We start from the raw sequence: 461,373 nt of genomic DNA, 5'->3' as shown, positions 1-461,373 counted from the left end.
CTCGACGGTGTTCCACCGCGTGCCCTGATGCCGGTGCATGTACCCGCGGTACTTCGGTGCGCCCGGCACCCGCACATTGTCGGCGACCACGATCGAGCCCGGATGCAGCCAGCCCCGATCCAGGATGCTCTTCAGGTCGTCGAGGTAGGCGTCCTTGTCGTGATCGAGGAACACGAAATCGAGTGCGCCAGCGGCAAACCCGTGTTCGGCCAGCGCATCCAGGGTGCGGCCGCCGTCGCCGATGGTGCCGACCACACACGTCACACGGTCGGCCACGCCGGCATGCGCCCAGATCTGGCGGGCGTTGGCGGCGTTGGCCTCGGCGAGTTCGACCGAGAACACCTTGGCCTTCGGCGCGGCCCGGGCGATGCGCAGCGCGCCGTAGCCGCAGTAGGTGCCCAATTCGAGCGCCAGCGCCGGATCGGCGCGCCGCACCGCGGCGTCGAGCAGCAGTCCCTTCTCGTCGCCGACGTTGATCAACATCGACTTCTCGTAGGCGAACTTGTCGATGGTCGTCAGCACGTCGTCGACGTCGCCGGCCCGGGCGTTGCGCAGCACGTATTCGACGGCGGCGGCTTCGCGCCCGTCGCCGATCTGGCCCGTGGTGGTGATGTTGCGATTCCCGACGGCCATCCGCCAGACCGACCACCGCAGCAGGGGTATCCGTCGCTTGAGATCCATAGGGGCCACGATAGGCCGACCGCCGGCGGTGCCCTCGCTGGCGACAGCTTTTCGCGGCCGGCATATCGCCCCCAAACTGGTGCTGCTGTGACTGGAGTGAATAGGCTGTCGGGATGTGCGTTTCACCACCGATTTCCGCTCATATTGGCTGGTTAATTGCCTGCGGGTCGCCGGGTTTCGGCGCGCGGACCCGTTAGACTTTCGGTCGATGTTCACCTCCCGAACACCCCCGCCATGACCGAGCAGCCGGACAACGGCGTCGAGCTCGGCCTGACCGGGCGGCCGCCACGGGCGATCCCGGAGCCACAGCCGCGCACCTCGCACGGCCCGGCCAAAGTCGTCGCCATGTGCAACCAGAAGGGGGGCGTCGGGAAAACCACGTCGACCATCAATCTGGGTGCCGCGCTCGCCGAGTACGGCCGCCGGGTGCTGCTGGTGGACATGGACCCGCAGGGCGCGCTGTCCGCCGGCCTGGGCGTCCCGCACTACGAGCTGGAAAAGACCATCCACAACGTGCTGGTGGAGCCGCGCGTGTCGATCGACGACGTGCTGCTGCAGACCCGGGTCAAGCACATGGATCTGGTGCCGTCCAACATCGACCTGTCGGCCGCCGAGATCCAGTTGGTCAACGAGGTGGGACGCGAGCAGACGCTGGGCCGGGCGCTGCACCCGGTGCTGGATCGCTACGACTACGTGCTGATCGACTGCCAGCCGTCGCTGGGTCTGCTCACCGTCAACGGCCTGGCCTGTTCGGACGGGGTGGTGATTCCCACCGAGTGCGAGTACTTCTCGCTGCGCGGTCTGGCGCTGCTCACCGACACCGTCGACAAGGTGCGCGACCGGCTGAACCCGAAGCTGGAGATCAGCGGGATCCTGTTGACCCGGTACGACCCGCGCACGGTCAACTCGCGCGAGGTGATGGCCCGGGTGGTGGAGCGGTTCGGCGACCTGGTGTTCGACACCGTCATCACCCGCACCGTCCGGTTCCCGGAGACCAGCGTGGCCGGCGAACCCATCACCACGTGGGCCCCGCGATCGACCGGGGCCATCGCCTATCGCGCGCTGGCCCGCGAATTCATCGACCGATTCGGCGCGTGAACGCGACCGCAAATGGTGAGGCGCCCCAGCAGAACGGCTTTCAGGTCCGCCTGACCAATTTCGAGGGGCCGTTCGATCTGCTGCTGCAGCTGATCTTCGCCCATCGCCTGGACGTGACCGAGGTGGCACTGCACCAGGTCACCGACGACTTCATCGCCTACACCCGCGAAATCGGTCCCCAGCTGGAGCTCGAGGAGACCACCGCGTTCCTGGTGGTGGCCGCGACCCTGCTCGACCTGAAGGCCGCCCGGCTGCTGCCGGCCGGGCAGGTCGACGACGACGAAGACCTGGCGCTGCTGGAGGTGCGCGACCTGTTGTTCGCCCGGCTGCTGCAGTACCGCGCGTTCAAGCACGTCGCCGAGATGTTCGCCGAGCTGGAGGCCACCGCGCTGCGCAGCTACCCGCGCGCCGTGTCGCTGGAGGACCGGTTCACCGAGCTGTTGCCCGAGGTGATGATCGGCGTCGACGCCGACCGCTTCGCCCAGATCGCGGCGATCGCGTTCAGCCCGCGGCCCGTCCCGACAGTGTCGGTGGCGCACCTGCACGAGGTGCAGGTCTCCGTCCCCGAGCAGGCCAAGAAGTTGCTGGCGATCCTTCAGGCGCGGGGCAGCGGGGCGTGGGCGACGTTCTCCGAGCTGGTCGCCGATTGTGAGGCGTCGATGGAGGTGGTCGGGCGGTTCCTGGCGCTGCTCGAACTGTATCGGTCGCGGGCGGTAGCATTCGACCAGTCAGAGCCGCTTGGCGTGCTCCAAATTTCGTGGACCGGGGAACGTCCGGTCAGTGAAGCCTTGGTAGAAGTGCGGGACGAATCATGATGGGCGCCGGTGACGACGCAGAGCGCGGCGATGCGGAGGAACGGCGCTTCGGCACCGCCGGTGACGACGCAGAGCGCAGCGATGCGGAGGAACGGCATCTGAACGGTGCGGAGCCCAGCGACGCCGCGCAACCCGAAGTCGACCTGGATTCCGACCTCGACGTGGGCATCCCGGACATCGCCGAGGCCGCGCCGATGGAGTCCGAGGAACTCGGCTCGGTGCTCGAGGCGCTGCTGCTGGTGGTGGACACCCCGGTCACCGCGGAGGCGCTGGCGTCCGCCACGCAACAGCCGGTGTATCGGATCGCCACCAAGCTGCAGGAGATGGCCGAGGAACTGACCGCGCGCGACAGCGGCATCGACCTGCGGAAGAACAGCGAGGGCTGGCGCATGTATACCCGCGCCCGGTTCGCGCCGTACGTGGAAAAGCTGCTGCTGGACGGCGCGCGGTCCAAGCTCACCCGGGCCGCGCTGGAGACGCTGGCCGTGGTCGCCTACCGCCAGCCCGTGACGCGTGCGCGGGTGAGCGCGGTGCGCGGCGTCAACGTCGACGCGGTGATGCGCACGCTGCTGGCGCGCGGCCTGATCACCGAAGCCGGGGTGGACGACGACAGCGGCGCGACGACGTTCGCGACCACCGAGCTTTTCTTGGAGCGCCTGGGGCTGACGTCGCTGGCCGACCTGCCGGACATCGCGCCGCTGCTGCCCGACGTGGACACGATCGAGGATCTCAGCGAATCCCTGGACAGCGAGCCACGTTTCATCAAACTTTCCGGCGGCCAGGCGGCCGACCCGGCGCTGACCTTCGACGTGGACCAGGATTGATGGTCGAAGCTGAGGGGATCCGGCTGCAAAAGGTGTTGTCCCAGGCCGGAATTGCGTCGCGGCGGGCGGCCGAGAAGTTGATCATCGAGGGCCGCGTCGAGGTGGACGGGCAGGTGGTGACCGAATTGGGCACCCGCGTCGACCCGGACGTCTCGGTGATCCGTGTGGACGGGGCCCGGATCGTCCTCGACGATTCGCAGGTGTATCTGGCGCTGAACAAGCCGCGCGGCGTGCACTCGACCATGTCGGACGACCGCGGGCGGCCGTGTATCGGTGATTTGATCGAACGGCGAGTTCGCGGGAACAAGAACCTGTTTCACGTCGGGCGCTTGGACGCGGACACCGAAGGGCTGATCCTGCTGACCAACGACGGTGAACTCGCGCACCGGTTGATGCATCCCTCCCACGAGGTGCCCAAGACGTACCTGGCGACGGTGACCGGGTCGGTGCCCCGCGGTGTCGGCAAGGCGCTGCGTGCCGGGATCGAGTTGGAGGACGGTCCCGCGCGGGTCGACGAGTTCGCGGTGGTGGACGCGATCCCGGGTAAGACGCTGGTGCGGGTCACGTTGCACGAGGGCCGCAATCGCATCGTGCGCCGGCTGCTGGCGGCGGCCGGGTTCCCGGTGGAAGCGTTGGTGCGCACCGACATTGGGCCGGTGTCGCTCGGCAAGCAGCGCCCGGGCAGCTTCCGGGCGCTGGGCCGCGACGAGATCGGGCAGCTCTACAAGGCGGTGGGCCTGTGAGTGGGGTAGTGGTGGCCATCGACGGCCCGGCGGGTACCGGAAAGTCTTCGGTGTCAAAGGGATTGGCGTGCGCTTTAGGGGCCCGCTACCTCGATACGGGGGCGATGTACCGGATGGTGACGCTGGCCGTGTTGCGTGCGGGCGTCGATCCGGGCGACGTCGACGCGGTCGGCCGGGTCGGGTCGACGGCGCAGCTGTCGGTGGACGGCGATCGGTGTTTGCTTGCCGGAGAGGACGTTTCCACCGAGATTCGGGGGGATGCCGTCACCGGCGCCGTCTCGGCGGTGTCGGCGGTGCCCGCGGTGCGCGCCCGGCTGGTCGAGTTGCAGCGCGAGATGGCCGCTGGGCCGGGTGATGTCGTCGTCGAGGGCCGCGACATCGGCACCGTCGTCCTGCCCGACGCGCCGGTGAAGATCTTTTTGACCGCGTCGGCAGAAACGCGGGCGCGTCGGCGCAACGACCAGAACGTGGCGGCCGGGCTGGCCGACGACTACGACGCCGCGCTCGCCGACGTCCGCCGTCGCGACCATCTGGATTCCACGCGGGCGGTGTCGCCGCTGCGGGCCGCCCCCGACGCGGTGGTCGTCGACACCAGCAAGATGACCGAGGCGCAGGTGATCACCCATCTGCGGGACTTGGTCGACCAGCGAAGCGGGGCGGTGCGGTGACCCAGGACGGCACATGGAGTGACGAAAGCGACTGGGAATCCGTCGAATTCGGCATCGACGAACAGGAGGAGGCCGGCCCGGCGCCCGTGGTGGCGGTGGTGGGCCGGCCCAACGTCGGCAAGTCCACGCTGGTGAACCGGATCCTGGGCCGTCGCGAAGCGGTGGTTCAGGACATCCCGGGCGTCACCCGCGACCGGGTGTCCTACGACGCGCTGTGGACCGGCCGCCGGTTCGTCGTGCAGGACACCGGCGGATGGGAGCCCGACGCCAAGGGGCTGCAGCAGCTGGTGGCCGAGCAGGCCTCGGTGGCCATGCGCACCGCGGACGCGGTGATCCTGGTGGTCGACGCCGTCGTCGGCGCCACCTCGGCCGACGAAGCCGCCGCCCGGATCCTCCTGCGGTCGGGAAAGCCAGTGTTCCTGGCCGCCAACAAGGTTGACAGCGACAAGGCCGAAGCGGACGCGGCGATGTTGTGGTCGCTGGGGCTCGGTGAGCCGCACGCGATCAGCGCCATGCACGGCCGCGGGGTGGCCGATCTGCTTGACGAGGTGCTGGCCGCGCTGCCCGCGGTGTCGGAGGTGGGCCCCAAACCCGGTGGCCCGCGGCGCGTGGCGCTGGTCGGTAAACCCAACGTGGGCAAGAGCTCGCTGCTGAACAAGCTAGCCGGCGATCAGCGCTCGGTGGTGCACGATGTCGCGGGGACGACGGTGGACCCGGTGGACTCCCTCATCGAGCTGGGCGACAGGGTGTGGCGGTTCGTCGACACGGCGGGTTTGCGGCGCAAGGTCGGTCAGGCCAGCGGCCACGAGTTCTACGCATCGGTGCGCACGCACTCGGCCATCGACGCGGCCGAGGTGGTGATCGTGCTGATCGATGCGTCGGACCCGCTGACCGAACAGGACCAGCGGGTGCTGTCGATGGTCATCGAAGCCGGCCGGGCCCTGGTGCTGGCGTTCAACAAGTGGGACCTGGTCGACGAGGACCGGCGCGAGCTGCTGGAGCGCGAGATCGACCGCGAACTCGTGCAGCTGCGGTGGGCGCCGCGCGTCAACATCTCCGCCAAGACCGGCCGCGCCGTGCAAAAGCTGGTGCCGGCCATGGAGACCTCGCTGGCGTCGTGGGATGCGCGGATCGCCACCGGCCCGCTGAATTCCTGGCTGAAAGAGGTGGTGGCGGCCACCCCGCCACCGGTGCGCGGCGGCAAGCAGCCGCGGATCCTGTTCGCCACCCAGGCCACCGCCCGGCCCCCGACGTTCGTGCTGTTCACCACCGGCTTCCTCGAGGCGGGCTATCGGCGTTTCCTGGAGCGCCGGCTGCGCGAGACCTTCGGCTTCGAGGGGTCGCCGATGCGGATCAACGTGCGCGTGCGCGAAAAGCGGGGCGCCCGGCGGCGCTGAGCGCCGGGGCTCTCGCGACGGTGTCGGTCACTTCCGGACCAGGTGGTGATTCTCGAACCCGATAGCGCATGCGCTAGCACGTTGGATGACGAGGCGCTGGTCGCCCAGACGCTGGGCGCCTGGCGAATTGGTGGAGCGCTTACGGTAGGCTTTCGACCTGCTGCCGGTGGAACCACTGGCGCGCGGGCTGTGGCGCAGTTTGGTAGCGCACTTGACTGGGGGTCAAGTGGTCGCAGGTTCAAATCCTGTCAGCCCGACTAGACAGAATATGCCCTGGCCTGCGGTGACGCGATTAGGTCAGGATGAGATGACGCGGAGTTGGGGACCATTTGGGGACCACAAGTGCCGCTCAAGCAGGTCGCCCGCCTTGATGACGGATTGCCGGTCGGGGTGCAGATAGCGCTGGGTCGTTGTCAGCGCTCCGTGACCGGCGATCTTGCGGAGGATGTGTACCGGGACACCTGCATCGGCCATCCACGTCAGTCCCGTATGCCGTAAGCCATGGCGCGTGAGCTTTTCGTAGCCGAGCTGGGTGACCACGGCGTCCCAAGAGGTTGCGTCGCGCAGCGTGGCTGTGGTGATCCTTCCGCCCCTGGGGCCGACGAAGAGCCGCGCATCGGGGTTGCTTGCGACGACGTCCATCCGTCGCTGGACGAGTTCGCGGACAGCCGGGATCAACGGGACTTCGCGCGCACGTTTGCCCTTAGTGTTCTTGTCCACCAAGCCACCCGGCGATGGGGTGGTCTGACGGCGTACCGTCCATATCCACTCGTGGGTGTTGATGTCGCGCACCAGGCATCCGGCCACTTCGCCGATGCGGGCGGCCGTGCACGCCTCGAAGATGACTGCGTCACCCCAACCCCGATAACGGCCCGCCGACCGGGCGACGAGTGCATCGGCGAGGGTGGTGAGGGCAGTCCAGTTCGGGAGCGCAAGTGCCCGTGGATCGTCGAGTTCGTCCTCGGCGAGCTTGTATTGGCGTTGCCAACCGGAGACTCGAGCCGGATTGCGGTCAATGATGCCGTCTCGCAGCGCTTGTTCCATGATGCGGACGAGCACGGCGAGGCTGTTCTTGACAGTTGATCGACTGCATTCGTCCGCGATCCACGCGTGCACAGCTCGATCCACTGCACCGTTGGTGACCATGGCAATGGGCAGGTGCCCAAGCGTCGGGACAACGCGTTTGCGCCAGCCGGCCAGGTAGGGATCGGTGGTCTTGGACTCAAGCCCCCGCAGCGCCAATGCCATGTTCGTGGTGCCGTATTCCGCCAGCGTCGTCGTGGCCGTCTTCGGGTCGACCCCGTGCGCCGCGGCGCGTTCCATCCGGGCGGCCCAGTCGATTGCCGCTTCACGCGTTGCAAAGGACGCGGATTTCGAGGTCCGGCCCTTGGTGGCCGGATCGATCCACCGGACCCGAGCGCGGAAGGGAGCAGCCCGGCTGGGGCGCTCCTCGATGTCAACTGATAACGAAACGCCAAGTGGAAGTGTCAGTTCTTCGGCCATCACGCGACCTCGCCGGGGTCAACATGCCGACTAGACAACCAGGCCTCGACATCGTTGGAGTTATACATGTACACCCGGTCCGAAACGCGTACGAAGGCCGGGCCTTTGGGCGGATGCGACGTACGCCAGCGTCGAATGGTGGATGCGTCGACGTGGAGCAGCTCGGCAAGTTCGGCTGAGCTGTACCAGTGCCCGTCTAGCAAGGCCATCGTGCTGCGTTCCCTTCCCGCATCGGCCGGCGCGAGCTTTCGGGCGCCAGTGTCGTGCGGTACCTCGTTTCTAAAGGCTAGAGCCGGCGGTGGCGTTACGCGACGGTCGGCCGTAACGAGAATTGGCGCATGTTCCCGCGCTCACCGGTTCGGTCGGCCGTCGTGCGCCGCCGCTCCACTCCGGCTCGGTGTGTGGCCGCCGGCTTAGTAGCGACCTTTGCGGGCCGCGCGTTCTACTGCGCGGCGCTGCTGGCGGCTGAGCATGACGTCGTGCTGGCCAGCTTGGTGCAGTGGGTAAGCGGCGCTCGCCACGACAGACTCCAATTCCGCCACGCGGATTCGCAATCGCCGCAACTCCTCAGACTCACGGCGCAGGCGGGCCAGTTCCTGGTCGCGCTGATCGGCAGCGTCGACGTCAAGGCGGAGACGCTTGCGGAGCGTCTCGATCTCGTCGCGGGCCTGCCGGTACGACGGATCCTCCGACAGGACCCGGTGGAGATCTACCGAGGCCGCGAACTGCTCCATCGCGGACCGCAACTCGTCGCCGATGTCGCCCGACGCGTGCCGGTGCACAAGGGATTGCAGGAGGGTTTTGCATTGGTAGTCCGAGCTAAGAAACAGGCGCGCCAAGGTCTCCATGGAGGGCAGCGGTAGGCGCGCATCAGGGTCGGGGCGGTGCGCGCGAGGCACCTCGACGACACGCACCGCCGCGCCGGAATCAAGGGCTGCGATGCGCTCCGCGGATGCTCGCCGCCGGCAACGCGCGGAGCACCACAAAGGCCGTCGACCTGGCCCCTTATCGGGTACTTCGAAAGACGTACCGCAGCGCGGGCACACCCGTTCCGAAACCGTTCTTGCCTCCAAGACCACTGCGTCAACGCCCCTTACCACGCTGCTCCTCGAAAACGTCTGGACGAAATGTTATCAATACGAGACCTTAGTGCAAGAGGTGTGATGTTCGGCGCATAGTGAAAATTAGCAGCGCTAAATTCCAAGTAAGTGCGCCCGAGCGCACGGGTCATTTGCAGGGCAAAGAGCGTTTAGCCGGTTGACCGCCAGGAGCGGTTGAATGTGAACCGAAATAATTGGGGCGCGGATGGCTGCGCGAAGGCGCGGTGATGGTTCTTACCGGCGCGCGGCGCTTCCGCGAACCGATGGTCCTCCGTCGTGCGACCTCGAAAAACCGCGCGTCGGGTTATCCCACCACGCTCGAGGCGGCGGAGCGGCTCTGGCACGGACACGACACAGGGCACGCGGAGACGAACGGCCTTCTCGCCCTTCGTTTCGGCCGTCGACGAGGTCTACACCGAGAACGTCAATTGCGGGAAGCACACGTCGAAATGAGGCTGGTCCGCAGCGAGCCAGTCGTCGCTGACGATTCCGTGCACCACTGACAGCGGCACAGGGTCCATCGCAACTAAGGCTCGCGCTAACGCTTGCTCCATCAGCGGCAGACTACCGAGGGCCTCGGGCCCGAACGCGGGTACCGCGTGTGCCAACACGCGGTCCGCGACACGTGGAAGCCTCAACTCGCACCCGCCCGGTTTCTTGGCCGGTGAAACGCGAGGTCGGGTGTCACGATGTACGAGTGGCAGGGGAGCGGCGCGCAGTGGCGGCTTTTCCGAGCTAACGCGCCACCCTGGCGGTGGTCCCGAACAATGATGGCGGCATGTTGGCGCGAGATGGCGACGGCTGGCGGGACTGTGGTCGTGATTGGCTCGCGGAGCGGCGCAGAGTGCGGAGCGGGCAGCGGAACACCTAGCGGCTCCAGCCCCGGACCGAACGAAGGCTTGAATATCGCCCGGCATGCTGACCCACTGGGGGAGTCGTCGGCCGGCGCAGCGGGGTCCGAGCGCCTTGCCGACCGTGGGCGATGCGTCGTTTCCGGTTCTGGAAACGCTGCCGGAGAAGGCCGCCAATCGAAGCGCGCCCTACTAGTAGTACATTCGGCTCCGGAAAGGGTTGCTCCCGTGCTTGTACGGATCGCTTCAGGAAGGCGCGTTATGAGTGGTTCCAAACGGGGGCGACGTAGCGGCTCCGAGCGCCGACGTCTGACTGAGACGGTTGTCGTTCGCCTTGCACCGGCTGAAAAGAAGATCTTGGAAGAAGCGGCGGCGCGGATGGGCATTAGCATCGTCCGCCTCGTGCGCGAGTCCATCAACGGTCATATCCGCGAGCCGGTGCTGGCGACTGGCGAACGGAATGGACCACCGAACATCAAGAAGAGTGAGCGGGGTTCAGCAACCGCTGACAGTGCCTACGCCGAAGAGGTGGTTGTGCCGCTGGGACAGGACTGACGTACTCGCTGCCTCAGTGAGGCTCTTACATGCACTGGGCAGGCGAATGCCCAATTTCGGCGCCAGCATGATTTCCAGCGGCCAGCACCTCGGTCGGGCAGTATCGTGATGCGCACGAATACATCCCGGCCTGGCGGCACTTTGGCTGCATACGTGCCATGACCGACCGGCGTCTCCCTCCTCCTGAAATTGATCAAGCGTCATCGCATCAATCGCAGTGGGATCGGCACCCATTGGTTGCGCAAATGTTCGGATGCCCCCAACGCCGATTCCAGCTACCAGTTTCGTCGAGGTAGCAGATCGACTCCGTGAGCCGGTCAAGGGCATCAACGCTCAACGCCGGCAACCGAGTTGGCCCGATGCGGTAATGCAACGAGTAGCCCGTGCCTCCAGCCATGAGCTGAGCGCCTCACCCTCGGGTGGCCATGAGTTTGAAGTCGGATGGAAAAAGTACGGATAGACCCGATTGATGTCGGTCGGGGCTAAAAGACGCAAAGGCTGGCGGCGGAATGCACTACTAGTAGGGCAGACAGTTGAGCGCTGACGCCGATTACTTGAGAGCGTGCCCACGCGCCCGAGCCAAAACAGTCCGGAGCGGGTCGCCCAGTGGGAACGCTGGCGATCCGTCGTGGGCCACAACATCCGCGAGTTACGGATCCAGCAAGGGATGACTCAAGAGGCGCTTGCATTGCGGTCGGGCGTTACACGCAATGTCCTCATCGATGTTGAGCACGGCCGCCGCGGATTGCTCTATGAGCGCCTTTTCGACATCGCCGAGGCCCTGCAAGTTCCGGTAAACGAGCTATTGGTTGCGCGTGCGCGGCGCCGAAACAAGCGCTAAGCAGGTGTTTTGACGCAACCAGCGGTCTGTTTGGCGCAGGGCCGATGTAACGTCCGGTTCTCCTCGAAAGGCGCCGGTACGTTCGTCAGGCCCTGGGAGGGCAGGCGGGTGCGTCGATTACTTTGGTCGTCCTGCGCGGTCGGTTCCAACCCGAACGCCGACTCTTCGGAACAGCCACACCCAGGGCACTCTCGATCGTACTACTAGTAGTGCTACATCACATCCGTTGCTCGAACGAAAGCGCTTGCGATCACGTTATTCGGATCGCCTTGGCCGCCAATCTGCGACGCCAATCCGATTTACGATTTACGGCGCGTCGCGTCGGTTGACAAGAACATGACCGCGCAGGAGTTCAGCCATCGTTTCCCAATCGACCAAGTCTTCCAGCCCTAGCTGCGCTGATCCGTGCGCTTCTGCGAGTCCGCGGCGCCGATCAGTGACTGGTTGAGCCTAGGACTGCGCTGTTGGTCACAGGTAGTTGCCCTGGGGTAGTTCGGGTTTGAAGCGGCCGGACCGGATGGTGGCCAGGAGCGCGGTGTCGCTGACCGTCCCGGTGGCTAGGACGGTACGCCGAACGATTTCGCGGATGTCGGCGCCGTTGGTTTCGGCGTTGAAGTGGGCGGCGACTTGGCTGGCATCAATGGATTCGGCTCCGGGAATGCCCCGCAGGTAGGTGGTCAGGATCTGTGCGGCCGCCTCGCTTGTGGGATAACCGATCTCGATGATCGAGTCGAATCGTGCGGTCCGGATCGCCGCCGCGTCCAACGCCGCGACGTCGTTTGTGGAAGCCAGCGTCAAGATCGGCGCTGAGGGGTCTGTGTCCATGACAGCCAAGAACTCCGAGAGAGGACGAACCTCGCCGTGGTGGCGGCGATTGCCGACGATGAGGTCGATGTCCTCGAGCACGATCACGGTGGGCCCTAGTGCACGGGCCTCTTTGTACACGGCGGACAGCACTGATTTGCCGGCGCGGGCGTCGACATTGATCACGGTGAACGGCCCGACGAGTTCGGCGGCGATGGTTTGCGAGATCGCGGTCTTGCCGACGCCCGGCGGCCCGGCGAGCAGGATTCCGCGGCGTACTCCCAGCCCCAACTGGGTCATCAACTGCCGGTGGGTGGTCAACGCGGCGATATTGAGGTCGATCTCTTCCCATACCGACTCGGGCACAACCACGTTCGTGCGGCTAAGGGTTGGGATGTCCGTGACCTCAAGAACCAGGCCGTTGTTCTCGGATGCGGTCAACGCTCGGCCACGGTAGAGGTTTTTGGCGCCATCGGCGTCGGTCATGATCGCCTCGATCACGGCGACGGCATGACCGCGATCAGCAGGGGTGGTGTAGACCTGCAGCCGTGGCGTATCGGAATACAGCGTCGATGAACTTAGCCGGACCACGACGGGCGCGGGGGCGAGCTGGCCGGCGGTGAAGAACGCCGACAGCCGCGCAGGCGGCGCAAGGTGTTTGTCGCCAATCTCGATGTGCGCCCAGGTCGGTGGCTCATCGTCGTCGCTGGGCCCGATCGGGGGATCGAAGCGGTCGATCAACGCGGCCAGCGCCAACCCGGCCGCGACGTGTCCGATCGAGGACAGCCGCCGTGACTCACATACCAGATCCGACCCCGATCGGCCCAACATCGCATGCAGAAACCCCGCGAGGGTGACTTGCGTGGTTACCGACCCCGTCAAAATTTGGCCGACTAACTGCACTGCCCGCCGAACCGACGAATCCTCACCGGCCAACACCGCGGCTAGGGCTGATGGCTCAACGTCGGACATGCTCAGCAGTATGCCCGCACCTACCGACAGCACCGCAGGACCGGCCATCGCTGACACCTTTGGCCCGCGTGAAATAGCGGGCGCAATAGGGTCGCCGACCGTTTTCCGGCGGCGACCGGTAACAACTAGCTGCCCGGCGAGCCTTGCTGGATCACCTTGGGAACCGGTAGGCCATCTCGACGTAGGTCGCCGGGGAAGCACGGCGATGTTGCGACGATGGTCGGTGGATAGTCGGGAGGATATGCCGCCTTGATTTGTATGTGGTATCCGTCCGGGAAGTAACCGAATTGGTTGGGTTTTTCGAAGCCGTCGCGCTCGATCACCGTGATGCCCCAGCTTCGCCAAAGCTCTCCGGCGTGTGCGATGAGATCTGCCCCTTCACGCCGGCGGGCCCGATCACTTTGGCGAACAACGAAAATTCGGTGGGGCCGGGGCCGGTGTAGTTGGCATCGCAGCCGAAGTTGCTGCCGCCGATGGTTGAACCGCCCCGAGTTCGATGCACACGCGGTTATGGGTGTGCAGCCTCTGATTGGGCTGTGTTCGTAGCGTAGTAGATCGTCTCGTACTCGGTCGGTGGGATGCGGCCCAGGCGGTGCATGAGCCGGCTGGTGTTGTACCAGTGCACCCAGTCGGCGGTGAGCAGTTCCACGTCGGTCAGGCGCTGCAGGGGGCCGCGCCGGAAGGGCGAATCCGCCCGGACGGCTTCGGTCTTGTACAGCCCTATCGTTGTTTCGGCCAGAGCGTTGTCGAAGGCGTCCCCGACAGTGCCGATTGAGGCCACCAGCCCGGACAGGGTCAAGGTTTCCCCGAACCGCACCGACGTATATTGCGACCCTGCGTCCGAATGGTGAATAGTGTTGCCCATCAATGGATTGCCTTCATTGAACCGCAGTTGCGCCGCATGCCTGATCGCCTGACGCACGAACCGGTCTTCCTTGCTTGCCGAGCAGGTCCAGCCCACGATCCGCCCGGCGTAGGCATCAATGGCGAACGCGGTGTAGACGAACACCCCGGTGGCCAGGCGCACGTAGGTGAAATCCGCGACGAGCAGCACGTTGGGGGCGCGCACCCGGAACTGGCGTTTGACCAGATCCGCCGCCCGGGTCGCGGCCGGGTCGGCCACGGTGGTGCGGACCTTTTTGCGCCGGGTGACCCCGCGCCAGCCGTTGACGCGCATCAGTCGTTCCACGGTGCAGCGGGCCACGGTGATGCCCTGGCGTTGCAAGTGAGCCCACATTTTCGTGGCCCCGTACAAGGACTCCGGTTTGCGCCGGCCGTGCTCGTCGGGTTCGTAGTAGCCGGCCAGCACCTCGGTAATGACGGTGTCCCACAGGGCCCGCGCCGACGGTGGGCGGGCCAGCCAGGCATAGAAGGTTCTCGGGGCGATCACGCAGCCGTGCTCAGTGAGCACGCGGCAGATCGGAGCGACCCCGAACCGAGCACGATGCTCGGCGATGAACGCACAGATCAACGGTGTCGCGGGTCGCTCTCCCGCACGAAGAAACTTGTTGCCGCCTTGAGGATTTCGATGGTTTCCTCAAGTTCGCGGTTCTTGCGTTTGAGCTCACGCAACTCGCGCACGGTATCGGTGGGCGCCCCGTCGCGGACCCCGGTGTCGACCTCGGCCTGGTTGATCCAGCGTCGTAACGATTCATACGACACCCCCAAACGCTTGGCGACCGCGGTCAGGCAGGCCGTACGGGTGGCGTACTCCTCGGCATGGTCGCTGACCAACCGAACCGCCCGGGCCTTGAACTCCTCGTCGTACTTCTTCGGCATGATGCGAACAACCTTCCCTCGAAAGAAGGTGTGCATCGAACTCGGGGCGGTTCAGGTGTCGCTCGTGTCTAGGACGGCGCCCGGTGGCAACCCGTCGACTGTTTTCCTGCAGGTACCGAAGCACTGAGTCCTCGGCCTCTTGTTAGCTTTTCGGGATCTTCGGTGACGGCGCAATGGGTGTGGGTTCCATGGGCCCTCCTGGAATCATTGTCGCGCCGGATGGGGCTGATGGCCCCGACCCGGTGTGCTTGGTTGGATTGGTCGATGAGCATGTTGCAAGAACACCGGCGGTCAACAGAACAGCGAATACCTCGAGCAATTCGCCAGGTTTTGTCTTTACTTTCATTCTCGTGTCACTTCGGTGGTGTCGCATCGGTGCGTCCGGCGATGATGTGCCCTGTGTTATCGAGCGCGAGGTTCCCACTGTCCGAGCCACAAATACGAAACCGGAGTCGGCAGAACAGCTTGGGCTTCACCCCAACACCAACGTAACTGGTTTGCACCACCGTCAGGACCGATGAAGGCTACGTAGAAGCCATTCCGAAATTGCTGGCGAGGTCAAACCCGCGAAGGGGAGCCCGTCAGTCTTTCGCTGGACGGGCCCGCTGATTAAGAGTCAGCGGGCCCGGACGGCTGTCGGCGGATAGTGGATGGGCGGGGTAATCAGAGCGCGGGTTATGTCGACAGTAGTGGCATTGATGTCTGAGGCTCGGTCGCCTTGACGCTAAAGTCGGGGGGAGACCTCGCTGGCATGGCTGCTTTCAGGTGTGATCCAGTTCGTCGAGGTTCCCGTCAGCCCACTCTTCGGCGGACGCCATGGCTTCCGGATGATCGGACATCCATTTGCCGTGTGCCATGCATCGCCGGCGCAACTCCTCCTGGTCTGTGTCTCGCTGAGGCAACCCGACGTAAGCATAAATCTCTTCCTCGCTGAATGTGCGGCCTGCGCCGTGATCGGCTTCTGCTGCGATCAGCGAATCACGAAAGCCTGGTAGTGCCAACCAGAAGTCGGTGTCGTCGCCATCGTCGTCGGCCGACCGATCAGCCTTGACCGCGCTCACTGAAATTCCCCACTGACGCTCATCGAAAATCCCCACTCGTGTGGCTCCGCCGAGAAGGGCGGGCCCCCTTCGAAGCTTCTGGTGTCTGACGCCAGTTGCTCCATCGAAGGAGGCCCGCTTTCTCATGCTCACATGGGAGGACGATGTGGAAGTACATGCCCTACGCAAACGTGGTTGGACGATCTCGGCGATCGCCCGACACACCGGCTTCGACCGCAAGACGGTCCGCAAGTACCTGGCCGGCGACGGCAAGCCGGGGGTGCGTGCCCGGCCTGACCCTGATCCGTTCGATCCTTACGTCGACTACGTCACCGCGAGGCTGACCGAGGACCCGCACCTGTGGGCCCGCACCCTCTACGACGAACTCGAGGATCTCGGGTTCGTCCTGTCGTATCAGAGCCTGACGCGCAACATCCGCATCCGGGGTCTGCGACCTGTCTGTGAGGCGTGCCGGACCGCCACGCAACGCCCCAACGCGGTAATCCCACATGCGCCGGGTGATGAAACCCAATGGGACTGGCTGGACTTGCCCGATCCACCGGCATCGTGGGGTTGGGGCAAGGCCGCGCACCTGCTGGTCGGCTCGCTGTCGCACTCGGGCAAGTGGCGCGGCTATCTGGCCCCGAGCGAGGACCAGCCGCACCTGGTCGCCGGTCTGGACCGCGTGACCCGTGGCCTGGGAGGGTGCACGCGGGTGTGGCGCTTTGACCGGATGGCCACGGTCTGCGATCCGGGCAGCGGGCGGGTGACCGCCTCGTTCGCCGGGGTGGCCAAGCACTACGGCGTCTCGGTGGCGATCTGCCCGGCCCGGCGCGGTAACCGCAAGGGGGTGGTGGAGAAGGTCAACCACACCGCCGCGCAACGCTGGTGGCGCACCCTGGCCGACGACCTCACCGTCGAGCAGGCGCAAGCGAGCCTGGATCGCTTCGCCCGGGTGCGAGGCGACACACGCCTGCGCTCCACCGCCGACGGCCGCTCCTCGGTCGCCGTGGTGGCCAAAACCGAACCACTGCAACCGGTACCGGCGCAGGCGTATCCGGTGATCGTGGCCGAGATCCGCACCGCCTCGCGCCAAGCGATGGTGTCCTACCGCGGTAACCGCTACTCGGTGCCGCCGGAACTGGCCGCCGCCAATGTGGTGGTGTCACATCCGGTCGGCGGGCAGTTCTGCGACATCGCCACCATGAGCGGGATCGTGATCGCCCGACACCGACTGGCCGCCGACGGGCTCGGCGTCATGGTGCGTGACAGCGGCCATGTCATCGCCCTGGACGCCGTGGCAATGGCCACCGCGGCGACCGGACGCCCGCACCGCCGCAAGGAACGCATCCCACCCGGTCCGGCAGCCAAAGCCGCTGCCGCACAACTGCTTGCACTCAAGCAGCCATCCAACACCTCAAGTGAAACGTCCACTCCGTCAACCGATTCCACCGTCATCGATCTGTCCGCCTACGAGCGGGCCGCGCAGAACAGGACCATCCAATGACCCCTACTCCACGCACCAACAAGGCCCCCACCAGGACCGAGGAATCGCCATCGGCTGCGGCGAGCCGCTATCAGCAGCTGCGCTCGCACCTGGCCGAGCTCAAACTGGCCGCGGCCGCTGAAGCCCTACCGGCGGTGCTGGATCAGGCCACCGCCGAGGGGCTGTCACTGACCGTGGCGTTGGAGCGACTGCTGGCCGTGGAGGTCGAGGCCAGCACTGCCCGACGGTTGGCCGGCCGGTTGCGGTTCGCCTGCCTGCCCACCCCGGCCACCCTGGCCGATTTCGATGTCGATGCTGCCGCCGGGATCGACCGCAAGCTGATCGACGAACTGGGCACCTGCCGTTACCTGGAAACCGCGACCAACATTCTGCTCATCGGCCCACCCGGGACCGGAAAAACGCACCTGTCCGTCGGGTTGGCCCGCGCTGCCGCCCATACCGGCTACCGGACCTACTTCACCACCGCCGCCGATCTGGCCGCACGGTGTCACCGTGCCGCGATCGAGGGACGCTGGGCCACCACCATGCGGTTCTACGCCGGACCGACCCTGCTCGTAATCGATGAACTCGGATACCTGCCGCTGCCCGCCGAAGCCGCTTCGGCGCTGTTTCAGGTTGTCTCCCAACGCTATTTGAAGACCAGCATCGTCATCACCACCAACCGCGGGGTGGGTGCTTGGGGAGAAATCCTCGGCGACACCACCGTGGCCGCCGCCATGCTCGACCGCCTGCTGCACCGCTCCGTGGTCATCAACCTCGACGGCGAGTCCTACCGGCTACGCGACCACCACGACGCCGCGGAAACCCTGCGCCGGACCACCACCGGCACCCGCCAACCACTACACTGACCGCTGCTCACAGGTGAGGAATTTCGGCGAGCACACCTGGGGACTTTCGATGAGCGCCGTCAGCCTTACCACTCACGCCATCAGGGTAGTGGCCTAGCCTGACGCGGAGCAGGGGTTGGCGACTTTGACCTGTATGCCGCCGATATCGACAAGATCTACGTCGAGGGCAAGCCTAAGCAGCTGCTATCGACAATCGATCTCGCTAAGAAGCACGGCGGCTGCGCAGCGAGGTAGTCAGCGTGGACATGGAACTAACCCAGACACAGAGGTCACGAACCATTTCTGGTTTGTGACTTCATGCGTCACAGTTCGTCGAACCGCTCCATGTGGGCGAAAAGTGACTTGCAGTCCGGAGTCCCAAATGTCCGGTCTCGATCTAGTTGGCGGTCACTTACAGGGAGCGCCAGCAAGGATTCGACTCGGAAAGCTGTTGCGTATCTATGAAGTTGGCGGTTCCCAATGAAAATCCGACTGCCAGGTCTTGGCAGTCGCATGTCAGTCTAGGTGCCGCTCGACGTCCGTGTGCCTGTGCAGGATGCGCACTACGTCGATCAGAACTCCGCTGGCGGCAACGCGGTAATAGAGCGTGTGTGAACCCGCAGCATGTCGGCGGTAGCCGACACGAACCTCGTCGCAAGGCCTCCCGATGAGTGGGGTTGTCCGCCACAAGCTCAATAACTCGCTGAATCTCGCGCACGTACGTTTCGGCTTGGTTGGCACTCCACCGGTTACGGGTGTAGTCCCAGATCTGCTCCAGGTTGGACTGGTAGCAGGGGACACCAGGCGCTTATTTCATTGGCTTGACGCGATGTCCTGAGCTTATTTCACTGGCTCGGTGCGATGTCCTGGCAACCAGGCAGACATACCGTCTTGCACTCCGCGGTCTGTCTCTTCCCCTAGGGTGGGGCTGCCCGGAGTAGCTGTGTCTCGACAGCTACAGCTGAGTGTGCCGAACGGATTCGGGTCAGCACTTGTCGCTGGGGCTTGTCCGAGGGAGCCGACAGCGATTGCAGTGCTAACCAGTATCCTGATGATCACCTGGGTTACCCCTCATCTACCGGTGATTTGTCATCGCATCTGCGACTTGATGCGCCCGCAGGCCGCAGAGCTATACGCAGGCCATCATCTGTAGCCAGCGGATACAGTGGCATCGGGTAAACGTCTCTCGGTGTGATCTACACTACCCCCGTACGGTACCTCCGGTCAATGCTCGGTTTCACGCGCCAGGTGTAAAGGCACGCCGTCATCAGGTCTGCGCGCGAGGCCGTGTGACCCGCCACCGGCCGCCCCTGTTGTTCCCGATAGGCCCCAGTCAGTTCCGATCTCGTGCCGGATTGGCACTGTGAGGTGGTGAGCCATGATCAGTCGTTCGCCTTCGCCGCCCCGCCAATGCACATCGTCTAAGCCGGAAAGCTTCCGCTATGGGCGCCCCCGGGAGGTCGCGTAGCCATCACCGCCGCTTTCGTCGGGGTGCCAACGCACCGACTTGAGCTGGCGTGGCCTCGCTGGAGGTAAGGATCGCGTGGGGATTTGATCGCTTACGCATCGCCCTGACTGTATGTAGGCGCCGAACCGTGCTGCGGCCCACCAACAGCCGGCCGCTCAGGTGGGCAAAATGTCAGAGTGGGCGGGCTGCAGGCGGTGGGTCCGGTCTAGGCGGTGTAAGGCCACAGCGGCGACGATTCCGACGAGAACCAGTCCTGCCCATGCCAGTTCGCCCAGGCCCATTTGTCGTGCGGCGCCCATAACCGCGCCCGTGGCCAAATTACCGACGAGGATTCCGGCCCCGATGATGGTGTTGTACAAGCCGTAATGGGTGGCGACCAGTCGGCCGCCCAGCGAGACCACAATGTCCATCTCGAATGGGAAGACTGCGGCCGAGCCGATGGCCAGCAGGCCCGCAGACATCAGAAGCGCCGCGATCGCCGGCAGAGCGCCGAAGCGTTCGCGGTCTGGGACGACGATCAACGGCAGGAACGACGCTGCCATTATGGTCAGGCCCACGGCCAAACTGCGTCTGGTTCCCCACCTCTCGGCGAACCAACGGGTGATGCGCAATTGTCCACCAACCGCGGTGAGCCCTGAAACGGCGAAAAGCGCCGCGACTAGTAATGAATGAGATCCTGGCGCCAGCACCGACGCCTGCAACGGCAGTGCGAGATTGATCTGAAACGAGAGCACATAGGAACCGATCATCGCCGCGGCGAACAACAGGAAAGAGCGGTTAGCGACGACGACCCGCCAATCTTGCAATATCGAGGTCTTCTCCGGCGCTGGGTCGGCGCGGCGGCGAGGCAACGCCAGTAGTTGCACGACTGTGAGCACGGCGAAGACGACCGCCGCGCCGGCCGCGGCGACCCGAAAGTTTATGGCCATCAGGACAAGTCCAACAATTGGGCCAAGCAAGATGCCGGCGTGATTGAAAATATTGAACATCGCGAACGCCTCGACACGGCGGACGCCGACGTCGGCGGCCAGATACGCGCGAATCGCTGGGTTGAACAATGCACCGGCGAAACCGGTAGCCGCGGCGGCGATCAACACGGCGGGCAAGGACTGGCCCGCCACCAGTAACGCGAACCCACCGATGCGCAGTAGACATCCGGCCACGATCAGCCACTTGTAGCCCAGCCGATCGGCCAACGTGCCCCCCACGATGAACATGCCCAGCTCAGAGAAATCCCTGGTACCCAGGACCAGCCCGACAGCCCACGCCGCCAGCGCGAGCGGGCCGGCCAGGTAGCCGGCCAGATAGGGCATCAGCATGTAGAAACCGACGTTGATGCCGAACTGATTGATCAGCAGAATCCGGCTGGGCGTGTCGAACCCGCGAAACCGCGCCACAAAACCCACTGACCGCACCCTATACGTCAATTCCCGCTATCAAAACGCAGGCGCCGGTCAGACTGCTTGAGGCAGATCCTTGCGGAACCGTCGCAGCAGCAGCGCCGCCGTCGCGGCGAAGCCGGTGCTGAGCCCGGTCCACACTCCGGCCCCATGCAATTGCGCCGGGAACGCTAGGAGCAACATGGCGGGCAGGCCAACCAACCAATACCCGATCGTGGTTGCTCGCAAGCCGGCTTTGGTGTTGCCGATGCCCCGCAGCAGTCCCACGGCGATGTTTTGGGTGAAGTCCACGATTTGCTGAATTATCGCGAAGAAGAGGAAGAATTTGGCGATCACAATAGTGGCCGAATCGGCGGGGTCTAAAAATGGCCGTAAAACCCAGTAGGGGGCTACCACGTAGAGCAGTCCGAGTGTCACCGTGCTGATTACCCCTAGGAGAAGCGCGACGACCGCTATCTGCTCGGCCTGCCCTTTATCACCTTTGCCGGTCGCACGGCTGATGAGGATGGATGATCCGTGGGATAAGCCGATGCTGATTTGGAAGGCGATGCGGGTCAGCTGAGTCACCACATTGTGCGCGGCCAGCACGATGGGGCCGAAGGTTCCCATCACCACGGCGGCCAGCGAGGTGATCCCGGCTTCCGAGCCGTACGTCAATGAAATAGGGACTCCCAACCGCAGGATGTGGCGGGCCATTTCAGCGTCGGCATTCCAGCCGTCGATCGACAGCAGCGGGGCGAGGTGATTGTCACGGCGCAGGATGAAATAGAACGCCGCAACAGTGAGTACCTGCACCAGCGTCGTTGCCAGTCCGATGCCCGCCAAGCCCAGCCGGGGGAGGCCCAGCAGTCCGTAGATGAACACCAAATCCAGCGCCGCGTTCAGTGCGATGGAGGCGATGCTGACCGCCAACAGGGGACCGGGGCGGCGCATACCAACGGAGAACTGCCGCAACACATTCAGCCACACCATCGGAACCAGCCCTGGAGCTAAGGCAATCATCATGGGTCGCGCGAGGGCCAGCACGTCTTTGTCCACCCCGAAGACGGGCAATACATAGCCCAAAGCGATCAGCGCGGCGCCGAGAAGGACAGCCGTCAAGGTGGCCACCAAGAAGGCGGATCGGTTGATCTGGCGGATCTCCGTGTGCGCCTTGGTGTCTGGGCGGTCGCTTCCGGAACGTGCCTCCCCTTGAGCGGCCGCAGTGGCGACCAGGTTTCCCACCGCCGTGACTACACCGACGCACATGGTGCGCATCAGGTTGTATAGGATCGCGGCAAGCCCACCAGCGGCGATGGCTTGCACCCCGATGAGGCCCATCATGGCCAAATCGGTGGTGGTCAACGCAACTTGGGCGAATTGCACACCCGCGATGGGCGCGGCCAAAGCGGTGAGCTGCCGGCCGGTGCGCATCAGGGGAGCAAGCCGCACCCAGCGGTTTTCACCCACGGGCGCCCGGCTCACAAGCGATCGCCATTCTGGTCGGGGCGCCAGCGAAACCGGCCCTCGTCGTCACAAGTCACCTCGAGTTTCGGCGGCAAGGGGAGCCCATGGAACTCGGATTCGTTCTTGTCCATCTGGTAGCCAGCGGTATTGGGGTAGATCAGCAGGTCACCATAACGCGGCTGCCGCGGTAGCTCCACTTTTCGCCAGGTCAGCATGTCATAGTCCAGGCAGCTAGCCCCGCCGACGCAGCATCGGACCGGGCCTGTCGACTGCAGCTCGTCCGAGCTTTCTTGCGGCCACAGCGTCGGATCCGGGAGGAACTCGCTGGATTTCCACTGCTCCGACAAGCTCATGCTCAGCCCGAGAACGGTGATGATCCCGTAGTCGCCGCGCCGCTTGAATCCCTGCACGGGAAAAACGGTGAACCCTGCCCCGTTGAGCAACGCGCGGCCGGGCTCGAGCAGGAGCTTGGTTCCCGTCGTGGCGAATCGGTCGCCGACGGTGCCTTGGCCGCCGGCGTCCTCGCTGGAGAGGATTGCGGCCAACATGTCGGCCCCGGTCGGCTTCTGATGATAGGGGTAGAAGTGGGTGAACGTCTTGCCGGCGTGAAAGTCGCTTTCGGTGCTGTCGCGCAAGAACCGGTCCCACGTCTCGCCGTCGAGGTAGCTCACTGCGAATCCGCCGCCGATAGAAATGGACGTTGCCGCCAGGCCCTGCGCTCGTGCCTCAACAACACGGTCAACCAGCTGGGCCGCCAGCTGCGCACGTGGCGCGACCTCGTACCCGTTGAGGTGAAACGAGAATCCTTCCATGGACACACGCGACCGCTGCTGGGCGCATTGTTGTAGCGCGGCGTCCAATTCAGTGGGGTCCAGACCAAATCTGCTGTGCGGGTTCACTTCTGGAAGCACCCGCAACATGATCCGGACGCTCTCGCCGCGATGGGCCAGCGCGATAACCCTGTCGAGCTCGTCGAGGGCGTCCACTGCGATCAAGCAACCGTGGCGGGCGGCTAGCCAGAGCAGATGTTCGCTTTTGGCGGGCCCGGTGACCACGATGTCTGAACCGCGCACACCGCAACTAAGCGCATGAACCAATTCCGGGGCGCTGGCTGCATCGACACCTGCGCCGAGCTGCGCGCAGACGCGCAACCAGCACCCCGCCTTGTTGGCTTTCTTGGCGAAGAATACTTGCCCTTCCACGCCCGCCGAGTCGAGCACATCGGTAAACGCCTTCAGGTTTCGGGCGAACTGCGGCGCGAACAGCACGTGAAACGGGCCTCCGACCGCATGAGCCATATCGGCTACTAACGAACGATCAGATATGACTTCCCGGAACCATTCCGGCTCTACCGCCGGCAGCGACAACGGCGTCTGTGCTAGCTCCACAGTTTGATTTCCTGTCCGCGTCCACGAGCGATCGCTTGGGCGGCCAGTTCGTGCGCCACCGGGATGTCGGTGATGGCCATGCCGCTATTGAAAACGAAGACCCGGTCATCCTTGTCTCGCCTGCCCGGTGCTTGTCCGGCGAGGATGTCGGGAAGCTCGGCGTCCAAGCGTAACGAGCCGTTCTCGTCGGCGAAGCGGGTGCCTGTCACCGCCAGTTGGCCCGCGCTCGTCGCGGCGGCGTAGTCGGCGTCGCGCAGCGAGGACGAGTGCACGCCGGTCCCGTTGACCGAGACGAACAGCGCCCCTGGCTTGAGCCAGCTGGTGCGGAACTTGACCTCGGTGGCCGGGCCAGCCGACGTCGCGACTAGAACATCGGCTTCGTTGGCGGCTTTCTCGGGGTCGGTGACGACTTCGATGTCTCGGTCGGGGTGCTGCTCGCGGACATACGCGCGCACGGCGGCGATGCCATCCGGATGGGTGCCGAACAACAGCAGCCGATCCAAGTCCGGCAGAGCAGTCAACAGGAACGGAAAGGTGTATCGGCCTTGAGCGCCCGAACCGGTCACCAGCGCGGTGCGGGCCCCCGGCATTGCGCATGCGCTCGCGATCAGCGCGGTGTTGGCGGCCGTTCGTAGCGCGGTCACTCGGAAGCAGTCCATAAACGCTATCGGCAAACCCGCCTTATCGTCGTAGAGCGTAATGGTGATGTATTCTTTTTTCCCGTCGTCGTTTTGCATGTAATAATCTTTAAACGCCGTGATTTGTGAACCGCCGTCATAGCCGGGCATCGCATAGGCAGCCGAATCCCGGTACGGCGAGCGCATCATGATTTTCGCCGGCGCCCGAGATGAACCATCGGCCACTCGCAGATAAGCGCCCCTGACCAGCTCCATTACCTCACTGGGACTGATCGCAATGTCGGCGATATCGCTGCGTGTCAGCACGCGCAGCGCAACGTCCTCGCGGTCCAGAATCTGCTGTACCGGTTGGCTGCCTGTTGCTGCAGAAACCATTACTGTATTACGTCCTCTCGTGTTTTTGATTCAGTGCAGTGACCCAATGGGGATCCTGCTCGTGCAATTCGTGCAGCGGGGCTATGCAGGAATCTTCACCTCGACCGAGCCATTCCCCGCCTGAATCCCAGCAGCTGCTTTGCGGATCGGTACCGCCCCGCGCAGCAGTGTGGGGTTGGTGATGGTGGTGGTGCGTGTCCAGGAGGTGATGACGTGTTGGTTGGGGTCGATGAGGGTGGTGGGTTGGGGAGTGGGTTGCCAGCCCAGGAGCTCGTGTTGGCGGCAGTAGTCGTCGTTGTAGATGGTGTCGAAGTAGCGTTGGGGTCCGTCGGGGAAGACGGCGGCGATCCGGGTGTTTTTGGGGTAGGTGCGTGCGGCCCAGCCGGCGACCAGCGCGACGGCGCCGACGCTCCAGCCGCCGCTGGCGAACTGGCTGGCCGCCAAGGTGCGTGCCGCCCAGACGGCTTCGTGTGGGGCCACCCAGTGCACCTCGTTGAAGGCGGGGTAGTCGATGTTGGCCGGGTGGATGCTGGAGCCCAGCCCGCGCATCAACCGGGTGGTGGCCGGTTGGCCGAAAATGGTCGAGCCGATGGTGTCGACCCCGATCAGTTTCATGTCGGGGTTGAATCGGCGCAGCACCCGGGCCACGCCGGCGGAGTGTCCGCCGGTGCCTACCGAGCAGACCAGGACGTCGACGTTGCCGAGCTGGTCCATGAGCTCTAAGCCCAGTGATTGGTAGCCGGTGATGTTGTCGGGGTTGCTGTATTGGTCGGGGCACCAGGCTCCCGGCTCGGCGGCCAGGACTTGGGCGACGCGGTCTTTGCGGGCCTGTTGCCAGCCCCCGATCGGGTGGGGTTCGGTGACCAGGTCGACTTGGGCGCCGTAGGCGGCCAGCATGTGGCGCACGATGGGTTCCATGCCGGTGTCGGTGACCACGGTGACCGGGTGCCCGTAGGCTTGGCCGGCCAGCGCTAGGCCCAATCCGAGGCTGCCGCTGGTGGAATCCACGATGCGGGCCCCGGGCGCGAGCTCGCCGCGGGCGCGGGCTGCTTCGACCATGTGCAGGGCGGGGCGGTCTTTCATGCTGCCGCCGGGGTTGAACCCTTCTAGCTTGGCCCAAAACCCGCGATCGGGTGGGCTCAGCGGGGCCGAGATCCGCAGCACCGGCGTGTTGCCCACCAGGGCGGCGGGTCGCCGGGAGGTGGCGGGGGCGGGTGGTGCGCAGTCCCGCGGCTTGATGACCTTCAGTGCCGGAACGGGGTGAACGCATGTGTTGTCGAGAGGAAGAATTTCAGCCATGGGATTCGTCGCTTTCACGCGGGAGCCGCGAATATCGGTGCGCGGCACATGGTGACAGGGGGTCAGCGATCGCCGGCCGCCGCCACAAAGGGCAGAAACGACCTGGCGCTGACCAGTCAGCGACGAGACAGGCAGAACCGCGTCAAGACGTCTTGACCGGTAAGCGCAAAAGCCGGGGTACGGGGCGGGCCCCGCCCGGCGCGCACCGCAAACCGGGCCGGCCCAGCGGTCAGGGCCACGGCCAGCACCGCACCCAACACCGCCAGCGTCGCCAACGCGGCACCCGAGCGGGGCAGCACCGCTGTGGTGAACTGCTCATGATGGCCGCCCGAGGACCCCTTAGTCGCATGCGGATGATCGACGTTAACGGTGAACTCGCCACCCAGCGAAGCCACCAACGCGTGGGCTGGATGGCCTAGCGAAGACTGGGGATGCCCCAGGATGCTGTGGGCGCCGATCAGCACCCCCCACATCGCCAACCACGCCGCAGCCCCAACCGCCACCGCGTACCGCAGCCGTGGCGTTCCGCTAGCGCTGGCCAATCTCATAACACCCCGACCGTAGCACCGCCGGTCGTGGCCATTCGCGCTCCAAATCGAGTCGATGCCCGGCCGAGACCTGTCCGTGATCGATACCCCATCAGCCGCCCGTGGGGGTCGGCCGAAGGCCCGAACGAAGGCAGGGGAAAGTCCACACCAACGACGATACGGTCTGTACCCCATACCCGCAAAGGGTAGTGCGGCTCCAACTTCGCGTGCCGATACACGCGGCGTCGAGAGGGTCTGCCTTGCGCCGTCATAGCCATACGGGTGACGGCACGTTGCCCTGACGTGCGAGGCTACGCGAGCCCGGAATCGGGCACGGGCCCAGGTGCGCCCTCTAGCGGGCGATCACCCGTTGGGCGCGATACGGCACGGTACGTGCCATAATGAGGCCCATTAGCACTCGCATTTCCGCGATCCTGGCACCGCTTCCACGACACCGACGCCATTGCGATGGCTGACCCTCGTCACTACGCAGTAGGCGCAGGTCTCCCCGATGACCAAGACGCTGGGAGGATAGATGACAACCCCACTCGGATATTCGGCGCAAAAGGACAATTACGCCAAGCGACTGCGCCGCATCGAGGGCCAAGTCCGCGGCATCGCGAAGATGATCGAAGACGACAAGTATTGCATCGACGTCCTCACCCAGATCAGCGCCGCCAGCAGCGCCTTGAGGTCAGTCGCGCTGAATCTGCTCGACGAGCACCTTGACCACTGTCTGACCCGCGCCGCCGCGGAGGGCGGCGACCAGGCCCACGCGAAATTGGCCGAAGCCTCCGCCGCAATCGCACGACTTGTTCGCTCTTGATCGCTGCACGCGTGCATCCATCCGCTGCCGGTGGGGCTCACACGACGCAGTGAGGCGAACGGGCCGCGACAATCCGCGAGCGCGGTCGCACCGCATGACGCAAGCACACGTCGCTCACCCTTCGCGAGGGATTAAGCGCCGGGTAACGAACACACGGCATGGGCCTAAATCATCTTGGCAGCAGGCGCATTCTCTGTTCGTCGAATTCTTGCTGCGTCAGGATTCCGGCGGCACGCAGCGACGCCAGCTCGCGCAGCTCGGCAGCGATGTTGATCGCTCCGACCGGCGAAACCTGCGGGGCGATTGCTGGGGCGTTTGTCTTGTCCTTCTTGTTCGGGTCGCGGGGGGCCTTCGCCGTCTCGGCCCGGCTTCGCTCCCGACCCAACGCGCTCGTGCCGGCCATCGCGCGCCCGGCCATGCTCGCCACCGCCATCTCGCCGAACAGACTCCCGGTGCCGCTGGGGGCGGCCGCGGCGGCGGCTTCCGCGGCGGCGCCGGCGCTGGTCGCCGGCAACGCCAAAGCGGCCGGCCGTATCGCCGGGGCGGCGGCCGTCCACCCGGGCGGTACCGACAGGCCGCCGACGGTGTTGGCCTCACCGAGCCCCGCTGACGCCAGAGTTCCGAATCCACCCGCCGGGTTCGTGATGACCGGGAATGGCGATGGCGGCACCGCGCCCGCCCCCGGCCAGGACTGCACACCGGCCCACCCGCTGACGATGTCATCGGTGTGGAAACCGGTCAGCGCGCCGGCAATGTTGAAGGGAAGAGTCGTCGCACCGAAGGGGGTTACCACGCCGAGTCCAGCGACGCTGGCGGGCCCGTTCAGAAAGACCGTGATCAGATCGCTCTCCACGCCCAGCACGTCCGTCACCGACGGGTCGACGGCAGTTGGCCCCACTGCGGTTCTGGTCAACATGTTGGGTACCGCCGAGAACGGTTGCTGGGCAACCGCGTTGCGTGTGCTCCCGGCGGCGGTGCCGGTGGCCTGCGCTACGGCTCCGGATTGGTCCGCCCCGGGGTTGGTGGTCTGATCCGGCTGGACGAACGGTGTCAGCGTGGTCGCCGACGCCGTGGAACCCGCGTAGCCGAACATCGCCGCGGTATCACGCGCCCACATCTCCGCATACTCGGTCTCGGTGGTGGCGATCGCCGGCGTGTTCTGCCCGAGGAAGTTCGTCGCGACGAGGGACGCCAGCAGGGTGCGGTTCGCCGTGATCACCGGCGGCGGCACCGTCTGGGCGAAGGCCGTCTCGTAGGCGAACGCCGCGGCCCGGGCCTTGGTGGCGGTTTCTTCGGCCTGGGCGCCGGTGGTCCGCATCCACTCCAGATAGGGGGCGATCGCCGCGGTCATGGCCGCAGCCGACGGGCCGACCCACGGGCCGGAGGTCAGGGCGGTGATCTCGGCCTGGTAGGAGTCCGCCGTCGACTGCAGCGCGGCGGCCAATTCGTCCCAGGCCATGGCGGCGGCCAGCATTGGTCCCGACCCCGGACCGGCGTACATCCGCGCGGAGTTAACCTCCGGCGGTAGTACTGCGAAGTCCACGTTCTCCTCCGATCGCTCTCATGGCCGCGAGGGCATCGACGGCTCCGGTGCGCGTCGTATGGGGGTAGCCAGCCGAACAGCAAACAAATCGCAATCCTTCGGGCAGTGCCGGTACCGCGAAGAAAGGCGACCTAATGAGACCGTCCCGACTGCTGAGGGATCGGCCTCACACCGTCGCAAGCGCTCCCACCTCAACAAACAGGACGAAATTCTCGCTACAGGTTACTTGCACATGACACAAGGACTCACGAAGGGTTTGGCGCCTGGTCCGAGAAATCACGTCCAGCCGCCTTCAGGCGCCGCACAGCCATGATGGGTTGGGGGTTGTCGATGCCCCTGACTGCCATTGGCGGCACAGCCGGATTCATTCGCTGAACGAGAATGCCGTCCGCCGCCGCGATTCGGTATGCCGGTCCACTGGTTCCATCGGGATGTAGCAATACGACCGTTCCTCAGGAGCGTCGTCGGGATCGTGACCGGGTACGGTCTCTATCGAATTCCGTGGAAGCGTCTGGTTGAGCCGAAGCGGCTGCGGGCAGACTTGTAGCTGTCGTGCAGCGGTCGAGAAGTCAGAGCACCGCCAAGGGCCGCCAGGGGAACCGGCCCTCGAACCGAGGAAAGGGCTTGTTGTGATGAGAATCAGGACTCTGACGGCGGCTGTCGCGGCGTTGGCTGCGCTGGTCGGCGCCGGCGCATGTAGTAACTCCCACACTGACCAGGCAGGCGCCACAAAGGGCGCACCGACTTCAGCGTCGGCCCCCGACGGCCATAAGCAGGCTGATGTCGTGTTCGCGCAGCACATGATTCCGCATCATCAGCAGGCCATTGAGATGAGCGACATTGTGTTGGGCAAGCAAGGCATTGACGCCCGTGTCGTAGATCTAGCGAATCAGATCAAGGCAGCTCAAGGGCCAGAGATTGAACAAATGCAGACTTGGTTGGGTCAGTGGGGGACGCCGAGCCAGACCATGATGCCCACGCGGAGCGCGATGCCGGGTATGAGCGGGATGTCCGACGAGGACATGGCCGCGCTAAAGAACGCCCAGGGCGTGGAGGCCAGCAGGCTGTTCTTGACGCAGATGATCCAACATCATCGGGGCGCGATCGCCATGGCCCAGGACGAGGTCAATTCCGGCGGATATCCTGCGGCGACGGCGATGGCCCGCTCGATCATCGCCAGCCAGCAGCAGGAGATCGACACCATGCAGAAGCTGCTGGCCTCGCTGTAACTGTCAAGACGCCCGCGGGATCACCGGATGCCCGGCTGAAACCGGCGAAGCCGCAAGCTATTACTGACGACGAACCCCGAAGAGAGCGCCATCGCGGCGCCGGCCAGCATCGGATTGAGCAGCCCGGCGGCGGCAAGCGGCAGCGCGGCGACGTTATAGGCGAAGGCCCAGAACAGGTTTCCCTTGATCGTGGCCAACGTCTTGCGCGATAGCCGGATCGCATCCGGCACCGCGCGCAAGTCGCCGCGGACCAGAGTCAGGTCACTGGCCTCGATGGCGACATCGGTGCCGGTACCCATCGCCAGTCCGAGGTCGGCCTGGGCCAGCGCGGCAGCGTCGTTGACGCCGTCGCCGACCATGGCCACCACCTTGCCGTCGGCCTGCAGACGCTTGATGGTATCGACCTTGTCCTGGGGCAGCACCTCCGCGATCACGTGGTCGAGGCCGACCTGACGGGCGACCGTGTCAGCGGCGGCCTGGTTGTCGCCGGTGAGCATGATCGGTGTCAATCCAAGCGCGCGTAGTTGGCTGATGGCCTCGGCCGACGTCGGTTTGACCGCGTCGGCGACCACGAGCACGCCGCGTGGCCTGCCATCCCAGCCGACTGCGACGGCGGTTTTACCTTGCGACTCGGCCGCCCGCATGGACTCAGCGAGCTTCTCCGGCAGGTGCTGCGACCAGTCCGCCAGTAGCCGTTCGCGGCCTACCATCACCGCGTGGCCGTCGACCATACCTTGGACACCGAGCCCCTCGAGGTTGGTGAATTCTTCGACGGCCGGAAGGTCACCGAGCTTCTCGCGTGCGGCTTTGGCGATCGCGGTGGCGATGGGATGCTCGGAGGCAGCTTCCAGCGCGCCGGCCACCCGGAGCACCTGATCGGGTTGTCCGCCGTCGTCGGTGATCACATCGATCAGGGTCATCGCGCCAGCGGTTACCGTGCCGGTCTTGTCGAGGACGATGGTGTCGATGCGTCGCGTCGATTCCAGCACCTCGGGACCCTTGATAAGGATGCCGAGTTGGGCGCCGCGGCCGGTGCCGACCATCAGAGCGGTCGGCGTGGCCAGGCCCAGTGCGCAAGGGCAGGCGATGATCAACACCGCGACGGCGGCCGTGAACGCCGCGCCGATCGACCCGCCGACGACCATCCACAATCCCAGCGTCGCCACCGACAACACGATGACAATCGGCACGAAGATGGCCGAGATCTTGTCGGCGAGCCGCTGCGCGTTCGCCTTTCCGGTTTGCGCCTCCTCGACCAGCCTGGCCATCTGCGCTAGCTGGGTGTCGGAGCCGATCCGGTTGGCCCGCACCACGAGTCGGCCGCCGACATTGACGGTGGCCCCGACCACGTGGTCGTCGGGCCGAACCTCCACCGGCACCGATTCGCCGGTCAGCATCGATGCGTCCACCGCCGAAGCGCCCTCGACGACGACGCCGTCGGTGGCGATTTTCTCCCCTGGCCGCACCACAAACTCGTCGCCGACCGCGAGTTGTTCGATCGGAATGCGTTGCTCCACAACGCCTTTGCGCACCACGACATCCTTGGCGCCGAGGTCGAGCAGCGCGCGTAGCGCGGCGCCGGCCCTCCGCTTGGCTCGGGCCTCGAAGAACCGGCCTGCCAGGATAAAAGTTGTGACACCGGCGGCGGCCTCGAGATAGATGTTCCCGGTACCGTCGGTACGCGTGACGGTCAACTCGAACGCGTGCCTCATGCCAGGCATACCGGCGGTGCCCCAGAACAGCGCATAGACGGACCAGCCCAACGCGGCGAGCGTCCCCATCGAGATCAGCGTGTCCATGGTCGCGGTGCGGTGGCGCAGGTTGGCCCACGCGGCCCGATGGAACGGCCACGCCCCCCACACCACCACCGGAGCGGCAAGCGTCAGCGACAGCCATTGCCAGTTGGCGAACTGGAGCGGCGGGATCATGGCCATCACGATCACCGGCACCGTCAGCACCAGCGAAACCAGGAGCCGCTGCCGTAGCGATGCTGTGGGGTCGCCGTCGGGCTGCCCGTTCAGGTCACCATCGGCCGGCTTCGGCTGGGGAAGCGCCGCCGAGTAGCCGGCGTCCGCGACCGCGGCCACCAGCTGATCGGGCGAGACATCTCCGACGTAGGCCACGCTGGCCCTTTCCGTTGCGTAGTTGACCGTCGCGGTGACGCCGTCAAGCTTGTTGAGCTTCTTCTCAATGCGGGCCGCGCACGACGCGCAGGTCATGCCGTCGATCAGCAGCTCGACGTGGCCGTTGGGTGTTGTCTCGATGACGGGACGCACGATGCTCTCCTTTAGGGGCCCGGCCTGCTAGCGGGCCGGCGGACCGTTCGACGGGGGTCGCACACAGTTGAGGGTTTGCTTCAGCCGGCGAGCTGGTATCCGGCCTCTTCGACGGCGGCCTTGAGCGCGTCGTTGTCGACTGGGTTGTCGCTCTCCACGGTGACCATGCCAGTTGACAAATCGACGTCGACTGCGGTGACGCCGGCGATGCTGCCGACCTCATCGTGTACTGAGGATGCGCAATGGGCGCAGGTCATTCCCGCAACCCTGACTGTGACGGTGCTCATGTCGGCTCCTTTCACGTCGACAGGCGTTTCAATCCACACTATACCCCCATAGGGTATCTGTCCAGGTGTCAACACCCCGAACGAACGCGCTGCCGAGCTCACGGGGACGAAGGTTCATTTGGCATAACCACATTTCGCCGAAAATATTGCCCCGATCGAAAGATGGCACGGACCAACAACGGCTGGTTGACGGCCTCACTGCGAAGCGAAGTGCCCATTTCTCGAGTCGCATCGGGCCGGCATGCAGTCCGGCGGCCGAAGCGACGCGACGCACAGGATTTAGTTCCTGGTCAGGGTGCAGCTCGCGGTCCGCCCAACTGCGTCAGAACGTCTGCAAGGGATGCCCCTCCGAGAAGGTCCGAGACCTCTAGATCGTGATTGAATTCGGCCTTCACACGGCGGCGTAACTCCAGTGCCTGCAGGGAATCCAGGCCGATCGCGACCATGGGGGCGGTGGTGTCAATCGTCTCGGCGCGGTCGACACCGATGGCTTCGGCCAGCAGGTTTACTAACCGTCGGGGTAGACCTGTCTCCTCGACGGGCGCTGGAGCTTCGACGATAGAAGTTGCCGCGGCGGGCGAGGTCAGCTGGGACAACAGCGGGCCGTAGCCGTAGACCTCCAGGACTGATCGTGCGCGAGCGAAATCGAATGCCGCGACGATGGCATTTCCAGGAAGTCGGCGCATTCCCAAAGCGATTGCGCCGGCAGGAGACATCGGGACGACGCCGATGGCAGCCAGCTGCGCCATGCTGGCGTCATCGAGATCAAAATGGACGGTCCACTGTCCCCACTGCACGGACACGCAGTCCAAACCCTCGGCTCGGAGTCGGTGCGCCGTAGCGTCGAGCATCCGATTGGCCGCCGCGTAGACGACCTGTCCCCGGCCGCCGATCGTCGCCCTGGCCGAGGAGCATAGGACTACCCGACAGTTGTCCGTCCTGGGGAACGTCCCTAATATGCGGCAGATGCCAACAACTTTGGCGCGTAACGCCTGGTCGACTTTCTCGGCGGTGATGTCCTGGAATTCGACAGCCGAATACTCTACGGCGGCGTGGATGATCAGATCTGCAGGCACGCTTTGGTTTTCGGCAGCCAGTCGTGAGACCGCTGCTTGGTCGCCCACGTCGCACCTAGTGACATGGATCGGCGTCGCTGCGGCCGAACGAATGCGCTGCAGTCGGTCTGCGACGGCAGCCGTCTCGCCCGATCTGCTTACCAACGTGATTCGCTGCGCGCCGCAGTGCGCGAAGTGCTCGCAGAATTCGAGCCCGAGATTTCCTGTTCCCCCGATGATGAGCACATGCTCAGGGGGTGCTGTGTCGCAGTCGCCGGCGGACGTGTCGCTCTCGGCGATGCGCTTGGCGTAGAGGCCGCCGTTGCGGAATGCCACCTCGGATTCTTCAGCCGTGTGCAGCGCCATGAGGATTGCGTGTGCTGAGTCTGACGCCGTCAGTCCGCGCGGCAGATCGAGGTGCCGGAATCCGATGCCTGGATAGTCGGCGCCTATGCTGCGAAACCCTGCGCTGGCTGCTGCGTGAACCGGATCCGGTGGCGCGTCGTCTGCAACAACCGCCTCACCGCCGACTGTTACGAGCCAGCAGTCGGTGACCGCGTCGTGTATCCCCGGCCACCAGCTGCGGTCGGCAAAGAATGTCGCGACCTCGGCTGCGGCGGCGGCGTCGTCCAGTTCGGGCGATTGCGGAACCAGGATGACGAGCGTATTGAGATCGCCACTGGCGGCGCTGTTTTCGGTGTTGATCATGCGACCCGTGGCGCCGATCTCTTCGGCCACGACGCATAAGGTGGTGGCCAGGTCCCCGCAGGCTCCGGTGTGATCCACGAGTCCGAGGGCGCGCGGCGGCATCAGTGAGCGCTGCGACAGCCGGACCCATTCCTCGACGAGGAGGCGCGCGGGTGTGGTTTCGGCGATCCGATCGCGCGCCGAATCGGCCACTGCGGCAACGGGTGTGACAGCGGATGGTTGACGGGCACGCACGGGCAGAACCTCGTTATAGGGCAGCCACAGCCGGGTCTCGTTCATCCGGGTGTTGGGGAAATCGCGTAACGGCAGCCGGACGTGGCCGTCAGATTCGGTGCGCAGGCACTCCCACGAATAGTCGAGGTCGTGTACTGCCACCTGCGCGAGGCCGCGGGTGAACTCGCCCAAATCGGTGGCGGTTCGTTCCGACGTGCCGACCACCACCGCCTCGCGTTCGTCCGCCTGGACAGCGAGATTCTCGTGAATCGCCAACTGCAGCGTCGGATGTTCGGCCAGTTCGACGAAAGTGTCGATGCCGTGCCGCACCGCGGTCGCAATCGCTTTGTCGAAGCGAACGGTGTTGCGCAGGTTCCAGAACCAATATTCGTCGACCGGCAGCTCAGGCATGATGGGGCCGCCGAGAGTGCCTCCGAGGCAGTCGATGTCGGTGTCGAGGAACTGCGGATTTTGCAGTTGGCGCTGCATGGACGCACGTACCGAAGCGGCGAGCTCATTGATCAAGCTGCTGTGCGCGGGATACTGCACGCGAATGACGCGCGCGAACGTGCCGCGCTCGGTCAACGTGTCCACGATGCCCTGCACCGTCTCTTGATCACCTGAAATGCCCACCATGCTCGGGGAATTCACCACCGAGAGCTGGGCCCAGCCCGAGCAACGCGCGAGTAAGTCCTCGCAGGTGTCACGGTCGGTGGCGACAACGGCCATGGCGTAATCACCGGAGGCGAACTCGTCGGCGGCACGTGCGCGGAGCCCGACGACGAGCGCGGCATCTGCCAAAGTGGTCATCCCGGATACGTAGGCCGCGGCGATCTCGCCTTGGCTGTGCCCGATGGTGACGTGGGGCGCAACGCCGAATGATCGCCACATCGCGGCCAGGCCGGCCATCTGTGTGAACAACGCGGGCTGGACGACGCCCGAACTGTCTTCGGCAGGAAAGTTGTCGTCGAGAAGGTATTTCAGCGGTGACTCGCCGAACTGCGTCTGGAATGCCTCGGCACAGCGATCTGCCTCGATTCGGAATGCCGGTATCGCTTCGTAAAAGAGCCGCCCCATCCCCGGTCGTTGGCCTCCCTGCCCGGGAAAAACATAGGCGAGCCGGCGGGTGCTGGCGGGTGTATTGGTGCGCACCAACGAAGGATGTTCGTGTTCATCGATAACCGCGTGCAGGGCGCTGATCAACTCGTCGCGCTGGGTCACCATGGCTAGGGCTTGGTGCCGGCGCGCGATCCGCGTCCGAAACAGCATTTCGGCGATCCGGTCGGGTGTCACCTCGGGATGGTCTGCGGCATAAGAAAGGAGGGCGACAGCCTCATCCCGCAGTAGTTCGCGCGTTTCGGCCGATAACAGGACGGGAATGGTGTCGTTCGGAAGCCGGTAGGTAAGAGGTGCCACTATTCACTCCAGGGAACTTGCGGGCATCGCGATGATCGCATGCGCGTTGGCGCCACCGGCGCCGAACGATGAGACCGCGCCGTAGCGGACGCCGCCTATGGGCTCCCACTGGTGCAGTTTTGTCGCCAATCGCAGGCCCGTCAGGTCCCAGTCCACCGTCTCGGTGGGGTTGTCCGAGAAGAGCGTTGGTGGGATCTGACCGTGCTGGCCGGCGAGTAACAGTTTGATCAGTCCGAGGATTCCGGATGCCGCTTGTGCGTGCCCGGCGTTCGACTTCAACGAGCCCAGCCGCGCCTTGGATCCCGCCGCGCCGTAGGTCTTGAAAAGGGCCAGCAATTCCACCGGGTCGCCCGCGCGGGTCGCGGTGCCGTGCCCTTCAATCATTCCGACTTCGGCCGGATCGATCCCCGACGCGTCAATTGTCTTGCGGATGAGCTGCTCTTGCGCGCGCACCCGGGGTACGAGGATCGGCTTGCCTTTGCCGTTGTGGTTGGTGCGGACGGCCAGGATGCGTCCATAGATCCGGTGTCCCAGTCGGCGTGCGCGGGATTCAGGTTCGACAACGACCATCCCCGCGCCTTCCCCCCACACGGTGCCGCTGGCGTCCTCCGAGTAGGCGCGGCAATGCCCGTCAGTGGAAAGCGCATTGAGCCTTGCGAATTCGTAGAAAGCTCCCGGTGACCCCATGACGCACGCCGCGCCGGCAAGCGCCCATTCGCATTCGCCCGTCCGCACCGCCGTCGCGGCCAGGTGCAGTGCGGTCAACGACGACGCACACGCCGAATCGATACACATCGATGGCCCGGACAGTCCAAGGCAGTGCGAGATACGCCCGGCGGCCCCCAGCTGGCCTAGGCTGGCGATCCGATGCCCGCTGTGGGCATCGGCTAAGGCCGCACGCGGGCCGTACTCCATCGGGGACATCCCGACGAAACAGCCGACGTCGGCGCCGTCGAGCGCGCCGGGGTTTATCCCCGAATTCTCCAGTGCCTTCCACGCCACACGCATCGCCACCCGTTGCTGGGGCTGCATCACGAGGGCCTCGCGATGCGTGATACCGAAAAAAGGAGGGTCGAATGTTGTTGCGCCGTCCAGGAACCCGCCCGCGTCGAAAACCGGCCCCCAGCCGTCTAGCTCGGATACCGACAGGAGATCGTCGATCGGCCAGCCGCGGTCGCGTGGAAAGGGGGCAATCAGTTCCCTGGCTTCGGCAAGCGCGGACCACAAGGCTGCGGGACTGTCGATTCCCCCGGGCGCCTCGACGGCCATTCCGGAAATGACGATTGGGTCGTCGCTGCTCACGCCGTCTGCTCGCGGTGCGCACTAGACGCCAACAACTCCGCGACGGCGCCTATGTGCGATTCCAGGTAGAAGTGTCCGCCGTCGAACATCGTGACCTTGAGGGTGTCGGTATGTTTGCCCCACCCGTACAGATCGCCCAACGTTATATACGGGTCTTGATTACCGCCCATCGCATGTACCGGAGCCGCTACCTTGATGTCGTCGGCGCAGGAGTAGGCGTCAAAGGCATTGTAGTCGGCTTTAATTACCGGAAGCGCCCGTCTCATGATTTCGCGGTCGGTGAACACATCCGTGCTGGTTCCCTCCAGCGCCGCTAGATGGTTGAGGATCCCCTCGTCATCCTTGGGATGCGGTGGCTTGGCCGCGGCGCGGTAAGGGGCAACCGCCGCGGAGACGTTCAACTGGCGCACATCGATTCCGCTGGCTTCGGCGATACGGACAAACTCGAACGCGACCAACGCCCCCATGCTGTGCCCAAACGTGACGATTGGGATCCCGCGATTGTGCTCTGACGTCCAGAATTCGCCGAACGCTCCAGCGGCGATGTCGGGGAGTGATTGCAACGACGCTTCAGCCGCCCGGTCCTGTCGTCCCGGGTACTGGAAAATAATGACCTTGAATGTCGTGCGCAGTGCTTTCGAAAATTCGCGGTAGGCCGACGCGCCAGCCCCAGCATGCGGAAAAATCAGCAACGGAACGCTTTCGGGCAAATCCGGTTCGTGGAACTGTCTGATCCACCCCAGTGTGCGCGGCATGCAACGCTACCTTTCGCTTCGTGTCGCTGTATGCGCCTCGAGGAGCCCGCGCGGCGGCACAACCACCGCATGCGTCATTAACTTAGCGTAGGCTAACATAAGCTCCTCGCCTTCGGGGGATCGCACCGGCCCGCCGTCCGGGTTTGGGGCGGCGCTTGGTCGGCCCTATCGGTCACGGATCATGAGGGCGGCGCGCTTGTTTGGCAGATCGAGGTCCGTGATGCGCTGAAACCCGGCGTGGTCGAGCACCCGGAGCACCCGCACATTGTCAACGTCGGGCTCGGCGACCACCCGTGCGGCCAGCGGATCCGCCTCCAGTTGCCATGACGAGACCGTGCGTAGCAGGTCCACCGCCAGCCGCCGTCCGCGGCACTCGGGTGGACCCAGCAGCATGTGCACGCCTGCGTCGTGCTCGCGGGCGGGGTAGTAGTCGGACAGCGGATCAAGATCGGCGCGGTAAAGCTCCCAGTAACTCATCGGGACGCTATCCAACAGACCCAGGTACGGAACCGAGTGTGCGCTGGAGTGCTGTTGATGCAGATAGGACGCAATCCGGACGCGGGACCACGGCTTCCGCCAGAATCGCGCCACCTCGGGGTCGTTCATCCAGCAATGCATCAGGTCGAGGTCGCCGTCGGGGTCCAGCCGGCGCAGCGAGAATTCGCCCGCGAACACTTCATGATCAACCGCGGCGCGGCATTGCTGCAGATCTTGCATCTGCACCCGTGTACCTCCCGACCAAAGGGGCCCTGTAGTGCGCGACGAGCACATAAAGCGATGGGCGATCCGATCTCGTCGCCGCGGCAGGCGCACGAGCCCTGTAACTTAGTGAAGGCTAACATAAGCCCGCAGTCGCGGTAGGGTGCCGGCGACGAAGGGATCGTTACTGCGTGTCGTGTCGTTCGGGTTCCGGATCTGGGGTGTAGGACGCCCCATGCTCGGACCGATCCGGCGAACTGAATAACGGGAGTGAGGCGAGCCATGGCCGACGACGTCAAGACTTTGGAGCAACGTCGCCTGGAACTGCTACGTAGGCGCATCGCCGAACGCGGTCTGGCGGCGCGGGAGTCGGTCGAGCTGGTGCGGATCTGTGCGGGAGAACGTTACCGTCTGTCGCCCGGCCAGCGGCGGATGTGGTTCCTGCAGGCCATGGACACAAGCGACGTTACGCTGAACATTTGCGTCGCCTACCGGCTCACGGGCGCCCTGGACGAGGCACGCTTGCGCGCCGCCTTCAATCAGGTCGTTGCCCGGCACGCGATCCTGCGTACCACCTACGCGGTGGACACCGAGGGTGAGCCTTATCAAGTGTTTTCCGATGGCGTTGAGATCGGTTGGCGAACAGATGATTTGACCCATCTTTCAGAGGAGGACCGCGATCGCCGGGTCCAGGCGCTGGCACGAGACGAGTTCGGCCGGTCATTCGACCTCACCGAGGAGCTTACGCTGCGGACAACCCTGATCCGCTCCGGCCCAGACGAATTCGTGCTGTTCTTCGTCGTACACCACATTTGTTGGGATGACGATTCCTGGGCTGTCTTCTTCGGCGAGCTGAGCGCTGCCTATAACGGTCTTCAGTTGAATAGCCGTGCGCCACAGTTCGTTTCGGTCGCGGTGCTAGGTAATGAGGCGGAACCCGCGAGTGCCGACGTCGGTTACTGGGCGGACACTTTGCGGCCGTCACCGGATCCGCTGGAGCTTCCCGGTGCGGCTGCCGTGCATCCGTCCAGGCAGGCCGATCGTCGGGCTCGCGCCCTTCCCGCCGGCTTGTTCGGCAGGGTCGAGGATTTTGCCCGAGACCGCTCCGCTTCACCATTTATGGTGTTGTTGGCGGCCTTTGGCGTGCTGATACGCCGCTATACCGGCGCAGCAGATTTTGTGATCTCCGTGCCGGTCACCGGACGCAGCGCCCCGGCCGAGGGGGCGATCGGGTACTTCGGCAACACGCTGTTGCTGCGGATCGTCGTTCGACCGCACGACACGTTCACCTCGTTCGTCGACGCGGTACGCGAAACCTGTTTTGCCGGGTTCGCCCACCAGTCCGTTGGCATCGATCGAGTGGTGCGCGAAGCCAACCCGGAGCGGGCAATGGGGCACGATGGCATGGACCAGCTGGTCCGCTTGGGTTTCAGCATGCGCAACAGCGCAAGTGGATTGATACTGGACGGTGTCACGGTAGGACAACTCGAATTGGGCGCGGTAGCCGCCCAGCTTCCGTTGGCCTTGACGGTTGTGCTCGACCCAAAGGGAGTATCGGTCGAGCTCGAGCACCAGACCGACGTGTTGAGCTCGGCACTCGTTGATCAGATGCTGACCCATTATCTGCAGCTGTTGAACAACGCCCTGGCCGAACCCGAACGTCGCCTAACCAAATTGGACCTGCTCGGCGCCGGCGAGCGGGAAGCCGTCCTGGCGCAGTCGCACGGGGAAGTTGTCGCCACGCCGGCCACCACGATGGTCGCGATGCTTGAAACAGCCGCGGCCGTCGCTCCCGACGCGGTCGCGCTAGTTTCCGACGCGGGTGAAGTCACCTATGCCGACCTGCATGCTCGCGCGAATCGTTTGGCGCGCTGGCTTATCGGACGAGGCTTCGGTGCCGAGGACGTCATCGGGCTGCGCATGACCACGTCGATAGAGTTCATCGTCGCGCTGCTCGCCGTGCTGAAAGCCGGTGCGGCCTACCTGCCGATCGACCCCGCCTATCCCGACGACCGCATCCAATACCTTGTCACGGATGCCCGACCCCAGACGGTTATCGGGCGACAGGAACTCGACGCCGCCGAAGACGCCGCCGCACAGTTGTCGGACGCCGCGCTCACCGATGCCGACCGGCTACGTCCGTTGCGTCCCGACCACTTGGCTTACGTCATCTACACTTCCGGTTCCACCGGGCGGCCCAAGGGCGTGGCTGTCTCGCACCGCGCGATCGCCGAGCACGTGGATGGTTTCATTGCCGAGTGGAGCGTGACCGGAGAAGACCGGTGGCTGCAATCGTCGTCGGTGAGCTTCGATGCTTCACTGGCAGACATCTTCATCCCGTTGTCGCTTGGCGCACAGCTGATCGTGCCCAGGCCCGAGGCCTTCGGTGACATCGATTACGTTGCCGAGCTGATCAATCGCCGCGGCGTCACCGTGCTCCACATGGTGCCCTCCATGCTGAGCACCCTGCTAATGCTGCCGCAGGCCAGCCAATGGCGGCAGTTGCGTCATGTGCCGGTGGGCGGAGAAGCGCTTCCCACTGAGGTAGCCGACAAATTCGCCAGCTACTTCGACGCGGAGCTACGCAATCACTATGGCCCGACCGAGGCCGTCGTGTGCTCGACACACAAGCGGGTCGCGGGGTCGCAGGGCGCGCGCGTAGTGCCGATCGGCGTGCCGAACCGCAACGTCTACGCCTACGTGCTCGACGAGCAGTTGCAACCGGTGCCCGCGGAGGTCGTCGGTGAGCTGTACCTCGGTGGCATTCAGTTGGCGCGTGGGTATCTCGGTCGTCCCGGGCTGACCGCGCAGCGATTCATCGCCGACCCTTTCAATCCCGGCATGAGGCTGTATCGATCCGGAGACCTGGTCCGCCGCAACATCTCTGGCGACCTGGAATTCGTCGGCCGAGCCGACGAGCAGGTCAAGATTCGTGGCTTCCGCATCGAGCTCGGCGAGGTCGAGTCCGTCATCAAAACGCATCCAGCGGTGCGGCACTGCCTCGTCGCCGTGGAAGACACCGAGGCTGGGCCCATGCTGGCCGCGTACCTGGTGCCAGCGGCTGATGAACACCTCTCCGCCGACTTAGATCTCGATGAGATACGCGCACATGCCGCCTCGGCGCTGCCTGAATACATGGTGCCCAGCGCATTTGCAGTTATCCATGAGATCCCGCTGACTGTGAGCGGCAAACTGGACAAACGGGCACTGCCCGCACCTACGCCTATCGCTGTGCGCCGCTACCGTGAGCCGGCGACCGAGACCGAGCGCCGGATGTGCTCGATTTTCGCCGAACTGTTCGGCTGGGAGCGTGTGGGTGCTGAGGACTCATTCTTCGGGCTGGGTGGCCATTCCCTGCTGGCGGCTCGGCTGGTCGCGCAGATCCGTGCCGAATTCGGCATAGAGCTGACCGTTCGCGCCGTGTTCGATACGCCCACCCCGGCCGGATTGGCGGCTGCGCTGGTCGAGCAGTTCCGTGCCGAGTTCGACATCGACCTTGACGCGATGGACGCCGAGGACACTTTCGACGACGCAACGTCGGCTTGGCAATCGAGCCGCCCAGAACTCGTCGAATCGGTTCGCCCGGAGCGGCTCCCGTTGTCCTACTCGCAGCTCGCCGCGTGGTTCCAGTATCGGATGGAAGGGGCGGGGGACGGCTTTAACATGCCCTTTGCGCTTCGCTTCGACGGTCCCCTGGACATCGTCGCCCTCACCGAGGCGGTCAACGACGTCGTTAAGCGCCACGACGCCCTGCGCACGAACTTCGATGAGCACGAAGGCGTTCCGTATCAAATCGTGCACCCGATCTTGCAGTTGGAACTAAAAGTCCGGGAGGTCACCCCGGACGGCTTCGATGACGCGGTGGCGCAGCAGCGCCGGCACGTGTTTACGCCCGAGTCGGGGCCGTTGATTACGGTCACCCTGTTGGCGCTCGGCACGGATACGCATGTGCTGTTGGTGGTCGTTCACCACATCGTCAGCGATCACGCCTCTCTGGGGATCTTCTTTGACGACCTCGTCACCGCCTACCGCGCGCGGCACCAAGGGCAGGCGCCGCAGTGGACCACATCGCCGATCCAATTCGTGGACTACGCGCTGTGGCAACGAGACGCATTCGCTTCCCTATGGGGACAGGCTGAGCTGGCGTATTGGCGTGACGCCCTCGCTGGGTTGCCCGACGAGGTCTCGGTTGCCCACGATTATTCCCGCCCGCCGGCGCTCGGAAAGCGTGGGGAGGTGGTGACTTTCACCGTGCCCGCCACCCGCCGGGCGTCCTTAACACAGCTCGCCGAGCAAAATGGCGCCAGCGAGTTCATGGTTTACCAGGCCGCCCTGGCGGTAGTGCTGCACAAGCTCGGCGGAGGGACGGACATTCCGCTCGGCAGCCCGGTCGCGTCCCGTGTCGAACCGATCACGGCTAATCTGATCGGCTTGTTCGCCAACGTGGTGGTGCTGCGCAACGATCTGTCCGGTGATCCAAGCCTGCGCACCATGCTCACCCGTAGCCGCCACACGGTGCTCGACGCATTCGCACACCAAGAGCTGCCCATCGAACGTCTGGTTGAGGCTCTCAACCCACCGCGCTCACGGTCCCGAAACCCGCTGTTTCAGAACATGATCCACTTTCGCGGAGAGGATTGGGCGCTGATACCGCGCCCTCTCACCGAGACCGGCGGCACCACGGTCGTACCGCTTCCGATGGACTTCGAGGTCTCACTACTGGATCTGGACGTGGGCATGAGCGTGACGCCGGCCGGTGAACTCGACGTGCGCGTCGTCGCCAATGCCGATCTCTACGAACCTGCGTCGGTTGCCCTTATCGCCGCCGCTCTGAACGCAGCACTCGATGCGTTCGCGACGGCGCCGGACCGTCCCGTGTCCAGCCTGGAGTTGCTTCCCACGGATGATTTGGAGAAACTTTTCGCCCCGCCGGCCCCGCCCATCGCTGCGCCCTCGAAACCGGCCACCGCAGGCTCGGTGGAAACCGAGCGGATCCTCATCACCTTGCTAGAGGAATTGCTCGACGTCACCGGTCTCGATCGCGACGACAACTTCTTCGCGCTCGGCGGTGACAGCATCATCTCCATTAAATGGTCGGCGCAGGCCACCGCGCAGGGACTGGCCTTCACCCCGGGAATGGTGTTCGAGTACATGACCATCGGCGAGCTGGCCGCGGCGGTCGACGCGGCAGCGGGTCAGCCGGCGGCCGAGACGGATTCGCCGCCGAAGCAGGAATATACGCCGATGAGCGCGTCGGGCCTGACCCCCGATGCGTTGGCGCAACTCAACGCATCCTGGCTCAACCAGTCGTGACGGCACCCGTGAGGTATTTGTGACCACAGCTCCGCCGCAGATCGAGGACGTGCTCGCTCTCAGCCCTTTGCAGGAAGGGCTGTTTGCGTTATACCGATTGGCGCAGGACAGTATCGACCTTTACAGCATGCAGTTCGTCGTCGATGTCGACGGACCAGTCGATCTCGAGCTGCTCCGCCGCAGCGCTCAAGCCATGCTGGTCCGACACCCGAATCTGCGCGCCGCCTTCTGGGATCGTGATGTACCGAAGCCCGTGCAGATCGTGCCCATGCAGGCCGAGCTGCCCTGGTCCGAACGGTTCGCACCGCCAACGGAATTCGATGCCATTGCACGATCGGAGCGGCGCCGCCCGTTCGATCTGAGTCGTGGACCGGCATTGCGGGTTGTGGTGCTTGGCACTCCCGGCGAGACCAGGCGCCGGATGATTTTCACCGCCCACCATATTCTGGTTGACGGCTGGTCTCTCGCCGTGTTCTTCACCGAGATGCTCACCGTGTATCGGGCGGGAGGATCGACCGACGGGCTACCGAGCCCGCGCCCCTACCGTGACTACATCGTCTGGCTTGCCCAGCAGGACAGGGCGGCCGCGACCGCTCAGTGGATGACGTATCTGCAGGGTGTGTCCGGCCCGCTCATGGTGGCGGATGGGACCGTCGCCGCGGGCGAGGGCGTGCCGGAAAAGACCGAATTGCTGTTGCCTGCGGCCGATACGGTGCGGCTGCGACAGTGGGCGGGTCGCAACGGTCTTACCCTCAACACCGCGGTGCTATTCGCGTGGGCGGTTGTGCTCAGCAGGCTCACCGACCGTCGCGATGTCGTTTTCGGCACCATCGTGTCCGGCCGGCCGGAAAACCTGCCCGGCGTGGAAACCATGGTCGGACTGTTCATTAACGCCGTGCCGGTGGTGCACCAGGTGAGCACCGCCGACTCGGTGGTGGAGCAATGCGCCCGCTTGCAGCGCGAGTCGTCGGCGATGCGCGACATCGGTTATCTCAGCCTGTCGGAAATCCAGCGTGAGCATGGCCGGGGAACCCTATTTGATTCGCTATTCGTCTTCGAGAACGCACCGATCGAGGACGCCATCCGGACGGTGACCACACCAGACGGAGCCCGGTTCAGTCCGGTAGAGATGGAGAGTCTCACGCACTACCCGTTGACTGTGGTCTCGCACATGCGAGACGACGCGCTGTTGGTACTGGTCGAGGCGATTCCCGAGGCACTTCCGCATCTTCGGCCCTCCCAGATCGGCGAGCGCTTGCTCGCCGTGCTGCGCCAACTCCCCGATATTGGCGACGACACCCCCGACACGCTGGATATCCTCACCACGGCGGAGCGCGCCGAGTTCGAAGGACTTGCGACGCGGCCGCTACCCACTGCGGAGAGCACCTCGGTGTGGGAGACATTCGAGCGGCAGGTCCACGCCACACCGCATGCCGTCGCCCTAACTACCGGCGGTGGTGACTGCTATACCTATGCCGAACTACACGCGCACGCTTGCCGGCTCGCGGGGGAGTTGGCCGAACGGGGCATAGGACCGGAAAAAGTCGTTGCGCTGGTGCTGCCGCGCTCGACGAATTCCATCGTCGCCATCCTGGCCGTACTCGCCGCCGGTGGCGCCTATCTGCCGGTCGATATCACGTTGCCGAACGCTCGTATCGAATCTATTTTGCGGCAAGCAAATCCGGTACTCGCCATCGCCGAAGCCGGCTACACGGAGTTGGTAAGCGGCCGGGTCAACACAGTGGTGATCGACGAACCCGCTGCCGCCGGCCGCATCTCGCAACGCGCAGCCGCCAGCTTGGCGGTTCGCCGGCACCCCGAGCACAGCGCGTACGTCATCTTCACCTCGGGCTCGACCGGTGAACCCAAGGGCGTCATCGGCACCAATGCCGCTTTACTCAGCTATTTCGCTGACCACCGCGACCGTGTCTACCGGGCGGCTTCGGCACGCCTGGGCCGCCCGCTGCGGATCGCCCACGCCTGGTCCCTGAGCTTTGACGCCTCTTGGCAGCCCATGGTGGGCCTACTCGACGGGCATGCGATCCACCTGTTCGACGCCGAGGAGATGCGCGACGCAGACCGGCTGGTGCAAGGGATGGCCGCCAACCAGATCGACATGATCGACACCACCCCGTCGATGTTTCTGCAACTGCGTGCCGCGGGACTTTTGGACCACTCTCTTTCGGTGCTGGCCCTCGGCGGTGAAGCAATCGATACCGCGCTGTGGGAGCAATTGCGCGCTCCGTCGCCAACCGCGGTCTACAACTGCTATGGCCCCACCGAAACGACGGTCGAAGCGGTGGTGGCACCGGTCACGGAATACCAAAAGCCGACGATCGGCACCGCGAACGCTGGAACCGTCGGTTACGTCCTGGATTCGGCGTTGCGGATGGTGCCGGACGGTGTGGTAGGCGAGCTCTATCTGTCCGGGGCGCAGCTGGCCCGTGGCTATGTCGGCAGGTCTGCGATGACCGCGGCTCGCTTCGTGGCGGACCCGCTGCGTCCCGGCCAACGCATGTACCGCACCGGTGACCTGGTACGTCGCCTGCCGCACGGTGGATACTCCTATGTGGGACGCTGCGACTGCCAGGTCAAGATCCGTGGCTACCGCGTGGAGATCGGTGAGATCGAGGCGGCCCTGCGCGGTCAGCCGCAGGTGTGCGATGCCGCGGTTTCCGTTCTGCGTCGCGAGACCGGCGCAATTCTGGTGGGTTTTGTTGTGTGGCAGGAGGATGTGGCTGCCGACCTGATACAGCTGCGTACCGCGCTCACCGAACGGCTGCCGCCTTACATGGTTCCCGCCCGAATCGTGGCGATACCTCAGCTGCCGGTGAATGCGAACGGCAAGCTGGATGGCCGTGCATTGGACCGGCTTGCCGAGGATGCGCTCTTGCGTGTCACTGAAGGCGGGGCGGCATCGGCGTCCACCGACACCGAACGATCGCTGTGCAAAATATTCGAGGAACAGTTCAACGGCGTAGTGCCACACGTCGACGACGACGTCTTCTCGCTCGGGTTAGACAGCATCGTGGCGATTTCGTTGGTCCATAAGGCGCGGCGGCACGGCCTGTCATTGAGTCCCCGGATGCTATTCACCGCACCGACAATTCGCCAACTCGCGGACGCGTTGGACCTAGCAGCCGAATCGGGCACCGCCCTCGAGGCCGTCGAATACGGCGAGGTTCTGCCCCTGCCGATGGTGTCCTGGCTCTACGAGTACGGAAACTACCGCCGGTTCACCCATACCGTTTTGCTGCGATTGCCGTCTGAAATCGACCGCCCCTCAATCGAGTCGATGCTGCAGTTGTTGTTCGACGGGCACGACACTCTGCGATCGATTCTGGTTGAGACCGCCGGGGGACCGCGCCTTGTTACGCGCGAACCCGGCGTCGTCCGTGCCACTGATGTGCTTACCCGCGTTGAGCTACCCAATTCGTCCCGCGAGGAACTAAACACGGCCATAACAGATTCGGCGCGTAAGGTCACCGAGGAGATCGATCCCCATTCGGGTGCCATGGTGCGAGCGGTGTGGTTTTCCGGGGCCGTGCACGGCGAGCTGCTGCTGATCACCGCGCATCATCTTGCGGTAGACGTGGTGTCCTGGCACATCATTCTCGGCGACCTCGCTGGAGCTTGGCGCTCACTGACATCGGGCGAAACGCCAAAGACATTGCCAGAGTTTACTTCTTACCGACGGTGGTCGGAGCTGATGTGGCAGCGGGCCGCTACCGCCGAAGTGCAGGCCCAGCGCGATTACTGGAACGCCCAGGTTCAAGGGCCCGATCCTGCGCTGGGTAGGCGGCATCCTGATGCTACCCGTGACACGTGGTCGACTCTGCGGGTCACACGGGCGCTCATACCGATCGACGTCACTGAGCGCGTGCTCACTGCGCTCACCAGAGATAAGGGCATGGACGAATTCCTGCTGGCCGCGCTCACGATGGCCGTCGCGAGTTGGCGGCGTACTCGTGAACAAGATTCGGCGGCTGGCACGCTCGTCACGATGGAGGTCCATGGGCGCGCTGACGCCATTTTGGACACGGACACCACGAACACGGTCGGTTGGTTCACGACTGCATACCCGGTACGGCTCGGAGTGGGTGTGTCAGGCGTCGACGCCGAGCAGGCAGCAAGCGATCCGGCGGCGGCCCGAGCGCTATTCGATTCGGTGGCTGGCCATTTGAGTGCGATTCCGAATGAAGGCCTGGACTTTGGACTGCTTCGTTATGTGGACCATGTTCCAGAACTGCAGGATGCTGTCGAACCTCAGATCATGTTCAGCTACTTGGGTCGCCTCGACCTCGCCGGTGGAACGGATCAGCCCTGGTCCTTAGTTGCCGGCGACCAAGTCGACGTTTTGCCCGTCGACCCTGAGCCAGATCTGCCACTGCGTTTTGCGCTGTACCTAGCCGCGGCAGTACGGGGAACATCCGAAGGTCCGCAACTGACGGCTAACTGGCTCTGGAGCGATGCCCTGTTCGCGTCCTCCGACATCGACCGGCTAACGCAACTCTGGCAATGGGGCATAGCCGCGCTCGCGGCTGGATTGAATGAAAGCCCGGCGTAGAAAGTGGAAAAGAAATGACCCGCCGGTGAAGCTCAGCGTGGCAGGCCGGAATGCCTGCCCGTCATCGCGCCCCACTGCCTCGACGTCGCAGCATTGACCGACGAGGAGGTTCTCGCCGAGGGCTAGTTCGGGGCGGGTGACCCGACGATGATACTGCCGACGCTGCACTCCTGTAGTTCATCGACACCGGTGGCCGCGACGAAAGCGGCGGTATCACCGAAGCCTTGCGCGCACGCGCCGAGGCCCATCGCGGTCGCGGCCAGGTAGATCGTCTGCATGAGGACGCCGACATCTTTGAGGATGGCGGCATAGGCGATCTGCTCGTAGGTCCACATGATGCGACCGCAACGCGCAGCCATGACGACGAGCACTTGCGGCTCGGCACCTCCGGTGAGAGTTGCTGCGGCCGGTTTCAACAGCTGGGACACGGCCTTCGAATCTGGTCCAGCGACAGGGCGTAGGACATGGTCGAACGAGTCGTAGTGGTACATTGCCGGCTCGAGTCCGGCGACATTGCGCACCACAGGGTAGAGCTCCAGCTCATACAGACTGCCACCAGAAGGGTACGGGCGTGACACGAGTTCCTCCCCGTCAGCGACGAGTTCGGTTCTCCGCGTTCGCGCTGTGCGGTAGAGCAGTTCGGCCAACTGCCCAACAGTAATCGGGCGGGCGTCATCGAATGTCCTTGTGGAAACTCGGTCTTCGAGGACGGCCGTCAAAGTCGGGTCCTGCATTCGTTTGGCCGCCAGATCGGGAACCAGAAGGGCAATAGGCTCACCCGGATAATTCGTCCTGCGCGCGGGCGGCTGTGGGAATCGACCCTTCGCCCACTTGGTCGGGCCGAAACGCTCCCAGGTGACGGTGCGTTGCCCCAGAGTGCTGCGGCGGTGAAACCACAGATCCGGTGCGCTCCAGCTGAGAGCATCGAATCTGCTGTCTTCGGCGCCGAGGTTGGTGAGGATGCCACACCAGTGCAGATCCTCGATGAACCGCGAGGTGACGGCGCTCGGCACGCCTGAGACGTCTGCTGCAGGCCCGTCGAGCAGGACAAGCAGGCGTGAGTCGTGAATGCGCACATCACACCACGCCAGCGGATGCTCAAGGACGAAACCCTCTGAGTCTCGGTGCAGTACAGCAAATTTCGATAGCGCGAAGGACCGTGGCGACATCGGCGCCGGCCGTTTTGCGGGCCGCTCGAACGGCAGGATGGAGTAAAAATCGTTCTTTTCGTCGCGCACAGTGACCGTCAGCCAACCGCTCGTGGCGAGCTGATCTATCAGCGTGCCGACACCGCTTTCGTCTGTCGCCGTGAGTATCTCCGACAGCGTTGCCGGCCCGAGATTCAGCGTTTTGAGTGCCTGTAGCTGGCCAGGGGTCAATCGGGTCAGCTTCTCGCTGCGCGGAGGATTCAGCAGCACCGCTCCAGCGGGCGTGACCAAGCAGGTGACACCGGAACGGAACGCGAATCTCGTTTGGCCGGGGTATCTGACGTCGGGCAATCCGCGAACCCTTCCGCTTCCGAATTAATCCACCATCTCGACGCCCTCAGCGTAAGCGAGGCACAGTTCGTGCGGGTTAGCAGCTCCGGCGCGGGCTCACCAGTAAGCCAGCGGATAGCGTGCACGTGACGGGACCCGTCGCAAAACGAGGAACGCGAATCGCGAAGTGCACAATTGCCACGCGTAACACGGCGCTGCTGTTCGGTCTTCCGTGAGAACGGAAGGGGAGTATGACCATCAAATGGGTCGCTCCGGGCACGGCGGGGCGGCGGGTCGGTTGGGATGGGGCAATACAGTGGCCGCCGAGCCCCGCGCCGAGGTTTCCGCGCCCGCCTGGGGTCTTGATAACATTGCTGTGTTTGCGTATGTGGCCGACCGAGCACCGACAGGGTAGAGACGATGCCAACCTGGCCAATTCCCGAGACCTGGATCCCGCGGGTGGTTCTGCTCGGCTACAGCGGGTTGCTCGCCGCGGTCGCCGGATTCGTCAATTCGGTGGCCCTTTTGGTGTGGGCATTTCCGGTGGGCAACCTCACCGCCTTAACCACCAAGGCGGGTATGCATAGCACGAATCCTCTTATCTACCAGGGCCGGATGATCGCGGCGATCGTGTTCGGATTTCTATTCGGAGCCATTGCGGCGGGTGCGGTGCTGGCGGCCGTACGGACTATTGCTGGCCCTCGTCACGCTGCCGTCCTGCTGGCCGAAGCCGCGCTGCTGCTCGCCGCAGCTGGCGTTGAGCACCCGATCGGCAGAGCGCTCCTCGCCGCGTGCGCATGCGGGCTGCAGAACGGAATGACGTCCAATCTTCCGGGGATGCCGATTCGCACCACGCACTTCACCGGCACGATTACCGACCTCGGTCTGCTCTTGGGCCGCAGCCACCGCCACCGGGTGGACAAGTGGAAGGCCACCGTGCTGACGACGACCGTGGTGCTGTTCGTGGGTGGCGCAGCCGCCGGCGTGCTGCTTGGCAACCGGATTGGTGACCACGCGCTGATTCCCCCCGCCGTCGCCTGCCTAGCTCTGGCCGCGGTCATCATGCTGCAATACCGCCGTCGCGGCGCCCGCGGGGCTCCAGTGGCAGCGGTCGTCGAGCCCGCGTAGCGAGTCATCTCAGCTCGCCGGATCGCTCAGCAGCGACACGTGCACTACTGATGCCGAAAATCCTGTCGCAAGCGGTCATGCGCTGCCTCGCAATGTGCGCCCTGAGTGCCGGACATAGCAAGGGTAAGAACCCTGGTGCGGCTACGGGGGCCGGGCTTTATCCCAGCCACCACGACGAACATGCACGCTGAGGGGCAAAAACCTCCATCATGTTCGACGCCGACCACAGTCGTCCTGGCTGGTAGGCGGGCGACCACCACGCGACCGAGCGCCCCTAAACTGAGGTGGCACTCATTTCCCACGGGTAACGACCGACACCGGGTCGTTTCGCTCGCCCTGCCCCGCGCACATCGGCTGGCCACACCGCTGGACAACCCCGCGTTCGCCTGCCTGACGATACTGTCGTGGGTGTTGGGCTCGGCCGCCACGGTTGCCCGAAGCCGGCGGTGGTCGAGCTGGTCTATGCGGCGGTCGGAAACCGGCGGTGGTCGGCGCGCGCCCAGGGGAAGTGGAGAGCATCATCGGTATCGTGTGCACCACGCGACAGCCCGAGGTGGCGACGGTGGTTATAGAGACCGAGCCGCAACAGGGGTCGGTGCCGATGCGGGCCAAAGCCGCGGTGGATGCGGCCGCGATCATGTCGACGCTCGGCGGCGGGGACATGCTGGCCGCCAGCGATACATCCGCCGGTCCTGCCGCCGAAATGGTCACTGCCCTGGTCACGGCAGTTGCCTGACGAGCGCCCGGCGGCTGTGCCGCCGACAGGTCCGCGAAGCCGCCGCGTCGGCGACCTGGAGCGGAGCATCACCGGCCTGGCCCTGCCGGCGCTCGCGGTGCTCGCCGCCGAACCGCTTTACCTGTTATTCGATACTGCGGTGGTGGGCCACCTGGGTGCGGTGAGCCTGGCCGGGTTGGCCATCGGCGCCGTGGTGCTCGGCCTGGTCGGAGTCCAGTTCCTGTTCTTGTCGTATGGCACGACGTCACGCTCCGCCCGCCACTTCGGCGCCGGCGACCGGGCATCGGCAGTCACGGAGGGAGTGCAGGCCACCTGGTTGGCGCTCGGCCTGGGCGCGCTGATCGTCGTCATGGTGCAGGCCGCCGCGGCGCCGCTGGTGTCGGCGATCGCCGCACGCGGGCAGATCGCCGGCGCGGCGTTGCCGTGGTTGCGGATCGCGATCGTGGCCGCCCCGGCGATCCTGGTGTCGCTGGCAGGTAACGGGTGGATGCGCGGGGTGCAAGACACCGCGCGACCGCTGCGCTATGTGGTCGCCGGTTTCGGGCTGTCGGCACTGCTGTGTCCGTCGCTGGTGTACGGCTGGCTGGGCTTGCCCCGCATGGGCCTGGCGGGCTCGGCGGTGGCCAACCTGGTGGGCCAGTTGCTGACAGCATTGCTGTTCGGGCGCGCGCTGTTGGCCGAGCGGGTGCCGCTGCGGCTCGACCGCACTGTGCTGCGCGCCCAAGTGCTGATGGGCCGCGATCTGATCGTTCGGACCCTGTCGTTCCAGGTTTGTTTCATCTCCGCCGCGGCGGTGGCCGCCCGGTTCGGCACAGCGGCGGTGGCCGCTCACCAGGTGCTGCTGCAGCTGTGGGATTTAGCTGTGCTGGTGCTTGACGCGCTGGCGATCGCGGCGCAGTCGCTGGTGGGCGCGGCATTGGGGGCAGGCCAGACCGTGCGCGCCAAGTCGGTGGCCCGGCATGTGGCGGCGTATTCGCTGGTCGCCGCGACGTTGCTTGCTCTCGTGTTCGGCCTGGGCGCTCCGGTACTGCCCACGTTGTTCACTCACGACCGGTCAGTTCTGGACGCGATCGCTGTGCCGTTGTGGTTCTTGATCGCCCAGCTGCCGATCCAAGGGATCGTATTCAGCCTGGACGGAGTCTTGGTCGGCGCCGGCGACGCCAAGTTCATCCGCAACGCCACGCTGATCAGCGCATCGGCCGGGTTCTTGCCGTTGATCTGGCTGTCGTTGATCTTTGGCTGGGGACTCGCCGGGATCTGGTCGGGTTTGGGCACCTTCATGGTGGTGCGATTGGGTTTCGTGGGGTGGCGCGTCTTGTCCGGTCGTTGGACGGTGCCGGGCACCGGCTAATGCCCTTGTGGGCAATGCGCCGAAGTTTCGTGCACGGTTAGCCCAACGCCTCGTCGGCCAGTCGGCCTGCACGCGCACCGAACGACGGATTCCACCACCGCGAGCAGCCGCCACTCATCCCACGTCAGCTCATCACCCATTGTCGGCACTCACTGTGACTCGGTGACCGCGATGAATCGATACCGCTTCGCTGAAAAGCCGCTACAGGCCGCGCGGGTCAGACCGTGGGCCGCTGGTCGGCCCGTGCCGTCCGGGCTGTGCCATTCTGCCGCAAGGCGGGAAGTCGGGTGATGAATGTTGCGCCGTGGCCAGGAGTGCTGTGGGCGGTGATGGTGCCGCCATGGGCCTTGACCAGCTGGGCGACGACCGCCAGTCCGATGCCGGAGCCGTCGGCGCGCGCGGTGCGACTGCGATAGAAACGGTCAAAGATGTGCGGCAGGTCGTCGGCCGAAATGCCGGACCCGGTATCTGTGATGGTGAGTTCGGCCCATCCATCGATCTCGTGCAAGGTGAGGGTGACTGCCCCACCGGCGGGCACGAACTTCAGCGTGTTGGTCAGCTGATTGGCGACGATTTGGGCAACTCGCACCGGGTCCGCGTCAACCCATACCATGTCGAGGTCGGTGCGCACGGCTATTGCAGCTTCGTCGAATCTGCCGGCCAGCGAGTCCGCGGTGTCGGCCACGGTGCTGGTCAGTGAAATCGGATGCCGCTCCAGGGTGAACGCGGCAGCGTCGGCGGACGCGAGCGCTTCCAGGTCGGCGACCAAGTGGGTCAAGCGCAGGGTTTCGTTATGCAGGGAGCGGATGACGCCGTCGGTGGGTTGGCGAATTCCGTCTTGCACGGCCTCGAGTTCACTGCGAAGGATTGCCAGCGGCGTGCGCAACTCGTGGGCGACATCCGCGGTGAAAGCGCGGCGCAGTTGATCCTCTTTTACGAGGTGTTCGACCATGGTGTTGAAAGCCTTTGCCAACTGCCCTATTTCGTTGTTAGGAACAGTGCTGGCGCGTCGGTCCCGATGTCCGGCGGCGAGAGCGCCGGCGGCGCTGGTTAATTCGGTGATGGGTTTGGTGGCGCGCCGGGCGGTGTACACGCCGACGAGCAGCGCTACCAACGCCGCGATCAGCGCGCCGGCCACCAGTAGCCGGTTGACCGATGAATGGAATTCCTTGTCTACGGTAGATACTGAGCCCTGCGGTACGCGGACGACCAGGGTGCCGACCGGCCTGCCCGCGACAACAACGGGCAAGCTGCGGGGTGGTCCGAGACTACCGGCGGCCATCATTTTGCGATGCATCTCGGGTGTGCCGGCATCAGTGTTGGCGTCGGCCACTGACCACACTCGACGACCAGACGCATCGTGAAGTTCGGCCTCAGAGCCGGTCATGATCACGGTAGGCGCGATGCGGTTCAGCGAGACGGGATTCCAGGCATCGTTGCGGCGATAGTCGGCGGCAAACAGCGCCACCAGCTGCTCCTGCTGAGCGTGTTGCTGCTTATCGAGGTAGTCCTGGAACCGTCCGGCGAAGGCCGTGTTGACCAGGACCGCGGTCAGCAGGGCGGAGCCGACGCCGAGCGCGGCGAAGGCGAGGGCGAGCCGGCGGGCGAACCGGCCGGGTAGCAAGCTAGGCATCGCGGTCGAGTGCGAATTTATAGCCGATACCCGGCACGGTAGCCACCACCTGGAACGGTGCGGTGTCGCTGAGTTTGCGGCGCAGGTTCTTCACGTGCACATCGATGGTGCGTTCGTAGGCATCAAATGCGTGGCCCTGGATGCGGCCGACGAGTTCCAGCCGTGTCCAGGCCCGTCCCGGCCGGGACGCGAGCGCGGCGAGCAGATCGAACTCGCTCCGGGTGAGCTCGACAAGCGCATCGCCGGCACGCACTTCGCGGCGATCGGTGTCGATGCGTAGCCGTCCATCCCCGTAGGAGATATCGGTGGACGATTCGGTGGCCGAAGGCCGACTGCGGCGCAGTACCGCCTCGACGCGGGCCACCAGCTCGCGCGGACTGAATGGTTTGACCACGTAGTCGTCGGCTCCCAGCCGCAAACCGGCGACTCGGTCGTTCTCGCTGGCCTTCGCAGTGAGCATGACGATTGGAAGGTCGCTGTCCTTTCGCAGCAGGCGGGCCACTTCGTCACCGGGCAAGCGGGGCAGGCCGAGGTCGAGCAGCACCAGATCAGGGCCCGCGGTCCGGGCCAGATCGAGGGCCGTTTGGCCGTCGGCGGCTTCGAGCACCGCGTAACCCTCGCGTTCGAGGTATTCGCGCACCAGGGTCCGCAGTTTCTTCTCGTCGTCGACGACCAGTACCGTGGGGCTCACGAGTTCACGGTAGGGCACGCCGATCACGGTTTGCTGGCAAGGCGGTTGTTCGAGCGGGGCCGAAAGCTCGTGCCTTTGCCGTTGAATTTGCACATCATCCTGCTGCTGTTCGTCGCGCCTCCGTCTTGCTCGTCGCCGTCGTTCCCGACCCGACGCCGTCGGCGTCGACGTGGTTGTCGCGCGACGACCACCTGCCAGGTGTCTGAGGCGATTCCTCCGACAACCGGGGTGAAGGACATCGGCTCGACAAGAAACCACACCGGCCGCATATCGCACGCTCATCGGTTCTTCACATCCCCGGCATACGTTTGAAGTCGATCCGAACCCCGGATCGCACGCCGAACGGAATCTGTGGAAAAGGAATTCAACCATGACCATCTCAATGCGTCGCGCCGCGCCGTTGTTTGCTGCTGCCACCGCCACGGCAATCTTAGGAATCGGCGTCGCCACCGCCTCCTCCGCGTCCGCCGAACCCAGTGGCTCCGGCTCGGGCAGCGTCTTCGGCGGGTCGGCTGGCGGGGTGCAAACCCCGTTTGGCGGGGGAAACTTCGGGTCCAACACTTCTGGTGGAGTGCAAATCCCGGGCCTGCAACACCCGTTCGGCGGGGGGAGCGTTGCCGGCGGGTCGAGCACCTCTGGCGGCGTGCAAACCCCGATTGGCGGGGGAAACATCGGATCGGGCACCTCGGGCAGCATTGGAGTGGGGCATCCCCGCCATCGTTGAAACCGTTGAACGCATACTTTGCAGCCCAGGCGACCGATACCTCGGGAAGCCGGACAGAACCGTACGAATTGATGACCGCCCGCGGGTTGTAGAACCCGCGGGCGGTCATCGATGCGGCCGGCTACAACCGACTCACCGCCGCCGATCAAATATTGCAATGCAATTCTAATATTGCTATGTTGTTACAACTATGCAGACAGGGACGGCTGCCGAGACCCGGCAAACCCGGCGCAAGGCCCGCACCGCAAGTGCGATCCTCGAGGCCGCCGAACGCCTCTTTTTAACCCGCGGCTACCACGCGACCACCGTCGAGCAGCTCGCCGAGGAGGCCGATGTCGCGATCGGGTCGCTGTACGGGCACTTCGGCGGCAAGGAGGGGATCTACGCCGCCTTGATCGAGCGCGCGCTGGAGCTTGACCAGCGCTACTGCGACCAGGGGTGGGCCAGCGGCGGGGAGGACCCGATAGGCCGCCTGGTCGGGCTCGCCGACGGGTACTTGCGATTCGCGAGCGAGAACCCCGGCTACTTCCGCATCTTTCGTTTTCCGCCCCCGGATGCGCCGACCGACGGGCCGGTCGTCGCCGCCACCGAGCGGGTGACCGAGCGCATCCGGTCCGAGACCGAGCGGATGGCCGGGGCGATCGCCGAGGCCATCGAGGCGCGGGTGATGCGTGACGTCGATCCGCGGCGCGCGGCGGTGTTCCTGTGGGCGGCCTGGGATGGGGTGATCGCGGCCCACCTGCTTCCCGGCAACATGGGGCTCACCGAATCGGAGTTCGAACAGGTGCTCTCGCTCGGTCGCCAGGTGCTCACCCTCGGCCTGCTGGCGCCCCAAGGGAGTGTCGAATGATCGAGCGCATCCCGGTGGAAGGCGACTACGGCCGCCCGGCCGAGCCGGCCTGGCGGAACACGGACTGGTCGGCGCGTGAACGCGACGCCCTTATCCGCGGCCGCCGGCTTCGTTACCTCGACACGGGCCACGGCGACCGCACGTTCGTCCTCGTGCACGGGATGGGCGGTCGCTGGCAGCATTGGCTCGAGGCGATCCCGACGCTCGCCAAGCAGGGTCGGGTGCTCGCCCTGGATCTACCGGGGTTCGGCCAAAGCGAATCGCCCGCCGCCGGCGCATCCCTCGACGGTTTTGCGGACGCCGCGGCTGAGGTCGTCACCAGCCTCGGCATCGAGCGCGCGGTTTTCGTCGGCCACTCGATGGGCGGCCCGATTGCGCTGCGCTTCGCCGCACGCCATCCGGAGCTGGCCGAGGGAATCGTGCTCGTCGCCGGGGCGGTGTTCCAATTCAGTGAAGTGCTCGGCCTCCGCGGGGTTGCCCGGTTCGCTCGGGAGCGCCCGCGGGAGACTGCGGCAATCGCGATGGAGATCGCGACGGCGGGACTGCCGGCACCGGCATCGCTGCGCCGCCTCGTCGTGCGATCGCCCGCGTTGCGTCGCGTCTTCCTGTCGCCATACGTCCTCGATCCACCGGCCCTGCCCGCCGACACCGCCGCTCTGATCGTCGACGGAGCCGGCGCCCGCGGTGTCTTTCCGACCGTGCGGGCGATCGGGCGCTCGGACCCCCGCCAGGGGTTGGCCGACGTGCGCTGCCCTCTCCTTTCGCTGGCCGCCGAGCACGACCGCATCGCCCCGCTGGCAGATACCGAGGCGCTCGACGCCGAGCTATCCGGGGCTCGGACGGTCGTCCTCGAGGGTTCCGGCCATATGCCGATGCTCGAACGCCCGACGGCGTTCAACGCCCAGCTTGTGCGGTTCGCGGAGGAGCTGGGATGACCGAGGATCTGCGCGTCGCGGCCGTCCAGCTCGAGCCCGTCGTGGGCGACGTCGAGGCGAACCTCGACCGGGCCGAGCGGCTCGCTCGGCGCGCCGCCGACGCGGGAGCTGAGGTGATCGTGCTGCCCGAGTTCTTCACCACCGGCATGGCCTTCCTGGCGCAGGTGGGCGGCGGCGCGCTGCCCGCGGACGGCGCGGCCACCGAGATGCTCGCCCGGGTCGCGTCCGCCAAGCGGGTCATGGTCGGCGGATCCTTCCTGTGTCGCGGGCCCGACGGCGACGTCCGCAACGCCTTTCTGCTCGCCGGGCCCGACGGGCTGATCGGCCGTCACGACAAGGACCTGCCGACCATGTGGGAGAACTACTTCTACGCCGGCGGCGACGACCCGGGCGTCATCGAGGCGCCGGGGGGCCTCAGGATCGGCGTCGCCCTCTGCTGGGAGTTGATGCGCGCCCAGACCGTGCACCGGCTCCGCGGTCGCGTCGACCTTGTCCTCGCCGGGTCCGGGTGGTGGAGCGTCCCACAGTGGCGGCCTCGGGCGGTGTTCCGGCGGTGGGAAGCGGCCAACCGGGAGCGGGCGCGGCGCAGCGTGCTCGACTTCGCCCCGCTCGTCGGCGCCCCCGTGGCACATGCCTCGCTGTGCGGGCCGATCGTTTGCCCGCTACCGGGAATGCCGGGACGCTACCGCGGCGAATACGAAGGCCCCAGCGTGATCTGCGACCGCGACGGCGTGGTGCTCGCCGAGAGGCCGGCCCAGTCCGGCCCCGGGGTGACGGCCGCCACGGTGCCCACCGGCGCCGCCAACCCCTCGCGGGATCCAGCCCCGGGCTTCTGGCTTCGCCCGCGAGGCCCGCTGCCCGCGTTCGCCTGGGCCTATCAGGGCTGGCTCGGTCGCCGCGCCTACGCCAGTGGCTTGGGAGTCCCCCAGCGGGCAACGGGCCCGCAGACGATTCGGAGGTGGAGCGCATGACCCGCGTGAGAACGAACGAGACGCTCGTGCTGTCCGGCCTGGTCGAGCTCGCAGCCGGGGCGGTGACGGGATGGCCCTACGCGCTCGCGATCGCCGATGCCGAGCGTGCGCGTCGGATCGGGATTCGCTCGACGCCGCGCCTGCGCCAGTGGCATCTCGACCTGATTGCGCTCGGTGCACTCTCCGTGCTGGTCGGCGCCGCGGTGCCCGAGCTGCCGCGCCGCGTCGCCTGGCCGCTGGCCGCCGGATGCTGGACTAATGCGAACGCTTTCGGCTTGCTCGCCTTCCGCCCCGAGGCCGCCGAAACCCCCGCCTACCGCACAGCGGCGGCGGCGTCGTTCACCACCGTCAGCTGGGGCTTCGTGTCCCTCGCCGCGCTCGCCCTTCGACGCCGCTGGCGGATGGATCGCTAGAGCGGCTCGCTCACCAAGTCCTGCACTGCCATCAACCGGTCGAGCAGGCCGGGCGCCCGCCGGATTCGGACAGACAGCGCGGCCGACCGGTTCTCGACCCAGAGCGACTCCAGGGTCAGACCCAGGGCGGCCAGGCAGTCCTCGATCATCTCGGGGTCGTGCGGGAAGTAGCGCAGCGTGGTGGTCAAAGCGGCACTGATCTCGGCAAGCAAAGCCTCCTTGTCCCGACCACGCAGCGTCGAAAGACGGACCAGTTCGATCGAGTCGGGTGGCGCGACGCGCACCGGATCGACCCGGGATGCCCGGAAGCGGCAGGCGCGCCACTGGCCGACGGTCGGCACGCCGTGGGCGAGATAGGCGGGCAGCGCACGGCGGGCGCTGATATGCACGGCCCGGCGCCACAGGTCGATCAGGACGTTCTCGCACGCGGGATCGAAGTCCCAGGTGGCGGTGATCGCATCCGTGCCGCCGAGGCCGTGCACATCGCGCACCAGATTGGTGATCTCGTTGAGCGGCGCGAACCCGCCGGCCTCGCGCACCGTCGCGGCTCGCACGGCCAAGTTGCAGCTCAGCGCGATCGCTTCGGCGTGGTCACCGAACTCCGCGTGGGCGGCCCGGGACGAAGTGCCCGGTTGGCGCAGCCGGCGCAGAGATCTGGCCGCCAGCAATGCGCGGAAGGCATCGGCGGCAAAGAAGGCCGGCAGCATGGCGGCTGGGGTGGATTGCGGGCTGTCGAACAACACCGGGCCGAGCGCCAGCCGGGCCTGACCGGTCACCACCCGCAGCAGCCCGGCCAGCGTTCCGGCCGGTAGCCGCACGATGTCGTCGTCGGCCACCACGCAGCCAGTGGCTTCCGGATCACATTGCTGCGCGTCCAAAACCGCGTCCAGCATCAGCTGCCGCAGCACGCCGAGACGGGTGCGCTGCGCTAACGCCACCTCGGCGACGGCGAACCGCACTGCGTCACAGCCCAGCGCCGCGCCCAGACGACGTGCCCGGGTGGCGGTGTCATCCGCGGGCCGGGTCTGCGGCCGGTTCACCAGCAGCACCACCGAGATCGGCACCGACGCCCGCTGCCTGGACAGCTCGCGCATGGTGTGGCTGAGCACCCGGACGCTCTGCCCCCCGAAACCGACGGTCGGAATCAGCACCGGCAGCGCGGGGCCGACCGGCAGCTGAGCGGCCAGCTGGTCACGCACGGTGTTCAGCAGTGTCCGATAGGTCGCGTCGCGCTGCACTGCGGCTGACCGCCAGCTGGCCGCCGGGCCGGGTATCGGCGCAGTGTCAATGTCCCAGAGCGCGCTCATTGGTCCTCCCCCTGCCCAACCGGTGCATCCGCCTCGGCAATTGCTGTGGCCCGCTCGGCGATGGTGCTCGCCAGTCTAGCCACCTCCGCAAAGCCCTGCATGGACAGCGGTTTGCGCAGACCGTCCCGAACGGGGTCCCACTCCGGATCGCCGACGGGACGGTTGCCAGGGCCGATCTCGGCGACCGGATCCAGCGCGGGCACCGCCTGGATCACCAGGTCGCGAAGCCGACAGAGGAGATCGATCTGGGCGAACTCGCCGTGCGACAGAATGGGTGCGGTGGTCCACCCGAAGCACTCCTGATCATCGCCGTCGGTGACGGAGACCGTCACGGTGAGCAGGTCCGGCGTCTCGGGAACCCGGATCTCGCAGGTGTGCCGTCCGGGCACCGACTCGGCCGCGCCGTCGCCCACCGCGACCGTCCAACTGAACCGCGCGGTCCCCGCGACCGGGCGGTCGACATCGACCAGGAAGGTCGCCACCTCACCGGCGACCAGCAGCCAGCGGCGGTGACGGACCGGGAACGGCCCCAGCACGCGGACACCGTGCCGGGCGAGGCACCCGATGACGTTGCGGGTGACCCCGGCCACCACCGGGTCGTCGCCGCGGGCCAGCACCCGGGGCCAGTCGGTGGTGCCGCACGTGAAGACCGTTCCGGTGTCGGTGTAGGCACCGAGCACGGCGTGCGCGGCCGGTCCCGCCGGCCGGTCCTGCCATCCCTTTCCCAGGCGCGCCACCCCCAGCACCGCGAAGTCCGCCGGTGTCCCGTCGGTTCCGGCGGCCCGCAGCCGCGCGGCGGGGCCGGGCTCGACTACCGCACCGTCACACTCATAGCCCACCAGGTGCTCGCCGGCGCCGAAGACGTCACCCGAGTGCAGGCCTAGTCCCTGGTAGACCCAGTGGCCGGCGTGCTGGACGGTGTAGCCCAGCGGCTCCCGTTCGCCGTCCCACCAGCCACCGCCCTGCCGGTAGCTGACTCCGGTGAGCCCGTTCTCTGGCCGGCTGCGCCACCAGTTGCCGCCCAGCGGGTGGCTGACCGGCGGATGTACGCAGGTCAGATCGCCGGCCGCGTCCAGGTCGATCCGCCACCAGGCGGTGTTGCCGCTGAAGAACGCGACATTCCCGCCGGCACGGACGAAAGCGTGCACCCCGTCGCGCATCCGGGCACTCCAGTACTCGTCGTGCCCGACGCTGAGCAGCAGGCGGTACCCGTTGAGGACGGTGGGATGGTGGTGCAGGTCGAAGTCGGTGCAGTAGTCGAGCTCGATGCCCTCACGTTCCAGCCACGAGATCATCGGAGCGTCCCAGTGCGCGAAGCCCTCCCGCGGGGTGGTGGTGTCGTAGACGTCGACGTCCTCGGGGAATGAGAGGGCCCCTCCGGTTCCGCCGCCGGGCCGGCGTGTGGTCAGCCGAGTGGTGGCGATCGAGGGTACGAACGAGGCCGTGTGGTACATGCTGCCGCCGCCGGAGAAGTTGTAGGCGTGGTAGGTGGCCAGCGAGAGCTTGTACAGCACAGCGGCGCGTTTGCTGGTGGCCGCGGGCCGCACCACGAACAACGCCTGACCCGACCGGGCGTCGACGTCGGGCAGCCGGCCCGGCCCGTCCGCGTCCGATTCGTCGTCCAGGATGACCGCCAGATAGGCGCCGGACGGCCAGTCAGCGGGGATGTCGAATGTTTCCGGCGGCCATCCCCAGTCCCGGTCGGGCAGACCGGTCGGCAGCAGTTGGCCCCGCCGCCAGGAACTGCTCCCCATCGGCGCGATGTCGCGACCCGCCCGGTAGAAGCCGACGCGGTAGCGCTCGGCGGCCGTGGACACGTGCAGCACCAGCCGCCCACCGGCCGGAACACTCGGATTCGACGGATACGCCAGGGCGGTCACCGGCGCACGGCCTTGGTGTCCGCCGCGCGGTTCGCCTGAACAGGGCCTGATCCCGTTCGTGTCGACATGATCCTCCCGTCCCGGTTCAGCTAGCGACATGGTAGGCAGGTGCCGGGTGAAATGCCGGGGCGGCGTGATCTGGCATCAGCCGGCCAGGGCGGGAAGCGGAGGCGCGGAATGGGTGTCACGGCCGATGCCGTGGTCGTCGGCGCGGGCCTGAGCGGCCTCGAAGTCGCCCGCCTGCTAGCCGCCGGCGGTCTCCGGGACGTCCTGGTGCTGGACTCGGGCGGGATGGGCACCGGATTCGGGCCGGGCACCGCGGCAGTGCGGTGGCGCAGTTCACTGCCGCCGCACTACCAGGTCGTGCGGCGTTCCGACCAGGTCGGCGGGCGGTCGCTGCGCTGGCACGGCGTGGTCATCCGGATGGACGACTGGGCGCTGGCCGATCCGTGCTGGCCAGAGCGCGTTCGTAAGGCGCTGCTCGAGTCGTTGTATGACGACGTCGAGCGCGATCTCAGGGCTTGGGCCGGCGGGCCGCTGGCGCCGACGTCGCCCGTGCCGCCCGACCCGGTGTCGGCGGCGCTGGACTCGGCGCTTCGCCCGGTTCCGCAGGCGGTCCGATCCGAGGGCGAAGGCCGGCGCGCATACACCCCGCTCGACCACTGCGCTGGCGGGCGGGATCCGCGGATCCGCGCCCGCTGCGAGGCGGTGGAGCTGGTCTCGGGTCGGGGGCGGATCACCGGGGTTCGGGTCCGGGGTGCCGACGGCGCGGACGAGGTGATCTCCGCGGGCGTGGTCGTGTTGGCTGCTGGGACGCTGGAGAACACCAGGCTGGTGGCCCAGCTTCCGGAGCTGGCCGGTCACGGCCCGGCGACCGGGCTCAATGACCACCTCGTGCGCGGTTTCGTGGTCCGGTTGCCGGCTGCGGCGCTCGGGGTATCCGGCTCGGTCGACGCCCTGTGGTACGCACCCGGTGATGCGATCGCCCGCTGCAACGTCTTCGTCCGCCTGAGGGACGCGCCCGACAGCCACCCGGAAGAGGTCCTGCTGGACGTGTGGGCAATGGGGGAGCAGGTGCGATCGGAGCACACCCGGGTCTCGTTCACGCCGATGGCCCGATCGCCGTGGCCGGGCCTGATCGAGCCGGGCTTCGCGCCGGACGACCTTGAAATGCTGGCCGGTCAGCGTGAGCTGCTCGGCCGTGTGTGGGCGAACGTCGCGGCTGGCGTCGGCCTCCGCGCTCTGGACCTGTGGTTCGGCGATTTCCGCACCGCCCCCGAACCGTTCGACACGGCGATGATGCAGGTGACCGGGCTGCCGCTCGGGTCACCGGCAACCTACGGGTGGCCACTGGGGTCCGTCGATCACGAGGCCGGGACGCTGCCGCTCGGCGGTGATCTCGTCGACGAGCACGGAGGGCTGCGCACAGTGGACGGCGCTTACGTGGTCGGCCCGGCGTCCTTCCCCCGTTCCGGGGCGGCCAATCCCTCGCTGACCACACTCGCGCTCGCCCACTGGACCGCGACCGGGCTGACGTCGACGTCCTGACCATGCGCCGGCACGCTGCAGGCCAGCCGGCGGTCAGTCAGCGGCTCGCAGCTCGTCCGCGTGTGTGGCGACTTTGTGGAAGGCCGCCACAATCGCCTCTAGGCCGGCGGGCTCGGACAGTAGGGCGCGGTGGGGCAACAGGATCAGGTTCTCGTAGAGCGCCTCGGCCGCAGGGAAGCGTTGCTGCGCCGCCGCGCGCAGTCGGTCATGCAGCCACCGGTAGCGTTCCTTGGTCTGCGGGCAGTACAGGATGTTGTCGTGCAGTGGCCGATCGGACCGGTACACGCGCAGGCCGAGTTCGGCCGCCAGCGCGGCGCACACCCGCTCGGTGGGCGCGCCAGCGAAGGCGTCCGGGTCGCGGCGCACGGTGTAGGCGAAGATGCTCGGCAGCTCCAGCCGAGCCGGCCAGGCCGTGGGCCGTACGCCGGCCACCCCGGCGAGTTCGGTGTCGAGCAGCTCGGCCGCCCGTGCCCGCTGTAGCAGCTGCTGGGGCAACCGTTCGAGTTGATCGAGCAGCAGCGCCGCGGGCAGCTCTGCCAGGCAATGGTTGGTGCCCATCACCTCTCCGGCCTCGACCAGGTAGGGGTAGCCGATGTCGGGCTCGGCGGCCGGATAGCGCCGGGCATCCGCCCTCAGCTGTTGGAGCCGGTCGTAGAGCGCCGCATCCTTGGTGACGACGGCGCCGCCCTCACCGCAGGTGAGCACCTTTCCCTGCTGCATGCTGAAAGCGCCCACATCACCCAGCGAGCCGGCCGGCCGGCCAGCCCAGCGGGCGCCGTGCGCCTGCGCGCAGTCCTCGATCACCGGTAGCCCATGTTGGGTTGCCAGAGCGCCGATCTCGTCCATGTCGGCCATTCGGCAGTGCAGGTGCACGACAATGACCGCGCGGGTCCGCGCGGTCACCGCGGCCGACAGGGCCCGGGGATCCAGGCATCCGGTTTCCGGGTCGACGTCGACAAACACCGGGACCGCGTTGACATTGAGCACCGCCGTCGCCGTGGCGACCCAGGTCAGCACCGGGACAATCACCTCGTCCCCGGCGCCCACCCCGAGCGCCTCCAACGCGATCATCAGGCTGCTCGAGCCGTGATCGGTGCTCACGCAGTAGGGCACCTCGACGAATTCGGCGAACCTACGGGCGAACACCTGCTCGTAGGGCTGTGTTCCGGTCCAGCCGCCGCTGACCGTCCACCGGCCGCTGCCCAGCGCGGCGATGACCCGTTCGGATGTGCGCGCGTCGTGCTGGGGCCACAACGGCCATGCCTCCCGCCACACAGGCGAGCCGCCCCCGATCGCGAGCCGGGCCATTCGCATTCTCCTCGTCGTGCCATGCAGCACTCGGTATCGATGCGCCGAGCCAGTCCACGTCGTACTTAACGTGAGAGTGTGTGCCAGCGCGACGTCTTCGAATGCCGTCTCTAACGATCGGCGATTATGTGTTACCTAGGGGCAAGGAATTTTCGCGCGGCGATTCCTCGCGTTGCGGTTTCACCGCCCAGGGGTGGGCATCGGCATGTTCGGCATCGGGGACATGCTCGGCATCGATGGCATTGGCGACATCGACGGCATGCCAGGCGTATTCGGCATGTTTCCCATCGGCATCTTCATGCCGTCCATCATTTTCTTCATGTCCTCTCTCATGGCGGCACAACACGGCATGTCGCCATTCATGGCGCCACAACAGTTTGGGTGCGCAAACAGAAGGTATAGACCGGCGACGATGACGAATATGCCGACCGCGATGCCGGTAATGGCACCGGCTGGGTAAAGCCAGCGAGTCCACCGCCGGGTGGTGCTGGCCGGAGGGGTGGGGGTGGTGTCGGTCATTGGTTCTTACCTTTCTGTGGGTCTTCCAGGCCGAACCATACACACTTAGCCCGAATCCACCGATGGGCTTGCGTTTGAACTGAGGCTGCCTGGTCTGATCTTGGTTTCGGTGTATGGGCAGGCTGTACCTAGTTCGGCGGACCGGCGTACTCGAATCAGCCGACTTTCTCCATCGTCTGCCCGCAGCAGCAGGTCGGATTCTGCTGGCACCGGCGATCCGGGGGTGCGCTCTCGGTTACCGTCACCTCGCATCCGCAATCTGGAAGCGGGCAGCGGCAGACGTCGCCTTCGCGGAATGGCATTTGTCACCTCCTTGTGGTGTTGATCCTGCCCGGATACGCGACGGTAGAAGCTGGCCCCTGGGGCCAGGTCAAATCCATCGGAGTCATGTGTGGCGCAACGAGGTGTCCGAAGCCTTCGTGCAGACGGTGGCGGCCCCCTGGTTCGCGCGAGCACGTGCCGTCGTCGACCCGCTGGCAGGGAAATCCCATCGCGCCGTGGGTGTTCCGCAAGACACGCCGGGGCCGGGCGATCGGCGGCCAAACCGAGAACATCGCCGCGTGAGGAATCCTGCCGAGGCGGCCGGAAAAGTGCGCGCGCTGGCGCCGCCGTGATCGAGCCGGAGCTGAGTCGCGCTACGAACTTCCACTTGGAATACAACGTCGCAAGGAACCAGCTGTCGGGTGGGGCCACGATCACCGCGGTCACGCAGGCCTGCAGCGTCACCGGCACATGCCTTTCGGCAGCGCACCTTCGAGAGCTGTCAGGGTGGGTTCAAGCACCGGTAGATCCGGCAAATGGCTCGCGGACGAGCCGGGATCCTTCAACCCGGTCGACGTCGACAACACCACCACGCTCTCATCAGGATCGATCCACCTCCGCTCGGCAAGTTGTTGAGCTGCGAGCACCGCCAACACGGACGCCCCTTCTGCGTAAATGCCTTCGGTCGAGGCCAATTCGAGTTGCATGCGCGCGATCGCGTCATTGCTTGGTTCGGCGATCGCCGTCCCGTTGGTGGCTCTTATGGCGTCCAATCCCTGATAGGTGGCCCTCCGCGTCGCCACGGAAAACGCCATTGACGGCTGAGTGGCAACAGTTGGCTGCTCTCCTTCTTCGCGATGGAGCCCGCCGACGTAGGCGCCGAACGGGTCGACCGCGACCAACCTAGGCATGCGGCTGATAAGACCCAAACCGACGAGGTCGGAAAATCCCCGGCGAAGACCGGCCAACCCGTCACCGTGGGCGGTTGGCACCACGACAACGTCGGGCGTTTCGCCGAGTTGGCGCCACAGCTCGAAGGCGATCGTCTTGTACCCCTGAATGCCAAACGGATTGGAGCCGATCTGGGGAGTCACAAGCCCGGATACCGGCATCCAGCCGAACGCCTCGACGGCCGCCCGCATCACCGCCCACCGGTCCGGGCCGTTGTCGTAAGCGACGACGCAGGCGCCGTAGGCCTGCATCAGAATCCTGATCTCGCGCGGCACTGACGACACGGTGAGCACCACGCAGCCAAGCCCCGCGGCGGCGGCGTAGGCGGCGACCGCTGCGCCGTGGTTGCCGGTCGAGGAGACGACGACGGTTGAAGCTCCAAAGGCCGCCGCCTTCGTGACGGCGACCGCTGCGAGCCTGTCCTTGTATGACCATGTCGGATTGCGCGCTTCGTCTTTGAGCATGAGTCTGCGCAAGCCCAGTCGTGTCCCCAGCCGACGCAACGAAACCAGAGGCGTCCCACCTTCGCCCAGGCTCACCGGGACGTCGTCTGGCGCCAACGGCAACAATCCGCGAAAGCCGAAAATGCCCGGCTGCGACGCCTGCCACGGCAACGGACCCGGCGCCAACGCGTATGCAGGGGCCAGATTGACTCCGATGCCGTGGCGGGCGCAGGCCGGGCATCCCAACGATGCTTGGTCTTCTGGTGCTTGCACTCCGCACCGGGGACAACGGAGAAACCCAAGATAGCGTGCGTTCATAGTGTTACGCCGGCGAATTCCCGATCGAGCATGGTTAGAGGTCTGACCCATCTTCGGTGACCACCCAGGCATTTTCCGGTCGACCACCGCGGTGGTTTCGGATGAAAGTGCGGTGATGCGGGCTGACGTGGCATGTTCTTCCCCAGTCGAGGCAACCATGACGCGCAACTGTATGACAGCGTGGGAGCTGAATTACGCCACTGAAATTATGCGGGCAGCGCACAATCAGTTGTCATACCCCCTGTTCCTACCGCCGGGCACCTGGCGTCGTGGGCGCGCCTGTCACCGGGGTCCAACGAATCACGACGGCGCCGGTGGTGTCGGTCAGCACCGTCTTGGAGCGCGTTCCATTGCCAATATTGCCGCTACCCGCACCCGCCGGGTCATGCTTCTCATAGCCCAGGTGCTCGGTCATCTCCTCGTTCAAAGCCGACTCGATTACCGTTTTGGTCAGCTGTTTGAGCAGCCCGTCAGGGCCGGTCAGCGACAGCCCCTGTTCTTGCGCCAGCCGCACCAACTCGACCGCGGCCTGCTGCTCAGCCGGGAGTTCGGCCGACTTATTCTTCGTCACATCATCCAGTGTCGTCATCACGGCACCTTCCTCGCCAAGCAACGCCTAGCGTGTCAGGCCGGAAACACCGTTAGTCGCACAGTCCCAGGCGGCCTCGTATTCCTCGGCCGAAACGTAGTCGAGCTTGTGCTGTGCCGCCGGTGTTGAACCAATCGACCCACTCCATCGTCGCGTTGATGCCGAACTGGTTACATCCGGGCTCGGCGGACCAAGCTGCGGGGCTGGCGATGAAGCCCGTCAACGCTTTCCGGCGGCCGGGTCGATGACGACGGGGCAGCGGGTCCAGGACTGCACGACGCGTTCGGTGGGGTGCCTGATGACCGCCGGTTCGCGCGGCGCTTCGACGTCGAGCAGAGCGTGCTCGCGGCAGTAATCGTCGTTATAAATGGTGTCGAAGTAGCGTTGCGGCCCGTCCGGGAATACCGCGGCGATGGTGGTGCCGCGCGGGTGTGTTCGGACGGCCCAGCCCGCGACAAGTGCGACCGCGCCCACACTCCAGCCGCCGCTGACGTATTGGGTCGAAGCCAGGGTACGACATGCCCATACCGCCTCTGCAGGGGCAACCCAGTGTGCTTCGTTGAAGGCTGGATAGTCCACGTTGCCGGGATAAATGCTTGACCCGAGGCCGCGGATCAGTCGGGGGGCGGCTGGTTGCCCGAAGATGGTGGAGCCGATGGTATCCACGCCGATCAGCTTCAGGTCAGGGTTGTATTCGCGCAGCACCCGCGCCACCCCCGCCGAATGTCCACCGGTTCCCACCGAGCACACCAGTACGTCAATATTTCCTAGTTGGGAAATAAGTTCCAAGGCCAGCGGTCTGTAGGCGTCCACGTTGTCGGGGTTGTTGTACTGGTCGGGATACCAGGTATGCGGATCTTCGGCCAACAGCTCGGCGACCCGGTTCTTGCGCGCCTGCTGCCACCCACCGACCGGATCAGGCTCGGCGACCAGATCGAGGTGGGCGCCGTAGGCAGTGAGCATGCGCTCGATGATCGGCTCCATGCCGGGATCGGTGACCACGGTGACCGGATGCCCGTACACGGTCCCGGCCAACGCCAAACCCAAGCCCATGGTGCCGCTGGTGGATTCGACGATTCGCGCACCGGGCAGCAGGTCTCCGCGCGCCCGAGCTTGTTCCACCATGTGCACCGCAGGGCGGTCCTTCATACCACCGGGATTAAGTCCCTCGAGCTTGGCCCAGAAGCCGCGGTCCGGTTCACTGAACGGCGCGGACACCCGCAACACCGGCGTGGTGCCGACAATCGTGTTCGCCCGTCCCTGCATGCCCAGCGCAACAGGCTGAGATGCTATGGGTCGGTTGTTCTCAGGAGGTAAGGCAGAATTCATGTGATCGTCGCTTCTGCGTGAAAGCCGCGGCACAGCGCGGCAGCTGACAATGACAGCAGTCACCAACCGTGATGGCAGCAGAGCCACCGGTCTGACGATGACCGGTCAGCGACGAGTGATGCATAACCGGGACAAAATTTGGTTGCCGGTCACGAAGCCGCGAGCCGACCGGCCGGCGGCCGCATCATTGGCGACAGCATGGCCGCCAGCCACCCGGCAATGGCGATGCCCGCCATGGCGATGAAATCAGAACCGGCCCGCGGCGCGATTCGCGGTAAGACCGCAGCAGCAGATATGTCGGACGAACAGATGGATTCATCCTGAACATGGTCGTGACTGGCAAGCGCGAGAACACGATCCGCAGATGCCGATACCGAGCGATGTGGATGGACCGGGGAGGCTTCACAGCAGGGCAGGACGACTCTGGCGCCCAAGACGAGTAGCACCGCCGCGCCGAACACGAGAACGGTGGACCTCAGGCGAAAACTCGTCGGGGTGCCGCTGAAACTTACAATGACCCGACTGTAACAGCACCGCGACCCAAAAATCGGAACCGCGCACCTGACCTGTGCATTGCGAACCAGCAACTTACAAGGTCCTACTTGTTGCGAAAGAACGCACGGCTTGACGGAGCAGTTTGAACTGACTTCGCCGAGCATCCTTGCTCAAGAGGCGCAGTCGTTAAGGGCGACAAGGATGTTGGATCCTTCATGGCCGAGGCCCGGCGGCAACGGCACGTGCCCGTCCGGTCACTAACGATCAGCGCGGCGATGATCCTTAAAGCCATCAGCAAAGTCAGCGTAGAATCACGCGGGCGCGGCGCGCCAGTCTGATGATGTGGTGACAAGGGTGGTGAGACCACCGCGCCTCACTGATCCCAACTTGCTCCCCCAGAGTATTGCGCGAGTCATTCTCGCCGGTGAGGAGAAACCGGAGCCGCAGCGGTCGGGGCGGTGAGAGCCCGCGCGGCAGAAGCAGGCTCGGTAAGAATTCGGTCATGACAATCCGAGGACACCGACAGGTTCCCGGTCGAAGGGGACGATCGCCGCGACACCAGCGCAGAACGCGCGAAGATTCCCTCGACATCGCTCAAGCGCCGGAAAACTGATACAGCATGATCGCGGCAGGCATTATGGACGGATGGAAACAGTGCCGCAGACTTCAGTGACCGGCGCAGGCCATCGGGCATTGGTGGTCGACAACGAAGTTTCGCTGGCGGGAGTGGTCGCCAGTTATCTCGAGCATGAGCAGTTCGAAGTATGTATCGCTCACGACGGGTCCGATGCGCTCACTTTGGCCCGTGCGTTTCACCCTGATGTTGTTGTTCTTGATCTGGGCTTGCCGGGGATGGACGGCATTGAAACCTGCCGCCAGCTGCGCACCTTCTCCGATGCCTATGTTGTGATGTTGACTGCCCGCGGCACCGAGGCGGACACGCTGATCGGATTGTCGGTCGGCGCCGACGACTATGTGACCAAGCCCTTTAGGCCCCGCGAACTCGTCGCCCGCATCCTCGCGATGCTGCGCCGACCGCGCACTATGCAGCCAGGGAGCGGGGACGTCGGCACCAAGGCCACGGCCGACTAGCAGGCGGAATTTCGGTGCGTCGCCTTCGTGCACTTCTTGCCTGGCACGCAACTTGACTCCTGCGGAATGGCGAAAGGCCTAGACTGCGACCCAGAAGGGCAGTCGACCGAGTCACCTCTCACATCACGACAAAGGGCTTGACCCGCGTAGACCTTGGGGAGGAAAGATCACCTCGTCCAGACCGGCTCGGCAAGGCCCTTCGCATACAGTCGAGCGAACACGGCGACGACAGTCGAACGAACACGGCGACGAGCAATTGGGCCGCGATCGATTATCGCCCGTGACCGGCGTCGAATATCGGATGGGAATTGGCCAATGAGTGACAACACCACACCGGGTGCGAAGCCGCGCCGGTTCTTGCGCCGGCCCGGCATCGGGTTGCGCCTAGTGCTGGCCCAGACACTAGTGCTCGCCGCCGGTGCAGCGGCCACCTGGGCAATTGCCGCCGTCGTCGGACCGCCGCTTTTCCATAAGCACATGCATGGGAAGGTGCCCGTCAACTCTTTCCTGGAAATACATGCCGACCATGCCTACAGATCGGCCACCGCCGTGGCCGTCGGCGGCGCCCTTGCCATTTCCGCGTTGATGGCGCTGGCGGTCAGCTGGTATGTCAGCCGCCGGCTGCAACGGTCGGTCACCGAGGTCGCCGCAGCTGCGACCGAGGTCGCCCGCGGCCGATACGACATCCGGATTTCGCCTACCCGCCTCGACGAGGATTTCGACACCCTCGTTGACTCGTTCAACCAGATGGCGGCGCGGCTACAGACCGTCGACGCTACTCGGCGCCAGTTGTTCGGCGACCTGGCCCACGAGATCCGCACCCCCGCTTCGGTGCTGGATGCCTATATGGACGCGCTCGAAGACGGGGTGCGGTCGCTGACCCCGCAGACCACCGCGATGCTGCGCGACCAGACCCGCCGGCTAGTGCGGTTCTCCGAGGACACTGCTGCACTCGCCCAAGCCGAAGAGAGTGCCTTCTCGATGGCCTTTAGCTGGATCGACGTGCGCGAGCTGATCGATGCTGCCGTGACGGCCGCGCAGGAACGCTATCGAAGCAAACATGTCGATCTGGTCGTCACGTTACCTGCCAACCTGCCCCCGCTGCGGGGGGACTCGCAACGGCTATCTCAGGTTCTAGGCAACCTGCTTGACAACGCGCTGCGCCACACGCCGCCGGGAGGACGCGTCGAAGTCCGCGCGGCTGTGGAGGGCGATGAGTTTACGCTCTCGGTCGTCGACAGCGGTGAGGGCATCCTCGCCGAACACCTACCCCATGTGTTCGAACGGTTCTATCGAGCCGATCTCACCCACGACCGGGGCTACGGCGGAGGCGGAATCGGACTAGCCATCGTCAAGGCGCTGGTCGAGGCCCACAACGGACGCGTCGCTGCGGCCAGCGACGGCGTCGGTAAAGGCGCCGCGTTCACCGTCACTCTGCCGCTGGCTGCATCGGGTGCCGAGCGCACCCTTGAAACCGTGATATCCGCGGGCGAAAGAGCCAGCTCTACTTAGTGTCGACGCCGATCCCGACTGGGGCGGCCCCCGGGCGAGCAGTGCTGCCACCGAGTTCGCCTCTAGTAACGACATCCCGCGATTGGTAAGGCTGAGTTGGACGCCATTTGAAGGGCGCTGATGCGGTCTGGTGTTCGCTGCGGCACGACGCCATGGCGGCGCGTCCCGACACGGCTATGGTGCTCGCCGCATACGTCCGGACGGCCGCGCACATATGTGTGCTCCCGCGCCGGGAGCCTTGCCCGGCTGTGTGCGACGATGATGGCCACTCGATGCCATCACCGCGATGCGCCGGCCCGCCAAAACCTGCCGCAGAATCGTCCGAGGCCTAAGCCAAGCATCGATTTTGCCACAAAGTCGCTGGATACCCATTACATATGATTCCATTGGTGAAGCCACAGCGCTTTGCTTTGGCGACCGCCGTCATGACCGCTGGTTTGGGACTTGCCAGCGCCACCTCCGCAGCCGGTGCCCAAGCCCAGCTCGGACCCTTGCCGACACCCCTGCTACGGGTATTGGAATCCTGGCTGCGAGGACCCCGGACCCGGCCACGGTTACTATGGCCACGGAGGCTATGACCACGGAGGTCCAGGGGGACATGGTGGTAGTGGCGGCCACGGCGGCGGCGGACATGGTGGCGGCGGACACTAACGCCGCAGTTGACGGCGCTCATCGAAAGTCCCCAGGTGTGCTCGCCGAAATTCCTCACCTGTGAGCAGCGGTCAGTGTAGTGGTTGGCGGGTGCCGGTGGTGGTCCGGCGCAGGGTTTCCGCGGCGTCGTGGTGGTCGCGTAGCCGGTAGGACTCGCCGTCGAGGTTGATGACCACGGAGCGGTGCAGCAGGCGGTCGAGCATGGCGGCGGCCACGGTGGTGTCGCCGAGGATTTCTCCCCAAGCACCCACCCCGCGGTTGGTGGTGATGACGATGCTGGTCTTCAAATAGCGTTGGGAGACAACCTGAAACAGCGCCGAAGCGGCTTCGGCGGGCAGCGGCAGGTATCCGAGTTCATCGATTACGAGCAGGGTCGGTCCGGCGTAGAACCGCATGGTGGTGGCCCAGCGTCCCTCGATCGCGGCACGGTGACACCGTGCGGCCAGATCGGCGGCGGTGGTGAAGTAGGTCCGGTAGCCGGTATGGGCGGCAGCGCGGGCCAACCCGACGGACAGGTGCGTTTTTCCGGTCCCGGGTGGGCCGATGAGCAGAATGTTGGTCGCGGTTTCCAGGTAACGGCAGGTGCCCAGTTCGTCGATCAGCTTGCGGTCGATCCCGGCGGCAGCATCGACATCGAAATCGGCCAGGGTGGCCGGGGTGGGCAGGCAGGCGAACCGCAACCGGCCGGCCAACCGTCGGGCAGTGCTGGCCTCGACCTCCACGGCCAGCAGTCGCTCCAACGCCACGGTCAGTGACAGCCCCTCGGCGGTGGCCTGATCCAGCACCGCCGGTAGGGCTTCAGCGGCCGCGGCCAGTTTGAGCTCGGCCAGGTGCGAGCGCAGCTGCTGATAGCGGCTCGCCGCAGCCGATGGCGATTCCTCGGTCCTGGTGGGGGCCTTGTTGGTGCGTGGAGTAGGGGTCATTGGATGGTCCTGTTCTGCGCGGCCCGCTCGTAGGCGGACAGATCGATGACGGTGGAATCGGTTGACGGAGTGGACGTTTCACTTGAGGTGTTGGATGGCTGCTTGAGTGCAAGCAGTTGTGCGGCAGCGGCTTTGGCTGCCGGACCGGGTGGGATGCGTTCCTTGCGGCGGTGCGGGCGTCCGGTCGCCGCGGTGGCCATTGCCACGGCGTCCAGGGCGATGACATGGCCGCTGTCACGCACCATGACGCCGAGCCCGTCGGCGGCCAGTCGGTGTCGGGCGATCACGATCCCGCTCATGGTGGCGATGTCGCAGAACTGCCCGCCGACCGGATGTGACACCACCACATTGGCGGCGGCCAGTTCCGGCGGCACCGAGTAGCGGTTACCGCGGTAGGACACCATCGCTTGGCGCGAGGCGGTGCGGATCTCGGCCACGATCACCGGATACGCCTGCGCCGGTACCGGTTGCAGTGGTTCGGTTTTGGCCACCACGGCGACCGAGGAGCGGCCGTCGGCGGTGGAGCGCAGGCGTGTGTCGCCTCGCACCCGGGCGAAGCGATCCAGGCTCGCTTGCGCCTGCTCGACGGTGAGGTCGTCGGCCAGGGTGCGCCACCAGCGTTGCGCGGCGGTGTGGTTGACCTTCTCCACCACCCCCTTGCGGTTACCGCGCCGGGCCGGGCAGATCGCCACCGAGACGCCGTAGTGCTTGGCCACCCCGGCGAACGAGGCGGTCACCCGCCCGCTGCCCGGATCGCAGACCGTGGCCATCCGGTCAAAGCGCCACACCCGCGTGCACCCTCCCAGGCCACGGGTCACGCGGTCCAGACCGGCGACCAGGTGCGGCTGGTCCTCGCTCGGGGCCAGATAGCCGCGCCACTTGCCCGAGTGCGACAGCGAGCCGACCAGCAGGTGCGCGGCCTTGCCCCAACCCCACGATGCCGGTGGATCGGGCAAGTCCAGCCAGTCCCATTGGGTTTCATCACCCGGCGCATGTGGGATTACCGCGTTGGGGCGTTGCGTGGCGGTCCGGCACGCCTCACAGACAGGTCGCAGACCCCGGATGCGGATGTTGCGCGTCAGGCTCTGATACGACAGGACGAACCCGAGATCCTCGAGTTCGTCGTAGAGGGTGCGGGCCCACAGGTGCGGGTCCTCGGTCAGCCTCGCGGTGACGTAGTCGACGTAAGGATCGAACGGATCAGGGTCAGGCCGGGCACGCACCCCCGGCTTGCCGTCGCCGGCCAGGTACTTGCGGACCGTCTTGCGGTCGAAGCCGGTGTGTCGGGCGATCGCCGAGATCGTCCAACCACGTTTGCGTAGGGCATGTACTTCCACATCGTCCTCCCATGTGAGCATGAGAAAGCGGGCCTCCTTCGATGGAGCAACTGGCGTCAGACACCAGAAGCTTCGAAGGGGGCCCGCCCTTCTCGGCGGAGCCACACGAGTGGGGATTTTCGATGAGCGTCAGTGGGGAATTTCAGTGAGCGCGGTCACAGTCACTGTGTCAGAGGTTCCTAACGCCTAGTGCGGCGTAGGCTCCGCCGGAAAACGCCATGCTGCGCGAATCGGCTCTGACATCTTCCGGAGCCGGTGTATTAGGCCGACGCGGATTCGTATGAGTCAGCCAGGTCGCCGTGGGCCGGATGTCCGCGGTGTTGAGGCACAGTTGAAGTGTGTGCGTGGCCCAGACCTCAACGGGCGCAAGCTCAATGGTGCCGGCTTGGCAGCTTCACCTTGGCGAGCTTGTTGTAGAGGGTCGCAGCTCCTAGCACCGACACGTGCCTGGTGGTGGATCGGGGTCCTGTGCGAATAGTCGCAAGCGGAAGATGGCCGTTGGTTGCCGACTGGTCAGCAAGCCGACGGACCTAGTCTGAGAGCGCGGCTACATCAGCGATCTGGGGAGCATTTCCCAGACGGCACCGGCTGCGATTCCGAGCCCCAGACTAAGGCCCGCCGCCACTATCGCGGTGCGTGCGGACCATTTCTCCGCCGTGACGACGCCGTCTCTCACGCCTTCGGCAGGCCGCTGGAACGACGGGATGATCCAGCGCAGATAGTAGAAGAGACTAACCACGGAGTTGACGAAGACAACCACGGCGAGCCACGCCTGGCCACCGTCCCACGCCGCCGTCGCCGTCGTGAGCTTGCCGATGAAGACCGCCGTCGGCGGAGTTCCGACCAGGCCGAGCAGCGCGACCACCAGCGCCCCGGCCAGCCAGGGCCGAACGTAAGCCAGACCCCGGTAGGAGTCGAGCTGGCGTCGGTCCGGTAGCGCCGTGCTCACCGCGAATGCCGCGCTGTTGGTGAGCGTGTAGCCGGCGAGATAGAACAGCAGCGAGGGGAGCGCGAGCCCGGTGCGGCCGGCGACGACGATCGGAACCAGCAGGTAGCCGACCTGGCTGATCGTCGACCAGCCCAGCAACCGCCGAGGATCGTGTTGCCAGTAGGCGGCGAGGTTGCCCAACGTCATGCTTGCGACGGCGAGCACGGCGACCAGCAACGGCCAGGCAGTCTTTCCGGGCAGCACCTCGACCAGGCGGTACAGCGCGGTCAACGCACCGATCTTCGGCACGGTGGTCAAGAACATGGCGGCGGTCCCGTTCGCCCCTTGTGCCGCATCGGGAATCCAGAAATGCGCGGGCACACCGCCGGCTTCGAACATCAGGCCCGCGACGACACCGAGCAGTCCTGCGGCGACAGCGGCGGGCGGCGCACCGCCAAGACCGGCCGCCAGGCCGTCGTAGCGGGTGCTGCCGGAAATCCCGTACAGAACGGTCACGCCGAGCATCAGGACGATCCCGAATAGTGCGCCTATCAGGTAGGCCTTCATCGTCGCCTCGGCGCCCTTCGCGGAGCGCACCAGCCCGATCAGCCCATAGAGCGGAATGCCGGCCAGCAGATATCCGGTTATCAGCACGAGCAGATCGTCGGCTCCGGCCAGGACCATAACTCCGGCGGTGCAAAACAGCAGCAGTGCGTACGTTTCGCTTTCGCGGACCGAGCCGGCGATTTCACCGGCGGCCACAGCGAGCACCAACAGCGTCCCGACCATGACCACGATCCGCGCCACGCCCGTGGCGGTGTCGGCGGCGAAGGTGCCGTCAAAAGCGGTCCGATCCGGACCGGCCATCCCGACCACCGCGACGGCGATGGCACCGCACAGCGCGGCGGCGGCGACTCCTCGGGCCCACCACTGCCGGCGCCGGGCCAGGAACGATCCGCTGATCAGCACCACCAGCCCGCCGCCGAACACCAGCATCTCGGGCAGCATCAGCAGCGGCCGCATCCCCGTCTCCACGTCCGGCTACCGCCCGACCAGCCCGACGAGCGCGTGAGCGGCGGGTTCGATCAGATCGAGCAACGGCCGCGGAAACACGCCTATGGCGACGGATAAGGCGAGAAGCATTCCGACAGAACACGTTTCGGAATAACGGAGGTCGGCAAATCCCACCGAGTGTCCGCGCGTCTCGCCCGTGAAGATGCGCTGCAGCGCGAGCAGAAACAGCGCCGCGGTGACCAGAATGCCGGGCAGCGCGACGGCGGTGATCGGTGCGGCGGCGATACTGCCGGTGAAGATCTGGAATTCGGCGATGAAGCCGGAGAAGCCCGGCAAGCCCAGGGAGGCGAATGCGCCGACGGCGAAGAGCCAAGCCAGTTTCGGGGCCGGCCCGGCGAGCCCTCCGAAGGTGTTCATGTCGTATGTCCCAGCGCGCTCGTAAAACACGCCGGCGATCAAAAACAGCGCACCGGTGATCAAACCGTGGCTGACCATCTGGGTGACGGCGCCCGTGACCGCAACCCCGCGAGCCTGGGCGGTGTCACCCGCGATCAGCCCGGCCGCACCGACCGCGAGCACGATGTAGCCCATATGGTTGACCGACGTGTAGGCGACCATCCGCTTGAAGTCGTTTTGGGCCAACGCCACCAGCGCGCCGTAGAGCACCGACACCACGCCGACGACGATGATCACCCACGCCCACGCGCGCCAGGCCTGCGGCAGCATCGGCATTGCTATCCGCACGAACCCGTAGGCGCCCATCTTCAGCAGCACCCCGGCGAGCACCGCCGAGCCGACCGCGGGGGCATCGGTGTGCGCCGGCGGCAGCCAGGTATGGAACGGGACGGTGGGAGTCTTGACTGCCAGTCCCAGCAGGATCGCCGCGAGAACCAAGCCGCCGGCGACGGGGCTGCCGCCCAGAGGTGTGCTGGCGGCCAGGGTCACCATGTCGAACGTGTGCGGCTGGGCCGCGATATACAGGCCGATGAAACCGACGAGCAGCGCCAGCGAACCCAGGAAGGTGTAGAGGAAAAACTTCAGCGCCGACCGGCCGGCGTCGCCATGGCCCCATCCGGCGATGACGAAATACATTGCCACGATGGACAAGTCGAAGAAAACGAAGAACAGGATCAGGTCGGCGGACACGAATAGACCCAGGCTCACCGTCTGCAGGAACAAAAACAGCGCGGCCAGCGGTTTAGGCCGGTCGCGGCCGCGCAGGCTGTAGAGGGCACAGGCCAGAAAGATCACCGCCGTCATGACGACCAGCGGCAACGATAGCCCGTCGACCCCTAGGTGGTAGCTGCTGTTGACCCCGGGTATCCACCGAGCCTTCTCCTCGAACGCCAGCGCACCAGGCCTCGGCGTCTGATACAGCGCCCACACCACCGCAGTCAGCGCCACATCGGCGGCTGTGACCGCAACCCAAATCCAGGTTGCCGCAGCACCGCCAAGCCGCGGCAGCGCCAGCAGCACCAGGGCCGCCGCCAGCGGCAGGAAAACGATCACACTGAGCACGCTCACCTCGCTACGACCAGGACCACGGCACCGAATGCCAGCACCACCACAGCCGCGAGGTAGTACTGGTGCAGCTGGCCGGTTTGCGGTCGGCGCGCCAATTCACCGAGCCCGCGCATCCAACCCGCGACCGCTTCCACCGCACCGTCGACCGCGCGAATGTCCGTGTGCGCCAAACGGTGCGCTGCCCGTAGCGAGTGGATGGCGGTTGCCTCCACGGCCCGGTCGAGCACCCGGTCGTCGAATCGCGCCAGGATGCGTGCGAGGCCGAATGTGGGCCGGACGACGAGGAGATGCGCGACCTGCTCCAGGCCGAGCCAGCCGCCTGCCCACCGGGGCTCGGGTACCCACCAGTGCGCCACCGCCGCGACGACGATGACCGCTAGCGCCGCCGAGCCCAGCAGCTCGAGCGCCGTCGCGGGTGGGCTCGCGGTGCCGCGCAGCGCCCGGGTAAGAGCCGAGCCGGCCGGCGGCAACGCCAACACTCCCGCCGCTGCGGCGCCGACCGCGAGGACGACGATAGGGGCCTGCTGGAAGGCGTTGGGGCCGAGGGCGTCTCGCGTGATGCCGGGGCTGCTGTCGGCAGCTTTGGTGCGCCACAGCACGGTTAGGACCTTTCCGGCATAGGCCGCCGAGAGAGCCGACGCGGCCAATCCCACGGCGTAGAGGGCGGGGGAGTAGTGCAGGGCTGCGGCCAGCACCGTGTCTTTGGTCGCCCATAGCGACAGCGGCGCAACGCCGGCCAGAGCCAGGGCGCCGACGGTGGCCGACCAGCCCAGGAGCCGCCACCGTCGCGCGACCCCCCAAAGGTCGTCGAGCTGCTTGGTGCCCAGTACCGACAACCAGGCGCCGGCCGCAAGGAACAATCCGGCCTTGGTGAAGGCGTGGGCGATCAGCTGCGCGGCGCCGCCGCCGACGGCGCCCACACCCGCGGCCATCACCACGAATCCGAGCTGCGCTGCGGTCGAGGCCGCCAGCAGCTGTTTGAGATCACGCTGCGCCACCGCGACCGCGCCCAACAGCAGCGCGGTTCCCCCACCTATCCATGCCGCAGCCGGCGCGGCCCACCCGGTGGCCGCGAGAAGCGGCTGCGTCCGCAGCAGCAGGTAGGCGCCCATGGCGACCATCGCGGCCGAGTGCAGTAGCGCGCTGACCGCGCTGGGACCCTCCATGGCCCGGGACAGCCAGAACGAGAACGGCAGCTGCGCGGCCTTGCCGAGCGCCGCGAGCAGCACCCCGAACGCGGTGACGTGCCGCCAGCCGCCGCTCGCGCCGGGCAGGTCGGCCAGCGCAAGCCCCGCGCCACCGGCCAGCGCAGCCGCCGCAGCCAGGTAGAGGCCGAGGTCGGCGGTGCGGGTGGTCAGGAAGGCGGTGAGCCCGGCCGACATTCGGTACTCGTCGCGCCACCTGAACCCGATCAGCGCATACGACGCCGCCCCCATCACCTCCCACGCCAACAGCAGCGCCGGCAACGTCGTTGCCGACGCGGTCACGACGACAGCCGAGGCGAATAACAGCATCAACCCGTGGAACCGGCCCGGCGCTTCCCGGATGTCCCCGGCGGCGAATACCAACACCAGCTGCGTCACCGCCGCCACCATCGGAACTACCACCGCGGCCAGCGCATCTATCCGTAACGCGAATTCCGCGCCGGCCATGAACGCCACGGCCAGTTCCGGGCGGGCGAAGCTCACGACTACCGACAGCACCAGCATGACAGCCGCTGTGGTCACCGAGATCGCCGCAGCGTACCGCTCGAACCGGCGGCCCAGCAGTAACGTCGCGCCGGCCACGGCCGGCGCGAGGATCAAAAACCACAACGAAAGCTGCGCCAATGTGCCCCCTGCCACGGTTAGCCGGACAGCTCGGCGGCCATGTCGGTCATGTCGGCCCGGTGGTCGCGGTGCAGCAGCGTCGCGACGGCGAAGCCCATTGCCATCTCCACGGTCATCGCCGCGATGATCACCAGCAGCAAAACCTGGCCGGTGGGCGCCGGCGCGAGGAACCACCAAAAGCCCGCGGCGGCAAGGATGATCGCGTTGATCATCAACTCGAGACCCATCATCACCATCACCACGACCTGCTGGGAGAGCGCACCGTAGAGTCCGACGCTGAACAACGCGGCCGCCACCAGCAGCACCGTGTCGAGGGTCATCGCCCGACACCTCCCGGCTGCGGGTCGCGGGCGGGACGTTGTTTCAAGTCATCGCCGAACCGGTCGTAACGGCTCCGCTTGGCCGCCAACACAATCGCGGCCACAATGGTGGCCACCATGATTGGGCTGATAACGGCCATCGCGAGCATCTTCGGTCCCATCAACTCCTCCCCGAGCGCCACGGTGACATCGCGTGGTGGTGCGCCGCGCCGCGATGGCCAGTCGACCAGCAGGATCCCGGTCGCCAGCAGAACGAAGGTACCCACGGCGGCGGTGAGGGCCCGGCGCTTGTCGTGCACCATGCTCATCGGCATCAGCGCCGGGTTCATGCCCATGAACATGACCATATAGACGGCCATCACCGCCATCTCCATCACCATCATCAAGATCGTCACCACGCCGATGTAGTTCTGCGCCAGCAGCAGCACCGCGACACCCACGGCGACGAACGACACCGCCAGCGCATACGTGGCGCGCGCCATCGAGGTCACCCGGAAGACCGCCGCACCCGCGAGCACGGCGATCGCCGCGCAGATCCAGAAGACGATATCGACGAGCATGTATCAGCTCCTCCAAGTAGCGATTATGGCCACGACCAGGTCTTGCACGAGGACGGCCGGCAGCAGGACCACCCAGCCGAGCTCCATGAACTTCTCCGGCCGAAAGACAGGAACCCGTCTACGCAGCCATACCAAAACCGTCAGCAGCGCAACGGTTTTGAGGAACACCCACAACCAAGGCGGTAGCAACGGTCCGTCGCCGCCGCCGAGGAACATCGGCACGGCGAACGCGGCACCGGCGACCAGCAGCGCGTACCGCCCGGCGTGGAACACTAGCCGGTCCACACCGGAGAGTTCCGTGGTCACGCCGCCGCCGACGTCGGCGCCAAGCGCCGGCGTGAACGGGCCCCATACCGAAAAGGCTGCTACCCCAAGACAATAGACGACAAACGCGATCGGCATCCACACCGCGAACCACAATTGCTGCTGGGCCGCGGCGACCGCGCCGACACGCAGGCTCTGGGCCGCAATGGCCGGAGCGACCAGCGCGAACATGAGCGGGAGCTCATAGCCCAAGCCGTGGGCCAGGAATCGGTAGCCGCCGATCAGCGAATGCGCCGAATTCGGACCCCAACCGGCGAGCCACACCAGCGCCCACACCATCACGTCCATCGCGTTGAACCACACGACGCCCACATCGAGATCGAACAGCGTCCACCGGCCCAGCGGCACCACGGTCACCATCAACATGGCGGCGACGATCAGACCCGTGGCGCCGACCCGCCACAGCAGCGTGTCCGCCGCGACGATGGTGCGCCGACGCTGCCGCATCAGACGCGCCACCTCCCACAGCGGGGTGGCCGCTCCGCCCGTGCGGACACCGTCGCCGCGGGCGGTCAGCACACCATCGAGGGAGGCGGCATAGAGGCCGAGTGCTCCGAGCAACCCGGCGGCGCCGAGCGCCCAGACGCCTGGCACCGTCGTAACCGTCGGGTCACCCATGAGGGATGCTCTCGTTTGCGCGCGCGGTGTCGATGCCGAGACTGGCGACTACCAGGCGGGCAGTGGCCACGTCCAAGCCGCGCACCACGGCCGGTAGCGCATCGCTTATCTTTGTCGAGTCAAGTTCAAATAGACTGGAACTTAAGGGTTCTCGCAAGAGAGTGCGCGCTTGACCGACTCGGGTGAGTAGCCGGTCGTAGGTATCGCCGGCAAGTGCCGCGGGCAGCTCATGACGGTCGAGACTTTCAGCGGTTAGCGGCGCGAGGTCACGTAACGACCAACGCAGCAATCTGGACTTTCCGAGCATCTTATGCAGGCCGTCGAGCAGCTCCCGCGCTCGATCGACGTCAGAGTCGCCCAACAACAGGTCCCTCGCCCGCCGCGCTATGACCGACGCCCGCCACCACCCCGACAACTCCAGCAGATCGACGACGTGGTCGCACTGTCGGGCAGCCGCCACCAATTCGGTGTGTTCCGGCGGGGCCTTATATCCGCTTTCATGGTCGTTATCGACGATCCATGCCTCGGCCTCGGCGAGGACGTCTCCCTGCAATGAGCACCGCAGCACTAACCCCGCCGGCCAGTGCGGGAGGACCGGGCCGAGACGCAAGTGCAGGACATCCATCTCGAGGCCATCGCGGTCCTCTCCGCCTTCGGCCAGAGCAATGCCGGCGGGTGCCATCTCCATGCCGCCGTGGTCCATGCCGTGGTGGCCACTGTGGTCCATCGCGCTGTGGTCCATGTCGCCGTGCTCCATCGCGCCGTGCTCCATCGCGTCGTGGTCCATGTTGTGGTGGTCCATGTCGCCGTGCTCGATCGCGCCGTGGTCCATGCCGTGGTGGCCACTGTGGTCCATTGCGCCGCGGTCCGTCCCGCCGTGATCCGTGCCGCCATGGGCTGTTCCGCCGTGGTGGCCCCTGTGGTCCGGGCCGGGCGATTGTGCGCGATCACGGGCATCGTCTCGTTGTCGCCCGGAATCGAGCAGCTCCGCGCCTGCGCGGTCCAGCGCTGAATCGATGGACTCCTTGTCAGTAATGTCGATGCGGACACGGGGGCCGGGCAGTTGGTCCCAGATCCTTTCGACGACTTCGCCCAACTCGGACCCGGGCATACCGCACACCGCTAGAACGTCAGCGTCCGCCGGGGACACCGCTGCACACCAGCCCCGAGCAGCGACACGGCGCTCCACAGCTGCGCGCAGAACCCAATTTCCTCGGACCTCGACGATCAGGACGTGGACCCGGCGGGTAGCGGCTCGGGTTAAGGCGACGGTCATACCCATCGCAGTGCGCCCTCCCGCCACGCCCACGCGACCGCGACGAACAACGCGGCCAAAAATAGGAACATCTCGACGATCGCGGTGGTGCCCATCTGTGCGACGACCACGGCCCATGGGTACATGAACAGCATCTCGACGTCGAAAGCGAGAAAGACCAGTGTCGCTGGATACCAGCGCACGTGATACCGGGACAGCGCGTGCTCCTCGGGCCGCCACCCCGACTGGAAGGGAAGCGACGTCAACGCGGCCGGCCGCACTGCCGTGAGCCGATGCAGGCCATACATCCCCGCGACGCCAGCTAGCGAGGCCAGCAGCGTCGAGGCCAGACCGGCATACATGGCTGCACTCCTTTCACCCGCGCAGGGCGCCGAGTCTTGTCCACGTCCGATATGCGGAGCAGACCAGACTATGGTCTACCACGCTTCGACGACCCAACGTGAACCGATTGCTGCCCTTAATTCTCGGCCGCGTCACCGCCGCAGGCGACCTACGCAGCCCGAAAGTTGACCCGTAATGGGTATGCGGCGCCAATCAGCTTGCGCGCCCGCTGATTCGGCTGACTCCCCGACGTCCAGGGTGGGTCCGGTCTGTCCGGGGTGGGCTGCGCGCCGCCCGTCAGCAGAGGTCAGCGCGTGGTGGCTGCCGGTCCGGGCGGTGTTGGTGGCTGCACTCTCATCACGAGGCATTCCGCGACGGCCTTGTCGGCGCCACGGGCGTCGACGGACAGATGTCGATACACGGTCTGCCAGGCACCTCGTCGGCCTGACGCAACCCCGCCTTGGTCAGGTCATCGAGCAACTACCCGCTGGGAGAGATAAGCGCCATGGCCGCAGCCTGATCCCGCTACGCGACTAGACCACCGCTCGCGCAGCCCTTTCGCATCCGCGCCGCATTCATGGCCGTGGCTAGGTTCGTCAATTGGACGCGGTTCGTCCCATGAATTCGATGGCACCCTCGATCCGAGGGTTCGTGTAGCCACGAACATGGTCGGCGCGGTGCTTCCGCATAGGTGTGATCAACGGCGTACGCCGCGTAGTCATGAGCCATCAGTCATGAAACATAACTAGTACGTTCGGGTTACGACGAGACCAACTCATCGAGGTCAGCCGGCGCGGGGTACCAAGCGGATCACCGGCAGTTGGCGGTCCGTCTTCTGTTGATACTGCGCGAAGCGGGGCGAGGCCGCGGTGATCTGTCGCCAAGCGTTTTCGCGCGTCGTGCCGTTGAGCTGCTCGGCGCTTACGGCTATCTCGCGACCGGCGACCTCGATATGAATCTCGTCGGGATGTGCGGCGATGTTGTAGTACCACGCCGGGTTTCTGGCCGCGCCGGCGGCTGAGGCCACGACGAGCCAGCCGTCATTGCCGCTGCGGAAATAGCCGACTGGAGTGCGACGTTGTGCTCCGGTCTTGCGGCCCACTGTCGTCAGGACCAATGCGTCCATGCCGCCCATGAACTTGCCGCTCTTTCGGATTCGGCTCATGGCCCAGTTGTTAAACCACCGCATCGCGCGACTTGCGCGCGGTTGGCGAGAGCCGCGGGTGCCGTTGGGGGTATCGAAGCTCATGTGACCTCCTGAGTGATCCAACCGAGTGCTTTTGCGGTCTATCCCGTTTCGGCGATCAAGGCCTTGGCATCCCGCAGGTCGGCGGTGTCAAACCCCTCCGAATACCAGTCGTAAACGGCTGCCAGAACCTTCACCGGGCGGTGCCGGTTGCCTTGCTTGTACCGGAGTCGGGTGATGCTCATTGCCGCTCGTAGCTCCCAGGACTTGGCCTGCTGACGGTGCGCAATGTCCATGGCCCGCCGAAAACATTCTTCCGCCTCGGCGGCGTTCGCAGCGTCCTGTTCGAGTAGTAGCTGACCTTTCTGCCGATACGCTTCGGCCGCGTAGAGATGCTCGTCGTTGTGCTGGACCCACCCCAGTGCCTCTTCTGCGGCACGCAGGCCATCGTCAACATTTCCGGCTCGTCCGTAGGCCTCGCCCAGCACGGTGTAGAACCACGGTAGGACGGCTTTAGCTCCGGTTGCGTGCCGCGCATCCAGCGCCTCGTGTATGTTCGCGATGCCTTCCATCGCATGTCCCTGCTGTGCCTCAGCCCACCCCCGGGGGAGCAGGCACCAGGTGCGATATGCCTCGAAGCCGTGCTCGATACATAGCGCCAACGCCTCCTCAGCGCGGGCCCGCGCAGCCTGAGGTTCTCGGAGCAACTGATACAGATGGGCGGAAAAGAGAAGTGTCTGCGCCTCGCTGAAGGGATGCGCCAGTCCGCGGGCGCGTGCCAGGGTTTCGTCCATACTGTGCACGGCTTGGTCCGGATACCCTAGAACCCACTTGGTGAGGGCTCGGATCCAACCGCAGCAGACTCCAGAGTCCTGTCCATAGCTGACCAGGCTCGCACGATGCTGCTCAGGATTGTAAATAGCCAGGCCTTCACGGCTGTGGTCTAGCGCTTCTTTCAAGTCGCCCTGCCACCACGCGGTATTGGCCAGCATCCGGTGGCCCGCCGCAAGTACGAGCGGGTCTCGCTGCCGGCGCGCCAGCTCGAGGTAATCCGCGGCCAGTTCCCGTGCCGGTGGCATCTGGCCCTGCGCGATACGCGCATACCAGTACCCCCACAAGGCAGCGAACAGTTCCGGTGTGCTGCCCCCTTGACGGGCCAGCTCACAGGCCCGGGTGTAGACGTGACCCACCGCCTGTTGGCCCTGCGTGGCGCCCAGCGCAGCGCCCAGCATGATCTGCAAGCCGAGCTCCTGTTGCGCGCGTTCCGGCGTCTCGGGCATGGTGCCCAGGACTTCCAAGCCGCGCGTCACATGGGCAACCGCCTCCCGGTTGGCGGAGCGCTGAAGTGCTCGCTGCCCCGCGGCTTGCCAGTAGGGGACGGCCTTGGCGGTCAAGCCGGCTTCGCCGTAGTGGTGGGCGAGCAGTTCCGGCTCCGTTGCGACGGTCTCGCGGAACCGAGATTCGAGTACTTCGGCGATGCGTAGGTGATGGCGCTGACGGGTGCTCTTCAACAGTGACTCGTAGGCCGTGTCCTGGATAAGGGCGTGTTTGAAGCGGTAGGTCGCTTGTGGCGGCAAACCCTGTTGGTAGAGAAACTCGGCGGTTACCAGCTGCTGCAGTCCCTGCTTCAGCGGGCCGTCGTCCCACGAGGCGACTGCTTTCAGCAGCGGATACGTGAATTCGCGCCCCACGGTGGCACACAGCTGCGCCAGACCCCTGACCGCCGACAAGCGGTCCAAGCGTGCCATCAGCGAGTCATGCAGCGTGCTGGGAATCGCCAGCGGCGGGAGCCGGCTCGTCAGCGCGTACCGGTCTTCTTCCTCCCGCAGAAGGCCGGATTCAAGGACCATCTTGGTGAGCTCTTCAACGAACAGCGGCACACCGTCGGTCTTGGCGACCACCTGCCGCACAACCTCCGCCGGCAGTTGCTTGCCCTGCGTAACGTGGCCAACCAACTCGAGCACCTCATCGGGTGGAAGGCGAGAAAGAGTCAGCTCGGTGACACCTGAGCGGGCCGGCCATGGCGGCGTGAAGTCCGGGCGATAGGTGAAAAGAGCCATCACGCGGACGGTGGAAAGCTCCTCGACGAGAAGACCGAGCAGTTCCAGCGTGGTGGGATCAAACCAATGCAGGTCCTCAATGACGAATAAGACTGGTTGCTGAGCTGCTCGCTGCATCACGACATCTATCAGCGCACGCAGCGTCCGTTGCTTCTGCTGTTCGGGGGATATGTCGAGCGACGCGTAGTCATCAGTCAGCGGAATGGAAAGCAGGGAGGCGAACAGCGGCACGGTCTCCGCCAAAGGCCGACCGTTTTGGACCAGAAACCCTTCCAGCTTGCGCAGTTTCTGCTCCGGCGACTCCTGACGTTCGAACCGCAGCACGATGCGCTCGAGTAGGTCGATCACCGGATACAGCGCCGAGTGTTGATGGTACGGCGAACTCTGGCCTGGGATGAGCCACGCGTCGCCTTCGGCGGCAATTTCGGTAAGTGCCCGTACCAGTCGGGACTTGCCGATCCCGGCCTCGCCGCTCAGCAGCACTACTTGCCCTTGCCCGTCGAGTACTTGGGTCCACCGGTCTAGCAGCAGCGCCACTTCGCGTTCGCGCCCGACCAGGGGGGTCAAACCGCCCATGCCGAGCGCTTCCAGGCGCGTGCGGGCGCTGCTCTCCGACAGCACCCGGTACAGCTGGAGCGGTTGTGCGACGCCTTTGAGCGTTGGGGTTCCTAACGATTCACAGGCAAACAGGCCTCCCAGAAGCTGATGGGTTGCGGCGCTGATTACCAGTGTGTTTGGAGCGGCAACGCCTTGCAGGCGGGCGGCAATGTTGGGTGTTTCGCCCAACGCCAGCTCTTCGCGGCGCGCGTCGCCCCCGAGCGCGCCCACCACGACCAGCCCGGTATGGCACCCCAAGCGAACATCGAGTGACAACCCGCGCTTATCGACCAGACCCGTGTTGAGCTGCGCTATGGCCTCCACGATTCCCAAGCCGGCGCGAACGGCTCGGTGCGCGTCGTCCTCATGGGCTCGGGGGAAGCCGAAATAAACAAGCAGGCCATCGCCGAGAAATGCGCCGATATGCCCGTCATAGCGGGCGATGACCTTTTCGCAAGTGTCTTGATAGATCTGCACCACCTCGCTGAAGTCCTCGGGGTCGAGCCGCCCGGCGAGCGGAGTGGAGTCAACGAGGTCACAGAACAGCACCGTCAGGTGCCGACGTTCTGCGAATTGTGCCGAAGTATTTTCTGGCTCAGTGATTTTGGCGGTCGTCCGCGGCGGGCTGGTCCAGGCCAAGCCGAGTCCATCCTCAGTCACGGCGTCAGAATGTGCGTAGAGCAGCTCCTCCTTGAGTGCGTCGAGATCATCATCGCCGAGATCGAACTGGCGCCTGAGCGCGCGGTAGGAGACCCGGCCTCGACTGCGAAGTAAGTCAAACGCCTGATCAACGACCGCGTAAAAATCCATGACAATCCCGCCTTCGGCATAGTCTCCTACGCCCCGAGACATTGCGATCGACAAACCCGTCTCAGGAGTTTCAATCCGAGTGGGGCCGTCCCCGTTTTTTCCGGTGGTGAACCGACTCGTCTCTTCCACTAGGGCACCTTTGGCTTGACTTCCTCGATGACCCACTGCGCGTAGTCGAGGTAAGCATTGACGTCCTTGACCGGCGGGATCGGCACCCCGGTCATCGTTACTCCCAGCTCGGCGAACCAGCCGAGTTGGTCGATGATTTCCTCTGCGCTCATGCCGGGTTGTTGTGTGGGGTCGTCGATGGCAACGTGTCCTTCGCCGACTTGCGAGCTGCCCAGTCCGTACAGCACTTCGAACGGCCGTCCGTCGTACGTTGGCTGAGATTTGATGAAGTCGATCTTCGCGGGAATGTCCGCCGGACTCGTCAGCCACGGGAACCAACCTGATGCGTATCGGGCCGCGCGCTTGAGCATCGGCTCGGCGTCCCCGCCGATCCAGATCGGCAGATGCGGCTTCTGAACCGGCTTTGGCTCGAACGCAACGTCTTTGAAGGATACGTACTTGCCCTCGAACCCGGGCGAATCGCTCGTCCACAGTTCAACGATGGCGGCAAGGTATTCGTCGGCCATGCGTCCGCGCTCGTGGAATGGCACGCCGAGAATCTTGAATTCCTCTGCGTCCCAACCGACGCCGAACGTGACTGTGATGCGCCCGCCGCTCATCCAGTCTGCCGTCGACAACGCCTTGGCCATGATGACTGGGTGTTGCAGCGGCAGCAGCGTCACGCACGAGTTGACCCGGATGCGTTGTGTGGCGCCGGCAATGCACGCCTGCGCGACCGTCGAGTGAAAGTAGTGGGGTCCTGACAGCTCCACGTGTGCGTTCGGGACGATGAAGTGTTCCGGGATCGGGATCATGTCGTAGCCGAGGTCCTCGGCACGTTTGGCCATGACGATCTGATCCGGACCGGTCACGTCGAGCTCGAAGGGCTGCGTGAGTGCTTTGACGCGGACGGTGTTTGGCATTGCAAAGGAAAATTTCATGGGGCACCGTGCCTTTCGATAACCGACACGGCATGGGGAGTACCCAGCCGGCCGGCCTTCTTGACCGGGATATGCCCGGCCTCGACCATCCAGCGGATGGTGTCTCCGAGGGTCTCTTCCCCCGGTCGGAAGCACAAACCCGACTTCGCCACAAAGCGGCTCGAGTCCGCGGGTGGCCACAGGGTGTTGATCGCCATTGATTCGGCTGAGATCTGCGTCTCAAACGGCACCAGCTTCTTGGCGCGATCCGCGGTGGTGCCTATCGCGCGTATTAGCCGCGGCGAGACGCGTGGACTGAAGATGCGCCGCCCAAGCAGCGCTTCGAGGCGCTCGCGTAGCTGGTCCCACGCATAAAAGTGGCCGCCGATGATGTAGCGCGCGTCCTCGAAGGCACGGCTGGGTGGATGCGCTAACAGCCATTGGTGTGCCTGCGCCAGGTCGCGCACATCGACACACTGGAAACCCGTTGTACTTCGCGGCAGCATCTGCCCGACGAAGGTTGCCAGCGCGCGGTTGGCTGCACTGAGCTTGGGATCATCGGGCCCGACGACGGCGACCGGATACGTGATCTGCACCGGCAAGCCGCGCTGCTGCAGCTCGCGGACATACTCTTCGCTATCGCGCTTGGATCGCGAATACGCCTCGGACACATCGGCCAGCGGCGTTGATTCGTCGACGCGGGCGGCTCCGGGATGAAACAACGCGGCGACGCTGGAGACATACAGCATCTTGCCGATGCCGAGCGCGTGTGCGGCGCCGAGCACCGCCCTCGTCGCGCCGACGTTGGTGTCGTAGGTTTCCCGGCCCTTACGCGGGTCCAGCGACACGGATGCCGCGGCGTGAAACACGGCATCGCAGCCGGCCATCGCGTGCTGCACGGCTGCCTGATCGGTGATGTCGACGGTGACGAAGCGCTCGATGTGCTGACCGCGAGACTCGAACCAGCGCCGCGCCCTTGGTTCGTCGCGTACCAGCAAGCGCATCTCGTGGCCCGCATCGAGCAGCGCCAGTACGGTGTGAGCGCCAACTAAACCGGTCGCGCCTGTGGCGAAGACCCTCATTCGCCACCGACCCGCACCTCCACCACGGTGAACAGCTATTTGAGCCATTCCGCCCCCAACGTCACCCACTGCCTGGTGCAACATGCCAGCACCCAACCACTCTCGGCTGCGCAATTCCTCATCCAAATGGGTGAGGTCAGTTGCGCGTTGACACGAGCAGACTCGAACCGGCGAATCGAGGACGTGCGATGGGCGCGTCGATGAGTTCCCGCGCCTAGAGGCGATCCATTTCACGGGCCATGCAGGAGTACTCAAGGAATGCGTAGTGTCTCGGGCAGTCGTGACGCACTGGGCGGGCATCTCGCCGCGAGCTCGCAACCATGCGGCGAATGGACGTCAAGAGAACCGAGGCTGTCCCGGTCCAGCGGCGTACCGTCGGCTTCGCCCGCACAACCACCGCCGTGCCGAACATGACCTCCTGCTCGGTAATCAAGACTGGCGTACGAGATGCGCCCTCAACGGTGGGCTCACGATGCCGTGCACCGGTATCGGTGTCTGGTGTTGCGGTCATTTCCACGCCCCTCACGGCCGAGATTGATTGCTGATGAGGTGCCGCCCCTCGATCTCGACTGGGCGGTCTTGTCGTAGCTGTGATATCGGCGGCGCGCATGTGATTCCTCCGTTCGTGTCATCGTGGGAACAGTTCGACACTTGTGCTGGCTCACGTTCCGTTACTGGGAATAGTGGATCGCGCTGGACCAATCGACATGAGTGGTGCACTACTCACATTTCGCAGCATGACGGCGTGGTACCACGCATACGCGATCTCGCGCCGGGGTCTTGTCCGCTCGCCCGAGACGACGAGAATCAAGTGTGGCTTCGTGCCGGGAAATGGAGTGGGAGACGGCGATGGCTGACAGCCAGATGCGGGCACTCGTGGACCGCCACATGAGTGCCGAAGGTCAAGGAGATATCGACGGCGCGGTAGCGGTGTACACCGACGACATCGAGCATGATGTAGTCGGATTCCCCAATGGCCCCACTCGCGGTAAGGACGGGGCCCGCGGCTTTTATGCCTACCTCACCGCCAACTTCCGCAGCGAAAGCTGGAACATTTTGCACCGGTACGTGGCCGGCGACGCGATGATCCTCGAAATGCTCATGACGGGCACCGTGATCGGATCGTTGCTCGGGCTTCCGGGCAACGGGCGGCGCATCAGTTTTCGGATGTTGCATGTCTTCGAGTTCCGCGACGGGCTGATTAGCCGCGAGAATGTATGGCTGGACACGGCCGCGGTGGTTAGTCAGTTGGATTGACGCGCTGTCGCCATGGCGTTGCCCGGGCGCGAGAACTAGATGGTCCCGGCACGCTGCGCGTCGAACGAGCAGCCGGAGGCACGACTCAGTGACGACAGGCAGTTCCGCGTGCCCGACAGCTAAAGATGAGTAGCCCACTACTTACGTGCCTTCGCGAGACCGAAACAACGATGGCCTCATGGCTTGCAACCGCTACGGCCAGCCGACTTGTCCCCGCCTGAGAGGCCATCATGACCGTCGACACGATGCCTACGCCCGTTTGCCCGAACGTCTTCGAGGCGGGGCTGCCCATCTTGGCCTACGAGCAGGTGCCCAATCCTGAGGAGGCGCACCGGCTCATCGCGCAAGCCCGCGCTCGGGCGCCGATCGCCATGGGCACCCACGGGCCCGAAGTCTTGAGCTACGAACTTGTGCGCTCGGTGCTACGCGATTCACGATTCCGCGTACCACAAGGGATGTTCCTTGCCGCACAAGGCATTACCTCCGGCCCAATATGGGACCGCGTCGCCACCAACCTGATCAGTCTCGACGGCGCCGAACACCACCGGCTACGCCGCCTGGTGTCAAAGGCCTTCACACCCCGAGCCACCGCACGGCTGCGCACGACGATCCACGACGTCATCACCGAACTCGTGGACCGGCACACGGCTCACGGGCGATGCGAGGTGGTCGCCGACATCGCACGCCAATACCCGATCCCCATCATCTGTGCGCTGCTCGGCGCGCCAGCCGAGGACTGGCAACTGTTCTCCGACTGGACCGACGACATCTTCAAGGTCTTCGGCTGGAACGTGGCTGGCCAAACTCCCTCGATCCTCACGGCCTGGGAGGCGCTAGACGCCTACATCGATGACATGGTCGCCGACCGACGGCACACATTGACAGACGACCTGATCTCCGAGCTGATCCGCGCCGAAGACGACGGCGATCGCCTGGGCACGGACGAGCTGCGCATGCTCGTCGCCGGCCTGCTGATGGCCGGCACCGACACCACCCGCAATCAGCTCGCCGCCGCGGTCCACGTGCTGTGCGATCATCCCGAGCAGTGGGCACTGCTCGGACAGCGGCCCGAGCTGGCAGGCAATGCCGTCGAGGAGATCATGCGGCATTCCCCGGTGGCGTTCGCGATGCTGCGCACCGCCATCGATGACGTCGAATTCGCCGGTGTCATAATGCCGGCCGGCACCCTGGTCCTCGCGAATATGGCTGCGGCTAACCGGGATCCCGCCGTGTACGACGATCCCGACCGCCTCGACATTACCCGCGACGGCGCCCCGGCGATGCAGACGTTCGGCGCGGGCATGCACTACTGCCTCGGTTCGCACCTCGCGCGCCTTGAGCTCGCCGAAGCCCTCACCGTCATGACGCAACGCATGCACAACCCGCGCCGCACCGGACCGGCCCCGTGGAAGCCGCTGACCGCGCTCAGCGGCCCGACCACCCTACCTATCGAATTCGACACCGGAGATTGAGCATCGGCCAGCGCGGCGAACGGATCCACCAGCGGCGCCAACGCGGGACATACGACCGTTGGCCTCAATCTCGGCGGTTTCATGGAGTGAGTGCGAGCACAAGACCAACGAGTTCGGCTTGGCGGTGGGTGTCGGTCTTGTCGAAGGCGTGTTGTAGGTGGGTGCGAACCGTCTCATACGACACGGACAATTCGTCGGCGATTTGTTTCAGACCTGCACCGCGGGTGAGCCGCAGCGCGACTTCGGCTTCGCCCTCGGTGAGGCGGTAGAATCGGCGCAACAGCCTTGTGGCGGAATCAGTTTCGCGTTCTGGATCCTTGATCAGGACCAACGCCGATGGCTCCGCTACCCTTTCATTAGTTTTGGTGCGATGCAGCGGGATCACCTGAATCACATAGGGACGCAGGCCCGATGGGCGCCTACAGATCAAGGAGCTTCCGCCACGAACCCCTGAATCGCCGCCGATCAGCGCACGATGCAGCGCGCGGTGCAGCTCCCGCTGGGTCTGAATAATTGCTGACCCGAGGCGTCCCGATTCGACGCGCAGTCCGTCGTGGCCGCGCAGAACTTCTTCGGCAGTGGAATTGAGACTGATCACCCGGCAATCTGTTCCGACGATGATGAGACCGTCGCGGATCGCGTCGAGCGCTCCCGAGAGGTCAGCGCTGCGCGCTCGGGCAGCTTCGAGTTGGTTGTGCGTGCGCACGGCCTGCTGCAGATGGACCACCAAGCCGCGCATTACCTTCGTGCGTTCGGGCGTGTCGAGCGACGCCTTCGGTGAGATCACCAGGAAACAGGTCGGGTGCGGACCCTCGGTGAGCCGGACGAATAACCCGTCCTCCATGCCGTTAGGGCGCATCCAGTCGTTGTAGAACTCGGGGTTTCGATTCGGAACAACGATTTCCGGTCCGGTCCGCACCACGCCGACCGGACTTTTGTCCACCGCAGCGAGCACATAGTCCAATCGCTGGTAATGCGTCGCATAGCTTTCGAAGGCGGCCACGGGAATCGTTGAAGCCTGGAACGACCAGAGCGACCAGGGTGTAGCGTCGCGCCTCAACAGCGAACCGCCTGTCGCGCCAAGCGCGCGCTGAATGTCGCGGATGGCCGCGTCCCACTGCTCGGGCGCGGCGGCCGCGGCGTAGATGTCGGCTACGAGGCGCGAGAAGTCCTCGACCGTGACCGTCGCCCGGCGCCGGATTCGCTCAGTCATCGGCTTAGCGCGAGTAGTAGACGGACGAGCTCAGCTTGGCGGTGGGTGTCAGTTTTGTCGAAGACGTGTTGCAGATGGGTGCGAACCGTCGTCACCGAGACCGACAACTCCTGTGCAATTTGCTTGAGGTTCGCGCCGTGCATCACGTGTAGGGCAACCTGGGCTTCCGCTTCGGTGAGCTGGTAGAGCCGGCGCAACAACGCTGCGGCGGGTTCGGGTTCGTCCTCTGGGTCGATAATCAGCACCAGGGCCGTTGGCTGCCGGAGTGGCTCATCGGCATTGCGGCGGTGCGAGGGCAGCACGTGAATGACGTAGGGCCGCTCGCCCGAGCGCCGAATGCAGCTGAGCGACCGGCCTGTGCGAATGGCGGACCGCTCACCGACAAGGGCATCGTTAATAGCCCGATGCAGCTCTTGTTCGACGTGCGCGGTTGTTGCGGCGATGCGTCCTGACCGTATGCAGAGCCCGTCTTCCGAACGAAGAATCCGTTCGGCGGCCGAATTCAGGTTTATCACCAGATGCTCGCCCGCGACGATGAGTATCCCGTGCCGGACAACCTCTAGCGCGCCTGCCAGCTCAACCGCGCTGTTGGTCAGCGCCGCTAGTTTCTCCTGCGTGCGCAGCGCCTGTCGCAAGTGTGGCACCAACCCGCTCATTAACTTCATACGCTCAGACGTGTCGAACGACTCGGTGCGCCTCGGCGCCGCCACGATCAAACACGAGGGGCGTTGTCCACTGGTCAGGCCCACGAACAGGCCGTCTTTGAGTTCGTTCGGTCGCAGCCAGTCGTTGTAGAACTCCGAGTTCGTCCGCGGCGCAATCAGCTCTGTCCCGGTGCGCACCGCGCCGACTGGACTGTTTCCCACCCCAGCGAGCACATAATCCAGGCGGTAGTAATGCTCGGCATAGGACTTACCGACGTCAGCCGGCGCAGTCGTGGCCTGGATCGACCACACTCCGTCCACGGCTTCACTGAGCGTGCCCACCGTCCCGCCTAGGCTGCGGCAAACTTCGTCGAGGGCCGGCTCCCAGTGCCGGGGAGTGACCGCGGCGGCGTAGATGCCGGAGACTAGGCGCGAGAAGTCCTCGACCGTGACCATTGACCGGCCCCTGATTCGCAGGCTGGTATCCGCATGGGCAGCTTCCTAGGTGTGAATCCTATGAAGAGAAGAGTAGCTGGATCTCACCCATTTGCATGAGGCATTGGGCGAGTCATGGTGCTTGTGTTCAGGCATGCTCACGCGGGCGGGTGTTATGTCGTCCGCTGCAGCGCCTGTCGTAGCTGCGGCTGATCGGCCGCGCCGCCCGGATGAGGGCAGCCACCGACGGGGTAGGGCGGCGCCAGCGATTACTGAAATGAGACGGCATGGTGGGTGCCGGGACGATCAAGGACCGGTGCGCCTGAGGTGGCCGCTGACGGGCCGCGCCGAGGAGATGCGGCTCATCGAGGCCGTGCTGTGGGATCCGGATCCTTGCGGGATGGTCATTCATGGGTCTGCCGGTATCGGCAAGAGCCGGATCGCCCGCGAAGCGCTGTCGTTTGCGGCATCAAAAGGATGCGAAACCCATTGGGCCGTGGCGACATCGTCGTCGCAAAAAATCCCGCTGGGCGCCTTCGCTCATTGGGCCGGATCGGCCGTGGGTGACACGCTACAACTGGTAGGCAGCGTGATCGAATCGCTGATAGCGGCATCGGGCGGGAGCCAAGTGGTGATCGGCGTTGACGACGTCAGTTTGCTCGATGACGCGTCGACTTTTGTGTTGCATCAGATCGTCCAGCGCCGCGCGGCCAAGCTCATCCTGACGTTGCGGGACGGGGAACCGATCAGCGCGGGGACGCGTGAGCTGTGGAAGGTTGCCCAATTCGGACGGCTCGATCTGCGGCCATTGTCACCTGAGGAAACGACCGAGCTGCTATTGGCGACCCTGGGTGGACGTTTGGATCCAGACGCTGTCCGCCGCTTATGGAACCTGACCTGCGGCAACGTTTTGTACCTGCGCAACATCGTGGAGCAGGAGATCGCCGATGGCCGGCTCGTCGAGCAGCACGGTCGTTGGTGCTGGGTCGGCGACCCGGTCGTGCCGCCCGATTTGGCTGAACTGATCGAATCGCGCATCGGTGCCCTGCCGGCACCGGTGAACGATGTAGTCGATGTGCTGGCGGTCGGCGAGCCGATCGAGCTGGGGTCGCTTACGCGTATCACCGATCCCGCGGCTGTCGAGGAGGCCGACGTGCGCGGCCTCCTCACGCTGGACCAGGTCGACGGTCGTGTCGAGGTGCGGGTGGCGCATCCGCTGTATGCCGAGGTGCGTAAGCGGCGTGCGGCACCCACCAGGCTGCGCCGGTTGCGGGGATTGGTCGCGGCTGAACTCGCCACTGCCGGCCGCGCCGACGTGCGGGCGGTGGTGCGGCGAGCGGTGTTGAGCCTCGACTCCGACCTTGAGCCGGACGCCGACCTTCTGACCAGAGCTGCTCCGGGGGCGGTGTGGCTGATGGATCTGCCCCTGGCCGATCGGCTCGCCGATGCGGCCATCCGCGCTGGCGGGGGCCCGGAAGCGAATTTCCTGCGCGCGTATGTCTTATCGTCGCTGAGCCGAGGCGAGGAGGCCGACGCGGTACTCGCGGACATGCCCACTAGCGAATTGGCCGACGGCGAGCGTGCCAGGCTCGCCAATCTGCGGGCCACCAACAGGCTGTTCACCCTCGCGGATCCCCAAGGGGCAAAAAGGCTGATTGACGACGCGACGCGCGCGATACCGGCGCAGGCGCGCAGCTGCATCAACGCCTTTCTCACCGTGTACTGGGCGGCGATGGGCAGGCCCTACGCCGCCCGCGAAGCGTCGAAAGGTGTTGTGCTGGAACAGCTATCCGATGTGGCCGCGCGCTTTATAGCGTGGGCTAGAACTGTTGCCGCAGGGGACGCCGGTCGCACCAGCGAAGCCGCGGTCGCCGCGAACACCGGATACCCCGTGGCGGTGCGTGGCTTCGTCATCATCACTGACGCGCACGTCGGCGCTCTGTTGCTGGCTGGTCAGATACCGGAAGCCCGGGCAGCGGCCGAGTGGCTGCGCCAACGGGCGTCCAACGTTTCAGGCCCGGGCCACCTACAGAGTGCTCCCGTCGCGGCTCGCGCCGCTCTTGGCGCGGGCCGCCTCGATGCCGCATGCGCGCTTCTTGAACCCGTCATCGACACGTTGGCGGCGTCCGGCGAGCGCAACGGATGGGTGTACCGCTGCCAGATCCCACACACGATCGCGCTCGCCATGCGCGGATCAACCGGTGATGCCGTCGCCGCACTTGCCCGGCTTGAGCAGCAGCGGCATCCGGGTTGGCGCTACCTCGACTACGAGTACGAGCTGGCTCGCGCGTGGGTGGCCGCCTGCCAGGGCGCTGTCAGCAATGCAATCGCGATGACGCTCTCGGCGGCCGGGATCGCCAGCGCCAATGGGCAATTCGCTGCCGAAGTGATGTGTCTGCAGACCGCGGTGCAGTTTGGTGACGATTCCAGTGCGCCGCGCTTACGCGAGCTCGAAACGATCGTGGAAGGACCACGCGCCGGTGTTGCGGCCCGATTCGCTGAGGCTCTTCATGTCGGGGATGCGGCTGTATTAGCGTGGGTGTCGCAGGAATTCGAGCGCATGGGTGATCGGGTTGCGGCGATGGACGCGACCGCCCACGCAGCTATCGCATATCGCCGACAGGACAAACGCGGGTCGGCGTTGGCATGCTCGACGCGCGCCGAGGCGTTCGCGCAGCAGTGCGGCGGCGCCAGCACACCGGCGCTTCGGCAGGCCGCCGAGCGGGTGCCGGTGACCGGTCGCGAACGAGAAATCGTGATGCTCCTCGGTGAAGGGTTGTCTAACCGTGAGATCGCTGCGAGACTGACGCTGTCGGTCCGTACCGTCGAGAACCACATCTACAATGCGATGGGCAAAACCGGCACGGCCAGCCGCGACGACCTCGCCGCTCTGATGCGTCCACGCATCGCCAAGCCCCGGTAACGACGTCAGCGCGAGGCGCTCGCAGAACGGGCATTGCGATGGATGCAATCGTGGACGGTCGGCTGCTGCGTTCCGTCCAAATCCGTAGACCGTTCAGCTGGATACCAGGCACGAGATGCCTTCATACTGTCGAGGAAAGACGGCGCCGAATTCACAGGCATAGCAAAGGCGGGCTGCTCAATATGCCTGGTACCGCGCAGGCGGGTCGCGCTGCAGCGCCCAGGGGCGCCCGGAGCACTGATCTGGTACATGACCGATCGATCATTACCGTCAACGAAAATGCCGGCGCGGCATCGAATCTGAAAGCACTATCTGCTCCCACCGAAGCCGCGGCCACCTTGGGCCAGCTAGAGCGATAACCGCAACGGCGTTGTAGTCGCCAGCGCGTCTGTCGCCCGCCTATTGACCGGCGAGCGCGAGATCCTCGGGACCGGCAGCTGCCGCTGTATCGAAGCCGTCACTCCAGTCGGCCGTGTCCTTTGCCGGGCTTGTGTTACATTGTGGCGTTCATGTCGATGTGGCTCAACCCTCCAAAGGCATGATGCAGCAACAGCTTTCGAGTTCAATACCCCCCCCTGGGGAAGTGCTCGGTATCGATCGACAATACGCAAGTCGTGATTTTGCGTTACCTGTGCGATCGAGCTGCGGCTGAGGACGTACTAGGCCCAGCTGGATCCAACGGCGCTGTCGGTGGAGGCCATGTTGGCCCCGGCGGTTTGGACTTTTTGCCCATGGGCGTTGGCCTGCTCGTAGATGACCTGGAAGTTGCGGCCCAACTGGGTGATGAACTCTTGGCAGGCCACCGAACCCGCACCGCCCCAAAAGTCCCCGGCGGCAAGCACATCGCGGATGATGGCCTGATGCTCGGCCTCCAAGGAAGCGGCCTGGGCGCGGATCAGGGCGCCGTGGGCGTCGACGTCGCCGAATTGGTAGTTGATGCTCATCGTCGGTTCTCCTAACTGCCTAGCATCTGCTGTGAGGCTTGCTCTTGCTGTTCGTAGTTGTTGGCGTCGCGGATCAGGCCGTCGCGCACCCCGTGCAGCATGGTGACGATGTTGCGGAACGCGGTGTTCGTTTGGCCCATGGTGTCGTAGGACGCGGCCTGAGCGGTCCCGCTCCATCCGGCACCGGCAATGTTCAGCGAGGACGCCCACATCTTGCGAGCTTCATCTTCGACGGTTTGGGCGTGCACATCGAAACGGCCTGCCATGGATCGCATCTCGTTCGGATCGGTCATAAAGCGTGTAGTCATTGGAGTGTTTCCTTACCTGGAAATCATCAGTTTTGCTCGACGTGGCCGGCGTGATGGCCGCCTGCCAAAACGAATTGGTGCTCTCCTTTGTTATCCGACGGTCGCCGAGGGCGGTACCACTGTCAGGCGGGGCATGAAGCGAAGGTCGGTTTCGCCGACGTTGCCTATGCCGCGCCCGGGCATCGTTGCCAGCGGCGCGCCGAGCATGCTTGCGGGAGCCCCCGTTGTGGCTCCTGGGGCAGTGGCCAGGCTGGTGCTGGGCAGCGCCGTCGCGGCAGGACTCATTGCCGGGGCCGCCGAAGCCCAGGTTTGGGGCACCGACAACGCCCCGACCGTGGCCGCGCGGCCCACTCCCGCCGACACGGCCGCCCCGCCGAGTCCTGCTGAGCCGGGTGCTCCCAGCGCGCCGGACGCGAGCGCGCCCGTCAACCCCGGTCCCGAAGCTGCGGTGCTGGCGGCGGTGACGGCCGGCATCAAATTCTTCATCTGATTCGCGTTCGAGAGCAGCGAACTCGATATCCACCCGACCGAACTTGTCATCGACAACGCCGGATTCATGGAACTGAGCGACGAACTCAGCGACGACAGCGACCCCGTGGACGACTCGGACGTGGACGATAGCGGCGAGGCGAGCTGCTGCAGAGCCGTGGGCACCGTGGAGGTCACCTGTGACAGGACCGCCTGGGTGTCGGTGCTGGCCGAGCTGCCGACAGCTTGGCCGACCGCGGTCCCCTGTCCGGCCAGGCCGGCCGGGTTGCTGGTGGGCTGCGGCGGGATGAACTGGGTCAGGAGCGACGCACTGGCCGAGGCGGCCGCGTAGCCATACATCGCGGCGGCGTCCTGGGCCCACATCGCCGTGTACTGTGCCTCGGTGGCCGCGATCGCGGGCGTGTTTTGCCCGAGGATGTTGGTCGCGATCAGCGACAGCAACAGGCTGCGGTTGGCCGCGATGACTGGTGGCGGCACCGTCATCGCAAAGGCTGCCTCATAGGCGGCCGCGGCCTCCATGGCCTGCGAAGCCGTCTGCTGTGCCGTGGCGGCAGTGGTGTCCATCCACGCCACGAAGGGGGCGCTCGCGGCGGCCATCGCCGTCGACGCTGGACCTAGCCACGGTCCGCTGGTCAGCTCCGCAACTACCGAGGAATACGAAGCGGCCTCCGCATATAGCTGCTCGGCGAGCCCCTCCCAGGCCGACGCTGCGGCCAGCATCGAGCCCGGCCCCGGACCGGCATAGATCCTTGCCGAGTTGATCTCGGGTGGCAAAGCTGCGAAATCCATCATTTCACCTCGGAATGCTTAGCCGGCCGCGATCGCGTTGGCGGCCTCGGTGAGCGCATACGAGTCAGCGCTGACACCAAGGGTTTTCGCGACCAATTCGTGGATCGCCGCAGCTTGGGCGCTGACGGCCTGGTACATCTGCGCGTGCGCGGCAAACTGCAGCGCCGTCAACGCCGACACCTCATCGGCGGCGGCGGGACCCACCCCGGTCGTCGGTGTGGCCGCGGCCGCGTTTTCGGCGCTCATCGCCGAGCCGATGCCCTGCAGGTTACCGGTCGCCGCCGTCAACATTTGCGGGGCGACGGTGAGTGAGAACATGGATTTCTCCTTGGAGACTTGGGATTACGGACATGGGCTGACCCCGTCCGCTGCGGTGTGTTAAGGCGCTGGTGCGGTCGCCGCGGCATGGAAGCCGCGTCGCCTGATTCGGCTAGACAGCGTCAGGGAGGATTGATGTGTTCAATGGCCCGGCATTCATCCGGGCGAAAGGGGCGGCAGAGATTGGTGATGGTGAGCGAGTGCTCACCGATCCTCGTGGCGTAACACAATGGCCTGCCGCCGGCCGATCACCGGCGAGCTATGCAGAACCGCGTCAAGAGGTCTCGACCGGTGAAGGCAATGGCAGCCGCGCGGGGCGGGGCCCGCCCGACCGGCACCACAAGTTTGACCCGCGAACCTGCGACGGCGACCACCGCGACCGCGAGACCGAGTTCCACCAGCGCGGTAACCGGCCCCGGCACCGGCATAGCCCCGAACACCTTGGAGCATTTGGCGGCCAGGCCGCGGTAAAGCGAAGCATGGTCGGCCTGCATCCCGGGCCCGCCAGTGCCAGACCCGCCATCCGCCGATGTCACGAAGGCGTGCGGTGGGTCAAACGCGAGAGGAGCGAAATGCACCAGCCCGCACCCCAGGGCGCCGAGGGCCAGCCACACTGCAGCCGCGATCGCGACGACAGCGCGCAACCGCACCGAACTGCCTGCGCCGCCGGGTTTCATAGTGTCTCAACTGTACCTGTCTATAGGGGGGTATGCCATACATAGGGCGGTCGATACCGCATCGTGCCCGGGCCGCGATCGTGCCTCCTGGCGGCCCTAATGCTGCAGCTCAAGCAGATATCAGCAGTCGGGCCGCAGGGACTGACGCGCACAATTGCACCTCCATCCCAAATACCCCTACCCACCGGAGGTATAGCGGCGCCCGAGCTGGCATTCCTCTACCGAGGCGGTAATCGGTGCGTCGGCCCGCTCGCACGACAACACCAACTCGCGGCTTCGATCTATCGGCCCGGACACATAAGGACTCACCCGGCAGGCGATGCCCCCGGCCGAGCCGTTGGCAGCTGTTCACGTCGAATCCCTTAATCGCATGGGGATTTCGCGCCGATCGGGTGCTTAACGGTGGATCCTGCGGATTCACATGGGTCATTACCAGGTGACGACATCGAGGTGACCGAACGTGAGCAATCTTGCGCCTGGTTGCGTGCCGATGCCATTCTGCGGCGACTCTTTGGGGTCAGAGTCGTCGTCATCGCGGGCCGGCGTCCGACAGGATGACCAGGAGACGGGGACACAGATGCCTTGCCATGTGGCGGTGTGAATCGCCGGCGTCGGCCCCGGCCGGTTATCGCCGGTACCGCCGCTTGGAAGCCGCCAAGCTCGGAATGAGCCGGTTGCAGGTCGCGTGCGGGTTCGAGACGGTAGAGGGCAACTGCGGCGATGATGCCGATGAGAACCAGCCCGCCCCAAACCAGTGCGCCGGCGCTCAGCCGTTGTGCCGCACCGAATATCGATCCGGTAGCCAGGTTGCCGACGAGGATTCCGGCTCCGACGATGGTGTTGTAGAACCCATAATGGGTGGCCACGAGCCGGCCTCCGGCCAGCGAGACGACGGTGTCCATCTCGAACGGGAAGACCGCGGCCGAACCGACGGCCAGCAGCGCCGCCGACACCAGCAGGGCCCCCACCGCCGCGGGTGTCCCGAACCGATGGCCGTCGGGGACGACCGTCAGCGGCACGAACGAGGCCGCCAGGATGGCCACACCGATGGCCAGGCTACGTCCGGATCCCCAGCGTTTGGTGAACCAGCGGGTGATGCGCAGCTGTCCGATCACCGCAACCAGGCCAGAGACAACGAAAAGAGCTGCAACCAAAGCCTTTCCAGAGCGCGGCGTCAGCATCGACGCCTGCAGCGGCAGCGCCAGGTACACCTGGAAGGTCAATACGTAGGAGCCGATCATCGCCGCCGCGAAGAGCAGGAACGGCCGATTGCGGGCGACAACCCGCCAGTCCTGCAGGAACGACTTCTGCTGCGGCGCCGAATCGACACCGCGTCGCGGCAACGCCAACAGCTGCGCCACGGTCAGCACTGCGAACACGGCCGCCGCTGCCGCCGCCGTGACCTGAAAGTCGACGGCCACCAGGACCAGTCCGACCAGCGGACCCAACAGGATTCCGGCCTGATAGAAGAGGTTGAATATGGCGAAGGCCTCCACCCGGCGATCTCCGGCGTCAGCGGCCAGATAGGCCCGCACCGCCGGGTTGAACAACGCGCCGGCGAACCCGGTGGCCGCCGCGGCGATCAGCACAGCCGGCAACGACTGGGCCACCACAAGCAGCGCGAATCCGCCTGTGCGCAGCAGACATCCAGCCACGATCAACGGCTTATAGCCCACCCGGTCGGCCAGTGTGCCGCCCACGATGAACATGCCCTGCTGGGAGAAATTCCGCACGCCGAGCACCAATCCGACCGCCCAGGCCGCCAGCCCGAGCGGGCCAGCCAGGTACCCGGCCAGATACGGCATCAGCATGTAGAAACCCATGTTGATGCCGAACTGGTTGAGCATCAGGACCTGGCTGGGCCGGTCGAAGCCTCGAAACCGGGTGAGGAAATCCCTCATGCGGCTGCGATCAGTGCGGGATTGACGACGGTGCTGGTGCGAGTCCAGGAGGTCACCACCTGCTGGGTGGGGTCGGTGATGACGGTGGGCTCGGCGACGGGTTGCCAATCCAACAGCTGGTGCTGGTGGCAGTAGTCGTCGTTGTAGATGGTGTCGAAGTAGCGTTGCGGACCGTCAGGAAACACCGCGGCGATGCGGGTGTCCTGCGGGAAGGTGCGCGCGGCCCAGCCCGCGACCAGCGCCACGGCCCCCACGCTCCAGCCGCCGCTGGCGAAGTTGCTGGCCGCCAAAGTGCGGCACGCCCACACCGACTCCTGCGGGGCCACCCAGTGCACCTCGTCAAAGGCGGCGTAGTCGATGTTGCGCGGATAGATGCTCGAGCCCAGCCCGCGCATCAACCGGCTGGCCACCGGCTGACCGAAAATAGTCGAGCCGATGGTGTCGACCCCGATCAGCTTCATCGCCGGGTTGAACTCGCGCAGCACCCGCGCCACCCCGGCCGAATGCCCGCCGGTGCCCACCGAGCACACCAGCACATCCACCCCGCCGAGCTGATCAAGCAGCTCCAACGCCAACGACCGGTAGCCGGTGATGTTGTCGGGGTTGCTGTACTGGTCGGGGCACCAGGCCCCCGGCTCGGCGGCCAACAGCTGGGCGACCCGGTCTTTACGGGCCTGTTGCCAGCCCCCCACCGGGTGCGGCTCGGTGACCAGCTCGACATCGGCGCCGTAGGCGGCCAGCATGTGACGCACGATCGGCTCCATGCCGGTGTCGGTGACCACGGTGACCGGATGCCCATAGGCCTGGCCGGCCAACGCCAGCCCCAACCCCAGGCTGCCGCTGGTGGATTCCACGATGCGCGCCCCGGGAGCTAATTCGCCGCGGGCCCGGGCGGCTTCGACCATGTGCAGGGCCGGGCGGTCTTTCATGCTGCCGCCGGGATTGAACCCTTCCAGCTTGGCCCAAAACCCGCGTCCGGGCGGGGCGAACGGCGCCTCAATGCGCAGCACCGGGGTATGGCCCACCATCGCACCGGGACGCCGATAGGTGTCGGTGCCGGGCAGGGCGCACTCACGTGGCTGAACAACTTTGAGCGCCGGGATCGGGTGAACATAGTTATCGAAAGACAAAACATCGGTCATGAGAATCGTCGCTTTCTTGCGAACGCCGCGAATCAGTGCGGCACTTGACAGGGGTCAGCGATCACCAGCCGCCGAGCACACACGTGCTGCAAACGACCTGGCGCTGACCAGTCAGCGACGAGACAAGCAGAACCGGGTCAACACGTCTTGACCGGTAACAGAAAGAGCCGGGGCGCGCGGGGGGCCGCGCCCGGCGGGCACCCCAAACCGGGCCAGCCCACCGGTCAGCGCCACGGCGGCCACCGCACTCAACGCGATTAACGCAGCCACCACCGCGCCCGAGCGCGGCAGCACCGCCGTGGTGAACTGCTCGTGATGGTCGCCCGAGGAACCCTTGCCCACATGCGGATGATCGACATCAACGGTGAACTCACCACCCAGCGAAGCCACCAACGCATGCGCCGACTGCGACATCGAAGACTGCGACACCGAAGACTGCGAATGCCCCATCACGCTGTGGGCACCGATGAGAACCCACGCCGTCAACCACGCCGCAGCCCCCACGGCCACTACATACCGGAGCCGAGGCAACCCGCTAGCGCCGCCGAATATCACGACACACCGGCCCTGGCGATATGCGAGAAAACCGAGGATGAGCCGGGGTATTTCCGATGCGCGGATTCGCAGCTCATGGTGTGCGTCGCCGATGAGCAGTTCACTGCGCGCCCGGTGGACATAGAAGCAGAATATACCCCGTACCCGTATATGTAAACCGGGGCCTTTGGCGGTCGAGCAGTCCTAGGTTGCGCCTGACCAGATGCTGACGACGCTCCACGGACTGCACGACGGCCGGCATAGTTGTGCCCGAGATCGACCGTCACCGTCGGCCCGGCATATCGATTACAACCAGTGCCCCGCCGCACCTACCACCGGGTTCATCGACCCAGCGGCCTTTGCGCCGTGATGTAGTGCAGCAACAATCGGTCACCGGTGCCGACGATGGAGAACCCCGCATCGGTAATCAGCTCATCGAGCTGGTGTAGCCGGTTCTGCTCCCTGGCATGGGCGTTGAAAACAGCAGCAATCCGGTGCAAGGTGCCACCGCCCGAGGGGCGAAGATCGGCGATGCATAGCCGCCCGCCCGGTCGCAGAACTCGAAACATTTGCCGCACTGCGTCGGCACGTCGGTCGACTGGAAAGTGGTGAAACGCCAAGCTAGATACCACCACGTCGAACGATTGGTCGGAGAAGGGCAGATCTTCGGCGGAGGCAACCTGAAAGGCCGCGTTCGCCGGCGCACGCCGCGCGGCGTAGTCCACCATCGATTGTGAAGGATCGATCCCGACAACGCTGCCACCCGGGTGCACCGCCCGTGCGATTCGTCGAGTGAAGTATCCGGTCCCGCAGCCGACGTCGAGCACCCTATTGCCGGGCTCGGCGCCGGATAGCCCGACCAGCCGGTCCCACATGCGCGCACGTAGCCCCAGAGACCACGCATTGGTGGCCCATTCGTAAGTACGGGGATAGTTGAGTACCCACCCGGACCCGTCACCGTGCCGATGATCAGCGAACAGCCTCTGCGCCAGTCCCATCTAAAAATCCTTCCTGTATATGCTTTCAGTGCGGCCAACCCAACGGTACAGCAATACCCCCATGCGGTATATTCAAGCTCGGCGGAGCGGGACGCGGCTCTTTCGGATCGAACGAAACACCGAACGGCGCAATGAAAGACAGGTACAGGCGTGCGCGAATTGACTTTTGACAGGGCGCGACTTAGCAGGCGGAGTTTTATGGCTGCCACCGTTGCCGGCGGGTTCGCCCTGGCCGCCTGCGGCCGATCCGACGAGCAAACACATACCGGCAACACGGCGATGGCGGCCGCCATCGCTGCTGCCGAGGCGGCGCGGCCCCACACCGGGCGCACCGTAACGGCGGCACTGACGCCTCAACCGACAACAATCGACCTCGGTGGCATCACTGTGCGCACGATGGCCTACGGTAACGCCATCCCGGGGCCCGTGATCCGCGCCAATGTCGGTGACGAACTCGCGGTCACGGTCACCAACCGGCTCGATTCGGCCACCTCGGTGCATTGGCACGGCATCGCGCTGCGCAACGACATGGACGGCGTCGCACCCGCCACCCCGAACATCGACGCCGGCCGCGACTTCACCTACCGCTTTTCGGTACCTCACCCCGGCACCTATTGGGCGCATCCGCACGTCGGCCTGGACGCCGACTATGGTCTGTATCTGCCCGTGATCATCGATGACCCCCGAGAGTCGGGCCGCTACGACGCCGAATGGATCGTCGTACTCGACGACTGGACCGACGGCGTCGGCAAGACCCCCAGGCAGCTCTACGACGATTTGACCAATCAGCGCAGGCCCAGCATGAGCAGCATGCCCGGCATGGGAAACATGCCCGCCATGGAGATGGACGGCGTCGGGACCAGCAATCTGCTCGGCGGCGATCCAGGCGATATTGCCTATCCGCACTACCTCATCAACGGCCGTATTCCCGCCGCTCCCACCACATTCAGCGCCAAGCCCGGACAGCGCATCCGGATCCGGATCATCAATTCCGGCTCCGACACCGCGTTCCGCGTCGCGCTAGCCGGGCACTCGATGACCGTCACCCACACCGACGGCTACCCCGTAGTGCCCACCGAGGTCGACGCGCTACTGATCGGCATGGCCGAACGCTACGACGTCGTCGTCACCGCCGCCGATGGCGTTTTCCCGCTGGTCGCTCTTGCCGAAGGCAAAAATGCGCTGGCGCGGGCTGTGCTCTCCACCGGCGCCGGTAACGCCCCTGATCCGGGTTTCCAGCCGCCCGAACTCAACAAGCGAGTCGGCACCGTCGAAATGTTCTCCGCCGCACCGGAAGTCGATTTGGGTGTGGCCAAATCCGATGTGAATCTCCCGGTGGTCCTCAGTGGCGACATGACGAAGTATGATTGGCTGATCAACGGCGAGCCCTACAGCAAGACCAAGCCGCTACAGGTACGCCAGGGCCAACGCGCCACGCTGGCATTCGACAACACCACCATGATGTACCACCCGATGCACCTGCACGGACACACTTTCCAGGTGATCAAGCCCGATGGCACGCCCGGCCCCCGCAAAGACACCGTCAACGTACTGCCCAAGCAGAAATTGAGCGCCGTCCTCGTCGCGGACAACCCCGGCGTCTGGATGTTCCACTGCCACAACACCTATCACCAAGAGGCCGGCATGATGACTCGCCTCGAGTACACCAGCTGAGCCATCACGGCGTGCGCGCAGTCCCTCAACATGGCTAGGGTGATGCCGAGGTCGCTAGCCTTGCTAGACGAAGATTGTCTGAGATGTCATTCTCGACGGCCTGGATTGAGTGGCGTGCGCTCCGGCAGGCTTCTAATTGGTGAGTAACCCAAACCACCGTTCAACCTGCTCGAGCACGACGAGTATGTTGGGGTGAAGCAGATTCGGACTCGAGGATGGGTGACGAGCCGTTTCGTTATCCGTCGAATTTCACGAACGATGTGTCGTTGCGTCGGTGGGGTGCGAGTGCAAGGGGCTACGCCGCCCGCTGAGTGCCCCGTGGCCGCTAGTGGTGCGCCATTTGTCCGTCTTCTTGGTCTATGCTCCCGGCACAGTGGTATCCGGGCGGTATTGCGGGCAGTAGGCATTGACTGCGGTGCCGAAGAAATAGCCGGCCACGTGTGCCGACAGGTCGGTGTCTTTTACCAGCGACAAAATCAGGTTGGCCGGCGTCTGGCCTGCATCGAGTCCGGTGCACACTTTATGGCCGGCCGTGATCGCGACATCGCGGTTGGTAAAGACGATCCCGTGTTTCTTGAGCGCGGCGAGGAAGTCATCGTCAGTTTGATCCGCTGATACAGGTGGAGCGAATTGCAGCGCAGCAGCGAAGAGCAGGATTACGCTCGTTGTCAACCATTTCCACCGAGGCACATTGGTTTGGGCCATTAATCGCTCCTGCGGGTGCTAAAAGGTCTTGAGACGCGGGAGCGTCGGGGGCCACCGACATGGCTTTGTTTGGTGCGCGCGCGGCGTCGTCGACGTTGGATGATGATGAATGCCACTGCCAGGGCGACCGCGATGGTGGCGAGGATGGCAGTTCCTGTGATCTGCTGGATGTCGTTGTAGTGCGGTAGGTAGTTGGCTTCCGCGGCGAATCGCCCGTTGCGTGGCGTGCTCATTTGGTGACCTTTCGGATTGGCCCAAATTCATCGGCCGCTGAGCTGGACAGCCTTGACGATGAGCAGGACGGCGCCGACGACGAGGTAGCCGCGCAGCGCAATCATGCCTAGACGGGTCCCTGGCGACCACGTCACGGGCTCTAACAAGGTCAGTGGTGGCATTCGCCAGCTATTGCGGTCAATAGGCCGCGCCGGGCTCGATGCCGCCGGTGGTGAGGGCTGGCGGCGACCCATCCAACGAAGTGCCGGTACCGTGGCTGCGGCGAGTATGACCAAGGTCAGTGCCAGGTAGCCGGCGACAACGATCACGTCGAGGCCGGGGAACAAGGTAGTCGCCATCAGGATTCCCGACAGCAACAGCAGGACGCCGACGATCAGCCCGGCAACCCAGTTGAGCCAGGGCCGATTCACCCAGGGGCCCAATACTTCCCGGTCGTTGCACAGCAGCAGGAGGAACACGCTGGCGCTGGGCAACAGCAAGCCAGCGAGGGCCTGCACGGCGGTGGTGATCAACCCAAGGGGGGCGCCAGGAATCAGCACGATCGCCGCCGCAAACGACACCATCGCGCTGTAAGAAAGGTAGAACGGTTTGGCATCGGCGAACCCCCGGTGCAGCGAGTGTTTCAGGCCGAATACGTCGCCAAAGGCGTAGCTGGTGGCCAGGGTCACTGCGGCGGCGCCGACGATCGAGGCGTCCATCAGCACGATCGCGAACAACCAGCCGAGCGTCGAATTGTGTTGGCCCAGCAGATGCGAGATGGCGCCGGCGTCGGTGAAACCACCTGCTGTGCCAGTGGAGCGCGCCGCCCAATCGCCGATCATGACCAGCGCGGTGGCGCCGATCACCACGATGAACGCCCCCAACACCGTATCGGCGCGCTCGTAGCCCATAAATCGAGGTGTAATGCGCTTGTCGACGACGTTGGACTGCTGAAAAAACAGCTGCCAAGGCGCCACGGTGGTGCCGACGATGGCAATGATCAAAAGCACCGCATCCGAGGTCACGCCACCGGAGATGTTCGGCACCACAAATGATTTGGCGGCCTGGGCCCACTGTGGGTGCGCCATCAACAGGATTGGGATCTGCACCAAAGTGATGGCGATGAAGACGAACATAGCCCGCTCCCACCGGCGAAAGCTGCCGCTGGCCATGATCGCGATGAGCGCGATCGCTGAGACCGGAACGACAATGTATTTGGAGATACCGATGTAGGTGGCGGCCAAAGTGATGCCGATGAACTCGGTGACGATCGTGAGGAAGTTGAGCAGGAACAGGTCGCCGACGGAGAACCAGCCCCAGCCGCGGCCGAAGCGTTCGTTGATCAAGCGGGCGTGTCCGACGCCGGTAACCGCGCCGAGCCGGACCACCATCTCTTGGTTGACGATGAGCACCGGGATGAGCAGGAGTAGCACCCACAGCAGGGAGTAGCCATAATTTTGGCCAGCTTGGGTGTAGGTGGCCACCCCGCCGGCATCGTTATCGCCGACCATCACAATGATTCCGGGACCGATAATGGCAAGCAGCGTCAGCAGCCGCGTCTTGAAAGTGCGGGGATGGTCGGTTTCCGCGACGTTAATGCGCCCGAAGGCGCCCTCGATATTACCGAGGTGAGCCGAGTCAAGCACAGCGGTGCGCTTCGGTGGTGGCGACTCGGATCGGTGAGTCGCTGCTGCGTGGCCGGTGGCCTTCTCGCCGGAGGTCACGGCGCCTCACTCTCTGGTGCAGGCGCGTCGCGATCGTCATGCGGTGGGGTGATTTCGCGGACCGGGCGGGGGGCGGGTTCGCGGCGACGCCAATCCTCGGGGATGGTGGCTTCTAGCACGTCGTCGACGGTGACAACCCCGAGCACGCGGTCCTGGCCGTCGACGACGGGGATGGAGTAGAGGTTGAAGTCGGCCATCAATAGGGCGACGTCGGTCAGATCGGCTTCAGCGCCGATTCGAATTGGGTCGCAATCCATCAGTGCTTCAACGGTTTGACCGGGTTCGGCTTGCAGCAGGTCGATCACCGACACGACACCAGCCAGGCGGTTGTCTTCATCAAGGACATGCATCTTGACCAATGCCTCGGGCTGTATCGTCGTGGCGCCCGCGATCAGTGCCAGCGCCGTGCCGGCAGTGGTGCTTGCGGCGCAGGAGACGAAGTCGACGTTCATCAGGCCGCCGGCACTGTCGGGGTTAAAGCCCATCAGGGTGATCACCTTCGTGCGCTGCGGGCCCGGCATCAGCTCCAGCACGCGCCGGCGCCGCGATTGACGCAGGTCTGCGATCGCGTCGGCGGCGTCGTCGGCGCGCATCCGGCCCAATAGTGCGGCGACCTCGTCATCGGCCATGTCATTGAGCAATCGGCTGGCCTTGTCAGGGTCGAGTTCTTCGAACACGTCGGCTTCCAATTCCGGGTCGCTGCGGACCCGGTCGAGGATCTCCCCACCCTCGGCTTTGTCAGCGTCTTCGAGAAGATCAGCGATGTCCGCGGGTTTGAACCCGCCGAGCCGGCCTGACTGACGTCGCGATGCACCGGAGCGGGCGTGGCCGATCAGTGGTTCGAATGCCTTCCAATCTCGGGCCGCATGCCCACCCCGACTTTTGACTAGTCCGAAGAACCGCGCCGGGCGGCGAGTATCCAGACGGGCAAGCACCCACCCGCCGCCGGTATCTTCGAGCTCCACGTCATAGGCGCGTACCAACTCCACGGCAGCCACATCGATCAACCGGTGTCCTAGCACATCAGTGCGCAGCAACACCTCGCCGTCGCGGCGTTCGAAACCGCGCAGATCGATTTTGTGTGTCGCCAATACCACGCGGTCTGGGGCGTACTGAGAAATGGAGGGGCTGCCGATGAACACCCGCCGCCTCCCCACCACAGCGACGATCCCACTCACCAACGGATACTCGTCGGCGCCGCGCAGCCGCACGATCACGTCCTGCACCCGGCCCACAGCCTCGCCCGACCGGGCCAGGACCGGCGCGTGCAGCAACTCTGAGAGATGCATAACCGGGTGCGACCCGACCTGCTTAGCTGGCGTTTCTGGTCCACTCACTTGTGCTTACCTTTCTTACCGGGGCGCTCGTCGGGCTCAGGATGCCGTAGCCCACTCGAACGGGTAACCCCCGCGAGTCACGCGCACTTCGGGGATTCGCTGCGGGGGAGACGCGACGGCATGGGCAATCAATTGGCGACCAGGGCCGACATCGCGTCCTGATACCGCCGCCACGGCGGTACTTGACGATCCTGGACGGGCCGTAGATTCGTTGCATCGTTACGTTGAATCGTGACTCGATGGCCTTGGCCCAGCAAGTGGTTTGATGCGTCCGGCGCGCACGCCATTGGCGATGACGACGACCTCGGTGAGCTCGTGCACGAATACCACCGCAGCCAAACCCAGGGTCCCGAACAGCGACAGCGGCATCAGCACGGTGATGATCGCTAGCGATAGCCCGACGTTTTGCAACATGATCTGCCGGGAACGGCGGGCATGGTGCAGCGCTTGGGGCAGATGGCGCAGGTCTTGGCCCATCAACGCGACGTCGGCGGTTTCGATGGCGACGTCGGTTCCCATGGCGCCCATAGCGATTCCCAGGTCGGCGGCGGCCAGGGCCGGAGCATCGTTGACGCCGTCGCCAACCATCGCGGTCCGCCGCTGGGCACGTAGCTCTGTGACCAGGTGTGCCTTGTCCTCAGGACGCAGCTCGGCGTACACGTGCTCGATTCCGGCTTCGGCGGCCAAAGCTGAAGCGGTGGCGCGATTGTCGCCGGTGAGCATCGCCACCTGGTAGTTGCCGGCTCGCAATTCGGCGACGACCTCGGCGGCTTCCGGACGTAGTTCGTCGCGCACGGCGATGGCCCCGAGTAGCCGCCCGTCGCGTTCGACGAGAACCGTTGTGGCTCCGGCGTGTTGCATGCGCATGACGTCCTCGGTGAGGTCGGCTGGATCGAGCCAGCCGGCGCGTCCCAGTCGGACATCGTGGCCGTCGACTCGGCCGGTCAATCCGGCGCCGGGGATGGCTTGCACGTCGCTGGCCGCGGCGACCGACGTTCGGGTCGTGGCGAGAACAGCCGCGGCCAGTGGGTGCTCGCTGCGGGCCTCCAGCGCGGCTGCCACCGCCAGCACGTCTTCGTGAGTGGCGCCCCCAGTGGTGGCGACCTCGATGACCGCGGGCCGATTGGCCGTCAGGGTTCCGGTCTTGTCCAGGGCAATTGCGCCGATGGTGCCCATGCCTTCCAGGGCGGCGCCACCTTTGATGAGTACACCGAACCGGGCGGCCGCCCCGATGGACGCCACCACCGACACGGGCACCGCGATGGCCAATGCGCATGGCGAGGCAGCAACCAGTACCACCAGAGCACGTTCGATCCAGACGGCAGGGCTACCGAAAATGCTGCCCACCCCGGCGATCGCGGCCCCGGCGATCATGATGCCCGGCACCAGCGGTCGCGCGATGCGGTCGGCCAGTCGCTGACTGGCGCCCTTGCGCGCCTGCTCGGCTTCCACGATGTGCACGATGCGCGCCAGCGAGTTGTCTTCTGCCGTTGCGGTGACCTGCACCAGCAGCGCGCCGGAACCGTTGATCGACCCGGCGAACACGTCGTCGCCGGGTCCGGCTTCGACCGGTACGGATTCACCGGTGATCGCGGAGACGTCCAATGAGGTGCGACCGTCACGAATGATGCCGTCAGTGGCCAGACGTTCACCTGGTTTGACGATCATTTGATCACCGACCTGAAGGTCGGCTGCGGCCACCACGGTTTCGCTGCCCGCGCGCAGCACTGTGGCCTGATCCGGCACCAGCGACAGCAGCGCGCGCAAGCCGCGGCGCGTACGCGACACCGCGAATTCCTCCAAGCCCTCACTGATGGAGAACAAGAACGCCAGCATGGCAGCCTCGCCGACCTGACCGAGACCCACGGCGCCGGCCGCAGCGATGGTCATCAACGTGCCGACACCGATGTGGCCCTGCGTAAGTCGCTTGATGGCCGACGGCACGAATGTCGAGGCCCCCACCGCCAAGGCGACGACTTTGAAACCCAGAGCGACCGGCCCCAGCGGAGTGACCCATGCGGTGATCACCGACCCCGTCAGCAACACCCCGGACAATGCAGCGCGTCGCAGCTTGACGACCTGCCAGAGCCGCTCCGGCGCGTCCTCGCTGTCATCATGCTCGCAGCAGCCATCGCTAACCGTCCCCCAAGGACGACGCTGTTCAACGTCACACGAACCCGACCGCACCCGCGTGCTCCAGTCGATGACTCGTTGCACCACACCGGGCTTGCGGCCGTCCGCCGAGTGCGGGGTACGCGGTGGCACCGACGCTACCGGGATGTGCTCGGCATCGGCGATCGCAGACAGGACGGAGGCTGTGTCGCAGCGCTCAGGCGTGTACCAGATCACCACTGAGGCGGTGCGCGGATAGGCCCGCACGGCTTCGACGCCGGTGACCATACCAACGGCGTCCTCGATCGCCACCGCGCGGACGGTGTCGAATCGAAACCCGCTGGCGTGCACCCGCATTCGTCGCGCCGTCGCAGACACAACGGTCAGCCTCAGGTCGGCATCGGGATGCGCAGCGGTGGTCGGCATCATCAGCCCTCCTAGCGGTATATCGGCGGATCCCTACCAAGGATGTCAACCTGCCCTGTCCGCCGAGGGCGCAGCGTGCGATGTCAGCTACAGCAGTCGTCGCCTACGGGGTCGACAGAAAGGGAGGCGTCGTCACCGATGCGATCGCGAGCTTCGGCGACCACGTCGGCAACTTTCAGCCGAGCAGCCTCGGCCGCCACCTCGGCGCGCCGGGTTCCCCGCAGGCCCCATTCCGTCGCGGTCACCGCCGCGCGGTGGACCGGAGCTTTTCCCACCGCCTTGCGCAACACCTCATAGGCACTCACCCCGACGAGCCCGGTGAACACCGTCCCGGTCGCCTTAACCAGCAGTCCATGTGCAACCACGGCCAACCCTCCTTATGTTCTGCTTTGTCGTCGCGATTCGGCGAGCCCGCTCATCGACTAGCCGGCGCGGTGCGGACCTCCTCGAACGTGGCTTGCTCACCACCGCAAGGCTGATCGGTGTCCACCGCGAGAACGACCTGAACCAACTCGCTCAGGGCACGCGCGAGGTGACTATCGGCCAGGGCATAACGAACCTGGCGGCCCTCATACGTTGCGATGACCAGGCCGCAGCCCCGTAAGCACGACAGATGGTTGGACACATTGGATCGGGTCAATCCCAAGTGCGAAGCCAACTGGCCGGGATAGCAAACTCCATCCAGCAGCGCGACGAGAATTCGGCAGCGCGTCGGATCGGCCAGCGCCCGGCCCAGCCGAGACAACGCCGATTCCCGCACCTCACACGTCAGCATAGCCGCAACTGTACAGTCGTCGCTGATATAACAGCAACGGCTGAACTATGGTTCCGAATCGCGGTGCACCTGTGATGTGTGGCGTCGGTATGCAGTCGACGGGTTTGGGAATTCCGCGGCGGGGCATGCGCAGCCGGGGTCGTGGCGGCCAAAGAACCCCATTTCTCGGTCGTAGTTGCGGGAATTCTTGTCCGAGTATCGGTTCCACGGGCAGCGGGGGCATTGGCCGGCGTCATGGGGCCTCCGTCTTCAGCGGCGGTGTCTAGTTGCGCCCGATGCCGGGCGCAAACCGCCCAACCGCGGCGCGGTAATCGGTGTAGGCGCGGCCGTGGATGCGGGCCAGGTATGGCTCTTCGACGACACGGACCTGAACCTCGATGGCCGCCAGCAGGACCACGAACGCGGCCAGGGCCAGCGGGTTGGGCGTCATCAGAGCGATGCCGGCGGCGAAGACGAGCATGGCAGCGAAGATGGGATTGCGGACCCAGCCGAACACACCCGTGCGTACCAAGGTGGTGGTTTCGCCGGGGTCGACCCCGATCCGCCAGGACTCACCCATGCCGTGTTGGGCGTAGAGGGTGGCGGCGAGTCCTGCAATCGCCGCCACCACCCCGGGCGCCTGGACAGCAGGTGCGTGCAGGACCGGCATCGGGGTGAGGATTCCAGTCAGTTGCAGCAGCGGCGCGGCCACCCCGGCGAGGATGGCGCCCACGAATCCGACACCGGCCCACCATTCCAGCGAGCCGGGACGCCCACTGACGCCGCGAAATCCGGTCGAGCCGGTGCGCCGATGCTGGGTCCAGCTGCGCCAGCCGAACCCGAGTACGGCGAAGACGACTTAGAGCGCCAGCGCGGACACAGGCATCATGGTCAACCCTGTCCTGTGCGAACCGGCGACAGCCTGCGCGATTGCTTGCTATGCGGTGACGACGCCGCGGGCTGCTCGCTAGCGGTGCCGACAGGCGCCCCCGTCGAATGTTCGTTCGCGGCCGGGGATTGGCCGTTCATCAGGCGGTAGCGGATCAGTCGAGAGCTGTTGGTGACCACCGCGACCGAGGACGCGTTGTGCAGGATCGCGGCCAGCACCGGCGACAGGGCCCCTCCGGCGCCCATGAGCAGACCGACGGAGTTGACGGCGATGGACATGCCGTAGTTCTGCCGGATCACCGCGACGGCTCGTGCACCCAAATCGGGTACATCGAGCAGGCGCTGCAGGTTGTCGTTGGCCAGTGCGATATCGGCGGTTTCCACGGCGACGTCCGTGCCGGCCAGACCCATGGCAATCCCGATATCGGCGGTCGCCAGTGCCGGCGCGTCATTGACGCCATCACCGATCATCGCGACCACGTAACCTTCGTCCTGCAGTTGGCGCACCGCCTGAAGCTTGTCTTCGGGCAGCACCTCGGCGCGCCACTCGTCGATACCGAGTTCGCCGGCCACCACCTCGGCGGTATCCGGATGATCACCAGTCAGCATCACGATGCGCCGAATGCCCTTGCTGCGCAACTTGTTCAGCACATCGGCGGCCTCGGGGCGGATTTCGTCGCGCAGGCTGATCAGCCCGACCAGCGTGCCGTCCACCGCCAGCAACAGCGGGGTCTCGGCCTGGCGCCGCAATTTGTCAACCCACTCGGTTGCCTTCTTGGACACGCGGACTTTTTCGGCACGCAGCAGCGACGGGCTACCCAACAGCAAAACGCGGCCATCAGCCCAGGTGCGCATGCCCAGGCCGACCAATACTTCGCACTGTTCGTGCGGCGGGATCGTGATGTGGCGTTCGTTGGTCGAGCGGATCACCGCTTCGGCCAGCGGATGACGCGAATGGATCTCCGAGCTGGCCGCATAGGCCAGGACCTCTTCGGGCTGCCAGTCCTTCTGGAAGGCAACAACATTCGTCACGACGGGGCGCCCAACTGTCAGCGTCCCGGTCTTGTCGAACACGATGGCGTTCACCCGCCCGGCTTGTTCGAGGTGCGATCCGCCCTTGATCAGGATGCCGCGGCGCGCCCCGTTGCCGATCGCGGCGCTGATCGCGGTCGGGGTCGACAATCCCACCGCGCACGGGCACGCGATCAACAGCATGGTCATCGCGCGCCGGATGTCGCCGGTCAGCAGCAGGGTCGCCGCGGACACGATGAATGAGATCGGAACAAACCGGCGCGAGAAGTTCTCACCGACCGTTTGAATCGGTGCCCGGTCGTGTTGGGCCTCTTCGACGCGGGAAATGATGCGCCCGATCGTGGTTTCGCTGCCCACCGCGGCCGCGCGCACCACCAGGCGTCCGCGTACCACCACCGATCCGGCGTGTACACGGGAGCCGACGACCATGCTGACCGGCAACGTCTCTCCGGTGATCGCCGACTGGTCGACCACCGCTTCGCCGTCGAGCACCTCGCCGTCCACCGGGATCGCCACGTGATCGTGAATGACGACCTCGTCGCCGATTTGCAAGGTATCGATGGGGACTTGGACTTCGCTGCCATCATTGGCCCTGATCCACGCGGTGTCCGCGGTGCCGCGCAACAGGTCGGCGATGGCCCGCCGGGTGCGGCGCAGCGTCAGGTCCTGCAGGTACTCGCCGATATTGAGTAGCCACAGCACGGTCAGTGCGACCACGTTCTCCCGCAACACCATGCTGGCCACCGTGGCCACCGTCACCAGCGTGTCGGTGCCGGCGCGGCCAGAACGAAGCGAGCGTAGCGCCCCGCGGAAGAACGGATAGCCCATGAACACCGTCGCGCCGGTGGCCACCAACTGACCCTTGGGGCCCAGCAGCGGCGGGCGGCGGAAACCGTAGCGGCGCACACCCAACAACACCAGCGCCGCCCCGCCGATCGCGATGCGCAGTACCTCAGTGTTGCGGACGTCCGCCGAGCGCGGCGTACGCGCGGGAATCAGCTCAGCTGCAACGTCTTTGGCCGCCGCAATGGCCGCCATGATCGCCGAGCGATCGCAACGCTTGGGTGAATACCACACCACGACCGATCCGGTGTGGGGATAGGCGTGCACCGCGCGCACCCCGGTCTGCTTGTCCACCTTGTCTTCGACGGCCACCGCACGACGGGAATCCGAACGAACCCACGGAACATGCAATCTCATCCGCCCCGCCGCATCGGAGAGAATTTCTACGGCGGTGTCCTCGACAACAGTCATAACAGCGATCAGTGGTCGTGGTCGTGGACCGCGGCCGCAGCCGGTGGGGAAGCCTCTTCGCCGATGCGTTCACGCGCCTCGGCGACCACGTCAGCCGCCTTCAGCCGAGCCGACTCCGCTACCACTTCTGCGCGACGCGTCCCTCGCAAACTCAACTCCGCGGCCGCGACCGTCGCCCGACGCACCGGCGCCCCACCAGCCGCCTTACGCAACAGCTCATAGGCACTCACGCCCACCAATCCCGTGAACACCGTAGCGGCCGCCTTCGCCGCTAGCGCATGCGGAAACATCAACTTCCTCCTCGTGTTCGGCCCTGTCGGGCGCATTTCATCTACTACTCATTCGACCGTAACATAGATACATCGCAATATCACTATGAATTTCGGTTGGGCCAACCGGCCGCGAGCGCCGGTAAGCAAAGCGCAGCCGCCAGCCCGCGCGTAGCACCTGCATCGGCTGCGACTGCCAGGCGTCGTGCCGGCGGGGTGGTCAGCGTGAGGGGGCCTCGGTACTAACCGGTCCATCAAGGGGGGAGGGCCTCACGACGGCGCCATGCGCCGTGAAGTTGGTCAGATGCGAGCCCGGCTGTCCGATCGCCGCTGGCCGCCGCCGACGGCGACTCAACATTTGGGCTGGATAAACTTGCCGGTGCGCGACTGTGGGATGTGGAGGCCACTGGGTCGGGCGTGCACGGAAGTTGAAGGCAATGCCGCCGGCGCAATCGTCAGTGGTGTCCGCCCCGATATCCTCCGTGGTGACCACCGTAATAGCCCTCTCCGAACAATCCACCCAAAAATCCTCTAGGGCGGGAATTTTCGACGTACACGGGCTGCGCTGGGTACTGCGCAGGCGCATACCCTCCCGGCGGTGGCGCGGGTTGGGGTGGCTGTTGGGCGGCGTAGAACTTGGCCTCGGCCTCGGAGAGTTGCTCTAGTTCGCCCCGGTCCAGGAAGACGCCGCCGCAACCCGTGCACTGATCGATCGTCACGCCGAAGCGCTGCACCGGCAGCATCTGCGACACACACCGCGGACACAGCAGCGTTGACTCTTTGGCCTCCATTGATCCGCGCTCGTCTGCCATTTGGACCTCCCTAATCAGGCAACGGCGATGCCTTACCCGCCCAGACTAACAAACTATAAACGCATGCGCATATACGAATGCGCATGGCTTGGACTCTGCGGTTACCCCGCCGTCGCCTGATCAGCAAGGGAGCGATGCGAGCGCTCGGGGGCCGATATCGCGCGGGCCAATCGGGTGCTGCGCCGCCGGCTATACAGCAGGCTGGCTATCGCGACAGCCAGGCAGGCGGCAGCTGGAAGAAGCAGTGCGTTGTGGCCGAACCGGCCGCCAATGAGGGCGCCCGTCGCGCCGCCGCCGACGAATAGCACCACGGTCGTCGTGAGCACCGCGGCCTTCCACTTGTCCATCCCGTGGCGGCGGCTGCGGCCCAGTATCAATCCGAGGTCGGTGATGGTGCCGGTGAAGTGCGTTGTGCGGATTGCCATCCCGGGCGAGTTCGAGGTCATCGCGTTTTGCAGCCCGCACGCGGCCGCCGCCAGCAGCGCCTTGAACCCGGGAATCTCGATACCGGCTGCGGCCACCAGCAGCGCGGCCTCGGCGAGCAGGACCGCGGCGTGGCGCGCACTGGTGTGGGTTTGCACCGGCGCCAGTACAGCTCCGGCCCCGGCGGCTCCGGCCAGAAATCCGCCTACGATCAGTGCGATCATGCAGCTCTCGTACAGCAGCGGATTGGCTGAGTCCATGCCCAGCTTGGTGCTCAATGCAGTTAGGTTGCCCACCGGAAACGTCAAGACCAGCAGTGCCACCGAGTTGATGAACCCGGCGATCGCGGCCAGCAGCCCGTTGTAGCCCAGTACCAATACCCGCAGCTCGCGTGTTTCGCGGGTTGGCGTGTGCGGCATGGTTTCTCCTTCCGGTGACCGGAGGCTGGGTATGGTCCGTGGTGGGTTTGTCAGGCGCCGGTAAAACGATGCGTCGGGCCGTGTGGATCCTCGCAGTGCGCATGCTCGCCGGCTGCATCCTGCCTGCCGATTTCGGAGGCTTCGTGGTCGAGCTGCAACGTGGTGTGGGAGATGCCATATTCGTGGGCCAGCAGCTGCGCCAAGTCGTTTCGGGTGGCGTGGCAGTCGCGGCCCGGCGCGACGATCACGTGCGCCGACAGGGCCGGTTCACCTGAGGTGATTTCCCACACATGCAGATCATGAACTTCCACGACGGAATCGTGAGCGGCCATGGCCCGCCCGATCGAGTCCGGATCGATACCTTGGGGCGCGGCCTCGAGAAAAACGAGGCTAGCGGCCCGCACCAATCCGATGCCGGCTCGCAGCATCAGCGCCACCACGACCAGCGTGGCGATCGCGTCCGCACGCCCGAACCCGGTGACCATGATCATTACCCCGGCCACGGCGGTGGCGATGAAGGCGAACAAGTCGTTGAGTATGTGCTGAAAAGCGCCCTCGACGTTCAGGCTGGCCCGGTTGGCCCGGCTGATCATCCACGTGGCCACCAGGTTCACCACCACACCGACCAGCGCAGTGACTAGCACCAGTGCGCCTGTGACCTGCGGCGGATGGATCAGCCTTTTGATCGCCTCATACGCCAGCCATGCCGCCAACACCAGCAAGGTCACGCCGTTGGCCTGCGCGGACAAAATCTCCACGCGCCGCCACCCGTAGGTCATCCGCCCTGCCGCCGGCCGCGCGGACAGCCGAATCGCCCACAACGCCAACGCAATCGAGGCCGCATCGGTGAGCATGTGTGCCGCATCGGAGAGCAACGCCAATGAGCCCGCGATGATCCCCACGACCACCTCACCCAGCATGAACCCCGCGATCACCGCCAGCGCACCGCCCAGCCATCGCCGGTCAGAATCTGCCGATGTATGCCCGTGGGTGTGGCTATGGTCCGCGTTCATTGACGTCCCCCGGCTGCCCGATCCATGTCGACAAACTATGCGTATATCGCGATATATGCAATGACCGTGCCGAGTATTGCGGTGCCGTTCATCCGGCCCGGGCCTAGCATCCGCAATCCTCGCCGCGCCACGATCGCCGCCCTTGCCAGACGGCGACGGCGGCGATGCCCAGCCCGATGGCGGGGTCTAACCACCATCCGTTGCGCCATGCGAGGGTGACCGCCAAGCCGAGGAGGACTGCGGCCGCCTGTGCGGCGCACAGATAGTTTTGGATGCCCTTGCCGATCGTGGCGCCCGAGCCCAGCCGTGCGCCGAGTTTCTGTTGCGCGCGGCCCAGGATCGGCATCTGCACCAAGGCGGCAGCCGTCAAGACAACACCGACCAGCGACGTGTGTGACACGTGCTCTTTGAGTAGATGGTGCAGGGATTCAGCGGCAATGTAGGGGGCGCTGAGCCAAAACGACACCGCTACGCCACGTTGCGCACGGAGCTCGGCCGTCTCGGACAAGGTTCGCGTGCCGCTGAACCGCCAAATCACGACCAGGCTGGCCATCGCCTCGGGCGCGCTTCCTAATGCCCATGCGGTCAGTGCGACAGATCCTGTAGCCACGCCCTGCCACAGGCCGAGGGCCCCTTCGGCGACCACAAAGATCAGGCTGACCCAAGCCAGCCATCGCGCCCATCGTGCGGCAGCGTGCCATCGGGAATCGCGTTGAAATGTCATCGCTGTTCTCGAAGTGGTCGTGCTGCAACAGCTAAGGTCGTCGCTTCCCGGGGTGGCGGCTGATCCAAACTGCGTCATGAGACTCGCTCCACGAGTGAGCCGAGCGCGCCGTTAGACTCGCGGTGACAACGCTGCGAAATACACGCCGTTGGGCCGATTGGCTCGGTGCCTTTAGCGATGAATGGCGCCGCGCTCATTAGTACGCCGCGGGCGGCGACTGAGTCAACTATTTCCATGACTGGCTCTGCGGGTTCAGCGGTCCGCTGACGGGCGGTGTCACGAACCGCGGCCGGAGACCGGGCGCGATGGTGTGGTGGCGCATCAAAATCCTCCCGAACGACAAAGGCATTTGACGAAACGACTCAGGTGGCGTCGCTTCACTGTTCTTAGACGCGGCCGACTGGCCCTGGGCCGCATGGTGAGTGAGGACGCCAGATAACGCGACGCAGCTTGGCTGCCGGGTCAACTCATCGAAAATATCGACAGGTCTTCGACCCAGCCCGCGTGAAAGAATGCTCGTCAATCAAGCAGCGGGATTACCGGTAGACCGTGCAACGCCGTGTGATGTGGCGTCGACCTATCAGCGTCGTGCGAGACAAAATCGTGTTAGCAGGTCTTGACCGGCGACGGGTGTAGCGGGCCCTCGGGGTGGACCTCGTTTGGCCTGTCGCGCCCACACAAAGCAATAACCGACAACGGCCACCGCCGCGACCCCGGCGTACACCAGAAACGCGTCATCCCAGCGCGGGACATCCGCCACCGCCGTCGCTACGAGGCAGGAGTGCGACAGCCCGCTGTCGCACTGCGCGTGATCGCCATCAACCGCTAGTGCACCACTCGATGAGCTACCCGACTGCTGAGCCGCATCAACCGTGGCGGCCGCGTGCCACGCGTGCTCGGCGGCACCACCCAGCAACCAGAGTGCCGCGATGATGGCGATGGCCGATCGCAGCAGGGGAAGCTTGAGAAGGTCGCTATGCACAGTGCTTCCAAATGTAGCAGCGCTAGGCGTGTGCCTCCGACATTGCAACCTGGGGGGCTGCTGTGTCTTTCAGATCGAAACTGCGGCGTGTGAGGCGCTCGTTTCTTGTTGAATCCTGAATGGCGGTGTTGGTTCTCCTTCGGCACAATGGAGGTTCGCTGAGGCAGCCAAGCTCCGTTTTGTGTCTCCGAGATGCACAATGCCCGAATCGCTTGCTTGGCGCTCAACGCGTGGCTGAATCACCCAGGATGCTAGAAAAATCTGGAATCTCGACGCCTACCTGGTCCAGGTAGGCCCACTGACCACACCGGCGCTTCCCGGGCCGCCAGGCGCCTCCGAAACGCGGACCGCCAACCTCAATAGCTGACGTGGACGCGCATTCGTAGCGCGAACGCCATTTCGACTGGTTTGTGCCTACATAAGGAAGGAATAGGCAAGGCAGTGGGCGGGCGGCGGGATTGACCAAGCTGGCGGCGATGAGTTCGGAGGCGCCCGAACATGCGGGTGGTGCCGGCCATGGGACTCGCACCGGGCGGCGGCGCGGGGCAAAAAGTAGAGCGCAGCTGACGGTCAGTACACGACGACGGCCCAGCGGCAATTGTTTCCATAACCGAATAAGAGCGTATCGGGTCGTTACCCGACATGGTCGCCGAAGTCGTGGCGGGCGATCGAAGCGATGCGTCGGTGCGACAATTGCGTTTCGACGGTCTCCCAACGGCAGGAAACGAACACGCCGGCAACACGTTGATTGGGTTTCGCCGCCGTCGTGATCAGACATCCGACATTGTGTGTCGGCCATGGGTAATCTACTATGTGCGTACGTAGTTAGTGTATGACGGCGACCGACGTCGAATGCTGTGCGGATCGGAGGGTGACGGTGCGGGTGCGGGGCTTCGGGGAGTTGGAAGCGGTGGTGATGGACCGCATCTGGGACCGGGATGGAACCACGACGGTCCGCGAGATTTTTGACGAGCTGGCCGCTGAACGCGAGATCGCCTACACGACAGTGATGTCGACCATGGACAACCTGCACACCAAGGGGTGGCTGGCGCGTGAGCGAGATGGCAAGGCCTACCGGTACTGGCCGGCGTTGACCCGCGAGCAGCACAGTGCGCAACTGATGCGCGAGGTGTTTGACGCCGGGGGGCGCTCTGAACTGGTGCTCAGCCACTTTCTCGAACAGATCAGTCCCGAGGAATCCGCGCATTTGCGTGCTGCGTTGCAGCGTCTGGCCAGAAGAACCCGGCGCAAGTAACCATTACCGGGCCGCCAGAGTGCTGCCTTTACCGCATCGAATAGGGCTGCGTTGCAGACGTATTGTTGAAAGTCATCTCGTGATCGCGGGCCGCTATGGTGGTCCCACGGGCCCGCCGGCCCCGTCCATCACGTCCTGCATCGTCGTGGTATCCCGTCGTGCACGAAACCACTCACCTCGCGGGCATGAGCTCGGATGGTGCCAGACAACGCGGGACCAGACGTTCTTACGGCGATGGTGGCCCCTGCGCGTCGCCGTAGGCGGCAGCCACCCCAGTATCGCGGTACAGCGTCGGCGGGGTCGAGCTCATACCAAACGAACTCCGCGCTGCGGTCAGCTACCCCAAATCATTTGTACACGGTCAATTACTCGCGCAGTCATCGCATCTCGCCCGCCTACATCAACCGGCGGTAAGATTCATCCTCTTCCGTATCGCCGCGCGCATGAGGTGATCCGACCCGAGCAAACGCGCCATCTCCTCCCGCTGACGGGCCGCTTCGTCCCGCGCCGCTAAGGTGAACCGCAAGCACCACGGCCGCGGTGATGACACCCAAAATCACCATCACCCCCAACGTGTTGAATAACGCGCTACACCAAACCCAGCCATCGCCGCCATACGACATCATCAGCGTATTACCTCCGTCTCGTTACCGATCACCACGCGACTGCGGGATTTGAAAGCCGATACTGCCCCAACCGTATCGCCCACCTAGACGGCGACGCCCCGCCAGAATCGGTCGGGCGACGGAGTCCGATATGCATTTCTACTATCTATGTACACAGATAGTAGATCAATTCGAAATTTCCGGCAACGGACCAAGATGATGCGGCTCTGGCCGCGTCCGGCTACTCGTGTCACGGGCCAAGCCGGTCGCGCGACGATGAACACGTTCGGCCGCGCGTAGTCGAGGAGTCGGACGAAACAATCGTGACTACGGGATATGAAACTGCGTCTACGTACCGACTGTCGTAGATGATCAAGGTGGTGACGCTTCGGCTGGTGAACTTGCCAGGTGCTTCCCTCGTGATATAGCAGGAGGTGATGAAGTGCCCAAGGGTCATCGGCGGATCGGATTTGCAAGCGGCGGTGACAGTTCGCGACGTCGATCAGGCTGCCGTCTTGTGACGATCCGCGTTGCGATTGATGGGTGGCGCTTGTCGTGCCAAAGTCGTGGTCTGGGAAACGCTACTCCGGGGGACCTCGGAATCGCTGAGGGACCGGTCAAGTCCCGATTGCGCTATGTCGCTCGGGCACAACGGCTTTCGCTGCAAGAGGACGGGATGACACGTTGACCGCGCTACCGGCGATTGCGATGCCAGCTGGCGGCGAAAGCCAAATGATGCAAGGCAATTGGCTCGAGACCAAAAGCCGTCCGGCAGGCCGATCCGTGTGCCTTCGAGCCCGAATGCCTGCTAGTAGCTAGGGATGGAGGGCGATGATGATATCGTTACGCGGACTTGGCCCGCCTGGTGACAACCACCTCCACGTGATGTGGGATGCCGCGTACGTCTTGGGATCACTGTCGGCCACCGATTGGCGGGAATTCGAGGCGCACATGGCCGGCTGCCCGCAATGCCGTCAGGCCGTTGCCGAGCTCAGCGGCATTCCGGCCATGCTGGCACAACTCGACCGCAGTGAGGTTTGTGCGATCAACGAGGCAGACCACCCATCCGGAGCAACCGAGATGCCTCCAGAGTTGCTGCCGTCGATGCAAGCAGCGGTCCGTTTACACCGCGTTCGAAGCCGCAGGATGACCTGGGTGGTCTCGGCAGCCGCTGCCGTCATCCTGACGATCTGTGTGCTAGTTGGGGTTCACGGCAGGTTCCCGACATCGCCGCCACAGACGGCCCTGCCGGCACTGCCGATGGACCAAATCGGGACGACCCTGTTGGCATCGACGGTCGCTTAGCGGCCAGCAGTGGGGTACAAACATCGCGCTGAATTTCGTGTGCCTAGCTCCACCCGATGCTCCTCACGATACGGTGGCGTTGGTCGTCGTCAGCCGCGACGGCAGCCTGACCCGGCTGGCGACGTGGGTGGCGATCCCAGGCCATACGGCGGCGCCCACCGGCAGCATTTCGATGCCAGTTACCCAGATCGCCACAGTACAAGTTGTTTTGGCCGACAACGGCCACGTGATGCTCCAGCGCTCGATCTAGCCTCGACAGTAGCCGCAACAATGGTGATGCGACGCGCAGCGCTACGGCCCCGCCTCGAAGTTGTTCTGGGTCGGTATGAGTTCTCCGGGCTGGACGGTGCCGTAGGTCAGGACGATTTCGTCGTGCGCGTTGAGGGCGTCGTGCGCGTTGAGGGCACGGCAGCAGGGTTGCCGCTCATGGGATCGCCGTTAAGGAAGTCCCGTAGCGTCTTCGGTCACCGGCGCGTAGCCCGCCGATGCTGTCAGTGGACAGGCCCACGCCCAATTCTGTAAGAACTCGTCGAGGGTAAACGTTCCTTCACAGGCTATTGATATGAATCACTGCGTCAAGGCGTGCGTGTGCACGAGGCCGATTCTCCGACGGGCGACGCCGATCATCGCTGGACCTCGACGGTTACTCAGACCGGGGAGGCCTGTGCGCTTTATCGTTTAATCATCTACTATATGTGTACGTAGATAGTGCTGCATCGGTGACCCCTGAGGGATTGGCGCCGCTGACAGATAGGAAAGAGGATTGCTCCGTCGCAACCCGCATACTGGTATTCGATGCTGGCAGCGAATCTGATCGGGTCGAGTCCACAATATTTCCGAGGCGTTTGACCAGCTGGCGCGAACGTCAAGGGTGGAACGGCCTTCCAAGCAACGTAATATTATCTAGCGAAACCCGGAGATGCACATGACTGAAACACCCCAAGCCCCAAGCGAATCCACGGCCGGAAAACCGAGCCCTCGATCCAGCCGTCTAGGTCAGGTCGCGGCAGTGGTGGGAATCACCGCCGGTGTTGTCTTCGTCGTGGGTGCGGTGTTTTTTTCGGGCTTGTTCCTTGGCTCCCGCTGGGAGCATCACAGCGGACCGCAGATGATGCGCTGTGAGATGGGCGGGTCTGGCGGCGGAATGGGAGGCATGATGGGGCCCGGTGGCATGGGGCCGATGATGCCTGGCCAACCGCCGTCGTCGACGTCGACTACTCCTTCGGTCCCGGTCACGCCGCGACCGTAGCCGAATGGCCTAGCAACCGCATCCAGAGGTTCCTAGGCCACGCATTAACTCTGAAACCGTTCCGCAGCAGAGAAATTCGTGCTCGAAGGACAGCCGGCTCGCGCGCGTCCGTCCATGACCGCCCACGCGCGTGGCTGCTACTCCACTGGTCGTCTCCTTCGGTTGGCCGCAAATCAACTGCGCAGGGTGCATATGGAATTCGGTGGCAATAAGAGTCCATCCGTCACCCGGGTCGCTATGTCAACATGAACTGGGGTATGAATTGGCCCACTTAGGATGCTTGAGGATGCCGGGTGAGCGAAGCTGGGTGTATGCGTGCAGAGCTACTCACGAGCCCGGGGTGTCCAAATGCGGCGTTGGCTCGGCGCCTGCTCGTGGACTGTCTGTCCGAGGTTGGTTTCGCTGAGCGAGTGGTGGAAAGAGTCGGTGCATATCCATCGCCGACCGTGCTCGTTGATGGTGTCGATGTCATGACACCGGGTGCCCCATTGATCGCCAATGCGTGCCGGCTGGACCTCCCGACCAGGGAGCGCGTGCTGGCGGCGCTGAATGATGCTCGGCGCCGTTAGCCTGATCGACGCGCCCGCGGCACGGATTCAGCGGGGCTGAGACGTTAGATTTCGGGTCTGGGCCAGCCGGTAGGAGGCGGTGCCGGTTCAATAATGGCGCCGCCGAAGGTAAGTCGGGCGAATGGCGGCGCAGAAGCGTGGGGCGGTAAACGGTTTGTCCACCGTGAGGAGGCTTCGTTGCTGGCGATCGCGATAGCGTTCTTTCCTCCGCTGGTCAAAACCTGGAAGAGCAGGTCGGCGCTGCACGTGCCTAGTTCCGTGTAGCCAATCAAGCAGCAGAAGATCCACACGCCCCTGGCAGTAGGTGGCCTTGGTCAGTTGTTTGTCGTCGGCGGCTTCGACGAGCTCGTTGACCAGTCATGGCCAAGGTGTAGCCCGACCTGTCACAGACATCCGCAAGTCTGACTCGATGAACCCACTACTGCCTACGCAAACGCGCATGAGCCCTGGGAGACCGTGCACGTGCTGGTCCCGCCAGGGTACCGATCTAGCCACGGGCGTCCGTGAGTTCGGCGGCTTCTGGGGCGTCCAGGTCGTTTTCCAAGATCCAGCACACGGTGGAATGGTCATGTTTGGTCGGCGCATGGCGTGATGCACGGTCGAGAAGGGTCTGCAAGTGGCCCTCAAGCGCGACGAGTTCGGCGATCTGGGCGCGGACTTGGTCAAGGCGGCTATGCAGGACTTGGCGGACGTGCCCGCACGGCACCTCGCCGCGGTCATGAATCGCCAGGATTTGGCGAACCTTCTGCAGGGTCAACCCGGCCGCTTGACCGCGATGGATGAACCGCAGCCGATCCACGATCTCGGGTCCATAGTCGCGATACCCCGAAGCGCTGCGGGCGGGCGACGGTAACAGCCCCGAGTCCTCGTAGAAGCGGATCGTCTTGGTGCTGGTGTTGGTCAGTTTGGCCAGCTCGCCGATCTTCATGCGCCCTCCTTGACCTTCCAGTGCACTGGAAGGATAACACTGGATTCATGGCAATCGCGAGCAGCGGAGGTGCGCTCAAGGTTGACGGTTGGTTTCGGTGAGTCCAGAAGTCACCTCGGTGCCAGAAATTGTTGCCGGCTTGTACGCCAGTAATTGGCCTATGACGCCCGCGGTAATGGCTTGATGGTCTCTTCAGCCCGGTCATCACGGCGGACACCACCGAAGTTGAACCCACTGACGGGTCAACGATTTGCATGACATGAAAGGGACTACTCGGAATGGTGTTGCACGGATTCTTGGTGAAGGCGGTACCCACGCTGGTGACCGGCGTAGTCGGGGTTGCCGCGTATGAGGCACTGCGCAAGGCGGCGGGGAAGGCTCCGTTGCGGAAGGCGACGGTCATCGCTACCGCTTGGGGCATACGCGTTGTCCGCGAGGCCGAGCGCAAGGCCGGGGCGGGCGCCGAGCAGGCTCGACTGACGGTCGCCGACGTGGTGGCTGAGGCCAAAGAGCGCGCCGGGGAGGAAGCTGGACCACTGACGGTGGTCGACTCGAGCGACGACAAATGACTACTGGGGTCCTTGACGGCGACGTCGCATTGAAAGTTGTATCCGATGCGTCGGGGCGGATGCGTGTGCGCGTCACCGGGTTTGGTGTGGACGCGATTCGGGCCGTTGCGATCGAGGAGATGGTCTCCCAAGTGACCGGCGTGCAGGCCGTGCAAGCGTATCCGCGTACCGCATCCGTGGTGGTCTGGTACATGCCCCAAGCCTGCGACACCGCTGACGTGCTGTCGGCGATCGCCGAAGCCGAGCACATCCCCGCCGAATCGGTGCCCGCGCGGGCCCCGCACTCGGCTGATATTCCAAAGACCGGTGTGCTGCGACGAATTGCCAGTGGGATCGGGTTGGCGCTGTTCGGCTTGCGCCGTGATGTGCAAGACCGTACTACGGACGGCGAGAGTTGCGGCGGCTGCGGGTCCGGGCCGGTCATCGGGAGCGAGTTGTCGCCGGACGAGCAGGGTCGGCGCGAGCGGCGCAAGTGGTGGCGGCGGGTGTGGTTGGCCTTCCCGCTGGGGCTGGTAGCGATGGCTTCGACAATGTTCTTCGGTGCCTACCCTTGGGCGGGGTGGTTGGCGTTCGCCGCGACGGTGCCGGTGCAATTCGTCGCCGGGTGGCCGTTCCTCCGGGGGGCGGTCGAGCGGGCACGGGAGTTGACCTCGAACATGGACACTCTGATCTCGCTGGGCACATTGACCGCGTTCGTCTACTCCACTTATCAGTTGTTTGCCGGTGGGCCTCTGTTCTTCGACACCTCGGCGCTGATCATCGCGTTCGTGGTGCTGGGCCGCTATTTCGAGGCCAGAGCCCAAGGCAAGGCGCGCGAGGCGATCAGCAAGCTGCTGGAGATGGGTGCCAAGGAAGCCACGCTGCTTGTGGACGGCGAGGAGCGCCGCGTGCCGGTCGATCAGGTCCGCGTCGGAGACTTGGTGCGCGTGCGGCCGGGGGAGAAGATCCCGGTCGACGGCGAAGTCATCGACGGGCGCGCCGCCGTCGATGAGTCGATGCTGACCGGCGAGTCCGTCCCGGTCGAGAAAACGGTGGGTGACCATGTTGCCGGCGCGACAGTCAACACCGATGGGCTACTGACGGTGCGCGCCACGGCGGTCGGAGCGGATACTGCGCTGGCGCAGATTGTGCGGCTTGTCGAGCAGGCGCAGAGCGGCAAGGCCGCGGTCCAGCGGCTGGCCGACCGGGTCTCGTCCGTGTTCGTTCCGGCCGTTATTGCTGTTGCCGTCGCGACGTTTGCGGGGTGGACGCTGCTTGCAGGCAACCCGATCGGTGGCATGACCGCGGCGGTGGCGGTGCTGATCATCGCGTGCCCGTGTGCGCTGGGACTGGCCACCCCCACGGCAATCATGGTCGGCACCGGCCGGGGCGCAGACCTGGGAATCCTGGTCAAGGGCGGCGAGGTGCTCGAAGCCTCGAAGAAGATCGACACGGTGGTGTTCGACAAGACCGGCACCCTCACCCGCGCCCAGATGCGGGTGACCGAGGTCGTTGCCGGCAAGCGGCGCAAGCCCGATCTGGTGCTGCGGATCGCCGCCGCAGTCGAGTCGGGCTCCGAACACCCGATCGGTGCGGCGATCGTCGCCGATGCGCATGAGCGGGGATTGGAGATCCCGGCCGCCACTGCGTTCACCAACGTCGCCGGGCACGGGGTGCGCGCCGAGATTGACGGCAGGCCGGTGTTGGTTGGGCGGCGCAAGCTCATCGACGAGCACGATCTGGAGCTGCCCGACCACCTGGCTGCTGCCGCCGCAGACCTCGAAGAGCAGGGCCGCACCGCGGTATTCGTCGGCCGCGACGGTCACGTGGTGGGCGTGATCGCGGTGGCCGACACGGTCAAAGACGACGCCGTCGACGTGGTCCGTCAACTGCACGCCATGGGTCTGCGGGTCGCCATGATTACCGGCGACAACGCCCGCACCGCGAACGCAATCGCGAACCAGGTCGGCATCGACCAGGTGCTGGCCGAGGTGTTGCCGGAAGACAAGGTCACCGAGGTTCGTCGGCTCCAGGACGAGGGCAAGGTGGTCGCGATGGTCGGCGATGGCGTCAACGACGCCCCCGCCCTGGTGCAGGCCGACCTCGGCATTGCCATCGGCACCGGCACCGACGTGGCCATCGAGGCCTCCGACATCACCCTGATGTCTGACCGGCTCGACGGTGTCGTGTCTGCGATCGGACTCTCCCGGCAGACCCTGCGCACCATCTATCAGAACCTCGGCTGGGCCTTCGGCTACAACACCGCCGCAATCCCACTCGCCGCGCTCGGCATGTTGAACCCGGTCGTGGCGGGTGCCGCGATGGGGTTCTCCTCGGTCAGCGTGGTAACCAACTCGCTGCGGCTCCGCCGCTTCGGTCGCGAGGCCCAGCTGGGCGTACGCAAATCAGTGGTCGCTCTGAAATGAGGAGCCATGCATTAGGCGTTGCGCCACGCCGTATGCGATTTCGACGCGGCTCCGCTGGCCTGCAAGGCATTTCGCGGCTGACCCTGGGGCACGCAAGATTTCGCGAACGATGCAGCCCTGAACAGCCGAATGGCACTGCACGCTTGAGTTGATAAGGAAGTGGAGACGTACGTCGGCCTCGCCGATGCTGCGGGCGCGAAAGGACTGTCGGAAGCGGCTTCCACACGCTCAAATCCGGAATAGCGTGGCGGAGAACAGGATAGACATACCGATGGCCATCCCTGCCTGACTCAGGTTACCCAGCGACCTGAAGAGTGACGGCTCATGCTGACGTTTGACGAAGTACCAATAGGTCCAAAAGAGCGCCGCAACCGCGAAACCGACGGCAGCGAGCCAGTTCACAGCGCTAAACCATACAGGCGGTCCGCTGCTTGCCGGCATGGCCGTGCCGGCCATGTCCATGCCCGGCATAGACGACATAGCTGGCGGAACGTGGTGCTCGGTGCCCGTTCGGGCCGGATACCACCGAGCGTTCATCATGGCGTACATCCAGCCCGTCGCCAGCATCATCACAGTGTGATACCCGTACCTAACGCGCAAGGCGGTTGTTCGGGCCACAGCGAAGGCCATCGTCACGAACGTCATGGCCGCTAGCAGAAAAAACACTGTAGCTCCGGTCGAAGGCAGCTGTGCGCCCGACGGCGGCCAGGCCATCATCACCATTGCCACTGCCATGACGAAATGCAGCCCGTGACTGACGACCCAAGTCCACGGTCGGCGTTTGCCGACGATCGCCAGCACGCATTCGGTGGCGGTCAGGACGAACAATCCGGTGACGACCCAACGAAGTGCCAAGTCATGAATCATGCGATACCGAGCCGCTCCCATCGATGTCAGAGAGGACGCCAGTGGTCATTGTGTCGTCCGGCGCTTGCCAGTCACGCGCGTGGCACGAACACGCGCCAGGCTCACCGCTCTCGACGTGGCCCCACCGCGTAGAGCATTGCGATCGCGCGGCCCCACCGCGTAGAGCATTGCGATCGCGCGGCCAATCCCCAATTGGCGTGCTGTCCAAGACTTTTAGACGATGCACTCCGAGCCGTGCTACCGCGCCGTATACCTTGCCCGCGACGCGGGGGCTCCAGGCTAAGATCGCGCGCATCGTCGTCCATACAGGTCATAGCCATCGTTCATATGTGTCACCGTCAAACCCACCTTTGCCCTGAGGCTGTCGTCGTACTTGCTGGGCATCGCGCCATCCTTCCCAAGCAAGAAAGTGCGCACGAAACTCGGGACTGTTAAGTTGCGCCGCGCAATACGCCGAGGCGTTGGTTAGGAAGGCGATAGTTTCTGCCTGTTCAGCCACCTGCTTGCGGAGTCGCACCAATTCCGCTCGCTCCTTGGGTAAAAGCGGTTCACCACTGGGATCACCTTGTAACCCGCCAGCACTGTCTGCAGACATCCGCCACCGTTCATCGCGCACCCATGTGTGCAGCACGCTGTCATTCAAGTTGAGCTCCCGGGCGACGTCGACGACCCGCTCTTTTCCATCGATGACACGATGTGCGGCCGTAAACCTGTACTCAGGAGTAAACGATCGCCGAGTTCGTCGCATTGCGCCATCCTTCAAGGAACACAAGTCCTGTCATCGCCGGTTCCCACCGCTTCATCGCAGTCCCATGACATGCCTCGTGCGTGCTGCTAAGACCCAGACAACTACCCGAGGCTACTATCTATGTACGCAGATAGTAGATACAGGACTGCACGACTGGCAATACCGATTTCGAGCCTTTTTGCAACCCGGCGATTTCACGGAGATCGATCCGCAGCCACTGCCGTGAAGGATGCGGCCGAGGAGCTCTGGAGAGGCTGTGCGGGTTAGGTGCAGTGGTCTTGGCGCTGGCGTTTGGGAGATCGGCCAACTCGCTAATCTTCGTACCACACCTCCTTGACCTTCCAGTGCGCTGGAAGGATAACACTGGGTGGTGTGCCACGGATCGGGAGGTACTGGCGGTGAGCACAACGATCGTTTCGGTACTCGAAATCTCGTGTGCTGCTTGCAAGTGCGCGAATGCTGACGCGATGACGGAATCCACGAACTCACCTGCGGGCCCCGATTTGGCCTCGGCTAGCTTCCTCAACCCGATCCTCACGAGCGCGGCAATGGAATTGTCTTCGGTCAGCGTGGGCGCCACTGCGGTGCGCCTGACGAGCTCCGACGAGAGCCCGACGGCACGATGAGCGTCGCAGTCTGCCTGCTGCTGTACAGCTTCGCTGTCGCGACGCTCTCACCGTGGGTGCTGCCTCGGTTGACCCATGCGGGTACCGTCCCGCGATTAGGGGTGGTTGCGTGGTTGGTGGTGATGGTCAGCGTTGTCGCTTCGTGGCTGGCCGCGACCGCATTCCTCATCGTGTCCCTCGTGCGTTATTGGCATGAGCCAGGTCGACTCGCCACCGCATGTTTCGAGTCGCTGCGGCGGCTGGTCGACGGCGGCGCCGCGATAGCGCTGCAGGTGGCCTTGCTTGTGCTGGCCGCGATCGCGGTCAGCACACTGAGCATGCTGGGTTGGCGCTCGGGCAGGTCTCTGTGGCGGGCACGCGCGCAGAGCCGCGGGCACGCCGAAAGAGCTCGGGTGATCGGCCGCCGCATCGATGGAGTGGATGCCGTCGTGGTGGACGCTGCCGAACGGGCCGCGTACTGCGTGGCCGGCCACCCTGACACCGTCGTCGTGACCAGCGCAGCGCTGGACTCGCTTACCGATCGCAATCTGCAGGCTGTGCTGGCACACGAACGGGCCCACCTGGCCGGGCGCCACCACCATGTTCTGGCCTTCGTGCGCGCCCTAGCGGTTGCCATTCCCGGGGTGCCCCTGTTCAGCACGGCCGATCGAGAGATCTCTCTGTTGCTGGAGATGGCCGCCGATGACGCCGCGGCCCGCAGATGCGGTTCGCTGACACTGTTGGACGCGCTGCTGGCATTGTCCATGGATGCCCAGGCGCCGCAAGGCGCCTTCGGGGCCACTGGAACGGACGTGCTGGCCCGCGCCGAACGTCTGGCCGCACCGGCCGCCGCTCGAAATCGGTGGAACAGCCGGCTGTTGCTAACCGCCGCAACCTTCCTCATCACGGGCGGGCCTCTGATTCTCGCCGCTCTCACTGCATCCAGCGCCATGTGGTGCCACCCGATAGCTATCTAAAGGCGAACGTCGGCCGAGCGCGTATCTACTTAATACCGAGTTGCGACGCTACCTCGGCGACAACCGCGCCTGTCGGAACGCCGCCTGCCGAGCCCTCGCGCGACAGGTTCTGCCTTTACGGCGCCATTACGGAAAACTAATCCCGACAAGCCTCGGCGCTCAGGGCCAAATCAATTGCGCGGCAACGTGATCAGCTTTCACCATCTGTATCACACTCCGCGGCCCGCCGCACTTGCTAATGTACCCAGCTACTAAGTACTATAGTAGACAGTACATATCCGCTCCGCCGGGAGGAGCCAAGGCCTCGCCAAGGGGAGCGATGGGATGGCCAAAAGAATGGAAGCACTGCCATGTTCGCCGGCATCACTAGCCACGCCGGCGCCCTGGTTACCGCCACTGTGGTGCTAGCCGGCACCGCAATCGTGGGCGCCGGCACAGTAGCCGCCGACCCCAACCAGGACGACCAGTTTCTGGCGCTGCTCGTTGAAAAAAAGATCCCCGCCCGCCGGAACGTGCCGAGCCTCATCGCCACTGCCCATAAGGTTTGTCGCAAACTCGATGGCGGCATGCCGGTGGACGACGTAGTGGACTTGATGAGGAACACTGCGTTCAACGTGGACCCGATCGAGCGCCAATACCCGCCCGAGCGCATCACGCGTACCCTCACCCGATTCATCACTGCGGCAGTGGAGGTCTACTGCCCGTACAACCAACAAAAGATTGATTCCATCACGGCTATGGCTAGTCGCGCGCCTGGATCGAATGAACCGACGCACCGGGTTGCCGCGTCGACGCACGACACGGTCAACTCAGCAAGCGGTAAGCGCGAGCCGCCGCCGCGGTTGGACACGATCAACATGCTCGCAGAGTGGCAGGAACCGATGGGCACCGTCGTGGTCCGGCTGCCACACTTGATAGACGGCGCCAAATTCGTGGCTGGCCGCTCTGGGAACGACCGGTCGGATGGTCACGCGCGGGGCACAAAGCTCGCCTCGCTGACCGGAGCGGTTCCCGAGGGAGATTCCGACTTGCCGAACCCGCCGCAGATTCCGCCACCACCGCCGCCCACGGCGCACAACCTGATCCCACCCCGGCCAAACGCGGCACCGCCGCCACCAAAACAGCCGCCGGCGCAAGAGCCCCCGCCGCCACCGCAACAGGCGGAACCACCCGCCGCCGCTCCTCAGCCGGGCGGCACTGCGGGCGGAGGCGGGGGCGGCGACGGCGGTGGAGGCATCGGCGGCGGTGACGGTGGTGGCAACGGAGGTGGCGGCCCGGTGGAGTCACCACCGGCGCCTCACATGCCGCCGGGCTTTGTCCGGCTCGCACCATGAGACAGCAACGGCCCGTCACCGCCGCCAAAGCCTTCCGATGGTCGCGTCGTTGGGTGTAGTCATGGTCTCGTGTTTAGCCTTCAGACGAAGCGGCCTTAGGGCAGTTATCGATTTGGCGTGAGCCATCGCGGCTTCTTATCGAAATCGGCCGCGACCCACCAGAAGGTCTCGTCATCGCTGAGTGGATACAGGCCGATATGTGTTTCGCCTCGCAGGTGGGCATCAACGACCTCAGGGGTCAGTGGTAGGTAAGGCGCGTCGGCGCGGTTCATACCCTTGCGCCAATATCGTTTGATCGCCGGCATCCAACCTGAACGGCCCTCTCGACGATTTTCCCAGCGCAGTGCGTAAACGTCGGTGCGACAACGGAACAAATCGAAAAGAACCGCACCTTATGAGCGGAGCTGGAGTCCATTGTCACCGGTGAGGCCGGCACCCCCGTCACCGTCGCCTGGTCACCGGAGGCCGCGCGTGCCTGTTCCTCACTCAATTGAAGGAGATGACGCAAACTCGCGTTGTCGGCACGCGCATGTCTAACTCACCGGGGAAACTCTCGACACCGCTAACGGCCAACTCCTTTGTGCAGCACACTGTTCGGCGGAAGGGCCTACTGCCGCCAACGCTCCCCGAGCGCTTTCGCCGCGGTGGACACCTTCATGACCAGACGACGCTCGCGGTTCGTGACGGGGACGAAATGGTAGTGCTCGTAGAAGGATTGCGCCTCGTCGTCTATGGCATCGACGACGATGAGCCGGCCGCCGCCGATTTCCGATGCGGCGACGGCTTTGCCTAGTGCGTCCAGAAGCAGCTGCTCGCCATATCCCTGTCCCCGTAGAGATGTGTCGATCGCCAGGCGGGCAATCAAGTATCCGGGTATGCGGGAATAGCCACCGGCCATGGATCCCGAGACGCCGTCGTCGTTGCGTACTACTTCGGTGGGGCAGATGGCGAAATAGGCACTGACTTTCGGTTCGCCGAGCGGGGTCCACACGTAGACGTGCGCGACCCCGCTGCTGTCCGCGCGACGGGCATGGGCGATGAGCCAGGTATTCAGCGACTCCTTACCGCAGTCGAACCCTTCCAGCGTGTGGGCGTCAGTGAGTCGCGCGGACTCGAACACAGTTCAACGCCTTGTGAAGACCGCTGGTTTCCGTGCGGCTGCCGCCAGCCGCGGCGCTTCGTCAGCAGCCTCGAGTGAGGACATCAGTTTGTCAAACTGTTCGGGCTCCATTGCCGTTACCAGCTCCTGGCGCAGGATGTCTTCGGCCCGTTGCATCGCAGCTTTCCGCACGAACTCCGAGGTCTGCTCATGGACAAGGTTGGCGGCGCGCTGGATGCGGTCCAAGGTCGCTTGCTCCGCGCGAAGCTCGATGCGCTTCGTTTTGACTGCCACAACAACACCTCCTTCTTCCTTCAGTTATCTGTGCTCGCAATTGCCGATCACTTCATTGTACGGCGAATGTACGTACACAGTGAGTATAGGTTGGGCCGGTACCGGGGACCACCTCGGGACCACACGTTATGCGCGAGGCCAAACGATCTGCACTTCCGTGAACGTCGCACACCGCGCCCTTGCAACGAAAACCGCCGACGACCTGCGAAAACACGCTACCGCTACTTCCTGGGGGTCAAGTGGTCGCAGGTTCAAATCCTGTCAGCCCGACCAAGCCTACGAATGGCGGCGGCGAACGCCTCGCCCGCGGCGGCCGCTCACCGTGATGAGAGCATGGGCCCGATGACAACCCACACCTGCATGGGCTGCGGGCTCAAAACCCGCTACTCCTACGGGCGCCACTGCGTGGGTTGCGGCCGACAGACCCGCCGCTCGTATTACGGCGAGTGGGCGGATCGGTATCAGCAGGCCGCGATCGCTTTTGCAGCGCCCGCGAGGATCGTCAGCATGGGCGAGAAGCATCCGACGGCCGCGTTGACGTTGGGGGTGCCCGGCTCGCTCATCGCCATGGCCGCTGTCGCCGCGTACCCGATGGTGTTCGTGCCGTTGCTGTTCCTGCTCGCCGTGGCTTTGGTGGCGTCCATCCGCTACGAGGAAGCCCGCAACCCCTCCAAGTAGGTTCTGCCCCGTCAGTCCTCACGGTCCGGCTCGGTGAGTTCCGGCGCGTTCTCGCGAGTCGCCATGCCGCCTTCGTGGCCGTGATCCGCGGGGCCGGGACGGCCGCCCTTCGGCTCGTCGTCATCCTTTTCCGAGTGCTTGCCCATCGCAATCTCCTTCGTCGACCGAAGGACTACCCGCAACGGCGCATTTGAAGACCTACCGCGCCTTCCGGAGGTCGGCGAGCGATTGCTTGAGCCCGCCGTCCATCCGGATCTGCACGGCGGCCACCGCCACCATGATCGCGGCGGTCACCAGGTGCACGACCGCGTCGGTGACGTTGTTGGGAAACGTGAACACGAACGCGACCCGATGCGAGAAGAACGCCCAAATGCCCGGCAGCGCACCGGCGATCGCGGCGAGCAGCAGATACAACACCGACCACGACTTGCGCATCGCGAAGACCAGGCCTGGAGCGAACAACGCAAGGCCGGCGACGGCATGCCACCCGTTGTAGTCCATTCCGAACAGCTGGACGGTCGGCGCGGTGGGCCCGATCGCGAAACTGGGATTCATGATGAAGCCGATCACCGCCTGAATGACGTGGAAAACACAAATGATCAGCAGCCCGACCTGGGCGAAACTCCACCTCACATGGCACCCCCTTGTGCGCGGCAAGATGCCCGAATACTACGCGTTGTAGTAGCACCCTGGCAATGGGGCCGCACCAAGCGGCTGAAGGTCAGTTCCGCCCGGGAATCTTCATCACGGTCCGTACGATGGGCAACAGCGACTTCTGCCACAGGGTCGACGGAATGCCAAGCGGCGGATCAAGATTGAACACGCGTGCGGTCGCGATCGTCTGCGATTCGGTGTACTTCAACAGGCCCTCGGGACCGTGGCGGCGCCCGACGCCGGACTGGCCCATCCCGCCCATCGGTGCGCCGAGGCTGCCCCACGCGAACGCATAACCCTCGTTGACGTTCACCGTCCCCGACCGCAGCCGGGCGGCGATCTGCTGGCCCTCGGCGGAGGAACCCGCGAACACGCTGGCGTTGAGCCCGTACTCGGTGGCGTTGGCCTTCTCGACCGCCTCGTCGACGTCGGCCACCGGATAGATCGAGACGACCGGGCCGAACGTCTCGTTGGCCGCGCACTCCATCTCCGGCGTCACGTCGGTCAGCACCGTGGGCTCGTAGAACAGCGGCCCGAGGTCGGGGCGAGCCTTGCCGCCGGCGATCACCTTGGCGCCCTTGGCTTTCGCGTCGTCCACATGGTCGGTTACGGTGTCCAGCTGGCCGGCGGAGATCAGGCTTCCCATGTCGATCGAGAAGTCATACGCGGAGCCCAGCTTCATGTTGCGCACCGCGGCGCCGAACTTGCCGATGAAATCGTCGGCGATGTCTTTCTCGACGTAGATCCGCTCGATGGAGATGCACAGCTGGCCCGCGTTCGAAAAGCATGCGCGGGTGGCCGCCTTGGCCGCCTTGTCGAGGTTGGCGCCGCGCGTGACGATCATCGCGTTCTTGCCGCCGAGCTCGGCGGAGAAACCGATCAGCCGCCGGCCGGCGTGCTCCGCGAGCTGCCTGCCGGTGGCGGTCGAGCCGGTGAACATCAGGTAGTCGCAGTTGTCGATGATCGCGGTGCCGACCACCGAGCCCGGCCCGGGCACCACCGCGTAGAGCGCTCGCGGCAGGCCGGCGCGATACAAAAGCTCGGCGCACGCGAGCGCGCAATACGGGGTCTGGCTGTCCGGCTTGAGCACCACCGCGTTGCCGGCCAGCAGCGCGGGCACCGAGTCCGACGCCGTCAGGGTCATCGGATAGTTCCACGGCGAAATCACCCCGACCACGCCCTTGGGCTGGTAACCCACCGTGGTCTTGCCGATGCCCGGGAGCAGCGACTGCACCGTGCGCGGCTTCAGCAGGTCCGCGGAGACCCGCGCATAGTAATTCGCGTTGGCGACCAGGTCGACGATCTCCTCCTGTGCGGCCCATCGGGCCTTGCCCGCCTCGGCCTGCAGGAGATCCATCAGGAACTCGCGGTTCTCGACGACCAGGTCGCGATACCGGCTGATGACATCGACGCGCTCGCTGACCGGACGGTTCGCCCAGTCGGCCTGCGCCGCGCGCGCCTCGGCGAAGGCGGCTTCGACGTCTTCGGCCGTGCCGACGGGGATGGTGGTCAGCGGCTTGCCGGTGAAGACCTCGTCGATCGTCTTGGTCTGGCGTGCGGTGGCGTCCTTGATCGCGGCCAACTGGCGCAAGCGGTCGAAGACCTCGGCTGACGGTGCGGGCATATCGTGACCTCTCAAAAAGCGCAGGCGTCCAAAACACCAGACTATTGGCTCTGCGATGCCGGGGGCCTCCGGTGCCCGTGGGCTTGTTTTGAGCGGCTATCACCGAGTGGATAGACGCTGATGAGTCCGAAGGGTCTGAGAAGTCATGTAGCCTCAGGTGTCGACCAACCCACGAGCCGATCAGGCAGGTGCTCTCACACAGATGATACGGCCGTCCACCGGACCGGTAGGTCCCGGACGCGTCGCCGTGCCGCCCCAACCCGCGGGCCGGTTTTCTAGATCGAGAAGTTCGCCGCTTATCTGACCTCGCGTCGATCCTCGCCACTCGCGCGTAACCACCCACAAGATCGGACGTGACCCCTTTTGCCGCGGTTCGTAAACCCGCCCTGTCCGCATGTCTCCGCTCAGCCCGAATCTCACTGATTCCATGGCGATTACCGAAGTACCTGAATACGCCCACCTCAGCGATGAAGACGTCGAGAACCTCGCGGCCGCACTGGACACGATCCGTTGCGACGTCGAAGGTTCGCGCGGCACCAAGGACCGTGACTACATCCGTCGGGCCATCGCCTTTCAGCGATGCCTGGAGGTCGCGGCCAGACTGACTCTCATCGGCAGCAGATCGAAGGCCGGATGGGCTCTCGGAACCGCAGCGCTGGCTGCGGCCAAGTGCATCGAGAACATGGAACTCAGCCACAACATCAGCCACGGTCAGTGGGATTGGATGAACGATCCGGAAATCCATTCCAGTACCTGGGAATGGGACATGGTCGGTCCCTCGAAGCACTGGCAGTCCTCTCACAACCACCTGCACCACGTGTACACCAACGTCGTGGGCATGGACGACGACCTCGGATTCGGAGTCCTGCGGGTCACGCGCGATCAGGAGTGGGAGCCGAGCGCCCTGGCGCAACCGTTGCGCGCGGTGTTGCTGGCGCTGGCATTCGAATGGGGCGTCGCGCTGCATGGCCTGTACGCGGTGCGGGATCGCGAGACAACAGAGGCCGGTAGATCTGCCCACAAACGGGTGATGATCCGCAAGATGGCTCGCCAGGCAGCTAAGGATTACATCTTCTTTCCTGCGCTGGGCCGACGGCGATGGCGCCGCACGCTCGCCGCGAACGTGGTGGCCAACGGATTACGCAACGTGTGGGCGTACGCGGTCATCGTCTGCGGTCACTTCGCGGACGGAGCGGAAAAGTTCACCCCGTCGGTCTTGGAGAACGAGACGAAACCCGAATGGTATCTCCGGCAGATGCTCGGGACCGCCAACTTCCGAGCCGGTCCGGCGTTGGCGTTCATGAGCGGAAACCTCTGCTATCAAATCGAACACCACCTGTTTCCCGATCTACCGAGCAATCGTTACCCCGAGATCGCTCAACGGGTTCGCGCGCTGTGCGTCAGATACGACTTGCCCTACACCACCGGTCCGCTGCTCCGGCAGTACCTGCTCACCGTCCGCACGATCTGCAAATTGGCGCTGCCCGACCGATTTTTGTCCGCGACCGCCGACGACGCGCCAGAGACAGCGTCCGAGATTAGATTTCGGGACGCCGCGGGCCGGCCGCACGTAGCAATCGCGGACACTGACGTGAGGCGACGCGGGTTGGCGACGGCGATGCTCACCCGCAGTAGACGAGGCCAGCCGGGGGGCCGCACCGCCTAGCGCGCAGTGCGGACGCAATAAGGGGGCTTTTGGATTGGCGCCCCGCGTATCTCGACGGGCGCACGAGTCCAGCGGCCGAGACAACGGCATCACCGGCCCTTGGGCCGTGTGGAATGCGTTCAGTCCCAGGGGTTTTCGTGCTCCACCGCTAGAGGGCGGTCACTCCCACCGCTTGGGGGCCTTTGGGCCCCTGGGTGATTTCGAACTGGACGCGCTGATTCTCCTCGAGGCTGCGGAAGCCGCTTTCCTGGATCTCAGAATGGTGGACGAATACATCCTTTTCGCCGCCGTCGGGGGCGATGAATCCGAAGCCCTTGTCGCTGTTGAACCATTTCACGGTTCCCTGTGTCATACGAATTTCGCTTTCTTTCGGAGCGGATGAAATTAGCTACATCCGGGTCAACCGTAACACAATCCAGCGAAAAAGTAGCGGGGGTTAATTAGCGCACGCACGCTGGGGACCTGCGGCATCCGATCACGGATAAACGGGCGCTATCGAGGAAGATCGTCGCCTCAGCGCTTCTTGGTGACTAGCAGGGCTTCCGCCTGCGAGATCTCGGCGGCCTTGCCGCGCTTCGCCGCTCGTTTTTCTTTCAGGGATTTACCCGATTTCTTACCCATGGTTTGCCGGGGGGACTTATCAGACATCGCGGCCTTTTTGATTTGGGGACCTGGCAGGTCCCGATTTAGCGAGCATACACCCCTCCTGCGCACCCCGGTCCCGCTATCAAAGCGGCCACCAACTAAACCGACCTAAAATTCCAAGTCAAAATAATTCGGGCCGCCTGCAACGCGCATGGTCGGCGAAAATGCACCGTGAAGTCAGGTTAAACAGGGTCAGTCGAATCCGGCGCTGATGCGTGATGTGGCCGACATGGTCTACTCGCGGGCGTCCACTTTTTGCCCGCTGATCATGAGGTTCGCGACCGTCAAGGCGTTGTTCGGGCCGGCCGCGGTCATCATGACGGTGTGCGCATCGTTTTCGTCGGTGTGCGGTGAAACCACCAGGAGGGTGATTCTCTGGCGATTGAGCCCGAGCACCTCGACGGTGTGAACCGGCTGGCGGCGGTATCCGTCGAGCCGTACCGTCTGCGGGCCGAACGCCAATTTTGCTGGCGCCGTTGCCCATTCGGTGAGGTTGTAGATGACACGACCCACGGGACCAAGCCGAACCGATAGCACTGCCAGCAGATCTGGCAGCTCCGCCGTCAGGTCGTCACTATGCGGCCACCACGCTCCATCGACATACCCGCTGCGGGGCGACTTCGGTTTCAGGCGCAGGCGCGGTGTGTGTAGCGGCGGGGCATGCCGGCCCCCGGCAGTGGTGTGGTCGTCATGCGGCGCCATATTGACGCTCCCGTCTTGGCCGCGAAGTGGGCCAAATCATTCGAATCGACGATGACATGGCTTTGATTCGTCACGTTCGAGGTATCGCCGATGGTCTTACCCTACTCCGGTCGTGTCCGAACGCGAGCGCGAATCATGATTGCCACCGGCTTGCGACGCGGCTCTTGGCGTCGCCGTGGCGCAAACACGCCGTGGCGCAGCGGATTTCATCGAAAATGCGATGACACGGTGTTCGGGTTTGCGGCTGACCTCAGCGGATCGAAACCAGTTGGTCGATCGAGTCCCGGGGCAATTCGCCGTTCACCAGGGCGCTGACCACCAGCCGATCCAGCGTGATCGCGCCCTTGTGATTATCGAGGAAGGCCGTGTCGGCAGCGTCGCGACCGGTGGCGATGCGCACCAGCGTCTGTCGCGGCGCCAGCAGCGTCGCGTCGACCACCCGCCATTGCCCCTCGACGAAAGCTTCGGCGACCGCGTGGAAGTCCATCGGATTTACCCCGGGCGCGTAGACGGATACCAAGCGGGCCGGCACGCTGACCGCTCGCAGAAGTGCCACGACCAGATGCGCGTAGTCACGGCACACACCTTCGCCGGCGAGCAGGGTGTCCACCGCCCCGTCAATCGGATCGCTCGAGCCGGGTACGTAATTGAGTCTGGTGCCCACCCAGGAACTGACGTGCTCCAGCAGCGCCGTCGGATCGCGGTCATTGCCGAATTCTGTGGCGGCGAAACCATAGAACTTGTCGGCCTCGGCGTAACGGCTCGGCCGCAGGTACATCGACTGGTCGTATTCGGTCACCGGAGCCGGATCAGTGTGCCCCACGATCGTCGCGGCGTAGTCCACGCGCAGCGTGCCGACCTCCGCGTCGAACTTGTGGATGCGGTTGCCGTGCAGTCCGCTGACCTCCAAGGGCCGGATTTGCTCTCCGTTCAAGACGAAGCGCAGCGACTCGAAGACCTCAGCACGCGGGTGCGGCGCAACGGCAATCTGGAACTCCAGCGTCGTGGCCGCAGTGATTTCGACTTCAATCTCGGCGCCCACTTCTCGTCTCATAGCGAGATAGTGCGCCGGAGGGGCCCGGATCGCCAGCCGCGCGCCGGCGATCGTCGGTGGTTGAGCATTTTTACAAACGGGTAGTGGCATAAACAATGCGCAACCAGGGGCAGTTCGACGCGATCGCCCGAGAGATGGTCCAAGGGGTCTCGGGCGTCTGTTGCGTGCTGCTCGACCGCGACCTGCGGATCCGGGCGGCAAGCCGGGCCTACGAGCGCGTCGCGCTCCGGGAACACGGCGAGTTGTCCGGGCAATACCTGTTCGACGCATTCCCCGACAATCCCAAGGACCCGCAGGCGACGGGGACGTCGAACCTCGCGTCGTCCCTCGAGATCGCGATGCGCGCCGGCCACACCCATAAGATGCGGCTGCAGCGCTACGACATCCCCGATCCCGCCGCCCCCGACGAATTCCTGCCCAAGGTGTGGAGGCCGACCAACTCCCCGCTGCTCGACCATGGCGAGCTGGTGGGGGTGGTGCATTGCGTGAAGGAAGTCTCCGAGAGCAGCCAGCTCCTTGCCGAGGTGGCCCGCGAGGTCGAGCGCGGTGACTCCTGGGATCCGGCCGAGCTGCTGCACACGCTCGAGGCCGTTAGCGCCGTGGAAGCCAGTCTTTACGCTCAGCGCCAGGAGTCGCTGGCCCTCGAGAACAAGCAACTGATGCGCGCCATCGAGACCCGAGACGTGATCGGGCAGGCCAAGGGCGTGCTGATGGAACGATTCAATATCGACGCCGGTGGGGCGTTCGGCCTGTTGACCCGCCTCTCGCAGCAGACGAACACCCGGGTCGAGCAGATCGCCCGCACGCTGGTCGAGACGAAGCGCCCTCCGCGCTCGGCCTGAGCCGCCGGCACGGGGCGGACCGCGATCGGGGCTCAGACGATGTGCAGACCCTGGGCCAGCTGCGACACCCCAACCACCGTGAACAGGATGACCAAAATCTGCCGGTGGTAGGTCCGCACCCAGTCGTGCAGCACCCGGAGCAGGGATTGCGTCTTGGCCGGCGTGACCACATACCCGACGAGGATCACCTCGACGACGGCGTACATCAGGACGGTGAACGCGACGGCGGCTCCGAACTGTGCGGTGAGCGACGCACCCGAGGCCATGATGATCGCGACGATGAAGAGGACGCCGTCGACCGGCACCGAGATCAGCCCGATCACCCACGCGACCCACGACGACCCGCCCTCCCATGCGTCGTGGATGCGGCCGAGCAGGCGCCGGACGGGGGAGCCGTCGTCGCTCGAGACATCTTGGACCCGGGTCAGCAGCCGCGGCATGGCGATGGGCGCCGCGGAGGCTGACGACGGTGCCGGCGATCGGGCGTCGGGCGAGGGTTGCGCCACCCGCTGGCGCGTCACGAAGCGCACCGTCATCGCCGCCGCGATCGACAGCCCGATCACGCCGAGGCCGATTTGAACCTTTCCGAGGGTCGCGCCCGTAGAAGGGGAAGACGAACCGTGCGCGATGTGCCCGAACATGGGGGTGAAGTTCAGCAGCATCAGGGGGAGCAAGAGCTCGGGTACGCATACCGTCAGCCCGCCGATCCAGTAGGCGAGCAGACTCGGTCCCGGCCGTGGCCGCGAGATCATCAGCAGGGCGAGCCCGAGACGAACCGGGTTGAGCGCAGCCAGAATTCCCAAGCCCAGCACTGACCCCCACATGGCCGCAGCTCTACCCGCACCTGTCGGCGCTTAAACGCCGACGGGTCGCGACCGGATGGCGCCGCGGCGGAGCGCGGCCCGCCCGAAGCTATGAGCCCGCTGTGCGCCGAATCTTGATCTTGGTCAACGGATTCGGGCGAAGCCGACGAGCGGTGTGCAAGCGCGCCCGTGAGATCAATCACAAGGCCCCGGGGTTGCCGGTTGTCCGGTCCCGCCGGCCAAAACGGCCGGTTGAATCGTGCGCCAGACGTAGCCAGCCGTAGGCGCGCAGCTTCACGCCCGAAAGCAAACGCACACTTGGTCGAACGCCGCCGTGGCAATCCGATTCGCCACAGCTACGGCGAAGCTCGATGTGTCGACCTTGCTGGCGGGGCGCTAATCGCGGTTTAGCAAGCGTCCGTACGTTTTTGCACTGTGCGGCAAACGGACGGTGTCGCCGGGTATCAATTGGCTACTGAGAATCGTCGCGCCGCGAATAGGCTGTTAAGGCCATGATTCGGCCCGCAGCTGCGGCGGGTTTATCGGTTACGCCGCGGCCACGGCGCCGCGCGCCGAGCCGCCGGACGGGGCCAGAGGCAAATATTTTTCGTTCACGTAAGCGACGCCAGGAATGCCGGGCCGGCAAATTCATTATTTCCCTAGGTCGCTTGTGAAAAAGGACGGTATGGCACCCGTGCCGTGGCGATGTCAACGGTGCCGAGCGTCAAAGTTGTTTGCTGGGCAGCGAGACACGAGTGCAACAACGGCCGCTGTTAATGTCTTACGTGAGAACGTAATTCAAATGTTTCGAAACGAGCGGCCGGGGTACACCGCGGAGCGTGAATGGCAACATTGACGTTCGTGTGGCCTACCCGGGTAGGGGGTCTGCCATGGCCGTCATGGCTCAGTTGCCACCGCGTCCAAACTCACGGGCGCCGTTTTCGACCGCATCTGATCGAGCCTGACGGCTCAATCCTTAAGTGCCGCACGGTACTTCGTGTGGTGCGCAGCGCTTGGAGTTTCGTTTCGGTGTTAGGGGGTCCATCAATGCAGCTCAATCCGTTCGACGACGACGGCGGCAGTTTTTTCGTCCTGGTCAATAACGAAGAACAACACAGTCTTTGGCCAACTTTTACTACCGTTCCCGCCGGTTGGAGAGTAGTTTTTGGGCAAGCCGACCGCGCCGCATGCCTGCACTACATCGAAGAACACTGGCCCGATATCCGGGCGAAAAGCCTCCGCGACACGCCGACCCGCGCCGGTTTGTGATGTTTACACCGATGTCATATGAAGGACTTCGGTAGAGCTTGGGGGGTTCAGTGGAGCGTGGTGGTGACCGGGCACTCCCGGTAACACGAGGCCAGCTCGATATCTGGTTAGCACAACAGGCCGGCCATTTCGACGCGGCGTGGCAGCTGGGCGTGCTGGTCCGTATCGACGGGGCGATCGACCCCCGTCTGTTGCACCAAGCTATGCGACACGTGGTCAACGAGGCCGAGAGCCTGCGGGCCTCGTTCTTCGAGGCCGACGGCCAGGTCTTCCAGAAGGCCGTCGACTACGACGACGTCGACTTGGTCTTCTACGACCTGACGGAATCGCCGGATCCGGAGCGGGAAGTCCGCGAGACTGCGGCATCGATCCAGCGAACGCCGATGCCGCTCACCGGCCCGATGATCAAATTCGCTTTGTTCCGTACGGGTCCCGACGAGTACTACTGGTTCACCGTCTGCCATCACATCGCCATCGACGGCATGGGCATCGCGCTGACCGGACGACGTATCGCCGCCGTCTACTCCGCGCTGGCCGCCGGCAAGCCAGTTCCCCCCGCCTTCTTCGGCTCCCTGCATGACCTCGTCAGCGGCGAGCTGGAATACGAGGGGTCCGCCAAATTCCGTGAAGATCAAGAGTATTGGGTTGCGCACCGCCCCGCGGGGAGCGGGGCGGACTATCCGGCACCGGCGCTGAATGACGGGCGAGACCCGTATTCACCTTCTCCGCCAGTGCAACTGGATCAGTCCGTGGTCGGCAGGGTCAAAGAGTTGTCCAAGACGTTGGGCATCCGTCGGTCATCGGTACTCACCGCGGCCTGCGCGCTTCTGGTGCGGGGTTGGTGCGCCGACGGTTCCGACGAAGTCGTGCTCGACTTTCCGGTCAGCCGGCGCGTCGACCCGGAGTCGAAGACGCACCCCGGCATGCTCGCCGGCGTGGTGCCCCTGGTGCTGAAGGCCGCGCCGGACACCTCGTTCGCCGACTTTTGCCGGCATGTTGACCAGCGGTCTCGAGAGGCGTTGCGCCATCAGCAATTCCCGACGCGGACGCTGGACGGCGAAGGCGGCTTCAACGGCCCGCGGCAGGCGCCCAACCGGGTGGTCGTCAACTTCGTCCCCGCCCGCCTCACCCTCAGCCTCAACGGCATCCCGGCGACCGCGACCTACACCAGCTTCGGGCCGGTTGGCCACTTCGGACTCTTCTTCCTCGGATTCGGCGACCAGCAATTCCTGAGCACTGTCGGTACCGGGCAACCGTTTTCGAATTTCGACGTCGCGGACCTGGCCGAACGGCTGCAGCGTGTGCTGGCGACCATGGTCGCCGATCCGAGCCGGCGCCTGGCGTCGCTGGATGTGCTGCGGTCCGCGGAGCGCACACGCCTGGAAGAACTTGGTAATAAGGAGGTTTTGAACCTGCCGGCGAGCGCGCCCATGTCGGTGCCGGAACTGTTCGCCACCCAGGTGGCGCGCACGCCCGAGGCCGTGGCGCTGGTGTGTGAGGGCCGGTCGGTGACCTACCGGGAACTCGATGAGGCGTCCAACCGGCTGGCGCATCTATTGACCGGACTGGGCGCAGGCCCGGGACAGACTGTGGCGCTGATGTTTTCGCGGTCGCCTGAAGCCGTCGCGTCGATCCTGGCGGTCCTCAAGACCGGTGCGGCCTACCTGCCGATCGATCCGTCCTCGCCCGAGTCGCGGATCGGGTTCATGCTCGACGACGCCAAACCCGTTGCCGCGCTGAGCACCGTCGATCTGGCCGACCGCCTCGACGGCCACGCCGTGCCGGTCATCGATGTCAACGATTCGCGCATCGACGCCCAGCGCGCCGACGCCTTGCCGGCGCCCGGTCCGGACCACGTCGCCTACCTGATCTACACCTCGGGCACCACCGGTGTCCCCAAAGGCGTCGCGGTCACGCATCGCAACGTGACGCAGCTGTTGGGATCGCTGGACGCCGGCCTGCCGCCGTCGGGCGTGTGGTCGCAGTGCCACTCGTACGCGTTCGACGTCTCGGTGTGGGAGATCTTCGGCGCGCTGCTGCGCGGCGGGCGGCTGGTCGTGGTCCCCGAGGACGTCACGCGCTCACCCGACGAACTGCACGACGTGCTGGCCGGCGAGGACGTCAGCGTGTTGACCCAGACCCCGTCGGCCGTGGCGATGCTCTCGCCCGAGCGGCTTTCGGCGGCGTCGCTGGTGGTGGTGGGCGAGGCCTGCCCGGCCGAGGTGGTGGACCGCTGGGCGCCGGGCCGGGTGATGGTCAACGCCTACGGCCCGACCGAGACGACCATGTGCGTGGCGATCAGCGCGCCACTGACGAAGGGATCCGGGATCCCGCCGATCGGTTCCCCGGTGCCGGGTGCGGCGTTGTTCGTGCTCGACGGCTGGCTGCGCCCGGTGCCGCCGGGCGTCGTGGGGGAGTTGTATGTCGCCGGCGACGGGGTGACCAGCGGCTACGTCGGCCGGACCGGGCTGACCGCGTCACGATTCGTGGCCTGCCCGTTCGGTGGGGCGGGCGCGCGCATGTACCGCACCGGGGACCTGGCGTCCTGGGGCGATGACGGTCAACTGCAGTACCTCGGCCGCGCCGACGAACAGGTCAAAATCCGCGGCTACCGCATCGAACTCGGCGAAATCCAGGCCGCGCTGGCCGCGCTCGACGGCGTCGACCAGGCCGTGGTGATCGCCCGCGAGGACCGCCCCGGCGACAAACGCCTGGTCGGTTACGTCACCGGCATCGCCGACCCCGTCGAGGCGCGCGCCGCACTGGCCGAGCGGCTGCCGGGCTACATGGTGCCGGCCGCGGTGGTCGTCCTCGAGGCGCTCCCGCTGACGCCCAACGGCAAACTCGACACCCGCGCTCTGCCGACGCCCGAATACACGACGGGCGAGTACCGCGCCCCGGGCAACGCGGTCGAGGAGATCCTGGCCGGCATCTACGCCGAGGTGCTCGGCGTGCAGCGCGTCGGCGTCGACGAGTCCTTCTTCGAACTGGGCGGCGACAGCATCTTGTCGCTGCAAGTCGTGGCGCGGGCCCGCGCGGCGGGCCTGACCTGCCGGCCCCGAGACGTGTTCGTCGAGCAGACCGTCGCCCGGCTCGCCCGGGTGGCGGGGGTGAGCGACGGAGCGGCGCAGGCGGTCGACGAGGGCGTCGGGCCGGTGCCGCCCACCCCGATCATGCGGTGGCTAGAGGGCGCGGAGCAGGCCGGCCCGGTCGACCAGTTCAACCAGACCGTGATGGTGCAGGCCCCCGCGGGGGTGACCGCGGCCGACGTCTCAATGGTGTTGCAGGCCTTGGTTGATCGGCACGCCATGCTTCGGCTGCGGGTCGAGCGCGACGGCACCGGCGGCTGGTCGTTCCACATTCCCGAACCCGGGTCGGTGTGGGCGCAGGACTGCCTGCAGGCGGTGGACGCGCTGACCGACGACGCGCTGCTTGACGCCCGTTCGCGGTTGAACCCGTTCACCGGGGCGATGCTGAGCGCGTTGTGGGTCGAATCCACCGGCCGGCTGGCGGTGATCATCCACCACCTGGCCGTCGACGCGGTGTCGTGGTGGATCCTGTTGGAAGACCTCAACATTGCGTGGGCGCTGCACAGCGCCGGACAGCCGGTGGAGCTGCCGCCGGCGGGGACCTCGTTTGCCCGCTGGGCGACAATGCTGAACGAGCACGCGCGCCACCCCGACGTCGTCGGCCAGCTGAACGCCTGGAAGCGGGTGACGGAGGCGCCCGCCGCGCTGCCCGCGGCGCGCCCCAACGTGGACACCTACGCCAGCGCCGGGCGCTTGTCGGTCGAGCTGGACGCCGAGACGACCGCGATGCTGCTCGGCGAGGTGCCGACCGCGTTCCACGCCGGGATCCAGGACATCCTGTTGATCGCCTTCGGGCTGGCATGGGCGGAATTCCTGGGTGACACCGGCGCCCCGATCGGCATCGACGTCGAGGCTCACGGACGCCACGAGGAACTCGGCGCCGACATCGATCTGTCCCGCACCGTCGGATGGTTCACCACCAAGTACCCGGTGTCCCTGGCGGTGGCCGGGTTGCGCTGGGCGCAGGTGGTTTCCGGCGACACGGCGCTGGGGCCCATCATCAAAGACGCCAAGGAGCAGCTGCGCGCGCTGCCCGACCCACTGACCTACGGGCTGCTGCGCTACCTCAACACCGACGTCGACCTCGCCGGGCCCGACCCCTCCATCGCCTTCAATTACCTGGGACGCCAAGGCGCAGCGCCCGATTCGGCGGGGGAGGGCTGGAGCATCAGCCAGGATGGGCTGTCGTTGATCGGCGCCGCCGCGGCGGTGCCCATGCCGCTGATGCACACCGTCGAACTCAATGCCGGCACCATCGACACCGGCGCCGGGCCGCACCTGCACGCCGAATGGACTTGGGCGCCATCGGTTCTCGACGCCACGCAGATCACCCGGTTGAGCCGGCTGTGGTTCGAGGCGCTGTCCGGGGTCTGCGCACATGTCCGCAACGGCGGCGGGGGGCTGACCCCGTCGGACATCGCCCCGGCCCGTTTGAGCCAACAGCAGATCGACGAGCTGGCGCGCCGGCACCACATCGCCGACATCTTGCCGCTGACGCCGCTGCAGCAGGGGCTGCTGTTCCACTCCAGCACCGCGCAGGGCGGCGACGACATGTACGCGGTCCAACTGGATTTCACGCTGACCGGGCCGCTCGACCCCGACCGGCTGCGCGACGCGGTGCACACCGTCGTCAACCGGCACCCCCACCTGGCGGCCCTGTTCTGCGAACAGTTCGACGAGCCGGTGCAGATCATCCCCGCCGATCCCGTGGTCGAGTGGCGGTACCTCGAGCTCGACGACGGCGGCGCCGGGGAGGCCGACGCCGACGCGCGAATCGAGCGCCTGTGCGCGGCCGAACGCGCCGCGGTGTGCGACCTCGCCGGGCAGGCGGCGTTCCGGGCCGCGTTGATCCGCACCGCGGACCGGCGATTCCGGTTCGTGCTGACCAATCACCACATCCTGCTCGACGGCTGGTCGCTCCCCATCCTGCTGCGCGAGATCTTCGCCAGCTACTACGGGCAGCGCCTGCCCGCCGCCGGCTCCTACCGGGCCTTCCTCACCTGGCTGGCCGATCGCGACCTCGACGCCTCCCGCGAGGCCTGGGCACAGCTGTTGTCCGGCTTGCAAACTCCCACCCTGGTCGCGCCCGAAGACCGATTGGGGCAGGGGCGCCGCGGCTTTGAGAAGTCTCGCGTGTCCGCGCAGACCACCCGGGCCCTCGGCGAGCTGGCGCGCTCGCACCACACCACGCTGAGCACCGTGCTGCAGGCCGCGTGGGCGTTGGTGCTGACCTCGCTCACGGGTCAGCACGACGTCGTCTTCGGCACCCCGCGGTCGCGGGTCGGCCAGCTCGAGGTCGACGACGCGGAGTCGATGGTCGGGCTGCTGATCAACACGGTGCCGGTGCGCGCCAACATCACCGCGACGACCACCACCGCCGATCTGCTGGCGCAGCTGCAGAACAGTCACAACGACGCGCTCGAGCACCAGCACCTGGCGCTCAGCGAGATCCACCGCGTCACCGGCCACGACCAGCTTTTCGACACGCTGTTCGTCTACGAGAACTACCCGATCGACAGCGGCATGACCCTGGGCGACGACGGCCTGGCCATCGCCGCGTTCACCAACCGCGAGTACAACCACTATCCGCTGACGGTGGAGGCCCTGCCCGGCCGCGAACTCGGCCTGCACATCGAATTCGACGCCGACGTGTTCGATGCCGCTGACATCGCGTCACTCGTCGAGCGCCTGCAGCGGGTGTTGGTGGCGATGACCGCCGACCCCGCCCGGCGGCTGTCATCGATGGACCTGCTGGACCGCGACGAGCGCGACCTGGTGCTGTCGAGGATGTCCGGGGCCGGCGTTGGGGCGCCGGTGGGCGTGGCGCCGGAGCTGCTCGCCGCGGCGGTGGCGGCGGGCCCGGACGCGCCCGCCGTGATCGACGGCGCGCGGGCGTTGTCGTATCGCGAACTCGACGAGTGGTCAACGCGGTTGGCGCGCAAGCTGATCGACGCAGGCGTCGGCCCGGAGCGCGCCGTCGGTGTGGCGATCGGCCGGTGCGCGGAGCTGGTGGTGGCGTGGTGGGCGGTCGTCAAGGCCGGTGGCATCTATGCCCCGGTGGATCTGGACCATCCGGTCGAGCGCATCGCCTCGGTGCTCGACGCCGTCGACGCGGTGTGCGTGTTGACGTGCGGCACCGACGACGTCGCGGGCGCCGGGACGCGCCCGATCGTGCGTCTCGACGGTCTCGACCTGTCAGCGTGCTCGGCGCAGGAGATCACCGACGCCGACCGGCTCTCGCCGCTGCGGGCGGGCGACACCGCCTACCTGATCTTCACGTCGGGATCGACCGGCGTCCCCAAGGGCGTCGCGGTGGGCCACAGCGGCATGCTGGGCTGGGCCGCCGCCCAGCGCGAGCTGTTCGGTCTGGGCTCGGACGCGCGGGTGCTGATGGTCGCCTCGCCGACCTTCGACGCCTCGGTCGGAGAACTGTTGCTGGCGGCGGGATCTGGCGCCGCCCTGGTGGTGGCGCCGCCGCAGGTGTATGCCGGTGAGGCGCTGACCGCCTTGCTGCACGACCAGCGGGTCAGCGCGGCCATCCTGACGCCCACCGTGATCTCGACGCTGGACCGCGCCCGGCTGGATCGCCTGGACACGCTGGTCGCCGTCGGGGAGGCCTGCCTGCCCGAGCTGGTGGACGCCTGGGCGCCGGGCCGCCAGATGTTCAACGGTTACGGCCCGAGCGAGACCACCATCTGGGTCACCTGCGCGCGGCTGTCGGCGGGCGAACCCGTTCGCATCGGCGCCCCCATCTCCGGCGTGTGCGCGCGCGTGCTCGACGCGTGGCTGAACCCCGTCCCGGTAGGCGTGGTGGGCGAGCTGTACCTGAGCGGGCCGGCCCTGGGGCACGGCTATCTGGGCCGGGTGGAGTTGACCGCAGAACGGTTCGTCGCCAACCCCTTTGGCGCGCCCGGAACAAGGATGTATCGCACCGGCGACCTGGTGCGCTGGATGTCCGACGGGACCCTGGATTACCTGGGCCGCGCCGACAACCAGATCAAACTGCGCGGACAACGCATCGAACTGGGCGAAATCGAAAACACCCTGCTGGCCTGCCCGCAGGTGACCCAGGCCGCCGTCACCGTCGCGGACACCGCGACCGGCTCGCACCTGGTCGCCTACGTGACGCTCGATCACAACGCCACCACCGACCGGGATCTGCAGCAGGACGCCGAAGACGTCCAGGAGTGGCAGCACCTCTACGACGACCTGTACGGCGCCGACCTCGCGGCCAACTTCGGCGAGGATTTCCGCGGCTGGAACAGCAGCTACACCGGCGAACCGATCCCGCTCGAAGAGATGGTCGAATGGCGTTCCGCCACAGTCGATCGCATCAAGTCCCTGCGGCCCCGGCGGGTGCTGGAGATCGGCGCGGGCTCGGGGTTGCTGCTCTCACAGATCGCCCCGCACTGCGACCAGTATGTCGCCACCGACTTCTCGGCCGTCGCGATCGACAACCTGGCGCGCGCGATGGAGCGGCTGCAGCTGCCGTGGCGCGACCGCGTGGAACTGCTGACCCAACCCGCCCACGTCACCGACGGGCTGCCGCAGGGTCACTTCGACACCATCATTCTCAACTCGGTCGTCCAGTACTTCCCCAACGCGGGATATCTGGCCCAGGTCATCGACAAGGCCATGGAGCTGTTGGCGCCCGGCGGAGCGGTCTTCATCGGGGACATCCGCAACCACACCCTGCAGGGCGCGTTCCAGACCGCGATCGCGCTGGCCCGCGGCGACGCCGCCGACGCGGCCGAGATCCGCCAGCGCGTCCGCCACGCCATGCTCGGCGAGACCGAATTGCTTTTGGCGCCGGAGTTTTTCACCTCCTGGGCGCGCTCGCGCCCGGAAGCCGTCGGGATCGACATCCGCGTCAAACGTGGAATGGCCGACAACGAACTCAACCGGCACCGCTACGACGTCGCCATCCACAAGGCTCCCGCGGCCGTGCGCTCGGTGGCCGACGAGCCCACGCTGACGTGGGCGCAGTGCGACGGGCTGCGCGGGCTGCGCGAGACCCTGACGTCGCGGCGTCCCCCCGCCGTCCGCATCACCGACATCCCGCGCGCCAGACTGATCACCGACGTCGCTGTCGAGGCCGCGCTGGCGCAGGGATTGCCCCTGGCCGACGCGCTGGCCCAGGCCTCCCCCGATCCCGACGCCACCGTCGCCGAAGAGTTGCACCGCCTCGGTGAGCGCGCCGGATATGGCGTCGCCGTCACCTGGGGCGCCCAACCCGGTACTCTCAGTGCGGTTTTCATCGCCTCCGCCGACCAGGCCGTCCCGGCGCTGACCGATCTCTACCTGGCGCCCGACGGGGCCCGGCGGCGCACCATCCACGCCAACGACCCCCGGACCAACACCAAGGTCGGCGAGGTGCGCGAGCGGTTGAGCGCCTGGCTGCCGGAATACATGGTGCCGACACACATTGTGGCGCTGGAAGAATTCCCGATGACGACCTCGGGCAAGCTCGACCGCAAGGCCCTGCCCGCCCCGGACTACCAGGACGCCGATCGGTACCGCGCCCCGGCCACCGCCGTCGAGGAGATCCTGGTCGGCATCTACGCTCAGGTGCTCGGCCTGGAACGTGTGGGTGTCGACGACTCGTTCTTCGACCTGGGTGGGGATTCGCTGTCGGCGATGCGCCTGATCGCCGCGGTCAACACCAGTTTCAATTCCGACCTCGGCGTGCGGGCCGTGTTCGAGGCACCCACCGTCGCCGAGTTGGCCCTTCTCAGCAGCGGGGACGCCGACCGTCCCGACCCGCTGGTCGCGGGGGAGCGCCCGGCGGTGATCCCGCTCTCCTTCGCGCAGACCCGGCTGTGGTTCATCGACCAGTTCCAGGGCGCCTCGCCGGTGTACAACATCACCGTGGCGCTGCGGCTGCGCGGGCACCTCGACGCCGACGCGCTGGCCGCGGCACTGGCCGACGTCGTGGGCCGCCACGAAACCCTGCGCACGGTGTTCGCCTCGGCCGACGGAATCCCGCAGCAGGTGGTGGTTCCCGCCGAACGCATCGGGTTCGCCTGCGACGTCATCGACGCGCGTGGGTGGCCGCAGGACCGGCTGCGGGAGAGCATGGAGACGGCCGCCCGGTACACCTTCGACCTGTCGCACGAAAGCCCCCTGCACACCGAGCTTTTCACCGTCAGCGACGACGAACACATGCTGGTGGTCGCGGTGCACCACATCGCCGCCGACGGGTGGTCGATCACCCCGTTCGCGCGCGACCTCGGAATCGCCTACGCGAGCCGCTGCGCGGGGCAGGCCCCCGACTGGACGCCCCTGGCGGTGCAATACGTCGACTACACGCTGTGGCAGCGCGCACATCTTGGGGACGTGGACGATCGCGACAGCCGCATCGCCGCCCAGCTGGATTACTGGGCGGACGCGCTGGCCGGGCTGCCCGAACGCCTGCAGCTGCCCACCGATCGGCCCTACCCGCAGGTCGCCGACCACCGCGGCGCCCGGCTGGCGGTGGACTGGCCGGCCGAGCTACAGCAACAGGTCCGCCGGGTCGCGCGCGAGCACAACGCCACCAGCTTCATGGTAATCCAGGCCGCCTTCGCCGCGCTGCTCGCCAAGATCAGCGCCAGTACCGATGTGGCCGTGGGCTTCCCGATCGCCGGGCGTCCCGAACCCGCCCTCGAAGACCTGATCGGCTTCTTCGTCAACACCCTGGTGCTGCGGGTCGACCTCGGAGAACTGGGCGGGGACCCGACCTTCGCCGAGCTGCTGGCCCAGGTGCGCCGGCGCAGCCTGGCCGCGTTCGAACACCAGGACGTGCCATTCGAACTGCTGGTGGAGCGGCTCAACCCCACCCGCAGCATGGCCCATCACCCGCTCGTTCAGGTGCTGCTGGGCTGGGAGAACTTCCCGGGGGAGGTCACCGCCCCCGCCGCCGGGCTGGCGCTGGGAGACCTGCGGGTCACCCCAATGCCGTTGCACACCAACACCGCTCGCATGGACCTGACGTTCTCACTGGCCGAACGCTTCACCGAGTCCGGCCAGCGCGCCGGGATCGCCGTGACTGCCGAATACCGCACCGACGTCTACAACGCGGACACCGTCGAGGCGATGATCGACCGGCTGCAGCGGCTGCTGGCCGCGGTGACCGCGGACCCGGAGCGCCGCCTGTCGTCGGTGGATCTGCTCGACACCGCCGAGCACGCCCGGCTGGCGCAGTGGGGCAACCAGGCGGTGCTGTCCGAGCGGATGGAGCCGGTGACCGTTGCGGGCTTGTTCGCCGCGCAGGCGGCGCGCACGCCGGACGCGGTGGCGCTGACGTTCGAAGACCGGTCCATGACCTACCGCGAGCTCGATGAGGCCGCCAACCGGTTGGCACATTTGCTGGTCGACCGCGGCGCCGGCCCGGGTGCGTTTGTGGCGCTGCTGTTTTCGCGGTCGGCCGAGGCGATCGTGGCGATCCTGGCGGTGCTCAAGTCCGGCGCGGCGTATCTGCCGATCGATCCCGCGCTGCCGGCGGCCCGGGTGGAGTTCATGCTCACCGACGCCGCCCCGATGGCCGCGGTCACCACCGCCGACCTGGCCGACAGGTTCGACGGCTTCGACCTGATCGTCGTCGACATCGCCGACCCCGCGGTGGCGGCCCAGCCGAGCACCCCGCCGCCCGCGCCGGCGCCCACCGATCTGGCCCATGTCATCTACACCTCGGGCACCACCGGTGTGCCCAAAGGCGTTGCGGTGACTCAACACAACGTCGCGCAGTTGTTCGACGACCTGCGGCTCGGTTTCGCCTTGTCGGCCGAGCAGGTGTGGACCCAATTCCACTCCTATGCGTTCGACTTCTCGGTGTGGGAGATCTGGGGCGCGCTGCTGCATGGCGGGCGCCTGGTCGTCGTACCGGGCGCGGTGGCCCGCTCACCCGAGGAGTTCCACGCCCTGCTGGTGCGCGAGGGCGTCACGGTGCTGACCCAGACCCCCTCGGCGGTGGGGCTGCTCTCGCCGCAGGGCCTGGACGGCACGGCGTTGGTGATCGGCGCCGAGCCCTGCCCGCCGGAGCTGGTGGACCGCTGGGCGCCGGGTCGGGTGATGGTCAACGTGTACGGCCCGACCGAGACCACGATGTGGGCGTGCAAGAGCGCCCCGCTGCAGGCGGGTTCGGGATTCCCGCCGATCGGCTCCCCGGTGACGCGTGCGGCGTTCTTCGTGCTCGACGAGTGGTTGCGCCCGGTGCCCGCCGGGGTGGTCGGGGAGCTGTATCTGGCCGGCGAAGGTGTCGGCGTCGGCTATTGGCGGCGCCCCGGGCTGACCGCGTCGCGGTTCATGGCCTGCCCGTTCGGCGAACCCGGCACCCGCATGTACCGCACCGGCGACCTGGTCTGCTGGGGCCGCTCCGGATCCGGGGAGGGCCAACTGCGCTACCTGGGCCGCGCCGACGAACAGGTCAAGGTCCGCGGCTACCGCATCGAGCTCGGCGAGATCCAGGCCGCGCTGTCCGCGCTCGACGGGGTCGAGCAGGCGGTCGTCGTCGCCCGCGAGGACCGGCCCGGCGACAAACGCCTGGTGGGTTACATCACCGGGACCGCGGAGCCGGCCCGCGCACGCGCCGCGGTGGCGGAGCGCCTCCCGGCCTACATGGTCCCCGCGGCGGTGGTGGTGCTCGACGCGCTGCCGATGACGGTCAACGGCAAGCTCGACGCCCGCGCCCTGCCCGCCCCGGACTACCAGGGCGGCAACGGATACCGCACCCCGAGCACCGCCATCGAGGAGATCCTGGCCGGCATCTATGCCGGAGTCCTCGGCGTCGAACGCGTCGGCGTCGACGACTCGTTCTTCGACCTCGGCGGCGACTCGCTGTCCACCATGCGCCTGATCACCGCGATCAACACCACGCTGGAAACCGAGCTACCGGTGCGCGTCGTCTTCGAGGCGCCCACCGTCGCCCAGCTGGCGCCCCGCATCGCGGAGAGCTCGGGCCGGCTGGAACCGCTGGTGGCGGGGGAGCGGCCGGCGATCATCCCGTTGTCCTTCGCGCAGAACCGGCTGTGGTTCATCGACCAATTCCAAGGCCCGTCACCGCTGTACAACATGGCGGCGGCCCTGCGGCTGCGCGGGCGGCTCGACGCGCACGCGCTCGGCGCCGCGCTGGCCGACGTGGTGAGCCGTCATGAGAGCCTGCGCACCCTGTTCCCGTCGCACGAAGGCACGCCCCGGCAGGAGGTCGTGCCCGCCGAGCGCGCCGAATTCGGCTGGGAGGTCGTCGATGCCACCGCGTGGCCGGCGAGCCGGCTGGACGACGCCGTCAAGGCGGTGACGCGCCACGCCTTCGATCTGGCGGCCGAAATCCCGATTCGGGCACGGCTTTTCACCATCACCGAGGACGAGCACCTGCTCGTGATCGCGGTACATCACATCGCCGCGGACGGCATGTCGCTGACGCCGCTGGGCGCCGACCTGAGCCTGGCCTACACCAGCCGGTCCGCCGGGCGCGCGCCCGACTGGGCCGACCTGCCGGTGCAGTACATCGACTACACGCTGTGGCAGCGCGCCCAACTCGGCGACCTCGACGACGGCGACAGCCGCATAGGCGCTCAACTGGCGTACTGGGAGCGCGCCCTGGCCGGCATGCCCGAGCGGCTCGAGCTGCCCACCGATCGCCCCTACCCGGCGGTGGCCGATCAGCGCGGCGACAGCGTGGTGGTCGACTGGCCGGCCGAGCTGCAGCAGCAGGTGCGCCGGGTAGCCCGCGAGCACAACGCGACCAGCTTCATGGTGGTGCAGGCCGCCCTGGCCATGCTGCTGTCGAAGGTCAGCGCGAGTCCCGATGTGGCGGTGGGCTTCCCGATCGCCGGGCGGCGCGACCCCGCGCTCGATCAACTGGTGGGCTTCTTCGTCAACACCCTGGTCCTCCGCGTCGACCTGGCCGGCGATCCCAGCTTCGCCGAACTGCTGGACCGGGTCCAGGCCCAGAGCCTGGCCGCGTTCGAACATCAGGACGTGCCGTTCGAGGTGCTGGTCGAGCGGGTCAACCCCACCCGGAGCCTGACCCATCACCCGCTGGTGCAGGTGATGCTGGCCTGGCAGAACTTCGCCGGCCACGACGACCCCGCCGCCGGCCTGGCGCTGGGTGACCTCGAGGTGACCTCCGTGCCCGTCGAGGATCAGTCGGCCCGCATGGACCTGGTGTTCTCCCTGGCCGAACGGTGGACCGAGCGCGGGGAGGCCGCCGGCATCGGCGGACGGGTGGAATTCCGCACCGACGTGTTCGACGCCACGACCATCGAGGCGCTGATCGGCCGCCTGCAGCGGGTCCTGACCGCGATGACCGCCGAACCCGCCCACCCGCTGTCGTCGGTGGATCTGCTCGACGAGGCCGAGCACGCCCGCCTGAAAGAGCTTGGCAACCACGCGGTTTTGACCCGGCCGGCCGGCGACGCGCCGGCGTCGATTCCGGAGCTGTTCGCCGCGCAGGCCGCGCGGGCCCCGGAATCCGTGGCGCTGGTGTGCGGCGACCTGTCGGTGACCTACCGGGAACTCGACGAGGCGTCCAACCGGTTGGCGCACTGCCTGGCGTCCGCGGGCGCGGGCCCGGGACGGGTTGTGGCGCTGCTGTTTTCGCGGTCCGCCGAAGCCGTCGCGTCGATCCTGGCCGTGCTCAAAACGGGAGCGGCCTACCTGCCGATCGACCCCTCCTCGCCGGACGCGCGCATCGAGTTCATGCTCGGCGACGCGAAACCGGTCGCCGCGGTCACCACCGCCGACCTGGCCGAGCGGCTCGACGGTCGCGGTGTGACGATCATCGACGTCAACGATCCCCGCGTCGACACCCTGCCCGAGACGGCGCTGCCGGCGCCGGGGCCGGACCACCTCGCCTACCTGATCTACACCTCGGGCACCACCGGTGTGCCCAAAGGCGTTGCCATCACTCACCGCAACGTCACCCAGCTGCTGGGATCCCTGGACGCGGGCCTGCCGGCCGCGGGGGTCTGGTCGCAATGTCACTCGCTGGCGTTCGACGTCTCGGTGTGGGAGATCTTCGGCGCGCTGCTGCGCGGCGGGCGACTGGTGGTCGTCCCCGAGGCGGTGGCGGCGTCCCCGCACGACCTGCACGACGTCCTGGTCGCCCAGCAGGTCAGCGTATTGACCCAGACCCCGTCGGCGGTGGCCATGCTCTCGCGGGAGGGGCTGGACTCCGTGTCGCTGGTGATGGCCGGGGAGGCCTGCCCGGCCGAGGTCGTCGACCAGTGGGCGCCCGGGCGGGTGATGGTCAACGCCTACGGCCCGACCGAGACCACGATGTGCGTGACCATCAGCGCGCCGCTGGCGGCCGGGACGGGGCCGGTTCCCATCGGGTCGCCGGTCCCCGGGGCGGCGCTGTTCGTGCTCGACGACGCGTTGCGGCCGGTGCCGCCCGGCGTCGTCGGCGAGCTGTACGTCGCCGGATCCGGTGTCGCCGCAGGGTATGTCGGCCGGCCCGGCCTGACCGCGTCGCGGTTCGTCGCCTGCCCCTTCGGTGGGGCCGGAACCCGCATGTACCGGACCGGCGACCTGGTCCGCTGGGAACCCTCGGGGTCCGGTGTGGGCCAACTGCTCTGCCTCGGCCGCGCCGACGAACAGGTCAAGATCCGCGGCTACCGCATCGAGCTCGGCGAAATCCAGTCCGCCCTGGCCGGATTCGACGGCGTCGCACAGGCAGTCGTCGTCGCGCGCGAAGACCGTCCCGGTGACAAGCGGCTCGTCGGCTACGTCACCGGCAGCGCCGACCCCACCCAGCTGCGCGCCGCGCTGGGCGAACGGCTGCCCGCCTTCATGGTGCCCTCCGCGGTGGTGACGCTCGACGCGATTCCGTTGACCCCCAACGGCAAACTCGACGTGCGCGCCCTGCCCGCACCGGAATACACGGCCGGTCGGTACCGCGCGCCGAAAACGCCCACCGAGGAAATCCTGGCCGGCGTCTACGCCGGAGTCCTCGGCGTCGAGCGGGTCGGGGTCGACGACTCCTTCTTCGACCTGGGCGGCGACAGCATCTCCGCGATGCGCCTGGTCGCCGCGATCAACGCCAGCCTCGAAACCGGCCTGCCGGTGCGCGCCGTGTTCGAGGCGCCTACCATCGCCCAGCTGGCCCCCCGGGTCGGTGAGGGCGGCAGCGGGCTGGAGCCGTTGACGGCCGCCGAGCGGCCGGCGGTCATCCCGTTGTCGTTCGCGCAGAACCGATTGTGGTTCCTGGACCAATTGCAAGGGCCCTCACCGGTGTACAACATGGCGGCGGCGCTGCGGCTGGACGGGCCGCTCGATGCGGACGCCCTGGGTGCGGCACTGGGCGACGTGGTGGTCCGTCACGAGAGCCTGCGCACGGTGTTCGTCGCGCCCGAGGGACTACCGCAGCAGGTGGTGATCCCCGCCGACAAGGCAGACTTCGGGTGGGAGGTCGTCGACGCCGGCACCTGGTCGGCGGACCAGCTGGACGAGGCGATCGGCGCCACCGCCCGCTACACCTTCGACCTGTCGGCCCAAATCCCCTTGCGGGCGGAGCTTTTCCGCATCCGCGACGACCGGCACGTGCTGGTCGCCGTCGTGCACCACATCGCCGCCGACGGCATGTCCCTCACCCCGCTGGTGCGTGACCTGGGCGTGGCGTATGCCGCCAGGTGCGACGGGCGCGGCCCCGACTGGTCGCCGCTGTCGGTGCAATACGTCGACTACACGCTGTGGCAGCGTGCGCAGTTCGGCGATCTCGACGACGGCGACAGCCGCATCGCCGCCCAACTGGCGTACTGGGAAGAGGCCCTGGCCGGAATGCCGGAGCGGCTGCCGCTGCCCACCGACAGGCCCTACCCGCTGGTGGCCGACCAGCGCGGCGCCACGGTGGAGATCGACTGGTCGGCCGAGCTGCAACAGCGGGTCGCCGACGTGGCGCGCCGACACAACGCCACCAGCTTCATGGTGGTCCAGACCGCCCTGATGGTGCTGCTGTCGAAGATCAGCGCGAGTTCCGATGTGGCGGTGGGTTTCCCGATCGCCGGCCGCCGCGACCCCGCGCTCGACGAGCTGGTGGGGTTCTTCGTCAACACACTCGTATTGAGGGTCGATCTGGAAAATCTGGGCGGCGATCCCACCTTCGCCGAGCTGCTGTCCCAGGTGCGCCACCGCAGCCTGGCCGCCTACGAGCACCAGGACGTGCCCTTCGAGGTGCTGGTCGAGCGGCTCAATCCCGCCCGCAGCCTGAGCCATCACCCGCTGGTGCAGGTGATGCTGGCCTGGCAGAACTTCGCCGGGCAGGAGGGCGGGCCCGCCGCGGGGCTGGCCCTCGGCGATGTCGACGTCACGCCCATCCCGGTCGACACCCACACCGCCCGAATGGATTTGACGTTCTCGATGGGCGAGCGCTGGAGCGATGCGGGTGAACCCGCCGGAATCGGCGGCACCGTGGAATTCCGCACCGACGTCTTCGACGCGGACAGCATCGCGGCACTCATCGGCCGGTTGCAGCGCGTGCTGCTCGCGATGACCGCCGACCCCGCGCAGGCGTTGTCGGCGGTGGACCTGCTCGACGACGCCGAACACGCCCGACTGGACGCCCTCGGCAACCGCGCGGCGCTGACCGGACCGGCCACCGGGACGGACTCGATCCCGGCGCTGTTCGCCGCCCAGGCGGCCCGCACCCCGGACACCGCCGCGCTGGTATGCGACGGCCACTCGATGACCTACCGCGAGCTCGACGAGGCGTCGAACCGGCTCGCACACCTGCTCGCCGCCCGCGGTGCGGGCCCGGGACAGGCTGTGGCGCTGCTGTTTTCGCGCTCGACCGAGGCGATCGTCGCCATCCTTGCCGTGCTGAAGACCGGGGCGGCCTACCTGCCGATCGATCCGGCGCTGCCGGCCGAGCGGATCGGCTTCATGCTCTCCGACGCCGCCCCGATCGCCACGCTCACCAGTCCCGGGCTCGCCGACCGGCTCGAGGGCCACGACGTCACGGTCATCGCCGTCGACGATCCCGAGCTCGAAGACCGGCCCGCGACCGCCTTGCCGGCGCCGGGGCCCGACCACCTCGCCTACCTGATCTACACCTCGGGCACCACCGGTGTTCCCAAAGGCGTTGCGGTCACGCACCGCAACGTCACCCAGCTGCTGGCATCGAAAGACTCCGGGTTGCCGCGCACCGGCGTGTGGTCGCAATGGCATTCGCTGGCCTTCGACGTGTCGGTCTGGGAGATCTTCGGCGCCCTGTTGCACGGCGGCCGACTGGTCGTGGTGCCCGAATCCGTCGCGCGCTCACCGGAAGACCTGCACGCGCTGCTGGTGGCCGAGCGGGTCAGCGTCCTCAGCCAGACCCCGTCGGCGGCGGGCGCGCTCTCGCCCGCCGGCCTGGAGTCGGTCGCGCTGGTGGTCGCCGGTGAGGCCTGCCCGGCCGAACTCGTGGACCGCTGGGCGCCCGGCCGGGTGATGATCAACGCCTACGGGCCGACCGAAGCCACGGTCTACGCCGCGATCAGTGCGCCGCTGCAGGGCGGAACGGGCGCTGTAGGGCCAGTGCCGATCGGCTCCCCGGTGCCCAACGGGGCGTCGTTCGTGCTCGACGAATGGCTGCGACCCGTGCCGCCCGGCGTCGTCGGAGAGCTGTATGTCGCCGGCGCCGGCGTGGCCTGCGGCTACTGGAAGCGCGCCGCCCTGACCGCGTCGCGGTTCGTGGCGTGCCCCTTCGGCGCGCCCGGATCGCGCATGTACCGCACCGGCGACCTGGTGCGCTGGCGCGCGGACGGGCAACTGGACTACCTCGGCCGCGCCGACGAGCAGGTCAAGATCCGCGGCTACCGCATCGAGCTCGGCGACGTGCGGGCGGCGCTGTCCTGGGTGGCCGGCGTCGAGCAGGCGGTCGTCGTCGCCCGCGAGGACCGGCCGGGGGACAAGCGCCTCGTCGGTTACGTCACCGGCACCGCCGACCCGGCCGCGGTCCGCGCCGCGCTGGCCGAAAGGCTGCCGGGCTACATGATTCCGGCCGCCGTGGTCGTCATGCAGGCGCTGCCGCTGACCCCGAACGGCAAGCTGGACACCCGCGCGCTGCCCGCGCCGGAATACTCCGACGCCGACCAATACCGCGCCCCCGACAACGCCGTCGAAGAGATCCTGGCCGGCATCTACGCCCAGGTGCTCGGGCTCGAGCGGGTCGGCGTCGACGACTCGTTCTTCGACCTTGGCGGGGACAGCATTTCGTCGATGCAGGTGGTGACGCGGGCGCGCGCCGCCGGCCTGGTGTGCAAGACCCGCGACATCTTCGTCGAGCAGACCGTGGCGCGGCTGGCCCGCGTGGCCGAGGTGGTCGACGCCGACGCCGCCGTCCTCGACGAGGGCGTCGGACCCGTGGCGGCGACCCCGATCATCCGCTGGCTGCAAGACGTGGAAAGCGTTGGCGGACAGGTCGATCAGTTCAACCAGGCCATGCTGGTGCAGGCGCCTGCCGGGGTGACCGAGGCCGACGTGGTAACCATGCTGCAGGCGCTGCTGGATCGCCACCCCATGCTGCGGCTGCGCGTCGACGGCTCGGGCGTCCAGGGGTCCGGCGACTGGTCGCTGACGGTGCCCGAGGCGGGCTCGGTCGATGCGGCCGACTGCCTGCACGTGGTGGACGAGCTGTCCGACGCGGCGGTCACCGAGGCGCGGTCGCGGCTGAACCCGGCCGCCGGCGTGATGCTCAGCGCGCTGTGGGCCGGCGCCACCGGGCAGCTCGTGGTGATCGTGCATCACCTCGCCGTCGACGGCGTGTCGTGGCGAATCCTGTTGCAGGACTTGAACATAGCCTGGGCCCAGCATCACAGCGGGCGGCCGGTCGAGTTGCCCGCCGCGGGCACCTCGTTCGCGCGGTGGTCGTCGCGGCTCGCCCAGCATGCGCGCCGCCCCGACGTCGTCGATCAGGCGGAGCGCTGGACCTCGGTGGCGGCGACACCGCCGGCCCTGCCCGCGGTCCGCCCCGACGTGGACACCTTCGCCACGGCCGGACACCTCTTCATGGAGCTGGACCCCGAGACCACCGGCGCCCTGCTCGGCGAGGTGCCGTCGGCGTTCCACGCCGGCGTGCAGGACATCCTGCTGATCGCGTTCGCGTTGGCGTGCGCGGAGTTCAGCGGCGGCCGCGCGCCCATCGGCATCGAGGTCGAGGGCCACGGCCGGCACGAGGAACTGGGCCGCGACATCGACCTGTCCCAGACCGTGGGGTGGTTCACCACCAAATACCCGACGGCGCTGAACGTGCGCGGCGTCTCCTGGGGGCAGGTCGTCACCGGCGGGACCGCGCTGGGCGCGGCGCTCAAAGACGCCAAGGAACAGCTCCGGGCGCTGCCTGACCCGCTGACCTACGGGCTGCTGCGCTACCTCAACCCCGAGATCGACCTGGACGGCCCCGAACCGCCGATCGGGTTCAACTACCTGGGGCGCCAGGGCGGCGCGGGTGAGCTCACCGCCGACATGTGGCGGCCCGTGCCGGACGGCTGGTCGGTCACCCGCGCCGCCGCGTCGACAGCCATGCCGTTGATGCACACCCTCGAACTCAACGCGGCCACCGTCGACTCCGCGGACGGCCCACGCCTGCACGCCAACTGGACCTGGGCGCCGTCGGCGCTCGACGACGAACAGGTCGCCCGGCTGGGCCGGTTGTGGTTCGCGGCGCTCGCCGGCATCTGCGCCCACGTGCGCTCCGGCGGCGGCGGATTGACGCCGTCGGACATCGCGCCCGCGCGGCTGAGCCAACAGCAGCTCGATCAGCTTGCGCGCCAACACCGTATCGCCGACGTGCTGGCGTTGACCCCGGTTCAGCAGGGTCTGCTGTTCCACGCCAACACCGCGCCGGCGACCGACGACCTGTACGCGGGACAGCTGAACATCAGCATCGCCGGCCCGCTCGACCCGAACCGCCTGCGCGACGCCGTGCACACTGTCGTGAGCCGGCATCCGAACCTGGTGGCCCGCTTCTGCGACCGGTACGACGAGCCGGTCCAGATCATCCCGGCCGATCCCGCGCTGGCCTGGCGGTACCTCGAGCTGGATGGCACCGACACCGACGCGATCGAGCGCCTGTGCGCCGCCGAACGCGCGGCCGTCTGCGGCGACCTCGCCGAGCAGCCCGCGTTCCGGGTGGCGTTGGTACGCACCGCATCCGAGCGCTACCGGCTGGTGCTGACCAACCACCACATCGTGCTCGACGGCTGGTCGATGCCGATCCTGCTCGGCGAGATCTTCGCCGCCTACTACGGGCAGCGGCTGCCGGCGGCGGCGCCCTACCGAAGCTTCGTCAGCTGGCTGGCCGACCGCGACCTCGACGCCGCCCGGGCGGCCTGGGGCGAGGTGTTCGCCGGCTTCGACACCCCCACCCTGGTCGGGCCCCAGGACCGGACGGAGCTCGGCCGGCAAAGCGTCGAATCATTCGCGCTGCCCGCCGACCTCACCCAGGCCGTCGCCGACCTGGCGCGCTCCTGCCACACCACCGTCAACACCGTGCTGCAGGCCGCCTACGCGCAACTGCTGGGCGGGCTGACCGGCCAACGCGATGTCGTGTTCGGCACCACGGTGTCTGGCCGTCCCGCCGAAATCGCCGGCGCGGACACCATGGTGGGCCTGCTGATCAACACCGTGCCGGTGCGGGCGAACATCGGCGCCGCCACCACCACCGCCGACCTGCTCGACCAGCTGCAGGGCGCGTACAACCACACGCTCGACCACCAGCACCTGGCGCTCAACGAGATTCACCGCATCACGGGGCAGGACGCGCTTTTCGACACCCTGTTCGCCTACGAGAACTACCCGATCGACGCCAGCGCGCTGTCGGGCAACCACGAACTCGCCGTCACCGACATCAGCAGCCGCGAATCCACCCACTACCCGCTGACGGTGCAGGCCCAGCCCGGTCGCGAGATGCGCCTCCAAGTCGAATACGACACAGACGTTTTCGACGCGGCACGGATCGCGACGCTGATCGAACGATTGCGGCGAGTGCTGGCCGTCATGACCGCCGACCCCGCGCGGCGGCTGTCGTCGATCGACCTGCTCGAACCCGCCGAACACGACCGGCTGGACGCGTGGGGCGACCGGGCCATCCTGACCCAGCCCGGCACGCCGGCGTCCATCCCGGAGTTGTTCACCGCCCAGGCGGCGCGCACCCCGCACGCGCCGGCGGTGACCTACGAGGGCCGGTCCATGACCTACCGCGAGCTCGACGAGAGCTCGAACCGGCTGGCGCACTTGCTGATTGACCGCGGGGTGGGCCCCGGCGAGTCCGTGGCGCTGCTGTTCGGAAAGTCGGCCGACGCGATCGTGGCCATCCTAGCGGTACTGAAGACCGGCGCGGCCTACCTGCCGATCGACCCGGCCCTGCCGGCGGCCCGCATCGAGTTCATGCTCGGCGACACCGCGCCCATGGCCGCACTCACCGTCGCCGCGCTCGCCGACAAGCTCGACGGCCACCACCTGATGGTCATCGACATCCACGACCGCGCCGTGGCCCGCCAGCCCGTCACGGCGCTACCGGCGCCGGCACCCGAACACGTCGCCCACATCATCTACACCTCCGGCACCACCGGCGTGCCCAAAGGCGTTGCGGTGAGCCACCACAACGTGACCCGGCTGTTCGACGCGCAGGCCGTCGGCGTCGAATTGTCGGCCGACCAGGTGTGGACGCAGTTCCATTCGTACGCCTTCGACTTCTCGGTGTGGGAGATCTGGGGTGCGCTGCTGCACGGCGGGCGCCTCGTCGTGGTCCCCGATTCGGTGGCCCGCTCGCCGATGGACTTCCACGCCCTGCTGGTCGGCGAGAAGGTCACCGTCTTGAGCCAAACCCCGTCGGCGGTGCGGATGCTCTCGCCGCAGGGACTGGATGCCGCGGCGCTGGTGATCGGCGCGGAGCCCTGCCCGCCGGAACTGGTGGACCGCTGGGCGCCCGGGCGGGTGATGGTCAACGTCTACGGCCCGACCGAGGCCACGATCTTCTCGACGACGAGCACGCCGTTGAGCGCGGGTTCGGGTGCGCCCCCGATCGGCTCGCCGGTCCCCGGGGCCGGGTTGTTCGTGCTCGACGGGTGGCTGCGCCCGGTACCGGCCGGCGTGGTCGGCGAGCTGTACGTGGCCGGGCGCGGCGTGGGCTACGGCTACTGGAAGCGGTCCGGGCTGACCGCGTCGCGGTTCGTGGCGTGCCCGTTCGGCGAGCCGGGATCCCGCATGTACCGCACCGGCGACCTGGCGCGCTGGGGCACGGACGGCCAGCTGCAATACCTCGGCCGCGCCGACGAGCAGGTCAAGATCCGCGGCTACCGCATCGAGGTCGGCGAGGTGCGTTCGGCGCTGGCCGCGCTCGACGGGGTGGACCAGGCCGTCGTCGTCGCCCGCGAGGACCGCCCCGGTGACAAGCGCCTCGTCGGCTACATCACCGGACCCGCCGACCCGGCCGGCGCGCGCGCCGAGCTGGCCGAGCGGTTGCCGGCCTATATGGTTCCGGTGGCCGTGGTGGCGCTCGACGCGCTGCCCATGACCGTCAACGGCAAGCTCGACACCCGCGCCCTGCCGGCGCCCGAATACTCCGCCGCCGGGTATCGCTCGCCGACCACCCCCACCGAGGAGATCCTGGCCGGCATTTACGCCCACGTGCTCGGCGTCGAGCGGGTCGGGGTCGACGACTCCTTCTTCGACCTCGGCGGCGACAGCATCTCGGCGATGCGCGTCATCGCGGCGATCAACAGCGCCATGGACACCGGCGTTCCGGTGCGCGTCATCTTCGAGGCGCCCACCGTCGCCCAGTTGGCGCCGCGCATCGGGGAGGACACGGGCCGGCTGGACCCGCTGGTGGCGGGCGCCCGGCCGGCGGTGATCCCGCTGTCGTTCGCCCAGAGCCGGCTGTGGTTCCTCGACCAGCTGCAGGGACCGTCCCCCGTCTACAACATGGCCGCGGCGCTGCGGATGCACGGGCGGCTCGACGCGCACGCGCTCGGCGCCGCGCTGGCCGACGTGGTGGCCCGCCACGAGAGCCTGCGGACGGTGTTCGCCGCGCCGCAGGGAACACCCCAGCAGGTGGTGCTCCCCGCCGAGCGGGCCGATCTGAGCTGGCGGATGGTCGACGCCCGCGGGTGGTCGGCCGGCCGGCTGCGCGAGGCCATCGACATCGCCGCCGCCGAAACCTTCGACCTGGCGACCCAAATCCCGCTGCGCGCTTCGCTTTTCCGCGTCGCCGAGGACGAACACGTGCTGGTCGCCGTGGTCCACCACATCGCCGCGGACGGCTGGTCGCTGCGACCGCTGGTGCGCGACCTGGGCATGGCGTACGCCAGCCGGTCCGCCGGGCGGGCCCCCGACTGGGAGCCCCTGCCGGTGCAATACGTCGACTACACCCTGTGGCAGCGCGACCAGTTCGGCGAGCTGGCCGACAGCGGCAGCCGCATCGCCGAGCAGCTCGCCTACTGGCAGGAGGCGCTGGCCGGCATGCCCGAGCGGCTTCAGTTGCCCACCGACCGGCCCTACCCGCAGATCGCCGATCAGCGCGGCGCGGCCGTCGAGGTCGACTGGCCGGCGGACCTGCAGCAGCAGGTCGCCGGGCTGGCCCGCGAGTACAACTCGACCAGCTTCATGGTGGTGCAGGCCGCCCTGGCGGTGCTGCTGTCGAAGATCAGCGCCAGCACCGACGTGGCGGTGGGCTTCCCGATCGCCGGGCGGCGCGACCCCGCCCTCGACGAGCTGGTCGGCTTCTTCGTCAACACCCTGGTGCTGCGGGTCGACCTGGCCGGCGATCCCTCCTTCACCGACCTGCTCGCCCGGGTGCGCGCCCGCAGCCTCGAGGCGTTCGAGCACCAAGACGTGCCCTTCGAGGTGCTGGTCGAGCGGGTGAACCCGGCGCGGAGCCTGAGCCATCACCCGCTCGTGCAGGTGATGCTGGCCTGGCAGAACTTCGCCGGCCAGGACGGCGACCCCGGTGCCGGGCTGGCCCTGGGCGACGTGCGGGTCACCTCGATCCCGCTGGACACCCAGGTGGCCCGCATGGACCTGGTGTTCTCGCTGGCCGAACGCTGGACCGACGGCGACGAGCCCGCCGGGATCGGCGGGCGGGTCGAGTTCCGCACCGACGTGTTCGACGCGGACAGCATCCGGGCGCTGATCCGGCGGCTGGAACGAGTCCTGACGGCGATGACCGCCGACCCCACCCGCCCGATGTCGTCGGTGGACCTGCTCGACGCGGCCGAGCACGCCCGGCTGGACGCCCTGGGCAACCGCGCCGTGCTCACCGCACCGGCGACCGAGGCCGGCTCGATCCCGGCGCTGTTCGCCGCGCAGGCGGCGCGCACCCCCGACGCGGTGGCCCTGAGCTTCGAGGGCCGCTCGTGGACCTACCGCGAGCTCGACGAGGCCGCCAACCGCCTCGCGCACCTGCTCGCCGGCTTCGGCGTGGGGCCCGGCGAGCGGGTGGCCCTGCTGTTCGGCCGGTCGGCCGACGCGATCGTCGCGATCCTCGCGGTGCTCAAGTCCGGCGCCGCGTACCTGCCGATCGACCCGGGGCTGCCGGCCGAGCGGATCGGGTTCATGCTCTCCGACGCCGCGCCGATGGCCGCGATCAGCACGGGCGAGCTCGCGGCGCGGCTGCGCGGGCATCACGTCGTCGTCCTCGACGTGAACGACCCGGCGATCGACGCCCAGCCGGCCACCGCTCTGCCGGCGCCGGACGCGGACGACATCGCCTACCTGATCTACACCTCGGGCACCACCGGGGTGCCCAAAGGCGTTGCGGTGAGCCACCGTAACGTCGCCCAGCTGCTGGCAGCCCAGGACTCGGGCCTGCCGCGCGAAGGCGTGTGGTCGCAGTGGCACTCGCTGGCCTTCGACGTCTCGGTCTGGGAGATCTTCGGCGCGCTGCTGCACGGCGGGCGGCTGGTGGTCATCCCGGACTCGGCGGTGCGATCCCCGCGGGACTTCCACGCGCTGCTGGTCGACGAACGGGTCAGCGTGATCAGTCAGACCCCGTCGGCGGCGGGCGTGCTGTCGCCCGAGGGGCTCGAATCGGCCACCCTGGTGGTCGCGGGGGAGGCCTGCCCGACGGAGCTGGTGGACGCCTGGGCGCCGGGACGGGCGATGATCAACGCCTACGGCCCCACCGAGGCGACGGTGTACGCGGCGGTCAGCGCGCCACTCAAGGCCGGATCGAACGTCGTTCCCATCGGATCGCCGGTGCCCGGCGCGGGGCTGTTCGTGCTGGACGAGTCGCTGCGGCCGGTGCCGCAAGGCGTCGTCGGCGAGCTGTACGTGGCCGGCGCCGGCGTGGCCTGCGGCTACTGGAAGCGGTCCGGCCTGACCGCGTCGCGGTTCGTGGCGTGCCCGTTCGGGGCGCCCGGATCGCGCATGTACCGGACCGGTGACCTGGTGTGCTGGGGCTCCGACGGGCAGCTGCAGTACCTGGGCCGCGCCGACGACCAGGTCAAGGTCCGCGGCTACCGCATCGAACTCGGCGAGGTGCGTTCGGCCCTCGCCGCCCTCGACGGGGTGGACCAGGCCGTCGTCATCGCGCGCGAGGACCGTCCCGGCGATAAGCGTTTGGTCGGCTACGTCACCGGCGCAGTGGACCCGGCCCAGCTGCGCGCCCGGCTGGGCGATCGGCTCCCGGCCTACATGGTCCCGGCGGCGGTCGTGGCGCTCGACGCGCTGCCGCTGACCCCCAACGGCAAGCTCGACGCGCGGGCCCTGCCGTCACCGGAATACACCGACGCCGATCGCTATCGCGCCCCCCAGACCCCGGTCGAGGAGACCCTGGCCGCCATCTACGCCCAGGTCCTGGGGGTCGAGCGGGTCGGGGCCGACGATTCGTTCTTCGACCTGGGCGGGGACAGCATTTCCTCGATGCAGGTGGTGACCCGGGCCCGGGCCGCGGGCCTGGCGGTGCGGACCCGCGACATCTTCACCGAGCAGACCGTGGCCCGGCTGGCCCGGGTGGCCGTCGCGGCCGACGGCGAGGACGGCGTGGTCGACGAGGGCACCGGGGCGATCACCGCCACCCCGATCATCCGCTGGCTGCGCGGGGTGGAAAGTGCGGGCGGTCCGGTCGACCAGTTCAACCAGACGATGGTGCTGCAGGCCCCCGCCGGGGTCACCGAGGCCGACGTGGTGACCGTGTTGCAGGCCCTGCTGGATCGGCACGCCATGCTGCGCCTGCGGGTGGACCGCCATTCGGACGACGACGCCGGCGAGTGGTCGCTGCAGGTGCCCGAGCCGGGCTCGGTGGACGCCGCGCACCGCGTGCTCTCGGTGGACGAACTGACCGACGCGGCGGTCGTCGAGGCGCGGTCCCGGTTGAACCCGGCCGCCGGGGTGATGCTCAGCGCGCTGTGGGTCGCACCCACCGGCCAGCTGGTGCTGATCGTTCACCACCTGGCCGTCGACGGGGTGTCCTGGCGGGTCCTGCTGGAAGACCTCAACATCGCCTGGGGCCAGCACCACCACGGGCAGCCGGTGGCGCTGCCCACCGGCGGGACGTCGTTCGCCCGCTGGGCGTCATTGCTGGCCGAGCGCGCGCACGCGCCCGCGGTGACCGAGCGGGCCGAAGCCTGGCGTCGGGTCGCGGCGACCCCGCCCGCGCTGCCGGCCGTGCGTCCCGGCCTGGACACCTACGAGACCGCCGAGAACCTGTCGGTGCTGCTGGACGTCGAGACCACCCGCACGCTGCTCGGCGAGGCGCCGGCCGCCTTCCACGCCGGGATCAACGACATCCTGCTGGCCGGGTTCGCGCTGGCCTGGGCGGAATTCCTGGGCAACGCGGGCGCCCCGATCGGCATCGACGTCGAGGGCCACGGCCGCGACGAGGAGCTGGCCGCCGGCGTGGACCTGTCCCGCACCGTGGGCTGGTTCACCGCCAAATACCCGGTGGCCCTCAACGTCGGCGGCCTGTCCTGGGCGGACGTCGTGGCCGGCGCGCCGATCCTGGGCGCGCTGCTCAAAGACGCCAAGGAGCAGCTGCGCGCCCTGCCCGACCCGCTGACCTACGGGTTGCTGCGCTACCTGAACGACGAGGTCGACCTGGACGGCCCCGACCCGACGATCGGGTTCAACTACCTCGGCCGGCTGGGCGGGGCGGCCGCCGAACTTTCCGACGAGCTGTGGCGGATCAGCCGGGACGGCTCGGCGGCCACCGCCGCCAGCACCGCGGTGCCCATGCCGCTGATGCACACCGTGGACCTCAACGCCGGCACCATGGACACCGAGGACGGCCCCCAGCTGCACGCAACCTGGACGTGGGCGCCCTCGGCGCTCGACCGCGAGCAGGTGGCCCGGCTGAGCACGCTGTGGTTCCAGGCGCTGGCCGGCATCTGCGCGCACGTGCGCGACGGCGGCGGCGGACTGACCCCGTCGGACATCGCGCCGGCCCGGCTGAACCAGCCGCAGATCGACCAGCTCGAGCGGACCCACCGGGTGGCCGACGTCCTGCCGCTGACCCCGTTGCAGGAGGGGCTGCTGTTCCACGCCACCACCACGCGGGGCTCCGACGACCACCTCTACGTGGTCCAGCTGGACCTCAGCCTCGCCGGTCCGATCGACCGCGACCGGCTGCGCGACGCGATGCACGCGGTGATCATCCGGCATCCGCACCTCGTCGCCCGGTTCAGCGACCGGTTCGACGAGCCGGTGCAGATCATCCCCGCCGACCCGGCGATGGCCTCGCGCTACCTCGAGGTCGCGGCCAACGGGTCCGAACCCGAGGAGCAGATCCAGCGCCTGTGCGCGGCCGAACGCGAAGCCGTCTACGACCTGGCCGACGAGCCCGCCGTGCGGGCGGTGCTGATCCGCACCGGGCAGGACCGGCATCGGCTGGTGCTCACCATTCATCACATCGTGCTCGACGGCTGGTCGGTCCCGATCCTGCTGAATGAGACGTTCGCCTGCTACACCGGCCAGCGCCTCCCCGCGCCCCCGCCCTACCGCAGGTTCGTCGCCTGGCTGGCCGAACGCGACCGCGACGCCGCGCGCGAGGCCTGGGCCGGGGTGTTCGACGGCTTCGACACCCCGACGCTGGTCGGCCCGCCGCACCAGCCGGAGCCGGGCGCCCGGGGCGTCCAGTCGTTCGCGGTCCCCGCGGGGATCACGGCCGCGCTCGGCGAGCTGGCCCGCTCCAGCCACACCACCGTCAGCACCGTGCTGCACGCCGCGTGGGCGCAGCTACTGGCGTGGCTGACCGGCCAGCACGACGTCGCGTTCGGCACCACCGTCTCGGGCCGGCCCGCCGACGTCCCCGGCGCCGACGCGATGGTGGGCCTGATGATCAACACCGTCCCGGTGCGCGCGCGCATCGCGGCGGCGACCACCGCGGCCGACCTGCTGGCCCAGCTGCAAGGCGCGCACACCGAGACCCTCGACCACCAGCACCTGGCACTGAGCGAGATCCACCGAATCACCGGTCAGGACAAGCTGTTCGACACCCTGTTCGCCTACGAGAACTACCCGCTGGACACATCGGCGATGGCCGTCGACCACGAGCTGGGCATCACCGACGTCAACATGTTCGAGCGCAACCACTACCCGTTGACGATGCAGGCCGCGCTGTCCGGCGAGGAACTGGGCCTTCGGGTCGAATACGATGCCGCCGTCTTCGACGCGCACACGATCGGCGCGCTGGGCGAGCGGTTCGAGCGGGTGCTGGTCGCGATGACCGCCGATCCCGCCCGGCCGCTCTCGTCGGTGGACCTGCTCGACGGGTCCGAACACGCGCGCCTCGACGAGGTCGGCAACCGGGCGGTCCTGGCCCGCGCGCCGCTCGAATTCCCGTCGATTCCGGCGTTGTTCGACGCGCACGTCGCCGGGACGCCGGACGCGGTGGCGGTCAGCTGGGGCGACCTGTCGATGACGTACCGCGAACTCGACGACGCCGCCAACCGGCTGGCGCACCTGCTGACCGGCCACGGCGCGGGCCCGGGACAGGCTGTGGCCCTGCTGTTTTCGCGCTCGCCGCAGGCGATCGTCGCGATCCTGGCGGTGCTCAAGACCGGCGCGGCGTACCTGCCGATCGACCCGGCGGCGCCCGCCACCCGGATCAGATTCATGCTCGAGGATTCCGCGCCGGTCGCGGCCGTCACCACCACGGGCCTGCGCTCGCGGCTGGACGGGTGCGACGTCACCGTCATCGACATCGAGGACGCACCGACCGACACCGCAGCGGGCACGCCGTTGCCGGCGCCCCCGCCCGACGGCATCGCCTACATCATCTACACCTCGGGCACCACCGGCGTTCCCAAAGGCGTTGCGATCACTCATCGCAACGTGACGCAGCTGCTGGAGCCGTTGGATGCGGGCCTGCCGCGAGCCGGCGTGTGGACGCAAAGCCACTCGTACGCGTTCGACGTCTCGGTGTGGGAGATCTTCGGCGCGCTGCTGCGCGGCGGGCGGCTGGTGGTGGTGCCCGAGTCGGTGGCGCGCTCGCCGCAGGACTTCCACGACCTGCTGGCCGCGGAGCGGGTCAGCGTGCTGACCCAGACGCCCTCGGCGGTGGCGATGCTGTCCCACGAAGGGCTGGAATCGGTGTCGCTGGTGATGGCCGGGGAGGCCTGCCCGCCCGAGGTGGTGGACCGGTGGGCGCCGGGACGGGTGATGGTCAACGCCTACGGCCCGACCGAGACGACGATGTGCGTGGCGATCAGCGCGCCACTGACGGCGGGATCCGGGACGCCGCCGATCGGTTCGCCGGTGGACGGCGCGGCGCTGTTCGTGCTCGACGGCTGGTTGCGTCCCGTCGCCGCAGGCGTCGTGGGGGAGCTGTACGTGGCCGGCGACGGGGTGGCCGCGGGTTACGTCGGCCGGTCCGGGCTGACCGCGTCGCGGTTCGTGGCGTGCCCGTTCGGGGCGCCCGGGTCGCGCATGTATCGCACCGGGGACCTGGTGTGCTGGACAACGGACGGCCAGCTGCAATACCTGGGCCGCGCCGACGAGCAGGTCAAGATCCGCGGCTACCGCATCGAGCTCGGCGAAGTCCAGACCGCGCTGGCCGCGCTGGAGGACGTCGACCAGGCGGTGGTGATCGCCCGCGAGGACCGCCCCGGCGACAAACGACTGGTGGGGTACATCACCGGAACCGCCGACCCGGGCGAGGCGCGCACCGCGCTGGCCCAACGGCTGCCGGGCTACATGGTGCCGGCGGCCGTGGTCGGGCTCGACGCGCTGCCGCTGACGCCCAACGGCAAACTCGACACCCGCGCGCTGCCGGCGGTGCAGTACACCGGCAGCGGGTACCGGGCCCCGTCGAACGCGCTCGAGGAGGCGCTGGCCGCGGCCTTCGCGCGCGTGCTCGGCGTTCAGCGGGTCGGGGTCGACGACTCGTTCTTCGACCTGGGCGGCGACAGCATTTCCGCGATGCGTCTCGTCGCGGCGATCAACACCGGCCTGGGTGCCGATCTCCCGGTGCGCACCTTGTTCGACGCGCCCACGGTCGCCGGGTTGGGTCAGCGACTGCGCACCCCCACGACGGACGCGCACGAGGTGGTTCCGGTGCAGACCCTCAAGCAGGGGGCCGGCGGTGTCCCGCTGTTCTGCGTGCATCCCGCCGGCGGGGTGAGCTGGCCGTATCAGGTGCTCGGAAACCACCTCGACTGCCCGATCATCGGGATCCAGCAGGTCCCGCGCAACGGCGACGGCGGCCCGCGGTCCATCCGGGCGATGGCGCAGACCTATGCCGACCGGATCCAGCACGCCTATCCCGAGGGTCCCTACAACCTGCTGGGCTGGTCGTTCGGTGGGGTCGTGGCCCACGAGGTCGCCATCGAGCTGCAGCGGCGCGGGTGCGAGATCGGGCGCCTGATCCTGCTCGACGCCCAACCCGGCCTCGACGGCGGCGTGGCCGTGAGCGAGCACGCCCAGGGCGAGCAGAGGGTGCTCGAAGAAGTGTTGCGGGCCAACAACATCGGCCCCGGCGAACAGGACGGACACGCCGACGAACGCCGGCCGCCCAGCAAACCGCTCGTCGCGCAACTGCTGAGCAACCTCAACGACAACATCGAGCTCTATCGCCGCCACGAGCCGGGGCGCTTCGAGGGGGAGATCACCGTGTTTTCCGCGGCCCGCGACGACGGCGATCGCGGCGCGCGGCTGTCCCGATCGTGGGCGCCCTACGCGTCCGGCCACATTGCGGTGCACGCGATCGACTGCACGCACCACGACATGCTGACCGCCGAATCGGTGGCGAGGTACGGCGAGCGGCTGCGCGACCTTCTGGGCGCGACGATGCGAGCCACCTCACACTCGCGGCGATCGCAGTGATCACCACGCGTTGATCATGGGCGTTGATGGGCCGTTGCAGCGCTTTTGGCGGACGTCACGCGCGCGCCGAATCGGGCCCCGGTAGGGTCGAAGAGGTGTGCGGAGTCACCGGGGAGGTACGACTCGACGGGCGGGCGCCCGAGGTAGCGGCGGTCTCAGCGATGGCCGCCGTGCTGACGCCGAGGGGCCCGGACAGTGGCGGCGCCTGGTCGCAGGGCCGGGTTGCCCTCGGCCATCGTCGCCTCAAGATCATCGACCTGACCGAGGCCGGCTCGCAGCCGATGGTCGACTCCGAACTGGGCCTGTCGATCGCCTGGAACGGCTGCATCTACAACTACAAGGAACTGCGCAGCGAACTCAGCGGGTACGGCTACCGCTTCTTCTCGCACAGCGACACCGAGGTTCTGATCAAGGCCTACCACCGATGGGGCGACGACTTCGTCAGCCACCTGTTCGGCATGTTCGCCTTCGCCATCGTCGAGCGCGACAGCGGGCGGGTGCTGCTCGGGCGCGACCGGCTCGGCATCAAACCCCTGTACCTGACCGAGGACAACCACCGGGTCCGCTTCGCCTCGACCCTGCCGGCCCTGCTGGCCGGCGGCGGCGTGGACACCCGCATCGACCCCGTCGCGCTGCACCACTACATGACCTTCCACTCGGTGGTGCCCGCCCCGGCCACCATCCTGCGCGGGGTGCGCAAGGTGCCGCCCGCCTCGCTCGTCGCGATCGAGCCCGACGGCAGGCGCACCGTCACCACGTACTGGGCGCCCGACTTCACCCGGCACGCCGACCGCGCGGACTGGTCGGAGCGCGACTGGGAAGACGCCGTGCTGTCCACGCTGCGCCTGGCGGTGAAGCGCCGCCTGGTCGCCGACGTGCCGGTCGGCTGCCTGCTGTCCGGCGGTGTCGACTCCAGCCTGATCGTGGGCCTGCTCGCCGAGGCCGGCCAGCATGGGCTGTCCACCTTCTCGATCGGCTTCGAGTCGGCCGGCGGCGTCAAGGGCGACGAGTTCCAGTACTCCGACATCGTGGCCAAGCGCTTCGAGACCGACCACCACCAGATCCGCATCGAGACCGAACGGATGCTGCCCGCCCTCGACGGGGCCATCGGCGCGATGAGCGAGCCGATGGTCAGCCACGACTGCGTCGCCTTCTACCTGCTCAGTCAGGAAGTCGCGCGCCACGTGAAGGTCGTGCAGTCCGGCCAGGGCGCCGACGAGGTGTTCGCCGGCTATCACTGGTACCCGCCGATGGGCTCGCCGGCCGCCGCGTCGCTGCAGGGTGCGGTCGCCGAGTACCGCGGTGCCTTCTTCGACCGTGATTCGGCCGAGCTGGCCGGCCTGCTGGGCCCGGGCATCATGGCGCCCGGCGACCCCAGTGGCCGCTTTGTCACCGAGCACTTCGCGCAGGCCGGCGCCGAGACGGGCGTCGACCGCGCGTTGCGCCTCGACACCACCGTGATGCTCATCGACGACCCGGTGAAGCGGGTCGACAACATGACGATGGCGTGGGGGCTGGAGGGCCGGGTTCCGTTCCTCGACCACGAGCTGGTGGAACTGGCCGCCACCTGCCCGCCGGAGTTGAAGATCGCGCACGAAGGCAAGGGCGTCCTCAAACAGGCTGCGCGGCGGGTGATTCCATCGGAGGTCATCGACCGGCCCAAGGGCTATTTCCCGGTTCCGGCGCTGACCCATCTCGAAGGGCCCTACCTCGACATGGTCCGCGACGCCCTCTACGCGCCGGTTGCCAAGGAGCGCGGCCTGTTTCGTGCCGAAGCGGTCGACACCCTGCTGGAGAATCCCAACGGCAAGCTGACCCCGCTGCGCGGCAACGAGCTGTGGCAGATCGCCCTGCTCGAGCTGTGGTTGCAGCGTCACGGCATCACGGGGCCGGTTGCATGACCGTGGTCGATCCGTCCGGCGACCACACCGAGGCGATCACGCTCGGTCTGCACGACGCTTCGCCGCCGGAGCTGGTCGATGCGATGGCGAAAGACGTCGAGCTCGAATTGGGTTGGGGCCGACTGATTTTCGGGCAGACCTTCGCCGACTCCCAGCAACTGGTCGAGGCGCTTCGCCGCGAGGGTCCCGGCCGGCGCGACATCTGCATCTACGCCCGCGAATCCCACGTCGTGGTCGCCGAGGCGCCGACCGAGCTGTTCATCGACCCCAGCCACACCTACCGGCTGCGCTTCACGGGCAAGAAGAAGGCCTCGCCGCCGCCGCCGCTGGGCGTGACGGTGCGCACGCTCAACGATCCGATCGACGCCGACGCCATGAACCGCGTGTACGTGCGCTGCGGGATGGTCCCCGCCGGGGTCGACGTGATCTGGGACAACCATCGGCATGTGCCGGCGGTGAAGTATCTGCTCGCGGTGCGCGACGAGGACGGCGCCGTGGTCGGCACCGTCACCGGCGTCGACCACGAGTTGCTGTTCAACGACCCGGAGGAGGGGTCGAGCCTGTGGACGCTGGCCGTCGATCCGGCCGCCGGGCTCCCGGGGGTCGGCGCGGCCCTCACCCGGGCGCTGGCCGAGCACTTCCGCGACGCGGGCCGCGCCTACATGGATCTGTCGGTGGCCCACGACAACGCCGCCGCCATCGGCCTCTACGAGAAGCTGGGTTTCCGCCGCGTCCCGGTGCTGGCGATCAAGCGCAAGAACGCGATCAACGAGCCGCTGTTCAGCCCGCCGCCCGAGACGGTCGACGACCTCAACCCCTACGCCCGGATCATCGCCGACGAGGCGCTGCGCCGCGGGATTTGGGTCGAGGTGCTCGACGCCGAGACCGGCGAGATGCGGCTCACCCACGGCGGGCGCAGCGTCATCACCCGCGAGTCGCTGTCCGAATACACCTCGGCGGTGGCCATGTGCCGCTGCGACGACAAGCGGTTGACCCGGCGGCTGGTCTCCGAGGCCGGCATCACCGTGCCGCGCGCGCGGCTGGCCACCTTCGACGAGAGCGACTTCGCCTTCCTCAAGGAGGTGGGCGAGGTCGTCGTCAAACCGACGCGGGGCGAGCAGGGCAAGGGCATCACGGTTGGGGTCGTTCCCGACAACGGGCCCGACGACCTGTCCGCCGCCCTCGCGCGCGCCCGCAAGCAATACCCGGACGTGCTCATCGAGCAGCGGGTGGCCGGCGACGACCTTCGCCTCGTCGTGATCGACGGCCGCGTCGTCGCCGCCGCCCTGCGCATGCCCCCGGAGATCATCGGCACGGGGGAGCACAGCGTGCGGGACCTGATCGCGGCCGAAAGCCGGCGGCGGTCGGCGGCCACCGGCGGCGAGTCCCGCATCCCGCTGGACGACCTCACGGAATCGACCGTCGCCGAAGCCGGTTGGGCGCTCGACGATGTGCTGCCCCAGGGCACCCGGCTCCGGGTGCGTCGCACGGCGAACCTGCATCAGGGCGGCACCATCCACGACGTCACCGCGCAGGTGAACAGCGAGCTGTGCCGGGTCGCGGTGACCGCGGCCGAGGCGATCGGCATCCCGGTGACCGGCATCGACCTGCTGGTGCCCGACGTCACGGGCGCCGACTACGCGTTCATCGAAGCCAACGAGCGACCGGGGCTGGCCAACCACGAACCTCAGCCCACGGCGGCGGCTTTCATCGATTTCCTCTTCCCCGGCCACCCCGGGCAGCCGCAGGCCTGGACGCCCGAGGAGTCCCGCTCCGATCGCGGCTGACGCCGGTCGAAACCAGAACGGAGACGCCCGTGAGTGCGAGCGCGCAAACCAACGCCATCACGACGCAGGTACCCGCACGGCTGGACCGGCTGCCGTGGTCCCGGTTCCATTGGCGCGTCGTCGTCGGCCTGGGCGGAGTGTGGGTGCTCGACGGGCTCGAGGTCACCATGGTGGGCAACGTCTCGGCTCGGCTCATGGAACCGGGCAGCGGCATCGCGCTGGACCCCGCGCAGATCGGTATGGCGGCGGCGATCTACATCGCCGGGGCGTGTTCGGGGGCGCTGTTCTTCGGTCACCTGACGGACCGGTTCGGACGACGAAACCTGTTCATCCTCACCCTCGCGATCTATCTGGTCGCCACCGTGGCGACCGCGTTCGCGTTCGCCCCCTGGTATTTCTTCCTGACCCGCTTCTTCACCGGCTCCGGCATCGGCGGCGAATACGCCGCCATCAACTCGGCCATCGACGAGCTGATCCCGGCGCGGGTGCGCGGCCGGGTCGACCTGGTGATCAACGGAACCTATTGGCTGGGTTCGGCCGCCGGCGCCGGCGGCGCGCTGATCCTGTTGAACACCGCCAACTTTCCGCCCGACATCGGGTGGCGGCTCGCCTTCGGCATCGGCGCGATCCTCGGCATCTTCGTGCTGCTGGTGCGGCGCAACGTCCCGGAGAGCCCGCGCTGGCTGTTCATTCACGGGCGCGAGGAGGAGGCCGAGCACATCGTCGGCGAGATCGAGCAGGAGGTCGAGCGGGCGACGGGCGAGCCCCTGCCCGAGCCGCAGGGCAAGCCGCTGCGGATCCGCCAGCGCAAGTCGATCTCGTTCCGAGAGATCGCCAGCGTTGCCTTCAAGCTATACCCGCGGCGCGCGGTGCTCGGGCTGGCGCTGTTCATCGGGCAGGCGTTCCTCTACAACGGCGTCACGTTCAACCTCGGCACGCTGCTCAGCCAGTTCTACGCCGTGCCGTCGGGCATGGTGCCGGTCTTCTTCGTGCTGTGGGCCCTGAGCAACTTCGCCGGCCCGCTGGTGCTCGGGCATCTGTTCGACACCGTCGGCCGCAAACCGATGATCACGCTGACCTACATCGGCTCGGGTCTCGCGGTGGTGGTGCTGGCGCTGGTGTTCGTCACCCAGGCCGGCGGCGTCTGGGCCTTCATCGGCGTGCTCATCGTGGCGTTCTTTTTGGCGTCGGCGGGTGCCAGCGCGGCGTACCTGACCGTCAGCGAGATCTTCCCGATGGAGACGCGGGCGCTGGCGATCGCATTCTTCTACGCGATGGGGACGGCGATCGGCGGCATCACCGGCCCGCTGCTGTTCGGTCAGCTGATCAACTCGGGCCACCGCAGCGAGGTCGTCTGGTCGTTTTTGATCGGCGCGGTGGTGATGGCCGCGGCCGGGCTGGTCGAACTGTGGCTGGGGGTCGCCGCCGAGCGGCGCCCGCTGGAAGAGCTGGCGTTGCCGCTGACCGTGGAAGACGCCGAAGAGGCCGAACGCCAAGGGGATTCGGCGCCGCTCCCGGACTGACGGGCCTGCCCGCTCGCGCGCGTCACCGCTCGGCTACCCGGTGAGCCTGGTCAGCCAGGCGGGATCCTGATAGTTCACGGACGTGACGCCGTCCCACACGAAGGGGGTGGAGTTGGCGTTGACGCCGGACAGCGTCGAATAGCCGTTGGCCGCTTTCGTCTTGGCCGTGCCGAGGTCGTCGCCGGACTTGATGCAGGTGATCACGGCGGCGCCGGCGCCGACCGTCTTGGCCAGTTGCGCGAATTCGCCGTCGGTGCGGTCTTCGGCGCCGCCCTCCTGCGGCTGAAAGTTGCTGGCGAACAAGCCCGAATAGAAGTCGCTGTAGAGCTTGGCGTCGTTCTGCGCGGCGACGCAGTAGGTGGCCGCGACCGCGCGGGTCGAATAGGTCCGGCTGTGCGAGCGGTCGTCGAGGAAGTTGAGCAGGTGATAGCGCACCGCGAGCTTCTTGTTGTTCACCGCCGCGTCGATGTCGGCGCCGTTCGATCGGATGAAGGTGCCGCACGGCGGGCAGATGGGTTCGTTGAAGATGTCGATCGTCGCCCGTGCGGCCGAACTGCCCACGTACACACCGTCATCGAGCACCCGCAGCGCGACGGCGTCCGGTGGTGGCGGCGGCGAAGGCGGCTCCGGCGGGGACTCAGATTCCCACGGCCGGACCACGGCGAGCAGCGCCCCGACGAGCGCCACGGCGACGGTGGCGGCGACGCCGACCCACAGCCAGGGCCTGCGGCCGGCTTGCGGCGGTGGCGCCCACGGCGGCGGGCCACCGGCGTTGCTCCAGCCCCCAGCACCGCCCCAGCCGGTCGGTTGGGGCACCGGCCCGCCGGGAGCAAATGGCTGGCCGGCGCCCGCAGGGGTGGGCCACGCCGTCGCCGCGGGCGGTGCCGGCGCGATGCCCCCGGGTGCCTGGGCGGCGAATGCCGAAGGCGGCGTTGCCATCTGGGTGCGCGCCAGGATGTCGGTGGCCCGATCCTGGTCGGGTGCGGCCAGCGCCGCGTACGCGGCGGATGACAGGTCACCACAGGTGAGGTAGCGGTCGTCGGGGTTCTTGGCCATGCCGCGGGCGATCACCTCGTCGAAGCCGGCCGGGATGCTGGGCCGCGCCGCGCTGGGCCGTGGGATCGGTTGGTGCACGTGCGCGCCGATCACGCTGAGCTGGTCGCCCGTGTAGGGAGGGGAGCCGGTCAAGCACTCGTACAGCACGCAGGCCAGCGCGTAGATATCGGCGCGATGCGTCACCTGGGAGTCGCCGAACCGTTCCGGGGCCATGTATTTGGCGGTGCCCACGGTGGTGCCGATTTGCGTCAGCTTTTCGTCCGACGTCGCGCTGGCGATGCCGAAATCGACGAGGTAGGCGAAGTCGTCGGCGCTCACCAGGATGTTCTCCGGCTTGACGTCTCGGTGCAGGATGCCGGCCGCGTGGGCGGCGTCGAGCGCCGACCCGATCTGACGGACGATTGCCACCGCCCGCGGCGGCGACAATGGCCCGTACCGCTTCAGCATGCCGGCCAGGTCATTGCCGTCGACGAGGCGCATGTCGACATAGAGCTGGCCGTCGATCTCGCCGAAATCGTGGATGGGCACGACGTGGGGTTCGTGCAGCCGCCCGGCGGTGCGCGCCTCGCGCTGCATCCGCGAGCGGAAGACCGGGTCGTTGGACAGCGTAGGCGACATCAGTTTTAGGGCCACCACGCGCTCGCGGACCGTGTCCTCGGCCTCGTAGACGTCGCCCATGCCGCCGCGACCGACCAGCCGCCGCAGCAGGTACGGCCCGAACTGCGAACCCGCCCGCGTATCCGCGGTCGTGTCATCCATCGGCGACTCCTCATCCGCCAGCCCCATGCACCGCAAACCGATTCGTGGCGCTCGCGCGGGCCCGGCCGATGGCGGCGCCGGATCCGCCGATGCGGTGGCATGCAGGCATAAGGCTAAGGTTTCGGCGACCGCGGGGCACACCGAATAGCGAAAGCCAGCTAATTCGACGGGACGCGCTTAACGGACGTCGTCATCCCCGGCGGCGCGGTCGGTGAGGCCTTCGCGCGACAGCGCCCGGACGAATCCGTAGGCCTGCATCCCGGCCGGGCCGGGATTGTCGAAGATCCACTCGTTGATCTTTTCCAGCGCGTTGGCCAGGTCGTCGCGCTTGACCCGGACCAGATACGTCCTGCGGTCGTCGTCGGGGTCCTCGAGTGACTCGGCGACCGCGACGGGATTCCGGAACGCATACGCGATCCCGTGTACGGCATCGTGATTGAGCGCCCACTGAATTTCGCTGGGGCGCAATCGGTTCACCGCCAGATTCCGATAGTCACGGTCGTGGTCTGAACTGCTCACCTGGCCGGTGATCCTTTTCTGTGTGCAGCGCGGGAGGCGACAAGCCGGGCGTTTTCATCATAGGAAGGGTGGCCGCTTGCTGCATGTCGAGCGCTTCTGCGCACCGGTGTCAGCGGCTGTACTTCAGAAACAGGTAGTCGTCGCAGACCAGCGCGTGCGCCAGGCGCATCGTGACCGGCGCGGTCAGCCGTGCCGGGTGCACGCGGTAACCCACCGGCTGGCTCGCGGCGAGCCTGGGGGCGAGGGTGACGCACAGTTCGGTGACGGCGTCGGCCTCGACCAGCTCGTCGAGCAGGGTCGGCCCGCCCTCGCACAGGATGCGGCGCATGCCCTGCTCGCGCAGCATCGCGACGGCCAGGGCCACGTCCACGGTGTCCTCGCCCGCGATCAGGACGCGCAGCCGGTCGTCGTGGTCGAGGCGCGCCGCGGTTCGCGCGCAGGTCACCAGGATCGGTGGTTGTTCGGGATCGCTGAACAGCCGCGCGGGCAGGTCGCCGCTGCGGCTGACGACCGCGATCGGCGGGGGCGCGAATCGCCCCTCGTGGTGCCGCCTGGCCCGCGCCGCGTCGCTGAGCTTCACCGGGCCATAGTTTTCGGCGCGCGCGGTGCCCGCCCCGACCAGGACGACGTCGGCCAGCCCGCGCAGGATCCGCAACAGCCGCTGATCGGTGGGACACGACAGGGGACCGGCTCGCCCCCCGAACGCGGCGGCGCCGTCGGCGCTGAAGATCATGTTGGCGCGCAGGCCATCCGGGGGATCGGCATAGAACGGCGCGAGTTCGACGATGCTGGGGACGGTGCTGACCCGGGGAGACTGGTCCACCCTCACGCCTCGTGACCGGGTTCGAGTTGGCGGACGTCGCCGAACGACACCCAGCTTTCCAGCTCCCGTGGCGGGCTGCCGCCGACCGGGGCCAGCAGGTGCCCGACGTGGTCGCCCAGCGGGAAGCGCTCCAGGATCTCGCCGACGAACCAGGCGGCCGCGTCGTCGAGGATGGGCATCCCGTCGGGGCCGGAATGCCAGGAACAGCGGGCGAACTTGTCGATCTTGTCGCTGGTCTGACCGCCGAAGAGCTCCACGACGTCGAGGTGGTCGTGGTCGAACACGTGCACCGCCAGGTGGGTGGCGTCGCGGGCCGTGCGGAACGTGTGGTTGCGCTGCGACAGGCCGACCAGGAATCGGGGCGGGTGAATGCTGGCCTGGCTGGCGAAACCCACCAGGCAGCCGGCCGGGGTGCCGTTGGCGTGCGTGGTGACGACGAACATCGGATAGTTCAGCACCGCTACCAGCTTGTCGAATGCTTCGGTTTCGGGGTCGGCCATCCGGTCAGTCTTCCCCGTCGCAGCGCCGGGGAATCGTGTTCCCGCGATTCGCGCCGCGACGCAACATCATTCGGGAGATGAGTCGCCGGACCGCGTAGGCGGCGACGCCGACGCCCAGCACCGCCACCCCGGACAGCACCGACCACCGCGGCATCGCGAAAGCCAGCACCACGCATCCGAGCAATCCGATCACCGGGACGACCCGGGGCGGTCGGCCCTCGTCGCGCCCGAGGGTGAACGCCGAGGCATTGGCGACCGCGTAGTAGATCAGCACGGCGAACGAGGAAAACCCGATGGCGTCGCGCAGGTCGGTGGTGGCGGCCAGGACCGCGACCACGACGCCGATCAGCAGTTCGGCGCGGTGGGGCACCCGGGTTCGCGGGTGCACGGCGGCCAGCGGGTGGGGCAGATGGCGGTCGCGCGCCATGGCCAAGGTCGTGCGCGAGACGCCGAGAATCAATGCCAGCAGCGAGCCCACCGCCGCGACCGCCGCGCCCGCCTGAACCAGGGGAACCAGCGGGCCCGCGCCCGCCGCGCCGGCCGTTTCGACCAGCGGCGCGGCGCTCCGGGCCAGCCGGGCCGGCCCCAGCACGGACAGGGCCGCGATCGCCACCAGGGCATAGACGGCCAGGGCGATGCTCAGTGCCAGCGGTATCGCCCGCGGAATGGTGCGGGCCGGGTCGCGCACCTCCTCGCCCAGGGTCGCGATGCGCGCATATCCGGCGAAGGCGAAAAACAACAGTCCGGCGGCCTGCACCACACCGCCGGCGGTCGCGCCCTGCAGGCGGAACGGATCGAAGCCGGGCCGTCCCGATCCGAGCGCGGCGACGATCACCGCGGCCAGCACGGCCAGCACCAGCGCGACGATGATGCGGGTCAGCCAGGCCGACTTCTGCACTCCCGCATAGTTCACCGCGGTCAGCGCGACCACCACCGCCACGGCCACCGCGTGCGCCTGCGCGGGCCAGACGTAGGCGCCGACGGTCAGGGCCATCGCCGCGCACGAGGCGGTCTTGCCGACGACGAAGCCCCACCCCGCCAGGTAGCCCCAGAACTCGCCCAGCCGCTGTTGGCCGTAGACGTAGGTGCCGCCCGAGGCGGGATAGCGCGCGGCCAGCCGCGCGGAGGACGTGGCGTTGCAGTAGGCCACCACCGCCGCGAGCGCCAGGCCCAGCAGCAGTCCCGAACCGGCGGCGCGCGCCGCCGGGCCCAGCGCGGCGAAAATCCCGGCGCCGATCATCGAGCCCAGCCCGATCACCACCGCGTCGAAGACTCCCAGGCTTCGGCGAAGCTCGCCGCCGCCGGATGGCGCGCTCATCCGAGTGGGTTGTTCTGGCGCACTCCGCGATACATGCCCCAGCGCACGAACCACGGCATCACCACGCGTTCGACCGACCAGGACGGGAAGCGGAAGGCGTGGCCGGTGGGCAGGAAGACCTCCAGGCCGTTGGGCTGGATGCCGACCAGTGAACCCCAGCGCCGCGTCGGCGCGCGATAGGTGCGCAGCGGGCGGCCCGCGAATTCGGCGAGGACGTTTCGCGCCACCAGGGCGTCGCCGCGATTGCGGGCGGAGCTGCGCAGGGGGTCGGTGGCCGCGACGTCGCCGAGCGCGAAGACGCCCCGCTGACCGGGCACCCGCAGGTCCGGCGTGACGCGCACAAACCCGCGCTCGTCGAGCAATTCCGGTGGCAGCCAACCGGTGTTGGGCCGCACCCGCCCGATCGCCCACAGCACGGCGTCGGCGTCCGCCGGGGGTTGTCCGGTGCTCCAGCGCACGGGCTCGTCGGTGAGTTCGTCGCCCGCGAAGCCTTCGCCGATCACCGCGCGGTGGCCGGGGTGCACGCCGACGCCCAGCCCGCTCAGCCGGGCGCGTATCCGCTGCCAAGTCCGCGGGTGATACTCCTGAAGCGCGGACTCGCCGGGGAAGTACAGGTCGATTCGCTTGTCCGGCCAGGTGGTCGCCATGTTGAGGGCGCTGCTGACGGCCGCCGCGCCGCCGCCCACCACGATCACCGACTCGGCGGCGGCCAGCCGGTCGTGCGCGGCGCGCAGCCCCGCGCCGATCTCGGCGGCGGACTGCAACGTCGGCTGGCGCCAGAACCCGTTGCTGACCCCGGTCGAGATGACCAGCGCGTCGTAGGGTTCGGCGATCGTCGCGCCGTCTTGGCCCCGGCCGAAGACGATGCGGGCGCCCAGGTCCACCCCGGTCAGCGTCGCCTGCACCGTGCGGACGCGATCCAGGCGGCGGAACCGGTCGAAGGGGATCCAGTAATCGCGGGCCCAATCGTGCGGGCGGGACAGCCGAACGCCGAGTTCCTGGCCGCTGACCAGCGCGGGTTTGGCCGAGATCCCGACGACGTCGGCGTGCCGCGACAGCCGGATCGCCGCGAGGACGCCCGCGTCCCCGAGTCCCGCGACGATGACGCGCTTTCGGTTCATGGCGCTATCCTGCCCTGCGTGCGGTGCGGACGAACGCCGACGAGCCGATAGCGGGGGAGGCCACATCAGTTGGACGCTCTTCTGCGCGCCCTCGTGCGGGCCTCGGCGCCCCGTCCCGCCGCGGCACAGCGCGCCGCCAAGGACTTCGAGAAGGGTTTGTTCCCGGCGGTTGTCGCCGAGATCCGGTGGGCGTTCACGCCGCCGCGCACCTGGCTGATGGGGGTGGTGGCCAACGTGGCCGCCGCCGCCGCCTGGCTGCTGGTGCAGCCGCTGACCCCGGTGGGCCGTCACCACGATTGGGTGATCCTGGTGGGCACCTACTTCTCGTCGTGGGTCCTCGCCGACGTGACCACCACCAACTTCCTGGGCGCGGATCATTACCGCATCGTTCGGGGCCTGTCCGCGGGGGTGCCGTTCGGGCGAATCCTGTTGATCAAGAACCTCGCCCTGCTCGCGATCGTCGGGTTGCCCACCCTGGCCGCCGCGACGGTGCTGACGCTGTGGCTCGAAACGCCTGCGCGCCTGGGCATTACGATCCCCACCGTGGCGGTTCCCATCGTGTCGTGGCTGGGCGTGGGAAACCTCATCTCGGTGCTGCACCCGGTCAGCGTCGAGCCGCTGGTCCGGCGCTGGCGCCAGCGCGGCGATCTGCGCCGCACGCGCAGCTGGCTGCTGGCGCTCGCGCTGCCGTACGCGCTGTACTACGTGGCCGACCCGATGAACGGTGTGGAGCACCGGGTGCTGTGGCAGCAGGTGCCCGCCCTGATCTGGCCGGTGTTCGGGCGCGACACCAAGAGCCTTGTCCACGTTGGCATCGCGGTCACCGTGTCGGTCGCGTGCTGCGTCGCCGCGCTCGGATGGGTGCGCCGGCGCGGGCTGCAGGTCAGGTGAGCTGCGGCTTGATCTCTTCGATGACCCACTGCGCGTAGTCGAGGTACTCGTCCACGCCACCGACGGCCGGAACGGGCACCGCGGTCATCGTCACGCCCTGCTCGGCGAGCCAGCCCAACCGGTCGACGATCTGCGCCGCGCTCATGCCCGGCCGATCGCTTGCGTCGCGGCGCGCGACGTGTCCTTCGCCGACCCGGTTGGTGCCCAGCCCGTGCATCACCTCGAAAGGCCGCCCGTCATAGGAAGGTTGGGACTTGATGTAGTCCAGCTTTTCGGCGATCTGCTCGGGTTTGGTTAGGAACGGCCACCAGCCCGAACCAAAGGTGGCGGCCCTGCGCAACGCGGCATCGGCGTCGCCGCCGATCCAGATCGGGAGATGGGGTTTTTGAACGGGTTTCGGCTCGAAGGCGATGTCGGCGAACGACACGTAGCGTCCTTCGAATGTCGGCGCGTCACTGGTCCACAGTTCAACGATGGCCGCCAGGTACTCGTCGGCGATCCGCCCGCGTTCCGCGAACGGCACGCCCACGAGCTCGAACTCCCGTGCCAGCCATCCGACGCCGAACGTGACCATCATCCGGCCGCCACTCATCCAGTCGGCGGTGGCAAGCGCTTTGGCCAGCACGATCGGATGCTGCAGCGGCAGGATGGTGATGCAGGAATTGACGGCGACCCGTTCGGTGGCGCCGGCGATGAAGGCCTGGGCCACCGTCGAATGCAGGTAGTGCGGCCCGGACAACTCGACGTGGTCGGTCGGGATGACGAGATGTTCGGGCACCGCGATCATGTCGTAGCCCCACTGGTCGGCGCACCGCATCATGCGCCGCTGTTCGGGGCCCGTGACGGTCGCTTCCCATGGTTGCGAAATCGCCTTGAGGCGCAGCATGTGCGGAACGGGGAAGGAGAATTTCACGGGCGTCCCAGCCAGCGGTCCATGTCCCCCAATCTAGGGTGCGTGTTGTTAACCTGGCCACGTGGACTCCGAAACGGACCCTGCCAGCAAAAAGCCGACGAACGCGGCATTGGCCGCGACCAGTCGCGCGTTGCTGTGCATGATGTCCTACGAGGAGGAGATCTCCGGCTACGACCTCAAGAAGTGGATCGACTGGAGCGTCGATCTGTACTACTGGAGCCCGTCCTACAGCCAGATCTATACGGAGCTGAAGAAGCTGGAGGGCTTGGGACTGGTCACGTCGCGCGTCGAGCGGGACGAGGGCACCCGCACCCGCCGGCTCTACAAGATCACCGAAGCCGGCATGGCGGCCGCAATCGAGTGGGTCAACGACGCGCCGGTGGACCCGCCGGTGCTCAAACACAGTGTGCTGCTTCGGGTTACGTTCGGTCACCTCACCAATCCGGCTCGGCTCAAGGAACTGCTGCAAGAACACGTGGCGTTCGCCGATGCCCGCCACCGCAAGGCGGTGGAGGATGCCGACGGCGCCGAGGGCGAACCCGCATGGGCGTATTCGGTGATCGCCTTGCGCTGGGCGGCGAAGTACTACGCCGCCGAGCGTGAGTTCGCGCTCGAGCTCATGAAGGACATCGACGAGGCCGACGCCGTCTTGAAGAAGGCCGAGAAGGGCGGGTTCGGCAAGCCGCGCCCCACGCCGGGGTATTGGCGGGAAATCGAGAAACAGGTCCAGGCGAAGCGCGGCGCCGACTAGTTCTGGTTCAGACTAGTTCTGGTGCGCCTTTCCGGTGCCGTCGCTCGTTTCCGCTCGCCCGCTCGCTGTTTCGGATATCGGAAACGGATATTGAATTCCCTTGTGTCACTGTGGTTTCTGTGGTCACATTGCGGGGTTTTGTGTCGGTGGGCCTCGATAGTTTGACGGTATGGGTTCGGGCGGCATCATCGATCGGGACGCGATCAGCGCGGCCTTCGATGCGCTTGATGCCGCGATCGAGGGCGTGGCGGGGCTGAGTTTTGATGCGCTGGCTCCTCGGGAGTGCCTGGCGTTGTTAGAGCGCTGCGAAAGGGCGCGCCGCCGGCTGCCGGTGGCTGAGCATGCGTTGATCAATCACCTGGCCCGCCAAGCCAGCATCGAAGAACTCGGCGGCCCGCTGGATCAGGCGATCGCCGACCGGCTGCGGATCAGCCACACCGAGGCCGCCCGGCGGGTCAAAGACGCCGCCGATCTGGGCCCGCGCCACGGCCTGACCGGTGAACCCTTGCCCCCGGTGTTGGCGGCCACCGCCGCCGCCCAGGCCCGCGGTGAACTCGGCGCCGCCCATGTGGCGGTGATCCGCCGGTTCTTTCGTCGCCTGCCGGGCTGGATCGACCCAGCCACCCGCGAGCGGGTCGAGGCCGAGCTGGCCGGTCACGCCGCGTATCACCGGCCCGACGAACTCGACGGCCTGGCCCACGTCCTGGAAGATTGCCTCAATCCCGACGGCCTGTTCACCGATGAGGACCGCGCCCGTAGCCGCGGGGTGACCCTGGGCCGCCAACAAGCCGACGGCATGTCGGAGTTGCGGGGCCTGATCACCCCCGAACTACGCGCCACGCTGGAGGCCGTGGAAGCCAAACTCGGTGCGCCGGGCATGTGCAACCCTCTCGACGACACCCCGTGCGTGGAGGGGACGCCCAGCCAAGAGGCCATCGATCGTGATACCCGCTCGGCTGCTCAGCGCGGCCATGACGCCCTGCTGGCGGCGCTGCGCGCGCTGTTGGCCTCTGGGGAGTTGGGTCAGCACAACGGGTTACCGGCCTCGATCATCGTCACCACCACCCTGGCCGAGTTGGAGGCCGCCGCCGGGCGAGCCCTGACCGGCGGGGGCACCATCCTGCCGATGAGTGAGGTGATCCGCCTGGCCCGCCACGCCCATCACTACTTGGCGATTTTCGATAAGGGCAAGGCCCTGGCGCTGTATCACACCAAGCGGCTGGCCTCCCCGGGACAGCGAATCGTGTTGTACGCCAAGGACCGCGGCTGCACCGCCCCGGGCTGCACCGTGTCGGGTTACTACTGCGAAGTCCACCACACCACCGACTACAGCACCTGCCACAGCACCGACATCAACCAGCTCACCTTCGCTTGCGGCCCGCATCACCGCATGCTCGACCCAGGCGGCTGGACCACCCGCAAAAACACCCGCGGCGACACCGAATGGAAACCCCCACCCCACCTCGAGCGCGGCCAACCCCGCACCAACACCTACCACCACCCCGAAAAACTCCTCCACCACGAACACGACGACGACGAAGCCGACAATCCCGGCGCCGCATAACACTTCGCGATCGCCGCTAGCTCAGATGGCGCCGACCCGCCTCGCCCGGCTGCGCCGCGCGCACGATCGCCGCTAGCTCAGATGGCGCCGACCCGCCTCGCCCGGCTGCGCCGCCTTCGCGATCGCCGCTAGCTCAGATGGCGGCGACCCGCCTCGCCCGGCTGCGCCGCGCTCGCGATCGCCGCTAGCTCAGATGGGGCCCACCCGCCTCGCCCGGCTGCGCCGCGCTCGCGATCGCCGCTAGGTCCGATGGCGCCGACCCGCCTCGCCCGGCTGCGCCGCGCTCGCGATCGCCGCGTCCTGGGCCGCGATGTAGCCGTACACCAGACCCTGCGCAATCGTCGCGCCCGCACCCGGATACGTCGTGCCGAACGCGTTCGCGGCGGTGTTGCCGATCGCGTACAACCCGGCGATCACCCCGCCGTCCTCACGCAGCACCCGCGCCCGCTCGTCGGTCCTGAGCCCACCGCAGGTGCCCAGATCGGACAGCACCACCTTCACGGCGTAGAAGGGGCCGTTGACCAACGGACGCAGATTCGGGTTCGGCTTGACCGTCGGGTCGCCGTAATAACGGTCGTACGCGCTGCGGCCGCGGCCGAAGTCGGGATCCTCGCCTGCGGCGGCGTTGTGGTTGAACCGCGTCATCGTCTCGAAGAACGCCGACACCGGTACACCGATCCGCGCGCCCAGATCGGTGAGATTATCGGCGCGGGCCGCAATGCCGGCGTCATACCAGGCCTGCGGGACGCGCATGCGCGGGAACAGTTCGGCGCCAAAGACATAACTGTTGCGGTATTGCTGGTCGAAGATGATCCACATCGCCTCGACCGGGCTGCCGGATCGCTCCAGCTCGAGCACCCGCTGCCCGAACGACATGTAGTCGGTCGCTTCGTTGGCGAACCGGCGCCCGTGCTGGTCCACGATGAGGCAGCCCGGAAGCGACCGCTCGGCCAGCATCACCGCGGGCGCCTTGCCGGGCAACGGCGCGATGGCGGGGAACCACCACGCCTGATCCATCAGGTCGATGCCGGCGCCGAGTTCCTGGCCCGCCCGGATGCCGTCGCCGGTGTTGGCCGCGGCACCGAGGCTGAGATCGGCGCCCAACGACTCCGATTGGAATTTCCACCGCATGTCCATGCTGTGGTCGAAACCGCCGGTCGCCAGCACGACGCCGCGCCGGGCGGTAATCGTCACCTCGCGGCCGCCGTGATCGACGACGGCGCCCGTCACGCGCTCGCCGTCGCGGACGAGCCGCACGAGCGCGGTGTCGGTCCACACGGGGATCCCGGCGCGCAGCACACCGGTGAACAGCCCGGCCGCCAGGCCCTGACCGCCCGCCGCGTAGCGCCGGCCCACCATGCGGCCCGCCACGCCCTGCGCCAATCGCTTGCCGTACGTGGGAATGCCCTTGCGCGGCATCCGGGCGACCAGATTCATCCAGCGGTAGTCGGCGCCCGTCGTCGGCATCGGAACACTGACCTCCATCAGGCCGGGCTCCAGCCGGGTGCGGTACGCGCCGAGCAGCGAGGTGTCGAACGGACGGCATTCGCAGGTGCGCCCGGCCGCGCTGCCACCGGGCGCCTCGGGGTGGTAGTCGGAATAATCGCGGGCCCAGAACAGCCGCAGCGGCGTCATGCGGCGCAGCATGTCCACCGTCGCTGACACGTGCGCCAGGAACCCGGCCGACCGCTGCGCGGGCGCCGACCCGGCGACCACCGAGTCCAGGTAGGCGCCGGCGCTTTCGGCGCTGTCGCCGGCGCCGGCCTCGGCCAGCACCGGGCTGGCCGGCAGCCACAGCGCGCCGCCGGACCGGGCGGTCGAGCCGCCCACGTACGACGATTTCTCCACGATCAACGCCGACAACCCGGATTCGTGGGCGGCCAACGCCGCCGCCATGCCGGTGCCGGAGCCGACGACGAGCAGATCCACGGCGGTGTCGGCCACGGGAAGCCCGGCAGGGATCGTCGTGCTGCGCGTCGTCACGTTCGAAACGGTAGGCCGCGCAGGCGCGATACCGGAAGAGCCGTCCTGATGAGTGGAACAACCCGGCCCACACGCCGGCCCGGGGGAGTTGAATCGCGCCCATGACGTCGCAGACTGAGGCCGACGAAATTCGGTTGATAGAAGCGCAGGCGGCGCCGACGCGGTTCGCCCGCGGCTGGCACTGCCTGGGACTGATCCGGGACTTCGCCGACGGCAAACCTCACGCGATCAACGCCTTCGGACAGAAGCTCGTCGTGTTCCGCAGCGGTGACGGCAACATCAACGTGCTCGACAGCTATTGCCGGCACATGGGCGGCGACCTGTCCCAGGGCGAGGTGAAGGGCGACGAGATCGCCTGCCCGTTCCACGACTGGCGCTGGGGCGGCGACGGCCGCTGCAAGCAGGTGCCCTACAGCCGCCGCACCCCCAAACTGGCCCGCACACAAGCCTGGACGACGCTGCAGCAGGACGGCATGCTGTTCGTCTGGAACGACCCCGAGCGCAAACCGCCGCCACCGGACGTGACGATCCCGCGCATCGAGGGCGCCACCAGCGACCAGTGGACCGACTGGCATTGGTACACCACGGTCGTGGGAAGCAACTGCCGCGAAATCATCGACAACGTCGTGGATATGGCGCACTTCTTCTATATTCACGGCTCGTTGCCCACGTACTTCAAGAACATCTTCGAGGGGCACGTCGCCACGCAGTACATGAACGGCGGCAGCCGGCCGGACATGGGTGGCACCGGATCGCAGATGCTGGGGACGACGTCGGTGGCGTCCTACTACGGTCCCTCGTTCATGATCGACGACCTGACGTATCACTACGAGCATGGCGACGCCAACACGATCCTCATCAATTGCCACTATCCGATCGACGCGAATTCCTTTGTGCTGCAATACGGCATCATCGTGAAAAAGTCGGAGGTGATGCCCGACGACCAGGCGATGGAAACCGCGGTCACCCTCGGCGACTACGTCAAGCTCGGTTTCGAGCAGGACGTCGAGATCTGGCGGCATAAGGCGCGCATCGACAACCCGCTCCTGGTCGAGGAGGACGGGCCGGTGTATCAGCTGCGCCGCTGGTATCAGCAGTTTTACGTCGACGTCGCCGACGTGCAACCGGACATGGTGGATCGCTTCGAGTTCGAACTCGACACGACCCGGCCCTACGAGGCGTGGATGAAAGAGGTCGAGGCGAACCTGGCGGCGCGGTCCGCCGCGGCCGGCTCGGTGTGATGGCACTCGACTGGTCCGCCAGGACCGACAATCGACTGGTCGACACGCCCATGGCCCCGGTCACGTGCCGCGAGTGCGGTGCGCGGGTGCTGGCCCGCAAGAGCAGCTGGAACCAGACGAGTGTGCAGTGGAACGCCGATGCCGCGAAGCGCTGCATCGAGCGCCGTGAGGCCGAGCGCCTCGCCGGTCATCATCGCGGGCCGTTCCTGGTGTGTGCCGCGCTGCGGGACTCGATCCAGGCCGCCGTGGCCACAGGAGAATTGGCGGTCGTCGACCCCGTAATCTGATGACCGTGAATGGTGCATCACGCGTCGCCGTCGTGACAGGAGCCAGCCGCGGCGCCGGACGCGGTATCGCGGCCGCGCTCGCCGCCCGCGACTGGCGGGTGTATGGGACGAGCCGCACCATCAGCGACGCCCCACCCGGCGTCGTGGCCGTCCGTGTCGATCACGGGGACGACGACGCCGTCAAGGGCTTGTTCGACCGCGTGCAAGACGAGTGCGGCCGCCTCGACCTCCTGGTCAACAACGCCGCGGCCATCTCCGACGCGCTGGTCAGCCCAAAGCCCTTCTGGGAGAAGCCACTCGAGCTGGCCGATGTGCTCGATGTGGGATTGCGATCGTCCTACGTCGCGTCATGGTGCGCCGCGCCGCTGCTGGTCGCCGCCGGCCGCGGCCTGATCGCGTTCACGTCCTCGCCGGGGTCGGTGTGCTACATGCACGGTCCCGCGTACGGTGCGCAGAAGGCCGGCGTCGACAAGATGGTCGCCGACATGGCGGTGGACTTCCGGGGCGCCGGGGTCGCGACGGTGTCGATCTGGATGGGCATCCTGCTGACCGAAAAGCTCCGCGCCGCTTTCAGTGCGGATCCTGCGGCGCTGGCCGCAACGGCCGAGCATGCCGAAACACCCGAATTCACCGGGCATTTGATCCACGCGTTGTTCTGCGATCCGCACCTGGAGGAGCTGAGCGGGCAGGCGCTGATCGGGGCGGAACTCGCTGAGCGTTATGGGATCACCGACGAGGGCGGCCGCCGCCCGCCGTCGCACCGGGAAATGCTCGGCTCGCCCCGGACGCCGAGCAGCGTCGTGGTGCGCTAGCCGGGCGGGACGCTCACGCGTGCGCGCCGCCGTCGACGCGAATCTCCGTTCCGGTGACGAATGCCCCGTCGTCGGAAGCGACCATGGCGATCACCGCGGCGACCGCGCTTGCGTCGCCAAGGATTTCGCTGTCCGCACCGTGCAGCAGCGGAGTCTGCTTGGCCCACAGGCCCAGGTCATAGCCGTCGGGCATTTTCTCGAGCGTGCTGTTGGCCAGCGCCGTCGAGATCCCGCCGGGCTGGATGTTGACCGCGCGCAGCCCTCGCTTGGAGTACTCCAGCGCCAGCGAATGGGTGAAACTCAAGATGCCGCCCTTGCTGGCGGCATACGCGGCCATGTAGGGGTGGGCGAACGACGCAGCGGTCGAGGTGAAGTTGACGACGACACCTCGGCCGGATTCGAGCAGCGCCGGTAGTGCCTGACGCGTCATCAGAAAGGTGCCGGTCAGATTGACCGCCAGCGTCCGGTTCCAGTCGGCCAGCGTGGTCTCGTGAGTGTGCGAACAGGTCTGCACCGCAGCAACATTGACCAGTACCTCGAGGCCGCCCAGGTCGGCCGCCGCGGCATCGACGGCGGCAACGACATCGTCCTCGACGGAGATATCGAGCACCGCGGTGGTCAGTCGCTTGGCCGTGCCGGCCTCGTCGGCGGCGGCCGCCGTGCGCGCCAGCCCGTCCGCCGAGACGTCATAGGCCACGACGGTGGCCCCCTCGTCGAGCAGCCGGGCCACGGTGGCCTGTCCGATGCCGGAGCCGGCACCGGTGACGATGACGCGCCGATCGGCGAAACGATCCACGGTGCAAGGCCTTTCGGTCACGCCAGTTGGAAGGCGCTGATCGGGGCTTCCTCCGGATAGGTGGCCGGGCCGCCCAGGTCATAGGCGGCGTTGAGCGCGCTGATGAACGCCGGGTCGTGCAGCGGCTCGGCCGGGATGTCGAGGTCGATGCCCTTGCCCTTGAGGTCGTCGACCATGATGTCGATGGCCTTGTCGACGGTCAGGTCGTCGCTGCCGTCCATGTTCTTTTTCAGCTCGTCGAAGTCGGAGAACACTTCGGCCGACCAGTGCACCAGAAACCGCAGCTCGTCGGTGTGGTGGCGGGCGATCACGTCTTCGCCGTTTTTCAGCAGCCAATGCTCGCGGCTCGTCGGGTCGCCGGCGAACACGGTGTCGAACGCCAGTCCAGGCGGAATCTGTTGATCCAGTGGGCCATTCGCCTCACCGCGGTGCACCATCATCTCGTTTTGCACCACCACGCCGCGATTGTTGATCGGCGGCAGGATGCGTTGTGGCGCCTTGAGCGGACCGTGCGGCCAGTAGGTGAAGCCGCTGCCGGCATCGAGTGAGAACCAGGTGATGACCTGCGCCATCTTGATCAGATAGTCGCGGAACAGGCCGGATTTGCCCATGACGCTGGTCAACCAGGTCGGGGCGTTTTCGTGCCGCACACCGCGGAAGCTCGGCGAATCCAAGTGGCCGGGGTCGCGATTGGCGCAGGGTCCGTTGATGTTGAACAGCATCAACTGGGGCTTGGCGTATTCGGCGTTCCAGTACTCCTTGGCCATCTGCAGGAAGCGCTCGTTGTAGAAGCAGTCGTGCAGTTGCGGGTAGAGCACGGCGCCGTAGTTCGCGAGATAGCCGCGGAAGGTCGGGGTCAAAAACAAATCCAGCGATGGACTGAACCCCTCGGGAAACATGCCGCTCATCGTCGCCATCAACTCGTCGGCGGACGCGAAGTGCTGCGCGATGATCAGCTTCCACGGGCCTTCCGTGCGCACCACATCGAGAAGGCGCTCGCGCTGGTCGTCGGTGTAGACGTTGTCGATCTCGCGGGGCGGCGCGGCCGGTCGCAGCACGTCGGAAAGCTCCATCCGGCGCTCGTCGGTGAGCATCAGCGGTCTCCTTTGTCGGTTCAAGGTTGGTTGATTGTGCGCAGCATCACGGCGATACGGTCGACGGCTGTCCGGTGATCGGGACGTCAAACCGAAGCGGATGGGCGAACTTGGCGCGCAGCAGCGCCCCGATCTCCGCGAGGGCCAGCCGCCCCCGCGCGGTGGCATCGGAGCGCATCAGAAAGCCGTGGTACATCCCGGGATAGCGGGTGACGGTGGTCTGCACGCCGGCGTCGCGCAGCCGGTCGGCGTAGCGCTCACCCCAGTCCCGGATCGGGTCGCAGCCCCCGGTGACCACGATCGCCGGCGGTAGGCCCGACAGATCGGTCGCGTACGCGGGAACCTGATACGGGTCCGTGGGCGGGCCGGCGTCGCCGTCGGCCAGCGCGTGCATGTACTCGATGTCATCGCGGGTGAGCAGCGGTGCGTCGGGCATCGCGGCGATCGAGGCGACGGACATGTCGCGGTCCAGGCCGGGATACAGCAGCACCTGCGCGCAGATGGCCGGCCCGTGGCGATCCCTCGCCGCGAGCGCCACCGCCGCCGCCAGCGCACCCCCGGCGCTGTCGCCGACCACCGCGAGCCGCTCGGCGTCGACGCCCAATTCGGCGGCGTTTCGCCACACCCATTCGGTGGCGGCATAGGCGTCGTCGAACTGGGCGGGCGGCGCTGACTCCGGGGCGAGCCGGTAGTCCACGGCCACCACGGTGGCCGCCGCTGCCGAGGCGAGCTCACGGGCCAGCGGTTCGAACGAGCGGTTGGATCCCATCACCAGGCCGCCCCCGTGAAAATAGACCAGCACCGGGCCACCGGAAGCCGTTGTCGGACAATAAATCCGGACCGGCACGTCGTTGCCGTCGCTGGGGACGAGCGTCTCGGTGAGGCTGGCCATCTCGGGCATGCGTGGCGGCAGCGGCGCGGATTCGAGCCCGGCGCGCACCGCGGCCAAACCCCGTTGCCGCATCGGAGCGATCTCGCCGAACGAGGCGATGCGGGCGGCCGCGTCGGGATCAAGTGCGTGCGGGGTCATGTCGCGGTCACGTCAGTGCGGTGCGGATTCGAACCGGGTCTCGGTCCGCAGTCGTGGGGGTTGTTGCGCGGCCAGCACATTGGCCCGCTCGGCCATCGCCGCGCCGACGCTGTCCGGGTGGGTGTGCAGATAGAAGCGGCCCTCGGCGGACTGTCCGAAGATCCTCTCGGCGGCTTCCAGCGGATCCATGGACGCCGCCTTGATCCCGAGCATGGTCGAGCGTTGGGTTTCGGCGGCGGCGTCGCCCGCCGCGCCCGGGTCCACGCCGCCCGCCGACTCGAAGATGTTGGAGCGCACCGGCCCGGGCAGCACGGCCTGGACGTGGATGTGATGGTCGTGTCCCGTGGCCTGCACCTCGAGGTGCAAACATTCGGTCAACGACAACACCGCGTGCTTGCTCACGATGTAGGGCGCCTGCAACGGGATCGCCACCACCGCGCCCACCGATGCGATGTTCCACACCCACGCCTGGTCATCGGTGGCCATCATCTTCGGCAGAAAGGCCCGCACGCCGTGGAAGACGCCGCTGACGTTGACGTCCATGACGCGTTGCCAGTTGGCCACCGGCGTATCCCAGAGGTAGCCGAATTGTTCGATCCCCGCGTTGTTCACCAACAGGCGCACGGGACCGGCGTCGCGGTAGGCGCGGTCGGCGAGGTCCTGCACGGCCTCGGGGTCTCGCACGTCGCAGACGACATCGTGCGCCACGCCGCCACCGGCGGACAGCTCCTCGCGCAGCGCCGCGACCGCCGCCCCGTCGACGTCGGCCAGCACGACCGTCATGCCCAACCGGTCGGCGTACCGGGCCAGCCCGGCGCCGACGCCGGATCCGGCGCCGGTGATGACCGCGACGCCGCCCCCGAAGATGCCCCGAGCGTCCATGACTATGCGCCGGCGCCGCTTTCGGCGTGCAGGTCCGAGAGCAGGACCGAGTTGGTGGCGTCGAGGATCACGTCCATCTCGGTGAACTCCAGGCCTAGTGGGCCCGCGCCGCGGCGCCGGACGCCCACGTTGACCACCCCGCTGGACACCGCGAACGGCACGAAGTTGGCGATCTGGTTGACGAAGATATAGAAGCGCGCGCGGGTGACCCCGTCGTCAGCGCCGGTGCGGTGCACGTTGGTGGCGTGGTGGCGCAACGGGTAGGGGCTTTGCTTGCGGTGCTCGGACAGCCATTCCATCACCGCGTCACGACCGGTGAGCTCCGGTGACATCAGCTCTTCGAATGGGCTTGCGCCGGAATCGCTTCGGGTCAGGTAGTGGACATCCTCGGCGTAGCTGCGCCGCAGCTCGTCGTAGTGGGCCTCGTCGTAGTGGTACCAGAAGGACGCGATGAACTCCTGTAATTCCGGCAGCGTGATGTCGGTGCTCATGGGCACGAGTCAACTCCGGTGTGGTCCCGGTAACATCGCCGATGCCCGGTCAGTGGAACACGGCCTGGAATTCAGCCGGTGATCAGCTCCCACAGGGCTCCGGCGCTCGCGTGCATCGCCGCGTCGGTGAGCCGTTCGTCCCAATACCGCACGGAGCCGAACTCCGAGCGCCACGCGAGCGCCGCGCGGGTGAACTCGTGCAACCGGTGCTCCTGGGTGGTGCCGATCGCGCCGTGCACTTGGTGGGCGTTGCGCACCACCACCGAGGCGGCGTGGCCGCCGCACGAACGCGCCACGGCCACAAGGAATTCCAGGTGCGGCGCCGACCATTGACCGATGACCCCGGCGTGCAGTGCGGCCTCGGTCGCCGCGCGGGCGAGCGCGGCCTCGGCGGCGATATCGGAGATCAGGTTCTGTACGGCCTGGAACTTGGCCAGGGGGCGACCGAACTGGACCCGCGCGGCCGCGTGGTCGACGCACAGCTGCAGGATCCGATCCAGGGCGGCGCTCACTTGGATGGATCGCACCAGCGCGGCTTTCAGCCGCAGCTGGGTGAGCAGAGCCGCGGTGACCGGGACGCCCTGCAGGCCCGCCGGCTCGGCGGTCACCGTGTCGCGTGGCTCGCCGATCAGGTTGCTGCCCGGGGTGACCGTGAGCTGCTCGGCGGCGACGTCGGCAACCCGGTGTCCGCCCTCGGCTCGCCACACGACCACGATCCGCTCGGCGGAACTGGCCCAGGGCACCGCCGTCGCGGTTCCCTGCTTGTCGAGCACGCACACGGTCCGAACCGCGTCGTCGGTGGGCATTTCGCTGGCCTCCAGTAGCCAGCAGGCCAATAAGTCGTGCTCGGCCAACGGGATTCGAACCCCGTGGCCGGCGGCCGCGGTCACCAGTTCGGCGGCTTCGTACCAGGTTGCCCCGCTACCGCCGTGCTGTTCGGCACCGGTCATGCGCACGAGGCCGAGTTCGTCGAGGCGCCGCCACAGGGCGGGGTCGCGCTCGATCGTCGCCGCGGGCGGGTGCTTGTCGCGGTAATCGGAGAACACCGCGTCCATCATCTCGACGAGGGCGCCGTCAACGGAGGGCCCGGCGCTCATCGGATGCCCAACCCGCGCGCGAGCACACCGCGCAACACCTCGTTGGTGCCGCCGCGCAGTGTGAAGCCGGGCCGCTGATCGACGGCCGCGCACACCAGGTCCGAGAAGGCCGAGTCGGGGGCCTCCTGCAGGTCGGCGAATTCCGCGATGTCGCCTTCGGTGGTGGTGCCCAGCACCTTGACGACCGCGGCGGGCAGGTCCGCGGGTTCGTGCCGTTCCAGTGCGCCCGCCACCGCGGTGGACATCTGATGTAGGCCGGCGATGCGCGCCACCAGGCGCCCCAGATCGGGGTCGCGCGGGATGGCGTTTGACGCCATGCGGTCGGCGCAGGACTCCAACAACACGAACGTCGACAGGAACCGCTCGGGCCCGCTGCGTTCGAAGGCGAGCTCGGAGGTCACCTGTTGCCAGCCGTTGCCGATCTCACCGAAGACCATGGTGTCGGGGACGAAGGCCGATTCCAGGATCACCTCGTTGAAATGGTGGGCGCCGTTCATCGACACGATCGGCCGGATCTCGACGCCGGGGCCCCGCAGGTCGACGATGAACTGGCTCAGCCCGGCGTGCCGGTTCGCCGGGTCCACCGGTGCGGTGCGTGCGAGCGCGATGAACGCGTGCGCGAGGTGGGCGCCCGACGTCCACACTTTGGTGCCGGTGAGCGACCAGCCGCCGTCGACGCGGGCGGCGCGGGTGTGCACGCTGGCCAGATCGGAACCGGAGTCCGGCTCGCTCATCCCGATGCCGAAAAAGCATTCGCCGCGCACGATCCGGGGCAGGAACTCCGACTTCTGGTGCTCTGTACCGTATTTGAGTAGCGAGGGCACGATCTGGCGATCGGCGATCCAGTGCGCGGCCACGGGTGCGCCGGCGGCCAGGAGTTCCTCGGTGACGACGAACCGTTCCAGGAATGAGCGCCCGTGCCCGCCGTATTCGGTCGGCACGGTCATGCCCAGCCACCCGCGGGCCGCGAGGGCGCCGGTGAAACTTTCGTCCCAGCCCGTCAGCCAGGCGTCGACCGAAGGGGTGAACGCGCCCGCGGCCAATTGATCGGCTAGAAAATCGCGCACCTCGTTGCGCAACTCCTGGGCGGTCGCGGCGTCGGCACTGGCCGGCGGGACCAGACGGGGGAGTGCCATCAGCGCGTCTTCAGGGTGTCGGTATCGAGAACTGGGCTCATCCCGGCCACTGTAGTGAGGAGGCGTCGGCCCGGGATCAACTGAGGGCGTGCTGATCGAGACTGAAACGCTCCCGCAGTACGCGTTTGAGCAGCTTCCCGCTGGGGTTCTTCGGCAGCTCGTCGACGAAGAAGACGCGTTTGGGCGTCTTGAATCCGGCCAAGCGCTCCCGGCAGTGCGAGACCAGGTCCTCTTCGGTGAGAACGGTGCCGTCGCGCGGGACGACGGCGGCCACCACCGTCTCCACCCACACCGGGTGCGGGAGTCCGAACACCGCGACTTCCTGAACACCGTTGTGCCGGTAGAGGATCTCCTCGACCTCCCGGCTGGCCACGTTTTCGCCGCCGCTGTTGATCATGTCCTTCTTGCGGTCGACGACGTGCAGCAGTCCGTGTTCGTCGAAGTAGCCCAGGTCGCCGGAGTGGAACCAGCCGCCCTTGAAGGCCGCGGCGGTGCGCTCCGGGTCGTCGAGGTAGCCGGGCGTCAAGTGCGGGCTGCGGTGCGCGATCTCGCCGACCGCGCCGGCGGTGACCGGGTTGTCGTCGTCGTCGAGGATGGCGGTTTCCACGTTGAGCACCGGCCGGCCGGCCGAGCCGCCGTGGGCGTCCTGCTCGTCGGGTCCCAGGGCGCAGGCCAGCGGCGCCAACTCGGTCTGGCCGTAGAAGTTCCACAGTCGTAGGTTGGGCAGCCGCTCGCGGATCTCGCGCAGGATTTCCGCCGGCATGGCCGAGGCCCCGTAATAGCCCTTACGCAGGCTGGACAGGTCGACCTCGTCGAACACCGGTGAGCGCAGCAACGAGATCCACACCGTCGGGGGAGCGAAATAGTTGGTGACGCGGTAGCGCTCGATGGTGCGCAACACCGCGTCGGGCTCGGGCCGGGGCAGGATGATGCTGGTGGCGCCGAGGTAGACGTCGGTGGCCAGGAAGTTGTCCAGCTGCGCACAGTGATACAGCGGGAGCGAGTGGATCTCGACGTCGTCGTGCGACATCTCGCCGGCGACGATCGTGCTGACGTACTGCCACATCAGGCTGCGGCTGGTGTGAATGGCGGCCTTGGGCCGGGATTCGGTCCCGCTGGTGTACATCAGCCGCACGGGTTGGTCGTCGTCGATGTGCGGGCTCGGGGCGGGTGTGTCGGTGGTCAGCCACTGGCTGAAATCCGCCCAACCGGGCACGCCCTGGTGTCCCTTCGGCACCAGGGCGACCTTGGCCCTGACCGCCCCACCGAGCCGAATCGCCTCCTCGGCGGTCGGTGTCAGATCCGCTTCGACGACCAGGCCGCCGACCCGACTGTGGCCGAGGATGTAGGCGACCTCCTCGGCGGTCAGCATGAAGTTGATCGGGACCAGGACCACTCCCGCACGGGCCGTCGCGAATGCCAGCACGGCGTACTGCCAGCAGTTGCGTGACAAGAGCCCTAATCGGCTGCCGGGCCGAAACCCGCTGTCGTGCAACGCCGCCGCCGCCCGGTCCACCAGGTGGTCGAATTCGGCGAATGTCAGCGCGACACCGTCGTCGATGATCGCGATCTTGTGCGGGTGCCGGCGGGCCGATCGCCGTGGGATATCGCCGAGCCCGTGGCGACGCGCCCGTTCGATCATGGCGTCGAGGTCGTCGGACTGCATGCCGGTCACGGTAGGCGCCGATGCCCGTCGGCGGGTCGTTCGCGTCCCGCTGAGTAGACACGGCCCTGCCCATGGCCGCGGATCGCCCCGATACTCGGTGGCATGAGCAGTGGCGTCCCGTTCACGACTGAAAGTGCCGGATGGACGGGCCCGGATTTCGACGAAGTCGACGACCTGCGCGCCAACCTGCGCCAGGCCGATCCTGGCGTTCTGGTCGCCGTGCTGGCGCAGCTGACCGGGGACCCGACCGTCGCCGAGCGGTTCGCACCGAAAATCACCCATGTGCCCGACCCGCCGGAGCAGGCGGGCGTCACCGATCCGGAAACGGCCGCGCAGCTCATCGACGAGATCGTCACGGCGCTACGGGAGCCTCGCCGGGCGGACGCGGTGCCGGCCGACGACCTCGACCTGTTCGCCCGCGTCGCCCCCATCGCGCTCGGCGGAACAATCGACCCCGAGTACCTCGGACTGCTCCTCGAACAGGGTGGTTTCCAGCCCTCACAACCGGTACTGCCGCGCACCGCAAAGCTTCCCGCCGACTTCCGGGTGGTCATCATCGGCGCGGGCATCGCCGGCATCACCGCCGCGCTCGCGTGCGCGGACGCCGGTATCGACTATCAGATCATCGAGCGCAACGACGAGGTCGGCGGCACCTGGTACACCACCACCTATCCCGGCATCGGGGTGGACACGCCCTCGGCCTACTACTCGCTCTCGCGAGACATCAACGGCGACTGGTCGAGTTATTACCCGCAGGGTGCGGAGTATCAGGCCTACCTGGTGTCGGTGGCGAACAAGAACGACCTCCGCAGGAACACCCGGTTCGGTACCGAGGTGAAAGCGTTGTGGTGGGACGAGGGCCGCCGGCAGTGGCAGATCCACGCGGTCGGACCGGACGGAACCCGCGACGTCAGTTACGCGAACGCGGTGATCCCGGCCGCCGGGTACCTCAACCGGCCGCGGTGGCCGGAACTCCCGGGCCGCGAAACGTTTTCGGGAATTTCTCTCCATTCCGCGCTGTGGGATCCGAACCTGGATCTCACGGGGAAGAGGGTCGCGATCATCGGTGCCGGGTGCACCGCGGTCCAGATCGTCGACGCGTGCGTGGACCAGGTCGCGCACATGACGGTGTTTCAACGCCAGCCGCACTGGGTCGCGCCGCGGCGCCGGCCCTCCGACGATGTTCCCGCCTATCGGCGGTGGCTGGGCACCCGGTTGCCCTACTACGCCAATTGGATTCGGCTCAAGTCCTATTGGGGGACATCGGACAACAACTATCCGGTGATCCTGCATGACGAGCAGTGGGCGGCCGAGCATCTGTCGATCTCGCCGGCCAACGACGTGCTTTTGCAGATCTGCCTCGATTACATCGATCGAGTGTTCGGTGCGGGCAGCGAGCTCGCCCGCAAGGTCACGCCCGACTTTGCGCCCTACGGCAAGCGGATCATCCGCGATCCCGGCGGCTATTACGCGGCGCTGGCCCGCGAGCACGTGGACGTCGAGGCCAGTGAGCCCGCGCGGGTCAACGAGGCCGGCATCGTGACCGCCGACGGCAGGCAGATCGACCTCGACGTCATCGTCTACGCGACCGGCTATTACCTGGATTTCCTTTCCACGGTGGATATTCGGGGTCGCGACGGCAAGAAGTTGACCGAGGAATGGGGCGACTCGCCGCGGGCCTACCGGGGCGGGATGGTGCCGGGATTCCCGAACCTGTTCATCTCCTCGGCCCCCAACTACAGTCCGGGTCACGGCGCGGGGCACAACTTCGGTGTCGAAGTGATGGTGCACTACGTGATGGAATGCCTGCAGTTGATGGCGCTGCGCAAGGCCACCACCTTGGAGGTGACGCAGCGCGCCTACGAGGACTACGTCGCCCGCCTCGATTCGACCATGGCCGGCACCGTATGGCGCCACACGCCGTCGGCCCACACCTACTACCGTTCCGGCGACCGGATTGTCATCGCCTTCCCGTACCGCCTGGTCGACTTCTGGCGCGATCACCGCGCCCCGGCCGAGGAGGATCTCGAACTTCGATGAGCCGATTGCTGTCGGGCAAAACCGCTTTGGTCACCGGAAGCAGCCGAGGCATCGGCCGCGCCATCGCGCGGCGGCTGGCGGCCGAGGGCGCCACGGTCGCGGTCACCGCACGATCGCACACGCCTTCGTTGTCGACGCGGGCCGGAACGGCCACCGCTCTGTCCGGCACCATCGGGGAAACGGTGGAACTGATCGAGGCCGACGGCGGCTCGGCGTTCGGCATTGCAAGCGACCTGGAGGATGCGCAGCAGCGCGACGGTTTGGTCGACGCGGTCCTGGACCGAACCGGACGCATCGACATCCTGGTCAACAACGCCGGTTTCGCCGACTACGCGTTGGTCGAGGACATGAGCCTGGAGACGTTCGACCGCACCGTGGAACACTACCTGCGCATCCCGTTCGCGCTGACGAAATCGGCCGTGCCGCATATGCGTGGCCAAGGGGCGGGCTGGATTGTCAACATCGGTTCGGTCACCGGCGTGGCCCCGGTTCGGCCGTACCGCGAATACAACAAGACCTCCGGCGACGTGGTCTACGCGTCCCTGAAAGCTGCGCTGCACCGGTTCACCCAGGGCGTGGCCGCCGAGCTGCTGGACGCCAACATCGCGGTGAACTGCGTCGGCCCGTCGACCGCGGTACGCACGCCCGGTGCCGCGCAACTGATCCCGGATTCGTTCCCGACCGAACCGGTCGAATATCTGGCCGAGACCGTGCTGGCAATGTGCCATCTGCCCGCCGCGGAGCGCACCGGATTGGTCGCCTTCAGCCTGCACTACCCGTGGTCGCAGCGACTGCCGGTGCACAGCCTGGACGGTACCGAAGTGCTGCCCCCGTTACAGCCGCCGGCGACCGCCAATCCGGGCATCCTGCCCGCGGGCGTCTAGCTCAGCACCGGGTCGGGGATGGCGCAGAAGCTGTGGCATACCCGGTCGCGGATGATCACGTCGGTGGTTTCCGGGTCGAACCAGCGGTCCACCACCGCCCAGTGGACGGGGTGCATCAGGTAGGGCCCCATCAGCGCCTCGACGTCGGCGAACTCCTGCTCGAACACGTGTGTCCACGAGCAGGTTCCGACCGGCGCGGACACCCGGCTCAGCTGCCAGACCCGGATCGTCGGTAGGTACCGCGGCATCGACGACAGCTCGCGCTCGAACCGGGCGAGGGTGGGCTCGGGTGTGCCCGGCTGCACGCGCAGCAACAGCGTCCGGTAGACCGTGCCGGCCGCCTCGCCGCAGCGCACGGGCGAACCCGCATAGCTCGCGCCGTTGACCCGATCCACCGCCGGATCGGCCAGCACGGCAGCGAGATCCTCTGTCGCGCGGGCACATTGGTCCGCGGTGGCGAACCGCAGGTGCAGCAGGATGTCGCCCCCGTTGCGCGAGCCGGGCAGCGTCGGCTGCACCACCCCGCGCAGCGGCGCCGCCGCGCGGGCGGTCGTGCGCAGCTCGTCGAGGATCCGGTCGCGATCGGCGTCGGCGACGTCGATCAGCCGCGTGAGGTTATACATCGCACAGCCCGTCGACGTCGTCGGCGGAGGCGGCGAAGGAGCGGGACCGCTCGGTGACCAATTCGCCGATCCGCGACCACCATTCGCCCAGCGCCGGATCCGGTCGGCCTTTCCAGGTCATCTCCCACCATGCCTGCGCGCTGGGCAGTGTCCAGGTCGCGGTGATGACGTTGCTGTCATCGTCGAACCAGATCGGTGGGCTCACGAGGATGTCGCGCAGCGTCATCCCGCGGGCGCGTGCGCCGGGCGCGTATTCGGCGAGGTAGGCGTCGACGAATCGGCGGGCACACCCGGGTCGTGTCACCACCCTGTCGATCACGAAGACTTCGCCTTCGGCCATGAGCCGACCGTATGGCACGCCGGGGACGCGGCGTCGTCGGCTCCCAGCCACCGGGAACCTACCGTTGCAATAGCTCGGCGAGGGCGGCGGTCGCCTCTTTGCGCGCCCGGTGCGCGATGTCGAGCGTCGGCATCGTCATGAACCCGTGAATGCCGCCGTCGTAACACAATTGCCGTGTCGGCACGCCGGCCGCTGTCAGGGCGGCGCCGTAGGCCAGTCCCTCGTCGCGCAGGGGATCGTGGCCGGCGACCGCCACCACCGCGGGCGGGAGCCCGCGCAGGTCGGCGTTCAGCGGTGTGGCGTAGGGGTGGGCGCGGTCGTCGTGCGAGGGCACGTAGCAGTCCCAGTACCACTGCAGCGCCGGTTTGGGGTTGTAGAAGCCCTGGCCGAACAGCCGGTAGGACTCGGTGTCGAAGTCGGCCGCGATCACCGGGTAGAGCAGCAGTTGGGCCGCTGGCGCCGGGCCGCCGCGGTCGCGAGCCATGATCGCGGTCACCGCGGCCAGGTTGCCGCCGGCGCTGTCGCCGCCCACGACCAGACGGCCGGGATCGGCCCCGAGCGACCCGGCGTTGTCGTACGCCCAGCGCGTCACCGCGTACACGTCCTCGGCCGCCGCCGGCCAGGGATTCTCCGGGGCCAACCGATAGCCGACCGAAACAACCACGGCGGGAACGAGGTTGGCGAGGTTGCGGCACAGCCCGTCGTGGCTGTCCAGGTCACAGAAGACGAACCCGCCGCCGTGTGCATAGACCACGATCGGCAGCGGTCCGGCCGCGTCGGGACGGTACACGCGGACGGGTATCGGGCCGTCCCGACCGTCGATGGAGCGATCGGCGGCCTCGGCGATGGGTTCGGGCCGCGCCGGCGGCACCAATCTGGACCGGATGAGGGCTCGAGCCTGCGCGCCGCTCATCTCCTGAACCGGGGGGAACCCACTGTCCAATTGCTCGATGATCGCCGCGATCTGCGGGTCGAGGCTCACGCGTACTGCAGGGCGGGTTGTCGCGCGGGGGCGGGGTGTTGTGACCGCAGGGAAAGCAGCGGCCGCAGCGGCTGCAGGGTCGGGGCGACTCGTTGCGGGCCGCCCTCCACGTTGCGCCACACGCCCATCGCGGTCATTCGCACCGGGGCGGCGAGGCGCTGGTCGAGCGCCATGCGATTCAGCGGACCGCACACCGACACGGCCGCCACGGCCTCACCGGGACTCCCGATCGGGGCCGCGACACAGCCAAACCCCAGTAGGGATTCTTCGCGCTCGTAGGCGACGCCGTGCGCCCTGACCTTGGCCAGTTCCGTCGCCAGTTGCGGAGCGCTGGAGATCGAGTATTTGGTCAGGCGGGCGCCCAAGTCGATGTCGGTCTCCTCGTCGCGATAAGCCAGGATCGCCTTGCCGACCGCGGTGCAGTGCGCGGGCTGACGGCCGCCGACCCGGGTGGGGATCGCACCGACCATGCGGTCGCCGACCTTGTCGAGGTAGACGACGTCGGCTCCGTCGAGCACCGCGAGGTGCACGACAAGCCCGGTGGCGCGGTGCAATTCACCCAGCAGTGGGCCCGCCGCCCGCACCAACCGATCCTGGTGCACGGCAAGCGAACCCAGCTCCACCAGCCGCATGCCGAGCTCGTAGTCACGACCGCTGCGACGCAGCCAGCGCAGTTGAACCAGCCGCTCGAGCATCCGGTGCGCCGACGAGCGCGGCAGGCCGGTACGCCGCACGATCTGGGCCAGCGTGAGGCGTCCGGGGCCGTCGAAGGCGTCCAGGACCAGCGAGATGCGGTCGATGACGGCGGTGGGGGTTTCGGCGGGCGCGGCCATTCATCCTCCTGGCTGGCATATTCCTATTAGGAATATAGTTCTACCACAGGGCTGTGGCCGCTGTCACATGGCGTGCCGAAAGAACCCGCGAGCGGGAGGCGCTCCTCGCACGCTCGTAACGCAGGGGTGCAATTTCGGCGGGATATCCCACCGTGGCGTTACGCCCGCGGAAAAAGACTCGCCGAGCGCCCGGCGCGGCGGCCGTAGAAGCTGCCGTCACCGAGCGAGACGCCGCTGGCGTAGCCCCACGCGGCCAGGCCGGCGGTGCACCGGCCGGCGGCGAACAGCCCGGGTATGGGCGCGCCGCTGACGTGCAGCACCTCGGCGTCCAGCGTGGTCGCCAGCCCGCCCAGGGTGAAGCCGCCGGTGCTTTCCCGCAGGTCGATCGCGCCGACCGGCGATCCGATCGGCTTGATCCACTCGGACTTCTTGTGCAGCAGCGGATCCTCGCCGCGCGCGGCGCCCTCGTTGTAGGCGGCCACGGTGGCCTGCAGCGAACCGGGCGGCAGGCCCATGTCGCGCTCCAGGTCCGCGACGGTGTCGGCCACCCAGGTCGCCGGGCGCAGCATCAGCTTCGGCGACCACGAGGCCTCCGCCGCCTCCTGCGCGTCGCCGTCGATGATCAGGTACGCGACGTTGTCCTGCTGGTACAGCGTGAGCTGGCCGATCCGCCCCGGATAGGTGTCCTCGGCGACGTAGCGCTGACCGCGCCCGTTGACCAGGATGCCGCGCACCAGCTGCTGGGGGTCGACGAAGATCGCGACCTCGGTGGCGTCCATGTGCGCCAGGTCGGCGCCCAGCGCCTGCGCCATCCGGATCGCCTGCCCGTCGTGCTGCTCGATCGACGCGGCCGGCCGCCCCGCGATGCGCGGCGCGTAGCGCGCCACCATCGCGTCGTTGTAGGCGAAACTGCCGGTGGCCAGCACGACCCCGCGGCGCGCCCGGATCGTCATGTCGTTGCCGTACTGGCGGGCGCAGATGCCCACCACCCGGCCGTCGGATTCGGTGATCAGCCGCTGCACCCGCACGTCGTAGAGGGCCCGCGCCCCGGCGGCGGTGGCCGTTTCGACGAGGGGCTTCATCAGCATGTAGCCCGCACTCGCTTCGCCCTGCTTCTTGTTCTGCATCTGCGGGACGTGCCCGCGCGGGGCGGGGGAGGCGATCGTGTTGAACGGATAGGAGTTTTCGCCGCCGCTGTACATCAACCCCTGGTCGCCCATGGGCTCCCAGCCCGGCTCGGAGAAGAACTCCGCCTTGAACGGGACGCCGCAGCCCACCAGCCAGTCGAAGTGGGCGACGCTGCCGGCGCAATAGTCGGCGATCCTGGCCTCGTCGGCGCCGGGGCCCATCGCGACGTTGAGGAACGCCGCCATGTTGTCGACCGAATCGCTGAAGCCGCAAGCCTTTTGCAGCGGCGTGCCGCCCCCGAGGTAGATGAATCCGCCCGCCATCGATGCCGCGCCGCCCCAGGATCCGGTGCGCTCGAGCACCAGGACGTCGGCGCCGGACCGGGCGGCTTCCACCGCCGCCGCGGCGCCCGCGATCCCATAGCCGGCGATGACGACGTCGGCCTCGGCGTCCCACGACGTGATCGACGACGCCGCCACCGGCGTCACGTCAGATTCGGCGATCACATGCGCATGGCCGCGGGTGGTTCCGGAATCCACTCGTGGCCCCAATAGCTGTCGGCGGTGATTTCCTCTGCGGTGTAATACGTTTCGTCGACCCGCATCCCGTCGGTGCCGAATTCGATGTCCCAGTCGCCGGGCGCGCGGACGTAGAAGGACACCATCTTGTCGTTGGTGTGCCGGCCCAGCGTGGACGCGACGGTGAAGCCATCGGCGTTGACGCGGTCGAGCGCCTGGCCGACGGCGTCGAGGGTGTCCACCTCCACCATGACGTGCACCAGCCCGGGGTCGCGCTGCTGGGCGGCGGGGCAGATCGCCAGGCTGTGATGGCGCGCGTTGATGCCGAGGAACCGCACCCGGATCGGTCCGAACTCGGCGGGCAGCGGCACCCGGAACGCGCCACGAGACCGGAAACCGAGCACCTCGGTGTAGAAGTCGACGACGCCGTTGAAATCGGTCGCCGGCACGACGACGTGGCCCAGACCCTGGTCGCCCGTCACGAACTTCGCGCCGAACGGGGTGATCACCGGGCTGTGGTCGAGCACCGCGCTGTGGAACACCTCCAGCGTGGTGCCGGCCGGATCCTCGAAGGTGATCACCTCTTCGACGCGGCGGGCGTCGGCCTCCTGGACGGACAATTCCTTGAAACCGACACCGGCGCCGTCCAGGGCGGCCTTGACCCGTTGCAGCGCCTGGTGGTCACGCACTTCCCAGCCGACCGTGATCACCCGGTCAACCTCGCCGGGGACGACGATGATCCGGGCCGCGCGTTCGTCCATCCGCAAGTACAGCGCGGACTCGTCGGGTCCTTTCCCTTCGGCGAATCCCAGCACACCGAACGCGAAATGGCGCCAACGCTCGATATCTGAGGTCGAAACCGTGATGTAGCCAAGGCTTTTCAGGTCAGACATTGAAACCCCTCAGATCAAGGCCCGCAGCGGGCCTTCGGGCGGGTCGATGCCGATCGAACTCAGCGCCGCCGCGTGGTACGTGGTGCCCGGCACATGGATGGCGTGCATCTGGCCGACGTGCACGTCACGCCAATACCGTTGCAGCGGTTTGTCCATCCGGGCCGCGTTGCCGCCGGAGCGGGCGAAGATCTCGTCGACGGCGGAGACCGCGCGCCACACCGCGCGAACCTGCGTGCGGCGCCCGGCCGCGCGGTCGGCGAACGACACCTCCTTGCCCGCGGCGACCATGTCGTAGATGCGGTCGGCGTTGGCCAGCAGCTCCTGGCGGGCGGCGTTGATGTCGGCGGCAGCCTCGCCGATCGCGTGCATCACGTAGGGGTCGTCCTTGATCGCGGTCCCGGTGGCGCCCACCCGGCCGCGCTGGTAATCGAGGTGCGCGGCCAGCGCCCCCTCGGCGATGCCGATGGTGGCCGCCGAAATGCCGAGCGGGAACATCGTCGACCACGGCATCAGGTACAGCGGCTCGGTCATGCCGGCCTCGCGCTGGGCGGTGCCGTCCATCACCTTCGCCGCGTCCATGGTCCGGTAGGTCGGGACGAACGCGTCTTTGACGATGACGTCCTTGGAGCCGGTTCCGCGCAGCCCCACCACATTCCACGAGTCCTCGACGATCTCGTAGTCCTTGCGCGGCAGGATCATGTGCAGCATTTGCGGCGGCATCAACGGGATGCCCTTGTCGTCGCCGAGCATGGCGCCCAGGATGATCCAGTCGCAATGGTCGGTGCCCGAACTGAACTGCCAGCGCCCGTTGAACAGGTAGCCGCCGTCGACCGGTTTGGCCACGCCCTGCGGCGCGTAGGGCGACGCCATCCAGGTGTCGACGTCGTCGGCCCAGATCTCGGCGGCCACCTTCGGGTCGGCGTAGGCGAGCTGGTAGGGGTGCACGCCCACCACGCCGACGATCCAGCCCGCCGCGGGATCGAGCGCCGCGGTGGCCATCGTCGTCTCGGCGAACTCGCGGGGGTGGACCTCGAAGCCCTGATACTGCTTGGTCTGCAGCAGCCGGATCAGCCCGGCGCCCTTCATCAGCTTGACGGTGTCGTCGGTGAGCCGGCCGAGTTGCTCGGCCTCCGCGGCCTGTTCGCGCAGCTGATCGGCCATGGCCACTACCCGGTCCAGTACCCGGTCGCTCATATCGTTGTCCTTACGTGTGGGTGCTTAGTAATGGTCTACCGCAGTCCCGACCCGTCCCAAAGTAAATCCCGATGAGCGGACACAACGCGGTCAAAATTCGACATGAACATCGGTGCCCGCGGGCCGCGCCTGGCAGGCCAGAATCAGGCCCTCCTCGAGATCGTCGGCGTCCAACACGTCGCACGGAACCATGTCGACCTCGCCCGCGACCACGGTCGCCACGCACGAGCCGCAGCGGCCCTCCCGGCACGAGTGGGGCACGCCGATGCCCGCCTCGAGCAATGTCTCGACCAGCGTCTGCCCGTGGGGCCAGCACAAATGATGGCGTCGACCGTCCAGCTCGACGTCGACGCGCGCGACTTGCGGCATCCGCCGATCGTGAGCGATCCAGACGGCAGGGCGAACCCAGCTGCCCGGTGGCCGGGAAGATGCGCCCCCGGCGTCCGGTGACCGGGAGGGGGAGCGGTGCGCGATCCCGCAGGCCTTACCGTGACTGGTTGTGAACGATCCCGGCGAACAGGCTCTCGATGTGGTCGTGGTCGGCGCGGGGTTCGCCGGCCTGTACGCCCTGCACAAGCTGCGCGGCCAGGGGCTTTCGGTGCGAGTCCTGGAAGCCGCGCCCGAGATCGGCGGGACCTGGTACTACAACCGGTATCCCGGCGCGCGCTGCGACGTCGAGAGCGTCGACTACTGCTACTCGTTCTCCGACGAACTGCAGCAGGAATGGAACTGGACCGAACGCTACGCCACCCAGGCCGAGATCCTGGCGTACCTGAACTGGGTCGCCGACAAACTCGACCTGCGCCGCGACATCGCGCTGCGCACCCGCGTGGTCTCCGCGACGCTCGACGAGACGACGCTGCGCTGGACGATCACCACCGATGCCGGCCAGACGATCTCGGCGCGGTTCTGTCTCATGGCTACCGGTCCGTTGTCGGCCGCGCTGACCCCGGACTTCGACGGCCTGGACACCTTCGCCGGCGAGATCTACCACACCGCGCAATGGCCCCACGACCCCGTCGACTTCACGGGCAAGCGGGTGGCCGTGATCGGCACCGGATCCTCCGGCATTCAATCGATTCCGGTCATCGCCGAGCGGGCCGCACACCTCTACGTCTTTCAGCGCACACCCAACTACAGCGTGCCGGCGGGCAACAGGCCGCTGTCGGCCGAAGAGCTCGACGAAATCAAGGCGGAATATGCCCAGCGACGCGCGCTGTCGTGGCGCAGCGGCGGCGGCTCACCCCACATCACCGCGCCGAAGCCCACCATGCAGTTCACGCCCGAGGAGCGCCGAGCGGCGTTCGAAAAGCGTTGGCAGCTCGGCGGTGTGCTGTTCTCGAAGACCTTCCCGGACCAGATGACCGATCTGGAGGCCAACGAAGAGGCCCGCCGATTCTACGAGGAGAAGGTCCGGGCCGTCATCGACGATCCGGCCGTCGCCGACCTCCTGATCCCCAACGACCACCCCATCGGCACCAAGCGAATCTGCACCGACAGCAACTATTTTCAGACCTTCAACCGCCTGAACGTGTCGCTGATCAGCGTCCGCGCCACCCCCATCGAATCCGTCGACACCACCGGCATCAACACGACCGACGCCCACTACGACGTCGACATGATCGTGCTGGCAACGGGTTTCGACGCGATGACCGGTGCGCTGGGCCGGATCGATATCGTCGGGCGCCGCGGCACCGCTATGCGCGACGACTGGGCGCACGGACCCCGCACCTATTTGGGGCTGGGCGTCGACGGCTTCCCCAACCTGTTCCTGATCTCGGGCCCGGGAGCGCCCGCCGTGCTGGCGAACATGGTGCTGCACGCCGAAGCCCAGGTGAACTGGATCGCCGACGCCATCGCGTTCCTGGACGAGCACGGTTACGCCGCGATCGAAGCAGGCGTCGACAGCGTGGACGGCTGGGGCGCCGAATGCGCCCGTCGGGCCGAGACGACGCTGTTCACCAAGGCGAACTCGTGGTACATGGGCGCGAACGTGCCGGGAAAGCCCCGGGGTTTCATGCTGTTCGTCGGGGGCTTCGCGACCTATAACGACATCTGCGCCGAGGTCGCCGACGCCGGCTACCGCGGCTTCGATCTCATCGAACGATGACGGGTCTACGGGACACGGTCGTCGTCGTCACCGGCGCCGCCAAGGGAACCGGCCGGGTGCATTGCCAGCGGTTCGCCGACGAGGGCGCCGACGTGATCGCGCTCGACGCCCCGGCCGTGGCCGACGAGTTGGCCGACACCGCAGAGAAAGTCGCCGATCGCGGTCGGCGCTGCGTGACCGGGCTGGCCGACGTCACCGACCTCGGGGCCGTCACCGCCGCCATCGATGCCGGCGTCGCCGAGCTGGGCCGCCTCGACACCATCGTCGCCAACGCCGGCGTCCACCTGCCGGGCGCGCCGTCGTGGGAACTGGACCCACTGGTGTGGCGGCGCACACTGGACATCAACCTCACCGGCGTCTGGCACACCGTCAGGGCCGGGGTGCCGCATATCGGTGGTGACGGCGGCTCCGTCGTCATCATCAGCTCCACCAGCGGCCTTCGCGGCCTGCCCAACACCGCCCACTACACCGCCAGCAAGCACGCGGTGGTGGGACTGGCCCGCACGCTGGCCAACGAGCTCGGGCCCCGCGGCATCCGGGTCAACACCGTGCATCCAGGCCCCGTCGCGACCCCAATGGTGCTCAACGAGGCCACCTTTCGGCGGCTGCGACCGGACCTGGAAAACCCGACGGAGGCCGACGCCGCCGAGGTGCTGCGGGCCCGCAACCTGCTTCCGGTGCCGTGGGTCGAGCCCGTCGACATCGCCAACGCCGTGCTGTTCCTGGCCTCGGATGAGGCCCGCTACATCACCGGCACCCAGCTCGTCGTCGACGCCGGCCTGACCCAGAAGACGACATGAGGGCGGCGCGCGGCGGGCGACTCGACGGCAAGGTCGCCCTGATCACCGGCGCGGCGCGGGGGATCGGTCGCGCGCAGGCCGTGCGCTTCGCCCAGGAGGGCGCCGACATCGTGGCGCTCGACGTGTGCGGCCCGATCGACACGGTGCTCGTCCCGCACAGCACGCCGGACGACCTCGACACCACCGCATCGCTGGTCCGCGAGGCCGGCGGGCGGGTGCACCCCGAGATCGTCGACGTCCGCGACCTCGCCGGCATGCGGGCCGCCACCGACCGCGGCGCCGCGCGGTTCGGCGGGCTGGACGTGGTGTGCGCGACCGCGGGAATCACGTCGCGCGGCATGGCGGTCGAGCTGGACGAAAACGCCTGGCGCACCATGCTGGACGTCAACCTCACCGGGGTCTGGCACACCTGCCGCGCCGGCGTGCCCCACCTCATCGCGCGCGGCGCCGGATCGGTGATCCTGACGAGCTCGATCGCCGGGCTGCGCGGCCTGGTCGGCGTCGCGCACTACACGGCCGCCAAACACGGCGTGGTCGGCTTGATGCGCTCGATGGCCAACGAGCTTGCGCCGCACCATGTCCGGGTCAACTGCGTCAACCCGACCAACGTCGACACGCCGATGATCCAGAACGACGTCGTCAGCAGCGCCTTTCGCCCGGACCTGGACCGCCCGCCCACGCGCGCCGAATTCGCCGACGCCGCGCGTTCGATGAACATGCTCGCAGTGCCGTGGATCGACCCCCTCGACGTCGCCAACGCCGCGCTGTTCCTCGCCTCCGACGAGGCGCGCTACATCACCGCGATCACCTTGCCCGTCGACGCGGGCGCCACCCAAAGATAGGAGGATCCGTGACCGACATCGCGAAGTACGGGCCGTGGGCGGTGATCGCCGGCGGCTCGGAAGGCGTGGGCGCCGAGTTCGCAAAGCAATTGGCCGGTGACGGGTTCGATCTGGTGCTGATCGCTCGCAAGCCGGGACCGCTGGAGGACACGGCGCGGCAGTGCCGCGAGATCGGCGCACAGGTGCGCACGTTGGCCATAGACCTGCTGGACCCCGACGCGGTCGCGCGAATCACCGCGCAGACCGCGGACATCGAGGTCGGCCTGTTGATCTACAACGCCGGCGCCAACACCTGCAGCAAGCCGTTTTTGGACGCCGAGCTCAGCGAGTTCGGCCGGGTGATCGACCTCAACGTGACGCGGATGCTGCAACTCGTGCAGCACTTTGCGCGGCCGATGCGGTCTCGCGGCCGGGGCGGCATTTTGGTGGTCGGCTCGATGGCGGCGACCCACGGTTCGATGCGCCAATCGGTCTACACCGGCGTGAAGGCCTTCAGCCGCCTCTTCGCCGAGAGCCTGTGGCTGGAGCTGCGCGAGCACGGCGTCGATGTGCTGGAACTGGTGCTGGGCGTGACCCGCACGCCGGCCATGGCCCGGGCCGGCCTGAACTTCGACGTGCCGGGGCTATCGGTGTCCGAACCGGCCGACGTGGCCCGCGAGGGGTTGGAGAACCTGGCCAACGGCCCGGTGTTCATCGCGGGCGGCAACGCGGCCGCGGTGCACCGGGGCAGCGGCCCGGACCGCGCCGCGATCGTGCTGGGCGCGCACAGAGCCGTGCAGGAACTTCTGGGCCAGAAATGATGCGCTCCTGAAACTGGAAGGAGATCAGCGGTGATCGACGCCGACGAACTGTTGACACGGCTGTGCCGACTCGAGGACGAACGCGATATCGCCCGATTGATCGCGTCTTACGGTCCGGCGGTGGACGCGGGGGACGCCGACGCCGCGGCGCGGCTCTGGGCGACCGATGGCGGCTACGACGTCGAGGGTTGGCAGATGCACAGCCGGGCCGACGTGCGCGCCATGGTCAGCTCGGCCTCCCATCAGAAGCTGGTGGGTGGTGGTTGCTGCCACTTCGTCGGACCGGCGGTCGTGACGGTCGCGGGAGATTCGGCGGTGGCGGTCAGCGAATCGCTGGTTCTCGTGCGCGACGGCGAGAGTTACCGCGTATGGCGCTGCACGGCAAACCATTTCGAGTTTCGGCGCATCGAGAACCGTTGGCGGATCACCAAGCGTACGAGCCGTGTCCTCGATGGCAATCCCGGGGCCCACGCCTTGCTCACCGCGGGCCTGGCGGGTGCACCGGCACCGACATTGGGCGCCGGGGGAGACGTGGATTGAGGACGGTCCCGCGCTAGCCGCGCGAAAGGAACGCCAGCACAGTGCTTTCGAAGGCCTCCCTGGCCTCGATCATCGCCCAGTGCCCCGAGTTCGGGAAGATGTGCAGCTCCGCGTTGGGAATGGTGCGCATCGGGATCAGGGCCATGTCTGGCGGGCTGACCCGGTCGTCGCGTCCCCAGGTCAGCAGGGTGGGCGCGGTGAGCTTGTGCATGGTCGCCCACGGCAGCGGCCGGTCGGAGGCGGCCAGCGCGGCGTTCATCCCGGCGAACGCCGCCTTGCCGTACATGCGCCGCGCCGCGGCCAGGGTGTCGGGGTCGGTGGCCAGCTGCCAGCGCTCCTCGATCAGCTGCTCGGTGACCAGCCCCTGGTCGTAGACCATCGACTTGAGCCAGTCGACCAGGCGCTGGCGCGTCGGGTCCTCGACGAATTCCTGCAGCAGCCGGATGCCTTCGCTGGGGCTGGGGCTGAAGATGTTGGTGCCGATCCCGCCGATGGTCACCAGCCGACCGACGCGCTCGGGATTATGGGTGGCGAAGTTGATGCCCACACCGCCGCCCATCGAGTTGCCCACGATGTGCGCCTTGGCGACGCCGAGCGCGTCCAGCAAGGGCGCGACGGTGCCGAACGCGGTGACCATCGGGTGTCCGCCGAAGTCGTCGCTGACCCCGAACCCGGGGAATTCCAGGATCAGGCAGCGGAATCGCTCGGCGAAGGCGGGCAGCACGCCGCGGAAGTTGCGCCACCCGGTGACCCCGGGCCCGGACCCGTGCAGGAACAACAGCACCGGTGCGGAATCGGGGGCCCCGCTGTCCCCAGTGTCGTAGTAGCGCAAAGCGCCGTTTTCCGTGCCGATTTCGCGCAGGTCTTCCTCTGCGAGAGGCTGTCGAGAAGTGTCTGCCACGGGTGTCACCATGCCATGCCGCGGCGCCGAGGGGGGATGGGGTTCCGCTGAACGGGCGGCGGTCAGGTTCGGCCGCGGACCGGCGCGCTCGAATTCATCAGCTCTTTGAGGGCGACGGGGAAGGCGTCGGCCAGGTCCCAGAGGTCGGCCACGAGGTCGGGGCAGGAAATGATGCCGACGCCGAGACGGCGGCCCAGCGACATCACGGTGATGTTGAGCCCGGCGCCGGCGATGATCGGACCGAGCGGGTACATCGCGTCGAGCCGGCAACCCAAGAAGTAGAGCTGGTCTCGCGGCCCGGCCACGTTCGACATCACCAGGTTGTGCGGCGGCTTCTCGGGCAGCGGTATGCGGGGCAGCAGCTTCATCGCGGCACCGAACATGGTCTGCCCGGCCACCTGCGTCCAGTCCTGCAGCAGGGTCGGTCCCATCGCGGCGGCGTGGTCCTTGGCCGCGGCGTTCCCGCCGGCGATGCGGGTGAGGCGTTCGGCGGGGTCGGCGATGTGGGTTTCGAGCCGGCACAGCATCCAGGTCATCTGATTGCGGCCCGGTCGAGATGACTTGCCGCGCACGGACACCGGCACGCTGGCGACCATCGGAATATCCGGCAGGGCGTCGCGGTCGAGAAGGTACTGCCGCAGCGCCCCCGCGCACATCGCCGTCACCACGTCGTTGACGGTCACCCCGAACCGCTGTTTCACGGTTTTGACGTCCTCGAGGTCCACGCTCGCCAGGGCGATGTTGCGGCGTCGGGTGAAGCGGCCGTTGAACGCCGTGGGCGGCGCCGCGAACGGGGCCGCCATCGTGTGGCCGCCGGCGCGGGCGCGCAGGACCGTTTGCGCCAGCGTCAGTGCCGTGGCAGGCACCACCCGCGCCAGGCGCCACGGTCGCAACGCCGCCCCGATCAGACCGCCGGCGGCGATCTGCAATGGGTTCGCCGCGCCGGCGCGGGCGGCCGGTTCCGGCGGCGGCGGCGGGCAGTCGGGGGTGGGGCCGCACAGTTGCGCGAGCAGGTTGGCTCCGCCCACACCGTCGACCACCGCGTGGTGGGCCTTGAGGACGACGGACAGCGCGTCCCCGCCACGCAGCCCTTCGATCACCCACATTTCCCACAGCGGACGATCGCGATCGAGCGCCAGGCCGGCGACGTGGCCGCAGATTTCCGCCAGTTCTTCGCGCCCGCCCGGCGAGGGCAGCGCGACCCGGTGCAGGTGGCGTCCCAGATCGAACCGGTCGTCGTCCACCCAGACCGGATGGTCGAAGTTCAGTTGGTTATCGGCCAGCTTGAGACGGAATTCCGGGACGGCGTCCACCCGCTCCGCGAGCGCCTCACGAAAGCGCGCGAAATCGTAGCCGCCGGGCATGGTCGCGGGGTCGAGCTCCAGGACGCAGCAAACGTTCAGCGGCTGTGTCGGTGATTCGAGGTACAGAAAGAACGCGTCTAGCCCACTGAGTCGCTGCATACTCGCTCGTCTCTTGTGTGCGGCTCTGACCGCTGGTCACATGACCATCGGTCATCCCAACGCTCGTGGGGGATCCACGATCGGGGCGACCGCGATTTGTTGTGTGACGGTCTTTCTATAGCCACTGGGGGGCTTCCGGCAAACATTGCGCCGGACGCGGATCGGGACCGCGTTCTGCGAGGGCTAGCGTGCCATCGCCGAGTCGGGCGCTGCCCAGTCGGTGGACACCCGGCGGTGCTTGATCAGCCAGGTGCCACCCTCGGGCACCAGGACGTCCCGGTAGCGGCCGCAATGGTCGAGCCCAATGTGGGTGACGACGGTGAAGTACGACTTGACGCGCGCCTCGCCAGGTGTCACTTCGGTGAACAACACGTTCGCGACGTTATGGCGCACAATCGGTTTGACGCCGCCAGTGACATCGGCGTCGACGGCGACCTTTCCGGTGACGCCGCCCAGGAATTCCGCGATCGCCGATCGCCCGCGCAGCGGGTCGAACCCGCGGATCTCGAGCACGCCGTTCGGACAGAACGTCTCCGCGAGGCCGTCGAGCGCGCCCGCGTCGCCGGACCAGTTGTAGCGCGCCAAGGTGTCGCGGATCTGCTCACGGGCCACCAGTTCCCACGTTTCCACTGCTATGGTTCCTCCCGCCGCTGACCGGGGTGCAGCGATATCGGGCCTCAGCGTAACCGATACGGCCGGGACATTCCGGCGTCGTCTCGGCCGGGCATTGTCAAACACCCTGAACCGCAGGGGAATTAGATGCAACGGCCGGCGGTCCTTGCGCGGCGACCGCCCGACGCGTCGGCGCTGTGGCGAAGGCGACTCCCGTCGAAGGTTTTGGGAACCGACCGGCTGGGCAATAAGCGCTGAGCAAGACGCACGACAAGGAGGGGAGTACGTATGTCGGACAAGAGCGGTCCCGAGGAAGCCGTCGAAGGCGTCGTCGAGGGCGTCAAGGGCAAGGTGAAGGAAGTCGCCGGGGCGGTCGCCGGACGCGACGACCTGATGCGCGAAGGCCAGGCCCAACAGGACAAGGCCGATGCGCAGCGCGAGGCCGCCCAGAAGGAGGCCGAGGCCGAAAGCGCCCGAAAGGCCGCCGATATCAACGAAGCTCGCCAGAAGGCCGAACAGTAGCGACAGCCGGCGGTGGCCCGGTCACGTGGTGTCCGGGCCACCGCCGCTGTCACCACTTCCGCTACGGGCGGTAGCGCAATACAGTGGGTGGATGAAACCCGGCGAAGACGGCAGGCACCTGCGCACCTGCCCGTTGTGTGAAGCCATGTGCGGCTTGGAAATTCAGGTCGATGACGGCCTTGTCACCGGCATCAGGGGCAACCGCGACGACGTCTGGAGCCGCGGGCACCTGTGCCCCAAGGGCACATCGCTGGCCGCCCTGCACGACGACCCGGACCGCATCCGCGAGCCGATGATCAAGGTCGACGGTCAGTGGCAGGAGGTCAGCTGGGACGCGGCGTTCCGGCGCTGCACCGAGTTGCTGACGCCGGTGATCGACAAATACGGAATCGGCGCGGTGACCGCCTACACCGGTAACCCGCTGGCGCACTCGTTCTCGCTGGCCCGCTACGCGGGCGTGTTGATGGGCATGTCCGGGATGCCGATCACCTACTCGCCGGGCACGGTCGACCAATGGCCGAAGAACCTGTCCTCGCACCTGATGTACGGACTCTGGTGGAACTTCCCGGTGCCGGACATCGAACGCACGGACCTGCTGGTCATCATGGGCGCCAATCCCGCCGCATCGCAGGGCTCACTGCTGGCAGCGCCCAACGTGATGGGCCTGATCGACGCGATCCGCAAGCGCGGCAAGGTCATCGTGATCGACCCGGTGCGCACCCCGACCGCCGCGCGCGCCGACGAGTGGCTTCCCATCGTGCCCGGGACCGACGCGGCGCTGTTGCTGGCGGTCGCGCACACCCTCTTCGCCGAAGACCTCGCCCGTCCCGGTCCGCACCTCGCCGGCCACCTCGATGGGCTGGACACCCTGCGGCGGGCCGTCGCGGACTGGCCACCGGAACGCGTCGGCGCCGTCACCGGCATCGGCGAAGACCGGATCCGCCGGTTGGCCCGCGAACTCGCCGGCACCGACAAATCGGTGGTCTACGGACGAATCGGGTTGTGCAACCAGGAATTCGGCAGCCTCGCCAGCTGGCTCGTCGACGTGGTCAACATCCTGACCGGTCATTTCGACACCCCCGGCGGCGCCATGTTTCCCAGGCCGGCCGCCTGGTCGATCACCACGCAGCCCCTGCCCGGATTGGAGGGCGGCGCACCGGAATTCGGCCGCTGGCACACCCGCGTGCGCGGCGCCAAGGAAGTTCTCGGCCAGGCGCCGGTGTCGTGCATGGCCGAAGAGATCGCCACCCCGGGCGACGGCCAACTCAAGGCGCTCATCACGGTCGCGGGCAACCCGGTGCTGTCCACCCCCGGCGGCGACAAGCTCGACGAAGTGCTGCCGATGCTGGAGGCGATGATCTCCGTTGACCTTTGGCTCAACGAGACCACACGGCACGCTGATGTGATCCTGCCCGGACTGTCGCCGCTGGAGCAGCCGCATCACGACGATCTGATCCTGCTCTTCGCGATTCACAGCATCGCGAATTACTCCGCGCCCGTGTTCGATCCGGGCGATCGCCCGCACGAATGGGAGATCCTGATCCGGCTGACCGGACTGTGTACCGGCACGCCCGCCGAGGACGTCGACGTTGCGGCCATCGACGACGGCTTCTTCGATTACCTGGCCTTCACCCGCGGGCTCGACGGCGCGGAGATCCGCAAGCTCTACGAGCACGGCGGGCCGGAGCGCATGCTCGACCTCACCCTGCGCACCGGGCCCTTCGGCGACCAGTACGGCAAGAATCCGGGCGGGCTCACGCTGGACACGCTCAAGGCCAACCCGAACGGAATCGACTTCGGGCCCATGGTCCCCCAACTCCCCGACATCCTCGGCACCCCCGACAAGAAGATCCGGCTCGCACCGCAGTACCTGCTCGACGACCTGCCCCGGCTGGCCGCGCGCATGGAACGCCCCGCCGAACCGCTGGTCCTGGTGAGCCGCCGACACCTGCGCTCGAACAACACCTGGCTGCACAGCGTGCCCGCGCTGATGAAGGGAAAGGACCGGTGCACGTTGCTGATCCACCCCGACGATGCGGCCCGGTGCGGCATCGCCGACAACGACATCGTGACGGTGAAATCGGAGGCCGGCGAGATCAGGGTGCCCGTGGAGATCACCGACGCCATCAAGCCGGGCGTGGTCTCGATGCCCCACGGCTGGGGACACGGCAAGCCGGGCACCCGCATGACGGTGGCCAACGGCTCACCGGGCGCGAACACCAACGTGCTGTCCCCGCCGACATTCGTCGACCAGCCGTCCGGCAACGGGGTGCTCAACGGCATCCCGGTGACGATCATCGACGATCAAGCCAGATTCCGTCCCGCGCAAGCGCTTTGAGGAAGCCGGCGGTTTACCAAGGAGTCTCAGGGGTCGACCGGCCGATTCGTCCACTCGCGGCCCGGCCGGCGTGACGAGCGGAACCATCCGCCGGCCGCGCCCGTTCCGCCATCGGTCGCGATGGTGTGGCCCGTGACGAACGACGACAGGTCCGAGGCCAGAAACAGGATCACGCGGGCCTGATCCTCGGGCTGGCCCATCCGTCCGACCGGCACCCACCGCGGCCATTGGGTGTGCTCCTCGGGCGACAGCCATTGCGAGTAGGGCACTTGAAGGGACTCGGTGACGTCGGGGGCGATCGCGTTGACCCGCACGCCGTGGTTGCCCACCTGCACGGCGAGGCTGCGGGTGAAGCCGATCAGGCCCGCCTTGAACGCGGCATACACCGGATCCTCCGGGTAGCCGCGCAGCCCCTCGACCGACGAGACGTTCACGATCGCACCGGCGTGCCGGTCCACCATGGCGGGCAGGAACGCCCGGGTGAGCAGGAAGACGTGGTGGAGGTTGATCCGGTAGAGCTCATCCCAGAGCCCCGGGTCGGTGTCGACGAAGTTTCCGGGGTGGCGCAGCCAGTGGCCCACGTTGTTGACCAGCACGTCGACCCGCCCGTGCTCGTCCAGCACCGTCCGGGCCAGGCCGGTGACCTGGTCCGGCGCCCGGACGTCGGTGACGACCGCCCGCGCGGATCCGCCGGCCGCCGTGATCGCGTCGGCGGTCGCGCCGCCCAGCTCGCCGTCGATATCGGCGATCACTACGTGCGCGCCGTGGCGGGCGAAAAGCCGCGCGGTGGCCGCGCCGATGCCGCCCCCGCCGCCGGTCACGACCGCGACCCGGTCGGCCAGCAACGAACCCGGATGCTCTGCCTGTGTCATCGCTCATATCTTGGGCCACGCGGCGGCCCCGGCCACAGCCGGTCCGGCCCCATTCCGGCCGCGCGACGTCGGCGATCGCGATCAACGGGTGGTACCCATCTCTGCCGGCGGCAAACAGTGACCTACGCGACGTTTGCTGCGCGCTGGATCCACCGGTAAGCCGGGTACCCGGTGTCCACTTAGGAGTTGATGACACAGTGAGCACAATCGATCCGGCCCGCATACTGCCGAGCGTGGCGACGACGCGGCGCATGCACCATCGGCATAGCCCCCAGTCGGTCGCCGTCTCGCTCGCCAGCCGGTTGATCGTGAAGAACGCGGTCCGCGCCTGGGCCATGACGCCCAACCTGCACTGGCCGCTGGAGTACGTCGACAGTTTTGCCGGGATGTTTCCCCGTCTCGGCTCCGCGGCGAGCACCGAACCGGTGCGTCTCGAGCACTGCGCCGCGGAGTGGGTTCGCGCTCCCGGCGTCTCGGGGGACCGTGCGATCCTGTACCTGCACGGCGGCGCGTTCCTCACCTGCGGCCTCAACACGCACCGCTCGATGGTGACCCGCCTGTCCAAGGAGGCCGACGCCGCCGTGCTCGCCGTCGCCTACCGGAAGTTGCCCGCACATCAGATCACCGACGCCATCGACGATGGGATCAGCGGCCTGCGGTGGCTGCAGGACCGCGGCTACGACGGCGACCGGGTCGTCGTGGCCGGCGACTCGGCCGGCGGATACCTGGCGTTCATGACCACGCTGTCGGCGATCGGCGAGGACATCATGGAGCCGGCCGGGGTCGCGACCATCTCGCCGTTCACGGACACGGACCCGGCACGAAAACTCAAGCACCGCAACGCCCGCAAGTGCTCGATGTTCACCCGCAGCGCGTTCTCGCGGTTCGCTAAGTACCTCGGCGACGCCCGGGCGGCGGAGGGCCGGGGCGAGTCCACGGTCGCCTCGCCCGTGGATGCCGACCTGTCGTCGTTGCCGCCGGTGACCATTCACGCGAGCTCGGACGAATTGTTGCTCGCCGACGCGGAACTGATGGCGAAGCGCCTGGAAGCCAGCGGGGTCCGATGCGATCTGCACCTGTGGGACGGGCAGATCCACGACTTCCCGTTGGCCGCCGACATCTTGCCGGAGGGCAGGCGCGCCATCAAATACCTCGGCGATTTCGTCAAGGACGTCACCCCCGCCGGGGACGCGGTCCGGAGTAAGGTCCGGAACGTGCGCCGCCTGCGCAGCGCCGCCGCGGCCGGTTGAAGCCGACGAAAGTAATTGTGCCGCAGGCTGATTCGACGGCCGGCGCCCGTATCCCGTTGCGCCGGGTGCCCAACTCGCGGCGCTGCCGTTACAGTTGGTCCTGATGAGCCCACCAGCCCCGCCTGCGCTGACCGTGCGGTACGAGGGAGCCGAGCGCACCTTCGCGGCAGGCAATGACGTCGTGATCGGGCGTGACCTTCGCGCGGACGTCCGCGTCGCCCACCCCCTGATCTCCCGCACCCATCTGATCGTGCGGTACGACCAGGGCCGATGGGTCGCCGTCGACAACGGCAGCCTCAACGGTCTGTACGCGAACAATCGCCGCGTCCCGGTCATCGACATCCAGGACGGCATGCGCGTCAACGTCGGCAATCCCGATGGCCCGGCGCTGACCTTCGAGGTCGGCCGCCACCAGGGTTCGGCCGGGCGGCCGCCGCTGACGACGTCGATACCCATCGTCAGCACGCCCGGCGCGCCCCTCGTGGGAGCGCCGCAGAGCCCGAGCGGCACGCAAACTTCCGCCCAGCCTCAGCAGCCGGCGTCTGCCTCATTCCGCCACTCGGCGCATCCGCCCACCACCACGCAGCCCAGCCACTCACCGAGCGGACCCCTCGCGAGCCAGCCGCCCAGCGGCCCGACCCCGAGCCATCCGTCGGGGCCGCAGACCCGCTTCCCGACCAGCGGCCCCCTGGCCGCGCCGCCCAGCGCGCCCCAGCCCGCGCCGCAGATCTACCGGGCGCCGTCGGCGGTACATGCGGCCCCGCCCACCACCGCGCAACCGGCGTCCCAGACGGGCCGCATCGGTGGCGACTCGTCGAACATCGCCACGTCGATGATGAAGATCCTGCGGCCGGGCAGGGCCGGGCTGGAGTCCACGCCGGGCGCGATCACGATCGGCCGCGCCAACGACAACGACATCGTCATCCCCGAGGTCCTGGCGTCACGCCACCACGCCACGCTGATCCCGGCGCCCGGTGGCACCGAGATCCATGACAACCGCAGCATCAACGGCACCTTCGTCAATGGCGCCCGCGTCGATTCGGCCGTGCTGCACGACGGTGACGTCGTCACGATCGGCAACATCGACCTGGTCTTCGCCGGCGGCACCCTGGCCCGCCGCGACCAGACCGCGACCGCGACGCGCACCGGCGGCCTCGACGTGCGCGGGGTGACGTGGACGATCGAGAACAACAAGACGTTGCTGGACAACATCTCGCTGACCGCCCTGCCCGGGACGCTGACCGCGATCATCGGGCCGTCCGGCGCCGGCAAATCGACGTTCGCCCGGCTGGTCGCCGGGTACACGCACCCGAGCACCGGCACGGTGGCGTTCGAGGGCCACAACGTCCACGCCGAGTACGCCTCGTTGCGCAGCCGGATCGGGATGGTGCCGCAGGACGACGTCGTGCACGGCCAGCTGACCGTGCAGCAGGCGTTGATGTACGCCGCCGAGCTGCGCCTGCCGCCGGACACCACCAAGGACGACCGCGCCCAGGTGGTGGCCCGGGTACTCGAGGAACTCGAGATGACCCAGCACCTGCACACGCGGGTCGACAAGCTCTCCGGCGGCCAGCGCAAGCGCGCTTCGGTGGCGCTGGAGTTGCTCACCGGGCCGTCGCTGCTGATCCTCGACGAGCCGACGTCGGGCCTGGATCCGGCGCTGGACCGGCAGGTGATGACCATGCTGCGGCAGCTGGCCGACGCCGGCCGGGTGGTGCTCGTCGTCACCCACTCGCTGACCTACCTCGACGTCTGCGATCAGGTTTTGCTGCTCGCCCCCGGCGGCAAGACGGCGTTCTGCGGGCCGCCCGGCCAAATCGGTCCCGCCATGGGCACCACCAACTGGGCCGACATCTTCAGCACCGTCGCCAACGACCCCGACGGCTCCCGGGAGCGCTACCTGGCGCGGACGGGCCCGCCCCCGGCGCCGCCGCCGGCGGAGAAACCCGCCGAACTGGGCGACCCCTCACACACCAGCCTGTTCCGGCAGTTCTCCACCATCGCCCGGCGCCAGATGCGGCTGATCGTCTCGGATCGCGGCTATTTCGTGTTCCTGGCGCTGCTGCCGTTCATCATGGGTTCGCTGTCGATGTCGGTGCCCGGCGATGTCGGCTTCGGCATCCCGAACCCGATGGGCGCCGCGCCTAACGAGCCGGGTCAGATCCTGGTGCTGCTGAACGTCGGCGCGGTGTTCATGGGTACCGCGCTGACCATCCGCGACCTCATCGGGGAACGCGCGATCTTCCTGCGCGAGCAGGCGGTTGGCCTGTCGACGTCGGCGTACCTGCTGGCCAAGGTGTGCGTGTACACGGTCTTCGCGATCGTCCAGTCGGCGATCGTTACCATCATCGCGGTGCTCGGCAAGGGCGCGCCGACCCAGGGCGCGGTGGCGTTGGGCAAGCCCGGCCTCGAGTTGTTCGTCGACGTCGCGCTGACGTGCGTGGCCTCCGCCATGCTGGGCCTCGCGCTGTCGGCCGTCGCCAAGTCCAACGAGCAGATCATGCCGCTGCTGGTGGTGGCCGTCATGTCACAGCTGGTGTTCTCCGGCGGGATGATCCCGGTGACCGGCCGGGTGGGGCTGGATCAGATGGCCTGGGCCACGCCCGCCCGGTGGGGATTCGCGGCGTCGGCGTCCACCGCCGACCTGACCAAGCTGGTGCCCGGGCCGCTGACCCCGAAGGACTCGCACTGGCAGCACACGCCGGCCAGGTGGTGGTTCGACGTCGGCATGCTGGCGCTCATCAGCGCCGTCTATCTGGGTTTCGTGCGCTGGAAGATCCGCCTCAAGGGCGGCTGATCGCTCGCGCGTCAGGCGCCCTTGCGGACCACTTGGTCGGCCGCGGCGCGCATCCGATCGGACAGTTGCAGAAGATTGTGCTCGCCTACGCCCAGGGGAAGGGTGTACGCCAGTTGTCTCAATTCGACGGCGTAGTTGCGCAAGTCCTCGCGGAGGCGCGTCTCAACAGTGGGCATGATTTCTCCCTCGGGCTGGGGCAGAGGGCCTGGTCCGCGTTGACCAACCGATCCGAAAATCTTCGCAGCCCGCGGCCGAATCCGCCAGAGCGTCGACGGGTTTTAACGGGAGTTTGACAGCGGTTTTACAGTGCGACCCCCGCCGTTCGCGACCGATGCGCGGCAGAATGCCCCGCGCGAACTCGCGGCGGCGTTACGCTGGCGCTGCTCGGTGTAACGGCATCGACGCTCCGAGAAAGGCATAGGCGCCGGAATGGATTTCGAACTCGACGCCGGGCAGCGCGCCTGGCTGGCCGAGGTCCGCCAATTTCTGCACGAGAACGTCACCCCCGCATTGCGCGCCGAGCTGGCCGCGCACGACTTGGAGATTCTCGACGGCGAGGTGGCGCGGTTCCGCCGCGAGATCGGCGCCAAGGGCTGGTTCGGGCTGAACTGGCCGCGCGAGTACGGGGGGCTGGGTCTGGGCGCCATTCACCAGCACCTGTTGATGAGCGAATTCGAGTACTGGGGCGTGCCCGGACCCGACCTGACCGTCACGTCGGTGGCGCCGATGATCATGCGTCACGGCACCGAGCGGAACAAGAGCGAGTGGCTGCCCCCGATCGCCCGGGGCGAAATGATCTGCGCGGTCGGCTATTCCGAGCCCGAGGCCGGGACCGACCTGGCGAGCCTGCGGACCACCGCGACCCGCGACGGCGAGGAATGGGTGATCAACGGGACCAAGATCTGGAACAGCGGCGCGCAGCGGGCCACGCACGAATGGCTCTGCGTCCGTACCGATCCGACGACCGCACGCCACCGCGGCATCTCGGTCATCATCGTGCCGATCGACAGCCCCGGCGTCGAGATCCGCCCGCTCTACGCGTGGTCGGGCTACCGCACCAACGAGGTGGCATTCCGCGACGTGCGGGTGCCGGCCACCAACCTCGTCGGCGAGGTCAACCGCGGCTGGACCTACATCACCGGCGCGCTCGACCTCGAGCGCGGCGCGCTGACCAACGCCGGAGACCTGCGCCGCGCCGTCGAGGAATTGCACGAACTTTCGCGCAGTCCGCGCCGCGACGGGACGGTGCCCGCCGACGACCCGTCGCTTCGCCGCCGGCTGGCGCAGGCCGAAGCCGACGTCGCGGTGGCCACGCTGATGGGCTACGAGGCGGCCTCGATCCTCGACAGCGGCGTCATTCCGACCGTCGAAGTGAGCGTCGAGAAGGTGTTCACCAGCGAGCTGCGCCAGCGCATCGCCGCCCTGGCGCTCGATCTCCTCGGCCCGGACGGCCTGTTGGCGCATCGCAGCGAACAGGCCCCGCTGGCCGGCAAATTCGAGCGGCTCTACCGGGCCGCCCCGCTGATGCGCTTCGGCGGGGGCACCAATGAGGTGCTTCGCGACATCATCGCCCAGCGCGGGCACGGGATGCCCTCCTATGGACGCTGACGGAAGCCTCGCACACCACCGATGAAGACGATCCCGTCCGCAGAGCAGCGGGAGTTCGCCGCGGCGCTACGCGCCCTGCTGGCCGCCGAGAACCCGGTCAGCCAGGTGCGCGCCCTCGACGAGCCGGGCGCGGACCGGCGCACGCCGGCGCTGTGGAAGGCGGTGGCCGACGCGGGGGTATTCGGGCTGGCCGTCGCCGAGGAGTACGGCGGCGCCGGTGGCTCACTCGACGACCTGGCCGTGTTCTACACCGAAGCCGGCCGCGCGCTGTGCCCGACGACCGTGCACAGCACCGTGCACGCCGCCCTCGCCGTCGACCAGCTCGGCTCCCCGGAGGCCAAGGCCGCTTGGCTGCCCCCGCTCGCGTGCGGCAGCGTCCGCGCCACCACCGCCCTCTGGAACGCCCGCGACGCCGCGCTCGTCGCCCCTGCGCTGCGCGCCGATCCCGATCCGAATCGGTGGCGGCTCAACGGAACCGCGGATTACGTCGCCGACGCCGATGTCGCCGATCTCATCGTGGTATCGGCCGCCTCGTCGCGGGGCGGAGCCGAACGCCCGCTGGTCTTCCTCGTCGACGCGCACGGCGGCGGTGTGACCGTCGAGCCGCTCGACATGGTCGGCGGGCACCGGGCGTTCACCGTCCGCTTCGACGACGCGGTCGTGGCCGGTGACGCCGTGCTCGACGGCGTCACCGTGCCGGGATTGCGCCGGCTGGCCAACACCGCGGTGGCGCTGGGATCACTCGACCTGGTCGGGGTCGGCCAGGCCGTGCTGGACCGCACCGTCGACTACACCAAGCTGCGTCACCAGTTCGGCCGGCCCATCGCCTCGTTTCAGGCGGCCCAGCATCTGATCGCCGACATGCACATCGCCCTGGCGGCCGCGCGATTGGCGGCGCACGCGGCGGTGTTCTGGCTGGGGCGCGGCCGCACCGCGAGCAGGGAGACCGCCATCGCCCGCATGCACGCGGCAACCGCGGCCCGGCTGATCACGCTCGACGCCCATCAGCTGCACGGCGGGATGGGCTATGTCACCGAGACGGACCTGCATTTGTGGAGCGAGCGGGCCCGCCTCGGTGCGACGCTCGGCGGCGGCGCCGACGTCGCGGCGTCGTGGCTTCGGGAGACCATGGGAGAAGGGAGCGCCGGTGAGTGAGGACAGCTTGATCGACGCCGAGTCGGCGTCGCGGGTGGGCACGGTCGCCGCCTCGGCGACCGGCGAGGTGACCCGGCGCGATTGGCAACGGTGGGCGGCCGCGGTCGGCGAGGACAACCCGTTGTATTTCGATCCGGAGTACGCCCGCGCCAACGGCTTTCGCGACATCATCTGCCCGCCGCTGTACCTGCAGTACGCGGTCCTCGGGGTGTCGCGGCTGGAGTCGCTGCGCCCCGACGGATCCTCCGGCGCGGTCTCCGGCAGCCTCGCGTTTCCCCGCGCCCCCAAGCGGATGGCCGGCGGGGAGAGCTTCACCTTTCACCTGCCGGCCTACCACCGCGACGAAATCGAAATGGTCCGCACCATCGAGTCGATCGTCGAAAAACGGGGCCGCTCCGGCAGATTCGTCCTCGTCACCTGGCACACGGTGTACCGCAACCAGGATCGCGACCTGCTGGCCGAAGCGTCGACGTCGATGATCGCCCGCCCCTAGGAGCATCGTGACCGACCAGCAAGTGTTCTATGAAGACATCGCCGTCGGCGATCACATCCCCACGCTGACGGTGACCGTCGACGAAACCCAGATGTTCTTCTTTTCGGCCGCCACGTACAACGGTCACCGCATCCACTACGACAAGGAGTGGGCCCGCGACACCGAGGGATACGACAACGTGCTGGTGCACGGTCCGCTGCAGGCGGCGCTGCTGGCCCGCGCCCTCGGGGACTGGATCGGCGGGCGGGGCAGGCTGGTGACGTTCTCGGTGCAGAACCGGGCGATCGCCTATCCCGGTGAGGCGCTCAGTTTCGGTGGCGAGGTCACCGGCAAACGCCCGGGCGGCAATGATTTTGAGGGCTACGGCCTGGTGGATCTGGACATCGCCGGCCGGCGCGGCGACACGGTGCTGATGCCGGGCACCGCCGGCGTCGCGCTGCCGCTGCGGGGGAGCCGGGCATGAGCGGGCTGCGGGGAGAGGCCGCGATCGTCGGCATCGCCGAGCTGCCGGCCGAACGGCGCCCCACCGGCCCCGCGATGTTCACCCTCGACCAGTACGCGCTGCTGGCGAAGATGGTGATCGAGGACGCCGGTGTCGATCCGGGCTGTGTCAACGGCCTGCTGACCCACGGCATCGCCGAGTCGGCCATGTTTGCCCCGGCCACCCTGTGCGAATACCTGGGCCTGGCGCTGGATTTCGGTGAGCGGGTCGACTTGGGCGGGGCCACCTCGGCCGGCATGGTCTGGCGGGCCGCGGCGGCCGTCGAACTCGGCGCCTGCGAGGCCGCCCTGGCCGTGGTACCCGGCTCCGCGGCCGTGCCCCGGTCCGAACGGCGGCCCGCGCCGGAGCCGAATTGGTATGGGGCGTCCTCGGGCAACTACGGCTCGCCGCAGGCCGAGTTCGAGATCCCCTACGGCAACGTGGGCCAAAACGCGCCCTACGCGCAGATTGCCCAGCGGTACGCGGCCGAATACGGTTACGACCCCGCCGCGGTCGCCAAGATCGCCGTCGACCAACGCACCAACGCGTGCGCCCACCCCGGTGCCGTCTTCCACGGCACCCCCATCACGGTGAACGACGTGCTGGACAGCCCGATGATCGCCGACCCCATCCACATGCTGGAAACGGTGATGCGCGTGCACGGGGGAGCGGCGGTGTTGATCGCCAACGCCGACATCGCGCGCCGCGCCCGCCACCGCCCGGTCTGGATCAAGGGGTTCGGCGAACACATCGCCTTCAAGACCCCCACCTACGCCGAGGACCTGCTGTCCACACCCATCGCCCGCGCCGCCGAGCGGGCGTTCGCGATGGCCGGGCTGTCCCGGTCCGACGTCGACGTCGCCTCGATCTACGATTGCTACACCATCACGGTGCTGATGAGCCTGGAAGACGCCGGATTCTGCGCGAAAGGCAAAGGCATGTCGTGGATCAACGAACACGATTTGACCCATCGCGGGGAGTTCCCGCTCAACACCGCCGGCGGGCAACTGTCCTTCGGTCAGGCCGGAATGGCCGGCGGCATGCACCACGTGGTCGACGGCGCGCGGCAGGTCATGGGACGTGCCGGCGACGCGCAGGTGCCCGACTGTCACACCGCGTTCGTGACCGGCAACGGCGGCATCATGAGCGAGCAGGTCGCGCTGCTCCTGCGGGGGGATTAGCGATGGCCCGCCGCGACGATGCGCTCGTCCCCGAGCCCACGCCGGTGTCCCGGCCGTTCTGGGACGGCCTGGCGCAGCACCGGATCCTGGTGCAGTACTCGCCGTCGCTTCGGCAGCACGTGTTCTACCCGCGCACGCTGGCCCCGGGGACCCTCGCCGACGACCTGGAATGGCGTGAGATCGACGGCGCCGCAACGCTGTACACCTTCACGATCGCCCGCCGGCCCACCGGCCCGCCGTGGGCCGACGCGCTGCCGCAGCTGCTCGCGGTGGTGCAGTGGCACGCCGGGCCGAAATTCAGCACCGAGCTGGTCGACGTCGATCCCGGCGACGTCCGGATCGGGATGCGGGTGGAGCCGGTGTTCTGCGATCTCGAAGACGGAGTCACGTTACTGAGGTATCGGCCCGCATGACCGAAATGAGCGACGTCATCGTCATCGGTGCCGGGTTCGCCGGGCTGTACGCCGTGCACCGAGCCGCCTCGGCGGGGCTGTCGGTGACGGCGCTCGAGGCGGCGCCCGACGTGGGCGGCACCTGGTACTGGAACCGCTATCCGGGCGCACGTTGTGACGTCGAAAGTGTGGACTACTCCTACTCTTTCGACGAAAATCTGCAGCGCGACTGGCAGTGGAGCGAACGCTTCGCCGCCCAACCGGAGATCCTGGCCTACCTTCGGCACGTCGCCGACCGCTTCGACCTGCGCCGCCACTACCGGTTCGGCGTCGACGTCGTCGGCGCGGCCTTCGAGGGTGGGCGTTGGCAGGTCGACACCGCGACCGGACAAAGCCATGCGGCGCAGTTCCTCCTGTGCGCCACCGGGTGCCTGTCGGCACTCAACCGGCCCGATATCCCGGGCGTGCAAGACTTTTCGGGAGAGGTGTATTTCACCGCCGCCTGGCCGCGCGAGGATCCCGATTTGCGCGGCAAGCGGGTGGGGCTCATCGGCACGGGATCATCGGGGATCCAGGTTGCGCCGATCATCGCTTCGCAGGCCGAAAACCTGGTCGTATTCCAGCGATCCGCGAACTACACCATCCCGATGCCCAACCGGCCGTGGTCGGCCGACGAACAGCGGCAGATCCAGGAGCAGTACCCCGAGCGCCGCCGCGCCTCGGCCTACGCGTCGGCGGGCACGCCGCACGGCAGCTACCACAAGAACGCCGTCGACACCGACCCCGAGGAGCGGGCAGCGGCGTTGTGGGAGCGTTGGCGCGAGGGCGGGGTTCTTTTCGCGAAGACCTTCCCCGACCAGACCCGCAACGCGTCGGCCAACGAGGTCGCCAGGAAGTTCGCCGAGGAGCGGATCCGGGAAATCGTCGCCGATCCCGCGGTCGCAACCGACCTGATCCCGGTGGACCACCCGATCGGAACCAAACGGATCTGCACCGACGACGGCTACTACGCCACATTCAACCGCGACAACGTGCGGCTGGTGAACCTGCGCCGCGAGCCCATCGAGGCGATCACCGCCGACGCCGTGCGGACCCCCGCGGCGACCTACCCCTGCGATGTGCTGGTGTTCGCGACCGGGTTCGACGCCATGACAGGCGCGTTGACGCGGATCAACCCGCGCGGGCCGCGAGGGGAGCGGCTGCGCGACATCTGGTCCGATGGCCCCCTCACCTTCCTCGGCCTGATGGTGCCGGGCCTGCCGAACCTCTTCACGATCAGCGGGCCGGGCAGCCCGTCGGTGTTGGCGAACATGGTGCTGCACGCCGAGGTTCAGGTCGACTGGGTCATCGAGCTGGTGCGGGCCGCGCGGCGGCGCGGCGTCAGCGAGGTCGAACCGAGCCGTGACGCCGCCGTCGCCTGGACCGAGCAGGTGGCCGAAGCGGCCGAGCAGACGCTGTTCCCCCGGGCGGCATCGTCGTGGTACCTGGGCGCCAACATCGAGGGCAAGAAGCGAGTCTTCATGCCCTACATCGGCGGGTTCGGTACCTACCGTCGGCACTGCGACGACGTGGCGGCCCGCGACTATGCCGGGTTGGTGATGACGACCCGATGACAGCACGGAGGAAGTGAGACGGTGCCGGAGACGGTTCAGCAGCTGTTGCGGCAGCGCAGGCACGAGGACACCCCCGCGATCGCCCACGGCGAGAAGACGTGGACCTGGCGCGAGCACCTCGCCGAAGCCGAGGCCGAAGCGGCTGCCCTGATCTCGCGCGCCGACCCCACCCGGCCGCTGCATGTCGGTGCCGCACTGGGCAATTCACCGGCCATGCTGCGGGCGATGGCCGCGGCAGCGCTGGGCGGCTACGTGCTGTGCGGCCTCAACACGACCCGCCGCGGACCCGCGCTGCTCGCCGACATCCGGCGCTCGGATTGCCAGATCCTGCTGGTCGACCGCGATCACCTGCCCCTGCTGGAGGGCCTGGATCTCAACGGAATTCAGGTTTTCGACGTGGACGGGACGAGTTACGCCGAGGCGGTGACCGCGGCGCCACCGCTGACCCCGCACCGCGAGGTCGCCGCCGCCGACACGTTCATGATGATCTTCACCTCGGGGACGAGCGGTGACCCCAAGGTGGTCCGGTTCGCGCACGGGATGGCCATCATGTGCGGCGCCAGCCTGATCTTCCAGTACGACGTCACCGCCGCCGACGTGTGTTACCTGGCGATGCCGCTGTTTCATTCGAACGGCGTCGCCGCGGGGTGGGCGGTGGCCATCGGCTGCGGCGCCACCATGGTCCCCGCCAAGTTTTCGCCGTCGCGGTTCCTCGAGGACGTGCGCCGCTACCGCGTGACCTACCTGAACTACGTCGGCAAGCCCCTGGCGTTGATCCTGTCCACCCCGGAGCGTCCCGACGACGCCGAGAACACCCTGCGGGTGGCCTTCGGCAACGAGGCGACCGATCGCGATATCGCCGAATTCGCAAGGCGTTTCGGTTGCCGGGTGGTGGACAGCTTCGGATCCAGCGAGTTCGCGGTGATCGTGGTCCGAGAAGACGGCACCCCGCCCGGTTCCATCGGCAAGCCTTACCCCGGGGTGAGCATCTACAACTCGACGACACTGACAGAATGTGACGTCGCGACGTTCGACGCGCACGGGGCGCTGACCAACTTCGATGAGGCCGTCGGCGAACTCGTCAACACCCAGGGCGCGGGACCGTTCGCCGGCTACTACAACGATCCCGGCGCCACGGCCGAGCGCATGCGCCACGGCATGTACTGGTCGGGCGATCTGGCCTACCGGGACGCCGACGGCTGGATCTACCTGGCCGGGCGGACCTCCGATTGGATGCGGGTGGACGGCGAGAACTTGGCCGCCGCACCGATCGAGCGGATCCTGGCGCGGATGCCCGGCATCAGCCAGGTCGCCGTCTACGCCGTGCCCGACGACCAGGTCGGCGACCAGGTGATGGCCGCGATCGTGCCGCGCGCCGGGGCGGAACTGATGCCGGACGATTTCGGGAGATTCCTGGCGTCGCAGCCCGATCTGTCACCCAAGGCGTGGCCGCGCTACGTGCGCATCAACGACCAGCTGCCCGCGACCGCGACCAACAAGATCCTCAAGCGCGCGCTCATCGCCGCGGGCCCCAGCGCCGAGGGCGGTGTGTTGTGGACGCGGCCCGCCCGCGGCACCACCTACGTTGCGGCCGACGAAAACGCCGACGGCCGTTCGGCATCCACCATCGCCGGCGCCTGAATCAGCGGCCCGAGACAGCGTCGGCCCCACCGGCCTCGCTGGGCGCCGGCGCTTCCCCGAACCGCGCCAGCACCAACGTCGCCGCCACCGCGACGGCGAATCCCGCGATCACCAGCCCACCGAGCCCGTCGCGCGCCGTGTCACCCAACCACGCCACCCCCACGAACGCCGGGGCGAGGGTTTCGCCGACGACCATGCCCGCGACCGCCGTGGTCACGGATCCGCGATGCAGGGCCGAGGTGAGCAACAGAAATCCGGCGGCGCCACCCGCGACCGCCGCGTACAGGGCGGGGTTGGCGTAGAACGACCGCGTGGTCGGATCGATCACGTCGATCAGGCGCACACCGACCTCGACGACGCCGAAGCCCGTCCCGGCACCCAGCCCCAACGCGAGCGCTCGCGCGCGGTCGGGCAGACGCCCGGCGGCGAAACCGGCGATCAGTACCGCGGCCACCACGCCCAGGAGCGCCCAGCCGAGCCCGGCCGGGGCGTGTCGAAAGTGCCCGGGCCCGGCGGCCACTGCGAGGGCGACGAGGCTGGCGCAGACCACGCCGACGGCGCACCACTCGACCGGCGACAGCCGGGCCGACAACACCCACGCGGCGACGACCCCGGTGACGGCGATCGAGGCGGCCAACGCCGCGGCGACGACGTAGATCGGAACCAGCCGCAGCGCGGCCACCTGAAGGACAAACCCGACGACGTCGAGGCCGATCCCGACCAGGTAGCGCCACTGCCGGACGGCCCGCAGCAGCAGCACGGCGTCGACGCCCGAGCCGCTGCCCGCTTCCACCGATCGTGTCCCCGCCGCTTGCAACACGGTCGCGGTGCCGTAACAGAGCGAGCAGCCCAACGCGAGCAGAAAGCCGATCAACACACCCACCGACACTAGCCGCGCGGGGCGCCGACCCCGCCCAACACCGAATGGTGAACGGATAAGCGATGCCGATATGCGCATTTTGCATATGTGTAACCATGTGTCCCAAGCAGATTCAGATTGGCGGTTTGAGTCGGTGTACAACTGTGTACTCCGTTGTTATGGCTGAACGCGGTGCCCGGCCCCACGTCCCACGCGGGCGTCGGCTGTTCCTGCGCGCGGTGCGGCGATTGTTCAGCCCGCTACAGCCCGACGACTACCTGGAGATGATCAATCCGCTGTGGACCACCAAGGAGCTGCGCGGAAAGGTCGAGCGCGTCGAGCCGCAGGGCTCGGAAGCGGCCAGCGTCCTGATCAAGCCGGGCTATGAATGGCCTGGTCACCAGCCCGGGCAGTACGTGCGGCTCGGCGTCGTCATCGACGGGGTCTACCACTGGCGCGCGTATTCGCTCACGTCGGATCCGGTGCCCGAAGACGGGCTGATCAGCGTGACGCCCAAGAAGGTGGACGGGGGTGTGGTGTCGCCGTATCTGGTGCAACGGATCCAGCCCGGGGACTTGGTCCGGCTCGGCGAGATCGAAGGCGTCTTCACCCTGCCCGAACCGCTGCCGCCCAAACTGCTGTTCATCAGCGCCGGGAGCGGCATCACCCCGGTGATCAGCATGCTGCGCAGCCTCGACCATCGCGACGCGTTCGCTGACGTCGTGGTCATCCACTCCGCGCGAACCCGCGAGCAGGTGATGTTCCTGTCCGTCCTCGAAGACCTCGACCGCCGGCACCCCGGCATGCGGCTGGATCTGCGTTTGACCTCCGAGCGGGGCAGGCTCAAGCCGGACGACCTGGACGACGCCTGCCCGGACTGGCGCGAACGCGAGACGTTCAGCTCGGGTCCCGGCGACATGCTCGACGCGCTGATCGAGCACTGGGAAGGCAACGCCGACCGCGAACGACTGCACTTCGAGCGGTTCCAGCCCAAGATCGGTGGCGACGCCAACGCCGGAGAGGGCGGCACGGTGTGCTTTCTCGACAGCGAGAAGTCCGTCGAATGTGACGGCGGCACCTCGATCTTGGAGGCGGGGGAGAAGGCCGGCCTCAATCTGGCCCACGGCTGCCGAATCGGCATCTGCCACACCTGCGTCGGGACCCTGAAGTCGGGCAAGCTGCGTGACCTGCGCTCGGGTGACGTCATCGAGCCCACCGAACAGGACGTCCGAATCTGCATCAACACCGCCGAAGGCGACGTGAAACTCGCACTGTGATCGAAAGGAGCGGCCGGTGACCTCCGTCGCGGAAAAGACGATGAAAAGCCCCCTTGAGCGCCTGAGCGAACAAGAGCTCGAAAAACTCGCCAAGGAACTCGATGCGATCCATGACGAGGTGTTCGCCGATCTGGGCGAGCGGGATCGGCGCTACATCAAGACGGTCATCTCGGTACAGCGACAGATCGTGGTGGCCGGCCGCATCCTGCTGCTGGGATCTCGTTCGAAAACCGCGTGGATCCTGGGAACCGCCTGCCTGGGAATGGCCAAGATCCTCGAGAACATGGAGATCGGCCACAATGTGATGCACGGCCAATGGGATTGGATGAACGATCCCGATATCCATTCCTCCGTGTGGGATTGGGACACCGCCTCGACCGCCGAGGCGTGGAAGCATTCCCACAACTACATCCACCACACCTACACCAACATCCTCGGCAAAGACAAAGACCTCGGCTACGAACTCCTGCGCATCGATCCCGCGCAGAAGTGGGCACCGCGGTACCTGTTCCAGCCGATCTCGAACCTGTTGCTGACGCTGCTGTTCGAGTGGGGTGTGGCGATCCACGACATGGACATCGAGGCCATTCGGCGCCGCGAGAAGCCCTGGTCGGAGGTGCGCAAGGACCTGCGCGGCATCAGCGGAAAGGCGCGCGCGCAGGTCATCAAGGACTACCTCGGCTGGCCGTTGATCAGCGCCGGCGCCTTCGCGCTCGTTCAGCTGGCCGCACGCGGCAGGCTCGATCAGCCCCCGCGGTCGCGGGTGGGCAAAGCGCTGCGCAGGGCCGGTGGCGGTCGCCTGGGCTCGGCGGCGGATCTGCTGGACAAGCTCTTGCCGGGGGTGGAAAGCACCTATCTGCGGACCCTGGGCGCCGACGCGCTGGCCAACGTCATCCGCAATGTGTGGGCGCACGCCATCATCTTCTGCGGCCATTTTCCCGACCAGACCTACACTTTCACCCCCGAAGAGGTCGAGAACGAGACGCGCGGCGGGTGGTATGTACGCCAGCTGGTCGGCGCCGCCAACATCGAAGGCAGCCCGCTGTTCCATGTCATCAGCGGCAACCTCGGCTACCAGGTGGAACACCACCTCTATCCCGACATGCCGAGCAGCCGCTACTCGGAGATCGCGCCGAAGGTCAAAGACATCTGCGAACGCTACGAACTGCCGTACAACTCCGGCCGCTTCTCGAAGCAGTGGTTGATGGTGCACCGCACCATCTTTCGATTGGCCTTCCCCGGTGGGAAGCCGCGGCGCAAACCGGGACCGTACCGAAGCCCGACCGACCGGCCGGGGATGCAGCGGCCCAGCGAGGGCGCCCGCTTCCGGGAACGTGTCCCGGCCGAACACCCGGCCGCGGGCCCCGAACACGAGTCCGGCGGCGTCGCGGTGCAGCCGCCACCGCGCGGCAACGACTGACCGCACCCTCGGCTCGCGCCGCTCGGCGAGGATCAGCGAAATGAACCGCTATCGCCGGCCCCTCGTGAATGATGATCGATGGTGCATCTCATTCGGACCGCCAGCGGCCTACCCGCGCGGCTGTGGCGCAGCCCGCTGCGCGGACCTTGGCTGACAGCGGTATTGGGCTCGGTGCTCTTGGTGACGCTGCCGATCGTCATCCTCACCGGCCTGCTGTCCTACATCGCCTACGGGCCGCGACTCGGCCAGGCCATCCCGGGCGACGTCGGCTGGCTGAAGTTGCCGACCTTCGACTGGCCCACCGATCCGTCGTGGCTGTACCGGCTGACCCAGGGACTCCACGTCGGGCTCGGTTTGGTGTTGATCCCCGTGGTGCTCGCCAAGCTGTGGTCGGTGATACCGCGACTGTTCGTGGTGCCGCCCGCACGGTCGGTTGCCCAACTGCTGGAACGGGTTTCGCTGCTGATGTTGGTCGGGGGCATCCTGTTCGAGATCGTCACCGGCGTGCTGAACATCCAGTACGACTACATTTTCGGATTCAGCTTCTATACCGCCCACTATTTCGGCGCCTGGGTCTTCATCACCGGCTTCGTCGTGCACGTGGCGATCAAGAGCCGGCGCATGTGGTCCGGTTTGCGCTCGATGCCGCTGCGGGAGGTGCTGCGCACCGCACGCGCCGATACCAAGCCGCAGCCCTGGCAGCCCGACTCCCTGGTCGCCGCCGACCCCGGCCCCGCGACGATGAGCCGCCGCGGCGCGCTGGCGCTGGTGGGCGGGGGCGCGCTGTTCCTCGCGCTCATCACCGCTGGTCAAACCGTCGGCGGGTACGCCCGGCCCGCCGCGTTACTCCTGCCGCGCGGGCGCAGCCGAGGCAACGGGCCCAATGACTTCGAGGTCAACCGGACCGCGGCGGCCGCCGGCATCTCGCCTTTGGACACCGCCGACCGATGGCGGCTGACGATGACCGGTGGCCCCCGGCCGGTGACCGTCGACCGCGCCGCGCTGCTGGCGATGCCGCAACACACCGCCGTGTTACCGATCGCCTGCGTGGAGGGCTGGTCGACCACCCAAACGTGGAGCGGGGTGCGGCTGGCCGAACTCGCCCGCCTCGCCGGTGTGCCCGCGCCGGATTCGGCGCGCGTGTCGTCGCTGGAACGCTCCGGCGCCTTCGCCGGCGCCACCCTGCAGGGCAACCAGGTGCAGCACCCGGACGCGCTGCTGGCGCTGCGGGTCAACGGCACCGACCTGTCGCCGGACCACGGCTTTCCCGCGCGCATCATCGTGCCCGCGCTGCCCGGCGTGCACAACACTAAATGGGTGGCCGCCATTGACTTCCGCACGGCCGCCCATGCGTAACGCGTTCGCGAGGCTCTACGGGTCCCACCCGCTGCACCTGCTGACGATGATCGCCGGATTCGCGGTGCTGGGCTACGTGGTCGCCACGGTCAAACCGGCCACGCTGTGGAACCCCGACGTGTGGTGGCAGTCGATCGTCGTGTGGTTCGCCGGGGCCGTCGTCGCCCACGATCTGGTGTTGTTCCCGGTCTACGCGGGCCTCGACCGGCTGCTGTCCCGCCGAGCGCCGCGCCCCGGTCCCGACGTGCCCGTGCTCAACCATCTCCGGGTGCCCGCGCTGGGGGCGGGCCTCACGCTGCTGGTGTTCCTTCCCGGCATCATCAGGCAGGGCGGCGCCACGTACCGGGCGGCGACCGGCCAGACCCAGGACCCATTCCTGGGTCGGTGGCTGTTGTTGACCGCGGCGATGTTCGCGGTCAGCGCCGCAGCCTATGCCATCCGGACGGCATGGGCGCGGCAGCGGACCCGGGCGCGGGAAATGGCGCCCCGGGCAACGAATCAACGCCCCGGCGACGGGCCTTAGAGGATTCTTGGTGACTCCTTGGAGTGTCCTTGCGGGTGCGCGCGCGTCCCGTGTATCTCCATTCGGCTAACTACACTCGCGCCCCGTGGGGAGCCGAAACGAAAGAACAGGAGCCACGTTCTGCGCGGGGGTGGCCGCGTTCGTCCTCGCGCTGGGCTCCTCGGCCGGCAGCGCGACAGGACCGACAACGTCAGCAGCTTTGTCCAGCCCCCTGCCCGTTTCGCAAAGCGATCCCGACGGCGTGCAACCCACCGGTGGAAACGGGTGCATCATCGGCCTCAATTGCGGGTGCCTGCATAACTGCCACAAGCCGCGGGCCCACCCTCCGAATGTTCCCGCCAAGACGCAGCGCTCCACTCCCGCCCCGAGGAATCCCTAGCCGGCTGTTTCTCGGCGGGAGCGAGACCGGGCCCCGCGTCGCTTTCCTATCATTGACCGAATGAGCGCCGGCGGGCTGGATATCGGGTCGTCGCCGGCATTCTCCGAACAGGACCCGGCCCGGTTTCGCGAGGCCGGCTGGTGGTGCGATACGACGCTGTCGGACGCCGTGCGCCGCAACGCCGCGCAGACCCCAAACCGCCTCGCCTATGTCGACCACCCCGAAGCGTCGCTGACATGGCGTGAATTCGACGACGCCGCAACACGTTTGGCGCAGTCCCTGGCCGGTGCCGGCGTCACGCGCGGGGACCGGGTCGCGGTATGGCACCGTGACTCCGCGGCCATCCACGCCCTGTTCGTCGCCATCGAACGCTGCGGGGCGGTGGTCGTCGGCGTCGGCGCACGGGCCGGCACCCGCGAGGCCACAGCGATACTGCGCAGCGCCCAGCCGAAGGCCCTGATCAGCGATGAGCCCCACCGCGAGGCCGCCGCGGGCGTCGCCGATGAACTCGGGCTGCCGGCGCTGCTGCTGGACCGGACCCTTCGCCTGGACGTCGGCGCGAAACCCACCGCGCTCACGACCGACGCCCGCCTCGGCCCCGACGACGTTTTCCTGATCAATTCCACCTCCGGGACCACGGGGCTGCCCAAGTGTGTCGTGCACACCCAGAACCGTTGGCATTACTTCCACCAGAAGGCCGTCGCCAATGGGCTGCTGGCGCCGGACGACGTCTTTTTGCCGGTGATACCCACGCCGTTCGGGTTCGGGCTCTGGACCAGCCACACCACACCGATCTACCTCGGCGCCACCGCGGTGCTCCTGGACCGGTTCACCACCAAAGCCACCTGCGAGGCCATCGCCCGGCACAGGGTCACCGTATTATGCTGCGTCAGCACACAATTGACCATGCTGATGGCGGACCCGGCCAGCCGCGAACGCGACCTGAGCTCGCTGCGCGTCGTCTACACCGGCGGCGAGGCGTTGCCGTATCGCCCGGCGGCCGAATTCGAGGAACTCACCGGCGCCAAGATCCTGCAGTTCTTCGGCTCGAACGAAACGGGGATGCTCAGCGCGACCACCGTCGACGACTCCCGCGAACGGCGGCTGCGCACCGGGGGCCGCATCATCCCCGAAATGTCGGTCCGCCTCTTCGACGGCGACCGCGACGTGACCGACACGGGTCGGGGCCAGCCCGCGTGCCGGGGCCCGGCGACCAGCCTCGGTTACCTCGGCGGCACCGACCACGACAAGCTGTTCACCCCCGACGGGTGGATGCGCATGGGCGACATCTGTGAAATCGACGCGGACGGCTATCTGCGGGTCACCGGGCGCACCTCCGACTTCATCGTCCGTGGCGGCAAGAACATCAGCGCAAGCCAGGTCGAAGACGCCGTGACCACCCACCCCGCCATCGCGGTGGCCGCCGCGGTCGCCATGCCCGATCCGGTGTTCGGCGAAAAGGTCTGCCTCTACGCCGAACTCACCGGCTCCGCCACCATCGACCTTCCCCAGCTCGTCGAACACCTGCTGGCGCTGGGAGTTTCCAAGGAACTGCTGCCCGAGCGCCTCATCGTTCTCGACGAATTGCCCCGCTCGTCGGGCGGAAAGATAGCCAAAGGCCGACTTCGCGAGGATATTGGAGCCAGGATGGAGGCTGGTCATGAACGCACCTGATGCACGCCGTGGCGGGCTGGAAGTCTGGGCGCCGTCAGTGGTTCCGCCGATCGGCGTCGAGCTGTCCCACGAGCAGGCGCTCGCCATCGCGTTCCGCCACCTCGCCGGCATCGGCTTCGCCGAGAACATGGCCGGACACATCACCTGGCAGCTCGACGGCCAGACGAACATGTTCGTCAATCCCTGGGGCCTGTGGTGGCAGGAGGTCAGCGCCTCCGACATCTGCGTGGTGGACGCCGACGCGCGCGTGGTCCGCGGCCGCTGGGACGTCACCCCGGCCATCCACATCCACACCGAACTGCACCGCGTCCGCGACGACGCCCGCGTGGTCATCCACAACCACCCGTACTACGTATGCGTGCTCGCCGCGCTGGGCAGGCTGCCGGAGCTGGTGCACCAGACCGGGTCGCTGTTCCTCGACGACCTGTGCCTGGTCGAGACCTACGACGGCGAGATCGACAGCCCCACTCGCGCCGCGGATCTCGCGGCCCGCATCGGCGGGGCCAACCTGACCATCCTGGCCAACCACGGCGTCATCGCGACCGGCCGCAACCTGCCCGAGGCCGTCTACCGCGCGGCCTCGATCGAACGGGTGTGCAAGCTGGCCTACGACGTCATGCTCACCGGCAAGCAGCCGGTGGCCATGCGGTGGTCGGACATGGCCGGCATGCAACGCTCGCTGATCGAACGGGCCGCCGACGTGTACTGGGCCGGGGCCGCGCGGATGACGATCAAGGCCGACCCCGACGTCCTGACTTGAGCCACAAGGAGTTTGACGCGTGAAATCGATCGACGAGCTGGCCACTGACCTGAACTTCACCACGGCGAAGACCGGCACCGAACGTTCGGTCACCTTCCTGCCCGATCCGCCCCGGGCGCGACGCCGCTACACCGTCATCTCGGTCGACGACCACATCGTCGAACCCCCCGACACCTTCGCCGGCCGGCTGCCCCGAAAGTTCGCCGACCGAGCGCCCAAGGTCGTCGACACCGACGCCGGGGGCCAGACCTGGGTGTACGACGGCCGGGAACTGCCCAACGTCGGCTTCAACGCGGTGGTCGGGCGGCCGGTGGCGGAGTACGGCTTCGAACCCGTCCGATTCGACGAGATGCGCAGGGGCGCATGGGATATCCACGAGCGCGTCAAGGATATGGACCTCAACGGGATCTACGCCTCGCTCAACTTCCCCTCGTTTCTGCCCGGCTTCGCCGGACAGCGGCTGCAGCAGGTGACCACCGACCGCGACCTCGCGCTCGCCTGCGTCCGCGCCTGGAACGATTGGCATTTCGACGTCTGGGCGGGCTCGTATCCCGACCGCATCATCGGATGCCAATTGCCGTGGCTGCTCGACCCCGAGCTCGGCGCGAAGATGATCTACGAGAACGCCGACCGCGGCTTTCACGCCGTGACGTTCAGCGAGAATCCGGCGATGCTCGGCCTGCCGAGCATCCACACCGACCACTGGGATCCGATGATGGCCGCGTGCGCCGAGACCGGCACCGTGGTCAACCTGCACATCGGATCGTCCGGGTCGTCGCCGTCCACCACCGCGGACGCGCCGCCGGACGTGCAGGGCGTGCTGTTTTTCGCCTACGCCATCTCCGCGGCGGTCGACTGGTTGTACTCGGGGCTGCCCAGCAGGTTCCCCGACCTGAAGATCTGTCTGTCCGAAGGCGGAATCGGTTGGGTGGCAGGACTGCTCGACCGCCTCGACCACATGCTCAGCTATCACGCGATGTACGGCACCTGGCAAGCGCTCGGCGAGCGCCTGACCCCCGCGGAGGTGCTGGTCCGCAACTTCTGGTTCTGCGCGGTCGAGGACAAGTCGTCGTTCGTGCAGCGCGACCGGATCGGCGTCGACAACATCATGCTGGAAGCCGACTACCCGCATTGCGACTCGACGTGGCCGCACACCCAGCAGGCCATCCACGAACAGATCGGCGACCTGCCGTCCGACGTCATCCGGAAGTTCAGCTGGGAGAACGCATCCCGCCTGTATCGGCACCCGGTGCCCGCCGCCGTGCAGCGCGACCCCGAGGCGTTCTGAGCCCGGCAACCCAGACCCCTTGATCACCGGCGGGGGGTTCCGCCAGCGTCCCGCTTCGTATAAGTTACGTTTAGTACGTACTGAACGAACGGGATGGAGCGTATGTCGCCGGACGAGGCCGAGTTCGTCGACCGCCTCGGGCTGTTCTTCGAGTTGCTGGGCGCCACCCGCACCATGGGCCGGGTCTACGGGTGGCTGCTGATCTGCGATCCGCCGCAGCAGTCGCTGACCGCGCTGGCCGCCGCGTTGTCCGTGAGCAAGGCGTCGATCAGCACCGTCGCCCGGCAACTGCTCGAAGGTGGCATGGTCGAGCGGTTGCCGAGCCCGAACCGCCAGCACCTCTACCGGGTCACGCCGGGCGGGTTCACCAGCGTGCTGGAAACCCAGCTGTCCCTGATGCGGCTGGGGATCGAACCCGCCGAATTCGCGCTGTCCGTGCTGGACGAGGACCGCGCCGAACAACGGCAACGCGTGGAGGACTTCCGCGATTTCTGCGAGTTCTGCACGCGGGCCTACCGCGACCAGCTCATGGAAATGTGGACCGAATACCGCGCGAAGAGGAAGCAGCGATGACCGCAACGGACAAAGTCGATTTCAGCTCGGTCGCCTGGGGATCGGTGGAATGGACGAATCTCGTCACACTGTATCTGCGCGCATGCGAAAGCCGTTCGAAGCGGCCGATTCTGGGCGACACGGTCGCCGCGGACGCGGTGGACCGGATCAGCTACGACTTCAAGCGCATGCGCCGGAGCACCATGCCCGCCTCGAACCAATACCTGGTCGCGCTGCGCGCCAAGAAGTTCGACGACTGGTGCGCCGATTTCCTCTCCCGCCATCCCGACGCCGTTGTCCTGCACCTGGGTTGCGGCCTTGACGGCAGGGCCTTCCGGCTCGACCTACCGCCGTCGGTTTCCTGGTTCGACGTCGACCAGCCCAGCGTCATCGGGCTGCGGCGGCAACTCTACGACGACACCGAGCGCTACCGGATGATCGGCTCGTCGGTGACCGAGCTGCGGTGGCTGGACGACGTCCCCGCCGGGCGTCCCACCCTGGTCGTCGCCGAGGGCCTGCTGATGTATCTGCACGAAGAGGAAGTCCGGCGGCTGCTGCAGCGCCTGATCGACCGATTCCCCGGCGGTGAAATGCATTTCGATACGCTGTCGGCCCTGGCCCCGTTGCTGTCCAAGGTCTTCACCAGGGGCATCATCACCTGGGGCATCCGCGACGCGCGCCGTCTTGCGGCCTGGCATCCCCGGCTGCGGTTCCTCGAGCAGACGCCCGCGCTGGCCGGCTACGAGCACATCCCGTCGGCCGCGGTGCGGATGATCTACGCGCTGACGTGGGTGATCGGCGGGCGCGGCTACGACGTGCTCAATCGTTTCGAGTACTGAACCTCACAGGTCGGATGCCAGCCGGCGCAGAATGTCGGTCGCGGGCTCGGCGGTGGCTTGCCGGAAACCGGTGCCCGCCCACAGGTGTACGTAGTCCGGCTTTCCCGCCGCGGCGGCCGCCTTGCGCAGCGGGCTGGTCAGGTGGTGGATGGCGGGATAACCCGGGGGCGCCTCGGCTTCGTGGGCGTCGATGAACGCGTTGCGCAGGCCCCGGGCCGGCCGGCCGGTGAAGGCCCGGGTCAGCACGGTCTCGGTGTACGCGGGATCGGCCAGCGCCGCCTGATGAGTGGTCGACGCGCCGCTTTCGGTGGCGCGCAACAGCACCGTCCCGACGGCGGCCGCGGCCGCTCCCGCCCGGATCACCTCGGCCACCGCGGCCGGCGTGGCGAGCCCGCCGGTGGCCAGCACCGGCAGGGGAACCGTCGCCACGACCTGGCTGACGAGGTCGACGATCGGGACCGGGGTCAGCGGCCGCGACGGCGACAGGGTGCCGGAATGGCCGCCGGCGTCCGCCGCCTGCACCACGAGCATGTCGACGCCGGCGTCGCGTGCCTGCTCCGCCTCCTCGGCCGTGGTGACCGTCTGGACCACCACGCTCTTGGCCCGTTGCAGCGCCGCGATCACGTCGCGCGGCGGAATGCCGAACGTGAACGACACCATCGGAACCGGATCGTCGAGCAGCAATTCGATCTTCGCGTCGAAGCTGTCGTTGTCCTCGACGGGCTCGGACGGCAGCGTCAGGCCGAACTGGTCGGCCTCGGCCTGGATGATCGCCGCGTACTCCCGGTAACGTCGCGGATCGACCGGCACCGGGTTCGGCGCGAACACGTTGACGCCGAATGGGATCCCTTCGGCGCGAAGGGCTTTGATCTCGGCTTCGACGGCCTCCACGGTCTTGTAGCCGGCGGCCAGCATGCCCAGGGCCCCCGCACGGGTGGCGGCCGACACCATGGCCGGGGTGGTCGGTCCGCCCGACATGGGGGCCGCAACCAGCGGTATGGACATCCCGAACTGCGCCAACATCTCCATGCCTCGACAATATCGGCCGCGATCGGCGGTGCGGCGGCATTACACCGTGAGCACCGACCTGGCAGGATGCTTGAGCGTGAAGCGCCCCAACTTGCTCGTAATCGTCGCGGACGACCTCGGGTTTTCCGACATCGGCGCCTTCGGCGGCGAGATCGAAACACCCAACCTCGATCGGCTGGCCTACTCCGGGATCCGGCTCACCGATTTCCATTCGGCGCCGGCGTGCTCGCCGACCCGGGCGATGCTGTTGACCGGGACCGACCATCACATCGCCGGCATCGGCACGATGCTCGAAGTCGCGTCCCCGGGATTTCGCGGCGCCCCCGGCTACGAGGGCTACCTGAACGACCGGGTCGTCGCGCTGCCCGAACTCCTGCGCGACGCCGGATATCTGACGCTGATGTCGGGCAAATGGCATCTGGGCGCCACCATCGACAGGTCGCCGTGGGCACGCGGCTTCGAGCGCTCGTTCGCGCTGCTGCCCGCCGGTGCCAGCCACTACGGGGGAGCGGGCGCGCGCGGGTTTTCGCCGGTGTCAACGCTTTACACCGAGGACGACAAGTTCGTCACCGTCGGCGACGACTTCTACTCGTCGGACTCCTACACCGACACCCTGCTGCGGTACCTGGACGAGCGCGCGGCCGACGACGACCGTCCGTTCTTCGCCTACCTGCCGTTCCAAGCGCCGCACTGGCCGCTGCAGGCGCCCGACGAATCCGTCGCGAAATACCGCGGCCGCTACGACGACGGACCGGACGCGCTGCGCGAGGAGCGACTGGCCGCCCTCAAGCGGCTCGGTCTCTGCCCGCCCGACGTCACCGCGCACCCGGTGGTGGCCGACGGCGCGCCCGAGTGGGCCGACATGACCGACGAGCAGCGTGCGCGCTCGGCCCGCAGCATGGAGGTCTACGCCGGGATGGTGGACCGGATGGATTACAACGTCGGCAGGGTGATCGACTACCTGACGGCCAGCGGCGAACTCGACGACACCGTGGTGATCTTCCTGTCCGACAACGGCGCCGAGGGCGCGATCGTGGAGGCGATGCCGCTGCGCGGCGCCGAGATCGCCGCGCAGATCGAAAAGCATTGCGACAACAGCCTCGACAACCTCGGCCGGCCCACGTCCTTCATCTGGTACGGGCCGCGCTGGGCGCAGGCGGCCACCGCGCCGTCGCGACTGCACAAGGCGTTCACCACCCAGGGCGGCATCCGGGTGACGGGTTTTGTCACCTGGCCGGGATTCGCGCGGCAACAACAGATCGGCACCGCGTTCAGCACCGTGATGGACGTCGCGCCAACCCTGCTGGAGCTGGCCGGCGTCGCGCACCCGGGCACGTCCTACCGCGGCCGCGAGGTGGCCCCCATGCGCGGCCGCTCGCTGGTGGAGTATCTGACCGGCGCCGCGGAGACCGTGCACGACGCGGACACCGGAACCGGCTGGGAGTTGTTCGGCCGCCGAGCCATCCGGCGGGGGGACTGGAAGGCACTGCACCTGCCGGCGCCGTACGGCCCGGGTGACTGGCAGCTCTATGATTTGGCTTCCGATCCCGGCGAGATTCACGACCTGGCCGCGTCGCATCCCGACAAGCTGGCCGAGCTGGTGGCGCTGTGGGATCGCTACGTCGAAGAAACCGGCGTGATCCTCGAACCCGTCTCCGTGTTCGACACCGAACTCTAGCGAGCGGTCGCCACCTATGCTGGGGCGTTGATGGTCGAAACAACCACCTGCGCGGTCGTCGGCGGTGGCCCGGCGGGAATGGTCCTCGGGCTGTTGCTGGCCCGGGCCGGTGTCGAGGTCACCCTGCTGGAAAAGCACGGTGACTTCCTGCGCGATTTTCGCGGCGACACCGTGCATCCCACGACGCTGCGGCTGCTCGACGAGCTGGGCCTGGGGGAGCGGTTCGCGCGATTGCCGTTCAGCAAACTCCGCCGGGGCACCTTCGAATCCAACGGGCACTCGGTCACCTACCTCGACTTCGAACGGCTCCGCCAACCCCATCGCTACATCGCCATGGTCCCGCAATGGGACCTGCTCAACCTGCTCGCCGAGGCGGCCCGGGCCGAACCGAGTTTCACCCTGCGGATGCGCAGCGAGGTCACCGGCCTGCTGCGCGACGGCGGCCGGGTCGTGGGCGTGCGCTACGACGGACCCGACGGGCCGGGCGAACTCAGGGCCGAGTTGACGGTGGCCTGCGACGGCCGCTGGTCGATCGTGCGGCAGGAGGCCGGACTCACCGCCCACGAATACCCGGTGAACTTCGACGTGTGGTGGTTCAAGCTGCCACGCGACGGCGCCGCGGACCACTCGTTCCTGCCGCGCATCGGGTCGGGCAAGGCGCTGGCCGTCATCCCGCGCGAGGGCTACAACCAGATCGCCTACCTGGGGCCCAAGGGCGGCGACGCCCAACTGCGCGCGCGGGGGGTCGAGGCCTTCCGCCGCGACGTGGGTGCGCTGCTGCCCGACATGCCCGAGTCGGTGGCGGCGCTCGAATCCATGGACGAGGTCAAGCACCTCGACGTGCGCGTGAATCGGCTGCGCCGCTGGCACACCGACGGGTTGCTGTGCATCGGCGACGCCGCGCACGCGATGTCGCCGCTCGGCGGTGTCGGCATCAACCTGGCGATCCAGGACGCCGTCGCGGCCGCCACCCTGCTGGCCGAACCGCTGCGCCGGCACCGGGTCACGGGCCGCGACCTGGCCGCTGTGCGCCGCCGCCGCGCCGTTGCCACCGTTTTGACCCAGGCGGGCCAGCGCGTGCTGCAGGCCGCGCTGGTGCGGGCGGTGTTTCGCGGCGCGGATCCCGCCCCGCCGCGATGGGTTCTCGGCGTCGTCCGGCGACTGCCGTGGCTCTCGGTCGTGCCGGCCTACTTCGTCGGAGTGGGGATCCGGCCCGAGCATGCGCCGGGCTTCGCCCGCCGGCCGCCCGGTGCGGCACCATGACGCCGCCAAAGCGCGAAAACCCGTTGCGGATCGGCATTTTGGGGGCGGCGCGCATTGCGCCGATGGCGTTGATCAACCCCGCCAAGGAGAATGCGGACGTCGTCGTCGCCGCCGTGGCCGCCCGCGACGTGACCCGCGCGCGGGCCTTCGCCGCGCAACACGGCATCGCGACCGTGCACGGCGATTATGACGCGCTGATTGCCGACCCGGGCATCGACGCGATCTACAACCCGCTGCCCAATGGTCTGCACGGCCGGTGGACCAGGGCGGCGCTGGCCGCGGACAAGCACGTGCTGTGCGAAAAGCCGTTCACCGCCAACGCGATCGAGGCCCGCGAGATCGCCGAGCTGGCGGACGGATCGGATCGCGTGGTGATGGAGGCCTTTCATTATCGCTACCACCCGCTGACCCTGCGGGCCGAGGACATCATCGCCTCCGGGGAGTTGGGCACGCTCGAACGCGTGGAGGCGGCGCTGTGCTTCCCGCTGCCGAAGTTCTCCGACATCCGCTACGACTACTCGCTCGCCGGCGGTGCGACCATGGATGCCGGCTGCTACGCGGTTCATATGGCGCGCACGTTCGGCGGCCGGTCCCCGGAAGTCGTGTCCGCTCGCGCCACGTTGCGTGACGCGCGCGTCGACCGGGCCATGACGGCCGAGCTGCGGTTTCCGGCCGGCCACACCGGCCGGGTGCGCTGCTCGATGTGGTCGCCGCGCTTACTGCAGATCAGCGCCCGGGTGATCGGTGAACGCGGCGAGTTGCGCATCGTGAATCCCGTGATGCCGCAGGCATTTCACCGCCTCTCGGTCCGGTCGGCGAAGGGCAGACGCACCGAACACTTCGGCCGCCGCGCCTCCTACGCCTATCAGCTGGATGCCTTCGCCGCGGCGGTGCTGCGCGGCGCGCCGATCAAGACGACCACGCACGACGCGATCGACAACATGACCGTGATCGACGCGATCTATTCGGCCGCCGGTCTTCCGCTGCGCTATCCGGTCTGAACGCCGGCCAGCAGCCGGCGTGCCGCCTCGACGCAGGGGCGCAGCCGTTCGATCGGGCTCACCCCGGCCAGCGCCAAAGATCGTTGCGGGACCTCGATCTCGATGACGATGTCGGCGGGCAGCGCGGCCAGGATGTCGCGCAGGGGCAGGTCGCCCTCGCCGGGCACCAGGCGCTCGAACATGGCCTCCTCCAGGTAGTTGTCCATGCGCGGCCGCAGCGTCGTGTCGTTGAGTTGGGCATAGCCGATGCGCCCGGGGTCGACGGCCGCCAGCTCGCTCGCCCCGGAACCCGAGCGCATCAGGTGCATGGTGTCGACCAGCAGCCGGAATTCGCTTCGCCCAACGTATTCCGCGGCGGCCAGGCCGGCGGGGAGGTCACCGATGGTCAGTCCGGGCACCGGTTCCACGACGGTACCGATGCCGCGCTGGGCGGCAAGTTCGGTCAGCGCCGCGAACTGGTCGAGGGTGCGCGGAAGGTCGGGGTCGAGGCTCACCACGTTGATCCGCGGGACGCCGAGTTCGGCCATCACGTCGAGGTCGGGCCGCAGCGCGTCCACGTCGGCGCCGGGGCGCACGAGGAATCCGTCGCCGAGCGAGATGGTTACGCCGCGATCGTCCATCGCGGCGAGCAGATCCTTCCTGAGCGCGGCGTCGTCCTTGAGGGAGAAGGCAGGGTAGCCGAGTGGCACCAGCGGCATGCCCTGGATGGCGGCCGAGATGCGGGGGCAGCCTAGCTCCGCGGCCAGCTCCACGAACTCGATTGGGGGAAGGCCGAACACGCTGAGCATGCCGAGCGCGAGGCGATCGGGACGCCCCGGCGCGGTCACGCGGGACGACCCGCCAGCTGGGCCAATTGCGCTGCGCCCTCGGCGGTTTGGGTGGTCAGCACGATCCGTCCGGAGGTGACCTGCTCCTCGATGATCGGTGCCTCCAGCACCAGATTGTCCCGGATGAAGGCGACATGGTCTTTGACATGCTCGGCGGTGAACGACGCCCATGCCGCCGCCGACGGCGGGTCGAGCACCAGGGTCACCTGGTAAAAGTCGGCCGTCAGGGCCTGGGGCGGGTCCACGTGTATCAGCCCGAGCTGCATGGTTTCCGGGCCCAGTGTGTACACGTTGGCCCGGGCGAGGTCGCAGGTGGTGAGGGCGTCGGTCGGGGCCACCGGGACGTTCGGACCCATGTCGGGACACTTGGTGGCGGGCGTCGTCGGGTGTGACTTCGTCACCGGGCGAACGGGCAGCGGCGCAATCTTCACGATCGGCGGCGGCGCGGGCGGCGCAGCAGAAGTGGTGGGCGCGTTGGTGATTGGCGGGCCGGACGGCGCGGGCTTGTGCGCCGAGTGGCAGCCACACGTCATCGCCGCAAGTAGGCCGATGGACCCAAGCCAGGCGACGGCGTTGCGCACGCGAACTCGACGGGGACTCATCGAAGCACACTCTACCCACGTATCCGGTGAATCCTCGGAACTCTTGCACCGCAGTTTCTTTGGCGCCGTGGTGGGCGGTGCCGCCGAAGGGGGAGATATGCCATCCTTTACCGACACTACGAATATAGAGTAGTGTCTTGATCCTGAATAACAATGGATAGACGACGAAAGCCTAATCCCGCCGAGCGCCGCCGCGATCTATGCGATGCGGCGATTCGATTGTTGGCCGATGACGGGGCCAAAGGGCTGAGCCATTTGAAGGTGGACCGCAAAGCGGGTGTGCCGGACGGCACGACGTCGTTCTATTTCCGCACCCGCTCGGCGCTGCTGCGGGCCGTCGCGGAACGTTCGGCCGAGCTTGACCTCGCCGAACTGCAGGCGATCGCGGACAGCTCCGACGCCGGCGGTGAGGCTCCCACACCCTCGCGGTTGTCGCAGGTCGTCATCCAGGCCGGCAGCGACCCGCAGCTGTACCGGACCAGGGCCCGATACGAGCTGACCATGCAGGCCACCCGCGATCCCGCGCTCGCCGCGATCCTGCAGCAGGCCACCGACGAGTTCACCAAGCTGCACCGGGAAATCCTCGTACAGCTCATGCCGCACGGCGCGGAACTGGACCCGGCCGTCGTCGAGGATCTGAGCAACGTCACGCTGACGTTCATCAACGGCCTGCTGCAGCGGTTCGCCCACGGCGACCGGATCGTCGACAGTGCCGAGCAGCTCGACGGGGTGCTGTCGGCGATCGCGGCCGGAATATTGCGCAGTTCGGACAAGGGTCGGCTCACCCAGGCGGGCGGTCTGCGGGTGCTGCGCGGCGGGGCGCCCGGACCCCGATGACAGCCCCGACCGAATCCGGCGCGCGGACTTCCGGCCCTTGCCAGAGCACCCGCAGTATGGTTCTCTACGACAATAGAGTGAGTCGACGTTCATGCGCCGTTTTCAGCCGAACTTGTGCACATGTCGAAGCGACGCAATTAAGCGGAGTGTGTAAATTGCCCCGGACCGAATCCAACGCTGCAACGCTGGCAGCGCGAGCCCTGGTGCGGGTAATGCGGGTATCCAAAACTGCAGCGGTAGGAGGGGTTTCGTGACGGCGAGCACCGACAGCCATGTTCGTTTCGATCCATACGACGTCGGGCTGATCGCGGACCCGTATCCGATGTTCGCGCGATTGCGCGACGAGGCGCCGCTGTATTACAACGCCGAGTTCGACTTCTACGCGGTGAGCCGCTACGCCGACGTCAGCAAGGCGCTCGTCGATCACGAGACGTACAGCTCCGCGCGCGGCGCGATCCTGGAGCTGATCAAGGCCAACCTCGAAATCCCGCCGGGCATGTTGATCTTCGAGGACCCGCCGATTCACGACGTGCACCGCAAACTGCTGTCGCGAATGTTCACCCCGCGCAGGATCGCCGCGCTCGAGCCGATGATCCGCGACTTCTGCGCCGCGCTCCTGGACCCGCTGGTGGGCTCGGGACACTTCGACTTCGTCACCGACCTGGGCGCGCAGATGCCGATGAAGGTCATCAGCATGTTGCTCGGCATTCCGGAAGACGACCAGGAGTACATCCGCGACCGGGGCAACGCCCAGCTGCGCACGGAGGCCGGCAAGCCGATGGACGCGGCCCAGCGCGGCCTGTCGGTCGGCGAGCAGTTCGAGGCCTACATCGACTGGCGCGCCGAGCATCCGTCCGACGACATCATGACCGAACTCCTCAACGTCGAGTTCGTCGATGAAAAGGGTGTGAACCGGCACCTCAGTCGCGAAGAGATCCTCGTGTACCTCAACGTCGTCGCCGGGGCGGGTAACGAAACGACCACACGGCTGATCGGTTGGTCCGGAAAGGTTCTCGCCGAGCACCCCGACCAGCGCCGCGACCTCGTCGAGAACCCCGCGCTCATCCCGCAGACGATCGAAGAGCTGTTGCGCTACGAGCCGCCGGCCCCGCACGTGTCCCGATACGTGACCCGCGACGTCACGGTGCACGACCAAACGGTGCCCGAAGGCAGCGTGATGATGATGCTCATCGGATCGGCGTGCCGCGACGAGGCCCAATTCGGGCCCGACGCGGGCGAATTCAACATCCATCGCGCCGTCCGCCCGCACCTCACCTTCAGCATGGGCACGCACTTCTGCCTGGGTTCGGCGCTGGCACGCCTGGAGGGCCGCGTGGCGCTGGAGGAGATCCTCAAGCGATTCCCCGAGTGGGAGGTCGATTTGAGCAAAGCCACCCTCAGCCCGACCTCCACGGTGCGGGGCTGGGAATGCATGCCGGCGCTGGTGTCACGATGACGGGCCGGGTAGAAGGGAAGGTAGCGTTCATCAGCGGTGCGGCCCGCGGCCAGGGCCGCAGCCATGCCGTGCGCCTGGCGCAAGAGGGCGCCGACATCATCGCGATCGACGTCTGCGGGCCGATCGAGAACCTGGCGTATCCCCACTCGACGCCGGAAGACCTCGACGAAACCGCCGACCTGGTCAAGGCTCTCGACCGGCGCATCGTGACCGCGCAGGTCGACGTCCGCGACTACGACGCGCTGAAGGCGGCCGTGGACAGCGGGGTGGAACAAGTCGGCCGCCTCGACATCATCGTCGCCAACGCGGGCATCGGCACGTTCGGCAACAAGCTGCACAAGATCCGCGAGAACATCTGGCGCGACATGATCGACGTGAACCTCTCCGGGGTCTGGCACACCGTCAAAGTCGGTGTGCCACATATCATCGCCGGCGGGCGCGGCGGTTCGGTCGTGCTGACCGGTTCCGTCGGATCGCACAAGGCCATGGCCCACACCGGCCACTACATCGCCGCAAAGCATGGCGTGCTGGGCCTGATGCGGGCCTTCGCGGTCGAGTTGGGGGAGCACAGTATTCGGGTCAACTCGGTACACCCGAGCCAGGTCAACACCCCGATGACGATCAATGAGGTGACGTTCCGGTTGTTTCGGCCCGACCTGGAGAATCCCGGGCCGGACGATTTCGCGCCGTTCTCGCAAATGATGCACACGTTGCCGGTACCGTGGGTCGAAGCGGTCGACATCAGCAACGCCGTCCTGTTCCTCGCGTCGGACGAATCTCGTTACATCACAGGCGTTTCGCTACCTGTCGACGCGGGCGCTCTGCTCAAGTAAGCGTTAACAACATTCAACTGAAGGAAGAAGACTATGCCCGAATACGACTATGAAGAAATGAAGAAGGAAGCCGAGCAGTACATCAAGTTCGAAAAGGACAAGAAGAACCGCATCGCCTACATCACCTTCGACCGCCCCGACGCGCAGAACTCCACCACGCTGGGAATGCGGCAGAACTATGCCGATCTGATTCACAAGTGCAACGTGGACGACGACGTCAAGGTCGTCGTGATCCGCGGCGAGGGTGAGGATTTCGGGAGTGGCGGCGACCTGCCCGAACAGCGCGGGATGCTGGAGAATCCGGGCATGCCGCTGCTGCACGAGCTCGCGATCAACGACGACGACGTCAAGTACCCGCCCGGCGGCTCCTACCGCTACCTGTCCACCGTCACCGACTTCTACGCCAAGGCGCGCGCCGGAAACCGGCCGCTGCAAGAGCTTCGGAAGATCAGCATCATCGAGGCCAAGGGCTACTGCTACGGCTGGCACTTCTACCAGGCCGGCGACGCCGACCTGGTGATCTCCTCCGACGACGCACTGTTCGGCCACCCGGCGTTCCGCTACGTGGGCTGGGGCCCCCGGCTGTGGTGGTGGGCCGAGACGATGGGACTGCGCAAGTTCTCCGAAATGCTGTTCACCGGAAGGCCGTTCAGCGCCAAGGAGATGTACGACTGCGGCTTCGTCAACAGCGTGGTGCCCCGCGACAAGCTGGAAGACGAGACCCTCAAGTACGCGCTGGCGTGCTCGAAGGCCCGACCGACCGACACCGTTGCCGTCCAGAAGACCTTCCTGGAGCTCTACAAGCAGCACAAGGGTGAGTACTTCGGCAGCCTGCTGACCGGCATGGTCGAGGGTATGTTGCCGATGATCGCCAACGACGCGCAGGAGGTCGACCTGACCGCGGGCACCTTCGAGAAGGGCCTCAACAACGTGGTCAAGGACAACGACATGAACTTCCCGCCGGAATGGCGACTGAGCCGCTCCGGGCGCGCGAAGCCCTGACCGCCTTGCGAGGGCGCACATGTCGGCGCTGACGGCCTTCAGGGTCATCGAGCTGGCGGGATCGGTCGCGGGGGAGTATTGCGGAAAGTTGCTGGCCGACTTCGGTGCCGAGGTGATCAAGGTCGAGGCGCCCGGGCGCGGCAGCCCGACCCGGGCCATGGCGCCCCGCCTCGCTGAGGGCTGCGAGGGCAGCGCATTGTTCGCCTACCTCAACACGAACAAGCGCTCCGTGGTTCTCGATGCGACCTCGCGAGCCGGCGCCGAGAGCCTGGATCGGCTCATCGGCGGCGCCGACGCGGTCATCGACGACGGCGCCACCGATGGGGCGCAGCGGCACCCGGGCGTGGTGTTCTGCTCGATCACGCCGTTCGGTGAGAACGCCCCGGCCGAGTACGCGAATGCGAAGAGCATCAACGTGTTCCACGCCAGCGGCTGGGGCTACCACACCCCTAGCCATCCGGACCCGACCAGGCCGCCGCTGCGGGGGCCCGGCCGGTTCCTGGCCGACTACGAGGCGGGGCTGGAGGCGGCGCTGTGCGTCGCGGCGGCGTTGTTCGGGCGCCTGCACTCCGGCGGGGGCGAGGCCATCGACGTCTCGCAGCAGGCCGTGCTGGTCTCGCGTGCCGATTGCATTCTGGGGCGCCTGGTCACCGGCGAAGTCCCCGCCCTCGGCACCCGCGACGACTACGACCAGCAGGGCCCCGCGTCGTTCTTCGCCTGCGCCGACGGCTTCGTCTATCTGTACATGACCAGCCGCGCCCACTGGCTCGGCGTCAAACAGCTGATGGGGTGCCTGGATTGGCTCGAGGATTTCGACGACGACTGGCTGGAGTTCTCCGTGACCCCGGACAAGGTCGCGGCGTTCCAGCGGGGATTCGCGGCGTGGGTCCGCGACCTGTCCAAGGAGACGGCGGCCGACGAGGCGCAGCGACTCGGTGTGCCCCTGGTGGCGGTCAACGAGGCCGCCGACCTGCACCGCGCGCCCCAGTACGTCCACCGCGGCTTCTTTTCCACTGTCAGCCACCCCGTGTTGGGTGACGCGGCGTACCCCACGGTGCCGTACCGGTTCGGTGCGACCCCGGCGGAAATCGTCTCTGCGGCACCCACTCTCGGTCAGCACACCGCGTCGGTCCTCGGTGGACTCGACGTCCCCCACGCTCCACCGGCGGCGAAGGCGGCGCAGCTCAAGCCGCCGAGGGCACCGCGCGGTGGCCCCCTGCAGGGGGTGCGCGTCGTCGAGCTCACCAAGGTGTGGGCCGGTCCGTATGCCGGCAAGCTGTTGGCGCTGTTGGGCGCCGAGGTGATCAAGGTCGAAACCGCGGCGCTGCCCGAGGAGATGCGCGCCTACGGCGGCACCGACATCAACCACGCCCCGTTCTTTCTCAGCATCAACCCCGAGATCCTCAGCGTGGACATCGACATCAAGTCCGCCGAGGGCATGGCGCAACTGCGGGAGCTGATCGCCCGCAGCGATATCGTCATCAACAACCTGCGGCCGGGCGCGATGGAGCGCCAGGGCCTCGGGTATCAGCAGCTCACCGAGATCAAACCCGACATCATCTCGGTGTCGATCAAAATGTGGGGCAATGACGGACCGCTAGGTCATCAGACCGGCTACGCGCCGTGCTTCGCCGCGCTCGCCGGGCTCGCACCGCTGGTCGGCTACCCCGGTGGACCGCCGCTCGGAACCAGCATGCGCTACGGGGATTCCACGGTCGGCGCGGCGGCCGCCTACGCCGCCGTGGTGGCGCTGCTGCACCGCGAGCTCAGCGGCGCAGGGCAATTCGTCGACGTGTCGGCCGTCGAAACCCTCTCGTCGATGATCGGGGACTGCCTGCTGGAACACAGCCTCACCGGGCGACGACGCGGGCCCGACGGCAACCACCACCCCGACCTGTGCCCGCACGGCTGCTACCCGTGCGCGGCGGGCTCGTGGGTCAGCGTGGCCGTCGCCGATGACACCGAATGGCAGCGGTTGTGCGGAGTGCTCGGTGCCGCCGCGCTGGCCGGCGACCCCCGCTACGCCACCCCAGACGACCGCCAGCGGCACGCCGAGGCCCTCGACGCCGATCTCGCCGCGCTGACCCGCCAGCTCGATGCCGAGGAACTCGCGCATCGGCTACGGGCGGCGGGAGTCCCGGCCACCAAGAGCGCCACCGCCATGGATGTGGTTGGCGATCAACAACTCTGGGACCGCGAGCTGTATCGTTTCGTTTCGGACCATCGCGAAGGCCAGCGGCCGGTGCTGGGACCGTCCTGGCGGATGGCGCGCAACCCCGCGCGGATCGCGCGCGGTGCGCCGGATCTGGGCGAGGACACCGACTACGTTCTACACGAGATACTGCGCACCCAACCGACGGGCGGATCATGACGACATTGGCGCACACCGCGGCCCTGGTGACGGGCGCCAGCAGTGGCATCGGAGCGGCGACGGCCAAAGCGCTGGCCGCCGAGGGAGCGGCGGTGGCTCTCCTCGCGCGCCGCGCCGACCGGCTGGCGGAGCTGAAAGGCGAGATCGAATCCGCCGGTGGCACAGCGCTCGTCGTCACGGCCGACGTCACGGACGCCGATCAGGTCGCGGCCGCCGTGGGGCGCACAATCGCGGAGTTCGGACGGCTCGACACCCTGGTGAACAACGCCGGCCTGATGCAATCGGCGCCCGCGACCGAAGCACCGCTGCAGGACTGGGACAACATGGTGGCCGTCAACGTGCAGGGCGTCCTCTACGCGACCCGCGCGGCGCTGCCACACCTGATCGACGCCGCCGCCGACTCGCCACGCGGCGTGGCGGACCTGGTGACCATCAGCTCCACCGCCGGGTGGGTGGCCCGGCCGAACACCGCCGTGTATTCGCTCACCAAGTTCGGGGTCAACGCGTTCAGCGAAGGCATCCGCCAAGAGGTGCTCGGCAAGCGGGTGCGCGTCGGCGTGGTGGGCCCGGGAACGGTGGATACCGAGATCTTCAGCCACCTGGCCGAATCCTCGCGGGAGGCCTTCGAAAAGCAGACGTCGGGCATGGTCATGCTGCGGCCGGAGGACATCGCCGACGCGGTCCTGTTCATGGTGACCCGCGATCGCCGGGTGGCGGTGAACCACATGCTGGTGCGCGCGGCCGAGCAGACCTGGTAGCGGTGTGAGTTCGCATTGGGTGGTCGGTGATCAGTACGGATTGCCGATCCCGGCGGACCCCGCGACCCTGCTCAGCGGTGGAGCTGCGTTCCTTACGAAGGCCTTTCGGGCTTCGGGCGTCCTCGCTGACAACAGCGTCCTTCGCATCAGCGACTACCGCGAGATCAGCGGCGGCAGCACCGGACGCAAGGTGGTGCTGTCGGTCGAATACGACCGTGCCGCGCCCGATCTGCACACCGAGCTGTTCGTGAAGTTCTCCCGCGATCTCGACAATCCGGTGCGCGACTGCGGAAAGACACAGATGGAGCCCGAGGTGCGCTTCGCCTCGCTGTCCCGCGCCCCGGAATTCCCGATCGCCGTACCCTGCCCGCAGTTCGCCGACTACCACCGCCCCACCGGCACCGGCCTGCTGGTCACCGAGCGAATCAAATTCGGCGGCAACGGAATCGAGCGCCAATACCACAAGTGCCTCGACTACGAGATGCCCGAGCCCCTAGGGCACTACCGAGCGCTGCTGACCGCGCTTGCGCGCCTCGCCGGCACGCATCGCTCCGGTCGGCTGCCCGCGGAATTGACCGCTCACTTTCCGTTGGACGTGCGGGCCGCGACGGTGGGCGAACGCGCGCCGCTGTCCGCGGAGAAGCTGGACCGGCGGGTGAGCCAGCTCGCCGAATTCGCGCAGACGCATCCTGGGCTGCTGCCGACCAATGCCTGCTCGCCCGAATTCCTGGCCCGCCTGCGCGACGACGCGCCGCGCGTGGCGCTCCACGAGCAGGCGATCGCACACCAATTGGCCGACGACTCCGACTATGTCGCGCTGTGCCACTGGAACGCCAACATCGACAACGCGTGGTTCTGGCGCGACACCGGCGGCACGTTGCACTGCGGCCTGATGGACTGGGGATGCGTCGGCCAGATGAACCTCGGCATGGCGCTGTGGGGAGCGATGTCCGGCGCCGAGACCGACATGTGGGACACCCATCTCGACGATCTGCTGCAACTGTTCGTCACGGAATACGAGCGCTGCGGCGGTCCGCAGCTCGAGGCTGGCCGGTTGCGTCGGCACATGCTGCTCTACGCGGCCGCCATGGGGGTCGCCTGGCTGCTGGACGTGCCGGCCTTGATCCGCAAGCGATTCGACACCGTGCCCGGCACCCGGAAGGATCCGCGCATCCGGGACGACGAAGGCGTGCGCGCGCCGCTGCAGATGCTCTCGAACCTGCTGAGCGCGTGGCAACGTCATCGCGTGGGGGACCTACTCGATGACGTGCTGCCTTAGCGTCAAACCGGGTCGTCATCTTCGTCGTAATTCAGGAATCGTTCGGGGTGATGGAAGGCGTTGGTGCGGGGTTGTCCGTGGTCGAGGTGGGCCGGTGGGAGCCATTCGGTGTCGCCGCGGGCGTTTTTGCGGGTGGTCCAACCCTTTTCGGCTAGCCGGTTATCCGGTCCGCAGGCCAGGGTGAGGTCGTCGATGTCGGTGCGATGCGTGGTGGTCCAGCCGCTCACGTGGTGGACCTGGCTGTGATACGCCGGCGCGTCACAGCCCGGTTTCGTGCAGCCCCGGTCCTTGGCGTACAACATGATTCGCTGAGCGGGAGAGGCCAGCCGCTTGGTGTGGTGTAACGACAGAGCCCTGCCGCGATCGAAGATCGCCAAATAGTGGTGGGCGTGGCTGGCCATGCGGATCAGATCCGACATCGGCACCAACGAGCCCCCGCCGGTGATACCTTTACCTGCCGCGGCTTCTAGCTCCTGCAGGCTGGTGGAGACCACGACCGACACGGGTAGCCCGTTGTGGCACCCCAACTCCCCGGAGGCCAGCAGGGCGCGCAGCCCGACGAGCAGACCGTCGTGATTGCGCTGGGCTGGGGTACGCAAGTCACGGCGCACTGCATCGTCATCGGGAACCTCATCGATGAACGGAACGTCGTCGTCAGGATTGCAGGCGCCGGGGGCGCCCAGCTTGGCCAGCACGGGTTCGAAGGTGGCGCGCGCCGCGGGGGTCAGATAGCCGCGGATGGGTGACATGCCGTCGTATTGCTGGGCGCCAATGGTGATGCCGCGCTTGCGGGCACGCTCGCCGTCTTTAAGTTTGCCGTCGGGGTTGATCCAGCCCATCAGCCGGTGGGCGTATTTCTGCAACTCATCGGGGCGAAAGCCGCGGGCCTGCTGCGCCAAATCTTGGTCGGCGTGCTCCTGGATGCACGGGTCGACCCCGGACGGCAGGTTGGCAAAGAAACCGCGGATGACCCGCACGTGTCCGTCGCCGATCAATCCTTGGCGTTGGGCGGCCGCTGTGGCGCTCAAGGTGGGGGCCAACACCTCCCCGGTCAACGCCTGACGTTCCCCGAGATCAGCGGCTTCGTCCACCCGGCGGCCGGCCTCGGACTTGGTGATGCGTAACCGATCGGCCAGCGCACAACGCAGGGTGCCACCGAGTTCTGTCGTGGTGGCCTGGGCGCGCAGCTGATTGATCAACTCATGCTGGGGGGCGCGCAGCCGGCGCGCAACGCGTTCGATGCGCTCGAGCGTGCGCAACCGTTCCGGGGTGGTGAACACCTCAAAGGACAACGCGCACAACCGGTCCAGGTCGGCATCGATCGCGTCGAAGACCTCGACGATCTCATCCCGACTGCTCGAACCCATGCCCCAAAGTGTAGGAACGGCCACCGACAGAAAACCCGGGATTGTGACCACTGAAACCACAGTGACACAAGGAATTTCGATATACGTTTTCGATATCCGTAATCGCGCCCTCGCCCGCGGGGCCGGGAAGGGCGCCCGCAATCGCAGGCTCGCCTAAGCCCAAGCGGGACTGCCGGTCAGCACATCGACGCCGTCCTCGGTGATGTGGACGGTGTCGCGGCGGAACACCGCGCCGACGCCCTGCCGCCACACGTAGCCGGTGATGGCCAACACCATGCCCGCCTCGAGTTGGTCGTGTTCTCCCGCGGCCAGCAGCGCAGCGGACACGACGGGCGGGTCGAAACCCAACCCCAGCCCGTGTGCGACCGGCATCGGCGGTATCGGCTCACCGACCGCCTCATAGGCGGCCAGCAGATCTCTGGTGGGCGCGCCGGGGCGACAGGCGGCAAGCATCTTGTCGTACAACGCGTTCGAGCGGGCGAAGAGCTCGCGCGCCTCGCCGCTGACAACATTGCCGGCCGGCCACGTGCGTCCCACCTCCGCGACGTAGCCGTCCGCGAGCGCACCGGCGGCGAACGCGACGAGATCGCCCGACCGGATCTCGTGCGCAGACGCGCGGCGCCACGGCTGTTCCCGCGACGTCACCCACGCGGCGTCCTGGGTGGCCGGCGTGCTCACCCCGCCGGCAGCCATCGCCTCCATCATCACCCCCGACAGGGTCCGCTCCGACGCGCCCGGCGCCAATTCGGCCAGGGCAGAGGCGAGCCCGCGTTCGGCGACACGAAGGGCCGCCCCCATCGCGGCGATTTCGTCGGGCGTCTTGATGCGCCGCGCCGCGCGCATCGCCGGCTCGGCGTCGACCAGTTCGGCGTTGGGGAACGCCTCGGGCAGCAGCGCCGCGAAAGTCGGTGTGATCGCGTCGGTTCCGACCCGCCTCGCCGACTCCGCGCCGTCGACCTTCTTCAGCACGTCGATGAGCGTCATCGGATTCCAGGCCAGCCCGTAGAGGTGATCGTGGTCGATCTCCTCCGGGACCCCCTCATCGTCGGTGCTGTTGAGGTAGATGTCTTGAGTGGCACGCACCAGCACACACATCGGACCGAACGGCCGTGTCCCGGCGATCCACAGCTGCGGCGCGCCGGTGACGTACCGAATGTTGGCCTGCCGCCCGAGCACCAGGATGTCCAGACCGTGCTCGTCCATCTGGGCCAGCGCCCGTTCCCGCCGCCCGGATCTCAACGCCCCGGGGTCGGGCAGAACTTCAGTCGCCATAGGGGGTGTAGGGGTAGTCGGTGATCGGCACGTAGCCGTCCTTGGTGATCACCACGATCTCCTCACTGCGATAGCCTCCCGTGCCGTCCTCCCACATGACCGGTTCCAGGACCAGCACCATGCCGGGCGGAAAGACGAAGTTGTCGTCGAATTCCTCGCCGAGATCCGTTCCGATCATCGGCGCCTCGGCGGGGTAGGTGCCGATGCCGTGGCCGAGATAGAAATGCGGCAGCCACGGCTTGCGGCCACCGTTGGCCGTGATCGCCGCGCGCGCCAAATCACCGGACGTCGCACCGGCTTTGGTCACCGCCAGCACGGCGTCCAGGACGGTACGCCACTGCCGGAACTGGTCCTGCTGCCGCGGCGTCGGCCGTTCGCCGACCACCCAGGTTCGGCCGAAGTCGGAGCAGTATCCGTGGTAGGTGATGCTGATGTCGGTCCACAACACATCGCCGGCCGCCAGTTCACGAGCGGTGGGCAGCAGCGGCAGCGCGAGATCCCCGTGCGTCGTCCACACGCCGGCCTCCCGGGACTTCGGCATCACCTGCCAGATCGCCTCCAGCATGTTGGTGGTCGCGCCCAGCTCGAATGCGCGACGGACGAAGGTGGCCGACAGGTCGATCTGGCGCACCCCCGGCACCAGCGCGCGCTGCACATCGACGATGGCCTGTTCGGTGATGCGGGCCGCCCTGCGCAAGCAGGACAATTCGTCGCGGGTCTTCACCAACTGCGCGGCGCCGACCACGACGGCTGCGTCCGTCGGCGGGCCGGCCGGGAAAAGCCTGGGCGCCGCCCGCCGCATCGCCCCGGTGAGTTCGTCGACGGCGACGCGGGCTCCCGGCGGGACGATCCCGGCCAGCCGCCGCGCGAAATCCTCGACGCCGTGGTCGAATTCGAGGTAGGCGGGGCCGTGCAGGTGGTCGTCGGGCACCGGCGCTTCGGCGGACGCTCCGCTGCGGAAGGGCATGAAGAGGTGCGGGTGCACGTCGTCGGCGAGCACGACCGCGACGGGGCGCTCCACGTGTGACAGCCCCGCATCCAGCAGCGGCCAGCTCGCCCCCGTGGCGTAGCCGACGTAGCCGTTCAGCAGCAGGATCAGCGCGTCGACGCCGTACTCGGCCATCGCCGCGCGCAGCCGCGCGCCGGTCTCCGCGCGCATGCGGGCCCAATCCGGCTCGTCGGGGATGTCGAGCACCGAGCCGACGGCGCTCGCCGAATTCGTCATGCGGAGATCCCCAGGAATTTCTTGATGTTCCCGCCGACAACGCGCACGGCATCCTCGGGACCGACGGCGTCGACCACGGCGGCCAGCGATCGCTCCGAATAGCCGAAAGTGCTTTCGTTGTGGGGATAGTCCGACGACCACATCACCTTGTCGATGCCGATCTCGTCGATCTGCCGCAGCCCCAGCCGATCGACCATGAACGAGGCGCACATGTGCGTGTCCCAGTAATCGCGGACGTCACGCTCGGGCTGGTGGGCGAGCATGTGCCGATACGAGGCCAGCACGTGCTCGGCGTCCTGCAGCGCCGTCGGCACCCAGGCGATCCCACCCTCGAACCAGCCGACCCGCAGCCCCGGATGCCGGTCGAGGATGCCGCCGAAGATGTACTTGGAGAACATCTCTCGGAACGAGTCGATGTTGACCATCATGGCCACCGCCACGCTGTTGACCTCGCTGGGGAACTTGGGCTGACTTTCGCCGATGTGGTGCGTGACGGGCAGGCCGGCCGCTTCGATCTCGTCCCACACCGCGCTCATCTCGGCGCTGGAGTAATCGATGGGCCGGCCGTCGCGGTCGTTGCCCGGACTGATCGGCATCAGAAACGTGGTGAGCCCCAGCGACTTCAGCTCGCTGAGCGTGCGGCAGGCGCCGGCTGGATCCCACCAGTTGATCAATCCGACGCCGTAACAGTGCCCGTTCGAGCGTTCCTGGACCTCGGCGATGTGCTCGTTGTAGACGCGGAAGATCCGCTCGCGGATGGCGTGGTCGGGATGGTGGAACAGCGCGAGCACCGCATTCGGGAACGCCAGCTCCTTGTCGACGCCGTCTTCGGCGAGCTCACGAACCCGGGCCTCGACGTTGTTGGTGGCCGCCCCGGCGAGGTCGTCGTACTGCATGAGCACCGCGCTGAAGTCGCCGACCACCATCGACTGTCCGGGCGGGCCGAGTAGATACGCGCCGTCCTCATACCAAATCCGCGGCGCCTGATCCTTGAGCTCGTCGGGGAAGCTCTCGTAGAAGATGTCGTCGGCCACCGAGATGTGATTGTCGGCGGAGAAGACCTCGGTGCCGGCCGGCAGGCCGGTGCTGAACTCCGCGGCGTGGCCGCGACGGTCCTTGGGCGCACCGATCACGCCCTCGGGGTAGAGGGTTGGGGCTGGGCTGGACATCATCGTCCCTTCCTCGGGAATCACTCATCATTGTGCGCCTGGGTCGGGGTACGTGACGCCACTGAGCTCTTCGGAAAGCTGCCACAGCTGTCGCATGTCGGCTTCGCTGCGCGCCAACCGGGGAACTCGAGCGAAAGTGACCCCACCCCTGACCGTTTCGTAGAAACCGCGCGGCCCGTAGTACTTACCGCCCTGCGCATCCGGCGACACCGCGGCGTAGAGGGTCGGCTTGATGCCTTCGTCGACGTCGAGCCACATGAACGGCATCACGCGCCAGGTCAGCTGCGTCAAACGCGCCTGCAACGTCGGCTTGGCGCGGCCGTACGAGGCGCCGCTGAGCAGGTTGGTCTTGGTCAAACCAGGGTGCGCGGCGTTGGACATCAACCCCCACCCGCCCCGGCGGCTGCGCCGATCCAATTCGACGGCGAACATCAGTTGCGCCAATTTGGCGACCCCGTACGAATGCATGGGCTTATAACCCTGTTGCGCATTGACGTCGCCGAAGTCGAGCTTGCCCTGGGTCGCGGCGAGGCTGCTGACCGTGACCACCCGCGCGGATCCCGCCGCCCTCAGCAACGAGAGCAGCCGACCGGTCAACGCAAAGTGCCCCAGATGATTTGTCCCGAACTGCAATTCGAAACCGTCGCGGGTCTGCTGCCGCTGTGGCGGCGTCATGATGCCGGCGTTGTTGATCAGGACGTCGATCGGGCGGCCCTCGGCGCTGAGCTGTTCACCCAGCGCCGCCACGCTTTCCAGCGACGACAGGTCGAGTTGCCCGATGGTGAGCTTGGCCTGCGGTGCGTCCCGGCGGATGTCGGCGACCGCCCGTTCGCCCTTGACCCGGTCGCGGACGGCCATCACCACGTCGGCACCCGCGGCGGCCAGCCGCTTCGCCAGGCCGAAGCCCAAACCGCTGTTGGCCCCGGTCACGACGGCGAACCTGCCCCGCAGATCGGGAACACTCAGCGCGAGATCGGGTTTCACCATGTCACGGGCAGCTCGTAGAGGCCGTAGGCCAACGCGTCGTGCTTGAACGGAAGCTCATCCAGCGGGACGGCGAGCCGCAGCGTGGGGACGCGGCGCAGCAGCGTGGGCAGAACGATCTGCAATTCCATGCGGGCCAGCTGCTGGCCCACGCACTGGTGACGACCGTAGCCGAACCCGACGTGCGGCCCGTCTTCGCGGAGCAGGTCGAGGCGGTCCGGGTTGGGGAACTGGCGCTCATCCCAATTCGCCGGGGCGACGTCGAGGATGATGCCATCGCCGGCGCGGATCGTCTCGCCGCCGATCTCGATGTCCTCGACGGCGATTCGCCGCTGTCCGGTCTGGATGATGCTCAGGTAGCGCATCAGCTCCTCGACCGCGGTGGCGATGACCTTCGGGTCATCGGTGTCGCGCAGCAGCGCCCGCTGATCGGGGTGCTCGAGCAACGCGGCGATGCTCAGGCTGATCATGTTCGCGGTGGTCTCATGGCCCGCGATGAGCACACCGGTGGCCAACTGCGCGGCCTCGCGCACGCTGATCTCGTCGGCGTTGACCCGCTCGGCGAGGTCGGACACCAAATCCTCTGAGGGGCTTTGCATTTTCGTCCGAACCAGGTTGGCCAGATACTTGGCCAGCGAGGCGGCGCCCTGGGCGGTGTCCTCCTCGGTCGCGTAACGGCCCATGCCGCGCTGGGCCTGGGTCTGGAAGAACTCCGCATCCTCGTACGGCACACCCAGCAGTTCGCTGATGACCAGCGAGGGCACCGGCAGCGAGAGGGTGCTGACGACGTCGCCCGGCTTCGGCCCGGCCAGCAGGGCGTCGATGTGGTCGTCGGTGATCTTCTGCACCGCCGGCCGCAGCGCTTCAACCCGCTTGAAGGTGAACGGTTTCGACAGCATCCGGCGAAACCGGGTGTGCTCCTCGGCGTCGGAGGTGAACACCGAACGCGGGCGCTTGTGCACCGTGGCCAGCATGCCCTCGTTCCAGTGCGGATAACCGGGCAGGCGGTCATCGACACTGGTGCGGGAGTCGGTGAACAGCGCGCGGATCGCGTCGTAGCCGTGGATGAGCCACGGCGTGCTGCCGTCCCAGATCCGCACCCTGCTCAGCTGCTTGCCGGCGTTGAGCTCCAATACCTTCGGAGGCGGCGCGAACGGACACCCCGGCGCCCGCGTCATCGGAAACTCCGGGATATCGGTGGCGGTGGATCCTTCGGTCATCGTGCTCCTCGGTGTTCGGCCTACGCGGTTGTCGGTGATGTCGGGCCGCCGGCCGCGGCCACGTGGACGGGCGCGCGCCACAGGCCGACGATCGCGTCGATCAGCCCTTCGGCGGCGACCGGCCAGGCTGAACGGGATCGCGGCCCGTGCTCGGCCAGCGCGCCTTCGTGCTCGGCGCAGGTGTGCATCAGCAGATTGCGCACCATCACCATTCGCTCGGCACGCACGCGCTTGGGTAGCTCGGGGAGACAGCGGTCGATGCCGTCGAGCGTCTGCACCAGTAACGGCGATGCCAGGGCGTCCTTGGTGACCACGTGGCGGTACGTGGGATCGGCCATCGCCTGGGCCGCGAACCGCGCATACCAGGTCGGGGTCCCCAGGGCGGACAGGTGATCGGTCAGCGGGCGCACCAGTGCGCCCACCCAGTCCCGCAGCTCGGCGGAGTCGCCGACCGCGGCCAGCATGTGCGCGCGCAGCTCCTCGATCGGCTCGCGGTGCTTGGCTTCGATCGCGCGCAGCAGGTCGACCCGGGTCCCGAAGTGGTAGCACGCCGCGGCGTTGTTGCCCTGCCCCGCCGCCTCGCTGATCTGCCGGTTCGACACGGCATACATTCCGCGTTCGGCGAACAACACCTCGGCGGCCGACAAGAGCGCCTCTCGGGTTCCCGTCGACCTTTCGGAACGAGCGATCCGCTCGGCGGTCATCGCCTCAGTGAACACCGGCCGCCTTGTTAAATCAAGCAATTTATTTAGTTGCGGGACCGTGGAATCGGGCGCAGCGACCCGAAACCCGGGGTGGTCGGGGATAGTTCACCGAGCTGATGCCCGGCCGCGGCGTGCCGCGATTACAGTCACCGCATGAATCCGCTGCGGCGGTTGGCTCACAACCCGACCGTCTACCGGTTGCTCCTGCGCAGCGGACCGCCGATCGTCGAACGCTTCGAGTCGCTGCTTCGGTTCATGACGAGCGGGCGCATCGGCGTCCTGGACCTCGTCGGGCTGCCCAACGTGCGAATCACGACCTCGGGCCGCAAGACGGGTCTGGCCCGTGGCGCGACGGTGCAGTATGTCCCCTTTCGCGGGGGGCTCTTGCTGGTCGGATCGAACTGGGGGCGCGACCGTCACCCGTCGTGGTCGGCGAATCTCAAAGCGGCACAACGCGTCACCGTGCGCCGGCGTGGCCAACGGTTCGTGGCGAGGGTGCAGCTGCTCACCGGCGCGGAGCGCGACGAGGCGTGGGGCGCGGTGCTGGACCATTGGCCGAACTATCGGGTGGCCCAAGGTCTTGCCGGCCGGCGCCAATTCCGGCTGTTTCTTCTGGCGCCGCTTACCTGAGCTGGCCGGAGACCCTAGTTAATCGCCGACATTTTTAGCCGGCAGCGGTCACGAGGGCCGGCGGGAGAGGGCATCGGACGGTCCGTCGAATGCCAATTCGATGCGCCGCCGCCGGCGAATTTCGCTCCGTCAAAACCGTTAGCCGATTCCGAAAGCGGACCTCGGTGTGCGGTCGCCTCGCGCCGGATCCCGCGCGGCCGCTTATTGCTTAAACGCCCTGCTAGCAACGCGCGGCGCGGGCACCGCAACGTCGGCTCTTGACGAAATTGGCCGCGGGATGTCTAATCCGGACGAGAAATCGGGAGGCTGACCGGTGGTCGCAATCGACACGCGAACCGTGGATCGGACGGGGCTTCACCGCATATGGAAAGCGATTCTTATCGGCATCGCATGCATTGTGTTTGCGGCGTGCTACTTCAGGCCCGTTCTGCTCATCGGGGTCGCCCTGATTCTTCTGTCGTTTGTGTGCGCGCGCGGGGTCTATAAGGGCCGGGATCGGTATATCCCCAATTTGTATGCGCGGGACATCGAAGTTTATGACGATGCCTATCGTTCGTTTATCGGTCGCACGCTCGCCGAACTGCGTCAGTGCAAGATCGGGGGCCACACGCTGTTGTGGGAGGCCTCGCGCCTGGCGCCGCCAAGCGCCGATCACCCCGACGAATTGCTACTCGACCTGGGCGTCTGGGCCGGCTGGTCGACGCGGCTCATCTCAGACGCGTCAGGCCGCACGGTGTACGGATTCGACACCTTCTCGGGCCTCGTCGAGGACTGGCCGATCGACGACCACACCGTCATCAAGCGCGGCGCCTTCTCCCTGGCGGACCCGGTGGCCAGACGTTTCCTCCGGGACACCGGAGTCAGCTTGCACGACGGGGTGCCCGACGCGCTCGGCCGCAAGGTGGAGTTCATCAGGGGAAGCACCTACGAGACGCTGGCCCCGTTTCTGGCCGAGCGACCGGGCGCTGCCATCCGGCTTTTTCACATGGATCTGGATACGTATGAGAGTTGCCTGCACGCGCTGGAAACCTGCAAGGACCGCTTCGTCGAGGGATCGATCCTTGTCTTTGACGAATACCTGGTCACCAACGGCGAAATGCTGGCGTTTTACGAATTCCAGAGCAAGTACGAGTTGCAATGGCACTACCGCGCTTGGGGCCTCGAAGCGTGGGAGATGAACCTCGAGATGGTGACCGCGCGCCCGAAACGCGCTGTCTACTACCTCATCACGATGGCCCTGCATTGGACGATCGGCGGCGGCAGCTACGCGTGGACGATTTTCCGCAAAAGGTTTTGGCGATTTTGGCTGGGCGCGCCGATCGCCGACATGCTTTTCATGCTGGGCGCTGCCGGGCAACGCAAGTCGGTCAGCCTGGAAATCACCGGGCTGGGCAAACTCGATCGACGCCGCCCCGCAGACCACAACGAGTTCGTCTAGCCGCCCCAGACGGCGTGGGCGCCGGCGTCGCCCACGCGGTAAATCTGCAGGGTCGACGCGATGCCGGTCGCGAGCACCACGATCGCGACGACGGCGTGGAGTACCACGCGGCGCCGATCGGATCGGCGTTCCACGATTCGGAGCGCGACGAGCAGTACGGCGACCACCAGCAGCGCGGCCGAGAAGTAGGTCATGACGCCGCCCCGCGCGGCGTGTTCGCGCAGGATCGGGCTGGGGTTGGCCTGGCGGTCGTAGAGCCACGCTCCGGCGTCGATGGTGATGGGCGTCAACACCAACGTGACCGCCGCGAGGATCAGCGTGAGCCACATCAGTTGCCCGCGCCGGGCGGCCGGCCACAATCCGCACACGATCTCCAGCGCGGCGGTCAGCGGAACGAGCACCAACACGAAATGCAGCAACAGGGCGTGAGCCGGCATCCCGTTGATGACGTTCATGGCGTCCCCTCGGCCACGGTCCGCTCGGGTCTGCGCGGCGCCTAGCCGCCGAGGCCCTTCTTGATGGCCGCGTCTTGCTTCTGGCCGACATCGCTGACGAAATCTGGCGGGGCCAGCGTGTCGGTCGGGCCGTCGAACTGCAGCGTGGCAAGCGCCCGCCCCTCGGTGAAGAGCAGGATCACCACACCCTTACTGCGGTCGGGTGCGTTTCCCATCAGCATCGTTCCGCCGGTCCCGACGTTCGACGGTTGCGTGGTCGGATCTTTGACGACGCCGCCCTGCTGGCCCTTGGCCGCGTTCAACGCGTTCGTCGCCGCCTCGGGATCGTCGTAGACGGCGATGGTGACCTTGATGGCATGGCTGCCGTCGTCGTCCTTGAAGGTCGTTTCGACGCCCGGCTTCCCGTTGGGATTGCTGGTCGGGGGAGCGGCGGTGAAGGGAACCGGCGCGCTGATGTCGCTGGCCTGGATGAGCAGCCTGGCGTAATCGTTGGGCTGTGCGGGTCCTGCCGACGACGGCGGCGCCGAGCTGGCGCCGCTGGGGGCCGAGGTTGCCGAGGTGGGGGATCCGGTCTTCGACGTCGATGGTTGCGACTTGTTGTTGCCGCAGCCGGCCACCGACACCGCCAGTGCCGTCGTCGCCGCGACACCCGCGATCAGCGCTCGTGAAATCCTCATCGCATCGAGCTCCCTTCCAGGTCTTCCCGGCGACAACGTCGGGCCCGTCCTTCGAATCGCACAGTACATTGCTCCGCGGCGGGGGACGCTGCGGAGCAATGTACTGGGTGCCGGACGGGCTACTCGAGTTGGTCGCGCAGGCAGCGCAGCGTGTTTGCCAGGATGCGCGAGACCTGCATCTGCGACACCCCGATCCGCTCCGCGATCTGGCTTTGCGTCATCGATTCGAAGAACCGCATACGCAAGACGTCGCGTTCGCGTGGCGGCAGGGTGGCAACGAGGGCCCGCAGCGCCTCGCGGTTGGTGATGTGCTCGATCTGCGGATCGATGTCGCCCACCGAGTCGGCCACCGAGCGCGGCGTTCCGGAACTATCGGCGCCCAGCGGTGCGTCGAGGGAATCGAGCCGGTAGGCATCGCCGGCGACGAGGCATTCGACGATCTCCTCCCGCGGAACCTCGAGCATCTGCGACAGTTCGCCCGCGTTGGGCGCGCGCCCGAGCTGCTGGGCGAGATCGGCGGTCGCCCTGCTGATCTGCACGTGCAGTTCGCGCAACCGCCGCGGGACACGCATCCCCCAGCTGTAGTCGCGGAAATAACGCCGGACCTCGCCCATCATGGTGGGGACGGCGAAACCGATGAAGCTGGGGCCCTTCGCAGGGTCGAACCGGTTGACGGCGTTCATCAGGCCCAGGCGCGCGACCTGAATCAAGTCCTCGAGACCCTCGCCCCGGCGGGCGAAGTGGCTGGCCACGTGGTCGGCCAGCGGCAGGCAGCGGGCGACGATGTATTCGCGCTGGCGGGCGTACTCGTGCGACTCGGCCGGCATGCGATGCAGCGCCACGAACATGTCGACTACGTCGTCGTATGAATCGTCGGATTGTCTGGCGGGCGCCGGAGCGGGACGGGTTGGGGCAATCGTGTGGGTCATCGTGCCGCGCACCTTGTGTTCACTCGATGAATCGTGTAAACACCTGCGCGAGAACAAGTTTGCATTGCTGACTCACTTTCCTGAGTCTATGCAGAAAGACATCGCGGGAATCCCGCACGGTCGCCTCCACTGCATCCTGATCCGCGGGACTTGTCGATTACCCACCGCACACGCGCTACCAACGGGGAATGACTCTCGGGGTGTGTGATCGCCGGAGTCAGTACCAAGCTCAGTAGCCATTGGGGCTAACTGGCCGCTTTGAGCTAAACGGCGACATGTCCAGAAGCGGACTTCATTGGAGACTATACGCCCCCGCGCATCGCACGGCGACCCGTTCCGGTGGGGCTTCGCGCCATCACTTAACTGTTTCCTCGTGCACTCGTCAACGGTCAGCAATCCCCGGATCCGGGGCGGCCGGACGGGACCTGACGTGCCCGCATGGCGCCGAGCTGCGGTGTCGCGAACTTTCCCCGACCGACGATCTAGGGGGCGGCATTCGTCGGCAAACGGAATCGGCGGCCAATCCGATGCCCTTCGCCGCCGATTGCGCTCCGCCTTGGGTCAGTTGCGGGGGGTGCTTGAAGCGCCACCGCTCAGCCGTGTTTGGAGAGCGTCGGGCCGGGGCGCCCACAAGATGATCGGGGTCGATGCTCGCTTCGGTATCGTTCGCCTAATGTTTATCATCCAATCGAGCGGCACGCCTCGCACCGATAACGAGAGCCTTTCGCGCGCAATGCTTTACGCCGAGCTCGGGACGTCTTTCTCCCGGAGCCGTCGGTGACTGGATCCGGCGCGCACGCCCTGCTGGAAGGGCGCGGGGTGGCGGTGTCCGGTGGCAGTCGCGGCATCGGGCGTGCGGTCGCCGAACTGCTGGGCGGCCTGGGCGCCGGTGTGGTGGTCAACGGGCGTGACCGGCACGCGGTGGAGGAGACGGTCGCCGCGATCAGCGCGGCGGGCGGGCGGGCCACCGCGGTGGTGGGCGCCGCGAACGACGAGCGGGTGGCCCAAACGCTCATCGACGAATGCGTCAGCGTGTTCGGGCGACTGGACACGCTGATCAATTGCGCCGGAATCGCCGAGCCGCCGGGCTCCTCTATCCTGAACATCTCGGGGGCCGAGTTCGAGCGGCTGATCGGCGCGCACCTGGGCACGGCGTTTCACACGTGCCGGGCCGCCGCCCCGGTCATGGCCGCGCAGGGGCACGGCGCCATCATCAACACCAGTTCGGTGGCCTTTCTGGGCGACTATGGCGGGACCGGCTACCCCGCGGGTAAAGGCGCCGTCAACTCCCTGACGATGGCCATCGCCGCCGAACTGAAGCCCCACGGCGTGCGGGCCAACGTGGTGTGTCCCGGCGCCCGCACACGGCTGTCCACGGGGCTCGAATACGAAAGACATATCGAAGATCTGCACCGCCGCGGGCTGCTCGACGAGATGACCATGCGGGCCTCGCTCGACAGCGCCCCGCCCGAGTTCGTCGCCCCGCTCTACGCCTATCTCGCCAGCGACTTGGCGCGTGAGGTGACGGGCCAGATCCTCGTCGCCGCAGGCGGTTTCGTCGGCAGCTTCGACCGCCAGACGCCGCGCGTGCTCGGTTATCGCGATCACCATGAGTCCGGACCGTGGTCGGTGGCAGAGGTGCACACGATGGTCGGCGCCGCGACGAAGGCGCGATGAGCGGCGGCACCGAGCGACGAAAAGCCGCCGCCTGCCGCCTAATCCGGCCGGCCGCGTCGTTTACGGACGAACGCACTCGCGGCATGCAGCACCCCGCGGAACGCGTAGGCGGCGGCGACCGACGACAGGACGATCAACAGAATGAACATGGGCAGCCAGCTGCTTCTGGCATGGCTCACGTTCCACCAGACGATCGTGAACAACACCGCGCAGAGCAGCAGCACCACGTCTCGCCAGTTGCCCTGGTAGGACAGTGCGGCCCGGCGCAACGCGCGGCTGCGGTCGGCGGCCTCGACCATGTCGTCGATGCGGGCGTCGATGGTCCGCTGCAGATCGGCACGCCGGTCGGTGGCGTCCGGGGGTAATCGGTCCAGCAGGTCCATGTCCTGTTTGATCATTCCTCGATAGTCGGGACCCTTGAACTGCCCGGCCGCGACCGCGAGCATCACGCCGCCGAACACAGGCGCGCTATCGAGTGCGATTTGTCCCAAGCCCACCATTGCGGCTCCTTGATCGGGTTGTCGTCGACGTCGACTCGTCGAGGATCGCCGAACTCCACGACCAGATCAACCGGCCGGCCGGCCGGACATATCGATGGAAACGTATGGTCACCGACCGCCGGTGCCCCGGCGGGTCCGGTACGCGGCCGACTTCGACCGTCCCGGTCAGGACGCCTTCGACGAGCGCCGGCGCGTTCGCGGCGGCTCGGCGGTGCCCAGCGCATCCATCGTGCGGACCAGCTGCGGGTAGGCGATCGCCGGCCCGATCCAGCGGGTGAGATAGCGCCGCAGATCGGCGCCGCTGCGGGGCGGCCTGCCCGGGTCGGCGAGAAAGGAATGCAGGACCCGCAGCGAGAACTCGTTCAGCTCGTCCAGGCCCGCCTCGTCGAAACCGTAATGCTCCCAATCGATGTCGTAGCGATGCAGCATCGACCGACCGAATGCCAACGCGGTATCGGAGATGATCGAGACCTTCTGGCCACCGCGATGGCGCTGGTTGAGGACGAATTCGACCTGATTGTCCGAGGCCAGCTCCTCGATGGCGAAAGCCATTCCCTCGGTGATGGCCACGACGGGGTCGGTAACGCCGTCGAGGTGCGCCGCCATGCGATCGAGGAAGCCGTCGGCCGAACGCATCGCGGACGCCACCAACAGCGCCTGGGTTCCGGGGAAGTATCGGTAGACGGTCTGGCGGGTGACGCCCAGCGCCCGGGCGACATCGGCGATCCGCAGCGCTGAACCGCGTTCGTCGATGATCTTGTCGGCGGCGTCGAGGATGCGCTCGATCGCCTCCGCGTCGGAAGCCGGCGTATTTCCTGCCCAACCGTGGCTGCGCATGATTTACCGAACGGCAAACCGGTAGGCGGTGATCCCCACAGCTGGATCATAGCGTCCGCCGCCGCACTGTCGTTGCTGGCTAATCGGCGCGTGGCGCGCCGATAACGAGGCCAGACACTATGCCCGGTATGTATGATCACTGCGGATCCAGCAGGCAGGGCGCCTGGCAGAGGGAGGCCGACCGATGCAGTACGACACCGTGATCACCAACGGGCGCTGGTTCGACGGGACTGGAGGACCCTCGGCGGTGCGGGACATCGGTGTGCGTGACGGCCGCGTCGTTGCCATCGCCAAGGGGCTCGACACGGCCGGCGCCGACGTCATCGACGCGACGGGCCAGTGGGTGATCCCTGGCATCATCGACATCCACACTCACTATGACATCGAAATCCTTTGTGCGCCAGAGCTTTCCGAATCGCTGCGGCACGGCGTGACGACCGTGATGCTGGGATCGTGTTCGCTGTCCACCGTTTACCTGGACAGCGTCGATGCCGGTGACATCTTCGGCCGGGTCGAAGCGATTCCCCGGCGCTATGTCATCGAGCACCTCGGTGCGGCGCGCTCGTGGACCAATCCCACCGAATACGTGGCCGAACTCGAACGCCTCAACCTCGGTCCGAACCTCGCGGCCTTCATCGGGCACTCGGATCTGCGCGCCGCGACGATGGGCCTGGATCGGGCGACGCGCAAGGACGTGCGGCCGTCCGCCGCGGAACTCGCCCGCATGGAATCGATGCTGAACGACGCGCTCGATGAGGGGTTCGTCGGGATGTCTTCGCAGCAACTGCTGTTCGACAAGCTCGACGGCGAGGTCTGCAGATCGCGCACGCTGCCGTCGACGTACGCGTCCCCGCGCGAGCTGCGCCGCCTGAACGCGATCCTGCGGCGGCGCGACAAGATCCTGCAGTCCGGCCCCGACATCAAGAACCCGCTGTCGGTGGTCTCGCAGCTGCTGACGTCGCTCGGGATCCGCCGGCGCCGCCTGAAGACCAGCCTGTTGTCGGCGGCCGACATCAAGGCCATCCCGTTCGTCATTCACGTCATGGACCGCCTCGCCCGCGTCGTCAACGCCCTCGGCGGCGACTTCCGCTGGCAGCATCTGCCGGTGCCGTTCGAGGTCTACGCCGACGGGATTTCGTTGGTGGTGTTCGAGGAGTTCGGCTCCGGCGCCGCGGCGCTGCACCTGCAGACCGAGATCGAACGCAATCAGCTCATGCGTGACGAGGAGTATCGGCGCAGGTTCCGCAAGGACTACGACAGCAAATACGGGCCCCGGGTCTGGCACCGCGACTTCTTCGATGCCGAAATCGTGGCCTGCCCAGACGAGTCCGTCATCGGCAAATCATTCGGGCAGGTCGGCGTGGAGCGTGGCGGCGTGCACCCGGTCGACGCCTTCCTCGACTTGGTCGTCGAACACGGCGAAAAGCTGCGCTGGCGCACCACGATCTCCAACCACCGACCCGAAGTCCTCAAGAAGATGGCCCAGAGCCCGACCATCCAGATGGGGTTCTCCGACGCGGGCGCGCATCTGCGCAACATGGCGTTCTACAACTCCGGACTGCGGCTGCTGCGGCACGCGCGCGACGCCGAAAAGTCCGGCAGGCCGTTCATCTCGATGGAGCGCGCCGTGCACCGGCTGACCGGCGAGCTCGGGGAGTGGTACGGCATCGACGCCGGGACGCTGCGCGAGGGTGACCGCGCCGACATCGTCGTCATCGACCCCGACAAGCTCGACGAGTCCCTCGACCGCTACGCCGAGCATCCGGTCGAGTCCTACGGCGGGCTGTCGCGGATGGTCAACCGCAACGACGAGACGGTCACGGCCGTGCTGGTGTCCGGGAAACTCGCGTTCGCCGCCGGCAAGGCCACGCCGGCGCTGGGCAAGGAACGATTCGGTCGGTTCCTGCGGGCGGGGAGCCCCTCCCGAAACCTCGCCGCCACCGGGTAGGTAGGCGGCGCGCCGAGCGAATACGCCTGGGCCGCAGGGGTCTTCACGCCACCGAGGCGCCCAGGATGAGGTTGACGGCCTCGTCGAGTTGGCCGGCGATCTCGGCGAAACTGATGAACCGGGCCGTCATCAGCGCACCGGAGAAGGTCATCTGCAGCGTGGACTTCACCGCACGCGGCCAACCCGGCCCCAACGCGGCGCCGATGCGCCTGGACACCTCCTCGCCGATCTGTTCGCGCAGCGGCGTGACCGCCGGATCGTCGGCCATCAGGGCCGCGCCGCACGCGGCGGTCAGCTCCGGCTCGTCGGCGACCACCACCGCCATATCCCGCAGGGTCGCGCTGACCCGGGTCTTGGTCGTCTCGTTGACGTCGGTGTGCAGCGGCAGGTCGCGCAGGAAGCGCAGGTACACCGCCGCGACCAGCGCGCTTTTCGACGGGAAGTAGGTGTAGGCGCTGGCCGGGGACACCCCGGCACGAGTCGCCACGGCGCGCATCGTCAGGTTCGCGTACGACGTTTCCCGCAGCTCCTCGAGCCCGGCATCGAGGACTTTGCGAATCGTCTGGCCCGGCCGGCGATCCGACCTGCGGGCGGCCCCGGCGGCGGCTTTAGCGGCAACGGCCTGGAACGACGCCTCGTTGGACACCCGTCCAGTCTAGGAAGGCGCCGCGCCACCAACAACTTCCGTTCATCGCGGTCGTCTCCACCGCGCGATGCCGCTAGCAGACAACTGTCCAGAAGACGCCGGGTCCTAGAGTGTCGCGTATGGGCGAATCGGACCGGCAACGCTGGGACGAACGGTACGCCGCGAAGGCGCCGCCGTCGCTGGATTCGGTTGGGCCGCCCGGTGTTTTCGCGGGCCACGCGCGGGAGTTTCCCACCGCCGGCACGGCGCTCGACCTGGCCTGCGGGCAGGGAACCGGGTCGGCCTGGCTGGCGTTGCGGGGCCTGCACGTGCTGGGGCTGGACATCTCCGCGGTGGCGGTCGCCCACGCGCGGGAGTTGGCCCGGCGTGCCGCGGTGGCCGACCGCTGTCGCTTCGACGTCGTCGATCTCGACAACGGTCTGCCGGCGGGCGCGCCCGCCGATGTCATCCTCTGCTGCAAGTTCCGGGACCGCCGTCTCGACCGTGCGATCATCGAACGCCTGGCGCCCGGCGGGCTGCTGGCGATCGCCGCGCTCAGCGAGGTGGGGGCGTCCGCGGGGCCGTTTCGCGCGGCGCCCGGCGAGCTCACCGCCGCGTTCGCCGAACTGACCCCGATCGCCGCCGGCGAGGGAGCGGGCCAGGCCTGGCTGCTGGCGCGCCGCTGACCCGTTCCGGACCTCGACTATCTGGTGCTTCCTTGTGGGCGGCTCGAACGGCGACGATCCAGCCGACGCGTCGCGGTGGCGCCGTGGTGCGATGTCGCCGCTTCGGCGGGGGAACTGGTCTTGGGTGACCGGGTGTTGGTCCGCCGACGCCGGTTACCGCCGGTGTTCTGCCGATGCTGGCGCGCGGGAACATTGGCGGGCACCGGGGCCTGATAGGGCGCAACCTCACCCACGAGCGCCTGCACCGCCTCCGACATCGCGGTCACCTGCTGGGGAGCGACTGTGATGCCGGCCTTGCGCAGCAACTCCCGGGTGTCTTGGCGCTGCTCGGGCAGCACCACCGTGACGACGTCACCGGCGCTCCCGGCCCGCGCGGTGCGCCCGGACCGGTGCAGGTAGGACTTGTGCTCGCTGGGCGGATCGATGTGCACGACAAGCTCGACCTCGTCGACGTGTACACCACGCGCGGCGATATCGGTCGCCACCAGCACCCGGGCGCTGCCCGCGGCGAACCTCGCCAGGTTGCGCTCCCGAGCCGGCTGAGACAGGTTGCCGTGCAAGTCGACTGAGGGAATGCCAGATTCGGTGAGCTGCTTGGCGAGCTTTCGCGCTTGGTGCTTGGTGCGCATGAACAGGATCCGGCGTCCGGCGCCGGAGGCGAGCCGGTGCACCAGTTCCTTTTTGGCCTGCGCACTGTCGACGTGGAACACGTGGTGTGTCATCTCGGATACCGGGGAGTTGGCCTCGTCGACGGAGTGCGAGACCGCGTCGCGGAGGAACCGGGTGACGAGCTTGTCGACGCCGTTGTCCAGGGTCGCCGAAAACAACAGGCGCTGGCCACCATTCGGCGTCGCGGCCAGGATCCGCGTGACGCCGGGCAGAAAACCGAGATCGGCCATGTGATCCGCCTCGTCGATCACGGTGATCTCGATCGCGTCGAGGCTGATCAGACGCTGCTTCATCAGGTCCTCGAGGCGGCCGGGGCAGGCGACGACGATGTCGACGCCGGATTTGAGCGCGGCCACCTGACGGGTCTGCGAGACGCCGCCGAAGATCGTGGTGACCCTCAGGCCACACGCAGCCGCCAACGGCTCGAGCGTCGCGGTGATCTGCGTCGCGAGCTCGCGGGTGGGTGCGAGCACCAACCCCGAGGGCCGTGCGGGGCGCCGGTTTCCGCGGGAGAGGCGGCTGACGAGGGGAATCGAGAATGCGAGGGTCTTTCCGCTGCCGGTTTTCCCGCGGCCGAGGACATCTCGGCCGGCGAGTGTGTCGGGCAGGGCTTCCACCTGAATCGGGAATGGGTGTGTTATGCCGCGCGCTGCGAGCGCACTGACGATGTGTTTGCCCACGCCGAGATCGGCGAAAGTCTTGTCGGTAGTCACTTTTCGGTGCCTTTCAGGCATCGGTGGTGCCGCGCCGGAGACAAGGAGGTCACGCGGGCATCGGCACGAAGGTGGCGAGATTGCCGGGTGGCAAAATCGATCGCCGCGAGACCAGCTAGTGCGCGATGCACGGTCATCGAGGTGTCAAGCGCGATCTTCATCGCTGGCACCAGTGGGATGAGGAAGCGTTCCACGACGGTGTTGGCATGCAGTGTTGTGAAGCCAACGTTGCCGCCAGCGTAGCGCATCGCCGACCGAAGCCTCTCATCAGCAGCGAAAAACACGCGCTGTTGTGCTGCAACTCACTATTTGCGATGACGTCGCTCAGGATTCCAGCCTGGCGCGCACGGCGGCCAGCCTCGCCTCGAGTTCGGATTCGTCGATGACGCCGCGCGCGACGAGCGAGTGGGCCAGGGCAACCAGCCGGTTCTCCGGGTAGGGCAGTTCGGCGTAGACGGTCGCCGACAGCGTGTCCTCATCCTCCCGCCGCTCGATGAACCCGAGGGCCTCTGCGCCGCAACGGCTTTGGTCGATCGCATCACAAATGCCGTCGAGACTCGTCTGCCAGGGCGGCACCGGGTTGTCGACCCCGTACTTCGCCGCCATGCGACTCCAGACCTGGTTGCGCGCAACGATTTTCGTCAGCGGTGCGACGGTAGAGTCCTCGATGGGACGTGGGGTGTGCGCGGTGCTCATCGGAAGCTCAGGGCGCTGCGGGATGGACGGCGGCGCGGGTCCGGGTGACGGCGTTGGTCGTCACGCCCGGCTTGGGCAGCGCGACACCGATCAGGCAGTCGCGCGTGACGATCTCGGCGAGTTGCTCCTCGGTCCACCCCTGCGTTCCGTCGGGGCGGACGGGCAGCACCATGAAACGGTGCTTCTGGTTGGAGTCCTCCACCCGGATCTCGACGTCCTCCGGCAGGATCAGGCCGAACTCCGCGAGCACCTGGCGTGGCCAGCGGACGATGCGGCGGCGATAGTTGGGCGTCCGGTACCACTCGGGGGAGTTGCCCAGAATCGGCCGCGGATAGCACGAACACAGCGTGCAGACGATCACGTGGTGCAGCGTCGGGGTGTCCTCGAGGACGTGCAGAGCCGTGAAGTCGCTGGGCGTCCCGAAGCCGGTCGGTTCCAGCCAGTCGACCCCCACCTCCTTGCTTGCGGCGAGCGGGTCCGAACGGACCAGCTCCTTGTAGTCGGCGTCGAGCCAGGCCCGCGCCACCAGGTGCGCCGCGGGGGTGGGGCCGATCTGTTCGGCGAACTCGGTGAAGCGTCGATGCTCCTCCGCGGTGAAAAGGCCCTTCTCGATGCACAATTCGCGCAGCGCGATCTCGAGGACTTCGAAGTCGGTGATCTCGTCCACCATGGGCGCTGCGGTGCGCTCGTGATCGTGTTCGTCGGCGCTCATTCGTGGTCCTTTCTTCCGAAGCCGCAGCCGTGGCTAGGCCGATTCGAGCCACCGTTCCGGGATCTCGGTCTGCAGGGTGTCGTTGCCGGGCCCGGTGTAGCCGTGCCACAACTGGGAGAGGTTGAACCGGACGATGTAGAACCACTCGGGCCGTTGGTCCGGGCCGTCCCACGTCTCGTCCTCGGCGGCGGGGCTTTCGTAGGACACGACCGCGATCTCGCCCGTCGCGCCGCGCACATACTCCTGGGTGCGGGTGTAGAGCAGCACGGGGAGATCGCGCACCACGACCCTGTCGCCGACGCTGAACTTCGGTGCGCCGGCCTGCCCGGCATACACCTGGGGGTCGCCCTTGCCCACGGCATGGACGTGGTGGCGGTTGCGGTGGACGGGTGCGGGATCGCCCTCGAACTTCGGCGTCGCCGCCGAGGGCTTTCCGCGCAGGCCGTCGGCGTAGCGTGCCTTGACTTCGGCCATGCGTTCGGCCAATTCGCTCAACCCGATGTGGTGCTTTTCGGTGAGTACGCGTGCCACCGCCAGCAGCCAGCGCCCGTAATAGGGCAGGCCGAGATAGATGGTGCGGCCGAGATCGACGTTGCCCATCCGGCGCCGTTCCTCGGACAGCCAGATCCCACGCCAGCCGAGCACCTCGCACAGGACATACGTGTTGTGCTCCCAGATCTCGTACTGCTTGTTCTCGTACTCGATCGGGGCGTCCGGCTCGCCGCCGACGTCGTGCGGGGTCTTGACATAGGCGGCGAATCGCTCGTGGTCGATGAGATCCGGTGTGGGAGCGTCCGGAAGTTCGGGATAGGCGGATTTGAGCCGGGCCACCAGATCCAGCTGTTGCACCCGGTCGAGAGGAGTCGCCATACCAGCCCCATCCGTCGTCACTGCGCCCCAGTACAGCTCACTCCTCGCGTCGCGATCGCGCAACCGTCAAATCAGCGGCGCGCGGGGCGCGGGAGGGTATGGTCCGACCATGGAGCGTCGCGAGCTCGAAGCGGTCATCTATGAACGCGAACCGCCGATTGCGCGGATCATCCTGAACCGGGCGGACAAGGCCAACACCAAAGACGCGATCCTGGTCACCGAGGTGGACGACTGCCTGCACGAGGCCGACCGCGACAAGGACATCAAGGTCGTCATCCTCAAAGCCAACGGCAAGGGATTCTGCGGTGGGCACGTGGCCCGTTGGGGCCCCGACGAAAACCCGTATCCGGATTTCGGCGAGACGTTCGAGGATCTCTACAAGGGCACCGCCGACCTGTTCCTGTGGCCGACGTTGTACCTATGGGAATTTCCCAAGCCGACCATCTCGCAGATCCATGGCTATTGCATGGGCGGGGGCATCTATCTCGGGTTGCTCACCGACTTCTGCGTGGCGTCCGAGGACGCGTATTTCCAGATGCCCCTTGCCCAAAGCCTCGGCGAGCCCGGCGGGCACACCATGATCGAGCCGTGGCTGCTGATGAACTGGCACCGCACCATGGACTGGCTGCTGCTGGCGCCGACCCTGTCCGCGCAGCAGGCCCTGGACTGGGGTCTGCTCAATCGGGTGGTGCCACGCGATCAGCTCGAGGACACCGTCGAGGAGATGGCGCGCAGGATCGCCCAAATCCCGCTGACCACACTGATGGCGGTCAAGAACAACGTCAAGCGCGCCTGGGAATTGATGGGCATGCGGGTGCACCTGCAAGTCAGCCACATCCTGACGAACATGGTCGGCGCCGCCTCCGATGTGCAGGCGCGGCGCGCCGAGCTCATGCGGTCGGGCATGAAGCCCCGCGAATTCGTCGACCGCGGCGAAAACGAGTCCCCGCCAACGTGACGGCAGTGTCACGTTCGGCGTCGAGCGTGGCGACAGTGTCACGTTCGGCGGAAATGCCCGCCTGACGGGTCCTTTCGCCGTTACTTGCCGGCGGCGTGGCGGGCGGCGACGTACCCGAACACCATCGAGCTGGCGATGCTCGCCCCGGCACCCGGATAGGTCCGCCCCATCACCGTGGCCGTGGTGTTGCCGGTGGCATACAAGCCCTCGATCACCCGATCCCGTTGGTCGAGGACTTGTGCGTGTTCGTTGGTGATCACGCCCCCGCAGGTCCCGACGTCGGACGGGAGTACGCGGGTCGCGTAGTACGGCGCGGTGTCGAGCGGCCCGATCGCGGCGTTCGGCCGATACCCCGGATCGCCGAGGCAGTCGTTGTAGGCCGATTGGCCGCGGCCGAAGTCCGGGTCCAGCCCCTTGGTCGCGTACCGGTTGAACCGCTGGATCGTGCGGGCCAATTCGTCGGCGGGAAGGCCGATTTCGCCGGCCAGCTCCGCGATGGTCGGCGCGCGCTTCACGGCGCCGGACTCGATCAGTTCCGGCGGCAACGGCTGGTTGCGCTTGAGCGGGTTGGCGCTGGTGACGTATCTGCGGACGTATCCCTCGTCGAAGATCATCCAGCAGGGCACGGCCTTGTTGGCGTACATCGCTTTGCCGACCTCGACGTAGGAGTTCGACTCGTTGCAGAACCTGCGGCCGCTCGGGTCGACGTAGATGGCGCCGGGTCGCTGGCGGCCCGAGCCCAGCGAGGCGGCGACCGCGCCGCCGTTGGCGATGAAAACCGAAGGCAGCCACCAGGCCTCGTCGAGCAGATCGGTCTTGGCGCCCAAACGCATCGCCGCCTCGAGCGCCTCACCGGTGTCCCCGGCGTTGGCGATCGACCACTGCCCTTCGTTGGGCTGGTCGCCGCTGTAGCGGCGGCGCATCTCCTTGTTGTGGCCGAATCCGCCCGCGGCCAGCAGGACTCCCTTGCGCGCCTCGACGTGCAACGGCGTGCCGTCGCGCACGATGCGCGCGCCCACCACCCGGCCGTCCTCGACGACGAGGTCGGCCATCGCGGCGTTGGTCCACAACGGGGGGTGCCCGTCGCTGAGATCCGTCAGCGCCTTGAGCATTTGACCGATCAGCGATGCGCCGTTGGTGAGGATCTGGCGCCGGCGGGCACGCGCGGCCGCGGTACGCAGGAACACCCGGGCCGCCACGGCGAAGGCGCGCGGTGAGCGGTTGAAGTATTGAACCGACCGCAATTCGTTGGTCAGCACCACGTATCCGTAATTCTTGGCCAGCGGCGGCTGCACCTTGTCGCGCCAATCACCCAACTGTGCGGCGTCGAAAGGGATGCCCTCGACCGCGCGGCCGGACGCGTTGCCGCCCTTGTGGTTCGGGTAGTAGTCGCTCCAGCCCGCACATCGGATCAGTCGCACACCCTTGCGGATGAGGAAGTTGATCATCTCGTGGCCGGCCCGCAGGAACGTTTCGCGCCGCTCGGGCGAGGACGCCGCGCCGATGTCGCCGACCACGTCGGCCAGGTAGGCCAGCCCGTCCTCGTGCGAGTCGGCGATGCCGTCGGCCCGCATCAACGGGTTGTTCGGCAGCCAGACGATGCCGCCGGACAGCCCCGTCGAACCGCCGACCAGTGACTGCTTTTCGATGATGAGGGGTTCGAGCCCGCAGTCCAGGGCGGCCAGGCCGGCGACCATGCCGCCCCCGCCGCTGCCCGCGATGAGCAGGTCCACGGAGCGGTCCCACTGCGGGCTCATCGCGCCTCCACGGGGCTCGTCGTGAAGCCGAGATCGGCGATCGGCACGTCGATGGTCGTGTTGGTCTTCTGGATCGCGGGCACCAGCGCGTCGTACGGCAGCCCGGCCAGGAAGCCGTCGATGACACGCTCGAAGTTGGAGATCAATCCTTCGATCTGGTTGGACAGCCGCATGAAGTCAAAGCCCTTGGAATGCAGCCCCTTTTGTTGCCTCGGCAGGTTGGAGAAGTCCTGGGCGGGAATCGGCGGCCAGCGCGGGTCGTCGGGCGCCATCGGTACCGGGGGCGTCGGTTTACCCGCCGATGCGTCGTTGGGAAACCGGGTGAGGGACCAGATCTCGAACAAGGTGTCCTCGGGTCCCAGCGGCCGGATCCGGTACGACGACGCGCTGCTGTAGGTCGGCAGGATGAAGTAGTGCGGGAAGGCGAACCCGATCGCGTCGGTGATGCCGCGGCGGACCAGCTCATTGAGGTCGGGCATGCCGCTGCCGCGCGCGCGATGCCAGGCGACGACGGCGTCGTTGAGGGCGCTGCGCCACGCGGCCATTGCCGCCGCCGGGTCGGGCGGCAGCTCGATGTTCTGCAGGCCCTCGGCGATCCGGATGTCGTTTTCGTGCGTCATCCCGCCCATGCCGTCGCCGAGGGTGCGCATGAAATACAGGCTGCTCGCGACGACCGGGTGCACCGTCGCGGCGACTTCACCCGGCTGCGCGGACGGCAGCAACTGAGGATGGGTCTGCGGGACGTGATAGCCCTCCATGAACGCCGCCGCGGCCAGCTTCCAGTTCACGGGCAGCCGGCACGATTGCCACCACTCGACGCGCAGCGAGTCGACCTGCCAGGCGTCGTAGACCGACGCGAACGGCTCCATCCAGTCCCGCAGCGCCGGCGCGTCGTCGTCGAGGTTGATCCACGCGCAACCGCCCCAGAGCTCGCATCGCACCGCCACCAGCCGAAGGTCGTCGGCGCTCAGGTTTTCCTCGGCGAACGCTTCGGGACGCAGCACGAACGTGTTGTGGCCGTCGAGGCCCCAGCACCAGCCGTGGAACGGGCACACGAAGGTGCGCCGATTCCCGTTGCCCTCCACCAGCTTCACGCCGCGATGCCGGCAGGCGTTGTGATACGCGCGCACGGTGTGGTTGTCCACCCGCGCCACGATGACGGACTGGTCGAGGATTTCGTATTCGACGAAGTCGCCGGGCTTGGGGATCTCCTCGAGCCGGCACGCCATTTGCCACATGCGGGGCCACAACATCTCGGCTTCCAGCGCGTAGAACTCGGGGTCGTAGTAGCGCTGTTTGGGGATCCGATCGGCGGTCCGAACCGCCCACGGTACGTTCCTAGCGTTCATAGCCATCCTCGTTCACACGATCCGCGATACCCGTCCCTGCCAGTACCGTTCGCGGATGCGCCTCTTGTAGAGCTTTCCGTTCGGGTCCCGCGGCAGCTCCGCGTCGAATTCCACGCTGCGCGGGCACTTGTAGCCGGCCAGGCGGGCCCGGCAGTAGTCGATGAGTTCGGCTTCGAGCTCCGGTCCCGCGACCACGCCGTCGGCGGGCTGCACGACGGCCTTGACCTCTTCGCCGAATTCCTCGTTGGGGACCCCGAACACGGCCGCGTCGACCAGCTTCGGATGCATGACGAGCAGGTTCTCCGCCTCTTGCGGGTAGATGTTGACCCCGCCGGAGACGATCGTGAACGTCGACCGGTCGGTGAGGTACAGGTAGCCGTCTCGGTCGACGTATCCCATGTCGCCGAGCGAGCGCCAGCCGCGGTCGTTGCACACCGACGCGGTCTTGGCGGGGTCCTTGAAGTACGCGAAGTCCGGTCCACCTTCGAAATACAGCTCGCCCGATTCGCCGACGGGGAGCTCCCGCCCGTCCTCGTCGAGCACGTGCACCGGGGCCATCGGGATGCCCACCGAGCCGGGGTGGGCGAGCCATTCCCGTGGCCCGATCGTCGTTCCGGCGAATCCTTCGGTCCCTCCGTAGTATTCGTGGATGATCGGTCCGAACCACTCCATCATGCGGCGTTTGACGTCGACGGGACAGGGCGCGGCGGCGTGGATGACGCACCGCAGGCTCGAAACGTCGTACCTGTCCCGGACTTTCGCGGGCAGCTTGAGCATGCGCACGAACATCGTCGGCACGAACTGGGCGTGGGTCACCCGGTGCTCCTCGATCAGCCGCAGCACGGTCTCGGCGTCGAACCTGCGCAGCAGGATCGATGCGGCGCCGACGCGGTTGGCCGCCATGGTGTAGTTCACTCCGGCCGCGTGATACAGCGGCGCGGGGGACAGGTACACACTCGAGGGGCTCATCCCGTATTTGTGGATCAGCGCCAGCTCCAGCACCGCCTGCGCCCAGGACCCGTTGCCGTCCTCGGGCAGCGGCCGCCGCACCGCCTTGGGGCGCCCCGTGGTGCCCGACGAATACAGCATCTCCGACCCGTCCGACACCGGCGGCGCTTCGCCGGCCGAGGCCAGCGCGTCCTCATACGACTGCCAGCCGGCCATCGACCCCCCGACGGCGATGTGGGTGATCGGCGCGGCGTTGGCGGGACGGAGGTGTGCGGCCAGTTCGGGCATCGAGGCGTCGACAAAGACTGCTTTCGCGTCGGAGTCGTCGATGACGTAGGCGACCTCGTCGGGGATGAAATGGGTGTTGACGGGGGTGTAATAGAGGCCGGAAAGCTGCGCGCCCCAGGTGATTTCGAGGAATTCGGCTCTGTTCGGCAGAACCAGCGCGATGCCGTCGCCGCGACGCAGGCCGGCGTCGTGCAGCAGCGCGGCGACCCGCCGGCTGCGGGCATGCAGCTGGGCGTACGAGATCGCGTCACCGTCCGCGACGATGAGTGCCGGCGACTGAGCGGCACTGCGGGCGTGGTCGGCGATGTTCACCGGCAACCCTTAAGTGGTTGCGGCGCCGTCGGTCTGGGCGGCCGCGGCGGCCTGGCGGCGGGCGTGCTCGGAGGGCAACACCTTGTCCTTGAAGACGGTCTGAATCAGCTGCTGCACGTCCTTGCTGATCGAGGCGAGCGCGACGAGGTCGTTGGAGCTCTGCCAGTGCACCCGCATGCCCATCAGCTCCCAGGCCCGTTTGAGGTTGGCCTTGGTGAGCATCAGCGTCGTCAGCGGCGCCTGGGCGATGTGGCGGGCGATCGCGTCGACCCGGTCGTCGAGGTCCTCACGCTTGACCACCTCGTTGACGAGGCCGACTTCCAGCGCCTTCCTGGCGTCGATCACCTCGGCGGTGAACAGGTAGTAGGCGGCGCGCCGCCAGTTCATGAAAACCCATGGCTCGATCGAACATTCGCCCGACGGCATGCCGAACCCCTGCAGCGGCGGGTAGGAGAAGTAGGCGTCCTCGGAGGCGATGACGATGTCGGTGGTCAGGCCCATGTGCGTGCCGCCGCCCACGCAGTAGCCGTGCACCTGGGCGATGGTGGGTTTGGAGAATTCCCACAGGTTCAATGTCGGCTTGACGAACAAGTCGCTCTGGGCTTTCCACGGATGGCCGGTGACCATAGCGTTCTCGACGAACGACGGGTAGTCGACGGCGTTGTTGCCGATCGCGTGGCCCGAGCAGAAGCCCTTGCCGTTGGCCTTGAGGATGAGCACCTTGATGTCGTAGTCGCGGTCGGCATCGGCCAGCGCCGCGTCGACCTCCTCGGCCAGCTTCTGGTCCTGCGCGTTGGCCTTCTCCGGCCAGTTCAGGGTGACGCGGGCGATGGGGCCGTCCTTTTCGTAGATGATTCTCTCGCGGGTCTCGTTGAGATCCATGGGATACCTTTCTTCGTTATGACGAGATGACGCCGATTTCGGCGCCGATGTCGTAGGTGGTCCCGACCTGGCCCGTCCACCGCACGGTCCCCGTCGCCCCCGCTTCGATCTCCTGCTCGACCTTCTCAGTGGCGATGACGTAGATCGGCGTGCCCGCCTCGACGTGTTCGCCGGCGCCGACGAGCAGCCCGGTCAGTTCGGCCTCCGAGACCGCCACCGAGACCCGGGGGATGCGAATGATGAAGTCAGCCATGCACCTTCGCCCTCTCGCAGGTGCGCAGGGCCGCTTCGACGATCCGCGCCGGCGACGGATACACCTGGGCCTCGAGCGCCGCCGCGGCCGGGTTGGGGACGAATCGCGCGGCGACCCGCTCGACCGGCGCGGCGAGCTCGCCGAAGAGTTGTGCGTGCAGGATCGCGGCGATCTCCGCCCCGGGGCCCGCAAATTGCACGGCGTCATGGACGATCACGGCTCGGCGCGTGCGGCGCACGGACCCCACGATGGTGTCGACGTCGAGCGGCACCAGGGTGCGCAGGTCGATCACCTCGGCGCTGACACCCCGCTCGCCCAGCGTGTCCGCGGCGCTCAGCGCGTCGTGCACGCAGCGGCCGTAGGCGATCACGCTGACGTCGGTGCCCGGCCGCTTGATGTCGGCCTGCCCGAGCGGGATGGAGAACCCGGGCTCGGTGGGGACGGGGCCCTTCCTGCTCTGCAACCGAATCGTTTCGACGAACAGGCACGGATCGGGGTCGAAGATCGCCGCGGTCAGCAGCCCCTTGCCGTCGCGTGGGGTGGAGGGCACGATCACCTTCATCCCGGGGATGTGCATGAACCACGCCTCGAGGCTCTGCGAATGCGTTGCGCCCGTGGCCAATCCGGCATATACCTGGGTGCGGACGGTGATGGGCGCCGACGTGCGCCCGGCGGTCATGAACCTCAGCTTGGCGGCGTTGTTGATCAGCTGATCGGCGGCGATCCCGATGAAATCCATGATCATGATCTCGGCGACGGGCAGCAGCCCGTCGATCGCCGCGCCGATGGCCGCGCCCACGATCGCGGCCTCCGAGATCGGCGTGTCCAGGACGCGGTCGTGGCCGTACTTCGTCGACAAGCCCGCCGTCGGCCCGGAGGCGCCGGGATCGGCGATGTCCTCCCCGAGCAGGAACACCCGTTCGTCGGCCGCGAGCGCCTGGTCCAGCGCGAGGTTGAGCGCCTCGCGCATGGTCATCTCCTTGTCGTCCATGCGCTTACACCGGGAACGCGATCGGGGTGGCGTATACGTCGCGGTCGAGTTCGTCGATCGACGGGGAGTCCGCGCCCAGCACGGTCCGCAGGGCCGCCTCCACCGCGGCCGCCGCGTCGCTGTCGATGCGGACGAGATCGTCGTGATCGCAGACGCCGGTCGCTTCCAGGTGGCTGCGGAACCGTGGCACCGGGTCGGCGGCCAGCGCCGCCTCGAGTTGTTCGGCGGGGATGTAGGGCGTCCGGTCGCCGAAGTAATGGCCGCGGAAGCGGAACGTGACGCACTCGATGAAGGTGGGGCCGCCTCCGTCGCGCGCCCGCCGCAGCGCGTCGTCGAGCGCCGCTTTCACCGCGAGCGGGTCGTTGCCGTCGACGCGCACGCCCGGCATGCCGTAGCCGGCGGCCCGGTCGGCGACGTGTTCGAGCTTCATGGTGTCCGATGTCGGTGTCATCTCGGCGTAGAGGTTGTTCTGGCAGACGAAAACGAGCGGCAGGTCCCACAGCGCGGCCATGTTGGCGGCCTCGTGAAACGAGCCGGTGTTCGTGGCGCCGTCGCCGAAGCTGACCACCGTGACGCGGTCGATGCCCTTGCGTATGGCGGCCATTGCCAGCCCGACGGCCACGGGTGGCCCGGCGCCGACGATGCCCGTCGAAAGCACCACGCCCTTGGCGGGATTGGCGATGTGCATGGTGCCGCCCTTGCCCCGGCCGGCGCCGACCGTGCGGCCCATCATCTCGCCGTAGATCTCCTCGAGCGGGACGCCCTTGCCGATCAGGTCGTGCAGGCCGCGGTAGGTCGTCACCAGCTGGTCGTCGGGCCGCAGCGCCACGCCCATCGCGGCGGCGATCGCCTCCTGGCCCCGCGAGGGCCAGTACACGCACATGAACTCGCCGGTGCCGATGCCCTTGGACAATCGATCGTCGGCCGCCTTCATCAGCACCATCAATTCGTACAGGCGACGCTCGACGCCCTGCGAGACCGATTGCGGTGCATCGTGTTCGGTGGTCATCACGCTCCCGACCAGGGTTTGACCTTGAGGAAGCCCCCGGCGTCGACGCGCAACTGCTGTCCGGTGATGTAGCGCGCCGCGTCCGAGGCGAGGAACAGCACCGCCTCGCTGATGTCTTCGGGCTCGACGTAGGGGACCGGCATCGCCTGCACGAGCGGGAACACCGGCTCGGCATCCTCGCGAGTCGGCTCCGCCAGATCGGGCCGGAAGGCGCGATACATCGGTGGGCTGTGCAGCATGTCGGTGTTGACGTTCGTCGGATGCACAGCGTTCATCCGGATGGAAAACCGGGCGAGCGCCAACGCGAAGTCGTTGACGTAGTGTGCGGCAGCCAGTTTCGCGAAGGCGTACCCGGCCCCGCCGGGGCCACCGTCGATCCCGCTGGTATTCATCGATGACATGAACGCCGCGTTGGAGCCTATGACGATGATCGACGCGCCGGAGCGCAGGTGTTTGAGGCTCGCGTGCACCAGATTCAGCACGCCGATGAGATCCACGTCCACCGCGTCGGCGAAGGCTTGCGGCGGCAGACCCGCGGTCAGGGGGCAGATGCCCGCGTTGGCGACCACGACGTCCAGATGCCCGAACTCGGCGACGCCGGCATCGATGGCGGCGGACAAGGCCACGCGGTCGCGAACGTCCGCGACCGCCGTGTACGCGCGTTGCCCTTCCTTTTCGACCAGCCGCGCCGTCTCGTCGAGGTCCTCCGGACGGGCCAGGGGGTATTCGTTGGTTTCGATGTCGGCACACAAATCCACCGCGATGATGTCCGCGCCCTCGGCGGCCAGCATCCGCGCGTGCGAGCGGCCCTGGCCGCGTGCGGCGCCGCTGATGACGGCCACCTTGCCCGCTACTCTGCCCATCGGCCGCCCTTCGTCCGTCCGGCTATGTCCCGATTCACATTGGTGCCCAACGGTATTCGGTGTGACGGCAGCGGGCCTGGGCGAGTATGAGGGGGCCGGTCACCCGTCTGGGCGGTGGCGGGGCGCGCGATCACCGCGGCGGTTGGCGAAACGAGACCTTCGGCCGGCTCCATCGCATCTCTTCCCGGAAAAACTGCGCTGACCTGCGGATGGGCTATCACTACGCCCAAGACTAGCTAGAATATCTAAAATAGCAAGGAATGGCGGCGAGCGAGGGGATTGGCGATGTCCGACGGGGTACTGCGCGGCGTGCGGGTGGTGGAATTGGCGTCGTGGACGTACGTGCCGTCGGCGGGTGCGGCCCTGTCGGACTGGGGCGCCGACGTCATCAAGGTGGAGGGTGTCACCTCGGGCGACCCGGGCCGCGCGCTGGTCGTCGGAGGTTTCACCCGGCAAGCCGCCCGCCCCGACGCCGACTTCATCCTCGAGTTGGGCAACCGCGGGAAGCGCAGCATCGGGATCGACATCAAATCGGCGACCGGCCGTGAGCTGTTCGGCCGGCTGCTGGCCAGCGCGGACGTCTTCTTGACCAATTGGCTTCCGGGCGCGCTCGAGCGGGCCCGCCTGACCGTCGACGACATCCGCTCGTTCAACCCGAAGATCATCATCGCGCGCGGCACCGGGCTGGGCGTGCGGGGACCGGACCGGGACAGGGGCGGATTCGACGCCGCGACGTACCTCGCGCGGGGCGGGGTCGCGTACACGCTCACACCGTTCGGCACCGAGACCCCGGCGGTTCAGGGGCCGGGTTTCGGTGACCTGCAGGGTGGGGCGACACTGGCCGGCGGTGTCTGCGCCGCCCTGTTCCACCGCGAACGCACCGGCGAGCCCACGATCGTCGACTCCTCGCTGCTGGCCCAGGCGATGTGGTCGATAGCGCCGTCCATTTCGGCCGCCGACTTCTTCGACATCGACGGGATTCCGGGCGCCCCGCCGGGGCTGGCCATCAACCCGCTCGTCAACCGCTACAAGACCAAGGACGGCAGGTGGATCCAACTGGTCTTCCTGCAGCCGGACAAGTTTTGGGTGGGCTTCTGCCGGCGCATGGGCCTGGCCGAGCTGGCCGACGACGAGCGATTTGTCCCGTCGAGCAACCTGATCGCCAACGCGGCCGCGGCGACCGAACTCTTCGCGGATGCGTTCGCCCGCCACGACCTCGCGCACTGGCAACGTGTGCTTGCGGACGAACCCGGCGTGTGGGGCGCCCTGGCGACGCCGCGGGAGACCCTCAACGACCCGCAGGTCGAGCCCAACGGATACGTGGTGACCAACGTGGACGACCACGGCGAGAAGTACCGGATCGTCGCCGCCCCGGTGCAATTCGACGAAACCCCGCCGGCGCCCGCGCGTGCACCCGAACACGGCCAGCACACCGAGGAGATCCTGCTGGAGCTCGACGTCGATTGGGACGACATCGCCAAGGCCAAGGAGCTCGGGGCGATTCTCTAAGGCCGCGCGCGGGGGAGCGACCTAATCGCGGGATTCGCAACCCGTTTCGATACCACGCGTCGCGGATTCCGTGGTTAGCAGCCGATTCCGAAAGGGTCACGGGCGGATATCAATGTCTCCCGCGGTCTGGCAGAACGCAGGCCATCGACAAATCATGGCACAGGGCGCTTTTGAGGTATGCGGCCGCGACGATGCGTAGCACACACGAATTCCTCGTCCGGTACGTGAGTGGCGGATTCATTGACGGCGCCGCAGGAGGTATCCACAGCATGACATCGAACTGGGTTCCCGCCCAGACTTCGTGCGGCCCGCACTCCGGTCGCATCCTCGACACCGCGCGGGGCATCCTCATCGGCCTGCGCCGGTGCCCCTCGGAGGCCGCCCTGGACGAATTGCACAGTGCGGCATTGCGGCACAAGGTTCCGGTGTTCGCGATGGCATGGGCGCTGGTGCACCTGGCCGGCGACGGTCAACAGACACCCAGTTTCGCCGACGCCCAGTCCGCGGCGCGGCACGAATGGGGTCGGTTGTTCGAGTCCGCCGCAGTGCCCTGTTGAGCGGGCACCAAGACGTTGGGACGGCCGAGCTTTCGAGGGGTAACCCGGCCGTCTCCAACTCTCTCGACAACTCTTTCGATAACTCTTTCGATGAAGCACCCGACCGTTCTGCGGGTCGCGCCTTCGGGCTCGAGCTCTATTGGCCGGCTCGCGGGCGCGGCAGCAGGCGCTGGCGGAAAAATCGGGCGGCCCGTCGACCGATGTTTGAAACCGACTACGGCATAAGCCTGTTCCGCTGACGGGCGCACACCGAATCCAAAAGATGTGGGCGTCGAGCGAAGTGCGAGAATGTCATCTGTGGCCGGTGTCCAACGCGATGTGAACCGGGTCCGCTGATGGGCTCGGGGCCCCGGCTGTACCGCCCGCGCTCTAAGCTGGCGGACCATATCGAATTCTTCGGGCATTGGCTCCATCGCGGGGCCACCTACCGAAGCCGGGCGCTGCCGCGCGGCGCGGTGACGATCGTCTTCGACGTCGGCCACCGCCAGCAACTGGACCTCTATGCCGCCGACGGCACCACCAAGATGAGCGTTCTGCCTGCCTTCATCACGGGATCACAGAACACGCCCTACGTCTCGGACATCGCTGCCGACGAGCCCGTCGTGGCCATCCATTTCCGGCCCGGGGGCGCATTTCCGTTTCTGGGCATACCGTTGGGCGACCTGGCGGATGGACCCGTGGGCGTCGGTGAGATCTGGGGACGGCAAGGACGCGACTTGCACGAGCGCCTGATCGAGGCACCGTCCGTCCCGGCCAGGTTTCGTCTGCTGGAGCAGTTCATGCTCGCGCAGGCGCGCTCGTCGGTGCATCGCCATCCCGGCGTCGCCGCCGCGATGGCTGCGGTCGAGGCCGATCCCTCGATTCGACTGGCTGACGTCCGCCGCATGACCGGACTGTCCACCAAGCGGCTCATCGCCCTGTTCCGCGACGAAGTTGGCTTGCCCCCAAAGGAATTTGCCCGTGCCCGGCGCTTCCAAGCCGCGCTGAAGCGCCTTGGTGACGGCACGCCCGGCGCCCGCATCGCCGCCGACCTAGGGTATTTCGACCAGTCCCATTTCGTGCGGGAATTCCGGGCTTTCAGCGGGACGACGCCGACCTGCTACCGGCGGCAGCGCATCCTGTTGCCCAGCCACGTCCCGCTCGGGCGGCACAAATATCCAAGACCATTCGTTCGTGTGTGCTCATGATTGCGACATGGAAGACACCAGATTAGCCGTCGCCCACACGGGCCTGTTGGTTGCCGCGATGCGCGCCGAGGAATCCGCGCGCCGGGACCGACTGTTCACCGATCCGTTCGCAGAACGGCTCGCCGGCGACGAGGGGCGCGAATTGCTTGCCCAAGCCGTGGCGAAGACGGGCGCGACGTCACCGCAGATCGCCATCCGGACGCGCTTCTGGGATGAGCGCCTGCTGCGGGCTCAATCGGACGGCATTTCGCAGGTCGTGATCCTCGCCGCAGGCATGGACGCCCGCGCATACCGTCTGCCGTGGCAGCCGGGCACCACCGTTTACGAAGTCGACCAGCCCCGGGTGACCGCCATCAAGGACGAACGGCTCGCCGGCGAGCAACCCCGGTGCCAGCGGGTTGCGGTGGGCATCGATCTGACCGACGATTGGCCGAAGGCGCTGCGTTCCCAGGGGTTTTCGTCGTCCGCACCGGCGGTGTGGCTAGTCGAGGGTCTGCTGCAGTACCTCGATGCATCGGATGTCGACGCCTTGTTCGCCAGAATTGACGCGTTGTCCGCGCCGGGTTCGCGGGTGCTCTATGACCTGGTCGGGGCGACGTTGCTGGAAGCCGAATTCCTGCAGCCCACCCTGGAATTCATGCGGCGCCTCGGTGCGCCATGGACGTTCGGTACTGACGCACCGGCGTCCCTCGTCGAGCGGCACGGCTGGACAGCCCACGTCACCGATGTCGCCGAGCCTGGAACGAAGTGGAATCGCTGGGACCACCCGGTGGTCCCGCTCGACGTGCCCGGAATACCGCGCGGCTACTTCGTCGAAGCGGTCAAGGCCTAGCTTCGGTCCGCAATAGCGCCAGGCTATTTCGGCGGCGGCAGTTGGCGCGGGCCTTCCGACATACCCAAATCCCGCGGCGCTCCGCGCGTCGCCAACTCCGGTGCGTGTCCGGCGGCCGGCAGGCGACCCTCGCCGGGTGTGTAGCGCGATGAGGTGACGAATTCCGCCCGGTCAGACGGCGTTTCGGCACCACCTTCGCCCGCGGGCAGTTCGGCGCTCGACGCCTCGGAGTTGACGGTCACCGTGCGGGTTCGCTTGAGCGCGAACGTGATCTCTTCGGTCTCTTCGAGCACCCCTTCGAACACGTGGCGCGCGGTGCGTAGCGGCTGGGTCGTGGTGTCGATCACCCGCGCCACGAACGGCGGTACCAGCGGCCTGATCCAGCGGGCGGCCGCCCTGGTCGCCTCGGGGAGCGACGGGATCAACGGCGCGTTTCGCTCATCGGGGCGCGCGATCTCGTCGCCCGCCTCCGGCGCGGGCCGCTGGGCGATCGCCCGGCTGGCCGCCTCCGCTTCGGCGGCGATCGGCAGATACCCGCCGTCCTCGACCGGTTCGACGGCCCGCCGCGACGGCGCGTGCACCGGGCTCTCGAGGGCCTGCAGGACACGGCGACGCTGATGCTCGCGGTCGATCTCGGTCTGCGCCTCGATGGCGAGCCGGGCCTGGGTCAATTGGTGCTCGGCCCACACGATCTCGGCGTCGCGGCGGACCTCGGCCCGCTTGATCGCGATGGCGGTCTCCGCGTCGAGTTCGGCGCGGTCGCGCTCCGCGCGCGCGGCGGCGTGGCGATCATAAGTTGTCTGCCCGCGCCACAACCCCAGGATCAGTGGCGCCAGGTACAGCAGCACGCACGCCCCGACGGTCAGCACACGCAGGGCTTGGGCCCCCGCGGTGTTCCACGCGAGGTCATTCATCGCGACCCACCGTGCGCCCAGGCCCCGGCCGGCGTCGGCGATGACGCCGCGCCGCGCATCCTGCAGGTCTTGCTCCTGTCGCGAGATCGTGGCATCCAACGCCGGCGCGCGGCTGTCCCGCGCGGACAGCGCGGCGTCGAGTTCATGCTGGGCGTCGTTGAGAAGCTCGTTGCCAGTGCGGGTTTCGGGTCCGGGGCCCGGAACGCCGGTGATCCGGGTCTGCGGGCAACCGGGAGTGGGGTGATATTCACAGCGGGCGACGACCAGGGCCCTGTCCTGCCGATCGCGGGCCTGCGTGACGGCGCGCTCGAGCGCGGCGCGCGCCTCCTCGGTGCGCTGTAGCGATGCCGATGCCTGCGCGACCGCGGGCGCCGATTCCGCGGCGCGCGCAGCGCGTTCGTCGAGGCGCCGGTCGATTGAACCGGACAGGATCACCAACGTGGCTAGTTCGCCGACGATGACGCCGACCGCGGCCGCCATCGCGGCGCGTCCCACGAGGCCCGGGCGGCTCCGGTGGGGGCCCGGCACGGTGGCGCGGGTTACCGCGCCGGCCAGCAGGCCGAAGGCGACGGTCAGCGGCACGACGGCAACGCTCGTCGCGCGGGCCGACCCGCCCACTGCCAGCGCCGCGACCAGCCAGGCCAGCGCGGCTCCCAGCATCACGACGGCGCCGGCCACGCCGTGGGCGGACCGCTCGTGGCGTTCGCCGGCCTCGCGGCCGTGTCCGCCGCCGAGCCAGATGAGCGCTTCCGCGACCCTGGCCAGGCCCGGGCGGCGGTCGATTACTTCCTGGGGCATGAGACTGAAAACACCTCCGCGGTCAAGCCTCCCAGGCCCGGGGCCGACGCATCGAATCGAAGCCGCCACGTGTGGCGGGCCTCACAGGCCGGCGGGATGGACGCATCACCAGCCGGGCGTCGGCCGGGCGGGCCCGGTGCGACGGGACGGGAACGGGCGCGTAATTCCTGCGACGCGAGCGGATCAGCGGTCGTTCGGGCAGGTGACGTGAGACGGTATAAGCCTATGTCGAATCACGATTTTGTCACCTACGAGGAATTCGGTCGCAGGTTCTTCGAGGTCGCCGTCACCCCCGAGCGTGTCGCCGCCGCGTTCGCCGACATCGCCGGCAGCGAGTTCGCCATGGAGCCGATCGCGCAGGGACCGGGCAAGATCGCCAAAGTCAGTGCGAATGTCTCCATCCAGGAGCCCCGCGTCACCCGCCGGCTGGGCGACAGCATCACCTTCGTCATCCACATACCGCTGTCGATCGACCTGCTCGTGGACCTGTGGCTCGACAAGCAGCGCTTCGTGGTCTCGGGTGACATCGCCCTGCGAGCGACCGCGCGCGCGGCCGAACCGCTGCTGCTGATCGTCGACGTCGCCAAGCCGAGGCCTTCCGACATCACCGTCAACGTCTCGTCGAATTCCATCCGCGGCGAGGTGCTGCGGATCCTGGCGGGGGTGGACGGCGAGATCCGGCGATTCATCGCGCAGTACGTCGCGGCCGAGATCGACGCGCCGGCGTCGCAGGCGGCACAGATCATCGACGTCGCTCAGCAACTCGAACAGGCGTGGCCCTGAGGCTGCCCCACGAATAGCGCCGGCGGTGTTGGGGTACCCACCCACGGTTGTGCGTTTGACCACGTGGGTGGCGGCGCTTGGGATCGGGGAGGAGCGGAGGAACGCCTTGGCTCGAGTAGATGTTTCGGTGTCCTCGAAGGTGGAGCCGGAAGCGGCCTGGAAGCTGGCGTCGGACCTGGACCGGTTCGACGAGTGGATGACGATCTTCGCTGGGTGGCGAAGCCCCGTTCCCGACACGATCGAGGAAGGCACCTGTGTCTCGTCGTGCGTGAAGGTCAAGGGTTTCCGCAACGTCATCCATTGGACCGTCACCCGGTACGACGAGCCGAAATCGATTGAGCTGCAAGGCCGCGGCCGTGGTGGAATCCGGCTCAATGTGGAGATGACCGTGTCGGCGAACGACCCGGGATCGACCTTTCACCTCACCGCCGACCTCAAAGGCGGCCTGCTCAGCGGGCCGATCGGGGGACTGGTCGCCAGGGTGCTGCGATCGGACGTGCAAAAGTCCGTGAACAACCTCGCGTCGTTGCGGTAGGGACCTATCGGCCCGGGTGACCGATCACCCATTCGCGCTGCGCCTGGCGAATCCGCCTGCGGTCCATCGCAAGCCACGCCAGGCCCGCCCCGAACGCGAGCATCGCGACGATCGCCGCGACGACGCCCGCGTGAGCCTGTCCCAGGGCAAAGTTCGCCACGCACACCACGAACGCCAGCGCGGCCGCACAGACCACGACCAATCCGGGCGTCTGCGCCGCATCATGCATCGAGTCGTCGCCGCGGCGGGCAACGGTCCGATCATCATCGACAGGGCTGTGCCTCATGGGCGTCTCCTCTGCTGTCGCTTCCGTCCGGCCGATGCAGTGGAGCTACCCAAAACACCGGCTGGACAAACGACTTGGCGGAGTCGACGGCCGCTACAGGGTCTGGTGCCGCCCGAAGTACTTGTGGTCCTCGCTGTAGCCGCCATAGCCGCTTCCGATGTCGCGGTAGTCGGCGACGAATTCGATTCCCTTGATCCACTTCACCAATTTGAATCCGTGCTGCAGCTCGTTGCGCAGCCGCAGCGGCCTGCCGTGCATGTACGGCAGCTGCTGGTCGTTCATGTTGTAGGCCAGCATCGTCATGTGGTGGTCCATCTGACCGATGTGATGGGCGTTGTAGTAGATGCCCCCCGTGGCGCCCAGACCCATCGAATAGAACACCGCCCACTTCGCCTCGGGCAGCGGCTTGACGATGTCCATGATCGTCTTCATTTGCACGCCACCCCATTTGGCGACGCCCGACCACGCCTGGATGCAGAAGTGCTGGCTGATCTGCTCGTGGTAGGGCAACGCCATCAAGTCCTCGAGCGAGAACTCCATCGGGTGCTCGACCAGGCCGTAGACCTTCAGCCGCCAGTTCTTGAAGTCGTCGCGCTCGAGCTCTTTGTATTCGACGGTCTCGGGGAGGCGGCCGTTGCGCCAGTGGTGCGGCGAGATGTCCTTTTCGGTGAAGGCGCCCGGCTTGGGGTCCAGCCGTTCGAGCGCCCGCTGGAACGGCCCGACCAGGGCGTACCCGACCCGCTGAACGACCCGCGGGTGCTTGATGGTGAACGGGGTGGCCCACACCCACGCGACGGCCGTCAGCACCATGGCCGCGGCGAAGATCCAGAAACCCATCCAGCTGTTGTCGTCGCGGGAGGCGAACATGTGGTTGAGGTTCCGCAGTGCCTCGGTGGTCAACACCATCGTCACGTGCACCAGGATGAAGAACAGGAAGTACACCAGCACCAGGAAATGCAGCGACCGCGCGTGCTGAATGCTCAGGCGCTTGCTCAGCCAGTGCACGCGCTGCGACAGCGCCGGCGACATCCCCAGGCCGGTGATCAACGCGGCTGGCGCGGCGATGAAGACGGTGGTGAAGTACGACAGCAGCTGCAGGCCGTTGTAGGCGACCCAGCCGTTGTCGGTCGGCCAGTCCAGCGACATGTACTGAATCGCGACCGACGCGGCATTGGGAAAGACGTCCCAGCTGGTCGGCACAATGTGGCGCCACTGCCCGGTGGTGAACAGCAACACGTAGAAGACCGCCCCGTTGAGGAGCCACAACACGTCGACGCCGAGATGCCACCATCGCGCCAGCCCGATGGAGTGCCGGAATCCGGGCAGGCCGAATTGCGGCGGCAGGGCGACGGTGTCGGCGTTGGCGGTCCACAGCTCGTCGTCCGGCACCGGCGGGCCGACCCGCAGCCACTCGTCCTTGCCCGGGGTGGCGTTGCGGCTGAAATAGAGCCGGGGATGGTCACAGAGAATCTGAATCCCCGTCCTGATGATGAACATCATCATGAACAGGTTGAAAAAGTGCGTCCAACCGATCCACGCGGGCAGCCCGTCGGGGGCACCGCTGTGCGGATCGGTCCCGGGGTAGCGCGCGATGAACGACTGAATGGCCGGCATGTTGTGCAGGCCCTTGCCGATCGCCACCGACGCGATCAGCAGTCCAAAGCCGATCGGGATCAACCACAGAAGGTTGAACCACCGGTCACGGCCGACGCGCAACTTCGGGGCGGTCGCCCGCCTGGTCAGATCGAACCCGCCGCCGTACTCCTCGACATCGATGGTGTCGTGGGCGGTATGGATCTCGTGCCGATAACCAGGATCGGATGTCAGCGGCGTGCCTACCGCCAACGTCGAGACTGAGCCGTTCCCCACCGGGTCAATACGTTTGCTTTCGGCATGCGTCACGGGGTTGAAAATACACCAAAACACCTGGATAAATCCAAGTTTGATTGGAAAAAATCCTTCCGTGGCGCGTCGTGTCCCGTCGTGTGATCGTCGGCAACAGTTGCCAGGGGGCGGAATCCGCTCCGGCTCGAACGCCGGTTGCCGCAACTGCCTACGGAACGCTCAATTCTTTCCGCAAACACGGCTCCTTGGCGATTGCTGTGAATTCTCTCCCAACCTCCTAGCAGACGAGGCTAGGCGGTGTCGCGCGGTAACAGCCGGCGCACCGGGCGCGTCTCGAGGGCGTTGATCGTCAGCGCGCGGCGGGCGATCCGCCAGCCGGCGGCCGTCAGCTCGTATGCGTCGTCGTAGCGCAGGTGCCACACCACATCCACCACCTCGTCGCCCCGCGGGTTCCAGTGGTGGGCGACGCACGCGACGCGCCCGCGCGCGGCCCCCCGCCGCCCGGCCGCCTCGTACACCTCGCCGACGATCGCGTGCTCGGTGCGCGCGACCGCGGCCACGGCCCCGACGGCCCTCGCGATGGCGTCGCGGCCGCGATGCGCATGTGTCGGCAACAGATCGGCCGGTGGCGAGGGCACGACCAACTCGGCCTCGGTGGTGAAAAGCTCTGCGACGGCGCCGAATTCACGGTCATCGACGTGGGCGGCGTACCGGTGAACCACATCGCTGAGCGCCATTCGCTCGTCGGCGGAAAGCGTCATCGGTTCACGAAACCAGCGACAGCCGCTGCGCGCACGCCGACAGGGCGTCCTTGGCCGCCTCGAGGTCGGCGGTCGGCGGCATGGCCAGCACCAGCCGGTCGGCGCCCTGGTCGACCAGGCCCGCCGCGCGCTCGGCGTCGATCTTGGTGACACTGTGGCCCAGCGACACCTCCAGTGCCGCGGGGTCGCGGCCTGCCGCCGATGCCTCCTCGCGCATGAGCCCGATCAGCGACGCCAGCGCCGGACCGGTGACGCCAAGGGGCTGGAACCCGTCGCCGAAGCGCCCCGCACGGCGTGCGGCCGCTCGGCTGTGGCCGCCTATGTGCACCGGAAACCGTTCCCCGGCAACGGGTTTGGGATAGCTCATCACATTGTCGAAGCTGAAGAAGTCACCGTGGAAGGACGCCCCCTGGGGTCGGTCGGCCCACAGCGCGCGCAGCACCGCCAGCTGCTCGTCGGCCCGCCTGCCCCGATTGTCGAAGTCCGCGCCGCACGCCTGCAGCTCCTCTTTGAGCCAGCCCACGCCCACACACAGCCGCAGCCTTCCACCGGAGAGGGCGTCGACGGTGGCGACCCGCTTGGCGAGCACCACCGGGTGGTGGTTGGGCAGCACCAGCACCCCGGTGGCCAGCCCGAGGCTGGTGGTGTGGCCGGCCAGAAAGGCCAGCAGATCCAGCGGGTCCGGGATGGGGCAGTCGGGGGCCAGCCCGACCCGCCCGGAACGGTCGTAGGGATAGACGCTGTCGTAGCGCGTGAGCAGGACCGTGTGCTCGACGGCGACGATCGATTCGAATCCGCAGGCTTCGAGGTGGCGCGCGAAGGCCACCATCCACTCGGGGTCCGCGGTGACACCGTCGGCGACCGGGGCCACCACTGAGACCTTCATGGTTGGTGAAGCTAACAAGCCGACCGGTCGCGCGGTCAGCGGGCCGCGCTTTGAACGCTCTCCGAGCTTTCCGAGGCGGCCGGGGCGATCGCGGCGCGCACGGCCTCGGCCAGCGTGGCGGCCCGGGGGTCGGTGAACACGTCTTCGAGCAGCACGTCGCGCCCGTCCGGACCGGTCAGCGGGACCCGCCAGTTGGGGTATTCGTCCGTGGTGCCGGGCTGGTTCTGGGTGCGACGGTCACCGACGGCGTCGGTGAGCGCCAGCCCCAGCAGCCGCGACGGCGTCCGGCCCAGGTACTTGTACAGCGCCAGGACGACCTGCTGCGGGTCGTCTTCGCCTTCATCGAGCAGCCCCACCCGGCGCAACTCGGCCAGCCACGCCGCCAACTCGGCACGGTCGGACTCGAGCTCCTCGGCGACGGGCCGGGTCAGCAATCCCAGCGAGTCACGCAGCCGCACATGGTCGCCCGCCAGGTAGCCGGCCGTCGGCGGCAGGTCGTGGGTGGTGACCGAGGACAGGCAGTACTCCCGCCAGCGCTCCGCCGGCAGTGGTCCGCCGTTCCCGTCGCGGTCCAGCTCGAACCAGAGGATCGACGTGCCCAGCAGCCCCCGCAACAACAGGTAGTCGCGCACCCACGGCTCGACCGTGCCGAGGTCCTCGCCCACCACCACCGCGCCGGCCCGGTGTGCCTCCAGGGCGACGATGCCGATCATGGCTTCGTGGTCGTAGCGGACGTAGGTGCCCTCGGTGGGTGGTGCACCCCGCGGGATCCACCAGAGCCGGAACAACCCGATGATGTGGTCGATGCGCACCCCGCCGGCGTGCCGCAGCACCGCGCGGATCAACGCGCGAAACGGCCGGTACTCGTGCTCGTCCAGTCGGTCCGGCCGCCACGGCGGCTGCGACCAGTCCTGGCCGAGCTGATTGAACTCGTCCGGTGGCGCCCCGGCGGTCACGCCCAGCGCCATCACATCCTGCAGCGCCCAGGTGTCGGCGCCGTTGGGGTGCACGCCGACGGCCAGGTCGCCCATGATGCCCAACGACATTCCGGCCCGGATCGCCTGGGACTGGGCCGCGGCGAGCTGCTCGTCGATCTGCCATTGCAACCAGCGGTGGAAATCGACGGTGTCGGAATGTTTTTCGACAAAGTCTGCGACCCCGGACGCGTCGGGATGTTGCAGCGCTTCGGGCCAACGATGCCAGTCATCGCCGTATTGTTCGGCCAGCGCGCACCAGGTCGCGAAGTCGTCGAGCGCGCGGCCCTCCCGGTCGCGGAACGCCGCGTAGGACAGCTCCCGGCCCGCCGACCGCGGTTCCTCGTGCAGCAGCTTGAGGGCGGCCCGTTTGGCCGCCCACGAGCTGTCGCGGTCGATGGTGTCGACGCGGCCGGCGCGCTCCTGGACGTCCGCGCGCAGCCGGCGGACCCGGCTGCGCTTGCCCAGGTCGGCGAATTCGGGGATCGCCTCGACGCGAAGATAAATCGGATTGACGAAGCGCCGCGACGTCGGCAGGTACGGCGACGGCTCCATCCGGCCCTTCGGACCCGCAGGCGCCGCCGCATGCAGCGGATTGACCAGAAGGTAATCGGCGCCGTGGCGCGACGCCGACCACACCGCGAGGTCGGTCAGATCGGTGAGATCCCCGACGCCCCAGGACCGCCGGGACCGCACGCTGTAGAGCTGAACGGCCAGGCCCCAGGCGCGACGGTTGCCGAGCCGCTCCGGCAGCCCGAGCCAATCCGGCGTCACGATCAGCGCGGTGCTGGTCTCGGAGTCCCCGGACCGCAGGTGCACCCGGTGATACCCCAGCGGCAGGTCGGTGGGCAGCAGGAAGCTGGCCTCGCCGACCCAGCGTCCGTCCAGGTCGAACGGCGGGGTGAAGTTGTCGACCTGCGCGACGTCGCCGCGCACCGTGCCGTCCTCGAGCGCCAACCACACCTCGGCGGGAGCACCGTGGGTGACGTGGGCCCAAAACCGGATCTGCTCACCGGTGCGGCCGACGATGGTCGCAGGCAGCCGCCGCGCCCAGTGCGACCGCAGCTTGGCGGTGAGCGCGAGGTTGCGTTCCTGTTCGTCGCCGGCCGCGACGCCGAGCGCGGCCAGCACGGCCTTGAGCGTCGCCTCCGACACCCGCACCCGCCTGCCGCTCCAGTCCTCGTACTCCGTCGCGATGCCGTACCTCCGGGCGAGTTCGATCAGCGACGGTGCGAGTTCGGTCATAGGGCCATCTTGCTGCCAGGATTCGCCGACCGGCGACCCGGACCCGACGCGAGTTGGCGTTTTCTTTGCTGGACGGCCGCCTTCCGTTCATCTGCCCCGCCCGTCGGTGACCCGCCTCGCGCGCTCGACAGGACGCCGGCGCGATGGGCCACTACGATGCCGTGAGGGGATTCGGTGGCTGATCGTGGGGGAACAGAAACTGCCAGCTCAACGGCGCCGGTCGGGGCCGTCCGCGCGGGGGCGCCGGCGCGGTGAACGGGCCGGATCCGGGCGCGATGAGCAGAGGCAGAAGTGAATGCGCTTCGGCGCCGCATGGCGAGGTCCGTGCAGGTGCCTTACCGTTGTCATGTAATTCGCGCTGGATCGGTTCACAGGGGCCGAATCCAGGCGTTCGAGCAACCCGGATGGTGAATTAGTGGCGGAAGAGAGTCGCGGGCAGCGCGGGTCGGGGTACGGCCTTGGGCTGTCGACGCGGACCCAGGTCACCGGCTATCAGTTCCTTGCCCGCCGGACCGCGATAGCGCTGACCCGGTGGCGCGTGCGCATGGAGGTCGAGCCCGGCCGGCGACAGAACCTCGCCGTGGTGGCATCGATTTCGGCCGCCCTGGTGATCTGCCTGGGCGCGCTGCTCTATTCGTTCATCAGCCCGGCCGGCCAGATCAACGAGTCGCCGATCATCGCCGACCGCGACTCGGGCGCCCTGTACGTCCGGGTGGGGGACCGGCTGTATCCCGCGCTGAACCTGGCGTCGGCGCGGCTGATCACCGGCCGCCCGGACAATCCGCACCTGGTTCGGTCGAGCCAGATCGCCAGCCTGCCGCGCGGCCCGATGGTGGGCATCCCGGGTGCGCCGTCGAGCTTCCACCCCACCAGCCCGGGCGCCTCGTCATGGTTGGTCTGCGACACCGTGGCGAACTCGACCGGCGCGGGCGCCCCGTCCGGCGTGACGGTCACGGTCATCGACGGCAATCCCGATCTGAGCCACCACCGGCGGGTGCTGACCGGGACGGACGCGGTGGTGCTGAACTACGGCGGCGACGCCTGGGTGATCCGCGACGGACGCCGCTCGCGCATCGACGCCGCGAACCGGTCGGTGCTGCTGCCGCTGGGCCTGACCCCCGAGCAGGTCAGCATGGCCAAGCCGATGAGCCGCGCCCTCTACGACGCGTTGCCGGTGGGTCCGGAACTGACGGTGCCCCAGATTCAGAACGCGGGCGCCGGCGCGTCCTTCCCGGGGGCGCCCGGACCGATCGGCACGGTGATCGTCACCCCGCAAATCAGTGGGCCGCAACAGTATTCGCTGGTGTTGGCCGACGGTGTGCAGACGCTGCCGCCGTTGGTGGCCCAGATCCTGCAGAACGCCGGACCGGGCAACACCAAACCCGTGACGGTGGAACCGTCCGCGTTGGCGAAGATGCCGGTGGTCAACAAGCTGGACCTGTCGTCCTACCCGGATGCGCCCCTGAACGTGATGGACATCCGCGAGAACCCGGCGACCTGCTGGTGGTGGCAGAAGACCTCCGGTGAAAACCGGGCCCGCGTGCAGGTCATCTCCGGCGCGACCATCCCGGTCGAGACGAAGGACGTCAACCGGGTGGTGTCGCTGGTCAAGGCGGACACCACCGGCCGCGAAGCCGACCAGGTGTTCTTCGGGCCCGAATACGCGAACTTCGTCGCCGTCACCGGAAACGATCCCGGTGCCAAGACCACCGAATCGCTGTGGTGGCTCACGGACGCGGGCGCCCGGTTCGGGGTCGACGACACCCGTGAAGTCCGAGAAGCGTTGGGCCTGAAGACGAAACCGGCCCTGGCGCCGTGGGTGGCGCTGCGGCTGCTGCCGCAGGGGCCGACGTTGTCGCGCTCGGATGCGCTGGTGCAGCACGACACGCTGCCGATGGATATGTCCCCAGGAGAGTTGACGGTACCGAAGTGAAACGTGGATTTGCCCGGCCGACACCGGAGAAGCCCCCGGTCATCAAGCCGGAGAACATCGTCCTTCCGACCCCGCTGAGCATTCCGCCGCCGGAGGGCAAGCCCTGGTGGCTGGTGGTGGTCGGTGTGCTGGTGGTCGGCCTGCTGATCGGCATGGTCGGCATGACGTTCGCCAGCGGCTCGCACGTGTTCGGTGGCGCGGGCGCCATCTTCCCGATCTTCATGATCGGCGGCGTCGCGATGATGATGTTCGGCGGCCGGTTCGGCGGCCAGCAGCAGATGAGCCGGCCGAAGCTGGACTCGATGCGCGCCCAGTTCATGTTGATGCTCGACATGCTGCGCGAGACCGCCCACGAGTCGGCCGACAGCATGGACGCCAACTACCGGTGGTTCCACCCCGCGCCCACCACGCTGGCCGCCGCGGTCGGATCCTCGCGCATGTGGGAACGCAAGCCCGACGGCAAGGACCTGAACTTCGGCGTGGTCCGTGTCGGCGTCGGCATGACACGTCCCGAGGTGACCTGGGGTGAGCCCCAGAACATGCCGACCGACATCGAGCTCGAGCCGGTGACCGGTAAGGCGCTTCAGGAGTTCGGGCGCTATCAGAGCGTCGTTTACAACCTGCCCAAGATGATCTCGGTGCTGGTCGAACCCTGGTACTCGCTGGCCGGGGACCGCGAGCAGGTCCTGGGTTTGATGCGGGCGATCGTCTGCCAGCTGGCGTTCTCCCACGGCCCCGACCATGTACGGATGATCGTGGTCAGTTCGGATGTGGACGAATGGGACTGGGTGAAATGGCTGCCCCACTTCGGTGATCCGCGCCGCCAGGACGCGGCGGGCAACGCGCGCATGGTGTACAGCTCGGTGCGCGAGTTCGCCGCCGAGCAGGCCGAATTGTTCGCCGGCCGCGGGTCTTTCACCCCCCGCCACGCCAGTTCGGCCGCCCAGACCCCGACGCCGCACACGGTGATCATCGCCGATGCCGTTGACCCCCAATGGGAGTACGTGATCAGCGGTGAGGGCGTCGACGGGGTGACGTTCTTCGATCTCACCGGCTCGCCGATGTGGAGCGCCGTGCCGGAGCGGACCCTGCGGTTCGACAAGATGGGTGTGATCGAGGCGCTGCCCCGCGACCGCGACACCTGGATGGTGATCGACGAGAAGCCGTGGTTCTTCGCCCTCACCGACCACATCAGCGTCGCCGAGGCGGAGGAGTTCGCGCAGAAGCTGGCGCGCTGGCGGCTCGCCGAGGCGTACGAGGAGATCGGCCAGCGGGTGGCGCACATCGGCGCCCGAGACATCATGTCCTACTACGGAATTGACGATCCCGGCCACATCGATTTCGAGGCGTTGTGGGGCAGCCGCAACGACTCGATGGGCCGGTCGCGGTTGCGGGCCCCGTTCGGTGTGCGTTCCGACAACGGCGAGCTGTTGTTCCTGGACATGAAGTCGCTCGACGAAGGCGGCGACGGCCCCCACGGCGTCATGTCCGGGACGACGGGTTCGGGGAAGTCGACCCTGGTGCGGACGGTGATCGAATCGCTGATGCTCAGCCACCCGCCGGAGGAGCTGCAGTTCGTGCTGGCCGACCTCAAGGGTGGGTCGGCGGTCAAGCCGTTCGCCGGGGTGCCGCACGTGTCCCGGATCATCACCGACCTGGAAGAGGACCAGGCGTTGATGGAGCGCTTCCTCGACGCGCTGTGGGGGGAGATCGCGCGTCGTAAGGCGATCTGCGACAGCGCGGGTGTCGACGACGCCAAGGAATACAACTCGGTGCGCAGCCGGATGCGGGCGCGTGGCCAGGACATGGCCCCGCTGCCGATGCTCGTGGTCGTCATCGACGAGTTCTACGAATGGTTCCGCATCATGCCGACGGCGGTCGACGTCCTCGACTCGATCGGCCGTCAGGGCCGCGCCTACTGGATCCACCTGATGATGGCGTCGCAGACCATCGAGAGCCGCGCCGAAAAGCTCATGGAGAACATGGGTTACCGGCTGGTGCTCAAGGCGCGTACCGCCGGTGCGGCGCAGGCGGCCGGCGTGCCGAACGCGGTCAACCTGCCTGCCCAGGCGGGCCTGGGGTACTTCCGCCGCAGCTTGGAGGACATCGTCCGGTTCCAGGCCGAATTCCTTTGGCGGGACTACTTTCCGCGCGGCCTCACCGACGACGGGGACGAGGCGCCGGCGTTGGTGCACAGCATCGACTACGTGCGCCCGCAGCTGTTCACGAACTCGTTCACCCCGCTGGAGGTCAGCGTCGGGGGGCCCGAGGTCAACACCCCGGCGATCCCCACCGACGGCGACCTGCCGGAGGTGGAGGGACCGGACGACGACGTCGAAGGGATCCGGACGCCGAAGGTCGGCACGGTCATCATCGATCAGCTGCGCAAGATCGACTTCCAGCCCTACCGGCTGTGGCAGCCGCCGCTGAACCAGCCCGTCGCGATCGACGAGTTGGTGAACCGGTTCCTCGGCCGCCCGTGGCAGCAGGATTACGGCACCGCGCGGGATCTGGTCTTCCCGATCGGGATCATCGACCGCCCGTTCAAGCACGACCAGCCGCCGTGGACCGTCGACACGTCCGGTCCCGGTGCCAACGTCCTGATCCTGGGGGCCGGTGGCTCGGGCAAAACGACCGCGCTGCAGACCCTGATCTGCGCGGCGGCGCTGACCCACACACCCGAGCAGATCCAGTTCTACTGCTTGGCCTACAGCAGCACCGCCCTGACCACGGTCGCCGGGCTGCCCCACGTCGGCGAGGTGGCCGGTCCGACCGACCCGTACGGCGTGCGCCGCACGGTGGCCGAGCTGCTGGCCCTGGTGCGGGAGCGCAAGCGCACCTTCCTCGAGTACGGGATCGCCTCGATGGAGGTGTTCCGGCGGCGGAGGTTCGGCGGCGAGCCCGGGCCGGTCCCCAATGACGGGTTCGGTGACGTCTACCTGGTGGTGGACAACTACCGGGCGCTGGCCGAAGAGAACGAGGTGCTGATCGAGCAGGTGAACGTGATCATCAACCAGGGCCCCTCGTTCGGGGTGCACGTGGTGGTCACCGCCGATCGCGAATCCGAGCTGCGGCCGCCGGTGCGCAGCGGCTTCGGCTCCCGGGTCGAGTTGCGGCTGGCCGCCGTCGAAGACGCCAAGCTGGTGCGGTCCCGGTTCGCCAAGGATGTTCCGGTCAAGCCGGGTCGCGGCATGGTCGCGGTCAACTACGTCCGCCTCGACGCCGACCCGCAGTCCGGTCTGCACACGCTCGTGGCCCGGCCCGCGTTGGCGAGCACGCCGGACAACCGGTTCGAGTCCGACAGCATCGTCGAAGCCGTCAGCCGCGTCGCGAGCGGCCAGGCCCCGCCGGTGCGCCGGTTGCCGGCGACGTTCGGCATCGATCAGCTTCGCGAGATTGCCGCCCAGGACACCCGCCAGGGCGTCGGTGCGGGCGGAATCGCTTGGGCCATCTCGGAATTGGACCTGTCGCCGGTCTACCTCAACTTCGCCGAGAACGCGCACCTGATGGTCACCGGCCGCCGCGAATGTGGGCGTACCACGACGCTGGCCACCATCATGTCCGAGATCGGGCGGCTGTACGCGCCGGGAGCCACCAGCGCCCCGCAGCCGCCGGCGGGGCAACCCTCGGCGCAGGTGTGGCTGGTGGACCCGCGGCGTCAGCTGCTGACGACGCTGGGTTCGGACTACGTGGAGAAGTTCGCCTACAACCTCGACGGCGTGCAGGCGATGATGGGCGAACTGGCCGCGGTCCTGGCCGGCCGCGAGCCACCGCCGGGCCTGTCCGCCGAAGAGTTGCTGTCGCGGTCGTGGTGGAGCGGACCGGAGATCTTCTTGATCGTCGACGACATCCAGCAGCTGCCAGCCGGTTTCGATTCGCCGCTGCACAAGGCCGCACCGTGGGTGACCCGGGCCGCCGACGTCGGCCTGCACGTGATCGTCACCCGGACGTTCGGTGGTTGGTCGTCGGCGGGCAGCGACCCGATGTTGAGGGCGCTGGCCCAGGCGAACGCGCCCCTGCTGGTGATGGACGCCGACCCCGACGAGGGATTCATCCGCGGCAAGATGAAGGGTGGCCCGCTGCCCCGCGGCCGCGGCCTGCTGATGGCCGAGGACACCGGCGTGTTCGTTCAGGTCGCCGCGACGGAGATACGCAAGTAGGAGCCGGCCGCCGCGCCGGGGCGGCCCGGGAAATACCCGGGGCTCAGCCCCAGCGCAGCGGCAGCTCCTTGAGCGCGAAACTCTTTGACGGGTAATTGATCACGGGGGAGTAGTCCGCGGGCAGCTCGAAATCCGGGATCTGGTTGAGCCACTCCGCGACGATCACCGTCAGCTCGATGCGCGCCAGGTGCGAGCCCAGGCACCGGTGCGGACCGCCGCCAAAACCCCAGTGCCGGTGGACTTTCCCGTCCATGTTGAGCTCGTTGGTGGACATCGGGTCGCTGTCGTCGCGGTTGACGGCCGCCATGCACAGCCGCACCGAGGTGCCCGGCGGCAACGTCATGCCGCCGACTTCGACGAACTCGGTGGTGATCCGGGGCGCCACCGGCGCCGACGGTTCCAGCCGGACGATCTCTTCGATGAAAACCCTGATCTGCTTGGGGTTGTCGCGAAGCTCCGCGCGCAGCTGCGGCCGTCGCGCCAGTTCGAAGAGCGAGAATCCGATCGCCGCGGTGACGGTGTCCAGGCCGGCGAGGATCAACAGGTGGCTCATGCCGAGCAGCTCGATGTCACTGAAGTCGCCGCCGCCGGTCATCACCTGCGACAACATGTCCGAGCCGGGGTTTTGCCGGCGCTGCGCGATGGCGTCGACCAGGTATTGCAGCAGCTGCTGGCCCTTCGCCATATCGGCCTGGGTGAGGAACGGCTTGTCGGCGATGACGGAATCTTTCCAATCGATCAGGCGATCGCGATCCTCGAGGGGCAGACCGTAGAGGTCCAGGAACACCTGAAACGGGTACAGGCTCGCGAGATCCGCCATCACCTCGCACTCGCCCCGACCGGCCAGCGCGCCGATCATGTCGCGGGCGTGGCGCTCCAGCGCGGGACGGGACTTACTCAGCGCGTGCGGGCTGAAATACGGCTGCAGGATCTTGCGGTAGCGGGTGTGTTGCGGTGGGTCAAAAGCCAGCGGCAGCACCGGCAGCGGGTGGCCGGGGGGCTGCAGCACCGTCGAGGAAAAGACCTTGGGGTTGCGCAGCGCGGCCAGCACGTCTTCGCGGCGGGTGAGGTAGTAGTGGCCGTTCATGAACACCACCGGCCCCGCATCGCGCAGCGTCTTCCACCCCAGCCCGCGGTCGGCGCTCATCGGCAACTTGTCGACATCCAGCCGGGGTAAGTGGAACGAGCCGTATTGGCCGTCGCTCATGCCGGCACCAACATCCGGGGGCGCATCAATATTGCATGGGGGGCAAAGGAACACGGATCCGAACAGCCGGGCCCATTCGAGCCATTCGGCGCCCGTCCTTGATGGCGAACATCCTCGATACTTTACCGACCGACTAATCTGGGTATCGGACCGTGAAGCGCCGTATCGGACCGCCTAGGGAGGAAACTTCGTGAGGGTTCGCCTGGAGCAGTCGAAATGCGTGGGCCACGCCCAGTGTTACGCCGTCGACCCCGACCTTTTTCCCATTGACGAGTCCGGCTATTCAATTCTTCAGGAGCGTGACGTCCGGCCCGAAGACGAGCAGGTGACTCGCGATGGCGTCGCATCCTGCCCCGAGATGGCGCTGATCCTCGACGAGGACTGACGGCGCAACGACGCCGCCGGACGGCCGCGGTACCGCGCCGTGCAAGCAAACGGTGAATGAACAAACCGTTGCCGTATATGAACTGCTGCCGACCGGGAATGAACAGTGGTTGGCCATTGATAAACAGCGGCCTTTGCGTGTCGGCGTTTGTCCCATAACGAACTAATCTCAGTGCCGGGCGGCAGTTCGGAGGCATGGAGCTGTCGCCCGGTTGCTGAAACCGGGATTGGCCGAGGCAGAAGGTGCATGTCGTTTTTGACCAGAAGTCCGAGAAGCGTGGTGGCAGATCACCTTTCCGGACGCAGCCCCTTGGTCAGCATGCACCGGCCCGCCCGGCCGGCCGAGTCGCGGACCGAACGGCCGCTGACGGGCTCCCGCGGACGCAGCCATCGACCGGTGGGGTCGTTTACAGAGCCGTGATTACCGCCACCACTGATTCCCATGTGACAGCCGAAATCGCCTGCGGGCTCGGCCGACTGAGGAGGATAGGTGCTTGACTTCGGTGCGTTACCGCCCGAAACCAATTCAGGTCGCATGTATGCGGGTCCGGGCTCGGGGCCGATGATGGCCGCGGCCGCCGCGTGGGACGAGATCGCGGCGGAGGTGGGCGTGGCGGCCAACGGGTACAACTCGGTGGTCACGGAGCTCATCAGTGGGCCATGGGTGGGGCCGGCGTCGATCTCGATGATCTCGGCGATCACCCCGTTCATCAGCTGGCTCAGCGCGGTGGCCGCGCAGGCCGAAGAGGCCGCCAGTCAGGGCCGGGTGGCCGCGGCGGCGTTCGAGGCGGCGTTTGCGATGACGGTGCCGCCGCCGGTGATCGCGGCGAACCGGATGTTGCTGGCGAATCTGATCGCGACGAACTTCTTCGGGCAGAACACCCCGGCGATCGCGGCCACCGAGGCGCAGTACATGGAGATGTGGGCCCAGGACGCCGTGGCGATGTACGGCTACGCCGCATCGTCGGCGATGGCCTCGGAGTTGGCCCCGTTCGCGCCGCCGCCGAAAACCTCAACGCCGGACGCGGCAAGCAACCAGGCCGCCGCGGTGGCGAAGGCCGTGGCCGAGCCGGCGGGCAACACGGCGCAAAGCACGTCACAGGTGGCCTCGCCACAAGCGTTGTCGCTGAATGCATCTCAAGCCATGCAGGTGCAGGCCACGGCGACCAACGCGTCGGCCCAGGGGTCGACGACCGGGGTCTCGACCTCACTCCAGGACCTCCTGGGGCTCAATCCCACCGTCTACGACACGATCCTGAAGCGGACGACGGGTCTGGCGTACTTCTCGAACGGCATAGGGCAGTTCGCGTCGTCGATCGCCCAGCAGTTGACGTTTGGTCCCGGTGGTAGCACGGCGGGTGCCGGCGGTGCGTGGTTCCCCACACCGCAGTTCGCCAACCTTGGTCTGGGCAACCTGGGGGGCGGAGCCGCCCACCTCAGCGGGGTGACCGCGGGTGCCGGGCAGGCCGCGCGGGTCGGGGCGTTGTCGGTGCCCCAGCATTGGGCGACGCTGACCTCGGCCGTCAACCAGGCGACGGTGTCGGAGATGGAGGCCACCCCCGTCCAGGCCGCCGCGACGGGAACCACCGGGCCGGCCAACGGACTGTTGCGGGGCATGCCCGCCGGGTCGCTGGGGCGCCGGGGCGCCGCCGCCGGCTACGTCAACAAATACGGCTTCCGCTACAGCGTGCTGACGCGCCCACCCTCGGCCGGATGACACCCATGGATACCTCAAGATACGGAGGCGATGCCCCATGACCCACCTCATCCCGGAGGTGCCTGCGGCGCAGGCCGCCGCCCACGCACAGATTTATCAGGCCGTCAGCGCACCCGCGGCGGCGATCCACGAAACGTTCGTCAACACCCTGAGCACCGGCTCCGGGTCGTACGCGGTGACTGAGACGGCCAACGCGGCCGCGACGGGTTAAGGAGTCAATGATGTTGGATTACGGGGCTTTTCCGCCGGAGTTCAATTCGGCGCGGATTTATTCGGGTCCGGGGTCGGGTTCGTTGGTGTCTGCGGCGTCGGCGTGGAGTGCGTTGGCGGCGGAGTTGAATTCGGCGGCGCTTTCTTACGAGAAGGTGGTGACGGCGTTGAGTAGTGAGGAGTGGTTGGGGGCGGCCTCGGCGACGATGGCGCAGGCGGTGCAGCCGTATATCGCGTGGATGACGTCGGCGGCGGCGCAGGCTGAGGAGGCGGCCACGCAGGCGCGGGCGGCGGCGGCGGCTTATGAGGCGGCGTTGTCGGCGTCGGTGCCCCCGCCGTTGGTGGCGTCGAATCGGATGCAGGTCAGCCAGTTGCAGGCGACGAATGTGTTGGGGCAGAACACGCCGCTGATCGCGCAGTTGGAGGCTCAGTATGGGGAGTATTGGGCGCAAGATGCCGGGGCGATGTATGGGTATGCGGGTCAGTCGTCGGCGGCGACCAAGCAGACGCCGTTTCAGAAGGCGCCCGAGATCACCAATGCGTCGGGGCAGGCCACTCAGAGCGCGGCGGTGACCAAGGCGACCACGGATTCCACGGCGACCAACACCTCCAAGGTGTTGCAGTCGATGGCCCAACCCGCCAGCAACGCCACGACACAGGCGACCGCGCAGGGCCAGGATCCGTTGTCGGCGATCTGGTTCCTGCTGACCGGCCAGACCACGCTCCCCACCAGCCTGGGAACGGCCGTGAACGGCTACAGCCCCTTCGCCAGCCTCTTCTATAACACTGAGGGTTTGCCGTATTTCAGCATTGGTATGGGGAACAACTTTGTGCAGATTTCCAAGTCGTTGGGGTTGATCGGTAGTGCGGCCCCGGCGGCGGCCAAGGCCTTGCCCGCGTTGGGGGGTTTGGGCGGGATGCTCGGTGGTGGTGCGGCCGCGGCGCATCCGGTGGCGGCGTTGGGCAGTGCGGCCTCGATCGGGGGCAAGTTGTCGGTGCCGGTGGCCTGGTCGGGGGCTCCGGCGGCGGCGCCGGCGCTGGGGCATGCGATCCCGGTCAGCACCATCAGCGCGGCTCCCGAGGCCGCCGGCGGGCCCGGAAACCTGCTCGGGGGCATGCCGCTGGCCGGTGCCGGCGCCGGCGGGCACGGCGTGGCCGGCCCCAAATACGGCTTCCGACCCACCGTCATGGCCCGACCACCCTTCGCCGGATAGCCTCCCAAGCCCAGCGACACCGGCGCGATCGAAAACACGCCCTGCCCCGAAAGCACCTGCGGCAGGGCGTGTTTCGCCGCGTCCGCACCAATCCCACCGTCCGTCGCTAGGGAGTTGTCGGCCCGCCGGTGGGCGTCGCGACCGTCGTCGCGGCGACGAACCTCGCATCCGCTTTATCTGCGGCCGGATTTTTTGTCCCGCGGCGGGGGTTTCCGCGCCGCGGCGACACCTCGAATCGTCCCGCCCTGGCGAGTGCTGACGCGATATTCCCGCAGGTAACCGCCAGCCGCGGCGGCGCGCGCCCCGGGACGGCCGGGCGTCGGCGCGCGCACGCAGAACCGCTGGGGCTGGTTGTCGCCGCAGCTGCGGCCGGGCGAGGAACCGGCGAGGGGGCGGTGCGCCCATTTAGCCTTCCCAAGCAAGCAACTGCCCAATGTCATCGACTCGAGACCAGGTACGAGGGGATACATGTCGTTCGAGCCCGGCGCCTCATAGCCATGGACTTCGGGGCGTTTCCGCCGGAGATCAATTCCGGTCTCATGTACGCGGGCCCGGGCTCGGGGCCGATGATGGCCGCGGCCGCGGCCTGGGATGGGCTCGGCGCCGAGTTGGGCACGGCCGCAAGCGGTTACGCCTCGGTGATCTCGGAACTGACCCACGCCCTGTGGGTGGGTCCGGCATCGGCGTCGATGTTGTCGGCGGTCATGCCGTATGTGAACTGGCTGGGTGTCCTGGCCGCGCAGGCCGAGGAGACGGCCGGCCAGGCTCGCGCCGCCGCGGCGGCGTTCGAGGCGGCGTTTGCGATGACGGTGCCGCCGCCGGTGATCGCGGCCAACCGGGTGTTGCTGGCGAACCTGGTGGCGACGAACTTCCTCGGGCAGAACACGCCCGCGATCGCGGCCACCGAGGCGCAGTACATGGAGATGTGGGCCCAGGACGCCGGGGCGATGTACGGCTACGCCGGTTCGTCGCTGGCCGCCTCGGAGTTGGTCCCGTTCACGGCGCCGCCCAACACCACGGCCCCGGACGCGACCGGCGACCAGGCCGCCGCGGTGGCGAAGGCCGTCGCCGAACCGGCGGGCAACACCGCACAAACCACCTCGCAGCTGGCATCGCCACACGCGTTGTCGCTCAGCGCAACTCAGGCCGCGCAGACGCCGGCGGCGGTCACCAACTCCTCGGAATCGGGGTTGCTCACCAGCACGCTGCAGAACTTGCTGCAGTCCGGGCTCCCGACCCCGACCAACAACTGGCTGGGCCTGACCCCCACGATCTACGACACGATCCTGAAGCGGACGACGGGTCTGGCGTACTTCTCGAACGGTATTGCGAGCTTCTGCACGTCGATCGCGCAGCAGTTGACGTTTGGTCCCGGTGGTAGCACGGCGGGTGCCGGTGGTGCGTGGTTCCCCACACCGCAGTTCGCGAGCCTGGGCCTGGGCAACCTCGGTGGCGGGCTGGGCCATGTGAGCGGTGGGGTCGCCGCGGGTGCCGGGCAGGCCGCGCGGGTCGGGGCGTTGTCGGTGCCCCAGCATTGGGCGACGCTGACCTCGGCCGTCAGCCCGGCGACGGTGTCGGAGATGGAGGCCACGCCGGTGCAGGCCGCCGCGACGGGCACTTCCGGGCCGGCCAACGGTCTGCTGCGGGGCATGCCCGCGGGGGCGCTGGGTCGCCGTGGCGCCGCCGCGGGCTATGTCAACAAATACGGCTTCCGCTACAGCGTGCTGACACGCCCACCCTCGGCCGGATAAGCGGCGGAATTCGGCAATGCACACCCTCACCTTTAGCCGCGCCCGGATTTTATCCCCGGCCCCGATACCGGCGCCCCGGGCCACCACGACATCGCGCCGCCCCGACCCGTGCGGGCGACCCCTCGGCTCCGGCCGTTTGCGCAGTTCCGGATCGTTATCCGGGCCGACGCCCGCGCGGTCGGTCGGCGCGCCGCGGCCGGTGGCGCCGCCCGCCCGGGCGGCCGACCGTGACGCCGCCCGCCGGGCGAACGCGGCGAGGCCGGTCACCAGCGCATTAACGTCGTTCGCAACTCGACGCATCGATCCGCAGATCACAGGTTAAGGGGCTATTCGTGCTGGACTATGGGGCTTTTCCGCCGGAGTTCAATTCGGCGCGGATTTATTCGGGTCCGGGGTCGGGTTCGTTGGTGTCTGCGGCGTCGGCGTGGAGTGCGTTGGCGGCGGAGTTGAATTCGGCGGCGCTTTCTTACGAGAAGGTGGTGACGGCGTTGAGTAGTGAGGAGTGGTTGGGGGCGGCCTCGGCGACGATGGCGCAGGCGGTGCAGCCGTATATCGCGTGGATGACGTCGGCGGCGGCGCAGGCTGAGGAGGCGGCCACGCAGGCGCGGGCGGCGGCGGCGGCTTATGAGGCGGCGTTGTCGGCGTCGGTGCCCCCGCCGTTGGTGGCGTCGAATCGGATGCAGGTCAGCCAGTTGCAGGCGACGAATGTGTTGGGGCAGAACACGCCGCTGATCGCGCAGTTGGAGGCTCAGTATGGGGAGTATTGGGCGCAAGATGCCGGGGCGATGTATGGGTATGCGGGTCAGTCGTCGGCGGCGACCAAGCAGACGCCGTTTCAGAAGGCGCCCGAGATCACCAATGCGTCGGGGCAGGCCACTCAGAGCGCGGCGGTGACCAAGGCGACCACGGATTCCACGGCGACCAACACCTCCAAGGTGTTGCAGTCGATGGCCCAACCCGCCAGCAACGCCACGACACAGGCGACCGCGCAGGGCCAGGATCCGTTGTCGGCGATCTGGTTCCTGCTGACCGGCCAGACCACCTTCCCCACCAACCTCGGCACGCTGGTCAACGGCTACACCCCGTTCGCGGGCCTCTTCTATAACACTGAGGGTTTGCCGTATTTCAGCATTGGTATGGGGAACAACTTTGTGCAGATTTCCAAGTCGTTGGGGTTGATCGGTAGTGCGGCCCCGGCGGCGGCCAAGGCCTTGCCCGCGTTGGGGGGTTTGGGCGGGATGCTCGGTGGTGGTGCGGCCGCGGCGCATCCGGTGGCGGCGTTGGGCAGTGCGGCCTCGATCGGGGGCAAGTTGTCGGTGCCGGTGGCCTGGTCGGGGGCTCCGGCGGCGGCGCCGGCGCTGGGGCATGCGATCCCGGTCAGCACCATCAGCGCGGCTCCCGAGGCCGCCGGCGGGCCCGGAAACCTGCTCGGGGGCATGCCGCTGGCCGGTGCCGGCGCCGGCGGGCACGGCGTGGCCGGCCCCAAATACGGCTTCCGACCCACCGTCATGGCCCGACCACCCTTCGCGGGCTGAGCCGCGGCCGTAGGTGATCGACCAGCTGAAACGGACGAAAGGAGGTTCGAGGGACGCGCTATCGGCAAAGACCATCGCGCCCGCCGGTGCGACGAGTTCGTCGCCGTCGGGGGCCACCAGCAACTTTTTCGACCCGGGGCAGATGCCGTTTGTTCCGGCTGTCGAGCGAAGGGCTGCGGTCGAGGTCAGACGCTGTTACTGTGTCGTTAACGAAAGTGAATTCGCAGTACCACCACGTGAACAATTGCAAACACGCTGCGTCCACCCCGGCCTCAGGGGTCGCAGTCATCTACTCTCGCAGAGTCGGGGAATGAACTAGGAGGGAAACAAATATGTCGTTCGTGACCACACAGCCGGAGGCTTTGGCCGCGGCGGCCGGGAATCTGCAGGCTATCGGGTCGACCTTGAGCGCCCAGAACGCAGCCGCTGCAGCCCCAACGACGGGGGTGGTACCCGCCGCTGCCGACGAGGTGTCGGCCCTGACCGCGGCTCAGTTCGCCGCGCACGCGCAGATGTACCAGGCGGTGAGCGCCCAGGCCCAGGCCATTCACGAGGCGTTCGTCAACACCCTGTCCACCAGCTCCGGTTCGTACGCTGCGACCGAGGCAGCCAACGCGGCCGCCGCCGGCTGATTCGTATCGGCGGTTCGGGCTTGGGGCAGATTGTCACCGACGTGGGTTCCAACGTAGCCGCCCATCGGGGGCCGAGCGCGGGGCCGCAGGAACGGTCCCGCGCAGCATCCCCCACAGCAACACGCACTCCGTCAACTCAAACGCCGCGGTTCGGGTCTGACGTCCGTCTCACCGTGACAACGCCCGGTGGCCGCCGGCTGACGGAAAGGGGGGGTTATTTCTATCTGTTCGGCACGGCGGTTGCGTAATCCGTAAACGATCCGGCCACCGTCTTAAAGCACATCACCCATTCATTACCTAAATAAGGAGACAGCCGACATGGCAACACGTTTTATGACCGACCCGCACGAGATGCGGGCGATGGCGGGCCGTTTCGAGGTCCACGCCCAGACCGTCGAGGACGAGGCTCGCAAGATGTGGGCGTCGTCGATGAACATCGCGGGCGCGGGCTGGAGCGGCCAGGCGCAGGCGACGTCGTATGACACCATGGGCCAGGTCAACCAGGCCTTCCGCAACATCGTCAACATGCTCCACGGGGTGCGCGACGGGCTGATCCGCGACGCGAACAACTACGAGCAGCAAGAGCAGGCCTCGCAGCAGATCCTCAGCAGCTAGCCCAGAACTGCTGCTGCCCAACACTTTTAAGGAGCCATGTAATGAGCATTAACTACCAGTTCGGCGACGTAGACGCCCACGGCGCCCTGATCCGCGCCCAGGCCGCGTCCTTGGAGGCCGAGCACCAGGCCATCATTCGCGATGTGCTTGCTGCCGGCGACTTTTGGGGCGGTGCCGGTTCGGTCGCGTGCCAGGAGTTCATCACCCAGTTGGGTCGCAACTTCCAGGTGATCTACGAGCAGGCCAACTCCCACGGGCAGAAGGTTCAGTCCGCGGGCAACAACATGGCCAGCACCGACAGCGCCGTCGGGTCCAGCTGGGCCTGACGCCTCGACCACAGGCGCGGCAGCACACCACCCGTCGGTGTGCTGCCGCGTCCTGCGGTTACCGTGCAGTGTGAGCTTGACCTACCCAGGGACCAGTTGAGGATTTGATGGACCAACAGAGCACCCGCACCGACATCACCGTCAACGTCGACGGCTTCTGGATGCTCCAGGCGCTGCTGGACATTCGCCACGTCGCCCCGGAGTTGCGGTGCCGGCCCTACGTTTCCACCGACTCGAACGACTGGCTCAACGAGCATCCCGGAATGGCGGTGATGCGCGAGCAGGGCATCGTCGAGAACGACGAGGTCAACGAGCACGTGGCCGCCCGGATGAAGGTGCTCGCCGCGCCCGACCTCGAGGTCGTCGCGCTGCTGTCGCGGGGCAAGCTGGCTTACGGCGTCCTCGACGACGAGAACCAGCCCCCGGGCTCGCGCGACATCCCCGACAACGAGTTTCGGGTGGTCCTGGCGCGTCGCGGCCAGCACTGGGTGTCGGCGGTTCGGGTCGGCGGCGAGATCACCGTCGACGACGTCGCCGTCGCGGACAGCGCCTCGATCGCGTCGCTGGTGATCGACGCGCTGGAGTCCATCCACCACGCCGAGCCCGCCGCGATCAACGCGGTCAACGTGCCGCTGGAGGAGATGCTGGAAGCGACGAAGTCCTGGCAGGAGTCGGGTTTCAACGTGTTCTCCGGCGGAGATTTGCGCCGGATGGGCATCAGCGCCGCCACCGTCGCCGCGCTGGGCCAGGCGTTGTCGGACCCCGCCGCCGAGGTCGCGGTGTACGCCCGCCAGTACCAGGACGACGCCAAGGGGCCCAGCGCGTCCGTGCTGTCGCTGAAAGACGGCTCCGGCGGCCGCATCGCGCTCTACCAGCAAGCCCGGACCGCGGGTTCGGGGGAGGCGTGGCTCGCCATCTGCCCGGCAACCCCGCAGCTGGTGCAGGTCGGCGTCAAAACCGTGCTCGACACCCTTCCCTACGGCGAGTGGAAAACTCACAGCAGGGTGTGACCTTCGCGCGAAACACAGATTTCATCAATGTGGTCGCACTCAACATGCGGTTGAGCTGCGAACACGGCATACTTCTGTCAAGGCATCAGCAAACTGAAAACCGGTGTCAACCACAACTCTTAATCGCAAGGCGAGGCAGATGGAATTCCAATTAGTAGGAATGCGCTGCGCGGGGGATCGCAGCACCTCGGCGAGAACACCGGCGCCGGCCGGCACGCGAACGGCGGCACGGTCTCACACATTCATCACGGTAGGGAGTGCAAGGCGATGACTGCGGTCGTTGAAGTACCACAGCCTGATGTAGAGGGCATCTCACAGCCCCAGGCGGTCGTCGTCGGCGTGATGGCCGGCACGGGCGTCCAGATCGGCGTCCTGCTGGACGCGAACGCCCCCGTCTCGGTGATGACCGACCCGTTGCTGAAGGTCGTCAACAGTCGGCTCCGCGAGCTCGGCGAGGCCCCGCTGGAGGCCACCGGCCGCGGCCGGTGGGCATTGTGCCTGGTGGACGGCTCGCCGCTGCGGGCGACCCAATCGCTGAGCGAGCAGGACGTCTACGACGGCGACCGGTTGTGGATCCGGTTCATCCCGGACACCGAGCACCGCTCGCAGGTCATCGAGCACATCTCCACCGCGGTCGCGGCGAACCTCAGCAAGCGCTTCGCCGCCATCGACCCGGTGGTTGCCGTGCAGGTCGGTGCGTCGATGGTGGCCATCGGGGTGACGGCCGCGACCGGTCTGCTGGGCTGGTGGCGCTGGCACCACAACTCGTGGCTGCCGACCGTCTACGCGGGCGTGATCGGCGCGCTGATGCTGGGCGTTTCGCTGTTGCTGTTGATGCGGGCCACCACGCTCCAGGAGCGGCGCGTCGCCGACACCATGCTGTTGAGCAGCCTCGCGCCGGTGTCGGTGGCAGCGGCGGCCGCGCCGCCCGGCGGTGTGGGGTCGCCCCACGCGGTGTTGGGCTTCGGCGTGCTCACCATCGCCGCGATCCTCGCGCTGCGTTTCACCGGGCGTCGGCTGTCGATCTACACCGCGATCGTCACCGTCAGCTCGATCGCGGCGGTGGCCGCGTTGGCGCGGATGGTGGCCATGACCAGCGCCGTGACGCTGCTGACCTGCGTCGTGCTGGTGTCGGTTCTGATCTACCAGAGCGCACCTGCGATCTCACGACGGCTGGCCGGCATCCGCCTGCCCGTCTTCCCGTCGGCCACCAGCCGATGGGTGTTCGAGGCCCGGCCCGACCTGCCCACCACCGTGGTGCGCAACGACGGAGGCCCCCCCGTTCTGGAGGGACCCGCCTCGGTCCGCGACGTCCTGACGCAGGCCGAACGCGCCCGCTCCTTCCTGTCGGGTTTGCTGATCGGGCTCGGCGTGCTGATGGTCGTCTCGCTGACCGCCCTGTCGGACCCGCACACCGGGCAGCGCTGGCTGCCGGTCCTGCTGGCGGGCTTCAGCGCGGGATTCCTGTTGCTGCGCGGCCGCTCGTACGTCGACCGCTGGCAGGCGATCACCCTGGCCGGAACCGGCGTGCTGATCGTCGGTGCCGTCGTGGTGCGGTACGCGCTCGTGTTGCAGTCTTCGCTTGCGGTCTCGATCTGCGCGGCGATTCTGGTTCTGGTGCCGGCGGCGGGGCTGACGTCCGCGGCCGTGGTGCCGAACACGGTCTACAGCCCGCTATTCCGCAAATTCGTGGAATGGATTGAATACCTCTGCCTGATGCCGATTTTCCCGCTGGCATTGTGGTTGATGAATGTCTATGCAGCAATCCGCTATCGCTGACCGCAAAGTGTGGCGTGGCCGCGCGACCGCCGCGACCGTCGCCGCCGCCCTGCTCGCCTCGGGCGCGTTGGCGAATCTGCCGCCCGCCTATGCGATTTCGCCTCCGACGATCGACGCGGCGGCGGTGCCGCCGGACGGCCCACCCGGGCCGGGCGCGCCCATGAAGCAGAACTCGTACTGCACCGAGGTGGGCGTGCTGCCCGGGACCGACTTTCGGCTGCAGCCCAAATACATGGACATGCTGAACCTGCAAGAGGCGTGGCAGTTCGGTCGCGGCGCCGGCCAGAAGGTGGCCGTCATCGACACCGGCGTCACGCCGCATCCGCGGTTTCCGCACCTGATCCCGGGTGGCGACTACATCATGTCCGGCGACGGGCTGTCCGACTGCGACGCGCACGGCACCCTCGTGGCGTCGATGATCGGCGCGGCGCCGGCCAACGGCGCCGGGGTACCGCCGGCGGCACCGCGCAAGCCGGTCACCATTCCGACCACGGAGCCGCCGCCGAAAGCGCCGCCGCCGCAGACGGTGACCCTGTCGCCGCTGCCCCAGACCGTGACGATGGTGCCCCCGCCGCCCCAGGAGCAGCCTGCTCCAGGCCCCTTCGGGGCGCCCCCGCCGCCACCGGCGCCGCCGCAGCCCGGCGGACCGCCCCCCGGGCCGTCGCAAGGCGGGCAGGCCCCGGCGGGCAACCACGGAACCGGCACGGTGACCATCCCCGGCTACTCCGGTGGCGGGCACGTGGTCACGGTCGACAATCCGCGCCCGCTCGACCCGCCGCCGCCGGCACCGCCGCCACCCGCACCCACCAAGGGCGGACCGGACGCATTCAGCGGGATCGCGCCGGACGTCGACATCATCGCGATCCGGCAGTCCAGCCAGGCCTTCGGCCTCAAGGACGCCTACACCGGCGATGAGGATCCGCAGACGTCGGCGAAGATCGACAACGTCCAGACGATGGCGCGGGCGATCGTGCACGCCGCCAACATGGGTGCGTCGGTCATCAACATCTCCGACGTGACATGCATGAGCGCGCGCAACGTCATCGACCAGCGCTCGCTGGGCGCCGCGGTCCGCTACGCGGCGGTCGACAAGAACGTCGTCATCGTGGCCGCGGCCGGCGACACCAGCAAAAAGGACTGCAAGCAGAACCCGCCTCATGATCCGTTGCAGCCCAACGATCCTCGCAACTGGAATGCCGTCACCACCGTCGTGACGCCGTCCTGGTTCAGCGACTACGTCCTGACCGTCGGCGCCGTCGACGAAGAAGGGCGCCCGCTGAGCCAGGGCAATCAGGGCCAGGCGTCGACGAGCGTGGCCGGGCCGTGGGTGGGCATCGCCGCGCCCGGGACGGACGTCGTCGGGCTGTCGCCGCGGGACGACGGGCTCATCAACGCGATCGACGGACCGGACAACACGCTGCTGGTTCCGTCCGGCACCAGCTTCTCCGCGGCGATCGTGTCGGGGGTGGCGGCGCTGGTGCGCGCCAAATTCCCGCAGCTGTCGGCGTATCAGGTCATCAACCGGCTGACGCGCACCGCCCGCGCGCCCGCGCGCGGGGTGGACAACCAGGTCGGGCACGGGGTCGTCGACCCGGTCGCGGCGCTGACCTGGGACGTGCCCGACGGTCCGGTGAAGCCGCCGCAGCAGCTGTCGGCGCCGCTGACCGTTCCGAAACCCGCCCCGCCGCGGGATATGGTGCCAGTATGGGTTGCCGCCGGAGGATTGTTCGTGGCGCTGCTCATCGGCGGCGGGGTGTTCGGCACGGCGATGCTGATGAAGCGATCACGGAAACAGCAATAGGGGCGGAGCAGCAGCACTCATGAAGGCACAGCGCAGGTTCGGGTTGTCTTTGTCGTGGTCGCGGCTGACCACGGTGTTCCTGGTCGACGTCGTGATCATGGCGGTGGCCAGCCACTGCCCGGAGTCCTGGCAGGGCACCTACCGCATCGCGTTCTGGGTGGGGGTGGGTCTGGCCGTGCTGGTCGCGCTGCTGTCGCTGGTCACCTACCACGGCCTGACGGTGACGTCGGGGATTGCGACCTGGCTGTGGGATTGGTCCGCCGACCCGGGCTCCGCGCTGGCCGCCGGCTGCACCCCGGCCATCGATCACCAACGCAGATTCGGCCGCGACAAGGTCGGCGTGCGCGAGTACCAGGGCCAGCTCGTCACGGTGATCGCCGTCAACGGCGGCGAGGACGACCCGGCGTCGCGCCACCGCCACCGGTCGTCCCGGCCCACCTTGCTGGTGCAGGCCGTCGCCTCGGGGCTGCGCCAGTTCGACATCCACCTCGACGACATCGACATCGTGTCGGTGAAGGTGCGCCGCGGCGGGAATGCCGCCGAGTTGTCCAAGCTCGACGACTGGGGCCCCGAGGAATGGGAGGTGGCGAACGATAAGCCCACCTCCTACGTGCGCAGGACCTGGCTGGTGCTGCGGATGAACCCGCAGCGCAACGTGGCCGCCGTGGCGGCCCGCGATTCGCTGGCGTCGACCCTGGTGGCGGCCACCGAACGGCTCGCCCAAGATCTCGACGGCCTGACCTGTGCGGCAAGGCCGTTGACCGCCGAGGAACTCGCCGAAGTCGACCGCGCGGTGCTCGCCGACCTGGAGCCGACGTGGAGCCGTCCGGGATGGCGCCGCCTCAAGCACTTCAACGGGTTCGTGACGAGCCTGTGGCTGACGCCGTCGGACATCACCACCGACAAGCTCGAGGAGCTTTGGGAGGACGACACTTTCGCCACCGTGCTGACCATCCGGCTCACGTCTCGCGGCGGCCGTCCGCAGGTGTCGGCGTGGGTGCGTTATCACACCGAGAAGCGGCTGCGCCGAAACGTGTCGTCGGGGCTGAACCGCCTCACCGGTCGTCAGCTGGCCGCGGTGCGGGCCAGCCTGCCCGCCCCGACGGCCCGCCCGCTGCTATCCGTGCCGAGCCGTCCGTTGCGCGCCGACGACGATGAGCTCTCGCTGTCCGTCGACCAGCTGCGAGGGAGCTCGGCGGGCGTACCTGTAGCGCAATGACGAGGCCCCAATCAACCGCCGAAGGCGCCCGTAACGCGATGGTCGCCGGCCTGTTGGCGTCGGGCGTGTCGGTCAACGGGCTGCAACCCAGCCACAACCCACAGGTCGCGTCGCAGATGTTCACCACGGCGACCAACCTGGACCCGTCGATGTGCGACGCCTGGCTGGCGCGGATGCTGGCGGGGGAGCAGAGCCTCGACGTGCTCGCCGGTGCCTGGTCGTCGATCCGGACGTTCGGGTGGGAGACCCGCCGCCTCGGGGTCACCGAGTTGCAGTTCCGCCCGGAGGTCTCCGACGGGCTGTTCCTGCGGCTGGCGGTGACCAGCGTGGAGTCGCTGGCGTGCGCTTACGCGGCAGTGCTTGCCGAGGCCAAACACTATGCGGAAGCGGCGAAGCTGCTCGACGGCGTCGAACCCCGCCAGGCCTTCGACGAGGAGCTGGTCAGCTACGTGCGCGGCGTGCTGTACTTCCGCACCGGGCGGTGGCCGGACGTGCTCAACCAATTCTCCGAGGGCAAGGGGTGGCGTCAGCCCGAGCTGAAGGCCGCGGGGGCGGCGATGGCCACCACCGCCCTGGCCTCGCTCGGCGTGTTCGAAGAGGCGTTGCGCCGCGGCCAGGACGCCATCGAAGGCGACCGGGTACCGGGCGCGGCCAACATCACGCTGTACACGCAGGGCATGTGCCTGCGCCACCTGGGCCGCGAGGACGAGGCCGTCGAGCTGCTGCGGCGCGTCTATTCGCGTGATCCCAAGTTCACCCCCGCGCGCGAAGCGCTGGACAACCCGAACTATCGCCTGATCCTGACCGACCCCGAGACGATCGAGGCCCGCACCGACCCGTGGGACCCCGACAGCGCGCCCACCCGCGCTGAGGCGGAGGCCGCCCGTCACGCCGAGGAGGCCGCGAAGTACCTGGCCGAGGGCGATGCCGAGCTCAACGCCATGCTGGGCATGGAGCGGGCCAAGCGGGAGATCAAGCTGATCAAGTCGACGACGAAGGTGAACCTGGCGCGCGCCAAGATGGGCCTGCCGGTGCCGGTGACCTCGCGCCACACCTTGCTGCTCGGTCCGCCAGGAACCGGAAAGACCTCGGTGGCAAGGGCTTTCAGCAAGCAGCTGTGTGGGTTGACGGTGCTGCGCAAACCGGTGGTGGTCGAGACCAGCCGCACCAAGCTGCTGGGTCGGTACATGGCCGACGCGGAGAAGAACACCGAGGAGATGCTCGAGGGCGCCCTGGGCGGCGCGGTGTTCTTCGACGAGATGCACACCCTGCACGAAAAGGGCTACCAGCAGGGCGACCCCTACGGCAACGCGATCATCAACACTTTGCTGCTGTACATGGAGAACCACCGCGACGAGCTGGTCGTCTTCGGGGCCGGCTACGCCAAGGCCATGGACAAGATGCTCGAAGTGAATCAGGGTCTGCGGCGGCGCTTTTCGACGGTGATCGAGTTCTTCAGCTACACCCCGGACGAACTGGTCGCGCTGACCCGGTTGATGGGCCAGGAAAACGAAGACGTCATCACCGATGAATCGGCGCAGGCCCTCCTGCCGTCCTACACCAAGTTCTATCTCGACGAAACATATTCGGAAGACGGCGATCTCATCCGCGGCATCGACACGCTGGGCAATGCCGGTTTCGTGCGCAACGTGGTGGAAAAGGCCCGCGATCACCGCAGTTTCCGCCTGGACGACGAGGACCTGGATGCGGTCCTGGCCAGCGACGTGACCGAATTCAGCGAGCGCCAACTGCTGCGGTTCAAGGAGCTGACCCGCGAGGATCTCGCCGAGGGCCTGAACGCGGCGGTCGCCGAGAAGGCGAACTAACCGGCCAGGCAGCTACGCGCTGGTAGGCGGTTGTGTTGCACGTCAATTTGACTCGGCGTAGCCCGAGTGCCACCATGGCCTGTGCAAGCACCTCGCTAGGTGAGGCGTCTGCACGGACATAGGCCACTGACCTCGAACGTCGAGAGACGCCCAGGGTCAGGACAGCTCCTCCCGGATTAAGGGTTGAGCCCAAGTGGCTTCCGGCTCTGGTGACCGGATACGCCGTGTGGTGCCGAAGCTCTGACGAGAGGGGTGCGCGCCCAACGATTCTCGCGTTGGGTGCCTATCCCCGCGTGCAACGTATGGCATCCCCGTATGCCCTGGCCGCGAGGAGGTGAGAGCGGAATGAGTCCCGGTGATAGTCCGTATCCCAGATCGATGACCATTTCGTTGCGATCCGACCCCGGCCACGTTTCGTAGCCTGAATCGGCTCCTTCCACATATTCTCGCGCACGCCAACGCATTACGCGTGCGTGCGCGAGTGTGCGCGGAATTAGCCTGATTTGGGCGAACCACGGCTGAGTTCGGTCTCTGCTGTGAGGAGAACTCCGATGTCGTTTCCCATGTCGTGTTGCCACGCGGTGACTGAGTTATCAGCGCTGGCCTCAACACAATTCAGCGTCGACGCCGCGCGCCGCACGTCGGAGGCGCGGGCGCTGGCCGACACGATCGCGGCCGGCTAGGGGAGGGGCCCGAAATGTTCGTGGACTTCGCAACGCTCCCACCCGAAATCAACTCCGCGCGTATGTATGCCGGGCCTGGGTCGGGCCCGATGCTGGTTGCCGCGTCGGCGTGGAACGGGTTGGCCGCGGAATTGCGTTCGGCCGCACTGTCGTACGGGTCGGCGCTCTCTTCGCTGACCAGCGAGGAATGGCACGGCCCGGCATCGGCGGCGATGGTCGCGGCCGCGACGCCGTACGTGGCGTGGATGAGCACGACCGCCACCCAAGCCGAGCAGGCCGCGACCCAGGCCGAGGCCGCCGCCGCGGCCTACGAGGCCGCGTTCGCGGCCACCGTGCCACCGCCGGCGATCGCCGCCAACCGCGCACAGCTCGCGACGCTGATCGCCACCAACGTGCTGGGCCAGAACACGCCCGCCATCGCGGCTACCGAGGCGCAGTACGGCGAGATGTGGGCCCAGGACGCGGCAACCATGTACGGCTACGCCGGCTCCTCGGCCGCCGCCACTCGCCTGCCCATGTTCACCGATCCCACGCAAACCACCAGCCAGGACGGCCAAGCCCGCCAGGCCGCCGCGGTCGCCCAGGCGACCGGCACCTCCGCGGGAAACCAGCAGGCGACCGTGTCGCAGCTGAACACCGCCGTGCCCAACGCGCTGCAGACCCTGTCGTCGCCGACGGAATCGTCGACCGGATCGACGTCCGGCCTGTCGTCGATCCTGGACCCGAACAGCAATTTCTGGAACACGATCACGTCGACCGGCGCGCTCGACCCGGCGCAGGTGGTGCAGACCGTAACGAGTTCGACGCTGATCGGCGCCAGCACCGGCGCCCTCAACGACCTGGCGAGCGGCGCGCCGGTGACGACCGGCATCGGAACAAGCGCCCAGGGACTGTCGGGGTTGGCGGGCGTGGGCAATGCCGGCGCGTCGGTCTCGGCAGGACTGGGCCGCGCGTCCCTGGTCGGCCCGCTGTCGGTGCCGCCGAGCTGGGCCCCGCCAGCGCCGGTCGCCAGTCCGTTGCCGTCGGCGCTGGGCGGCACCCCGATGGTGGCCCCGCCCCCGGCGATGGCGGCCGGCATGCCCGGCATGCCGTTCAGCCCCATGGGCAACCACGGACTCGGACGCGCCGTCCCGCAGTACGGATTCCGGCCGAACTTCGTGGTGCGCCCGCCCGCCGCCGGGTAGCTCTCGGGCACGCGCGCCGTTGGCTTCGGCCGAAAACCGTTACCGCCCGGATCTTTACAACGGCGCATGGAAAAATTCGCGGTGCCGATCGCAGCGCCGCCGTGCGCCGAGAGGTCTGTGTCACGCCCGAAAGCCGCTGCGCCCTACGGGAATTCGCCCCACAGGAAATTGTCAGTGGCCCACCAGCGCCACAGCAGACTGGCCGCGTCTAGTGGTATGAACGGACCCTACGACACAGCGTGACCACACCCGCCCAGTTCGGCGATGACGACGCCGTCGGCTCGAACCGGGGCTTAATCGCATTTCGCGGAAATGGCGCGGAATCGCGCCTTTGGCAATTCCGAAAGCCGGAACTCATCGTCGATAAAGAAAGTTTTTGGCCGTCGCGTTGCGTCTCAATGCGGACACCGTCGAAGCAATACATCAGCACGCCAACCCCGCCCGTCGCGCGCATACCGGGTGATATGCGCCACTAATCGAAAGGCTGTCATGCGCCGTTCTCACACCGGTCCCGAAGGCCGCGACATCGATGTTTTACACGGCTTTACCTGGCGGGAACGCCGCCTGAATACCAACGGTGCAACATCTTTATTGCGATAGCAGCGTGGCTTGACTACTCATTCATCCGCCCTTTATGGCGCCGGTTTGCAGCTAGGAGAGTAGGGCTTGCTGTCTTCCAACCGATGGAATGTGCGTCCGCATTCGAAGGCTTGTTTCGTGAATTCCCTTCCAGGCGCGAGTTTGTCGAGCCCGCGATGCCGCGCTGGGCGTGGCCGAGACTCGAGGAGGACCTGAATGCTGGACTTCGGCGCGTATCCGCCGGAATACAACTCGGCCCGGATGTATGTCGGCGCGGGATCGGGCCCGCTGCTGGCCGCCGCCGCGGCCTGGGACGAGCTGGCCGCGGAATTGCAGACGACGGGCGCGTCGTACAGCTCGACCATCGAGACCCTCGCGACGGGCCCCTGGACGGGCCCCTCGTCGCTGGCGATGGCGGCCGCGGCCGCCCCGTACGTCGCGTGGATGCACGCCACCGGGGCGCAGGCCGAGGAGGCCGGCGCGCGGGCCAAGCTCGCCGCCGGCGCCTACGAGACGGCATTCGCGGCCACCGTGCCACCGCCGGTGATCGCGGCCAACCGCGCCCTGCTCGCCACGCTGGTCGCCACCAACATCCTGGGCCAGAACACCCCGGCGATCGCCGCGACCGAGGCCCACTACATGGAGATGTGGGCGCAGGACGCCGCCGCAATGTACGGGTATGCGGCGTCCTCGGCGAGCGCGTCGGCGCTGACACCGTTCGCACCGCCACCGCGCACCACCAACGATTCGGCCGGGCCCGCCCAAGCCGCCGCGGTCGCCCAGAGTAGCGGGCAGTCCGGTTCCAACACCGCCACCCAGCTGTCGCAGCTGAGCGGCACGCTGCAGCCTGCGGCGCAATCCGTGGCGAACGCCGGCTCGTCGGCAACGTCATCGGCCGAACTGACGACGCCGAATTTCATCACCAACTGGAACGAGTTCTGGTCGGTGGTGACCGGGGTGTACTCGCCGCAGTCGTGGACCACCATCCCCGGCGGCCCGTTCCTGTCGTTCGGCCAGGCGTACGCCTGGGGACAGAACGGGCAGGGTGCGGCCGCCTATCTGGCTGGGCCGAAAGCCATCTCGGGCGCGTTGGCCCCGCTCACCAGTGGCGCCAACGCCGTCAAGCCCATGCTCAGCTCCGCGATCGGGGCGGGGCAGGTGTCGGGATCGATGGGCAAAGCCGCTCTGGTCGGCGGCATGTCGGTGCCGCAGGGCTGGACTGAGGCCGCGCCGGCACTCCGCTCACTCGCACTGCCCGCCAACCTGGCGGCGGCGCCGGCGGCGATGGCCGGCGAGGAGGGCGTGTTCAGCCAGATGGCCCTGTCCAGCCTGGCCGGACGCGCCGTCGCCGCCGCCGCAACCCGTCCGGTCGGGGGCGCCGCGACGGCGATGGGAGCGCTGGGCGGTGTTGCCGCGGAAGCCGATCCGGCCGCGGCCACCATCATCGTGATCCCATGCATCGAGGAATGACCGCGATGACCAAACCGCATGGCAGCCAGGTGCTTTCGCTCGAATGCCGAGGCAGGGGGTAGCAGGGATGTTTTACGGAGCCTTTCCGCCGGAGTTCAATTCGGGCCGGATGTACAGCGGTCCGGGCGCGGGATCGCTGGTGGCCGCGGCGACGGCCTGGCAGAGCCTGGCCACCGAACTGCAGTCCACCGCGACGTCCTATGCGGCGACGATCTCGAGCCTGACCGCCGGGCCCTGGGCGGGTCCGTCGTCGTTTGCCATGGCGTCCGCGGCGGCCCCGTACGTGACCTGGATGCAGCAAACCGCCGCGGCCGCAGCACAATCCGCGACCCAGGCCACCGAGGCGGCAACCGCCTACGAGACGGCCTTCGCCGCCCATGTGCCGCCGGCGGTGATCGCCGAAAACCGGGCGCTGCTGGTGCAATTGGTGGCGACTAACCTCTTCGGGCAGAACACGTCCGCGATCGCCGCGAACGAGGCCCAATACGGCGAGTTCTGGGCGCAGGACGCCACGGCGATGGACACCTACTTCGCGTCCTCGGCGACCGCTTCCAATAAGTTGACGGAGTTCAGCCCGGCTCCCCAGACCACCAGCGCGGCGGCCGAACCGATGCAAGCGGCCGCGGTGACGTCGGCCGCCAGCACCCCCGCCGCCAACGTGGCGAATGCCGCGGCGACGGCGGCGACCACCACGCTGCCCTACAGCGGGCCCTTCTCCGGCGCGGCGAACCTGGCGTACCTCTATCAGACGTTCATGACCAATCTCTTCAACACCGTCCCGGGCGGGGCGAGCTTCTATACCGCGACGTACAACGCCGTGAAGGTGCCGCTGGGCCTGACCACCCAGTTCAACGACGTCGGATTGTTGGTCAACTTTCCGTTGTCGCAGTGGCTCAAATTCGCCCCTCCCATCGCGTACGGTGCGTTGCCCAAGGACGCTCTCGGCGCGGGGCTCGGGGCGTTGGGCTTCGGTCGGGGCACGCTGTACAGCGCGATCAACCCCATCGCCGGCATGGGCAATGCCGGCACCCTGGTGGGCAAGCTGTCGATCCCGCCCAGCTGGGCCACGGCCACGCCGTCGGTCAGGACCGTCGCCGCCGCCCTGTCGGCCGCCGGGACCGAGGCCGTGCCGGCGGCGGCGCTGGGCGAGGGAAGCCTGTTCAGTTCGATGGGCCTGGCCGGGATGCTGGGCAGCGCGCTGGGCTCCGGGGGGCCCACCGTGGTCCGCGGCGGGGTGCGCAACCGGATGGCCGCGATCAAGGACCTCAAGGACAAGCAATCACCCGAACAGCTGAAACGCCTTGTCGCACAGATCTCGGAGAAACCCGAAAGCGTGCAGCACCACAACGTCGATCAGGAAAACCTCGACGCGCTGCTCGAGCAGCTGGCCAAGAAGCCCGGCATCCACGCGGTGCATCTGAAGAAGGGGGACAAGTCCAAAGTCCTGCCGACGGATGCCCAGTTGGGTTAGGGGACAAGGCAATCGATGTTCACGCAGCGACCGCGCGTGAGGACGGAAGGTGGACAGTGATGACAAGACTACTGGCGCTCCTGAGTGCCTTCGCGACGATTGGCCTTGCCGCGCCGGCTTACGCCGATCCCGGGCCGGAACCGAGTGGTGACGACGGAGGCTTCATCGCGGCGCTCCACCAAGCCGGCTTCAGCTTTGCCACGCCGGGTTCGGCCGTCGCCGCCGGGCGGGCGGTGTGCTCGTGTTTGAACAACGGCGAACCCGGCCTGGAGGTCGTCCACGACGTGAAAACCCACAACCCCGGCATGGACATGGAGATGGCATCCAATTTCGCCCTGCTTTCCGCGAAGTTCTACTGCCCCAACCAACTCTCCAAGGCCTGACCCGTCGGCCGTCCGCCTGGGCGGCCGAACGCCTCGCCGCCGCATGGGAGAATCACGAGTCATGAGACTGCTGGCGGCGCTGGGCGTCGGCGTTTCGGTCGCCCTCGGTCTGACCCCGCTCGCGCACAGCGACCCGGGGACGACCGGCGGCGACGAGGCCGCTTTTCTCGCGTCGCTGCGCGGCGCCGGCATCACGTACTCGACCCCGGATGGGGCGATAAAGTTCGCCAAAGCCGTGTGCGTGTCGATGGCAAACGGCGAGTTGGGTCCCCAAATGGTGGACGAATTGAAGAGCCAAAACCCCGGACTCACCGACGACCACGCGACGTCGTTCTTGGCGATTGCGGCGAAATTCTATTGCCCGCAGCAACTTAACAGAAGGTAGCCCCGTAGCAGGCGGCCTCCCTGCGCATCTCAGACGCGAAATCCCTTGCGCTTAGCGAACCTTCACGCCGCGGGCGTCCGAGGTCGGTGGAGCCGGCCCCGGCGCCGAATGCCGATCCTGAGAATTTCTCAGTCGAAGGACGCGTTGGAGCGGCGCCGGTGCAACACATGGAATACACATATGCTCCACCGGCGAATCTCATGAATTCCATTTGAGCCGTGGCTTGTTTGCGGGAAGGCCGCATATTCGCTCCTACCCTGGCGCCAGAGGAGGACGGGAGGCAACGGGTGGACTTCGGGGCGCTGCCACCAGAGGTCAATTCAGGACGGATGTACGTGGGTGCCGGATCGGGGCCCCTGCTGGCCGCCGCCGCGGCATGGGATGCGCTGGGAGCCGAACTGTATTCCTACGCGGCGGCCTACAGCTCGACGATCGCCGGCATGACCGTCGGGTCCTGGCTGGGACCGGCGGCGGCGTCGATGAGCGCCGCGGCCGCGCGCTACGTGGCATGGGCCACGGCGACGGCCGCCCAGGCAGAGCAGGTGGCGACCCAGGCCAGGCTCGCCGCCGCGGCCTACGAGACCGCGTTCGCGGCGACGGTGCCCCCACCGGTGATCGCTGCCAACCGCAGTCTCTTGATGACGCTGATCGCCACGAACATCCTCGGCCAGAACACCGCGGCCATCGCGGCGGCCGAAGCGGAGTACGCCGAGATGTGGGCCCAGGATGCCGTGGCGATGTATACCTACGCCGCCTCGTCGGCCGCGGCCACGCGGCTGACGCCCTTCACCGAGCCGCCGCGGACCACCGATTCGTCCGCGGTGGCACGACAATCCGCGGCGATCGCGCAAAGTGCCGCCTCGGACATCCCGTCCGAGCTGTCGGCCTTGATCAACGTGACGCCGACGATGCTGCAAGGACTTGCGGCGACCCCGTCGGCCGCGGCGGCGACGCCGGCGGCATCGATCATCGAAGCCATTTACCCCATCACGGCCGCCCTGCGGCCCTTCTTCGCGGCCGTCACCGGCGCGTACAGCCCCATTGGCGCGATCATCGTGCCCGGCGGATGGTGGCTGCTGTCGCTGCAGGCTCTGGGGCTGTCCCAAAACGCGCCGGGCGTCGCCGAACTGCTTGGCGGCGGAAGGGCCATCGCCGGGGGGCTGTCGCCGCTTGCGCCGCTGCGGGGCGGTTACGTCGCCGCGGTGACACCGGAGCTCGGGGGCGTGGCCGGGTCGATGGGCCGCGCGACCCTGGTCGGATCCCTGTCGGTTCCGCAGGGCTGGGCCACCGCCGCCCCCGTCATGAAGACGGTCGCGTCGGTACTGCCGGGCGCGAGTTTGGGAGCCGCCCCGGCGATGACCGCCACGTCGCAGGGCGCAATGTTCGGCGAGATGGCCATGGCGAGCGTGGCCGGACGCGCGCTGGCGGGCGCGGGTGTGCGCACCGTCAGCAACGGCACGACCGGCGTCGCCGCGGCGGCCACCGACGGCGTCGCGACCACCGCCACGATCATCGTGGTGCCGGCGGATTGATGGGCCTTGACATGACACCAATGGCATTGATCCAGCGGACCGCGGGGGACGACCGATGTCTTCGGTGACCTCACCGCCGCAAACGTCGGCGATTCACGGCATGTTTGCCAGCACTCCCGGTTCGTCGGCGGCCAGCGGCCCGGGTGGCGCGGGAAGGGCACGCCGATGAATTTCGCAGTGCAGCCACCCGAAATCACCTCCGGCCAGATGTACACCGGCCCTGGGGCGGGACCGATGCTGGCGGCCGCCGCCGCCTGGGAGGCGTTGGCCGCCGAGCTGCAGTCCACGGCGTCGTCCTACGGTGCGATCGTCGAGGGCCTGGCCAACGAGGCGTGGGCCGGCCCGTCGGCGGTCGCGATGGCCGCCGCGGCCGCGCCCTACGTGGCCTGGATGTCGGAGACCTCGGCGCAGGCGAAGACGGCGTCCGTGCAGGCCACGGCGGCGGCGGGCGCCTACGAGAGCGCCTTCGCGGCGGTGGTGCCGCCGACCGAGATCGCGGCCAACCGCGTCCGGCTGGCAACGCTGTTGGCAACCAACGCCTTCGGGCAGAACACCGCCGCGATCGCCGCCACCGAGGCCGAATACGCGGAAATGTGGGCCCAGGACGCCGCCGCGATGTACGCCTACGCCGGCGCGTCGGCGGCCGCCACGCGACTGGCACCGTTCACCGAGCCGCCCCAGACCACCAACGAAACCGGGATCGCCGCGCAGGCGGCCGCGCTGGGCGAGGCAAGCGGCACCGCCGCGGCCACGGACGCGGCGGCCCCGCCGTCGGGCATCTTCAGTGACCTGCTCGAGGCCATCGGCAACGCGTCCCGCGGTTACATGGAGTTCTGGGACCAGGTGCTCAACACCCTGACCGGGTCGCCGTTGGCCGGGACGACGTGGCAGAACACCTTCGGGATCCTCGCCGACATCGGCCGGTTCAGCACCGTCGCCAACGACAGCATGAGCCCGATCAACCTCGCCATGACCGAGTTCAAGATGTTCTACAACCTACCGGTCGAGGGCCTGGACATCCCGAAGTCCGCGCTGGGGGCCGGTCTCGGGATGCGGTCGGCCGGCGCGGGCCTGACGAGCGCGGTATCGGCGGGCATGGGTGAGGCGAACGTGGTGGGCAAGCTGTCGGTGCCACCGGCCTGGGCCTCGGCCACCCCGGCGATCCGGCTGGCCAGCGGCCTGGCGCCGAGCGCCGGCATCGCCGCGGCGCCCGCGGCCGCAATCCCGGGCAGCCTGCTCGGTCAGATGGCGCTGGGCAGCCTGACCGGAGGTGCCCTCGGCGCCGTCACGCCGCAGGTCGTGAGCGGCAGGGGCGTGCGGGCCCGCGCCGGGGGAGCGACGAAGCCCGCCGAGCCCGTGAAACTCGACGACGTCATCGCCAAGCTGCAAAAACAACCGGAAGCCGTGCAGCACTGGAACGTCGACAAGGCCGGACTCGACGATCTGCTCGACCAATTGTCGAAAAAGCCCGGCATCCACGCGGTGCACGTGTCCAGCGGAGACAAGCCGAAGGTGACGTTGCCCGACGCCCGGCTCGGCAAGGCGGGATCGGCATGAAACGTTTCGCTGCGCTGCTCGGCGCCGTCGGCGTGATCGGTTTCGCGGCGCCCGCGCACGCCGAGCCGGAGGGTGACGATGCCGCGTTTTTGGCCAACCTCGACAGTTCCGGCATCACCTATAGCAGCCCCAGCCAAGTCATCACGTCCGCCAAGGCCGTGTGCGGGTTGATGGGCCGCGGCGAAACCGGTTTGCAGGTCGTCAGCGACATCAAGGATCAAAACCCCGGGATGACGATGGACGCCGCCGCCAAGTTCGCGGCCCTCGCCTCGAGCGCCTACTGCCCCCACCACATCACGCCCAAAGCCGGTTAGCCTGAGACTCGCCGCCCGCGGGAGGATACCTCCCGACGTCGGCGGTTCGGTTGGGCTCCACTTGCGGTTAATCCGGATTTGGTTAGCTCCCTTCGCCGTCGAGCCACCGGGAAGGAGCGTGTCGTGGAAACGCTGAGCGCCGTCGATTTCGCGCTCCGCCTGGGCGTCGGCGTGGGTTGCGGCGCCCTCATCGGCCTGGAACGGCAGTGGCGGGCCCGTCGGGCCGGCCTGCGCACCAACGCGCTGGTTGCCGGCGGCGCAACCCTGTTCGTCCTGTACGCCGCGGCCACGTCGGATTCCAGCCCGACCCGGGTCGCGTCCTATGTGGTGTCGGGCATCGGCTTCCTCGGCGGTGGCGTGATCCTGCGGGAGGGCGTCAACGTTCGCGGCCTCAACACCGCCGCCACCCTGTGGTGTTCGGCGGCCATCGGCGTGCTGGCCGCTTCCGGGCACCTGGTCTTCGCGTTGATCGGCACCGGCACGGTCATCGGCATTCACGTGCTGGGGCGCCCTCTCGGCCGGTTGATCGACCGCGACAACAGTGCTGACGAAGACGAAAGCCTGCTGCCCTATCTGGTGCAGGTGGTCTGCCGCCCCAAGCACGAGAAATACGCGCGCGCCCAGATCGTCCAGCACGCCGGCGGCAACGACATCACGCTTCGCGGGATCCACACCGGGCATCCGGCCGACGACGAGATCACCTTGACCGCCCACCTGCTGATGGACGGCGACGCCCCCGCCCGGCTGGAGCGGCTGGTGGCCGAGCTATCCCTGCTGCCCGGCGTTCGCGCGGTCCAGTGGTACGCCGGCAACGACGTGCAGACCGACGATCGTCGCTGAGCGGCGCGGCGGTCGTCGTAGTCTTACCGGTGTGAGCGCCCTCTCCGGCTTCCTGTCCGCCTTGCCCCCGCAGATGCGGGACCCGGTGCTGCTCGCCATCCCGTTCTTCTTGCTGCTGCTGACCCTCGAATGGACCGCGGCCCGCAAGCTGGAACACCTCGCGGCCGACGCCGCGCGGCCCCCGTCGGGGGCGCACCGCACCCGCGACTCGCTGACCAGCATCTCGATGGGGCTGGTTTCGGTGGCCACCACCGCCGGCTGGAAGACCCTGGCCCTGCTCGGCTACGCCGCGATCTATGCCTACGTGGCGCCGTGGCACCTTTCGGTGGCCACGTGGTACACGTGGGTGATCGCGATTCTCGGCGTCGACCTGCTGTACTACGCGTACCACCGTATCGCCCACCGGGTGCGGTTGATCTGGGCGACCCATCAGGCCCACCACTCCAGCGAGTACTACAACTTCGCCACCGCGCTGCGCCAGAAGTGGAACAACAGCGGCGAGATCTTGATGTGGATCCCGTTGCCGCTGTTGGGAATTCCGCCATGGATGGTGTTCTTCAGCTTCTCCGTGAACTTGATCTACCAGTTCTGGATCCACACCGAGCACATCGACAAGCTGCCGCGGCCGTTCGAGTTCGTCTTCAACACGCCGTCGCACCACCGGGTGCACCACGGAATGGACAAGGTGTACCTCGACAAGAACTACGGCGGCATCTTCATCATCTGGGACCGGCTGTTCGGCACCTTCCAGCCCGAGCTGTTCCGCCCCCACTACGGCCTCACGAAGCAGGTGGACACCTTCAACATCTGGAAGCTGCAGACGCGCGAATACGTCGCGATCGCCCGCGACTGGCGAACCGCGACCCGGCTGCGGGACCGGCTGGGCTACGTGTTCGGCCCGCCCGGCTGGGCCCCGCGCACGGCCGGCCCGACCGATGCCGCCGCCACGCTCGTGACCTCTCTGTAACATCGGCGCTGCGCGGCGCGAAAAGCTGAACGTGGAGGACGGTTACGCCGTAACCTCGACCTCCCGTCGGTGTCCGCCCGATGGATCGGAGTTCATGGTGCATCGCCTGGCAACGCGCGCCTTCGCCGCGTCGGTTACTGTCGCCGCGCTCGCCTCCTTGCTGCCGGCCGCGCCGACAAAGGCCGATGTCCTGGTGTATCCGGGCATGGAGATACGCCAGGACAACCGCGTCTGCACGTTGGGATACGTCGACCCGGCCCTGAAGGTCGCGTTCACCGCGGGGCACTGCCGCGGCGGGGGCGGAGTGGTGACGGATCGGGGCGGCACCGTCATCGGCCGCCTGGCGGCCTTCCGGGACAACACCCCCAGCGGGACGACGGTGTCCACGAGCCAGGTGATCAACGATTACGAGGCGATCGTGCTGGACAACGACGTCACGGCGAACAACATCCTGCCGAGTGGTCGTCCGCTGGTCTCCGACCCCGGACTGGCGCTGGCGCCCGGGCAGCCGATCTGTCACTACGGCGTGATCACCGGGGAGACCTGCGGGACGGTGCAGAGCGTGAACAACGGCTGGTTCACCATGTCCAACGGCGTGCAGAGCCACAACGGCGACTCCGGCGGGCCGGTGTATCTGGCGCCCGGTGGCGGCCCGGGACAGCTCGTCGGGATCTTCAACAGCGTGTGGGGGGACTTCCCCGCGGCGGTGTCGTGGGGGGCCACCTCGCAGCAGGTTCGCGAGGATCTCGGGGCGCGGGACAACGCGCGTTAGGGCCCCGATCGGACGCCGTCAGCGCGCCTTGGCCAGCGCGAATACCGGAATCGTGGGCGCCGCGGCGCGGAACTCCTCGTCGCTGCTGTCCGGCGTCAGCCCCGCGACGTAGTCCTTGACCTGCCAGTACCACCGGGACAGGTAGCGCCGCAGCAGATCGGGCTTGGCCGCGTCGTCGACCTCGGTGGCGCAAACGCGGTGCCGGCGCCACCGAGGACCCACCTCGACGACGGCCGCGGCCCGGACGTTGCGCGCCCACTGGGTGTTGCCGCGGGGCGAGACCAGGTAGTCCACCCCGTCGACGGTCAGCAGGTTGACCACGACCGCGCGCTGCTTGCCCGACTTGCGGCCGCGAACGCGCAGCGCACGGGTGCCGGCGATGCTGATCCCCGCGTCGGCAAGCCAGCGGATCACCACGTTGGCCGCGCGGGCGGCCCGGTTCGGCTCCTCATAACGCGTGGGCATGGCGGGTCCTTCCGGCGAAGCTCCTCGGAATTAACGAGAGCGGCGCTCTCGCTTTGATGACGCTGCCACACCCCGGTTCGGAAAGCAAGAGCAGCGTTCTCGGTTGTGTCAGACTGACCGCGTGGGCAAACGCCAGCAGTCGCGGGAACAGATCGAGGCGCGCATCATCGAACTCGGTCGCCGCCAGCTGGTGGAACGCGGTGCGGCCGGACTGTCGGTGCGCGCCATAGCCCGCGACCTGGGCATGGTGTCCTCGGCGGTGTACCGGTACGTCGCCAGCCGCGACGAGTTGCTGACCTTGCTGCTGGTCGACGCCTATTCCGACCTGGCCGACACCGTGGAACGCGCCCGCGAAACCGTGAGAGAACTGTGGAGCGACGACGTCATCGCCATCGCGCGGGCGACCCGGCGGTGGGCCGTCGCGCACCCCGCGTGCTGGGCGCTCCTATACGGCAGCCCGGTCCCCGGTTATCACGCGCCTCCGGAGCGCACGGTGGCCGTCGGCACCCGGGTCGTCGCGGCGTTGTTCGACGCCGTCGCGGCCGGAATCGCCACCGGGGACATCCGCCTGACCAATGACCTTGCGCCGCAACCGATGTCGTCGGACTTCGAACGCATCCGGCACGAATTCGGATTTCCCGGTGACGATCAGGTGCTTGCCAAGTGCTTTTTGTTGTGGGCCGGGGTGCTCGGTGCCATCAGCCTGGAGGTGTTCGGGCAATACGGCGCGGACACCCTGACCGACCCGGAAGCGATCTTCGACACCCAGGTGCGACTGCTGGTGGACGTGCTCGCCCAGCATTGACGCCTTGGAGCGCCGGCGGGACAGGGGCAGCGAATTAGAACGTGTTCACCCCGGGATTTCGGGCGCGGAACGATTCGGCATGGCAAAGTCGTTCGGCCCCTTTCTGGCGGCCCGGCGGCTGGACTATTGTGCGAGACGATGACCCCTCTTCTCGAGTCGCCGACGCAGATCGCCTGGGTTACCACCGACCTCGACGCGACAGAAACGGCGCTCACCGGCCTGTTAGGTGTCAGGAAGTGGGTACGCATCCCCGACGTGCACTTTGCTCCGGACGCCTGCAGCTATCACGGCAAGCCCGCCGATTTCATCGCCAGTATCTCCCTGAGCTATCTCGGCGACATGCAGCTGGAGCTGATCCAACCGGTGCGGGGCGAGAACATCTATAGTGACTTTTTGCGCGAGTGCGGGGCCGGTTTGCACCACATCTGCATGGAGGCCGAGGGCCCCGAGCAATTCGAGGCGGCGCTGGTCCAGGCCGCCGAGCGGGGCGCCGCGGTCGTGCAGCAAGGCGTGATGCCCGGCGGAATCCAATTCGCCTACGTCGCGGCGCCGCAGGCGGGAGTGCCGTTTGTGGAGTTCGCATACATCGCGCCCGAAATGAGGGCGTTTTACGACTACATCAAACAGGAGCAGCGGCGATGACTAGCGCCGGCGACGATGCAGAGCGCAGCGATGAGGAGGAGTGGCGCCAATGAGCACCGAGATACCGCCAACAGTCAGCGCCAACGACGTGACGTCGTGGTCCGACGAGGTCGACGTGTTGGTGATCGGCTTCGGCATCGCCGGCGGATGCGCCGCGGTCAGTGCGGCGGCCGAGGGGGCGCGGGTGCTGGTGCTCGAACGCGCGGCCGCGGCCGGCGGAACCACTTCCCTTGCCGGAGGGCACTTTTACCTCGGCGGCGGGACCGCGGTGCAGCAGGCGACCGGTCAGGACGACTCCGCCGAGGAGATGTACAAGTACCTCGTCGAGGTGTCGCGTGAGCCCGAACTCGACAAGATCCGCGCCTACTGCGACGGCAGCGTCGAGCATTTCAACTGGCTGGAAGACTTGGGCTTTCAGTTCGAGCGCAGCTACTACCCGGGCAAAGTCGTCGTGCCGCCGGGCACCGAGGGCCTCAGCTACACGGGCAACGAAAAGGTGTGGCCCTTCTGCGAGCGGGCCAAGCCGGCGCCGCGCGGGCACTCCGTGCCGGTCCCCGGCGAGCTGGGCGGCGCGGCCATGGTCATCGACCTGCTGGTGAAACGCGCCGACGCCCTGGGCGTGCAGACCCGCTACGAGACCGGGGCGACCAATCTGATCCTGGACGACGACGGCGCCGTGGTCGGCGTCGCCTGGAAGCACTTCACCGAAACGGGCGCCATCAAGGCCAAGGCCGTCATCATCGCGGCCGGTGGTTTCGCGATGAATCCGGAGATGGTCGCCGAGCACACTCCCGCTTTGGGCCAGCCGCGGCGCACCAAGCATCACGGGCTGGCGGCGCCTTACATCCTGGGCAACCCCAACGACGACGGGCTGTCCATCCGGATGGGGGTCTCGGCGGGCGGGGCCACCAAGCACATGGACGAGCTGTTCATCACCGCGGCGGCCTACCCGCCCGAAGTCCTGCTGACCGGTGTCATCGTCAACAAGGAGGGCAAGCGCTTCGTCGCCGAGGACTCCTACCATTCGCGCACCTCGGCGTTCGTGCTCGAGCAGCCGGAGCAGACCGCCTACCTGATCGTCGACGAGGCGCACACCGAGATGCCCGCGATGCCGCTGATCCGTTTCCTCGATGGCTACGAGACGATCGCGGAAATGGAAGCCGCGCTTGGCATCCCGGCCGGCAACCTCGCGGCCACGCTGGACCGCTACAACGAGTTCGCCGCCGCCGGTGAGGATCCCGATTTCCACAAGCAGCCGGAATTCCTTGCGCCGCAAGACAATGGGCCGTGGGCGGTGTTCGATTTGTCGCTCGGGCGCGCGATGTACTCGGGCTTCACGATCGGCGGCCTCGCGGTGACCGTCGACGGTGAGGTGCAACGGGACGACGGCACCGTGGTGCCCGGCCTGTATGCCGCCGGCGCCTGCGCGTCCAACCTCGCCCAGGACGGCAAGGGTTACGCCAGCGGGACACAGCTGGGTGAGGGTTCGTTCTTCGGGCGCCGCGCCGGAGCGCACGCGGCGCGGCGGGCCGGGGGAGCGTAGGCGCGCGACGACCCAGCGCCGGAGCGCACGCGGCCCGGCGGGCCGGGGCAGCGTAGGCGCGCGACGACCCAGCGCCGGAGCGCACGCGGCCCGGCGGGCCGGGGCAGCGTAGGCGCGCGACGACCCAGCGCCGGAGCGCACGCGGCGCGGCGGGCCGGGGCAGCGTAGCCGCTAGACCTGCGCGGGCTCCTTTTCGACCGGCCCCAGCTGCCACGCGCCGCCGCCGAGCAGGTGCAGCTGCTGCTCGTGGTGCTGCTCGACGGCGGGCCGATGGCTCACGCTCACGAGCACGCATTCCGGCAGCTCCGCCCGAACCAGTTGGTACAGCGCGTATTCCAGGCCGCCGTCCAGCGCGGAGGTCGCCTCGTCGAGGAAGACCGCCTTCGGCCGGGTGAGCAGGACGCGCGCGAACGCGACGCGTTGCTGCTCGCCGGGGGACAGCACTTTGGCCCAGTCCTGCTCCTCGTCCAACCGGCTGATGAGCGGCGCCAGAACAACCTTGGTGAGCACGTCGCGCAGTTGGTCATCGGCGACGCCGTCCGGCGAATTCGGGTAACACACGACGGTGCGCAACGTGCCGAGCGGCACATATGGCAACTGCGACAAGAACATCGTCTCGTTGTCGCCATCCGGACGGCACAGCGTTCCCGAGGCGTACGGCCACAATTCGGCCAGGCTGCGCAGCAGCGTCGTCTTGCCCGCTCCGGAGCGTCCGGTGATCACCAGGCTGTCGCCCAGGTCGAGCTGGATGTCCAGCGAGTCGACCAGCTGGTCGCCCTCCGGCGTGCGCACCTCGATGCCGCGCAGTTCGACGGCGGTCTCCTCGCTGGGTTTGACGAGAATGGTGGGCAGCGCGCGGCCCTTGTCGTTGGCGTCGACGAGGCCGTGCAACCGGATGATCGCCGCCCGGAAGGCCGCGAACGCGTCATAGTTGTTGCGGAAGAACGACAGTGAGTCGTTGATGTTGCCGAACGCCTGCGCGGTCTGGGTAACATCGCCGAAGGCGATCTCCCCGGTGAACAGGCGCGGCGCCTGAATCGCCAACGGCAGCGGAATGATGGTCTGCGTCGCCGACCAGTTCCATCCGTTGAAGATGATGGTCCGGCGGACGTACCTGCGGTAGTTGTCGATGATCGGCGTGAAGCGCCGCCACAATTGGGTACGTTCGACGCGCTCGCCACGGTAGAAGCCCACCGCCTCCGCGGCGTCGCGCAACCGCACCAGGGCGTAACGGAACGCGGCGTTGAGTTTCTCGTTGTTGAAGCTCAGCCAAATCAGCGGGCGCCCAAGCCAAATCGCGACCACCGTCACGATCAAGACATAGACCAGGACGGTCCAGAACATCGCACGCGGCACGTTCACACCGAACAGATTGAAGTCCCCGGACAGGTTCCACAGGATCGCGGCGAACGAGATCACCGATGCCACCGCGTTGACGGCACCGAACAGCAGGGTGCTGGTCGTCCCGTTCGACGGGATGTTCGGGGTGCCGCCCACCCCCGCGGTGAAGATGTCGATATCCTGTTGGATGCGCTGATCGGGGTTGTCAATCGTCTTGTCGATGAACAGATCCCGGTAATAGGCCCGGCCCGCGAGCCAGTCGTCGGTGAGATGGCCCGTCAGCCACATGCGCCAGGCGATGATGAACCGCTGCGTCAAATAGATGTCGAGGATCACCCGGGCGATGAAGATGGCCGCCAGCAGGATGAAAATCCCGAGCGAGACCCAAAAGTTGTGGATCCCGGAGTGTTTGACTTCCTCGTTGCCCGTGGCGAGCCCCTTGAGTGCCACCTGCAAAGCCGTGTACATGTCGTTGCTCTGATAGCTGAACAGCACGTTGAGCCGGACCGAGAACAGCACCAGCAGTAGCAGCACACCGAGTCCCAGCCACGCCTTGACGCTGGTCGGCCCGACGAAGTAGCCGCGCGTGATCCGCCAGAATTGACGGCCCCACGGGGTCAGGTACCTGGCGGCGACCAGCGCGGCCAGCAGACAGACGGCACCGATGACCCAAGCGATGGCGAGCCACCGCAGGGAGTCCTGAAATGCCGACGACCAATCAATGGACGGTTTGAAGAGCTTCGAGTCCAATTTCGGCGTCTCCTTCTGAGGTCGGCACTTCCCCGCAAGCTACCCGAGCCCGCAAGCTACCCGAGCGGTTGTCGATAGGCTGCGCAGATGAGCATCGACGCTCCGTCCAGCCAGACCGTACATGCCGGCCGACTCGTCGCGCGCCGGCTCAAAGCCAGCGGAATCGACACCGTCTTCACGCTGTCCGGCGGTCACCTGTTCTCGATCTACGACGGCTGCCGCGACGAGGGTATCCGGCTGATCGACACCCGCCACGAACAGACCGCGACCTTCGCCGCCGAGGGCTGGTCGAAGGTGACCAGGGTCCCGGGCGTGGCGGCGCTGACCGCGGGGCCGGGCGTCACCAACGGGATGAGCGCGATGGCGGCGGCGCAGCAGAACCAGTCGCCCCTCGTGGTGCTGGGCGGCCGGGCGCCGGCCCAGCGCTGGGGGATGGGCTCGCTGCAGGAGATAGACCACGTGCCGTTCGTCGCGCCGCTGGCCCGCTTCGCCGCCACCGCGCAATCGGCGGCCGACGCCGGGCGGCTCGTCGATGACGCGTTGCGCGCCGCGGTCGGCGCGCCGTCGGGCGTGGGATTCGTCGACTTCCCGATGGACCACGTGTTCTCCATGTCGGACGACGACCCGCGCCCCGGGGCGCTTATCGACGTGCCGCCGGGACCCGCACCCGATGACCAGGCGCTGACCCGGGCCGTCGGTCTCCTGGCCGCGGCGAAGCGCCCGGTGATCATGGCCGGCACCAACGTGTGGTGGGGACACGGCGAAGCCGCACTGCTGCGCCTGGCGGAGGAACTCCAGATTCCGGTGCTGATGAACGGGATGGCCCGCGGCGCGGTCCCGGCCGACCACCCGTTGGCGTTCTCCCGGGTTCGCGGAAAAGCGTTGGGGGAGGCCGACGTTGCGCTGATCGTCGGCGTGCCGATGGATTTCCGGCTCGGCTTCGGCGCGGTGTTCGGGCAACAGACCCAGCTCGTCGTGGTCGACCGTGTCCAACCCGAGCGCCGCCATCCGCGGCCGGTGCAGGCCGAGCTCTACGGTGACCTGCTGACGATCCTGGCGGCGCTGGCCACCGCCGGGGGCGCCGGGCACCGAGACTGGGTCGAGGAACTCCGGGCGGCCGAGACCGCCGCGCGCGCCAAGGAGAACGCCGAGCTCGCCGACGACCGCGTCCCGCTGCACCCCATGCGGGTGTACGCGGAGTTGGCGCCCATGCTGGACCGCGACGCCATCGTCGTCATCGATGCCGGCGACTTCGGCTCCTACGCCGGCCGGGTGATCGACAGCTACCTGCCGGGGTGCTGGCTGGACAGCGGCCCCTTCGGCTGCCTGGGTTCTGGGCCCGGCTACGCCCTGGCCGCCAAGCTGGCCCGGCCGCAGCGCCAGGTGGTGCTGCTGCAGGGCGACGGCGCGTTCGGCTTCAGCGGCATGGAATGGGACACGTTGGTCCGGCACAACGTGCCCGTCGTGTCCGTGATCGGCAACAACGGCATCTGGGGCCTGGAAAAGCACCCGATGGAAGCGTTGTACGGCTATTCGGTGGTGGCCGAACTGCGCCCGGGGACCCGCTACGACGAGGTGGCGCGCGCCCTGGGCGCCCACGGCGAGCTGGTGGCCGCACCCGGCGAGCTGCGGCCCGCCCTGGAGCGGGCCTTCGCCAGCGGACTGCCCGCCGTCGTCAACGTGCTCACCGACCCGGACATCGCCTATCCACGCCGATCCAACCTCGCGTGATGAGTGGGCGGGGCGGCCCACCGCGTACCGTTGACCTGTGCCTAAGACGACCCGCGCTCAACCCGGCCGGCTGAGCAGCCGCTTTTGGAAGCTGCTCGGCGCCAGCACCGAAAAGGACCGCAGCCGCTCCCTCACCCAGGTCAACGACTCCTCGGAATACGACGGCGAGGCGGCCGGTCTGAGCGACGAGCAGCTGCGCAAGGCGGCCGGGCTGCTCAACCTCGAGGACCTCGCCGACTCCGAGGACATCCCGCAATTCCTCGCCATCGCCCGCGAGGCCGCCGAACGGGCGAGCGGGTTGCGGCCGTTCGACGTTCAGCTGCTCGGGGCGCTGCGGATGCTGGCCGGCGACGTGATCGAGATGGCTACCGGCGAGGGCAAGACCCTGGCCGGCGCGATCGCCGCCGCCGGGTACGCGATCGCCGGGCGGCACGTGCACGTGGTGACGATCAACGATTACCTGGCGCGCCGTGACGCCGAATGGATGGGTCCGCTGATCGAAGCCATGGGGCTGTCGGTCGGCTGGATCACCGCCGAGTCGACGAGCGAGGAGCGCCGGGCGGCGTACGGCTGCGACGTCACCTACGCCTCGGTCAACGAGATCGGCTTCGACGTGCTGCGCGATCAGCTGGTGACCGACGTCGACGACCTGGTGTCGCCCAACCCCGACGTGGCCCTCATCGACGAGGCCGACTCGGTGCTGGTCGACGAGGCGCTGGTGCCGCTGGTGCTGGCGGGAACCACGCATCGGGAGACCCCGCGGCTCGAAATCATCAAGCTGGTCGGTGAACTCAACGCCGACACCGATTTCGACACGGACTCCGACAGCCGCAACGTCCACCTGACCGACGCCGGCGCGCGCAAGGTCGAAAAGGCGCTCGGCGGCATCGACCTGTACTCCGAGGAGCACGTCGGCACCACGCTGACGGAGGTCAACGTCGCGCTGCACGCGCACGTGCTGCTGCAGCGCGACGTGCACTACATCGTGCGCGACGACGCGGTGCACCTGATCAACTCCTCGCGCGGACGCATCGCCCAGCTGCAGCGCTGGCCCGACGGGCTGCAGGCCGCCGTCGAGGCCAAGGAGGGCATCGAGACCACCGAAACCGGCGAGGTGCTCGACACCATCACCGTGCAGGCGCTGATCAACCGCTACGCCACCGTGTGCGGCATGACCGGCACCGCGCTGGCCGCCGGCGAGCAGCTGCGCCAGTTCTACAAGCTCGGTGTGTCGCCGATCCCGCCGAACAAGCCCAACATTCGCGAAGACGAGTCCGACCGGGTCTACATCACCGGCGCGGCCAAGAACGACGCGATCGTCGCGCACATCGCCGACGTCCACGAGACCGGGCAGCCGGTGCTGGTCGGCACCCGCGATGTCGCCGAGTCCGAGGACCTGCACGAACGGCTGCTGCGCCGCGGCGTGCCCGCGGTGGTGCTCAACGCGAAGAACGACGCCGAGGAGGCCCAGGTCATCGCCGAGGCCGGCAAGTTCGGCGTGGTCACCGTGTCGACGCAGATGGCCGGGCGCGGCACCGACATTCGGCTCGGCGGCTCCGACGAGGCCGACCACGACCGCGTCGCCGAGCTGGGCGGGCTGCACGTCGTGGGCACCGGCCGGCACCACACCGAGCGGCTGGACAACCAGCTGCGGGGCCGCGCCGGGCGGCAGGGCGACCCGGGGTCGTCGGTGTTCTTCTCCAGCTGGGAAGACGACGTCGTGGCGGCCAACCTGGACCACAACAAACTGCCGATGGAGACCGACGAGGACGGCCGGATCGTCAGCCCCAAGGCGGCCGGGCTCCTCGACCACGCCCAGCGGGTCGCCGAGGGCCGCATGCTCGACGTGCACGCGAACACCTGGCGCTACAACCAGTTGATCGCCCAGCAGCGCGCCATCATCGTCGATCGGCGAAATACGTTGCTGCGCACCGCGACCGCGCGCGAGGAGCTCGCCGAGCTGGCGCCCAAGCGCTACGAGGAACTGGCCGAGGAGATCTCCGAAGAACGCCTCGAGACGATCTGCCGGCAGATCATGCTCTATCACCTGGACCGCGGCTGGGCCGACCATCTGGCCTACCTGGCCGACATCCGCGAGAGCATCCACCTGCGGGCGCTGGGCCGGCAGAACCCGCTGGACGAGTTTCACCGGTTGGCCGTCGACGCGTTCGCGTCGCTGGCCGCCGACGCGATCGAGGCGGCCCAGCAGACCTTCGAGACCGCGAACGTCCTCGAGGAGGAGCCGGGACTGGACCTGTCCAAGCTGGCGCGGCCGACGTCGACGTGGACGTACATGGTCAACGACAACCCGCTGTCGGATGACACGCTGTCCACGCTGAGCCTGCCCGGCGTGTTCCGCTAGACCCACTCGCCGAGCGTGCGGCCAGCCGGGCGTTCGCGTTCGAGTGTGCGCCCAGCCGGGCGTTCGGCGTGGAGTCGCGTTAAGGTCACGGCTCATGGAGCCGGTGCTTCCGCCCAACCGGGTGCTGACGGTCCCCAACGCGCTCAGCGCCATCCGCCTGGCGCTCATTCCGGTGTTCATCTACGCCTTGCTGGTCGCGCACGCCCACGGATGGGCGGTCGCGATCCTGATGTTCAGCGGCGCCTCGGACTGGGCCGACGGCAAGATCGCGCGGCTGCTCAATCAGTCCTCGCGGCTCGGCGTGCTGCTCGACCCCGCCGTCGACCGCCTCTACATGGTCGCCGTTCCCGTCGTGATGGCGTTCAGCGGGATCGTGCCGTGGTGGTTCGTCGCGATCCTGCTCGCACGCGATGGCCTGTTGGCCGCGACGCTGCCGCTGCTGTGGAGCCGCGGACTCTCGGCGCTGCCGGTGACCTACATCGGCAAGGCGGCGACGTTCGCCCTCATGTCGGGCTTTCCGCTGGTGCTGCTGGGCACGTGGGACGCGCTGTGGAGCCGGGTGGTGGGCGCCTGCGGGTGGGCCTTCCTGATCTGGGGCTTGTACGGCTACCTGTGGGCGTTCGTGCAGTATGCGGTCCAGATGACGCTGGTGTTGCGCCGCATGCCCAAGGTCGATCGCGGGTCGCGCCCGCCGGCCGTGGCGAAGGCGACCGACCATGGCTGACGTGGACCGCCGGCTCGGCGGCTATGACCCCAACGCCGGTCACAGTGCGCACGTGGCGGCCCGGCCGCAACAGATTCCGGTGCCCTCGCTGTTGCGCGCGCTGCTGTCCGAGCACCTGGATCCCGGCTACGCCGCGGCGGCGGCCAGGCGAGCTACCACCGAAGGACGCCAGCGCGCGTTCGGTTGGCTGTGGCAGGCCCTGGCCGCGCTCCTCATCGCCACGGTTTTCGCCGCCGCGGTCGCGCAGGCCCGTTCGGTCGCCCCCGGGGTGCGCGACGCCCAGCAACTGCTGTTGGGCAACGTGCGGGCGATGGAAGGCTCGGCGACGCAGCTGGCGCAGCGGCGCAACCAGCTCTCGACACGACTCGACGACGTGCAGCGCCGCGTGCTGGCCGACGATGCCGAGGGGCAGCGGTTGCTGAAGCGGCTCGACGCGCTCAGCGTGGCGGCCGCCAGCACGGCGATCATCGGTCCCGGCCTGAAGTTGACCGTGACCGATCCGGGCGCGAGCCCGAACCTGTCCGACGTGTCCAAACAGCGGGTCGGCGGCAGCAGGCAGATCATCCTCGACCGCGACCTGCAGCTGGTGGTCAACTCGTTGTGGGCCAGCGGCGCCGAGGCGATCTCGGTCGGCGGCGTGCGGATCGGGCCCAACGTGACCATCCGGCAGGCCGGCGGCGCGATCCTCGTCGACAACAACCCGACCAGCAGTCCGTACACCATCCTGGCGATCGGGCCGCCGCGCTCGATGCGCGACGTCTTCGACAACAGCCCGGGGCTGCAGCGCCTGAGGCTGCTGGAGATTTCCTACGGTGTGGTGGTTACGGTGGATGTTGCCGACGGTCTTTCGCTGCCCGCCGGATCCGTCCGGGATGTCAAGTTCGCCAAGCAGATTGGGCCATAGTGAGAAAAGTCCCGAACACACAGTTTCGCCTGTGCGAGACGGGAAACCCCGCATGATCGGTATCGCGGCGCTGGCGATCGGCATCGCGCTGGGCCTGGTTTTTCACCCCTCGGTGCCCGAAGTCGTGCAGCCCTATCTGCCGATCGCGGTGGTCGCGGCGCTCGACGCCGTGTTCGGCGGGTTGCGTGCCTATCTGGAGCGGATCTTCGACCCCAAGGTCTTCGTGATCTCGTTCGTGTTCAACGTCTTCGTGGCCGCGCTCATCGTCTATGTCGGCGACCAATTGGGGGTGGGCACCCAGTTGTCGACGGCCATCATCGTCGTGCTCGGTATCCGCATCTTCGGCAACGCGGCGGCCCTGCGCCGCCGGCTGTTCGGGGCGTGACGCCATGACCCGATCGAGCTCAGCGTGAGTCAGGATCCGACGGATCGCGACCCCGGCGCGGCGCCGGATCAGGCCGCGCCACACGGGCGTCACGAACAGCGCGGGAAACACCCCCGCGGCGGGTTGTCCGGCATGCTGCGCGGCGGCCGCTCCCGCCTGGGTTTCGGCACGCTGGCCGTCCTGTTGTGTCTGCTTCTCGGGATCGCCATCGTCACCCAGGTCCGCCAGACCGAATCGGGCGACTCGCTGGACACGGCACGCCCCGCCGACCTGTTGGTGCTGCTGGATTCGTTGCGGCAGCGCGAGGGCACACTCCGCAGCGAGGTGAACGAGCTGGAGAACACGCTGAATTCGCTGCAGGCGTCCGGCAACAACGACCAGGCCGCCATCCAGTCCGCCCAATCCCGGCTGGCGGCGCTGTCCATCCTGGTCGGCGCCGTGGGCGCCACCGGGCCCGGCGTCACCGTCACGATCGAGGACCCCGGGCCGGGGGTTTCCCCCGAGGCGATGCTCGACGTGATCAACGAGTTGCGCGCGGCGGGCGCGGAGGCGATCGAGGTCAACGACGCCCACCAGTCCGTGCGGGTGGGCGTCGACACGTGGGTCGCGGGTGCGCCCGGGTCCCTGACCGTCGACTCCAAAACGCTGTCGCCCGCGTATTCGATTCTGGCGATTGGTGATCCGCCCACCCTGGCCGCGGCGATGAACATTCCCGGCGGCGCGCAGGACACGGTCAAGCGCGTCGGGGCGCGGATGTCCGTCCAGCAGGCCGACCGGGTGGACGTGACCACCTTGCGGCAACCAAAACCGCACCAATACGCTCAGCCCGTCAAGTGAGCAATTCCCGAACAGACAGGATCACTCGTGAGCGATATCCCGCCCGATCTGCGCTACACCGCCGAACACGAATGGGTTCGTCGAAGCGGCGATGACACACTGCGGGTGGGCATCACCGACTTTGCACAGTCGGCGTTGGGCGATGTCGTGTTCGTTCAGCTGCCCGACGTGGGCGCGGAGCTGACCGCCGGTGAATCCTTCGGCGAGGTCGAATCGACGAAATCGGTGTCGGACCTGTACGCCCCGGTCTCGGGCAAAGTGTCGGCCGTCAACACCGATCTGGAAGGCAGCCCGCAACTGGTCAACTCCGATCCGTACGGGGCCGGGTGGTTGCTGGATGTGCAGGTATCCGACGTCGCCGAAGTGGAGTCCGCCATTTCGTCGTTGCTCGACGCGGAGGCCTACCGCGGAACACTCACCGAATGACGATTGCTAATGTCCCTGCAGCCTCGCACGGCGAGGCCGACGGTGCAGCCGGCACGTGGGGGAACCGACGTTTCGGATCGCCAAGTGGTGGGCGCATTGCAGGCCGGTGCGCGGTACCGTCGACAGATCTACCTTTTGAAGACCGGCATACCGGGCAACAAGACCTGGTGCGGAGGCCGGCCGAGCGGCCCGGACAGACAACGCCACAGCGGCCAGTGAGGAGCAGCGCGTGACGGACATGGACTCAGGAAGTCAGCAAGACCAGAATTCGGACGAAGTCACGGTAGAGACGACCTCTGTCTTTCGCGCCGACTTCCTCAACGAGCTCGACGCACCCGCGCAGGCGGGCACGGAAAGCGCGGTATCCGGGGTCGAGGGACTCCCGGCGGGTTCGGCGCTGCTGGTCGTCAAACGGGGTCCCAACGCGGGATCGCGGTTCCTGCTCGACCAGCCCACCACGTCGGCGGGCCGGCACCCGGACAGCGACATCTTCCTCGACGACGTGACCGTCAGCCGCCGCCACGCCGAATTCAGGTTGGAAAACAACGAATTCAGCGTCGTCGACGTTGGTAGTCTCAACGGCACTTACGTCAACCGTGAGCCCGTGGACTCCGCGGTGCTGGCCAACGGCGACGAAGTGCAGATCGGCAAGTTCCGCTTGGTGTTTCTGACCGGACCCAAGCAGGGTGAGGATGGAGGATCTTCGGGCTAGTGAGCGCACCCGATAGCTCGGCACTGGCCGGGATGTCGATCGGGGCGGTCCTGGAATTGTTGAGGCCGGACTTCCCCGATGTCACCATCTCCAAGATTCGCTTCTTGGAGGCCGAGGGGCTGGTGACGCCGCAACGGGCCGCGTCGGGTTACCGGAGGTTCACCGCGTACGACTGCGCGCGGTTGCGCTTCATCCTTACCGCGCAGCGTGATCACTACCTGCCGTTGAAGGTCATCCGGGCGCAACTGGACGCCCAGCCCGACGGCGAGCTACCGCCGTTCAACACCTCCTATGCCGTCCCGCGCCTGGTGTCGGTGAACCGAACCGGGGAGGCCGGCGCGGACGCGGGAGCGGACACCTCGGCGGTGGCGGCCACGCACGTCCGGCTGAGCCGCGAAGACCTACTGGCGCGTGCGGGCGTGGACGACGACCTGCTGACGGCCTTGCTCAAGGCCGGCGTCATCACCACCGGGCCCGCGGGTTTCTTCGACGAGCACGCCGTCGTGATCCTGCAATGCGCGCGGGCGCTGTCGGACTACGGCGTCGAGCCGCGGCATCTGCGCGCATTCCGGTCGGCGGCGGACCGGCAGTCGGATTTGATCGCCCAAATCGCCGGGCCGGTAGTCAAAGCCAACAAGGCCGGTGCCCGGGATCGAGCCGACGATTTGGCGCGTGAAGTTGCGGCGCTGGCCATCACGTTGCACACGTCGTTGATCAAATCCGCCGTTCGCGACGTTCTGGATCGCTGAGGACTAGACTTCGGTCGACAGCTTGGTTTCGGCGGTAGGGCGGATTTTTGACCTCGCCGCCGCTGGGAATGCCAATCCAACCGGCGCCACGAATGCGGAGGACAGACACAAATGGGTGAGGTTCGTGTTGTCGGCATTCGCGTAGAGCAGCCGCAAAACCAGCCGGTGTTGTTGCTGCGCGAAACCGACGGTGACCGTTACCTGCCGATCTGGATCGGCCAGTCGGAGGCTGCCGCCATCGCCCTCGAGCAGCAGGGTGTCGAGCCGCCTCGTCCGCTGACGCACGATCTGATCAGGGATGTCATTGCCGCGCTTGGGCATTCGCTGAAAGAGGTGAGGATCGTCGATCTGCAGGAAGGCACTTTCTACGCCGACCTGGTGTTCGACCGCAACATCACCGTGTCAGCGCGGCCCTCGGATTCGGTGGCGATAGCGCTGCGCGTCGGCGTCCCGATCTACGTCGAGGAGCCCGTGCTTGCCCAGGCCGGGCTGTTGATCCCCGACGAGACCGACGAAGAGGGCGGCACCGCCGTCCGCGAGGACGAGGTGGAGAAGTTCAAAGAATTTCTCGACAGCGTGTCTCCCGACGATTTCAAAGCCACCTAGCGCGCGCCGGGCGGATCGCGCTCGACTAGCCTGGTGGGGACATCACGGATCCGTCTCAACTGGCAACGTGATGTCGACACGCTGGCGGATAGCCCGCCCAGTTGGCCCCGGGGCGGCCATACTTTGATCACGACTTCAGGCGCGGCGGCTATCGGAAAGCGTAAGCTCACTAGCACTCGGGCCTGAGCAGACGTGGCTGCGGTGCAGCCAACAACGCAGCTAACGACGAGAGCGCGATCGCGGAGAGGAACCACCGTGAGCGAGCAGCCACGCCAAGAGCAGCTCAACCTAGCTGAGCAGGGCACCGACGCGAGTAGCGACCGCAGCATCACCGCGGCCGGCCCCCCCGTGCAGCCCGGACTTTTCCCGGACGACTCCGTGCCCGACGAACTCGTCGGCTACCGCGGTCCCAGCGCGTGCCAGATCGCCGGCATCACCTACCGGCAGCTGGACTACTGGGCGCGCACCTCGCTGGTGGTCCCGTCGATCCGCAGCGCGGCGGGCTCCGGAAGCCAGCGGCTCTACTCGTTCAAAGACATCCTGGTTCTCAAGATCGTCAAGCGGTTGCTCGACACCGGCATCTCGCTGCACAACATCCGCGTCGCGGTCGACCACCTGCGTCAGCGCGGTGTTCAGGATCTGGCCAACATCACCCTGTTCTCCGACGGCACCACCGTCTACGAGTGCACGTCGGCCGAAGAGGTCGTCGACCTGCTCCAGGGCGGGCAGGGCGTGTTCGGCATCGCCGTGTCCGGCGCCATGCGCGAGCTGACCGGCGTCATCGCCGACTTCCCGGGCGAGCGGGCCGACGGCGGCGAGTCGATCGCCGAACCCGAGGACGAGCTGGCGTCCCGGCGCAAGCACCGCGACCGCAAGATCGGCTGACGGCGCGCCCCGACAGCGCGACCGCGCGCACCCGTGGCCGAGTAAACTGGGCCGCGCATCGTATTCGAGCGGGAGAGTTCCGTGACGGCCAGTCACGGACGCCGAAGGAGCAACACCTCTCCGTCAACCTCTCAGGCACCCGGACCGCGCGAAACAATGATGCCTCTGGAAAGCGGTGACGACCCGGCCGGTCGACACCCGCCGATGGGGAAAGGCGCCCGGGACAAGCATCCGGCGCCGAATCTCTCAGGCGCCCGGCGCAGGGTGAAGACAGAGGGAGAGGGCCGTTCGTCCTCTGCCTCGATCCGTCGTCGCCCGCCTACCCAGGAGTTTCCAGTGCCCGATCAGTCCACGTTCGCCGCCCGGCACATCGGCCCGGACAGCCAGGCCATCGCGGCCATGCTCGCCGTCATCGGTGTCGACTCCCTCGACGAGCTGGCGGCCAAGGCGGTCCCGACGGGCATCCTGGATCGGCTCGCCGACAACGGCGCCGCGCCGGGACTTGACCGCCTGCCGGCACCGGCCAGTGAGACCGAGGCGCTGGCGGAGTTGCGGGCGTTGGCCGACGCCAACACGGTGGCCGTCTCCATGATCGGTCAGGGCTACTACGACACGCTCACGCCGCCGGTGTTGTTGCGCAACATCTTGGAGAACCCCGCCTGGTACACGGCGTACACGCCGTATCAGCCGGAGATCAGCCAGGGCCGGCTCGAGGCACTGCTGAACTTCCAGACGATGGTCGCCGACCTGACCGGCCTCGAGGTCGCCAACGCCTCCATGCTCGACGAGGGGACCGCCGCCGCCGAGGCCATGACGCTGATGCACCGCGCGGCCCGCGGCAAGAGCAACCGCCTGGCCGTCGACGCCGACGTCTTCGCCCAGACCGCGGCCATCCTGGCCACCCGCGCCAAGCCGCTGGGCATCGAGCTCGTCACCGCCGACCTGGCCGACGGCCTGCCCGACGGCGACTTCTTCGGCGTCGTCGCCCAGCTGCCCGGCGCCGGCGGCCGGGTCACCGACTGGACGGCTCTGGTCCAGCAGGCCCACGACCGCGGCGCGCTGGTCGCGATCGGCGCCGACCTGCTCGCGTGCACGCTGATCACGCCTCCCGGTGAGTTCGGCGCCGACGTCGCCTTCGGTACCACCCAAAGATTCGGTGTGCCAATGGGATTCGGCGGACCGCACGCCGGCTACCTGGCCGTGCACGCCAACCACGCGCGCCAACTGCCCGGCCGGCTGGTGGGGGTCTCGCTGGACGCCGACGGCAACCCGGCCTACCGGCTGGCGCTGCAGACCCGCGAGCAGCACATCCGCCGCGACAAGGCGACCAGCAACATCTGCACCGCGCAGGTGCTGCTGGCCGTCATGGCCGCGATGTACGCCAGCTACCACGGCGCCGAGGGGCTGACCGCGATCGCGCGCCGCGTGCACGCTCACGCCGAGGCGATCGCCGCCGCGCTCGGTGATGCGTTGGTGCACGACAAGTACTTCGACACCGTGCTGGCCCGCGTGCCGGGCCGCGCCGCCGAGGTGATCGCCGCGGCCAAAGCCAAGGGCATCAACCTGTGGCGTGTCGACGACGACCACGTGTCGGTGGCCTGCGACGAGGTCACCACCGACGAACACGTCGCCGCGGTGCTCGAGGCCTTCGGGGTGCAACCGGCCGAGCCGGTGTGCGCCGGCATCATCACCCGCACCTCGGAGTTCCTGACCCATCCGGCCTTCACCCAGTACCGCACCGAGACGGCGATGATGCGCTACCTGCGCACCCTGGCGGACAAAGATATCGCCTTGGACCGCAGCATGATTCCGCTCGGCTCCTGCACGATGAAGCTCAACGCGGCCGCCGAGATGGAGCCGATCACCTGGCCGGAATTCGCCCGCCAGCATCCGTTCGCGCCGGCCTCCGACACCCCCGGGCTGCGGCGTCTGATCGGCGACCTGGAGACCTGGCTGGTGCACATCACCGGCTACGACGCCGTCTCGCTGCAACCCAACGCCGGCTCGCAGGGCGAGTACGCCGGCCTGCTGGCCATCCACGACTACCACGCCAGCCGCGGCGAACCGCACCGCGACATCTGCCTGATCCCGTCGAGCGCGCACGGCACCAACGCGGCCTCGGCGGCGCTGGCCGGGATGCGGGTGGTGGTGGTGGCCTGCCACTCCAACGGCGACGTGGACCTCGACGACCTGCGCGCCAAGGTGGCCGAACACGGGGAGCGGCTGTCGACCCTGATGATCACCTACCCGTCCACGCACGGCGTCTACGAGCACGACATCGCCGACATCTGTGCCGCCGTGCACGACGCGGGGGGCCAGGTCTACGTGGACGGCGCCAACCTCAACGCGCTGGTCGGCCTGGCGCGGCCGGGGAAGTTCGGCGGCGACGTCAGCCACCTGAACCTGCACAAGACGTTCTGCATTCCGCACGGGGGCGGCGGGCCGGGCGTCGGGCCGGTGGCCGTGCGTTCGCATCTGGCGGCGTTCCTGCCCGGGCACCCGCACGCCCCCGAGCTGCCCCACGGGCATCCGGTGTCCTCGGCGCCGTACGGGTCCGCCTCGATCCTGCCGATCAGCTGGGCCTACATCCGGATGATGGGCGCCGAGGGCCTGCGCGCGGCGTCGCTGACGGCGATCACCTCGGCCAACTACATCGCCCGTCGCCTCGACGAGTACTTCCCGGTGCTCTACACCGGCGAGAACGGCATGGTGGCCCACGAGTGCATCCTGGACCTGCGCGGCATCACCAAGGCCACCGGCGTGACCGTGGACGACGTTGCAAAGCGCCTGGCGGACTACGGCTTTCACGCGCCCACGATGAGCTTCCCCGTGGCGGGCACGCTGATGGTGGAACCCACCGAGAGCGAGACCCTGACCGAAGTCGACGCCTTCTGCGAGGCCATGATCGCGATTCGCCGCGAGATCGATCGGGTGGGTGCGGGGGAGTGGTCCGTCGACGACAACCCGCTGCGCGGCGCCCCCCACACGGCCGACTGCCTGGTCATCGGCGAGTGGGACCACCCGTACACGCGCGAAGAGGCCGCATATCCGCTGGGCAAGGACTTCCGGCCCAAGGTGTGGCCGCCGGTGCGCCGCATCGACGGCGCCTACGGCGACCGCAACCTGGTCTGCTCGTGCCCGCCCGTGGAGGCGTTCGCCTGACGGCCGTGTCGGTGCGGGATCAGCTCGGCGTTCGCGCCGGGGCCTGCAACGCCAGCGGCACCAGGTATCGGCGGGCGAAGTCGCGGGCCTCGTTCGGGTTGTAGATCGGGATGACGGACTCCGGCGTCTTGATCAGCGAAATGATCAGGCGCCCGATCATCTCCCCGACGATCTCGGTGTCCAGGTCGGCGGCCAGTTCGCCACGCTCCTGCCAGCGGCGCAGCCACGTCGCGATGTAGCCGCGTGTCATGGCGATCAGGTGCTCGTCGGTCAGGTAGGCGGACAGCTCCCCGGCGGCGGGCGATTCGCGGATGCTTCGGGTCAACAACTTGGGGGCGGAGGCCTCGTGCACGAACGCGGCGAAGACTTCGGCGATCCCTTCCTCCGGTGATCCCGCGCGACCCGCGACCTCGGAGACCAGCGTGCTCAGCCGCAGCGATTCGTCCATGATGGTCAGCCGCACCAGGTTTCGCTTGTGCCGAAACCGGCGGTAGACGGTGGCGACGCCGACACCGGCGCCCTCGGCGATGTCCTGCATAGTGGTGTTGGAGAATCCGCGCTCGGTGAAGCAGGTGCGTGCCGCGGTGACGATCGTGCGGGCGGTCGGATCGAGGCTGGCCAGGCCGTCGGGCAGCGCGCCGAGCAACATCGCGGGGTCTGCCATCTGCCCTCCAGCCGGTTGGGGTATCAGGTCAATTCTGCGCTACCTCAGCGTATTCGCCGCGAGGTTCGCGAGCGCGGCGGATCAGCCGGGGTTCGGCGCCGCGAAGGAATCCAGCAGCACCGAACGGTAGCGGTCGCGGAGCCGCTCGTATTGGTAGCGGTTGTAGGCCAGGGGTTCCAACGTCAGCCGGCGCGGCAACCATCGCCAGCCCAGCTGCAACGCGGCGACGTAGACGACGAACTCGACCTGCTCGCGGGCGCCCCACCGCACCTTGAGCAGCCGGCGCATCGTGGGGTGGGCGACGGCGGCCGAACACACGACAACCGGGCGCGATGCCAGCGTGGTCAGCACTGGCCAGACCACTTGCAGCACGGGCCGCAGTTGCCGGGAAACCAGCAGCTTCGGGATCGGCGGGGCGACGAAGCTGCGATTGGCGAATTGGAGAAACTCGTTGTCGGCCAAGTCTTTTGCCGCGACGGCGTCGTAATGTTCGAGCATGTCGTGCAGGGTCGCCGGCAGCTTCCCCTGCTTGCTGGGCAATTCCAGAAACTGCAGTTCCGAACGCAGGGTCTGATAGACGACCTCTTTCTCGGCGAGGGTGAGGCGACGCCCGCACACCCGCAGATAACCCTGGTACAAGAGATTGAGACCGCTCACGGCCACCCAGGTCCACACCTGGGGGTTGAGCGCGCTGTAGCGCGTGTCGCTGAACGAGTCCTTTCCCGTGCCGCGGACGTCGCGGTGCAACCGTTTGAGATCGTCCCGCGACGCCTTCACGTCCGAGCTGTCGCCGAAGGCGGCGAGGGCGGTGAACGCCGCACTGCGGATCCCACGGTCGGTGAAGTTGTCGGCGAAGCGTCCGCTGCGGTCCACCGCGGCCGCGATTTCGCGATGCGCGACCTGGTCGAGGGCCAGGCGGCCGAACGCGGCGGCCAGCGGCGACCCCGCGAACCACCTGACGTCGTCGGCCAGCGCCCGGTACGCGGAATTCCATTCCGATTCGGGGGGCACGAACGTCGCCGCGGAAGCGTTGCCGCGCCGGTCGATTCGGCTTGTCGTCGTCATCCCGTTCCTCCTTGTGCGCGTCGGTGGGCCGTCACACGACGGTCGCCCCGATCCGGTGCCGCAAACGCATGTCCCACACCACCGCCTGCACGCCGAGGCGCGTCAAGAACCGCGGCGTGAACAGGTCCAGGACCCCCAGGAGGCGCTGCCAGCGGTCGAACCGGCGTTGCTGCGCGGCCGTCCAGCCGAACCCGAGCTTTTCGCGCAGCTGCGGGGGCAGGTACCCCAGCGTCATGAAGAGGTTCCACCCGCCGAACAGCGCCGAGACGGGGGCGGGCAGAAAATCCAGGCGCGCGATGCCGATCAGGTAGCTGCGCATGCGGTCGTCGAAGTCGAGCCGGTCGAGTTGCTCCTGCCAGTACCGGTCGGCGGCTTCGCGGTCGGCGGGCCACATTTCCGGCGGCACCTGCAATGTGGTGGCGAACACCGACGCCGCCCGGTGGATGGTGTCGGGGTCGCGTCGGGAACGGCCGCCCCGCAGCCTGCGGGTGTCCTCGAACACCGCGGCCATGCAGGAGGCGACCCACAGCTGTAACTGCGGGTCGAAGGCGTTGTAGCGCACCGGGCTTTGCGGGCCGGAGCGCACCTGGGCGTGCGCGGCGTTGACGGCCTCCCGGTACACACGGCGGTCCCGCGCGTTGCCGGCGATGGCCACGGCGATGTAGGTGAAGGTGGTGCGGGCGCGTTTGAACGGATGCTTGTACAGGTTGCCGCTGTCCACCTTGCTTTCCATCACGCCATAGGCCACACCGGCATTCGCCAGCTGCATCACGACGTTCGCCGCGCCGTAGGCGGGGGACAGCCACGGCGATATCTCCTCGGCGAGAAACGAGGTGTCGGCGGAATCCGTGTCCGCCCGCCGGTCGCGCCGCTCGGGCCGGGCCGGGACGTCCTCCGGGTCGGTGGGCAGGGGCTGGGCCATGGTGTGCCTTCCTGGGTTCGCCAACGGCTCAACGAGATTCGGTGCGGTGTGCGAAGGGGAGGCTGGCAGGCCCGGGCGGCGCCGCGCGGCCGCCGCGCCGGGCGCGCCAGGCGCTCCCGCGCCGCCAGATGGCCGAACGGGATCCGATCTGGCGCAAGGCCGGTGTCGCGGCGGCGTCCAGCGGTGCAGAGGACATCGTTGCGCTGCGTCTTCCTGGATCAACGTTGATAGAAAGAACGGTTTGTTCTATCACGAGTGTGGCACAGCCGGCCGCGATTGGATAGACGGTGCCCGAATTTTCCGGTTTTGCGTGCACGACGCCGTCGGCCACGTCGTGACCGACGCCGGGCCGGCTAACTCAGGAAGGCGTTGACCGCCGTCGCGAGCTCGGGGGACGCCGACGTCGCGATGTTCTGGTAGCTGCCGCCGCTGAGCTGGGCGACGGCTTCCCACGTCGATCGGTCCGGATCGGCCCCGAAATCGATGACGTTCACAGCGATCGGCTTGGCCGGGTCGGCGCTCTTGCGGATGAAATCCTGTAGCCCCGGACCGTCCAGGGTTTGGTCGGTGTGGGGTCCGGAGGTGATCACCAGAAGCGAATTGGCTTGGCCCGCATGGTAATTGGCCTGCATGTCTTGGTAGATCATGCGCAGCGTGGTGAACGACACCGCGCCGCCACCCGAGGAGTACTGCTTGTCCAGGGCGGCCAATAGCGCCGCCGAGCGTGGCTGGCCGCTGGAGCCGCCGACGGGATCGGCCAGCGGGCCGCTGGCCACCTCGGAGCGGCCCTCGTGACCGTCGAAGGTCCACAGGCCGACGACGGCGCTGGCGGGCAGGGCCTTGATCCGGTCCTGAAGCGCCGCAATCACGTTCGCCAGCCGGGACTTCGCGCCTTCCTGGCCGGGCATCGACTGGTCGAGCATGATCGTCGTGGCCTGCCCGGTCGACGGGGCGGCCATGGCCTCGGCAAGGGTGGCGCGCATCGGGTCATCGCCGACCGTCAGCGTGGACGGCAGCGTCGGGAAGGTGGTCACCGGGCTGCTGGGGGTTTTGACCCCGTTGACCCGGAAGCCCGCCTTCGCCAGCTTGGCCAGCTGATCGGGCTTGTGCATGAAGCGGGAGAACTCGCTGGCCGCCGTGGCCTGTTCGCGCGTGAGCCACGAACCGCTGAGCAGCACGGTGGGATAGTCGGCCACCGGCGCGGGACCCGGCGGAAGCCAGGAAGCCAAGGCGCTCTTGGCATCTGGGAGCGATTGGCCGCGCTGGAACAGCTGCTGTTCGGTGGTGATCACGGCGTGCACCGGCGCGGTCGCCGGGTCACCGGGCTTCAGCAGCGTGTTCATCGCCTCGGTCAACGAGTTGTCGGCGAGCTTGGGTTGCGCGCTCAACAGGGAGCGCACCGCGCCGGTGCCCTGGGGCACCGGGGCGCCGGGCGGTACGGACGCGGCCGCGACCGCCTCACCGGCAAGAAACGATGCGTCCCCGTTGCCGCCCATCGGCAGCGCCAATCGCAGCGACCCCCACGCGGGTAAGTTCAACCCCGCCAACGCATTCGGGTTGGTCTGCAGCCCGGGCAGTGTCGCCCAGTTCTGCTTGGCGAGGGCCGGTGCCAGTTCGGGACGCACGGCAAGCACCACCGGGGAGCTGACCAGTGAATGGCTCTCGCTGATCGTCTTCTGAGTCGCGGCTCCCGCCAGCCGGGCGGCGGAGATCGAGCTGCCGGGGATCCACAGCGCCGGCTGGCCGCCCAATTCCGCCGGCCACTTGCCGATGAAACCGTTGAGCACGGCGTCGGAGTCGGCCGGCTTGACGTTGACCACCATGCAGCGGTCGCCGATCGGTCCCGCCGATTTGTTGTAGCTTTCGGCGAGTTCCTGAACGGACGTGGCGATCGACGGGTCGGCGACGACGGCGACGGTCTCTTGACCGCCGACGCAACGGCCGGCCGCCTTGTGCGACCGCTTGGACAGCACGTCGCCGAAGAAGCTCCACAGGATCACCGATCCCACCACGACGACGACGGCGACCAGCGCGACGATCACCCCGATGCTGACGCCGCGGCGACCGCCCTCGCTGCGATGGCCGCCCCGCCAGTCGGCGAGCCCCCGGTGCCCGCCGCGAAACAGCGAGGGGGATTCGGCCGGCGGCTCCGAACTCGCCGGTCCGCCCTGGCGCGGCGGAAACTCCGGGTACTCGTCGGCCGTGCTGTCGGCGAACGCGTCGCCCGCGGCGTACGGCTCGTCGTCGGCGTAGGGCTCATCGTCGTCGGGGTAGTGGCGCTCGTCCGAGTAGTAGTCCTCGTCCGCGTAGTCGTCGGCGTCCGAGTAGTAATCGGCCGCCTCGCCGGCGTCCCGCTGCTGATGTCCTGCGTCGTCGCCTCGGGACGGCTCGTCGACCACGTCGTCGCGAGAAGGCTCGTCGAGGGAGTCGTCAGGGTCGGGCGCACTGTGCCTACCCATAGCAGTGCCCGCGGCCTTTCCGTCGATCCATCGTTAACTCGCCGCCGATTTTAGTCATCCGCGGCACTATTACACGTGCGAACCCGATTCCAGCGCAGGCTCAATTCGACTGCGCGGCGCGCGCCTTGGCCTCGCGCCGACGGCGGTGCAGGATCGGCTCGGTGTAGCCGTTGGGCTGCTGCGTTCCGGTCAGGATGAGGTCCTGCGCAGCCAGGAACGCCAGGCTGTCGTCGAAGTTGGGCGCCATCGGAAAATACGCCGCATCCTTGGCGTTTTGCTCGTCCACCAGCGGGGCCATCCGCTCGAGGCTGGCCCGCACGTCCTCCTCGGTGATCACACCGTGGCGCAGCCAGTTCGCCAGCAGCTGACTCGAAATCCGCAGTGTCGCACGGTCTTCCATGAGCGCCACGTCGTGGATGTCGGGCACCTTCGAGCAGCCGACGCCCTGGGCGACCCAGCGCACCACGTAGCCGAGGATGGACTGGCAGTTGTTGTCGACCTCCTCGCGGATCTCCTCGGGAGCCCAGGCCAGTTCCTTGGCCAGCGGGATGGTCAGCAACTCGTCGATGTTGGTGCGCTTCTTGCCCGCCAGCTCCTCCTGCACGGCGCCCACGTCGACGTAGTGGTAGTGCATCGCGTGCAGGGTGGCCGCCGTCGGCGAGGGCACCCACGCGGTGGTGGCTCCGGCCTTGGGCTGGCCGATCTTCTGCTCGACCATGTCGGCCATCAGTTCGGTCATCGCCCACATGCCCTTGCCGATCTGCGCCTTGCCCTTGAACCCGGCGGCCAGGCCGATGTCGACGTTGGCGTCCTCGTAGGCCTTGATCCAGGTGGTGCTCTTCATCGCGCCCTTGCGGATCATCGGACCCGCCTCCATCGAGGTGTGGATCTCGTCGCCGGTGCGGTCCAGGAAGCCGGTGTTGATGAACACCACCCGGTCGGCCGCGGCCTTGATGCAGGCCTTGAGGTTGACGGTGGTGCGCCGCTCCTCGTCCATGATGCCGACCTTGAGGGTGCCCTGCGGCAGCCCGAGGACGTCTTCGACCCGGCTGAACAGCTCGCAGGTGAAAGCGACCTCGTCGGGCCCGTGCATCTTGGGCTTGACGATGTAGATGGACCCGGTGCGGCTGTTGGCCAGCGGCCCGTTCGCCTCACTCGTCTTGAGCCCGTGGATCGCGGTCAGCCCGGTGAACAGCGCGTCCATGATGCCCTCGAACACCTCGTGACCCTCCGCGTCGACAATCGCGTCGTTGGTCATCAGGTGGCCGACGTTGCGGACGAACAGCAGGCTGCGGCCGGGCAGGGTCAGCTCGCCCTCGCCGTCGGGCGTGGAGTAGGTGCGGTCCTGGTTGAGCACCCGGGTGAAGGTCTTGCCGTCCTTGTCGACGTCCTCGGACAGGTCGCCCTTGTTCAGGCCGAGCCAGTTGCGGTAGCCGAGCACCTTGTCGTCGGCGTCGACGGCGGCCACCGAGTCCTCGAAGTCCATGATCGTGGTCACGGCCGATTCCAGGATCACGTCCTTGATGCCGGCGGCGTCGGTCTTGCCGATCGGCGAGTCCGGATCGATGAGGATCTCGATGTGCAGGCCGTGGTTGACCAGCAGCACCGACCAGCTGGGGGAGCCGAGCTCGCCGGTGTAGCCGGCGAACTTGTCCGGGTCGGCCAGGCCGGCGGAGCCGTCGGCGGTCGCGACCTTCAGGCGGCCGTCCTCGACGGACAGACCGGTCGCGTCGGCCCACGAGCCGGATTCCAGCGGCACGGCCTCGTCCAGGAATTTGCGCGCGTAGGCGATGACCTTGTCGCCACGCACCTTGTTGTAGCTCGACCCCTTTTCGGCGCCGTCGTCTTCCGAGATGACGTCGGTGCCGTACAGGGCGTCGTAGAGCGAACCCCACCGGGCGTTGGCGGCGTTCAGCGCGAACCGGGCGTTGAGCACCGGCACCACGAGCTGGGGGCCCGCGGTCGTGGTGATCTCGTCGTCGACGCCCGAGGTGGTGATCGTGAAATCCGCGGGTTCGGGCAGCAGGTAACCGATTTCGGTGAGGAACTCGCGATAGGCGTCGATGTCGAGCGGCTCGATGACCCGCTGCCGGTGCCACTTGTCGATCTGGGCCTGGAGCTCGTCACGCCGGCGCAGCAGATCCTGGTTCTTCGGGGTGAGGTCGGTGACGACCTTGTCCACGCCGGCCCAGAAGCTGTCCGGGTCGATATCGGTGCCGGGCAAGGCCTCTTCGTTCACGAAGTCGTAAAGCACCCGGGCGACGCGCAAGTTCCCCGCCGACACGCGATCAGTCATGATTCTCCTCCGTCATGGGCCGCCCTGGACCCTCCATGGGCCGTCGAGGGACCAGAAAGGCCCAGATTGGCAATGTCATCAGCCTACCGAGCACAGCCTGGCGAGCGTTATCCGCCGACCTGCCACAGCAGGTCAGGACGCGCTGACAGCCCCAAGAATGATGCTGCGGCGGTCACCGGAATCGATGTCCAGCAACGCACATTCCGTGCGCAAGCGGCACTGTGCCCTCCGGCGCCCTCCAGCACTTTCTTAACTGGTAGCCGTGAAAGATCATACGGGCTGCGCGCGGTCGGGCCCGCCCGGCCAGTCTCGCTAGGCCTCGCGCATCGTCCCGACGAAGTCTTCGACCAGGTCTTCCATCGCCACCATGGCCACCACGGCGCCGATCTCGTCGATGACCAGCGCCAGGTGGCTGTTGCTGCGGCGCAGCCGCGACAACGCCTCGGCCAGCGGCAGCGACCTCGGCAGCCCCGGCAGGGGCCGCACCTTTGCCAGATCGATCACCGTCTCGGGATCGTCGTCGAGCGTCAGCACGTCCTTGATGTGCAGGTAACCCATGAAGCTGCCGTCGACGTTTGCCACCGGGAAGCGGGAATAGCCGCTCTGGGCCAGGGCTTCCTCGACCGCTGCGACCGTCGGGCCCTTGCCGGCGCCGGCCACCGGCACCGCGCGCACCCCGGACAGGGGCACCGCCACGTCGCCGACCACCCGGTGGCGGATCTGCAGCGCACGGGCCAGCCGGGTGCCCTCCTCCTGGTCCAGCAGCCCCTCGGACGCGGACTCGGCGATCATGGCGCTCAGCTCGACGGGGGAGACCGTGATCTCCAGCTCCTCCTTGCGCTCGACCCCGAGCGCGCGCACCACCACGCTGGCGCACCTGTCGTAGAACACGATGAACGGCCGGGCCGCCCGCACGTAGGCCAGGTACGGCGGGACCAGCAGCATGGCCGTGCGCTCCGGACCGGCCAGCGCGATGTTCTTGGGCACCATCTCGCCCAACAGCACGTGCAGCGTCACCACGATGACCAGGGCGACCGCCAACGACAGCGTGTGCAGCAGCGCCGGGTGAATCGCGGTCAGCCCGAGCCCCGTTCGCAGCAGGTCCGAGACCGCCGACTCACCGATCCGGCCGAGCAGCAGCGACGCGGCCGTGACGCCCAGCTGCGCGCCGGCCAGCATGGACGGCAGCTGCTCCCCGGCGCGGATCACCGTGACGGCGGCGGCTCGGCCCTGTTCCGCCAGCGCTTCGAGGCGGTCGCGCCGCGCCGAGATCAGCGAGAACTCGGCCCCGACGAAGTACGCGTTCACCGCGATCAGCAGGCACGCCAGCAGCACGCCCATGGTGTCGCTCATCGGTGTGCCTCCGGCGCGGGAATGTCGCCGTGACCGCTCAGTTCGGTCAACTCGAGCAAGTCGATCCGGCGGCCGTCCATCCGGATGACCCGCGCCTGCCAGCGCGTCACCGCGTCCAGCAAGCCGTCGGCGTCCAGGCCGGGAAGCTTCACCGTGTCACCGGCCACCGGGATGTGACCGATCTCGCGCAGCACCAACCCGCCGATCGTCTCGTAGGGGCCCTCGGGCGCCCGGAAGCCGGTGGCGGAGGCCACCTCGTCGATGCGCAACAGGCCCGACACCCGCCAGCCGGTGCCGGCGGGCACCACGTCGGGCGTGGCGTCGTCGTGTTCGTCGCGGACATCGCCCACGATCTCTTCGATCAGGTCCTCGAGGGTCACCATGCCCGCGGTGCCGCCGTATTCGTCGACGACGAGTGCCGTTTGCAAACTGTTGGCCCGGATCTCGGCCATCACCGCGTCCCCGTCGAGCGTGGACGGCACCACCGCGACGGGTTGCGCCACCGTGGTCAGCAGCGTGCGTCCGCGGTCGGCGCGCGGGATCGCGAACACCTGTTTGACGTGCACGATGCCGACGGTCTCATCGAGGTCGCCGTCGACGATGGGGAAGCGGGAGAACCCGGACTCGGCGGCCGCGGTCACCAGGTCGGCGACCGTGTCGTCGGTCTGCAGCGCCACGATCTTGGAGCGGGGCGTCATCAACTCCTCGGCGCTGAGCGTGCCGAACTGCAACGATCGCCGCACCAGCGCCGCCGTCGGGGCGTCCAGGGCGCCGCTGCGCGCCGACGAACGCACGAGTGACAACAGCTCTTGCGGGGACCGGGCGGACCGTAGCTCCTCGGCGGGCTCGATGCCCAACCGGCGCACGATCCAGTTCGCCGCGCCGTTGGTCAACCGGATCGCCGGGGTCAACAGCAGCGAGAACAGCACCTGAGCCCCCACGACGGCGCGCGCGGTCGACACCGGCCGCGCCACCGCCAGGTATTTGGGGACGAGCTCGCCGAACACCATCGACACCGACGTCACGATCGCCAGCACCAGCGCGGCCATGATCGCATCGCCGACCCGGTCGGGGATGCCGAGCGCGTCCAGCCAGGGGTGCGGCAGGTCCTCGACCATCGGATCGGTCAGGTAACCGGCCGCCAGCGTCGTGACGGAGATCCCGAGCTGCGCGCCCGACAACTGAAACGACAGCCGCTGGTGCGCGCGGCGGATCCAGCGGTCGCGGCGGCCGCCGCCGCGGGCGTTTGCCTCCACGGCGCTGCGGTCCAGGGTGGTCAACGAGAATTCGGCGGCGACGAAGACGGCGTTGCCGAAGATCAGCACCGCGATCGCCACAATGCTGATCACGGTGACGGTGACGTTCATGAATTACGCCGCCCGCGGGTCGACGGTGGTGGGCCGGTGACTGGGGGAGGCTCCGCATCGGGCGGCTCGTCCGACGGCCCGTGCGCCGGCAAGCCGATGGCCTGCGCGGGTGCCTGCGGCACGTCGATCCTTTCGCTGCCTGGTGACCGAGCGGACGCGGTTGCTTCCGTCTTTGCTGCCTTATGCTAGCCCGGGTGGCGGCGCCGCGGCGCCGACCGCTCGCGGCGGCGCCGGGGTTGGCGCCGGAAACCGCCGCTGACCCGGGGCAACTACGGTATGCCTACCCTTACTCAGGTACGCTCTGCGCACTATGCCCGACGCCCCACCGGACACGCCTGCGGTCCAGATCCTGCCGCGCGAACGCTTCGACATCGCCGACGAGGTCGCACAGATCCCCCGGCCACCCACGCCCGCCCTGGATGCCCCCTTCGGGCTGCGCGCCGCCCGGCTCGAGGACGCGGACATGGTGGCCGAGTGGATGAACCGGCCGCACCTGGCCGAGGCGTGGGAGTACGACTGGCCGACCCCGCGCTGGCGGCAGCACCTGGATGCCCAACTCGAGGGCACCTACTCCCTGCCGTTGATCGGGAGTGTGCGCGGCAGGGATATCGCCTACCTCGAACTGTATTGGGGCGCAAAGGATCTGATCTCGCGCTATTACGACGCCGAGCCGTACGATCTGGGGCTGCACGCCGCCATCGCCGACGTGAAGCTGGTGAATCGGGGCCTGGGCCCGATGCTGTTGCCCCGGATCGTGGCCAGTGCCTTTTCGGCTGAGCCGCGGTGCCGCCGGATCATGTTCGACCCCGATCACCGCAACACCACCGCGCGCAGGCTGTGCGAGTACGTCGGATGTGAGTTCCTCGGCGAGCACGACACGACGAACCGGCGCATGGCGCTCTACGCGCTGGAAGCCCCCACCACCGACGCGTAGCCGGCGTAATCGGGCGACATTGCGGCGGCGACCAACTCCCATAACACCTCGTCGGTGCCGCCGCCGACGCGGGCGAGCTTCATGTCGCGCCACCACGCGCCCAGCGGCGTCTCGTCGATGAGGTAACCCGCGCCGCCGAAGATGTGCATACATTCCGACATCACTTCCTCGCCGAGGCGGGCCGCGGTCACCTTGACACCCGCGGCCGCGCGCAGATCCAGCCGGCCCTGGGCCGCGATGCCGAGCAGGCCGTGCCGCAGCAGGTCGACGCGCGCCTGCAGATCCGCCATCCGAAGCCGCAGCGCCTGGTGCTCGAACAACGTGTGACCGAACTGGCGACGAGTCATCATGCGCGCCAACGTGATCCCGATCGCCCGCTGGCACGAGGCCGCGATCTGGCCGGCGATCGACATCCGCTCGTGGGCCAGCCCCCAGCTGATGGCCGCCAGCCCGGTGCCGGCCCGCGCGACCAGGGCGTCGGCGGGGACCCAGGTGTCGATGTGCACGGCGGCGGTGTCCAGCGGCCCGGCGCCGACCTTGTTGTAGGGCCGCTGCACGCCGACCTGGGCCGTCGGCACCGCGATCAGCGCGACGTTGCCGTACTTGCTGGACGAGTCGTGGTCGACGCTGCGCGCCACCACCATGATGTGATCGGCGATGGGGGACAACGAGACGAACTTCTTGATCCCGCGGACGTCGAAACCCCCGTCCCGAGAGGAGATCTCGGTCTCGACGATCTGCAGGTCGGAGCCGCCGGACTCCTCGGAGGCTCCGATGCACAGCACGGCCTGCCCCCGGATCGCCCGTTCGCAGATGTCCCGCAGGTAGTCGGACTTGCCGAACCGGCGCAGGACGGCGATCGCCGAGTCGTGCAGGCTGACCCCCACCCCGATGCCGGCCGAGGACAACCTGCCCAGGGCGAAGGCGAGCTCGACCAGCTTGCCGACGTCGGGCAGCGCGCCGTCGCCCCATTTTTCGCTGAAGACGCCGCGCGCACCGAGGTGTTCGATCAGTTCACGCGGAAACTGTTGCCGCGCTTCGGCTTCCGTCGTCCACGCCAGGACCTGTTCGTCGAACGCGTCCGCCAGCAGGCCACGGTAGCCGTCGAGGCTGGTCTGGGTTGTCTCAGGCATCGCCGTCACTTAATCCACCGCCTCTAGGGAGCGCCGCACTTCCAGGCGGCGCAGCTTGCCCGACGACGTCCGGGGCAGCGACCCGGGCGCCATGAGGATGACGTCGGAGGGAACGACGCCGCACACGGACGCGACGCGCGCGATGACGTCGGCGCGCGCGCCGGCCTGATCCGCCCCCCGGAATTCGGCGGCGACGATCAGGCCGGGGCGCGCGGAACGTTCGCCGGTGGCCAGCGCCACCACGGCGCCTTCGCGCACCCCGCGGACTCCGGCGGCAACCGTCTCGATCTCGGTCGGGAAGATGTTGCGTCCGGCGATGGTGATGAGCTCCTTGGCCCGGCCGCACACCACCAGGCCGCCGTCGGCGAAGAAGCCGAGATCGCCGGTGGGAAACCAGCTTTCGCGGTCGACGGGGTCGTGTCCCAGGTAGCCGTCCATCATCGACGCGCCGCGGATCTCGATCTCACCGATGTCGCCGTGCGTGTCGTCGCGCGGCGAGATCCGGATCTCGGTGCCTGGTATGGGCTCGCCCAGCACCGCGTGGCGGCGTGAGCCCGCCTCGTCGGTGACGTCGGCGAACCGCAGCCCGGTGCCGGGGGCGGGCACGCTCACCGCGCACGTCGACTCCGCCAGCCCGTAGGACGGGGTGGCGGCGCCGGCGTCGAACCCGAAGGGGCCCATCGCGTCGGCGAAGCGCTCGAATCCCTCGCAGTCGACCGGCTCCCCGCCGTTGATCGCCACCCGCAGGGCGCCCAGGTCGACGTCGGAGACCCGGCGGGCGTACCTGCCGACCAGGTTGTAGGCGAAGTTCGGCGCCGCGGTGATGGTCGCGCGGCTCTCCGACAGCCAGCTCAACCAGCGAAACGGCGAGGCGGTGAAAGCCGATGTGGGGGAAAGCCATACCGACATGCCGCCCAGCGACGACGCGAGCAAGAAGGACAGGCCCATGTCGTGGTAGAGCGGCAGCCACGAGCAGCCGACGTCCGCGGGGGTGACCGAGAGGCGGTGATTGAGGCCGCGCAGGTTGGCCAGCACCGCCCGCGGCGACAGCGCGGCGGTCTTGGGCGAGCCGGTCGAGCCCGCCGTCCCCTGCAGGATCGCGGGATGCTCGCGTCGGGGCGGCGGCTCGCCGCACGAGCGGCCCGTGCGCGCCGCGGGCCCAACGTCTTCGACGACCATGTCCTCGTCGAGGCTCGCGGGATCGAGCGATTGCAGGCCGTCCAGATGGGAGCCGTGGCTCAGAACGGTGCGCACCCCGATGCCGCGGAAGCGGGTCAGCGTCGCCTCGGCCCACCGGCGACCCTCGGCGCCGCGCACCGGCCCGGGCAGGATCGAGACGCTTGCGCCCGTCAGCCACGCGCCCTGAATGGCGGCGACGAACTCGACGGTCGGTTCGCCGACCAGTCCCACGGCGGCCGGCCGGCCCCGGTCCAGCAGCCATGCGGCGACGCTCTCGGCCAGCCCGTGCACCTCGGGCCAGGGGTGGCGGTGCCAGGCCGAGGCCTCGCGGTCGAACACCACCAGATCGCTGGTGCCGCCGCGCATCGCGGCCTTTAGCGCCGCGGCCAGCTCATTCATCGCGATGTTTGGCGGCGATCGCGGCCTGCAGGTCGCCGACCGTGTCGCAGTTCAGGAGTTCCTCTTCGGACAGCGAGACACCCAGCCGTTCTTCGATGGCCACCATGCCCACGGCGAAGGCCACCGAATCCAGCCCGACGTCGTCGACCAGTCGCGCGTCGGGGGTCAGGCGGGACGCGTCGACGTTGAGGTCCTCGCGCAGGATGCTCAGCAGCTCGGCGCTGACGGTGGGGGAAGAGGAGGTCATGGCGCAGTAGGTTAGCAGGCCCTATTAGGCAAGGCTAGCCTTACCCTGCGCGTGTCACCACCCCAGCGGGAGTGGATGCCCCTCGGCGAAGCCCGCGGTCGACTGCACCCCGACCACGACCCGCTCATACAGTTCCGCCAGGTTCGCGGCGCCGACATAGGTGCAGGTGCTGCGCACCCCGGAGGTGATGTGATCGAGCAGATCCTCGACACCGCCGCGGGCGGGGTCCAGGCCCATGCGCGACGTCGAAATGCCCTCCTCGAACAACGCTTTGCGGGCCCGGTCGAACGCGGTGTCGGCGCCGCTGCGGGCGACCACGGCCCGCTTGGACGCCATGCCGTAGCTCTCCTTGTACGGCTGGTCCTCGCGGTCGCGCATCAGGTCGCCGGGCGACTCGTAGGTGCCGGCGAACCATGACCCGATCATCACGTTGGACGCGCCCGCGGCCAGCGCCAGCGCCACGTCGCGGGGATGGCGGATGCCGCCGTCGGCCCACACGTGCCCGCCCAATTCCCTTGCCGCCGAAGCGCATTCGACGATGGCCGAGAATTGCGGGCGCCCGACCCCGGTCATCATCCGGGTGGTGCACATCGCGCCCGGACCGACGCCGACCTTGACGATGCTCGCCCCGGCGCCGAGCAGGTCGCGGGTGCCCTCGGCCGAGACCACGTTGCCCGCCGCCAGCGGCACGCCGAGGTCGAGCGACGCGACCGTGCGGATCGCCTCCAGCGTCTTGACCTGATGCCCGTGTGCGGTGTCGATGACCAACAGATCGATCCCCGCCTCGACCAGGGACCGCGCCTTGGCCCCGACGTCGCCGTTGATGCCGACGGCCGCGCCCACCCGCAGCCGGCCGCGCGCGTCGACCGCCGGCGCGTACAGGCCCGCGCGGATGGCGCCGGTGCGGGTCAGCACCCCGGCCAGCGTGCCGTCGGCGTTGGTGACGACCGCGACACCGATCGGGGACTGCTCGAGCAGGTCGAAGATCTTGCGCGGCTCGGTGCCCACCGGCGCGGTGACGAAGTCGGTCATCGCGACGTCGCGCACCCGGGTGAACCGATCGACACCCAGGTAGGACGATTCGCTCACCAACCCCAGCGGACGGCCCTCGAAAGCCACCACGGCGACCCCGTGCGCCCGTTTGTGGATCAGGGCCATCGCATCGGACACCGAGTCGTCGGGCTCGAGCACCACCGGGGTGTCGAGAACCAGGTCGCGGCCCTTGACGAACTCGACCGTCTGCTCGACCGCGGTGATCGGCAGGTCCTGCGGCAGGATCACCAGCCCGCCGCGGCGCGCCACCGTCTCGGCCATCCGCTTGCCGGCCACCGCCGTCATGTTGGCGACGACGACCGGAATCGTCGTGCCCGAGCCGTCCGCGGTGGACAGGTCGACGTCGAACCGCGACGCGACCTCCGAGCGGTTGGGCATGATGAAGACGTCGTTGTAGGTCAAGTCGTATCCGGGCCGGTGCCCGTCGAGGAACCTCATCGCAACGCGAACCCCCTTACGCCCTCCAGTGTGGCCCAGCTAGGCGGGCACTTCGGTGCGATCGCCGCTCCACAGCGTGTGGAAGCGCTTGTCGGGGTCGTCATCGATGCGGCCGTAGGTGTGCGCGCCGAAGAAGTCCCGCAACCCCTGGGTCAGCGCGGCGGGCAGCCGCTCGGTGCGCAGCGCGTCGTAGTACGACAGCGCCGAGGAGAACCCGGGGATCGGGATGCCCAGCTGGGTGGCGGTCACCACGACACGGCGCCAGCCGTCGATGGCGTCCTCGATGGCGCTGCGGAAGTACGGTGCCACGATCAGCGTCGGCAGGTCGGGGTCCTCGTCGAAGGCGTCCTTGATCCGGTTGAGGAATTTAGCCCGGATGATGCAACCGCCGCGCCAGATGGTGGCCAGGTCGCCGGGCGTGATGCCCCAGTCGTATTCGGCGCTGCCGGCCTGAATCTGGTTGAAGCCCTGGGCATAAGCGATGATCTTCGACGCGTACAGCGCCTGCCGGATGTCCTCGGTGAACTGCTTCGCATCGCCGGGCTTGGTGCCCAAGCTGCCCGATGCCAGCCCGGTGGTGGCCTTGCGCTGGGTCACCGACCCCGACAGCGCGCGGGCGAAGACGGCCTCGGCGATGCCGGTGACCGGCACGCCGAGATCCAGGGCCGACTTGACCGTCCAGCGGCCGGTGCCCTTCTGCTCGGCCTCGTCGAGGATCAGGTCGACGAGCGGCTTGCCGGTCTTGGCGTCGGTCTGGCGCAAGACCTGCGCCGTGATCTCGACGAGGAAGCTGTCCAGGTCGCCGGAGTTCCACTCGTCGAACACGTCGGCGATCTCGCCGGCGGTCTTGCCGAGGCCGTCGCGCAGGAGCTGGTAGGCCTCGCCGATCAGCTGCATGTCGGAGTATTCGATGCCGTTGTGCACCATCTTGACGAAGTGCCCGGCCCCGTCGGGACCGATGTGGGTGCAGCACGGCACACCGTCGACGTGCGCGGAGATCTCCTCGAGCAGCGGGCCCAGCGACTTGTACGACTCGGCCGGGCCGCCGGGCATGATCGACGGCCCGTTGAGCGCGCCCTCCTCTCCGCCGGAGATGCCCGCCCCGACGAAGTGCAGACCGCGCTCGCGCATCGCCTTCTCCCGACGGATGGTGTCGGTGTAGAGCGCGTTGCCGCCGTCGATGATGATGTCGCCTTTTTCCATGGCGTCGGCGAGTTCGTTGATGACGGCGTCGGTGGGATCGCCGGCCTTGACCATGATCAGCACCCGTCGCGGCTTTTCCAGCGCGTCGAGGAACTCGGCGATGGTCTCCGACCGCACGAACTTGCCGTCGCCGCCGTGCTCCTTGAGCAGCGCGTCGGTTTTGGCGATCGACCGGTTGTGCAGCGCCACGGTGTAGCCGTGCCGGGCGAAATTGCGGGCGATGTTCGACCCCATCACGGCCAGGCCCGTGACGCCGATCTGCGCGGTGCCGGTCTTGGAACCCGCCTGGGTGTCCGACGAACTCATGTCTTCGCCTCTCAATCGGGAGAACGTTTCGGCAAAAGCTTTCGGTGACACTGTGGCACAGCGCAGGAATGCGCGCCCCGGGTGATCGGCCTTGCGCGGCGTCAGAGGTTGAACAGGCGTTCCAGCTCGGTGAGCCAGGGCACGGCCAGCGCGATGGTGGGCACCACGAACACCGCCGCCGCGGCGAGATAGGCGGCCGCCGCCAGCGCGGCGCTGTTGCCGCGCCCGCCCAGCCGGCGCACGCGCAGCACCGTGCTGGGACCGCTCGCCGCCAGCGCGCCCGACGGCGCCCGCCCCGACGCGCAGGCGACCAGCGCCCGGGCCAGGGGAGCGCGGCCGGCGGCACGCACCGCGGCGTCGTCGGCGAGCAACTCGACCAGCAGCTGGACGGCACCGAGCGCGTTGGCGCTGCGGACCAGCCGCGGGAAGGCCGCGTGCACCGCGGTGAACGCCTCCAGCACCAGGTCGTGCCGTGCCCGTAGGTGGGCGCGCTCGTGGGTGAGGATGGCCGCGACCTCGGCGTCGGCGAGCGTGCTCAGCGTGCCCTCGCTGACCACCACCCGGCTGCGCACGCCCGGCAGGCAGTAGGCGAGCGGTTGCGGGACATCCAGCACGCGCAGATCGCGGGTGCGGGTGCAGGACTGCGACAGCGCCGCGTCGTGGCCGACCCCGACCAGGTCGACGACCATCCGGTGGTGGGCCCGCCGCTTCCGATTGGCGATGGCCACCCGGGCGAGGGCGACCATCAATCGGGCGCCGACCAGCACGGTTAACGCGAAAACCCCGATGTATGCCGCCCACAGCGGCCACCCGAGACGGTCGGCGGCGCCGACGATGCTGGTCGTGGGTCGCCCGTCGGGACCGGGCATGAGCAGCCGGGTGGCGATCGCGATCCCGGCGCTGAACGCCGACAGGACCGCGGCCAGCGCGACGGCCTGCCACAACACCATGGCGGCTCTGGGGGCGCGCAGCGGCCACCGCGCGCGTGCCAACATGGCCGGCACGGGACCGGTCAGTAGCACCGCGAGAATGGTGAAAGCCAGCGCGGACACACTGTTAGTGTCTCTCAGCCCTCCGGGCCTGCGCCAGCAGATGGCGAGTTGTTGCGTTGATTGGCTTCCAGTTCGGCGAGAGCGCGCCGCAGCGCCTCGGCCTCGTCGGCGCCGACGCGCTCGACGAAGTGCACCAGCGCGGCCTGCCGGCCGCCGGAATCCTCGGCCTGGGCCAGCGCGTCCACCATGAGGCCGGCGACGAGTTCGTCGCGGCCGTGCACGGGGGCGTACCGGTGTGCCCGGTCGTCGCGGATCTGGGAGACCAGGTTCTTCTTGGCCAGCCGCTGCAGCACGGTCATGATCGTGGTGTAGGCGAGGTCGCGCTGCGCCGACAATGCCTCATGGACCTGGCGCACCGTCTGAGGCTCGGGCGCGGACCACAGATGGTCCATGACGGCCCGTTCCAGATCCCCCAGCCGTGTCAGTTTGGCCATAGTTCGTTCATCTCCTGAGCGTCGAAACCAGACTACTCCCGCTTACTACCGACCGTCGTACGGAAAGCTGACAAATCTCTGTGCCAGCCACCGCGCACGCCCCGTCGCGAACAAGTCGAACCATACCCCTTGCAAAGTTAGGGCAGCCTTGCCTATGCTAATCGAGTCGAGCGATAAACGGACCGCGTGAGAGTCCTGAGGGCTGCAGTGACCCCCGGTCTTACTCGATCGGCGAGCCCCGTGCCCTGTGCACGGGGCTCAGCCGTTTTCGGGGTGTGTCCCGCGAGTTGTGCTGCCGCCAAAGCCGTCCCGCACGCGATGGTGTAGACACAGGGACGTGCCAGAGCCGCAGGAAACGATCATCCCGCCGCATTTCTCCGCGCCGTTCGACCGCGAGATCGGCTTGCAGTTCACCGAACTCAGCCCCGACGGCGCCCGCGCCCAACTCGAGGTGACGCCCAAGCTGTTGCAGCCGATGGGGCTGGTGCACGGCGGCGTCTACTGCTCGATGATCGAAAGCATGGCCAGCGTGGCGGCCTATACCTGGCTGGCCACCCGCGGCGGCGGAAATGTCGTGGGAGTCAACAACAACACCGACTTCCTGCGCTCGATCGGCTCGGGCATGGTGTACGGCAGGGTCGAACCGATCCACCGGGGCCGGAGCCAGCAGTTGTGGTTGGTCACCATCACCGACGACGACGACCGCGTGGTCGCCCGGGGGCAGGTGCGCCTGCAGAATCTGGAGCTTCGCGAGGCCTGAGCAAAGGACGCCCGGCTACGCCGAAACCCGCTGCAGGGCAACGAGTTTCGCTAGCTCGCCCGCCTGGCGACGGGGCGCTTGGTCTCCGCCGCGAGCACCGCCAGCTGTTCCAGCCGGGTGCGGGCGAACGCCTGCTGCTCGGTGATGGTGAGCTGGCCCCGTCGCGTGCTCAGGAACGTCACCGTCCACGACAGCAGCGTGCTGATCTTGGTCTTGAACCCGACCAGGTAGACCAGGTGCAGCACCAGCCACGCGAACCAGGCGAATAGGCCGCTGAATTCGACGGGTCCGATCTTGGCCACCGCGGAAAACCGCGACACCGTGGCCATCGACCCCTTGTCGAAGTACTGGAACGGTTCCCGCTCGGCCGGGTTGGCGCCGTCGAGCTCGGCCTTGATCGTGCTGGCCACGTACTTGGCGCCCTGGATGGCGCCCTGGGCGACTCCCGGCACGCCTTCGACCGCGGCCAGGTCGCCGATGACGAACACGTCGGGGTGGCCCGGCACGGACAGGTCGGGCAGCACCTTGACCCGACCGGCCCGGTCGAGTTCGACCGTCGACTGGTCGGCGAGGTCGCGGCCCAGCGGGCTGGCCGAAACGCCGGCGGACCATACCTTGCAAGCGGATTCGATGCGCCGGACGGTGCCGTCGGAGTCCTTGACGGTGATGCCGTTGCGGTCGACGTCGGTGACCATGGCGCCCAGCTGAATCTCCACGCCCATCTTTTCCAGCCGGTCGGCGGCCCGCTGGCCCAGCTTGTCACCGAAGGGCGGCAGCACCGCCGGGGCGGCGTCGAGCAGGATCACGCGCGCCTTGGTGGAGTCGATGTGGCGGAACGAGCCTTTGAGCGTGTAGGTCGCCAATTCCGCGATCTGCCCGGCCATTTCGACGCCGGTGGGTCCGGCCCCGATCACGGTGAAGGTCAACAGCTTGGCACGTCGCTCCGGATCACGGGACCGTTCGGCCTGTTCGAAGGCGCTCAGGATCCGCCCGCGGACCTCGAGCGCGTCGTCGATCGACTTCATGCCCGGGGCGAACTCGGCGAAATGGTCGTTGCCGAAATACGACTGGCCCGCGCCCGCGGCGACAATCAAGCTGTCGTAAGGGGTTTCGTAGGTGTGTCCGAGCAGATCCGACACGACGAACTTGCCCGCCAGGTCGATGTGCGTGACGTCGCCGAGCAACACCTGGACGTTGCGCTGCCGGCGCAGCACGACCCGGGTGGGCGGGGCGATGTCGCCTTCGGACACGATGCCCGTCGCCACCTGGTACAGCAGCGGCTGGAAGAGGTGGTGCGTGGTGCGGGCGATCAGTTTGATGTCGACGTTGGCGTGCTTGAGTTTCTTGGCAGCGTTGAGCCCCCCGAAGCCCGACCCGATGATGACGACCTGGTGGCGACGCTTCGGTCCAGCTGCGTTACCTGGCTGGGGGCTCATGTTTCCGCTGCTCCTGACGAGGGCTTTTGGACGCGCGATTGCAACTAACGACCACGCTAGTCAGGCGGATACCCCGCAACCTAACTCGCAACATGTGTAATCAACCACACCGTGCGCATCACGCCTGGTCGTCGACCGGCACTGTGGTGAAGTTATCAATCCCGCAGAGACAGCAGCGCCGCGCATCGCGTGGCCGTCACTGAGGGGCGCCTTCTCCCGCGCAGTGGTCGTGGCCGGCCTGGACCGTTCCGCCGGGTGCGCGCGCCAGCGCCGCCGCCTCGGCGTCCTCGCGGGTCGGACCCCAGCCCCCGAAATATCGGGATTTGGCGCCGTTCAAGGCGAGCGCCATGCAGCCGCCCTGGCCGCTGGCCAGCAGACGACAGTCGCTGATGCTCTTGCGGCACGTATCCATGGCCGCCTTTTCGGCTGCGCCCTGGCTGGCCGCGCCATCGGCGATGCTGATGTGCCCGGTGGAGTCCGATATCGCCATGGCGATCCAGTTGTCGTCAGCATGCGCGAGGGGGGCCCGGGCCAACGTCACGCCGACGGCAAGCGCGGCCCATGCTCGTTTCTTCATGGCCTCCCCGGCTTCTTCTGCGCTGCGCGACTGTGGTGCAGGTAAACGCTATTCGGGAAGTATTACCGCGCCACGACGAATTCGCGAGCTGCGTAGGGCCTAGAGCCCGACGAGCGGGCGCAGCGCCGCGCCGGCCGCCTCGACGACGCCCGGGGTGTAGAACGGCAGGTTGATGATCACGCCGTCGATGCCCGCGTCGATCACCTTGGTCTTGATCTGATCGGCGACCGAGTCCGGGGTGCCGACCACCATGCGCTGCTTCATCTCCGCGGGAATCTGGTCCAGTCCCGCGTTTTCGTCGATCAGCACCGTGGTCAGCGTGCTGGTCTCCAGCGTGGCCGGGTCGCGGCCCACCTCCTCGCAGGAGCGCCGCACCACCTCCAGCTTGCCGGGCAGCTCGTCGAAGCCCGCGATCACGTTGAGGTGGTCGAAATGCCGCGCGGCGAGCGGGATTGTCTTCTTCTCGCCGCTTCCGCCGATCATCAGCGGAATGTGGTTTCGGAAGCGGGGATTGGCGAACGCCTCGCTGGCGCGATACCACTTGCCCGAGAAGGTCGCCTGCTCGCCCTTGATCATCGGCAGGATGATCTCCAGGGCTTCGTCGAGCCGGTTGAATCTGTCGGTGAAGGTGCCGAATTCGAATCCCAACTGGTCGTGCTCGAGCTGGAACCACCCGGTGCCGATACCCAAAATCGCGCGGCCCTGGCTCACCACGTCCAGCGTGGTGATGATCTTCGCCAGCAGGGTGGGGTTGCGATACGTATTGCCGGTCACCAAGGTGCCGAGCTCCACCCGCTCGGTGGCGGTGGCCAGCGCCCCCAGCGCCGTGTAGGCCTCCAGCATCGGCTGATCGGGCGATCCCAGCATCGGCAGTTGGTAGAAGTGGTCCATCACGAAAACCGAGTCGAATCCGGCGGATTCGGCCTCGCGCGCTTGGGCGATGACGGTGGGGAAGAGTTGGTCTACCCCGGTGCCGTAGGAAAAGTTGGGAATCTGCAAACCAAGTCGAATAGCCACGCTGATCACCGTAGCGATCGGCCGAGCACGGGAGAAGGGTTTGCGACGGGCGCGGGTTACGCCTCAGGCGAACTGAGCCAGCGCGCCGTGGCTCACGTGCAACGTCTGACCGGTGATGTGGCGTGCCGCCGATGTGGTCAAGAACAGCGCCAGGCGGGCGACCTCGGCGGCCACCGGGGCGGGGGTGCGGGTGAGACCGTCGTAGCCCGCCTGGGCGCTGCGCCCACTGGCGACGGCGTTGACGGTGATTCCACGGGTGCCGAAGACGCTCGCCTGCCCGGCGGTCCAATTCGCCAGCGTCGCTTTGATTGCGGCGTCGGCGCTGCCCGCCGGCGGGTTCTCGGGTACCACGCTGATGATCGACCCGCCCGAGCGCAGATGATCGCCCACGGTCTGCAGCGTCAGCACCGCCGAAAGCACCGTCGCGTCAAGCGCTTTGCGCCACGCGTTGGCGGTGTCGGCGATCGAGTAGGTGCGTGGGTCGCCGGCCTCCCAGGTGGGCGCCGGCACGTTGACGATGGTGTCCAGGTGGTGGGGGAACAGCGGGCGAGCCTCTTCGAGGCTGGCCGGGTCGGTGGTGTCGCAGACGATCGCCTCCACCTCGAGTTCCTTGGCGGCGATCTCCAGGTCGCTCTTGCGCGCGCCCACGAGGGTCACTTTGTGGCCGTCGTCGCGGAAGCCCTCGGCCACCGCGCGTCCCAGCTCCGTGTCTCCGCCGGTAACCAGTACCTCCACTGCCATGACCTCCTCTGCCTGGGACCTCAGCGCGTTATGGCATCAATCCCCGTATATGTTACTGGACAGTAGCTAGCTGGCGAAATTTTTGCCGCCGCGACGCGCGGATCATTTGGGTAACTATTTGTGCGTCACTTTTTGCGGCGATTCGGCCGCCAGGGGGTCCGCATCGTCGGCGGGCTAGGGTGCATCCATGCGTCGGATCGGGTTCCTGACCGGGTTGTTTTCGGCGGTGTTGCTGGCGGGGGTGGTCGGGTGTGGGTCCACGCCGCCGCCGGCGCAGTCGCCACAGGCGTCCGGGAAAGTGATGGTGTTCGCCGCGGCGTCGCTCAAGCCGGTGTTCACCCGGCTGGGCCAGCAGTTCACGGCCGAAAACCCGGGCAGCGGCGTCGAATTCGAGTTCGCCGGCTCCTCCGAACTGGCCACCCAGTTGACGCAGGGCGCGACCGCCGACGTCTTCGCGTCGGCCGACACCGCGCAGATGGACACGGTCAACAAGGCGGGCCTGCTCAGCGGCGCCCCGCGGACCTTCGCGTCGAACACGCTGGTCATCGTCACCGCGCCGGGCAACCCGAAGCAGATCGGATCCTTCGCCGATCTGGCCAAGCCCGGGCTGAACGTGGTGACCTGCCAGCGGCCGGTGCCGTGCGGGTCGGCCACCCATCGCGTCGAAGACAGCACCGGGGTGCGCCTCAACCCGGTCAGCGAGGAACTCAGCGTGACGGACGCCCTCAACAAGGTCACCAGCGGCCAGGCCGACGCCGCGCTGGTCTACATCACCGACGCCAAGACGGCCGGGAGCAGGGTCGCGACCGTGACCTTCCCCGAGGCCGCCGGCGCGGTGAACGTCTATCCCATCGCGGTGCTGAACAAGGCCGCCCATCCCACCCAGGCGCGGAAGTTCGTCGACCTGGTGACCTCCGCGGCCGGCCAGCAGATCCTGGCCCAGGCCGGCTTCGCCAAGCCCTGACCTTCGTCCTCACCGCAACGCGGCGAACGCCCTCGGCTAGGGCTGGAAGGCCGGAAGAATCGAGCCGGAATCGCGGATCTCCCAGATGCTGTTCTTGGTCACGCCGTCGAAGTTGATCTTGTTCAACGTCGCCCGCGAGTAGGTGAGGTCGATGGCGACCTGGGTCGAGGTGTTGCCGTACGGGTCGGTCATCGGGAATGTGCCCTGAACGTTCACCGCGGAAGCATCGGGGTAGGTCGCTCGGGCGTACCTGAGAATGTCGATGGTGTCCAGCCGCGCACCGTCTTTGATCAGCAGCTCGGTGTAGTTGTCCCGAATGGCGAATCGAGCGTCGACGATTTCGCCGTCCGGGCCTTGAGTGGTCGTGAAGGTGACGCCGTCGGGCTTCTTGGGACCGGCCGGCGTCGACGGCGCCGCCTCGGTCGGTGTCGACGGTGCGGACGAGGGCAGTTGGCTGTCGTTTCGTTCGAATCCCCAGCTTTTGCCGACGATCACGAGGAGAACCAGCACGGTGAGTACAGACAGCGCCAGGGCCACCTTCCCGGAAAGGCCCTTCTTGGGCGGTTCCGTGGCGAAGGCCCATTCGCTGGTCCAATTGGTCCCGTCGAAATACCGTTGCAGCCCATGGCCGACCCCGGCGGGATCGGGGTACCAGCCCGGCGCCGATTTGGGCGGGGGCGGCGCCTGTTCAGATGGCATCCAAGCACCTTCGTCCTGACGGTGACCTTCCGGCTACCCGCGGCGATGGCCGCGCAAAACCATTCTCGCGCACCGGCTGACCACCAGTCACCGGGCCACCACTTACCGCCGGCGTCGGCGGGTCCCGCCCCACTGCGGCGCGCCGCGCACGCCGTTCCGGTGTAATGCGAGGAGCGGGTGAGCGGGTTCCGCGGACTTGTCAAGGTGGCCGTCGGCAGGAGGCTAGGTATTAGCGCGCACAGCACGGATCTGCCCCGCTGGGTGTACCTGCCCGCGGCCGTCGGGACCGTCTTCGTGGGGCTGCCATTGCTGGCCGTCGCGGTGAAGGTCGACTGGCCGCATTTCTGGTCGCTGATCACGAGCCCCTCGTCGCGCACCGCGCTGGCGCTCAGCCTTCGGACCGCGACCGCCAGCACGGTGTTGTGCGTGGCGCTGGGCGTGCCGATGGCGCTGGTGCTGGCGCGCAGCACGGCGCGACTGGTGCGGTTGCTGCGGCCGTTGATCCTGCTGCCGCTGGTGCTGCCCCCCGTCGTCGGGGGCATCGCCTTGCTCTATGCGTTCGGGCGGCTCGGACTGCTCGGCCAGTACCTGGAGGCCGCGGGCATCAGCATCGCGTTCAGCACGACCGCCGTGGTGCTGGCGCAGACGTTCGTCTCGCTGCCGTTCCTGGTGATTTCCCTCGAGGGCGCGGCGCGTACCGCGGGGGCCGACTTGGAGGTGGTGGCCGCGACGCTCGGGGCGCGGCCCAGCGCGGTCTGGTGGCGCGTCACCTTGCCGCTGTTGGCGCCGGGCGTCGCTTCGGGCGCGGTGCTGGCGTTCGCCCGCTCGCTGGGGGAGTTCGGCGCCACCCTGACCTTCGCCGGCTCGCGGCAGGGGGTGACCCGCACGCTGCCGCTGGAGATCTATTTGCAGCGGGTGACTGACGCCGACGCGGCCGTGGCGTTGTCGCTCCTGCTGGTCGTGGTGGCGGCCCTGGTGGTGTTGGGGCTGGGCACACGCCGGCTGACCGGGGCGGACGCGAGGTAGGGCCGGGCCATGAGCGAATTGCAGCTGCGCGCGGTCGTCGCCGACCGCCATGTGGATGTGGAGTTCTCGGTGTCCGCGGGGGAGGTGCTTGCGGTGCTCGGACCCAACGGCGCGGGCAAATCGACTGTCCTGCATGTCATCGCGGGCCTCCTTCGACCCGACCACGGGACGGTGCGGCTGGGCGATCGGGTCTTGACCGACACCGCGGCCGGGATCGACGTCCCGACGCACGACCGCCGAGTGGGGCTGCTGCTGCAAGACGCATTGCTGTTCCCCCACATGACGGTTGCCGCCAACGTCGCGTTCGGACCGCACAATCGTCGCGCGAGCCTGCGTCCGGGCCGCGCGACGCAGAAAGCGACCGCGGCCCGCTGGCTGCGCGAGGTGGACGCCGAGCGCTTCGCCGACCGCAAACCGCGACAGCTCTCCGGCGGGCAGGCTCAGCGGGTCGCCATTGCTAGGGCGCTGGCGGCCGAACCCGACGTGTTGCTGCTCGATGAGCCCCTGGCCGGGCTCGACGTCGCCGCGGCCGCGGCGACCCGGGCGGTGCTGCGCAAGGTCGTCACCCGCAGCGGCTGCGCCGCGATCCTGGTCACCCACGACCTGCTCGACGTGTTCACGTTGGCCGATCGGGTGCTGGTGCTCGAGTCCGGCAAGGTCGCCGAAATCGGGCCGGTGCCCGACGTGCTCACCGCGCCGCGCAGCCATTTCGCGGCCCGCATCGCCGGTGTCAACCTGGTCAATGGGACGGTCGAGCGCGACGGCTCGCTGGTCGCGCACGGCGGCGACCGCTGGTACGCCGCCGCACCCGAGCGGGGCGAACTGGTCTCACCCGAGCAGCATGCGATCGCGGTGTTCCCGCCCACGGTGGTCGCCGTCTATCGCGACCGGCCGCATGGCAGCCCCCGCAACGCCGTGGAAGTCACCGTGGCCGAGATGGATGTCCGCGGGTCGGCGGTGCTGGTGCGCGGCGCCCAGCAACCCGATGGCGCCCCCGGCCTGGCCGCCGAGATCACCGCGGACGCCGCCGCGGAGTTGCGGCTGGCGCCGGGGGACCGGGTCTGGTTCTCCGTGAAAGCCCATGAGGTGACGCTGTATCCGGCCGCGCACTGAGTGCCACCGGCGGAGTGCCCGGCGGCGTCCGCCGTCCGCGGGGCAGTCGGCAGGTTGCACATTGGCAACATCGACACAACTGCGCTGCAATAGTCCGCAAAGCTCCTTGCGTCACAGCCGTAACACGGTAGGTTCGTCGCCATGGAGCAGGTGGAACCGATTTCGACACGCCGCAAAGGACTGTGGACGACGCTGGCGATCACCACGATGAGTGGTGCCAGCGCACTCGCCATCGCGTTGCCGGCGACCTCGAGCGCCGATCCCGAAGTCCCGACCCCCGTCCCGCCGAGCCCGGCCGCTCCGGCGGCTCCGGCCGCGCCGGCGCCACCCGCGGCTCCGGCCGCTCCCGCCGCGCCGGCGCCACCTGCGGCTCCGGCGGCTCCGGCCGCGCCGGCGGCTCCGGCGCCGAATGGGCAACCGGCACCGGGTGATCCCAACGCGGTCCCACCGGCCGTGGCCCCCAACGGGGCACCGCCACCGCCCGTCGACCCCAACGCGCCCCCACCGCCGCCCGCCGACCCCAACGCGCCGCCACCACCGCCCGTCGACCCGAACGCGGGGCGGATCAACAACGCCGTGGGTGGATTCAGCTACGTCCTGCCCGCCGGCTGGGTCGAGTCGGACGCCTCCCACCTGGACTACGGTTCGGCGCTGCTGAGCAAGGTGACCGGCCCGCCGCCGATGCCCGACCAACCGCCGCAGGTTGCCAACGACACCCGCATCGTGATGGGCCGCCTCGACCAAAAGCTTTACGCCAGTGCGGAAGCCGACAACGCCAAGGCCGCGGTGCGGCTGGGTTCGGACATGGGTGAGTTCTTCATGCCCTATCCCGGAACGCGGATCAACCAGGAGAGCACCCCGCTCGCCGGCGCCAACGGCAGCACCGGGAGCGGGTCGTACTACGAGGTCAAATTCAGTGACGCCTCCAAGCCGAACGGCCAGATCTGGACGGGCGTGATCGGCTCGGCCAACGGCGGGAACGCGCAACGCTGGTTTGTGGTGTGGCTCGGAACCTCCAACGACCCCGTGGACCGGGGCGCGGCCAAGGCGCTCACCGAGTCGATCCAGGCCTGGACACCGCCGGCGGCTCCGCCAGCGGCTCCGGGAGCCCCGCCGGCTCCGGGTGCGCCCGCACCGGCACCGGCGGTTCCTGGGGCGCCCGCGCCGGGGGCTCCCGCAGCGCCGGCGGCTCCGGGGGCACCGGCACCGATCCCGGGCCAGGCGCCGGCCGTGGAGGTCAGCCCCACCCCCGCGCCGGCACCGCAGCAAACTCGCTCGGCCTGATATAGGCCGACGGAAAATCGGTTGGTCAACCGTCTCCGATTCGGCACTCGTTTCGTGACCCAAACTGGGTATACCGAAGTGACGGCCCAGCAAAGCGCTGGGCTTTGCCAGCGATTGCAAGGAGACCCGCAATGGACATCATGGCAGCTACGGAATTCCTCGCTCGATCAAGCACGCTCACCAGCGTCGGCTGGATCGGTTACATCATCATCGGTGGTATCGCCGGTGCGATCGCCAGCAAGATCATCCGCGGTAGCGGAGCCGGGATCCTGATGGACATCGTGATCGGCATCGTGGGCGCGCTGGTCGGCGGTTTCATCCTGAGCTTCTTCGTCGACACCGCCAGCGGCGGCTACTTCTTCACCTTCTTCACCGCGCTGCTCGGCTCGTTGCTCCTGCTCTGGATCGTCGGCATGGTCCGCAGGACCTAGCCGCCGAACCCGTTGCGGCCGTGGTGGTTAGCGGCATGATGGAGCGATGGCATCACCGGTGACCACCACGGCAATGCGCGCCTGGCGCGTTCGTCGACCCGGGCCGATGGATACCGGCCCGCTCGAGCAGGTCACCACCGAGGTGCCGCGGCCGGGCCCGTCCGAACTGCTGGTGGCCGTGCGCGCGTGCGGGGTGTGCCGGACCGACCTGCACGTCACCGAAGGCGACCTTCCCGTCCACCGCGAACGGGTCACGCCCGGGCACGAGGTGGTGGGGGAGGTCGTCGAAATCGGCGCCGAGGCCGGCGACGAGTTCCGGGTGGGGGACCGGGTGGGCATCGCCTGGCTGCGCCACACCTGTGGCGTGTGCAAGTACTGCCGCCGCGGCGACGAGAACCTGTGCCCGAAATCCCGCTACACCGGCTGGGACGCCGACGGCGGCTACGCCGAATTCGCTACCGTCCCGGCCGCTTTCGCGCACCCCCTGCCCGGCGGGTATAGCGACAGCGAACTCGCCCCGTTGTTGTGCGCGGGCATCATCGGTTACCGCTCGCTGCTTCGCGCCGAGCTGCCGGCCGGTGGGCGCCTGGGTCTTTACGGTTTCGGCGGCAGCGCGCACATCACCGCGCAGGTTGCCCTGGCGCAGGGCGCAGAGGTGCACGTAATGACGCGCGGAGCCCGGGCCCGCGAGCTGGCGTTGGAACTCGGCGCCGCCTCCGCGCAGGGCGCGGCGGATCCGCCGCCCGCGCCGCTGGACGCCGCGATCCTGTTCGCCCCGGTCGGTGATCTGGTGCTGCCCGCGCTGCAGGCGCTGGATCGCGGTGGCACGCTGGCGATCGCCGGGATCCACCTGTCGGATATCCCGGCGTTGAACTACCAGCGTCACCTGTTTCAGGAACGCCAGGTCCGGTCGGTCACCTCCAACACCCGGGCCGACGCGCGGGCCTTCCTCGATTTCGCGGGCGAGCACCACATCGAGGTGACCACACCCGAATATCCTCTCGGGCAAGCCGATCGGGCGTTGACGGATCTGAGCGCCGGGCGCATCGCGGGCGCGGCGGTGCTGCTGGTGTGACCGTTCTCAGGTGGACAGGTGCCACACGAACGCGGCGGCGAGCGCACCGAGCCCATTCAGGGACCAGTGCAATGCGATCGGCGCGATCAGGCTGCCGCTGCGCCGGCGTAGCCAGCTGAAGACGAACCCCGCGGCTCCCGTCGCCACCACGGCGCCGGCCACCCCCGCCAACATTCCGACGATCCCGCCGCCGAACAGCCGGGTGAAGCCCACGTTGCTGCTGGTCAGTCCGAACGACGTGGCCACGTGCCACAGCCCGAACAGCAGCGAGCCCGCCAGCGCGACCCCGCGAAAACCCCACGCCCGGTTGAGCGCGCCGTGCAGGACGCCCCGAAACGCCAGCTCCTCGGGGATGACGGTCTGCAGCGGGATGATGACCATCGAGGCGACCATCGCGCCCGAGATCGTGGCGTAGCGGTTGTTCAGGAACATCGGCCGGGTCGCCGGCAGCAGCACGCCGACCGCGATCACCGAGGCCACCACCGCCACGGCCGCCAGCGCATAGCCCAGTCCCGGCTTCCAGTGCTCGCGCCCGAGGCCGAGATCCGCCCAACCCAAACCGCGGCACCGCATCAAGATGACCAGCCCGACGGCGGCGGCCGGGACCGTGCCGACGCTCGCCCACGGCGTGGTGAAATGCGCGATCAAATCCGTCAGGACCAGAACCACCACGACGACGGCGATGTCCAGGTGGATGCGGAACCGGTGCAGCGCCGAAAGCTCGGACGCCACAGGGTGAACGTCGACTATGCCGGCCTCATGCATCCGGCCAGTCTACCGGCGGCCCACGGCGCGACGGGCCAATGCGATTGCCGTCACGCGAATCTCAGTCGCTCGGCTCCCAGGTCCACCCCGAAATCTTCGGGTCGTCCTCGCCGTGTTCGCGGGTGTACATCCGCGCGGCCAGGCGGGCGTCGACCATGCGCTGCCGCAGCATGGCGGCGCGGCTGGCCAATCCGTCGACCCGGTCGATGACATCCATGACCAGATGGAAGCGGTCCAAATCGTTGAGCATCACCATGTCGAAGGGCGTCGTCGTGGTGCCGCGTTCCTTGAAGCCGCGCACGTGCATATGCGCGTGGTTGGTGCGGCTGTAGGTCAGCCGGTGGATCAGCCACGGATAGCCGTGGTAGGCGAAGATCACCGGCCTGTCCGGGGTGAACAACGCGTCGAATTCGCGGTCCGGCAGGCCATGCGGGTGCTCGGTATCGGGCTGCAGCCGCATCAGGTCGACGACGTTGACCACCCGGACGGCCAGCTCCGGCAGCTCGGAGCGCAGGATGTCGGCGGCGGCCAGCGTCTCGAGTGTCGGGATGTCCCCGGCGCACGCCAGCACCACGTCGGGGTCGTCGCCCACAGATTGAGCGGTGCTCGCCCACTCCCAGATGCCCAGCCCGCGGGTGCAGTGCGCGATGGCCTCATCCATGTCGAGATAGGCCAGCGCGGGCTGCTTGCCGGCGACGATGACGTTGATGTAGTCGCGGCTGCGCAGGCAGTGATCGGCCACCGACAGCAGCGTGTTGCCGTCCGGCGGCAGGTACACCCGCGTGAGCTCGGGTCGCTTGTTGGCGACGAGGTCGATGAACCCCGGGTCCTGGTGGGACGCCCCGTTGTGGTCTTGGCGCCACACGTGCGAGCTCAGCAGGTAGTTCAGCGACGCGATCGGCCGCCGCCACGGCAATTCCCGGCTGGTGGCAAGCCATTTCGCGTGCTGGTTCAGCATCGAGTCGACGATGTGCACGAACGCCTCGTAGCAGTTGAACAGGCCGTGCCGCCCCGTCAGCAGGTAGCCTTCCAGCCAGCCCTGGCACAGGTGCTCGGACAGCACCTCCATGACGCGGCCGTCGGGCGCCAGGTGCTCGTCGTCGGGCTCGATCTCGGACAGCCACACCTTGTCGGTCGATCCGTAGACGGCGTCCAGCCGGTTGGAGGCCGTCTCGTCGGGCCCCATGAGCCGGAATCGGTCCTTGTTGCGGGCGATCACGTCGCGCAGGAACCCGCCCAGCACCCGGGTCGCCTCGTGCGTGACGGCCGCCGGTCGCTCGACGGCGACGGCGTAGTCGCGGAAGTCGGGCAGGTCCAGGTCGTGCAGCAACAGCCCGCCGTTGGCGTGGGGGTTGGCGCTCATCCGGCGATCCCCGCTGGGCGCCAGCGCCCGCAGCTCCGGCCGCAGCCGGCCGTTTTCGTCGAAAAGCTCCCCGGGCCCATAGCTGCGCAGCCACTCTTCGAGCTGGGCACGGTGTTCGGGGTTGTCGCGCGTCGCGGCCAGCGGCACCTGGTGCGAGCGCCAGGTGCCCTCAACCTTCTTGCCGTCCACCATCTTTGGCCCGGTCCAGCCCTTAGGGGTACGCAGCACGATCATCGGCCACACGGGCCGCTCGACCCCGTTGCCGCCGCGGGCCGCACCCTGGATGGCGGCGATGTCGTCGAAGGCGTCGTCGAGGGCGGCGGCAAGTTGCCGATGCACATCGGCCGGGTCGTCACCGGCGACCGTGATCGGGCGGTACCCGTAGCCGCGCAGCAGCGATTCCAGTTCGGCGTGCGGGATGCGGGCCAGCACCGTCGGGTTGGCGATCTTGTAGCCGTTGAGCGCCAGGATCGGCAGCACGGCGCCGTCGGTGACGGGGTTGAGGAACTTGTTGGAGTGCCAGCTGGCGGCCAGCGGCCCGGTTTCGGCCTCGCCGTCACCGACGACGCAGGCCACCACCAGATACGGGTTGTCCAGGGCGGCGCCGTAGGCGTGCACCAGCGCGTAGCCGAGCTCGCCGCCCTCGTGGATGGATCCCGGCGTCTGGGCGGCGACGTGGCTGGGGATCCCGCCGGGGAAGGAGAACTGCCGGAACAGCTTGCGCAGGCCCTCGGTGTCCTCCTCTATGCCCGTGTAGACCTCGCTGTAGGTGCCTTCGAGGTAGGCGTTGGCGACCAGCCCCGGTCCGCCGTGCCCCGGCCCGGTCACGTAGATGACGTCGGCGTCGCGGTGGCGGATGACCCGGTTCAGGTGCGCGTAGACGAGATTGAGCCCGGGGGTGGTGCCCCAGTGACCCAGCAACCGCGGTTTGACGTGATCGATGGTCAGCGGCTCGGTGAGCAGCGGGTTGTCCAGCAGGTAGATCTGCCCGACCGACAGATAATTGGCGGCACGCCAGTACTTGTCGATCAGCGCGAGTTCGTCGTCGGAGAGCGCGGTTGCGTGGGTCATCTCACCGATTGTTCCCACCGATCCCTCCCGCTACTCCTCGCCGCGGGCGCGGGCTTCGTACGCCTGCCGCTTTTCGACGTCGACGTCGTCGGTGAAGACGTGATCGCCGCCGAGCATCCGGTTGAGGCCCTCGGCGATGCGGCGCGGCCAGAATTTCTGGGACACCACCATCGCCCCCGCGGCCTTGGTGATCCGCACCCGCGGCTTGGGGTGGGCCACCAGCTTGACGATGGCGTCGGCGATCTCGGCGGGCTCGGCGTTGCGGAACCCCTTGGCCCCCTTGGTGCCCGCGGTGAGCTCGGTGTTGACGAACGTCGGCAACACCGCGGAGAACTTCACCCCGGCCGAGCGGTACTCCAGCCGCGCCGAGTCGGTGAACGCGACCACCGCATGCTTGCTGGCGCAGTAGGTCGCCAGCCCGACGATGTAGAGCTCCCCGGCCAGCGAGGCGACGTTGATGACGTGGCCTGTGCCGCGGGGCACCATGCGCTGGGCCGCCAGCTTGCTGCCCAGGATCACGCCGTAGACGTTGATGTCCAGAATCCGCCGGGTGACCGCGTCCGGTTCGTCGACGATGCGGCCGACCGGCATGATGCCGGCGTTGTTGATCAGCACGTCGATCGGGCCGAGCCGGCGTTCGACCTGGTCGAGGAAATCGGCGAACGACTGCGGGTCGGTGACGTCGAGTTTTCCGTACACGTCGAGGCCCAGGTCGGCGCCCGACTCCTTCACCCGCACCTCGTCGATGTCGCCGATGGCGACCTTGGCGCCCAGGTTATGCAGCGCGGTCGCGGTGGCCAGCCCGATTCCCCGCGCTCCGCCGGTGATGACGATGACCTTTCCGCGGACCTTGAGGCCGAGGGAACCCGTGTCTGCCATGTGCGGTGCCTTCCAGATTCTTGACGGGTGTCAACTAGACAATCCGGTAAGCACAGCACTCGAAGTCCGGCCGCGCAACAACCGGTCGGACCGGGCGAGGTTCAGCGCACGGCCAGCCACACCAGGCTGGCGGCGCCGGCCAGGGCACAGTAGATCGCGAACGGGGTCAGCGTCCGGGTCTGGAAATAGCGGGTGAGGAAGCGCACGGCAAGGTAGGCGCAGACGAACGAAACGACGCTGCCCGCCAGCACCTGGCCGCCGATGCCGGCGCCCAGCGGCCCGAAGAGCTCCGGGATCTTGTACACCCCGGCCGCCAGGATGATCGGCGTCGCGAGCAGGAAGGAGAAGCGCGCGGCGTCCTCGTGCGACAGGCCGCGCCACAGGCCGGCGACGATCGTGATCCCCGACCGGCTGATACCGGGGAACAGGGCCAGGATCTGCGCGGCCCCGATCACCAGGCCGCGCGGCAGCGGGAGCTGCGCCAGCCGCTGATCCGAGGCCTCGTCGCCGTGTTCGAGCTCCGCATCGGACGGCGCCGGCTGTCCCGGCGCGGGCGCGGGCGCGATGCGCCGGCGCAGCACCTCGCCCACGTACAGGGCGATGCCGTTGAGCAACAGGAACGTCGCCGCCGGGATCGGTTTGCCGAGCGTGGTCCGAAACAGCTGCTCGAGCGCCAGGCCGGCCAGGCCCACCGGGATGGTGCCCACCACGATCAGCCACGCCAGCCGCTCGTCGGGCGTCTGAATGCGGCGATACCGCAGCGACGAGAAGAACCCCGACAGGATGCGCAGCCAGTCGCGCCAGAAGAACAGCAGCAGGGCGGCGGCGGTGGCGACGTGAAGGCCGACGATGAACGCGAGGTAGGGCGAGTGGGGGGCCGAGACGCTGAGGTCCTGCGCCCACCGCCCGCCGACGAGTGCCGGCACCAACACCGCGTGCCCGAGGCTCGAGACCGGGAACAGCTCGGTGACGCCCTGGAACGCGCCGACCACCACGGCCTCGACGTAGCTCAAGTGCGCGGTCATAGTGGGTGCCTCCATCGGACGACGGGTCGCGGTCGGCCTGTGACGATAGCCCACGCCGCGCCGGCGCGGGTCCGCGACCGAGCGTTGCGGCTGACCCGGACGGACGGAGACCGAATCGGCTTGCCCACCTGGCCTTTTGGCCGCCTCGTCGCTCGGCCGGGCGGCTAAACGCCCGCCGTGCAGCGCCCTGACCAGGCAGGTACGGTGTGCAGATGGTCGACGGGTTGCTGGATGCCGTGCGCGTCCTCGACTTGTCGGGCGGGGTCGCCGACGTGGTGACCCGCCTGTTCGCCGATCTGGGCGCCGACGTGTTGAAGGTGGAACCGCCGGGCGGCTGCCTGGCGCGTGACGCGCTGCCGACGCTGCGCGGCGCCAGCATCCCGTTCGCCGTGCACAACGCCAACAAGCGCAGCGCGGTGCTCGACCCGTTCGACGACGAGGACTGCGCCCGCTTCCTCGATTTGGCCGCCGACGCCGACATCGTCGTGGACACCGGCGCCGACGAGCGCGGCGCCATGTTCGGAACCTCCGGCGAGGAGCTCGCCGCCCGCTACCCGCACCTGGTGGTGCTGTCGATCACCGACTTCGGCGCGACCGGCCCGCGCTCCTCGTGGCGCGCCACGGATCCGGTGCTGTACGCGATGTGCGGCGCGCTGTCACGGTCCGGCCCCACCATCGGCACCCCGGTGCTGCCGCCGGACGGCATCGCGTCGGCCACCGCGGCCGTCCAGGCGGCGTGGGCCGCGCTCGCGGCGTACTACAACCGATTGCGTTGCGGTACCGGCGATTACATCGACTTCTCGTGGTTCGACGCGGTCGTCATGGCCCTCGACCCGGCCTTCGGCGCGCACGGGCAGGCCGCCGCCGGCGTCCGGCGCACCGGGCGGTGGCGGGGCCGCCCGAAGAACCAGGACGCCTACCCGATCTACCCCTGCCGGGACGGCTACGTCCGGCTGTGCGTGATGGCGCCCCGGCAGTGGCGCGGCCTGCGGCGCTGGCTGGGGGAGCCGGAAGACTTCCAAGATCCCAAATACGACGTGATCGGCGCGCGATTCGCGGTGTGGCCGCAGATCAGCGAGCTGCTGGAGAAGCTCTTCGCCGGACAGAGCATGAAGGATCTGGTGGCCGCCGGACAGGCGCACGGGGTGCCCATCGCCGCGGTGCTGACGCCGGCGCGGATCCTGGGTTCGGATCACTTCCAGGCGGTCGGCGCGATCGCCGAGGCCGAGCTCGTCCCCGGCGTGCGGACCGCCGTGCCGACCGGGTATTTCGTGGTCGACGGCCGGCGCGCGGGTTTCCGCACACCGGTGCCCGCCGCGGGCAACGACGAACCGTACTGGCGCGGCGATCCCTCGGTGGTGCCGTCGGCCTCCGGCCGGCTCGGCGATTATCCCTTTGCGGGACTGCGGATTTTGGATCTGGGCATCATCGTCGCCGGCGGTGAGCTGAGCCGGCTATTCGGCGACCTGGGCGCCGACGTCATCAAAATCGAGAGCGCCGATTACCCCGACGGATTGCGCCAGGCCCGCGTCGGCGAGGCCATGAGCGAGTCCTTCGCCTGGACGCACCGCAACAACCGCGGTTTCGGGCTGGACCTGCGCAGCGCCGAGGGCAAGAAGATCTTCGGCCGGCTCGTCGCCACCGCCGACGCGGTCTTCGCCAACTTCAAGCCGGGAACCCTTACCGCACTGGGGTTTTCCTACGACGAGCTGCGCGCCCTCAACCCGCGGATCGTGCTCGCCGAGAGCAGCGCGTTCGGCGACACGGGGCCGTGGAGCGCGCGGCTGGGGTACGGCCCGCTCGTGCGGGCCACGACCGGCGTCACCCGGCTCTGGACGAGCGACGTCCCGGGGGAGGGTACCGAGGCGGCGCGGCACGCGTTTTACGATGCGACGACGGTGTTCCCCGACCACGTGGTCGGCCGGGTCACCGCGATCGCCGCGCTGGCCGCGCTGATCCACCGCGACCGGACGGGCAACGGCGCCCACGTCCACATCTCGCAGGCCGAAGTCGTGGTCAACCAGCTCGACACCCTGTATGTCACGCAAGCCGCGCTGGCCGCGGGCATCGACCGGATCCGGCAGGACACCAGCCTGCACGCGGTCTATCCCTGCGCCGGTGACGACGAATGGTGCGTCATCTCGATCCGAACGGACGACGAATGGCGGCGCGCCGCTTCGGTTTTCGACCACCCCGAATGGGCGGACGACCCGCGCTTCGCCACCGGCGAAGCGCGGCTGGACAATCGGGACGAGTTGGTGGAACGGGTCTCGGCCTGGACCCGCACCCGCACCCCGCTGCGGGCCGCCGAACTGCTGCAGTCGGCGGGTGTTCCGGCCGGGCCGATGAACCGTCCGCCCGACATACTCGAGGACCCGCAGCTGATCGCGCGAAACGTCTACAGCGCCATGACTCATCCGCTGATCGAGAACCCGCTGCCCGCCGAGACGGGACCGGCGCCCTACCGCCACATTCCGGCGGCCCGGCGGGCCCCGGCACCTCAGCCCGGGCAGGACACCGTCGAGATCTGCCGAAACGTGCTGGGAATGAACACCACCGACATCCAGCGGCTGATCGACGACCGCGTGCTGTTCGGCCCGGCCACCGACGCCTGAGCCGCCCCGCGGTCGCCCGAATGTGCGGCCGGCCGCACGCTCGCGCCCGACTGTGCGGCGAACCGCACGCCCGGGGTCCGATAGGTTCGACGCATGACCGCTGACCCCAGGACCCCGGTTTTGATCGGCTATGGCCAGGTCAACCACCGCGACGAGATCGATCCGGCCACGCGGTCCGTCGAGCCGATGGACCTGATGGTGGCCGCGGTCGAGCGGGCGGCCGGCGCCGCGGTGATCGAGGCGGTCGACTCGATCCGGGTGGTCAACATCCTGTCGGCCCAGTATCGGGATCCCGGGCTGTTATTGGGCCAGCGCATCGGCGCCTCGGATTTCACCACGCTGTACAGCCCGGTCGGCGGCAATGTGCCGCAATCACTGCTCAACCAGGCCTGCCTGGACATCCAGGGCGGCCGCGCGGGCGTCGTGCTGCTGGCCGGCGCCGAAACCTGGCGCACCAGGCGCGGTCTGCGGGCCCAGGGCGGCAAGCTGGTGTGGACCGAACAGGACCGCTCGGTCCCGATGGCCGAGGTGAGCGGCGACGACGTCCCGATGGCCGGCGACGCCGAGATCAGGATTTCCCTGGACCGCCCGGCCTACGTCTATCCGCTGTTCGAGCAGGCGCTGCGGGTGGCGCGCGGCGAGTCGATCGACGATCACCTCCAGCGCATCGGGGAGCTGTGGGCGCGGTTCAACGCGGTGGCGGTGGACAACCCGCACGCGTGGATCCGCACGCCGTCCAGTGCCGACGACATCCGCCGGGTGGGCCCGCGGAACCGGATGATCAGCTGGCCCTACACCAAGTTGATGAACTCCAACAACATGGTCGACCAGGGCGCGGCGCTCGTTCTGACCTCGGTCGAGCAGGCCAGGAGGCTGAAGATCCCCGCCGAACGCTGGGTGTACCCGCACGCGGGCACCGACGCGCACGACACACCGTCCATCGCCGAGCGCCACGAACTGCACCGGTCCACGGCCATCCGGATCGCCGGCGCGCGGACGCTCGAGCTGGCCGGCCTGGGCATCGACGACATCGATTACGTCGACCTGTACTCGTGCTTTCCCTCCGCGGTGCAAGTCGCGGCGGCCGAACTCGGGCTGAGCGTCGACGACCCCGCCCGGCCGCTGACCGTGACCGGCGGACTGACGTTCGCCGGCGGCCCGTGGAGCAACTACGTGATGCATTCGATAGCCACCATGGCGGAGTTGCTGGTGGCCAATCCGGGCCGGCGCGGTCTGATCACCGCCAACGGCGGCTACCTGACCAAACACAGCTTCGGTGTCTACGGCACCGAACCGCCGGCCGAATTCCGTTGGGAGGACACGCAACCAGAGGTCGACGCGGAGCCCACGACCGACGCGGTGGTGGAATGGGAAGGCGTGGGCACCCTCGAGGCGTGGACGACGCCGTATGACCGCGAGGGACGGCCGGAAAAGGCCTTTCTGGCGGTGCGCACCCCCGACGGGTCGCGCGCGCTGGCCGTGGTCACCGACGCCGACGCGGTGCAGGCCTCGGTGCGTGAAGATCTCGGTGGCGCCAAGGTCGCCGTCGCCGCGGACGGCAGCGCGACGCTGCGGTAGCCCCGTCACCCGTATGGCGCCAGGTCAACGGCGCCGATCCTGGGTAACGGTCGCGTAGCCTATGCCGACTTGCCTATTGTTGAGTGCTGAGGGTTGGGGGAGGTGAGCCCAGGTGCACATCCTGGTTACCGACGCCACCGGCGCACTCGGGCGCCTGGTCGCTGGGCAGCTCATCGCTGCCGGGCACACGGTCACCGGCATTGCTGAGCTCCCGCATCCCTGCCTCGACCGCAACGTCGAATTTGTTTGCGCATCGCTGCGCGACCGCGTCTTGCGGGAGCTCACCGACGAGGCCGACGCGGTCATCCACCTGGCACCCATCGACCCCACCGCGCCCGGCAGCGCCGGCATGGACGGGCTGGCGCGGGTCACCGATGCGGCCGCGCGCGCCGGCTCCCGCCTGGTGTTCGTCTCGCAGGCCGCGGGACGGCCCGAGTTGTATCGGCCGGCCGAGGACCTGGTGTCCTCGAGCTGGGGACCCACCGCGGTCATCCGGATCGCGCCACCGGTCGGGCGCCAGCTCGACTGGATGGTGTGCCGCACCGTGGCCACGCTGTTGCGCAGCAAGGTGTCCGCGCAGCCCATGCGCGTGCTGCACCTCGACGACCTGATGCGCTTTTTGGTCCTGGCGATGGATACCGACCGCACCGGTGTGGTGGACCTCGCCAGCCCGGACACCGTCAACATGGTCACCGCCTGGCGCGTGTTGCGAGCCGCCGACCCGCGCATCCGGCCGCATCGGGTGCGCAGCTGGGCCCAGCTGACGCCGGAGTTCGATGTCGCTGCGGCACAAGAGGACTGGATGTTCTCATACGGCTGGCACGCGCTGGACGCCGTCGCCGACACCGCGCGGGGACTCGTCGGGCGCCGGCTGGACACCGCCGGCGCGATCAACCAGGGGGGACAGCTCGCGCTGCCCGTCGAGGTGCTGCCGCAATCTCGGCGACCGGCCGGTGACGACGTGCGCACGGCCGCGCCGGAAGGCCTGGAGGGCGAATTCGACGATCAGATCGATTCGCGGTTCCCGGTTTTCAGCGGCGCCGCACTGGCCGAGGCGCTGCCCGGACCGCTCACCCCCATCACGCTGGACGTCCAATTGAGCGGGCTGCGCGCCGCGAGCCGGGTGCTGGGACAGGCGCTCGCCCTCGGCGGCGTCGCCGATGCCGAATGGGGCAGCAGGGCCATCGCGGTGTTCGGCCACCGCGCCTACGTCGGCGTGTCGGTCAACATGGTCGCGGCCAGCCAGCTGCCCGGCTGGGACCAGGACGCCGTCGCCCGCAACGCCCTCGTCGGCCAGCCCCAGGTCGGCGATCCGCTGCCGTTCGGCGAGCCGGCCTGGACGGCCGGGGCGCTCGGCTCGGTCGCCAAGGCCGTCGCCGCGGGGCGGTCGGTCGCGCTCCTGCGTCACCTGCGGGCCGACACCCGGGCGTATTGCGCCGCCGCGGAAGCAGAGCACCTCGACGCCGCCCAACTGGCGTTGCTGCCCGAAGCGGCCCTGGAAGTGCGGCTGCGGCTGTTGCGCGACCGCATCCACCAGGGCTGGATCCTCAACGCGCTCTGGTTGATCGACACCGGCGTCACCGCCGCGGCGCTGCCGCGCAGCCAGGCGGGGCGCAGCGTGCCCGGGATCAGCATGATCACCGACAGCGGACTCGTCGCGGCGGAGACCGCCGAGCTGGCGTCGGCGCTGCGGGCCGACCCGCCGTTGCGCGCGCTGGCCGCCGAGGGCAACCTCGCGAGCATTCGTGCGCTGTCGCCGAAGACCGCCGCCATTGTGGACGCGGTCGTCGCACGAATCGGGCACCGCGGTCCGGGCGAGGCCGAGCTGGCCAGCAAGACCTTCGCCGACGACCCGACGATGTTGCTGACCGCCGCGGCAGGGGCCGCACCCCCCGAGCCCACGCCCGCCACATTGGCCGAGCGGCTTACCGCCAACGCGCGCGGTTCGCGGGAGCTGGCCCACGACACCACGATGCGGTTCACGCACGAACTGCGGATGACGTTGCGCGCGTTGGGATCTCTGCGCGTCGAGGCGGACCTGATCGACGCCGTCGACGACATGTACTACCTGACGTGCAATGAACTGGTCACGATGCCGGGCGACGCACGGCTGCGGATCAAACGCCGCCGCACCGAACGCGAACGCCTGCAGGCGCAGTTCCCACCCGACGTTATCGACGGGGCCTGGGCGCCCGTCCCGCACAGCCCCGACGACTCCGGCGCCGGGACCACCGCCGAGGATGGCTCAGCCGAGCAGCTCGCCCAGGGGTGATTGCGGGTCGGCCAGCTTGTCGGGGTCGACGGCGGCCTTCGACCGGATCAGCGCTTTGACGTCGTCGAGCACATCCCAGATATTGACGTTCATTCCGGCCAGCACCCGGTGGTCGCCGTCGAGCCAGAACGCGACGAACTCCCGGCCGGCGACGTCACCGCGAAACACCACCCGCTCGAAGCTGGGGGCGTGTCCCACGTACTCCATCCCGAGGTCGTATTGATCGGTGAAGAAATAGGGCAGCTCCGCGTATTCGCCTGGTGTGCCCAGCATCCCGGCCGCCGCCACGGCGGGCTGCTTGAGCGCGTTGGCCCAGTGCTCGGTGCGGATGCGGGTGCCCAACAGCGGGTGTTCGGCGGCCGCGATGTCGCCGACCGCATAGATGTCGGGATCGCTGGTGCGCAACGAGGCGTCGACGAGCACCCCGCCGTCGCCCAGGGAGAGCCCGGCCTGCTCGGCGAGTTCGACGTTGGGCTTGGCGCCGACGGCCACCAGCACGGCGTCGGCGGCCACCGTCGATCCGTCCCGCATCCGCAGGCCGGTGGCCGAGCCGTCGGCCCTGGTGATCTCCGCGACCTGCGTCTCGAGGCGAAGATCCACCCCGTGCTCGCGGTGCAGGGTGGCGAACACCTCGCCGACGGTCTCGCCCAGCGCGGCCAGCAGCGGCTGCCTGGCGGTTTCCACCACGGTGACGTTGACACCTCGCTGGCGCGCACCCGCCGCCACTTCCAGCCCGATCCACCCGGCGCCCACGACCGCGAGCGAAGCGCCTTCGGACAGAACGTCATTCAATGCCACGGCGTCTTCGTAGGTGCGTAGGTAATGCACACCGGGGGAGTCCGCCCCCGGTATCGGGGGCCGGCGCGAGGCCGATCCCGTGGCCAGCAACAGCTTGTCGTAGCCGACCGTGGTGCCGTCGGGAAGCCCTACCGTGTGGGCGGCGGCATCCAGGGTGCTCACCCGCGTGTTGAGCCGCAGGTCGACGTTGTGGTCGCGGTACCAGTCGGAGTTCTGCACGGTGAAATCGGTCAGCGACTTTTTGCCGGCCAGATACTCCTTCGACAGCGGCGGCCGCTCGTAGGGCAGATGTTCCTCGTCGGCGAACACAATGATGTGCCCATCAAAATCGTTGTCGCGCAAAGCTTCTACGGCTTTGGCGGCCGCGAGTCCGCCGCCGATGATGACGAAGCTGGTCGAGTTGGCCATGGATGGGGCTCCGTTCTGTGGAATTTTCAGCCTACTCGCGGGCGCTCAGCCCAACAGCTCGCGCAGGTCGAGAGCGTTGCGGACCGCGTGCCCGCCCAGGTCGTTGTTGAAATACATCCACACGTCCTTCCGTTCACCGTCCCAAGCGGTGAGCCGCTCGGCCCAGCGCCGCAGATCGTCGGCGGTGTAGGAACCGGCGTAATTGGCCTCGGGATCCGGCCCGTGCATCCGGATGTACACCAGATCGGTCGTCGCTCGGGGAATGCACTCGAGCCCCAGCCCACTCATCACCACATACGCGGCGCGATGGCGTTCCAGCAGCTCGAACACCGCGGGGTCATTCCACGACGGGTGCCGCAGTTCGACGGCGACGCGGATCGACGCGGGCATGAGTTGCAGGAACGAGTCCAGGCGCGCGTCATCGCGCTGCTGTTCGGGGTGCAGCTGCACCAGCAGCACGCCGTGGCGATCACCCAGCAGCTGCCAGCATCGTTCGAAACGTTCGATCCACGGTTCGGGGGAGGCCAGCCGGCGGTAGTGCGTCAAGCCGCGATGCGCCTTGACCGACATGGTGAAGCCGTCCGGCAGCTGATCGCGCCAACCCTCGAACGTCGAATCCTTGGGCCACCGGTAGAAACTCGCGTTCAGCTCGACGGTGTCGAACGCCTCGACGTAGCGGGCGAGCCGGCGCGCCGACGGCGTTCCCGGCGGATACAGCACATTGATCCAGTGGTTGTACGACCACCCCGAGGTACCGATTCGTATGGTCACCGCGGCTCAGCCGGCCACCCGCTGACGCACATCGGCGTCCAGCGACGCCCTGACCAACGCGGCGGCCAGTCGCGCATTGGCCTGCGGCGCAAGGCTTCCCAGTTTCTTCGGTTCGGCGGGTAGGCCAAACCGCTTGGCGGTGCCGGTGGCGCGGTCATCGAAATACGGCCGCACCCAGGTCCACACGTCCTGCACCTCGCGCAGGTAGATGTCGGCGCCCGTGTCGCCGATTTCCTTGAACTGCTTCAGCATCCGTTTCGCCGTGGCCACGTCATGCCCGCTGCGATCGGCCAATTCGCGCATGTCGCCGGAGTAGTCGTCGCGAAGTCGTTCGGCCATATCGGTGAGCCGGGTGGCCGAGCTCTCGTCGTAACGCACGTAGTGCGCGCGCCCAAAGGCGTCGATCATGGTTTTCCGGTCCGAGGCCAGCACGGCCTTGGGAGTCCGCAGGCCCGCCTTGAAGAGTTCGCGCGCGGCGGCCGTGGCGATGGTCGCATCGATCGGCTTGCTGGCCAGCATGCACAGCACCAAAAGCTGGAACAGCGGCATCGGCTTGTCGCTCAGCGTGATGCGCGCCTGCGCCGCGTAGGTGGTGCCGGCCACGTCGAGCAGTCGTCGCACCCGCTTGTCCATACCGCACCGCGTACCCCCACGCCGCGACGGCAAACCGCGCCCGCTATTTGGGCGGCAGGCTGCGCGCGTGGTCGACCCCGCGTTTGACCCAACTGTGAAGCTGGCGTTTGGTTTGCACCCCGGCGGCCTCGACGCGCAACCAGCCCCGGGCTTCCCGTCCGGCCATCACCATGGGGCTGACGTGCGCGCGCCCGGCGAGTTTGTCGGTGTCCTCGCGCGGCACCCGCACCAACAGTCCGCCCTGGCCGCTGACGGCCACCGACATGTTGCCGTTGACCAGGAACGCCAGGCCGCCGAACATGCGCTTCTCGTCGATGCCGGGCCCGCCCGCGAGGAGTTCGCGGATCCGGTTGGCCAGGTCTTCGTCGTAGGCCATCCGCGGGTTCAGTCCAGGTCGACCCGGACGGTGAGCAGGTCGCTGCCCATCAGGCGCACCATCGCGCTGTTCAGCCGCGGCAGGTTGCCCAGGCGCTGCACCGCGTCGTCTTCGGGCAGGAGGTGGGCGGTGCCGTGGCGCCACGTGCCGCCAACACGCACCCGCACAGCCGGATTGGCCTTGATATTGCGGATGTAATCCGAGTGCTCGCCGTGTTCGGAGACCATCCAGAACTGGTTGTCCACGACGCGCCCGCCCACCGCGGTGCGCCGCGGCTGCCCGCTCTTGCGTCCGGTGGTTTCGAGCATGGTCATCGGCAGCTGCCGGCCGACCGGGTTGACCAGCAGGCGTTGAACACGGTGGACCACTTGTCGTTTGAGAGTCACGGGTTCATTCAACGCCGGGCGTGACCGCGGGGAAAGCCCCGGGTCACGCCCGGCGCCCCGATCAGGCCGCGGCCGTGGCGGCCGAGGCCGCCGGTTCGAGCGCCTGGGCCACGATCTCGGCGACGTCGGTCATGGGCCGCACGTCCAGCGCCTCGAGCACCTCGGCGGGCACGTCATCGAGATCCGGCTCGTTGCGCTGCGGAATGAAAACCGTTGACAGCCCGGCACGTTGGGCGGCCAGCAGCTTTTGCTTCACCCCGCCGATGGGCAGCACCCGGCCGTTCAGCGTGACCTCTCCGGTCATGCCGACGTCGGAGCGGACCTGGCGTCCGGTGGCCATCGAGACCAAGGCGGTCACCATGGTGACACCGGCCGACGGGCCGTCCTTGGGCACCGCCCCCGCGGGCACGTGGACGTGGATGCGCCGGTCCAGCGTCTTGGGATCCACACCGAGCTCGGCGGCGTGCGAGCGCACGTAGGACAGCGCGATCTGCGCCGACTCCTTCATCACGTCGCCCAATTGACCCGTCAGTTGCAGGCCCGGGTCACCGTCGGTGGAGCCGGCCTCGATGTAGAGCACATCGCCACCGAGGCCGGTGACGGCCAGGCCGGTGGCCACACCGGGCACCGCCGTGCGTTCGGCCGATTCCGGCATGAACCGCGGACGGCCCAGGTAGTCAACCAGATCCGGCTCGTCGATGGTGATCGGTCGCGGATCGTCAACCAGCTTGGTGGTCGCCTTGCGCAGCGCCTTGGCCAGCAGCCGTTCGAACTGTCGCACACCGGGCTCGCGGGTGTAGTCGGCGGCGATCTTGCGCAGCGCCGCGTCGCTCACCGCCACCTCGTCCTCGGTCAGCGCCGCGCGGTCCCGCTGCCGGGGCAGCAGGTAGTCCCGCGCGATGGCGACCTTGTCGTCCTCGGTGTAGCCGTCGATGGCCACCAGCTCCATGCGATCCAGCAAGGCCGACGGGATGTTCTCGATCACGTTGGCCGTCGCCAAAAACACCACATCGGACAGGTCCAGGTCCAGATCCAGGTAGTGGTCGCGGAAGGTGTGGTTCTGCGCCGGGTCGAGCACCTCGAGCAGCGCCGCGCTCGGATCGCCGCGGTAGTCGGAACCGACCTTGTCGATTTCGTCCAGCAGCACAACGGGATTCATCGATCCCGCCTCACCGATCGCGCGCACGATCCGGCCCGGCAACGCGCCCACGTAGGTACGACGGTGCCCGCGGATCTCGGCCTCGTCGCGCACACCGCCCAGGGCGACGCGCACGAACTTGCGGCCCAACGCCCGGGCCACGCTCTCGCCCAGCGACGTCTTGCCGACGCCGGGGGGACCGGCCAGCACCATCACCGCACCGGAGCCGCGCCCGCCGACCACCTGCAGCCCGCGTTGGGCGCGGCGCGCCCGCACGGCCAGGTACTCGACGATGCGATCCTTGACGTCATCCAGCCCGTGGTGATCGGCGTCAAGGACTTCCCGCGCCGCCTTGAGGTCGGTGGAGTCCTCGGTCTTGACGTTCCACGGCAGGTCGAGCACGGTGTCCAGCCAGGTGCGAATCCAGCCGCTCTCCGGGCTCTGGTCGCTCGAGCGTTCCAGCTTGCCGACCTCGCGCAGCGCGGCCTCGCGCACCTTCTCGGGCAGCTCGGCGGCCTCGACGCGGGCCCGGTAGTCGTCCGAACCATCGGGTTCGCCCTCGCCCAATTCCTTGCGGATGGCGGCCAGCTGCTGACGCAGCAGGAACTCCTTCTGCGTCTTCTCCATGCCCTCGCGCACGTCCTCGGCGATCTTGTCGCTGACCTCGACCTCGGCGAGGTGGTCGCTGGTCCAGTCGATCAGCACGCGCAGCCGCTCGGCGACGTCGACCGTCTCCAGCAGCTGGCGCTTCTGCGCGTTGCTCAGGTAGGACGCGTACCCCGAGGTGTCGGCCAGCGCCGACGGATCGGACAGCCGGTTGACGTAATCGATGATCTCCCAGGCCTCGCGTCTTTGCAGCATGGCCAGCAGCAGCTTCTTGTACTCCGCGGTCAGTGCCTTGACCTCGTCGGTCGCCTCGGCCTCGGGGACCTCGGTCACCTCGACCCACAGCGCCGCCCCGGGGCCGGATGCGCCCGCCCCGATCTGTGCCCGGCGCTCGCCGCGCACCACCGCGGCGGTGCCGCCACCGGCGATGCGCCCGACCTGCAGGATCTTCGCGATCACGCCGTGGGAGGGATACCGGTCCTCGAGCCGGGGGGCGATCAGCAGCTGTCCCGACTCGCTGGCCTGGGCGGCGTCGATCGCCGCGCGGGCCGCGTCGTCCAGCGCGATCGGCACCACCATTCCGGGCAGCACGATGGTGTCGGTGACAAACAGCACCGGCACCGACTTGGCTTCAGCCATCAAATCCTCCAAAAGTTGAGTCTGATGCGCTTAACCCAGCCCGGCGCCGGTTTGTTCCCGCGCGCCCCGGCCATCGCGGGGGTGCGGCCGGCCTCACACCGGCGGCACGGGCCCCAGGCGCCGCAACTGCGTAACGTGCCGGGGCGAGAGCTCCTCGAGGCACGTGACGCCGAGCAGGCGCATCGTGCGGATCACTCCCTCGGCGAGGATGTCGATGGCGCGGCTCACCCCGGCCGCACCGCCGGCCATCAGGCCGTAGAGGTAGGCCCGACCGACCAGCGTGCACCGGGCGCCCAGCGCGATCGCCGCGACGATGTCGGCGCCCGACATGATGCCGGTGTCCACCAGGATCTCGGTGTGCTCACCCAGGTCGCGCGCCACCGTCGGCAGCAGGTGAAACGGCACCGGGGCCCGATCCAGTTGGCGCCCACCGTGATTGGACAACACGATCCCGTCGACACCGCGGTCGACGACCGCGCGGGCATCGTCAAGCGTCTGAATCCCTTTGACGACGAGCTTGCCCGGCCACTGCTCCTTGATCCACTCCAGGTCATCGAAGGTCAGGCTGGGATCGAACATCGTGCTCAGGTATTCGGCGACCGTGCCGGGCCAGCGGTCCAGCGACGCGAACGCCAAAGGTTCGGTGGTCAACAGGTCGAACCACCACTTCGGGTGGGGCACCGCGTCCAACACGGTGCGCAGCGTCAGCGTGGGCGGGATCGTCATGCCGTTGCGGTTGTCGCGCAGCCGTGCGCCGGAGACCGGGACGTCGACGGTGGCCAGCAGGGTGTCGAAGCCGGCCTCGGCGGCGCGTCTGACCAGCTCCATCGAGCGTTCGCGGTCCCGCCACATGTAGAGCTGAAACCACTTTCGGCCTTGGGGCACGGCCGTGACGAGGTCCTCGATCGCGCAGGTGCCCAACGTGGACAGCGAAAACGGGATCCCCGCCCTGGCCGCCGCCTGCGCGCCGGCGATCTCGCCCTCGGTGTGCATGAGCCTGGTGAATCCGGTGGGCGCGATCCCGAACGGCAGCACGACCGGCTGGCCGAGGACATCCCACCCCGCGGTCACTTGGGAGACGTCGCGCAGGATCGCCGGATGAAATTCGATGTCGCGGAAGGCTTGTCGGGCGCGTTCGATGGACAGCTCGTCTTCGGCCGCGCCATCGGTGTAGTCGAACGCCGCCTTCGGGGTGCGCCGCTTGGCGATGCGCCGCAGGTCTTCGATGGTGTAGGCGGCGTCGAGCCGCCGCTTGGTCGCGTTCAGCTCGGGCCGCTTGAACTGCATGAGCGGGGCGAGATCGCGCACTTTGGGTACTCGTCGGCGAACGGCCTTCCGTCTTTCGAGTTCCATAATGTGCAACCGTAGTCAGGTGACATCTGCAGGCGACCCGTTCGATCTCCAGCGTTTCGTGGACGCGCAAGAGCCGGTGTACGGCGACGTCCTCGACGAGCTGCGGGCCGGACGAAAGCGCAGCCACTGGATGTGGTTCGTCTTCCCCCAACTGCGCGGCCTGGGCGGCAGCCCGACCGCGCTCCATTACGGCATCTCCTCGCTGGACGAGGCTCGGGCGTACCTGCGTCATGAGCTGCTGGGGCCGCGGTTGCGGGAGTGCGCCCGACTGGTCACCGCGGTGCAGGGGCGCTCGATCGGGCAGATCTTCGGCTCGCCGGACGACCTCAAACTGTGCTCGTCGATGACCCTGTTCGCCCACGCCACCGAGGACGACGAGGACTTCGTCGCGGTGCTCGACAAGTATTACGACGGCCGCCAGGACGCGCTGACGTGCGAGCGCCTAGACCGAGCTTAGGATCCGCCACCCGTGCGGCTCGACGGCGACAGCGTCCACGACCTCCGGCGGCGGGGCCGCCGATCCGCCGATGACCTGCGCGCGCCCCGGGCCCAGCTCCGGCAGCGACACGTGCAGGGGTTCGTCGTCGATGTTGAGCACCACCAGCAGGGCGTCGTCGCCGTTGCGCGCCTCGTAGACGTAGTGCCGGTTTTTCAGCCGTAACGCGGTGGTGGACGCCGCGTGCAGCCAGGGGTGGCGCCGTCGCAGCCCGACCAGGTACTGGTGCAGCCCCCAGGTCTGGACGCCGAAGTCATCCAGTTGCAGTGGGGGAGAGCCGAATTCGGGGCGCACGGCGTCGTCGCCGCCGAACCGTTCTTCCTTGACGCCGCGGAACCCGAGCTCGTCGCCGGCGTAGACGCTGGGCACCCCGCCGATGGTGAGCAGCAGCACCAGCGCGTGGGCCACATGCGCGGGGTTGTCCAGCTGGCTGGCGATGCGGGTGACGTCGTGATTGCCGATGAAGGTCAGGGGCGCGAAGCGGCTCAGAAAGTCGTTGTGGCGCTGCAGCGCCCAGTCCAGCTCGAAGAAGTTGCCGTCGTTGAGGCTGCTCCAGATCGCCTTCCACAGCTCGTATTGGGTGGCCGAGTCGAAGGTGGCGGCGTCGACGACCGCGGCGTAGTCGCCGTGGATGAGTTCGCCGACGAACCAGGCATCCGGATAGCGCTCGCGCACCCGGGGCAGGGTCGAGGCCCAGAAGTGTTGTGGCACTGCATAAGCCGCGTCGAGGCGCCAGCCGTCGGCGCCGCGGCCCAACCAGTGCGCCATCACCTCGACGGTGTAGTCGACGACGGCGGGGTTGTCGTGGTTGAGGGTGATCAGCCCGTCGTGGCCTTCGAACGTGTGAAAGCGCCCGGGACGTCCGCGGAACCAGCGCGCGGCGGCGTCGTCCTCGGCGGCCTCGCGGTGGCGCGGAAAATCCACCCCGACGTGGTTGAACACGCCGTCGAGCAGGACGCGCAGGCCGCGTCGGTGCGCCTCGGCGACGAGGTGGTCGAAATCGGCGTCGTCGCCGAGCCGGGGATCGATGCGGTAGTGGTCGGTGGTGTCGTAACCGTGTGTGCGCGAGGCGAAGATCGGGCCCAGCGCGATGCCGGACGCCCCGAGTTCGATGGCGTGGTCCAACCAGTCGACGAGCCGCCGCAACCGGTGTTGATGCGGTTGCGGCGGCTCGTTTGACTGCGGTACGGGGAACGCGCCCACGAACCCCAGCGGGTAGACCTGCCACCAGATGGCGTGCTGGACCCAGTCGGGTCCGGACACGGCGCTGGTCACGACGGCGCGATCAGCCGACGGTCGCCAGCGTCTGGGAAGCGACGATCGCTTGGGCCACGCCGGAAACGATCGCCGCGGCCTTCAGCGCCTCCTGGATGGTTTCGCGGCTGACACCGGCCTCGCGCAGCGTGTGCTCGTGGGCGGCCACGCAATCCGGGCATCCGTTGATCGAGGACACTGCGAAGCACCACAGCTCGAAGTTCGCCTTCTCCACACCGGGATTGGCGATGATGTTCATCCGCAATCCCGCGCGCAGGTCGTCGTACTTGCCGTCGAGGAAACCCCGGCCACGGTAGAACACGTTGTTCATCGCCATGACCGATGCGGCTCCCAGCGCCGCGTTGTACGCCTCGGCGGACAGAATGTCGGCCGCCTCCGCGCCAATCTCGCTGAGCACCTGCGTGTTCCGGGTCGCCGCGGCGCTCGCCAACAGCGTGCCCCACAGCTGCTCCTCGTCGAGCTCGGTCGTACGGGTGATCGAACCCAGGTTGAGCTTGAGGTCCTTGGCGTACTCCGGCAGCGCTTCCTTGAGGTTCTCTACGCTCATCTCGCCTCCTCTTCAGACCCTACGGGATCAGCCCCGGATCAGGCCGACTGCTTGAGCAGCTCGGTGGCGTCGAGCGTCGGGTCGCCCTTGCGCCAGTTGCACGCGCACAGCTCGTCGGACTGCAGCGCGTCCAGCACGCGCAGCACTTCCTCGACGTTGCGGCCCACCGAACCCGCGGTGACCGAGACGAACTGGATCTCGTTGTTGGGGTCGACGAGGAAGGTCGCCCGGTCGGCCACACCGTCGGCGTTGAGCACACCGGTGGCCAGGCTCAGCTCCCGCTTGATGTCCGAGAGCATCGGGAAGGGCAGCTTTTTGAGGTCCTCGTGCTGCGCACGCCAATTGAAGTGGACGAACTCGCTGTCGATCGACACACCCAGAACCTGCGCGTCGCGGTCGGCGAATTCGTCGTTGAGCTTGCCGAAGGCGGCAATCTCGGTCGGGCACACGAAGGTGAAGTCCTTCGGCCAGAAGAACACCACGCGCCATTTGCCGGCGTGGTCCTCGTTGGTGATGGTGGTGAAGTAGTCGCCGGGCTGCTTGGCGTCGACCTTGGACAGATCGCCGGCGATCAACGCGGTGAGCTCGTAGGCGGGGAACTGGTCGCCGATGGTCAGCAGAGGCATATCGCTCCTTATCTGGATTTACTCAAGATTAGCTTTCTTCCACCATGTTGCCGCGTACCCTGGTTGAAGTAAAGGTGATATTTCCCACTACACTTATAGGTATGACCGATAAGAGTTATCAGCCGACGATCGCCGGCCTGCGCGCGTTCGTGGCGGTGGCCGAGAAGCATCAATTCAGCGGTGCCGCAACGGCTCTCGGCGTCAGCCAGTCGACGTTGTCGCAGGCGCTCTCGGCGCTGGAGGCGGGCTTGGGCACCCGCCTCGTCGAGCGCTCGACCCGGCGTGTCTTCTTGACACCCCAGGGTACGGAGCTGTTGCCGCGCGCCCAGGCCGTCGTCGAGGCGACCGACGCCTTCACCGCCGCGGCGGCGGGCGCCTCGGATCCGTTGCGGGCCGGCATGAGGCTGGGCCTGATTCCCACGGTTGCGCCCTACGTGCTGCCGACCGTACTGGCCGGGGTGGCCGAGCAGCTTCCGGGGCTGGCGCTGCGGGTGACCGAAGACCAGACCGAGCGGTTGTTGGCGGTCTTGCGCGAAGGGGCATTGGATGCGGCATTGATCGCCTTGCCCGCCGAGGGCGCCGGGGTCAGCGCGATCCCCATCTACGACGAGGATTTCGTCCTCGCCCTGCCACCCGGCCATCCGCTGGCGGGCAAGCGCCGGGTTCCGGCGACGGCGCTGGCCGACCTGCCGCTGCTACTGCTGGACGAGGGGCACTGCCTGCGCGATCAGGCGCTGGATGTCTGCCACAAGGCCGGGGTCCGGGCGGAGCTGGCCAACACGCGGGCGGCCTCACTGGCGACCGCGGTGCAATGCGTGACGGGCGGTTTGGGCGTCACGCTGATTCCGCAGAGCGCGGTGCCCGTCGAGGCCTCGAGAAGCCGCCTGGGCCTGGCGCAGTTCGCGGCGCCGCGCCCGGGCCGGCGAATCGGCTTGGTCTACCGCTCGTCGAGCGGGCGCGACGAGTCCTACCGTCAGCTGGCCGGGCTCATCGGGAAGCTGATCAGCGGCCAGCATCAGGTGCGCCCGGTGAAGTAGGCCTATCCGGCGGGCCCGCACCGGTAGGTTCGGCCTATGGAAAAGGTAATCGCGGTGCTCATGCGCGCCGACTCCGACGACGATTGGTGCGCCCGGCAGCGGGGGCCGGTCGCCGATGCGCTGCTGGAGCTGGGTGTGCCCGGATTGTCGGTCAACGTCCGCGACGACGCCGTGCGCCAGTCGTTGATGACGCTCACGACGCTGGACCCACCGGTCGCCGCGGTGGTGAGCATGTGGACCCAGCAGTGCTACGGCGAGCAGATGACGTCCGCGCTCGAGCTGCTGGCAAAGGAGTGTGAGCAGCTCGCCGCGTACCTGGTGACGGAATCGGTCCCGCTGAGCGCGCCCGCCGTCGAGTCCGGTTCCCGCACACCGGGTTTGGCCAACATCGCGTTGCTGCGCCGGCCCGCGGGCATGGACCAGGCGACGTGGCTGACCCGTTGGCAACGCGACCATACACCGGTAGCCATCGAGACACAGTCGACGTTCGGCTACACCCAGAATTGGGTGGTGCGCGCGCTCACCGAAGACGCGCCGGGAATCGCCGGCATCGTCGAGGAGTTGTTTCCCGCGGAGGCGATCACCGATCTTCAGGCATTTTTCGGAGCCGCCGACGACAACGATCTCCAACACCGGTTAGGACGAATGGTGGCCAGCACGACGGCCTTTGGCGCCAACGAGAACATCGACACCGTGCCGACGAGCCGCTACGTCATCAGCACGCCGTTCACGGACTGAGGACACCAGATGACGACACTGCGCGACGCCGTGGCATTGGCCGCGGCGGAGAACGGATTGGCGGTGGTATCGACCGTCCGGGCTGACGGGACCGTGCAGGCGTCACTGGTCAACGTGGGCCTGTTGTCGCACCCGGCGAATGGTCAACCGGTGCTGGGGTTTACCACCTACGGAAGAGTCAAACTGGCCAACCTGCGGGCCCGGCCGCAGTTGGCCATCACCTTCCGTAACGGGTGGCAGTGGGCGACGGTCGAGGGCCGCGCGGAGCTGGTCGGCCCCGACGACACCCAGCCGTGGCTGACCGATCCCGATCGGTTGCGAGTCCTGCTGCGCGATGTGTTCGTTGCGGCGGGCGGTACCCACGACAACTGGGACGAGTACGACCGGGTGATGGCTTCCGAGGGGCGCGCCGTGGTGCTGATCGCTCCGACCCGCGTCTACAGCAACGGCTAGCCTCGCTACGCTGCGGGGGTGACGCTGCAGATCGATGACGACAAGCGGGTGCGCACCCTCACGCTGAACCGCCCGGAGGCGCTCAACGCCTTCAACGAAGCCCTCTATGACGCCACCGCCGAGGCGCTGCTGGCCGCCGCCGACGATCCCGAGGTGGCCGTGGTCCTGCTGACCGGAGCGGGTCGCGGATTCAGCGCCGGTACCGACCTGGGCGAGATGCAGGCGCGCATCACCGACCCCGGCTTCACTCCGGGCAAGCATGGCTTCATCGGACTCATCAACGCGCTCAGCGCCTTTCCCAAGCCGCTGATCTGCGCGGTGAACGGTGTCGGCGTGGGGATCGGCGCCACGATTCTGGGCTATGCCGATCTGGCGTTCATGTCGTCGACGGCCCGGTTGAAGTGCCCGTTCACCAGCCTGGGCGTAGCCCCGGAAGCGGCGTCGTCCTATCTGCTGCCGCAGCTGGTGGGCCGGCAGAACGCCGCGTGGCTGTTGATGTCGTCCGAATGGGTCGACGCCGACGAGGCGCTGCGGATGGGCCTCGTCTGGCGGGTGTGCCAACCGGACGAGCTGCTCCCGCAGGCCCGCCACCACGCCGAAATCCTTGCCTCCCGGCCGATCTCGAGCTTGATGGCCGTCAAACACACGATGATGGAGCCGGTCCGCCCCGAGATCACGGCGGCCACCGCGCGGGAACACGCGCACTTCGCCGAGCTCATGGGCGCGCAGGCCAACGCCGCGGCGCTGGCTGATTTCAACAAGGGCTGAAACGGCGTTCCGGCGTCAGGCCGACGGCGCTGTCTCTAACTTCGCCGCGTCGGCGAGGATCGCGCGCAGGGTGCGCCGGCAGCGACCGCAGTCACCGCCCGCCCCGCATGCCGCGGCGATTTCCTTGGAGGTCGACGCGCCCTGCGCGACGACGTCGCACACGGTCTGGCTGGTCGCCCCGACGCACAGGCACACGTACATCAGCGCACCTCCCGCATGTGGGCGTCCCCTTCGTCGACGGGTCCTTCGAGCGACCCGATGCCGCTCCCGCGCCTGACCTCCCGGGGACTCGGGGCCCCGGCCGGAGGTGCGAAACGAACAAGCCGCATATTAGTGGAGTCTAACCTAACCTGCTTAGTGCAGTCTAACCTAACAACCGGGTGCTTAGACTAGCTCGACAACGCACTGAGTGCAGCCAAACCTTGCTAGAACATTTGCGGCGGCCGTGGCAAAGTGCTGCTACAGGCCGGGTTTGTGCGCTCCAGCCCAGCGCACGGATCGCGGCCGAACATGCCAGCAGCAGACACCGTAGGAGTGAAAATGCAAGGGGATCCGGAAGTTTTGCGTCTGCTCAACGAGCAGTTGACCAGCGAGCTCACCGCGATCAACCAATACTTCCTGCACTCCAAGATGCAGGACAACTGGGGTTTCACCGAGTTAGCTGAGCACACCCGCGCGGAGTCCTTCGACGAGATGCGACACGCCGAGGCGATCACCGACCGCATCCTGTTGCTCGACGGGTTGCCGAACTACCAGCGCCTCTTCTCGCTGCGCATCGGCCAGACCTTGCGCGAGCAATTCGAGGCCGACCTCGCCATCGAATACGAGGTGATGGACCGCCTCAAGCCGGCCATCGTCTTATGCCGGGACAAGCAGGATTCCACCACCGCCACCCTGTTCGAGGACATCGTCGCCGACGAGGAAAAGCACATCGACTACCTCGAGACGCAGCTGGAGTTGATGGACAAGCTGGGCGTGGAGCTGTACTCGGCGCAGTGCGTCTCGCGGCCACCCAGCTGACGCGGGCGGCGGGCAAGGTAGGTAACGTCGGGCCGGCATGACGAGCCCGAGAGCAGCGGTGACCCAGGCGACCCCGGCGGCGAATTCCGCGCCCAGCGGCGAGCTGATCAGCCCGCAACGGCGCAACCTGATCTTCGTCGCGATCGTCCTGGGGATGCTGCTCGCGGCGTTGGACCAGACCATCGTCGCCACCGCGCTGCCGACGATCGTCGCCAACCTGGGCGACGCCGGCCATCAGTCCTGGGTCGTCACCAGCTATCTGCTCGCATCGACCGTCGTCACCGCGCTGGCCGGCAAGCTCGGGGACTCCTACGGGCGCAAGCGGGTGTTCCAGGCGGCGATCGTCTTCTTCGTCGTCGGATCGGCGTTGTGTGGGCTGTCCCAGTCGATGGCCATGCTGGTGGGAGCGCGTGCGCTGCAAGGGATCGGCGGCGGTGCCATCACCGTCACCGCCAGCGCGCTGATCGGCGAGGTCGTCCCGCTGCGCGAGCGGGGCCGGTACCAGGGCATCCTCGGGGCGGTCTTCGGCGTCACCACGGTGATCGGGCCGTTGCTGGGCGGCTACTTCACCGATTACCTGACCTGGCGGTGGGCGTTCTGGGTCAACGTGCCGATCTCCGTGGTCGTCATTTTCGTTGCCGCCGCGGCGATTCCAGCGCTGGGCGCGTCCGCCAAGCCGATCATCGACTACTCCGGAATCGTATTCGTCGGCCTGGGCGCGGCGGGCCTGACGCTCGCCACCAGCTGGGGCGGGACGCTGTATGCGTGGGGGTCGCCGACGATCATCGGCTTGTTCGTCGGCGCCGCGGTGGCGCTGGGCGTTTTCGTGGTGGTGGAACGTCGCGCCGCCGAGCCGATCCTGCCCATCCGGTTGTTCGCCAGTCCGGTGTTCGCCGTGTGCTGCGTGCTGTCCTTCGTCGTGGGTTTTGCGATGCTGGGCGCGCTGACGTTCCTGCCGACCTATATGCAGTACGTCAACGGGGTCTCGGCGACGACCTCGGGTCTGCGCACGCTGCCCATGGTGGTCGGGATGCTGATCACCTCGACCGGCAGCGGAACCCTGGTCGGCCGCACCGGCCGCTACAAGGTTTTCCCGGTGACCGGCACCGCGCTGATGGCGCTGGCGTTTTTGCTGATGTCGCGCATGGAGCCGTCGACGTCCGCCCTGATCCAGTCGCTGTACCTGGTCATCCTGGGCGCCGGGATCGGATTGTCCATGCAGGTGCTGGTTCTGATCGTGCAGAACACGTCGAATTTCGAAGACCTCGGCGTCGCCACGTCGGGTGTGACGTTCTTTCGCACCATCGGAAGTTCTTTCGGGGCGGCGATATTCGGCTCGCTGTTCGTGAACTTCCTCGACCGCCGCATCGGTCCGGCCCTGGCGGCCAGCGGCGCGCCGCCCGACGCGGTCAGCTCGCCCGGGGCCCTGCACCGGCAGCCGCACGATGTGGCCGCGCCCATCGTGGCGGCCTACGCCGATTCGCTGACCGAGGTTTTCTTGTGGGCGGCGCCGGTGGCCGTGGTCGGTTTCGTGCTGGCCCTGTTCCTGCGCGAGGTCCCGCTGCGGGATATCCACGACAGCACCGTCGATCTCGGCGACGCGTTCGGCATGCCGACCTCCGAGACGCCGGACCAGATGCTGGAGAACGCGATCGCACGGATGTTGCGCGGCGAAACCGGCATGCGGTTACGCAGCATCGCCATGCGGCCCGATTGCCGGCTCGACGTGGCCGGGCTGTGGGGGGTCCTGCGCATCAATCGCTACACGCAGATGTACGGGACCGCCCGTCTCACCGACATGGCCGACTATCACCGAATACCGTTCGAGGTTCTCGAGCCCACTTTCGCGCGCCTGGCCGCCGGCGGTTACGCGCGAAGCGACGGCGACCAACTGTCGCTCACCCCGGCCGGGGCCCAGCAAGTCGGCTACGTGCACTCGCTGCTGGTGGCCTGGCTCGTGGACAAGCTCGCCCGCTCGCCGGGCTTCGAGGGCCGCCCGGACCGCCGCGCGGTGCAGGCCGCGCTCGAACGCGTCGCGCATCGGGTTCTCGCCCAACGTGATTGGCATGAGGAAACGCCAACCGCGGCGATCGGTCCGGCCGCTCGCTAGCCGGTGGCTCCACCCGTTTCGCGACAACCGCGACCCAGGTCCTTAGGCGGGCGTACCATCACGCCATGAGCCGAATCGGAACATTTGCTGACGACGACCTGGCCGGCTGGTTTGTGAAGTCTCCGGACATCGGCGGCGCGCTCGGTGCCTTCAGCCAGGCGGTCTACACCAAGAACCGGTTGCCGTTACGCACGCGCGAATTGGCGCGCGCCGTGATCGCTCACCGCAACGAATGCGTCGTCTGCGTCAACACCCGCGACGAGGACGGACCCGCCGCGGGTGTCGACGAGGAGCTGTACGACCACGTCCACGAATGGCGCACCTGGCCCGGCTACAGCGACCAGGAGCGGCTGGCGGCCGAGTTCGCCGACCGCTTCGCCACCGACCACACCGGCCTGCGCGACGACGAAGACTTCTGGACGCGCTGCGCCGAACACTTCTCCGACGAGCTGCTGGCCGACCTGGCGCTGTCCTGCGCGCTGTGGGTGGGCATGGGCCGGGTGTTGCGGACCCTCGACATCGGCCAGGCCTGCAAGCTCACCATTCCCAGCCGCGCATAGCCGTTTGCGCCCTCCGAACTCCGGGCAGCAGGCGATGACGCGCGCCGCGGGCACAAAACGGGGCGCCGCGGCGTTGCGCGACGGGTGAGACCACGCAGGAGGAGGCTCGGGTGAAGGTTCGCTTCGGCGTCGGGCTGGGCGCGGACACCGCCCCACATCAGCTGGCCGCCATCGTCGACCACCTCGAGGCCAACGGCGTGGATTCGCTGTGGTTTTCCGAGCTGGTGTACTCGCCGGCCGTCGATCCCACGGTCGGGATGGCGTACGCGCTCGCCCGGACGAGCCGGCTGAAGGTGGGCACCTCGGTGGCGGTGCTGCCGGGCCGGCATCCGGTGCTGGTGGCCAAGCAGCTCGCGTCGCTGGCGGCCGTCGCCCCGAAGCGGGTCCTTCCGGTGTTCGGCTTGCGATCGGCGATACCGGCCGAGCGCGAGGTGTTCGTGGTTCCCGACGGTCAGCGGGCGGCGGTCTTCGACGAGTCGCTACGGGTGCTGCGCGCGGCCCTGGAAGGGGATTCGGCCACGTTCACGGGCCAATACTTCACCGTCACCGGCGCGGCGATCGCCCCGAAACCGGTGCCGCCGCTGGACATCTGGTTGGGCGGCTCGGCGCCCGCCGCGTTTCGGCGTATCGGAGCGCTCGGCGACGGCTGGCTGGGCAGCTTCCTCACCCCGGCGGAGGCCAGGACCGGGCGCGAGGCGATCGAACGGGCCGCGGAGCGGGCCGGCCGGCACATCGAACCCGACCACTTCGGGATCTCGCTGGCCGTCACCGAGGGCGAGCTGCCCGCGGAATTGGCCGCGGCGGTCCGCAAGCGCCGACCGGACCTCGACCCCGGCGAGCTGATCGCCGCCGGGTGGGCTCAGCTGCACCGCCAACTGGACGCGTACCTGGAGGCCGGGTTGACGAAATTCGTCATCCGGCCGGCCGGTCGGGCCCCCGTGGACGGATTCCTCGATCGCTTCGTCTACGAACTCGTCGGCCGCCAGAACTGACCGGCCACGCGGGACGATTACCCGACCGCACCACCACGAGGCTGCAGAATGACTGCCATGACCGGCACACCGCTTGCCGCCGCGGCGATTGCCCAGCTGGAGGGCGAGGGCGTCGACACGGTCATCGGCACCGTCGTCAATTCCGCCGGGCTCACCCTGGCCAAGGCCGTTCCGATCCGCCAGACGAACACCTTCGCCGATCCCGGCTTGGGCGCCAGCCCCTCCTGGCACGCGTTCGCCATCGACCAGACCGGCATCGCCTTCACCGCCGACGTCGGCGTGGTGGGGGACCAGCGGCTCCGGATCGACCTGTCCGCGTTGCGCATCGTGGGCGACGGCCTGGCGTGGGCGCCCGCCGCGTTTTTCTCCCAGGACGGCACGCCGGTCCCCACGTGCGGCCGGGGAACGCTGCGGCGCATAGAAACGGCGCTCGACGACGCCGGCATCGAGGCGGCCGTCGGGCACGAAATCGAATTCCTGTTGGTCGCGCCGGACGGCGGCCGGTTGCCGTCGGCGGTGTGGGCCCCGTACGGCCTCGCCGGCGTGCTGGAGCGTGAAGCGTTCATCCGGGAGGTGATCGGGTCGGCGACGGGAGCCGGCGTCGCGATCGAACAATTCCACCCCGAGTATGGCGCCAACCAGTTCGAGATCTCGCTGCCGCCGCAACCGCCGGTCGCCGCCGCCGATCAGCTGATACTGATGCGGCTCATCATCGGCCGCGCGGCGCGCCGCCACGGCCTGCGCATCAGCTTGTCACCCGCCCCGTTCGCCGGTGCCGTCGGATCCGGTGCGCACCAACATTTTTCGCTGACGACGCCGGAAGGACCGCTGTTCTGTGACGGCGCGGGCGCCGCGGGCATGACGCCGGCGGGGGAGAGCGCGGTGGCGGGCGTGGTTGGTGGTCTGCGGGAAGCCCAGGGCGTGCTGTGCGGATCGGTCGTCTCGGGTCTGCGGATGCGGCCCGGCAATTGGGCCGGCGCCTACGCGTGCTGGGGCACCGAAAACCGCGAGGCCGCAGTGCGATTCGTCACCGGCGGAACCGCCAGCCCGCGCGGCGGAAACGTCGAGGTCAAGATCGTCGACCCGTCGGCCAATCCGTACCTGGCATCGGCGGCCATCCTGGGGCTCGCGCTGGACGGCATCAAATCCGGGGCCCCGCTGCCGCCGGAGGTCACGGTCGACCCGGCGGCCCGCTCCGATGCCGACCGCGCGCGTGACGGCGTGGTGCGCCTGACCGATTCGCAGGCCGAGGCGATTGCGGCGCTGGACGCTTCGGAGCGCATGCGGTGCATCCTGGGCGATCCGGCGGTCGACATGGTGGTCGCGGCTCGCCGACTGGAACACGAACGCTACGGCGATCTGGGCCCCGAGCAGCTGGCGGACCGATTCCGCATGGCCTGGAGCCTGTGACGGGCCGGTGATGAGCGCCGACGCCCGCGACCTGGCCGAGCACATCGGCGCGGTGTCGCTGATCGATCAGCACGTCCACGGTTGTTGGTTGGCGGCCGGCGACCGACGGCGATTCGAGAACGCACTCAACGAGGCCAACACCGAGCCCATCGCCGATTCGGGTTTCGACTCCCAACTCGGGTTCGCCGTGCGCGCGCACTGCGCCCCGGCCCTCGGCCTGCCCGAGCACGTCGCCCCGCAGGCCTATTGGGACCGTCGTCGCCAGTTCGCCGAAGACGAACTGGCGCGGGTGTTCCTATCGGCCGCCGGCGTCGGGGACTGGCTGGTGGACACCGGGATCGGCGGGGGCGGGGTCGCCGGCGTGGGGCAGGTCGCCCGGTTGTCGGGCGGCCGTGCGCACGAAATCGTGCGTCTCGAGGAGGTGGCCGAACAGGCCGCCCAAGCCGCGGGTGACTATGCTGCGGCGTTCGAGCAGATCCTGCATCGGCGCGCGGCCGACGCCGTGGGCACCAAATCGATCCTGGCCTACCGGGGCGGTTTCGAGGGTGACCTCAGCGAGCCGTCGACGGCGGAGGTCGCCGAGGCCGCCGACCGGTGGCGCGCGCGCGGCGGGACGCGATTGCGGGACCGGATCCTGCTGCGGTTCGGGTTGCATCAGGCGTTGCGACTCGGCAAGCCATTGCAATTCCACGTCGGGTTCGGCGATCGGGACTGCGACCTGCACAAGGCCAATCCGCTCCTGCTGCTTGACTTTCTGCGCCGGTCGGCCGACGTCCCGATCGTGCTGTTGCACTGTTATCCCTACGAGCGTGAGGCCGGTTATCTGGCGCAGGCGTTCAACAACGTCTACCTCGATGGCGGACTGAGCGTGAACCACCTGGGGGCGCGGTCGCCGGCGTTCCTCGGGCGGCTGCTGGAGCTGGCACCCTTTTCCAAGATCCTCTACTCGTCAGACGGTTTCGGTCCCGCGGAACTGCACTTTCTCGGGGCGGTCCTGTGGCGCCGGGGCCTACACCGGGTGCTACGCGAATTCGTCGACCGCGGCGACTGGAGCGAGGCCGACGCCATCCGGGTGGTCGATCTCATCGCCCGCGAGAACGCCCGCAGGATCTACGACCTCGGGTAGCCCGGTCTTCGGCCGCGAAAGCGCGGCCACGACATTTTTCACAAATTCCGCTGTAACCCGCCGCGGGGGCGCATAGGCTTCGGGAGACGAATCGGGCAACGTCACCAAACTGAGGCAACAAGGAGGTTTGGGCACATGTTGTCCCGCGCTGCGTTCGTCGACGCAGCCATCGTTACCGTCGCCGCTTCGGCGCCTCCGCCCTACGCGTCACGCAGTGGGGGTCGCCACGCCACCAGTTCTGGTGACTACGTGTCATATCCGCACCAGGGCGGGTTGTAGCCAAGCCCTATCGCCGTTGTGCCGAGGGAGTGCCGGAATGGTCTATGAGGGGTGGCCATGCCGGCATTCCACGGCAGCGCGTGCCAAGCCGGCGCATTACGTTGCGCGGCGGCGCAATTCGCGAACGTGTGATTCAGACCAATGCTGACGCGTCAAACACCCAGCTCACATCGCCGTTCGCCAAGCCCTCGAAGTGGTTCGGGGGAGCGAACGCGACGAGGCTGTTCATGTCCCAATAGTCTTTCCAGACGGTGATCTTGCCGTCGACGACTTTGTGGACGGTCACGAACCGCAACACGCCCTGTTCGCCGGTCGCGAATGTCCATGTCTCCGAGTGCTCGTAGAGCACGTCGGAACCGTTGGACACCAGCACGCCGGTGTGGTTCTCGTAGCCCGCCAGGTGTTCCAGACCCATCTTGAGTCGTTTGACGATGCCCTCGGGGCCGCGGGCCGACAAGGCCGGAACCGGCATGTCGACGTAGAGGCAGTCGTCGGACAAGAATGTCGGGATCGCCTCCCAGTCGCGGCGCGAAAGGGCCTGCCACAGCCCACGGACGACATCCTCGACCGCGATCATAGATACCTCTGTCATACCGGCAAATAAACTCGGTTGCCGCGCCGGTGTCAACTGCTGCGGCCGTTCGCGCCGCAATCGCGATCGGTCAGCTTTCGGCGGCGGCCATCGACCGGGCCGGCCCGAGCGCCACCGGCAGCGACGACCATCCCCGCAGCACGCGGGTCTCGCGCCGGCTGCCGGCGCCCGCCGCGCGCACCTCGGGGAAGCGGTCGAAGAACGTCCGCAGCCCGACTTCGCCCTCGGCGCGTGCCAACGCCGCCCCGAGACAGAAGTGCCGGCCACCGGAAAAGGCGAGATGCCGCCCGGCGTTTGGTCTTTCGATGTCGAAGCGGTGTGGGTCGCTGAACACCACCGGATCCCGGTTGGCGGCGGCCAGGTACACCAGCACCAGGTCGCCTCGGGCGACCTGGTGCCCCGCGATCTCGACATCGCCCCGCGCCATCCGGGCGGTCAGCTGCACCGGCGATTCCAGCCGCAGGATCTCCTCGACGGCGTTGGGCCACAGCTCCGGTCGTCGCCGTAGCGCGTCGAGGTGCTCGGGCGCGTCCAACAGCGTGCGAATCCCGTTGCCGAGCAGGTTCACGGTGGTCTCAAAGCCCGCCGCCAACACCAGTCCGGCGATCGCCTGAAGCTCGTTTTCGTTGAGATAGGTCTCCGCGGAGCCACTTTCGGCGGTCTGGATCAGCTGGCTCATCACGTTGTCGCTGGGTTCCCGGCGCAGCCGCTGCAGGTGTTCGGCGAGCCAGGAACTGAAGCCAGCGATCCCGTCCTGCACGCTGCGGTACTGCCGCCACGGCAACCCGATATCCAGGCTCGGCGCGGCCAGCTCACCGAATTCCAGGACCCGCGGCCGGTCCGACTCGGGAACGCCGAGGATCTCGCTGATGATCGAGACCGGAAGTTGCGCGCAGTAGCGCCCGACGATGTCGACGACGCCGGACTCACCGGTCAACTGCTCCAGCAAGTCGGCGGCCGTCCGCTCGACGCGCTCACGCAGGGCGGCGACCGCCCTGGGCGTGAACACCGCCGACACGGTCTTGCGGTAGCGGGTGTGGTCGGGGGGCTCGACGGCCAGCAAGGAAGGGGCACGCAGGGGGTGCAGGAGGTCGTCGCGGGTGCGGCGCTCGAGCCATCGCAAGGGCGCGGGCAGATTCGATCCGAAGATCACCACCCGGAAGTCGTCGGACCGCAACAGCTCGTGGGCCAGCGCGTGATCGGCGGTCAGGTAGGCGACGCGACCCTTCACCAGTTTGCCCCGGGCCCGGACCTCGTCGTAGAAGCGCACCGGATCGGCCGCCACCGCCGGATCGGCGATCAACCGGGCCTGGACGTCACCCCGGCGCGCGCCGTACGCCGCGGCGCCGCGGATGAAGCCGTGCATCGCGAACCAGTGCAGTCGTTCCTTCACCGGCCCTCCCTCGCTCAGGTGTCGCTACGAGCGTAGGCCGCGCGCATCGGGGGAGTCAGCACTCCGCGACGATTTTGAATTCGGTGGTCACCACCTTGTTGGGATTGCTGCTGTTGATGCCGTACGCGCTGCCGGTGATGGTGTACGCGTCATGGGCGAGGTCGACATGCGCGTCTCCCACGCCGCCTTGCCAAAAGCTGCCGGTGAAGCCGTCGACGTTGCGGATCTTCACCCACTGCGGCATGACCCGGTAGCCACTGAGCAGCATCACCGCCTCGACGCCGCCGTCGTGGTCCGGAATCTTGATGGTCCGGTACATCTGGTCTTGCCGGCACGCGGGGGGACGTGTCGTATGTGTGGCGCCGTCGATGGTCAGGCGGGCGGCGCGGCGGGGCGTCGTCTGCGCCGCGCTGCACCCCGCCACGCCGACGACGACCGCCGCCAGGATCAAAGCGACTGTGGGCAAGCGGTTTTGCACCAGCCGACCTCCTTACTGCCGCTTCGGCGCTAGCGCGGGTAGGGCCTTGACGATACTGCGTCGCACGAGTTCGGGGCTCAGGCCCTTGAAGAAGTCAATCAGGCGAATGCTTTTGGGCACATACCAATGCAGCCGCTTCTGATGGTGGTAGGCCTGCCACGCGGTTTCGGCGACGCTGCTGGCCGGCATCAGCCGCAGCGGGCCTCTTTTGGGGGCGGTGGCGCGCAACTCCTCGGCGGTTCTCGGCGCGGCGCCGTCGCCGGAGTGGTTGGTCGTCGTGGTGAGGATGGCGGTGTCGATCAGACCGGGCAGCACGTCGGCGACGCGCACCCCGTGCCGCTGCCATTCCACGCTGAGCGCCTCGGTCAGGCCCTTGACCGCGTGCTTGGTCGACGAGTAGACCGCGAGGCGGGGCATGCCGTAAGTCGCGGACGAGGACGACGTCGAAAACATCAGGCTGCCGGGGGTTTTCTTCAGGTAAGGCAGCGCGCCGTAGGCGCCGGTCAGCACCGCTTTGTAGTTCACATCGACGAGGCGCATCGCGGCGTCATACGGCACGTCCTCGAACCACCCGGATTCGCCGACGCCGGCGTTGTTCCACATCATGTCGAGGCCGCCGCCGGCGTTGCCGGAGCAGAAGTCGGCCAGGGCGCCGTCCAGGGCCGCCTTGTCCGTCACGTCGACGGCGCGGGTCCACAGCCGGTCGCCGCCCAATTCTTGCTGCAGCGTGGTCAGGCCGTCGTCGTTGCGGTCCACCGCGCCCACCCGCCAGCCCTTGGCGTGGAACAGCTTTGCGCCTTCGCGGCCCATGCCGCTGCCGGCGCCGGTGATGAAGACCGATTTCACGACGCGTCGGCCTCGACCACGTCTTTGATGCGGTTCAGCGTCTTGGTCATGTCGCGGATGTTGCGGCGCTTGCGCAGAAATCCGCCGAACAACCAGTACACGCCCAGCCAGGGCGCGGGGTTGAGCCGAAACGACTCGGTGACGTCGGTCCCGCCGCCGCTGGGCGCCAAGCGATAGTGCCAGTTGTTGACCTCCCGATCACCGAGCAGCACGGTGAAGCCGAATTCGCGGCCCGGATCGCACGCGGTGACCTTGCAGGTCGTCCAATACACGGGTCCCATTTCATTGCGCCGGACGTGGCCGCGGAATTTCGCGCCGAGGGCCGGGCCGGTCGCATCGCCCAGCCACTCGGCCTCGAAAACTTCCGGGGAAAACCGTCCGGTGTTGCGCACGTCCGCGATGAGATCCCAGATCTTGGCCGCGGGCGCCGCCATGTGAACAGTCGCCGAACCTTCCATGGGCTGATCCAAACACAGCTTGGTGCCGGGTCATAGACCACGCGGGCGTGTCATCAGTGCGGGACGGCCGCCTGGATCAACCCGTTGATGATCTGCTTGATGCCCTGCGCCGGGTGCGAGTACCAACCGATCGGCAAGCCGGACTGCGCACCGCACTTCGGCCAGGGCTCCACGCCCTCTTCCGCGAAAACCCGGTTGGCCACGGCGATTTGCTGCTCCCTGGAGGCGGCCGCCGGGTTGCCGACGCCGCCGTAACGCGCCCAGGTGGCCGGCTTGAATTGCAGTCCACCGTAATTGCCGTTTCCGGTGTTGGCGTGCCAGTTGCCGCCGGATTCGCATTGAGCGATCGCGTCCCAGTTGGGAGCGGCGTCCGCGCTCACCACACCCGTGGACGAAGCCATCGATGCTGCAACGAACCCGCCGACCGCTACGGACTTGACGAGAAGCTTGCAGAGATTCTTCATGTCAAGGTTTTCGGCGCGTGTGGCCAAAGCGTTACCTATTCGAAAATGGCGCGAGATATGCCTTCTATCTGCGGAAATCGCGTTATCGCCAGGCCAAATTCGACGGTTAGGAAATGGTGAGGAAAAATTAAATTATTGCTGGCAATACGATTGCGTCGCTGACCAGAGGGCGCGTCGGTAGAGGCCGTCGAGCCGACGACTCGCGACGACGGCGCCCCTGGCGGCGTCGAGCTGGCCCGCGCACGCCGGCGAGTGCAGCACGTCCCAGTTGGCCGATATCTGCGCCAGCATCGCCTGGTTGAGGCCGTCGATCGTCGACCGCGAGGCCGCGAGGTCCGGGGAGTCGGCCGGGGCGTCACCCGGATTGAGTTTCCAATCCGCGAACCGGCCGTATTCGATGGCCTCGGTCGCGCCGATCTGGTCACCGAAGACCCGGGTGATGTAGTCGCGGTCGATGCGTGCGGCGACGGCGTCGTCGTCGAGCTTTGCCAATTCCTGCCGGACGCGAACGGGGTCCTCAATTGCCCCGTGGGTGTTCCATTTATAGGCGGCCACCGGGTCGGCAACCTGTAGCCGTTGCGCGGCGGCGTCGACCAACGGGGTCAGGCGATTCGCGTCGTCGGCGCGGGCCGGCGCCGACCACACCGCAAGGGCGCCGACCACGGCGACACACAGGGGAACGAGACGGACTCGGTGCGGGCGCGCGCTGCGGGGCATAGCGACGATTCTGGCGTGAATCGCCGCCCCTTAACGCACTACTGCGCCTGACGTGTCGTCAAGCGCAGTAGTGGCGTCAGGTGAATAGGGTTATCCGCCGCCGCCCGAGGAAGCGCCCAGCGCGCTCTGCAGGTCGGGCTTCATGGCGTTGAGCTGGGCTCCCCAGTACTCCCAGCTGTGTGTTCCGTTGGCGTTGAAGTTGAACACGGCGTTGTGGCCGCCGGCCGCGTTGTACGCGTCCTGGAACTTCAGGTTGCTGCTGCGCACGAAGTTCTCCAGGAACTCGGCAGGCATGTTCGCCCCGCCCAGCTCCGACGGTGTCCCGTTACCGCAGTACACCCAGAGCCGGGTGTTGTTACCGACCAGCGCCGGGATTTGCAGGCTGGGGTCGTTGCGCTGCCAGGCCGGGTCGCTCGACGGGCCCCACATGGCGTCCGCCTTGTAACCGCCGGCATCTCCCATCGCCAAGCCGATCAGCGAGGGGCCCATGCCCTGGGACGGGTCCAGCAGCGCGGAGAGCGATCCGGCGTAGACGAACTGGTTGGGGTGGTTCACGGCCAGGATCATCGCCGAGGAGCCGGACATCGAGATGCCGACCGCGGCGCTGCCGGTGGACTTGACGCCCTTGTTCGAGGCCAGGTACTGCGGCAGTTCGCTGGTCAGGAAGGTCTCCCACTTATAGGTCGAGCAGCCGGCCTTCCCGCACGCGGGCTGGTACCAGTCGGCGTAGAAGCTGGACTGACCGCCGACCGGCATGATGACCGACAGACCCGACTGGTAGTACCACTCGAACGCCGGGGTGTTGATGTCCCAGCCGTTGTAGTCGTCTTGAGCCCGCAGCCCGTCCAGCAGATAGACCGCGGGGGAGCCGTTGCCACCGCTTTGGAACTGGACCTTGATGTCGCGACCCATTCCAGCGGACGGCACTTGCAGGTACTCGACGGGCAGGCCCGGACGCGAAAACGCATTCGCGGTCGCCGCGCCGCCGGCAATACCGATCAGGCCCGGCAGCGTTGCAGCCGCGGCTGCACCGACCACAAGTCGGCGCCCCCAGGCCCGGACCTTCTCGCTCAGATCTGTCATACCTGCCCCTTGTCGGATGTGATCGAATGTGATCGCGGTCTCACAGGAATTTACCGTGTAAGTCCGTCAAATGTCGATTGGGACGCGGACGCGTCTCGGTTTCGTATCGCTTTTACCTCGCAATTTCGCCACCCGGGGATCCGAGCGGCGACCATCGGCGAGTACCCGCTCGGCGTCCGCCTAACCGAGCCGCCGCAAAAGTCGCCGGCCGGCGGCCTCCGGTGTGCGCAGCGCCGAAAGCCCTTGAGACCGCGCGATAGACACAGCGCGCGCCCGATCGACCCAGATGCGCTTTCGGCGGACGGTCAGCGGCGGTGCGTGTCGCGCCGTCGACCGTCTGATCGGGCATCGGGTGCACAGCGACACCGGAATTGTGTGCATATCCGATGAGAACGGCGCGGCGTCCCCATCCGATCAACCCAATTGGGATTATCGGCGTGTCGCGAGGCGATGTGGACCGGCGCCGCCCGGTTTGCGCCGACCGCGTAGGCTCTGTCGAAGCAAGCCGATGAAGACCACGCTATCCCGTGTCTGTTCCGGCCCTCACGAACCTCCGCACCAGCGGTTTGATGGTGCGCGTCGGTGCGTCTGGGAGCCGAGGCGCGGGACCGATTGGGGCATAGATTTGGACACGGTACTTGGCCTGTCAGTGACGCCGACCGCCGTCGGCTGGGTCCTCGCTGAGGGACACGGCGCAGACGGCACCATCCTGGATCACCAGGAGTTGGCGCTGCGCGCCGGCCGGGGTGTCCGCGCCGTGAACACCGCGGAGCAAGTCGTCGACGAGGTCTTGCGGGTCGACACGGCGGCGGCCGCGAGCGATCAACGACTTCGCGTCATCGGGGTGACCTGGAACGACGACGCAGCCGCTCAGGCGGCGCTGGTGCTGGAGGCGTTGACCGACGCGGGTTTCGACAACGTCGTGCCGGTCCGGTTCCTCGAGGCCATCGAGACCCTGGCGCAGGCCATCGCACCCGTCATCGGTTACGAACAGACCGCGGTCTGCATTCTCGACCATGACGCCACGACCGTCGTCATGGTCGACACCCAGGACGGCGAGACCCAGACGGCGACCAAGCAGGTGCGCGGCGGCCTCGACGGCCTGACCCGGTGGCTGACCGGCATGTTCGACCGCGACGGATGGCAACCCGGCGGGGTTGTCGTCGTCGGCGCACACCGCGACATCGACGGTTTCTCATGGCAACTCGAAAAGGCCTTGCCGGTACCGGTTTTCGTGCAATCGATGGCCCAGGTGACGATCGCACGGGGCGCGGCGCTGTCCGCGGCCCGCAGCACCGAGTTCACCGACGACCAGCTGGTGGCGCACCACAGCGAACCCATTTCCTCAGCGCCGGCACGACAGCGGCACCTGTCGTACGCCGGGGCCCTCACGGCGTTGGCCGCCGGTGCGGTCACGTTCGTCGGCTCGGTGTCGCTGGCGGTGGGGATCCACGTGGGCCCGGCCAGCGCGCCCGCGTCCAAGCACACCACCCACCCGTCCACGCCCCAGGCCGCCGAGGCGGCCCCGGCCGTCGCGCCGCTTCCGGCGCCCCCACCGGTCAAACGACCCGCCCAGCCGCCCGCCGCCGGCGAGCCCGCTGCCGAGCCGGCCGCGCCGGAAGAGCAACCGGGCGTCGGTGGCGATCGGCAGCCGGATCCGGGTAACGGGCAGCCCTACTTGACCCGCGTGCTCGAGCACATTCCCGGGGACGCGGGCGACGCGGCCGATTCGGCGCCGCGCGCGGCGGGCGGGCAGCCCTGATTTCGCCCGGAAGTTTTGTTCACCCGTCCTTGGCGTGAACCGCGGTAAACGTCAATGACACGTCGTCGGCGACCTGGACCGAGCCCATCAGCAGCGAGTAGGGCTTGACGCCGTAATCGGTTTGCCGGACGGCGGTTTCACCCGATATGCGCCACGCGTTTCCGAGATCTTCGGTGCGCACGTCGACGACGTGGTCTCGCGAGGTGCCATGGATCTCGAGCGTGCCGGTGAGCCGGTACCCGTCGCCGGCCCGCTCGATGACATCCGCACTGTAGCGAATCTCGGGAAATCGCTTGGCGTCCAACGACTTCAATGCATTGGAGCGCACCTGCGCCTTCTCTGTCGCGGACAGCCCTTTGATGCCGCCCTCGGCGTTCACCACGGCGAAGGAACCGACATCGACCGCAAGTTCGGCGCTGACGGGTCGCGAACCCGCCCAATTCACGGTGGCACGCCAGCGCGACATCACGATGGTGAGGCGGTGGCCCATCCGCGCCGCTCGCCCGGCAACACCGGTGTGGAGCAACAGTTCACCGTCGGGCGGGCCGATCGTCCACGTCGCGCCCTTCTCAGAAGTCACGGACCGACGCTGTCACATGGTCAAGACGGTGCGGTAATGCGCTCGCCCCTGCTCCAGCGCCGCATAGCCGTCGGCCGCCTGCGCCAGCGGTAACTCCTCGATCCACGCCCGAACGCCGGACAGGACCGCGAAATGCATGGTGTCCTCGACGTCTTTGGCCGTACCGGAGGGATGCCCGACGATGCTGACGCCGGGGGTGATCAGCTGTACGGGGCTGATCGGCAGCGGCTCGGGCGTGACGCCGATGGTGACCAGTTCACCTTGCGGGACGATGCCGCCGACGGTGGCGGCCATCGCCTTCGAATTGCCCGCGGTGGCCAGGACGACGGTCGCGCCGCCCAAGTCCTTCAGCGCTTCGGCGGGATCGTTGGCGGTGGAATCGATGTAGTGATGGGCGCCCAGTTTCCGGGCGTCATCGGCCTTGCCGCTGCCGCGGTTGATCGCGATGGTCTCGAAGCCCATCGCCCGGGCGAACTGCACGCCGAGGTGGCCCAGGCCACCGACGCCCAGTATCGCCACGCGATCGCCGGGCAAGGCTTTCGTGTGACGCAACGCGTTGTAGGTGGTGACGCCGGCACACCCCATGGGGGCGGCTTCGGCGTCGGAGAGCTCGGCCGGTATCCGGGCCAGGGCGCTCACCGGGACGGTCACCGATTCCGCGTATCCGCCGGGATACTGCCAGCTCGGCACCTTCCCGTTCGCGCAGTGAATGAAGAGGCCCTTGCGGCATTGATCGCAGCGGTAGCAGCAACCGCCGAACCAACCGACCGCGACGCGATCGCCGATCGCGAAATCCTGCACGCCGTCACCGACTTCGGCGACCTTGCCCGCGATCTCATGTCCGGGCGTCAGGGGCCACGAGATGCCCGGGAACCCCCCGTTGACGAAGTGCGCGTCGGTGCCACAGATCCCGCACGCGCCGACCGTCAGTCGTACCTCGTCGCGGCCGGGTGGTTGGGTTTCGACTTCGGCCAGCTCTAGGGGGCCGCCTGCGGACTGGATCCGGACAGCTTGATGTTTGGGCATCGGCTTAGCTTAGTGCGCGGCAGGGGCTTTCGCTTTGCCATCGGTGTGGTAGTCCACCTGCCAGTGCTTGATCCCGTTGAGCCAGCCCGACCGCAGGCGTTCGGGCTTGCCGATGGACTCGAGGTCGGGGATGCCGTCGGCGATCGCGTTGAACATCAGGTCGATCGTCATGCGTGCCAGGTTCGCCCCGATGCAGTAGTGGGCGCCGGTTCCGCCGAACCCGACGTGCGGGTTGGGATCGCGCAGGATGTTGAACGTGAACGGATCGTCGAAGACGTCCTCGTCGAAATTGGCTGAGCGGTAGACCATTACGACCCGCTGACCCTTTTTGATCCGCACACCGGACAGTTCGTAGTCCTCGAGCGCGGTGCGCTGAAACGAGGTGACCGGGGTGGCCCACCGGACGATCTCGTCGGCGGCGGTGCCGGGGCGCTCCTTCTTGAACAGCTCCCATTGGTCGGGAAAGTCGGTGAAGGCCATCATGCCCTGGGTGATGGAGTTGCGGGTGGTCTCGTTTCCGGCCACCGCCAACAGGATCACGAAAAAGCCGAATTCATCGTCGGAAAGCTTGTGCCCGTCGATGTCGGCCTGGACCAGCTTGGTGACGAGGTCTTCCCCCGGATTCTTCGTCCGCTCGGCCGCCATCTGCATGCCGTACATGATGAGTTCGACCGAGGCGGTGATGGCGTCGTTGTTGGCGAATTCGGGGTCCTGGTCGCCGACCATCTCGTTGGACCAGTGGAACAGTTTCTTGCGTTCTTCCTGCGGCACACCCATCAACCCGGCGATGGCCTGCAGCGGCAGTTCACACGACACCTGCTCGACGAAGTCGCCGCGGCCCTCGGCGGCCGCTTGCTCGACGATGTGGCGGGCCCGCTCGGCGAGGTCTTCGCGCAGGCGCTCGATGGCCCGGGGCGTAAACGCCCGCGAAATGATCTTGCGCAGCCGGGTGTGCTGCGGCGCATCCATGTTGAGCAGGACGAACTTGCCGCGCTCGATCTGCTCGCCGACCGTGCCGTCCTTGTAGCGCGGCAGCGCGGTCTTCTGCAGGCTGGAGAACACGTCACTGCGCAGCGAGACCTCTTTGACGTCCTTGTGCTTGGACACCACCCAGAAGCCGCCGTCGTCGAACCCGCCGGCACCGATCGGTTGTTCGTTCCACCAGATCGGCGCCGTGCGGCGCAGCTCGGCCAGTTCTTCGACCGGCAATCGCTCGGCGTGGATGTCCGGATCGGTGAAGTCGAAGCCTGGAGGCAGATTGGGGACCGGCTTGGTGCTGGGCTCGACGGTTGACATGGCGCACTCCTCGATACGAAGTCGTCTAGGCGTCCTTGTGCAAGGAAACCATTGCCGGACCACGGTTGGGAAGCATTGACGCAAGATCGTCGGGGGCGAATTGGAACGTGTTCCGCGGGTGCGCTTTGTCGGCCACGGTCGTGCGCCGGCGGGGATCGCGGCCGAGCGCCGAAACCGTCTTGTGGCCCGCGGCTCGACCGATATGCTTTGGTGCAGGTCACCGGCGACGACAGGCGGGGTGGAACATGATTCGGGAATTGCTGAGCGCCGCTTCGATAGCGGGCATCACGATCGGCATGGCGCCGTGCGCGGCGGCCGACCCGCATTACGACGGCGACGTCCCGGGCATGAATTATCAAGCTTCGCTGGGCGCCCCGTGCGACAACTACGAGCGCTTCATCTTCGGACGAGGGCCCAGCGGCCAGGCCGAGGCCTGTCACTTCCCGCCGCCGAACCAGTTCCCGGCGGCCACCACCGGGTACTGGGTCGCTTCCTATCCGCTCTACGGGGTCCAGCAGACCGGCGCGAAATGCCCGGGCTCGCAGGCGGCGGCGCAGACTCCGGACGGGCTTCCCATGCTGTGCCTGGGGGAGCAGGGATGGCAGCCCGGATGGTTTACCGGGGCAGGGTTTTTCCCGCCCTCCGACTGATCGGTACGACGATGAAGCGTGGTGAGCAAGGCGCGTCGCCCGTGCCACGCTGGCTGCGTTTCGTCCTGGCCTCGGATCGCGCGGGGTCGGCGTGGTACATCGGCACCGGATTCTTCTTCGCGCCCGTGCTGGCCGTGTTTTCGCCGTGGCCCGCGGTCACCGCCGTGTTGTGGGGCGTCATCGCGGTGGCAGGGCTGTGGTTGGGGCTGCTGGGCATCGCGATGGCCATCGGTCTGGCCCGAATACTGCGCTCGGGGGCCGAAATTCCCGAAGACTACTGGCGCACCCTCGTGCACTACTGAAGCCCACCGCCGCCGAGAAATGGGGCCTCGTCCCGTCTAGAGTTCAGGGCAACGAACCTGCGACAAAGGAGACTCGAGTGGCCTTCAATCCCAAAGATGCGGTCGACGCGGCGAGGGACATCGCGACCAACGCCGTCGAGAAAGCCTCCGACATCGTCGAGCACGCCAGCGACATCATCCGGGGTGACCTTGCCGGCGGTGCCAGCGGAATCGTTCAGAATTCCATCGACATCGGCACGTACGCCCTGGACCGGACGAAGGAAGTGTTCACCGGCCGGCAGGACGTCGACGACGTCTAGCCCCGCCGGCCGGGCAAGCCCCGCCGTCAGACGGAGGCGGCCTCGTTGAGCTCGTCGAGCCTGTTGGTCGCTTCCAGGTACTCCTGCACCCAGCGCTCGATGACCGTCGACGTCTTCTCCACCTTGGTAAACTGCCCGACGACCTGACCGACCGGGTTGAACGCGACATCGACGGATTCGTTCGGGTACCTGTTCGTGGCACGAACCGCCATGCCGGACACCATGTATTGCAACGGCATTCCGAGGGGCTTCGGGTTCTCCGGGGCCTCCCACGCCTCGGTCCAGTCGTTGCGCAGCATGCGGGCCGGCTTGCCGGTGAACGACCGGCTGCGGACGGTGTCGCGGCTGCCCGCCTTGACGTAGGCCTCCTGCTGGACCGGGGTGTTCGAGGATTCCTCGACCATCAGCCACTGCGATCCGGTCCACGCGCCCTGTGCGCCCAGCGCCAGCGCGGCCGCGATCTGCTCGCCGCTGCCGATGCCGCCGGCGGCCAGCACCGGAACCGGGGCGACCTCCTTGACGACCTGCGGCCACAGCACGATCGAGCCCACCTCGCCGCAGTGCCCGCCGGCCTCGCCGCCCTGCGCGATGATGATGTCGACGCCCGCGTCCGCGTGCTTGCGGGCCTGCGAGGGGGAGCCGCACAGCGCGGCCACCTTGAGTCCGGCCTCGTGGATGTGCTTGATCATGTCGGCCGGCGGGGTGCCCAGCGCGTTGGCGATCATCTTCACCTTCGGGTGCTTGAGCGCCACCTCGACCTGGGGTGTGGCCGTCGCCTCGGTCCAGCCGAGCAGCTGCAGGGTGTCGCCGTCGCTGTCCTCGACCGGCACGCCGTGGTCGGCGAGGATCTTCTTCCCGAAGTCAAGGTGCTCCTGGGGCACCATCTTGCGCAGCGTCTCGGCCAGCTCCTCCGCGGACAGGTGCGAGTCCATGCCCTCGTACTTGTTGGGGATGACGATGTCGACGCCGTAGGGGTGGTCGCCGATGTTCTCGTCGATCCATTTGAGCTCGATCTCGAGCTGCTCAGGCGTGAAGCCGACGGCCCCGAGCACGCCGAACCCCCCGGCCTTGCTGACCGCCACGACGACGTCGCGGCAGTGGGTAAAGGCGAAGATCGGGAACTCGATGCCGAGTTCGTCGCAAATAGGGGTGTGCATTACAACTCCTGGGATGCTCGCCGAATTGGAACGTGTTCTAGTTTAGTACGGACGTCACTGACGTGGCCAGCGGGTCCTGAGCTGCGCCCCATCACTACGGGCCGTCGCCGCCGAGCGGGCCGCGACGCCGTTCGGCCTGCCACCGCCTTTGATCCCTTGATCCCGCACCGAGCGACCGGGTAGCGTAGTGCTGCCAATTACGAAACTACGCGTAGCGTAATTGGCTTCCAAACCACCGAGAGGATCGGCTTGATGCGCAGCCGCTACGCCGGCGATCCCTTCACCACGTCCACGCCCGAGATCGCCGCCGCCCTAGAGGATGTCAGCATCCCGACGCTGCTGCTCTCCCTCGTCCACATCACCGGCGACCCCCGATTCATCCGCGACTACAAGCAGATGGGCATCTTCCTCAACGAGGTCCAGGGGTTCATGTCGGAGGAGGACAAGGCGCGGGCCCGCGCCGAGGCGCTGACGGTGATCACCGAGTATCGGGATCGCGGCTGCCCCGAACCGGCGCCGCTGAGCCCGGAGCTCATCAGGGAAATGATGGATTGGGCGGCGTGTGAGCACGTTCCCGACGACTATCTGTCCCTGGTTTCCGAAGAACTGGACCTCGACGGGGTCGACCCCCGGCGGCCGGCCGCGTTGCCGGCAGAGCGCGCGGCGCAGCTTCCGGTTCTGGTCGTCGGGTGCGGCGAATCCGGCATCCTTGCCGGCGTGCGCCTCAAGCAGGCCAACATTCCGTTCACCATCGTCGAGAAGAACGCCGGCCCGGGCGGAACATGGTGGGAGAACCGCTATCCCGGCGCCCGTGTCGACGTCGCGAACCATTTCTATTGCTACAGCTTCGAACCCAACAACGACTGGACCCATTTCTTCGCCGAGCAAAACGAGCTGCAGGACTATTTCACCAAGGTCATCGACGAACACGACCTGGCCGACCGGATACGTTGGCAGACCGAGGTTCTCGCGGCCGAATGGGACGACGACGACGGCACCTGGACCGTGTCGCTGCGATCGGCCGACGGCCGCAGGTCGACCCTGCGCGCACGCGCGCTCATCACGGCGGTGGGCCAGCTGAACAGGCCCAACATTCCCGAATTCGCCGGAGCACAGACTTTCCGGGGCCCGTCGTTTCACTCGGCGGCCTGGGATCACTCGGTGGACCTCAAAGGCAAGCGGGTCGCGCTCGTCGGCGCAGGCGCCAGCGGGTTCCAGATCGCGCCCGCCATCGCCGAGGAGGTCGAGCGCCTGACGGTGTTCCAGCGGACCGCGCAGTGGATGTTCCCGAACCCGATGTATCACGACGAGGTCGGCGACGGTGTGCGCTGGGCGATGCGCCACCTGCCGTTCTACGGCCGGTGGTATCGCTTCCTGGTGCTATGGCCCGGCTCGGACAAGGGCCTCGACGCCGCCGAGGGCGACCCGAACTACGCCGATCAGGACCACGCCGTCAGCGACATCAACGCCGGCGCGCACATGATGTTCTCCCAGTGGATCACCAGCCAGGTCGGCGAAGACTCGCCGTTGTTGGCCAAGGTGTTGCCGGACTATCCCGCCTGCGGCAAGCGCACGCTGCAGGACAACGGCAGCTGGCTGAAAACGCTGCAGCGCGACAACGTCGAGTTGGTGCGCACACCGATCGACCGGATCACGCCGCAGGGCATCGTCACCGAAGACGGAGTGGCGCACGACGTCGACGTCATCGTCTACGCAACGGGGTTCCGGCACACCGACGTGCTGTGGCCGCTGAAGATCACCGGCCGCAACGGCGTCGACCTGCACAAGATGTGGGGGAGCAGGCCGTATGCCTACCTCGGGATCACCGTCCCGCAGTTCCCGAACTTCTTCATCGTCTACGGGCCCGGAACCCACCTGGCCCACGGGGGCAGCCTGATCTTCCAGTCCGAACTGCAGATGCGCTACATCGACCAATGCCTGGCGCGCCTGGCCGAGGCCGATGTGCATTCGGTCGAGCCGAAACTTGACGCCGCTACGGACTGGCACCGGCGGACGCAGACCCAGATCAAGAAGATGGTGTGGTCACACCCGGCGGTCAAGCACTCGTATTTCAAGAACGCCGACGGCGAGATTCACACCGTCAGCCCGTGGCGCCTCAACGAGTACTGGTCGGCGGTGCGTGAACCAGACTGGTCACAATTTGTAGTGCGCCAGAAAGATCAAGCGCGACAAGGGAAGTGAGCACACCGATATGCGCACGGTAGTCGTCGATGGGCCCCGCAGCATCCGGGTCGACACCCGCCCCGACCCAACGCTGCCGGGCCCGGACGGAGCGATCGTCGAGGTGACCGCCGCCGGAATCTGCGGCTCGGATCTGCACTTCTACGAGGCCGACTTCCCGATGCCCGATCCCATCGCCCTCGGCCACGAAGCCATCGGCACGGTGGTGGACGCCGGGCCGCAGGTGCGCAACGTCAAGGTCGGCGATCAGGTCATGGTGTCGTCGGTCGCCGGCTGCGGCGCGTGCGCGGGGTGCGCCAGCCGCGATCCGGTCATGTGCCACTCCGGCTTTCAGATCTTCGGCGGCGGAGTGCTCGGTGGCGCGCAGGCCGATCTGCTCGCGGTGCCCGCCGCCGATTTCCAGCTCCTGAAGATGCCCGAGGGCATCAGCACCGAGCAGGCGCTGCTACTCACCGACAATCTCGCCACCGGCTGGGCCGCGGCGCAGCGCGCCGACATTCCGTTCGGCGGGACCGTGGCGGTGATCGGCCTCGGAGCGGTCGGCCTGTGCTCGCTGCGCAGCGCGCTTTTTCAGGGCGCGGCAACGGTTTTCGCCGTCGATCAGGTCGACGGCCGGTTACAGCGCGCCACGCGGTGGGGGGCGACACCCGTCAAGGCGCCGGCGCTCGAGGAGATCCTTGCCGCCACCGGCGGCCGCGGCGTCGATGCGGTGATCGACGCCGTCGCCACCGACGCATCCCTGACCGAGGCGCTCAACGCCGTCCGGGCGGGCGGAACCGTCTCGGTCGTCGGTGTGCACGACATGAATCCGTTCCCGCTCAACGCGCTGGGCTGCCTGATCCGCAGCATCACGTTGCGGATGACCACCGCGCCGGTGCAGCGAACCTGGCCGGAATTGATCCCGCTGCTGCAGTCCGGCCGCCTCGATGTCGACGGCATCTTCACCACGACAATGCCTTTGGACGACGCGGCCAAGGGCTATGCGACCGCGGAATCGCGCTCCGGCGACGATGTGAAGATCCTGCTGCAGCCCTAGGCCTTCACCGGGTGGCGGTGATGTATTGGGACCGCATGAAACTGTCGATCTTGACGTCGACCTCCGGTGGGGTCATGCCGTAACCGGCTTGCAAATCGAGCGTGTTGCGGACGGGTTCGACGGCCCACCCGTGCGCGGTCAGCCACTCCGCGGGATCGGACTGCGGTTCATACGTCAGAGCCGAAAAGTCAACGTTGCCAGACACGTTGACCCCCGGGTGATCCGCCTCCAAGGCGTGGAGCTGGTCGTGGTCCAGCCGCGACCCCAGCGCGCCGATCGCGATCCGGCTACCCGGCGCGCTGAGCCCGCTGATCCGGGTGAACAGCGCGTGTTGCGCCTCGTCGGTCAGGTAGGGCAGCAACCCCTCCACCGACCAGGCGCTCGGGCTCTCGACGTCGAACCCGGCCGCCTCCAAGGGCCGCGACCAGTCGGTGCGCAGATCGGCGGCGACCTCGATCCGGTTCGCCTTCGGCGCGGCACCCTGCTCGTCGAGCACACGCGCCTTGAACTCGAGGACCTTCGGCAAGTCGACCTCGAAGACCCTTGTGCCGTTGGGCCATTCAAGGCGGAACGCCCGCGAATCCAGGCCGGCGGCGACGATCACCGCCTGGCGTATGCCCGCCTGGCCGGCGCCGACGAAGAAGTCGTCGAAGAACCGGGTCTGCACGCCATACAGCCGCGGAAAGGCCGTCTCGTCCTCGGTGCTGCCCGGGTTCGCAAGCACCCCCGCCAGATACGGGTCCCGCGAGGCGGCGATGAAGACCTTCGCGTATTCGTCGCGCACCAGCGGCTGCGGGCCCACGGCGTGCAAGGCACGCCATCCCGCCACGAGCAGCGCGGTGTAGCCGACGCTGCTGACGATGTCCCAGTTGTCGTCGTCGGAGCGGAGCGATCCGAATTCAGGTGTCGTGCCCACGGGGCCAACGTACCCTTCAGAGTTCGAGCAGCACCGTGACCGGGCCGTCGTTGACCAACTCGACCTGCATGTTCGCTCCGAATACCCCGGTCTGTACCTCGGCGCCCAGCCGCTGCAGCGTCGCGGCGAACTCCGCCACCAGCGGCTCGGCCACCGGCCCGGGGGCGGCCGCATTCCACGACGGGCGGCGGCCCTTGGCGGTGTCGGCGTACAGGGTGAACTGACTGATGACCAGGATGGGGGCTCTTGCGTCGGCCGCGGACCGCTCCTCGGCGAGAATCCTTAGGTTCCAGAGCTTTTCGGCGAGCCGGCGGGCCTTGTCGCGATCGTCGGTGTGGGTGACGCCGACGAATGCCAACAGCCCCTGGCCATCCGGCCGGATCGCTCCCACCACCGCGCCGTCGACCGTCACCGTCGCCGACGAGACCCGTTGCACCAACACCCGCATGGGCCTCGATGGTGCCAGACCGGCCGGGGCGGGGGTGGGTACGCTCGACAGGGTGTCCGTGCTCGTCGCGTTTTCCGTCACCCCGATGGGGGTGGGCGAGGGTGTCGGCGAGATCGTCGCCGAGGCGGTTCGGGTGGTTCGCGAGTCCGGCCTGCCCAACAAGACCGACTCGATGTTCACGGTGATCGAGGGCGACACGTGGGAGCAGGTCATGGCGGTGGTGCAGCGCGCCGTCGAGGCCGTGGCGGCCCGGGCGCCGCGGGTGAGCACGGTGATCAAGGCCGATTGGCGCACCGGGGCCAGCGACGCGATGACGCAGAAGGTTGCCTCCGTCGAGCGCTACCTTTCCGAGAGCTAGGCCCGCAGCGCGGCCCGAAACGCTTGCTCCGCCGCGTCGCCGTGCACGGCGAACACCACCTTGCGCAGCGAGTCCGGCTGGTGCCGCCGGACGGTGTCGACCATCAGCCGGGCGGCCTGGTCGAGCGGGAACCCGCCGACACCGGTGCCGAAGGCCACCAGCCCCAGCGTGCGGCAGCCGAGCTCGTCGGCCTTGCGCAATGTCGAAGCCGTGGCGGCGCCGATGATCTCGGCCGAGGTCGGCCCACCGAGTTCCATGGTCGCCGCGTGGATGACGTAGCGCGCGGGCATGTCGCCGGCGGTGGTCTCGATCGCTTCGCCGAGCCCGATCGGCGCCTTCTCGGTCGATTCGCGCTGCACGTCGGGCCCGCCCGCGCGCGAGATGGCCGCGGCGACGCCGCCACCGTGCCGCAGCTGCGTGTTGGCGGCGTTGGCGATCGCGTCCACGTCGAGCTTGGTCACGTCGGCCGCAAGCACCTCTAACTCGATCATCGGCTCATTGTCCCGCAGGCCCATGCGTAGGCTCATGGCGGTGAGCGCACGTGCAGGCATCGTTGTCACCGGAACCGAGGTCCTCACCGGACGCGTCCAAGACGCCAACGGCCCCTGGATCGCCGATCGCCTCCTGGAGCTGGGCGTCGAGCTCGCGCACATCACGATCTGCGGCGACCGGCCCGCCGACATCGAAGCCCAGCTGCGGTTTCTCGCCGATCAAGGCGTGGACCTGATCGTCACCAGCGGCGGCCTGGGGCCCACGGCCGACGACATGACCGTCGAGGTGGTGGCGCGCTTCTGCGGGCGCGAGCTGGTGTTGGATGCCGAGGTCGAAGAGAAGATCGCGAACATCCTCAAGAAGCTGATGGGGCGCAATCCCGCGTTCCAATCCGCCTTGGACCCCGGCACTTTCGAGTCGCTGCGCGCCGCCAACCGCAAGCAGGCCATGGTCCCGGCCGGGGCGCAGGTGCTCGATCCGGTCGGCACCGCACCGGGTGTCGTGGTGCCGGGCAAGCCCGCGGTGATCGTGCTCCCGGGACCCCCGCGCGAGCTGCAGCCGATGTGGCACACGGCCATCCAGACACCGGCGGCGCAGGACGCGATCGCCGGCCGGACCATTTATCGGCAGGAGATGTTGCGGATGTTCGGGCTGCCCGAGTCGGGGCTGGCCGAGACGCTGCGCGACGCCGAAAAGACCGTGCCCGGCTTCGACCGCCTCGAGATCACCACCTGCCTGCGGCGCGGGGAGATCGAAATGGTCACCCGCTACGAGCCGGACTCCGCCGACGCGTACACGCAACTGACGAAGCTGCTGCGCGAGAGGCACGGGCATCAGCTGTACTCCGAAGACGGCTCGCGTGTCGACGATCTGGTCGCGCAGCTTCTCACCGGGCACCGGATCGCGACGGCGGAGTCGTGCACCGCGGGACTGCTGGCGGCGCGGCTGACCGATCGGCCCGGATCGTCGGACTACGTGGCCGGCGGGGTGGTGTCCTATTCGAACGAGGCGAAAGCGGAGGTGCTCGGCGTCGACCCGGCGCTGATCGAGGTGCACGGCGCGGTATCGGAGCCGGTGGCCGAGGCCATGGCCGCGGGCGCGCTGCAACGCTTCGGCGCCGACACCGCGGTCGCGATCACCGGGATCGCCGGACCGGGCGGGGGCACGGAAGACAAGCCGGTCGGGACGGTCTGCTTCAGCGTGAAGGTGGCGGGCGGTCGCACGGACACTCGCACCCTGCGCCTTCCGGGCAACCGGTCCGATATCCGGGAACGCTCGACGACGGTGGCCATGCACCTGCTGCGGCGCCTGCTGGCCGACGCCGACTAGCTTTTACGTCGCTTCCGTTGCGAGAAAAGAACTTTCCGTCGTGCCGAAGCGGATTCCCGTCGCGTCCTTTCCGATCAGCGTCAGGACCACCACGGCGGCCAGCACCGGCACGATCGTGGCCGCCAAGGCGAACGGGTAGCCATGGGATTCGGCGAGACGTTCCTGAATCGGTAAGTTGAACGCCGCCAACAGGTTTCCGAGTTGGTAGGTCACACCGGGGTAGAGGCCGCGGATGGCGTCCGGCGACATCTCCGTGAGGTGGGCGGGAATCACGCCCCACGCGCCCTGCACGAAGAGCTGCATCAAGAACGAGCCCAGGCACAGCATGGCCGCGCCGCGTGAGTATGCGAACAGCGGCACGATCGGCAGCGCCAGAACCGCACAGAAGACGACCGTGTAGCGCCTGCTCAGTCGTTGCGACAGCGTTCCGAAGACGAGCCCTCCGATGATGGCGCCGACGTTGTAGGCCACCACGATCCACCTGACCGTCGTGCTCGACAACCCGGCCCCCTGGTTGGCGTGCGCGCCGAGGAAGGTGGGGTAGACGTCCTGCGTGCCGTGGCTCATCCAGTTGAAGGCCGTCATCAGCAACGCCAGGTAGATGAAGCGCCGGATGATCGCGCCGCTGCGCAGCACGTCGCGGATTCTGGTGCTGGTGAGCCTCATCCGGTCTTGGGCGGCCTCCCACACCTCGGATTCCTCCACCCGGTAGCGAATGATCAAGCTGATCAGTGCGGGAACGATGCTCAGGCCGAACAACCAGCGCCACGAGAGCTCGAGCCAATCCATCACCACCAGTGCGGCCACGCTGGCCAGCAGGTAGCCGAACGCGTAACCCTCCTGCAGCAGCCCGGAGAAAAATCCGCGTCGCTGGACCGGAACCTTCTCCATGGCCAGCGCGGCACCGAGCCCCCATTCCCCGCCCATGCCGATGCCGTACAGCAGGCGCAGGATCACGAGCACCGTGAAGTTGGGTGCGAACGCGCACAGGAACCCGACCACGGAGTAGAACATGACGTCGACCATCAGGGGGAGCCGACGGCCGACGCGGTCGGCCCACAGCCCGAACAGCAACGCGCCGACGGGACGCATGATCAGGGTGGCGGTGGTGACGAACGCGACCTCGGCCTTGCTGTGGTGGAACGTCTTTGCGATGTCGGCGTAGACGAGCACCACGATGAAGTAGTCGAAGGCGTCCATCGTCCAGCCCAACAGGGCGGCGATGAAGGAGTTTCGCTGGTCGGCGGTCAACTTCTGTCGAGGGCTCTGTGTGGTCACGTCAGCATCGTGGCGTACCGAGCGCGTCGGCGCGACCTGTTTCGCCGCCCGTCGTGCGGGAGTAAGTTCCGGATGCATGCGGATCATCGATGCCGACGGCCATGTCGCCGAAAATTCGTCACTGGCAGTCGAAGCGATCAAGCGGTGGCCGGACCACGTCAGACCCGGCAGGCATGGGCGGCTCGGGTTGACCCTCGAAGGACGCAACTACCCCGAGGACCGCGGTCCGGGCGCGGGCTGCCCGCCCGAACACGGGATCAGTAGCGCGGCCGATATCAACTGCCGGTCGGCCGAAGGCGTGCTGGGTGACGCCGACCGCGATCACATCGACACGATGGTGCTCTATCCCAGCCTTGGCCTGTGCGCGCCGAGTCTCGAGGATCCCGAATTCGCGGCCGGATTCGCTCGCCTCTACAACGAGTGGATCGCCGATTACTGCGCCGCTTCGAACGGGCGGCTCCGCGGCGTCGCGGTGACTCCGATAGAACATGGCCGGCTGGCGATCGATGTCATGACCGAAGCCAAAGACCTTGGGCTGGTGGCGACTTTGGTGCCGCCGGCGCTCAAGACACGCAACCTCGACCACCCCGACCTCGACCCGTTCTATGCCGCCGCCGTCGAACTCGGGATGCCGCTGGGGGTGCATGGGGCGCCCGGCATTCATCTGCCCAAGATCGGGGTAGACCGTTTCACGAATTACATTCAGGTGCACTGCATCAGCTTTCCGTTTGACCAGATGACGGCGATGACCGCGATGGTTTCCGGCGGCGTCTTCGAGCGCCATCCGGAGTTGCGGGTGGCCTTCCTCGAGGCGGGCGCGGGCTGGGTTCCGTTTTTTATCGATCGGCTGCACGAGCATTACGAGAAGCGTGGCGACTGGGTGGAGCGCGGCTGGCGTCGCGATCCGCACGAGTATCTGGCCGCCGGAAACATCTGGGTGACGTGTGAACCGGAGGAGCCGATTCTGCCCGGGGTGATCGACGTGCTGGGCGCCGATTTCATCATGTTCGCCAGCGACTATCCGCACTGGGACGGCGAGTGGCCAGAAAGCACCAAGCACCTGCGCACTCGCGCCGATATCAGCGAGGAGGCCCGCGAGAAGATCGGTGGGCGCAACGCGCAGCGCTTCTACAACCTGAACTAGCGGCGATCGCGAGCGCGGCGCAGCCGGGCGAAGCGGGTCGGCGCCATCGGAGCTAGCGGCGATCGTGAAGTGTTATGCGGCGCCGGGATTGTCGGTTTCGTCGTCGTCGTGTTCGTGGTGGAGGAGTTTTTGGGGGTGGTGGTAGGTGTTGGTGCGGGGTTGGCCGCGCTCGAGGTGGGGTGGTGGTTTCCATTCGGTGTCGCCGCGGGTGTTTTTGCGGGTGGTCCAGCCGCCGGGGTTGAGCATGCGGTGGTGTGGGCCGCAGGCGAAGGTGAGCTGGTTGATGTCGGTGCTGTGACACTTGCTGTAGTCGGTGGTGTGGTGGACTTCGCAGTAGTAGCCCGAGACGGTGCAGCCCGGGGCGGTGCAGCCGCGGTCCTTGGCGTACAACACGATTCGCTGCCCCGGGGAAGCCAGCCGCTTGGTGTGATAGAGCGCCAGGGCCTTGCCCTTATCGAAAATCGCGAGGTAGTGATGGGCGTGGCGGCCGAGGCGGATCACCTCACTCATCGGCAGGATGGTGCCCCCGCCGGTCAGGGCTCGCCCGGCGGCGGCCTCCAACTCGGCCAGGGTGGTGGTGACGATGATGGAGGCCGGTAACCCGTTGTGCTGACCCAACTCCCCGGAGGCCAACAGCCCGCGCAGCCCGGCCAGCAGGGCATCGTGGCCGCGCTGAGCAGCCGAGCGGGTATCACGGTCGATGGCCTCTTGGCTGGGCGTGCCATCGACACACGGGGTGTCGTCGAGCGGGTTGCACATGCCCGGGGTGCCGAGTTTGGCTTCCACGGCCTCGAAGGTGGCGCGTAGTTCGGGGGTGATCAGGCCCCGCAACTCCGACATGCCGTCGGCTTGTTGGCGGCCCAGGGTCACCCCGCGGCTACGGGCCCGGTCCTCATCGGTGAAAAGGCCGTCGGGATTGAGGCAATCTTCCAGGACGTGGGCCAGGCCGTCGAGTTCGTCGGGCCGGTGATAGGCGGCGTGACCGGCCAGGTCGGCTTCGACGCGCTCGCGGGTGGCCGGGTCGATCCAGCCGGGCAGGCGGTGAAAGAATCGGCGGATCACCGCCACATGGGCGGCGCCGAGTTCACCGCGGGCCTGGGCGGCGGCGGTGGCGGCCAACACCGGGGGCAAGGGTTCACCGGTCAGGCCGTGGCGCGGGCCCAGATCGGCGGCGTCTTTGACCCGCCGGGCGGCCTCGGTGTGGCTGATCCGCAGCCGGTCGGCGATCGCCTGATCCAGCGGGCCGCCGAGTTCGTGGATGCTGGCTTGGCGGGCCAGGTGATTGATCAACGCATGCTCAGCCACCGGCAGCCGGCGGCGCGCCCTTTCGCAGCGCTCCAACAGCGCCAGGCACTCCCGAGGAGCCAGCGCATCAAAACTCAGCCCCGCCAGGCCCTCGATCGCGGCATCAAGCGCGTCGAAGGCCGCGCTGATCGCGTCCCGATCGATGATGCCGCCCGAACTCATACCGTCAAACTATCGAGGCCCACCGACACAAAACCCCGCCTTGTGACCACAGAAACCACAGTGACACAAGGGAATTCAATATCCGTTTCCGATATCCGAAACCGCGCCCGCGTGTATGCGCGAGAGCCGACGGACGAAGCCGGTCACCCGGTCAGAACTCACCCGCGCCGATTTGCTTACCTTCCCGGCCGACCGGATGGCAGGATCTAGGCGCATGGGCCCATTTTTGGTGCGCGCCGCGCTGACCGGCTTTGCGTTGTGGATCGTCACCCTTTTCGTGCACGGCCTGAGTTTCGTGGGCGGCAGCACGAGGCTGGAACGGGTCGGCATCATCTTCGTCGTCGCCGTGATCTTCGGTCTGGTCAACGCATTTATCAAGCCGATCGTCCAGATCCTGTCGATCCCGCTCTACATCGTGACGCTCGGTCTGTTCCATGTCGTCATCAATGCTTTGATGCTCTGGATCACGGCGTGGATCACCGAGCACACCACGCACTGGGGGCTGCAGATCGACCACTTTTGGTGGACCGCCATCTGGGCGGCGATCGTCTTGTCGATCGTCAGTTGGTTGCTGTCGTTGATAATTCGCCGCACCGGCGCCTGAGATCATGGGCCGTCGGCCAGGGCCACCACGTCGCGCGCGCAGCCCCAGGACAGGGTGACGCCGTTGCTGCTGTGACCGTAGTTGTGGATGCAACGCGCCCGCCCGAGCGGTTCGGCCTCCACGCGCACCGACGGACGGTCGGGGCGCAGTCCGGTGATGACCTCGATCACCTCGGCGTCACCGAGTCGCGGCTCGATTCGTCGGCAGCGCTGCAGGATGCGTTCGGTCACGTCGGGTTCCGCGGTCGTGTCCCAGCGACCGGGGATGCTGATTCCGCCGCACACCACCCGTTGTGGATGCGGGAAGAAACAGGTCCACTCGGGGCCGTCGTTCAATTCCAGAAACAGTTGCTGCAGACCGGGATTGGTCAGCACCACGTGCTGGCCGAAGAGCGGCCGCACGGTGTGGTCGTCGATGAGCGCGCCCGCGGCGAGACCAGTGCAGTTGACGACGATGTCAGCGGTGTCGGCGGCCTCGGCCAGGGATCGAACGGGGTGTTCTTCGATCTCGCAGCCGGCCGCCGCGAGCCGCCGGGTCAGATAGTCGAGGTAGTGCGGCATGTCGATCATCGGCACGGTGGCGCGAAATCCGGTGCCGAAACCCGGCGGAACGTCGGCCGGGTCGGCGGGCCGCAGGTCGGGGATCAGCGCGGCCGCCGATGACATCGCCTCGGTCGCGATCAACTCGCCGACGGCCAGCGCCGGCGCCAGCAACACACCCGAGTCGGGATCGCGGGCGAGATCACGGAACACCTCTAGAGAGTGCTCGGTCCAGCGCAGCGTATCGCCGGCGCGTTCCGCGGGCCGCGGGGGCGCCCACACGGCGCCCGCCACCGCCGAAGTCGTTCGCTTGGGCATCGTGTCCGCCCAGACCCGCACCGGCCAGCCCGCCTCGGCCAGGCAGATGGCCGACGTCAACCCGCTGACGCCAGCCCCTACCACGACGATCTGGTGCGTACTGGCCACGGCGCCGGCGGGCCGATCAGGAATGCGCGGCTTGTGGGGCTACCGGAGTTGCGGGCGCGGCCGCCGGGGCTTGCGGGGCCGCCGGCGCTTGCGAGGCCGGCGCCGGTGCAGGTGCGGGCGCTTGCGGAGCGGGCGACGGTTGCGGGGGCCGCTGTGCGTTTCCGCCCAACAGACCGTTGAGGATGCCGAGCGTGCCCTGCACGCCCGCGGGCGGCGTTTGTGACGGCGGAACGGCGTCCGGGGTCAGCTGCCAGGGTTGGCAGCCCGAGGTCTTGAAGGCTTTGTCACCCGGGTCGATCTGCACGACCTGCGCCTTCTTGGTCATGGCGTTGTCGATGAGCGCGCCGTCGGGGTTTCCGGTCCGTTTCCAGTAGCACGTGCCGTTGCCGACGGGACCACCGGAGCTGTAGATACCCGGGACGATGTCGGTCCCCACGGCGTAAATGCCGTCCTTGTCGATGCTGGTCTTCGGCCCCGGCGGGGCGGGTGCCGGCGAAGCCCCGGGCGACGCGGCCGGTGCGGGTGCTGCCGAAGGCGCTGGTGCCGGTGCCGGCGACGCGGCCGGTGCGGGTGCCGCCGAAGGCGCTGGTGCCGGTGCCGGCGACGCGGCCGGGCCCGGGGCGGGCCCCCGTGTCTCGTCCGGATCGGCGCTGGCAACGACCGTCGAAGTGGCCAACCCCGCGACCATCAAACCCGCGGCGGCCAGTCGCGCCGCAGTAGCTACTCCACCCATAGAAATCGAGGGTACCGGGGCCAAGTACCTAATTCATGTCGTTGTGAAATGAACCCGGCAGCAAAGAACGGCTAGACGAGACGCCGGACCCGGCCCGCGCGGGCGAGCGCATGCTCGTACGTCTCGAGGTTGTCACGGGAAATCTTCGCGTAGACCGGGCGTTCGAGGAGGAAGCGCAGCACGGGGTTGTAGGCGCGATACGTCTCGTGGAACGTCAGCACGGTGGTGCCGTCGGGCTGCTCCTCGAGCTGGTGATACCCCTCGGCGCGCGACCACAGCGGCGCGCCGACGGCCACGTAACGCGACAGCTTGTCGATCTCGGCTTCGGTCACGGTTTCCCAGGAACGCGCCCGGCCGCCGGTGAGCAGGTATTTGGGCACTTCGAAGACACACGTGCGGACCAGGCCCTCACCGGCCTCGTTGCCCTCGTTGAGGATTTCCATGCTGCCGGTCGGCCACTCGAGCACCCGGGGGCGCGGGGCGTTCGGCGGGGCCGGCGGATGCAGCGCCCGCCAGACCTTCCGCGGCGGAGCGTCGATGTGGAATCGCACGGTGTAGGACTGCATCAGCCTTCCCCCCAGCCATCCCAGAACGTGATGGTCGCCGCCGGCGGGCGTGCGGCCGGCCGGAAGTCGGTGCCGATCGTGTACGCGACGGGGAACAGCGCGGCCTGCGTGACGGTGGGTGGGATGCCCAGCAGCTCGGCCACCTCGCGCTCCTTGAACAGGTGCATCGTCGTCCACACCGATCCCAGCCCGCGCGAGCGGAGCGCCAGCAGAAAGCTCCAGCCGGCCGGGATGATCGACGCCCACGCCGCGGCAGCGATGCCCGGTTCCGCGGTGTCGATGCGCTGGTTAAGGCAGGGGATGACGTGCACCGGGACTTGCCCGAGCGTTTCGGTCAAGCTCATCGCGCTCCGGTACACCCGCTGCGTCTGCGGATCCGTCGCGTTGTCGGCCGCGTACGCCAGGTACTGCGCGCCGATGCTGCGGTAGATCTCGGCGATGGCCGCGCGTTTGTCGGGGTCCGTGATCACCAGCCAGCGCCAATCCTGCGTGTTGCTCGCCGTGGGCGCCTGCATCGCCAGCTGGATGCACTCCAGGATCACGTCGCGGCCGACCGGCCGGGTGAGGTCGAGCCGTTTGCGCACCGACCGGGTGGTGCTCAGCAGTTCGTCGACGGTGGCGATGTCCATGGGATCCTTAGATGTGTCGGCGGGGGTGGTTAAAGGTGCGGCCCATCATCGCGACGTGAAGTTGAGGTGTCGAGCTGAGCAAACCAGACCCCGAGCTCGGCTGTCTAGGCCCTCGCCCGCCGATTGAGGATGTGTGCGGCCTCGGCGACCATGTCGGCGACGATGTCAGCGGCGGGACGGACGTCGCGAACGCGTCCCACGCCTTCGCCGGTCAGGATCGCCGCGGTATCGAAATCCTCTGCGGCAACGGCTTTTTCGTAGTCGGCGACCGCTTGGGGTAGCTGGGCCGTCAGCTCGGGTTCGCGACCGTGCCAGGTGGCGAGGAACGCGTTGCCCAGCGCCCGCGCGTCGTATCCGGCGGGCCAATCGAGGCGGCGCACAACGTCATAGACCCGGGTGCGCACGGTGTCGTCGCCACAGGCCGCGACGGCCCGCCGCTGCGCACGCGGTGACACCAATGCCTCCGGCGACGCCCACAACCTGCTACCCACGACCGCGCCGTCGGCGCCCAGCGCCAGCGCGGCCGCCAATCCGCGGCCGTCGACGACGCCGCCGGCGGCCGCCACCAGCGTGTCGGGTGAGCGTTCGGCCACGAAATCGACCACCTCGGGCACCAATGTGAACGTCGTCCGCCCGCTCATTCCATGTCCGCCGGCTTCGCTGCCCTGCGCGACGATGACCTCCGCCCCGGCGTCCACGGCCCGGCGCGCCTGGTCGAGGTTTTGCACCTGAGCGATGAGCGGGACGCCCGCCGCGTGGATGCGATCGGCGAACGGCCGTAAGTCGCCGAAGGACAACATGATCGCCGCGGGTTGGTGGGCGAGCGCGATGTCGAGCGCCCGCGGGTTGCCCGCCAGGCTCCAGGTGATGAACCCGCATCCGATCCGGGCGCTGTCGGCGTTGTCGAATTCGCGCTGCAGCCATTCGGGATCGCCGTAGCCCCCGCCGAGCAGGCCCAGGCCGCCCGCCCCGGTCACCGCCGCCGCGAGCCGACCCCCGGAGACCAGGGCCATCGGCGCGAGCAGGACGGGCTGCTCGATACCGAAGAATTCCGTCAGGCGGGTCCGCAACGGCACGATGTCGCTCACTTCAGCTCACCGGTGAGGAACTGTGCGCGGCCGTGGCCGAAAGACCAGTTCTCATCGTTGTTTTCGGTGACCGAGACGATCAAGTCCGCCGGGTCGAGTCCGCACCGGCCGGCGAGGCGGGACGCCAGCAGTTCGTAGAACTTCTGCTTGAGTTCGCGCGGACGTCGCCTGCTGACCACGTGCAGGATGACCTGCCGCGCCGAGCGGTCGATGCCGAGACCGGTGTCCAGCGCTATGACCTCGTGGGCCGGATGAGTGCGGACCACCTGATAGCGATCACGCTCGGGAACACCGAACGCTTCGACCACGGTCTCGTGGATCGCGTCCAGCAGCGCCCGAACCTCCGACGGCGAGCGGCCCTCGATCAGGTCGATGTACAACAGCGGCATGTGTCCTCCATCCGGAGTGGATCGTGGATCTCGACGTCTACACCAACAGACGGTAGGCCCGCGGAAATCCCTCGTGAGATGCGTGCTGCGACACATCGCTCATGAACTCGCGTCTTCGAAGCGGTCGCTACGCCGTGCCGCGCCGCTTTGTCGAGGCGGGGAATAGCGCGCGGGAACTGCAGGGTCGCTCAGGCGAGCCGCGCCAGACCGGAGCGCACCAGATCCAGGCTTGCGGCCACGTCTGCGCCGAGGTCGCCCGCACAACCCTTGCGGCCCCAATTCTCCACTGCCGCAACCAAGGCCGCGGCCAGCGCAGAACCCGCGACCTCGGCCGCCAGGTCGATGTCCGCCGTATCCGGATTGCGCTTCCTGACGAAGTCGGCGAGCACGCCGGCGAACGAGGACTGCACCACTCGCAGGTGGCCCGCGATCCGCTCGGCGCTGATCAGCTCCGCGCGCGCCGTCGCCGCCTGACGAACCACCTCGAGGTCGTGCGGGAACGCCGACACACTCGCCAGCACCGCATCGAACAACGACTCCGACGACGGGCGTTGCGCGAGCGCCTCGGCCAGCCATTCCAGCTGCGTCTCGTAATCCTGGAACAGGACGGCTTCCTTGGTGGGGAAGTGCCGGAAGAAGGTGCGCTCGGTGACGCCGGCCTCGCGCGCCAACTCGGTGACGGTGACATTCGCAAAGCCCTTGCGCGCGAAGCTCTTCAACGCCGCGCGACGTAGGGCCTCATGCGTCGATCGTCGTCGTTGTTCGTGACGGTTGCCCGAGGCGGTCATCTCAGGGGAGATGGTATCCCAGCCGAAGTGGTCACTACTGACATCTTCCAATTATGTCAGTACTGACATATTCTGCACGGGGTACCCGACGGAGGCGAGAACCATGAGCACAAATCATTACGACGCGATCGTGGTGGGGGCGGGACACAACGGGCTGACCGCGGCGGCGATCCTGCAACGCGCGGGACTGCGCACCGTGTGCCTGGAGGCCAACACCTATGCGGGCGGCATGGCCGCGACGGTCGAATTGATCGACGGCTTCCGATACGAGATCGCCGGGTCGGTGCAGTTCCCGATGGCAAGCCAGCTCACCAAAGACCTCGGCCTCGACACGCTGCCGGCGGTGGAGCCCGAGGTGATGTCGACAAACATCGGCGACCACGGCGAAGAGCCGATGATCTTCTATCGCGACCCGATGCGACTGATGACGCATCTGGGCGAGAAACACGGAGTCGAGGCCGTCACGGGCATGGCCGAACTGATCGGGTGGAGCCAGGCACCGGCGAAGGCGCTCGGCCGCTTCGACGTCCGCCAACGGCCGAAGACCCTGGACGAAATGTATGCCTGCGCGACCAACGACGCCGAACGCCGTGCCATTCACGACATGCTCTTCGGCTCGGCGATGGACGTGATCGACCGCTATCTGCCCGACCGGGAAAAGCACGCGGTCATGCGCGGGATGCTGGCGTTCCTGGCCGTCAACTCGACCTACCGCGGTCCGTATACACCGGGCAGCGCAACATGTTTGGCGTTCGCGCTGGCGGTGCCCGACGGCAGCACCGCGATGATGACCAAGCTCAAGGGCGGCATCGGCGCCCTCACCGAGCACCTGCGCGAGCTCTTCGTCTCCCACGGCGGCGAGATCCGCTTCCGCACCAAGGCCGAGCAGATCCTCGTCGACCGGCAGAAGGTGACCGGCGTGCGGCTGCGCGACGGGTCGACGATTTCGGCGCCGATCGTGGTGTCCAACCTGTCACCCGATGTCACCCTCACCGACCTCATCGCACCAGAACACGTTCCCGCGGAGCTCGTCTCGCGGGTATCCGGCCGCGACCACCGCGCCTCGTTCGTGCAGATCCACTTCGCCCTGGACGGGCTGCCCGAATTCGCCCCACCGTACGAGTTTCTCAACGACGACGGCATGCAACAGTCCATCGGCATCTTCGGGTCGCCCGAATCCCAACAGCTGCACTGGGAGAACTGCCGGCGGGGCATCGTCCCGGACGATCCGTCGATGGGCATGCAGATCCCGTCGGTCCACGACCCCGCCATGGCGCCGCCGGGCAAGCACGCGGCGAGCGCGTTCGCCTACGCGTTTCCGGTCGAATCCGACCGCGGTCAGCACGGGCGCCTCAAAAATGAGATGGCGCAACGGGTTATCGACAAGATCACCAGGTTGGCACCGAACTTCAAGGACATCGTGATACGCCACATCACGTTCGCGCCTTACCACATGAACACTATGTTCGGTGCGCCCGACGGCGACTTCTGCCACGGGCTTTTGCACCCAGACCTGATGGGGCCCAACCGACCCGGACCGCGCGGCTTCCTCGATCTACCCATTCCGATCGACGGTCTCTACCTCGCCGGCGCCGGCTGCCATGGCGGACCGGGCATCACCTTCACCCCGGGGTACAACGCCGGCTACCAGGTGCTCGACGACGCGTCCTGAGGCGAGCCGATCAGCCGCCGAACGCCCCGACGAGCTGCGCCTGCGCGGTCGCGGCGCCGGCGATCGTCTGCGCGGCCTGCACGCCCGCCAGGCCGCCGGGCAGCTGGTAGTCATTGGGAAGCTGATAGAGGGTGAACCGGTAACGATGCGTGCCTGTTCCGTTCGGGGGACAGGGACCCTGATACGCCGACTGGCCGGCCGTGTTCGGCAGAGTGGTTGCGCCGGCTGGGGTTTGGCCCTCGGCCGTGCTGCCGGGCCCGGGGGCGATTCCGATCACCACCCAGTGGACGTACAACCCGGCCGGGGCGTCGGGATCGTCGACGACGAGGGCCGCACCCAGCGGCGCCGACCACACCAACGGCGGTGCGACGTCGGCGCCCTTGCAGGTGTACTGCACCGGAATCGGCGCACCGTCGGCGAAGGCCGGGCTGCTGATCGTCAATGAGCCTCCGGCGGGCGCCTTCGGCGCCGTCTTGCCCAGCGTCGTGACCTTCGGCGCCGGAGACGACGTCGGGTGGCTATCCCCAGTTCCGCCGCAGCCGGTCAGCGGCCCCAGCAGCACCGCTGCTCCGATGAGCGCTGCGGTTCGGCGAAACACGTGCGACGAGTCCATGAAAACAGTCTGACCCGCGCGGGCGCGCCGCGAAAGCACCCGTTTCGGGGTGAGGGCCGCGGCTACTTGGCGCGCTTCTCGACTTCCAGTACCCGCTTGCGCAATCCCTCGGTGGCCGTGTCCATGAGGGTTTTGGCACCCCTCTTGACCAGGAATCCGGGAACGGGCGCCACCAGGTCGACGGTGAGGTCGAAGCGGACCCGGGTGGAGTCCCCCTCGGGAGTCAACGTGTACCGGCCCTCCTGAGCGCGTTGCTGTTTGGAGCTGATCAGGGTCCAGCCGACGCCATCGTCGTGAACGGTGTAGGCGAGCTCCTGTTCGTCGCTGACGCCGACGAGTTTGACCACCTGTCTGGATCGGGTCGGATGGTTTTGGTCGTCCCGCTCGAGCACCTCGACCTTTTTGTGCGCCGACGACCATTCGGTCAACGACTCGAGGTCGAACAGCACATCCAGGATTTCGTCGGGCGTCGCTTCGATGACGACTTCGCGGGAATCGGTGATAGCCATCTCGGGG

381 protein-coding genes, 1 tRNA gene, 10 pseudogenes and 3 riboswitches (1 of these 395 only partly in view) are annotated in these 461,373 nt (G+C 67.6%); of the genes and pseudogenes, 178 read left to right on the top strand and 214 right to left on the bottom strand.

The annotated features are described in order from the left end of the window. On the bottom strand, positions 1–681 hold the 5' portion of the coding sequence (locus P6281_RS14615; RefSeq protein ID WP_201359482.1) for an O-methyltransferase. Its footprint begins 69 nt before the window's first position; 681 of the gene's 750 nt are visible here — the first part of the coding sequence; it begins with the start codon at positions 679–681; its stop codon lies off the left edge, out of view. 234 nt (positions 682–915) lie between these two features. On the opposite strand from P6281_RS14615, the gene P6281_RS14610 reads away from it, so the two are divergent. The 7 genes from P6281_RS14610 to P6281_RS14580 all read left to right on the top strand — a co-directional run bounded on the left by P6281_RS14610 (position 916) and on the right by P6281_RS14580 (position 6,483). Beyond that, the gene (locus P6281_RS14610) at positions 916–1,779 is read left to right on the top strand and encodes a ParA family protein (protein ID WP_008257550.1); all 864 of its coding nucleotides are present in this window, start codon (positions 916–918) and stop codon (positions 1,777–1,779) included. After that, complete coding sequence (locus tag P6281_RS14605) at positions 1,776–2,594, top strand: segregation/condensation protein A (protein ID WP_008257548.1); 819 nt, start codon at positions 1,776–1,778, stop codon at positions 2,592–2,594. The genes P6281_RS14610 and P6281_RS14605 overlap by 4 nt, the downstream gene beginning before the upstream one ends. Further along, a complete protein-coding gene (gene scpB, locus P6281_RS14600) occupies positions 2,594–3,418 on the top strand; it encodes an SMC-Scp complex subunit ScpB (protein ID WP_442757125.1) in 825 nt (274 codons plus the stop codon). The genes P6281_RS14605 and scpB overlap by 1 nt, the downstream gene beginning before the upstream one ends. Continuing rightward, the gene (locus P6281_RS14595; protein ID WP_008257544.1) at positions 3,418–4,161 is read left to right on the top strand and encodes a pseudouridine synthase; all 744 of its coding nucleotides are present in this window, start codon (positions 3,418–3,420) and stop codon (positions 4,159–4,161) included. Before scpB ends, P6281_RS14595 begins: the two co-directional genes overlap by 1 nt. Then, a complete protein-coding gene (gene cmk, locus P6281_RS14590) occupies positions 4,158–4,829 on the top strand; it encodes a (d)CMP kinase (protein ID WP_139826592.1) in 672 nt (223 codons plus the stop codon). Before P6281_RS14595 ends, cmk begins: the two co-directional genes overlap by 4 nt. After that, the gene (der, locus tag P6281_RS14585; RefSeq protein ID WP_008257539.1) at positions 4,826–6,226 is read left to right on the top strand and encodes a ribosome biogenesis GTPase Der; all 1,401 of its coding nucleotides are present in this window, start codon (positions 4,826–4,828) and stop codon (positions 6,224–6,226) included. Before cmk ends, der begins: the two co-directional genes overlap by 4 nt. Positions 6,227–6,409: 183 nt before the next feature. Further along, a tRNA-Pro gene (locus P6281_RS14580) sits at positions 6,410–6,483 on the top strand. 40 nt (positions 6,484–6,523) lie between these two features. Here P6281_RS14580 and P6281_RS14575 read toward each other — a convergent pair. The 3 genes from P6281_RS14575 to P6281_RS14565 form a co-directional block, all read right to left on the bottom strand. Further along, on the bottom strand, positions 6,524–7,729 hold the full coding sequence (locus P6281_RS14575; protein ID WP_033720053.1) for a tyrosine-type recombinase/integrase: 1,206 nt from the start codon (positions 7,727–7,729) through the stop codon (positions 6,524–6,526). Continuing rightward, on the bottom strand, positions 7,729–7,938 hold the full coding sequence (locus tag P6281_RS14570) for a helix-turn-helix transcriptional regulator (protein WP_008257535.1): 210 nt from the start codon (positions 7,936–7,938) through the stop codon (positions 7,729–7,731). Before P6281_RS14570 ends, P6281_RS14575 begins: the two co-directional genes overlap by 1 nt. A 204-nt stretch (positions 7,939–8,142) precedes the next feature. Continuing rightward, positions 8,143–8,577, bottom strand: coding sequence for a hypothetical protein (locus P6281_RS14565; protein ID WP_008257533.1), 435 nt, complete (start codon positions 8,575–8,577; stop codon positions 8,143–8,145). Between the two features lie 1,364 nt (positions 8,578–9,941). Between P6281_RS14565 and P6281_RS14560 the strand changes: the two genes are divergently transcribed. Next, entirely contained in the window at positions 9,942–10,235 is a 294-nt protein-coding gene (locus P6281_RS14560; RefSeq protein WP_129560197.1) for a hypothetical protein, read from the top strand. A 562-nt stretch (positions 10,236–10,797) separates the two neighbouring features. After that, complete coding sequence (locus P6281_RS14555; RefSeq protein WP_036428947.1) at positions 10,798–11,076, top strand: helix-turn-helix domain-containing protein; 279 nt, start codon at positions 10,798–10,800, stop codon at positions 11,074–11,076. A 468-nt stretch (positions 11,077–11,544) separates the two neighbouring features. Here the strand turns inward: P6281_RS14555 and P6281_RS14550 are convergent, their stop codons facing one another. The 4 genes from P6281_RS14550 to P6281_RS14535 form a co-directional block, all read right to left on the bottom strand. Then, positions 11,545–12,711 (bottom strand): AAA family ATPase, encoded by a 1,167-nt coding sequence (locus P6281_RS14550; RefSeq protein ID WP_008257524.1) that lies wholly within the window; start codon positions 12,709–12,711, stop codon positions 11,545–11,547. Between the two features lie 266 nt (positions 12,712–12,977). Further along, the gene (locus P6281_RS14545) at positions 12,978–13,175 is read right to left on the bottom strand and encodes a hypothetical protein (RefSeq protein ID WP_008257522.1); all 198 of its coding nucleotides are present in this window, start codon (positions 13,173–13,175) and stop codon (positions 12,978–12,980) included. Positions 13,176–13,360: 185 nt separating this feature from the next. After that, positions 13,361–14,631 (bottom strand): IS3 family transposase gene (locus P6281_RS14540; RefSeq protein ID WP_085978347.1). Its coding sequence is split into 2 segments (ribosomal slippage): positions 13,361–14,358 and positions 14,358–14,631, totalling 1,272 coding nucleotides; the frame shifts between segments, so codons are not numbered across the junction. Positions 14,632–15,392: 761 nt separating this feature from the next. Further along, a complete protein-coding gene (locus tag P6281_RS14535) occupies positions 15,393–15,728 on the bottom strand; it encodes a hypothetical protein (protein WP_226057880.1) in 336 nt (111 codons plus the stop codon). Positions 15,729–15,816: 88 nt separating this feature from the next. Here P6281_RS14535 and P6281_RS14530 point away from each other — a divergent pair, with 88 nt between their 5' ends. Next, the gene (locus tag P6281_RS14530) at positions 15,817–17,178 is read left to right on the top strand and encodes a Mu transposase domain-containing protein (RefSeq protein WP_008257509.1); all 1,362 of its coding nucleotides are present in this window, start codon (positions 15,817–15,819) and stop codon (positions 17,176–17,178) included. Next, complete coding sequence (gene istB, locus P6281_RS14525; RefSeq protein ID WP_008257435.1) at positions 17,175–18,026, top strand: IS21-like element helper ATPase IstB; 852 nt, start codon at positions 17,175–17,177, stop codon at positions 18,024–18,026. The genes P6281_RS14530 and istB (P6281_RS14525) overlap by 4 nt, the downstream gene beginning before the upstream one ends. Positions 18,027–18,521: 495 nt before the next feature. Here istB (P6281_RS14525) and P6281_RS14520 read toward each other — a convergent pair. The 7 genes and pseudogenes from P6281_RS14520 to P6281_RS14490 all read right to left on the bottom strand — a co-directional run bounded on the left by P6281_RS14520 (position 18,522) and on the right by P6281_RS14490 (position 26,567). Further along, positions 18,522–18,783: pseudogene (locus P6281_RS14520) on the bottom strand (type II toxin-antitoxin system RelE/ParE family toxin). A gap of 845 nt (positions 18,784–19,628) precedes the next feature. Continuing rightward, positions 19,629–20,879, bottom strand: coding sequence for an MFS transporter (locus tag P6281_RS14515; RefSeq protein WP_008257507.1), 1,251 nt, complete (start codon positions 20,877–20,879; stop codon positions 19,629–19,631). 48 nt (positions 20,880–20,927) lie between these two features. Further along, on the bottom strand, positions 20,928–22,322 hold the full coding sequence (locus P6281_RS14510; protein WP_014942261.1) for an MATE family efflux transporter: 1,395 nt from the start codon (positions 22,320–22,322) through the stop codon (positions 20,928–20,930). Between the two features lie 11 nt (positions 22,323–22,333). Beyond that, on the bottom strand, positions 22,334–23,617 hold the full coding sequence (locus tag P6281_RS14505) for an alanine racemase (protein ID WP_008257505.1): 1,284 nt from the start codon (positions 23,615–23,617) through the stop codon (positions 22,334–22,336). An 80-nt stretch (positions 23,618–23,697) separates the two neighbouring features. Continuing rightward, the gene (locus P6281_RS14500) at positions 23,698–24,720 is read right to left on the bottom strand and encodes an ornithine cyclodeaminase (RefSeq protein ID WP_014942259.1); all 1,023 of its coding nucleotides are present in this window, start codon (positions 24,718–24,720) and stop codon (positions 23,698–23,700) included. Positions 24,721–24,801: 81 nt separating this feature from the next. Next, a complete protein-coding gene (locus P6281_RS14495) occupies positions 24,802–25,899 on the bottom strand; it encodes a PLP-dependent cysteine synthase family protein (protein WP_008257503.1) in 1,098 nt (365 codons plus the stop codon). Between the two features lie 236 nt (positions 25,900–26,135). Then, on the bottom strand, positions 26,136–26,567 hold the full coding sequence (locus P6281_RS14490) for a hypothetical protein (protein ID WP_225325412.1): 432 nt from the start codon (positions 26,565–26,567) through the stop codon (positions 26,136–26,138). Between the two features lie 514 nt (positions 26,568–27,081). On the opposite strand from P6281_RS14490, the gene P6281_RS14485 reads away from it, so the two are divergent. Continuing rightward, on the top strand, positions 27,082–27,372 hold the full coding sequence (locus tag P6281_RS14485; protein ID WP_008257501.1) for a metal-sensitive transcriptional regulator: 291 nt from the start codon (positions 27,082–27,084) through the stop codon (positions 27,370–27,372). Between the two features lie 169 nt (positions 27,373–27,541). Here the strand turns inward: P6281_RS14485 and P6281_RS14480 are convergent, their stop codons facing one another. Then, entirely contained in the window at positions 27,542–28,915 is a 1,374-nt protein-coding gene (locus P6281_RS14480; RefSeq protein ID WP_033717542.1) for a PPE family protein, SVP subgroup, read from the bottom strand. A gap of 632 nt (positions 28,916–29,547) precedes the next feature. On the opposite strand from P6281_RS14480, the gene P6281_RS14475 reads away from it, so the two are divergent. Further along, on the top strand, positions 29,548–30,144 hold the full coding sequence (locus P6281_RS14475; protein WP_033717556.1) for a DUF305 domain-containing protein: 597 nt from the start codon (positions 29,548–29,550) through the stop codon (positions 30,142–30,144). Positions 30,145–30,164: 20 nt separating this feature from the next. On the opposite strand, the gene P6281_RS14470 is transcribed toward P6281_RS14475, so the two are convergent. The 6 genes from P6281_RS14470 to P6281_RS14445 form a co-directional block, all read right to left on the bottom strand. Continuing rightward, positions 30,165–32,363: a heavy metal translocating P-type ATPase gene (locus tag P6281_RS14470; RefSeq protein ID WP_263644939.1), complete on the bottom strand. Its 2,199-nt coding sequence runs from the start codon at positions 32,361–32,363 to the stop codon at positions 30,165–30,167. 137 nt (positions 32,364–32,500) lie between these two features. Continuing rightward, positions 32,501–32,707, bottom strand: a complete 207-nt coding sequence (locus P6281_RS14465; RefSeq protein WP_033717539.1) for a heavy-metal-associated domain-containing protein — start codon at positions 32,705–32,707, stop codon at positions 32,501–32,503. 290 nt (positions 32,708–32,997) lie between these two features. Beyond that, positions 32,998–36,099, bottom strand: a complete 3,102-nt coding sequence (nbtC, locus tag P6281_RS14460; RefSeq protein WP_014942255.1) for a nocobactin polyketide synthase NbtC — start codon at positions 36,097–36,099, stop codon at positions 32,998–33,000. Positions 36,100–36,102: 3 nt separating this feature from the next. After that, positions 36,103–37,401 carry a beta-ketoacyl [acyl carrier protein] synthase domain-containing protein gene (locus tag P6281_RS14455; RefSeq protein ID WP_008257493.1) on the bottom strand — a complete coding sequence of 433 codons (1,299 nt, stop codon included), beginning with the start codon at positions 37,399–37,401 and terminating at the stop codon, positions 36,103–36,105. Further along, positions 37,398–38,156, bottom strand: coding sequence for a thioesterase II family protein (locus tag P6281_RS14450; protein WP_008257491.1), 759 nt, complete (start codon positions 38,154–38,156; stop codon positions 37,398–37,400). The genes P6281_RS14455 and P6281_RS14450 overlap by 4 nt, the downstream gene beginning before the upstream one ends. Positions 38,157–38,321: 165 nt before the next feature. Then, positions 38,322–38,873, bottom strand: coding sequence for a GNAT family N-acetyltransferase (locus P6281_RS14445; protein ID WP_008257489.1), 552 nt, complete (start codon positions 38,871–38,873; stop codon positions 38,322–38,324). Between the two features lie 264 nt (positions 38,874–39,137). On the opposite strand from P6281_RS14445, the gene P6281_RS14440 reads away from it, so the two are divergent. Together P6281_RS14440 and P6281_RS14435 are read left to right on the top strand one after the other, a co-directional pair. Further along, positions 39,138–44,168 (top strand): non-ribosomal peptide synthetase, encoded by a 5,031-nt coding sequence (locus P6281_RS14440; protein WP_008257486.1) that lies wholly within the window; start codon positions 39,138–39,140, stop codon positions 44,166–44,168. Positions 44,169–44,187: 19 nt separating this feature from the next. After that, a complete protein-coding gene (locus P6281_RS14435) occupies positions 44,188–48,735 on the top strand; it encodes a non-ribosomal peptide synthetase (RefSeq protein ID WP_008257484.1) in 4,548 nt (1,515 codons plus the stop codon). Between the two features lie 122 nt (positions 48,736–48,857). On the opposite strand, the gene P6281_RS14430 is transcribed toward P6281_RS14435, so the two are convergent. Further along, positions 48,858–50,234 (bottom strand): SagB family peptide dehydrogenase, encoded by a 1,377-nt coding sequence (locus P6281_RS14430; protein WP_170320569.1) that lies wholly within the window; start codon positions 50,232–50,234, stop codon positions 48,858–48,860. Positions 50,235–50,633: 399 nt separating this feature from the next. Between P6281_RS14430 and P6281_RS14425 the strand changes: the two genes are divergently transcribed. The 3 genes from P6281_RS14425 (at position 50,634) to P6281_RS14415 (ending at position 53,428) form a co-directional block, all read left to right on the top strand. Then, positions 50,634–51,341 (top strand): YoaK family protein, encoded by a 708-nt coding sequence (locus tag P6281_RS14425; protein WP_008257479.1) that lies wholly within the window; start codon positions 50,634–50,636, stop codon positions 51,339–51,341. 529 nt (positions 51,342–51,870) lie between these two features. Next, complete coding sequence (locus tag P6281_RS14420) at positions 51,871–52,077, top strand: hypothetical protein (RefSeq protein WP_225331673.1); 207 nt, start codon at positions 51,871–51,873, stop codon at positions 52,075–52,077. A gap of 16 nt (positions 52,078–52,093) precedes the next feature. Further along, positions 52,094–53,428 carry an MATE family efflux transporter gene (locus tag P6281_RS14415; RefSeq protein WP_008257475.1) on the top strand — a complete coding sequence of 445 codons (1,335 nt, stop codon included), beginning with the start codon at positions 52,094–52,096 and terminating at the stop codon, positions 53,426–53,428. Between the two features lie 217 nt (positions 53,429–53,645). On the opposite strand, the gene P6281_RS14410 is transcribed toward P6281_RS14415, so the two are convergent. Both P6281_RS14410 and P6281_RS14405 read right to left on the bottom strand, forming a co-directional pair. Beyond that, entirely contained in the window at positions 53,646–55,061 is a 1,416-nt protein-coding gene (locus P6281_RS14410; RefSeq protein ID WP_008257473.1) for a sensor histidine kinase, read from the bottom strand. Further along, positions 55,054–55,779 carry a response regulator transcription factor gene (locus P6281_RS14405; RefSeq protein ID WP_008257471.1) on the bottom strand — a complete coding sequence of 242 codons (726 nt, stop codon included), beginning with the start codon at positions 55,777–55,779 and terminating at the stop codon, positions 55,054–55,056. The genes P6281_RS14410 and P6281_RS14405 overlap by 8 nt, the downstream gene beginning before the upstream one ends. Positions 55,780–56,666: 887 nt before the next feature. Between P6281_RS14405 and P6281_RS14400 the strand changes: the two genes are divergently transcribed. The 4 genes from P6281_RS14400 to P6281_RS14385 are packed head-to-tail and all read left to right on the top strand — an operon-like array spanning position 56,667 to position 59,645. Continuing rightward, a complete protein-coding gene (locus P6281_RS14400) occupies positions 56,667–57,326 on the top strand; it encodes a TetR/AcrR family transcriptional regulator (RefSeq protein ID WP_008257468.1) in 660 nt (219 codons plus the stop codon). Continuing rightward, positions 57,323–58,261: an alpha/beta fold hydrolase gene (locus P6281_RS14395; RefSeq protein ID WP_008257465.1), complete on the top strand. Its 939-nt coding sequence runs from the start codon at positions 57,323–57,325 to the stop codon at positions 58,259–58,261. The genes P6281_RS14400 and P6281_RS14395 overlap by 4 nt, the downstream gene beginning before the upstream one ends. Continuing rightward, positions 58,258–59,232 (top strand): carbon-nitrogen hydrolase family protein, encoded by a 975-nt coding sequence (locus tag P6281_RS14390; protein ID WP_008257463.1) that lies wholly within the window; start codon positions 58,258–58,260, stop codon positions 59,230–59,232. Before P6281_RS14395 ends, P6281_RS14390 begins: the two co-directional genes overlap by 4 nt. Continuing rightward, positions 59,229–59,645, top strand: a complete 417-nt coding sequence (locus tag P6281_RS14385) for a hypothetical protein (RefSeq protein WP_033717552.1) — start codon at positions 59,229–59,231, stop codon at positions 59,643–59,645. The genes P6281_RS14390 and P6281_RS14385 overlap by 4 nt, the downstream gene beginning before the upstream one ends. On the opposite strand, the gene P6281_RS14380 is transcribed toward P6281_RS14385, so the two are convergent. Further along, positions 59,642–60,952, bottom strand: a complete 1,311-nt coding sequence (locus P6281_RS14380; protein WP_008257454.1) for a hypothetical protein — start codon at positions 60,950–60,952, stop codon at positions 59,642–59,644. The two genes, P6281_RS14385 and P6281_RS14380, sit on opposite strands and share 4 nt — an antisense overlap. After that, entirely contained in the window at positions 60,949–62,832 is a 1,884-nt protein-coding gene (locus P6281_RS14375; RefSeq protein WP_008257453.1) for a N,N-dimethylformamidase beta subunit family domain-containing protein, read from the bottom strand. The genes P6281_RS14380 and P6281_RS14375 overlap by 4 nt, the downstream gene beginning before the upstream one ends. A 177-nt stretch (positions 62,833–63,009) precedes the next feature. Between P6281_RS14375 and P6281_RS14370 the strand changes: the two genes are divergently transcribed. Next, positions 63,010–64,380 carry a GMC oxidoreductase gene (locus tag P6281_RS14370; protein ID WP_008257450.1) on the top strand — a complete coding sequence of 457 codons (1,371 nt, stop codon included), beginning with the start codon at positions 63,010–63,012 and terminating at the stop codon, positions 64,378–64,380. Positions 64,381–64,413: 33 nt separating this feature from the next. Here P6281_RS14370 and P6281_RS14365 read toward each other — a convergent pair whose 3' ends face one another. Next, positions 64,414–65,688 (bottom strand): DegT/DnrJ/EryC1/StrS aminotransferase family protein, encoded by a 1,275-nt coding sequence (locus tag P6281_RS14365; protein WP_008257447.1) that lies wholly within the window; start codon positions 65,686–65,688, stop codon positions 64,414–64,416. A 193-nt stretch (positions 65,689–65,881) separates the two neighbouring features. On the opposite strand from P6281_RS14365, the gene P6281_RS14360 reads away from it, so the two are divergent. Beyond that, positions 65,882–66,148 carry a hypothetical protein gene (locus P6281_RS14360; RefSeq protein ID WP_008257445.1) on the top strand — a complete coding sequence of 89 codons (267 nt, stop codon included), beginning with the start codon at positions 65,882–65,884 and terminating at the stop codon, positions 66,146–66,148. 781 nt (positions 66,149–66,929) lie between these two features. Here P6281_RS14360 and P6281_RS14355 read toward each other — a convergent pair. From P6281_RS14355 to P6281_RS14345, 3 genes and pseudogenes are all read right to left on the bottom strand, one after another. Continuing rightward, positions 66,930–68,180 (bottom strand): threonine synthase, encoded by a 1,251-nt coding sequence (locus P6281_RS14355; RefSeq protein ID WP_225325413.1) that lies wholly within the window; start codon positions 68,178–68,180, stop codon positions 66,930–66,932. Positions 68,181–68,478: 298 nt separating this feature from the next. Then, a pseudogene (locus P6281_RS14350) lies at positions 68,479–68,772 on the bottom strand (transposase); the annotation flags it as partial. 216 nt (positions 68,773–68,988) lie between these two features. Further along, positions 68,989–70,035 carry a PLP-dependent cysteine synthase family protein gene (locus P6281_RS14345; protein ID WP_008257440.1) on the bottom strand — a complete coding sequence of 349 codons (1,047 nt, stop codon included), beginning with the start codon at positions 70,033–70,035 and terminating at the stop codon, positions 68,989–68,991. A gap of 261 nt (positions 70,036–70,296) precedes the next feature. On the opposite strand from P6281_RS14345, the gene P6281_RS14340 reads away from it, so the two are divergent. From P6281_RS14340 to P6281_RS14330, 3 genes and pseudogenes are all read left to right on the top strand, one after another. Continuing rightward, the gene (locus P6281_RS14340) at positions 70,297–70,422 is read left to right on the top strand and encodes a hypothetical protein (RefSeq protein WP_014942244.1); all 126 of its coding nucleotides are present in this window, start codon (positions 70,297–70,299) and stop codon (positions 70,420–70,422) included. Between the two features lie 816 nt (positions 70,423–71,238). Continuing rightward, positions 71,239–71,634: pseudogene (locus P6281_RS14335) on the top strand (response regulator transcription factor); the annotation flags it as partial. Positions 71,635–72,000: 366 nt separating this feature from the next. Then, positions 72,001–73,197, top strand: coding sequence for a sensor histidine kinase (locus P6281_RS14330; RefSeq protein WP_008257437.1), 1,197 nt, complete (start codon positions 72,001–72,003; stop codon positions 73,195–73,197). 722 nt (positions 73,198–73,919) lie between these two features. Here the strand turns inward: P6281_RS14330 and istB (P6281_RS14325) are convergent. The 14 genes from istB (P6281_RS14325) to P6281_RS14260 form a co-directional block, all read right to left on the bottom strand. Further along, positions 73,920–74,771 carry an IS21-like element helper ATPase IstB gene (istB, locus tag P6281_RS14325; RefSeq protein WP_008257435.1) on the bottom strand — a complete coding sequence of 284 codons (852 nt, stop codon included), beginning with the start codon at positions 74,769–74,771 and terminating at the stop codon, positions 73,920–73,922. Beyond that, positions 74,768–76,129, bottom strand: a complete 1,362-nt coding sequence (locus tag P6281_RS14320) for a Mu transposase domain-containing protein (RefSeq protein ID WP_008257509.1) — start codon at positions 76,127–76,129, stop codon at positions 74,768–74,770. Before P6281_RS14320 ends, istB (P6281_RS14325) begins: the two co-directional genes overlap by 4 nt. Positions 76,130–76,655: 526 nt before the next feature. Beyond that, positions 76,656–78,059 carry an NADH-quinone oxidoreductase subunit N gene (locus P6281_RS14315; RefSeq protein WP_008257434.1) on the bottom strand — a complete coding sequence of 468 codons (1,404 nt, stop codon included), beginning with the start codon at positions 78,057–78,059 and terminating at the stop codon, positions 76,656–76,658. Between the two features lie 18 nt (positions 78,060–78,077). Beyond that, positions 78,078–79,568 carry a complex I subunit 4 family protein gene (locus tag P6281_RS14310; protein WP_008257432.1) on the bottom strand — a complete coding sequence of 497 codons (1,491 nt, stop codon included), beginning with the start codon at positions 79,566–79,568 and terminating at the stop codon, positions 78,078–78,080. Between the two features lie 2 nt (positions 79,569–79,570). Then, positions 79,571–81,403, bottom strand: coding sequence for a proton-conducting transporter transmembrane domain-containing protein (locus tag P6281_RS14305; RefSeq protein ID WP_008257430.1), 1,833 nt, complete (start codon positions 81,401–81,403; stop codon positions 79,571–79,573). A 17-nt stretch (positions 81,404–81,420) separates the two neighbouring features. After that, the gene (locus P6281_RS14300) at positions 81,421–81,723 is read right to left on the bottom strand and encodes an NADH-quinone oxidoreductase subunit NuoK (RefSeq protein WP_008257429.1); all 303 of its coding nucleotides are present in this window, start codon (positions 81,721–81,723) and stop codon (positions 81,421–81,423) included. Then, complete coding sequence (locus tag P6281_RS14295; RefSeq protein WP_008257421.1) at positions 81,720–82,283, bottom strand: NADH-quinone oxidoreductase subunit J; 564 nt, start codon at positions 82,281–82,283, stop codon at positions 81,720–81,722. Before P6281_RS14295 ends, P6281_RS14300 begins: the two co-directional genes overlap by 4 nt. 3 nt (positions 82,284–82,286) lie before the next feature. Next, positions 82,287–83,225 (bottom strand): complex I subunit 1 family protein, encoded by a 939-nt coding sequence (locus P6281_RS14290; protein ID WP_008257418.1) that lies wholly within the window; start codon positions 83,223–83,225, stop codon positions 82,287–82,289. Then, the gene (locus P6281_RS14285) at positions 83,218–84,336 is read right to left on the bottom strand and encodes a hypothetical protein (RefSeq protein ID WP_008257417.1); all 1,119 of its coding nucleotides are present in this window, start codon (positions 84,334–84,336) and stop codon (positions 83,218–83,220) included. Before P6281_RS14285 ends, P6281_RS14290 begins: the two co-directional genes overlap by 8 nt. 161 nt (positions 84,337–84,497) lie before the next feature. Further along, positions 84,498–84,842 (bottom strand): NADH-quinone oxidoreductase subunit A, encoded by a 345-nt coding sequence (locus P6281_RS14280; RefSeq protein WP_008257416.1) that lies wholly within the window; start codon positions 84,840–84,842, stop codon positions 84,498–84,500. A gap of 764 nt (positions 84,843–85,606) precedes the next feature. Further along, positions 85,607–86,071 carry a nitroreductase/quinone reductase family protein gene (locus tag P6281_RS14275; RefSeq protein WP_371265831.1) on the bottom strand — a complete coding sequence of 155 codons (465 nt, stop codon included), beginning with the start codon at positions 86,069–86,071 and terminating at the stop codon, positions 85,607–85,609. Positions 86,072–86,109: 38 nt separating this feature from the next. Continuing rightward, positions 86,110–89,475, bottom strand: a complete 3,366-nt coding sequence (locus P6281_RS14270; RefSeq protein ID WP_014942237.1) for an AAA family ATPase — start codon at positions 89,473–89,475, stop codon at positions 86,110–86,112. 128 nt (positions 89,476–89,603) lie between these two features. Further along, a complete protein-coding gene (locus P6281_RS14265) occupies positions 89,604–90,524 on the bottom strand; it encodes a TIGR03619 family F420-dependent LLM class oxidoreductase (RefSeq protein WP_008257414.1) in 921 nt (306 codons plus the stop codon). Next, positions 90,521–91,585 carry an NAD-dependent epimerase/dehydratase family protein gene (locus P6281_RS14260; protein WP_008257412.1) on the bottom strand — a complete coding sequence of 355 codons (1,065 nt, stop codon included), beginning with the start codon at positions 91,583–91,585 and terminating at the stop codon, positions 90,521–90,523. The genes P6281_RS14265 and P6281_RS14260 overlap by 4 nt, the downstream gene beginning before the upstream one ends. Before the next feature lie 849 nt (positions 91,586–92,434). Here P6281_RS14260 and P6281_RS14255 point away from each other — a divergent pair. After that, the gene (locus P6281_RS14255) at positions 92,435–92,842 is read left to right on the top strand and encodes a nuclear transport factor 2 family protein (RefSeq protein WP_225325687.1); all 408 of its coding nucleotides are present in this window, start codon (positions 92,435–92,437) and stop codon (positions 92,840–92,842) included. 230 nt (positions 92,843–93,072) lie between these two features. Next, positions 93,073–94,314: a cytochrome P450 gene (locus P6281_RS14250; RefSeq protein ID WP_008257410.1), complete on the top strand. Its 1,242-nt coding sequence runs from the start codon at positions 93,073–93,075 to the stop codon at positions 94,312–94,314. Between the two features lie 79 nt (positions 94,315–94,393). Here the strand turns inward: P6281_RS14250 and P6281_RS14245 are convergent, their stop codons facing one another. Together P6281_RS14245 and P6281_RS14240 are read right to left on the bottom strand one after the other, a co-directional pair. Then, positions 94,394–95,527, bottom strand: a complete 1,134-nt coding sequence (locus P6281_RS14245) for a helix-turn-helix transcriptional regulator (protein WP_008257409.1) — start codon at positions 95,525–95,527, stop codon at positions 94,394–94,396. Beyond that, positions 95,524–96,627: a helix-turn-helix transcriptional regulator gene (locus P6281_RS14240; protein ID WP_008257408.1), complete on the bottom strand. Its 1,104-nt coding sequence runs from the start codon at positions 96,625–96,627 to the stop codon at positions 95,524–95,526. Before P6281_RS14240 ends, P6281_RS14245 begins: the two co-directional genes overlap by 4 nt. Before the next feature lie 334 nt (positions 96,628–96,961). On the opposite strand from P6281_RS14240, the gene P6281_RS14235 reads away from it, so the two are divergent. Then, positions 96,962–99,529: a helix-turn-helix transcriptional regulator gene (locus P6281_RS14235; protein ID WP_225325686.1), complete on the top strand. Its 2,568-nt coding sequence runs from the start codon at positions 96,962–96,964 to the stop codon at positions 99,527–99,529. 659 nt (positions 99,530–100,188) lie between these two features. Here P6281_RS14235 and P6281_RS14230 read toward each other — a convergent pair. From P6281_RS14230 to P6281_RS14190, 9 genes and pseudogenes are all read right to left on the bottom strand, one after another. Next, a complete protein-coding gene (locus P6281_RS14230; RefSeq protein WP_008257405.1) occupies positions 100,189–100,473 on the bottom strand; it encodes a WXG100 family type VII secretion target in 285 nt (94 codons plus the stop codon). 11 nt (positions 100,474–100,484) lie between these two features. Beyond that, positions 100,485–100,781, bottom strand: coding sequence for a WXG100 family type VII secretion target (locus P6281_RS14225; RefSeq protein ID WP_008257404.1), 297 nt, complete (start codon positions 100,779–100,781; stop codon positions 100,485–100,487). Positions 100,782–100,871: 90 nt separating this feature from the next. Beyond that, positions 100,872–102,062 (bottom strand): PPE family protein, encoded by a 1,191-nt coding sequence (locus P6281_RS14220; RefSeq protein WP_014942231.1) that lies wholly within the window; start codon positions 102,060–102,062, stop codon positions 100,872–100,874. 15 nt (positions 102,063–102,077) lie between these two features. Continuing rightward, entirely contained in the window at positions 102,078–102,377 is a 300-nt protein-coding gene (locus P6281_RS14215; protein WP_008257399.1) for a PE family protein, read from the bottom strand. 248 nt (positions 102,378–102,625) lie between these two features. Further along, complete coding sequence (locus tag P6281_RS14210; protein ID WP_008257397.1) at positions 102,626–103,054, bottom strand: hypothetical protein; 429 nt, start codon at positions 103,052–103,054, stop codon at positions 102,626–102,628. Between the two features lie 656 nt (positions 103,055–103,710). Further along, positions 103,711–104,955: pseudogene (locus tag P6281_RS14205) on the bottom strand (MFS transporter); the annotation flags it as partial. Next, a complete protein-coding gene (locus tag P6281_RS14200) occupies positions 104,952–106,097 on the bottom strand; it encodes a PLP-dependent cysteine synthase family protein (RefSeq protein WP_008257392.1) in 1,146 nt (381 codons plus the stop codon). The pseudogene P6281_RS14205 and the gene P6281_RS14200, both read right to left, overlap by 4 nt. Before the next feature lie 111 nt (positions 106,098–106,208). Next, the gene (locus P6281_RS14195) at positions 106,209–106,607 is read right to left on the bottom strand and encodes a hypothetical protein (protein WP_008257390.1); all 399 of its coding nucleotides are present in this window, start codon (positions 106,605–106,607) and stop codon (positions 106,209–106,211) included. 365 nt (positions 106,608–106,972) lie between these two features. Next, a complete protein-coding gene (locus P6281_RS14190) occupies positions 106,973–107,629 on the bottom strand; it encodes a class I SAM-dependent methyltransferase (protein ID WP_033717528.1) in 657 nt (218 codons plus the stop codon). Between the two features lie 198 nt (positions 107,630–107,827). Here P6281_RS14190 and P6281_RS14185 point away from each other — a divergent pair, with 198 nt between their 5' ends. After that, positions 107,828–109,303 carry a multicopper oxidase family protein gene (locus tag P6281_RS14185; protein WP_008257387.1) on the top strand — a complete coding sequence of 492 codons (1,476 nt, stop codon included), beginning with the start codon at positions 107,828–107,830 and terminating at the stop codon, positions 109,301–109,303. Positions 109,304–109,660: 357 nt separating this feature from the next. Here the strand turns inward: P6281_RS14185 and P6281_RS14180 are convergent, their stop codons facing one another. From P6281_RS14180 to P6281_RS14115, 14 genes and pseudogenes are all read right to left on the bottom strand, one after another. Further along, positions 109,661–110,008, bottom strand: coding sequence for a DUF732 domain-containing protein (locus P6281_RS14180; protein WP_014942227.1), 348 nt, complete (start codon positions 110,006–110,008; stop codon positions 109,661–109,663). Continuing rightward, positions 110,008–110,241, bottom strand: a complete 234-nt coding sequence (locus tag P6281_RS14175) for a hypothetical protein (RefSeq protein ID WP_014942226.1) — start codon at positions 110,239–110,241, stop codon at positions 110,008–110,010. The genes P6281_RS14180 and P6281_RS14175 overlap by 1 nt, the downstream gene beginning before the upstream one ends. 27 nt (positions 110,242–110,268) lie before the next feature. Continuing rightward, a complete protein-coding gene (locus P6281_RS14170; RefSeq protein ID WP_152979319.1) occupies positions 110,269–111,867 on the bottom strand; it encodes an Nramp family divalent metal transporter in 1,599 nt (532 codons plus the stop codon). 74 nt (positions 111,868–111,941) lie between these two features. Beyond that, positions 111,942–113,234, bottom strand: a complete 1,293-nt coding sequence (locus P6281_RS14165) for a magnesium transporter MgtE N-terminal domain-containing protein (protein WP_008257382.1) — start codon at positions 113,232–113,234, stop codon at positions 111,942–111,944. Between the two features lie 267 nt (positions 113,235–113,501). Next, the gene (locus P6281_RS14160; RefSeq protein WP_008257380.1) at positions 113,502–115,823 is read right to left on the bottom strand and encodes a heavy metal translocating P-type ATPase; all 2,322 of its coding nucleotides are present in this window, start codon (positions 115,821–115,823) and stop codon (positions 113,502–113,504) included. Between the two features lie 80 nt (positions 115,824–115,903). Further along, the gene (locus P6281_RS14155) at positions 115,904–116,185 is read right to left on the bottom strand and encodes a DUF1490 family protein (RefSeq protein ID WP_008257377.1); all 282 of its coding nucleotides are present in this window, start codon (positions 116,183–116,185) and stop codon (positions 115,904–115,906) included. Positions 116,186–116,235: 50 nt separating this feature from the next. After that, entirely contained in the window at positions 116,236–116,595 is a 360-nt protein-coding gene (gene cmtR, locus P6281_RS14150) for a Cd(II)/Pb(II)-sensing metalloregulatory transcriptional regulator CmtR (protein WP_008257374.1), read from the bottom strand. Positions 116,596–116,857: 262 nt separating this feature from the next. Beyond that, positions 116,858–117,460: pseudogene (locus P6281_RS14145) on the bottom strand (methyltransferase family protein). 5 nt (positions 117,461–117,465) lie between these two features. After that, entirely contained in the window at positions 117,466–119,748 is a 2,283-nt protein-coding gene (gene ctpC / locus P6281_RS14140) for a manganese-exporting P-type ATPase CtpC (RefSeq protein ID WP_014942224.1), read from the bottom strand. A gap of 8 nt (positions 119,749–119,756) precedes the next feature. After that, entirely contained in the window at positions 119,757–120,038 is a 282-nt protein-coding gene (locus P6281_RS14135; protein WP_008257367.1) for a DUF1490 family protein, read from the bottom strand. Between the two features lie 434 nt (positions 120,039–120,472). Further along, positions 120,473–120,808: a TFIIB-type zinc ribbon-containing protein gene (locus P6281_RS14130; protein ID WP_008257365.1), complete on the bottom strand. Its 336-nt coding sequence runs from the start codon at positions 120,806–120,808 to the stop codon at positions 120,473–120,475. 122 nt (positions 120,809–120,930) lie between these two features. Continuing rightward, on the bottom strand, positions 120,931–121,671 hold the full coding sequence (locus tag P6281_RS14125; RefSeq protein ID WP_008257363.1) for a DUF1275 family protein: 741 nt from the start codon (positions 121,669–121,671) through the stop codon (positions 120,931–120,933). Positions 121,672–121,721: 50 nt separating this feature from the next. After that, positions 121,722–122,684: a cation diffusion facilitator family transporter gene (locus P6281_RS14120; RefSeq protein WP_008257362.1), complete on the bottom strand. Its 963-nt coding sequence runs from the start codon at positions 122,682–122,684 to the stop codon at positions 121,722–121,724. Positions 122,685–122,787: 103 nt separating this feature from the next. After that, positions 122,788–123,408 carry a cation transporter gene (locus P6281_RS14115; protein ID WP_020822717.1) on the bottom strand — a complete coding sequence of 207 codons (621 nt, stop codon included), beginning with the start codon at positions 123,406–123,408 and terminating at the stop codon, positions 122,788–122,790. Positions 123,409–125,267: 1,859 nt separating this feature from the next. Here P6281_RS14115 and P6281_RS14110 point away from each other — a divergent pair. The 3 genes and pseudogenes from P6281_RS14110 to P6281_RS14100 all read left to right on the top strand — a co-directional run bounded on the left by P6281_RS14110 (position 125,268) and on the right by P6281_RS14100 (position 127,805). Continuing rightward, complete coding sequence (locus P6281_RS14110) at positions 125,268–125,645, top strand: BlaI/MecI/CopY family transcriptional regulator (RefSeq protein ID WP_033712913.1); 378 nt, start codon at positions 125,268–125,270, stop codon at positions 125,643–125,645. Between the two features lie 1,197 nt (positions 125,646–126,842). Then, positions 126,843–126,938 (top strand): annotated as a pseudogene (locus P6281_RS14105) (sigma-70 family RNA polymerase sigma factor); the annotation flags it as partial. Positions 126,939–127,081: 143 nt separating this feature from the next. Further along, a pseudogene (locus P6281_RS14100) lies at positions 127,082–127,805 on the top strand (anti-sigma factor family protein). 842 nt (positions 127,806–128,647) lie between these two features. On the opposite strand, the gene P6281_RS14095 reads toward P6281_RS14100, so the two are convergent. The 3 genes and pseudogenes from P6281_RS14095 to P6281_RS14090 form a co-directional block, all read right to left on the bottom strand. Further along, positions 128,648–128,791 (bottom strand): hypothetical protein, encoded by a 144-nt coding sequence (locus P6281_RS14095; protein ID WP_154074424.1) that lies wholly within the window; start codon positions 128,789–128,791, stop codon positions 128,648–128,650. A gap of 609 nt (positions 128,792–129,400) precedes the next feature. After that, positions 129,401–129,730: pseudogene (locus P6281_RS26180) on the bottom strand (ATP-binding protein); the annotation flags it as partial. Between the two features lie 130 nt (positions 129,731–129,860). After that, positions 129,861–130,301 carry a heavy metal-responsive transcriptional regulator gene (locus P6281_RS14090; protein WP_008257349.1) on the bottom strand — a complete coding sequence of 147 codons (441 nt, stop codon included), beginning with the start codon at positions 130,299–130,301 and terminating at the stop codon, positions 129,861–129,863. A 278-nt stretch (positions 130,302–130,579) separates the two neighbouring features. Between P6281_RS14090 and P6281_RS14085 the strand changes: the two genes are divergently transcribed. After that, positions 130,580–130,870 carry a DUF1490 family protein gene (locus P6281_RS14085; protein ID WP_008257347.1) on the top strand — a complete coding sequence of 97 codons (291 nt, stop codon included), beginning with the start codon at positions 130,580–130,582 and terminating at the stop codon, positions 130,868–130,870. A gap of 59 nt (positions 130,871–130,929) precedes the next feature. Continuing rightward, positions 130,930–133,275 (top strand): copper-translocating P-type ATPase, encoded by a 2,346-nt coding sequence (locus P6281_RS14080; RefSeq protein ID WP_008257346.1) that lies wholly within the window; start codon positions 130,930–130,932, stop codon positions 133,273–133,275. 228 nt (positions 133,276–133,503) lie between these two features. Here the strand turns inward: P6281_RS14080 and P6281_RS14075 are convergent, their stop codons facing one another. Then, on the bottom strand, positions 133,504–134,142 hold the full coding sequence (locus P6281_RS14075) for a DUF5134 domain-containing protein (protein WP_008257344.1): 639 nt from the start codon (positions 134,140–134,142) through the stop codon (positions 133,504–133,506). 310 nt (positions 134,143–134,452) lie between these two features. Beyond that, on the bottom strand, positions 134,453–134,890 hold the full coding sequence (locus P6281_RS26175) for a transposase (RefSeq protein ID WP_008257343.1): 438 nt from the start codon (positions 134,888–134,890) through the stop codon (positions 134,453–134,455). A 467-nt stretch (positions 134,891–135,357) separates the two neighbouring features. Here P6281_RS26175 and P6281_RS14070 point away from each other — a divergent pair, with 467 nt between their 5' ends. From P6281_RS14070 to P6281_RS14060, 3 genes are all read left to right on the top strand, one after another. Further along, positions 135,358–135,516 carry a hypothetical protein gene (locus P6281_RS14070; RefSeq protein WP_154074423.1) on the top strand — a complete coding sequence of 53 codons (159 nt, stop codon included), beginning with the start codon at positions 135,358–135,360 and terminating at the stop codon, positions 135,514–135,516. 122 nt (positions 135,517–135,638) lie between these two features. Then, the gene (locus P6281_RS14065; RefSeq protein ID WP_225325642.1) at positions 135,639–136,472 is read left to right on the top strand and encodes a M56 family metallopeptidase; all 834 of its coding nucleotides are present in this window, start codon (positions 135,639–135,641) and stop codon (positions 136,470–136,472) included. Positions 136,473–136,822: 350 nt separating this feature from the next. Further along, a complete protein-coding gene (locus P6281_RS14060) occupies positions 136,823–137,806 on the top strand; it encodes a DUF732 domain-containing protein (RefSeq protein ID WP_008257338.1) in 984 nt (327 codons plus the stop codon). A gap of 104 nt (positions 137,807–137,910) precedes the next feature. On the opposite strand, the gene P6281_RS26170 is transcribed toward P6281_RS14060, so the two are convergent. From P6281_RS26170 to P6281_RS14050, 3 genes are all read right to left on the bottom strand, one after another. Further along, positions 137,911–138,180 carry a TOTE conflict system archaeo-eukaryotic primase domain-containing protein gene (locus P6281_RS26170; protein ID WP_371277662.1) on the bottom strand — a complete coding sequence of 90 codons (270 nt, stop codon included), beginning with the start codon at positions 138,178–138,180 and terminating at the stop codon, positions 137,911–137,913. A 233-nt stretch (positions 138,181–138,413) separates the two neighbouring features. Then, the gene (locus P6281_RS14055; protein ID WP_008257335.1) at positions 138,414–138,926 is read right to left on the bottom strand and encodes a GNAT family N-acetyltransferase; all 513 of its coding nucleotides are present in this window, start codon (positions 138,924–138,926) and stop codon (positions 138,414–138,416) included. A gap of 3 nt (positions 138,927–138,929) precedes the next feature. Further along, positions 138,930–139,199 (bottom strand): type II toxin-antitoxin system TacA family antitoxin, encoded by a 270-nt coding sequence (locus P6281_RS14050; RefSeq protein WP_008257334.1) that lies wholly within the window; start codon positions 139,197–139,199, stop codon positions 138,930–138,932. A gap of 282 nt (positions 139,200–139,481) precedes the next feature. Here P6281_RS14050 and P6281_RS14045 point away from each other — a divergent pair, with 282 nt between their 5' ends. Further along, on the top strand, positions 139,482–139,877 hold the full coding sequence (locus P6281_RS14045) for a hypothetical protein (RefSeq protein WP_014384870.1): 396 nt from the start codon (positions 139,482–139,484) through the stop codon (positions 139,875–139,877). Positions 139,878–139,888: 11 nt separating this feature from the next. Here the strand turns inward: P6281_RS14045 and P6281_RS14040 are convergent, their stop codons facing one another. The 3 genes from P6281_RS14040 to P6281_RS14030 form a co-directional block, all read right to left on the bottom strand. Further along, a complete protein-coding gene (locus P6281_RS14040; protein WP_008257331.1) occupies positions 139,889–140,023 on the bottom strand; it encodes a hypothetical protein in 135 nt (44 codons plus the stop codon). A gap of 52 nt (positions 140,024–140,075) precedes the next feature. Then, on the bottom strand, positions 140,076–140,510 hold the full coding sequence (locus P6281_RS14035) for a DUF4383 domain-containing protein (protein ID WP_014380285.1): 435 nt from the start codon (positions 140,508–140,510) through the stop codon (positions 140,076–140,078). 88 nt (positions 140,511–140,598) lie between these two features. Then, the gene (locus tag P6281_RS14030; protein WP_014382721.1) at positions 140,599–142,155 is read right to left on the bottom strand and encodes a succinic semialdehyde dehydrogenase; all 1,557 of its coding nucleotides are present in this window, start codon (positions 142,153–142,155) and stop codon (positions 140,599–140,601) included. Between the two features lie 427 nt (positions 142,156–142,582). Between P6281_RS14030 and P6281_RS14025 the strand changes: the two genes are divergently transcribed. Beyond that, positions 142,583–143,821 carry a fatty acid desaturase family protein gene (locus P6281_RS14025; RefSeq protein ID WP_014384869.1) on the top strand — a complete coding sequence of 413 codons (1,239 nt, stop codon included), beginning with the start codon at positions 142,583–142,585 and terminating at the stop codon, positions 143,819–143,821. 148 nt (positions 143,822–143,969) lie between these two features. Here the strand turns inward: P6281_RS14025 and P6281_RS14020 are convergent, their stop codons facing one another. From P6281_RS14020 to P6281_RS14005, 4 genes are all read right to left on the bottom strand, one after another. Next, the gene (locus tag P6281_RS14020; RefSeq protein WP_009954002.1) at positions 143,970–144,173 is read right to left on the bottom strand and encodes a cold-shock protein; all 204 of its coding nucleotides are present in this window, start codon (positions 144,171–144,173) and stop codon (positions 143,970–143,972) included. 161 nt (positions 144,174–144,334) lie between these two features. Beyond that, positions 144,335–144,469, bottom strand: coding sequence for a hypothetical protein (locus P6281_RS14015; RefSeq protein ID WP_014380282.1), 135 nt, complete (start codon positions 144,467–144,469; stop codon positions 144,335–144,337). A gap of 231 nt (positions 144,470–144,700) precedes the next feature. Beyond that, positions 144,701–145,168: a DUF5994 family protein gene (locus P6281_RS14010; RefSeq protein ID WP_225332129.1), complete on the bottom strand. Its 468-nt coding sequence runs from the start codon at positions 145,166–145,168 to the stop codon at positions 144,701–144,703. Positions 145,169–145,418: 250 nt separating this feature from the next. Continuing rightward, positions 145,419–146,210, bottom strand: coding sequence for a transglutaminase-like domain-containing protein (locus P6281_RS14005; protein ID WP_009953999.1), 792 nt, complete (start codon positions 146,208–146,210; stop codon positions 145,419–145,421). A gap of 107 nt (positions 146,211–146,317) precedes the next feature. Here P6281_RS14005 and P6281_RS14000 point away from each other — a divergent pair, with 107 nt between their 5' ends. Next, positions 146,318–147,064, top strand: a complete 747-nt coding sequence (locus tag P6281_RS14000; protein WP_014380280.1) for an ANTAR domain-containing protein — start codon at positions 146,318–146,320, stop codon at positions 147,062–147,064. A 32-nt stretch (positions 147,065–147,096) separates the two neighbouring features. Here P6281_RS14000 and P6281_RS13995 read toward each other — a convergent pair whose 3' ends face one another. Then, positions 147,097–147,888: a GAP family protein gene (locus P6281_RS13995; protein ID WP_029384534.1), complete on the bottom strand. Its 792-nt coding sequence runs from the start codon at positions 147,886–147,888 to the stop codon at positions 147,097–147,099. Between the two features lie 1,026 nt (positions 147,889–148,914). On the opposite strand from P6281_RS13995, the gene P6281_RS13990 reads away from it, so the two are divergent. From P6281_RS13990 to P6281_RS13970, 5 genes are all read left to right on the top strand, one after another. Continuing rightward, positions 148,915–149,136, top strand: a complete 222-nt coding sequence (locus P6281_RS13990; protein ID WP_008257310.1) for an MbtH family protein — start codon at positions 148,915–148,917, stop codon at positions 149,134–149,136. Between the two features lie 50 nt (positions 149,137–149,186). Next, on the top strand, positions 149,187–180,437 hold the full coding sequence (locus P6281_RS13985) for a non-ribosomal peptide synthase/polyketide synthase (RefSeq protein WP_324738966.1): 31,251 nt from the start codon (positions 149,187–149,189) through the stop codon (positions 180,435–180,437). A gap of 95 nt (positions 180,438–180,532) precedes the next feature. Then, positions 180,533–182,338, top strand: a complete 1,806-nt coding sequence (locus tag P6281_RS13980) for an N-acetylglutaminylglutamine amidotransferase (RefSeq protein ID WP_009953549.1) — start codon at positions 180,533–180,535, stop codon at positions 182,336–182,338. Further along, on the top strand, positions 182,335–184,125 hold the full coding sequence (gene ngg / locus P6281_RS13975; protein ID WP_008257303.1) for an N-acetylglutaminylglutamine synthetase: 1,791 nt from the start codon (positions 182,335–182,337) through the stop codon (positions 184,123–184,125). The genes P6281_RS13980 and ngg overlap by 4 nt, the downstream gene beginning before the upstream one ends. Positions 184,126–184,154: 29 nt before the next feature. Then, positions 184,155–185,648, top strand: a complete 1,494-nt coding sequence (locus P6281_RS13970) for an MFS transporter (protein ID WP_324738396.1) — start codon at positions 184,155–184,157, stop codon at positions 185,646–185,648. A gap of 33 nt (positions 185,649–185,681) precedes the next feature. Here the strand turns inward: P6281_RS13970 and P6281_RS13965 are convergent, their stop codons facing one another. From P6281_RS13965 to P6281_RS13940, 6 genes are all read right to left on the bottom strand, one after another. Next, positions 185,682–187,463 (bottom strand): serine/threonine protein kinase PknE, encoded by a 1,782-nt coding sequence (locus P6281_RS13965; protein WP_324738395.1) that lies wholly within the window; start codon positions 187,461–187,463, stop codon positions 185,682–185,684. A gap of 177 nt (positions 187,464–187,640) precedes the next feature. After that, a complete protein-coding gene (locus tag P6281_RS13960; RefSeq protein WP_008257297.1) occupies positions 187,641–187,982 on the bottom strand; it encodes a hypothetical protein in 342 nt (113 codons plus the stop codon). Between the two features lie 109 nt (positions 187,983–188,091). Further along, complete coding sequence (locus P6281_RS13955; RefSeq protein ID WP_014382710.1) at positions 188,092–188,805, bottom strand: pyrimidine reductase family protein; 714 nt, start codon at positions 188,803–188,805, stop codon at positions 188,092–188,094. A 2-nt stretch (positions 188,806–188,807) separates the two neighbouring features. Then, positions 188,808–189,305 carry a flavin reductase family protein gene (locus tag P6281_RS13950; RefSeq protein ID WP_014384863.1) on the bottom strand — a complete coding sequence of 166 codons (498 nt, stop codon included), beginning with the start codon at positions 189,303–189,305 and terminating at the stop codon, positions 188,808–188,810. 4 nt (positions 189,306–189,309) lie between these two features. After that, complete coding sequence (locus P6281_RS13945; protein ID WP_014384862.1) at positions 189,310–190,623, bottom strand: APC family permease; 1,314 nt, start codon at positions 190,621–190,623, stop codon at positions 189,310–189,312. After that, positions 190,620–191,744 carry an FAD-dependent oxidoreductase gene (locus P6281_RS13940; RefSeq protein WP_201408808.1) on the bottom strand — a complete coding sequence of 375 codons (1,125 nt, stop codon included), beginning with the start codon at positions 191,742–191,744 and terminating at the stop codon, positions 190,620–190,622. Before P6281_RS13940 ends, P6281_RS13945 begins: the two co-directional genes overlap by 4 nt. Positions 191,745–191,837: 93 nt before the next feature. On the opposite strand from P6281_RS13940, the gene P6281_RS13935 reads away from it, so the two are divergent. Beyond that, positions 191,838–192,635, top strand: a complete 798-nt coding sequence (locus P6281_RS13935; RefSeq protein WP_225331770.1) for a hypothetical protein — start codon at positions 191,838–191,840, stop codon at positions 192,633–192,635. Here P6281_RS13935 and P6281_RS13930 read toward each other — a convergent pair. After that, positions 192,628–193,548, bottom strand: a complete 921-nt coding sequence (locus P6281_RS13930) for a TIGR03619 family F420-dependent LLM class oxidoreductase (protein WP_014382706.1) — start codon at positions 193,546–193,548, stop codon at positions 192,628–192,630. The genes P6281_RS13935 and P6281_RS13930 overlap by 8 nt on opposite strands. 61 nt (positions 193,549–193,609) lie before the next feature. On the opposite strand from P6281_RS13930, the gene P6281_RS13925 reads away from it, so the two are divergent. Both P6281_RS13925 and P6281_RS13920 read left to right on the top strand, forming a co-directional pair. Further along, positions 193,610–194,299, top strand: a complete 690-nt coding sequence (locus tag P6281_RS13925; RefSeq protein ID WP_009956802.1) for a PadR family transcriptional regulator — start codon at positions 193,610–193,612, stop codon at positions 194,297–194,299. 169 nt (positions 194,300–194,468) lie between these two features. Further along, complete coding sequence (locus tag P6281_RS13920) at positions 194,469–195,863, top strand: HNH endonuclease signature motif containing protein (protein ID WP_202377444.1); 1,395 nt, start codon at positions 194,469–194,471, stop codon at positions 195,861–195,863. Between the two features lie 240 nt (positions 195,864–196,103). On the opposite strand, the gene P6281_RS13915 is transcribed toward P6281_RS13920, so the two are convergent. Next, positions 196,104–197,846: a 3-ketosteroid-delta-1-dehydrogenase gene (locus tag P6281_RS13915; protein ID WP_080588017.1), complete on the bottom strand. Its 1,743-nt coding sequence runs from the start codon at positions 197,844–197,846 to the stop codon at positions 196,104–196,106. 101 nt (positions 197,847–197,947) lie between these two features. Here P6281_RS13915 and P6281_RS13910 point away from each other — a divergent pair, with 101 nt between their 5' ends. The 3 genes from P6281_RS13910 to P6281_RS13900 are packed head-to-tail and all read left to right on the top strand — an operon-like array spanning position 197,948 to position 200,186. Further along, positions 197,948–199,087, top strand: coding sequence for a Rieske 2Fe-2S domain-containing protein (locus P6281_RS13910; RefSeq protein ID WP_008257275.1), 1,140 nt, complete (start codon positions 197,948–197,950; stop codon positions 199,085–199,087). After that, positions 199,087–199,374 (top strand): hypothetical protein, encoded by a 288-nt coding sequence (locus tag P6281_RS13905; protein WP_008257273.1) that lies wholly within the window; start codon positions 199,087–199,089, stop codon positions 199,372–199,374. The genes P6281_RS13910 and P6281_RS13905 overlap by 1 nt, the downstream gene beginning before the upstream one ends. Further along, entirely contained in the window at positions 199,374–200,186 is an 813-nt protein-coding gene (locus tag P6281_RS13900) for an SDR family NAD(P)-dependent oxidoreductase (protein WP_324738394.1), read from the top strand. The genes P6281_RS13905 and P6281_RS13900 overlap by 1 nt, the downstream gene beginning before the upstream one ends. Positions 200,187–200,199: 13 nt before the next feature. Here the strand turns inward: P6281_RS13900 and P6281_RS13895 are convergent, their stop codons facing one another. The 8 genes from P6281_RS13895 to P6281_RS13860 all read right to left on the bottom strand — a co-directional run bounded on the left by P6281_RS13895 (position 200,200) and on the right by P6281_RS13860 (position 208,387). After that, entirely contained in the window at positions 200,200–200,982 is a 783-nt protein-coding gene (locus P6281_RS13895; RefSeq protein WP_014384856.1) for an SDR family NAD(P)-dependent oxidoreductase, read from the bottom strand. Between the two features lie 17 nt (positions 200,983–200,999). Continuing rightward, positions 201,000–202,076: a hypothetical protein gene (locus P6281_RS13890; protein WP_009957266.1), complete on the bottom strand. Its 1,077-nt coding sequence runs from the start codon at positions 202,074–202,076 to the stop codon at positions 201,000–201,002. Between the two features lie 46 nt (positions 202,077–202,122). Continuing rightward, positions 202,123–203,106, bottom strand: a complete 984-nt coding sequence (locus tag P6281_RS13885; protein ID WP_014384854.1) for an alpha/beta hydrolase — start codon at positions 203,104–203,106, stop codon at positions 202,123–202,125. Between the two features lie 12 nt (positions 203,107–203,118). Then, positions 203,119–203,988 (bottom strand): SDR family NAD(P)-dependent oxidoreductase, encoded by an 870-nt coding sequence (locus P6281_RS13880; protein WP_009957265.1) that lies wholly within the window; start codon positions 203,986–203,988, stop codon positions 203,119–203,121. Between the two features lie 2 nt (positions 203,989–203,990). Next, on the bottom strand, positions 203,991–204,479 hold the full coding sequence (locus tag P6281_RS13875; RefSeq protein ID WP_202377443.1) for a nuclear transport factor 2 family protein: 489 nt from the start codon (positions 204,477–204,479) through the stop codon (positions 203,991–203,993). Positions 204,480–204,550: 71 nt separating this feature from the next. Continuing rightward, a complete protein-coding gene (locus P6281_RS13870; RefSeq protein WP_014384853.1) occupies positions 204,551–205,576 on the bottom strand; it encodes an acyl-CoA dehydrogenase family protein in 1,026 nt (341 codons plus the stop codon). Beyond that, positions 205,573–206,712, bottom strand: a complete 1,140-nt coding sequence (locus P6281_RS13865; RefSeq protein WP_014384852.1) for an acyl-CoA dehydrogenase family protein — start codon at positions 206,710–206,712, stop codon at positions 205,573–205,575. The genes P6281_RS13870 and P6281_RS13865 overlap by 4 nt, the downstream gene beginning before the upstream one ends. A gap of 76 nt (positions 206,713–206,788) precedes the next feature. Then, positions 206,789–208,387 carry an acyl-CoA synthetase gene (locus P6281_RS13860; protein WP_014384851.1) on the bottom strand — a complete coding sequence of 533 codons (1,599 nt, stop codon included), beginning with the start codon at positions 208,385–208,387 and terminating at the stop codon, positions 206,789–206,791. Between the two features lie 93 nt (positions 208,388–208,480). On the opposite strand from P6281_RS13860, the gene P6281_RS13855 reads away from it, so the two are divergent. After that, positions 208,481–210,418, top strand: coding sequence for a flavin-containing monooxygenase (locus P6281_RS13855; protein WP_014382695.1), 1,938 nt, complete (start codon positions 208,481–208,483; stop codon positions 210,416–210,418). Continuing rightward, a complete protein-coding gene (locus P6281_RS13850; RefSeq protein ID WP_324738393.1) occupies positions 210,415–211,302 on the top strand; it encodes an SDR family NAD(P)-dependent oxidoreductase in 888 nt (295 codons plus the stop codon). Before P6281_RS13855 ends, P6281_RS13850 begins: the two co-directional genes overlap by 4 nt. On the opposite strand, the gene P6281_RS13845 is transcribed toward P6281_RS13850, so the two are convergent. The 8 genes from P6281_RS13845 to P6281_RS13810 form a co-directional block, all read right to left on the bottom strand. Then, entirely contained in the window at positions 211,299–211,925 is a 627-nt protein-coding gene (locus P6281_RS13845) for a Dabb family protein (protein WP_014384849.1), read from the bottom strand. The genes P6281_RS13850 and P6281_RS13845 overlap by 4 nt on opposite strands. Further along, positions 211,918–212,265 carry a hypothetical protein gene (locus P6281_RS13840; protein ID WP_202376465.1) on the bottom strand — a complete coding sequence of 116 codons (348 nt, stop codon included), beginning with the start codon at positions 212,263–212,265 and terminating at the stop codon, positions 211,918–211,920. Before P6281_RS13840 ends, P6281_RS13845 begins: the two co-directional genes overlap by 8 nt. A gap of 58 nt (positions 212,266–212,323) precedes the next feature. Beyond that, the gene (locus P6281_RS13835; RefSeq protein WP_014384848.1) at positions 212,324–213,247 is read right to left on the bottom strand and encodes an alpha/beta hydrolase; all 924 of its coding nucleotides are present in this window, start codon (positions 213,245–213,247) and stop codon (positions 212,324–212,326) included. Next, positions 213,244–214,080, bottom strand: coding sequence for an IclR family transcriptional regulator (locus tag P6281_RS13830; RefSeq protein ID WP_014384847.1), 837 nt, complete (start codon positions 214,078–214,080; stop codon positions 213,244–213,246). The genes P6281_RS13835 and P6281_RS13830 overlap by 4 nt, the downstream gene beginning before the upstream one ends. 158 nt (positions 214,081–214,238) lie before the next feature. Continuing rightward, positions 214,239–215,747 (bottom strand): FAD-dependent oxidoreductase, encoded by a 1,509-nt coding sequence (locus tag P6281_RS13825; RefSeq protein ID WP_051019737.1) that lies wholly within the window; start codon positions 215,745–215,747, stop codon positions 214,239–214,241. After that, entirely contained in the window at positions 215,711–216,619 is a 909-nt protein-coding gene (gene bphC, locus P6281_RS13820; RefSeq protein ID WP_008257238.1) for a biphenyl-2,3-diol 1,2-dioxygenase, read from the bottom strand. Before bphC ends, P6281_RS13825 begins: the two co-directional genes overlap by 37 nt. Before the next feature lie 9 nt (positions 216,620–216,628). After that, on the bottom strand, positions 216,629–217,813 hold the full coding sequence (locus P6281_RS13815) for an acyl-CoA dehydrogenase family protein (RefSeq protein WP_009957249.1): 1,185 nt from the start codon (positions 217,811–217,813) through the stop codon (positions 216,629–216,631). Positions 217,814–217,903: 90 nt separating this feature from the next. Beyond that, complete coding sequence (locus tag P6281_RS13810; RefSeq protein WP_248921323.1) at positions 217,904–218,182, bottom strand: 2Fe-2S iron-sulfur cluster-binding protein; 279 nt, start codon at positions 218,180–218,182, stop codon at positions 217,904–217,906. A 130-nt stretch (positions 218,183–218,312) separates the two neighbouring features. Here P6281_RS13810 and P6281_RS13805 point away from each other — a divergent pair, with 130 nt between their 5' ends. The 5 genes from P6281_RS13805 to P6281_RS13785 are packed head-to-tail and all read left to right on the top strand — an operon-like array spanning position 218,313 to position 222,905. After that, positions 218,313–219,923 (top strand): flavin-containing monooxygenase, encoded by a 1,611-nt coding sequence (locus P6281_RS13805; protein ID WP_202377442.1) that lies wholly within the window; start codon positions 218,313–218,315, stop codon positions 219,921–219,923. Beyond that, entirely contained in the window at positions 219,920–220,723 is an 804-nt protein-coding gene (locus P6281_RS13800; protein ID WP_014384843.1) for a mycofactocin-coupled SDR family oxidoreductase, read from the top strand. Before P6281_RS13805 ends, P6281_RS13800 begins: the two co-directional genes overlap by 4 nt. After that, a complete protein-coding gene (locus tag P6281_RS13795) occupies positions 220,720–221,565 on the top strand; it encodes a mycofactocin-coupled SDR family oxidoreductase (RefSeq protein ID WP_014384842.1) in 846 nt (281 codons plus the stop codon). The genes P6281_RS13800 and P6281_RS13795 overlap by 4 nt, the downstream gene beginning before the upstream one ends. Before the next feature lie 8 nt (positions 221,566–221,573). Then, the gene (locus P6281_RS13790; RefSeq protein ID WP_014384841.1) at positions 221,574–222,365 is read left to right on the top strand and encodes an SDR family NAD(P)-dependent oxidoreductase; all 792 of its coding nucleotides are present in this window, start codon (positions 221,574–221,576) and stop codon (positions 222,363–222,365) included. A gap of 30 nt (positions 222,366–222,395) precedes the next feature. After that, the gene (locus tag P6281_RS13785; protein WP_202284223.1) at positions 222,396–222,905 is read left to right on the top strand and encodes a nuclear transport factor 2 family protein; all 510 of its coding nucleotides are present in this window, start codon (positions 222,396–222,398) and stop codon (positions 222,903–222,905) included. A gap of 13 nt (positions 222,906–222,918) precedes the next feature. Here the strand turns inward: P6281_RS13785 and P6281_RS13780 are convergent, their stop codons facing one another. From P6281_RS13780 to P6281_RS13770, 3 genes are all read right to left on the bottom strand, one after another. Further along, positions 222,919–223,818 carry an alpha/beta fold hydrolase gene (locus P6281_RS13780; RefSeq protein WP_269156378.1) on the bottom strand — a complete coding sequence of 300 codons (900 nt, stop codon included), beginning with the start codon at positions 223,816–223,818 and terminating at the stop codon, positions 222,919–222,921. Positions 223,819–223,868: 50 nt separating this feature from the next. After that, positions 223,869–225,269: a WS/DGAT/MGAT family O-acyltransferase gene (locus P6281_RS13775; RefSeq protein WP_014380246.1), complete on the bottom strand. Its 1,401-nt coding sequence runs from the start codon at positions 225,267–225,269 to the stop codon at positions 223,869–223,871. A gap of 183 nt (positions 225,270–225,452) precedes the next feature. Next, the gene (locus P6281_RS13770; protein ID WP_009954238.1) at positions 225,453–225,899 is read right to left on the bottom strand and encodes a nuclear transport factor 2 family protein; all 447 of its coding nucleotides are present in this window, start codon (positions 225,897–225,899) and stop codon (positions 225,453–225,455) included. 270 nt (positions 225,900–226,169) lie between these two features. On the opposite strand from P6281_RS13770, the gene mbp1 reads away from it, so the two are divergent. Continuing rightward, positions 226,170–226,403 (top strand): microaggregate-binding protein 1, encoded by a 234-nt coding sequence (mbp1, locus tag P6281_RS13765; RefSeq protein WP_009954239.1) that lies wholly within the window; start codon positions 226,170–226,172, stop codon positions 226,401–226,403. Positions 226,404–226,494: 91 nt separating this feature from the next. Next, positions 226,495–228,741 (top strand): molybdopterin-dependent oxidoreductase, encoded by a 2,247-nt coding sequence (locus tag P6281_RS13760; protein ID WP_324738392.1) that lies wholly within the window; start codon positions 226,495–226,497, stop codon positions 228,739–228,741. Between the two features lie 26 nt (positions 228,742–228,767). Here the strand turns inward: P6281_RS13760 and P6281_RS13755 are convergent, their stop codons facing one another. Further along, complete coding sequence (locus P6281_RS13755) at positions 228,768–229,613, bottom strand: SDR family NAD(P)-dependent oxidoreductase (RefSeq protein ID WP_324738391.1); 846 nt, start codon at positions 229,611–229,613, stop codon at positions 228,768–228,770. A 251-nt stretch (positions 229,614–229,864) separates the two neighbouring features. Between P6281_RS13755 and P6281_RS13750 the strand changes: the two genes are divergently transcribed. After that, the gene (locus P6281_RS13750) at positions 229,865–230,863 is read left to right on the top strand and encodes an alpha/beta hydrolase (RefSeq protein ID WP_193375152.1); all 999 of its coding nucleotides are present in this window, start codon (positions 229,865–229,867) and stop codon (positions 230,861–230,863) included. Positions 230,864–230,966: 103 nt separating this feature from the next. Beyond that, the gene (locus P6281_RS13745; RefSeq protein ID WP_162494292.1) at positions 230,967–233,660 is read left to right on the top strand and encodes an FHA domain-containing protein; all 2,694 of its coding nucleotides are present in this window, start codon (positions 230,967–230,969) and stop codon (positions 233,658–233,660) included. 11 nt (positions 233,661–233,671) lie between these two features. On the opposite strand, the gene P6281_RS13740 is transcribed toward P6281_RS13745, so the two are convergent. Beyond that, on the bottom strand, positions 233,672–233,836 hold the full coding sequence (locus P6281_RS13740; RefSeq protein ID WP_008257199.1) for a hypothetical protein: 165 nt from the start codon (positions 233,834–233,836) through the stop codon (positions 233,672–233,674). A gap of 253 nt (positions 233,837–234,089) precedes the next feature. Here P6281_RS13740 and P6281_RS13735 point away from each other — a divergent pair, with 253 nt between their 5' ends. Genes P6281_RS13735 through fadD1 form a run of 8 tightly spaced genes read left to right on the top strand, consistent with a single transcriptional unit; the run spans position 234,090 to position 242,224 of the window. After that, positions 234,090–235,268, top strand: coding sequence for an acyl-CoA dehydrogenase family protein (locus tag P6281_RS13735; protein ID WP_014384835.1), 1,179 nt, complete (start codon positions 234,090–234,092; stop codon positions 235,266–235,268). 21 nt (positions 235,269–235,289) lie between these two features. After that, positions 235,290–236,423, top strand: coding sequence for an acyl-CoA dehydrogenase family protein (locus P6281_RS13730; protein WP_014384834.1), 1,134 nt, complete (start codon positions 235,290–235,292; stop codon positions 236,421–236,423). Next, positions 236,416–236,916: a MaoC family dehydratase gene (locus P6281_RS13725; protein ID WP_014384833.1), complete on the top strand. Its 501-nt coding sequence runs from the start codon at positions 236,416–236,418 to the stop codon at positions 236,914–236,916. Before P6281_RS13730 ends, P6281_RS13725 begins: the two co-directional genes overlap by 8 nt. Before the next feature lie 7 nt (positions 236,917–236,923). Next, on the top strand, positions 236,924–237,379 hold the full coding sequence (locus tag P6281_RS13720; protein WP_095562759.1) for a MaoC/PaaZ C-terminal domain-containing protein: 456 nt from the start codon (positions 236,924–236,926) through the stop codon (positions 237,377–237,379). Beyond that, positions 237,376–238,578, top strand: coding sequence for a thiolase family protein (locus tag P6281_RS13715; RefSeq protein ID WP_201358688.1), 1,203 nt, complete (start codon positions 237,376–237,378; stop codon positions 238,576–238,578). The genes P6281_RS13720 and P6281_RS13715 overlap by 4 nt, the downstream gene beginning before the upstream one ends. A 2-nt stretch (positions 238,579–238,580) precedes the next feature. After that, the gene (locus P6281_RS13710) at positions 238,581–238,991 is read left to right on the top strand and encodes a Zn-ribbon domain-containing OB-fold protein (RefSeq protein ID WP_324738389.1); all 411 of its coding nucleotides are present in this window, start codon (positions 238,581–238,583) and stop codon (positions 238,989–238,991) included. Then, positions 238,988–240,583 carry a flavin-containing monooxygenase gene (locus tag P6281_RS13705; RefSeq protein ID WP_324738388.1) on the top strand — a complete coding sequence of 532 codons (1,596 nt, stop codon included), beginning with the start codon at positions 238,988–238,990 and terminating at the stop codon, positions 240,581–240,583. The genes P6281_RS13710 and P6281_RS13705 overlap by 4 nt, the downstream gene beginning before the upstream one ends. Before the next feature lie 21 nt (positions 240,584–240,604). Next, positions 240,605–242,224 carry a fatty-acid--CoA ligase FadD1 gene (gene fadD1, locus P6281_RS13700; RefSeq protein WP_324738387.1) on the top strand — a complete coding sequence of 540 codons (1,620 nt, stop codon included), beginning with the start codon at positions 240,605–240,607 and terminating at the stop codon, positions 242,222–242,224. Position 242,225: 1 nt separating this feature from the next. On the opposite strand, the gene P6281_RS13695 is transcribed toward fadD1, so the two are convergent. Next, entirely contained in the window at positions 242,226–243,113 is an 888-nt protein-coding gene (locus P6281_RS13695) for a DMT family transporter (protein ID WP_202349206.1), read from the bottom strand. A gap of 149 nt (positions 243,114–243,262) precedes the next feature. Here P6281_RS13695 and P6281_RS13690 point away from each other — a divergent pair, with 149 nt between their 5' ends. The 9 genes from P6281_RS13690 (at position 243,263) to P6281_RS13650 (ending at position 253,151) form a co-directional block, all read left to right on the top strand. After that, a complete protein-coding gene (locus P6281_RS13690) occupies positions 243,263–244,360 on the top strand; it encodes a ferredoxin reductase (RefSeq protein ID WP_202349205.1) in 1,098 nt (365 codons plus the stop codon). 16 nt (positions 244,361–244,376) lie between these two features. Further along, a complete protein-coding gene (locus tag P6281_RS13685) occupies positions 244,377–245,780 on the top strand; it encodes a fatty acid desaturase family protein (RefSeq protein WP_179293453.1) in 1,404 nt (467 codons plus the stop codon). Between the two features lie 78 nt (positions 245,781–245,858). Further along, positions 245,859–247,136 (top strand): molybdopterin-dependent oxidoreductase, encoded by a 1,278-nt coding sequence (locus tag P6281_RS13680; RefSeq protein ID WP_324738386.1) that lies wholly within the window; start codon positions 245,859–245,861, stop codon positions 247,134–247,136. Continuing rightward, positions 247,129–247,659 (top strand): hypothetical protein, encoded by a 531-nt coding sequence (locus P6281_RS13675; RefSeq protein ID WP_324738385.1) that lies wholly within the window; start codon positions 247,129–247,131, stop codon positions 247,657–247,659. The genes P6281_RS13680 and P6281_RS13675 overlap by 8 nt, the downstream gene beginning before the upstream one ends. 439 nt (positions 247,660–248,098) lie before the next feature. Beyond that, positions 248,099–249,712: a class I adenylate-forming enzyme family protein gene (locus P6281_RS13670; protein WP_324738384.1), complete on the top strand. Its 1,614-nt coding sequence runs from the start codon at positions 248,099–248,101 to the stop codon at positions 249,710–249,712. After that, positions 249,699–250,472, top strand: a complete 774-nt coding sequence (locus P6281_RS13665) for a class II aldolase/adducin family protein (RefSeq protein WP_050782779.1) — start codon at positions 249,699–249,701, stop codon at positions 250,470–250,472. Before P6281_RS13670 ends, P6281_RS13665 begins: the two co-directional genes overlap by 14 nt. A 19-nt stretch (positions 250,473–250,491) precedes the next feature. Then, positions 250,492–251,760: an amidohydrolase family protein gene (locus tag P6281_RS13660; protein ID WP_014382683.1), complete on the top strand. Its 1,269-nt coding sequence runs from the start codon at positions 250,492–250,494 to the stop codon at positions 251,758–251,760. Between the two features lie 102 nt (positions 251,761–251,862). Then, positions 251,863–252,333: a GbsR/MarR family transcriptional regulator gene (locus P6281_RS13655; RefSeq protein WP_009952385.1), complete on the top strand. Its 471-nt coding sequence runs from the start codon at positions 251,863–251,865 to the stop codon at positions 252,331–252,333. Next, the gene (locus P6281_RS13650; RefSeq protein WP_009952386.1) at positions 252,330–253,151 is read left to right on the top strand and encodes a class I SAM-dependent methyltransferase; all 822 of its coding nucleotides are present in this window, start codon (positions 252,330–252,332) and stop codon (positions 253,149–253,151) included. The genes P6281_RS13655 and P6281_RS13650 overlap by 4 nt, the downstream gene beginning before the upstream one ends. A 3-nt stretch (positions 253,152–253,154) precedes the next feature. Here P6281_RS13650 and P6281_RS13645 read toward each other — a convergent pair whose 3' ends face one another. Beyond that, a complete protein-coding gene (locus P6281_RS13645) occupies positions 253,155–254,180 on the bottom strand; it encodes an NAD(P)H-dependent flavin oxidoreductase (protein WP_038536483.1) in 1,026 nt (341 codons plus the stop codon). 76 nt (positions 254,181–254,256) lie between these two features. On the opposite strand from P6281_RS13645, the gene P6281_RS13640 reads away from it, so the two are divergent. From P6281_RS13640 to P6281_RS13630, 3 genes are read left to right on the top strand one after another with little or no spacing between them, the layout of a single operon-like run. Continuing rightward, positions 254,257–255,858 (top strand): arylsulfatase, encoded by a 1,602-nt coding sequence (locus P6281_RS13640; protein ID WP_324738383.1) that lies wholly within the window; start codon positions 254,257–254,259, stop codon positions 255,856–255,858. A 30-nt stretch (positions 255,859–255,888) separates the two neighbouring features. Then, positions 255,889–257,121 carry an FAD-dependent oxidoreductase gene (locus tag P6281_RS13635; RefSeq protein ID WP_064893657.1) on the top strand — a complete coding sequence of 411 codons (1,233 nt, stop codon included), beginning with the start codon at positions 255,889–255,891 and terminating at the stop codon, positions 257,119–257,121. Next, complete coding sequence (locus P6281_RS13630; RefSeq protein WP_324738382.1) at positions 257,118–258,122, top strand: Gfo/Idh/MocA family protein; 1,005 nt, start codon at positions 257,118–257,120, stop codon at positions 258,120–258,122. The genes P6281_RS13635 and P6281_RS13630 overlap by 4 nt, the downstream gene beginning before the upstream one ends. Here the strand turns inward: P6281_RS13630 and P6281_RS13625 are convergent. Together P6281_RS13625 and P6281_RS13620 are read right to left on the bottom strand one after the other, a co-directional pair. Then, on the bottom strand, positions 258,110–258,949 hold the full coding sequence (locus P6281_RS13625; RefSeq protein ID WP_014711729.1) for a sugar phosphate isomerase/epimerase family protein: 840 nt from the start codon (positions 258,947–258,949) through the stop codon (positions 258,110–258,112). The two genes, P6281_RS13630 and P6281_RS13625, sit on opposite strands and share 13 nt — an antisense overlap. After that, on the bottom strand, positions 258,946–259,530 hold the full coding sequence (locus tag P6281_RS13620; protein WP_201358732.1) for a SecDF P1 head subdomain-containing protein: 585 nt from the start codon (positions 259,528–259,530) through the stop codon (positions 258,946–258,948). The genes P6281_RS13625 and P6281_RS13620 overlap by 4 nt, the downstream gene beginning before the upstream one ends. Positions 259,531–259,704: 174 nt before the next feature. On the opposite strand from P6281_RS13620, the gene P6281_RS13615 reads away from it, so the two are divergent. The 7 genes from P6281_RS13615 (at position 259,705) to P6281_RS13585 (ending at position 268,087) form a co-directional block, all read left to right on the top strand. Next, positions 259,705–260,388: a TetR/AcrR family transcriptional regulator gene (locus P6281_RS13615; RefSeq protein WP_064893650.1), complete on the top strand. Its 684-nt coding sequence runs from the start codon at positions 259,705–259,707 to the stop codon at positions 260,386–260,388. A 250-nt stretch (positions 260,389–260,638) separates the two neighbouring features. Further along, a complete protein-coding gene (locus P6281_RS13610; RefSeq protein ID WP_324738381.1) occupies positions 260,639–261,844 on the top strand; it encodes a cytochrome P450 in 1,206 nt (401 codons plus the stop codon). Continuing rightward, positions 261,841–262,677 (top strand): mycofactocin-coupled SDR family oxidoreductase, encoded by an 837-nt coding sequence (locus P6281_RS13605; protein ID WP_324738380.1) that lies wholly within the window; start codon positions 261,841–261,843, stop codon positions 262,675–262,677. Before P6281_RS13610 ends, P6281_RS13605 begins: the two co-directional genes overlap by 4 nt. A 33-nt stretch (positions 262,678–262,710) precedes the next feature. Further along, on the top strand, positions 262,711–263,679 hold the full coding sequence (locus P6281_RS13600; RefSeq protein WP_009952401.1) for an enoyl-CoA hydratase/isomerase family protein: 969 nt from the start codon (positions 262,711–262,713) through the stop codon (positions 263,677–263,679). A gap of 19 nt (positions 263,680–263,698) precedes the next feature. Further along, positions 263,699–266,050, top strand: coding sequence for a CaiB/BaiF CoA transferase family protein (locus P6281_RS13595; RefSeq protein ID WP_324738379.1), 2,352 nt, complete (start codon positions 263,699–263,701; stop codon positions 266,048–266,050). Next, positions 266,047–266,808 carry an SDR family NAD(P)-dependent oxidoreductase gene (locus tag P6281_RS13590; protein ID WP_014384816.1) on the top strand — a complete coding sequence of 254 codons (762 nt, stop codon included), beginning with the start codon at positions 266,047–266,049 and terminating at the stop codon, positions 266,806–266,808. The genes P6281_RS13595 and P6281_RS13590 overlap by 4 nt, the downstream gene beginning before the upstream one ends. Positions 266,809–266,827: 19 nt before the next feature. After that, positions 266,828–268,087 (top strand): hypothetical protein, encoded by a 1,260-nt coding sequence (locus tag P6281_RS13585; RefSeq protein ID WP_014384815.1) that lies wholly within the window; start codon positions 266,828–266,830, stop codon positions 268,085–268,087. A gap of 2 nt (positions 268,088–268,089) precedes the next feature. Here P6281_RS13585 and P6281_RS13580 read toward each other — a convergent pair whose 3' ends face one another. The 7 genes from P6281_RS13580 to P6281_RS13550 form a co-directional block, all read right to left on the bottom strand. Continuing rightward, positions 268,090–269,454 (bottom strand): HNH endonuclease signature motif containing protein, encoded by a 1,365-nt coding sequence (locus P6281_RS13580; RefSeq protein WP_014384814.1) that lies wholly within the window; start codon positions 269,452–269,454, stop codon positions 268,090–268,092. 153 nt (positions 269,455–269,607) lie between these two features. After that, a complete protein-coding gene (locus tag P6281_RS13575) occupies positions 269,608–270,726 on the bottom strand; it encodes a M24 family metallopeptidase (protein WP_041784984.1) in 1,119 nt (372 codons plus the stop codon). Further along, on the bottom strand, positions 270,716–271,951 hold the full coding sequence (locus tag P6281_RS13570) for a M24 family metallopeptidase (protein WP_324738378.1): 1,236 nt from the start codon (positions 271,949–271,951) through the stop codon (positions 270,716–270,718). Before P6281_RS13570 ends, P6281_RS13575 begins: the two co-directional genes overlap by 11 nt. Next, a complete protein-coding gene (locus tag P6281_RS13565) occupies positions 271,948–273,120 on the bottom strand; it encodes an amidohydrolase family protein (RefSeq protein WP_014711720.1) in 1,173 nt (390 codons plus the stop codon). Before P6281_RS13565 ends, P6281_RS13570 begins: the two co-directional genes overlap by 4 nt. A 27-nt stretch (positions 273,121–273,147) precedes the next feature. Continuing rightward, the gene (locus P6281_RS13560; RefSeq protein WP_014711719.1) at positions 273,148–274,107 is read right to left on the bottom strand and encodes an SDR family oxidoreductase; all 960 of its coding nucleotides are present in this window, start codon (positions 274,105–274,107) and stop codon (positions 273,148–273,150) included. After that, positions 274,101–275,324 (bottom strand): cytochrome P450, encoded by a 1,224-nt coding sequence (locus P6281_RS13555; RefSeq protein WP_014380226.1) that lies wholly within the window; start codon positions 275,322–275,324, stop codon positions 274,101–274,103. The genes P6281_RS13560 and P6281_RS13555 overlap by 7 nt, the downstream gene beginning before the upstream one ends. 20 nt (positions 275,325–275,344) lie before the next feature. Beyond that, positions 275,345–276,043, bottom strand: coding sequence for a TetR/AcrR family transcriptional regulator (locus P6281_RS13550; RefSeq protein WP_014382662.1), 699 nt, complete (start codon positions 276,041–276,043; stop codon positions 275,345–275,347). A gap of 138 nt (positions 276,044–276,181) precedes the next feature. Between P6281_RS13550 and P6281_RS13545 the strand changes: the two genes are divergently transcribed. Both P6281_RS13545 and P6281_RS13540 read left to right on the top strand, forming a co-directional pair. Next, entirely contained in the window at positions 276,182–276,658 is a 477-nt protein-coding gene (locus P6281_RS13545) for a nitroreductase family deazaflavin-dependent oxidoreductase (protein WP_009952415.1), read from the top strand. A 313-nt stretch (positions 276,659–276,971) separates the two neighbouring features. Then, the gene (locus tag P6281_RS13540) at positions 276,972–278,096 is read left to right on the top strand and encodes a class I SAM-dependent methyltransferase (protein ID WP_014384808.1); all 1,125 of its coding nucleotides are present in this window, start codon (positions 276,972–276,974) and stop codon (positions 278,094–278,096) included. Here the strand turns inward: P6281_RS13540 and P6281_RS13535 are convergent. The 3 genes from P6281_RS13535 to P6281_RS13525 all read right to left on the bottom strand — a co-directional run bounded on the left by P6281_RS13535 (position 278,093) and on the right by P6281_RS13525 (position 280,157). Next, positions 278,093–278,551 carry a DUF2231 domain-containing protein gene (locus P6281_RS13535; RefSeq protein ID WP_014384807.1) on the bottom strand — a complete coding sequence of 153 codons (459 nt, stop codon included), beginning with the start codon at positions 278,549–278,551 and terminating at the stop codon, positions 278,093–278,095. The genes P6281_RS13540 and P6281_RS13535 overlap by 4 nt on opposite strands. 41 nt (positions 278,552–278,592) lie before the next feature. After that, entirely contained in the window at positions 278,593–279,228 is a 636-nt protein-coding gene (locus P6281_RS13530) for a hypothetical protein (RefSeq protein ID WP_014382659.1), read from the bottom strand. 119 nt (positions 279,229–279,347) lie between these two features. Next, positions 279,348–280,157, bottom strand: a complete 810-nt coding sequence (locus P6281_RS13525) for a SigB/SigF/SigG family RNA polymerase sigma factor (RefSeq protein ID WP_036396576.1) — start codon at positions 280,155–280,157, stop codon at positions 279,348–279,350. 777 nt (positions 280,158–280,934) lie between these two features. Between P6281_RS13525 and P6281_RS13520 the strand changes: the two genes are divergently transcribed. Continuing rightward, positions 280,935–281,834 (top strand): SDR family NAD(P)-dependent oxidoreductase, encoded by a 900-nt coding sequence (locus P6281_RS13520; protein ID WP_014384806.1) that lies wholly within the window; start codon positions 280,935–280,937, stop codon positions 281,832–281,834. 38 nt (positions 281,835–281,872) lie between these two features. Here P6281_RS13520 and P6281_RS13515 read toward each other — a convergent pair whose 3' ends face one another. Then, positions 281,873–282,334: a hypothetical protein gene (locus P6281_RS13515; protein WP_041784983.1), complete on the bottom strand. Its 462-nt coding sequence runs from the start codon at positions 282,332–282,334 to the stop codon at positions 281,873–281,875. A gap of 165 nt (positions 282,335–282,499) precedes the next feature. Beyond that, on the bottom strand, positions 282,500–283,171 hold the full coding sequence (locus P6281_RS13510; RefSeq protein WP_014380218.1) for a TetR/AcrR family transcriptional regulator: 672 nt from the start codon (positions 283,169–283,171) through the stop codon (positions 282,500–282,502). Positions 283,172–283,355: 184 nt separating this feature from the next. Here P6281_RS13510 and P6281_RS13505 point away from each other — a divergent pair, with 184 nt between their 5' ends. Continuing rightward, positions 283,356–285,119, top strand: coding sequence for an N-acyl-D-amino-acid deacylase family protein (locus P6281_RS13505; protein WP_202377438.1), 1,764 nt, complete (start codon positions 283,356–283,358; stop codon positions 285,117–285,119). A 43-nt stretch (positions 285,120–285,162) separates the two neighbouring features. Here P6281_RS13505 and P6281_RS13500 read toward each other — a convergent pair whose 3' ends face one another. After that, positions 285,163–285,765 carry a TetR/AcrR family transcriptional regulator gene (locus P6281_RS13500; protein ID WP_009952430.1) on the bottom strand — a complete coding sequence of 201 codons (603 nt, stop codon included), beginning with the start codon at positions 285,763–285,765 and terminating at the stop codon, positions 285,163–285,165. A gap of 119 nt (positions 285,766–285,884) precedes the next feature. Here P6281_RS13500 and P6281_RS13495 point away from each other — a divergent pair, with 119 nt between their 5' ends. Then, positions 285,885–286,430 carry an SAM-dependent methyltransferase gene (locus P6281_RS13495; protein WP_014384802.1) on the top strand — a complete coding sequence of 182 codons (546 nt, stop codon included), beginning with the start codon at positions 285,885–285,887 and terminating at the stop codon, positions 286,428–286,430. 17 nt (positions 286,431–286,447) lie between these two features. Here P6281_RS13495 and P6281_RS13490 read toward each other — a convergent pair whose 3' ends face one another. The 5 genes from P6281_RS13490 to P6281_RS13470 form a co-directional block, all read right to left on the bottom strand. After that, the gene (locus P6281_RS13490; protein ID WP_201358675.1) at positions 286,448–287,812 is read right to left on the bottom strand and encodes a DEAD/DEAH box helicase; all 1,365 of its coding nucleotides are present in this window, start codon (positions 287,810–287,812) and stop codon (positions 286,448–286,450) included. Beyond that, the gene (locus P6281_RS13485; protein ID WP_014384800.1) at positions 287,809–288,060 is read right to left on the bottom strand and encodes a hypothetical protein; all 252 of its coding nucleotides are present in this window, start codon (positions 288,058–288,060) and stop codon (positions 287,809–287,811) included. Before P6281_RS13485 ends, P6281_RS13490 begins: the two co-directional genes overlap by 4 nt. Before the next feature lie 76 nt (positions 288,061–288,136). Beyond that, entirely contained in the window at positions 288,137–288,508 is a 372-nt protein-coding gene (locus P6281_RS13480) for a thiocyanate hydrolase subunit beta (RefSeq protein WP_014384799.1), read from the bottom strand. A 7-nt stretch (positions 288,509–288,515) separates the two neighbouring features. Then, a complete protein-coding gene (scnC, locus tag P6281_RS13475) occupies positions 288,516–289,220 on the bottom strand; it encodes a thiocyanate hydrolase subunit gamma (protein WP_009952436.1) in 705 nt (234 codons plus the stop codon). Between the two features lie 33 nt (positions 289,221–289,253). Next, entirely contained in the window at positions 289,254–290,090 is an 837-nt protein-coding gene (locus tag P6281_RS13470) for an SH3-like domain-containing protein (protein WP_163708578.1), read from the bottom strand. A 109-nt stretch (positions 290,091–290,199) separates the two neighbouring features. On the opposite strand from P6281_RS13470, the gene P6281_RS13465 reads away from it, so the two are divergent. Further along, positions 290,200–291,048: an enoyl-CoA hydratase-related protein gene (locus tag P6281_RS13465; protein WP_009952438.1), complete on the top strand. Its 849-nt coding sequence runs from the start codon at positions 290,200–290,202 to the stop codon at positions 291,046–291,048. Between the two features lie 80 nt (positions 291,049–291,128). Here P6281_RS13465 and P6281_RS13460 read toward each other — a convergent pair whose 3' ends face one another. Genes P6281_RS13460 through P6281_RS13425 form a run of 8 tightly spaced genes read right to left on the bottom strand, consistent with a single transcriptional unit; the run spans position 291,129 to position 299,700 of the window. Further along, positions 291,129–292,805, bottom strand: a complete 1,677-nt coding sequence (locus P6281_RS13460) for an FAD-binding protein (RefSeq protein ID WP_324738377.1) — start codon at positions 292,803–292,805, stop codon at positions 291,129–291,131. Continuing rightward, complete coding sequence (locus P6281_RS13455; protein WP_014384796.1) at positions 292,802–294,154, bottom strand: aromatic ring-hydroxylating oxygenase subunit alpha; 1,353 nt, start codon at positions 294,152–294,154, stop codon at positions 292,802–292,804. Before P6281_RS13455 ends, P6281_RS13460 begins: the two co-directional genes overlap by 4 nt. Before the next feature lie 12 nt (positions 294,155–294,166). After that, on the bottom strand, positions 294,167–295,702 hold the full coding sequence (locus P6281_RS13450) for an acyl-CoA synthetase (protein WP_202349198.1): 1,536 nt from the start codon (positions 295,700–295,702) through the stop codon (positions 294,167–294,169). Between the two features lie 9 nt (positions 295,703–295,711). Beyond that, positions 295,712–296,584: an enoyl-CoA hydratase-related protein gene (locus tag P6281_RS13445; protein WP_008257091.1), complete on the bottom strand. Its 873-nt coding sequence runs from the start codon at positions 296,582–296,584 to the stop codon at positions 295,712–295,714. 16 nt (positions 296,585–296,600) lie between these two features. Continuing rightward, on the bottom strand, positions 296,601–296,837 hold the full coding sequence (locus P6281_RS13440) for a biotin/lipoyl-containing protein (protein WP_008257090.1): 237 nt from the start codon (positions 296,835–296,837) through the stop codon (positions 296,601–296,603). Beyond that, positions 296,830–297,828 (bottom strand): alpha-ketoacid dehydrogenase subunit beta, encoded by a 999-nt coding sequence (locus P6281_RS13435; protein WP_324738376.1) that lies wholly within the window; start codon positions 297,826–297,828, stop codon positions 296,830–296,832. Before P6281_RS13435 ends, P6281_RS13440 begins: the two co-directional genes overlap by 8 nt. Before the next feature lie 4 nt (positions 297,829–297,832). After that, complete coding sequence (locus tag P6281_RS13430; RefSeq protein WP_201358666.1) at positions 297,833–298,837, bottom strand: thiamine pyrophosphate-dependent dehydrogenase E1 component subunit alpha; 1,005 nt, start codon at positions 298,835–298,837, stop codon at positions 297,833–297,835. Next, positions 298,837–299,700, bottom strand: a complete 864-nt coding sequence (locus P6281_RS13425) for a mycofactocin-coupled SDR family oxidoreductase (protein WP_014384792.1) — start codon at positions 299,698–299,700, stop codon at positions 298,837–298,839. Before P6281_RS13425 ends, P6281_RS13430 begins: the two co-directional genes overlap by 1 nt. A gap of 285 nt (positions 299,701–299,985) precedes the next feature. Here P6281_RS13425 and P6281_RS13420 point away from each other — a divergent pair, with 285 nt between their 5' ends. The 4 genes from P6281_RS13420 (at position 299,986) to P6281_RS13405 (ending at position 303,785) form a co-directional block, all read left to right on the top strand. Beyond that, positions 299,986–301,209 (top strand): CaiB/BaiF CoA transferase family protein, encoded by a 1,224-nt coding sequence (locus P6281_RS13420; RefSeq protein WP_009952449.1) that lies wholly within the window; start codon positions 299,986–299,988, stop codon positions 301,207–301,209. 269 nt (positions 301,210–301,478) lie between these two features. Next, positions 301,479–301,766, top strand: a complete 288-nt coding sequence (locus P6281_RS13415) for an ANTAR domain-containing protein (protein ID WP_008257079.1) — start codon at positions 301,479–301,481, stop codon at positions 301,764–301,766. Positions 301,767–302,101: 335 nt separating this feature from the next. Further along, the gene (locus P6281_RS13410) at positions 302,102–302,953 is read left to right on the top strand and encodes a helix-turn-helix domain-containing protein (protein WP_008257078.1); all 852 of its coding nucleotides are present in this window, start codon (positions 302,102–302,104) and stop codon (positions 302,951–302,953) included. 7 nt (positions 302,954–302,960) lie between these two features. Beyond that, a complete protein-coding gene (locus P6281_RS13405; protein ID WP_008257074.1) occupies positions 302,961–303,785 on the top strand; it encodes an SAM-dependent methyltransferase in 825 nt (274 codons plus the stop codon). Positions 303,786–303,808: 23 nt separating this feature from the next. Here the strand turns inward: P6281_RS13405 and P6281_RS13400 are convergent, their stop codons facing one another. Further along, the gene (locus P6281_RS13400; protein WP_324738375.1) at positions 303,809–305,497 is read right to left on the bottom strand and encodes a DUF4407 domain-containing protein; all 1,689 of its coding nucleotides are present in this window, start codon (positions 305,495–305,497) and stop codon (positions 303,809–303,811) included. 225 nt (positions 305,498–305,722) lie between these two features. Between P6281_RS13400 and P6281_RS13395 the strand changes: the two genes are divergently transcribed. Both P6281_RS13395 and P6281_RS13390 read left to right on the top strand, forming a co-directional pair. Continuing rightward, the gene (locus P6281_RS13395; RefSeq protein ID WP_009954143.1) at positions 305,723–306,280 is read left to right on the top strand and encodes a hypothetical protein; all 558 of its coding nucleotides are present in this window, start codon (positions 305,723–305,725) and stop codon (positions 306,278–306,280) included. Between the two features lie 106 nt (positions 306,281–306,386). Then, positions 306,387–306,815 (top strand): type II toxin-antitoxin system Rv0910 family toxin, encoded by a 429-nt coding sequence (locus P6281_RS13390; RefSeq protein WP_014382645.1) that lies wholly within the window; start codon positions 306,387–306,389, stop codon positions 306,813–306,815. 4 nt (positions 306,816–306,819) lie between these two features. Here P6281_RS13390 and P6281_RS13385 read toward each other — a convergent pair whose 3' ends face one another. The 5 genes from P6281_RS13385 to malQ form a co-directional block, all read right to left on the bottom strand. After that, a complete protein-coding gene (locus tag P6281_RS13385; protein WP_008257067.1) occupies positions 306,820–307,101 on the bottom strand; it encodes a LapA family protein in 282 nt (93 codons plus the stop codon). 93 nt (positions 307,102–307,194) lie between these two features. Then, the gene (locus tag P6281_RS13380; protein ID WP_008257065.1) at positions 307,195–308,970 is read right to left on the bottom strand and encodes a molybdopterin-dependent oxidoreductase; all 1,776 of its coding nucleotides are present in this window, start codon (positions 308,968–308,970) and stop codon (positions 307,195–307,197) included. 266 nt (positions 308,971–309,236) lie between these two features. Beyond that, on the bottom strand, positions 309,237–309,707 hold the full coding sequence (locus P6281_RS13375; protein ID WP_065500117.1) for a nuclear transport factor 2 family protein: 471 nt from the start codon (positions 309,705–309,707) through the stop codon (positions 309,237–309,239). Positions 309,708–309,711: 4 nt separating this feature from the next. Then, the gene (locus P6281_RS13370) at positions 309,712–310,593 is read right to left on the bottom strand and encodes an LLM class F420-dependent oxidoreductase (protein ID WP_041297849.1); all 882 of its coding nucleotides are present in this window, start codon (positions 310,591–310,593) and stop codon (positions 309,712–309,714) included. Between the two features lie 35 nt (positions 310,594–310,628). Next, positions 310,629–312,812, bottom strand: coding sequence for a 4-alpha-glucanotransferase (gene malQ / locus P6281_RS13365; protein ID WP_324738374.1), 2,184 nt, complete (start codon positions 312,810–312,812; stop codon positions 310,629–310,631). A gap of 415 nt (positions 312,813–313,227) precedes the next feature. Between malQ and eccB the strand changes: the two genes are divergently transcribed. Next, positions 313,228–314,745, top strand: a complete 1,518-nt coding sequence (gene eccB / locus P6281_RS13360) for a type VII secretion protein EccB (protein WP_238963760.1) — start codon at positions 313,228–313,230, stop codon at positions 314,743–314,745. After that, positions 314,742–318,905, top strand: coding sequence for a type VII secretion protein EccC (locus P6281_RS13355; protein WP_009954152.1), 4,164 nt, complete (start codon positions 314,742–314,744; stop codon positions 318,903–318,905). The genes eccB and P6281_RS13355 overlap by 4 nt, the downstream gene beginning before the upstream one ends. A 43-nt stretch (positions 318,906–318,948) precedes the next feature. Here the strand turns inward: P6281_RS13355 and P6281_RS13350 are convergent, their stop codons facing one another. Further along, the gene (locus P6281_RS13350; protein ID WP_014384783.1) at positions 318,949–320,112 is read right to left on the bottom strand and encodes a cytochrome P450; all 1,164 of its coding nucleotides are present in this window, start codon (positions 320,110–320,112) and stop codon (positions 318,949–318,951) included. 190 nt (positions 320,113–320,302) lie between these two features. Between P6281_RS13350 and P6281_RS13345 the strand changes: the two genes are divergently transcribed. The 25 genes and pseudogenes from P6281_RS13345 (at position 320,303) to P6281_RS13225 (ending at position 348,268) form a co-directional block, all read left to right on the top strand. Beyond that, positions 320,303–320,497, top strand: coding sequence for a ferredoxin (locus P6281_RS13345; protein WP_009954154.1), 195 nt, complete (start codon positions 320,303–320,305; stop codon positions 320,495–320,497). A 489-nt stretch (positions 320,498–320,986) separates the two neighbouring features. Next, a complete protein-coding gene (locus P6281_RS13340; protein WP_324738373.1) occupies positions 320,987–322,213 on the top strand; it encodes a PPE family protein in 1,227 nt (408 codons plus the stop codon). A 61-nt stretch (positions 322,214–322,274) separates the two neighbouring features. Continuing rightward, positions 322,275–322,424: pseudogene (locus P6281_RS13335) on the top strand (PE domain-containing protein); the annotation flags it as partial. A gap of 7 nt (positions 322,425–322,431) precedes the next feature. Further along, complete coding sequence (locus P6281_RS13330; protein WP_202376446.1) at positions 322,432–323,637, top strand: PPE family protein; 1,206 nt, start codon at positions 322,432–322,434, stop codon at positions 323,635–323,637. Positions 323,638–324,134: 497 nt separating this feature from the next. After that, positions 324,135–325,388 carry a PPE family protein gene (locus tag P6281_RS13325; RefSeq protein ID WP_201359525.1) on the top strand — a complete coding sequence of 418 codons (1,254 nt, stop codon included), beginning with the start codon at positions 324,135–324,137 and terminating at the stop codon, positions 325,386–325,388. A gap of 332 nt (positions 325,389–325,720) precedes the next feature. Further along, positions 325,721–326,923 (top strand): PPE family protein, encoded by a 1,203-nt coding sequence (locus P6281_RS13320; RefSeq protein ID WP_324738372.1) that lies wholly within the window; start codon positions 325,721–325,723, stop codon positions 326,921–326,923. 332 nt (positions 326,924–327,255) lie between these two features. Next, positions 327,256–327,555 (top strand): PE family protein, encoded by a 300-nt coding sequence (locus P6281_RS13315; protein ID WP_008257045.1) that lies wholly within the window; start codon positions 327,256–327,258, stop codon positions 327,553–327,555. A gap of 318 nt (positions 327,556–327,873) precedes the next feature. Then, on the top strand, positions 327,874–328,170 hold the full coding sequence (locus P6281_RS13310; RefSeq protein ID WP_003874404.1) for a WXG100 family type VII secretion target: 297 nt from the start codon (positions 327,874–327,876) through the stop codon (positions 328,168–328,170). Between the two features lie 41 nt (positions 328,171–328,211). Beyond that, on the top strand, positions 328,212–328,496 hold the full coding sequence (locus tag P6281_RS13305; RefSeq protein WP_008254256.1) for a WXG100 family type VII secretion target: 285 nt from the start codon (positions 328,212–328,214) through the stop codon (positions 328,494–328,496). Between the two features lie 107 nt (positions 328,497–328,603). Next, on the top strand, positions 328,604–329,506 hold the full coding sequence (locus tag P6281_RS13300) for an ESX secretion-associated protein EspG (protein ID WP_008257042.1): 903 nt from the start codon (positions 328,604–328,606) through the stop codon (positions 329,504–329,506). A 267-nt stretch (positions 329,507–329,773) separates the two neighbouring features. Then, positions 329,774–331,285 carry a type VII secretion integral membrane protein EccD gene (gene eccD, locus P6281_RS13295; protein ID WP_008257040.1) on the top strand — a complete coding sequence of 504 codons (1,512 nt, stop codon included), beginning with the start codon at positions 329,774–329,776 and terminating at the stop codon, positions 331,283–331,285. After that, positions 331,263–333,086, top strand: coding sequence for a type VII secretion-associated serine protease mycosin (locus tag P6281_RS13290; RefSeq protein WP_202349195.1), 1,824 nt, complete (start codon positions 331,263–331,265; stop codon positions 333,084–333,086). The genes eccD and P6281_RS13290 overlap by 23 nt, the downstream gene beginning before the upstream one ends. A gap of 19 nt (positions 333,087–333,105) precedes the next feature. Next, entirely contained in the window at positions 333,106–334,305 is a 1,200-nt protein-coding gene (gene eccE, locus P6281_RS13285; RefSeq protein WP_014384775.1) for a type VII secretion protein EccE, read from the top strand. Continuing rightward, positions 334,302–336,131: a type VII secretion system ESX-5 AAA family ATPase EccA5 gene (gene eccA5 / locus P6281_RS13280; protein ID WP_041784980.1), complete on the top strand. Its 1,830-nt coding sequence runs from the start codon at positions 334,302–334,304 to the stop codon at positions 336,129–336,131. The genes eccE and eccA5 overlap by 4 nt, the downstream gene beginning before the upstream one ends. A gap of 84 nt (positions 336,132–336,215) precedes the next feature. Further along, positions 336,216–336,390, top strand: a riboswitch (M-box (ykoK) riboswitch). Positions 336,391–336,828: 438 nt separating this feature from the next. Then, entirely contained in the window at positions 336,829–337,998 is a 1,170-nt protein-coding gene (locus P6281_RS13275; protein WP_324738371.1) for a PPE family protein, read from the top strand. A gap of 795 nt (positions 337,999–338,793) precedes the next feature. Further along, the gene (locus tag P6281_RS13270; protein WP_065508061.1) at positions 338,794–340,047 is read left to right on the top strand and encodes a PPE family protein; all 1,254 of its coding nucleotides are present in this window, start codon (positions 338,794–338,796) and stop codon (positions 340,045–340,047) included. A gap of 67 nt (positions 340,048–340,114) precedes the next feature. Further along, complete coding sequence (locus P6281_RS13265; protein WP_014711705.1) at positions 340,115–341,518, top strand: PPE family protein; 1,404 nt, start codon at positions 340,115–340,117, stop codon at positions 341,516–341,518. Positions 341,519–341,574: 56 nt separating this feature from the next. Continuing rightward, positions 341,575–341,901, top strand: coding sequence for a DUF732 domain-containing protein (locus tag P6281_RS13260; RefSeq protein WP_081490105.1), 327 nt, complete (start codon positions 341,575–341,577; stop codon positions 341,899–341,901). Between the two features lie 61 nt (positions 341,902–341,962). Continuing rightward, on the top strand, positions 341,963–342,286 hold the full coding sequence (locus P6281_RS13255) for a DUF732 domain-containing protein (protein ID WP_014711703.1): 324 nt from the start codon (positions 341,963–341,965) through the stop codon (positions 342,284–342,286). A 287-nt stretch (positions 342,287–342,573) separates the two neighbouring features. Further along, entirely contained in the window at positions 342,574–343,818 is a 1,245-nt protein-coding gene (locus tag P6281_RS13250; protein ID WP_041297848.1) for a PPE family protein, read from the top strand. A gap of 165 nt (positions 343,819–343,983) precedes the next feature. Continuing rightward, positions 343,984–345,375, top strand: coding sequence for a PPE family protein (locus P6281_RS13245; protein ID WP_020822608.1), 1,392 nt, complete (start codon positions 343,984–343,986; stop codon positions 345,373–345,375). Continuing rightward, positions 345,372–345,689, top strand: a complete 318-nt coding sequence (locus P6281_RS13240) for a DUF732 domain-containing protein (RefSeq protein WP_008257015.1) — start codon at positions 345,372–345,374, stop codon at positions 345,687–345,689. Before P6281_RS13245 ends, P6281_RS13240 begins: the two co-directional genes overlap by 4 nt. Positions 345,690–345,812: 123 nt before the next feature. Next, on the top strand, positions 345,813–346,529 hold the full coding sequence (locus P6281_RS13235) for an MgtC/SapB family protein (RefSeq protein WP_008257013.1): 717 nt from the start codon (positions 345,813–345,815) through the stop codon (positions 346,527–346,529). Positions 346,530–346,560: 31 nt separating this feature from the next. Next, complete coding sequence (locus tag P6281_RS13230; RefSeq protein WP_041297847.1) at positions 346,561–347,496, top strand: sterol desaturase family protein; 936 nt, start codon at positions 346,561–346,563, stop codon at positions 347,494–347,496. Positions 347,497–347,590: 94 nt separating this feature from the next. Then, positions 347,591–348,268 carry an Rv1815 family serine proteinase gene (locus tag P6281_RS13225; protein WP_014711699.1) on the top strand — a complete coding sequence of 226 codons (678 nt, stop codon included), beginning with the start codon at positions 347,591–347,593 and terminating at the stop codon, positions 348,266–348,268. 18 nt (positions 348,269–348,286) lie between these two features. Here P6281_RS13225 and P6281_RS13220 read toward each other — a convergent pair whose 3' ends face one another. Next, positions 348,287–348,733: a nitroreductase/quinone reductase family protein gene (locus P6281_RS13220; RefSeq protein ID WP_014711698.1), complete on the bottom strand. Its 447-nt coding sequence runs from the start codon at positions 348,731–348,733 to the stop codon at positions 348,287–348,289. A gap of 121 nt (positions 348,734–348,854) precedes the next feature. Here P6281_RS13220 and P6281_RS13215 point away from each other — a divergent pair, with 121 nt between their 5' ends. The 3 genes from P6281_RS13215 to P6281_RS13205 all read left to right on the top strand — a co-directional run bounded on the left by P6281_RS13215 (position 348,855) and on the right by P6281_RS13205 (position 351,723). After that, positions 348,855–349,538: a TetR/AcrR family transcriptional regulator gene (locus P6281_RS13215; protein ID WP_198346937.1), complete on the top strand. Its 684-nt coding sequence runs from the start codon at positions 348,855–348,857 to the stop codon at positions 349,536–349,538. Between the two features lie 138 nt (positions 349,539–349,676). Further along, on the top strand, positions 349,677–350,180 hold the full coding sequence (locus P6281_RS13210; protein ID WP_014711696.1) for a VOC family protein: 504 nt from the start codon (positions 349,677–349,679) through the stop codon (positions 350,178–350,180). Between the two features lie 49 nt (positions 350,181–350,229). Continuing rightward, positions 350,230–351,723: an FAD-binding protein gene (locus tag P6281_RS13205; RefSeq protein WP_008257003.1), complete on the top strand. Its 1,494-nt coding sequence runs from the start codon at positions 350,230–350,232 to the stop codon at positions 351,721–351,723. Positions 351,724–351,894: 171 nt separating this feature from the next. On the opposite strand, the gene P6281_RS13200 is transcribed toward P6281_RS13205, so the two are convergent. Next, positions 351,895–353,814 (bottom strand): ABC transporter ATP-binding protein/permease, encoded by a 1,920-nt coding sequence (locus P6281_RS13200; protein ID WP_014711694.1) that lies wholly within the window; start codon positions 353,812–353,814, stop codon positions 351,895–351,897. An 87-nt stretch (positions 353,815–353,901) separates the two neighbouring features. On the opposite strand from P6281_RS13200, the gene P6281_RS13195 reads away from it, so the two are divergent. The 12 genes from P6281_RS13195 (at position 353,902) to gcvP (ending at position 367,297) form a co-directional block, all read left to right on the top strand. After that, positions 353,902–355,545 (top strand): acetolactate synthase, encoded by a 1,644-nt coding sequence (locus tag P6281_RS13195; RefSeq protein WP_014711693.1) that lies wholly within the window; start codon positions 353,902–353,904, stop codon positions 355,543–355,545. Between the two features lie 37 nt (positions 355,546–355,582). Next, on the top strand, positions 355,583–357,907 hold the full coding sequence (secA2, locus tag P6281_RS13190) for an accessory Sec system translocase SecA2 (RefSeq protein WP_009957618.1): 2,325 nt from the start codon (positions 355,583–355,585) through the stop codon (positions 357,905–357,907). Positions 357,908–358,001: 94 nt separating this feature from the next. Continuing rightward, positions 358,002–358,631 (top strand): CDP-alcohol phosphatidyltransferase family protein, encoded by a 630-nt coding sequence (locus P6281_RS13185; protein ID WP_014711692.1) that lies wholly within the window; start codon positions 358,002–358,004, stop codon positions 358,629–358,631. Further along, positions 358,624–359,535, top strand: a complete 912-nt coding sequence (locus P6281_RS13180) for a DUF881 domain-containing protein (protein WP_095662761.1) — start codon at positions 358,624–358,626, stop codon at positions 359,533–359,535. Before P6281_RS13185 ends, P6281_RS13180 begins: the two co-directional genes overlap by 8 nt. Positions 359,536–359,587: 52 nt before the next feature. Further along, a complete protein-coding gene (locus P6281_RS13175; RefSeq protein ID WP_008256991.1) occupies positions 359,588–359,920 on the top strand; it encodes a small basic family protein in 333 nt (110 codons plus the stop codon). 132 nt (positions 359,921–360,052) lie between these two features. Beyond that, positions 360,053–360,757 (top strand): DUF881 domain-containing protein, encoded by a 705-nt coding sequence (locus P6281_RS13170; protein ID WP_369751751.1) that lies wholly within the window; start codon positions 360,053–360,055, stop codon positions 360,755–360,757. A 27-nt stretch (positions 360,758–360,784) separates the two neighbouring features. Further along, on the top strand, positions 360,785–361,183 hold the full coding sequence (gene gcvH / locus P6281_RS13165) for a glycine cleavage system protein GcvH (RefSeq protein ID WP_008256987.1): 399 nt from the start codon (positions 360,785–360,787) through the stop codon (positions 361,181–361,183). Between the two features lie 238 nt (positions 361,184–361,421). Beyond that, positions 361,422–361,895, top strand: a complete 474-nt coding sequence (gene garA, locus P6281_RS13160) for a glycogen accumulation regulator GarA (protein WP_014382626.1) — start codon at positions 361,422–361,424, stop codon at positions 361,893–361,895. Next, a complete protein-coding gene (gene ftsR, locus P6281_RS13155; RefSeq protein WP_014711689.1) occupies positions 361,895–362,644 on the top strand; it encodes a transcriptional regulator FtsR in 750 nt (249 codons plus the stop codon). The genes garA and ftsR overlap by 1 nt, the downstream gene beginning before the upstream one ends. 111 nt (positions 362,645–362,755) lie before the next feature. Continuing rightward, entirely contained in the window at positions 362,756–363,250 is a 495-nt protein-coding gene (locus tag P6281_RS13150; protein WP_008256980.1) for a bifunctional nuclease family protein, read from the top strand. Between the two features lie 255 nt (positions 363,251–363,505). Further along, complete coding sequence (locus P6281_RS13145) at positions 363,506–364,135, top strand: MerR family transcriptional regulator (RefSeq protein ID WP_008256979.1); 630 nt, start codon at positions 363,506–363,508, stop codon at positions 364,133–364,135. A gap of 59 nt (positions 364,136–364,194) precedes the next feature. Beyond that, positions 364,195–364,292, top strand: a riboswitch (glycine riboswitch). Beyond that, positions 364,293–364,419: riboswitch (glycine riboswitch) on the top strand. Between the two features lie 52 nt (positions 364,420–364,471). After that, on the top strand, positions 364,472–367,297 hold the full coding sequence (gene gcvP, locus P6281_RS13140; RefSeq protein WP_065507926.1) for an aminomethyl-transferring glycine dehydrogenase: 2,826 nt from the start codon (positions 364,472–364,474) through the stop codon (positions 367,295–367,297). Between the two features lie 19 nt (positions 367,298–367,316). Here the strand turns inward: gcvP and P6281_RS13135 are convergent, their stop codons facing one another. From P6281_RS13135 to P6281_RS13105, 7 genes are all read right to left on the bottom strand, one after another. After that, a complete protein-coding gene (locus P6281_RS13135; RefSeq protein WP_065503239.1) occupies positions 367,317–367,961 on the bottom strand; it encodes a TetR/AcrR family transcriptional regulator in 645 nt (214 codons plus the stop codon). An 81-nt stretch (positions 367,962–368,042) separates the two neighbouring features. After that, positions 368,043–369,026 carry an oxygenase MpaB family protein gene (locus P6281_RS13130; RefSeq protein WP_065503241.1) on the bottom strand — a complete coding sequence of 328 codons (984 nt, stop codon included), beginning with the start codon at positions 369,024–369,026 and terminating at the stop codon, positions 368,043–368,045. A 31-nt stretch (positions 369,027–369,057) separates the two neighbouring features. Continuing rightward, positions 369,058–369,948 carry an oxygenase MpaB family protein gene (locus tag P6281_RS13125; RefSeq protein ID WP_095662760.1) on the bottom strand — a complete coding sequence of 297 codons (891 nt, stop codon included), beginning with the start codon at positions 369,946–369,948 and terminating at the stop codon, positions 369,058–369,060. A gap of 353 nt (positions 369,949–370,301) precedes the next feature. Beyond that, positions 370,302–372,407, bottom strand: coding sequence for a substrate-binding domain-containing protein (locus tag P6281_RS13120; protein WP_065503246.1), 2,106 nt, complete (start codon positions 372,405–372,407; stop codon positions 370,302–370,304). A gap of 100 nt (positions 372,408–372,507) precedes the next feature. Then, a complete protein-coding gene (locus P6281_RS13115; protein WP_065503248.1) occupies positions 372,508–374,703 on the bottom strand; it encodes a malate synthase G in 2,196 nt (731 codons plus the stop codon). Between the two features lie 312 nt (positions 374,704–375,015). Then, entirely contained in the window at positions 375,016–376,056 is a 1,041-nt protein-coding gene (locus tag P6281_RS13110) for a hemolysin family protein (RefSeq protein WP_020822591.1), read from the bottom strand. Continuing rightward, the gene (locus P6281_RS13105; RefSeq protein WP_020822590.1) at positions 376,053–377,423 is read right to left on the bottom strand and encodes a hemolysin family protein; all 1,371 of its coding nucleotides are present in this window, start codon (positions 377,421–377,423) and stop codon (positions 376,053–376,055) included. The genes P6281_RS13110 and P6281_RS13105 overlap by 4 nt, the downstream gene beginning before the upstream one ends. A gap of 310 nt (positions 377,424–377,733) precedes the next feature. Between P6281_RS13105 and P6281_RS13100 the strand changes: the two genes are divergently transcribed. After that, positions 377,734–378,357, top strand: a complete 624-nt coding sequence (locus P6281_RS13100) for a GNAT family N-acetyltransferase (protein ID WP_020822589.1) — start codon at positions 377,734–377,736, stop codon at positions 378,355–378,357. Here P6281_RS13100 and mbtN read toward each other — a convergent pair. The 7 genes from mbtN to P6281_RS13065 form a co-directional block, all read right to left on the bottom strand. Continuing rightward, entirely contained in the window at positions 378,324–379,490 is a 1,167-nt protein-coding gene (mbtN, locus tag P6281_RS13095; protein WP_036455780.1) for a mycobactin biosynthesis acyl-ACP dehydrogenase MbtN, read from the bottom strand. The two genes, P6281_RS13100 and mbtN, sit on opposite strands and share 34 nt — an antisense overlap. A 9-nt stretch (positions 379,491–379,499) precedes the next feature. Further along, positions 379,500–381,068 (bottom strand): long-chain-fatty acid--ACP ligase MbtM, encoded by a 1,569-nt coding sequence (mbtM, locus tag P6281_RS13090; RefSeq protein WP_020822587.1) that lies wholly within the window; start codon positions 381,066–381,068, stop codon positions 379,500–379,502. Then, a complete protein-coding gene (locus tag P6281_RS13085; RefSeq protein WP_008256950.1) occupies positions 381,061–381,315 on the bottom strand; it encodes an acyl carrier protein in 255 nt (84 codons plus the stop codon). Before P6281_RS13085 ends, mbtM begins: the two co-directional genes overlap by 8 nt. 54 nt (positions 381,316–381,369) lie before the next feature. Next, positions 381,370–382,806 (bottom strand): GuaB1 family IMP dehydrogenase-related protein, encoded by a 1,437-nt coding sequence (locus P6281_RS13080; protein WP_014384754.1) that lies wholly within the window; start codon positions 382,804–382,806, stop codon positions 381,370–381,372. A gap of 39 nt (positions 382,807–382,845) precedes the next feature. Further along, entirely contained in the window at positions 382,846–384,315 is a 1,470-nt protein-coding gene (gndA, locus tag P6281_RS13075) for an NADP-dependent phosphogluconate dehydrogenase (RefSeq protein ID WP_014711685.1), read from the bottom strand. 101 nt (positions 384,316–384,416) lie between these two features. Next, positions 384,417–385,367 (bottom strand): M56 family metallopeptidase, encoded by a 951-nt coding sequence (locus P6281_RS13070; protein WP_008256947.1) that lies wholly within the window; start codon positions 385,365–385,367, stop codon positions 384,417–384,419. 14 nt (positions 385,368–385,381) lie between these two features. Next, entirely contained in the window at positions 385,382–385,801 is a 420-nt protein-coding gene (locus tag P6281_RS13065; RefSeq protein WP_008256945.1) for a BlaI/MecI/CopY family transcriptional regulator, read from the bottom strand. Positions 385,802–386,138: 337 nt separating this feature from the next. Between P6281_RS13065 and P6281_RS13060 the strand changes: the two genes are divergently transcribed. Then, positions 386,139–386,561: a PaaI family thioesterase gene (locus tag P6281_RS13060; RefSeq protein ID WP_095662758.1), complete on the top strand. Its 423-nt coding sequence runs from the start codon at positions 386,139–386,141 to the stop codon at positions 386,559–386,561. 50 nt (positions 386,562–386,611) lie between these two features. On the opposite strand, the gene P6281_RS13055 is transcribed toward P6281_RS13060, so the two are convergent. From P6281_RS13055 to P6281_RS13040, 4 genes are all read right to left on the bottom strand, one after another. Next, positions 386,612–387,997 (bottom strand): NAD(P)/FAD-dependent oxidoreductase, encoded by a 1,386-nt coding sequence (locus P6281_RS13055; protein ID WP_008256938.1) that lies wholly within the window; start codon positions 387,995–387,997, stop codon positions 386,612–386,614. Between the two features lie 196 nt (positions 387,998–388,193). Further along, complete coding sequence (locus P6281_RS13050) at positions 388,194–388,574, bottom strand: DUF4189 domain-containing protein (protein ID WP_095662757.1); 381 nt, start codon at positions 388,572–388,574, stop codon at positions 388,194–388,196. A gap of 99 nt (positions 388,575–388,673) precedes the next feature. Continuing rightward, positions 388,674–389,597: an LLM class F420-dependent oxidoreductase gene (locus tag P6281_RS13045; RefSeq protein WP_176476821.1), complete on the bottom strand. Its 924-nt coding sequence runs from the start codon at positions 389,595–389,597 to the stop codon at positions 388,674–388,676. A 57-nt stretch (positions 389,598–389,654) separates the two neighbouring features. Next, positions 389,655–390,332, bottom strand: a complete 678-nt coding sequence (locus P6281_RS13040) for an SDR family oxidoreductase (protein WP_008256934.1) — start codon at positions 390,330–390,332, stop codon at positions 389,655–389,657. 187 nt (positions 390,333–390,519) lie between these two features. On the opposite strand from P6281_RS13040, the gene modA reads away from it, so the two are divergent. Further along, complete coding sequence (gene modA / locus P6281_RS13035; protein WP_095662756.1) at positions 390,520–391,296, top strand: molybdate ABC transporter substrate-binding protein; 777 nt, start codon at positions 390,520–390,522, stop codon at positions 391,294–391,296. 36 nt (positions 391,297–391,332) lie between these two features. On the opposite strand, the gene P6281_RS13030 is transcribed toward modA, so the two are convergent. Beyond that, the gene (locus tag P6281_RS13030; protein WP_008256930.1) at positions 391,333–391,995 is read right to left on the bottom strand and encodes a DUF2510 domain-containing protein; all 663 of its coding nucleotides are present in this window, start codon (positions 391,993–391,995) and stop codon (positions 391,333–391,335) included. Positions 391,996–392,223: 228 nt separating this feature from the next. On the opposite strand from P6281_RS13030, the gene P6281_RS13025 reads away from it, so the two are divergent. The 5 genes from P6281_RS13025 (at position 392,224) to P6281_RS13005 (ending at position 396,924) form a co-directional block, all read left to right on the top strand. After that, complete coding sequence (locus P6281_RS13025; RefSeq protein WP_172417578.1) at positions 392,224–393,021, top strand: ABC transporter permease; 798 nt, start codon at positions 392,224–392,226, stop codon at positions 393,019–393,021. A gap of 9 nt (positions 393,022–393,030) precedes the next feature. Next, positions 393,031–394,134, top strand: coding sequence for a sulfate/molybdate ABC transporter ATP-binding protein (locus P6281_RS13020; protein WP_095662755.1), 1,104 nt, complete (start codon positions 393,031–393,033; stop codon positions 394,132–394,134). 141 nt (positions 394,135–394,275) lie between these two features. After that, on the top strand, positions 394,276–395,418 hold the full coding sequence (locus P6281_RS13015; protein WP_095662754.1) for an alanine and proline-rich secreted protein Apa: 1,143 nt from the start codon (positions 394,276–394,278) through the stop codon (positions 395,416–395,418). A 131-nt stretch (positions 395,419–395,549) separates the two neighbouring features. Then, complete coding sequence (locus tag P6281_RS13010; protein ID WP_008256923.1) at positions 395,550–395,849, top strand: GlsB/YeaQ/YmgE family stress response membrane protein; 300 nt, start codon at positions 395,550–395,552, stop codon at positions 395,847–395,849. 46 nt (positions 395,850–395,895) lie between these two features. Further along, positions 395,896–396,924: a zinc-binding alcohol dehydrogenase family protein gene (locus P6281_RS13005; protein ID WP_095662753.1), complete on the top strand. Its 1,029-nt coding sequence runs from the start codon at positions 395,896–395,898 to the stop codon at positions 396,922–396,924. A 6-nt stretch (positions 396,925–396,930) separates the two neighbouring features. Here the strand turns inward: P6281_RS13005 and P6281_RS13000 are convergent, their stop codons facing one another. The 4 genes from P6281_RS13000 to P6281_RS12985 all read right to left on the bottom strand — a co-directional run bounded on the left by P6281_RS13000 (position 396,931) and on the right by P6281_RS12985 (position 402,027). Continuing rightward, the gene (locus tag P6281_RS13000) at positions 396,931–397,689 is read right to left on the bottom strand and encodes a CPBP family intramembrane glutamic endopeptidase (RefSeq protein ID WP_095662752.1); all 759 of its coding nucleotides are present in this window, start codon (positions 397,687–397,689) and stop codon (positions 396,931–396,933) included. A gap of 61 nt (positions 397,690–397,750) precedes the next feature. Continuing rightward, positions 397,751–400,123: a phosphoketolase family protein gene (locus tag P6281_RS12995; protein WP_095662751.1), complete on the bottom strand. Its 2,373-nt coding sequence runs from the start codon at positions 400,121–400,123 to the stop codon at positions 397,751–397,753. Positions 400,124–400,153: 30 nt separating this feature from the next. Further along, positions 400,154–401,002 (bottom strand): SDR family oxidoreductase, encoded by an 849-nt coding sequence (locus P6281_RS12990; RefSeq protein WP_324738919.1) that lies wholly within the window; start codon positions 401,000–401,002, stop codon positions 400,154–400,156. A gap of 101 nt (positions 401,003–401,103) precedes the next feature. Then, positions 401,104–402,027, bottom strand: a complete 924-nt coding sequence (locus tag P6281_RS12985; RefSeq protein WP_014382608.1) for an undecaprenyl-diphosphate phosphatase — start codon at positions 402,025–402,027, stop codon at positions 401,104–401,106. Positions 402,028–402,233: 206 nt separating this feature from the next. On the opposite strand from P6281_RS12985, the gene P6281_RS12980 reads away from it, so the two are divergent. The 3 genes from P6281_RS12980 to P6281_RS12970 all read left to right on the top strand — a co-directional run bounded on the left by P6281_RS12980 (position 402,234) and on the right by P6281_RS12970 (position 408,492). Continuing rightward, entirely contained in the window at positions 402,234–404,642 is a 2,409-nt protein-coding gene (locus P6281_RS12980; RefSeq protein ID WP_014384743.1) for a CaiB/BaiF CoA-transferase family protein, read from the top strand. 93 nt (positions 404,643–404,735) lie between these two features. Next, entirely contained in the window at positions 404,736–406,220 is a 1,485-nt protein-coding gene (locus tag P6281_RS12975) for an acetyl-CoA acetyltransferase (protein ID WP_036459067.1), read from the top strand. A 112-nt stretch (positions 406,221–406,332) separates the two neighbouring features. Further along, a complete protein-coding gene (locus P6281_RS12970) occupies positions 406,333–408,492 on the top strand; it encodes an NAD-dependent epimerase/dehydratase family protein (protein WP_038536424.1) in 2,160 nt (719 codons plus the stop codon). Here P6281_RS12970 and P6281_RS12965 read toward each other — a convergent pair. The 7 genes from P6281_RS12965 to P6281_RS12935 form a co-directional block, all read right to left on the bottom strand. Then, positions 408,466–409,698, bottom strand: a complete 1,233-nt coding sequence (locus tag P6281_RS12965; protein WP_036459064.1) for an NAD(P)/FAD-dependent oxidoreductase — start codon at positions 409,696–409,698, stop codon at positions 408,466–408,468. The genes P6281_RS12970 and P6281_RS12965 overlap by 27 nt on opposite strands. A gap of 45 nt (positions 409,699–409,743) precedes the next feature. Further along, complete coding sequence (locus tag P6281_RS12960) at positions 409,744–410,469, bottom strand: DUF72 domain-containing protein (protein ID WP_014384739.1); 726 nt, start codon at positions 410,467–410,469, stop codon at positions 409,744–409,746. Between the two features lie 6 nt (positions 410,470–410,475). Then, positions 410,476–411,102 carry a hypothetical protein gene (locus P6281_RS12955; RefSeq protein WP_014384738.1) on the bottom strand — a complete coding sequence of 209 codons (627 nt, stop codon included), beginning with the start codon at positions 411,100–411,102 and terminating at the stop codon, positions 410,476–410,478. A 43-nt stretch (positions 411,103–411,145) separates the two neighbouring features. Further along, positions 411,146–411,478: a TfoX/Sxy family protein gene (locus tag P6281_RS12950; RefSeq protein WP_014384737.1), complete on the bottom strand. Its 333-nt coding sequence runs from the start codon at positions 411,476–411,478 to the stop codon at positions 411,146–411,148. A gap of 8 nt (positions 411,479–411,486) precedes the next feature. Continuing rightward, complete coding sequence (locus P6281_RS12945) at positions 411,487–411,864, bottom strand: nitroreductase family deazaflavin-dependent oxidoreductase (protein WP_041784976.1); 378 nt, start codon at positions 411,862–411,864, stop codon at positions 411,487–411,489. A 61-nt stretch (positions 411,865–411,925) separates the two neighbouring features. Then, positions 411,926–414,247: an endopeptidase La gene (lon, locus tag P6281_RS12940; protein WP_179293458.1), complete on the bottom strand. Its 2,322-nt coding sequence runs from the start codon at positions 414,245–414,247 to the stop codon at positions 411,926–411,928. Positions 414,248–414,340: 93 nt separating this feature from the next. Beyond that, positions 414,341–415,600 (bottom strand): alpha-hydroxy acid oxidase, encoded by a 1,260-nt coding sequence (locus P6281_RS12935; RefSeq protein ID WP_014384735.1) that lies wholly within the window; start codon positions 415,598–415,600, stop codon positions 414,341–414,343. Positions 415,601–415,619: 19 nt separating this feature from the next. Between P6281_RS12935 and P6281_RS12930 the strand changes: the two genes are divergently transcribed. After that, the gene (locus P6281_RS12930) at positions 415,620–416,057 is read left to right on the top strand and encodes a DUF1810 domain-containing protein (protein ID WP_041784974.1); all 438 of its coding nucleotides are present in this window, start codon (positions 415,620–415,622) and stop codon (positions 416,055–416,057) included. Here the strand turns inward: P6281_RS12930 and P6281_RS12925 are convergent. Genes P6281_RS12925 through P6281_RS12915 form a run of 3 tightly spaced genes read right to left on the bottom strand, consistent with a single transcriptional unit; the run spans position 416,043 to position 418,544 of the window. Beyond that, positions 416,043–417,371, bottom strand: a complete 1,329-nt coding sequence (locus tag P6281_RS12925; RefSeq protein ID WP_014384733.1) for an alpha-amylase family glycosyl hydrolase — start codon at positions 417,369–417,371, stop codon at positions 416,043–416,045. The two genes, P6281_RS12930 and P6281_RS12925, sit on opposite strands and share 15 nt — an antisense overlap. 10 nt (positions 417,372–417,381) lie before the next feature. After that, complete coding sequence (locus tag P6281_RS12920; RefSeq protein WP_009953017.1) at positions 417,382–417,918, bottom strand: alkyl hydroperoxide reductase; 537 nt, start codon at positions 417,916–417,918, stop codon at positions 417,382–417,384. Between the two features lie 38 nt (positions 417,919–417,956). Then, positions 417,957–418,544: a peroxiredoxin gene (locus tag P6281_RS12915; protein ID WP_008256883.1), complete on the bottom strand. Its 588-nt coding sequence runs from the start codon at positions 418,542–418,544 to the stop codon at positions 417,957–417,959. A 101-nt stretch (positions 418,545–418,645) separates the two neighbouring features. Between P6281_RS12915 and P6281_RS12910 the strand changes: the two genes are divergently transcribed. The 4 genes from P6281_RS12910 to P6281_RS12895 are packed head-to-tail and all read left to right on the top strand — an operon-like array spanning position 418,646 to position 421,540. Further along, the gene (locus P6281_RS12910; protein WP_009953016.1) at positions 418,646–419,581 is read left to right on the top strand and encodes a hydrogen peroxide-inducible genes activator; all 936 of its coding nucleotides are present in this window, start codon (positions 418,646–418,648) and stop codon (positions 419,579–419,581) included. 36 nt (positions 419,582–419,617) lie between these two features. After that, entirely contained in the window at positions 419,618–420,319 is a 702-nt protein-coding gene (locus P6281_RS12905; RefSeq protein WP_014942169.1) for an EthD domain-containing protein, read from the top strand. Between the two features lie 9 nt (positions 420,320–420,328). Continuing rightward, entirely contained in the window at positions 420,329–420,772 is a 444-nt protein-coding gene (locus P6281_RS12900) for a TIGR03618 family F420-dependent PPOX class oxidoreductase (RefSeq protein WP_009953013.1), read from the top strand. 18 nt (positions 420,773–420,790) lie between these two features. After that, a complete protein-coding gene (locus P6281_RS12895) occupies positions 420,791–421,540 on the top strand; it encodes an enoyl-CoA hydratase/isomerase family protein (RefSeq protein WP_014711664.1) in 750 nt (249 codons plus the stop codon). Between the two features lie 15 nt (positions 421,541–421,555). Here P6281_RS12895 and P6281_RS12890 read toward each other — a convergent pair whose 3' ends face one another. After that, positions 421,556–421,741: a (2Fe-2S)-binding protein gene (locus tag P6281_RS12890; RefSeq protein ID WP_008256874.1), complete on the bottom strand. Its 186-nt coding sequence runs from the start codon at positions 421,739–421,741 to the stop codon at positions 421,556–421,558. A 339-nt stretch (positions 421,742–422,080) separates the two neighbouring features. Here P6281_RS12890 and bfr point away from each other — a divergent pair, with 339 nt between their 5' ends. The 6 genes from bfr (at position 422,081) to P6281_RS12860 (ending at position 428,758) form a co-directional block, all read left to right on the top strand. Continuing rightward, complete coding sequence (gene bfr / locus P6281_RS12885; protein WP_008256872.1) at positions 422,081–422,560, top strand: bacterioferritin; 480 nt, start codon at positions 422,081–422,083, stop codon at positions 422,558–422,560. A gap of 37 nt (positions 422,561–422,597) precedes the next feature. Further along, a complete protein-coding gene (locus P6281_RS12880; protein WP_176476798.1) occupies positions 422,598–424,670 on the top strand; it encodes an MDR family MFS transporter in 2,073 nt (690 codons plus the stop codon). Positions 424,671–424,735: 65 nt separating this feature from the next. Next, entirely contained in the window at positions 424,736–425,230 is a 495-nt protein-coding gene (locus P6281_RS12875) for a carboxymuconolactone decarboxylase family protein (protein ID WP_009953008.1), read from the top strand. Positions 425,231–425,340: 110 nt separating this feature from the next. Continuing rightward, positions 425,341–426,222 carry a TIGR03854 family LLM class F420-dependent oxidoreductase gene (locus P6281_RS12870; RefSeq protein WP_014711662.1) on the top strand — a complete coding sequence of 294 codons (882 nt, stop codon included), beginning with the start codon at positions 425,341–425,343 and terminating at the stop codon, positions 426,220–426,222. A 57-nt stretch (positions 426,223–426,279) separates the two neighbouring features. Next, positions 426,280–427,632: a glutamine synthetase family protein gene (locus P6281_RS12865; protein WP_324738918.1), complete on the top strand. Its 1,353-nt coding sequence runs from the start codon at positions 426,280–426,282 to the stop codon at positions 427,630–427,632. 10 nt (positions 427,633–427,642) lie between these two features. Beyond that, positions 427,643–428,758: an amidohydrolase family protein gene (locus tag P6281_RS12860; protein WP_065502699.1), complete on the top strand. Its 1,116-nt coding sequence runs from the start codon at positions 427,643–427,645 to the stop codon at positions 428,756–428,758. Between the two features lie 412 nt (positions 428,759–429,170). Here the strand turns inward: P6281_RS12860 and P6281_RS12855 are convergent, their stop codons facing one another. From P6281_RS12855 to ag85B, 8 genes are all read right to left on the bottom strand, one after another. Further along, entirely contained in the window at positions 429,171–429,614 is a 444-nt protein-coding gene (locus P6281_RS12855; RefSeq protein ID WP_014384726.1) for a nuclear transport factor 2 family protein, read from the bottom strand. A gap of 85 nt (positions 429,615–429,699) precedes the next feature. Continuing rightward, the gene (locus tag P6281_RS12850; RefSeq protein WP_014711659.1) at positions 429,700–431,022 is read right to left on the bottom strand and encodes a cytochrome P450; all 1,323 of its coding nucleotides are present in this window, start codon (positions 431,020–431,022) and stop codon (positions 429,700–429,702) included. Positions 431,023–431,077: 55 nt separating this feature from the next. Continuing rightward, the gene (locus tag P6281_RS12845) at positions 431,078–431,500 is read right to left on the bottom strand and encodes a lipoprotein LpqH (RefSeq protein ID WP_008256850.1); all 423 of its coding nucleotides are present in this window, start codon (positions 431,498–431,500) and stop codon (positions 431,078–431,080) included. Positions 431,501–431,512: 12 nt separating this feature from the next. After that, complete coding sequence (locus P6281_RS12840) at positions 431,513–432,346, bottom strand: SDR family oxidoreductase (RefSeq protein WP_036459059.1); 834 nt, start codon at positions 432,344–432,346, stop codon at positions 431,513–431,515. Next, positions 432,343–432,822: an SRPBCC family protein gene (locus P6281_RS12835; protein WP_170320593.1), complete on the bottom strand. Its 480-nt coding sequence runs from the start codon at positions 432,820–432,822 to the stop codon at positions 432,343–432,345. The genes P6281_RS12840 and P6281_RS12835 overlap by 4 nt, the downstream gene beginning before the upstream one ends. A gap of 35 nt (positions 432,823–432,857) precedes the next feature. Next, complete coding sequence (gene rpfC, locus P6281_RS12830; protein WP_036459058.1) at positions 432,858–433,295, bottom strand: resuscitation-promoting factor RpfC; 438 nt, start codon at positions 433,293–433,295, stop codon at positions 432,858–432,860. Between the two features lie 105 nt (positions 433,296–433,400). Beyond that, on the bottom strand, positions 433,401–433,985 hold the full coding sequence (locus P6281_RS12825) for a chorismate mutase (protein WP_051444558.1): 585 nt from the start codon (positions 433,983–433,985) through the stop codon (positions 433,401–433,403). Positions 433,986–434,075: 90 nt separating this feature from the next. Continuing rightward, positions 434,076–435,068 carry a diacylglycerol acyltransferase/mycolyltransferase Ag85B gene (ag85B, locus tag P6281_RS12820; RefSeq protein ID WP_009952996.1) on the bottom strand — a complete coding sequence of 331 codons (993 nt, stop codon included), beginning with the start codon at positions 435,066–435,068 and terminating at the stop codon, positions 434,076–434,078. Between the two features lie 625 nt (positions 435,069–435,693). On the opposite strand from ag85B, the gene P6281_RS12815 reads away from it, so the two are divergent. Next, the gene (locus tag P6281_RS12815; RefSeq protein WP_036459056.1) at positions 435,694–436,830 is read left to right on the top strand and encodes a DUF7159 family protein; all 1,137 of its coding nucleotides are present in this window, start codon (positions 435,694–435,696) and stop codon (positions 436,828–436,830) included. 19 nt (positions 436,831–436,849) lie between these two features. On the opposite strand, the gene P6281_RS12810 is transcribed toward P6281_RS12815, so the two are convergent. The 3 genes from P6281_RS12810 to P6281_RS12800 are packed head-to-tail and all read right to left on the bottom strand — an operon-like array spanning position 436,850 to position 439,732. Further along, entirely contained in the window at positions 436,850–437,410 is a 561-nt protein-coding gene (locus P6281_RS12810) for a YceI family protein (protein WP_009956806.1), read from the bottom strand. A gap of 12 nt (positions 437,411–437,422) precedes the next feature. Next, on the bottom strand, positions 437,423–438,436 hold the full coding sequence (locus tag P6281_RS12805) for an alcohol dehydrogenase (RefSeq protein ID WP_014382589.1): 1,014 nt from the start codon (positions 438,434–438,436) through the stop codon (positions 437,423–437,425). A gap of 9 nt (positions 438,437–438,445) precedes the next feature. Beyond that, positions 438,446–439,732: a cytochrome P450 gene (locus P6281_RS12800; protein WP_014382588.1), complete on the bottom strand. Its 1,287-nt coding sequence runs from the start codon at positions 439,730–439,732 to the stop codon at positions 438,446–438,448. Between the two features lie 245 nt (positions 439,733–439,977). On the opposite strand from P6281_RS12800, the gene P6281_RS12795 reads away from it, so the two are divergent. From P6281_RS12795 to P6281_RS12785, 3 genes are all read left to right on the top strand, one after another. Next, positions 439,978–440,382 carry a hypothetical protein gene (locus P6281_RS12795; RefSeq protein WP_008256836.1) on the top strand — a complete coding sequence of 135 codons (405 nt, stop codon included), beginning with the start codon at positions 439,978–439,980 and terminating at the stop codon, positions 440,380–440,382. Positions 440,383–440,393: 11 nt separating this feature from the next. Further along, positions 440,394–440,684, top strand: coding sequence for a hypothetical protein (locus tag P6281_RS12790; protein WP_008256835.1), 291 nt, complete (start codon positions 440,394–440,396; stop codon positions 440,682–440,684). 77 nt (positions 440,685–440,761) lie between these two features. Then, positions 440,762–440,983: an Rv1893 family protein gene (locus P6281_RS12785; protein ID WP_008256834.1), complete on the top strand. Its 222-nt coding sequence runs from the start codon at positions 440,762–440,764 to the stop codon at positions 440,981–440,983. 26 nt (positions 440,984–441,009) lie between these two features. On the opposite strand, the gene P6281_RS12780 is transcribed toward P6281_RS12785, so the two are convergent. Then, complete coding sequence (locus P6281_RS12780; RefSeq protein WP_014384719.1) at positions 441,010–442,140, bottom strand: nitronate monooxygenase; 1,131 nt, start codon at positions 442,138–442,140, stop codon at positions 441,010–441,012. Between the two features lie 252 nt (positions 442,141–442,392). Here P6281_RS12780 and P6281_RS12775 point away from each other — a divergent pair, with 252 nt between their 5' ends. Beyond that, a complete protein-coding gene (locus P6281_RS12775; protein WP_014384718.1) occupies positions 442,393–444,342 on the top strand; it encodes a flavin-containing monooxygenase in 1,950 nt (649 codons plus the stop codon). A gap of 10 nt (positions 444,343–444,352) precedes the next feature. Further along, a complete protein-coding gene (locus P6281_RS12770) occupies positions 444,353–445,378 on the top strand; it encodes an alcohol dehydrogenase catalytic domain-containing protein (protein WP_014384717.1) in 1,026 nt (341 codons plus the stop codon). Positions 445,379–445,382: 4 nt separating this feature from the next. Here the strand turns inward: P6281_RS12770 and P6281_RS12765 are convergent, their stop codons facing one another. Both P6281_RS12765 and dtd read right to left on the bottom strand, forming a co-directional pair. After that, the gene (locus P6281_RS12765; protein ID WP_014384716.1) at positions 445,383–446,294 is read right to left on the bottom strand and encodes a class I SAM-dependent methyltransferase; all 912 of its coding nucleotides are present in this window, start codon (positions 446,292–446,294) and stop codon (positions 445,383–445,385) included. A 16-nt stretch (positions 446,295–446,310) separates the two neighbouring features. Continuing rightward, positions 446,311–446,742, bottom strand: a complete 432-nt coding sequence (gene dtd / locus P6281_RS12760) for a D-aminoacyl-tRNA deacylase (protein ID WP_009956813.1) — start codon at positions 446,740–446,742, stop codon at positions 446,311–446,313. A 52-nt stretch (positions 446,743–446,794) separates the two neighbouring features. Here dtd and P6281_RS12755 point away from each other — a divergent pair, with 52 nt between their 5' ends. Beyond that, the gene (locus P6281_RS12755; protein ID WP_014382583.1) at positions 446,795–447,100 is read left to right on the top strand and encodes an MTH1187 family thiamine-binding protein; all 306 of its coding nucleotides are present in this window, start codon (positions 446,795–446,797) and stop codon (positions 447,098–447,100) included. On the opposite strand, the gene P6281_RS12750 is transcribed toward P6281_RS12755, so the two are convergent. Next, positions 447,097–447,591: a macro domain-containing protein gene (locus P6281_RS12750; RefSeq protein ID WP_179293464.1), complete on the bottom strand. Its 495-nt coding sequence runs from the start codon at positions 447,589–447,591 to the stop codon at positions 447,097–447,099. The genes P6281_RS12755 and P6281_RS12750 overlap by 4 nt on opposite strands. Before the next feature lie 34 nt (positions 447,592–447,625). Here P6281_RS12750 and P6281_RS12745 point away from each other — a divergent pair, with 34 nt between their 5' ends. Next, positions 447,626–448,921: a competence/damage-inducible protein A gene (locus P6281_RS12745; RefSeq protein WP_014382581.1), complete on the top strand. Its 1,296-nt coding sequence runs from the start codon at positions 447,626–447,628 to the stop codon at positions 448,919–448,921. A 3-nt stretch (positions 448,922–448,924) separates the two neighbouring features. On the opposite strand, the gene P6281_RS12740 is transcribed toward P6281_RS12745, so the two are convergent. Next, the gene (locus P6281_RS12740) at positions 448,925–450,277 is read right to left on the bottom strand and encodes an MFS transporter (RefSeq protein ID WP_225325294.1); all 1,353 of its coding nucleotides are present in this window, start codon (positions 450,275–450,277) and stop codon (positions 448,925–448,927) included. Between P6281_RS12740 and P6281_RS12735 the strand changes: the two genes are divergently transcribed. Beyond that, positions 450,276–451,343: an amidohydrolase family protein gene (locus tag P6281_RS12735; RefSeq protein WP_064892902.1), complete on the top strand. Its 1,068-nt coding sequence runs from the start codon at positions 450,276–450,278 to the stop codon at positions 451,341–451,343. The two genes, P6281_RS12740 and P6281_RS12735, sit on opposite strands and share 2 nt — an antisense overlap. Before the next feature lie 72 nt (positions 451,344–451,415). Here P6281_RS12735 and P6281_RS12730 read toward each other — a convergent pair whose 3' ends face one another. Further along, a complete protein-coding gene (locus P6281_RS12730) occupies positions 451,416–452,810 on the bottom strand; it encodes an HNH endonuclease signature motif containing protein (RefSeq protein WP_324738917.1) in 1,395 nt (464 codons plus the stop codon). A 214-nt stretch (positions 452,811–453,024) separates the two neighbouring features. Here P6281_RS12730 and P6281_RS12725 point away from each other — a divergent pair, with 214 nt between their 5' ends. Further along, positions 453,025–453,414: a phage holin family protein gene (locus tag P6281_RS12725; RefSeq protein ID WP_008256813.1), complete on the top strand. Its 390-nt coding sequence runs from the start codon at positions 453,025–453,027 to the stop codon at positions 453,412–453,414. A 2-nt stretch (positions 453,415–453,416) separates the two neighbouring features. Here the strand turns inward: P6281_RS12725 and P6281_RS12720 are convergent, their stop codons facing one another. The 7 genes and pseudogenes from P6281_RS12720 to P6281_RS12690 all read right to left on the bottom strand — a co-directional run bounded on the left by P6281_RS12720 (position 453,417) and on the right by P6281_RS12690 (position 458,572). Continuing rightward, positions 453,417–454,379 (bottom strand): FAD-dependent oxidoreductase, encoded by a 963-nt coding sequence (locus tag P6281_RS12720; RefSeq protein ID WP_036459048.1) that lies wholly within the window; start codon positions 454,377–454,379, stop codon positions 453,417–453,419. Positions 454,380–454,515: 136 nt separating this feature from the next. Next, positions 454,516–455,085, bottom strand: a pseudogene (locus tag P6281_RS12715) (hypothetical protein); the annotation flags it as partial. 98 nt (positions 455,086–455,183) lie between these two features. Then, positions 455,184–455,678: an SRPBCC family protein gene (locus P6281_RS12710; RefSeq protein ID WP_009955988.1), complete on the bottom strand. Its 495-nt coding sequence runs from the start codon at positions 455,676–455,678 to the stop codon at positions 455,184–455,186. Next, positions 455,678–456,307, bottom strand: a complete 630-nt coding sequence (locus tag P6281_RS12705; RefSeq protein WP_009955986.1) for a nitroreductase family protein — start codon at positions 456,305–456,307, stop codon at positions 455,678–455,680. Before P6281_RS12705 ends, P6281_RS12710 begins: the two co-directional genes overlap by 1 nt. Before the next feature lie 104 nt (positions 456,308–456,411). Beyond that, positions 456,412–457,383, bottom strand: a complete 972-nt coding sequence (locus P6281_RS12700; RefSeq protein ID WP_197748743.1) for an NAD(P)H-dependent flavin oxidoreductase — start codon at positions 457,381–457,383, stop codon at positions 456,412–456,414. Between the two features lie 8 nt (positions 457,384–457,391). Further along, a complete protein-coding gene (locus P6281_RS12695; RefSeq protein ID WP_008256803.1) occupies positions 457,392–457,784 on the bottom strand; it encodes a tautomerase family protein in 393 nt (130 codons plus the stop codon). Between the two features lie 188 nt (positions 457,785–457,972). Continuing rightward, entirely contained in the window at positions 457,973–458,572 is a 600-nt protein-coding gene (locus P6281_RS12690; protein WP_036459045.1) for a TetR/AcrR family transcriptional regulator, read from the bottom strand. Between the two features lie 103 nt (positions 458,573–458,675). Here P6281_RS12690 and P6281_RS12685 point away from each other — a divergent pair, with 103 nt between their 5' ends. Further along, positions 458,676–460,244 (top strand): phytoene desaturase family protein, encoded by a 1,569-nt coding sequence (locus P6281_RS12685; RefSeq protein WP_014384709.1) that lies wholly within the window; start codon positions 458,676–458,678, stop codon positions 460,242–460,244. Positions 460,245–460,254: 10 nt separating this feature from the next. Here the strand turns inward: P6281_RS12685 and P6281_RS12680 are convergent, their stop codons facing one another. Beyond that, a complete protein-coding gene (locus tag P6281_RS12680; protein ID WP_043954846.1) occupies positions 460,255–460,857 on the bottom strand; it encodes a YbhB/YbcL family Raf kinase inhibitor-like protein in 603 nt (200 codons plus the stop codon). A gap of 62 nt (positions 460,858–460,919) precedes the next feature. Further along, complete coding sequence (locus tag P6281_RS12675; RefSeq protein ID WP_009955978.1) at positions 460,920–461,366, bottom strand: SRPBCC family protein; 447 nt, start codon at positions 461,364–461,366, stop codon at positions 460,920–460,922. Positions 461,367–461,373 lie beyond the last annotated feature (7 nt).

Origin of the sequence: Mycobacterium sp. 5-140-3-2, from assembly GCF_035666375.1 — a bacterium.
GTDB classification, from domain to species: domain Bacteria; phylum Actinomycetota; class Actinomycetes; order Mycobacteriales; family Mycobacteriaceae; genus Mycobacterium; species Mycobacterium intracellulare.
The sequence above is the reverse complement of the archived record's forward strand: the minus strand, read 5'-3'. Positions and strand labels throughout refer to the sequence as shown.

Bases quoted from the DNA above. Each gene is read 5' to 3' on its own strand.
- P6281_RS13580 (WP_014384814.1), bottom strand. From the start codon at position 269,454: ATGGGTTCGAGCAGTCGGGATGAGATCGTCGAGGTCTTCGACGCGATC.
- P6281_RS13990 (WP_008257310.1), top strand. From the start codon at position 148,915: ATGCAGCTCAATCCGTTCGACGACGACGGCGGCAGTTTTTTCGTCCTG.
- mbtM (WP_020822587.1), bottom strand. From the start codon at position 381,068: ATGAATGAGCTGGCCGCGGCGCTAAAGGCCGCGATGCGCGGCGGCACC.
- P6281_RS14115 (WP_020822717.1), bottom strand. From the start codon at position 123,408: ATGACATTTCAACGCGATTCCCGATGGCACGCTGCCGCACGATGGGCG.
- P6281_RS13900 (WP_324738394.1), top strand. From the start codon at position 199,374: ATGACCGTGAATGGTGCATCACGCGTCGCCGTCGTGACAGGAGCCAGC.
- P6281_RS13255 (WP_014711703.1), top strand. From the start codon at position 341,963: ATGAGACTGCTGGCGGCGCTGGGCGTCGGCGTTTCGGTCGCCCTCGGT.
- P6281_RS14255 (WP_225325687.1), top strand. From the start codon at position 92,435: ATGGCTGACAGCCAGATGCGGGCACTCGTGGACCGCCACATGAGTGCC.
- P6281_RS12740 (WP_225325294.1), bottom strand. From the start codon at position 450,277: ATGCATCCGGAACTTACTCCCGCACGACGGGCGGCGAAACAGGTCGCG.
- P6281_RS12825 (WP_051444558.1), bottom strand. From the start codon at position 433,985: ATGCCCCGCAGCGCGCGCCCGCACCGAGTCCGTCTCGTTCCCCTGTGT.
- P6281_RS12705 (WP_009955986.1), bottom strand. From the start codon at position 456,307: ATGGACATCGCCACCGTCGACGAACTGCTGAGCACCACCCGGTCGGTG.
- P6281_RS14070 (WP_154074423.1), top strand. From the start codon at position 135,358: ATGACGGAATCCACGAACTCACCTGCGGGCCCCGATTTGGCCTCGGCT.
- P6281_RS14215 (WP_008257399.1), bottom strand. From the start codon at position 102,377: ATGTTCTCACTCACCGTCGCCCCGCAAATGTTGACGGCGGCGACCGGT.
- P6281_RS14500 (WP_014942259.1), bottom strand. From the start codon at position 24,720: ATGGTTTCTGCAGCAACAGGCAGCCAACCGGTACAGCAGATTCTGGAC.
- P6281_RS13395 (WP_009954143.1), top strand. From the start codon at position 305,723: ATGTCGAATCACGATTTTGTCACCTACGAGGAATTCGGTCGCAGGTTC.
- P6281_RS14530 (WP_008257509.1), top strand. From the start codon at position 15,817: ATGCTCACATGGGAGGACGATGTGGAAGTACATGCCCTACGCAAACGT.
- P6281_RS13370 (WP_041297849.1), bottom strand. From the start codon at position 310,593: ATGAAGGTCTCAGTGGTGGCCCCGGTCGCCGACGGTGTCACCGCGGAC.
- P6281_RS13505 (WP_202377438.1), top strand. From the start codon at position 283,356: ATGCAGTACGACACCGTGATCACCAACGGGCGCTGGTTCGACGGGACT.
- P6281_RS13575 (WP_041784984.1), bottom strand. From the start codon at position 270,726: ATGGCGACTGAAGTTCTGCCCGACCCCGGGGCGTTGAGATCCGGGCGG.
- P6281_RS12965 (WP_036459064.1), bottom strand. From the start codon at position 409,698: ATGGCCAACTCGACCAGCTTCGTCATCATCGGCGGCGGACTCGCGGCC.
- P6281_RS14185 (WP_008257387.1), top strand. From the start codon at position 107,828: ATGGCTGCCACCGTTGCCGGCGGGTTCGCCCTGGCCGCCTGCGGCCGA.
- P6281_RS13830 (WP_014384847.1), bottom strand. From the start codon at position 214,080: ATGGCCGCGCCCGCCGAAACCCCCACCGCCGTCATCGACCGCATCTCG.
- P6281_RS14125 (WP_008257363.1), bottom strand. From the start codon at position 121,671: ATGCCGCACACGCCAACCCGCGAAACACGCGAGCTGCGGGTATTGGTA.
- P6281_RS14400 (WP_008257468.1), top strand. From the start codon at position 56,667: ATGCAGACAGGGACGGCTGCCGAGACCCGGCAAACCCGGCGCAAGGCC.
- bphC (WP_008257238.1), bottom strand. From the start codon at position 216,619: ATGTCTGACCTGAAAAGCCTTGGCTACATCACGGTTTCGACCTCAGAT.
- P6281_RS14245 (WP_008257409.1), bottom strand. From the start codon at position 95,527: ATGACTGAGCGAATCCGGCGCCGGGCGACGGTCACGGTCGAGGACTTC.
- P6281_RS13535 (WP_014384807.1), bottom strand. From the start codon at position 278,551: ATGAACGTCATCAACGGGATGCCGGCTCACGCCCTGTTGCTGCATTTC.
- P6281_RS13940 (WP_201408808.1), bottom strand. From the start codon at position 191,744: ATGAACCGAAAGCGCGTCATCGTCGCGGGACTCGGGGACGCGGGCGTC.
- P6281_RS13595 (WP_324738379.1), top strand. From the start codon at position 263,699: ATGTCGGCGCTGACGGCCTTCAGGGTCATCGAGCTGGCGGGATCGGTC.
- P6281_RS13460 (WP_324738377.1), bottom strand. From the start codon at position 292,805: ATGAGCCCGCAGTGGGACCGCTCCGTGGACCTGCTCATCGCGGGCAGC.
- ctpC (WP_014942224.1), bottom strand. From the start codon at position 119,748: ATGACTGTTGTCGAGGACACCGCCGTAGAAATTCTCTCCGATGCGGCG.
- P6281_RS12935 (WP_014384735.1), bottom strand. From the start codon at position 415,600: ATGGAACTCGAAAGACGGAAGGCCGTTCGCCGACGAGTACCCAAAGTG.
- P6281_RS12910 (WP_009953016.1), top strand. From the start codon at position 418,646: ATGACCGATAAGAGTTATCAGCCGACGATCGCCGGCCTGCGCGCGTTC.
- P6281_RS13795 (WP_014384842.1), top strand. From the start codon at position 220,720: ATGAGGGCGGCGCGCGGCGGGCGACTCGACGGCAAGGTCGCCCTGATC.
- P6281_RS13630 (WP_324738382.1), top strand. From the start codon at position 257,118: ATGACGCCGCCAAAGCGCGAAAACCCGTTGCGGATCGGCATTTTGGGG.
- P6281_RS13800 (WP_014384843.1), top strand. From the start codon at position 219,920: ATGACGGGTCTACGGGACACGGTCGTCGTCGTCACCGGCGCCGCCAAG.
- P6281_RS26175 (WP_008257343.1), bottom strand. From the start codon at position 134,890: ATGCGACGAACTCGGCGATCGTTTACTCCTGAGTACAGGTTTACGGCC.
- P6281_RS14340 (WP_014942244.1), top strand. From the start codon at position 70,297: ATGGCCGCCAGCCACCCGGCAATGGCGATGCCCGCCATGGCGATGAAA.
- P6281_RS13205 (WP_008257003.1), top strand. From the start codon at position 350,230: ATGAGCACCGAGATACCGCCAACAGTCAGCGCCAACGACGTGACGTCG.
- P6281_RS13945 (WP_014384862.1), bottom strand. From the start codon at position 190,623: ATGAGCGCGCCATCCGGCGGCGGCGAGCTTCGCCGAAGCCTGGGAGTC.
- P6281_RS13615 (WP_064893650.1), top strand. From the start codon at position 259,705: ATGGATAGACGACGAAAGCCTAATCCCGCCGAGCGCCGCCGCGATCTA.
- P6281_RS13170 (WP_369751751.1), top strand. From the start codon at position 360,053: ATGCTGCGCGGCGGCCGCTCCCGCCTGGGTTTCGGCACGCTGGCCGTC.
- P6281_RS13680 (WP_324738386.1), top strand. From the start codon at position 245,859: ATGGTGCATCTCATTCGGACCGCCAGCGGCCTACCCGCGCGGCTGTGG.
- P6281_RS13325 (WP_201359525.1), top strand. From the start codon at position 324,135: ATGGACTTCGGGGCGTTTCCGCCGGAGATCAATTCCGGTCTCATGTAC.
- P6281_RS13415 (WP_008257079.1), top strand. From the start codon at position 301,479: ATGACATCGAACTGGGTTCCCGCCCAGACTTCGTGCGGCCCGCACTCC.
- P6281_RS13690 (WP_202349205.1), top strand. From the start codon at position 243,263: ATGGCTGAACGCGGTGCCCGGCCCCACGTCCCACGCGGGCGTCGGCTG.
- P6281_RS14090 (WP_008257349.1), bottom strand. From the start codon at position 130,301: ATGAAGATCGGCGAGCTGGCCAAACTGACCAACACCAGCACCAAGACG.
- P6281_RS14550 (WP_008257524.1), bottom strand. From the start codon at position 12,711: ATGTTGGGCCGATCGGGGTCGGATCTGGTATGTGAGTCACGGCGGCTG.
- P6281_RS13865 (WP_014384852.1), bottom strand. From the start codon at position 206,712: ATGGCACTCCCCCGTCTGGTCCCGCCGGCCAGTGCCGACGCCGCGACC.
- P6281_RS12950 (WP_014384737.1), bottom strand. From the start codon at position 411,478: ATGGCCTACGACGAAGACCTGGCCAACCGGATCCGCGAACTCCTCGCG.
- P6281_RS13485 (WP_014384800.1), bottom strand. From the start codon at position 288,060: ATGCGCTACGCTGGCGGCAACGTTGGCTTCACAACACTGCATGCCAAC.
- P6281_RS14020 (WP_009954002.1), bottom strand. From the start codon at position 144,173: ATGACACAGGGAACCGTGAAATGGTTCAACAGCGACAAGGGCTTCGGA.
- istB (WP_008257435.1), bottom strand. From the start codon at position 74,771: ATGACCCCTACTCCACGCACCAACAAGGCCCCCACCAGGACCGAGGAA.
- P6281_RS12865 (WP_324738918.1), top strand. From the start codon at position 426,280: ATGACCGGCACACCGCTTGCCGCCGCGGCGATTGCCCAGCTGGAGGGC.
- P6281_RS13220 (WP_014711698.1), bottom strand. From the start codon at position 348,733: ATGCCCACGCGTTATGAGGAGCCGAACCGGGCCGCCCGCGCGGCCAAC.
- P6281_RS14065 (WP_225325642.1), top strand. From the start codon at position 135,639: ATGGTCAGCGTTGTCGCTTCGTGGCTGGCCGCGACCGCATTCCTCATC.
- P6281_RS14320 (WP_008257509.1), bottom strand. From the start codon at position 76,129: ATGCTCACATGGGAGGACGATGTGGAAGTACATGCCCTACGCAAACGT.
- P6281_RS14040 (WP_008257331.1), bottom strand. From the start codon at position 140,023: ATGGGCAAGCACTCGGAAAAGGATGACGACGAGCCGAAGGGCGGCCGT.
- P6281_RS13560 (WP_014711719.1), bottom strand. From the start codon at position 274,107: ATGGTGAAACCCGATCTCGCGCTGAGTGTTCCCGATCTGCGGGGCAGG.
- P6281_RS14135 (WP_008257367.1), bottom strand. From the start codon at position 120,038: ATGTTTCCGCATGCGCTAGCGGCGAAGGCGGCCGCTACGGTGTTCACG.
- P6281_RS14130 (WP_008257365.1), bottom strand. From the start codon at position 120,808: ATGGAGGCCAAAGAGTCAACGCTGCTGTGTCCGCGGTGTGTGTCGCAG.
- P6281_RS14025 (WP_014384869.1), top strand. From the start codon at position 142,583: ATGGCGATTACCGAAGTACCTGAATACGCCCACCTCAGCGATGAAGAC.
- P6281_RS14275 (WP_371265831.1), bottom strand. From the start codon at position 86,071: ATGAGCTTCGATACCCCCAACGGCACCCGCGGCTCTCGCCAACCGCGC.
- P6281_RS14470 (WP_263644939.1), bottom strand. From the start codon at position 32,363: ATGACCTGCGCGTCGTGCGCGGCCCGCATTGAGAAGAAGCTCAACAAG.
- P6281_RS13635 (WP_064893657.1), top strand. From the start codon at position 255,889: ATGGTCGAAACAACCACCTGCGCGGTCGTCGGCGGTGGCCCGGCGGGA.
- P6281_RS13565 (WP_014711720.1), bottom strand. From the start codon at position 273,120: ATGTCCAGCCCAGCCCCAACCCTCTACCCCGAGGGCGTGATCGGTGCG.
- P6281_RS13315 (WP_008257045.1), top strand. From the start codon at position 327,256: ATGTCGTTCGTGACCACACAGCCGGAGGCTTTGGCCGCGGCGGCCGGG.
- P6281_RS12880 (WP_176476798.1), top strand. From the start codon at position 422,598: ATGACGAGCCCGAGAGCAGCGGTGACCCAGGCGACCCCGGCGGCGAAT.
- P6281_RS13300 (WP_008257042.1), top strand. From the start codon at position 328,604: ATGGACCAACAGAGCACCCGCACCGACATCACCGTCAACGTCGACGGC.
- P6281_RS13245 (WP_020822608.1), top strand. From the start codon at position 343,984: ATGAATTTCGCAGTGCAGCCACCCGAAATCACCTCCGGCCAGATGTAC.
- P6281_RS12890 (WP_008256874.1), bottom strand. From the start codon at position 421,741: ATGTACGTGTGCCTGTGCGTCGGGGCGACCAGCCAGACCGTGTGCGAC.
- P6281_RS13965 (WP_324738395.1), bottom strand. From the start codon at position 187,463: ATGGATGACACGACCGCGGATACGCGGGCGGGTTCGCAGTTCGGGCCG.
- P6281_RS12675 (WP_009955978.1), bottom strand. From the start codon at position 461,366: ATGGCTATCACCGATTCCCGCGAAGTCGTCATCGAAGCGACGCCCGAC.
- P6281_RS13435 (WP_324738376.1), bottom strand. From the start codon at position 297,828: ATGGACGACAAGGAGATGACCATGCGCGAGGCGCTCAACCTCGCGCTG.
- P6281_RS13850 (WP_324738393.1), top strand. From the start codon at position 210,415: ATGAGCCGATTGCTGTCGGGCAAAACCGCTTTGGTCACCGGAAGCAGC.
- P6281_RS14175 (WP_014942226.1), bottom strand. From the start codon at position 110,241: ATGAGCACGCCACGCAACGGGCGATTCGCCGCGGAAGCCAACTACCTA.
- P6281_RS14180 (WP_014942227.1), bottom strand. From the start codon at position 110,008: ATGGCCCAAACCAATGTGCCTCGGTGGAAATGGTTGACAACGAGCGTA.
- P6281_RS14385 (WP_033717552.1), top strand. From the start codon at position 59,229: ATGACCCGCGTGAGAACGAACGAGACGCTCGTGCTGTCCGGCCTGGTC.
- P6281_RS13030 (WP_008256930.1), bottom strand. From the start codon at position 391,995: ATGCCATCTGAACAGGCGCCGCCCCCGCCCAAATCGGCGCCGGGCTGG.
- P6281_RS13855 (WP_014382695.1), top strand. From the start codon at position 208,481: ATGAGCAGTGGCGTCCCGTTCACGACTGAAAGTGCCGGATGGACGGGC.
- P6281_RS12990 (WP_324738919.1), bottom strand. From the start codon at position 401,002: ATGGCAGACACGGGTTCCCTCGGCCTCAAGGTCCGCGGAAAGGTCATC.
- P6281_RS13590 (WP_014384816.1), top strand. From the start codon at position 266,047: ATGACGACATTGGCGCACACCGCGGCCCTGGTGACGGGCGCCAGCAGT.
- P6281_RS13605 (WP_324738380.1), top strand. From the start codon at position 261,841: ATGACGGGCCGGGTAGAAGGGAAGGTAGCGTTCATCAGCGGTGCGGCC.
- P6281_RS13420 (WP_009952449.1), top strand. From the start codon at position 299,986: ATGTCCGACGGGGTACTGCGCGGCGTGCGGGTGGTGGAATTGGCGTCG.
- P6281_RS14080 (WP_008257346.1), top strand. From the start codon at position 130,930: ATGCGTGTGCGCGTCACCGGGTTTGGTGTGGACGCGATTCGGGCCGTT.
- P6281_RS14380 (WP_008257454.1), bottom strand. From the start codon at position 60,952: ATGAGCGCGCTCTGGGACATTGACACTGCGCCGATACCCGGCCCGGCG.
- dtd (WP_009956813.1), bottom strand. From the start codon at position 446,742: ATGCGGGTGTTGGTGCAACGGGTCTCGTCGGCGACGGTGACGGTCGAC.
- P6281_RS12745 (WP_014382581.1), top strand. From the start codon at position 447,626: ATGGCGGTGAGCGCACGTGCAGGCATCGTTGTCACCGGAACCGAGGTC.
- mbtN (WP_036455780.1), bottom strand. From the start codon at position 379,490: ATGCCTGAGACAACCCAGACCAGCCTCGACGGCTACCGTGGCCTGCTG.
- P6281_RS14445 (WP_008257489.1), bottom strand. From the start codon at position 38,873: ATGCAAGATCTGCAGCAATGCCGCGCCGCGGTTGATCATGAAGTGTTC.
- lon (WP_179293458.1), bottom strand. From the start codon at position 414,247: ATGGCTGAAGCCAAGTCGGTGCCGGTGCTGTTTGTCACCGACACCATC.
- P6281_RS12750 (WP_179293464.1), bottom strand. From the start codon at position 447,591: ATGATCGAGTTAGAGGTGCTTGCGGCCGACGTGACCAAGCTCGACGTG.
- P6281_RS13125 (WP_095662760.1), bottom strand. From the start codon at position 369,948: ATGGCCCAGCCCCTGCCCACCGACCCGGAGGACGTCCCGGCCCGGCCC.
- P6281_RS13870 (WP_014384853.1), bottom strand. From the start codon at position 205,576: ATGAGCGCCGGGCCCTCCGTTGACGGCGCCCTCGTCGAGATGATGGAC.
- P6281_RS14425 (WP_008257479.1), top strand. From the start codon at position 50,634: ATGCCAACCTGGCCAATTCCCGAGACCTGGATCCCGCGGGTGGTTCTG.
- P6281_RS13480 (WP_014384799.1), bottom strand. From the start codon at position 288,508: ATGAGCACCGCGCACACCCCACGTCCCATCGAGGACTCTACCGTCGCA.
- P6281_RS14410 (WP_008257473.1), bottom strand. From the start codon at position 55,061: ATGCCTAGCTTGCTACCCGGCCGGTTCGCCCGCCGGCTCGCCCTCGCC.
- P6281_RS13130 (WP_065503241.1), bottom strand. From the start codon at position 369,026: ATGACGACGACAAGCCGAATCGACCGGCGCGGCAACGCTTCCGCGGCG.
- P6281_RS14030 (WP_014382721.1), bottom strand. From the start codon at position 142,155: ATGCCCGCACCGTCAGCCGAGGTCTTCGACCGCTTGCGCCAGTTGGCC.
- P6281_RS14210 (WP_008257397.1), bottom strand. From the start codon at position 103,054: ATGAAACCCGGCGGCGCAGGCAGTTCGGTGCGGTTGCGCGCTGTCGTC.
- P6281_RS13330 (WP_202376446.1), top strand. From the start codon at position 322,432: ATGATGTTGGATTACGGGGCTTTTCCGCCGGAGTTCAATTCGGCGCGG.
- P6281_RS14365 (WP_008257447.1), bottom strand. From the start codon at position 65,688: ATGGCCCGGCTCGCGATCGGGGGCGGCTCGCCTGTGTGGCGGGAGGCA.
- P6281_RS13000 (WP_095662752.1), bottom strand. From the start codon at position 397,689: ATGCATGAGGCCGGCATAGTCGACGTTCACCCTGTGGCGTCCGAGCTT.
- P6281_RS12985 (WP_014382608.1), bottom strand. From the start codon at position 402,027: ATGACCGCGCACTTGAGCTACGTCGAGGCCGTGGTGGTCGGCGCGTTC.
- P6281_RS13745 (WP_162494292.1), top strand. From the start codon at position 230,967: ATGAGCCCACCAGCCCCGCCTGCGCTGACCGTGCGGTACGAGGGAGCC.
- P6281_RS14060 (WP_008257338.1), top strand. From the start codon at position 136,823: ATGTTCGCCGGCATCACTAGCCACGCCGGCGCCCTGGTTACCGCCACT.
- P6281_RS13440 (WP_008257090.1), bottom strand. From the start codon at position 296,837: ATGGCTGACTTCATCATTCGCATCCCCCGGGTCTCGGTGGCGGTCTCG.
- P6281_RS13645 (WP_038536483.1), bottom strand. From the start codon at position 254,180: ATGGAGATGTTGGCGCAGTTCGGGATGTCCATACCGCTGGTTGCGGCC.
- gndA (WP_014711685.1), bottom strand. From the start codon at position 384,315: ATGAGTTCGTCGGACACCCAGGCGGGTTCCAAGACCGGCACCGCGCAG.
- P6281_RS13195 (WP_014711693.1), top strand. From the start codon at position 353,902: ATGAGCATCGACGCTCCGTCCAGCCAGACCGTACATGCCGGCCGACTC.
- P6281_RS14045 (WP_014384870.1), top strand. From the start codon at position 139,482: ATGGCGGCGGCGAACGCCTCGCCCGCGGCGGCCGCTCACCGTGATGAG.
- P6281_RS13775 (WP_014380246.1), bottom strand. From the start codon at position 225,269: ATGCAGCGACTCAGTGGGCTAGACGCGTTCTTTCTGTACCTCGAATCA.
- P6281_RS14345 (WP_008257440.1), bottom strand. From the start codon at position 70,035: ATGCAGGGACGGGCGAACACGATTGTCGGCACCACGCCGGTGTTGCGG.
- P6281_RS12955 (WP_014384738.1), bottom strand. From the start codon at position 411,102: ATGGACAAGCGGGTGCGACGACTGCTCGACGTGGCCGGCACCACCTAC.
- modA (WP_095662756.1), top strand. From the start codon at position 390,520: ATGCGTCGGATCGGGTTCCTGACCGGGTTGTTTTCGGCGGTGTTGCTG.
- P6281_RS13470 (WP_163708578.1), bottom strand. From the start codon at position 290,090: ATGGCGACTCCTCTCGACCGGGTGCAACAGCTGGATCTGGTGGCCCGG.
- P6281_RS12685 (WP_014384709.1), top strand. From the start codon at position 458,676: ATGAGCACAAATCATTACGACGCGATCGTGGTGGGGGCGGGACACAAC.
- P6281_RS13080 (WP_014384754.1), bottom strand. From the start codon at position 382,806: ATGAGGTTCCTCGACGGGCACCGGCCCGGATACGACTTGACCTACAAC.
- P6281_RS14395 (WP_008257465.1), top strand. From the start codon at position 57,323: ATGATCGAGCGCATCCCGGTGGAAGGCGACTACGGCCGCCCGGCCGAG.
- P6281_RS14225 (WP_008257404.1), bottom strand. From the start codon at position 100,781: ATGACTACACGCTTTATGACCGATCCGAACGAGATGCGATCCATGGCA.
- P6281_RS13100 (WP_020822589.1), top strand. From the start codon at position 377,734: ATGCCCGACGCCCCACCGGACACGCCTGCGGTCCAGATCCTGCCGCGC.
- P6281_RS14010 (WP_225332129.1), bottom strand. From the start codon at position 145,168: ATGGCGCCGCATGACGACCACACCACTGCCGGGGGCCGGCATGCCCCG.
- P6281_RS13705 (WP_324738388.1), top strand. From the start codon at position 238,988: ATGACCGAAATGAGCGACGTCATCGTCATCGGTGCCGGGTTCGCCGGG.
- P6281_RS13875 (WP_202377443.1), bottom strand. From the start codon at position 204,479: ATGAGCACCGACATCACGCTGCCGGAATTACAGGAGTTCATCGCGTCC.
- P6281_RS12905 (WP_014942169.1), top strand. From the start codon at position 419,618: ATGGAAAAGGTAATCGCGGTGCTCATGCGCGCCGACTCCGACGACGAT.
- P6281_RS12875 (WP_009953008.1), top strand. From the start codon at position 424,736: ATGAGCCGAATCGGAACATTTGCTGACGACGACCTGGCCGGCTGGTTT.
- P6281_RS14560 (WP_129560197.1), top strand. From the start codon at position 9,942: ATGAGTGGTTCCAAACGGGGGCGACGTAGCGGCTCCGAGCGCCGACGT.
- P6281_RS14370 (WP_008257450.1), top strand. From the start codon at position 63,010: ATGGGTGTCACGGCCGATGCCGTGGTCGTCGGCGCGGGCCTGAGCGGC.
- P6281_RS13180 (WP_095662761.1), top strand. From the start codon at position 358,624: ATGGCTGACGTGGACCGCCGGCTCGGCGGCTATGACCCCAACGCCGGT.
- P6281_RS13750 (WP_193375152.1), top strand. From the start codon at position 229,865: ATGCACCATCGGCATAGCCCCCAGTCGGTCGCCGTCTCGCTCGCCAGC.
- P6281_RS13570 (WP_324738378.1), bottom strand. From the start codon at position 271,951: ATGACGAATTCGGCGAGCGCCGTCGGCTCGGTGCTCGACATCCCCGAC.
- P6281_RS13210 (WP_014711696.1), top strand. From the start codon at position 349,677: ATGACCCCTCTTCTCGAGTCGCCGACGCAGATCGCCTGGGTTACCACC.
- P6281_RS14300 (WP_008257429.1), bottom strand. From the start codon at position 81,723: ATGACCCTCGACACGGTGCTGCTGGTGGCGGCCGCGTTGTTCAGCGTC.
- P6281_RS13425 (WP_014384792.1), bottom strand. From the start codon at position 299,700: ATGGGCAGAGTAGCGGGCAAGGTGGCCGTCATCAGCGGCGCCGCACGC.
- eccD (WP_008257040.1), top strand. From the start codon at position 329,774: ATGACTGCGGTCGTTGAAGTACCACAGCCTGATGTAGAGGGCATCTCA.
- P6281_RS14485 (WP_008257501.1), top strand. From the start codon at position 27,082: ATGACAACCCCACTCGGATATTCGGCGCAAAAGGACAATTACGCCAAG.
- P6281_RS13840 (WP_202376465.1), bottom strand. From the start codon at position 212,265: ATGGCCGAAGGCGAAGTCTTCGTGATCGACAGGGTGGTGACACGACCC.
- P6281_RS13650 (WP_009952386.1), top strand. From the start codon at position 252,330: ATGACCGCAACGGACAAAGTCGATTTCAGCTCGGTCGCCTGGGGATCG.
- P6281_RS13050 (WP_095662757.1), bottom strand. From the start codon at position 388,574: ATGAAGAAACGAGCATGGGCCGCGCTTGCCGTCGGCGTGACGTTGGCC.
- P6281_RS14390 (WP_008257463.1), top strand. From the start codon at position 58,258: ATGACCGAGGATCTGCGCGTCGCGGCCGTCCAGCTCGAGCCCGTCGTG.
- P6281_RS12860 (WP_065502699.1), top strand. From the start codon at position 427,643: ATGAGCGCCGACGCCCGCGACCTGGCCGAGCACATCGGCGCGGTGTCG.
- ngg (WP_008257303.1), top strand. From the start codon at position 182,335: ATGACCGTGGTCGATCCGTCCGGCGACCACACCGAGGCGATCACGCTC.
- P6281_RS13905 (WP_008257273.1), top strand. From the start codon at position 199,087: ATGGCACTCGACTGGTCCGCCAGGACCGACAATCGACTGGTCGACACG.
- P6281_RS14490 (WP_225325412.1), bottom strand. From the start codon at position 26,567: ATGAGATTGGCCAGCGCTAGCGGAACGCCACGGCTGCGGTACGCGGTG.
- P6281_RS14450 (WP_008257491.1), bottom strand. From the start codon at position 38,156: ATGCCGCGCACACTGGGGTGGATCAGACAGTTCCACGAACCGGATTTG.
- P6281_RS13375 (WP_065500117.1), bottom strand. From the start codon at position 309,707: ATGACGCTTTCCGCCGACGAGCGAATGGCGCTCAGCGATGTGGTTCAC.
- P6281_RS13710 (WP_324738389.1), top strand. From the start codon at position 238,581: ATGGCCCGCCGCGACGATGCGCTCGTCCCCGAGCCCACGCCGGTGTCC.
- P6281_RS14165 (WP_008257382.1), bottom strand. From the start codon at position 113,234: ATGCATCTCTCAGAGTTGCTGCACGCGCCGGTCCTGGCCCGGTCGGGC.
- P6281_RS13275 (WP_324738371.1), top strand. From the start codon at position 336,829: ATGTTCGTGGACTTCGCAACGCTCCCACCCGAAATCAACTCCGCGCGT.
- P6281_RS12995 (WP_095662751.1), bottom strand. From the start codon at position 400,123: ATGACCCACGCAACCGCGCTCTCCGACGACGAACTCGCGCTGATCGAC.
- P6281_RS12730 (WP_324738917.1), bottom strand. From the start codon at position 452,810: ATGAGTTCGGGCGGCATCATCGATCGGGACGCGATCAGCGCGGCCTTC.
- P6281_RS13240 (WP_008257015.1), top strand. From the start codon at position 345,372: ATGAAACGTTTCGCTGCGCTGCTCGGCGCCGTCGGCGTGATCGGTTTC.
- P6281_RS14265 (WP_008257414.1), bottom strand. From the start codon at position 90,524: ATGAAATTTTCCTTTGCAATGCCAAACACCGTCCGCGTCAAAGCACTC.
- ag85B (WP_009952996.1), bottom strand. From the start codon at position 435,068: ATGACAGATCTGAGCGAGAAGGTCCGGGCCTGGGGGCGCCGACTTGTG.
- P6281_RS13405 (WP_008257074.1), top strand. From the start codon at position 302,961: ATGGAAGACACCAGATTAGCCGTCGCCCACACGGGCCTGTTGGTTGCC.
- P6281_RS13995 (WP_029384534.1), bottom strand. From the start codon at position 147,888: ATGTGGGGGTCAGTGCTGGGCTTGGGAATTCTGGCTGCGCTCAACCCG.
- P6281_RS13920 (WP_202377444.1), top strand. From the start codon at position 194,469: ATGGGTTCGGGCGGCATCATCGATCGGGACGCGATCAGCGCGGCCTTC.
- P6281_RS12900 (WP_009953013.1), top strand. From the start codon at position 420,329: ATGACGACACTGCGCGACGCCGTGGCATTGGCCGCGGCGGAGAACGGA.
- P6281_RS12770 (WP_014384717.1), top strand. From the start codon at position 444,353: ATGCGCACGGTAGTCGTCGATGGGCCCCGCAGCATCCGGGTCGACACC.
- P6281_RS13530 (WP_014382659.1), bottom strand. From the start codon at position 279,228: ATGAGGATTTCACGAGCGCTGATCGCGGGTGTCGCGGCGACGACGGCA.
- P6281_RS13600 (WP_009952401.1), top strand. From the start codon at position 262,711: ATGCCCGAATACGACTATGAAGAAATGAAGAAGGAAGCCGAGCAGTAC.
- P6281_RS14285 (WP_008257417.1), bottom strand. From the start codon at position 84,336: ATGCCCGGGTCCGAGTTGGGCGAAGTCGTCGAAAGGATCTGGGACCAA.
- malQ (WP_324738374.1), bottom strand. From the start codon at position 312,812: ATGACCGAACTCGCACCGTCGCTGATCGAACTCGCCCGGAGGTACGGC.
- P6281_RS14315 (WP_008257434.1), bottom strand. From the start codon at position 78,059: ATGCGGCCGCTGCTGATGCTGCCCGAGATGCTGGTGTTCGGCGGCGGG.
- P6281_RS13290 (WP_202349195.1), top strand. From the start codon at position 331,263: ATGCAGCAATCCGCTATCGCTGACCGCAAAGTGTGGCGTGGCCGCGCG.
- P6281_RS13515 (WP_041784983.1), bottom strand. From the start codon at position 282,334: ATGGTGGGCTTGGGACAAATCGCACTCGATAGCGCGCCTGTGTTCGGC.
- P6281_RS12680 (WP_043954846.1), bottom strand. From the start codon at position 460,857: ATGGACTCGTCGCACGTGTTTCGCCGAACCGCAGCGCTCATCGGAGCA.
- P6281_RS13730 (WP_014384834.1), top strand. From the start codon at position 235,290: ATGAAGACGATCCCGTCCGCAGAGCAGCGGGAGTTCGCCGCGGCGCTA.
- P6281_RS13040 (WP_008256934.1), bottom strand. From the start codon at position 390,332: ATGGCAGTGGAGGTACTGGTTACCGGCGGAGACACGGAGCTGGGACGC.
- P6281_RS14295 (WP_008257421.1), bottom strand. From the start codon at position 82,283: ATGCTCGTCGATATCGTCTTCTGGATCTGCGCGGCGATCGCCGTGCTC.
- P6281_RS14595 (WP_008257544.1), top strand. From the start codon at position 3,418: ATGGTCGAAGCTGAGGGGATCCGGCTGCAAAAGGTGTTGTCCCAGGCC.
- P6281_RS13885 (WP_014384854.1), bottom strand. From the start codon at position 203,106: ATGACCCCGCACGCACTTGATCCCGACGCGGCCGCCCGCATCGCCTCG.
- istB (WP_008257435.1), top strand. From the start codon at position 17,175: ATGACCCCTACTCCACGCACCAACAAGGCCCCCACCAGGACCGAGGAA.
- P6281_RS14235 (WP_225325686.1), top strand. From the start codon at position 96,962: ATGCGGCTCATCGAGGCCGTGCTGTGGGATCCGGATCCTTGCGGGATG.
- P6281_RS12690 (WP_036459045.1), bottom strand. From the start codon at position 458,572: ATGACCGCCTCGGGCAACCGTCACGAACAACGACGACGATCGACGCAT.
- P6281_RS14440 (WP_008257486.1), top strand. From the start codon at position 39,138: ATGGCCGACGACGTCAAGACTTTGGAGCAACGTCGCCTGGAACTGCTA.
- P6281_RS12710 (WP_009955988.1), bottom strand. From the start codon at position 455,678: ATGCAGTCCTACACCGTGCGATTCCACATCGACGCTCCGCCGCGGAAG.
- P6281_RS13110 (WP_020822591.1), bottom strand. From the start codon at position 376,056: ATGAGCGACACCATGGGCGTGCTGCTGGCGTGCCTGCTGATCGCGGTG.
- P6281_RS13085 (WP_008256950.1), bottom strand. From the start codon at position 381,315: ATGACCTCCTCTTCCCCCACCGTCAGCGCCGAGCTGCTGAGCATCCTG.
- P6281_RS14270 (WP_014942237.1), bottom strand. From the start codon at position 89,475: ATGGATTTTTACGCGGTCGTTGATCAGGCGTTTGACTTACTTCGCAGT.
- P6281_RS13780 (WP_269156378.1), bottom strand. From the start codon at position 223,818: ATGGTGACACCCGTGGCAGACACTTCTCGACAGCCTCTCGCAGAGGAA.
- P6281_RS12695 (WP_008256803.1), bottom strand. From the start codon at position 457,784: ATGCCGCTGTTGTACATCGACCTGATCGAGGGCCGCTCGCCGTCGGAG.
- P6281_RS13385 (WP_008257067.1), bottom strand. From the start codon at position 307,101: ATGAGGCACAGCCCTGTCGATGATGATCGGACCGTTGCCCGCCGCGGC.
- P6281_RS13135 (WP_065503239.1), bottom strand. From the start codon at position 367,961: ATGGCAGACCCCGCGATGTTGCTCGGCGCGCTGCCCGACGGCCTGGCC.
- P6281_RS14000 (WP_014380280.1), top strand. From the start codon at position 146,318: ATGCGCAACCAGGGGCAGTTCGACGCGATCGCCCGAGAGATGGTCCAA.
- P6281_RS13525 (WP_036396576.1), bottom strand. From the start codon at position 280,157: ATGACCCACACGATTGCCCCAACCCGTCCCGCTCCGGCGCCCGCCAGA.
- P6281_RS12855 (WP_014384726.1), bottom strand. From the start codon at position 429,614: ATGATCGCGGTCGAGGATGTCGTCCGTGGGCTGTGGCAGGCCCTTTCG.
- P6281_RS13150 (WP_008256980.1), top strand. From the start codon at position 362,756: ATGGGTGAGGTTCGTGTTGTCGGCATTCGCGTAGAGCAGCCGCAAAAC.
- P6281_RS14075 (WP_008257344.1), bottom strand. From the start codon at position 134,142: ATGATTCATGACTTGGCACTTCGTTGGGTCGTCACCGGATTGTTCGTC.
- P6281_RS12915 (WP_008256883.1), bottom strand. From the start codon at position 418,544: ATGCCTCTGCTGACCATCGGCGACCAGTTCCCCGCCTACGAGCTCACC.
- P6281_RS13715 (WP_201358688.1), top strand. From the start codon at position 237,376: ATGAGCGGGCTGCGGGGAGAGGCCGCGATCGTCGGCATCGCCGAGCTG.
- P6281_RS13305 (WP_008254256.1), top strand. From the start codon at position 328,212: ATGAGCATTAACTACCAGTTCGGCGACGTAGACGCCCACGGCGCCCTG.
- P6281_RS13815 (WP_009957249.1), bottom strand. From the start codon at position 217,813: ATGAGCGACCGGGTACTGGACCGGGTAGTGGCCATGGCCGATCAGCTG.
- P6281_RS14355 (WP_225325413.1), bottom strand. From the start codon at position 68,180: ATGAACGCACGCTATCTTGGGTTTCTCCGTTGTCCCCGGTGCGGAGTG.
- P6281_RS14575 (WP_033720053.1), bottom strand. From the start codon at position 7,729: ATGGCCGAAGAACTGACACTTCCACTTGGCGTTTCGTTATCAGTTGAC.
- P6281_RS13055 (WP_008256938.1), bottom strand. From the start codon at position 387,997: ATGAGCCCCCAGCCAGGTAACGCAGCTGGACCGAAGCGTCGCCACCAG.
- eccE (WP_014384775.1), top strand. From the start codon at position 333,106: ATGAAGGCACAGCGCAGGTTCGGGTTGTCTTTGTCGTGGTCGCGGCTG.
- P6281_RS13310 (WP_003874404.1), top strand. From the start codon at position 327,874: ATGGCAACACGTTTTATGACCGACCCGCACGAGATGCGGGCGATGGCG.
- P6281_RS14565 (WP_008257533.1), bottom strand. From the start codon at position 8,577: ATGGAGACCTTGGCGCGCCTGTTTCTTAGCTCGGACTACCAATGCAAA.
- P6281_RS13445 (WP_008257091.1), bottom strand. From the start codon at position 296,584: ATGGATCTCAACGAGACCCGCGAGAGAATCATCTACGAAAAGGACGGC.
- P6281_RS13020 (WP_095662755.1), top strand. From the start codon at position 393,031: ATGAGCGAATTGCAGCTGCGCGCGGTCGTCGCCGACCGCCATGTGGAT.
- P6281_RS13065 (WP_008256945.1), bottom strand. From the start codon at position 385,801: ATGGCCAAACTGACACGGCTGGGGGATCTGGAACGGGCCGTCATGGAC.
- P6281_RS13225 (WP_014711699.1), top strand. From the start codon at position 347,591: ATGGTGCATCGCCTGGCAACGCGCGCCTTCGCCGCGTCGGTTACTGTC.
- P6281_RS12975 (WP_036459067.1), top strand. From the start codon at position 404,736: ATGACCGCTGACCCCAGGACCCCGGTTTTGATCGGCTATGGCCAGGTC.
- P6281_RS12800 (WP_014382588.1), bottom strand. From the start codon at position 439,732: ATGTCAACCGTCGAGCCCAGCACCAAGCCGGTCCCCAATCTGCCTCCA.
- mbp1 (WP_009954239.1), top strand. From the start codon at position 226,170: ATGTCGGACAAGAGCGGTCCCGAGGAAGCCGTCGAAGGCGTCGTCGAG.
- P6281_RS13270 (WP_065508061.1), top strand. From the start codon at position 338,794: ATGCTGGACTTCGGCGCGTATCCGCCGGAATACAACTCGGCCCGGATG.
- P6281_RS13105 (WP_020822590.1), bottom strand. From the start codon at position 377,423: ATGAACGTCACCGTCACCGTGATCAGCATTGTGGCGATCGCGGTGCTG.
- P6281_RS13185 (WP_014711692.1), top strand. From the start codon at position 358,002: ATGGAGCCGGTGCTTCCGCCCAACCGGGTGCTGACGGTCCCCAACGCG.
- P6281_RS13810 (WP_248921323.1), bottom strand. From the start codon at position 218,182: ATGCCGCAAGTCGCGCGCGTCGACGTCGAGCTGGACGGTCGACGCCAT.
- P6281_RS14240 (WP_008257408.1), bottom strand. From the start codon at position 96,627: ATGGTCACGGTCGAGGACTTCTCGCGCCTAGTCTCCGGCATCTACGCC.
- P6281_RS14610 (WP_008257550.1), top strand. From the start codon at position 916: ATGACCGAGCAGCCGGACAACGGCGTCGAGCTCGGCCTGACCGGGCGG.
- P6281_RS13410 (WP_008257078.1), top strand. From the start codon at position 302,102: ATGGGCTCGGGGCCCCGGCTGTACCGCCCGCGCTCTAAGCTGGCGGAC.
- P6281_RS13880 (WP_009957265.1), bottom strand. From the start codon at position 203,988: ATGGACGCTCGGGGCATCTTCGGGGGCGGCGTCGCGGTCATCACCGGC.
- P6281_RS14250 (WP_008257410.1), top strand. From the start codon at position 93,073: ATGACCGTCGACACGATGCCTACGCCCGTTTGCCCGAACGTCTTCGAG.
- P6281_RS13890 (WP_009957266.1), bottom strand. From the start codon at position 202,076: ATGCTCACCGACGAGCGCCGGATGGAGCTTTCCGACGTGCTGCGACCG.
- P6281_RS12805 (WP_014382589.1), bottom strand. From the start codon at position 438,436: ATGCCCAAACATCAAGCTGTCCGGATCCAGTCCGCAGGCGGCCCCCTA.
- P6281_RS13555 (WP_014380226.1), bottom strand. From the start codon at position 275,324: ATGACCGAAGGATCCACCGCCACCGATATCCCGGAGTTTCCGATGACG.
- P6281_RS14190 (WP_033717528.1), bottom strand. From the start codon at position 107,629: ATGGGACTGGCGCAGAGGCTGTTCGCTGATCATCGGCACGGTGACGGG.
- P6281_RS14230 (WP_008257405.1), bottom strand. From the start codon at position 100,473: ATGAGCATCAACTACCAATTCGGCGACGTCGACGCCCACGGCGCCCTG.
- scpB (WP_442757125.1), top strand. From the start codon at position 2,594: ATGGGCGCCGGTGACGACGCAGAGCGCGGCGATGCGGAGGAACGGCGC.
- P6281_RS13265 (WP_014711705.1), top strand. From the start codon at position 340,115: ATGTTTTACGGAGCCTTTCCGCCGGAGTTCAATTCGGGCCGGATGTAC.
- P6281_RS13665 (WP_050782779.1), top strand. From the start codon at position 249,699: ATGAACGCACCTGATGCACGCCGTGGCGGGCTGGAAGTCTGGGCGCCG.
- P6281_RS13120 (WP_065503246.1), bottom strand. From the start codon at position 372,407: ATGGGTAGGCACAGTGCGCCCGACCCTGACGACTCCCTCGACGAGCCT.
- P6281_RS14330 (WP_008257437.1), top strand. From the start codon at position 72,001: ATGAGTGACAACACCACACCGGGTGCGAAGCCGCGCCGGTTCTTGCGC.
- P6281_RS13950 (WP_014384863.1), bottom strand. From the start codon at position 189,305: ATGGCCGACCCCGAAACCGAAGCATTCGACAAGCTGGTAGCGGTGCTG.
- P6281_RS12920 (WP_009953017.1), bottom strand. From the start codon at position 417,918: ATGAGCGTAGAGAACCTCAAGGAAGCGCTGCCGGAGTACGCCAAGGAC.
- P6281_RS13740 (WP_008257199.1), bottom strand. From the start codon at position 233,836: ATGCCCACTGTTGAGACGCGCCTCCGCGAGGACTTGCGCAACTACGCC.
- P6281_RS12725 (WP_008256813.1), top strand. From the start codon at position 453,025: ATGGGCCCATTTTTGGTGCGCGCCGCGCTGACCGGCTTTGCGTTGTGG.
- P6281_RS13005 (WP_095662753.1), top strand. From the start codon at position 395,896: ATGGCATCACCGGTGACCACCACGGCAATGCGCGCCTGGCGCGTTCGT.
- P6281_RS14475 (WP_033717556.1), top strand. From the start codon at position 29,548: ATGAGAATCAGGACTCTGACGGCGGCTGTCGCGGCGTTGGCTGCGCTG.
- P6281_RS14220 (WP_014942231.1), bottom strand. From the start codon at position 102,062: ATGATGGATTTCGCAGCTTTGCCACCCGAGATCAACTCGGCAAGGATC.
- P6281_RS13455 (WP_014384796.1), bottom strand. From the start codon at position 294,154: ATGAACGCTAGGAACGTACCGTGGGCGGTTCGGACCGCCGATCGGATC.
- P6281_RS13755 (WP_324738391.1), bottom strand. From the start codon at position 229,613: ATGACACAGGCAGAGCATCCGGGTTCGTTGCTGGCCGACCGGGTCGCG.
- P6281_RS13845 (WP_014384849.1), bottom strand. From the start codon at position 211,925: ATGTATAACCTCACGCGGCTGATCGACGTCGCCGACGCCGATCGCGAC.
- P6281_RS12790 (WP_008256835.1), top strand. From the start codon at position 440,394: ATGAAGCGTGGTGAGCAAGGCGCGTCGCCCGTGCCACGCTGGCTGCGT.
- P6281_RS13010 (WP_008256923.1), top strand. From the start codon at position 395,550: ATGGACATCATGGCAGCTACGGAATTCCTCGCTCGATCAAGCACGCTC.
- P6281_RS13465 (WP_009952438.1), top strand. From the start codon at position 290,200: ATGGAGCGTCGCGAGCTCGAAGCGGTCATCTATGAACGCGAACCGCCG.
- P6281_RS13430 (WP_201358666.1), bottom strand. From the start codon at position 298,837: ATGACCACCGAACACGATGCACCGCAATCGGTCTCGCAGGGCGTCGAG.
- P6281_RS13400 (WP_324738375.1), bottom strand. From the start codon at position 305,497: ATGCCCCAGGAAGTAATCGACCGCCGCCCGGGCCTGGCCAGGGTCGCG.
- P6281_RS14200 (WP_008257392.1), bottom strand. From the start codon at position 106,097: ATGACCGATGTTTTGTCTTTCGATAACTATGTTCACCCGATCCCGGCG.
- P6281_RS12735 (WP_064892902.1), top strand. From the start codon at position 450,276: ATGCGGATCATCGATGCCGACGGCCATGTCGCCGAAAATTCGTCACTG.
- P6281_RS14260 (WP_008257412.1), bottom strand. From the start codon at position 91,585: ATGAGGGTCTTCGCCACAGGCGCGACCGGTTTAGTTGGCGCTCACACC.
- P6281_RS13350 (WP_014384783.1), bottom strand. From the start codon at position 320,112: ATGAGCGACGGCCAATACGGCTCGTTCCACTTACCCCGGCTGGATGTC.
- P6281_RS14505 (WP_008257505.1), bottom strand. From the start codon at position 23,617: ATGGCTCATGCGGTCGGAGGCCCGTTTCACGTGCTGTTCGCGCCGCAG.
- P6281_RS12780 (WP_014384719.1), bottom strand. From the start codon at position 442,140: ATGCACACCCCTATTTGCGACGAACTCGGCATCGAGTTCCCGATCTTC.
- P6281_RS13910 (WP_008257275.1), top strand. From the start codon at position 197,948: ATGACGTCGCAGACTGAGGCCGACGAAATTCGGTTGATAGAAGCGCAG.
- eccA5 (WP_041784980.1), top strand. From the start codon at position 334,302: ATGACGAGGCCCCAATCAACCGCCGAAGGCGCCCGTAACGCGATGGTC.
- bfr (WP_008256872.1), top strand. From the start codon at position 422,081: ATGCAAGGGGATCCGGAAGTTTTGCGTCTGCTCAACGAGCAGTTGACC.
- P6281_RS12795 (WP_008256836.1), top strand. From the start codon at position 439,978: ATGATTCGGGAATTGCTGAGCGCCGCTTCGATAGCGGGCATCACGATC.
- P6281_RS13735 (WP_014384835.1), top strand. From the start codon at position 234,090: ATGGATTTCGAACTCGACGCCGGGCAGCGCGCCTGGCTGGCCGAGGTC.
- P6281_RS14120 (WP_008257362.1), bottom strand. From the start codon at position 122,684: ATGAACGCGGACCATAGCCACACCCACGGGCATACATCGGCAGATTCT.
- P6281_RS14465 (WP_033717539.1), bottom strand. From the start codon at position 32,707: ATGAGCACCGTCACAGTCAGGGTTGCGGGAATGACCTGCGCCCATTGC.
- P6281_RS13760 (WP_324738392.1), top strand. From the start codon at position 226,495: ATGAAACCCGGCGAAGACGGCAGGCACCTGCGCACCTGCCCGTTGTGT.
- P6281_RS12775 (WP_014384718.1), top strand. From the start codon at position 442,393: ATGCGCAGCCGCTACGCCGGCGATCCCTTCACCACGTCCACGCCCGAG.
- scnC (WP_009952436.1), bottom strand. From the start codon at position 289,220: ATGAGCGCCGACGAACACGATCACGAGCGCACCGCAGCGCCCATGGTG.
- P6281_RS14290 (WP_008257418.1), bottom strand. From the start codon at position 83,225: ATGGGTGACCCGACGGTTACGACGGTGCCAGGCGTCTGGGCGCTCGGC.
- P6281_RS13495 (WP_014384802.1), top strand. From the start codon at position 285,885: ATGGGCGAATCGGACCGGCAACGCTGGGACGAACGGTACGCCGCGAAG.
- P6281_RS14015 (WP_014380282.1), bottom strand. From the start codon at position 144,469: ATGTCTGATAAGTCCCCCCGGCAAACCATGGGTAAGAAATCGGGTAAA.
- P6281_RS13510 (WP_014380218.1), bottom strand. From the start codon at position 283,171: ATGCGCAGCCACGGTTGGGCAGGAAATACGCCGGCTTCCGACGCGGAG.
- P6281_RS14570 (WP_008257535.1), bottom strand. From the start codon at position 7,938: ATGGCCTTGCTAGACGGGCACTGGTACAGCTCAGCCGAACTTGCCGAG.
- P6281_RS14280 (WP_008257416.1), bottom strand. From the start codon at position 84,842: ATGTATGCCGGTCTGGCCTCGACGCTGCTGGCCTCGCTAGCTGGCGTC.
- P6281_RS13675 (WP_324738385.1), top strand. From the start codon at position 247,129: ATGCGTAACGCGTTCGCGAGGCTCTACGGGTCCCACCCGCTGCACCTG.
- P6281_RS13175 (WP_008256991.1), top strand. From the start codon at position 359,588: ATGATCGGTATCGCGGCGCTGGCGATCGGCATCGCGCTGGGCCTGGTT.
- P6281_RS13545 (WP_009952415.1), top strand. From the start codon at position 276,182: ATGAATCCGCTGCGGCGGTTGGCTCACAACCCGACCGTCTACCGGTTG.
- P6281_RS14085 (WP_008257347.1), top strand. From the start codon at position 130,580: ATGGTGTTGCACGGATTCTTGGTGAAGGCGGTACCCACGCTGGTGACC.
- P6281_RS13655 (WP_009952385.1), top strand. From the start codon at position 251,863: ATGTCGCCGGACGAGGCCGAGTTCGTCGACCGCCTCGGGCTGTTCTTC.
- P6281_RS13015 (WP_095662754.1), top strand. From the start codon at position 394,276: ATGGAGCAGGTGGAACCGATTTCGACACGCCGCAAAGGACTGTGGACG.
- garA (WP_014382626.1), top strand. From the start codon at position 361,422: ATGGACTCAGGAAGTCAGCAAGACCAGAATTCGGACGAAGTCACGGTA.
- cmtR (WP_008257374.1), bottom strand. From the start codon at position 116,595: ATGCTGACGTGTGAGGTGCGGGAATCGGCGTTGTCTCGGCTGGGCCGG.
- P6281_RS14160 (WP_008257380.1), bottom strand. From the start codon at position 115,823: ATGATGCCGACCACCGCTGCGCATCCCGATGCCGACCTGAGGCTGACC.
- P6281_RS13670 (WP_324738384.1), top strand. From the start codon at position 248,099: ATGAGCGCCGGCGGGCTGGATATCGGGTCGTCGCCGGCATTCTCCGAA.
- P6281_RS13115 (WP_065503248.1), bottom strand. From the start codon at position 374,703: ATGACTGATCGCGTGTCGGCGGGGAACTTGCGCGTCGCCCGGGTGCTT.